The organism is Actinomyces capricornis, assembly GCF_019974135.1.
GTDB lineage: Bacteria > Actinomycetota > Actinomycetes > Actinomycetales > Actinomycetaceae > Actinomyces > Actinomyces capricornis.
In genome coordinates this window covers 919530-1380902 of the sequence record NZ_AP025017.1, presented here as the reverse complement: position 1 = coordinate 1380902, position 461373 = coordinate 919530, and the positions used below count along the sequence as shown (strand labels likewise).

Genomic DNA, 461373 nt, shown 5'->3' with positions numbered 1-461373 from the left:
GCACCCAGCTGCAGGACAACTTCCCCGCCAACATGCTGGCGCTGGTCGACGGTGTGCCGCGCACTCTGAGCCTGGACGGCTTCGTGCGCCACTGGGTGTCCCACCAGATCGATGTCATCGTGCGACGCTCCCGCTTCCGCCTGCGCAAGGCCGAGGAGCGCCTCCACATCCTCGAGGGCCTGCTCAAGGCCATCGATGCGCTGGACGCCGTCATCGCCCTCATCCGCAGGTCCCCCACCACCGAGGAGGCCCGCAGCGGCCTTATGGGCCTGCTTGATGTCGATGAGGCCCAGGCCGAGGCCATCCTCTCCCTCCAGCTGCGGCGCCTGGCCGCCCTGGAGAGGTTGAAGATTCAGCAGGAATCGGAGGAGCTGCGCGAGCGCGTGGCCGACCTGCGCGACATCATCGCCAGCCCCGAGCGCCAGCGCGGCATCGTCTCCACCGAGCTGGCGGAGATCGTCGAGAAGTTCGGGGATGAGCGCCGCACCCGGATCGTTCCCTTCGACGGCGAGATGAGCATGGAGGACCTCATCCCCGAGGAGGACGTGGTGGTGACCATCACCCGCTCGGGCTACGCCAAGCGCACCCGCACCGACTCCTACCGCTCCCAGCACCGGGGCGGCAAGGGCATCCGGGGCGCCGCCCTGCGCGAGGACGACGTCGTCGACCACTTCTTCGTCACCACCACCCACCGCTGGCTGCTGTTCTTCACCAACCTGGGCCGCGTCTACCGGGCCAAGGCCTATGAGCTGCCCGAGGGCGGCCGCGACTCCAAGGGCCAGCACGTGGCCAACCTCCTGGCCTTCCAGCCCGGTGAGCAGATCGCCCAGGTGATGGAGCTCCAGGACTACGACCAGGCCGACTACCTGGTGCTGGCCACGCGGCGCGGACTGGTGAAGAAGACCCGCCTGAGCGACTACAACTCCAATCGCTCCGGCGGCGTCATCGCCATCAACCTGCGCCAGGACGCGCAGGGAAACCCCGATGAGCTGGTCTCGGCCGCGCTGCTGAGCGAGGGCCAGGACCTGCTCCTGGTCTCCCGTCACGGCCAGTCCCTGCGCTTCCACGCCGATGATGAGACCCTGCGGCCCACCGGTCGCGCCACCAGCGGCGTCACCGGCATGCGCTTCCGGGAGGGGGACTCGCTGCTGGCCATGGACGTGGTCGACCCCACCTGGCAGGAGGCCGATCTGTTCGTGGTCACCGAGGGCGGCTACGCCAAGCGCACGAATGTGGTCGACTACCCCATCAAGGGCCGTGGCGGGCTGGGGGTCAAGGTCGCCAATCTGGTGGAGTCCCGCGGCGACCTCGTGGGCGCCCTCATGGTCACGGGCAAGGACGAGGTCCTGTGCATCATGGCCTCGGGCAAGGTGGTGCGCTCGGCCGTTGCCGAGGTCTCGCGCACCGGCCGGGCCACGCAGGGAGTGACCTTCGCCAAGCCCGATGAGGGCGATCACATCATCGCGGTGGCCCGCAATGCCGAGCGGGAGCTGGTGGAGGACCGCACCACCGGTCAAGCCGCTGAGGCCCAGGAGGCGGGGTCGGTTGGGGGTACACCGCAGGAGGCGGCGCAGGAGCCGGAGGAGACCGGGCCCTCTGACGTCTCGCAGGAGAGTGCGGTAGCGTTGGTCGCCGAGGAGAGTGAGGTCGAGGCATGAGCCAACCGTTGTCCATCCCGCCCAGCGGCGGGACGTCCCAGCAGTCTGGGTCCTCCGAGTCCATCGCGGACGCGGTCGGCTCGGGGACGGGCCAGGTCAAGAAGCCCAAGAAGACCATTGCCGGCCCCAGGCGGGTGCGCCTGGCGCTGACCCGCATCGATCCCTGGTCGGTGATGAAGGCGGCCTTCCTGCTCAGCTTCGCCGCGGGGATCATGATGATCGTGGCCACCGCCTTCGTGTGGTTCATGCTCGACGCCATGCACGTCTTCTCCAACATCGAGGGCCTGGTGGGCAAGGTCGCCGGTGAGGAGTCCAACGCCTTCAAGGCGCTGGTGGCCTACCTGGCGCTGCCGCAGGCCATGGCGATGGCGACGATCATCGCGGTGGTCAACATCGTGCTCATGACGGCGCTGACGACGATCGGTGCCTTCCTCTACAACATCACGGCCACTCTTGTCGGTGGGATTCATCTCACGCTGGCGGACGAGTAGTGGATTTGGCCAACGGGGAGGGTGTGGGATAGTCTCCTCTGGTCGCAAGGGCCTATAGCTCAGTTGGTTAGAGCGCATCCCTGATAAGGATGAGGTCGCTGGTTCGAGTCCAGCTAGGCCCACCGCCCGCGGTGACACGGTAGGAGGTTTCATGCGGAACCGGATGGTCGTGACAGCCGCGGTTTTCTCATTCCTGGCCGCGACCGGCTATGCCGCGTGGCTGAGGTTTGAGGCGGCCCGCATGGAGCGGGCGGCCTGGGCTGAGGTCACCGATCCGGTGGACTGAGGCCCGGCTCCCTCCGGGGAACCCCTCGGGGCCATGGCGCAATTGGTAGCGCACCTGCTTTGCAAGCAGGGGGTTACGGGTTCGAGTCCCGTTGGCTCCACCATGAAGGCGCTGGAAGAGGAGTGCGCCTGGCTCATCGGCTCATTATTTCTCGCTGGCCTATCCGCGTTTCGCTGGGTGACCCGCATTCTGCTGAACCACACAGCGTCATTTGAGCCAGCGTGATGCGAGTGACCCAGCGACAACCGAGTCAGCCAGCGGGCCGTTGCGGGATAGGCGCCATGGTAGGAGCTCGGGGAGAGGGGGCCAACCCGCTGGAGGCCCAGGCTGAGGTGGCGGCGGCCCCGCTACTCTACGGGGCCTTGCCTCCGGTCCTCGGATCCCTGCCGGCCCTCGGATTCCGCAGAGGCGAGGCATAGCACCGCAAGGACTATGGCTGACATTAAACCAAGCCGTTTGGTCGCGATCGCGGGGCGCCGCTGTCCTTCGGGGCAATTGCAAGGATTCATCTGATCTACGGCCCCGGAGTGGCGGTTTTCTTTAATTCTGGCCATAAGCAGAGAAAAGGGACGGAGGTAGAGGGCGACGGCGTACCTCCAACCCCGGGTGCCGAGAATTTCCTCTCGGAAAGGGAAACTCGGATGAATCGTATCGCCTTCTCACTGGCCGTCCTGGCCGTCATCACCTCCATTGGCGGCATCCTGCGCGTCACCACCCAGTCGTCGGTGGGCACCTCCTCATACGTCATCACCTGGAGCCTGTGGGGCATCAGCCTCGCGATCGGCATCGTTGCCTTAGGTATCGCCATCGCACGGCGCTGAGGCGACGGCCCGATGGCCACGCAGCCATGGCCTGCCACCGCAGTTGACGGGCGGCCCCGCTCTCGCGGACTGCCGCGGACGCCAGTGCCAGGGCCCTGGAGCGATGACCGCCTGGCGCCGCGGTGCCGGGCGATCGCGTGATCCCGGCCTCAGCGCTGCTGTGGCGGGGCGTAGGAGAGCCGGTCGAAGATCAGCACGCTCTGCGTGATCAGGCCATTGGTGACGGTGAAGAGCTCTGCGGCCGGTGCCGTGGAGGTGACAGCCGTCTGCGGGTAGTAGAACAGCGCCACGCGCTGCCCATCGGTGAATCCTGCGATCTCGCCGACACCGGTGAGCCTGGGGGCGAAGCCGCCGATGAACTCCCGGTAGGCCTCCTTGCCCTCAAGGTCGATGCCCGGGGCTCGACAGGTGATCGCGTCATCCACGCAGCTCATCGCGCCCTCGATATCCCCGCCCGTCCAGGCGCGGTGGTACCTGCGGACGACCTCGTAGGCGGTGCTGGTCTCGGGACTGTGGGACATGTGCCTCTCCTCTGCTTGCTGCGGTCTGCGGTGTGCGGCGGTGTGCTCATCCCGGTCCGCCAGCGGCTGCCAGCGATCAGGCCCCGGATCGTCTCCTGCTCCGGCGATCGCCAGGCGCGGCAGGAAGTTCGCCCACCCGTCGGCGTGACCGCGCAGCTGCGTCTCGGGCAGGTCGCAGTGGCGAAGATCCACCCTCGTGCCACCCTCGATCGCGGTGAGGCGGAACTCGACCCGTGAGGCTCCCGGGGCCAGCACCCCACTGCCGGCGAAGCCCCAGGAGACCACCACCAGGTGTGGGCGCTCGACACGCAGGTACTCGCCCCGAACGGGATACCCTGCGATATCGACCGCGAACCTGCCCCCGGGTGTGGGGTCGGGATCGGCGTACTGGCCCATCCACGCCGTTATGCCCTCACGGGTGGTCAGGTACTCGAAGACCGCCTCGGGCGGGGCGCCGATCTCGATGGAGTCGCGGAACTCAGCCACGGCCCACCTCCTCCGAAGCGGCCTCAGGAGCGGCTCCACTGTCGACCCCTGACTCCACCGCGGCCTTGAGATCGGCCAGCCGGTCCGGCCAGAAGTCGTCGAGGTAGGAGCGCACCGCTGCCAGGCCATCGGTCCTGACGGCGAACAGGTGGCGTGTGCCCTGCCTGCTCTCCACCGTGAGCCCGGCTCTGCGCAGCACCCGCAGGTGGTGGGAGGTCGTCTGCTGCGACAGGCCGAGCTCCTCGGCAATCGATCCCACCGCCTGCGGGGACGAGCGGATGACCTGCAGGATCGCACGCCGATTCCCATCGGCCAGCGCCCGCAGTGCGAGATCAACGTCCTGTGCCGCCTCAGCGCCCACTGGAAGCCCTCCCCTCCATAGGATCATCACCACAATAGCACAAGCTAACGTTTGTACATACCGTTGTAAGTGGATTGTCATCGCTGCTACCCCAGGATCCAGGCCAGCGATTGACTGGGCTCGCTCGGGGAACCGAGATGAATGCATGAGGGGATCGCGGCCCCCGCTGCCCCGCCCATCTCCATCCCCTGACCTCTGGAGCCCCGCGTGAGTCCATTGCCGTCAAGGAAGCGCGGCAGGCACCGGGTCAGTAAGGTTGACCTCATTCACGCTAGTGTGAGGAGATGACGCCATGACCAGCCCCTGGGAGATCTACGACGCCCTCATCGAGGCCCTGCCCGACGACGTCGCCGTCACCGCGGTGGGCCAGGGGCAGCGCTGGACTCGGGTGCTCAACTCCGCCGGCTCGGTGGGCTCGGCGTGGACCATGGATGTCCGCAGCCGCCCCGCCATCGCCGCCCTGCCCCTGGAGGGCCGCCCCCTGCGCGACGTCGCCGCCCTGGTGAAGTCCTGGAACCTCGCCGAGGCCAGCATCGGGCAGGCCGCCATCAACTCCTGGTACTCCGCACCGGCCACAGCCGCTGACAACGGCTTCGTCCCCACCGGTGAGGGCCTGACCTGGGCCCAGGTATTCGACCCCTACCGCGAGGAGATCATCGGCAAGCGGGTCGCCGTCGTCGGTCACTTTCCCTTCGCCGACAAGGCCCTGGCGGGAGCCGGCGAGTACATCTGCCTGGAGCGCATCCTCCACCCCGGCGACTACCCGGACACCGCCTGCGAGTACCTGCTGCCGCAGTGCGACATCGTCTTCATCTCCTCCTCCAGCTTCGTCAATAAGACCGCGCCGCGCCTCATTGCCCTGGCCGAGTCGGCGCACACAGTGCTGGTGGGTCCCTCCACGCCGCTGCACCCCCTGCTCCTCGACGCCGGGGTGGACACCATCACCGGATTCATCGCGGAGCCCGCCCCCGTGGGGCCCGAGGCCTTCAATCGGCTGGTGGCCGCCGGCGACATCGGCCCGGGCTACCGCGTCCACCAGCACCGGGGCTGAGAAGCGCCGTGGGAGGCAGGCGATCAGCCCGCGGCTGCCGGGCGAGGACTGCCCTGGCGCGCCTACTGGCCGCGCAGGACGGCCAGATCGATCTTGGTCATGGTCATGAGTGCGGCATACTGCTGGGGGCTGAGCGTGGAGAGCTCGGCGGGCGAGGGCACCACCTGCCAGCTCACTCCGAAGCCATCCTGGCACCAGCCGCAGCGCTCCGCCTCGGGCACCGCCGAGAGCCTCTCCCAGTAGTAGTCGATCTCCTCCTGGGTCTCGGCGCGGACCATGAGTGAGCTGCCCGGGGTGAAGTCGAAGGGCATCGACTCACTGGAGTCCATTGCCGTCGCCCACTGCCCGCCCAACTCGGCATCGGAGAACAGGACCAGGGCCTCATTGTCGGGGTAGAACTCGCGCCTGCCCAGCGCAGAGTTCGGGAAGACCTCCAGGTAGTAGTCCATCGCCTCACGAGCCCCCCGCGAGCCGGGGCCGAACAGCAGGCTGGGGAGGATGAAGGGGCGCGGCTCGCCCTGCGGGTCGGTGAGGATCACCTGCCAGTTGATGCCGTAGCGGTCCTCCACCCAGCCGTAGCACGGGGAGAACGGGTAGGAGTCCAGCGGCATGCGCACCTCCCCGCCATCCGAGAGCGCCTCCCAGAGACGCCGCGTGGCCCCGGGCGCCTCCGGGATCACGCTCGGATCGAGGTTGACCATGAGGCTGATGCTGGGCGTGGGGCGCAGCTCGGGGCCGGCATTGATGAGGCCCACCTCGATGCCATCGAAGGACAGGACGGCAGCCAGCGTCTTGCCGGCCATGGCTGCGGCCTGCGGGGGCGCCTCCGGCGGGATCTCGGAGGGGTAGCTGGAGCGGTGGACGACGCTCACCTGAGAGCCGATGGCGCCGAAGGCCTCCATGTAGAAGGTGATGGCCTGATCCGCCGTGCCCTGCATCCAGAAATATGGTGTGATGAGCTGCATATCGTGATGCTACAGCACCTGCCACTCTCCCATGGAGGCCGGATCCCGGTCAGGGCAGGTGAATGGGCGTCGGCCGGGGCACCGAGGACGCCTCGACTCACAGCTGGACCCGATCCGGATGGGAGCCCGTGCGCAGCCCCCGGTCCAGGGCGTCGATCGCCCCCATCTGGGCCTCATCGAGCCCGAAGCCGAAGACGTCGGCATTGGCCGCCAGGCGCTGGGCATGCGTGGACTTGGGGATGACCACCAGGCCGTGCTGGAGGTGCCAGCGGATGATCACCTGCGCCGGGCTGACCCCCAGGTCGTGGGCGATCCCCACCAGCACCGGCTCATCGAGCAGCCTGCCCCGCCCCAGCGGCGACCACGACTGGGTGACCACGCCCAGCTCCTCATGCATCTGCCGGAGCTCGCGCTGGATCAGCCAGGGGTGGAGCTCGATCTGATTGACCGCAGGGACGACCCCGGTGGCCTCCACGATCCGATCCAGGTGCGCGGGCTGGAAGTTCGAGACCCCGATGGCCCGTGCCCCTCCGCCCTCCAGGATCTCGATCATGGCCTGCCAGGTCTCCACCAGATCGATCCCGGGGCTCTGGGCCAGGGGCCAGTGCACGAGGAAGAGGTCGAGCACCTCCAGGCCCAGGGCCTGCCGGGTCTCCTCGAAGGCACGCAGCGCGTCCTGGCGACGGTGGTAGGGGTTGTTGAGCTTGGAGGTCACGAAGACCTCCCCGCGCTTCAGGCCGCTGGCCGCCAGGGCCCGCCCCACACCGGCCTCATTGCCGTACATCTGGGCGGTATCGATATGCCGGTACCCCAGGTCCAGGCCCTGGGCCACGACGCGCTCCGCCTCGCCGTCGTCGATCTTGTAGGTGCCCAGCCCCAGCTGGGGAATGGTCACCCCGGACTGCGAGGTGCCGTGCGTCAGGGCGATGGCGGATGCGGGCAGTGCGCTCATGGCCCCAGGCTACCCAGGCCCACCGCCCACAGGCAGGCCGACGGCGCCCCGTCTGGTGCGGGACGCCGTCGGATCAGCGATGCCTCTTAGAGCCCGGAGCGGGGTCGGCGCTCATACCGGAGTCGATCAGCGCAAAGACGTCAGCACAGATACGACACCGCCGAACGGCCAGCCAGCCCCTGAAGAGTCCTACTCCCCGGGGGCGGGCGCCGGGGCCGGGTCCTCAACCGGGGTCAGGCCGTACTCGGCCTCCTCGGTGGAGTCGGCCCAGTATTCCTCGGCCCAGGGGTCCTCGACCGGCTGGCTGCGACGGTAGGCGACATAGGCCGCGCCGGCGGCCACGCCGGCAACGGCGAGCCAGCCCAGGGTCTTCAGGACGCGGTGCTTCTTCTTCACGGGAACCTCCAATGCGGCGGACTTTGCGGCGACGGCGGCGCGCTGGGCGCGCTCGGTCAGAGTACCGTCCGTGGTGGCCGCGGCCTGGGCGGCAATAGCGGCGCGCTGAGCGCGGGGGAGGTAGTCGTCCACCACGCGCGTGCGGGCCTCCCCGACCACCGGCTCCAGGCGCACCTGGGCGTCCTTGGCGGCGCGGGTGACCTCCTCACGGGCACGGGTGACATGCGGGGCCAGCCACACGGCGGCGCGCTCCGCCTGGTCGGCAACGGTCTCAGCGAAGGAAGCGGCCCCCTGGCGCAACTGATCGGTATCGATCTTGTCAAGGGTCTTGCAGCACGTCATGGGTCTCTCCCTGGTCTGGACGGACGAGGTTGTCTCGGCGTCTATCGTCGCACTCCTGGGGCACGGCGCATAGTCAGGGAGGGCGCCGTTTTGCCTGGGGTGAACAGTCCTGCACACGGTGCCCGGCTCCACTGATGAGCCCGGAGGCATGCGACCATGGCACCTATGGAAGCGACACTTCACACCAGCCTCGGCGACATCCGGTTAGAGCTCTACCCCGAGCAGGCACCTGAGACGGTCTCCAACTTCGTGGGCCTGGCGACCGGCGAGAAGGCGTGGATTGATCCGCGTTCCGGCGAGGAGACCCACGCCCCGCTCTACGACAACGTCATCTTCCACCGGGTGATCAAGGGCTTCATGATCCAGGGCGGCGACCCCCTGGGCACCGGCACCGGCGGCCCCGGCTACGTCTTCGACGACGAGATCGACCCCTCCCTGAACTTCGCCGCACCCTATGTGCTGGCCATGGCCAATGCCGGCCGCCGCCTGGGCAAGGGGACCAACGGCTCCCAGTTCTTCATCACCACGGGCCCCACCGAGTGGCTCCAGGGCAAGCACACGATCTTCGGGGCCGTCACCGATGAGCCCTCCCGGCAGGTCGTGGACGCCATCGCCGCGGTCTCCACCGATCCGCGAGACCGCCCCCTGGAGGATGTCACCATCACCTCCGTGACCGTCACGCAGTGACCTCAGCCCCCGCTGCCTCCTGCGGCGCCGCCAGGACCGGCTCCTGGCGGCGCCGTCGCCTATCCACGGCCGGGGGCCCCGGTGCGGCGCCGAGCGCACCGCCGCCCCCGTCCGCCCCCCTCTGAGGCCGCCGGGCACCGACCGGCGCCGCCTTACCGCTTGCGAACAGGACCGTCCCATGACCGAACCGAACCAGCCCACCAGTCCCTCGCCGGATGCGGATGGGGCGCCGGTGTGCCCGCGCCATCCCGGCACCGTGGCCTACGTGCGCTGCCAGCGCTGCGAGCGGCCCACCTGCCCCGCATGCCAGGTGCCCGGCGCCGTGGGCATCCACTGCGTGGACTGCGCCCGCAGGGCCTCCGGCCAGCGGCGGGGCGTGCGCACCGTCCTGGGCGGCAGGCCGGTGGCCGACGCCCTGGTCACCAAGAGCCTCATCGGCGCCTGTCTGCTGGTCCACGCCGTCCAGTTCGTCCTGCCCTCCTTGAGCCTCACTCTCGGATTCGCACCGGTGGTGGCCATGGCCGAGCCCTGGCGCTTCGTGACCACCGCCCTCCTCCACGCCAGTGTCATGCACCTGGCCTTCAACATGTGGGCCCTGTGGGTGCTGGGCAACGCCCTGGAGCCCCTGCTGGGACGCTGGCGCTTCGCGGCGCTGTGCCTGCTCAGCGCCCTGGGGGGCTCGACGGCGATCTACTGGCTGGCCTCACCCGGCTCCCCGTCGTGGTGGACGCTCACCGTGGGGGCCTCGGGCGCGGTCTTCGGGCTCTTCGCCACGATGTTCCTCATCCAGCGGCGCTTCGGGCGCGACACCACCCAGATCGTCATGCTGCTCGTGCTCAACGCGGTCATCTCAGTGGTGGGGGCGAATATCTCCTGGCAGGGCCACCTGGGTGGCCTACTCGCCGGCGGCGCCCTCGCCGCGGTCTACGCCTGGGCCCCCCGCAACCGGCGTCAGGCCGTGGGCCTCATGGGGACCGCGGGCCTGGGCCTGCTGCTCCTGGCGCTCATCGCGCTCAGAGCCCTCCTGGTCTGAGTCGTCCATCTCGATGGCGGGTCTCAGTGGCCCGTCCGGGCGGCGAGGCCAGTGCTCGTCGGATGCTCTTCGGCCGTCGATACCCCTCCCGGGGCGTCGGCGGCCGATCAGCAATCTGTCAGGACACTGCAAGGTAGTGATAGGGAATCACACGGCTGTGCTTCATCCACATCTGTGGACACAGGTGTGGAAACACATGGCTGTAGTTTTCCACAGGCCTGTCCACACATGGGGAAAGTCCTTGTTGGTGGTGGGGACGCTGCTTTCCACCAATCCACAGTGGACTGTGGCCGGAGCCGGGGCTGCAGGCCCGCATTGCCTGGCGGTCCCGGCGCTGGTCCCCAACGCTCATCCGAATGACAACTGACCGGGCAGGACGGTGCGTCTCGTGGCGTCTGCGGGCGCGACAGAGGGGCGGCAGCGCAGTCGGACCTGCAGGAGGGCGTGTCGGAGGGCGTGCAGAGACAAGAAGGACCCCCGGTGAGCCCGGGGGTCCTTCAGAAGGCGGCAGGAGGGGTGCGGCGGCACGGGTGGGGGCGGTCAAGCCCCTACTTCCAGCGCAGCAGCCCCAGGAAGCCGATCATGAGGATGGCGAAGCCGAGGTAGAGGTTGCCGTTGATCAGCCAGTCCGTGCTGTGGTTCTCCACGAAGTAGGGGATGGGGTAGCGGCCCTGGAACAGGTAGGTGGTCACTACCCACAAAAGGCCGAAGAGCAGCATGCCCACCACGGTCGGGGCGTACCAGCGCGGGGAGGAGGTGTCCTTGACCTTGGTCGGGACACGCGAGACGCGATTGGCCGCGGCGCGTGACTCCTCCTCGCGCGCCTTGGCGGCCTTGGCGGGGTTGCCCGAGCGCTTGGCACGAGAGGACGTCCGCGCCGAGGTCTTGTCCTCGCTCCCCTTCCGGAGCTTCTTCTTCAGGTTCACCTGGATCTCCTTGCTGGCGATCACTGTGGAAGCAGGCTTGCTGCCCTTAACATATCGAAGACCAAGCCTAGAACAAATCTTGGCGTTTCCTGGGTGTGCCTTCTGTGATTCGTCCGCCACTGTGGCGTGATGGGCTCCAGAGGTCGACGCCGTAGACTGGCCGGGCCAGTGAGCGTCGAGACTCGGAAGAGGTCTGATGGCCAGGAACGTTCCTGTACGACACCGCGCCGGCCCAAGGAGGCGGAGCGGGGGCAATCGCGCCGTCAACGCGCTGCTGACAGGCGTTGGCGAGATCCTGATCACCTCCGGTCTGGTGGTGGCGCTCTTCCTGGTCTGGCAGTTGTGGTGGACGGGCCTGGACGCCACGGCCAGCGCCGCGGCGGTGACCACCGACTTCCAGAGGACCCAGGTGGACTCCCCCCAGAAGGAGGGCACCCGGCACTACGACAGCCCGCCGGTGCTCAGCGAGGTCGGCTACGGGGAGACCATCGGCATGCTCGTGGTCCCCAAGTGGTATGGGGTGACCAACAACAACATGCCCATCATCGAGGGCACGGGTCACGACGTCCTGGACCAGGCCGCCGCCGGCCACTACCCCGACACCCAGCAGCTGGGCGAGGTCGGGAACTTCGCCGTCGCCGCGCACCGGCGTACCTACGGCAACTCCTTCCGCCGCATCGACCTGCTCCAGGAGGGCGATGAGATCGTCGTCTCCACGGCTGAGACCTGGTACGTCTTCACTGTCACCAACCACGAGATCGTCCGGCCCGACCAGGTCGAGGTCATCGCCCCGGTGCCCGGGCACCCCGAGGAGGCGCCGACCAAGCCGATGATCACCCTGACCACCTGCCACGGGCTGACCACCGGCGAGTTCGGCAATGACCACCGGTGGATCGTCCACGCCGAGTTCTCCTACTGGATGGACCGCTCCGAGGGCCGCCCCGCCTCGGTCCTCGACGACCCGGAGGTCAACTGATGTACGGGTGGATCTGGCGCCACCTGCCCGGCCCCGTCTGGCTGCGCGCCATTGAGGCGCTCCTCCTCCTCGCCGGTGCCGTCTACCTGCTCATGGAGATCGTCTTCCCCTGGGCCAACGAGACCTGGGACCTGTCCGGCAACGCCGACGTGGGGTAGTCACGTCGCCTCGGGCCGGGCCATCGAGAGAGTGCGCGACCCGGTGAACCGGCGGCCGAACTGATGGCTCGGCGCGGTTCATGGCTCAGGCGGGCTCAGTTGTTGTTCCCATTCCCATTGTTGACGCCCCCGCGGTTCTCCCCATTGGCGGCGCCGCCGCCCCCGGCCTGAGGCGTCGCGGAGGGCGTGGCCGTGGCCCCGCCCTTGCCGGAGGAGACCTTGAGCCGGACCGTGCTGCCCTTGGCGACCTCGGTGCCCGCCGCCGGGTCGGAGGAGACGACCTTGCCGGCCTCAACGGAGTCGGAGGAAACCAGGTCGCCCTCGGGGCTGACCTGAAGGCCCTTGTCCTGCATCGCCTTGATGGCCTCCTCCTGACTCATGCCCGCCACGTCCGGGACGGCGACCTTGTTGGAGCCCGAGGAGATGACGATGTTGACCTCGCTGCCCTGCTTGACCTGACCGCCCTTGTTGGGGCTGTGGGAGACGACCTTGCCCTCCTCCACGGTGGAGGACTCCTCCTGGGTCACATTGCCCACGGTCAGTCCCGCATCGCTGAGTGCCGAGCGGGCCTCCTCCTGGGTCATGCCGGACAGGTCGGGAACCTCGGTCTGGCCGGTGGACAGCACCAGGGAGACCGTGGATCCGCGCTGCACGGAGGTGCCCGAGACCGGGTCGGTGCGGATGACGGAGTCCTTGGCGACGGTGGCGTGGTCCTCGGTGGTGGCGTTGCCGACGCTCAGGCCCTGGCTCTGGAGGATGGTGCGCGCCTCATCCTGGCTCTTGCCCGAGACATCGGGCACCGAGACCATTGCCGAGCCGCCCGAGAAGGTGACGGTGACGGTGGAGCCCTTGGCGACCTGGGTGCCCGCGGCCGGGTCCGAGGAGACGGCGTTGCCGGCCTCGACCTGGTCGTCGGACACGTCCTTCTCGGCGCGCTGGAAGACCAGGCCCGCGTCCTCGATGGCGGTCTTGGCCTCCTGCTCGCTCTTGTTCGCCACATCGGGCACGGCGATGGCCGCGGCGGTGGCCGAGGGCTTGGGAGCCGGCGAGTTCCCGCCGAGATAGCCCGAGGCCCACATCCCGGCCAGCGCGGCGGTGCCGATGACCAGCAGGAACAGCAGGATGAGCAGCCAGGGGCGGGTACGGTGCGGCTCCTCGGGCTCCTCCTGGGCCTCGACGGGGGCCGAGGCGAAGGCCGCGGCCCCCTCGGAGGATGCGATGACCGAGGTCGGCTCGTTCCAGGACTCGGCCGTGGGCGCCTCCACTGACAGTCCGCGGGCGGCGGCCAGCAGGTCGGTGCGCATATGGGAGGCGTCCTGGTAGCGGTCCTCCCGGTTCTTGGCCAGGGATTTCAAGACCACCCGGTCCAGGGACTCGGGCACATCGGCGGCCAGGGCCGAGGGGCGCTTGGGGATCTCCCGGACATGCTGGTAGGCGATGGCCACCGCCGAGTCCCCCTGGAAGGGGGGCTGACCGGTGAGCAGCTCGTAGAGAAGGCAGCCGGTGGAGTACAGGTCGGAGCGGGCGTCGACATTCTCCCCGCGGGCCTGCTCGGGGGAGAGGTACTGGGCGGTGCCCACCACCGTGTGCGTCTGGGTGACCGTGGAGGCGGAGTCCTCGATGGCCCGGGCGATGCCGAAGTCCATGACCTTCACCGCGCCGGTGGAGGTCAGCATGATGTTCCCGGGCTTGATGTCGCGGTGGACGATGCCCACGCGGTGGGAGTACTCCAGGGCGTCCAGGACGCCGGTGACGATCTCCACCGCCTCGGTGATCGGGACCGCCTCCCCCTCGCTGAGCAGCTCGCGCACTGTGTGGCCCTCGACATACTCCATGACGATGTAGGGCACCAGGCGGGTGACCCCTGAGGGCTGGGCCAGCTCCTCCTCGCCGGAGTCGTAGACGGCGACGACGGCGGGGTGGTTGAGGGCGGCCGCGGACTGCGCCTCCCTGCGGAAGCGGGCCTGGAAGGTCGGGTCACCGGCGATGTCGGAGCGCAGGAGCTTGATGGCCACCCACCGTGACAGGCGCGTGTCGTAGCCGAGGTGGACCTCTGCCATGCCACCACGCCCGATCAGGTCGCGGATCTCGTAGCGGCCCGCGAGGACCTGGGGGAACTGACCGGTCACGGTACCTCCTTGGCGGGGATATCGACCATCGACACCGTCATGGTCTCTTGCGCTGGACTAAGCGTACCCAGGCCTGCCAGGACGGTGATCACAGTGAGGATGAGGCCGAAGAACCTCAGGGAGGGCAGGTGCATGCCCATGAAGCTGCGCCCAGAGGCGTGGCGGGGGCTGCCCGTGGGGGTGTCGGTCTCGGCCCTGCCTCGGGTGCCTACGCCCTCCCGGGGCGTCCTGGCGCTGGGTGTCTCGGCGGCCGCCTGCGCCGCCTCCGCCCTGCGGGTGCGGCGTCGCGGTGCCGGAGGCGTTGATGGTGCCGACGGCGCCGGGGACGACGTGGAGGTGGCTCGGGCCATCGGTGAGGCTGCGGGCGCCGAGGAGCCCGCAGGCTCCATCCGGTGCCGCGCGGTGCGCCGCGCAGGACGCACCGGCGTGGCCGGCTCCTGCCGGATCCCGGCCTCCTGATCGTCCCTGCCGCCGGCGTGGTCCTGGCCTGCCGGGCTCCCACCGCCCCGCTGCGCCCCGGTGGGCCGCCAGCCGTGAGCCCCGTCGGCATCCCAGTCCTCATGGGGCAGGTTGACCACGAGGCGGTCCAGGGCCCGGGCGACATCACGGGCCGAGGGCGGCCGGTCGGCCGGCTTCTTGGCCAGCAGCTGGAGCACCAGCCCGCGCACGGGGGCGGGGATCGTCTCGGGCAGCGGCGGGATCTCGTCATTGACATGGGCGAAGGCGATATCGACCTGGGTGGCCCCGGTGAAGGGGCGGGAGCCGACCATGGCCTCATAGGCGATGATGCCCAGGCCGTAGAGGTCCCCGGCGGGGGTGGCCATATTGCCCATGGCCTGCTCGGGGGCCAGGTACTGGGCGGTGCCCATGACCATGCCCGAGGCGGTCAGCGGACGCTGGTTCAGGCCGGTGGAGATGCCGAAGTCCGTGAGCTTGGCCAGGCCCTCGCGGTTGATGAGGATGTTGGAGGGCTTGACGTCGCGGTGGACGACCCCGGAGTCGTGGACCACCTGGAGCGCCCTGGCCACCTGGGCCAGGATCGGCAGGATCTCGGCAGGGGTGAGGGTCCCCTTCTCGGTGATGATGTCGGACAGGGCCCGACCCTGGACCAGCTCCATGACGATCCAGCCGGTCCCCTCCTTCTCCCCGGAGTCCAGGGTCACGGCGAGGTTGGGGTGGCGCAGGCCGCGGGAGTTGGTGGCCTCGGCACGCAGGCGCGACAGGAAGATCTCGTCCCCCGCGAGCTCGGGGCGCAGGATCTTGACCGCCACGGCCCGCCCGGAGCGCAGGTCGCTGGCGCGCCAGACCTCGCCCATCCCACCCAGGGCGATGCGCTCCACGAGCTGGTAGCGCCCCTGGACCTCTAGGCCGACCACGGGTTTCACTGATCCACCGCCGCGTCGATGACACTCAGCGCGATCGGCCCGGCCAGGGAGCCCCCGGTCGCGTTGTCAGCCGTGTTGGCCCCTCCGTCGAGGACGACGGCCAGGGCGATGTCGGGATTGTTGATGTCGGTGCCGGCGAAGCCGATGAACCATGTCGTCGGGCCGCCCTCATCCGATCCGGTCTCGGAGGTGCCGGTCTTGCCCGCCACCGTGACCCCGGCCACGTGCGCCGTCCGCCCGGTGCCGTCCTCCACGGTCTGGACCATGAGGTCGGTGAGCGTGGCCGCCGTCGCCTCATCAATGGGGGTGCGGGCCACCGTGGGCGAGGTCGTGTCGACGACGTTGAGGTCCGGGTCCATGGTGCGAGCCACCAGATGGGGGGTCATCTGGGTGCCGTCATTGGCCACGGTGGCAGCCACCATCGCCATCATCAGCGGTGTGGCGCGCACCGAGGACTGGCCGATTCCCGCCATGGCTGTCTGGGCCTCGGAGTCGTTGGCCGGGTAGGTCGAGGGGGTGACGGTCAGGGGGATGGACAGCTCGGAGTCGAAGCCCCAGGCCTTGGCCTCCTCGGCCAGCGCCTCCTCACCCACGTCGATGGCCAGCTGGGCGAAGGGGGTGTTGCACGACTCCTTGAAGGCGTAGGAGAAGGTCACAGTGCCGTTGCCGCAGCTCTCCCCGGCGTAGTTGCTCAAGGAGTGCTCGGTGCCCGGCAGGGTCAGGGTCTCGGGGGCCGAGACCTCCGTGTCGGGGCTGATCCTCCCCGCGCGCAGGGCCGCGGCGGTGGTGATGACCTTGAAGGTCGAGCCCGGCGGGTAGAGGTCGCCGCTGATGGCGCGGTTGGTCAGCGGCTTGGAGGCGTCCTGGCTCAGGGACTCCCAGGACTGCTGCGCCGCGGCCTCATCATGGGTGGCCAGGGTGTTGGGGTCGTAGGACGGGCTGGAGACCATCGCCAGGATCGCGCCGGTGGAGGGGTTGAGGGCCACCACGGAGCCCTCCCGCCCCTCCAGGGCGTCATAGGCGGCCTGCTGGATCTCAGGGTCGATGGTCAGCTCCAGGGCGCCACCGCGCTGGGAGCCGCCCGTGATGAGCGACTTGACCCGGGAGGAGAACAGGGACGGGTCATCGCCGTTGAGCACCGAGTTGCTGGCGCGCTCCAGGCCCGTGACCGAGGCGAAGGCCGTGGAGAAGTAGCCGGTCACCGGCGCATAGACCGGGCCACCGGGGTAGATGCGCTGGTAGGCGTAGGCGTCGTCGGACTCCTGGGTGTCGGCGATGGCGGTCTCACCCACGATGATGGGTCCACGGTCGGTGCCGAACTCGGCGTAGACGGTGCGCGAGTTGCGCGAGTCCGAGGTCAGCGTGCCGTAGCTGGAGGAGGACTCCCACAGGGCCGGGCGGGCCAGGCCCTGAACACTGGTCAGCGACAGGGACAGGGACAGGAACATGACCAGGACCAGGATGGTGACCTGATGGATCTGACGATTCATGGGTGCTCCTCCCCCTGGTTGCGGGCCATGGGCGGCGGGGCCTGCTGCGGCGGCGCGGGCGGAGGCCCGCCCCGGGGCGGCAGGCTCTGGACCGCCTGGGTCTCCTGGGCGTCCTGGCGCCTGGCCGCCTCCCATTCCTGGCCCTGCCGGGCCCCATGGGCCGTGGGCGCCGGCAGGCCCGCGTCCTGGGCCGGGTGGGCCTCGGCCTCCTCCTGCGCCTCGGGGTCCTCCAGGCCCGTGGCCTCGGCGCTCTGGACCTGCTTGCGCAGGGAGACCGGCAGCTCGGCGGTGTCGATGATCCGGGGAGCCTGGGAGGCCGGGCGGCGGGCGGCGTCGGACAGGCGCAGCAGCAGCGCCAGGATGATCCAGTTGGAGATGAGGGAGGACCCCCCGTAGGCCAGGAAGGGGGTGGTCAGACCGGTCAGCGGGATGAGGCGGGTCACGCCGCCGACCACCACGAAGACCTGCAGGGCGATGGTGAAGGACAGGCCCGTGGCCAGCAGCTTGCCGAAGCCGTCGCGCAGGGTCATGGCCGTGCGCAGGCCCCGCTCGATGAGGATGAGGTAGAGCACGAGGATCGCCAGCGAGCCGGTCAGCCCCAGTTCCTCGCCCAGGGCTGCGATGATGAAGTCGGAGTTGGCGAAGGTCACCAGGTTCGGGTAGCCCTTGCCCCAGCCGGTGCCCAGCAGCCCCCCGGAGGCCAGGCCGAACAGGCCCGTGACCAGCTGCCAGGAGCCGCCCCCGGCGTTGTAGACCTCGGAGTCCATGGCGTGGAGCCAGCCGTTGATGCGCTGCTGGACGTGGGAGAGGTGAGTGGCGGCGAACCAGGCCGCGGGCAGGAAGAGCCCCGCGCCGATGAGCAGCCAGGAGGGGCGGTCGGTGGCCACGTACAGCACCACCACGAACAGCCCGAAGAGCAGCACCGAGGATCCCAGGTCCTTCTGCAGCACCAGCACCGCGATGCTCACCCCCCAGACCACCAGCAGGGGGATGAGATGACGGGCTCGGGGCAGGTTCATCCACAGCACGCGGCGCCCGGCCAGGGCCAGGTTGTCCCGGTTGGAGACCAGGAAGGAGGCGAAGAAGACCGCCAGCAGCACCTTGGACAGCTCAGCGGGCTGGAAGCTCATCGGCCCCAGCGAGATCCAGATCCTGGCGCCGTTGATCTCCCGGCCCAGGAAGGGCATGAAGGGCAGGACGAGGAAGAGCAGGCCCACCCACATGGCCCAGTTGTCCCAGCGCCTGAGGCGGCGGTGATCGCGCAGCAGGAGCAGCACCACGCAGAAGAGGATGACCCCGATCACCGTCCACACCAGCTGCTTATTGCCCACGTAGTACTGCAACTGGCCGGTGCGCTCATAGGACAGGTCCAGGCGCTGGATCATGGCCAGGCCGATGCCGTTGAGGGCCACGGCCGTGGGCAGGATGACCGGGTCGGCCCACGGGGCGGTGAAGCGCACCCACAGGTGGACCACCAGGGAGATGAGGATCAGGGCCCCGCCGAGCTGGAGGACCTGGGCAGGAGAGGCCCCCGTGCGGTTGAGGGCGGTCAGGACGAAGCCGCCCAGGCCGATGACCAGGGCGATGCCCAGTAGTCCGGCCTCGGCCCAGCGGCCCGAGTGGCGCGCCGTGCCCGCGGGCTGGATCATCGCGACCCCGCTGGGGGTGCTGGTAGTGGCCGGCGTGGCGCTCATCCTCAGCCTCCCTGGGTCGGGCCGGTCGACGGTGTGGCACTGGGAGGGGAGGAGCTGGGGCTCGGCGAGCCCGCTGGAGTCGAGGAGGGCCCCGGGCTCGCACCGCTGGCCGAGGGCTGCGGCGAGGGGTCGGAGACGGGTTCGACGTGGCTGGCGACCGTCACCTCCACATACTCGCGGGCAGCGCGCAGGGAGTCGCGGTGGACATTGTCCTTGAGCAGGTCCCGCATGCGCTGACTGAGATCGTCCACCGCGGGCTTGTCATAGGTCTGCACCACATGGCTGAGCTCGATCGGCCCCAAGGACTGGGGGATGCCCTGGTAGATGACCACCTGGCCGTTGAGGGTGGTGACGTAGTAATGGCTCTGGGTCCACCGGTAGAACAGCCCGCCGGCGCCGACCATGGCCACCACCAGCAGCAGGGAGCCGATGATCGCCCGCCGGCGGTTGCGCCGTCGGGCCCTGTCCTGGGCCTCGGCCTCGGCGGCGATGACGTCCTGCACCTCGTCATGGGTGGGGGCGGGCTCGTTCTTGTCCTCCAGGGTGGCCATGAGTGCGGCCGCCTTGGCGGCAGGTGTGGAGGGCTCGGGGGCGTCCTCATTGCCGGCCTCCTGCTCGCCGGCCCGCTGGCGCGACCGGGCGGCGGCAGCGGCGCGCTCGCGGGCCAGGCGCTCGGTGGCGGCGCTGCCGACCACCTGCGGGTCCGTCAGCGGCTCGGGATCGTCCTTGACGACGTCGAAGACCACTGCGGTGACATTGTCCGGCCCCCCGGCCCGCAGGGCCAGGTCGACCAGCTGGTCGGCCGCCTGCCCGGGGTCGGAGACCGAGGCCAGGACCTCGCCGATCGTCTCGGCGGTCACCGGCCCGCTCAGGCCGTCGGAGCACAGCAGCCAGCGGTCGCCGGGCACGGCCTCGCGAATGGACTCATCGAGCTGGACGTCGCCCTCGGCGTCGCCCAGGACGCGCAGGAGCACGGAGCGCTGTGGGTGCTGGCGGGCCTGGTCACGGGTCAGGCGCCCGGTCTCCACCAGGTACTCCACGAAGGTGTGGTCAGTGGTCACCTGGGTCAGGGTGCCGTCGCGCAGCATGTAGGCGCGCGAGTCGCCCACGTGGACCATGGCCAGCTTGTTGCCGCTGCGCATTACCGAGATGCAGGTCGTGCCCAGCCCCGCCAGCTCGGGGTCCTGGGAGGACAGGGACACCAGTTCGGCGTGGGCGGCCTGGACGGCCTCGCGCATGAGGCCGAGCAGCTCGCCGGCCTGGTGGGAGTCGGCGTCCAGGGGCATGAGGTGCTCCACGGCGACGGCGGAGGCGATGTCGCCCCCGGCCGGCCCGCCCATGCCGTCGCACAGGATGCACAGGTGCGGGCCCGCGTAGCCGGAGTCCTGGTTGGACTGGCGCACGAGGCCGACGTCGGAGCGAGCGGCGAAGCGCAGGGATATGGTCATGAGCGCAGTTCCAGCGTCGTCTGTCCGATGCGGACAGGGATGTTCATGGGCAGTTCGACAGCGCCGTGAACAGGGCGTCCGTCCATGGTGGTGCCGTTGGTCGACCCCAGGTCCTCCAGCCACCAGGCACCGTCCTTGGGGAAGACGCGGGCGTGCCGTGAGGAGGCGTAGGAGTCATCCAGCACCAGGGTGCAGGAGGGGGAGCGACCGATGATGATCGAGGCCGGGCTCAGGGGAACTGTGGAGCCCGCCAGGGGCCCCTCGGTGATGACCAGCCGTGAGGCGCTGCGGCGCCTGCCCCGGGGTGGGGCCGGGGTCTCGTTGCTGCGTGATCGGCGCCGGGGGGCGGAGGCTGAGGGCTCGGCGGCATCTCGGCGCAGGGTGCGCACGACGAGGAAGAGGAAGACCCACAACAGGGCGAGGTAGCCCAGTCGCAGGAACGTGAATGCGAGCTCGCTCACCCGTTGGCCCCGACGGACTGGGTGCCGTCCCAGAACATGATCTGGGTGCGGCCGATGGTCAGGGTGTTGCCGTCCACGAGGGTGACGGCGTCGACCCGCTGGCCCTCCACGAAGGTGCCGTTGGTGGACCCCATGTCAGTGGCGATCGTGTTGCCCTGGGCCAGGCGGATCTCCAGGTGCCGGCGGGAGACGCCCGAGTCATCCACGATGATGTCCGCCTCCGAGCCTCGGCCGATGACGGTGACCGGGCCGGTGAGCAGGTAGCGCTGGCCGTTGATGTCCACGATCGGCTGCGCCGGCGAGGCCGTGGCCGCCGCCGCGGGAGCCGCCGACCCCCGCCTGGTGGAGGACTCGATCTCCACGGCCGGCGCATTGGGGGCCTCGTTGGGGATGAAGGAGACCTCCACGGGGCCGACGAAGGAGTAGCCCTGCTCGGCGGCATGGGTGGTGGCGACCTCCTCCATCTGGCGGACCATCTCGTCCTGGCCCCAGGCCATGATGCGCTCGATGTTGGCCGGGGCCAGGTGGATGCGGAAGATGTTGGGGACCACGGAGCGGTCGCGCGCGAAGGATGCGGCTCGCTTGTCCATGGTCTCTCGGAGCTTCGAGGCGATCTCGATGGGCTCGACGTCGTCGGAGAACCGCGACATGGCGCGGTTCGTGACGTTCTCGACGCCCTTCTCGAACTTGTCCAGGAAACCCATGGACAGTACCTCCCCCAGTACGACAGCGGCGGCCCGGTGGGCCGAGAGGCGGGACTGCCCCGTCTCCCCGGACCTGTTGACAGGTCTCGACCATGACCATCGTAACCGTTGTGGGGCCCTTGCTGGGAAGTCGGCTGGCCAGTGGCGTGGGAAAAACGTCCGTGAGCGGTCTCACGGCCACCGACCCCCGGGCGGATTGGACGTGGAGCGGTTGGGCGGACTAATGTCATCCTCGCTCCGCGCGAGTGGCGGAATTGGTAGACGCGCACGGTTCAGGTCCGTGTGATCTAACGATCATGGGGGTTCGAGTCCCCCCTCGCGCACGGTGTACTCAGAGGCCCGGGCCCTATGGCCCGGGCCTCTGCTCGCATCTGCTGCGCTCCTGTCCGCTGTCGGCTTGCCCGCACCCATCGGCCCGGGCGGGCCGATCTGACCGGTCGGCCCGCCAGTGGCCGGTGCAGAGGGCGCCCGGTGCCTCGCGGCGCCCCGGGCCCTGTGCGGGGGCCGGGGCGCCGCGAGGCACTGCTCTCAGCAGCAGCCCGTCGATATGTCGTTCTCGGCGAGCCGATCGCGGGCGTGCCAGAACTCACGGGCGCTCATGGGCTCGTGGTCGGGGTGCTCGCGCGCGTGACGGGCCAGGTAGCGCTCATAGGCCGACTCCCCCGTCATATCCCGCCACAGGGCCCGGGCCCGGCATAGGGAGCGGGACACGGCCGGGGGCAGGAGTGGGGCCGGGGCCCGGCGGGTTCTGCCCCTGCTCCTGGCGGTGCCCATCAGTGACCCCCGTGGGCGCCGCCGGCGATGAGCGCAGGGTCCCCGACCTGCTCGTACTCCTTGGTGACCTTCTTCATCAGCGGGGAGGCGATCATCGTCTCGGGCGCGTAGAAGTTGGACTCCTGGTAGGGGTCCTCCGAGGTGGTGGTGTCCCCGGTGCGGATCGTGCGGATGACGCGCAGCAGGGCGCAGACTATGACGAAGGCCACCAGGACCAGGAAGGCTACCGACAGCGTGCCCTGGATCATCGTGTTGCGGATGATCGCCTGGGTCTCCTCGATCTTGGCCGGATCGGTGAGTGTGGGCAGGAGCTCCTTGGCGTCGCGCCACTGCTGGAAGTAGCCCACGCGCGGATCGGTGGAGAAGATCTTCTGCCAGGAGGCGGTGAAGGTCACCACCGTGTCGAAGACCAGTGGGACCAGGGGGATCCACGCCCACCTCAGGTAGCCCTTGCGCACCACCATGACGGTGACCACGAGCAGCGCCACCGCCGCGATGAGCTGGTTGGCGATGCCGAACAGCGGGTAGAGGGTCTGGATGCCGCCGCGCGGGTCGGTCACGCCCATGAGCAGCAGGGAGCCCCAGGCGGCCACGACCACCCCGGTGGTGCTCCAGGCCCCCACCTTCCAGGAGGGGTCCTTGAAGCGCGGGAAGGCGTTGCCCAGGGCATCGGAGAGCTGGAAGCGGGCCACCCGGGTGACGGCGTCGACCGCCGAGAGGATGAACAGGGCCTCGAACATGATGGCGAAGTGGTACCAGAAGCCCATCATGGCCCGGCCGCCACCGATCTGGTGGAGGATGTGGGCCATGCCCACGCTCAGGGTGGGGGCGCCGCCGGTGCGCGAGACCACGGAGGGCTCGCCGACGTCCTTGGCCACCTGCTCCAGGGCCTGGGCCCCGGTGTAGGTCTTCTCGTTGCCATTCTCATCCCAGGAGTCCCAGGTGGGCACGAGGCGCTCGCCGTGGGCGTCGGTGACCTCCAGATTGCCGATCGCGGCGGCGGCCACCTCCTCACGGTTGGCGGCGGAGGCGACGACGTCGGGCCCGGCCAGGGTGTTCATGGTGGCCGCGGAGGTGTTCATGGAGAAGTAGATGCCGGGGCTCAGCGAGACTGCGGCGGCCAGCGCCATGATGGCCACGAAGGACTCCATGAGCATCCCGGCGTAGCCGATCATGCGCACCTGGCTCTCCTTCTCCACCATCTTGGGGCTGGTGCCCGAGGAGACCATGGCGTGCATGCCCGACAGCGCCCCGCAGGCGATGGTGATGAACAGGAAGGGGAAGAGCGTGCCGGCGAAGACCGGGCCGGCGGTGTTGGAGGCGAACTCGGAGACGGCCGCCATCTCCACCAGGGGGCGCACGATGATGATGCCGGCGGCCAGGAGCGCGATGGTGCCGACCTTCATGAAGGTCGACAGGTAGTCGCGCGGGGTCAGCAGCACCCACACGGGCAGGACCGCGGCCAGGAAGCCGTAGACGATCATCGCCCACACCAGGGTGGTGGGGGACAGGTGCAGGTACTCGCCCAGCGAGGACTCGGCCACCCAGCGGCCCCCGATGATGACGGCGATGAGCAGGGCGCAGCCGGCCACGGAGACCTGGGTGATGCTCCCGGGCTGGACGTAGCGCAGCCACAGGCCCATGCCGATGGCGATCGGGATGGTCATGCCCACGGAGAACACGCCCCAGGGGGACTCGGCCAGGGCGTTGACGCAGACCATGGCCAGGACCGCCAGGACGATCATGAGCATGACGAAGACGACGACGGTGGCCACGATCCCGCCGACCTTGCCGATCTCATCGGTGGCCATCTGGCCCAGGGAGCGGCCCCCGCGGCGCATGGAGAAGAACAGGACGAGCATGTCCTGGACCGCGCCGGCCACGAGCACGCCCAGGATGATCCACAGGGTGCCGGGCAGGTAGCCCATCTGGGCGGCCAGGACCGGGCCCACCAGCGGGCCGGCCCCGGCGATCGCGGCGAAGTGGTGGCCGTAGAGGACCACGCGGTGGGTCGGGTCGAAGTCCCGGCCGTTGTTGATGCGCTCGGCGGGGGTGGCGTTGGTGTCGTCCGGGCGCATGATCCGGCGCTGGACGTAGAGGGCATAGAACCGGTAGCCGATCGCGTAGGTGCACACTGAGGTCACGATGAACCAGATGGTGTTGACCTGCTCCCCCCGGGCGACTGCGAGCATCCACCATCCCAGGACTCCTAGTGCGGTGATGACCGCCCATACGGCGATTCTCTGAGGAGTCCACCGGTTGTCGGGTCGCACCCCCACCGGGACGCCATCCTTGTTCCGGATGATCCGAGCCTCCTCCTCGGAGGTGTACGTGGGCAGGGTGGAAGGTGAGTGGGGCATCATTGCTCCGATCCCATGTCGAGAAGCGGCGGGCCCGGGTACGGCCCGATGACCCCTCCAGATTAAATCCTGGTCAGGTTGCAGGGAAGCGCTATGGGCTGACGACGGGGACGTGTCGCCGCGGGCGACGTGCGGAGCCCTGCTGGATCACCAGGATGAGGCCGGCCAGGATCGCTCCCGCGCAGGCGCCCACCGAATTCTCCAGAACATTGGCCAGCAGGGGGCGTCGGTCCAGGCCGGGCAGGAGCCACTGGGCCAGCTCCGCCAGGCAGCTGAGGGCGCAGCCCGCCAGGGCCCAGGCCCACCAGGGGACGCGGGGCCATCCCAGGCAGGCGCAGAAGGTCAGGGGCAGGAGCACCACCAGGTTGAGGACGAGGTCCTTGTCCTCCAGCTCCAGGAACCAGGGCCCGATGGCGTCCTTGGCGCTACTGACATGCTGGCCCGAGGGCCACAGGACCGCCAGGGCCACGGCAGCCAGGATGAGGAGCGCGGCGGCGCGCGCCATGGTCTGGTGGCGGGGCACTGCGGCGCAGGAGTCGTCGTCCTGGCGGTGTCGGGGCGTGTGGGCGGGCACGGGGTGACGGTAATGCCCCCACCCCACTACCAGGGGTACTGCAGGCCCGCGGGTATGGTCACAGATCGGCCTCGGCCGGTGGCTCCAGCCCGAAGTCCCCCAGGGACTGGGGGGTGATGATCGGCAGGACGGACCAGGGGAAGTTGATCCACTGGTCGGTGACCTTCCAGCAGTAGTCGGGGGTGAAGACCGAGCGGGGCTTGCGGTAGATGACGGCGCTGCGGGCCTCGACCTGGACCGGCGGGCCACCCAGGCTCAGGCCCTCGTGGGCGAGCAGCTCCATGACCAGCTTGAGGGTCTTGCCCGAGTCGGCCACGTCGTCGACCACCAGGACTCGGCGGCCGCCCAGCGAGGAGCCGTCCATGAAGGGGGGCAGCAGCTGGGGTTCAGGAAGGGTCTGGCCGACCCCGGTGTAGAACTCCACGTTCATGGTGCCCATGGCCTTGATGCCCAGGGCGTAGCCGATGGCGCCGGCGGGGATGAGCCCGCCGCGGGCGATGGCGATGATGAGGTCGGGCATCCAGCCCGAGGCGACGATCTGGGCGGCGAGCTCGCGCTCGGCAGTGCCGAAGAGCTCCCAGGTGAGGTTCTCGCGGTCCGGGTCTGCGGCGCCGGTGGCGCCGTCGTCGAAGGCCGGGGTAGGGGTGGTGGGGTCCTCAGCTGCGGTCACGCGGCCATCGTAACGGGGCGCGGCGCCCCCGCTGCACATCTTCAGTCGGAGCGTTGACCGGAACATGCGGGAAAGTCGGCCTCGGGCGGGGGCATGGGCGCCGAGGATGGGCAACCGGCTCTGGGCTAGCATCGCGGCATGCTGGTCGCCTTCTCCGTGTCCCCCACCACCTCCGATGCCCCCGACGGATCCGTGAGCCGGGCTGTGGCCCGCGCCGTGCGGGTCGTGCGCGACTCGGGCCTGCCCCACGAGACGACGTCGATGTTCACCACGATCGAGGGGGAGTGGGACGAGTGCATGGCGGTGGTCAAGGCCGCCTGCGAGGCGGTGGCGCAGGTCAGCCCCCGCGTGGCCCTGGTCCTCAAGGCCGACATCCGCCCCGGGTGGGACGACCAGCTCAGCGCCAAGGTCGAGCGCCTCGAGCAGCACCTGCGCGAGGACTGAGGCCTCGGCCTCCACGAATCCGGGTGGCAATCCCGGGCAGCGGGGTCAGGGCTCTCCGAGTGCTCCTGAGCCCCTCGCCGCCGCCACCCGAGCCGGCGCTGCCCGGTTCTCCAGGGCCGGCCCCGCCTGCGCCCTCGAGCGGGCCAGGGCGGTGAGGTGGGCCAGGAGGCGGTCCACCTCCGGTCGCCGTCGCCGGGCCCGGGGCAGCACCAGGAGCAGGCGCCGGCGCAGATCCAGATCCACGGGCACCAGGTGCACGGTCCCCGCCGCGACCAGCGCCTCGGCGGCGGCCCGGGGGACGACGGCGTGCGCGCCGGAGTGGCGCACGGCGGTGAGGATCGCCCAGGTCGAGCCCAGCACGGGAGCATCCTCGGGCACGGTGAGGCCCAGGCGTCCCAGCGCCTCCTCCAGGACCTCGCGGGCCCCCGAGCCCTTCTCCCGCAGGACGAGGGCGCCGCGGCTGGTGGGGCGCAGCAGCTCCTCGGCGTCCACGGGCCTCCTCCGCAGCGCCCAGGGGTGCCCGGCTCCCACCACCAGCACCAGCTCATCCCTGCCCATGAGCCGCGACTCCACCTGCTCACCGGCCCCGGCTCCCTCGATGAAGCCCACCTCCGCCCGCCCCCTGAGGATCCGGTCCTGCACCGCCTGGGAGTTGCACACCTCCACCTGCGTGCCCACCCCGACTCCCGTGAGCCACACCGGCAGCAGCTGCTCGGCCACCGTGTAGGAGGCCGCGATCCGCACGGGAGCCGGGCCGGCGCGAAGGCCCTCCAGGGCCGCCCCCACCCCATCGAGCGCGGTGAGGGCCTCCTGGGCCAGGTCGCGGATGCGCTCCCCGTGCGCCGTCAGGCGGGTGCCCGAGCGCTCGCGGCGCAACAGGGCCGTGCCGGCGCTGCGCTCCAGGCGGGTCAGGGTCGCCGAGACGGTGGGCTGGGCCAGCCCCAGCTCCTGGGCGGCGGCGGAGATCGAGCCGGTCCGCGCCACGGCGACGAGCGCCTCGAGCTGCGCAGTAGTAGGACGCATAGCCCGGCACTATAGCCCTCCAGGGATCCTGCACTTGTCGGCCGCAGTCCCCGCCCCCACCATGGTCGGCGTGAAGAACCGTGCCGCCGCCCTCATGCCCGGCCTGGCCTTGTGCGCCGCCGTCGCCGCCGTCTCGATCCTCATCAGCAGGCAGGTGCCGCTGCTCTCCGCCATGCTGCTGGCCGTCCTGGCGGGCATCGCCCTTCGCAACACGGGCCTCATCCCCGACGCCGCCGAGGCCGGGATCGCGCTGTGCGCCAGGACCGTCCTGCGCCTGGGCGTGGTGCTCCTGGGCCTTCGGCTGTCGGTGGGAGCGGTCCTTGCCCTGGGCTGGGGGGCCGTGGGCGTCATCGTCCTGACCGTGAGCACCGTCTTCCTGGGGACCCTGGGGATTGGCAGGCTCCTGGGCCTGCCGCGCGCCACCTGCCTGCTGACCGCCACCGGCACCGCGATCTGCGGGGCGGCCGCGGTAGCCGGGATGAGCGCCGTCGTGCGCCCCGGCCCCGGCGCCCGGCAGGATGAGGTGGAGGAGGCCGCGACGACGGCCGTGGCCACCGTCACGCTCTTCGGCACCCTCGCGGTGCTCCTCATGCCCCTGGCGGTCGGCGCCCTGGGATTCGGGGCGGTGCCCGCCGGGGTGTGGGTGGGGGCCTCGGTCCACGAGGTCGGGCAGGTCACGGCCGCCGCCGGGGCGATCGGCGCCCAGGTGCTCGACGCCGCTGTCGTGGCCAAGCTCGGGCGGGTGGTGCTCCTGGCGCCCCTGGTGGCGCTCGTGGGCCTGGTGGAGGGGCGGCGGGCCCGGCGCGAGGAGCAGCTGCGCGTGGAGCACCGTGAGGTCGGCGCTGTCCTGGCAGGCGCCCCCGTCCAGCACCCCGCCCGCACTACCCCGGTGGTGCCCCTGTTCGTGCTGGGATTCCTGGCGGCGGTGCTGGTGCGCTCCGTGGCCGGGGGGATCCTCCCGGGCTGGCTGCTCTCGGGGGCGGAGACCGCCTCCGGCCTGCTGCTGACCATGGCGATGTGCGCCATGGGGGCGGGGGTCAACCTGCGCCGGCTGGCCCGCGCCGGCCTGCCCGCCCTGGGGCTGGGGGCGTGCGCGGCGGTCATCGCCACGGTGGTCTCCCTGGCGGGTGTGCTGCTTGCGATGAGGTGAGAGGTGGTGCGAGGCCTCGGTCGCGGTCTACTGCGCGTCTCACTCCACAAGCTCGCAGCGACGTGCCGCACGCGCCAGCGCGGACCGGAAATCCTCCATGCTTGAGAGCGTGAAGCAACCATCGATAGCCCGCTGCTCCCAGAGCCTGTGAATGCGACGAAGGTCAGCTTGGCGGGATTTCCATCCAATACCATCCACAACAGCGAAGACATACTGGTCGGGACGGCGAACATTCGCCATCTCCTGAACCTCGCGAACCGCATCAGTTAATTTTGAGCCAGTGGAATCGAACCCCTTGGCGGCAACAACGATCTGAGCGAGGGGCCCGCCTCCGGGAATTGCGAGGTCGCATGGGGCCGTCATTCCGTGCACTCCCTCGAATCGTGTTCTCACCGCGCAGCGCAGACCAAGATCACGAGCAATCCCCTCAATTTGATCCTCGATGAGACGCCCAGAGAGCCCCGCTTGCCTGGCTACTGATCGACCTCCAGCACGTGCTACAAGCACATCACCAAAACTGTACTCTCGACCGCATTGCGCTTGGAGCATTCTGACAATATCGAACTGTTCGTCAAGCATGCCGATCACGTCGGCGGATCGAGTACGAGCGAGTGTCAGTGATCCGCTGGTCCCAAACTGGTCTCGAAGGATGTTCTTCGCCTTTTCTGCGGAGATTCCGACGGAGAGGAAGAGGACCTCCATGCTGCGTGGATTGAGTTCCAGCCATCGTGTCAGAGAGCACTGCGATATCTCATGAAGGCTCTCAAGGAGGAGGGCAGCGGAGCGTATGTCAATGGTCCGTTCTGTCTCACGCAGGAGATCGGGGGCGGGGGTGAGCCGACTCAGTGAGTCCAGATAGGTCTGGAAGTCGGGAATTCGAGCATCCACCAGATTCCTCTACTCTCCGATGACGAGATACTCGACCGCCTGGCGGCGCGTCGCATGCCGGGCGGTCCCGAAGTGGTACCGGTGGTTGATCCTGCGCACCTCCGTGTTGCCCTTGACGTCGCGCACCATCCCCACGAGTCTGTCGAGGCCTGGAACTGCGTTCGAGCCGTAGGACAGGACCAGTGAGGAGTCCGAGAAGCGCTCCAGCATGCCCTCCAGCGCCCCCTCGATCGTCCTCCTGGAGCCGAAGGGCGTGGGCCGCTTGGGAAGCTTGCGGGTGAGCGTGGACTCCATCACCTGGGCGCGGCCGTCATTCCAGTAATCGGCGAGGCCCTCAAGGAACCAGTAGCGCTTGATGTAGTCGTTGTCGTCCCGCGGAGGGGCATAAGGAGGATCCAGGTAGACCACATCCGCGCCCCTGGGGGCCTCATCCACCGGCGCCCGGCGGACCCGGGCTGGAGCGCCGTCGTCGCACACCGCCCGGTTCCAGTCGGCAGCCGCCTCACGAATATGCTCGCGCATGCTCATGCGCAGGTGCCGCCGGCCGTCGTCGTAGACGGAGTAGCGGGAGGACGTCACCGTGAACACGCCACGGGGCTGCTTCCTGGCCGCTGCCAGGATGAGTGAGGCGATCGCCAGATCCCGGCGCGGCCCCTGCCAGGAGGCGAGCACCGACCATGCGGAGTCCAGCGCGCGAAGATCCTCGGCCGTGAACAGGATGCCCGCGTAGGTGTCGTGGATGAAGGAGCGCTCATCCCTACTCGGCCCCAGGAGCTCGGCCAGATCCTCCTCGCCCAGGCGCACACCGCGGTTCGCCACGGTCGCCCTGGTCAGAGCACAGGGGAAGGCCAGGTAATCCGAGGACCAGACCTCCCGCCCCATGGCGTGCGCCAGGTAGGACACCACCCCTGAGCCGCTGAAGGGGTCGGCCACCGTAGCACCGCCCAGGTCGAGCAGAACGCGCTCCACGTCAGGAAGGAGGGAGTACTTGCTCCCCATGTACCGCAGGCGCGGGTAGCGGCTGGCCACCGACGCCGCAGCGCTGGCCTGTACCTGTGTCAGTGCTGTCACAGCGTGCCTTTCCTCGTCCATCCGCCTGCGAGGCGGATCCTACGCGAGGCCACTGACACGATCGGATACGGCTGGCCTCAGCCCAGGAGGGCCAGGATGACGGCGGCGCTGCGGGTGGCGGCCTCCTGGGCCTCGATGTGGAAGTCCTGGCCCGCCTCCGGCCCGCACAGGTCCGAGACCCCGCGGACCGAGACGAAGGGGACCCCGGCCCCCGCGGCCACCTGCGCCAGGGCCGTGGACTCCATATCGGTGCTCAGCGCCCGCGGGAAGACCTCGCGGGTGTCGGCCACATTGGCGGCGGTGATGAAGGAGTTGCCCGCCAGCATCTGCCCGGTGTGCAGATGCGCGGAGCCCGAGGACGCCGTCGCCCCCTTGAGGGCCTCGGGCCCCACCTGGGCCAGGCGCTCCAGCAGGGCCTCGTCGGCCTGGAACACCTCGGGCTGGCCCGGCGTCTGGCCCCGCGCGTAGCCGAAGGCGGTGGCGTCGGCGTCCGTGAGCGCCAGGGTCTGGGAGGCGCACACGTCACCGACCCCCACCCGGTGGCCCAGGCCCCCGGCCGTGCCCGCGGAGATCACCACCTGCGGAGCCACGGCGGTGAGCACCGTGGCGAGCGCGGCCGCCCCGGCCACCAGGCCGATCCCCGTGTTGACCAGTACCAGCTCCCGGGATCCCTTCCCGGCGTCGTCGGCGCCCGACGACGGTTCAGGCAGGGCCAGGCGCCAGGCGCGCGCCCCCGCGCAGGTCGGCAGCGCGGGGCCCTCCTCGATGAGGGGCAGGGCCTCCAGGAACGGGCGGGCCTCCACCTCCATGGCCACGGCGACGACAGCGGCGACGGCAGGACGGTTCTCCTCGCCTGCGGGACGGGGGAGGGCTGGCTCATGCTGACTGCTCATGCGGCCAGCCTACGGGTCCTCAGGCCAGGATCCGCTCCCACCAGCCGGCGAAGGCCGGACAGCGCTCCAGGACCGCGGGAAGACCGGCCTCCCCGATGAGAAGAGGCCCGGTGACCGTCTTGCTGTAGTCACCATCGGCTCTCTTCAGTCGCTTGGAAGGACTGAGGTCCGGATGGCTGTTGACCGCCTCAACACTGCCCGCCTGCGTGATCGCCTGACGCAGCGCCTTGAGTGCTGATGCGCCAAGGAGCCCCTCGCCGGCACCGGCGTCGATGGCGGCCAGCACCAGGGTCTCGATCTCATGGGGGATGACCAGAGGCAGGAAGCGCGGGTCCCGGTATTGACGAGTCAGGCTCTCGACGAGCGCGGTCCACGTCGTTGCCCCCGGTACGAAGCCGTCGCGTCCCGGTGCACCCAGCGGGTAGCCGTAGTAGTCGAGGAGCAGCCCGATCCTCTTCCAGTGCCGTTGGGCCAGGAGCTGGCGCAGGATGGCGTGGTAGCCCCGCCAGTGCCCACCACCGTGCTGTGTGGCCGAGGTCCGGACCACGATCGGGGTGAGAAAGACGCCCTGCATCGCGGCGATGGGGGAGAGCGTCTCCTTGATGAGGGTCTCCTCGGTCTGCCCCTCGACCACGATGACCACTTCGCTCAGGGGGCTCACGGGGCTCACCGGTCACCCTCGCTATGAGAGGGGCGCCCCCCGAGCAGGTTCATCTCCCACATCGTGCCAACCGAGAACTCCTCCAAGAACCCGGAGAGCTGCTTGGAGTCTGGGCGAATCACTGTCGTTGCGCCGTCGGCCCGATCCAGGACGGCGACCTCCTCCAGGGAGAAGTGGGAGAGCAGCGGCACGGACTGGGTGGCCAGGATGACGCGATGCCCCCGGTCGCCGGCCATGCGGGCCATCTCCGCCAGCAGTGCGATCGCCGAGGGGTGCAGTCCCAGCTCGGGCTCGTCCAGGACCACTGTCGCAGGAAGGTCCGGACCAAGAAGGAGCGTGGCCAGGCACATGAAGCGCAGAGTTCCATCACTGGCCTCACGGGCCAGGAAGGTCCGATCAAGGCCGCGCTGCCTCCAGCGAAGCCGGATTCTCCCCGCCTGGTTGGGCACGAGGACGAAATCGTCGAAGAAGGGCGTGACATGGCGGATGGCCGAGACGATGCGCTGGTAGTGGCGGGGGTGCTCCTGGCGCACCCGCAGCAGATATGCGGCGATGTTCTCCGCGTCCATGCGCAGCGAGACATCATCGCCGACTGTCGACCAGCCCTTCACCGGCGCGTTGGGGCTGACATCGTCGAAGTGGAAGACCCGGCAGCCGGCCAGGAGCGGGGTGATGTGGTTGGCGAAGGCGACGAGCTTGGGGTCCGTGGACTCCTCGGCGATCCTTCGGGCCCTGCTCGAACGACTGGAGCCGAGCTGCTTGTCATAGGGGCGATCGGGGTATCGGCGCCTATTGTGGAAGAGCATGGACTCGCTCAGAACGGCGGCATCGTCGTCGTCGGCGCGCAGATCGACGCGGTAGCCGCCCAAGCAGTCCTCCGCATCAGGGGAGGAGTAGACCTCGATCCGGGTCAGTTCGGCCGTGCCGGAGGAGTCCTCGAAGACCAGTGCGGACATGCCTCCCTGAGCGGCGACGTACTCCTGGAAGGAGTCGTCCCAGATCCGTGAGATGAGCTCAAGGGCCCCCACAAGGTTCGACTTTCCGGCGCCGTTCGCGCCGATGAGGACAGTGACGCCGGTGGTGGGCTCCAGGGCCACTGAGCGCATCGACTTCAGGCCCGTGACAACGAGGCGCCCTAGTGCTGTGGAACTCATGGATCTAGCCTACGGTGCGGATCCCGTCGCCCCGGTGTCTGTGGCGGTCTGAGCGCCACCAGTGCCCGCGGCCGCCTCCGCACCGTCCACGGGCTCGCTCAGGCCCAGGATGAAGGCCTCGATGAGGCCGTGCATGCGGGCTTTGACCAGATCCGGTGCGGTGGGCCGGCCATCCTGCCCGGCCCGCTGCCGACGCTCTCCATCTCACGGGCGGCCTGGACCTCGCTCTGGGCAATGGAGTCCAGCAGGTCCATCAGCGACTCGGTCGTCGGCATCCCCTCGATCGCCTCGACCGCCTTGTCCACCGTCCTCAGGATGGTCTCCGTGCGGGCCGCGATCGCCTCATTGAGAACCTCCTGGAGGGAGGAGTAGTTGGAGTAGAAGGCGCCGCGCGTGAAACCCGCCTCCTTGACGACGTCGTCGATGCGAGTGCCGGCGATGCCCCTGGCGGCGACGACGTCGGCGGCTACCTCGACCAGGCGCGCGCGGGTGTTCTCCCGCTTGCGCAGGCTGCGCTCGGGGTCCGCGGTGCGGCCGTCGGTGGCGGCGCGGCTGGAATCCGCGGTGCGGCCGGGGGTGGATGAAGGAGTGCTCATCAGGCCTTCTACGGTTCTGGGGTGACGCCGCCCACGCGCGGTTGCTGTGCGCAGGCTCACACTCTCGTGCTCGCGCTCGCGGGGGCTCAGCCCGCTGAGGCGGCGAGCGCCGGCGCGGATCGCCGGCTCAGGGCTCCGGCTGGGGCTGGAAGGCTCCCAGCAGGACGGCGACCCCCAGGAGTTGGAGGGCGCCGATACCGCCCCACAGGGCGTGAGGCCACAGGAACACCCCGATGACCAGGCACTCCCCGGCGATCCAACCCAGCATGACCATCCCGGCCAGGGTGTGGGCCATTGCCAGGTGGCGGGGGCGGCGCACATGGGTCCAGATCGCCGCCCACTGGAAGCCGCCGACCACCACCCCCAGCAGCACGGCGGCGAGCACGTACCGGCCGGCGAAGGCGGAGCCGTCCAGGAGGAAGTCGAAAATATGGGGCGTGAACAGCAGGAGGACCATGCCCAGCAGCGTGGACAGGGCCTGGAAGACCGCCATCCCCAGCAGTAGGCGCCGTGCCGTCCGCACCGCTCTCACCGGGCCTCGGGGCTGCTCGGGCCGAACACCTGCGACCAGTGCTCACGCTGGGACAGGAAGCCGCCCACCGCCTCCTGGGCGGCCGCCAGGGAGTGGTTCGCCCCCCAGCCGCACTGGACCTCATTGGCGGCTGGCACCTCCTGGGCCGAGAGGATGTCGCGGAAGGTCGCCTCCAGCAGGGGCAGGAACTCCTCGGGCTCCAGGCCCAGGGTCAGGGCGTAGAAACCCGTCTGGCAGCCCATGGGGGAGAAGTCGATGAGACGGTCGGTGTGATTGCGCATGAGCTCGGCGCTCAGGTGCTCGATGGAGTGCACCGCGGGCATCTCCAGGTGCTCGTGGTTGGGCTGGCGGAAGCGCACGTCGTACTTGACCAGCACATCCCCACCGGGCAGCTCCTTGCGATCCGCCACCCGCACGAAGGGCGCCACCACCCTGGTGTGGTCCAGGTTGAAGGACTCGACATTCATCCGGCCTGCGGAGTGCCCGCTCTGCTCGCTCATGGCCCCACCTTATGGCCTCATCCCGCCATCGAGGTGCCTGCTGCACATCTTCAGGTGCCGGATCGGCCCGCAGCCCCTGTTCTCCCGCATGATCACGTCAGCGGGCTGCCCCCGGGGGGCCTGAAGATGTGCAACGGGGCTGGGGCGGGGGAGGATGGGGCCATGAGCTCACTGGCGCGCATCATCATCGGACCACCCGCAGCTCCCGCCCTCGTCCTGCTGCACGGCATCACCGGCTCGGCCATCTCCCAGGCCGAGGCCATCGAGCACTGGGCCGAGCGCGGCTACCGGGTCATCGCCCTGGACGCCCGCGGACACGGCCTGTCCCCCCGCTGGAGCCCCGAGGAGCTCGCGCGCGCCGGGCAGGTGCTTGTCGACGACGTCGTGGAGACCCTGGAGGAACTGGCGCACGAGGGTTCTGCGCTCCCCATCCTCATCGGTCACTCCATGGGTGCGGCCACCGCCATGGTGCTGGCGACGCAGCGCCCCGACCTGGTGGCCGGCCTCGTCCTGGAGGACCCGGCCCTCTACGGCACCCGCAGCCCCGAGGAGCTCCTGGCCCGCGGTGCCGCCAGGGAGCGCTCGCGCGCCGCCGAGGCGGCCGACCCCGCCGCCTCGGTCTCCCACGCCCTGGAGAGCCAGGCCATGCCGGCCGTCGAGGCGGTGGTGGGGGTGTGGGCCGCCCAGCGCAGCGACCCGGCCCTCCTGCTCAGCGGAGTCGTCACCCCCGAAGTCCCCTGGACCGACGCCGTCGCCGCCCTGGAAGTGCCCGCCCTCCTGCTCACTGGGGACCAGCCAGGATCCGCCAGGGTCGGGCCGGCGGGCCTGGAGCGCATCGCCGCCCTCAACCCGCGCATCGAGACCGTGCTCGTCCCAGGCGCCGGGCACCAGGTGCGCCGCAGCGACCCGCAGGCCTATTACAGCGCCGTCGACACCTGGCTGGAGCGCCAGGGCATGGCCCCGCAGCCACCCCGGCAGTAGCCCCCGCCACGCCGCTGCCCCGCCGGCGTCGGCCCGGCCCGACGGCCGGGCCTGGTGAACCCGGTGTGCTCGGCCCGCCCGCCGGCCTGAGGGGATGCTCAGATAGCTGTGGGAGGATGGCCCGCATGACAGCCGCGTCAAGAACCAAGCACCTGGGTACCGACTCGGGCGCCACTACCGCATCGCTTCCCGCCTCCCGCACTCAGGGCGAGACCATCGCCATGATCCTGGCTGCGCTGGGCATCGGTGCCGCAGGCCTCTACCTCATGCGCGACCTGGTCGCCCCTGCCTTCTTCGCCCTCACCCTCGTCATCACGGTGCGCCCCCTGGTGTCCTGGGCCACCGGGCGGGGCGTGCCGCGGCCGATCGCCGCGGTCCTGGCTGTCATCCTGGTCTTCGGCTTCATCCTGTCCCTCTTCGTGGCCCTCGGGGTTGCGGTGGCACAGCTGGTGGACACCCTGCCGGGCTACTCCGACAGGTTCCGGGCCATCTGGCAGCAGGTCCAGGCCCAGCTCGCGAGCATGGGTATCGATCAGGCCTCCCTGCTCGACCAGGCCACCAACGCGGTGGATACCTCCCGGATCGTGGCCATGGCCCAGGCGCTCCTCGGGCAGCTGTCCTCGGCGGGTGCCATGCTGGGCGTCATGGCCCTGACGGTCGTCTTCCTCATCTTCGACACCGCCAAGATCGAGACCCGGGCGGCCGCCCTCAACCTCCTCAAGCCCGAGTTGGCCACCGCCCTGGCCGGCTTCGCCGCCTCGGTGCGCTCCTACTGGCTGGTCTCCACGATCTTCGGCCTCATCGTGGCGGTGCTCGACGTCGTGGCCCTGTGGATCCTGGGCGTCCCCCTGGCCATCACCTGGGGCGTGCTGTCCTTCATCACCAACTACATCCCCAATGTCGGCTTCTTCATCGGCGTCATCCCCCCGGCGCTCCTGGCGCTGGTGGACTCCGGGCCCTGGACCGCCCTGTGGGTGCTCCTGGCCTACATGGTCCTCAACTTCGTCATCCAGTCCCTCATCCAGCCCAAGTTCACCGGTGACGCGGTGGGGCTCAACACGACGGCGACCTTCCTCTCCCTGCTGTTCTGGTCCAGCATTGTTGGCGGCCTGGGCACCATCCTGGCCGTCCCCCTGACCCTGTTCGCCAAGGCGCTGCTCATCGACTCCGACCCGCGCTCGCGCTGGGTGGGGATCTTCCTGTCGGCGGGCGATGAGCCGGTGCGCGACCCTGACGAGCTCGACCCCGAGGTGTTGGAGGAGATCGACCTCGATGGGGACGGGACCGGAGAGGACGACCCCGAGCACGGTATCCGGGCCGTGGAGGAGGGGCGCCCGGCCACCCCGGCGCCCTGACGCCCCGCAGCACCGCCGCCTCCGGACCGGCCCCGGCCGACTACCGGGCGCAGCCCCGGGGCGCAGGTCTAGCTCTCCGCCCTGCCCTGGCGCCAGTAGCCCATGAAGGCTACTGAGCGGCGGTCGATGCCGCGCTCGGCCACCAGGTGGCGGCGCATGGCCCGCACCGCCCCGGCCTCGCCGGCCAGCCAGGCGTACAGGGTGGTGCGCTTGAGCACGGCCCCGCCCTTCGCGGTGCGGGGAACCTCCCACAGCAGGTCATGGTCGACGTCGATCTCCTCGACCTCCTGCGGTGTCCCGACGGGGCACAGCTCGGCGGCGGCCCGCCTCAGGCCCTGGACCAGCAGTTCCCCGTGCGGCCGGCCCTCGCGCCCCAGGGGCCGCACCTCGAAGCCGGGGTGGGCGGGCAGGTAGGCGGCATCGGCCTCGGTGGGCAGCTCCACGACTGCCAGTCCCCGGGCGTTGGTGGGCAGGTCCTGGAGGATCCGGGCGATCGCCGGGGCGGCCGTCTCGTCCCCGCACAGCAGGAAGCGCTCCGTGATCTGCGGGGGGACGAAATCCACGCCACCGGGATCCCCCTCGTAGCCGGCGTCGGGCCCCAAGAGGATGGCCCGGCTGCCTGTCTGGGCCGCCTGGGCCCAGCGGCCCGCCGGGCCGGCAGCGCCGTGCAGGACCATATCGACGTCGACCTCGTGGGAGTCGCGGCGCACCGCCCGGGTGGTGTAGGTGCGGATCGGCGGTCGCAGCTCCTCGGGCAGGGCCAGCCACTGGCGGTACCAGCCCTCCCCGGTGGGCAGGTGGTCGTAGCCCGCCTCGGGCGAGGGCAGGACCAGCTTGATGCGCTGGTCCCAGCCCGGATCGCCGAACCGGTCCAGATCCGGGCCGGTGAGTGTCAGGCGCCGCATCGAGGCGCTGAGGTCGAGGACACGGGCCACCGTAACGCCGAAGAAGCGGAAGGGCGCTGTCGAGCCGCTCATGCCCGGCCCTCCTGCGCACCGCGCACATGGTGGCGGCCCTTGGGCAGGATGAGTGGGGTCCCGGAGACGGGGTCGGTGATGACCTCGGCCTGGAGGCCGAGGACCTCCGCGACCAGTGCGGCGTCGACGACCTCCCCGGGCTCGCCCGCGGCCACGACGCGCCCTTTCCTCATGGCGATGATGTGGTCGGCGTAGCGGGCGGCCAGGTTGATGTCGTGCAGAACCATGGCGATCGTGGTGCCCCGCTCCCGGTTGAGGTCGGTGAGCAGGTCCAGCACCTCCACCTGGTGGGCCAGGTCCAGGAAGGTGGTGGGCTCATCGAGCAGCAGCACCTGCGTGCGCTGGGCCAGGGCCATGGCGATCCAGACCCGCTGGCGTTGGCCCCCGGAGAGCTCATCGATGCTGCGGTCGGCCAGCTCCGTGGTGCGCGTGGCCAGCAGCGACTCCTCCACGATGCGCCGGTCGCGGGCGCTGGTGGCGGCGAACAGGGACTGGTGGGGGTGGCGCCCGCGCCCCACGAGGTCCGCCACGGTGATCCCCTCGGGGGCGATGGGCTGCTGGGGCAGCAGGCCCAGGCGCCTGGCCAGGGCGCGGGTGGGGATGGAGCCCACGGGCGTCCCATCGAGCAGGACCTGGCCTGACAGGGGCGCCAGGATCCGCGCCATGGTCTTGAGCAGGGTGGACTTGCCGCAGGCGTTGGCGCCCACGATGACGGTGATCCGTCCGTGGGGGATGGTCACGTCCACGCCGTCGACGACGACGCGCCCGCCGTAGCCCGAGCGCAGGGCGGTGGTGGTCAGCTGTGCCGGCTCCTGCGCCGGCTGCGCGGTGGTCATGCGCTGGCCCCCTGTCGGTTGATCCGGAGGAGTTGGATGATGAGGTAGGGGGCGCCCACGATGCCGGTGACCACGCCCACCGGGAGGCGGGTGGGCAGCAGGTGCTGAGCCACCAGGTCCCCGCCCAGGACGATGAGCGCACCGGTCAGGGCGGCGGGGATGAGGAGGGTGCGGCTGGTGCGCCCCACCAGGCGGGCGGCGATGGGCCCGGCCAGGAAGGAGACGAAGGCGATGGGGCCGGTGGTGGCCGTGGCGAATGAGGCCAGGGCCACCATGGTGACGATGAGCAGGAGGCGGGTGCGGACCACCGCCACCCCCAGTCCCGTGGCGGCCTCCTCGCCCAGGGTCAGGGGCCCCAGGTCGCGTCCCAGGGCCAGCAGGATCGCGCCGCACGCCGCCACGGCGCCGGTCAGGAGCGGGACCTGGTCCCAGCTGGTGGAGGCCAGGGAGCCCGATAGCCAGCGCATGGCGTCGGCGACGTCGTAGATGCTGGCGCGCTGCTGGAGGTAGCCGATGACGGAGGTGAGCATCGCCGAGACGCCGATGCCGATGAGGATGAGTCGGCCCCCCTGGGAGCCCCCCGACCCCGAGAGCACGTAGATGAGCGCCGCGGTGCCCAGACCGCAGGCGATGGCGAGGGCCGTCACGCGTGGCCCCGACCAGTTCAGGACCAGGATCGCGAAGACCGCCGAGGCAGAGGCCCCCGAGGTGATGCCGATGATGTCGGGGCTGGCCAGTGGGTTGCGCAGCATGGTCTGCGAGGTGGTGCCGGACATGCCGAAGGCGATGCCCACCAGTGCCGCGATGATGGCATGCGGCAGGCGCCGACGCCCCACCGCGTAGGAGGCCCCGGGCACGCTCTCGCCCCGCATGACGGCCAGGATCTCGCCGGGGGAGTACCAGGTCTCGCCGATGATGAGGCTCGTCCACCACAGGACGACGACGGCCAGGGCCAGGAGGGCCACGACCAGCAGGTAGCGCCGGGCGCGGCGCCGCTGCCCGGCGCGGGTGAAGCCGGGGGCCAATGCGGTGGCGCTCATAGCTCGCGCACCTTCGCGCCCCTGGCGATGGCGATGAGGACGGGTGCGCCCACGAAAGCGGTCACCAGGCCCACCGCCACCTCGCTGGGGCGGGCGATGACCCGGCCCAGCACGTCGGCCAGGGTCAGCAGGGCCGCGCCGGCCAGCGCGGACAGGGGCAGCAGCCAGCGGTGGTCGGAGCCTGAGAGCATGCGCACGGCGTGGGGCACCATGAGGCCCACGAAGCCGATGGGGCCGGTGACTGCCGTCACCGCAGCGCATAGGACGACGCCGGCGGCGGTGGCGCCCAGGCGCGTGCGGGTGACCCTGACCCCCAGGCCCACGGCCATCTCCTCGCCCAGCGCCAGGGAGTTGAGGGCGCCGGCCAGGGCCATGGCCACCACGGCGGCCAGGATGAGGGCGGGTGCGATGGCGCCCAGGGACTGCCATGTGCCCCGCCCCAGGCCGCCGACCTGCCAGAAGCGGAAGTCCTCCAGGCCCTGGACCCTGGGGAGCATGATCGCGCTGACCAGGCTGGACAGGGCCGCGGTGGTGGCCACACCGGCCAGGGCCAGCTTGACCGGTGTCGTCCCTCCCGGCCCCAGGGAGCCCACGGCGTAGACGAAGACCGCGGTCAGGCAGGCCCCCACCATGGCCACCGCCATGTACTGGGGGGTGGAGCTGATGCCCGCGAAGGCGATACCGATGACGATGGCCAGGGAGGCGCCGGTGTTGATGCCCAGGATGCCTGGGTCGGCGATGGGGTTGCGGGTCACGGCCTGCATGAGGGCGCCGGACAGGCCCAGGGCCGCCCCGGCGCACAGGGCGGTGGCGGTGCGGGGGATGCGCTCGCCGACAACCACCGCCCCGAACTCCTGGCTGGTGGCGCCCAGGCCGCCGACGATCTCGCCCAGGCTGACGATCCTGGCGCCGAAGGAGATCGAGGCTAGGGCTGAGGCCGCCACCAGCACCAGGAGGAGGAGCAGCGTGAGCGGGTACCGGCTGCCCCCGTGCGAGGCGGGGGCGGTCACTTGGCCTTGTCGGCGGCGTCGGCGATGAGCTCGACGTACTTGTCGATGCCCCAGGGCAGGGACAGGGGGCCGGGGTTGGTCGAGGCTGCCATCGCGTTGCTGTCCCCCACGAAGGCCACTGCGCCGTTGGCGATGGCGGGGATCCTGCCCTTGAGGGAGTCCTTCTGGAGCTCGGCGAGGCGGTCGGGGGTGCCGTACATGACGATGACGTCGATGTCGGAGAGCTGGTCGACCAGCTCCTCGGAGATGTCGGTGTTGAAGGCGCTCGGGTTGGCCTCGGAGGCCTTCTTCACCGAGGCGGGAAGCTCCATCCCCAGGTCGGCCAGGAAGGCGGTGCGCGGATCGACGGTGTTGTAGAAGCCGAGCTTGGAACTGGTCTCGTCGACGTAGAAGAAGGCGGCGCTCTTGCTTTTGATCTGCGGGTGCTTGCCCACCTCGGTGCTGATGAGGCCCTCGAGCTCGGTGATGAGGGCCTCGCCCTCGGCCTTCTTGCCGATGGCGGTGGCGTCCATGGTGATCATCTCGCGCCACGGGGTGCCCCAGGCCACGGTCGGGTAGGCGACGGTGGGCGCGATCTCGCTGAGCGCCTTGTAGTCCTCCTCGGTCAGGCCGGAGTAGGCGGCCAGGATGACCTCGGGCTTGGTGTCGTTGATGGCCTCCAGCGGGATGCCGTCGGTCTCGTCGAACAGGACGGGCTTGTCGGCACCGGCGGCCACGAGCTCGTCGACCTTCTCCTTGGTCCAGGCGAGCATGCCCGAGTCGTCCTCCACGCCCCAGACCTGCTTGGCGAAGCCCACCGGCATGATGCCCAGGGCCAGGGGCAGGTCCTGGTTGGCCCAGTTGACCGAGGCGATGCGGGTGACGCCAGCGGGGACCTCAGTGATGCCGAAGGCGTGCTTGATGCTGATGGTCTCCCCGGAGCCGGAGGAGGCGCCGGTGGTGGAGGTGCTGGAGGAGCCGCAGGCGGCCAGGAGCGCGCCGAGGGACACGGCGCCGGTGCTGATGAGGAAGGACTTGCGGGAGACGGACACGGGGCCTCTTCTCAGGTGAGGGGCAGGGACGCGGACGGATGCGGCCGACGTCGATGACTCCCGGGACCCTAACCGAGGCTAGGTTTACCTAACAAGTGCGGCGGCCATGGAATTGACCACGGTGACGCCGTGTCATTTCGTTGCCCCTATGCTCCTGTAACGGGCCGGGGCGGGGGCGCTGGGCCGCCGGGTAGTCTCCGGCCCCGCCTGAGGCACCGAGGCGCAGGGTGCGGGCGGGGCGTTACCGGCGTCGGGCGATGAGGAGGACCGCCAGCGCCAGGAGCGCTGCGGCAAGCATGGCCAGCGGCCAGGCGGGCACAGCCCCGGCCGCGGCCAGGACCTGCTGCTCGGCGTCAGCCAGGGTGCGGGCCGAGACCAGCCCACCGTTCAGGCCGCTGGGGCCCACCACGACCATGAGGCCCCCCAGAGCCACGCACAGGGCGCCACCGATGAGCTCGGTCCACGTGGTGGTGCGCCCCGCCAGGGTCACGGTGCGCGGGCGCAGCCAGGACCGGGAGGCGGAGCCCAGCCGGCTCCAGGCCAGTGCCAGCACCACCAGGGGCAGGACCATGCCCAGGGAGTACAGGACCATGAGCGCTGCCGCCCTCGCCGGGGAACCGCCCAGCCCGGCCAGCACCAGCACCGAGCCCAGGATCGGTCCGGCGCACCCCACCCCGGCCAGTCCCGCCAGCGCCCCCAGCAGGTAGACCGACAGCGGCGAGGCCGCATTTCGCCGAGCTGCCGGGGCCCCGCCGCGCGCGAGGCCGGGCAGGTGCAGGGGGATCGAGAGTGCCTGGAGGACCCCCAGGATGATCACGGCGATGCCTCCCAGGAGGGTGGCCGTGGTCATGTGCTGGCGCAGGAGCGCGCCCAGGCTGCCGGCCAGGACGCCCAGGGGCAGCAAGGTGGTGAGCAGGCCCAACCAGTACACGGCGGTGCGCCCCAGGAGCGCTCGCGGCGAGGTGAAGGCGTAGGCGAAGAAGGCGGGCAGCACCATGACCGAGCAGGGGGCGAGCAGGGTCAGGACGCCGCCCAGGAAGGCGGCCAGGGCCACGGCCTACTGCTCCGCCAGGGCGGCCTGCTCCAGGACCGTGGCGCGCACGTACTCCGCCGGGCGGTAGCCGGAGATGTAGGTGTCGCCCACCAGCATGAAGGGGGTGCCTTGAATGCCGATGGAGTAGGCCTGCTGCGTGGAGGCGGTCACCGCCTCGACCGTCTCCGGGGCCGTCATCTCGGTGCGGAAGGCCTCCAGGTCGGGCACGCCCGCCTTCTGGGCGAAGTCCACCAGGGAGTCCTCGGTGTACTCGGGGTGGCCCTGGGGGTCGGCGGCCGTGTAGACCGCGTCGTGGAACTCCCAGAACCTGCCCTGCTTGGCGGCGGCGATGCCGGCCTGGGCCGCCAGGGGCGAGGTCTCGGTGATCTGCGCCAGGTCGCGCCATTCGATGCGCAGCGTGCCGTCGGCCACGAGGTCCTCCAGCTCGGGGGCGACCTCCTGGGCGAAGAGCGTGCAGTAGGGGCAGGCGAAGTCGGAGTAGAGGACCATGACCACCGGGGCGTCCGCCTCTCCCCGGGCCTGCCCGTCAGAGGGGTCGCGGCGCGCCTGGGAGCGGATGAGGGACAGGGTCTGCTCATCGGTTTGCGTGGGCGCGGAGGTCTCGGCCGCGCTGGGCCCGCCACTGCTGGCCGCAGTGGGCCCGCTCGCGGTGGCGCCGGCCTGTGGGCTGGAGTCCTGCGAGGTCATGCCGCGCGCGACGAAGGCGGCGATGGCCGCCAGCAGGACGGCGATGATGACCAGGAGGATGACGATGACCTGGTTGGACTTGGAGGTCGTGGGAGCGGTGGGGCCGGCTGTCATGATGCCAGTGTGGCAGAGGGGGCGGCTGTTGCCCCGCTGCCCCCGCTCCGGGCCGGCGGCGTCGCGGCGCACCCGGGCCGCGTCCAGTGCGGTGCTGCTGGTGCGTCGCCAGGGTGGATCCGGGCATGAGACCCGCCACGGGGGCCGGGCGGGATGCGGCACTGCTTCTTGATGTCGACGCGGATCAGCTGGCCGGGGCGGTGCGGCTAGTGCGGCGTCAGGGTGGATCCGAGCATGAGACCCGCCACGGCCGCCAGCAGCGTCGCCAGTGTCATCAGGGCGCCGTGGAGCGCTGCCGATTCCCAGCGGCCCGAGGCCAGGAGGCGGGCTCCCTCCACGGCAGCGGTGGAGAAGGTGGAGTACCCGCCCAGGAGGCCAACCCCCAGGACCTCGGTCAGGGCAGCGTCCGCCGGAGCGGCCGAGAGGCTCCCCTGGATACTGACGAGCAGCCCCATGAGCAGGCAGGCGCTGGCATTGACCACCGCTGTGCCCAGGGGTATCGGGGCAGTGCCAGGAGTGCCGTCGGGCGGGGCGGTGGCCCGCGCCACCCGTGCGTCGATGACGAAGCGGCACACGGCCCCCAGGCCACCGGCCGCCGACAGGGCGAGCCAGATCATGTGGTGGCCCGCCTGCCTCTGGCGCGGCCGTGGTGCCGGAGCAGGCCTCCCAGCCACAGGCCCAGGCCCGCCGAGGCCACGCCTGCGGCGAAGGCGCCCAGGAGATAGGCCGCGCCCGGCAGGAGGCCCCCCTGGACCAGGAGCTGCTGGGACTGGAGGATGAAGGTCGAGTGCGTGGTCAGCCCACCCAGCACCCCTGTGCCCAGGGCCAGGCGCAGCAGGCGGTGGTGCTGCCCCAGCGAGCCCAGGAGCACACCCAGGGCGAGGGCGCCCAGGAGGTTGATCGCCAGTGTCGTCGGCACCTGGCCTCCCAGGCCCGCCCGCAGGAGGCAGCCGCAGGCCCCGCCCAGGCCCACGGCGGCCAACTCGCGGGGCTCAGCGGTCACGGCGGGCCACCTGGTAGTCGTCGCTGTCGAGGATGAGGGTGTAGGTGGAGCCCTCCATGGACTGGTCCTGCGCCCACTGGGCGGCGTCGGTGGGCGCGTTGCCGCCCCAGGAGGTGGACTTCTTGTCGATGACGACGTAGTCCTTGTCGGAGGTGCTCGTCCCCACCCAGGAGACCTCCGCCGTGGGCACCAGGTAGGCCAGCATGCCCAGGTCGGTGACGACGGTGGAGCCCCGCGGGATGGTGTTGATGATCTCCTGCGCGGTGGCGGCGCGCTCACTGGTGGTCTCGAAGCCCTTCTGCGTCATGGCCCAGAAGGGCAGGTGGGAGGCCAGGGCCAGGGAGGCGGTGATGGTCGTGCCCAGGCCGATGATCGTGGCATAGCGCGCGGGCAGGGGGACGGTCAGCCAGCCCGAGGTCGGCAGGCCGGTGGGCGTGATGCGTCCCGGCGCGGGCTCCTGCCAGCGCCCCTTGGCCCGGAGGCGGGCGACGACGTCGAGCAGGGCGCCGAAGGCGATGGGCATGAGAACCGCGTTGTAGTGCCAGTTGCTCCACTCCCAGTAGAACCCGATGGAGCCCAGGAACCTCCAGGCCAGGGTGGGGCCCACCGCCAGGATCCAGGGGGAGCGCAGGCCGATGAGCCCGCAGGTGGCCACCAGGACCCCCAGGGTCTCCAGCTTGACCGACGGGGTGAACAGGCGGGTCAGGAGCGGGGTGGGCGCGGCGTCGTCCTCGGCGCCGGTCTGCAGCCCGTAGGCCCACACGCCCTCAGGGTTGAGGGCCGGAAGGAGGGCCAGGACGGTGAGCAGGAAGGAGGCCAGGCCGAAGACCGCCAGGCCCGCGCCCAGGCGCACCGCTCGGCGCTCGCGGCGGCCGGTCCAGGCCACGGCCGCCCCGATGACCAGGACTGTCAGCCCCAGGTCCTCCTTGATCAGGACCAGCGGGGCCGACCATGCGGCCACCGCCACCCAGCGCCGCTCCACATAGGCGGTGGTGGCCAGGGCGAGCATGGGCACGGCGAAGGCGATCTCGTGGAACTGCGCGGCCACCGCCCCCTGGAGCCCCCAGGACAGGGCGTAGACCAGGCCCAGGACTCCCCCCAGCCAGGGGTTGGTCAGGCGGGCGGCCAGGCGCGTCAGCGGCCAGGCCGAGGCCGCCAGGAGGAGGTCCTGGACGATCAGGAGGCTCAGCGGGCTGGGGAAGAGCCGCCACACCGGTCCCAGCAGCACCAGGATCGGGTGGAAGTGGTCGCCCAGGAGGTTGTAGCCGTCGCCCTTGACCGGGACGATGGGGGCCTCGAGGCGCGAGTAGGCCTTGGCCAGCTCGGAGAAGATCGCCAGGTCCCAGCTGGGCACCTGCATGGCGTGCCACTGGGCGATGGAGTAGGTGATCATCACCCAGGCGGCGATGACGACGACGATCGCTGAAGGGATGTGCTCCTGGAGCCGTGTGAGCCTCACGGCGGTGAGCCTACCGGGGGCGGGAGCGCAGGGGGCGGCACTGCCGCGCGACCGTCCCGGCCGCGTGGCGCGGGCGGGACGGCCTGCGTGAGGGCTCCTGCGCAGTGGTCGGCCGGTAGGCGTCGACCGGCGGGGGTCGGCCTGCGGGGTCTGGCCTGCGGGTCTGGCTCTGGCCTCAGTGGGCGCCGTCCAGCACCTCGTCGCGTGCGCGCACGAAGGCCTCCACGCAGGCGTGCACGTCGTCCTGGCTGTGCGCGGCGGAGAGCTGGACGCGGATGCGGGCCCTGCCCCGCGGCACCACCGGGAAGGAGAAGGCGGTGACGTAGACGCCCAGCTCCAGCATGCGCGCCGCCACGTCCACGGCCTGGCGGGCGCCCTCGTCCCCGGGGAACATGACGGCCACGATGGGGTGGGAGCCGGGCAGGAGCTCGAAGCCGGCCGCCTCCATGCGCTCGCGGAACAGCTGGGCGAGGCCGGCCAGGCGCTGCCGGGCCTCGTGGGCGCCGCGGGCCAGCTCGATGGCGCGCAGGGAGCCGCCCACGACGGCGGGGGCCACACTGTTGGAGAACAGGTAGGGCCGGGCCCGCTGGCGCAGCAGGTCGACGATCTCCTGGGGGCCGGCGATGTAGCCGCCGCTGGCGCCCCCCAGGGCCTTGCCCAGGGTACCGGAGAGCACGTCCACGCGCCCCTCGACCCCCAGCAGCTCGGGGGTGCCGCGCCCATGGTCCCCCACGAAGCCGGTGGCGTGGGAGTCGTCGACCATGACCAGGGCGCCGTGCTCCTCGGCCAGGTCGCAGATTCCCGGCAGGGGCGCGTAGGAGCCGTCCATGGAGAACACGCCGTCGGTGACGATCATGAGGCGCCGGGCCCCGGCGGTGCGGGCGGCCTCGAGCTGGGCGCGCAGGTCGGCCAGGTCGGCGTTGCGGTAGCGGTAGCGGGCGGCCTTGCACAGGCGCACCCCGTCGATGATGGAGGCGTGGTTGAGCTCATCGGAGATGACGGCGTCCTCGGCTCCCAGCAGGACATCGAAGATGGCGCCGTTGGCGTCGAAGCAGGAGGAGAAGAGGATGGAGTCCTGGGTGCCCAGCCAGTGGGCGATCTCGCGCTCCAGGCGGCGGTGGGGGGTCTGGGTGCCGCAGATGAAGCGCACCGAGCTCAGGCCGAAGCCCCAGTCCTTCAGCGCCTGGGCGGCGGCCTCGATGATGGAGGGGTCGTCGGCCAGTCCCAGGTAGTTGTTGGCGCAGAAGTTGAGGGCCGGGCCGGCGGTGGTGGCGATGGAGGCGGACTGGGGGGTGGTGATCTCCCGCTCGGTCTTGTAGAGGCCGTCGGCCCTGATGCCCTCGAGGGCCTGGGCGAGCTCGTCCTTGATGGTGTACATGTGTGTGCCTTTCACTCCCAGGTGATGATGACCTTGCCGCACTGCCCGGAGCGGGCGGCCTCGAAGGCGTCCTGCCACTGCTCGGGGGTGAAGCGGTGGGTGATGACGCCGCGCACGGCCTCGCGCAGCTCCTGGCTGGAGCCCAGCATGAAGGAGGCCTTGTACCAGGTGTCGAACATCTCGCGGCCGTAGACGCCCTTGATGGTGAGCATGCGGGTGATGACCTGGTTCCAGTCGATCTCGTAGCCGGCCTTGGGCAGGCCCAGCATGGCGATCTGGGCGCCGTGGTTGCACACCTGGATCATCTGGCGCATGGCGGGGGCGGCGCCGCTGACCTCCATGCCGACGTCGAAGCCCTCGGTCATCCCCAGGCCGGCCATGATCTCGCGCAGGTCCTGGCGGGCGGTGTTGACGGTGACGGCGCCGGTGGCGGCCGCCAGGGCCAGGCGGTAGTCGGACAGGTCGGTGATGACGACGTTGCGCGCCCCGCAGTGGCGGGCGATGGCGGCGCACATGATGCCGATGGGGCCGGCGCCGGTGACCAGGACGTCCTCCCCGCTGAGGGGGGACTGCAGGGCGGTGTGGACGGCGTTGCCCAGGGGGTCGAACAGGGCGCCCAGGTCGGGGTCGATGAGGGGCGCCTGGGGCCAGACGTTGCGGGCTGGCACGACGACGTAGTCGGCGAAGGCGCCGTCGCGGTTGACGCCGATGGAGCTGGTGCGGATGCACAGGTGGCGGCGCCCGGCCCGGCAGTTGCGGCAGCGCCCGCAGGTGATGTGCCCCTCGACGCTGACGCGCTGGCCCAGGTGGAGGACGTCGCCGTCGTCGGCCGCGGTGGTCTCCTCGGTGGCCACGCCCTCGCCGAGCTCGACGATCTCGCCGTAGAACTCGTGCCCCAGGGTCATGGGCGGGCGCAGCTGTGAGGCGGCGAAGTCGTCCCACCCGGCCAGGTGCAGGTCGGTGCCGCACAGGCCGGTGCGCATGACACGGATGAGGACCTCGCGGAACCCGGGGCTGGGGCGGGGGATGTCCTGGAGCTCCAGGCCGGGTCCGGGGGCGGGTTTTCTCAGGGCGCGCATGGCTCTCCTGTGGCTGTCGGCGTCGTTGCCGTCGTCGGGCCCATGGGCCCGACGGCTCGCGGGGCAGTCTATCCCGTTTCGATTGATGGGTGAGGGCGTGTCCGGCTCTGATCCTGTTGATGGCGAGGGTGTTGGGGCGGGCGGGGTGACTCCCTCTCCTGGGCTGCCACCGCCACCGGCCGAGTCGTTACCGGTCAGGCCGGTGTGGGGTGGGCATGCTGCGGCATCGCGGGCTGCGTATGGTGTGATGCCGGGCGCGGGCAGTGATCCGGGGGCGCCGGTACCTGCGGGTGGGTTGGAGTGCTGGGTGTTTTTCGGACTGTGGTTGTTGTGTGGGTCAGGCTGCTTTCTGGTGCCCCAGGAGTTGGCGTTCGACCTCGTTGGGTGTGCGGTATCCCAGGGCTGAGTGTAGGCGGGTGTGATTGTAGGTCAGCTCGATCCATGAGGCAATATCGTTCATGGTTTTCTTGCGTGTGGGATAGACCATGCGGTGGGCCCTCTCGTTCTTGAGTGTGGCATTGAAGGACTCTGCCCAGGCGTTATCCCAGCACACCCCGGTCCGCCCTACCGAGGCCCGGATGCCATACCTGTTCAGATGTGCCGAGAACTGCTCGGAGGTGTATTGAGAGCCCCGGTCGGAGTGGAAGATCGTCTCACCTCGGATAATAGGGCAGTTGCGCACGGCCATATCGATGGCCTCGCATACCAGGGAGGTTCTCATGTGATCCGCCATCGCATAGCCAACGACTTTCTTTGTGGCGCAGTCCCCGGCGGTGGCCAGGTAGACGAATCCCTCCCAGGTGCGGATATAGGTGATGTCCCCCACCCATTTCCTTCCCGGTGCCTTGGCGGCGGTAGTCGCGTTCCACCAGATCGGGCCTGGAGTTCACATCTGCGGCCGGGGTGGTGGTGCGGACCTTTCGGCGCGGCCTGGCGGCGATCAGGCCGGCCTGGCGCATGAGGTAGCGCACCGTGTCACGGTGCACCACCACGCCGCGCCGTCCTAGGCGGGCAGTGATGCGCCGATACCCGTAGGTGCCATCAGAGGCCTCGAACTCAGCCCTGACTAAAGCCTCCAGCTCTTTTCTCCTGATATCCCGGCGAGACTGGGGGCGGCCTCTCCAGGAGTAGTATCCCGAGCGTGATACCCTCGCCCAGCGGCACATCGATGAGATGGGGTAGTTGCCTTCTTCGCGATTGATGAGAGCGTACTTCTGACTCACCGCTGTTCCTTCGCGAAGAAGGCCGCCGCTTTTTTCAGGAACTCGTTCTCCTGTTGCAGTTCGCGGACCTGCTTTTTCAGGCGGGATACCTCTACAGCCTCAGCCGCTGCCTGCCTTTCCTCTTCGCTGCTGTGCTCCTTCTTGTGTTTCGCGACCCAGTTGCCCACGGTCTGGGGTACCAGGTCGTAGGAGGCGGCCACCGATGCGATCGACCGTTCTTTGTCGATCACCTCGCGCACCACCTGTGCCTTGAACTCCTCAGAGTACTTCGCCCTTGACATGGCTCCATCCTATCGGATCAAAAGGGAGACGAAAATATCCCCCTGTCCGAGAAACACCACCCACTCCACACCACGCTGCTGGTGGAGGTGTACTCGACCCGTGCACCTGGATACGCCCAGGTTAGTGGGACCACTCCCTTCTCCCTGACCCCCCAGATCATCCAGGCCATGGAAGAGGCCATGGCTGCGCTGTAGTATCGATAGTACACAGGCCCTGAACGCCCCGGTGGCTGATGAGCCGATGAGGAGACTATGATGGCCGAGATGAGGATATTGCCCGTTGAGCGTGCGATCGAGTGGATCCGGGCCTGGACTGAACTGGAGTGGCCCATCACCTGGGAGACCGCCTACGCGATCCGAGACAGGCTCGGATGGGTGCCTGCCCCCGATGATGGACGCTTCTTCGTCACTGAACTATCCGTCAACGGGGAAGAGGATGGAAGCATCAACACGTTTAACGGACACTGTAGTGGAGTGTATTTTCCTCTTAGTTCTCGCAACCTGTCAGTTGTGGTAGATGAAGCCTGGAAGGTCGCTCTACGCTCGACATACGACCGTTGTGTGACGAATCTTGCTGGCTTGTACGGTGTTAGTAAAAGATCGAGAGAACACGCCAGAAGAGTGCGAACTGAATGGGAACTTGATAGCCGAATTACTCTTAGCTTGGCAGTGTCGGATAAGTCTGCTAGTGTTACAATAGATTCCCCGAAACTGACAGAAATAAATGAATGGGAGTTGCACTATATTGAGAAGTATGGTGAGAATTATGTCGAGGATTGACCCTGACGCGTTGTCTTCTCATTGCGCCATGGGAAGAAACATGTGCAGAAACGCGGGCGGGTCGCTCACAGGTCCCCGGCCCGCTGGAGGCGCTGGAGGCTGAGCCAGCCCACGGGGATGGGGACCCAGAAAGTGACCAGGCGGTAGACGATCGCCGTCGACAGGGCCACACCGGAGGGGATGCCGGCGGCCACGAGCCCCGCCGTCAGGGCCAGCTCCACCGGGCCGATACCGCCGGGGGAGGGCACCACGGAGCCCACCGTGTTGGAGGCCAGGTAGGTGATGGCCAGCACCGAGAAGGGAAGGGTGTAGCCGAAGGCCCACAGGCTGGCGCTGAAGGACAGGATGTAGCTGAGCGTCAGCACCACCGCCCCGCCGATGCCCACGGCCAGGCGCATCGGATTGGACATCACCCACACCAGGCGCGGCCACACCTGCCGGTAGGTGGGCTCGATCTTCGCCCACACCCAGGTCCGGGCCTGGGGCACCATCAGCACGCCCGCCACCAGGATGACGATGAGGCCCGCGGCCACCAGCAGCCACCCCGAGGGCAGGGTCAGGCCCGTGGACTGCCCCGTCGTGGCCGCCAGGACGATGAGCAGGATGACGGTGACCACGAACTGGACCACCTGGACCAGGGCCACGGTGGCCACCCCGGTCGCCGTGGGCACCCCCTTGCGCTGCAGGAAGCGCAGGTTGATGGCTGCGCCCCCCACGCCGGCGGGCGCCACCAGGGCCACCACCGAGCTCGCCAGATGGACCTCGGTGGACTTCCACACCGAGAGCCGTTGGGGGCTGAAGGCCGCCAGGGTCAGGCCCGCCCCCACATAGGTGGCCAGGGAGAAGATGAGGCCCGCCAGGATCCACCAGATATTGGCGGCGGCCACCGCTGCCGAGACCTGCTCGAAGTTCAACTGGGCCAGCACGGTCCAGATCGCCACCGTGGCCACCACCGCCATGATGACGGTGCGCGGGGAGAAGCGCGCGAGCTTGGCCGGCTCCGCATGGGCCGTAGGTGTCAGGGCCACCAGGGCATCGCGCAGGTCCTGGAGCACCTGGCGGCTCTCCCCCCGCCTGCCCATGGCCTCGCGGGTCTCGCGCGGCAGCACCACGCGCTGGAGCATGGGGGCGATGGAGGCCAGCTGCTGGGTGCTCAAGGAGCGGGAGGCGGCCGCGATCGCCCGCTCCACCCCCACCGTCAGGGCCGTCAGCGCCAGCGCCTGGGCCAGGTCCACCCGCCGGGACAGCTCGGAGGAGATCGTCTCCCCGGAGTTCCAGTCCAGGAGCCACACCCGCCCGGCGGCGTCGATGACCACACTGGAGGCGTCGATCTGCCCGTGGGCCAGGCCCGCGGCGTGGGCGTGGCGCAACTGGTCCCACAACTGGGCGAGCACCCTATCGCTGGCCTCGGGTCCCAGGTCCCGGATGGAGCGGGCGCCCACCACGTGCTCGGTCACCAGCAGGACCGACTCCTCGGCCTCCGCCATGCCCATGAGCCCCGGGGTGCGCACTAGGGCCCGGCGCGCCTCCAGGGTCATCAGGGCCGCATGCTCGGCGGCAGGCCGCAGGGACAGGTCCCGGTTCGGCGACAGGCCCTTGATGCGGATCTGGTCCCAGATTGTGCTGAGGAACCCGGCCATCTGCCGGTCGGCGTCCAGGACGGTCACGTCCCGCCTCTGGCCCCGGGAGTCCCAGACGGCGTAGAGCCGGTGGACGGCGTCGCGCCCGTGGGACAGGGCGGCACTGGAGGCCTCGGCCAGGATCGCCTCCAGGTCTGCACCGTCGGCGGGCGCGATGGTGTGGGCCGGCTCCTCGGCATGGGGGGTGGGGGCCTCGACGGCGTCGTCATCCTCGGTGGGCGAGGCCAGGGGGCTCTCGCGGACCTGCTCGGTGTAGCCCAGGGGCGCGGTGGTGGTCACGGTCCAGGCGCGCGCCCCGGGGGCGTGGTCCATGCGCACCACGCGCACCGCGTCGATCCCGGCGCGGCGCAGCGCCCGCACCAGGGTGGGGCCGTGGGCGCGGCGATCCTCCACACCGAAGGCGTAGCGCACGGCCAGCCCCACCAGGCGGCCCAGGAGGACCGAGAGGATCGCCCCGGGCAGGGTCAGGGCGCTGCGCAGCACCGCCATGCCGATGATCACCCACAGGGTGGCCCAGCCGCTGCGCACGGCGGTCGAGCCGTGGCGGTCGCCGGCGCCGGTGAGCAGTCCGGCCAGGGTCGCCAGGACAGCCGAGATGCCGACCTGAGCGCTGCCCGAGGCGGTCACCGTCAGGCCCGAGATCAAGGCGGCGGGGCCCCAGGCCGCGATCGCCGCGAGGGCCGCCTGGGTGACCAGGAAGCCGACGACGCCGGCCAGGGCGGCCTCCGCCGCGCTGCGCCAGGCCCGGCGCAGGAGCCGGTCGAGCAGGACGGCCAGGGGGATGATGAAGGTGGCCAGGCCCTCCATGGCCTGCAGGGGGAAGACGAGGATCTGGCGCAGCACCACCGCCAGGGCGTTCTGGACGTCCTGGGTGACGCCGGTGGTGGTCTGGTGGGCGTAGATCGCCAGGATGAGGACGGCGCCGATGCCCAGGGCGGTCAGGGTCATGTCCAGCAGGTCACTGGTGCGCCGCAGGCGGCGGGTGGCGGCATCGACCAGGAGGGTGGAGGTGGTGGGGACGGCGGCCCGGGCTGCGGGGCGCGGCTCGACGGCGGCGGTCACGCCGATCGTGGGGATGCCGACGGGGGAGGTCGCAGGTGTCTGTGCCACGGGCGCTGCCACGGGGGTCGTGCCGTCAGCCAGGTCTGTCATGGCGCTCAGTGTAGGAGGCGGTGCCGGGCAGGGGCTCGTTCTGGGGGAGGACTGCGCGGATGAGCGCACAGCGCGGTCGTGGCTGGTCATGGCCGGTCACGGGCGGGCGGCGGCGCGGGGGATGCGGGGGATATTGCGAGATGGTGCGGAGGCGATTGCCCCAGAAGAGACCCTGGCATTCTCCTGGCGATTGTGGGGGAGTTTCTGGAGAATTGTTGAGTCGTGCGTGGTGTCCTGCTCGCCCGCGCAACGAGGACCTGCGCTGTTCTTCCAGGTGGGAGAGGGTTGTGGTGCCCAGGAACGGGTAGCGCGGAATGCCCTGTGGGGAGCGCTACCCAGAGGCCAAGGTCATTACCCGGTTTTATCGGGGGAGGCGCTCGTGTACGGTGCGTCGAACGCGCCCCAAGGTGCCCTCTCATGATCGGGGTCTGAGATGGGGCGCTACTGATCGTCTGCCGCTCACCCGCGCCAGTCGGCCTTCTTCCCGAGCTGGGAGAGATCCACTCCCAGTGGACGCAACAAGCATCGTGAGGAGATGTGATGCCCCTCAACCGCCCGATGAACAGACGCACCCTGATCAAGGGGGTGGGCGGCCTGGCCGCCGCCTCCCTTGTGGGAACCACCGCCGCCTTGGGAGGATCCTCCCCGGCCTATGCTGCGGACCTCGGTGTCACGGAGCACCAGACCTTCGGCCGCATGGAGTACTACCGGCTCTCCACCCCCTCGATCGGCTGGGAGCCCGGGGTCAACGTCCTCCTCCCCGACGGCTATGACCCGGCCCGCCGCTACCCCGTCTACTACCTGCTCCACGGTGGTGGGGGCAATTTCATGGACTTCGATGTCCACCACGACATTCGAGGCCTTACCGCCGGGCGCGACATCATTGTCGTCATGCCCGATGGTGGCATTGCGGGCTGGTACTCCAACCCGGTGACCTCCTTCGTGGGGCCGCGCAACTGGGAGACCTTCCACATCGAGGAGCTCATCCCCTGGGTGGATGCCACCTTCAGCACCATTGCAGAATTTGCCGGCCGCGCCGTTGGAGGATTCTCCATGGGTGGCTTCGGCGCGCTGAAGTACACCGCGAAGTACTACGGTCACTTCGCCTCGGTGAGCAGCCATTCCGGACCGTCCGATCTGCGCGGTGAGACCGGTCAACTGGTGACGCACTGGGCCAACGCCTCATCCGCGGGCGCCGAGCTGGGCGGGGGAATGGTCTACGGGGCGCCGTGGGACGAGGCCCGCGTCAGCGCCGACAACCCGATGGAGAACCTTGAGCGCTACCGGGGGAAGCGCATCTTCCTGGTGGCGGGCACGGACGTGTCCGACATCAACGAAGGCCGCGTCCTGCCCACTCAGCAGACCTTCGGGGGCGCTCTGGACGCCGCCGGCATCCCCCACGAGCGCTACGAGGACGCCGGTGCTCACTTCGTGCGCCGCGATCGCCTCCAGCAGGACATCGACGGCGTCGTCGCCCACCTGGCCAAGGCCGGCTGAGCGGGCTGAGTGGGCGGAGCCCCACGTCCACCCGCACCCGAGCGGGGCCGGGCGATCCGCCCGGCCCCGCTCGGGTGCGCGCACCGCAGTGAACGATCGGCGGGCGCCGATGAGACGGGTATGGGGTGGTGCGGGGATAGTGCGGAGGGTTCAGGGAAAAGGTGCAGAGGGCTGGCGGCGGGCTGCACCAATGGTGCACCGCCTGGCGCATGGTTGCGCCGCCATCAACGGCGTCGTTAGCCTTGGCGGGCCACGGCAATCGCGGGCATCGCGTTGTCACCTGCGGGGATGCGCGGGTCCGATCCGATCCCGGCGGGCACGCAGCGCATGCGCGGATCCCAAGGATGGGCCGCGCGCATCGAGCGGAGGCGTCCACCAGCTCTTAAGGAACAACGATGTTTTTCTCAGGATTGACAGGAACCCCTATTCGGGTTTTGTAGCGGCACTCGCCGGCCGGCCCTGACGGCCCGCAACGACAGGGGGCGACGAGCCGGGCCGCGGCACCCGACCCCACTCAAGGAGGAAGAAATGTCCAGCAGTCTCATCTCCCAGGCACTGTCAACGGCCACCGAGACCAAGGAGATCGCCTTCGGCGACGGGGTCACCTCGCAGGCCGGCCCCATGTTCGCCAGGCTGTTCCCCGGTGCGAGAGCGCTTCTCGTGGCCGATGAGAACACCTTCGCCGCCACGGGCCCCGCCGTGGTCGAGTCCTTGCAGGAGGCCGGCGTCGAACTGGCCGAGGAGCCCTACCTCTTCCCCGGCACGCCCACCCTCTACGCCGGCTACGAGGCGGTCGAGGTCCTGCGCGACCACCTCGCCGCCCTGGAGGGCGCCGTCATCTGCTCCATCGGCGCCGGCACGCTCAACGACATCGCCAAGCTCGCCTCGGGAGAGCTCGAGCGCCCCTACATGAACGTGTGCACCGCGGCCTCGGTGGACGGCTTCGCCTCCTTCGGGGCATCGATCTCCCGTGACGGCTTCAAGATCACCCGCTCCTGCCCCGCCCCCACCGGGCTCGTGGCCGACAACGACATCGTGTGCGAGGCCCCCCAGCGCCTGACCGCCACCGGCTACGGCGACCTCATCGAGAAGATCCCCGCCGGGGCCGACTGGATCCTCGCCGACGCGCTGGGCATCGAGGCCATCGACGACTACGTGTGGGACCTGGTCCAGGGCCCCCTGCGCGAGTCGCTGGCCGACCCCCAGGCCATCGGCCAGGGCGACAAGCGCGCCATCGAGGGCCTCATGGCAGGCAACCTCATGTCCGGCCTGGCCATGCAGGCGGCGCAGTCCTCCCGCCCCGCCTCCGGCGCCGGCCACCAGTTCTCCCACACCTGGGAGATGGAGGGCCACGGACTGGACTGGGAGCCGCCGCTGTCTCACGGGTTCAAGGTCGGCATCGGCACCATCGCCTCCTGCGCCATCTGGGAGGCCTTCCTGAGGATGGAGGCCGAGGACTTCGACGTCGCGCGGGCGCTGGCGGCCGTCAGGCCCCCCGAGGAGATCGAGTCCGAGGTGCGCGCCAGCCTCCAGGAGCGCATGCAGGATGAGGCCGTGCGCCACAGCCTCGCCAAGCGGGTCGAGGGCGAGGAGCTCGCCGCCCGGATCGAGCGCCTCAAGGCCGCCTGGCCCGAGCTGCGGGAGCGCTGCCGCGCCCAGCTCATGTCCCCCCAGGAGGTCATGGACCGCCTCAGGGCCGTCGGCGCCCCCTACCACCCCGAGCTCATCGAGATCGACTGGGAGCGATTCCGCCAGACCCACCGCAAGGCCAGGATGATCCGCGACCGCTACACGGTCCTGGACATCCTCACCGACCTCGGCGTGTTCGACGACGTCGTCGACGAGCTGTTCTCGCCTCAGGGATTCTGGGGGCAGCACCGCCACCCCTCCAAGTGACCTCATACCTCAAGGAGAAACCACATGTCCGACAGGAAGTGCATCGTCGGGATCGACTACGGGACCCTCTCGGGCCGCGCCGTCGTCGTTGATGCGGCCACGGGCGAGCAGCTCGGCACGCATGTCACCGAATACCCCCATGGAGTCATGGACCGCACCCTGACCGCGGGGGACAACCAGGTCCTGCCCCCGGAGTTCGCCCTGCAGAACCCCGATGACTACATCAAGGTCCTGCGCGAGTCGGTCCCTGCTGCCGTCAAGGCGGCCGGCGTCGACCCGGCGGACATCGTCGGGATCGGCATCGACGCCACCTCCGCCACGGTCTTCTTCACCGACAAGGACGGCGTGCCCCTGTGCGAGAAGCCCGGTTTCGAGAACAACATCCACGCCTACGTCAAGCTGTGGAAGCACCACGGCGCCCAGGATCAGGCCACCCGCCTGGTCAAGGTCGCCGAGGCCCGCCGAGAGCCGTGGCTCGGCCGCTACGGCGGCGTGCTGTCCTCCGAGCTGCTCCTGCCCAAGGTCCTGGAGGTCTTCGAGATGGCGCCGGAGGTCTACGAGGAGGCCGACGTCGTGTGCAACCTGCTGGACTGGCTGACCTGGCGGCTGACGGGCCGCCTGACCCAGTCGGCCGGGGACTCGGGCTACAAGCGCATGCTCCAGGACGGCAGGTACCCCTCATCGGAGTACCTGGAGGCCGTGCGGCCCGGCTTCGGCACGGTCTTCGAGGACAAGATGTCGGCGCCGGTGCTGCCGCTGGGCGCCAGGGTCGGGGGCCTGAGCAAGGAGATGGCCGAGCTGACGGGCCTTGTCGAGGGCATCGCCGTGGCCTCGGGGAACATCGACGCGCATGTGGTGGTCGCCGGCGCCAATGCGGTGCGCCCCGGCCAGCTGACGGCGATCCTGGGCACCTCCTCGTGCTATGTGCTCAACGGTGAGGAGTATCGCGACTGCCCCGGGGTCTTCGGGATCGTCGACGGCGGGGCGGTGGACGGCTACTGGGGCTTCGAGGGCGGGCAGACCGCCGTCGGGGACATCTTCGCCTGGTTCATCGACAACTGCGTGCCCAGCTCCTACACCGAGGAGGCGGCCTCCCGGGGGATCTCGGTCCACGACCTCCTGGTGGAGAAGTCCCAGGACCAGGAGATCGGCGAGCACGGCCTCATCGCCCTGGACTGGCACAACGGCAACCGCTCGATCCTGGCCGATGCGCGGCTCTCGGGGCTCATCATCGGCCAGACGCTGGCCACCAGGCCCGAGGAGATCTACCGGGCGCTCATGGAGGCCACGGCCTTCGGGTGCCGGGTCATCATCGACAACTTCGTGGAGCACGGCATCAGGGTCGATGAGATCGTGGCCGCCGGGGGCCTGCTGAAGAACTCCTTCTACATGCAGATGCTCGCCGACATCACCGGCCGCGCGATCTCGGTGTCCACCGCCGAGCAGACCGGGGCCCTGGGCTCGGCGGTCTTCGCGGCGGTGGCCGCCGGCGTCTACCCCGATGTCTTCGCCGCCGCGGAGGCCATGTCCTCGGTGGAGAAGCACGCCTACGAGCCCCGCCCCGAGGCCTCCAGGAAGTACGACGAGCTCTACGCCATCTACAAGGAGCTCCACGACCTCTTCGGGCGCTACAACGGGGTCTCGCCGATGCACCGCCTCAAGGACATCCGCGCCCGCATCTTCCGGGACAGGGCCCCCGAGCAGTGAATTGATCGCGTGGATGGAGGCATCCGCGCAGGAAAGGAGGCAATCATGGCAAGGATTGCAGTACTGGGCTCGGGGATCATGGCCACGGCCCTGTCGTTCCCGGCCTCGGAGAACGGCAACGAGGTGGATCTCATCGGCACCTTCCTGGACCGGGAGATCATCGACTCCATCCAGCGCACCGGCCTCCACCCGGTGCTGGGGCTCACGGTCAACGAGGGGGTGAGCGCCTACCAGCTGGAGGAGGCCGAGGAGGTCATCGCCAGGGCCGACGTCGTCATGTGCGGCGTGAACTCCTTCGGTGTGGAGTGGGCGGGCAAGCAGCTGGCCAGCATGATGAGGCCGGGGCAGAAGCTGCTGGTGGTGACCAAGGGGATGCGCGCCGACGAGGACGGCACCCTGCACATCCTGCCTGACGTGCTGCGCTCCTACTTCGATCCGGGCCTGGCCGAGCAGATCTCCTGGAATGCGATCGTGGGGCCCTCGATCGCCGGGGAGGTGGCGGTGCACCACGACACCTGCGTGGTGTTCTGCGGCCATGACAAGGAGGACGTGGACTACCTGGCGGACCTGTTCCGCACCGACTACTACCACGTGTGGACCTCGACGGACTTCGTCGGGCATGAGACGGGCGCCGCCACGAAGAACATGTACGCCTTCGCGGCGGGCTTCGCCCAGGGCCTCCTGCGCAAGGCCGGCAAGGAGAACGACCAGTACGTCATGTACAACTATGGCGCCGCGGTCTTCGCCCAGGGGCAGAAGGAGCTGCGCTCCCTCATCACGATGATGGGCGGCAAGCCGGAGACGGGCGATGGGCTCGGCGGGGTGGGGGACATGTTCGTCACCTCCATGGGCGGCCGCAATGTCAAGGCCGGCGCCTTCGTGGGGGAGGGGATCCCCTTCTCGGAGGTGCAGGACCGCTACATGAAGGAGGTGACCCTGGAGGGGGTCGCCGCCATCAAGGTCATTGGCGGTGCGCTGGAGCGGCAGGCCGAGCGCGGCCTCATCGGCCCGGAGGACTACCCCCTGTGCCGCTTCCTGTACTCGGTGGTGGAGAAGGACGCCCCGCTCGACATGCCCTGGGAGAGGTTCTTCCAGGACCTCGCATAGTGCATGCCTCCCGGGCGGCCCACGAGACCGTGGGTCGCCCGGGAGACCTTTCGGCCTTGCGCGCGGCCTTTTGCGCCGCCCTTGAGGTGGCCCATGACGCGGCCGCGTTCCGGCAATTCCCGACTACCACTGACGAACGCTGACGATTACTGACGGACCGACGATCATCGATGATCGCCGAGAAGTATTGCGGAGCAGCCCGCGCTGCAGAATCGAGGTACCAACATGGACCCGCTGGTCATCGCCATTGACTCCTCGACGACGAGCACTAAGGCGATCGTCGTCGATACGACCGGGAGGATCCTCGCCCTGGGCAAGCAGGGCATCGATCTCCTCTCGCCCCAGCAGGGCTTCGGCGAGCACGACCCGCGGCAGTGGTGGACCTCCACCCGTGACGCCATCGGCCAGGCCCTGTCCCAGCTCACTCCCGTGGACCGCCAGCGGGTCCAGGCCCTGGGCATCACGCACCAGCGCGAGTCCTTCGCCCCGTTCATGGCGGACGGCGCCCCGGTGCGCCATGGGATCCTGTGGCTGGATATCCGCGCCACCGAGCAGGTTGAGCGCTACGGCAGTGCTGAGATCCACGCCCTGTCCGGCCGCCCGGCCGACGTCACCCCCGGCCTGTACAAGATGGCCTGGCTCAAGGAGCACGAGCCGCAGTCCCTGGAGAAGGCCGATAAGGTCACGACGGTCTCGGGCTACCTCACCTTCTGCCTGACCGGCCAGTGGGCGGACTCCGCCGCCTGCGCCGATTCCCTGGGACTGTCCAATATCAGGACCCTGGACTACGACGACGGCCTGCTGAGCATCGCGGGCGTGCGCCGCGAGCAGATGGCCGACCTGGTCAAGCCCGGGCAGGGCCTGGGCCGGCTCAGGAGCGAGCTCGCCCAGGAGTGGGGCATCGAGGAGGTTCCGGTCATCGCCGGATGCGGCGACGGTCAGGCCGCCGGGGTGGGCGCGGCCGCGGTGAGCCCCGATATCGCCTTCCTCAACATGGGCACCGCCGTCGTCGCCGGTGTCCCCTCCCAGGAGTACCGCTACGAGAAGCTGTTCAGGACTGAGGCGGCGGGGGTGCCCGACACCTACATCCTGGAGCTGGTGCAGAACTCGGGGGCCTACCTCTCGTCCTGGTTCCGCCAGGCCCTCGGCAGGCCGGAGCTGGCCGGTGCCCCTGATCCAGAGTTGGAGGCCTTGGCGGCGGCCAGGGCCCCCGGCAGTGGGGGCCTGGTGACGATGCCCTACTGGGGCGGCGTGCAGTCGCCCCACTGGGACCCGATCGCGCGTGGCGGGATCGTGGGCTGGCGGGGCACCCACGGCAAGGGGTCGATGTACCGCTCGATCCTGGAGGGCACGAGCCTGGAGATGGCCCGCTCGCTGCGCAAGCTGGAGTCCTCCACGGGGGTGGCGCTCAAGGAGATCCGCGGCATGGGTGGTGGCATGCGCTCGCCCCTGTGGCGTCAGATCATGACTGATGCCATCGGCCTGCCGATCACCAGCTGCAAGGAGGAGGAGATCTCGGCGCTGGGGGCTGCGGTGATCGCGATGGCCTCGACGGGGGTCTTCGGCGATACGGAGGTGGCCACAGCGGCCTCCCACATGTGCCATGTCACGGATGTCACGGAGCCGAATATGGACAACCATGAGATCTACACCGAGCTCTCGGCGATCCAGGATCGGCTGTATGGAGACCTGCGCGAGGTCAACGCCCTGCTCCACGACTTCTCGCGCAGGCATCCTGATGCGGAGCTCACCGGCGTCGAGGACTGACCGGGCCGGCCCGCCTCAGCCCGCCCGGCGCAGGCGCAGCGAGTTGGCCACCACGATGACGCTGGAGGCGGCCATGGCGGCCCCGGCGATCATCGGGTTGAGGAGCCCGGCCGCCGCCAGCGGGATCGCCGCCACGTTGTAGGCGAAGGCCCAGAACAGGTTCTGCTTGATCACCCGCAGCGTCGCGCGCGAGACGCGCACCGCGGCCACCGCCGCATCCAGATCCGCCCGCACCAGGGTGATGTCCGCGGCCTCAATGGCCACATCCGTGCCCGAGCCCATCGCCAGGCCCAGCCCCCGCGCCCCGGCCTGGGCCAGGGCGGCGGCATCGTTGATCCCATCGCCCACCATGCCCACCACGGCCCCTTGGTCCTGGAGGGCGGCGACGACGTCGCGCTTGCCGCCGGGAAGAACCCCGGCATGCACATCCTCGGCCCTGATGCCCACCTGCGACGCCACATGCCGGGCGGCACGCGGATTGTCCCCGGTGAGCAGGATGGGGCGGATGCCCAGCTCCCGCAGCTGGGCCACGGCCCGGCGCGAGGAGGGGCGCAGCGTGTCGCGCACCGCCAGCACCGCCACCGCCCGCATGTCATCTGATCCCGGTCCCGCCCCCACGGCCAGGATCACCGCCGTGGCCCCCGAGGCCTCGGCCTCGCCCACGGCCCGCTCCAGGCCCTCGGGGAGTTCGACCCCCAGCCCCGCCAGCCACGCCGGGCGCCCCACCGCCACAGCCCGCCCCTCCACCAGGCCGCTCACGCCGCGTCCCTCATGGCTGGAGAAGTCCTCCACGGCGGGCAGCGCCCCCAGGCGCTCGCGGGCCCCGGCCGTGATCGCCGCGGCCACCGGGTGCTCCGAGACCGACTCCACCGCCCCGGCCAGGCGCAGCCACTCCTCCTCCAGGCCGCTGCCGGCCCCGGCATCCAGGCTCATCCGGCCCGTGGTCACCGTCCCGGTCTTGTCCAGCACCATCGTGTCCAGGGCCCGCGTGGACTCCAGGACCTCCGGGCCCTTGATGACCACCCCCAGCTGGGCGGCGCGGCCCGTGCCCACCAGCAGGGCCGTGGGCGTGGCCAGCCCCAGGGCGCAGGGGCAGGCGATGACCAGGACCGCCACCGCCGCGGTGAAGGCCGCCTGGGAGCCACCGCCGGCGGCCAGCCACCCCACCAGGGTCAGGGCCGAGAGCGCCAGCACCACCGGCACGAAGACCGCCGAGATGCGGTCGGCCAGGCGCTGAACGGGGGCCTTGCCGGCCTGGGCCTGCACCACCATCGCCCCGATGCGCGCCAGGGTCGTGCCCTGGCCCACGGCGGTGGCGCGCACCAGCAGCGCCCCCGAGGTGTTGACGGTCGCGCCGGTGACGGCGTCGCCCTCCTCGACCTCCACGGGCGCGGGCTCCCCGGTGAGCATGGAGGCGTCCACCGCCGAGCGCCCCTCGACCACCACACCGTCGGTGGCGATCTTCTCCCCGGGGCGCACCGCGAACAGGTCGCCCACCGCCAGGTCCTCCACGCTGATGCGCTCCTCGGTGCGCGCCCCGCCGGCGCCCGGGCGCACCCGGGTCACCTCCTTGGCGCCCAGCTCCAGCAGGGCCCGCAGGGCGTCGCCCGAGCGGTGCTTGGCGCGGGCCTCGGCGTAGCGGCCGGCCAGCAGGAAGGTCGTCACCCAGGCCGCCGACTCGAAGTACAGGTGCGGGTGGTGGCCCTGGGAGCGCGGCAGCAGCTCCGCCAGGCTCATCGACATGCGCATGCCCAGCTGCCCCGCGCCCCCCAGTGTCAGGGCCCACAGGCTCCAGGCGGTGGCCGCCACCACCCCCAGGCTCACCAGGGTGTCCATGGTGGAGGCCCCGTGGCGGGCCGCCGCCCAGGCCGCCCGGTGGAAGGGCCAGGCCCCCCAGGTGGCCACCGGCAGGGCCAGGGCCGCCACCGCCCACTGCCAGCCGGTGAACTGCAGAGCGGGCAGCATGGACAGGGCCATCACCGGCACCGACAGCGCCAGGCTGACCAGCAGGCGACGGCGCAGGTCGGCGGCCCGCACCAGGTGCGAGGCGCCCAGGGGCTCCCCGGGCGGTCGGGGAGCGGCCGCGGTCGCCTCCTCAGGGGCCCGGGCGCCCCCAGAGGCGCCGGGGGCAGTGGGGGCGGCCCCATCGTCGTCGACGCCGGTGGGGCTCCCCCTCCGCCCGGTCTCCTGCACTGCCTGCTCCGCCTGTGCTGCCTGGTCGCCGGTGGCGCCCCCGGGCGGCGCCGGGGTGCGCCGGATGACCGAGGCGGTGTAGCCGGCTCTCTCAACGGTGGCGATGAGCTCGGCCTCGCTCACCGGCGCTAAGAGCCTCACGTGGGCGGATTCGGTGGCCAGGTTGACCGTGGCGCTGACGCCCTCCAGGCGTGAGAGCTTCTTCTCCACCCGGGCCACGCAGCTGGCGCAGGTCATGCCGCCCACGGCCAGGTCCACAGCGGCCAGGTCCGCGGTGGCCGGGCCCGCCGAGGCGCCCGGGGCACTGGGGCTGCTGGTGCCATGGGGGCCGCGAGGCTCGAATCCGGGCTCGCTCACGGTGGTTCTCTCCTTGGGGCTGCACATCTTCACAGGCATGCGATGGTCATGAGCCGCAGGATTCCGCGGCTCTAGGGGCGGGGGCGCCGCTGTGGCGGGGTGAAGATGTGCAGCCGGGGACGGGCTGCACATCATGGGGGCGCGGCCGTGCCCCGGGGCGGATGGGGCTCAGCTGTCGCGCTCGACGGCGTCCAGGGTGTAGTCCCCCGCCTCATCGATGGCCCCCGCCAGGGCCTCGTCGGACAGGCGGACGTCGGAGACCACGGTGACGGTGGACTGGCCCCCCTTGTTGAGCAGGACCGAGACGTTCTTGACCCCCTCGATGGCCTCCAGCTCCTCGGTGATATGGGTGACGCAGTGGCCGCAGGTCAGTCCCGAGACCTTCAGGGTGGTGGTGCGGTCGATGCCGTCGTCGGTGAACTCAGCCATGATGCCTCTCCTTGGGAGTGCTGCCAGATGTGCTGCCGGGCCCGGCAGCGCCGGTGGGCGCCTGAGTACGGGCCACGGCGGGTGGTCAGGATCGTACAAGCCTGGCGATGGCCTCGGAGGCCTCGCGGATCTTGGCCTCGCCCTCGGTCCCGCCCGCCTGGGCGGCGGACAGGACGCAGTGGCTCATATGCTCCTCGAGCAGCCCCAGGCCCACGGCCTGCAGGGCCCGAGTGGCCGCGGCGATCTGGGTGAGGACGTCGATGCAGTAGACGTCCTCCTCAACCATCCGCGAGATGCCCCGGACCTGCCCCTCGATACGGCGCAGCCGCCCCAGGTGGTCCTCCGTGGAGCCGGTGTATCCAGCCATCATGCCCCTTCCGCTGTGCTCGTGCGCCCGGCCTCCCTGAGGAGGGTACCCCTCAGGGAGGCCGGGCAAGTACCCCCGAGGGGTACTCCATTGGCGGGTGCCACATGGGATGCTCGGTGCATGGCTGCCACTGCTCACCGTCCTGGTGCCCGCGACTCCCTCGACCTGACCGCCGCCAAGGACCCGCATACCTCGGCCGGTAGCCTCATGGTCCTGGCGGGCAACCACCCCGAGCTGAGGCCGGTCATCATGAACAACCCCTCCTGCTCGCCCGAGCTGCGCGAGTGGATCGCCCGCATGCCGGCGGCCCCAGCCCCCGGCGCCGGCGAGGAGGCCCCCGGTGGGGGAGCACGGCCCGGTGAGGTGGAGGACTCCCTGGCACCCTTCGGCTGGGAGCCCTCCGACCCGGGCCTGGACGAGGAGCCCTTCGGCTCGGTCCTGGGCGACCCCCTCATGGGCTCACCCCTGTTCGACGACCCGGACGAGGCAGCCCCCTCCGAGGGCCCCGACTCCACAGGCGCATCCCGCCCCTCCTCCAGTGCCTCCCAGGGGCGCGGCGGCAGGCCCTCGCGCGCTGCCGGGAGTCGGGCCCCCGAGGGCGCAGCCCCGGCGCCCAGGGGAGGGGCAGGGCCCTCGCGCGGCCAGGCGCCGATCCCGCCGCAGGCCGGAGCCCTCCCTCCCCTCCCCGCACCGCCCGCCGGCCCCCACGCCGTGGTCCACCCCGCCATGGCGGCCCCCGTGCCGCAGGCCGCCGCCCCATACCCGGCACCGCCCCACCCCGGCGCACCCGGATGGCAGCCGGGGACGCCACCGCCCCTGCCCGCCGGGCCGGGCGGGGCGAGCCTGGGCGCCCTCATGGAGCAGCAGTGGGGCCCCGCCGGCGCCCCCGCTGCCGGCCGGGGCTCCGGTGCGATACCGGCCCCCGGCGCTGGTGGCCCCGGAGGCGTCGTCGGCCCCACCGTCGACGCACCCCGCCCGCGCTCCGCGGGGCACAGGAACCAGACAAGCGGGTACGGGGGCATGGTGGCAGGGGTGGCGATCTTCCTCCTGGTCCTCCTCATGCGCAGCTGCGGGGGCTGAGGGCGGGCCGGCCAGGGCCCGCGGACCCGTCCCTGGCGCCGCGAGGGGTCGAAGGGCGGCGCGTGCACCCGGCCGGTGCTATGGAGCCGGAGAGGCGGCACCCGAGGACGCGCCCGGCGCCGCAGGCGTCCCATGAGCCGCCGGCACCGTGGGTGCCATGGGTGCAGGAGATGCCTGGGGCGCCGTTTCGGTCGCGGGCGGCGGCGCTGGTGGCATTGACGCCCCGACCCCGCTGGAGGCGTAGCCGTGCCTGAAGGCCCACACGACGATCTCCAGGCGCGAGCTCGTGCCCGTCTTGCTCAGCAGCACCGAGACATGAGTCTTGACAGTGGCCTCGGCGATCGACAGGCGCGAGGCGATCTGACGGTTCGACGCCCCCTCGCACAGCAGGCGCAGGACGTCGTGCTCCCTGCTGGACAGGGCCACGCTCCCATCGGCGCTGCGCACCGAGGCCAGGGCGTAGTCGATGAGGCGCGCCGTCGGCTTGGGGGCCACCACCTTGGCGCCCCCGTGCACGGTGCGCACCGCCGAGATGATCTCCTGGGCGGGAGTGCTCTTGAGCAGGAAGCCGCTCGCCCCGGCCGCCAGGCCATTGAGGAGAACGTCGTCATTGTCCGCGGTGGTCAGCAGGATGACCCGCGTGCGCGGGGATATCCGCAGGGCCTCCCGGGTCAGGTCCACCCCGCTCATCGCCCCCTGATCGAGAACCGCCCCCATATGCACCGCGGCGATGAGCACATCGACCTGGTGGGACTGGAGGAAGTCGAGCAGCTGGCGTGCTGAGCGGGTGGCTATGACCACCCGCAGGTCTGGATCCGGGGAGAAGGAGGATTGCAGGTAGGCCAAGGCCATGGCGTCGTCGTCGATGAGGGCGACCCCGATGGGGCAAGGGTGGGAACCCATGAGTCTCCTTACATGATGCTGTCACGGGCTGCGGTCAGCAGGTCGCGCGACCCACCGGGGAACACCGCTGCAAGCACCTGCACGTGCTCTCGCGGCCACAGGACCGTGTAAAAGAACGTTACCTCACATCGGATGAGAAGCGCTCCATCGAAAAGAGGAGGAGTCAGGGCCCGACGAGTGATGCGCGGGCAGGAAGCCATGGGGCATGCTCTGCGCTGACGGGGTCATGCGGAACGGGAACTCTCATTGAACCGGAAACGATACGGCTTGAGGAGGCGTGCCCGTGTACCGATCCACGCTCACCGAGGACGTGCCCCCGTCCCTGGCCCGAGCGGCCGCACTGGAGTCCCCCTTCGGGCTGGTCTCACGCACTACCGAGCTCCCCCTGGCCGCCGGGGAGCCGGCCTTCTCCATCTGGACCGGGGCACTGGGAGACCCCTCGGCGGTCCTGCCATCCCAGCGCGTCTGGACCCACCGCCCGGAATCCGGCAACGTCGACGGCGCCGGAGGAGCCATCGATGCCGAGCGCGCCCGCCACATCGCCATCGTGGAGTCCCTGGAGCGCTACTCCAGCTGCGCCTGGAGCGAGGAGGAGCTCATCTGGGACACCCCCGCCGGCCTGGGCCCCGACGCGATCGCCCCTGACCAGTGGCCCGCCTGCTCGGCTACCGAGCTGGCCGACCCCCGCTGCGGGCTCCTCGCCCCCGACCCCCGGGTTCCACTGCGCTGGGTGCGCGGATGGTCGCTGACCCGGGGGCAGGAGGTCTTCATCCCCGCCATCCTGGTCTACCTCAACTTCCCCGCCCTCAGCCCCTCTGAGCGCTTCACCAACCCCATCTCCACCGGCACCGCCGCCCACTCCGACCTGCGCGAGGCGGTCCTGGGGGGCCTGCTGGAGGTCATCGAGCGCGACGCCATCGCCCTGACCTGGCTCCAGCGCCTGCGCCTGCCCAGCGTCGTGGTCGACCCCGCCCTCCTGGACCCCCTGACCGCCGAGTACCACCGCGTGGGCACCTCCACCGAGCTCGAGCTCCACCTGCGCGATGCCACCACCGACTACGGCGTGCCCATCCTCTACGCCGTCCAGACCTCCCGCACCGACCCCGAGCTGGCCCAGGTCGTGGCCGCCACCTGCGACCTGGACCCCCACCGGGCCCTGGCCAAGATCCACCGCGAGCTCGCCTCCCTGCGCATCGCCCTGCGCAGCCACGCCCGCAGCCCGCGCGCCCAGGACCTCAAGGGCAAGGACCTGACCGTCGTGGGCGGGGCGCTGGCCAGCGCCGACCCCTCCCAGCGCGAGATCTTCGACTTCCTCCTGGAGGGCCCCCGGCCCCTGCACGCCCTGGGCGAGGTCGGCCACCTGGAGGCCGGCCCCCCGGCCGATCCGCTCGCGCGGGTGGTGGACGGCCTGGAGCGCGCCGGCGCCGAGGCCCTCGTCGTGGACATCACCACCGATGAGGCCCGCCAGGTCGGCATGCACGTCATCAAGGCCCTCATCCCGCAGGCCATGCCGCTGTCCTTCAGTCATCACGCCAGGTACCTGGCCACGCCCCGGCTCTACCAGGCCCCGCGCGCCATGGGGCTGAGCGCCCACGACGAGGCCGGCATCAACCCCGTCCGCCAGCCCTTCGCCTGAGCCCCATCCGATACCGATCCAGGAGTCGCCCGCCCATGACCACCACAGCACCACCGGTGACGGCCTACCTGCCCCAGGGCGCCTTCGGCCACGCCGTCGTCCAGCGCCTGGCCCGGCCCCAGGACGTGGTCCTGCCCGTCGACAAGGGCCTGGTCAGCGCCGTCGTGCCCTACGCCGACCGCCTGGTCCTGATCGCCGACCCCGACCGCACCGGCCTGCGCGAGGACCTCGACGCCCTGTCCTTCACCCGCGCACTGCCCTCCCTGGGCATGGAGCTGACCCCCACCGAGCTGCGCTGCGGCCCCCTGGTCATCCCCGGGCGCACCGCCTGCTACGGCTGCTACGAGCGCCGCCGCCGCCAGCACGGCTACCGGCCCCTGCCCGGGGGCCTGGGCCCCCTGCCGCAGGGCTACGCCCACCACCACGTCGTCCTGGGAGCGGGCCTGGTCTCCATGGCCCTGGACCTGCTGGAGCGCCGGAGTCTGCCTGCCGCCTCCGCCACCGGCGCCGCCCACCCCGCTCCCGGGGAGAGCGCCGATGACCCCGGCCGGGGGCTCGGTGGACAGGTGTGGGCCCTGGACCTGGTCTCCGGCTCCACCTCCTGCGCCTCCACGGTGGCCGTGGACCGCTGCCCCACCTGCTCGACCCGCTACGCCCAGCGGCGCGACGGCCTGCCCGCGCTCGCGGGCCTGCTGCCCCGCCGCCAACCCCGACAGGCGGTGGTCTAGATGGCCGCATCCGCGATGAGCGCGGGCGAGGTCAGCCGGGCCGCCCGCCGCGACCTGCAGTTCCGCATCCCCCGCAGGCCCGTGCTGCGCCTCGGGCTGCGCCCCCGCCCCCAGGAGGAGACCTGGGTGGTCGACGGTGCCCGCAAGAGCCAGGTCCTGGCCGGCGCCTTCGCCCGCGAGCACATGGGTGACCTGCTGCGGGCCTGCGACGGCTCGCGCACCCTGGCTCAGATCGGCCAGGAGACCGGGATCGGGGAGCAGGCCGCCTTCGAGGCCGTCAGCCTCCTGTGGACCGGGGGCATCGTCGAGGAGGGCGACACCGAGGCGCTCAGCGGCCCGCCCCCGGCGCCCGAGCTGGCCTGCCTGCTCTCGCGCCTGGGCGATTCCACGGGGGTCAACGACTCCTGGCAGGACGCCGCCCGCCGTCTGGCCGCCGCCCGCGTGACCATCGTGGGGGGTGGGGGCCTGGCCGATCGGCTCGCCGAGGCCCTGGAGCCCACGCTGCCCGTGCGCACCGGCCGGCCGCGCCCCGAGGACACCCTGGTGGTCCTCATCGAGACCTCCGGAGGGGGCGACGGCGGGACCGGCGAGGTGGCCCGGCGCTGCTGGGAGCTGGGCATCCCCCTGCTGCGCGTGCGCGCCGAGCAGGAGGCCGTCACCGTGGGCCCCTACGTGGACCCCGCCTTCTCGCCCTGCCTGGAGTGCGCCACCGCCGGCGACCCGGAGCCGGGCCCAGCGCCGGAGCCCGCCAGACAGGACCTGGCCGTGGGCATGGCCGCCCGGGCGGTGGCCGCACTGATCGCCCGCGCCACCATCACCCACCTCCCCGGTGACGTGCGCCGCACCGACCTGGAGACCCTGTCCACCACGGAGCGGCCCGTGGTCACCCGCCCGGGCTGCCCCGTGTGCTCCATCAGCGGCGGGCCGCCCAAGAACCCGCAGGAGGGCCGGCGGGCCGAGCAGTCTCTGCCATCCGAGCCGTCCGGGCCAGGAGCCGGCCTCGCCCCCGTGGGCGCCCGCTACGAGCAGTCCGTGGCCATCCCCCCGGCGGCCTTCGTGGACTCCAAGGGCCACCAGCAGCACTACAAGCCCTCCAACCTGCGCCTCCAGCACGAGTTCCGCGACTGGCCCACCGCTGCGCGCACACCATTGCCCCCCGCCGACCTCAGTGCTCTGGACCAGCCCTGGCCCACCGGTGACGACGGCGGCCCGCGGGCCGAGCGCCTCCAGGACGGCCAGGACGACCAGGACGACCAGGATGCCCGGGCCGCGCGCGCTGGCCGGGCTCCTTCACTGGAGGAGCTGGCCACGATCCTGGCGCTGTGCGTCGGCGTGCGCGAGCCCCTGCCCCCCGGCGCCCAGCCATCGGCGCAGGAGGCGCGGGCCAAGCTGCGCCGGTGGACCGCCGCCGGGGGCAACATCGGCTCGGTCACCGCCTACCTCCTGGTGCCCGGCCAGGCCGAGCCGGCCTTCTTGGGCCCCGCCGGTGCCGTCCGCACGTCCGCCCCCGCGCCCCCCGGTGGCCAGGCCGCTCCCGGCACCTACGTCTACGTCGAGCGCGACCACGCCCTGGCCCGGCTGGGGCCTTCGGCGGAGCTGCCCGACGACGTCGGCGTGCGCCTGGTCCTGACCGGCAATGTGGACAAGGTCGCCAGGAAGTACCTGGCCTTCGCCCTGCGGATCGCCGTCCAGGACTGCGGCTGCTCCTTCGAGGTGGCCCGGATCGTGGCGCGTGCCCTGGGTGTGCCCCTGCGCGCCCGGGCCCGCTGGCAGGAGCAGGAGATCGCCGCCGCCCTGGGCACCGACCCCGCCCGCGAGCCCATCTGCGCCGTCATCGACCTGGGAGAAGGCCATGCGCTCTGACTACCAGACCCTGCGCGAGATCATCACCGGCTTCTCCCGGCCACCGGCCGCGGGCCGGGCCCGGCCGCGGCGCGAACTGCGCTGCCTGGTCCCAGAGGCCCGGCAGGCCCGGGACCTGCGCGAGGCAGGCCGCTCCAACCCCTACCTCCACACCCTGCGAGGCACCCTCGAGCGCCGCTCCTCCTCCACCGCCTACAGCCCCGAGCCCCTGGAGGCGGACCTGCTGCTGGCCACCGTGCGCGAGGCGCTCGTGGAGGAGGAGCGCACCTGGCAGGGGCAGGGAGTGGGAGACCTGGAGGTCTTCGTCCTGCTCCTGCGGCCCCGGGGGGCAGAGCCGGGCATCTACCGCGTGCGCTTCGAGGGCGCCGACCTGGTGGCGCCCCTGCCCGCCCCCGAGCAGATCGAGGGCATGACCGTGCAGAAGGAGTTCGCCCAGGCCGGGGCGATCGTCTCAGCGGCAGCCGACCTGGAGGCCGCCGAGGCCTGGGGCGGCGCCCACGGCTACCGCCACGCCATGGGGCGCTGCGCCTCCCTCATCTACTCGGTGCACCTGCGGGCCGTGGCCCGCGGCCTGGTGGGCACGGTCTTCGCCGGCTTCGCCTCCTCCGAGGTGCGCCACCTGCTCGATTCCGACGGCGTGAGCCGCCACCAGATGTTCGCCGTCACGGTGGCCCACCCCGCCCAGGAGCAGTCCCCATGAGCGCCGCCATCGCCGTGCCCGATGGCGCCCGGCGCCCGGGCTGCCCACCCAGGACCGCCCCGCCCCGCGGGGCGAGGGGCCCGGCCCTGCCAGGCCGGACCCCTCCACGGGGCCCACGGGTCCCGCTCCCAACCAGCGACGCATGCCAGGAAAGGAGGTGAACAGCATATGAGCAAGACGATCGATCTGACACTGGCCGACAGCGACTTCGGCGTCGAGGAACTGCCGGAGGGCAACGCCCTGGGCTGCATGTTCTGCGCCGCCTGCGCCTCGTGCCCGTCCTGCGCGGCCTGCGCCTCGTGCGAGTCCTGCGCCGCCTCGGCCTCATGTGAGGCCTGCGCCGCCTGCGCGTCGACGACCTCCTGTTGATCTCGACCCGCTGACGACGCCCCGGTGGTGGGCGGGGCCCAGAGCCCATCCGGGTGCCCGCCCACCACCGCTCCGCCACCATTCCGCCACCGGCCCTGACTGCGAGGGCGCCGGTGCCCCCCAGCGGGCCACCGGCCCGACAACGGCCATTCCGAGGGAGCCGAACGCCCATATGACCGCGACCAGTGAGATCCCGCGCCTGCGCCAGGGGGTGTCCCTGATCGTCGGCATGGACAACCAGCCGATGCTCTTCGACTCCGACTCGGGCAAGTACCACCGCCTCGGGGCGGCGGCCGCGCTCATCGTCGGCCAGTTCGACGGGCGGCGCTCACTGCCCACGATCATCGACCAGCTCCCCCAGGACATCGATGACGCCGGGGCCCAGCGCATCACCCGCATGGTCGAGGTCCTGCGCACCAACCGTCTCCTGGAGGGCGCCCAGCCCCCCGGCCAGGCCAGTGACTACGTCAAGAAGCCGGTCGAGGGGCGCCACGTGGCGCCACCGCGCCGCGGCAAGCACGCCCACGCCCAGCCCCCGCGCTGGAATGGGGGCTGGCTGCTGCCCCGCTTCATCATCATGCGCTCCTACCGGCGTGTGGTGGCACCCGTGGTCAGGCTGCTGCACCACCTGCCGGTGCGGGTGCTGAGCATCCTGTTCCTGCTGGCCTCCGCCACCGGTTTCGCCGCCGGGGTGATGAGCCTGTGGCTCCTGTCCGGTGGGCCGCGCCCCGGCATGGGAGTCGTCCTGATCGCCGTGCTCATCCAGCTGGTGAGCATCCTGGGCCACGAGTCCTGGCACGCCATCGTCGCCGGCTATCTGGGCACCCCCGTGCGCGGCCTGGGCGTGGCCATCATGTTCTGGGTGGTGCCCATCGCCTTCGTGGACCGCACCGACTCCTACCAGGTGCGCTCCCGCTGGGGCCGGGCCATGCTCGCCCTGGCGGGCATCTGCTCCGACGGCGTCGTGTGCGGCCTGGAGGCGGCGGTGGCCGCGGCCTCCACGGGCACGGTCAGGCAGGTGGCCCTGACCCTGTGCGCCTTCCAGCTCACCATGCTCATCACCAACCTCCACCCCCTGACCCAGTCCGATGGCGTGGCCGCCGTCGAGGCGCTGACCGGATCGGTCAATCTGCGCGGCCGCTCCATGCTGGTCCTGCGCAGTGTCCTGCGGCGCGAGCCCCTGCCCCCCGCCCTGGCCGTCATGGGGCCGATGGCGCGCTGGGGCTACTTCACCTACGGCCTGCTGTGCGTGCTGCTGGGGATCGCCTTCACCTGCCTGAGCGTCCTGTGGCTGCTGCTCATCCTGGTCAACGCCGTGAAAGGCCTGTTCGCATGACCCTTCCTGCTCCTCCCGGTCCCGACCCCCGCACCGCACCGCCGTTAAGGAGCGGGGACGCGCCGCTCCGCGTGCGCCCGGCGCCCCCGGGCACCTCGGCCGGCCCCGCCATTGCGGAGGCGCCCTCGCCCTCGCAGGCGGCGGCCCACAGCGGAGTGGTCATCGCCTTCCCCACGCTCGTGCGCATGGGAGGACTGCCTGCGCGGGCGGTGCCCGAGCCCCAGGCGGGCCTGATCGCCGCCCTGGAGCACCTGCGCCGCCTCGATGAGGATCTCAAGCGCACCGGCCAGCGGCTGCTCGACCCCCTCTACGAGGCCATCCCCACCCTGGCCAGGCCCCAGCGCCGGGCCGTGCTGAGCGCCAAGAGGCGGGTCTACCAGGGCAGGCAGGCCGCCGTGAGCGCCCAGGTGCGGGCGGAGCTGCCCCCGGGCATCGCCGCCATGCTCTCGGAGTGGGACGATCTGGTTGGCGCGCGGCAGGAGGCCCACGCCCTCCTGGAGGCACAGGTGGAGTCCGACCTCGCCCACGCCCGCGCCCTCCTGGCCCGCGGCCTGGACGAGCCCGGCTACCTGAGCTCCTTGGCGGTGGCCGCACCGGCTCTGGTGGCGGCGCTGAGCGCCCGCGGCCCCCGGCTCGAGGACCCGCGCATGCTGCGCAGCCTCTACACCCTGGCCACGCGCACCGCCTTGAAGACCAGCCCCTTCTCGGGACTGACCACGGTGGCTGAGGCCGCCCGCCCCGCCCAGGGACGGAGCCTGTGCACCGTGGCACTCCACCTGGCCCACGGCATCCTTGCCGCCACCGCGCGCCAGATCGATCCGGACGGCTTCCTGCAGCTGGAGAGCGCCCCGGTCACGCGGGCCCCCAGTCCCCGTGGCGTGACCGGGGCGGCGGAGCCCGGTGAGCAGGACCGCCAGGACCAGCGGGCGGCGCCGCATGAGGCGGGCCAGGGGCAGGACCTGCCCCTGGCCGCCGTCGCCGAGCACGACTACGCCAACGGGATGCACTTCCGCCGAGAGGAGATCCAGCCGGCCCAGTGGGTCCTGGCCTGCCATGAGGCCTTGACCGCCGGGCGGCTCGACCCCGCCCCGGTGGGCGTGGCCGAGGCCATGCGAATCCTGGGGGGCCGCAACCCGCGGCTGCGGCTGGGCCGCCTGCTCGCCTCGGGCGCCGTGCGGCCCCGCGTTCCCTGGCAGCGCGGCGAGGAGCCCTTCACCGCTCTGGCGGGCACCCTCTCCCCGGATCAGTTCCGGGTATGGGGTCAGGATCTGGCGTGGCTCTCAGGACTGGGGCGCGCCGTCCAGGACGCCCCCGGGCCCCAGCGCGCCGAGCTGCTCACCAGGGCCGGGAGGCTGGCCCAGCGCATCTTCCCCGACGGCGAGCTGGGCACCAAGCCCTCGGGCTTCCTCTACGAGGACCGCGAGTCCCAGGTGTCCTGGGATGAGCCCGCTGACGATGAGCGCTTCGCCCAGGACGCGCGCACCCTGGCCGCCCTGGCCGACCCGTGGGTGACCCGCTCGCGCATCTACGACCTCATGGTGGAGCGGTTCGTCGCCCGCTACGGCAGCGGAGGAGTATGCCAGGACCCCCTGGCCTTCCTCATGGCCCTGGCCCACGCCCCTGACGGGGACGCCCAGATGCTGCGCGCCTCCACCTGGGACTACACCGCCGGGCCCAACCCCGAGCGCGCCGCCATGCCCGGGGGCCTGAGTGCCTGCCCCCGCCACCTGGGGGCCTATCTCCAGCCCGTGAGCACCGGGTCTGCCTCGCCCACCCACGAGCTGACCGTGGTCAATGCCCTGACCAGCGGTCACGGCGCTCTCCAGGCCCGCTTCCACCGCCTGCTGGGCCAGGACTACCGTCAGCGCCTGGCCCAGCGCATCCGCCACTGCTGGGGGCTGGAGCGCGTCCTGGAGGTGCAGGCCGCCACGGAGTGCCATACCGGTCAGGCCGTCTCCTGCGGGGTCCTGCCGCCACTGGGCCTGCCCGGAGAGCCGCCCAGTGCCCAGGCCGTGGCCCTGCAGTCCCTGCGCCTGGTGCACGACCCGAGCACGCGCACCCTGTTCCTGGCCGATGGGCGGGGGCCGGTGGGCCTGGCCTACCTGGGGCTCATCCCCCAGCACCGCCTGGGCGGCTACCTGGCCTGGCTGGCGCTGCTCAGCGACCCGTGGGCGCGACTGGCGCCCTTCGCCGACCATTGGCTCAGCCGCAGCCGCGAGCGCACCGGTCCCCTGCCGCAGGCCGTGGTGCACGAGCCGCGCGCCGTCCATGGGCGCCTGGTCACCCGCCGCGAGTCCTGGACCCTGCCCGCTCAGCAGGTGACCCGCCTCCTGGACCGGGATCCGACGGTCAGCCTCATCGGGGTGGCTGGGCTGCGCGAGCAGTGGGGGCTGCCCGCCGAGGTCTACGTCCTCCAGCACCTGCCCTCGCGGGGGGCGACCTTCGATGAGCACAAGCCCCGCTACGTGGACCTGTGCTCACCGGTGTCCCTGCTGGCGCTGCGCGGGTGGATCGACCCGGCGGCCGAGCATCTGACCCTGGTGGAGGCGCTGCCCGGCCGGGAGGGCCTCAAGGGCCTGACCGCGGGCGGTGAGGCCACGGTGGTGGAGTACCTCATCGGCATGCAGTGGCCCAAGGAGACGGGGGTCGGCGCCCCTGGTGGGGAAGGAGCGAGGCGATGAGTGCGGATGCGGGAGAGCAGGTGGACTGGCTGTTCGTGCGCATCTACTGCGGTGGGGGCGATGACACTGATGCGCTGCTTCCCCAGGTCGCCGGCTGGCTGGAGGAGGTGCGCGCCCACTGGCCGGTCCTCTCCGCGCACTTCCTGCGCTTCATCGACCTGCGCGGGCACCACGTGCGGCTGCGGGTCAAGGCGGCGCCGGATGACCTCGATGAGATCGCAGCCCGCCTGGGGGCCCTGGAGGCCGCCTCCCGGGCGGCGCCGGTGCGCACGGTTGAGCGCCTGGTGCCCGATCCGCTCACCCGCGCCGTGGACGGCCGGGCGGGGGTGAGCCAGGCGGTCTACGGCCCGGAGTACGACAAGTACGGGGCCGGGGCGGGGGTGGAGGTCGCCGAGCGCCATTTCGACGCCTCCTCCCGGTGGTGCCTGACCCATCGGATCTGGGAGGTGCCGCGCCCGGTGCCCCGGGTGGCGCTGGCGGCCCGGCTCCTGGCCCGGGCGGCCGGCCAGGCCACGCTGGTACCGGCTGATCTGCTGGCGCTCCACCTGCGCACCTGGGGTCGGCGCCTGCCCGAGGAGCTGCGTGACGGGGCGGCGCTGGGCCCCCTGGTCCAGCAGGTCCTGGGCTATGACGGCCGGTCGCTGGCGGCCTGGCGCCTCTGCGCGGAGTCGGTGGGCGAGCCGGCCCAGGACGCCGCGATCGCGATCAGTCGGATCGGGGCGGGGCCGCAGGGGCGGCGGGCCATCGACCTGCTGCATATGGACCTCAACCGGCTGGGCCTCAACGCCGCCGAGGAGTGCGTGGCCGGGGTCTGCGCCCGCTACCTGCTCCAGGGGTAGGGGGCGACGGGCCCGGCGGCACAGGATATGAGTGCGGGGCGCGGATGGCAGCAGGGGTTGTCGCCATCCGCGCCCCGCACTGGCCTCTGGGCCGGGGGACGCCCGGGCTACTTCACGGCCCCCGAGGTGATGCCCGAGATGATGCTGCGCTGGAAGACCGCGAACAGCACGATGAGCGGCAGGCTCATGAGCAGCACATAGCTGAAGATGAGGTGCCAGTTGTTCAGGTGCACTCCTGCGCTGGCCACCGCGAACAGGTTGAGGGGCAGGGTGTCCAGGCGCCCGCCCACGATGAACAGGGCGTAGAAGACGTCGTTCCACACGTACAGGCTGATGAGGATCGTGGCCGTGGCCAGCACCGGCCGCAGCAGCGGCAGGATGATCGTGAGGAAGACGCGCACCGGGCCTGCGCCGTCGATCCTGGCCGCCTCCTCCAGGGACTCCGGGACGGTGCGCACGAAGCCGGTGACGAAGAAGATGACCGTGGACAGGTACATGCCGGTGTAGGTGCACACCATGCCCACTGCGCTTCCGGCCAGGCCCAGCTGGCGCAGCAGCAGCACGAGGGTGACCACCGCGGGCGGCAGGATGATGCCCGAGATGCCGATGGCGTAGACCACGGCGGCCGCCCTGCTGGAGCGCCGGGCCAGGATCCAGGCGGCCATCGACCCCAGGATCAGGACCGCCAGGACCGAGGGCACCAGCAGCAGCAGGCTTCCCAGGAAGGCCGGGCCGATCTCGCCTCGCACGGCGACCTCGGAGAGGTTGTCCCACAACTGCCAGCGCGAGGGCAGGGACAGGTCCGGGGACAGGGCCTCGGCCTGGGACTTGCCGGCCGTGACCAGGACGGTCCACAGGGGCACTCCCACCAGGGAGGCGGCCAGCAGGACGACCACCGCCGGCTGGACCACCGTGGTCAGGAGGCGGCGCGCCGTCGCCGGGCGCTGCGACTGCCGGGCGGGTGCGTGGGGGCGGGTCATGCGATGCTCCTCTCTCGACGGCGCAGCATCCCGATGACCGGGAAGGCCAGGACCACCACTGCTGCGAAGAGCACCAGGCTCATCGTGGTGGCCTGGGCGTACAGGCCCTGCCCGAAGGTGCGGAAGATGAAGAGGTTGAGCAGCTCGGTCGAGCCGCCGGGGCCGCCCCCGGTGGTGGCCTGGACGATGTCGAAGGAGTTCATCGAGCCCAGTAGGGCGGTGGCCACATTGAAGGTGACGGCGGGTGCGATGAGGGGGATCCGGATGTGCAGCAGGGTCTGCCACGGGCTGGCCCCGTCGAGCCGGGCCGCCTCCAGGACCTGGGAGTCGATGGTCTTCAGGCCCGCCAGGTAGACCAGCATCGACATGCCCATCCACTTCCAGGAGTGGATGAGGATGACCACCAGGAGGGTCCACGTCGTCGAGCCCAGCCAGGCGATGCGCACCGGGGAGCCGATGAGCAGGCCCAGGGCCTGGTTGAGCCCGCCCTCGGGCCTGAGCAGGGCCTGGAAGACGTAGCCCACGGCCAGGGCGGACATGATGACGGGGATGAAGAACACGACCCGGGCGATCTTGTTCACGCGCGTATCGCGCTCCAGCAGCAGGGCCAGGCCCAGGCCGAAGAGGTTCTGGAAGACGGCCACGCCGCCGGCGTAGATGAGGGTGATGACCAGGGCCCGGCGCAGGGAGCCGGAGGCCGACAGCTCGGAGAAGTTCTCCAGGCCCACCGGGTTGATCGCGGTCTTGAAGCTCGACCAGTCGGTGAAGGCGTAGATGAAGTTGTAGACCGTGGGGGTCAGGAAGAACACCGCGAGCACGGCGAAGGCCGGTACCACGAATCCCCACGGGTGCGCAGAGCCCGCGCGGTGCCGCGGTGCTCGTCCTGAGGCGGTCATCGGATCAGAATCCCTTCGCGCCCATGGCCTTGGCGAGCTGGGCGAACTGGGACTGGGTCTCCTGGCCCACCTGGGCGGCGGTCTTGGTGCCGGCGATCATGTCCCCCAGGTTCTTGGCCAGGTCGGGGTTGGCGATGGCCAGGGACTGCATGGAGCCCACCGAGGACTCCAGGGCCTTGTTGGACTCCACCAGCGCTGCGGGCACCGTGTCAGGGGTCTGGACGTCCTTGATGATGGAGACGGTGTTCTGGTCCTTGATGAAGTCGGCGTAGCCCTCGGAGAGCCAGAAGGTGAGGAACTGGCGGGAGGCCTCCTCGCGCTTGGCGTCCCCGCTCTTGAAGGCCACGACGGCGTTGGTCTGGTCGGGGATGGAGGTGGCCAGGGTGCCGGATGCCGAGATCGGGAAGAAGCCGATGGTCGAGTCCAGGGTGGCGGTGTCGGTCTGGGCCGCCATGTTGCCCAGGAGGCTGGTGACCTGGATGGCCATGGCCGCCTCGCCCGACAGGATGGCCTTGGCCTGCTGGTCGAAGGTGCCGGTCTTGATGTCGGAGTTGAACAGGCCCTCCTCGATCATGGAGTTGTAGGTGTCGATGGCGCCCTGGATGTCCTTGCCCGTGAACTGGTCCTCATTGGCGTTGACCCGGTCCCACAGGCCGTCCTTGGCGGCCTCGGCCAGCTGGACCTGGACGGCCCACTGCGAGGCCCACCACTCGCCGCCCATCTCGTAGAAGGGGGTCACGCCCTTGGACTTCAGGTCCCGGGCCAGGCTGAGCAGCTGCTCGAAGCTCGTGGGCACCGAGACGCCGTGGGTGGTGAAGACCTCCTTGTTGTACCACACGCCCATGATGGAGGGCGCCGAGACGAAGGCGGCGTAGCGGGTGCCGTCGAGGGTGCCGCCGGCGGCCAGGACGGAGTCCTGGGTGGTCTTCTCCCAGGGCGCGCCGTCGAGGGACTGGAGCCGCTCCTTGGCCCCCAGGGCCAGCAACTGGGAGGCGGTGGGCTGCCACATGGCCAGGTCGGGGACGTCCCCGGTGGCGACCTTGGTCTGCACGCCCTGCTCGTAGGGGTCGGGAATGGTCACGATGCTGACCGTTGCCCCGGTGGCCTCGCCGAAGGCGGCGGCGACCTTCTCGGGGATGGCGGCCGAGGACTGCGCCGCCCACAGGGTCAGCTCGACGCCGTCGAGCTTGTCCGTGGCGGCCGGCCAGGAGGCAGGTGCGTCCTGGCCGGCCCCGGAGCCCTCGCCGGGGTCGGAGCATGCGGCCAGGGACAGTGCGGCGATACCGCCGATGGCCAGGGATAGGGAGGTGCGCCTGCTGACGGGCCTGCTCATCAGGGGTGTCAGGTGACCCGTGGGCCTCATTTCTTCTCCAATCATGCGGCGTCGTTGACGCAGGTGGGTGCTCGGGCCGGGAGGCACGAGGCGGGGCGTGAAGGTGCGGTACGGGCGCTCCGGCATGGCGGGCTCCCGGTTGGGGCCGGGATGCGGGTCGGCGGGGCCCATGGTGACCTCCACTGCGAGGACACGCCTGCTCGGCGGTCGTATCGAATGACGAGGGACACATTAAGGAGCGCGGGCGGGAGGAGTCCACAAGCGCTGAAACGCCCGTTTCATATCAGTGAATCTTCTCCTTAAATATCGGTCAATAAGGGCTTACGCTCGATGCACCAGCTGCTACGCGAAGGAGCGTGAACGATGACTGTTGCCAGGAGGAGCATCCTCATCACCGCCGCGGCCATGGCCGGGGCCCCCGTGCTGGGGGGAGTGGTCCAGCCCCCGGGGCTGTCCTCCCCGGCGCATGCCGACGGGACGGATATCGATCTGGGTCAGTGGCTTCGCATCCCCTCCCTCAGCGATGACTTCACCTCCCCCATCGACCCCTCCCGGTGGCGTCGGGGCCTGTGGTACCCCACCTCGGGGGTGGGGGCCTTCCGCGACGAGAACGCCGATGTCTCCGGCGACAACCTCCGCCTCCACGCGCGCCGCGAGTCATACGGCGGCAAGGCCTACACCTTCGGGGCGGTGGAGTCGGTCTTCGACACCCCCGGGGTGTGCAGCTATGTGGAGGTGCGGGCCAAGGCGCTGACCACCGCTGCCAACGTGCTGTCCGCGATCTGGCTGCAATCCTCCACCCTGGAGGGCACCGACACCCTCATGACCCACCCCAACCCCGAGATCGATGTCCAGGAGACCTTCAAGAACCACGCCATGTCCATGGCCACCCACCTGTGGCCCGCGGGCGGTGGGCATATCGCCCATGGGGGGCGCGAGTACGCCTCCCGGCTCGATGTGTCGCAGGACTACCACATGTACGGCGTCGAGCGCCGCGATGGCAGGATCCGCTTCTACTGGGACCGCCACCTGGCCTGGGACCTTCCCGCGCCGGACCCCTCCCTGTGGCGCATGTCCCGCCACGTGGTGCTGAGCCTGGAGGGCCATCGGGGGAGGCCGGTCGATTCCCGCCTCCCCGCCACCTTCGACATCGACTACGTCCACACCTACTCCCTGGACACCAGGATCCCCTCGCCCGAGCGGTGGATCCGCGTGATCGACCCCGGCACCGGCCTGTGCCTGACCCGTACCGGCGAGGGGGTCGTGCTCGCCGAGGACCGCGACGACGACTCCGCGATCTGGATCCTGGACCGCCAGGACGACCTCACCTGCGTCCTGACCGGCCCCGATGGCGGCGTCCTGGGCCTGGAGCACAAGGACGGCGGCAGCGGCACCTCGGTGCGGGCGGTCGCCGGGGCGGCCACGGGCCCGGACACCCAGGGCAGTCGGCAGCGCTGGCACTGCCTGGAGGCGGGCGGAGGCTTCCAGCTGCTCTCCAAGCTCAGCGGCCTGCCCCTGGTGGTCGACCAGGGCCGGCCCGTGCTGGGTCGGGACTCCTCCAGCGCCCCGCACCCCTGGCGCTTGGAGGCCGCGTAGGCCCGGCGTCGGTTAGAGTGCCGCGCATGATGGCAGTGGGGACCCCGGTGAGAAGGGCTGGCAGGGCGGGTGCCAGGGCCTCGGGCGCCCTGAGGGCATCGCGCCGTGGAGGCGCCCGATGAGCGGGGTGCGCAGGCCCTGGCGGCCCCCGACCCTGGCCGACGTCGCAGCCAGGGCCGGGGTCTCCAAGGCCACCGCCTCGCGGGCCCTGGCGCGCTGGGACAGCGGCGAGGCGTCTCGGCCCTCCTCGACCGACCAGGTCCTGGAGGCCGCCGTGGCCCTGGGCTACAGCCGCTCCCGGGGCGCCCAGCCGCGCCTCCTGGCCCTGGCCACGGATCTGAGCCGCACGGGGTACTGGGCCACCCTGTCCGGGGTCCTGGCCGCCAGCCAGGACCTGGGGGCGGAGATGTCGGTCCATGTGATGACCGGCGCTGCGGACAGCTGGCGGGACAACCTCCTGGGGGAGCGGGACCTGCGGGCCGACGGCGTCGTGGTCCTGGAGTTCGACTCGCCCAGCGCCGCCCTGCTCTCCCACCTGCCGATCGACCTGCCGGTCGCCGTCGCCGGCGGCTATCCCCAGCAGGAGGCCGATGGCCTGCTGCGGGCGTGGACCGATGACCGCACCGGGGCGATGGCCGCCACCAGGCACCTGGTCGGCCTGGGGCACCGGCGCATCGCCTATGTGGGCGTGCCCGCGGCGGGGCACCCGGACCCGCGGCTGCTGGGGTGGCAGCAGGTGATGCGGGAGGAGGGCCTGGCGCCCCTGGAGCCCGTGGCCATCGGCTGGTCGGTGGCCACGGGCATGCGGGCAGCCGCGGCCCTGCACTCCTGGCGCGCCACGGCAGTGCTGTGCGGCAACGACGACCTGGCCCTGGGCCTCATGGCCGGCCTGGACCGACAGGGGCTGCGCGTGCCCGAGGACGTCTCGGTGGTGGGCATGGACGACCACCCTCACGCCGCGGCCGCCCAGCCAGCGCTGACCACGGTGCGCCTGGACTTCGCCGAGGTCGGCCGCAGGGCCGCCCGCCTGGCGCTCGGCGTCGAGCAGGGGCCGGTCATCGAGGTGCCCACCGTCCTGGTGGAGAGGGACTCCACGGCGCCGGCGCCTTGAGGGCCCGGGGCGCGGGCGATCCGTGACCCGCCTCCCGCGCCCCGACCCCGCCACCGGCCCCGGCGGGGGCTGCCGCTCAGTCCCCCAGGTGGGCGACCAGCTCGGGGGCCAGCCCCGTATAGGTGGCGGGGGTCAGGGCCAGCAGCCGCGCCTCGACGTCGTCGGGCAGGCCCAGGCCCGCGATGAACTCGCGCATGTCCTCGGAGCTGACCCGCCTGCCGCGGGTCAGCTCCTTGAGCCGCTCGTAGGGGTCGGCCATGCCCGTGGCCCCGGCCACGGCCGCCGCCCGCATGGCCTGCTGCACCGCCTCGCCCAGCACCTCCCAGGAGGCCTCCAGGTCCTCATCCAGGCGCTGCTGATCGAGGTCCAGGCCCGCCAGGCCCCGGCGGATGTTGTCGATGGCCAGCAGGCAGTGGCCCACAGCCACCCCGATGTTGCGCTGGGTGGTGGAGTCGGTCAGGTCGCGCTGGAGGCGGGAGGTCACCAGGGTGGCCGCCAGGGTGTCCAGCAGGGCGCAGGAGATCTCCAGGTTGGCCTCGGCGTTCTCGAAGCGGATCGGGTTGACCTTGTGGGGCATCGTCGAGGAGCCGGTGGAGCCCTGGGCGCTCAGGCGCTGGCGGAAGTAGCCCAGGGAGATGTAGGTCCAGGCATCGGTGGCCAGGTTGTGGGCGATGCGGTTGAAGCGGGCGATGTCGGAGTAGAGCTCGGCCTGCCAGTCATGGGACTCGATCTGGGTGGTCAGCGGGTTCCAGGTCAGGCCCAGGGACTCCACGAAGGAGCGGGCCACCGCCTGCCAGTCGGCCCCGGGCACCGAGACCACGTGCGCCCCGTAGGTGCCGGTGGCCCCGTTGATCTTGCCCAGGTACTCGGCGGCCTCCACGCGGCGCAGCTGGCGGCCCAGGCGGTGGGCCGTCACCGCCATCTCCTTGCCCACGGTGGTGGGTGTGGCCGCCTGGCCGTGGGTGCGCGAGAGCATGGCGGCCCCGGCGTGCTCGCGGGCCATGGCGCCCAGGTCGGCCACCAGCCCCCGGGCCGCGGGCAGCCACACCCGGGTGATGGCCGCGCGGATGGTCAGGGCGTAGGACAGGTTGTTGATGTCCTCGCTGGTGCAGAAGATGTGGACGATCTCGCCCACGCCCGGCAGGACGGTGGGCCCGCCGTCGGCGCCCTGGACGCCGGGGGCAGTGGCGGCCGCGGCCAGGCGGCGCTTGAGCAGGTACTCCACGGCCTTGACGTCATGGCGGGTCTCGGCCTCGATCTCGGCCAGCTCGGCGATGTCCTGGGCGCCGAAGCCCTCCACGACGCCGCGCAGGTAGGACTTCTCGGTCTCGGAGAGCGCGGGGGCGCCGGGCAGCGTGCCGGTGTCGGTCAGGTGGATGAGCCACTCGACCTCCACCTGCAGGCGCGCCCGGTTGAGGGCGGCCTCGGACAGGTGGTTGACCAGGGGGGCGGCGACGGCGCGGTAGCGGCCGTCGAGGGGGCCGAGGGCGATGGGCGGGGACACGGTGGACAGATCGACCATGCGGCTCATTGTGGCAGGCGGCCGGCCACCGCGGCGGCTGGTCCCACGCGCCGAGGCCGTGTTGCGGATCAGGAGGTCTGCGTGCGGTACATCTTCGAGCGCCCCTGGGCTGGTGCTGTCTCCAAGATCCGTATGATTCCGCGGATCGGGTGTGTGCTCAGATGCTGAAGATGTGCAACGAGGGCCGCGCTGCACATCTTCAGCGTTGCGGCGCGAACAAGAACCGCGGAATCATGCCGCTCCTCGACTTGGTCCCGCTTTCAGGCGGGGCGAAGATGTGCAACCGGGTGGGACCTCATCTGCGGCCTCTCCGGGGAGGACCCGGGTCCAGCGGGCCCCCTCACCGCCGGCTGGTCTCCGCGGCCACGCCCATGGCCCGGCCGCGGATCCAGTAGGCCTGGGACTGGATGGCGCGGCGCGCCAGTCCCGCCTCCAGCAGATGGCGCCGAACCAAGCGCGTCAGGCTGCTCTCCAGGGCCACCCAGGCCCAGGTCGCCGAGCCCAGCGCCCCAAGCGCCTCATCCGCAGCGGCCAGCAGCCCGGCCTGCGGCCACTGCGGATCCACCAGGCGCCACCCATGCTCCCGGCCAGCCCGGGGAAGGCGGTCCTCCGCGCCCGCCACCATGACCACCTCCACCTGGCACGACGGCGGGGCCGCCTCCACGGCGTCGGCCAGCGCGGGGGCCGAGGCCGAATCCCCCACCAGGAGCATCCGCTCACCCTCACCAGGCGCCCGGTAGCGCGTGCCGCCCATGACCTGGATGTCCACCGTCTGACCCGGCCGGGCGGCGCGAGCCCACCGGGAGGCCGGACCCGCGGGATCGTGATGCAGTACCAGGATCTGGGCGCTGGCCTCCTGGCGGTCCATGCGCACCAGGGTGTAGGCCCGCTGGTACTCCCGCTCGCCGTCGGGAATCCACATGCGCACCCAGGTGGTGGGCGGCAGGGGCTCGGTCTGAGCCCCCAGCAGGCTGGGGCAGTGCACGCTCAACTCGGTGTACGGCTCGCGCTCGCGGACACCGGTGATCTCCAGTGTGTGCTCGGGGGCGCGCAGCACCTTGAGCACCGCCCCCTGCAATCCTCGGGACATCAACGACCTCGCCTTCCGGGGCACCGCCCTCCTCGCATATAAGGTAAACCTTACCTTCTTTCTTCGTCTGTCACGATGGCGGATGGGCTGCGTCGATGTCCTGGCTGCGCCGAACCGGCGATGTAGGCTCCCAGCCATGGGCACCACGGCGGGTCACGCGCGATCGGGTCGGGCGGCTACGGCAGTGCGCCGGCTGGAGCGCGGGGACCTGGCCGGCCCCGAGGCCCTGGAGCTCATGCGCGCCGCCTGCGGGCAGCCCGAGCCCGAGCTGCGCCGTCTCCTGGCCGAGGAGCTGCCCGCCATGGTCGTGCTTGGCACTGGGCCGCCTGGGCGCCCCACCTCCCTGGCCGCCGCCCTCATCGAGGGGCAGCGGGTCGCCCTGGAGTACATCGCCGTCGATGAGGCGCAGCGCGGTCAGGGGCAGGGCCGCGAGCTGGTGGACCGCCTGGCCCTCCTGGGCTCCAGCATCGCGGCCCGGACCGATGATGACGCCGTCGGCTTCTACCGAGCCCTCGGCTTCCAGGCGTCGCCGGCACCCCCGGACCCGCGCTGGCCCGGCGTCCCCCGCTTCCACTGCGAGCGCTCCGAGCCCGGGCCCGCGCTCATCGAGCGCTGGGAGCGCGCGCACCGGGCGGCGCGCATGGTCGGCTGGGACTTCTCCGCGCTATCCGGGCGGATGACCATGGGCAGCCCGCCCTGGGACTTCGAGGCCGAGTGCCTGGAGGCCCTGCGAGCCCTGGCCGCTCGGGCTCTGGAGGGCCATCAGGACCGCCGGTCAAGAGTCCTGGACATGGGCACCGGCGGCGGGGAGCGCCTGGCCGGGCTCCTCGCGCAGCTCAGCGACGACCAGCGCCGGGCCCTGGAGGTCACGGCCACCGAGGGGTGGCAGGACAACCTTCCAGTGGCCCGCGAGCGCCTGCAAGCCCTGGAGCCCGCCGTCGAGGTCCTCGCCCATGACGCCGATGGCCCCGACCCCCTGCCGGTGCCCGAGGCCGGCATCGACCTGGTGATGAACCGCCACGAGGCCCTCTCTCCCGCCGATGCGGCCCGGGTGCTGAGACCCGGCGGCCTGCTCATCACCCAGCAGGTCGACGGCACCGAGGTCCCCGAGGTCCATCGGTGGTTCGCCACTGAGCCGCTGTTCCCCCAGGTGCGCCCCGGCATCGTCGCCGAGCGCAGCCGGCAGGCGGGTCTGGTGGTTGAGGAGTGCGAGGCCTGGGAGGGGCCCCTGGAGCTGGCCGATGTCGAGGCCCTCGTGGAGTACTGGGGCTATGTGCCCTGGGACGTCCCCGAGGACTTCACCGTGCCCGGGTATGCCACCACCCTGGCCCGGATCCACCGCGACTGCGGGGGAGGTCCGGTGCGCCTGACCGCCCGGCGCTTCCGGCTGCGGGCGCGACGGCCCTGAGGGGCGCGGGACCCGCCGTCGGGCCCTTTGCCAGGGATCTGGACACTGGCCGCCGTGTCAGGCCGCTGCCCGCCGTGGTGCCGGGCAGTCGACCCGTTAGGCTCCCGCCATGACGACCTCACGCGCCGCGCACTGGGAGGCGCGCTATGCCTCGGTGGACCGGCTCTGGTCGGGCCGCCCCAACGACTGGCTGCCGGAGCTCGCCGGGGACTGGGAGCCGGGCGCCGGCCTCGATATCGGCTGCGGCGAGGGCGCCGATACCCTGTGGCTGGCCGAGCGCGGATGGCGGGTCACCGCGGTGGACCTGTCGCCCACCGCCATCGACCGCCTGCGCCGGGAGGCTGCCCGCCGGGGCCTGGACCAGCAGGTCAGCGCCCTGGTCCAGGACGGGGGCCAGAGCCTGCCCGAGGGCCCCTTCGACCTGGTCACCTGCTTCTACGTCCACGGCGGGCCCGAGGAGGGCGGCCTGCGTCTGGGTGACCTGCTGGCCGACGCCGCCGGGCGTGTGGCCCCCGGCGGTCATCTCCTGGTGGCGGTGCACGCCATCAACCCTCCCTGGCACACCCACCACGCCCGCACCTACACCGCAGCCGAGCTCCTGGAGGAGATCGGCGAGTCCGTCGCGGGCTGGCAGACGGTGGTGGCCGAGGAGCGCTGGCGCGAGGCCACTGGGCCCCAGGGCCAGGTCGGCCGCCGCGCCGACGCCGTCCTCTGCCTTCGCCGGCCGGGGTCCCGGCCTGCCGGGGAGGGGGGAGCGACGGCGCGGGCAGTGGGTGTCGAGTCGGCGGCCTCAGCGGTGCCGGCGGAGCCGGAGGCTCGGGCCCACCCGGGGGAGCCGGGGGAAGCGGCCCCGTCGGGGCCGGCATGAGCAGCGGGGCGGCAGGTCCCCCGCCCGGCGCTGACGACGAGGGCATTCCCGCCTGGCTCGCCGAGGTCGTGGTCATGGCCGAGCACGTGCGCTCGATCCTGCGCCGCCAGGCACCCCTCATGGGGGCCGGGATAGTGGCCATGGTGGCCCTGGGGTGGGCGGGAGTCCCCGCCCTGCCCTGGCTCGCCGCCGCCTGCGCGCTGGGCGCCGGGTATATCGCGCTGCGCCACGCCCTGCCCCCGCTGGGCGCCGGCCTGCGCCCGGGCGCCTGGACGGGCCTGGTGCTCCTGGTCCTGGACCTGGCCCTCACGCCCTGGGCCCTGGCCCTGGCCGTGGGCCTGCGCCTGGGCGGGGCACCCCAGCCTCTGCTGCATGCCGCCGCCTGCGCCGCCGCGGGAGCCCTGGTGAGCACCGGGGCGCTGCTGGCCGGGATCGTCCTAGGTGCGCGGAGGCCGCCGGCCGGCGCTTTCGGGCAGGGTCAGGCGGCTATCGACGACGCCGTAACGGAGCCGCAGCCGGACCTGGGCCGGGGCGTGGGCGGAGCAGCGCCGGATCACGGTGGGCTCAGCGGCCGGGGCGTGCTCACACCGGTCTCGGCGGGCCTGACCCTGGTCATGACAGCGGCGGTGGTCTGGCTCCTGGGAGGGTGGCTGTCCTGGTGGCGGGTGGGTGCTACCGCTCTGACCGCCGAACTGAGCACCCTGGTTGTCCTGCGCGCGGGCGCCTGGGCGCGGGCACGGGGCGCAGCGGGGGCCGGGGATGTGGCGGGCCGTCGTGGGCCGGCCGATGTGGCTGGCCGCGCTGATGGTCAGTGATCACCCGGTGATGGTCGATCATTCCGAATCCGCAGGATCCGGTGACAGCACGGCCGGAGGATCCGTCGTCGAATCGTGGGTGGTTCTCGTCTGGTTGGATCCGGTGCGGATGAGCTCCTTGAGGTCATCGCGCAGGATCAGCCAGGTCGAGGCGACTTTGTAGGCTGGAACGATGCCTTCGCGAACCCAGTTGTAGAGGCCCTGCTTGGTCATTCCCAGCAGTTCGGCGGTCTCCGGCACCGACAGGAAACGGCCGTACTCCTGGAACGCGGCCTCGAGGTTCTCGTGGCTCTGACGCCCGTTCACAACAACACCATGCTCTCTATGAGTCAGGATGCGATACGCATCCACTAGCAGTCTGCTGACTCCTTCGTCTCAGGAATATCTGTATCATCTCATTAGTTGGATGTCCTTCATCGTTGGTCACGTCAGGATCTCGATCGCAGGATGTCCCGGAGGAGGCATCGGCAGATGCCCGGGAGCGGATGCCTGGGCGGCCGGCCGCCCGCGGTCGATGAGCCCCGGCAATGGCGATCGTGATGACGGCCCCATCCCCGGAGGCCCGCCCATGACAGGGGCTGATGCCGTTCAGGAAGGTCTCCGCCCTGGTGGGAATCAGCTGCCTATCACCGCGAGCCCATTCAGTATCACCCTCTTCTCTGAGTGATTGGTGGGCGCCGGCACGGGCGGGCCGGGGAGGGCCCTCCCGCTGCGCCGTCGCCATGGGCAGGCGACGGCGCCCCCTCCGCCCAGTGGTGAGGGCGGAGGGGGCGCTTGATGATCCGGGCCGGCCGCTGCTGCCTGGGTTCCGCTACTCCGAGTCCCCGATATTGACGACCCACCTGATGCCGAAGGGGTCGATGAGGACACCGTTGCAATCTCCCCATGGCGCGGTCTCGAGAGGCTCGATGATCGAGGCACGACGGGCAAGGCTGGCCCAGCAGTCGGCGAGCCGCTCCGCCTCCTCACCATTGAGGCACAGGGCCCAGCCCGCGCTCTGCTCACCGCCCGGGTGTAGATGACTGTGGGAGGTGCCCTCGAACCGGTGGTCCCGGGCCCGGATCACGAACCCGTTGTCGGTGCGCAGTACGCCGTAGACGACGTCGTCCTCATGCCCTGGGGCCGTGGGGATCCCCCATGTCCGGAAGGTCTCGATGACCACCTGCCCGCCCAGGGACTGCTGGTAGTACTCCAGTGCTTCGCGAGCCCTGCCCCCGAAGCTGATGTAGGCGCTGAGATCAGCCCTCATGATGCTCCTATCGACGGTGCGTTGCGGAGATTCCGCCTATGTGGACTACTGTCGGGTCGATACATGACGTCTTCTGGCGTGTATGGAGGGGGTATGCGGGCCGACCGGCTGCTACGGATGCTGTGGCTCCTGCGCGGGCGCTCCACTCCCATGCCCGCCGGGCAGCTCGCGACGGTACTTGAGGTCAGTACCAGGACGGTCCTGCGTGACGTCGAGGCCCTGTCCGCCGCAGGGGTCCCGGTGTACACCGAGCGCGGGCGCCACGGTGGTGTCATGCTCCTGGCCGACTACCGGCCCGACGTCCTAGGCCTTAGTGACGATGAGGCGCTGGCCCTGACGTCGGTGATCTGCGTCCCCGGTGCCGGAGCGCTGGGACTCGATAGCCTCCTGCAGTCCGCGATGGGCAAGATCCGCCGGACCGTCGACCGGGATGCACTGCTCGTCGGCTCGCGCGTCCTCATCGACCCTGCGGGGTGGCTGTCCAGATCCGCTGGACCGCCGATGGCCGATGCCCTCGATGCCGTGCAGGGGCTCCGCCGGGTGCGCTTCCGCTACACCTCGGGTGGATCGGGACGGGTCAGTGATGTCTCGACGACGGCACTGGGTCTGCTGTGCGCCGCCTCGGATTGGTATCTGGTGGCGGGATCGACGGCGGAACGCATCCGCTTCTACCGGCTTGATCGCTTGGAGCGCCTCCATGTGGGAGAGGTGGACGCGGATGCCCCGCAGATCGACCTCGCCCAGGAGTGGGCCAGGGCGCGCTGCGGATTCCAGGAGCGCTTCTCGCCCATGACGGCGACCTTGGAGGTGCAGCGCTGCGTCCTGGGCGTCCTGCAGGGACTTGTGAGGATCGAGGAGGTGGCGGGGGCAGCCGATGGGCCCGTAAGGGGAGCGGGTGGGCCGGAAGGCTCTGAGAGCCCCACCGCCGTGGTTCGGATACGGGCGTTCTTCGCTGATGTCTCGCATGCAACTGAGGTTTTGCCCCGTCTCGCTGCACATGTCCGGGTCCTGGATCCTCCCGAGCTGACGCGGGCCCTGCGTGAGCTCGCGGGGCAGGTCCTGGCGGCGGTGCAGTGAATCTCGTGGAAGCTCTGTGAGCCCCGCTGCGCCGTCGCCATGGGCAGGCGACGGCGCCCCCTCCGCCCAGTGGTGAGGGCGGAGGGGGCGTGTGCCCGACAGTGCGGGCGGGCCGCCGCAGCCGGTCGGGGCGGTGGCGGGTCAGCCCCGGGCGCGCATGATGAGCTTGCGGATCTCATCGACCCACAGCACCAGGGAGGCCATGACCACCACGACCAGCCAGTGGGTGAGGTCCAGCGGCGCGGTGGAGAAGGCCGCCTGCAGGAACGGCACCTCCACCACGGCCACCTGAAGCACGATGGCCAGGGCGATGGAGCCCCACAGCCACTTGTTGACGAACAGGTGCTTGAAGGCACTGACCGTCTCCGAGCGCGAGTTCAGGGTGTTGAACAGCTGGGCGAAGACCAGCGTGGTGAAGGCCGCGGTGCGCGCGGTGGCCAGGTCGTCGGTGGACACGCCCACCTCGATCAGCCCACCGGGCAGGAAGATGTCCAGGGTCGCCAGGGTCGAGAAGGCCATGACGGCCCCCACGAGCAGCACGCCCGCCCACATGGCGCCGTCGACGACGCGATCGGTGGGCTTGCGCGGCGGGCGGCCCATGACGTCCTCCACGCTGGGATCCACGCCCATGGCCAGAGCCGGGCCGGAGTCGGTGACCAGGTTGATCCACAGGATCTGGGTGGCCACCAGGGGCAGCACCACGCCGGTCTCGGAGTGGTCGGACAGGCCGATCACCCCCGCCAGGACGACGCCGCAGAAGACCGTGAGCACCTCGCCCATATTGGAGGACAGCAGGAAGCGCAGGAACTTCTTGATGTTGTCGAAGATCCGCCGGCCCTCGCGCACGGCGTCCACGATGGTGGCGAAGTTGTCGTCGGCCAGCACCATGGTGGCGGCCTCCTTGGTCACCTGGGTGCCGGTGATCCCCATGGCGACCCCGATGTCCGCGGCGCGCAGCGCGGGGGCGTCATTGACGCCGTCGCCGGTCATGGACACGGTGTGGCCCTGGGACTTCAGGGCCCCCACGATCCGCATCTTGTGCTCGGGCGCCACGCGGGCGTACACGCTGGTGGCGGCGATCGCCTCGCGCAGCGCCTCGTCGTCCATCACGGTCAGCTCGCGGCCGGTGAGCACCGGGGCGCCGCGCTCGGCGATCCCCAGGTCCGCGGCGATGCGCCCGGCGGTGGCCGGGTGGTCGCCGGTGATCATGAGGACGCGCACGCCGGCGCGGTGGGCCTCGGCCACCGCCGTGGCCGCCTCGGGGCGCGGCGGGTCGATAATGCCCACGACGCCGGCCATGACCAGGTCGCGCTCCATGTCGGAGAAGTCGGCGTCGCCCTGGCCGGCGGCCCTGACGCGGGCGGCCTCGGCCTCATCCAGCACGCGGTAGGCCACCCCCAGGGTGCGCAGGGCGCGCCCGGACATGTCGGCGATGTGGTCGGTGAAGCGCCGGCGGATCTCATCGGTCAGCGGCTGGGCGCTGCCGTCGATGCGCACCTGGGTGCAGTGCTCCATAAGCACGTCGGGGGCGCCCTTGGAGATGATGATCATCCCGTGCTTGGTGTCGGTGTGCAGGACCGACATCATCTTGCGATCGGAGGTGAAGGGCACCTCGCCCACGCGCTCGAAGCGGCCCTCGCGGTGCCCATCGGTGCCCAGCTTCTTCTCGGCCACGAGGAAGGCGCCCTCGGTGGGGTCGCCCACGACGCTCCACACCTCGTCGGTCACGCTCAGCTCGGCGTCGGAGGCCAGGGTGCCCCCGGACAGGACCACCATGACCTCGTCGGCCAGGGCGCCCTCCAGGGGGTCGGCGTCGGGCTGGCCGTCGCGGTCGGCGTCGGGGGAGACCTGGCCGTCGGGGGCGTATCCGATCCCGGTGACCACGGCCGTGCCCGAGGCGGTGACGACCTCCTGGATGGTCATCTCCGAGCGGGTCAGGGTGCCGGTCTTGTCCGAGCAGATGACCGAGGCCGAGCCCAGCGTCTCCACACTGGTGAGCTTCTTGACCACCGCCTTGTGCAGGGCCATGCGCTGGACGCCCAGGGCGAGGACCACCGACAGGATGGCCGGCAGGCCCTCGGGCACGGCCGCCACCGCCAGGGAGACCCCCAGCAGCAGGGCGTGGATGACGGTCTCGGCGCTGCGATCGTCGGCCAGGATGAGCAGGGTGCCCACGACCACCACGGCGATGACGACCACGATGATGCCCAGCATCTTGGAGATCTGGTGGATCTCCTCCTGCAGCGGGGTGGGCTCCTCCTCGACGGCGTCGAGCATGCGGGCGATGGCACCCATCTCGGTGTCCCCGCCGGTGGCCACCACGATGGCCCTGCCGGTGCCCTGGGCCACGGAGGTGCCGCGGTAGACCATGCCGGTGCGGTCGGCCAGGTCGGCGTCCGCGGCGACGGCGTCGGAGGACTTGGTGATGGCGTCGGCCTCGCCGGTGAGGGAGGACTCCACCACGCGCAGGGCGGCGGCGGACAGCAGGCGGGCGTCGGCCCCCACCTGATCGCCCTCGCCCAGGATGAGGATGTCGCCGACGACGATTTCGGAGGAGGGGATGACCAGGCGCGCCCCGTCGCGCAGGACGGTGGAGGTGGCCTTGGTCATCTCCGACAGGGCCGCCACGGCGTCGGCCGCCTTGTTCTCCTGGATGAATCCCAGGACGGCGTTGAGGGTGACCACGGCCAGGATGACCAGGGAGTCCACGGGGATGCCGTGGGCGCCCTCCAGCACCCAGGCGATGGCCGAGATGACGATCGCCCCCAGCAGCAGGAAGACCAGAGGGTCGTTGAACTGGGCCAGGAAGCGCTTCCAGGCGGGCACCGGGGGCTTGGAGGGCAGCTCGTTGGGGCCGTGCTCGGCCAGGAGCCGGGCGGCCTCGGCGGCGCTCAGGCCGGTGGAGGCGTCGGTGCCCAGGGCCGCGGCGACGGCGTCGGCCGGCTGGGCCCAGGGGTGATCGGTGGGTGCCACAGTGGTGGCTGATGATGATGCGGTCACGGCCCCATCACACCAGAGGCGGGCAGGCTCGTGCGAGGGCTTTCTCCCCTGGCGTCTGTGGGATCGGCCGCACCCCTGGCGCCCGCCTGTCGCACCTCTTCGGCGGCGGGGTGGACGGGATCCTGCGGGAAGGCCGGGGTCGGCGGCCGGTGGGGGCGGTGAAGATGTGCAACGGGGCCGGGGTGGGGCGCTCTCGAGCGGCACTCAACGGTGGTGGGCCCGGGAATGCCCCGGGCCCACCACCGTCTCGATCGATCCTGGCTCAGCCCAGGGACGGCTCCAGGCCGAGGGTGCCCACCAGGTGCTCGCGGTAGGCCGGGGAGGTCACCTCGTCCAGCCAGGCGCGGGCCTCGGCCAGGCGCCCCTCGGTGTCCAGGCGGGCGGCGACCTCCTCATTGTTCTCCGCGGTGGAGAAGCGGGTGAGGTCCTCGATGGCCTGGCGGGCCTGGCGGGTGTCGCGGGCCACCTTGGCCTCCAGACGGGTGGCGTACCAGTCCGAGGCCAGGATCGCCTCGCGCTCGAACAGGGCCCGGAACTCGGGGCTGGCCAGCGTCCAGCCCTCACGGCTGGTGCCGTCGATCATGATCTCCAGCAGGGCGCGCAGGGGCGGCACCGCCGACTCGATCGAGCCATCGGCCCGGTAGTGCTCGGCCACCACCTTGTGCGTGGTGACGATGACCTCCACCGAGTCGGCGAAGACGGCCGGATCCTGCAGCTCGGGGCGCAGCATCTCCTCGGTGAAGACCACGTCGGGGTGCAGGAAGATGCGCCCGAAGAAGGTCGAGGCGAAGGCCTGGTTCATGCGGTAGCCCAGGCGCGAGGCCTCAATCGTGCGGCCCTCGTGGGTGAAGTCCTCCATCCGCTCCAGGAACCCGTGCTCGATGAGTGCCTGGGCGTCGCGCTCCTCGGCGGTCATGCGCGAGAAGATCTCGGGGATGAGCAGCGAGATGTCGTGGGCCACCTTGACCTTGGGGCCGATGTACCCCGCGGAGGACAGCCAGCCGTCGTAGCCCCCCAGCGCGTAGGACAGCAGCGCCGCGTTGAGGTCGTAGATGGCCGGCAGCGCATTGAAGGGGGCCTTGGTCAGGGCGCCCTCACTGCCCGCGCCCGTGGTCGAGGGCGACTTCCCGGTCATGGAGGAGATGAACTCCATGAACAGCTCGGGCAGCTCCATGTAGTGCAGGGGGTTGTAGGCGCACAGCGGGGGCACCCCCTCCTCCGGGGGGTTGTTGCGGCGCCCGGCGGCGACGACGTCGACGTAGTGGCGCAGAGGCTCGGCCAGGGCCAGCCCGTGGTACAGGTGCGTGGACAGCTCGGCCAGGGCCGCGTCCTGGGGGCGGGCCAGGTCGGGGCGCACCTGGAGGTAGCGGGGGTTCTTCGAGCGCTTGCCGTCCACCAGGCGCGGGTCGGCCGAGGAGACCCAGTAGACCTCCTCCTCGTCGTCCTGCTGGGCGGCGCGGCGCACCAGGTCCTGCATGGGGGCCGTGAACTGAGACAGGCCCGGGGCGTCGTCGATCATGGCGCGCGCGTCGGCGGGCGTGAGCGGCTCGAAGTTGGACACGAAGATGCCCTCGGGCCCCGGGTCGGCCATGTCGGCCTCGGTCTGCTTGTCGTAGCCGCGCACGATGGCGTCGTCGGGCCGCTGGAAGAGCAGGCGCTCGCAGTTGGCGACGAACTTGCGCGAGACGCTGGAGCCCGCGGTGGAGCGCAGGCCGCCGGGCACGGTGATGGAGGCGGTGATGTCATCCTCGGTCTGGACCTTGGCCGCCGGGGAGAAGTCCGGGCGCAGGGACAGCAGGCGCCAGGAGCCGTCCGCCTCGAAGCCCACGCGCAGCATGTTGACCTTGACCACCTCCCCGTCCAGGCGCAGGGAGTTGCCCTGGCGGCCGTTGATGAGGCCCACCGAGAAGTGGTGGCGCCACTGCTGGCCCCAGTCGGGCTGGTAGTAGCGCTTGACGGTGAAGACGAGCTCCTTGACGTGGTTGGGGATCTGCTCGAGGAAGGCGTTGTGCTCCTGGCTGAAGGCCGAGGAGGGCGTGAAGAGCTTGATGACACTGCCCAGCGAGCGTTCGGCGGACAGGATGGGCCGGTGGTCCTTGCCGTTGGCCTGCGGGTCGGCGAAGCGCTGGGAGTAGTCGCGGTCCAGCAGCGCCTGGACGGCGTCGAGATCGGCCTCCACATCCCCGATGTAGGCCTCGCCGAAGACGAAGGCGTCCAGCAGCGACTTGGAGATCTCCGACTTGCCCCCGCCCGAGACGGTGGCGGGCTTGTGGGCGTGGGTGGCCCAGGGCGCGGTGCCCACCAGGTGCCACTGCTTGGGGTCGCCCTCGCGGTGCTTGGCGTGGACCCGGTAGCCGAAGGGGGTGATGTAGGTGCTGCCGACCAGCAGCGGGATCGAGGCGGTGGAGCCGTCGGGGCGGGGCCAGGTCACGGTCTGGGTGCGCATGGAGTAGTGTGCGCCCCCGGGCACGATGATGATGGACTCGTCCTCGCGGTCCACGGCGTGGCCCTCGGGACGCGCCTCGAAGCGCCCGCCACTGAGCTCGATGGCCCCGGCCACGGTGGCCTCGGCGGGCGTGTGCTTCTCGGTGTACTCCTGGCCCAGGTTGTAGCGGGGGAAGGCGATGGCGCCCCCGGCGTGCTCCTCCTCCACGCAGCCGAAGAGGTTGGCCGAATACCCGATCTGGGTCTTGACCTCCTTCTTGCAGTAGCCGAAGTAGTTGTCCGCGATGATGGTGACGATGACGCCGCGCTCGTCGCGGGCGCAGCACTTGAAGGCCTGGCCGCCGTTGTAGAGCTCGTCCTCGCTGCGGTAGCACATGCCGTCGCGGCGCTGGCGCTCGGTGGCCTCCTCCCAGCGGGGCAGGCCCAGCTCCTTCTTGGTCACCTGGGTCAGGTGGGGGGCCAGGATGACGCAGCCGGTGTGCCCGGTCCAGGACTCGGGGGCCAGGGAGGAGTCGTTCTCCGGCAGGTAGGGGTCGCCGGCGTTGCCGAAGATGCCCTCGACGAAGTCGAGGTTGGAGACCAGGCCGCCGGGGGCGATGAAGCGGGTCTCCATGGTGCGCTGGGCGGAGAAGCCGGGGACCTCGGGGACGACGACGGGGCGCAGCAGCAGGGAGACCCAGGCGCGGGCCGGCTCGTCCTGCTGGGAGGCCCAGGGCAGGGTCAGCAGGCCCTCGGGGGCCTCGACGGCGCGGGCCAGTAGGCGGGCGAAGGTGTCTCGGGGAACGGCGATCTTGTCGTCGGGGATGGGCAGGCCGCCCTCGGCGATGTGGAAGACGCCGGCGGTGGTGCGCCGGTCGTTGCGGGGGTTGTGCAGGACGCCGCCCAGGATGCGGTAACTCGAGACGTAGTCGGACTCGAAGCTGGTGGCGCCCACGGGGAGGGACAGCTCGCGGGCCAGGCCGGGCTGATCCAGCACGAAGGTGGAGCGGGGCAGCTGGGGGGCGACCGGGGCGCCGTCGAGGTAGGAGTCGAGGAAGGACTGGATGCGCTTGTCGGCGGCGCAGGGCCGGTGGGCCAGGCGGCGGGAGAGCTCGCGCTGGCGCGCCAGGATCGGGGACATGAGCCGATTGGTCTCGGCGTGGACGGCATCGGAGGGGACGGGGAGCCCCAGCAGCTCCAGGCGCAGGGCGATCGCTGATGTTGTTGCCGCAGCAGTGTTCATATCGCCAGGGTAGTGGGGTTCGGACATCGGGGCGTCATCAAGTGCCCTGATGACCGCATCGTGGAGATCGTGGAGATCGTGGAGCGGGCCCCGGGCGGGCCCGGGCGGGCCCGGGATGAGGGCGGTGCGACGGCGGTGCCGCGGTGAGGCTCGGCGGTGGCCGGGGCAGGAGCGCGGGCGGGGCCCCAGGGGTTCTCAGGGGCCCAGGGGCCCTCAGCTCAGGAGCAGCTGGGCCAGGGCGGAGCCCACCAGGCAGGAGGTGGCCACCCCGATGAGGCCGGGGACCAGGAAGGAGTGGTTGATGATGTACTTGCCGATCCGGGTGGTGCCCGTGGGGTCGAAGCCGATGGCGGCCAGGTCCGAGGGGTAGGTGGGCAGGATGAAGTAGCCGTAGGAGGCGCCGATGAAGCCCACGACGACGACCGGGTCGACACCCAGGGACAGGGCCATGGGCGCCACGATGAGCAGTCCCGCCGCCTGGGAGTTGACCAGCTTGCCGATGATGAACAGGACGATGGCGTACATCCACACGTGATCGGCCAGGACGCCGGTCAGGCCCTTCTCCAGTGAGCCCAGGTGGGCCTGTACCACCGTCTCGGTCATCCAGGCCACCCCGAAGATCGAGAACATGGCGGTGGCCCCGGACTTGAAGACGGCGGTCGAGGCGATCCTGCCCGCCTCCACCTTGCAGGTCAGCAGGATGAGGGCGCCGGCGGCGAGCATGATCATCTGGATGACCAGGTTCATGCTCAGGGGCTCGACGGCCTGGTCCTCCTCGTTCCAGAAGGAGGGGCGCAGGACGTCGAAGGCGCCCAGGACCACCACCAGGGCGATGGCCCCCAGGAAGATCCACGTGGCCCGGTAGGCCTGAGGCGGGAAGACCTTGCCGATGAGGGTCTTGGAGCCGGCGTAGACGCTCTTGCGGAACTCGGGGTCCTCCAGGCGGCGCTGGAAGTCCGGATCGTCGTCGAGTTCCTTGCCCCGGCGCATGGACCACAGGGCCGCCAGGAGGACGCCTGCGAGGGAGGCGGGCATGGAGATCATGAGGATCTGGGGCACCGACCAGTGCTTGTCGGTGTGCTCGGAGATGATGGAGACCACCGAGACGGTGGCCACGGAGACGGGCGAGGCCGTCACGCCCATCTGGGCGGCCACGGAGGAGGCCGCCATGGGCCGCTCGGGGCGGATGTCCTTCTTGATGGCGATATCGGCGATGATGGGCAGCATCGTGTAGACCACGTGCCCGGTGCCGCACAGGACGGTCAGTGTCCAGGTGACCAGGGGCCCCAGGATGGTGACCTGCTCGGGGTGCTTGCGCAGCAGGCGCTCGGCGGTCTGCATCATGACATCCAGGCCCCCCGACTGCTGGAGGGTGGCGGCGCAACCGATGACGGCCAGGATGGTCAGGATGACCGAGACCGGCGGCTCGCCGGGCTCCAGGCGGAAGACGAAGACGAGGGCGACCAGGCCGATGCCGGCGATGAGGCCCAGGGCCATCCCGCCCTTCTTGGCGCCGAAGACCAGGCAGGCCAGGATGATGGCGACTTGGAGGATGATGATGACGACGTCCATGGCGGGCCTCCCGGCGTGAGTGCTCCGCGCCGGACATGCGGTGATCGCGGTGGCCGCAGCGGCCGGCGTCGGACCAATAGCGGCTCCGGGCTGCGGGGCAGCCGGCGGCTCCGCTCCTTCCCTCCACGGTAGGCCCGGGCAGTGGGCGGCGCACGGGTTTTCAGCCGTCTCGTCGGTAGAAATCGCGTGCGGCGGGTCCCGTGGGCGGGCCGTCTGGGACTTTCGTGCGACGACGGCGATTGGTGCCCGGTGCTCCGGGAGCCTGGGATTCCGGGAGGTTTTGGTCATAAAGGTGATGACTGCCTCACGCCTGGGGAGGTGCTGTGAGGGGCTGCGCTCCGGCTCGTGGGCACGGGTCTTGGCCTGCGCTGCTGCCCATCCGGTGCTCGACGACGTCGCTCGTCCCGTCGTCGAGGAGGCGGTGCCGCGCCGTGACCTCGAGAACCCCTGAAGGTTTCCTGGGTTTCTTCCGCTATCCATGAAGGCCGCGGGGGCGCCATACTTGACAACAGTTCGGCAACCGTCATGGCCGCCGCGGTCGGCTCGGCCCGTGCCCGCCCGCGACAGCCGGTGCCGGTCCATGGCAGTCAATGGAAACGAGGAACGCGTGGCAGACAGCAGGAATGGGGCGGGTCCGCGTCCCGGCGGCGGCAAGCTCGCCCGGGCGGCGAATGCGGACCGGCAGGGCCCCGCCAGGCCGGCCCGCACATCCATCAAGGGCTCGCAAGGGGGGCAGGCGACCCAGGCGATGGCCGCCTCCCCGGCGACGGCCGGCGGCAAGATGGCGCAGGCCGCGAAGTCAGCCAGTGCCGGGAAGGCCGGCAAGGCGCGCAAGCCGGCGCGCACCGGCGCCCGTCGATTCTTCAACTACCCGCGTGCGGGCAAGGGCCCCATCCACCGGTGGATCCCCAGTTGGCGCTTCGTCCTGGGATGCTTCCTCCTGGCGGTCCTGGCCGTCTTCGGCCTGTTCGCCTACGCCTACTCCACCATCAAGGTCCCCGACCCCAGCGAGTTCGCCCAGGCCCAGACCAGCACGGTCTACTACGCCGACGGCACCACCGTCATGGGCGAGTTCGCCGAGGTCGACCGCACCATCGTGGACGGATCGACCATCCCCGACTATGTGGGCCAGGCAGTGGTGGCCTCCGAGGACCGCAGCTTCTACACCAACAAGGGCGTGGACCCCAAGGGCATCGCCCGAGCTCTGTGGAACAACCTGCGCGGCGGGGACACCCAGGGCGCCTCGACCCTGACCCAGCAGTACGTCAAGAACTACTACGTGGACACCACGGACTCCTACTTCGGCAAGTTCCAGCAGGCGATCATGGCTGTCAAGATCGACCGGGAGCAGTCCAAGCAGGAGATCCTGGACGCCTACCTCAACACCGTCTACTACGGACGCGGCGCCTACGGGATCGAGGCGGCCTCCCAGGCCTTCTACGACAAGCCCGCCAGTGAGATGACGGTCTCGGAGGCGGCCCTGCTGGCGGGCATCCTGCCCGCGCCCAGCGGCTGGGATCCGCAGGAGAACCCGGAGAAGGCTCAGGAGCGCTGGCAGCGCGTCCTGGAGTTCATGCTCGCCGACGGCTACATCTCCCAGGCCGACTACGACTCCGCCCAGTTCCCCACCACCATCACCCCGAAGAACGAGCAGGTCTACGAGGGCCCCAACGGTCACCTGCTGCAGATGGTGCGCGCCGAGCTCACGGCGGATGCGGGCCTGAGCGACCAGCAGATCGACACCGGCGGCCTGAAGATCGTCACGACCATCGACAAGGCCGATCAGGACGCCATCGTGTCCACCGCCCAGTCCCTGCCCGAGGGGTACTCGGAGAACCTGCGGGTGGGGATGGTCTCCATCGACGCCAAGACCGGGGGCATCCTCGCCCTCTACGGCGGACCCGACTACCTGACCAACCAGGTCAACACCTCCACGGATGCGGTGGCCCAGGCGGGGTCCACCTACAAGCCCTTCGCCCTGGTGGCCGGGCTGGAGAACGGCCTGACCCTGTCCAACGGCTACCGTGGGGACTCGCCCATGACGATCGATGGGCACTCCTTCCAGAACTTCCAGGATGCCTCCTACGGCTGGAGGGACCTCATCGACTCCACCGCCTACTCCATCAACACCCCCTACCTCCAGCTCAATGCGGACCTGGGGCCGGAGGAGACGAACAAGGTGGCGATCCGGGCCGGCTACCCCGAGGACACTCAGGGCATGGACGCCTTCGTGCAGAACGTGCTGGGCTCGGCCTCGCCGCACACCATTGACATCGCCAGCTCCTTCGCCACCTTCGCCTCGCAGGGGGTGCGCCACGACACCCATATCGTGGCCTCTGCCACCAAGCCCGATGGCTCGGCGGCCCACACCGCGGCCACGGAGGGCGAGCGCGCCTTCGATGAGGATGTCATGGCCGACACGAACTACGCCCTCCAGCAGGTGGTGCGCTACGGCAGTGCGGAGAAGGTCGCGGCGCTGGGCCGGCCCATTGCCGCCAAGACCGGCTCGTCCTCGGACAACAAGTCGGCCCAGTTCGTGGGCTTCACCCCCCAGGTGGTCACAGCCGTGACCCTCTACCAGTCCGGGCCCAACGGCGAGGAGGAGTCCATCACCCCGTGGGGCGAGTACCCGGAGGTCACCGGGTCCACCTACCCCGCCGACCTGTTCGTCAACTACATGGAGCAGGCGCTCCAGGACGTGCCCATCGAGGAGTTCCCGCCGCGAACCGACGCCTCCTACTCGCGCGGCGCTCTGTACGGCGAGCCGGGGGAGGTGGCCGAGGACTACCAGACCCAGGCACCCACGATGGCCCCCACCGTCGAGCAGTCGCAGGAGCAGCAGCCCACGGCCGAGGCCACACCCGAGGAGCAGCAGCCCACGGCTGAGCCCACGCCCGAGGGGCCGGTGACGGAGGCGCCCCGTGAGACCGAGCGCCCGGAGGGCGGTGACCAGCCGACCAACGGGGGAGGCCTGGGTCCCAGTGATCCGGGGCAGGGGGAGGATCCGGGGCAGCCCGTGCCCCCGGTTCAGCCCGAGCAGCCGGATCAGCAGGGCCAGGGCGGACAGGGCCAGAATGGTGGAGGCCAGAACCAGAACCGGGGGAACCAGAACCGGCCGAACCAGAACGATCGCGACGGCTGAGGCCGGCGCCTGAGCCTGCGGGAGGCGGGCCGACGACGTGTTGCATGGCACGTCGTCGGCCCGCCTCCTCGGGTTCCGGGGAGTGGGGCTCTCCGGTAGTGTGGCCGACTGGTCGCGCTGTCGGGTCATCCCGACGGCGCACCGCACGCATCACCCTCCTGTCACGGAAGGACCGTGACCGCTTGAGACCAGAGGAGGTGGGTACCAAGCATGCGTCACTACGAGATCATGATCATCCTCGACCCCGAGACGGACGAGCGCACAGTCTCCCAGTCGTTGGAGAAGCTGCTGCAGGTCGTTCCCAGCAGCGGGGGCTCGGTGGACAAGGTCGATGTCTGGGGCAAGCGCCGCCTGGCCTACGACATCAAGAAGAAGTCCGAGGGCTTCTACGTCGTCGCCGATCTGACCGCCACCCCTGAGACCGCTCAGGAGCTGGACCGTCAGCTCGGCCTCAACGAGACCGTCCTGCGCACCAAGCTGCTGCGTCCCGAGGCCTGAGCCTCAACCGGGAACGGAGAACACCCATGGCCGGAGACACTGTCATCACCATTATCGGGAACCTCACCGCGGATCCCGAGATGCGCTTCACCCCCTCGGGGGCTGCGGTGGCCTCCTTCACCATCGCCTCGACGCCGCGCACCTTCGACCGCCAGGCCGGGGAGTGGAAGGACGGCGAGACGCTGTTCATGCGCTGCTCCATCTGGCGCGACGCCGCTGAGAACGTGGCCGAGTCGCTGATCAAGGGCATGCGCGTCATCGCCCAGGGCCGTCTGGTCCAGCGCTCCTTCACCACCCGTGAGGGCGAGAACCGCACGGTGGTGGAGATGCAGGTCGATGAGATCGGCCCCTCCCTGCGCTACGCCAAGGCCCAGGTCACCCGCCAGTCCCGCGGCGGCCAGGGCGGCTTCGGCGGCCAGCAGGGCCAGGGCGGTGGCTTCGGCGGTCAGCCCCAGGGCGGTTTCGGCGGCCAGCAGGGCGGTCAGCCCCAGGGCGGCTACAACCAGGGAGGTCAGGGCGGCGGCTTCGGCGGCCAGAGCGGCTACAACGCCCCCGCCGGCGGCGCCCCGGACGACCCGTGGGCCACGGGCGGCTCGACCTCCTTCGGGGATGAGCCCCCCTTCTGATCCTGCCGGGCAGAGCCGACTCTGCCGTTCCCCCCACTATTCATCTCGTGGAGCGCCTGAGCGCTCAGACCAAGGAGTACCACCATGGCGAAGCCCCAACTTCGCAAGCCCAAGAAGAAGGTCGGTCCGGTCAAGGCCATCAAGGTCGGCAAGATCGACTACAAGGACACTGCCACCCTGCGCAAGTTCATCTCCGACCGTGGCAAGATCCGCGCCCGTCGCGTCACCGGCGTCTCCGTCCAGGAGCAGCGCAAGATCGCCAAGGCCGTGAAGAACGCCCGGGAGATGGCCCTGCTTCCCTACTCGAGCTCTGCTCGCTGAACGGAGGGGATTCCATGACCACCAAGCTCATCCTCACCCACGACGTGTCCCACCTGGGCAGCGCCGGCGACGTCGTCGACGTCAAGGACGGCTACGCCCGCAACTACCTGCTGCCGCGCAAGCTGGCCACCCCGTGGACCAAGGGTGCGCAGCGCCAGATCGACCAGATGGCGGAGGCGCGTCGCCGCCGCTCCATCGAGTCCCTGGAGCAGGCCCAGAGCGCCCGCGCATGGCTGACCGAGAACGTCGTGACGGTCAGCGCCTCGGCGGGCGCCAACGGCCGCCTCTTCGGCGCGGTGACCACCTCGGCGCTGGCCGAGGCCGTCAAGGCCGCCGGCGGCCCGGCCATCGACCGCCGCAAGATCGAGACCGTCCCGCCGATCAAGTCCACCGGGCGCCACAGCGCCTCGGTGCGTCTGCACACCGACGTCGTGGCCCCCATTGAGGTCAACGTCGTCGCCGCCCGCTGAGCGGGTTCGAGGCAGCGTCTGCCTCAGAGGGCCCACCCCCATCTGGGGGTGGGCCCTCGGTCTTATCTCCACCGGAGAGGGGGTCTCCGTCGGGTGGGAATGGGTGAGATTCCGTGAGGAACTGAGAATGGGCTTGGCATCACTATTACGTTTTGATAAAATTTCTCAGGTGTGCCGCCGGATGAAGAAGATCTCCATAGTTGCATCCCGCCGGCTTGGTGAGACTTGCGAGGTGGGACTCGCGTCCCACCAGCGGTTTCTAATGAGCCGTTTCTTAGGCCGCCATTGATGACCGTCCGTATGATTGATTAGCCGAAGGATGTGATAGCTGTGACCGATCCGACAACGCTTAGTTATAAGAACCTGAAGAAGGATGCCATTAAGGCCGTCGACGATACCGCCGAGGATGAGGTAGATGAGGTTGGCGCAAATATGGTCGGCGAGGCTGCGAAGCCTGTAGCGTTGACTCGAGGGCTCGGTTATGGGGGAGATCTGTGGGACTCTCCGGTAGCTGATAGTCTGGCGGAATCGATGCAAGGAATTATTCAGACTATTATCGATGATTTCATCCGCCTGAAGGATGATATTCATGAGGACTGGCAGAGCGAGCCAAATAGTGCGGATTACTTTGATTCACGTTCGAACTGGAACGGCCAGGCGAGAATCCCTTATGAGGATGAGGGCGTTGAGGTTTGAGTAGCTGCTGACGATGAAGCGCATGTTCGCCGCAACTAGGTATATGTATGTATTGACGAGACGCTTCCGCCGCGGAAGGCTGCTTCCTGAAGGGCATGCCTACGAAGCACGAGCACATTTGAAAGGGTAGATAATGGCCTATGTATCGATTGACCCCGAGGGTGTTGAGGCACTGATTACTCAGAATAAAACCTGGGCCACGAGTGTCACGGAATCTAGTTCATCCATCACTGCTAAGAACATTCTAGAGGGGAGTCCCTGCAGTTTTACGTGGCTCGCCATGAATGTGGCATTGCATAAGTTCGTGCTCTTAGGGTATGTTCACGAACTTAGCGTGAGGTTAGATGCCGCCCAAAAGGCTAACTCGCTCGGCATTACGATGCCTGCTGCTTCTGGACGTCTGGTCTACTATCTTCCGGATGGCGTCGCGGATACTGTTGAAAATGTCGAACAGAATAATCAGAAAGCGATCGAGCGAGCGCGTCAACATGCTGAAAAGTTGAAGAACTTTGATGGGTCGGAAGAGGATTGGAATGATCTCTCCGACGAGGTTAAGAAAGACTGGGATAATCCTGTCTATGCCAATGAGGTGATTAATTCCTTAGGACCTGAGGGACTCATTGATGGGCCGATTACTGTTGAAGAGGCCTCTGGTTTTGTCTTACATATAGGTGGTGGCGAAAGGGTGTGGGCGTCTGGTTGGGATGGAGGTGAGAAGGCGGCCGGGTCATACGCGCACCTACTGTCAATCGCGTCGGTGACATGGAGTGAGGAGAAAGGTGAGAATTTTGGCTCGCAAATGGCTGAGGCGGCCAAGTCCGGAGGGCCCCAGAGCATGTCATCGTTCAACGCGATCTTCGGGTCCTCGGTAGAAAAGGACGTCAATGGCGACGGCATTACGGAAAATGTCGGCCTTGATTACAATGATGCCATGCTGGTGACCCTTGGTACTAGTCTGGAAGGGCACGAAGAATCGGAGCGCCTCGCTTTGGATGAAGTTGACCCTGGGGGCGATGATCGGACTGCTCTTCCCGGCATCGTTCATGCAATGACCGGAAACCAGGAGGCTTTCGACTCTTGGATGGGCGTTGGTGGTAGTGATAGTGGATCCTCACAACAAGAGCAGGAGGTCATACGCGACAGAGCGAAGTCGCTCGTGGAGAAGTATCCCGTGGGTGAGAACACTTGGACGGATGATTGGGCGAGCCTGGCCTATCAGACTGCCGCGGGAGGTTCCGAGTTGACGATCGAGAACGAGAAGACAAGGATCGCGGCGCTCGCAGGAGTGCTTAATGGGTTAGGTGGAACGTCGGAGCCCGTCGATATGTCGTCTGGAGCTCGCGGCCTTATTGGTGATGCGCTGGGCGTGTTCCCAGAGGGCATCGATGAGTCAGCTAGGCCTGGGGATGAAAATGGCGTTACAACTGATGTCTCGGGGGAGGGGTACCCCGCGAACGGAAACTCGGTAGTACCCGTGATCACGGATCAAGCACTCTCCAATCTCGTGGGGCAGGTGCAGCAGGATGAGAAGGCATCAGAGCGCCTCGGGCAGAAGATCTCGTCTTACAGAGACGATCGTTACCAGTGGGCATTGGACTCCTATCGTGGCACCGGTGACGCTGAGAATCTGCGCACGGTCATTGAAGAGGAGAGTATGACCAACGGTTTCTTCGTGGGAGCCACGGCTAACCTGCTGGAGAAGAAGGCGAAAGACAAGGATGATGCTGATGCCTTTCGGGCGACGCTGCTTAAAGGAGCTGCTAATCTTGTTCCCATTCCGACTGCAGGGACGGTTGGGGATATAGCGGTGAGCGCCTGGGAGATCACTCATGAAAAACACGAGGATGTCGCGAAGCGGGGAAACCATGCCGTCTCCGAAAAAGCCAAGGATATTGGTGTTGATGCGATAACTGCGCGGCTCCTCAATGCCGGAGTCTACTCCCAGGAGGAGTTGGAGAATATCTCCAAGCAGGAGCGGAGCAATGTGGCTCCGATCATCAGTGATGAGGGAAAGGTCAAGCCCTTCGATCAGAATTCGGAGAAAAATGAGGATATCGATGTTGCGCTGACACATATTGCGGAGCACGAGCTCGATGTTCTCGGCGATGCGGAGACTCTGTCAAGATTCTCAAAGGAGCCATTCGATAAGGGCTATGATGCGGCTAAACTTGGGTGAGTTGGCGCGGCTTGGGCGGCAGGAGTGATGAGGAGTGCGGTATGAAAGTCTGGCGGATGCGTCGTCGTGTGGCGCTGTGGGTGTCGTTGCTTTGGACTGTTGTTACATGTATGGGTTGTTCGCACATTGGCGGGACTGGTGGGGGTGGGACTGCGTCTCCATCGCAGGTGCCGTGGGGGAGGCCGGTCTCGGAGATCGACTTCTCCGCAGGGGAATCGTTCCATTGCTCGGGTTTATCGACGGAGATATTTGAGGATCTTTTCGGGGAGCCCGTGACGACCAGGGCTTATGGATTCAAAGGTCGAATCCCGAACTCGGAGTGCTCCGTGAGGCGAGGAGGTCCTCGCGATTATACTTTATATTATTCTGATTTCGGTTTCAGTGCCAGGGATGTTACTCCTAACGATCGGTCTGGTATCGGCGGTGGGGACACGTACTCGACCTTCGAGATCGCGGGTGTGGAGGGTAGTGGTGAGGCCTGGGTGGATACTGGGGAGAAGGCCCGGTACGCCACGGCGGTGTTCGTCTGCGGGGATCGCTATATGAAGACGCAATTTTTGAGAGTGTCTGATGTTAATGGTGATCCTCGTGAGGCGTTGATCTCCTTGGTGGAGGCCTCGACCCCGTGGCTGTGCGGGGATGAGCCGATTCCCGGCCTGGATGAGCCGATGGAGTCCTATCGCCCGCCCTCAGTGCCGGCCACCGCCCCGCCGACCACTGATCCAGAAGACGGGTGACACGCCGTCGACGAGGGTAGTGGCCAAAGCCCGTCAGGCTGGCGGCATCAGGCCTGAGCAGCCCATCGGCCCGAGCGCTGCTCACGCCCGCCAGGCGCTGCCCCGGGCGCGCAGGCCCGTGGTCACGGCCCGGGCCCCCATGAACACCCAGGCGAAGGCCAGCCACAGCGCAGCCAGGCCCCCGCCCAGCCAGCCCTGCCCCACAGCCACCGCCAGCGGCAGGTACGCCGCCAGGGTGAGCAGGCCCGCCCTGGCCAGATAACGGCCATCCCCCGCCCCCATGAGCACCCCATCGAAGAGGTAGACCGCACCTGCCAGAGGCATGGCCGAGGCCATGATGACCAGCACCGGAACCGCCAGGCCCCTCACCGAGGAATCCGAGGTGAAGATCCACGGCAGCCACGGGCTCGCCACCGCTAGCACCAGGCCGATGGCGGCCCCGGTCCCCACGCCCCAGGCCAGGCTCCGGCGCAGCACCGCATCGATCGACGCCGCCCCCGCGCTTCCGGAAGCGTCTGCCACGGGGCCCTCCGCTCCGGGGCCGTCGGCCGGAGGAACCGGGGCCGTCCGACCGCCCGACTCATCCAGGTGCGCCTGCTCGACGCCCTTCCGCTCCGCACGCTCGGGCTCGGCATCCGTCCGCCCAGGGCCGGTCATCTCAGCATCCCCTGGTCCAGCACCCGCCTGCTCGGCGTCGGCCCGGCCCAGGGCCGTGCCGATGAGCGCCTGGGCGGCCACCGCCAGGGCATCCAGGGCGAAGGCCGCGAAGCTCCACAGGGTGAAGGCCACCTGATGGGCCGCCAAGGAGGCCGGCCCCAGGGCGGTGGCAGCCCACACCGTCGCCACGATCGCCGCACGCAGGCTCAGCGTGCGCACCAGCAGCGGCAGTCCCTCCACCAGTGAGCCGCCCACCCCGGCCCGATGCGGCCGCAGGCCCAGGCCCTCAGTGCGCGCCGCACGCGCCACCGGCGCCACCAGCGCCACCGCCATGAGCGTCTGCGCCGTCGCCGTGCCTGCGCCAGAGCCGGCGATCCCCAGGTCCAGCCCATAGAGCAGGAAGGCGTTGAGAGCGGTGTTGAGCACCGCCCCGCCACAGGCCACCACGAAGGGCGTGCGCGTATCGAGCAGGCCCCGCAGCACGCCCGTGGCGGCGAAGACCACGAGCATGCCCGGCAGACCCGGAGCCGAGGCCCACAGATAGGCCACGGCCGCCCGGGCCACCTCACTCTCGGCCCCCATGGCCGCCACGATCCAGGGGGCACCCGCACCCAGGACCGCCGCCGCCCCCAGGCCCAGGAGCAGTGCCAGCCACACCCCGTCCACGCCCGCGCTCAGCCCCTGACGGCGCCGACCCGCCCCGAAGAGCCGCGCCGTCGTCGCCGTCGTGGAGTAGGCCAGGAAGACGAAGAGCCCCACGGTCGTGGTCAGGATCGTCGAGGCCAAGGACAGACCTGCCAGGCTCGTGGTGCCCAGGTGCCCGACCATCGCCGAGTCGATGAGGATGAAGAGCGGCTCGGCCACCAGGGCGCCCAGGGCGGGCAGTGCCAAGGACAGGATGCGGCGGTTCAGCCCGGGGGCCGGGTCGGGGACGGCATGAGGGTCGGCGAAGGGCACGCACCCATTGTCGGGCCCCAGGCGGTGGAGGCCGCCCTGGTCTCAGGGTGTGGCACGGCGCCCCGAGAGGCATAGTGCGGCCCACCGCCGAGGGCAGTGCCGCAGGAGGCGGAGGACCAGCGCCGGGGCGCCCGGGCTCGATGCGCCTGGGCCGGGGCACCGGAACGCGTGCCGCCTGTGGATCCCCTCAAGAGGGCCGGCAGGCCCACACCCGTTGAACCTGGGAGTATCCTGCAAACATGCGGCAAGGCGGCTGACGTCAATAAGGGAGTGTGAGCCTGGGGAAAACCTCGGCCAATGAGAGTGTGGAACTCCCACAAACACCGCGAACCTCAACTCCAGAATGACCTTTGTCCACAGAGATACACACTTATCCACAGTTCCAAGTTGTGATCCGGTGGGAACTTCCTATGGATTGCCTGACGGCACTTTTCCTTGGAATCGCAGCGCTTGGTACTCTGTTCAGGTGTCGTTCAGGGGAGCCGTGCACACCTCCGCCCACAGGTCGCCGCCCATCCTCCACAGGGCCGGTGGGCCAGTCCACAGGCACTGGGGAGATATCCCCAGCCCCCGCCCTCGTGGCGTTTGCCAGGCGCCCACGCACCCGCTATGGTCACGCGCGCGCAACGCCCGCCGGGTGCCCACCAGGCGTCCGTCGTCGGGACGGCGCAGGCAGCGCGGCGGCTGCGCACGGGACGTGAGGAGGGCTCCGGGATGGACGACAGGGATGGCAGAGGCCAGGGGGAGGACGGTGCCCCCGCCTCCCGCTACGAGGCCTACGACGGCGCCTTCGACCGCCTCCCGCCCCAGGACCTCGACGCCGAGATGGCCACCCTGGGGGGCATGCTCCTGAGCAAGGAGGCCATCACCGACGTCATCGACGTGCTGCGCGGCCCCGAGTTCTACCGCTCCGCCCACGAGTCGATCTTCAACGCCGTCGTCGACATCTACAACCGCTCCGAGCCGGCCGACCCGCTCATCGTCGCCGACGAGCTCGCCCGGCGCGGGGAGCTCGAGCGCATCGGGGGAGCGCCCTACCTGGCCTCCCTCATGGCCACCGTGCCCACCGCCGCCAACGCCGGCTACTACGCGCGTATCGTCAAGGATAAAGCGCTCATGCGCGGGCTGGTCCAGGCCGGCACCCGCATCACCCAGCTGGGCTACTCCACCGACGCCGGGGACATCGCCAACCTCGTCACCCTGGCCGAGGCCGAGGTCTACGCCGTGGCCCACCACGAGGGGGAGAAGGAGGACTACATCCCGGTCGCCGAGCTCCTCAACGAGGCCAACCTGGAGATCGAGGCCGCCCAGAACCGGGACAACGGCGCCATGACCGGCGTGCCCACCGACTTCCTGGAGCTCGACGAGCTCACCGGCGGCCTGCACGCCGGACAGATGATCATCGTGGCCGCGCGCCCCGCCATGGGCAAGTCCACCCTGGCGGTCGACTTCTGCCGCGCCGCCTCCATCCACCACGGCATCGCCAGCTGCTACTTCTCCCTGGAGATGGGGCGCATGGAGCTGATGATGCGCATCCTGGCCGCCGAGTCCGGGGTGGACATGAACAAGCTGCGCGGCTCGCGCCAGATGGAGGACCGGGACTGGACGGACGTGGCCCTGGCCTACAACCCCGTCTCCAACGCGCCCCTGTTCATCGACGACTCCCCCAACCTCACCATGCCCGAGATCCGCTCCAAGGCCCTGCGCATGAAGCAGCAGCACAACCTGGGCCTCATGGTCATCGACTACCTGCAGTTGATGAGCTCGGGCAAGCGGGTGGAGTCGCGCCAGCAGGAGGTCTCGGAGTTCTCCCGCTCCCTCAAGCTGCTGGCCAAGGAGCTGGAGATCCCGGTCATCGCCGTCGCCCAGCTCAACCGCGGTCCCGAGCAGCGCACCGGCAACAAGCCCCAGATGAGCGACCTGCGAGAATCCGGCTCCCTGGAGCAGGACGCCGACATCATCATGCTGCTGCACCGCCCCGAGTACTACAGCCCCGAGGAGCGCCCCGGGGAGGCCGACATCATCGTGGCCAAGCACCGCAACGGCCAGACCCGCACCATCCCGGTGGCCTTCCAGGGGCACCTGTCCCGCTTCGCCAACATGGCCCGCGACATCACACCCGAGCCCGCCTACGAGTAGGCGGCAGGGGGCGCGAGGGCTGCCCGGCGTCGTCGGCGGGTGGGTCTACTCCTGGACGTCGGAGGCGGACAGGTCGATGCGCCCCAGGGGGATGAGGCGCGAGCCGCGCGCCAGCCGGAAGCCCAGCCACAGGGCCACCGTGATGGGCAGGCCCACATAGGCCACCAGCAGCCCGTACCAGGTGAATCCGGAGACCGCCAGGGCGATCCCCTGCCCCAGGATGACGGCGATGAACACGATGAGGGCGAACCAGGTGCCCGCCGGGAAGAGCCAGGCCCTGTAGGGCAGCTCTGCCGTGGTGCGCCCCTGGGCCCGCCAGGCGGCGCGGAAGCGCAGGTGCGCCAGGCACACCCCCACCCACACGATGAAGCCCGTCAGGCCCGTGGCATTGTAGAACCAGGTGTAGGCCACCGAGTCCCCCACCAGGGAGGACAGGAAGCCCAGCATCGAGACCGCCACCGTGGCCAGGACCGCCCACACCGGCACCCCGTGGGCCGAGACCCGGCTGCACACGCGCGGCGCCCGGCCCGCGCAGGCCATGGAGTACAGCAGGCGCGAGGCCACGTAGAGCGCCGAGTTGCCCGCCGAGAGCACCGAGGTCAGCACGACGGCGTTCATGAGGGCCGCGGCCAGGGCCAGCCCGGCCCGCTCGAAGACGATGGTGAAGGGGCTGGCGGCGATGTTGTCCTCCGAGGCGCTCAGGAGGTTGGGGTCGGTGTAGGCCACCAGGGTGGAGACCACGGCGATGGCGCCGATGTAGAACAGCATGATGCGCACGAACACCGAGTTGATCGCCCGGGGCATGGTCTTGCGCGGGTTCTCCGCCTCCCCGGCGGCCACCGCGGCGGACTCCACGCCGATGAAGGAGAAGCCCGCGGCCATGAGCACCGAGAAGGTGCCGGCAGCGCCGTCCACGAAGGGGGCCTCACCCCGGGTCCAGTTGGAGTAGCCGACCTCGTGGCCCCCGATGATGCCCACGATCATCGCCACCCCCACGATGAGGAAGACGATGATGGTGATGACCTTGATCCCGGCGAACCAGAACTCCGACTCCCCGAAGATGCGTGCGGAGAAGAGGTTGAGGACCAGGATGATGCTCAGGAACAGCGTGCTCCACAGCCAGGAGGGCGAGTCGGGGAACCAGTACTTCATGATGATGGCGCTGGCGACGAGCTCGACGGCGATCGTCATGGCGCAGGAGTACCAGTACATCCAGCCCACGGTGAAGCCCAGGGCCGGCTCCACGTAGGAGCCCGCATAGGTCTCGAAGGCCCCCGCCACGGGCCGGTGGGTGACCATCTCGCCCAGGGCGCCCATCATGAAGAAGATGGCCACGCCGATGATCCCGTAGGACAGGACCGCCCCTCCGGGGCCCGCCGCGGAGATGGACTGGCCCGTGCCCACGAACAGGCCCGTGCCGATCGCACCGCCGATGGCGATGAGGTTGACGTGGCGGATCTTGAGGTTGCGGTGCAGGGAGCTGGACTCCTGGGAGGCGCTGGTGGGGCCCGAGCCCGCGGCGCCGTGGTCAGAGGCGGTGGGGGTCGGCGTATTCATAGAGCCTCCTCATCGAGTACATCAGGTATCATCCAAGGATGCAGTGGCCTGCATGAGGATTCATACCAGGTGAGTTTTCTACCACACCCGGCCTGGTACCGCGAAGGCCATGAGGAGCCCAACGGAAAGGAAGAGGTCTCGATGGCGAGCTTTGAGAGGAAGAAGGCGCTGGTGCGCAGGCCCGGCCCGCGGCTGGCGGAGGGCCTGGTCACTCATATCGAGCGCACGGAGGTGGACCTGGAGCTGGCCCAGCGCCAGTGGCAGGGGTATGTCGATGCCCTCCATGAGGCGGGCTGGGAGACCATCGAGGTCGAGCCGGCCCCCGACTGCCCCGATGCGGTGTTCGTTGAGGACGCCGTCGTGGTCTACGGGGGCACCGCCGTCGTCACCCGCCCGGGGGCCGACGAGCGCAAGCCCGAGGTGGAGGCCGCCGAGGAGGCCGTGCGCGCCCAGGGCTACACGGTCAAGCGCATCGAGGCGCCCGGGACGCTCGACGGCGGGGATGTGCTGAAGTTCGGCGGCACCGTGTGGGTGGGCCAGGGCGGGCGCACCAATGCTGAGGGGGTGCGCCAGCTCGCCGAGCACCTGGCCGCCGAGGGCGCCCGGACGGTGGGGGTGCCGCTGACCAAGGTGCTCCACCTGAAGTCGGCGGTCACCGCCCTGCCCGACGGCACGGTCATCGGCTACGAGCCCCTCGTGGACGACCCGGGCGTGTGGGAGCGCTTCCTGGCCGTTCCCGAGGAGTCGGGGGCGCATGTGGTGCTGCTGGGCGGGGATCGCATCCTCATGGCCGCCGACGCGCCGCAATCGGCCCAGCTCTTCCGGGACCGGGGCTACGAAGTCACCGAGGTCGACATCTCCGAGTTCGAGAAGCTCGAGGGCTGCGTGACCTGCCTGTCGGTGCGCCTGCGCGGCTGAGCGGGGCTCGGGCAGGGGCGCTCTGGGGTCAACCGGGCGGGGCTGGGGGCGCGAGGGGCGGTCGCACCTGGAGGGTGCGCAGGCGCAGGCTCCCCAGTCCGGTGCCGAGCGCAAGAAGGACGACGGCGAAGGCGGCCCCGTGCGCCATGCCCTCGTGCAGGTGCTCCGCCCCCGTTGCGCTGCCCAGGGGGTCGACGATGACGGTGGCCAGCTCCCGTGTCGACCACAGCGGCAGTACCCGCGTCCAGGACTCGGCGGGATCCACGAGGACCTGAACCGCCATGATCGCCAGGAGCAGGAGCGCCCCCTCCAGGTCCCGAGGAACGAGTGCGGCTGCTAAGGAGCCCAGTGGGACAGCCACCGTCGTCGTGAGCAGCAGCATGATGGGGACCAGGGTCGGGCGCTCCAACTGGCCGCCGATGGTGAGGTGCACCATGGCGCTGTAGGGCACGGCCACTGCCCAGCCCAGGGCCAGGACGGCTAGGTGGCGGCCTGCGTGGATCGACGTCGGGCTGGCGCCGGCAACCACCAGGCGCCGGTCGATCTGCCGTGAGGAGACCTGGGTGAAGAGCGCCAGGGTGGCCACTGCCCAGCCCAGCCCCATGGACAGCAGTCGAAGCGCCGTCCAGTGCGTCTCCAAGCGCACGAGGAAGAAGGCCAGGGGGAGGATGAGGGTCAGGGCGAGTGCTCCTCGGCGCCGGGACAGCTCCCGAAGCGTGACGCGGGCGACGAGCAGGGTTATGCCGCTCATCGGGCGGCCTCCTCCGGTGCGGGCAGCTCGACGACGCGATCCACCCGGTCGATCTCGTGCAGCAGGTGGGTGACTATGAGGATCCCGGCGCTGGGGCGCCAGGACTCGATGAGCTCCCACAACTCCTCGTGGGCCAGGGCGTCGAAACCCTGATAGGGCTCGTCCAGGAGCAGCAGATCGGGGGAGTCGAGCTGGGCCAGGGACAGGTTGAGCTTCTGCCGGGTGCCTCCCGACAGCGCCTCCACCGTGTGCGAGCCCTTCGCCCGCCACCCCAGGAGCGACAGGAGGCGGTGGCCGGTTGCCGTCGCGCGGCTGGGTGAGATGCCGCGGGCGGCTCCCACGAGCCGCAGGTGCTCGTCCACAGTCAGCAGCGGGGCCAGGGCCTCGAGCTGTGGGGCGTAGCCGAAGTGCCCCGTGCGCTCCACGCGCCCTCCGCTGGGGGCCACCAGGCCGGCGCACACCTGCATGAGGGTGCTCTTCCCAGCGCCGTTGGCACCGACGACGGCGACCACCTCGCCACGGCGCACCTCCAGGTCCACGCCATGCAGGACGGGGCGCCGTCCGCGCCTGGCATGCAGCCCGCTCAGGCGCAGCACGACCTCGCCCGGCGGGCGGGCGCACTCGGCGCTGGTCATGGCCCGGGCGGTGCGCGCGGGTGCTGCGCTGCGCAGGGCGCAGGCGAGCTCGCGGGCGTAGAGAGTGGCGGGCCCGTACATGGCCGCGGGCGCCAGGCCTGCGGCGTCGGCCTCTGCTCGGGTGTCCTTCAGGATCCGCTGACGTTCGTGGTCGGCGGTGCCCTGGGCGCTCAACTCCGAGGAGAAGGTGGTGTACCAGGATGAATGGGGTGCGGTGCCGGTCATGAGGGGGCCTCCTGGCGTGCGTGCTGGCCCTCGATGATGGCTCCCGCAGTGGTGGCGAAGGAGCGCCATTCCTGGCGGCGTGCCGTCAACTCGACGGCGCCCTCAGGGGTCAGTTCGAAGTACTTGCGTGCGGGACCGGAGGTGGAGGGCTTTCGGAAGGCGGTGACCAGGCCCCGCTTCTCCAGGCGCAGCAGGGCTGGGTAGAGGGTGCCGCCGGGGATGGGGCCCAGGCCTGCGGCCTCCAGGCGCTGGGCCAGGGAGAGTCCGTAGTCGGGCTGCCCCTCCAGAAGGGACAGGAGGCAGGGCTCCAGGAATCCGTGGAGGAGGCGGGCGGCTGGGGCGTTCACGGTATATAGCCTACCTGGTTACTAGAGGGGCTGACAACCGGTTCCGCTGTTCCTCAGTCGTCGAGCGGGGCGTGTCCCTCCGATGCGGTGGCACCGCTGGCATCGGAGGGACACGCCCCGCTCGACGGGAACGCGGTATGCGCCCCTCAGGCGCGGTAGCCGCCCTGGTAGACGTAGGGGAAGGGGATGTTGCCGCGCAGGCCGTGCTCGATGGAGGAGGCCACGACCTCCTTGGCCTTCACGGCGGCCTCCAGGGGCGTGGCGCCCTTGGCGAGCTCGGCGGTCACGGCGGCGGCCAGGGTGCAGCCCGCCCCGTGGACGCGCTCCTCGCCCACGGCCGGCACCTCCAGGACCTCCAGGGCGGCGCCGTCGTAGAAGACATCGAGGGCGGTGCCCGTGCCCAGGCTCGGCCCGGCCTTGGCCAGGACGTTGGGGACGCCCTGGTCGTGGATGCGCTTGGCGGCGTCCTTGAGCTGGTCCACCGTGGTGATCTCCTCCATGCCCGCCAGCGTGGCCGCCTCGAAGAGGTTGGGGGTGGTCATGGTGGCACGGGGCAGGATCCGCGAGCGCAGGGCGTTGTCCACCTCCATGGCGCCGGCGAACTCCTGGCCCTTGCAGATGAGCACCGGGTCGAGGACCACGATGGGGAAGCCCTGCTCCTCCAGGGCCGCCTCCACCACCTCGATTGTGGCGGCGGTGCCGAGCATGCCGATCTTGACGGCGTCGATCCTGGTGTGGACGGCTGCGGCCGCCTCGATCTGGTCGGCGATGACCTGGGGGTCGACGGGCACGAAGCGGTGGTCCCAGCTGTTCTTGGGGTCCATGGACACGATGCAGGTCAGGGTCGTGCACCCGAAGACGCCGAGCTGGTGGAAGGTCTTGAGATCGGTCTGGGCGCCGGCGCCGCCGGAGGCCTCGGAGCCCGCAATGGCCAGTGCGATGCGTGTCATGCCCCTAGCGTGCACCCGCCCGGGCCCCGCGGCCAACTCCTGCCCGCCATTCTCCCGATCCCTGGTAGGCCTTGCACATCTTCAGGCGCTCGTGGTGCGGTGGCGGGTTCCAGATCCGCGGAATCCTGCGGGTGCGCGGCGGGGCGGGCCGGTGAAGATGTGCAGCCGGTCAGGCGCCGATGCGATCGGGAAGATCGGCGACTGGGTACCAGACGATGCGACGGCCCTGCTTGGCGGAGGTGAGCAGCCCGCGCGCCTCAAGGTCCTGGAGGTCGGTGCGGGCGGTCTGGGTGGACACCCCGTGGGTGCGCTGATGCCCAGCCACCGTCGCCGAGGCCCCGGGATCGCGCAGGAAGGACTCGATGAGGCTGATCTGACGGTGGTTGAGCTCCAGGTCCCGCAGTCGGCGACTCGCCTGCGAGACCTGCCCAGACTTGCGTCTGAGGTATGCGCTGAGCTCATCGATGGACCGGGAGATGATCTCCGCCTGGTAGAGGAAGAAATGGGTGAGGTCTCCTTCGTCGTACTCGGTGTGGAGGAAGGATCGTGCGTACGTCGCCGGAGCCCGCCGCAGCAATCTGGAGATGGAGAGGTACTCGGTGAGGAAGAACCCCTGGCGCAGCATCGACCAGTAGAAGACCGCCCGGGAGGTGCGCCCGTTGCCGTCGGCGAAGTAGTGGTCGTGGCCCATCATGAAGTGGAGTGTGATGGCGCGCAGCAGCGGGGGCATGTACGGCTGCCCACTGCCTGGGGAGTCCGATGAGTTGGCGAATGCGCACAGGATCCTCATGCGCTCGGGCAGCTCCTCGGCGGGTGGCGGCACATGGAGCACCTGCTCACCACGGGAGGTGATCCGGCCCCCGTAGATACGCACGCGGTCCTCTCCAGGGCGCTGGATGCGCCCGGCGTCGTCGGGGTCATCGAGGGTGCCCTGGGTGACCTGGCGATGGATCTGGCAGATGAGCTCCGGCGTCAGGGGGGCGTCGCGCAAGGCGAGAATATTCTGCATCGCCTCGTAGTTGTTGAGGATCATCTGCTCGCTGCGATCGCGGGGGCGGCGGTTCTCGCGCAGCATTCGCTTGGCCTCCACGCGGGAGGTCGAGGCCCCCTCCAGCTGGGAGGAGGTGATGGCCTCCTCGATGAGTGAGGAGATGAGGTAACGGTCGCGACTGGCGGGATTGGCGATGGGCTCAGGCATCTGGATCTGGCCACTGGCACGTGAGGAGGCGTCATCGATAAGCCTGAGAAGGGGGTCGGGGAGGTTGTAGGTCAATGGGGTCCCGTCGCTCAGGGTGAAGGGGGTGGTGCGGGCGGCCTGCATGCGGTGGCCGCGCACGGCCAGCCACCACTCCTGGCGGGTGAAGCCCGCGGGTGGCTCATGGTGGAGGAACCACTCCCAAGGGTGGTAGTTGGGGTCCAAGGAGAGGCGCGGGTCGCTCAGGATCGCCAGGAGGCGGGAGTCCTGGGTCGTGGTGGTGAGGAGCTCGGCGTACGGCTTGGGTGGCGGGACCGGTGTCTTCATCTCAGCCCTCAACTGCTAGTTGCTGCTAATCCAGCCAAGATTAGCAGCAACTAGCAGTTGATGCTGATGCCGGCAGTCTCAGGGGCCCGGGCGGGGGCGCGGGGTGGTTGGTGCTCCGAACTGCTAATCATGGCGAAATTAGCAGTTATTAGCAGTTGGGGTCGGGGGCGGTGCGGCCGCCCGCCGCGGGAGCGCCGTCGTCGGCCCCGGTGCGCGGGCCCGTGTGGCGCCCCGGCAGCCCGGCGCGCTGCGGCACCCCCGGGATACGGCGCCATCGCGCGGCATTCCCGGGACTGCTTCCTTCCGGGCCCCGGACAGGGGAGGATAGAGGTATGAGCGCCGCCACCCTCCTCCCCGAAGCCCTGTACGACCTCGTCTTCCACGCCCTGGACCCGTTGGAGGCCGCCGAGCGCGACGTCTTCCTCACCCGCGTCGAGCGCTGGTACCCCGACCTGCTCGACGGCCTGACCGTCCTGTATGGGGAGGCGGGGGCGGAGACCGCCATGACCCTGGTGGAGCGCGCCGCCCACGCCTACGCCGAGCGCGACGTCGAGCTGCGCCGCCTCGACCTGGCCCGCACCCTCAACCCCGGCTGGGCCCAGGAGCCGGGCCGGATCGGCTACGCCGCCTATACCGAGCGCTTCGCCGGCACCCTGCGCGGCGTGGAGGAGCGCATCGACTACCTGCGCGAGCTGGGCGTCACCTACCTCCACCTCATGCCCCTGCTCACCCCCCGCCCCGGGGACTCCGACGGCGGCTACGCGGTGGCCGACTACCGGAGCGTCCGCGAGGACCTGGGGGACATGGCGGACCTGGAGGCCCTGACCGCCGAGCTGCGGGAGGCCGGCATCTCCCTGGTGGTGGACCTGGTGCTCAACCATGTGGCCGCCGAGCACGAGTGGGCGGTGCGCGCCCGGGCCGGCGAGCAGCGCTACCGCGACTACTTCCTCATCTTCCCCGACCGCACCGAGCCCGACGCCTACGAGCAGACCCTCCCCGAGGTCTTCCCCGACTTCGCCCCGGGCAACTTCACCTGGGACGAGGAGCTGGGCGGCTGGGTGTGGACCACCTTCAACTCCTTCCAGTGGGACATCAACTGGCGCAACCCCCGGGTCATGGAGGAGTACGCCCAGATCGTGCTCGACCTGGCCAACCGCGGGGTGGAGGTGCTGCGCCTGGACGCCATCGCCTTCACCATCAAGCGCCTGGGCACCGACTGCCAGGGGCAGCCCGAGGTCCACGCGATCACCGAGGTGCTGCGCGCCCTGACCCGCATCGCCTGCCCGGCGGTGGACCTCAAGGCCGAGGCGATCGTGGCCCCCACCGAGCTCCTCCAGTACCTGGGGCAGGGCAAGTACACCGGCAAGGTCTCCGACCTGGCCTACCACAACTCCCTCATGGTCCAGATCTGGTCGATGCTGGCCGCCCGAGACACCACCCTGGCGGTCGAGGCCCTCCAGAGCCTGCCGGTGGAGCCGTCGTCGGCCACGTGGATCACCTATCTGCGCTGCCACGACGACATCGGCTGGGCGATCGACGACGGCGATGCGGCCGCCGTCGGCCTCAGCGGCTTCGACCACCGCGCCTTTCTGGCCGACTGGTACCGGGGGCAGTGGCCCTGGAGCGACGCGCGCGGCCTGGTCTTCCAGCACAACCCGGCCACGGGGGACCGCCGCATCGCCGGCACCGCCGCCTCCCTCATCGGCATCGAGGCCGCCGACGAGGCCTGGCAGGGGGTGCCCGACGACGCCCCGGGCTTCCGGGCCGAGGAGCTGTGGACCTGGCGCGAGGAGCGGCTCAACGCCATGCGCATGGCCTACGCCATCATCTACGGCTGGGGCGGCATCCCGGTGCTGTGGAGCGGGGATGAGCTCGCCCAGCCCAATGACCCCAACTGGGACACCGAGCCGGGCCATGAGGCCGACACCCGGTGGGCGGGGCGCCCGCGGCTCGATGAGGCCCGCGCGGCCAACCGCCACGACCGCTCCACCGCCGAGGGCAGGGTCTTCACGGACCTGGCCCATATGGCGCGCGTGCGCGCGGGGCTGCCCCAGCTGGAGGCCAGCATCCGCACCCGGGTGATGGATGTGGATGATCCCGGGGTGCTGGTCACCCACCGCGACCACCCGCGGGGCAGCTTCGTGGGCGTCTACAACGTCACCCCGGAGTGGCGCTCGGTCTCGGCGGCCCGGCTGGCCGAGCTGGGCGTCATGGGCGCCAGCGATGTCCTGACCGACACGGTGCCCTTCGGCTCGGCCTCCCTGGAGGGCGCCGGCGACGGCCGGGTGCCGGTGCCGCCTTACGCGGCCTGGTGGCTGGTGCGCTCCACCGACTGAAGGGTGCGCGGGCGGACTGACTGTCTGGGAACAGGCCCCTGTGAGCGGAGTTGCTCATTGGTCGGGTCGAGCGATACGATCAACTCGCGCAAAACGTTCAACTCGTGCAGAACGTTCAGGGTGTATCAACGGCACGACGTTGTGTGCCGACGCGTTGAAGAGGAGGAATGTCGTGGTTGCGGTGCCTGTCGAGAGTCGGACGTACCTGCCCGAGGAGGTGGTTGCGGGGAGTTTCGCTCAGATCGTGAGCAAGTTGAGTCCCAGTGATGGGCGGGCGGCCACCCCGTGCCTGGTGGTTGACGGTGAGGAGGTGGTACTCAGCCCGGAGGTCGCCGAGGTGCTCCTTCAGGTCGCGGAGGCGATGCGGCAGGGGATGGCGGTGACGGTGGCCCCCCAGGCCATGCGCCTGACCACCCAGGAGGCGGCGGAGCTGCTCGGCATCTCACGATCCACCCTGGTGAGGCTGCTGGATGCCGGGGAGATCCCCTTCGAGAGGGTCCGTCGGCACCGCCGCCTGTATCTCGCGGATGTGCTGGAGTACCAGAGGCGCCAGCGCCGTGACGCCCGAGAGGCCCTCTCGGACATGGTCTCGGACACGCAGGCCATGGGAGACTATGACCTTGACCCCGAAGAGGTGCGTCAAGAGTTGAGGAATGCGCGGGCAGAAGGTTGAATCGTGGCATTCTCTGCGGTCCTCGATGCCTGTGTCCTGGTTCCAAGCGTTCTGCGTGATGTCCTTATCGAACTCGGTGTGATGTCCGTATACAGGCCAGTATGGAGCGGTCGGATCGAGGAGGAGATGGAGAACGCGATCTTCCGGATTCATGCAAGGCACGGTAAGGATGAAGAGGAGTCGCGCTCCTATGTCCTGCGGATGCGAAAGCAGATGAACCGGGCGTTGCCAGATGCTCGGGTCGGCGACTGGGAGGACTTGCTTCCCGCTGTCCCTGGGATGCGGGACCCGAATGACAGGCATGTGGTTGCCACTGCTCTGTCCGGTCGTGCCGATGTGATCGTCACTTTCAACCTCAGGGACTTCGAGGACGGGGCGCTTCCGGGGGGCCTTTTCTCTCAGTCGCCGGATGACTTCCTGCTGGATCTGCTGGATCTACACCCCGACCTGGTGATGGCGGCGCTGAGAGCGGTCTCCTCTCGCAGCGGCCGCAAAGGGCCGAAATGGACGGTCGACGATGTGATCGGTTGTCTCGAGCACGAGGGTCTCAAGGACTTCGCCGCCACCTGCCGTTCCCATGCCGTGCGGTGAGTGGGGGCGAGAGCGAACTGGTGATCCGCGGATGTGGTGCGGTGCCTCGGTGTGGTGCTCGTGGTGCATCATGGGGGGATGACGATTCGCGACATCGCCGTCGAGCCGCCCACGGCCGGATCGGCCACCCCGCCCTCCCGCGAGCCCGACCGCACGGGCCCCGGCGCCGTGAGCAGCGCTGTGGGCATCGCCGTCGAGGCCGAGGAGGCCCTGGTCCCCACCGCCCTGGAGGAGACCACCCCCGCCGCCCTCATGGCCGGGGCGCTCCCCGCCGAGCGCGCTCCCCGCCCCCTGAGCGTCTTCGACCTCATGCGCATCGGCATCGGCCCCTCCTCCTCCCACACCGTGGGCCCCATGCGGGCCAGCCGCGCCTACGCCACCGCGCTGGCCCAGGCCCTGGCCGCCGTCGGCCCCGGCCATGGTGGCGCCACGGCGCCGGCCGTCAGCCGCCTGACTGTCGAGCTCTACGGGTCGCTGGGCGCCACCGGCCGCGGGCACGCCACCGACCGGGCCGTCCTCATGGGGCTGGCGGGCCACGAGCCCGAGAGCGTGCCCGCCGAGGTCTGCGCCTCCCACATGGAGCAGGTCGGGGCGGCCGAGGAGTTGGTGATCCACGGCGTCGGGCCGGTGCCCTTCACCCCCGCCGCCGACATCCACTTCCTGCCCGGCCGGGTCCTGCCCTACCACGTCAACGGCATGACCCTGACCGCCTATCGGCCCGACGGCGGTGAGATCCTGCGCCGCACCTACTACTCCGTGGGCGGCGGCTTCGTCATGGAGGACGTGGGCACCCCCGGCGCCCCCTCGATCCAGGCCCTGTCGTCGGCCTCGACCACCCAGGTGCACGCCACCCCCGCCCCCTACCCCTTCACCACCTCCGCCGCCCTGCTGGAGATCTGCCGGCGCGAGGAGCTGGGGGTGGCCGACGTCGTACTGGCCAATGAGATCTCCGCGCGCCCCCGCCATGAGGTCATCGCCTACCTGGACCGGCTGCGCTCGACCATGCGCGCCTGCATCGAGGCCGGTATCCACGCCGAGGGCACCCTGCCCGGCGGACTGGGGGTGCGGCGCCGCGCCAAGGCCCTCCACGAGCGCCTCCAGGCCCAGGCCGTCGGGCCCGGCAAGGCCTTCGCCATGGCCGACCCGCTGCGCGGCATGGACTGGGTGGACCTGTTCGCCCTGGCCGTCAACGAGGAGAACGCGGCGGGGCGCCGGGTGGTGACCGCCCCCACCAATGGCGCCGCCGGGATCGTGCCGGCCGTCCTGGCCTACTACGAGCGCTTCATCCCCGGGGCCGACGACGACGGCGCCCGCCGCTTTCTGCTGGCCGCCACCGCCGTGGGGGGCCTGATCAAGACCAATGCCTCCATCGCCGGGGCCGAGGTGGGCTGCCAGGGGGAGGTGGGGTCGGCCTCCTCCATGGCGGCCGCGGGCCTGGCCGAGGCGCTGGGCGGCAGCCCCGCCCAGGTGGAGAACGCCGCCGAGATCGCCATGGAGCACAACCTGGGCCTGACCTGCGACCCGGTGGGTGGGCTGGTGCAGATCCCCTGCATCGAGCGCAACGCGGTGGCCGCGGTCAAGGCCATCAACGCGGCGCGCATGGCCCTGTGGGGGGAGGGGCGCCACGCCGTCAGCCTCGACACGGTGATCGAGACGATGCGCCAGACCGGGGAGGACATGCTCGCCAAGTACAAGGAGACGTCCCGCGGCGGCCTGGCCGTCAACGTCATCGAGTGCTAACCCCTTCTTTTCGACAATTTGCATGAGATCGTACTTCTCCGGGCCTGGAAAAGTACGATCTCATGCAAATTGTCGAAGGTTAGGGGAGGGGCAGGGTCAGCAGGAAGGCCACGCACATGACGACCTCGACGATCCCCAGGACCCCGGGCCGCAGGGGCCGGTGGCGGGTGCGCACCAGGCGCCACTGCCACAGCGGCATCACCAGGGAGCGCAGCGCCAGCACCACCCACAGGACCGCATGCGCCACCGGCAGGTAGCCGCCCGAGGCCAGCCAGCCCGTCACCGAGGCCACCACCGCATGCGCCACCACGGTGCCGGCCAGCAGCGGGTAGTTGAAGCGCTCGCGGATCATCGACTTGATATAGGGCACCGTCCCGCAGAAGTAGGCCGTCGTCATGCCCGTGACCAGCCACATCCAGGGCCAGCCCGTGAGCGCGCCGTTGGGCGAGGCCCCCGGCAGCTCGGAGGCCCCGGTGCCCAGGCCCAGGAAGCCGCCCGCGCCGCGCACGGCCAGGCTGTAGGTGACCGCCGCCATGAGGGAGGCGGCCGCCGTCGTCACCAGCCCCGAGATGAGGGAGCGCTCCCGCCCCCGCCACACCTGGTGCAGGGCGATGGCGAACAGCGGGGCGAGGGGCACCATCCACTGCACCAGGAAGGGGGCTGCCAGGAGCGTGATCAGACCCAGCAGCGCCGTCCAGCCCGTGTAGGCCAGCAGTGGAACCAGGATGAGGGCGCGGCGCTGCGGCGAGCGCGTGCGCAGCCACTGCGACCATGCCCAGTAGGTGAGGTAGGCCCCCCACCAGGCGGGCAGGAGCAGCAGGTTCACCCAGGACCAGCCCCCCACCATCCAGCCGACGATCGGCGGCAGCACCAGCATCGACCAGGCGCCGTGCTGGTGGGGCACCCAGGCCTTGCGGCCCGGTTGGCGGCGGATCTGCTCCTGGGTGGGCCGGGGCGCCGGCTGGGGCCTGCCGGTGGACAGCATGATGTCGTCCCCAGGGCCGGGCCTCGACTGGTGGGAGGGGGCGGAGCGAGGCACCGCAGGGCCCGACGACGGCGCACTGGCGCGCACGGGGTCCTGCTCGGGGGCATCGGCCTGGTCGCTGATGCGCTCCACCCTGCGCTGGGAGGGCCCGGAGGGGCGGGACTGGCTCACGTCGACCAGCCTATCCTCCCGACCTTCCGGCGCCCCTACCCGCGCCCCGACGCGGATCGATGGCGATCTTGACGCCGACGTGCTCGCGGGCCGCCTCCACGGCCTCGCGCCACTGGTCCAGGCCGAAGGTGTGGGTGACGATCGCGGTCTCGTCGAGGAGCCCGCCGGCCAGCATCGCCACGGCGTCATGCACATCGGCCCGCGTGGCATTGGATCCCCCCGAGACCGCGAGCTCCTCGTAGTGCACGGTGTTGGGCTGGATCGAGGCGCGCGAACCCTTGGGGAAGCCCGCGAACCAGCTGACCCGCCCACCGGGCGCCGCCAGCTCCAGGGAGGCGTCGGCCAGCTCCGCGGCCCCGATGGCCACGATGACGACGTCGGCCCCCCACCCGCCGGTGGCCTCAGCCACCGCCGCGGCGGCCTCCTGGGGCGCCACTGCCTGGGCGCCCAGCGCCTCGGCGACCCGCCGGCGCTGCGGGTTGCGCCCCGAGACGATGACCCTGCCCGCCCCGGCCGCCAGGCACAGCCGGGCGTGCAGCAGGCCGATCGGCCCCCCGCCCAGGATCACCACCGTCTCCCCGGGGTTGACCCCGCCGTGGCGGCGGTGCCCGTTGAGCACGCAGGACACCGGCTCGGCCAGGGCGAGCCGCGTGGCCGGCATCTCGCGGTGGGGCGCCACCGGGATGACGTTGCCGCGCGCCACCGCCCGCGCCGGCACCAGCACGTAGGGGGCCAGGCCGCCGTCGATCCCGTAGCCGAAGAGCTCCATGGAGGCGCACAGGTGCTCCCGCCCCCGCAGGCAGGCCCGGCACACCCCGCAGGAGACGACGATCGAGACTGTCGCCTGCTGGCCCACCGCCAGCCCGCCCCCACCGCCGGGGCTCCCCTGGCCGCCTTGGCCCCCCGGGCCCTCCAGCCCCTCGCCCAGGGCGGCGATGCGCCCGGCGATCTCATGGCCCAGGGTCACCCCGGGGCGCACCCCGCTGGTCTTCTCCCCGGAGATGATGCGCAGATCCGTGCCGCAGATCGTCGTGGCCTCCACCTCGAGCAGCACCTCCCCGGGGCCGGGGACCGGGATGGGCTTGTCGGTCAGGGCGGCGTCGCCCGGACCGCGCAGGGTCAGGGCCGGCATCGTCCCGGATGCGGGGGGATCCGTGTGCTGGCGCGTCATTCGGGGCTCCTGCTCGTGCGTTCCGCGTCTTGTGGGTACCAACATCTCATGCTTCACTGACTGATGGCCGCTGCCTGGCCCAGCTGGTCCCGACATCGAGGTCGGGGCGCCGCGCCCCGGGTCCACGGCCCGCCCACCCGTCCTCGACCGCCTCATGTCCCGTCGTCGATCAGCTGATGATCCTGCGACCGCCCGATGACCGCCTGACGACCACCGTCCGACCTGCCGACCAGCGAAGGAGCTGAGCAGCCATGACCCGACTCCTCAACACCCCCGACGACTTCCCCGCCCAGGCCGTGGCCGGCCTGGCCAGTGCCTTCCCCTCCTACCTCAAGCCGGTCTTCGGCGGAGTCGTGCGGGCCACCCGCACCGCGCCGGGCAAGGTCAGCCTCGTGGTGGGCGGCGGCTCGGGCCACTATCCGGCCTTCGCCGGCTGGGTGGGCCAGGGATTCGCCGACGGCGCCGTATGCGGCAACATCTTCTCCTCGCCCTCGGCTGCCCAGGCCTACTCGGTGTGCAAGGCCGCCGACCGCGGCGCCGGCATCCTCATCGGATTCGGCAACTACGCCGGCGACGTCCTGCACTTCGGGCAGGCGGCCGAGCGCCTCATGAGTGAGGGCATTGACACCCGCTGCGTCCTGGTCACCGACGACATCGCCTCCGCCGGCCCCCAGGAGCACCTCAAGCGCCGCGGGATCGCCGGCGACCTGCCCGTGTTCAAGGTGACCGCGGCCGCCTGCGAGGAGGGCCGCAGCCTCGATGAGGTCATCGAGGTCTTCAACCGGGTCAATGACCGCACCCGCTCCTTCGGGGTCGCCTTCGGCGGCTGCACCCTGCCCGGCGCCCCCGAGCCGCTGTTCCGCGTGGAGCCGGGGACCATGGGGGTGGGGCTGGGTATCCACGGCGAGCCCGGCATCCGCGACGCCGAGCTGGGCACCGCCGACGACGTCGCCCGCCTCCTGGTCGAGGGCCTGCTGGAGGACCGGCCCCGGGACGCCGGCAGGCGCGTGGTGCCCATCGTCAATGGCCTGGGCGCCACCAAGTACGAGGAGCTGTTCGTGGTGTGGAACGACATCCGCACCCGCCTGCTGGACGCGGGCCTGGAGGTGGTGGACCCCCAGGTCGGGGAGTTCGTCACCAGCCTGGACATGGCCGGGCTGTCGCTGACCCTCGTGTGGCTCGACGAGGTCATCGAGCCCCTGTGGCTCGCGCCCTGCGACACTCCTGCCTTCCGCCGCGGCTCCGTGGCCGTGGTCGAGCTCGATGACACCGAGCTGCCCCAGGAGGCCGAGGCGGTGGTCGTGACCGCTGAGGGCAGCCCGCAGTCCCGCCGGATCGCGGCCGGCGCCGTCAGGGCCCTGGAGGCCATCAGCGCGGTGCTGGCCGACCGCCAGGCCGAGCTCGGCCGCCTCGACTCCGTGGCCGGCGACGGCGATCACGGCATCGGCATGGCCCGCGGCTCGGCCGCCGCGGCCAGTGAGGCGGCCGCCGTGGCCGGGCAGGGCGCGGGCGCCTCGACCACCCTCACCGCCGCCGGGGCCGCCTGGTCGGCCAGTGCCGGCGGCACCTCCGGGGCGCTGTGGGGCGCGGTGCTCACCGCCTTCGGTGCCGCCCTGGGGGACGAGGCCCCCTATGGGGCCGAGCGCATCGTGGCGGCCGCCCGCGCCTGCCTGGACGCCGTCCGGCGCCTGGGCGGGGCCGAGCCGGGGGACAAGACCATGGTCGATGCCATGGCGCCCTTCGTGGAGGCGCTGGCCGCCTCCGACAGGCCCCTGCCCGAGGCCTGGCAGGAGGCCGTGGCCGCCGCCGAGGAGGGGGCCCGGGCCACCGAGGGGATCGTCGCCCGGGTGGGGCGCGCCCGGCCCCTGGGGGAGAAATCCCTGGGCACCCCGGACCCCGGGGCCGTCTCCTTCGTCGAGGTGGCGCGCGCCGTCGGCCCCTTCCTGGCCTGAGCGGCCCGCCGGGCCCGCAGGCAGCACCGAGCCCGGCACCCCCGACCGGGCGGGCCTGACCGGATAGGCCGGTGGCGCCGGTGGGGGATGCCGGGCTCGCGGGGCGGCCTCGCGGGGCCGCCTCAGCCGCCCAGGGCCGCCGAGACCACCTTCTTGGCCTCCTCCTGGACCAGGGCCAGGTGATCGGCGCCCTTGAAGGACTCGGCGTAGATCTTGTAGACGTCCTCGGTGCCCGAGGGGCGGGCCGCGAACCAGGCGCTGGCCGTGGTGACCTTGAGCCCTCCGATCGCCTCGCCGTTGCCGGGCGCCTCCACCAGGCGCGCGGTGATCTCCTCACCGGCCAACTCGGTGGCGGTGACATCGGAGGGCGAGAGCGCGGCGAGCTTGGCCTTCTCCTCCTTGGAGGCGGCGGCGTCGATGCGCGCGTAGGCGCTGTCGCCGAAGCGCTCCACCAGCTCGGCATGCAGCTGGGAGGGGGAGCGGCCGGTCACGGCGATGATCTCACTGGCCAGCAGGGCCAGGAGGATGCCGTCCTTGTCCGTGGTCCACACCGTGCCGTCCTTGCGCAGGAAGGACGCCCCGGCGCTCTCCTCCCCGCCGAAGCCCAGGGAGCCGTCGAGCAGACCGGGCACGAAGTGCTTGAAGCCCACCGGCACCTCCACCAGGGGGCGCCCGATGGCCTCGGCCACGCGGTCGATGAGCGAGGAGGAGACCAGGGTCTTGCCCACCGCGCAGTCCGGCGCCCAGCCGGGGCGGTGGGTGAAGAGGTAGTCGATGGCCACGGCCAGGTAGTGGTTGGGGTTCATCAGCCCCCCGTCGGGGGTGACGATGCCGTGGCGGTCGGAGTCGGCGTCGTTCCCGGTGGCGACGTCGTAGGGGGTGCGGCCCTCGGCGTCGGGGGTCATGATCCCCCGCAGGGAGGCCATGGCGTTGGGCGAGGAGCAGTCCATGCGGATCTTGCCGTCCCAGTCCAGGGTCATGAAGGGCCAGGCCGGGTCGACCTCGGGGTTGACCACCGTCAGCTCCAGGCCGTAGCGCTCCCCGATCGCCCCCCAGTAGTCGACGGCGGCGCCGCCCAGCGGGTCGGCGCCGATGCGCACCCCCGCCTCGCGGATCGCCTCCATGTCGATGACGCTGTCCAGGTCGGCGACGTAGGTCTCCAGGTAGTCGTGCTTGAGCACGTAGGGGCCGTCCAGGGCGTCGGCGATCGGCACGCGCGGCACCTCGCGCCAGCCGTCGGCCAGCAGCTCGTTGGCGCGCGCCGCGATCCACCCGGTGGCCTCCGACCCGGCGGGCCCGCCCGTGGGCGGGTTGTACTTGAAGCCGCCGTCGCGGGGCGGGTTGTGGGAGGGGGTGACGACGATGCCGTCGGCCAGGCCTGGTCCCGAGGTGCGCACGCCCGCCTCGGTGCCCGCACCGTTGGCCAGGAGGATCGAGTGGGAGACGGCCGGGGTGGGGGTGTAGGAGCCGCGTGCGTCGACGGCGGTCATCACCCCGGCGCCGGAGAGCACCTCGATGGCGGTGCGCCAGGCCGGCTCGGACAGGGCGTGGGTGTCGCGCCCCAGGTAGAGGACGCCGTCGGTGCCCTGGGATCGGCGGTACTCCACGATCGCGGCGGTGGTGGCCACGATATGCGCCTCGTTGAAGGCGGTGTCCAGGGAGGAGCCGCGGTGTCCGGAGGTGCCGAAGACCACCCGCTGGGTGGCGATGGCGGGGTCGGGGACGAGGTCGTAGTAGGCGGAGACGACCTCATCGACGTCGATGAGGTCGTCGGGCTGGGCTGGTTGTCCTGCGCGTGGGTGCATGGGGGCAGTGTGTCACGGGCCACTGGGGCCGTCAGCCCGTTTCGCTGCCCGGGCATCGCGGCATCTCGCAGCGCGGACATGCGGGGCGCCTTGGCGGGGCAATGGTCCTAAACGATCCTCGTCGCTCCTGCCGGGCAGGGTGCGCGCCCGCCCTGCCGCGCCCCGGCCGGGGCGCAGGCCGGAGGGCCGCCCTGCCGCGGCGGATCGTGCAGTGGGACGGCCCTCCAGCGGGCGGTGGCTGGTGGTCAGTCGTCCTTCTTGTGGTGGAACTTCTCGCGCAGGGCCTCGACGCGGTCCTCCCACTTCTGCTTGCGCTCGGCCTTGCGCTCCTCGCGCAGGATCCGGGAGGCCTCGCGGTCGGCGGTCTCGGCGGCGGCCTCGGCGGCCTCGAGCTCGTCGACGACCTCCTCGGCGTCGCGGCGGAGCACCGCGCCACCCCGGGAGGTCACGATGGTGTCGAGCACCTCGGGGGTGACCTCCTCGACCTCGGCGACGATGGCGGTGGCGCCGGCGGGCAGGTGCTGGCTGATCTCGCCCAGGGCGGTGTCCACGTGGTCGGCGCGGTCGGCGTCGGAGTAGGAGCCGACCAGGGCCCCGGCGCCCCACCCCACGAGCATGCCCAGGGGGCCGCCGAGGACGCCGATGAGCGTGCCGACCAGGCCGCCGGTGACGGCCCCGCCGCCGATGACGTTGTCCTCGCCCTCGGCGAAGCTCAAGTGGCCGTTGGTGTCGCGCTTGGCGATGACGGCGGCGTCGATGCCGATGCGGTCCTCTCCTGCGGCCTGGCGCAGCTCACTGAGGGCCTCGTAGGCCTTGCTGGACTCGGGGAATGTGGCGATGGCGAAGATGTGAGCGGTCATAGATCGATCCTTCCGATGAGTGGTTGTGGTCTGGAGCATTCAGCGTGAAGATTTGACCTGACGGTAGGCCGAACTATTCGGGAGAAGTTGCTGTAGCCATGGGCGGGGTGGAGGAGGAGCGGTCGGGGCCGACGGCCTCGGCAGTGCCGATGGGCGCGGTCTGCCGGACGGCCCGGATGCGGTGCCGGCCTACGACGGCGCTCCAAGACGCCAGTGGCCCGGGCCTCGGGTCCCGGGCCTCCTGGGTGGGATCGAGGCCGGGCCGCCTCGGGGATCCGGCCTTGAGGGGGGTGGGGCGACGGCGGGTCGGGGGCCGGTCTGCTGCCGCGCCGCTAGAGTGAGCCGGGCGTATGAGCGCCCCGACACCGGGCCGTCCGCCGTGCCAGTGCCGGCAGCGCGGCGACCACGCTTGAGCGGCGCGCCGGGTGAGCGCTCTAAGCGTGCTTCCAGGACAGTCCCAAGAACCAATGGAGGAATGATGACCGTCACCCGCATCGCCACTGATCAGGCCCCCGCTGCTGTGGGCCCCTACGCCCAGGGCGTCTCCACGGGGCAGGGCGCCGGCTCGCTGGTCTTCGTCTCCGGCCAGGTGCCGCTCGACCCTGCGACCGGCGCCCTGGTGGAGGGCGACGTGCAGGCGCAGGCCGAGCAGGTGCTCAGGAATGTGGGCGCGATCCTGGCCGAGGCGGGCCTGGGCTACGGCGACGTCGTCAAGACCACCGTGCTGCTGGCCGATATCAGTGACTTCGCCGCCGTCAACGAGGTCTACGCCCGCTACTTCACCGGCGAGGCGCTGCCCGCCCGCGCGGCCTTCGCCGTCGCCGGCCTGCCCTTGGGCGCGCGGGTGGAGATCGAGGCTGTCGCCGCCCGGTCCTGAGCGCGGGGGCGCTGCCGGCGACTAGCCTGGTGGCGCTTCGTGTCCTGCTCTGAACGGAGGGTGCCATGTCCGACCTGATCGTCCGCTGGGGCGGTGCTCGCGCCGTCGCCTCCCTGGGCCTGAGGCTCCTCCTGGTCCTGGTCTTGATGGTGGGGCTGCCGCTGTGGGCCCTGTGGCCCTTCGGCGACAGTCACACGCCCCAGGTGGAGGTCCACGACGAGGCGCAGGTGCTTCAAGCCGAGGCGGTGGGCCGGCAGTTGGAGGAGATCGGCTTCCGCAAGGAGGTGAGGCTGGCGGTGGTGACTCTCGACGTGGGGTACGACGAGAATCTCAACGCCGCCGTCCTGGAGTACGCCCGCGCCAAGGAGCCCGGCTGGATCGACGACAACCCCAACTACTGGGCCGACGGCCTGGTGATCCTGGCGGTCTCGCCGACGGGGCGCTGGGTGGGCTGCTACTTCGGTGAGGACGTCAAGGTCGATCTGGCGACCCAGGAGCGCATCCAGGAGTCGGCCAAGAGCAGCTTCCGGGCCGGCGACTGGGCCGGAGGCATCGAGGCGATGGCGCGCTCCAGTGCGCAGGTGATCGGCAGGCCGGTGCCCTCGGAGACCACGATCGTCCTGCTGTGCATCCTGGGGGTCGGTGGCGGGGCGATCCTCCTGGGGTGGATGCTGTGGGCGCGGGGCGAGGCCCGCCGTGCCTTCAAGCGGGCCTCGCGCCACTACGCGCAGGTGACCGCCGACTATGACGCCACCCAGATACGCGCCGGGCTCATCCCCACCGACGACGCCCATGGAGCCCAGGTGCTGGCCCGCTTCGGCTGGTTCGAGGACCGCTACGCCAGCCTGACCCGCGCCTTCCACGACTTCGGGCAGCCGCGCGGCGCCGGTTGGTTCGCCGTCGGGCTGGCCTCCAGGGCCAAGGTGATGGAGGGCCGGGCCAGCGAGCTGGACTCCATGGACGACGCCATCGCCAACACTGCTGCCCTGCTCACCCTCTCCCATGGCTGGCAGGATGCCTGGGCCAATGAGACAGGCCCGGTGCGTGAGGACCTGGCCTCCTTGAGGTCGTTGTGCGCGTCGGTGAAGCACCAGAGCAGCAGGGTCGATGTCGAGCCCGAGCGCGCCTGGGCGCGCCAGTGCAGCGACCAGCTGGCGCAGATGACAGGCGATCTCGCCAGCGGAAGCCTGACGCCGCCGGCCGCTCTCGATGAGCTCGATGCGATCTCCCAGGAGGCGCGCGTGCGCGCCGATGCCCTGGCCCGCAGGGCCCTGGAGGCGGATTCCTCCTCCGTGGGGCGCACTCGGCTGCAGCGCTACGAGAGCGACTACTCCCGCAGGTCGCGCTTCGGCTCCGCGCACTACGCGGGCTGGTGGATCCTCGATGGGCACCGCTCCTCCTACAACCCGGCTGCGACGATCCGGATCAACCCGGACTCTCCCGGGGCGGCCGCCTCGGGGGTGCGGTGGACGGGGGCCGGCTCGTCCTCCCAGTTCTCCTCTCCGATCGAGGGCCTGGTGACGGGCTACAGCGCGGCGGTGAGCTACACGCCGGCCAGCACCGGCTCCTCGGGCGGCTTCTCCGGGTCCTCCTTCTCCGGCGGCTACTCCGGGGGCAGTTTCTCGGGGGCCGGTTCCAGCTCGCACTTCTGAGCGGTGCCGAGGGGCGCGCCGCCGCCTGCCCCAGTGGCAGAGCCGCCCTGGGCTCTCGGCGCCTGATCGTCCTCATTTCTTACTGTAAAAGTACTGCTAAGGGGGTGGGGGTAGGGGTCAGGGGCGGATTCCTGCGGAGAAGTGGGGCTGCGCGGTGCTGCTGTCAAGCGGGCTGTCAACCTACTGTCAAGCCCTTGACAGCAGCCCTGCGGTCCCTGCTGGGCCCGTCGCACATCTTCAGATCCTGCTCCGCCCGCTGGTCCCTGCTTTTCCGCGGGATCTCGCAGGGTGCTGAGGCCAGGAGGGTCCGAAGATGTGCAACGACGGCTGCGGTCGCGGGTGCGGCGTCGGATCCTGGGCGCCGCACGCAGACGGGTAGGCTGGCCGGCATGTCGAAGAAGAAGCGCCAGGGGCGCCGTCGGGCCGCTGAGCCCAAGGCCGCCAAGCCCAAGAAGATCGAGTTCGTCGCCCGCCCCTTCGCAGGGATCCCGGCCGAGGAGGGCCTGGTGGCGATGATGCAGATCATCCCCGCCGCCACCGCCACCGTGCGCCTGACCCAGGAGTACGGCGGGGGCGAGGTCCAGCTCGTCACCCTCCTGCCCGAGCTCGCCCAGGCGATGCGGCGGGCCGACGGCGAGGTGCTCGTCGCGATGCAGACCACCGTGCACTCCGGGGACGCCTCCCGCGATGTGGCGGCAGCGCTCATCGACGCCCTGGAGCTGGAGGCCGGGCGGGGGCTGGCGCGCCAGGGCCTGCCCGAGCCGGGGCCGCGCCTCCAGGACGTCCTGGACCTGAGCGTGGAGCCCGTGGTGGACGTGCGCGAGGTCCTCGACTTCTGGGTCGACGCCGAGTCCGCTGCCGATGAGGAGACCGCCCGCGCCATCGAGAGCTCCAAGGAGGAGCTGCCGCCCACGCGCCCGGTGCCCGGGGTGGACCACGCCTACTGGTGCCGCATCAACGGCAAGGAGTTCGTGCGCTGGGTGCGCGGGGAGGATGAGGACGAGTTCTTCAACGCCTTCGCGCGTGTGCATGCCGCTCGGGAGTCGGACCTGGAGGAGGGCGCCCGCTTCATCGGGGCCTTCCGCGCCTGCGGGCTGGCGATCCCCGTGTGGGAGCTGGTGCCCGGAACCGAGGCCGAGGAGCTGACCGGGCCGCTGACGGCCATGGGCCAGCGCCTGGACGCCGCGCTCGCGGAGAGCGGGCCGCTGGATGCTGCCGCACGCCGCGCCAAGGCCGGCATCATCTCCCGCCAGGTCAACCTCTGAGGGACTGCTCCCGAGCCCTGACCACTGGAGCCGCGCCCGCCGTCGAGCACCCCGACGGCGGGCGCGACTCTGCTCGCCGGGGCGGGGAGGTGAGGTCATACTCATATGAGTATGAATCTTGCTCATTCGGATATGGCGATCTACATTTGATGTAGAGAATCTGCATCTAGCGCATGGTCGCCTGTTGGATGGAAGGAGCGCCGATGCTGCGGTTCCTGCGCCTGGAGAACTGGAAGTCCTACTATGAGCCGGTCGAGTTCAGCATGGTCGCGACGCGTGAGCGGCGTCATGGGGAGCGGCTGGCTGCGATGCGGCGCTCCCGCATCCTGCCTGTGGCGGCGGTCTACGGGGCGAACGCCTCTGGCAAGTCCACGCTTGTCGATGGTTTGGAGGCACTGCGGAACCTGGTGCTTGATGCCCGTCCGGTGGGGGGAGCCCTGCGCATGACGCCGCACCTGATCAAGGGCAGGCAGGAGCCCACCGTCTTCACCATCGAGTTCGTCGCGCCGGACGGCTCGATTCAGGAGCACGTCTTCCTCTACGAGGTTGTTGCTGATCGGAGGCGGATTCACCGCGAGTCCCTCGTCTTGGTGAAGTCCCAGAGCGAAGAGGTCGTCTTTGAGCGGGAGGGGGACGAGATCGAGCTCTACGGCGACCTCGTGGAGAACCGCCGGGCGCAGGCCTATCGGACGGTCGTGGCGCCCAACGAGACCTTCCTGGGGGTCCTCGGGGTCGACGGCGATACTCCGGTTGCAGTCGCCCGACGGTGGTTCGAGCAGTGCCTGACGATCATTCGTCCGGGATCGGAGTACGTCCATCTTCCGGCGCGCCTCGATGCTGATGAGATGTTCGCCCAGGCGATGAATGAGGGGCTGACGCGAGCGGATACGGGAATCTCGAGACTGGATCTCGAGGACATGAGGGTCAATGCGCTCTCGCTCAAGGCGGAGCAGATCGATGCCCTCATCGAGATGCTGCAGGACGAGGGGGGCACTGTCGTCATCGGCACGGGGGATAGGGACTGGGCGCTCCTGTCCCTGTCCGAGGAGGGCGAGCCGATGGCCAGGCGACTGGTGACCCTCCATGAGGTGGAGACCGGTCCCGGCGAGGAGGAGCGCGCCTCTTTCCGGCTGCACCTGCGCGAGGAGTCCGACGGCACCCAGCGTTTCATGAACCTCCTGCCGGTTCTCTTCCAATTGCGCAAGGAGGACGCCCGTGGTGTCTTTGTCATCGACGAGTTGGAGAACTCCATGCACCCGAGGCTGACGCAGGAGTTCATCCGCTCCTTCCTCGATGGGCTCGATGCGCACGATCGGCGCCAGCTCATCTTCACCACCCATGAGATCCAGCTCATGCGCTCCGATCTGCTGCGACGTGACGAGATCTGGGTGGCGGACAAGGTGGATGGGGACTCCAGGCTGACCCGGGTCTCCGACTTCGCCGGTATCGGGGTGCGCAAGGACGCTGATCTGCTGTCCTTCTACATGTCGGGGCGGATCGGCGGGGTGCCGAGGATCTGAGGGTGGAGATGGGCAGGCGCAAGACGAGGCCGTTAGGCCGTCGGGGAGGCAGTGCTCCCGGAAGCCGGTCGCCCAAGGAGGTGGTGCACTTCTGCGTCGAGGGACTGACGGAGGAGCGCTATCTCCGGGCGCTCCTGGAGCACCGGTACCCGGAGATCTTCGTGCCGAGGTTCCTCGGGCGTCGGGGCAAGGGAAGGGCATGGAAGACCTCACTGGTCAATCTCGTGCGCGCCGCCAAGCAGGGGGAGCGGTCGTGGCAGCGGTCGGAGCGTGGGCAGGTCATCTGGATCGTGGCCGATGCGGCGGCGAACGAGGTGCACCAGGCTGAGCTCCAGAGGTGGCTGGATGACGCGGTCCACCACCAAAAGCCTCACGCCATTCCAATGAAAATTCCCACCCGATCCCGAAACCAGTCTAAAGCGTCAGGAGTGAGGCCAAACCAAGAACGATCCATCCCGGAGGGAAGCCGAGCCTCTCTCCGGGATGGCGTCGCAAGTCAGATGATCTGCCACGCAACCAGTGCCAGATCACCCAAGTCGACGATATCCAACTCTTCGATCTGTTCAACAAGTTCGAAACTCATGATTAATCACCTCCCTTCTCTTCCCTCGAGTCCGTCACAGACAGCTCAAGGAGTAGTCGGCGATCGCGAAGGCCATCGATAAAGGCACAAATCCTATCCTGTAACGCAACGGAGAGTCCATCCCATTGGATGTCACATTCAGCCAACGCCGCCCTTACACTGTTACCTCCAGCGAAAGCATAGATAATCTTAACTCCGAATTCGGGAATAAGGTACATGTGGTCGCTATTGCGTTGATAAACCAACTTTTGACCTTCTTGATCACGAACCGAGATACTGTCAGCTATGTAGCAATCATCGAGTTCCATGATTCTTCCTCTCCACAACCTAGTGAATCAACTCTAAAAGTGTTCGGCCCTCTGGCGGGCGGATCCAGCACATCGGATCTCCTTGAAACGGATCTCCGGTCCACGCTAGTGCCATCGCCCTACATCCGCCATAAGAATCGATTAACTCACATCCAGCGCAATTCCCGCGAATATTGCTGCGATTGCGAAGTTTGCGCATAATGGGCGCATTATCCCAGATATCTTTCAAGCTCTGCTCCCTCAGATCACCAGCCTCTATAGGCAATGTAACACAGGGTGCCACTTTGCCATCGACGGTGATCCTACATAATACACTCGCTGCGCCACATCCGATGTATTTTCCTTTCTCCTCAGGTGCAAGAAACTCACCGACTCGGCAGTCATGCCAGAATACCTCGATATCGCTTCGTCGATTCTTCTCGGTAGCCCAGTACCTAATTATGTCTCTGAGTTGATCTCTCGAAGGACTAAGAGTCCGAGTTCCTCGTCCTGTAGGCACGAACTCTGAGAGGTTAACTGCATCAGCACCAAGATCTGCAGCGAAATCTATCATGCGGAACGCATCTTCGATGTTCAGAAGCGTCGGCGTAAAGCCGACAATAGTCCGAATACCTGCGTCCTTGAGGTGCTTTACTGCTGTAACGGCCCGATCGAATGAGCCTGGTCTCGGTCGCATGCGTTCATGAACAGGTGCGGTTACGCCGTCGATGCTAACTGTGCACCTGGTGATCCCGGCATCTCTGATCCTTCTCGCCATCACCGCATTAATCGCCCACCCGCTGGTCCCTATTCCTACTAGCAAACCTGCGGAGGCAGCGTATTCTGACACTTCTTCCCAGTCTCGCCGAAAAAGGGGCTCACCTCCGCTCATAGCCAGGATGATAGTGCCTAGGTCTTGCAGCTGGTCAATGAGGTCCTTCGCTTCTTGTGTCGTGAGTTCGCGCGGGTGCCGGGAATCCGAGTTCGAGTAGCAATGCACACAACCCAAATTGCAAAGAGTCGTTGTTTCCCAGACGACATATAGAGGTTTGATAATGTTCTGCATAGCGTTCTCCTTTCCTAGTTCATCATTCTACGAAGATTCAATACAACGTATCTTCGGCAGCGTCGTTACGAGCAAATCCCCTAGCGCTGAACTTCCCAGCTGGCGCTGTCCCCCCAGCAGTCGCAGCAGCAGTTCCTCAGTAGATTGGTCTTGAACAGTCGAACAATCGATCACGACGGTCGTATCCACAGTAGAATATGTGTGCGTAATAATATTCGCGTACTCGAAAGCCGGCTCAGGCCAACAATCCATGAAAATAAGCAAAGGCCCCCTGCTGACATTCGTAAATACATCTGCGAATTTGTCTTGACAAATAGATGTGACAAATTCGGACATTTCGCAATACCCGAGATACTGCCGCATCCAATTACGCTTCATTTCCGAAATCTCGATAGAATACACGTGTTCGATTGGCGCGATTCCTGATACTGCTACTATACAAGCACTTAATACACTGGTCCCAAGTCCCGAGCCGACATCGATAATAGTACGCGGTTTGTAATCCGCCAAGAGTTCTTCATAGCGGCTTGCAGCAACCTCCGAGATAGGAAATGCGCGATATTCCATCAGCAAATCTAAACCTTCACCCGAGATCGACATAGGCATTACGTGTCGATCAATTATTAGTCTGGAGGACCCTCCTTTCTCACAGCGTCTGATATCTTCTTGACTAAATCTTGCACGCGATACTTCTCTCTTCATGATGCCCCCGTAAGAACTCGCCGCGTCATCTCAGAATTTTCGAACGAAGCCAACTCGAAAATGATCAACGCGATATCATTTCGATGCGGAGTATATACATTTGGGGCGGTTTTTTTTAACATGTCCCAAATCATGCAATCGCAGAATCTCCTCACAAACTCCCTTAGCGTCCTCACCATATCTATCTTGTAGTATACTCAAGTCTATCTTCAGTAACTTAGTTAAACAAAGAATGGCGGTCCGCCTCGCAGTATCAGACTGATTTAGCGTGATTGGCTTTATAACCCGTCCAGTATCCATACTCTTGCGATAGCTACCAAGATTTGGCGCATTCTTAAAAAGCGTGTTCCCCATAAATGACATAGCAGCAGGCCCCAATCCTAAAACTGATTCTCCCATCCATTCACCGCATTCGTGGATAGTGATCGATTTAGTGCTAATTGCGTAATGATCCGCCGCGTATTCATGGAATCCTCTATTGATTAGTAAATCGCGCGCCTCATCATCAACCTTCATCAGTTCCTCTGATGTCATACGGTCAAACACTTCTATTTCGCGTAATCGGAAGGCCGCTGAATATGGGCCGTTTACGCAACGATAATGTGTAATGTGGTCAGGCCGCGCATCGATGATAGTATTCAGTGTGGTCAAGCAACTAGCTTTATCCTGTATCGGTAGACCGTACATTAAATCAATATTCACGCACAGTCCCGTAGAGTGACAAGCATCGACTAATTCCGAAATCCTACTTAAACCAGTCGTTGGTCGTCGACTGGCCTCGAGAACGGCAATATCGAGGCTTTGTACTCCGATACTGATTCGCGTAATTCCCGCGTCGGCATAAGTTCGAAGTACGCTCGCAGTATCCAGGTCTGGAAACGTTTCAAGAGTGATCTCGACATCATCTGCGATTGGGAAGGAATATCGAAGTTCTTGCACTAACTGAGATATTCTTTTTGCGTTAAGTTCTGAGGGCGTTCCACCGCCAAAGTATATGCTGGACACAGCGTGTGAAACAGTTCCGCTCAGAGCACGATAGTTTCTCACATCGCTGACTATCGCTTCTGACAGCGCTTCTTTGGTCCTCTCCGAATAGGAGCGTATGGTGTAATACATACAGAACCGGCATTTTCGAGGACAGAATGGTATGTGCACATAGATATGCCACGGTTCTTGTGGCGGTGAAGCTGTAAATATACTATATCGGCTAATGTTCATGATGCTGCACTTCCTTCAAAATACTACTGTGCCTCGTTAATAGTGATAGAATAAAACCTAGACAACCTAATGCTCCACACATTGTCCAGAGGAGAATTTCGAGGTTGTTCTCCAATGCGAATCCGCCGGTAACTGGTGATAAGACACTAGCTGTACTTCCCTGTGAGGTTGTGAACGCGGCTGGCGGGGGTTTGGCCGTTGATGGCGGTGTGGGGTCGGTGGTGATTGTAGTGGTGGAGCCAGGCCTGGTAGGCGGTCTCGCGCTGGGTCTGGCTGGTGTAGGTGTGGGCGTAGGCCCACTCGTCTTGCAGGGTGCGGTTGAAGCGCTCGACCTTGCCGTTGGTCTGCGGCTGGTAGGGACGGGTGTAGCGGTGCTTGATGCCGGCTGCGGACAGGACCTGGTTAAAGGCCCGTGAGCGGTAGCAGGCCCCGTTATCTGTCATGACAGCGCCGACAGTGATGCCCAGGTCCTCGAAGAACGCCTTGGCGCGCTGAAAGAACCCCGCGGCACTTTCCTGGGTCTGGTCGGCCAGGATCTCGGAGTAGACCACACGCGAGTAGTCGTCTATCGCGTGGTGGATGTACCGGTAGCCTCCGACCGGGCCGCCCCGGCGGCGGGTGCGGGTCTTGGCGCGGTCCGCGGCCAGGGCGGGCGCTGAGCCACGTCCGTGAGCGCGCCAGCCCCCGCCGTCGGGGATGCGGCCGAGCTTCTTGATATCGACATGCACCAACTGGCCCGGGGCACTCTTTTCGTAACGCACCGGCGCAGGGCGGCGCACCGCCAGCCCGGTGGCCCGGTCCACCTCGGCCAGGCGGGGCATGCGGTAGCGCTCCAGGACCCGCCCTACTGTGGAGCGTGCCAGGCCCAGGTGGTAGGCGATGCGGTGGGGCCCCCACCGGCGGTTGAACCTCAAGGCGATGATGCGCCGCTCAGTGCGCCTTGCCAGCCGCCCTGGGCTGTGGTGGGGGCGGGCGGAGCGGTCCTCCATGGGCTGGCCGGCCCGGTACCGGCCCACCCACCGGCTGGCGGTGGCCGGCGAGACCTGGAAGCGCTCAGCCGCCCGGCGCACGGGCCATCCCTGCTCGACCACCAGGACAGCAAGACGACGACGCCCCTCAGGGGTCAGTGGTGCGTTAGCGTGGGTCATGAAGGCCTCCGGTCAGTGATGCGAGTGTGTCAACCCACATCCTGCCGGAGGCCTTCACTCACCACCCACCCCGTTCACAACCTCCCGAGGAAGTACAACTAGCCAGCGAAAATGCGGCAGCTAAGTATCCCATCCATCGGCCTCGATTCGCTGAGGTTGTCAACTGGGATACTGCCGCTGGACCTGCTGTTGCGACGAGTATTTCACCTATAGACCAGAAAATTGTCTGCAGGATAAAGGCCATAAGAGTAGCCAACGCCATGGTGAGCGAGAAGCCTATGCCTAGAATTAGACACCCGATTCCCAACGAAAGCGTAGTCCCCCAATTCTTCACGAGAACGTTGACCCATGGCTGACAGATGATCACAACAGCGCCATTTATTGCTGAGAGTATTCCCCAGTCAAAGGCGCTGTATCCATAACGATTAACCGTGAGTGGAAGCGCCGTCCATGCCTGTGTTTGGACCATCCACGAGAAGAATGCTATCAAAATAACGAATAGTAGTGGCGTTACACGCCTTGACGTCTCCGAATGCTTCGTAGACGTTTTTTCAACTGAAGGTAATTCATGCAACGATGACAAACCATAGAATAGCAAAATTAAGGCTGTCATACATGTTGCTGAGTCAAGTAGGAATAGGAGTAGGAAAGATTTAGTAGCGATAAATCCCCCCAATAAAGACGCGATAATGAATCCTGCATTTCCAGCCCAGTAGAGTAGTCCGTATGCAGCAGCAGTCATTTCTTCTGAAACAATGTCTCCAACTAGCGCAGTGGAGGCTGGTCTTGACATCCCGGCACAGCATCCAATAGCGAATACAATGATAATCAGTGTGACTGTATTCGCTACAAAACCGATACATCCCGTTAACGCGGAACTAATAAGAAGATTGACGTAGATAATTGGCTTACGACCTATTCTGTCAGAAATCCATCCGGCACTGAGCGACGAGAGAAGACAGCCGATTCCGTAACATGCTATAGTTAGTCCGATTACATCTTCAGTATTTCCCAGCGACTTAAGATATAGGGGAAGAAATGGCAGCAAGAAGGTACCGAGAGAGTTGGCTAATGTTGCGGCGGCCAAGTAGTATACTTGGTGCGGTAGGCTAAATTTATAGCGTTTCATGATGCAGACTCACAACTTGCTTGATTATTGATCCAGCAGTGAGGGTCAGTAGCCATCAAATTTCCGGTGACTGCATATGCTGTCGCACGGCAGCCGCCGCATTTGTCGCGGAAAACGCACTTGCCACAAAGTCCCAGCAATTGGTTCCGGTCTCGTAATCTAACTGCAGTGGGAGAGTTGTTCCAGAGGTATTTGAAAGAGTTCTTTCGTAAGTTGCCAATACTGTACGGAAGTACGACGCAGGGATAAACGTCACCTGTCGGAGAAATTGCGCCCTGTCCTCGCGCGGCCTGACACCCTTGGAAGAGCGGATTGCAGGCTAGATCAGGGGCCACCATGGCCAACTGAGCGAGGTGGGTAGTCATGGTAATCGACGGGTGCTCACGCCGGGCGGAATCCCACCATTCCAAGATCTCTCGCCATTCATGTGGATCCAGGTCGATTTCAGTGTTCCCTCGGCCTGTCGGAACTAATTGTGATAAATTGAACCCGTCAACCCCTGCAGATAATGCATATTCAAATGCAGGAATTAATTCCTGCCAGTTCAATCGATGTACCGTGAAGCAGACCTTCGTTGTTATTCCGGCATCCTTGCTATTGTCGATCGCTTTGCGAGATTTTTCGAATAGGCCTTTCCGTCCGCGTATTGAGTCGTGGGTTTGTGCGAGCCCATCGAGAGATATTTGAATTCGCGTCACTCCGGCTTGGGCCAACGACTTGGCTCTCTTGGGAGTAAGCGCCCATCCGTTGGTTCCGACGCCGACGGTGAGCCCAAGATCTGACGCTTTTTCGGCAATACATTCCAGGCTGCGGACCAGGAGGGGTTCTCCGCCGCTAAATGCTACATCAAGTAGACCGTCTCGAGCAAGCAACTCAAGGTGATTAAGAACCTCATTGGTCGTTAATTCGTCCGGCGATCTATTTTTGGATGCTGCATAGCAGTGGATGCACTTAACGTTGCAGGCATTAGTCAATGCCCAGACAACATGAAAGGGCATGTAATCGCTCATTTTTCCACCTGGCTGCCTCTCTCAAGTAGATGGCGTCTTTGACCATGATGGTTAAGTATACTTCGATACGCATCGCATTCATAGGTCTTTGGATGTGAGGTATATATATTATAATGTTATCTTAAGAGTTTTCTTACGCACATAGGTGGTGTGCACGACCTACCGCCCATTAGGCACAACGGCCTTGAAGCGGCGCCTTACCAGGTCCGTCGGGCGCCGGTTCTGAGATGCTGAGCGGGTCGTGCTGGGCGGCTCGGCGCGTCTGACGCCGTGCAGCGGGCCCAGAGCGCCTATGAGCCGCTCGGCAGTGCACCGGGCGACGTTGACCGGCCCCGTCACGCTCGGTCGGCCCGGCCTCGAGCTCCTGTTGGTTGTCGTCGATGATGGAGTTGATGATCTCCACCAGTGATCAAGGTCAGCCTGGGCGAAGTGCGCATTTGCCTTGTGCAGCATCTCATTGGCCTGACGCAGCTCTCGGCTCTCCTTCTCCAGTCCCTTGATTCGGGCTGCCTCGTCGATGGTGGCTCCCGGGCCCAGGCCGCTATCGACCTGGGTCTTCTCGACCCAGGAGCTCCCAGCCTCAGGGCTGCACCGTAACTCCTTAGCGATCCTGTGCACGGCGCCCAAGGCGACACCTACGAGGTACGTCCTCTCCGAGAAGCGACGCCCAGTCCGCCAAGCGACGCTCTTCTTTCTGGCCAAGGCTTGCCACCAGCTCCGATGTTCCCACCCGATCTAACCTGCGCAGCGCTCGGAGAGAATTACTCGCCGATCGAGCAAATGGCTCCTGACCTGGATAAATGTAAATAATGGCACGCCAGCGAATACCTGTGGTACCTGGCTGACGGGACGCCCTCTGAGGCGGTCCCCGAGGGTCCGTCCTGCCGGTGGCGGTGCCAGTCGGCGCGCATCCCGATGGCGGGCGCGGCTCTGCTTGCCGGGGTCTGCGGGGCGGTGGTCAGCGGCGCAGTGAGCGCTGGCCCCGTGCGACGATCCGGCGGGTCGCCGGGCCCGGTTCCTGGCTCAGCCACTGCCGGCACAGGTCGCTGGCCCAGTCCGGGCGGGTCTTGGCGGCGTCGTTGATCCAGTTCGCCACCGAGTCCTGGACGTAGCGGGACGCATCTGCCCGCAGCGGCTCCAGCAGCGCCCGCCCCCGCTCCGGGTCCTCCTTGAGCTCGGGGATATGTGGGGCCCAGACGCCCCGTGGTCGCAGGGACTCGCTCGCGAAGCGGCGGATCCGCTCCGAGGGGTCGGCGGTCCAGGGGACCAGGGCGGCCACGGCCTCGTCCAGGCTGCCGGCCAGCTGCGGGCGCGCCGCCAGCCAGGCCCACTCCCTGACGCCGAAGTGCGGGTCGTCGGCTGCACCGCGCACCGAGGCCAGGACCCCCGTGATCGACTCCTGCCGCTCCTCCCAGGCCGCTGCCTGCGCGAAGACGGCCCAGCCGCGCACCGTATCCGAGGCGTGCCCCGCCAGGGACCCGAGGGCCTGCGGCCCCATGTGGGCGTGCAGGGCCCGCCCCATGGCGCGCATGCGCGCCAGGATCCCCAGGGAGTCGGCGCCCCGAGCAGCATCCCTGAGCCCTTCCGGGGCCTCGGGCAGGACCGCCGCCAGCAGGCGGGAGTGGCTGATCGCCAGGATCTCGGCAAGGGTTCGCGACTCGCCGCCGCCGTTGAGCTCCGCGAGTCTGTCGGGGCTCAACGAGGCACGGCTCATGGGCTCATCGTATCGTCAGGCCGAGCCGGCCCGCCCTGGCAGTACGGCTCAGCCCGGTAGCACGGCTCCGCCCGCGGGCGTGGCCCGCCTAACGGGCCGGTACTGGCCGGCGCCCGGCCGGGGCGGCGTCAGCCGCGCGCCAGGCGGGCCACCCTCCGCAGGTGCTTCTTGCGGCGGGAGGCCCCGCCCTTGTCGACCTTGCCGTAGTTGACCCACCGGCGCCTGCCCATGCCCAGCTGCTTCATCACCGACCCCAGGAAGACCCCGTTGATGGCATTGCCCGCCAGGCGCTTGAGGAACCAGGTGGGGGCGGTCGAGGTGGTCAGCACCAGGACCTCCCTGATATGCGTCAGGCGCCCCTTGATGCCCGTGCGGGTGGCCGTGTAGGCCCAGTTGTGCTTCATCACCTTGTCCACGAAGCCCTTGAGCACCCCGGGCAGCTCGCTCCACCAGATGGGGGCGATGATGATGAGGCGCGTGGCGCTGTCGATGAGGTCCTGGTAGCGGGTGACCAGCGGGTCCGTGGTGCCGCCCTCCCCGAACAGCGCCAGCTCCTCGGTGGTGTAGCGGGGGTCGAAGCCATCGGCGTAGAGGTCGATGACGTCGTAGGGGCGCCCGGCCTTGTCCAGGGCGGTGGTGGCCGCCTCCAGCACGGCGTGGTTGAAGGACCCCTCGTAGGGGTGGGCGTAGATGATGAGGGTGCGCTCGTTCTTGCGGCTCATGGATGATCTCCTATCGTGATGGCGGCGTGCAGCGCCCGGCGCATGAACTCCGGGTCCGCGGTGGTGGCCCCTGCCGCGATGAGCTGGGTGTAGCCCTGGAGGCAGGACCAGATGATGAGGTGGAGGGGGTCGGGGTCGGCTCCTCTCGTCGCGGCGAGGCGCTCCACCTCGCGGCGTATGGTGGCCAGCAGCGGGTGGTGGGCGTCGGGGTCGGCCATGGCGGCGATGGCCACGGGGCTGAGCTGGTTGAACTCGAACAGGTGCGGGTGGTCCTCGGCGAGCTCGACCAGGAGCAGGCCGATCGCCAGCAGGGACTCGGCGGGGTCCTCCTGGAGGGAGCCCGCGGCGCGGCGGCCCAGGCTGGTGGACAGCTGCCTCAGGGCGGCCTGGAAGAGGCCGGTCTTGGAGGCGAAGTGCTTGTAGCAGGCGGGCGTGGTCACCCCGCAGGCGCGGGCCACCCCGGCCAGGGTGACCGCTGGCCAGCCCTGGGAGTCGATGAGCTCCAGGGCCGCTGCGATGAGCCGCTCACGCGTGTCTGTGCTGCGGCGGTCCAGGACGAGGGTCACACATTGAGGTTAACGGCATTCACTTATCTGTCAAGGGTGCGGTGGGGCGACGACGTCGTCGCGAACCGCCCGCCGGCCAGGCCCCCGCCCGGCTGCTCAGTCCCGTCCTCCCGGCGGCCTGCCCCCCGCCGGGCCGCTCACCCCTTGACGGCGCCCTCGGTGATGCCGGAGATGAACTGGCGCTGGAGGAGCAGGTAGAGCACGACCACGGGCAGTGCCACGAGGACCGCTCCGGCGGCCAGGAGGGTGGAGCCCTGCGTGTACTGGCCCTGGAAGAAGGCCAGCCCCAGGGGCGCGGTGCGCACCGTGCCCGAGGGGGACATGACCAGGGGGATGAGGAAGTCGTTCCAGGTCCACATGAAGGTCAGGACGATCTGGGTCATGACGGCGGGTCGCCCCAGGGGCAGCAGCACCGACCACAGGATGCGCAGGTCACCGGCGCCGTCGAGACGGGCGGCCTCCAGGATGGAGGGGTCCACGCCGCGGAAGAAGGCCCGCATCCAGAAGGTGCCGAAGGCCAGGGACTGGGCGATCTGCGGCAGCGCCACCGCCCAGATGGTGTCGATGAGGCCCACGGCGCGCAGGTCGAAGAACAGCGGCAGGACGATCGCCTCGGAGGGCACCATGATGCCCACCAGGAAGACGTAGAACAGGGCATCGGAGCCGCGGGGCCGGAGGATGCCCAGGACGTAGCCGCTCATGAGGGACAGGACCAGGGCGGCGCTGACCACGATGAGGGCCACGGTCACGGAGTTCGCCATGTACTGGGAGAACCGCCCCCGCTCCCAGGCGGTGGCGAGGTTCTCCACGTGCCCCCACGAGTCGTCGCCGACCCGCTCCGAGCCCAGGGCCAGGATGATGATGTAGGCCACCGGGAGGAGCGCCTGGAGGGCGAAGAGGGCCAGGACGAGGTAGCTGATGGTCCTCTCGGTGCGGGAGATCCTCATCGGTCGCGCTCCCCCAGGAGGTTGATGGCCAGGTTGATGAGGAAGATGACGGCGGTGAGCACGACGGCCAGGGAGGAGGCGGTGCCCACCTGCCCCAGTCGGAAGGCGTGGTTGTAGACCTCGTAGGAGGGCACGGTGGTGGCCGAGCCCGGCCCCCCGGAGGTGGTGACGTAGACCAGGTCGAAGGTCTTCAGGGCGGCGATGATGGTCAGGGTCAGGCATACGAGGATCTCCGCGCGCACCCCGGGGATGGTCACGGCCCGAAGGCGCTGCCACCATCCGGCCCCATCCAGGATGGCGGCCTCGTAGTAGTCCTTGGGGATGCGGGCGATCCCGGACATGAGCAGCACGGTGACCAGCCCGGTGCTCACCCAGGTGCCGATGAGGCCGACGGCGATGAGCGCGGTGGAGAAGTCGCCCAGCCAGGTGCGGGTCAGGGCCTCCAGGCCCACCGCGCGCAGGGCGGTGTTGATCAGGCCGTCGGGGGCGTAGATCCGGCGCCAGGCCACGGCCAGGACGACCATGGCGATGACCTGGGGCAGGAAGACGGCGGTGCGGAAGAAGCCGATGCCGCGCAGGCGCGCCCGGGTCAGGAGGCTGGCGAGCACCAGTCCGATGCCGAGGGGCAGGACGGCGTAGAAGATGATGAGGATGAGGGCGTGGCCGAAGGCCTCCAGGAGCCGGGGGTCGGTGAAGGTCTCCACGTAGTTGCCCAGCCCCGCCCAGGTCCCCGTGCCCAGCCCGTCCCACTGGTAGAGGGACAGCACCAGGACGCGGCCCAGGGGGTAGAGCATGAACAGCCCGTAGACGAGCAGGGGCGGTGCCAGCAGGCACAGGGAGGCGATCCGGCGCCCGGTGCGTGTGGACAGCTGCCGGCCGGCGGGCCGGCCGGTGGGCCGGCTGCGGGGGCCGGCGGTGGGGAAGTGGACGGGGGTGGTCATGGTGCTCCTGGGTCGGGGCGGCGTCGCCCGCGGTGGTGGCCGGTGGGGTCTGCCGGTCACCACCGCGGGCGCTGCTGCTGCGCGGGGCCCGACGGCGGCGCGCGCCCGGGCCCCGCGGCCGTCACTTGCCGGTGAACTCGGTGTAGGCGGCCTGGAGGGTGTTGAGGAACTCCTGCGGTGTGGTCCGGTTGTCCAGGAGGCCCTGGAGGGCGTCGCCGATGACCTGGTCGAAGGTGGGGGTGGCGTAGTCGAGGTAGGGCAGGACCTCCCCCTCCGTGCTCAGGGCGGCGAAGGCCTTCATGACGTCGTTGGTGACGCCGGCCTCCCCGGTGGCGTAGGTCGCGGTGTCGTTGACCGGGACGTTGCCGTTGTCGGCCAGGACCTTCATGGCCTCAGTGCTGGTGATGAAGGCGATGTAGGCGGCGGCCACATTGGGGTCCTTGGCCGCGGAGGTGATGGCGAAGGGCAGGCCGGTGCCCCCGGTGGAGGCCGTCTTGCTCATGCCCTTGGCCTTGGGCGGCAGGATGAAGGCGACGTCCTGGCCCATGGCGCTGTGGAGGTCGGCGGCGAGCCAGGAGCCGGCGATGAGGTAGATGCCCTCGCCCTGGGAGAAGCTCTGCCAGGTGGCGTCGTAGTCGGCGCCGTTGAAGCCCTCGTTGAAGTAGCCCTTGGTGGCCCACTCCTGGATCTCGGTGGCGGCCGCGAGGTTCTCGGGGGTGTCCCAGGAGGCGCCGGCGTTGCCGAAGCCCAGGGCCCGGATGGTCTCGGGGTCCACGTGCGCGCCCTGGACGGGGCCGAAGACGTGCAGGGCCGGCCACTTCTCGACGTTGCCGAGCATGAGCGGGACCTTGCCGGCCTCCTTGATGGTGGGCAGCTGGGCGGTGAGGTCCTCCCAGGTCGCGGGCGCGCTCAGGCCCAGCTCGCTCAGGCGCGAGGGGGAGTAGTAGATGCCCACGCTCTCGCCGACCTGCGGCAGGCCCCACAGGCTGCCCTCGCCGAAGGTCGTGGCGTCGGCGGAGTAGGAGGAGTAGGACAGGATCGACGGCGAGTAGGCGGAGTCCCAGCCGTAGGTGGGGATCCACGGGTCCAGGGAGATGACCTGCCCGGCGGAGACGAACTGCCCCAGGGTGGCGCGGCCGTTGTTGGCCTGGACGACGTCGGGGGCGTCCTGGCCGCTGAGGGCCAGTCGCAGGGTGCTCTGCAGGTCCTCGAAGGACTGGGAGTTCCGGGAGATGGTGATGTTGGGGTATTTCTCCATGAAAGCGGCGTTGAGCTGCTCCATCTGGGCGTTCTGCCCGCCGCGGGTCTCCTGGTCCCACACGGTGAGGGTCTGCTTGGGCAGTGAGGCGATGTCGGTGGAGACCGCGACCGGCGTGCTGCTGGTGGTGGAGGTGCTGGAGCCCTTGGGGGCGCAGGCCGCCAGCGCGCCGGCGGCGGCCAGGGCGCCGGTCCCCAGGAGCAGGCCGCGCCGGCTCGTCCGGGGCAGGGAGGTCAGGGGTAGCGGGGCGGGAGAGGTCATTGTGGGGCTCCTTCATGGGTTGGTGACTGGTCCGGGCACAACGTGGTGCTCTGCGGCAGGGGGGTGGCGGAGGTGTGGCAGGTCGGGGCGCCCTCGGGCCGTCCCGTGCTGCCCTGGGCGAGGTCGTCGAGAAGGTCCAGGAAGCTGAGGTCGTAAGCGGGGTCCAGGTCGAGGCTGCGGGCGTGCGCGGCGACCTGGGCCGCGGTGGGGGCGTTGGTCGAGCCCCCGGGGCGGCCCACGGTGAAGGAGGCCGTCAGGCACGCGGCCGACAGCGCGGCGCGCAGCGGCAGCCCGTGGGCCAGGGCCCAGGTGAGCCCGGCGGTCAGGGAGTCCCCGGCGCCGGTGGTGTCCACGGCCTGCACCGGCGCGGCGGGCAGGATGATCTCGTGCTCGCCGTCGCAGGCGACCAGGCCCCGCTCCCCGCAGGTGACCACGGCCAGTGGCACGCGCTCGGCCAGTGCCCTGGCGGCCTGGGATGCGGTGGTGGTGCGGGTGTAGTGGGTGGCCTCGGCGTCGTTGGGCACGAAGACGTCGGCCAGGGACAGGGGGGAGAGGTCGTCGGGGTCCCAGCGCCCGGTGGGGTCCCAGCCGACCTGGCCGATGACGGTGGCGGGCGTGTGCGAGCGGCGCCAGGCGGTGATGGTGGTGCGGTTGCGCTCCATGGTCCTGAGGTTGGCGATGAGGACCGCGGGGGCCAGTGGGGCGCTGCTCAGGGGCGGGGCGTCCTCGGAGCCGCGGGTGATCATGGCCCGGTCCCCGTCGTAGGCCAGGGAGACGGTGACCGACTGGCGCTCGGCGTCCTGGGCCCAGGCCAGGTCGATGCCCTCCTCGGTGAGCATGGTGCGCACGAAGGAGCCTGCGCGGTCCCGGCCCAGGTAGCAGCACAGGGCCACGGGCAGGCCGAGGCGGGCCAGGGCGACGGCCTGGTTGGCGTTGCCGCCGGGCATGATCTCGCAGCCGGGGACCCAGTGCTCCTCCCCGGGTGCGGGGGGCTGGGTCAGGCCGGTCATGATGACGTCGAGGAACACGGGGCCCAGGACGCAGACGGGAAACTCACGGGTGGGGTGCGGGGTGGTGATGGTGGTGATGGTAGTGGGGGATATGGGGGCTGGAGGCTCTCCATCGTTGGAATGACTGGTGTTCGCCACGGTGGTCTCCTTGGTCGGCGAGGTGCTGGTCCCGGAGGGGGAAGCCTGTGTGCAACGGGAAAAAGTGTACGCCACTGTAGCGGCGATCTCAGGGTAAATGCGCACATCTGATCACTTGTGCGCAGATTGCGGTACTCTTCGAGCATGTTGGTTCCCCAGCGGCACTCCGCGATCCTCGACCTGGTGCGTGAGCACGGGGGCGCCTCGGTGAGTGATCTGGCTGCGCGCCTGGAGGTCTCCCCCTCGACGATCCGCCGTGATCTCAACCATCTGGACCGTCAGGGCCGGTTGCAGCGGGTGCGCGGTGGGGGCGCGGTCGAGGCCGATGAGACGCCCTTCGAGCGCGTGGCCGCCCACCGGGCCGAGGAGAAGGACCGTGTGGGCGCCCGGGCGGCCGCCGTGGTGCGGGAGCGCGACGTCGTCCTGCTGGATATCGGCACCACCTGCGCCGCTGTGGCCCGGCACCTGCGCGGCCGGGAGGTGACGGTGGTGACCGCCTCCCTGGCGGTGGTTGACGAGCTGCGCGCGGATACCGCGGTCGAGCTCATCGTCCTGGGCGGGCTGCTGCGCCCCTCCTACCTGTCGCTGGTGGGGGCGCTGACGCAGCAGGCGATCGCCCAGCTGAGCGCGGATATCGCCTTCATCGGCACCTCCGGGGTGCGCCCCGACGGCACGGTGCTGGACTCCACCGGGGCCGAGGTCCCGGTCAAGCATGCCATCGCCGCCTCCTCCCAGCGCACCTGCCTGGTGGCGACGGCGGATAAGTTCCCGGGCTCCGGGCTCCTGCCCGTGTGCGCGCTCAGTGACGTGCACATGCTCATCACCACGGCCGACCCCACGGCTGATCCCCTGCCCGCCCTGGAGGGCACTGCTACGGAGGTCCTCTTCGCGTGAGGCTGGTTATCGCAGGGGGAGGCGGCTTCCGCGTCCCCCAGATCATTGATGTGCTCGCGGCGGCCCGCTCGGGCACCGGCCCCTACCCGGGGCTCGTGGTCGATGAGGTCCGGCTCTACGACTGCTCGCGGCGGCGCCTGGATGTCATGGGCTCGGTCATCACCGACCTGGACTACCCGGGTGCGCCGCGGGTGAGCGCGACGACGGATCTGCGCGAGGCGGTGCGTGGCGCGGACTTCGTCTTCTCCGCCATGAGGGTGGGGGGAGCATCCGGGAGGGTGGTTGATGAGCGCGTGGCCCTGGCCCAGGGCGTGCTGGGCCAGGAGACGGTGGGGGCGGGTGGCTACGCCTATGCGCTGCGCACGATCCCGGTGGCCATGGAGCTGGCCCGTGCGGTGCGTGATCTGGCCCCGCAGGCCTGGGTCATCAACTTCACCAACCCGGCGGGTGTCATCACTCAGGCGATGCGCACGGTGCTGGGACCCAGGGTGGTGGGGATCTGCGACACCCCCATCGGGCTGGTGCGGCGCGCGGCGGCGGCACTGGGGCTCGATCCCCGTGATGCGGCCCGGGTCGGGGACGGGGTGGCCGGCGGGGCCGGTGGGCCGGTGGGCTTCGACTATGTGGGCCTCAACCACCTGGGGTGGCTGCGCTCCCTGGAGGTGGCGGGGAGCGATCGCCTGCCCGAGCTGCTGGGCGATGACGCCCTGCTGGATCATCTGGAGGAGGCCCGCACCCTGGGGGTGGACTGGGTGCGAACGCTGGGCATGCTGCCCAACGAGTACCTCTTCTACTACTACCTCAATCGCGAGGCGGTGCAGCGCATCCTGCAGGAGGAGTGCACGCGGGGGGAGTTCCTGGCCCGCCAGCAGGGCGATTTCTATGAGGCGGCCGCTCGTGAGCCGGGGCGCGCCGGTGAGCTGTGGTCGCGCGTGCTCGGTGAGCGGGAGGCCACGTACATGGCGGAGACCCGCGAGCACTCCCAGCGCGCGGGCCGGCGCGAGGAGGATCTGGCGGGTGGCGGCTATCAGCAGGTGGCCCTGGACCTCATGACGGCGGTGGCCACGGGCGCCCCGGCCCGCATGATCCTGGATGTGGCCAATGATGACGCCCATGGCGCCGACGGCGGTGGGCTGCTGGTGCCCCAGCTGCGTGAGGACGCGGTGGTGGAGGTGCCCTGCGTGGTCGACGGCGAGGGGGTGCATCCCCAGCGCGTGGCCCCACTGGGCGGCGCCGAGCTGGGGCTGGTGGCCACGGTCAAGGGCTGCGAGGAGCTCATCATCGACGCGGCGCTCCACGGGGATGCTGCCCTGGCGTGGCGGGCCTTGGCCTCCCATCCGCTGGTGGACTCGGTGCCGGTGGCGCGTCGCATTCTGGAGGGGTACATGCAGGAGCACCCGCAGGTAGCGCGGATCCTGGGCCACTGAGGCACGGGATCCTGCGGGCTTGTGCCATGGCGGGGGCCCGCTTTGCTGAGCGTCGGCGCCGGATGCTCACTGTAGTCCACTGATGGTCTCAGTGTATACAGTGACGGCCTCAGTGTATACAGTGACGGCCTCAGTGAACTACACTGAGCGGGTGACTGACGAGGAGTTGGCTGAGCGCGTCGCACGCTTGCGGCAGTTGGGGAGCGATGACGCTGGGACGGAGGTGAAGGCTGCTGCAGGGGGGCTTCCGAAGAGCGTGTGGGAGAGCGTCTCGGCCTTCGCGAACACTGATGGCGGTATCGTCATTCTCGGTCTCGATGAGAAGCGGGCGTTCGCCCCAGTGGAGGGGTTCGATGCAGGTAGGATCGTCAACGCCCTGGTGGCTGGGCTTCAGCAGGATCCGAAGATTGTTCCCGTGCCGGATGGGGCGTACCGAGTGTGGCGGACGATGGTCGATGATGCACCGGTGGTTGTGGTGGAAGTCGATTCCCTCCGAGGTAGGGCTGATACCCCCCTTCCGTGCTATGTGAAGGCTAAGGGGGTGATGGGCGGCAGTTATAAGCGGGTTGATGACCAGGATCGACATCTGACTGCCTACGAGATCTACATGCTCCAGACCTCCTATCAGGTCCTGGGCACCGATCGGATGGAGGTTCCGGGGGCCGCTCTGGAGGAGTTGTCCTCGGACGCCGTCCAGCGGATGCTGGGCAGCATCCGGGCCAGGGGTTCCCATGCCCTCGACGGTCTGGCTGCGGATGATCTCAGTGGCGCCTTGACTCGTATCGGCGTGCTGGGTTCCGAGAGTACTCCAACGCTGGCAGGGTACCTGGCGCTCGCCACCTATCCTCAGCAGCGCCTGCCGCAGTTGACAATTGATGTTGCGGTTCACCCGTCTACAGAGAAATCGGCGCATGGAGAGCTTCGTTTTATTGATCGGCAGACATGCGATGGTCCGCTGCCGATAGCGATCGAGGATGCTGTGAAGGCGGTGTCCCGCAATCTCAGGCGGCAGAGGAGGGTTGAGGGGGTCGCTGGTGTTGATGAGCTGGAGGTACCTGAGGAGGTCCTGAGGGAGGCGATCACGAACGCGGTGACGCATCGTGATTACGGAGAACTGGCGCGGGGCGGCCAGGTGGCGGTGGATGTTTTCCCCGATCGCGTGGAGGTGAGTAGTCCCGGTGGCTTCTATGGAACTCGGAGCGCGGAGAATGTTGCGGAAGGGCGCTCGGATTCACGCAATCCGGGATTGGCGCGGCTGCTGACCCTGGTGCCACGAACTGATGGGGATGGGGTGCTGTGCGAGAATCAGGGCTCAGGAGTTCCTCGAATGATTTCATCCATGCGCGAGCGGGGGCTTCCGAGCCCGGATTATTCTGAATCTGATCTCGGCCACGTGGTGGTGCGGCTGAGACGATCTGGCTTGCTTGACGAGCAGGCCCTGAGTTGGCTGGATTCCCTTCCCGGAGGCGGCGGAACTGATAGTGAGCGCGCTGCATTGGCCTTGGCGCGTCGTGATGGCCGGGTGTCTGTTGCGGGTCTTCGCGATAATCTTGGGATTGACTCTGATGACGCTCGGGAGGTTTTGGGCGCCTTGGTGGCAGAGGGCCTGCTCATCGGCGCTGGCGATGGTCCATATGTTTTGATGACAGGACATGAGACAGCGGAGGAGACGGGAGCTCGATGGGAGATCCTGTCATTGCTTGATGCTGAGACCCCGAGGACGATCCGTGACATCGCCGCGGCTACCGGCAAGACGCCGGGCACGTTGAGACCGTTGCTCCGCGGCCTGATCGCTGATGGTCTGGTGGTTGCCACGGCGCCGCCGACGAGCCGGAACCGCGCGTACCTCGTGGCGGGGTAGCGCCGCGCGGCTGGCCTCTACTGCCTAGAGGCGGGCACTCGGCCGAAGCTCCTGTCCCGGGTGCAGAATTCGGTCAGTGATTCCAGGAGCTCGGCTTCGCGGAACGCGGGCCAGGGGACCTCGGTGAAGTACAGCTCGGCGTGCGCGAGCTGCCAGATGAGGAAGTTGGAGATGCGGAGCTCTCCGCCGGTGCGCACGTAGAAGTCCACAGGGGGGATGTCGGGGTGGTAGCCGAATCTACTGGTGGGGCTGTTCCAGTCGATGCTGTCGTCCTCGAACTGGGAGCGGCACTCGTAGACCTCCTGCCGACCGCCGTAGTTGAAGCAGAACTGGAGGGTCAGGCCGGTGTTGCCGGCGGTCCTCTCCTCCAGCCCGTGGAAGAAGTCGACGACTGATTCGGGGAGGTTGTTCGTGGTTCCCGCCCAGGTGAACCGCACGTGATCGCGCATGAAGGAGGGCTCCAGGTGGGTCAGTGCCCGCTGGACGAGGTCGATGATGTACTGGATCTCCGCGTTGTTGCGTCCCCAGTTCTCGGGGGAGAAGGCGTGGATGGAGAAGTACTTGACTCCCAGTTCCCGCAGGACATTGAGGCAGGCGACGAACGAGCGGATGCCTTCCTCGTGGCCCACGGACCGCTTGAGGCCCTGTGTTGTCGCCCACCGCCCGTTCCCATCGGCTGTGAGGGCGAAGTGCTTTAATCGTCCATTAGCGACGCTCTGTGTGATCAGATCATAGTCCGCGGCGCTCGTCACATCGCTCATACTTGCTCCTCTGCGTTGTTCACACAAACACTGCTCGATATGTGATCTATATGAGGGCTGCCGGGTTGATACGTGACGGCGCTCAGGGTGTTTAGTGAGAACTGTGTGTCATGCAATGTGGTGGCCTGCTCATGAGGGAATCGGGTCTCCTGAGCCGATTCGGTCAAGGGGCAGGCCGTTACCGGAACTATAGCATGCTGGGTTGCTCGTGAGTGACTCCTGAGGCTCCGGCGCCCGGCCAGCGGTGAGGGGCTGTTCCTGCTTGGTCGGCAGCCGGAGTGGGTGCGAGATGATACCACACAAGGGGGACTTGAGTCCTACTTTCGGGCGTACCCCTTGGCTGTCGGGCGCTGTCGGGGCGGTCCTGTGGCGTGGGTCAAGAGTGTCGCACTTGGGCGTGAGTGAGGGCGCGGCCGGGAATCCGAGATAGTGGAAGGGTAAAGAGCAATCTGAAGGGGCGTATCGACGTTCTGGTGGCCGCGATCATAGAATCGGCCGATAATATTAAGGTAAGGTTCCTTCGATTCCTGTGATGCAAGCACGATCAGTTTTAAGGCTTGCTTGCACGGAGGGGGCCCTGCACGACGGAACGAGGGGTGCCGAACCGGATCTGGCAGCCGATGTTGGCTGAACTATGGAACTGTCGATGGTGCTGCGATGTTTGTCGAGGGCGTTCTGATCTCGGTATCGGAGGAAATTTTCTGTGAGTTAAGCTCGGGGTATTCTCTGGTGTTCAGATGGGGTCGTGGCCCCGGTTTTCAGTTACTTACTGTTCGCTCTATCTCTAGGAAGTTGATGAACCTGGAATGAAGCCGCCCCTGGTCTGGATGCAGTTTTTTGTTTTTTGGAACATGACTTAATGCTCTCCTGTTGAATGGAGTGAGGCTGATGCGGCGAGTATCCTTCTCTAGTTTTTGAGCCCGCTCTGCTACGTGAATGCGGTGGTCCGGGTCTATCCCGATGAGATTGCGATCGTAAGCTGTGTGGTGAGTTCGGCATAGTGCGAGGCCGTTGCTGACCTCGGGGATGCCGGAATCCTTTGAGTCTGGAATGATATGCGCTGCTTCTAGCAACTGTGCATGCGGAAGGTCGCAGATGGCGCAAGAGATCTCGTAAGCGCTAATGACGTGCTCGCGAAAATCGTGTTGGTGAACGCGGGCTCTTGTCCAACGGGATACGTACTTGCGTTCGATCATGGGTGGCTCTTGGTTACTGATTCCTGTGTGCTCCAGAACCGTCTCGTGAATACTGATGATGAACTCTCGACGTCGATGATCGACCCGCTCGATGTAGACGGGAAAGCGGGCGTAGTAGTATAGAATGTTGCCAGGCCTTACTCCTATCAGCCATGCGAGTGGGTAATTCTGCTGGGCCGCATTGATCATGGCCTCATTCGTCCAGTTCTTACTGGGTGAATCGGCGAACTTATAGCGGAGCAATCCATCAGCATCGATGCGATCTTCGTATGGCGCCTCCTTGTTGGGTAATCGTGCTACCGTCTTAAAGGTGAGTGCCGATTCGAATCCTTTAGGCTTCCAGATTCCTTGGGTTTGGTGGGTGAGCGGAAGGTGGTGTCCGTGCCACATCATTCCTTCCATAAGATCTTGGTGTGTGAAGAGTTCATGCCCGGCGATGCGCCGCGACTCGAACCACTGCATGGCAGCCAAGTGCGCGTCGAGTTCTTCTTCTGCTGTGTACAATAGTTGAGGTGACATGGGGGCTGTACTCCTCTATATGTTCTGCATGTTCGCCGAGGGTATTTGAAGGTCGTTATGGGGTTGTGGGATCATCTTACCTGTAAGCCTTGGTGTGCCTCACGTCTCCGCATTGGGTCACGATATCACTGGTTCGCCTGATGTTCGATCTTGTCAGTCGGGGCTGGGGGGGTCGTTATGGAACGAAGAGTGCATCGCTCTGCCATGTGGCTGAAGCTCTCTCGTATCCGCAGGCTCGTATGCTCCACCCCTGGATGCCTGCTCGGCACGCTGGGTTATCAGGTCGTCTGCCCGACGTGCCGAGCGGTTGGCTGTGCCGGGGCGGGGAGCCAGGGGGTGCGTGCCCTTCGGGAGGGCCAGAGGCTCGAGATGGTCCCGGGAGTCACGTTGGGCATCGTTTAGCGGAAAGGGCGTCACTTGGCGACTTGGACGGCCCTTGTAGGTGTCGTCCAAGTCGCCAAGTGACGCCGTTGTCGCGAAGTGACGTCCAATCGCATGGCACCCTACTTCGGGGATCGCCATGTATGAGCGCGTGAGGGCGGTGGGGTGGCGCGGCGATTGTCCGTACTCGAGAAGGGGTGGGCGTTCAGGGCGCCGACGGGCCCGGCGAGCTGCGGGCGACCCCTGTAAATCCGAGACGGGTGCGCATGCCGCCGCTCGGCGTCCGGCAGGAGGGCCTCTGGCCGCTACCGCACCTGCCCACCCGGGCCTGCTCCCAGCCTATGCGTCACCCCCATGTGCCATGCTCGGCGTATGAGCGTTCCCAACCACCCCCACCAGGCTCCATCCGGCAACTGGCAGCAACAGGCCCCGCATCAGGGCTACCCCGCCCAGTACCAGGCCCAGCACCAGCATCCCTCGAATGCCCAGTACCCGCACGGCGCGCAGTACCCCCAACCCGCGGGATGGCCCGTCGCGCCTCAGCAGCCCAGGAGGAAGCGGACCGCCCTGATCGTCACTCTCGTCCTCGCCCTCGTTCTAGCGGTCGGCGGTGCAACCACCTTCTTCGTCCTGCGCGCCCGTCACGCAGGGGGCGCGGGAGACTCCGGCGCCGACTGGTCAGCCGCATGGCTGGACGGATTCGAGCAGACCTGGACCCTGGATCCCCCCTCCGGCCTCGGCGGCGACATCTCCGTCGACATGGTCGGCGGTCGGCTCGTGCGCACCAACAGCGGTCCGGACGCCTCCACCATCTCGGTCTACAGCCTGGAGCGCGATACGCCCGAGCTCATCTGGGAGGAGGAGTTCGACGTCTCATTGCCCTGGTTGCCCGAGTGGGGCAACTGGCTCATCGTCGGGGACTCCCTCATCGACGTCGAGACCGCCGAGCGCACCGACGCGCCCTGGGACGCTACAGCGGAGGTCACTGCCAGCCAGGACGGTGCGATCGCCTGTCAGGAGACCACCTGCACCCTGTGGGCCTCCCCCACGGACAAGAAGTGGGAGACCACCATCCAAGCCAACGCGCCCGTGAGGGCCCATATCGGCACGAAGGTGGGCAACTACATCCTGGCCTCAACCACCGATAGCCGGGTAAAGGACACCGAGCACTTCACTATTGATCTGGGCAGCGGGGACTCCCACCCGCTCGATACTGAGGGGACGAGCATGTCGCCCTACCCGCTCGCCGACGGGTGGCTCATCTATGGGACGGGCTCCCGCGGCGCCGCGTCCACCGTCGGCATCTATGAGCCCAACGGCGCTCCTCAGGAGACCTTCTCCTCCTCGCTCCCAGATGTCACCACCTTCCCCTGGTCGCCCGAGCCCTTCACCGTCGCAGAGAGCAAGAAATGGTTCCAGGACGGTGACACCTCATGGGCTCCCGCCACCTACTCCGTGGATACGCAGGACCCCGATTGCCAGACCATCCTGGTCCAGGACAAGGAGGTCACGCTCGGTCCCGACAACTCCATCACTGATGACGAGCGCGGATCCTGCGGCGCGACCTCCCCCATCCAGGCCGTCTACCACTCGGGCGACGGTGGTGATATCGCCACCTTCCACTCCGGTGAGATCGGGAAGAAGGACCTGCACCTGGTGGAGATGACGACGGGCCGTGCCTCCGAGCCCATCCCCCTGGGCGATTACGGGAGCTACCTCCACTGGGGAGACGACCGCCTCCTCGTCCACTCCGATAACGGCACGATCACCGCCTATCGGGCCACAGGATCCTGACCGGTGGACCGCCATCAACCCTTCGCGGGTGGGAGCGGGGCACCAGGCCCTGCCCGACCCCGCCCACCCCTGGCTGAGACGAGGCGCCCCGACCGCCTGCTCGCAGGCTGAGAACTTCGGGGACTTTCGGGAAAGGCCTGGACCCTGCGTCGCGAGCCTGGCAGGCTGGGGTGATCAGGGCCTCAGCCCCAGTCCACCAGCCCCCTCGACCCCCAGAGCAGCGCCGCTGGTGAGGCTCGGAAGGCCACCATGAACCCGTCCCCGGACCCGAGCACCTCCTGGATCACCCCGCCCACCCCGGGCAGGGAGCGCCTGTCCGGAACCGGGACCGCCATTGTCACGGCCGACCGCGTGCTCACCGGCCGCCGGGACCCCAGGGGCGGCGAGGCGGGACTCGAGGCCCTCACCGACCCCCTCCACGGCGTCGGCATCCTGCTCCTGGACGCCACCATCGCCGCCGTCGGCCCCGTGCCCGAGCTCGAGGCCGCCGCGCCCGCCGGCGCGCCCCCCACCAGGGTCGATCTGCCCGGCAGCACCCTCATGCCCGGCCTCATCGAGACCCACGCCCACCTGGCCACCTCCGGCACGGATGTGGAGTACCCCGACTACGGGCCCCAGGAGATCGCCCGCCTCAGCCTCAACGCTGCCCGCAGCGCCCGTGAGCTGCTCAGCGTCGGCGTCACCTCCGTCCAGAGCCTGGGCGCCCGCCACTACGTGGACGTCGCCCTGCGCGACGCCATCGCCCAAGGGGAGCTGCGCGGCCCCCGCGTGCGCGCCAGCGGCCCCCAGATCACCACCACCGGCGGGCACTCCTGGCACGCCGGAAGCGAGGTCGACGGCCCCGACAGCATCCGGCGCAGCGTGCGCGAGCACCACAAGCGCGGGGTCGACACCATCAAGGTCATGGCCACAGGCGGCTTCACCACCGACGCCTCCGTGCCCTGGAACGCCCAGTTCACCACCGAGGAGATCGCCCTCATCGCCACCGAGGCCCACCGCCTGGGCCACCTGTGCGCCGCCCACGCCCACGGCACCCAGGGCATCGAGCGGGCGGTGGCCGCGGGCGTGGACTACCTCGCCCACGCCTCCTTCGTCTCCGCCCGGGGCCGCACCGAGCTCGACGCCGCCCTGGCCGACCGCATCGCCCAGGCCGGCATCTACGTGGACTGCACGATCACCGCCGACATCCCCGCCATGGTGGCCCGCGACGACTCCTTCGCCCCACCCGTGCGCGCCCTGTGGGAGCGCGGCGTGCGCATCGTCGCCGGGCACGACGCCGGCATCCCCCAGGTCGCCAACCGCGCCTACGTCGGCGGCCTGGAGGCCCTGGAGGCCATGGGCCTGCCCCGCCACGAGGTGATCCTGGCCGCGACCTCCCGGGCCGCCGCCGCCATCGGCCTGGCCGGGGTCACGGGGGTCCTGGCCCCGGGCTACGACGCCGACCTCATCGCCGTGGCCGGCGACCCGCGCACGGACCTGGCCGCCCTGCGCGACCTGCGCCTGGTGGCCACGCGCGGCCGGGAGTTCATCCCCGACGCCGTCCCCGGCCTGCAGCGGCGCCGATGGCCCGCCCCGGGCCAGGACCCCGACCACGCCCTGGACCCCGGACCCGCCGGGATCCTGGCCGCCCACCGAGCCGGCGTCGAGCGCGCCGCCACCCACCCGGATGTGTGAGGAGAGCACGATGCCCAGTCACGAGTCGCCCGAGCCGTCGTCGCGCAGCACCCACGGCGCCCGCCCCGGCCGGGAGGCGGCCCCACCCACGCCGGCCCGGCCCGCCCGGGGCGGCCCACTGCTCACCCCCTCTCCTGCTGCCTCCGGCGTCCCCCCACCCGGGGCGCCCCCCGCATCAGGGCCGCCCGCCAAGACCCTGCGCGATCTGGCTGATGAGTACGCCCGGCTCCTGTCCGCGCACGACCCCCGGGCCGCCGCCGCCACCGGCATGCCCGGCCACGCCATCCTCCCCGACTTCTCCCCCGAGGCCCTGGCCTCCCGTTTGGCCTCCGAGCGCAGCCTGCGCGGGCGGGTCGAGGCGGTCACCGAGGGCCTCGACCCCTCCGATCGGCTCCTGCGCGACCAGCTGCTGGACCGGCTCGCCTCCTCCATCGACCTCATCGACTCCGGCGAGGAGGGCGGCAGCCTGGGCTCCCTGGCCTCGCCATTCCAGCGGATCCGCGAGGAGCTGACCTCCCCCAGGCTCGCCCCCGAGCCCGGCGGCGCCGAGGAGGCCGACCTGGCCGAGGCCGAGGCCAAGTGGGAGGACGCCTGGAACCTGCACCGCATCCGCCTCGAGGCCCTGCCCTCCACCCTGGAGGGCCTGAGTGCCTCCCTCGATGCCTCCGCCGCCCAGGGCGCCATCGCCCCGCTCAGCCAGGTCGACGTCGTGGTCGGGCAGGCCCGCGACCTCGCTGAGGGCACCTGGTGGCACCCGCCCGAGGACCTGCCGGCCACGCTGCGCGTGGGGATCCAGGACGCCGAGGCCCTCGCCCGGAGGGCCATCACCGACTTCGCCGACCACCTGCGCGCCAACCTCGGCCCCCGCGCCCCGAGGGCCGAGGGCGTGGGCCCCCAGCGCCACGCCCTGTGGATGCGGCGACTGCTGGGCACCCAGGTCGACCCCGAGGAGACCTACGCCTGGGCCGAACAGGAGCTGGAGGAGGTCATCGCCGAGCAGGACGCCGTGGCGGCCGACCTCCTGAGCCCCGGGGCGGTGGCCGCCGACCTGGACGCCCACCTGCGCTCCGACCCCTCCCAGGGGCTGAGCCCCCAGGACTACATCGCCTGGGCCCAGCAGACCGCCGATCAGGCCTGGGACGCCGTGGTCGGCACCATCCTGGACCCGCCCGATGTGCTGGGGCGCCCCGTGGTGCGCCTGGGCGAGCCCGGGGGCGGCGTCCACTACGAGGAGCCCGGGGAGGTCAGCGGCAGGCACCGGCCCGGCACGATGCTGCGCTCCCCGGCCCAGGGCGATGAGGTGATGTGGCCGTGGGCCGAGCGCACCACCGTCCTGCACGAGACCGTCCCCGGCCACCACGCCCACTCCGGCTGGCACGCCGCCGACTCCCGCCTGAGCCCCTGGCAGCGCCACCTGGGGCGGGTCCCGGGCTGCAACGAGGGCTGGGCCCTGTACGGGGAGTCCCTCGGGCGTGAGATGGGGCTGCTGAGCGCCCCCGCCGACCACTTCGGGTGGCTGGCGGCCCGCCGCTGGCGCCTGGCCCGCACACTGGTCGACCTGGGGGTGCACTCCCACCTGTCCGTGCCCGCCCACGTCGCCGCGCTGCCCGGGGCCTCGGGGGCCTGGGACCGCGCTACCGTGACCGCCCTGCTGCGCCACCACACCGTGATCTCCGAGGGCTTCCTGCGCTTCGAGGTCGCCCGGCAGCTGGGCTGGCCCGCTCAGGCCCTGTCCTACGTCCTGGGGGAGCGGGTCTGGCTGGCAGGCAGGCGCGCCGCCGAGGCGCGGGCCCTGTCCGAGGGGCGCCCCTGGGGGCGTGCGGAACTGCGCGACTTCCACAACCGCAGCATCGCCCTGGGCTCCCTGGGCCTGGATCTGCTCGAGCGCAGCCTGTGAGCGCGGCGGTGGCGGCCGGGCCGCCACTGGCCGGGGCGTTCCCGAGCGGGCCGCTGCGCGACGACCAGCGGTCGTGCAATGACGCCGACCCGCTCGGGGCTGCGCGGGGCGGGCGCCCTGATCGGCCCTGACCCACCCGGGTGCCGCGTGGCAGGAGCAGCGGCGGGGGCGGTCGAGAGGCGGGGAGCCCGGCGCGCAGTGCCTGAGCGGGTCGGCGGAACCCGGCGCCGTTGACGGGTCCCTGATCCCAGGGTGCCACGAGAAAGAACACCTGTGTGTGAAGCAACTCACTGCTATGAGACGACACGCCGACAGAATCCGATTCTGCAACCGATGTACGTTTCCCCGGGGACTTAGGTCCCGATCTGTCATATGGTTGTGATGACGCCGTTTCGTCTGGTCAGAAGATTTCTTCTGGCGTGACGACGGGCTGGTAGAAGTTCGGACTTAGCCTGGGAAATGGCTGATAGGTGCAAGGTTGCAGATCGGTGACTGCTGCCAGCGTGATGATTTTGTAGCGCTCAGCCCGCCTGCTCTGGCTACCCTGGTGGCGTGAGCTCAGCTAAGCGCCCCGACCAGCGCGTCGCCGTCGTCATCCCGGCCAAGGATGAGGCCAAGCGCATAGCGGCCACCGTCCGCGCCTGCCGCTCCATACCGCGGGTCGATCTCGTCGTCGTCGTCGACGACGGATCCACTGACGGCACCCAGGACCACGCCCGCGCCGCCGGGGCGGTCACCGTGCGCCACTCCGTGACCCGGGGCAAGGCCTCCGCCATGGAGACCGGGGCCAGCGTGGTGGGCATGCGCGACTACGTCGACGGCCCCGCGCGCCTCCTGCTGTTCATCGACGCCGACCTGGGCGACTCCGCCGCCGCCTGCGCCGAGCTCGTCCCGCCCGTGGTCGACGGCGTGGCCGACATGGCCATCGCCGTCCCGCCCAAGCAGGCCGGCGCCGGTGGGCGCGGCCGCGTGGTGCGGGCCGCCCGGCGGGCCATCGCCAGGGCCACCGGCTGGGAGCCCGTGGCCCCCCTGTCCGGGCAGCGATGCCTCACACGCGAGGCCTACGAGGCCGCGATGCCCCTGGCCGAGGGTTGGGGGGTCGAGGTGGGCCTGACCCTGGACGTGCTGGTCCGCGGACTGGCCGTCATCGAGGTCCCCTGCGACATCACCCACCGGGTCACCGGCAACGACCGCGCCGGGATCATGCACCGCGCCTCCCAGTACCGCGACGTCGTGCGGGCCATCGCCGCCCGCCGCTTCCGCCGCCAGCACGTGGCCTCCTCCCGCTACCAGAAGGCAGCCGAGGAGCAGAGCCCCTTCCACGCCTACCGGGCCTGGGCCGCCACGGGGACGACAGGATCCGCTGAGGCCCCGCAGCCCCCCGCCCAGGAGCGCCAGGAGGCCACCGCCTCCACCGGCGACTAGCCCGGCGCGATCGGGACGGATCGACGCCGGCCGCCAGCGGGCCCCGCTCCCCGCCGTCAGCCGCCCAGGAGCAGCTCGGCGCTCCCGCACCGCATCATGGTGATCCTCAAGCGTGCGGATCGGGGGCATTCGGCCCGGCAGACGACGTGCTGCGGCGTGGGGCCAGGGCGATGGCCAGCGCCGCGGGGGCGGCCGCCGCCAGGATGAAGCCGGCCATGATCACCCCCGAGTCGTTGACCAGGACCGCCACCGCCGTGAGCACCACCAGGGCCCGCAGCGCCGCCGGCCACCACGGCGGCGGAAGCTCGACATGCCGCACCAGCCACCCGTAGCGGCTCGTCCCGGCCCGCCACTGCCGCCGCTGCACGCCGATCCACAGCGCCACCGCCGCCAGGGCCGCCAGGGCGATGAGAAGAACCAGTAGCGCCGGCGGATAGGTCAGGAAGGGCCCCACGAGCGCCCTGGCCTTGCGCAGGAGCGTGGCCAGCGCCGAGCCGTCGAGGACCTGCTGGGCGAAGCGCCCCAGATGCGTGCGCTGCCCGTCGGGGCGCGCCAGGTCCAGGGCCGCGAAGCCGGCGACTGCCCCGCAGGTCACTGCACCGACCACCAGCCACCGCCGCCAGTCCAGGCGCTGGCCCATGAGGACCGCCGTCAGCGCCACGAGCGCCGGCACCAGGGTCAGGGCGCCGCCCACATCCGCGCCCAACTGGGGGGCGCCGTCGAGCACCAGCGCCACCCCGCCCAGGACCGCCACCACCACCGGGGCCAGGATCCTGCGCCTGCGCCCGGCCTCATCGGCCACGACGGCGATGAGCACCATCAGCGCCCCGCCGGCGAGGGCGAAGGCGGTGTTGGAGATCCCGTAGAAGCGCCCGGCCACCACCGCGTTCATCCCCACGACGCCATTGAAGGACAGGTGGGCGCCGGTGGCGCCATCGATGAGCCAGCCCAGGCAGGTCACCGCCGCCAGGGCCAGGCCCAGGGGCCGGCTGATCCCACGGGCGGCGCTCGCGGCGGCCCCACTGCGCAGACCGCGGCGCCGCAGCAGCGATCGCAGGCCCAGCAGACCCACCGCCAGGAGCCCGAGAACCCCCATGCCCATGACCAGAATGGCCCCGATGCTCGACAGCAATGTCAGGGCAGAGGCATCGCCGTCCTGCGAGCCGGCGCGCCACCACGGCAGGAGGTTGGACAGCAGTGCGCCCACCGGCAGGGCGGCGGACACCAGCGTCCCCGCCCGCACCCACACCAGAGCCCGATGGCGGCTCGTCTCCCCGGCCCTGCCCAGCGCCAGGGCCGCGCCGCCCAGCAGAGCCAGGGCGGCGGTCACCAGGAGCGCGCTGGAGGGGATGACGGTCGTGTGAGAGGCACGGGCGTGCATGGCGTCATCGAGCAGCCGGCCCAGCCGCGGGTCGGCCATCGGATCCACCCCGGCCTCATCGGGTGCGCCCCCCGGGCCGGAGGCGTCGGGCAGCGTCGTCGGCTCCGGGGGCAGGCTGAGCGCATGCCCCTCGAAGCCGGAGGCCGCCCGGCCGGTGAGGGACTCCACCAGGGTCGGGGCCAGGTCGGTCAGCTGGACCAGGCCCGGCCGGTGGGTGGAGCCCCCGACGAGGAGGCCCCCCTGGCTCCCCCGCGCGCCGGCGGTGCCGGCGGGAAGAACCCCGATCTGCGGGCCGGGATCCTCGTCGTCGGCCACGGAGACCAGGAGGATGCGGCTGTCGGCGCGCGCCAGGGCCGCCCGCAGCGCCTGCGCCAGGGAGGCCAGCTGGCCCGCATCGCCGATCCGGCCCTCCTGGAGGGTGGTGTCGATGAGGGTGAGGTCGGAGTCGGCCGCGAGCACGGCCTCCTGCGCACTGGGACCCGCATCCGGGGTGAGGGTCGATCGCTGGTTCTGCTCGGGATGGGACTCCAGTGCCAGATACGCCTTCTGGCGCATGGCGCTGGCGCTCAGCCCCCGGGCCTCCAGGGCCCGGGCCAGCGCGCCGGGCGCCGTGCTCCCGGCGGGGGCGAGCCGCTGCTCCACGCCCTGGCTGTACCAGCCCATGCGCGTGCCCGCGCCCAGGGTCGTCCACCCGTCCTGCAGGCTCGTCCTGCCCGCCAGGCTGCGGGTGACGAGGTTGACCGGCTCATTGGCCCGGGCGAAGTCCAGGACCGTGGCCGCGTCCTCGGCCGAATCGGGCTCGCGGGACAGGGCCACCAGGTCGGACCAGGTGAGGTTGTAGGTGGCCAGCACGATCGTCGGGGTGGGCTTCCCACTGGGGGAGGCGGGCGGCCCCTGGGGCGCCGGGCCCATGCCGGGTGCGCGGGCACCCGCAGCGCCGTGAGCACCCGAGCCCGCAGCGGGGTCCGCACCCGCAGCGGGATCCGAACCCGCCGGGCCGCCGGCGCTCGCGGGTGCGGCCGGGCCGGCCAGCGCCGAGCCGGCCACGCCCAGGACCATGCCGACCACCACCAGCAGGATGAGGGCATAGGCCGTCGCGCGGACCAGCGTGCGCCGGCGTCGGGGCTTGGGGGGACTCACGCCACCAGCCTAGGTGCCTTTCCCCGTGCCGTCGTCAGCAGGGCGGGTGAATGGCGCCCTTCCTGGTGCGCGGTGGGCGGGGCCGGCGGTGGCGCCCCGGGAGGGCCAGGTGCTCCAGAAGGGTCGCGGGACTCACGTTGGGCGTCGTTTCGCGACAGGTGCGTCACTTGGCGGAATGGACGTACCGCGCAGGTGTCGTCCATTCCGTCAAGTGACGCCTTTGCCGCGAAGTGACGCCCCATCGAACCCGGCCGGCCGCTGCTCCGGCCCGCTGATACCACGGAGTACCGCGCTCCTCCTGGCCCACCGCCGGCCCGACCCCGGCCAGCCGGCCCGGCGGTCTAGGCGTAGGCCCGGGCCGCTCCCACCGCCTCGGCACCGTACCCGCCGCCGAAGAGGTAGGCGTGGATCATCAGGATGTGCAGGCTGTGCAGGCCGATGCGCTCGCGCCAGCCCTCGGCCAGGGGGGAGACCTCGTCATAGGAGCGGTAGATGAGGTCCAGGTGGCGCTGGCCGAAGACGCCCAGGGCCGCCAGGTCGGTCTCGGCGTGCGCGCCGTGGGCCATGGGGTCGATGAGCACCCCGACCGGATCGCCGCCCCGCGCCTCGCCCGCGGCGGCCTGCCCCGCGGGATGTGGGCCAAGACCGGCCCGGGGCGGGGCCCAGACGCGCACCTCATCGGCCGGCACCCACAGGATGTTGCCGCACCACAGGTCCCCATGGGTGCGCGCCACCGGCTCCACCCGCCCGGCTGGGGCTCCGGCGCCAGTCGTGGAACCGGCCCCCGGCCCGCCGGCCCCGACGGCGCGGCGCACCAGCTCGGGCTGGTCGGCGTCCAGCACGCCGTCGGCCAGGCGCGAGCACAGGCGCTCGATAACCGCCGCCCCGGTCGCGCTGATCGAGCCGTTGTCCCGGGACGGCCCCAGGTAGGGCAGGATCCTGTCCTCGGCGTAGAACTCGCCCCACCGCCGCGGTGCGGTGCCGGCCTCAGGGGGCTCGGCGTCGTGAGGCCGCAGGCGCAGATTCGAGCGCCCCATCCGCGCCCTGCCGTCCCATCCCGGGGGCGCGGCCCCATAGGCCGGGGCGCCCGCGGCATGCGTGACCGCCAGAGCGCGCCCGAAGGCCTGGGCCGCCCCCGGCGTCACCCGCGTGGTCGTCAGCCGCGGCTCCTCCAGCCAGCCCGGGCCGGTGGTCACCGGCACCACGTGGGCCCCGCCCTCGGGCATGGCCCGGGCCAGCCACTCCAGGCCCTGGGCCTCCAGGCGGGTGGAGACCGGGCCGTCGTCGTGCTTGCGGAACCGCTGACGGGAACTCGACATGGCACCAGCCTGCCAGCACCGCCCCCGGTGCAGCCAGGGCCGATGCCGCCCGCCCAGGGCTGCCCGGGTCGACCCCGCCGGGGCCCGGATCGGGTGCGCCCGCCCCAGGCCCGGCGGCCAGGGCTGCGCCCCGCGTTGCCATTGCGCGGACTGCCGCGGCGCACCCGCCCACCGGATCGCTACCCTGTGCCCATGACGGAAAACCTCTGGTCCTTCCTGGGGCCCGCTGGCACCTTCACCGAGATGGCGCTGCGGCAGGTCGCCCCCCTCGACGTCGAGCTCGACCCCTGCCTAGACGTCCCCACCGCCCTGGACCGGGTGCGCTCGCGCGCCTCCCAGGCCGCCGTGGTCCCCATCGAGAACTCGGTGGAGGGCGGGGTCAACGCCACCCTCGACAACCTCGTGGCCTCCACCCCCCTGGTCATCGCCGCGGAGATGGCCGTGCCCATCACCTTCGTCCTGGCGGGCAGGCCCGGCACCCGCCTGGAGGATGTCACCGCCATCTCCACCCACCCCCACGCCTGGGCCCAGTGCCGCGGGTGGGTCCACCACAACCTGCCCCAGGCCCTCTATGTCGCCGCGACCTCCACCTCGGCCCCCGCCCAGGCCCTGGCCGACGGCGGGGAGCACGACTTCCAGGCCGCCCTGTGCAACCCCCTGGCCGCCCAGTCCTACGGCCTGGAGGTCCTGGCTGCCGGGGTGGCCGACAACCCCGGGGCCGTCACGCGCTTCGTCAAGGTCACCCGTCCCGGGCGCGTCCCCGAGCCCACCGGTGCGGACAAGACCACCCTCATGGTCCAGCTCCCGCACGACCGCTCCGGGGCCCTGCTGGACATGCTGGAGCAGTTCAGCGCCCGCGGCGTCAACCTCTCGCGTATCGAGTCCCGCCCGGTGGGCGACTCCCTGGGGCGCTACCGCTTCTCCATCGACGTCGAGGGCCATGTGCGCGAGGAGCGCGTCCAGGCCGCCCTCATCGGGCTGCACCGCACCTGCCCGGTGGTGCGCTTCCTGGGCTCCTACCCCCGCCTGGACGCCCGCCCCGTCATGGTGCTGGCCGGCACCAGCGACAAGGACTTCGTCGTGGCCCGGTCCTGGGTGGCCGACGTGCTGGAGGGCAGGGCCCTGTAGCACGCGGCGCCGGGGCTCAGTGCAGGCCTGCGGCCAGGCGGGCGGCGGCCTGCAGCCACGCGCGCCGCGTGGCCGGTGCCAGGGACGCTAGGCGGAGGGGGCGCCCGGCCATCATCGGGTCGTAGGGGATGGCGACGGCGTCGCGGGCGACCTGCTGGAAGCGCGAGACCAGCTCATCGGGCCTCGGCTCGGCGGCGGAGCTCTGCGAGACCACGACCAGGGCCCTGGAGGCCAGGTCGGCGCCGTGGGCATCGCAGCGCGAGAGCTCGGTCAGCAGTAGGCGGGCCGACTCGGCATGCTCGGGGCGGGTGATCGTGGGCACCACGATGGCATCGGCCCGCGCGATCATGGCCCGCCAGGCCGGGGATCCCTCATCATTACCGCTGTCGATGATGACCAGGCGGTAGTACCAGGACAGGACCTCATGGGCCCGGGTGAGGGCCTCAGCAGTGGTGGGCCGGTCCTCGGCCAGGGTCTCGGGGTGAGAGCGCAGGACGTCGAAGCCGTCGTCCTGGTGGTGGGTGAAGGCGGAGATCTCCACCGGGCCGGCCTCCGGGGACAGGAGCCGGTCGGAGCTGGCCAGCAGGTCCGCGACCGTGCGCTCATGGGGACCCGGCTCGGTGCGCCAGCCCAGGGTCCCTCGGGCGGGATTGTTGTCGAAGGCCACCACGCCCGTCCCGCCGTGGCGGGCGAAGACCGCCGAGAGCAGGACGGCCGTGGGGGTCTTCATGGACCCGCCCTTGCCGTTGACCACGGCGACGGTGCGCGAGCCGCTCCAGTGGGTCGAGACCGCCGCGATGTCGCGGCGCTCCTCCTGCTCACTGCGGGAGGGCCGCAGCCTCAGGCCCACCCGGTTGACCGCGCCGCGCAGGCCGGTGCGGGCGGGGGCCCGGTCCTCAGCCAGGGGGCCCGGCTCCGGGCCGGTGGGTCGAGGGCGGGCGGCGCCCGGCACGGGCTCGGTCTGGGGGGTGCCCGGCACCCCCTCCTGCCAGGAGACCGGGTCGGAGCCGTGGTGGGACGGCCCGGGGCCCTGGTCGGCCTCACCGACCGGCGGCAGGGAGGCGGTGGGCGTGGTGGGCATGGTGGACGTGGTGGGCGCTGCCGTCTGGGCGGTCCCGCCCTCAGCGGTCGGGGCAGCGGTGGCCTCGACGGCGCCCATCGGGGCGGTCGCGGACTGGGCTGGGGCGGGCTCGTTGATCGCGGAGGCCTCGAAGGGCGCCGCAGGCAGGGAGGCCGACGGCTCAGGCCTCGCAGCAGGCCCGGCGGCCTCAGTGGGCCCTGCGGACTCAGTGGATTCACTGGACTCGACGGGTGCTGAGGCCTCGGCTGGCCCTGCGGGCCAGGTGGGTTCCGAGAGCACTGAGGGCACTGAGAACTCTGTGGGCTCTGCGGAGACGGTGGGCGCCCAGGGCTGAGCCGGCGCAGCGGGCTCCTCGGACCAGAGGGGGCCCGCGGCCTCGGCGGGGCTCGGGAGCGCAGGGGAGCCCGCGGGAGCCGGGGACTCCATGGAGGCCGGGGCGGGGACCGGGGGAGGGGAGAGGGGGGCCGGTCCTGGGAAGTCGAAGGTCGGCAGCTCCGGCACCGCATCGGCGTCGTCGGCTGCATGGGCGCTGTCGGCACTGACCCTCCGGCTGCCCGGACTATCCACCTGGTCCGGACTGCTCGGATGGGCCGGACCGCCCTGGTACTCCGCGGCTCCAGGACCGTGCGTCGCCGGGGACGGGAAGGCCTCGGCCCGGTGGAGGCCGGGCGCTGCGGGCAGCCCTGGGCCCTGGGGGGCGGCCGGCTCCTGGGGCAGCCCGGGCTCCGTCATCGCCGGGGGCGCCTCGACCGCTCCGGCGGTACCGTGAGGGGGCTGCCCCCCGGGAGGACCGTCGGGCGGAGCCTGGTGGGTCTGGGGCGAGTCCGGGGCGGCGGGCCACTCGGCCTGAGGGTGGGCCGGCGGAATCGAGGGAGGGATCGAGGGCGGCAACGACGGCATCGATGGCGGGGCCAGGCCCGGGGCCGCCGGGAGCGCCTGCCCCCACGGGTCGGCGGTCGGCGCTGGGACTGGGGGGTCACCGTGCCCCGCCTCGGGAACGTACCCGTAGCCCGTGGTGACAGGAGCAGCCGGCTGGGCCGGCGGCCCCACCGGCGCCTGAACGGCCTGTACCGCCTGCTCAGGCGGCGCGGCATACGCCGGCTGGATGGCCTGGGGCGGTGGGACCTCATCGGACTGAGCCGGGTTCTGCGGGGCCAGGGGGTTCTCGGTGACCATGCCATCGGGGTGGATGATGATCTCCCAGTGATCATCCGGCTCGGTGATCGAGGCCGGGATCTCACGGCCCAGCACCAGTGCCCGCTGGGTGATGAACCGGATGACGCTGGTGCGGACCGCCTCGGCATCACCCTCCTCGAAGGAGGTGACCACCCCCGAGAGGTTGACATGCGCCCGGCCCGCGGCATCCATCGTGACGACGGCCCGCGGCCACCCATTGGCAGTGCTGCTCATCGAGTCCCTCTCCTCCCTCTCGGTGGTGCGTGCGCTGATCAGCCCCGTCGAGCCCCTGCCGGGACACCGCTGCGCCCCATCGCCGCAGGCGGGGGCGCGCACGACGCCGATGCGCTCGGAGGACCTGACGGAGCCCCACGATACCCGCCCCTGGGCAGGCAGGTAGCGGAGAGGTCACAGGCATGCGGTGCTGGGGGCGGGAAATCCTGCGAGCAGAGCGGGTGGCGCCTCCCGCGAGCCCCATGCGGGTCACGGTTGGGATACGCGCGGTGCCGCCGCGAGCGCCTCGGGCGCGGTGCCGAGGGGCCGGGGCCGGCGATGCGGGGCGACGGCGCTCAGGGGCGGCGGATGCGCAGGGCCCCGGCCTCCAGGCGCACATGCACCCCCTGGGTGGGAGGCAGCAGATCGCCGTCGACCTCCACCAGCGCGGGCGCGGCCAGGCGCACGGTGACGTCATTGCCCTGGCGCAGCAGCACCCGGCCGGTGGCGCGCTCAGGGTCGGCGTAGGCGGCCGCATAGGGAGGCAGCACCTGCCTGGCCAGGGAGCCCCACCCCACCAGTCCGGCCACGGTGTCGATGGCGGCGATGTCCAGCAGGCCGTCGTCGAGCCGGGCCCGGGGCAGGAGCGTGATCCCCGCCGGCAGCCGGCCCCCATTGGCCACCAGCAGGCTGCGGGCAGTCATCCGCTCGACGCGCCGCCCCCCATGACTGGGAGCAGTCCCCGACGCCGCGTCCCCTCGCCCGGCGCCCGACGGCCCGGCCTCCCCACCGGGTGCGGGCCGGTCCGGGGCGGAGGGGGCGGCCGCATAGGAGGCGCTCCCCGGCTCCCCGGCCAGGCTGAGGACCAGGTCCATGCGCGGGGAGCGCAGATTGCTCATCGCCGCCAGTGCGTAGGCCCCCCAGCCGATGCGGGCCTTGAGCGCCGGGTGGGTCGCCGCCACCAGTCCGGCGTCGAAGCCGATCCCGGCCACCACCATGCAGGCGTGCTCGTGCCCCAGTGTGGGGCGCGCCCAGGAGGCGCCGTTGGCCAGGGCGGGGGAGGCGCCCGGCCCGGCGCTCGCGGCGCCCTGCCCCCGGGCGGCCCCGGAGCCGCCCGGGAGGGGGTCGTCGCCGCCCGTCCCAGGGCTGGTTTCACTGCTGGTCCGGGTGTGGGCGTCGGTGGAGACCCAGGCCAGGTCGTAGGGGCCGGCCGAGCCGGAGGCGAGGACCTCGGCGGCCTGGGCCAGGTCGGTGGTGGGCAGGCCCAGGTTGCGGGCCGCCAGGTTCGCCGTGCCCAGGGGCATGATCCCCATCTCAAGAGAGGTGGAGGCCAGTCCCGCCGCCACCGAGCGCACGGTCCCATCGCCGCCCGCGGCCACCACCAGGCGGGCGCCGCTGGCCACCGCCAGGCGCGCCTGGGTGGCGCCGGGCTCCGAGCCGGAGGTCTCCAGCCAGATCGGGCCCCGGAAGCCGGCCTCGCGCAGGCGCCTGGCCAGCAGGTCACTGACAGCCCGAGTGGCCTTGCGCTTGGAGGGGTTGACCACCACGCAGGCCAGAGGCCGGTTCGTCTCGGAGCCGGCGTGCCCGGCCCGGCCTGTCCGCCGCGTTGCAGTCATGGGCCCAGGCTAGCCGCCTGGGTGCCGGGCCTCCCGCCCGTCCTCGCACGGGCCCGCCCTCGTGCGCTCCGGGGCGGGGCGCTCAGGGAGCGGGCGCCGAGCGCAGGGGCGCTCAGGCCTCGATGGGGAGCATGGGCAGGCCTGCCTTGCCCACCAGATCGGTGATGACCTCGGCCAGCTGCTTGAACTCGGCCCCGCGCGAGGAGGAGGTGCGGTGCACCAGGTTCATGTGCCGCACTGGGCCGCGGCCCGCGAAGCGCGCTACCGCGTAGTCCTCCTGGGGCGGCAGCATCCGCAGCGCGCCCTCGGGGATGATGGTGATGCCCGAGCCGTGCGCCACCATGCGGATGACTGTGGACAGGGTGGTGGCCACGGCCAGGGGCGGCTGGGAGCCGTAGCGCTGGCACAGGGCCAGGGTCTGCTCGCGCAGGCAGTTGCCCTCATCCAGGAGCAGGAGGGGCTGGGAGTCGAGCTCCTCGGGCTGGAGGTCCTCGCGCCCCGCCCAGGGGTGGTCCGCCGCCACCAGCGCCACCAGGGGCTCATCGAACATCGGCACGGCGGTGGAGCGGTGCACCTCCTCCTCTTCCAGGGAGATGATGGCGGCATCCAGGCGCCCCTGGCTGAGCAGGTCGAGGATGTCGCCGGTGACGAGCTCGCGCAGCTCGGGCTTCATCTGGGGCAGGGTGTCCATGAGCCCGTCCAGGAGGATGGGGGCCAGGTAGGGGGCCAGGGTGGGGATGATGCCCAGGCGCATGGAGCCCGTCAGGGCGGCGCCCTGGTTGGTGACCGCCTCGCGGAAGGCCTCGGCAGACAGCACCGCCTCACGGGCGTAGGGCAGCAGGGTCTCCCCCAGGGGGTGACCAGGACGCGGCGGGTGGTGCGCTCCACCAGCTCGCCGCCCACGCGCTTCTCCAGGGCGGTGATGGCCTGGGAGAGGCTGGGCTGGCTGACGCCGAGGGCCGCTGCGGCCTCGCCGAAGTGCTGGTGGTCGCACAGCGCCACGAAGGCTCTGAGCTGGGAGAAGGAGGGCAGGCTGGAGGTGGGCATGAGTGTGTTCCTGTGGTCGGTGGGATTCAGGGACGTGATGACAAGTGATAGTGAAGGGCTCTGGAGGTCCTTCTTACGGAAGAGAACTATAGGTCATCTCCAATCAATCAGATCATCCTTAGAGGCGATATCACGCCCGTGTAGCGCAGGTAACGATCTGGGGGCAGTTCTGGGGGCGGCGTCGGCCGGCCGGCTGGCCGGGAAGGGCTGCCGGAGGGCCCGGATGGGGGCCCGGCGGCTGTCCGGAGAGGCCGGGCGCCCCGGCTGCCTGCGACGACGACCTCTTTCTCACTGCTCCCCTACTTGGGTATGGTCCGGGGTGCAGGAGAGTGGCAGGGCCTTTGGTCCTGGTATGGCCGGCGGTGAGTGCTTCCGCGCTCCCTGCTCGGAGGAGTGATAATGAATCCCGTGATGAGTGCCTTGGGGAGTCTGCGCGCTGCCCTGTCCCCGGGTGGCCCCCGGGGGCGGGGTGCGCTAGTCGAGCAGGCTGAGCCGACGGCGGAGGCCGGCGAGCCGGGGGAGTGCGTGCGAGCCCCCCGGTTGGCCCGTCCGCCGGCGGTATGGGATGCTTCTGCGCCCGATGCCGAGACCGCCCCTGCGCCTGACTATGCCCGAAACGAGAGAGTCCATCGTGAGTATCGCCCAACGGCTCGAGGAGCTGTTCGCACAGACGACAGGCCCGTTGGGGCGACCCGTGACACTGCAGGAGATCACCCGTCGGATGGAGGAGCGGGGGATCTCGACGATGTCCGTCAGCTACCTGCACCAGCTGCGCACCGGGCAGGCCCAGAACCCCAGGCTCCAGCACCTGCGGGCATTGGCCGACGCCTTCGAGGTGCCGCTGTCCTTCTTCATCGACACCTCCGAGGAGGGTGGCTCGGTGGAGGAGAGCCTGACGCCCCAGGAGCGGGTGGTCGCCATGCGGGTCCATGGGCTGAGCGACGAGGCGCTCAAGAGCATCCGGGCGATCGTGGAGCTCGCGCGCCGCAGCGAGCAGCTGGACGACCCCTCGCAGGGCGACCCCTCGTAGGGGGGAGCGGCTCGCAGCCCCGGCCGCGAACCGCCGAGGAGCCCGGCGCCCTCCTGCCCGCCGGCAGCGAGCCCGGCTGCGGCCAGGGGCCCCAGGACCCCGCCGGCGACGACGTCGAGAGCATCTCCTGGCCCGAGGCGCCCTCCGTGCAGAGCCTGGGTGAGGCCATCGGGCGCGTGCGCGGCATGCGCGTGGTCCTGACCCCCATCCCCGAGGAGCTCCAGAGCGCCGAGGTCAACGGCCTGACCGTCTCGGTGGGCAGCACGGCCAAGGTCTACTACGACCCCCGGCTGTCCCCGCTCAACCGCACCCAGACCATCCTGCACGAGTTCGCGCACATCCTCCACGGCGACCTGTGCTCGGAGAAGAGCGCGACGAGCTACCGCACCACCTTCGAGACCCCGCAGGAGCGCAGGGCCGAGCTGACCGCCATGCGGCTCATGTTCGAGCTCCACCGCCGCTGCCACAGCTCCGACCTGCTCGATTTCCTGTCCGGACGCGCGGACGACTCTCCGCGGTACTGATGCCCCGATGATGACATCGATCCTCATCGTCGGCGTGTGCACCGCCCTCGTGGTCGTCACCCTGCTCCACCGGGGCACGGGCATGCGCACCTTCCTGCTGCGCTGCATCGCCGTGACCCTCCTGGCCTCCGCCCTCCTGCGGGAGCTGGAGGGGGCCGACGGCGGCCAGCCCCTGGCGGACCTGCTCAAGCGCCTCATCTTCCTCATCGCGCTGGCCGCCGTGGTCGCCCTGGTCCTGACCTTCCGCCGGCCCGCCGCCTCCACGCGCACCATCCTGCGCGTCTGGGCCGGGGCGGCGACCATCGGCCTCATCGAGTGCGTCCTGCTCGCGCTCATGCCGGCCGCCCCCAGTGACGTCGTCCTCTACGCCCATGCCGACACCTCCATGGCGGCCTTCCTCTACTACGCCATCTACGAGGCCACCATCGCCGCGACCGCCATCTTCTGCGCCCTGGGCAGCGCCGCGGTCCTGGCGCGCACCCGCCAGCCGCTCATCGCCCGCCTGTCCCTGGTGCTGCTGACCCTGGCCGCCGTGACGACGCTGTGCTACGTGGGGGTGGGCTGGCTCTCCGTGGGCCACGGCTCCAGCCCGGAGCTCCTCATCCTGCGCCATCGCCTGTTCCTGGCCACGATCACACTCCTGCTGGGGGGCATGACCGCCTCGGGCCTCCACCGGCTCATGGTGGCGGTCCGCCGGGCGGTGACCATGAGCGTGGCCACCGACGTCGTCGAGCCCCTGTGGCGCGAGATGGTGGCGCTCTACCCCGGCGTCAGGCTGGCGGTCGACCAGCCCACCCGCCGCGAGCGGCTCCTGCGCCTGGTGGTGGAGACCAATGACGCCCTGCACCGCATGCGACGCGGCTCCCAGAGCCGACCCGACCCGCTCGACCCCCAGGCCATGGCCCAGCTGGTCATCGACGTGCTGGGCGAGGACGCGGTGCCCGGCCCCCTGCGCCGGCGCACGCGCCTGCTGGTGAGGCTGGGGGCGCTGCGGGCCGACGACGCCCTCGTGTCCTCCATCAGGGACTTGTACGATATGAGGGCTGCCTTCGCAGTTCGCGATCAGTGGCGCGGCCGTTCAGCCCCGATCGTCCCGGCCCTCCCACCCGAGACGACCGGATGGATGAGGACGGCCCTCTGATGACGCCGCTCGACCGCAGCCAACCGCCTCCTCCCCCCGGGTGCGGCCCCCGCAGCCCATACCCCGGGGCGCCCGCCCCTTCCCGAGACGCACAGAAAGCGTGAGAACCATGGTGACTTCGATGACATCCCTCGTCGGGATCGGCGTGGCGATCGGGCTGGTCGGTGTCGTCTCCCTGCTGCACAAGGGGAGCGGGCCGCGCACGATTCTGCTGCGCCAGGCGGCGCTGACCCTGCTCCTGGCCACGCTCCTGCGCGAGGCGCAGAACCTCTACGCGGGCCTGGTGTCGCTGGACCTGCTCAAGCGCCTGGTCTTCCTGGTCACCCTGGCCTCGGTGCTCATCCTGGTCCTGACCTTCCGGCGCCCCTCGATCTCCAGGCGGGCCGCCCGGCGCATCTGGATCACGGCCGGCCTCATCGGCCTGTGCGAGTGCGTGCTGTTCTGGCTCATGCCCGCCGGGCCCGGGGGCGCCCTGCCCACCTATGAGGCGGCGGCCCAGTCCCCGGCGGTCTTCCTGTACTACGCGCTGTACGAGACGACGATCGCCGCCGCGGTCACCACCTGCGCCATCGGGAGCACCTCGGCTCTGCTGCGCACCCGCCAGCCCTTCCTGGCGCGGCTGTCGCTGCTGCTGGGCACGATGGCGGCGGTGGCGGCCGTGGGCTACGTCCTGGTGGGCTGGTTCACCCTCGTGCAGGCTCAGGGCGGTGGGTACGCGGCGCTGCGCCACTACCTGTTCCTGAGCACCATCACCCTGCTGCTGGCGGGCATCGCCGTGGGCGGCATCCGCAAGATCGTGGTGGAGGGCCAGGAGGCCCTGACCACCAGCCTGGGCACCGACATCGTCGAACCCCTGTGGCGCGAGGTGGTCAAGCTCCACCCCGGCGTCATGCTGCCGGTGGACCGCCTCACCCCGCGCGAGCGGCTCCTGCGCCTGGTGGTGGAGACCAATGACGCCCTCCACCTCATCCGCCGGGACTCGGCCACCAGCCCCGACTCCCTCCAGGGGCGTGACCCCGCCGACCCCCGGCTGACGGTGGATCTGCTCATCCACTTCCTGGGTGAGAGCGTGGTGCCCAGGCCCCTGAGCCTGCGCACCAGGCTCCTGGTGCGCACCGGTGCGCTCATGGCCGACGACGAGATCGCCTCCTCGGTCAAGGATCTCTACGAGCTCAGGGTCGCGTTCGCCACACGCACCAAGTGGCGCAGGCGACTGTCCCTGGTCGAGCCTGTCGGAAACCGGTTGTGAGGCCTCAGGCCTCGGGAGGCGGGGGCGCCGCCGAGTAGCCTCCCACCAGCGGAGTCCCGTTAGTCGCCAGTGGAAATTTTTATATCGCAGTGACATGATCGGGCCACGACAGAGGGCACCGATCCGTTGGCCGACGTCGAATCGGACGCCACAGCAAGGAGTTCACTGATGATCCACGCCCATCCCATGCCCACCCATCGCCTGCTCGGCCAGACCGGGGGCATCCCCCGCATCCGCCCGGTCGCGGACGGCCTGACCGGCCCCGGGGGCTGTGGCGCGGGCGCCCAGGGCGCCCCCGCGGCGCCGTCGGTCTACGAGATGGTCGATGGGCAGGGCCGGCCCGAGGACGAGGCTGCTCTGTACGGAGTGGTGGATGAGGCGGCTGAGGAGGCGGCCCGTGCCGCGCAGCGCGAGCGCCACGCGGTGGACATGGCCCACCTGGCCCACCTCATCGACGACCTCCTGGACAATGCCGGCGCCGATGACGCCGACCGCCGGGCTATCGCCGCCCACCTCGCCGGGGGGCGCCGCCTGGAGCTCAACGACTCCCGCCACGACTCCTGGATGCTGACCACCGCGCTGGCCCAGGCGTGGGACTCCTACAGGCAGCGCGCCCGGCTGTCCGCCGGGGCCCTGCTGAGCATCCTGGACGGGGCCTGCGGCCTGGTCACCGACTACATCGATGCCGAGGTGGTGGCCCGGATCCTGCGCAGCACCCAGGAGGAGGTCACCGCCGAGGAGGCGGCCGATCTCATCCAATGGCTGGAGCGCGGCGATGTGTGGGACAACACCGTCACCGCCGAGCAGATCCGGGTGGCCTGGGCCAGGTACCGCGACCAGCACCACGAGTCCGCGGGCGCCGCCTGAGGGGTCGCCCTCCCGGTGAGCGCGCCTCATCAGTCGCCTGATCCGATGCCCGATCCGACGCCGCATCCCGGCCTGCCCAGCCCCTGCCCCGGGCCCTCGGGGCGGGGTGGGGACGGCTTCCTGGCTACACTCGCCCCATGATCGACCTGCGTGCGCTTCGTGAGAACCCCGAGCCCTTCCGCGCCAGCCAGCGTGCCCGTGGCGCCGACGTCGAGCTCGTCGACCGCATCCTGGCGGCCGACGAGGCCCGCCGCAGCTCCCTGAGCGCCTTCGAGAGCCTGCGCGCCCAGCAGAAGAGCGTCTCGAAGTCCGTGGGGCGGGCCTCCGCCGAGGAGCGCCCCGCGATCCTGGCCCGGGCCAAGGAGCTGGCCGAGCAGGTCAAGGCCGCCGAGGCCGCCTCCAACGAGGCCGCCGAGGAGCTCAACGGGCTGACCCGCCAGTTCGCCAACCTCATCGCCGGCGCCCCCAGTGGCGGCGAGGAGGACTACGTGGTGCTGCGCCATGAGGGCGGCCGTCCCCGCGACTTCGCCGCGGAGGGCTTCACCCCCGCCGACCACCTGGCCCTGGGCGAGGGCCTGGACATCATCGACACCAGGCGGGGCGCCAAGGTCTCCGGGGCGCGCTTCTACTTCCTCAAGGGCTGGGGCATGCGCCTGGAGCTGGCCCTCATGACCGCCGCCCTGGACAAGGGCGCGGCCCACGGCTTCACCCCCATGACCACCCCCACCCTGGTGACCCCCCAGATCATGGGCGGCACCGGCTTCCTGGGCGCCCACAGCGACGAGATCTACTACCTGCCGGCTGACGACCTCTACCTCACCGGCACATCCGAGGTGGCGCTGGCCGGCTACCACACCGACGAGATCCTCGACCTATCGGACGGCCCCCGGCGCTACCTGGGGTGGTCGACCTGCTACCGGCGCGAGGCGGGGGCCGCCGGCAAGGACACCCGCGGCATCATCCGCGTCCACCAGTTCAACAAGGCCGAGATGTTCTCCTACTGCCGCCCCGAGGACGCCGAGGCCGAGCACCAGCGGCTCCTTGCCCTGGAGGAGGAGATGCTGGCCCTGGTCGAGCTGCCCTACCGGGTCATCGACACCGCCGCCGGGGACCTGGGATCCTCGGCTGCCCGCAAGTTCGACTGCGAGGCCTGGCTGCCCACCCAGGAGCGTTGGATGGAGGTCACCTCCACCTCCAACTGCACCACCTACCAGGCCCGGCGCCTGGCCGTGCGCGAGCGCCGCGAGGGCGGAACCGCCCCCGTGGCCACGCTCAATGGCACCCTGGCCACCACCCGCTGGCTGGTGGCCCTCCTGGAGAACCACCAGATGGCCGACGGCTCCGTGCGGGTGCCCCAGGGTCTGCGCCCCTACCTGGGCGGCCTGGAGGTCATTGAGCCCGTGGGGCGCTGAGATGGACCGACCCGTCCGCCCTCCCCTCGACGACGCGGCCCCCGCACCGGCCGGAGGCGGCGCCTGCGCGGAGGGCCGCCGCGCCGTCGTCGGCCCGGGCGCCCAGGATGATCGCGACGATCGCACCGGTCCGGGCGGTAGCGGCGCCAGTGAGGGAGGGCCCACCTCGGGCCCCGCCACCGTGCCCCTGGGACTGCCCTCCGAGTGGACCGCGAGCCTGCACCGCGACCCGCTGGGCCACGAGGCCTACCACGCCCGCATCCAGGAGCGGATGGCCGACCTGGAGCGCCTGGAGGCCCAGGGCGGCGCGCACCTGTCCCCGGGCCCGGGCCTCCTGGTGGCCCTGGACGTGGACGGCACCATCCTGGACCTGGACGGCAGCGTCTCGGAGCGAGCCATGGCGGCCATCGCGCGCCTGCGGGCGCGAGGGGTGGCCGTGGTCATCTCCACCGGGCGCGGTATCGACGCCGCCCTGCCGGTGGTTCGCCACCTGGGGATCTCCGAGGGCTGGCTCGTGTGCGCCAACGGTGCCCTGACCCTGCGCCTGGACCCGGGCGCCCCCGGCGGCTTCGAGATCGTCGATGAGCGCTCCTTCGACCCCACCACCGCGGTCTCCACCCTCCTGGCGGCCGTTCCCGAGGGGATCGTGGCCGTGGAGATCCCAGGGGTCGGGTTCAAGGTCTCCCGGCCCTTCCCCAATGGCGAGCTCATCGAGGACCAGATCGTCGTGGGCCTCGACGAGCTGTGCTCCACCCCGGTGACCCGCGTGGTCCTGCGCGCCCCGGGCATGTCCGTGGACGAGTTCTCCGCGCTGGTGGCCGGCGCGGGCCTGCACTCGGTGGAGTACGCCATCGGCTGGACCGCATGGCTCGACGTCGCGCCCGAGGGCGTGACCAAGGCCTCCGCCCTGGACGCGCTGGTGGCGCGCCTGGGCCTGGATCCTGCCCGCACCCTGGCGGTGGGGGACGGCTCCAATGATGTTGAGATGATCGAGTGGGCCGGGGTCGGCGTCGTCATGGGCAGCGCACCGCAGTGGGTGCGCGAGCGCGGCGACATCCTCACCGAACCGGTGTGGCGCGAGGGATGCGCCGCCGTCCTGGACGCCCTTGTGGAACGAGTAAGGCAGAACGACTGATGCTCCACCTCCCGGCTCGCCCCTCCTCCCAGCTCCTGGCCGTGGGCTGCGCACTGGCACTGTCCAGCGCGGGCCTGGCCGCCTGCTCGCCCTCGGCGGGCTCCGATGGGGAGAGGGCGCATGCCTGCGCCGCCTTCGAGGACTACGACGTCACCCCGGCACAGGTCACGGTGGCCTCCGCCCTGGGCGGCACCGAGGCTGAGCGCTTCGAGGCCTCGGTGGCGGCCTTCGAGCAGTGCACGGGCATCGACATCGTCCACACCGGCTCGGACTCCCTGGAGGGCGACCTCTTGGCGGCCTCGGGGGCGGACACCGCTACCGAGTCTGGGGCCTCCCCGGCCTCGCTCCCCAGCCATGAGGGCATGCCGGACCTGGCGATCATCCCGCAGCCGGGACTGGCGGCCGAGCTGGTCGACACCGGCGTCGTCCAGCCCCTGCCCGACGCGGTCAACGCCAATGTCGAGCTCGGCTGGGACCGCCAGTGGGGGCAGGCCGGCATCCACGCCTCGGTCCCCTACGCGGCCCCCCTGATGGCCTCGGTCAAGTCCCTGGTGTGGTACTCCCCCTCCGCCTTCGCAGCGGAGGGCTACACGCTGCCGACCTCCTGGGCCGAGCTGGAGTCCCTGACCGCGCAGATCGCCGCCGACCATCCCGATGGGCAGGTGACCCCCTGGTGCCTGGGTGTGGCCGACGGCAAGGCCTCCGGATGGGTGATGACCGACTGGCTGGAGGCCGCCCTCCTGTCCACCCAGGGGCAGGGGGCCTATGAGGCCTGGGCCGACCACAGCGTGCCCCTCGACGACCCCTCGGCACTCAACGCCCTGGGGGAGGTCCACCGGATGCTCATGACCCCGGGGCACGTCCCCGGTGGCGGCCAGGCGGCCGCCACCCGCAGTGCCGGTGAGGCGGGCGCCCAGCTGGTGGAGGGGCGCTGCCTCATGCTCCTGGCCTCCTCGTCCTTCGAGTCCGCACTGCCCCCGGGCACAATGGTCACCGACCCCCGGGGTGGCGAGGCGGTCCCCGCGCCGGTCGCCTCGCACAGCCCCTCGGCCGGGAGCACCCAGGGCGCATCGCCTGAGGGCACGCAGGGAGCCGGGCCCGACGGCGCCCCGGCCACCGCCAGCGCGACCCCCGGCGGCGATGGCATGGGCGGCATCAGCACCAAGGGCTCCGTCTCCGCCTTCATCCTGCCCACCGATGAGCAGGGGGGCGATCCCGTCCTGGTGGGGGCCGATTACCTGGTGGCCTTCTCCCGGGGGGAGGCCCAGACCGCGGTGATGACCTACCTGACCTCCTCCCAGTGGGCCCAGGGGCGGGCTGCCCTGGGAGGGATCGCCACCGCCCACCGGGGGGTCGACTCCTCCCAGATCCCCAGTGATGTGGCCCGCCGCTCCACCGCCCTGCTCCAGTCCCGGGAGACGGCTGTGCGCATGGACGCCTCGGACCGCATGCCCGTGGCTGTGGGCACTGATGCCCTGTGGGCCTCCCTGGATGCCTGGACGACGGGCTCCCTGACCTCCGAGCAGGCCCTGGGCCGGGCCGAGGAGGCCTGGCCCGGGCGGTGAGGCGGCGCCGTCGGATGCCTGCCAGCACCTGAGAAGTGGCGCTGGACACCGGGGGAGGGCTTCCTGGTAGCCTGCGCACGGACGGCGGTGGCGCGACCTCCACCACCACCTTGCGCCACCGCCGTCCCTTCATCTGTGAGGTCGAGGAGGACCAATGGGACTGGGATGGTTCGGCGCTCCTGAGCATCATCGTTGGCTCGCCCAGGAGACTCACGCCCTGCTGGGCTATGCGCGTGCCGCCGCCGTCCCGGCCGGATTCGGCTGGATCGGCCCCGATGGCGCCGTGGACACCTCGCACCCCGTGGAGCTGTGGATCACCGGCCGCATGACCTTCTGCTTCTCCCTGGGCGCCCTCATGGGCATCCCCGGCTGCCGCCGCTATGCCGACCACGGCGTGCGGACCCTGAGCAAGGTGCTGCGCGACCACGAGCACGGGGGCTGGTACTCGGCGGTCGAGCACGAGCTGGACTCCGAGGGCCACGGTGTGCCCGTGGACCCCCGGGGCCGCAAGGAGTGCTACCAGCACGCCTTCGTCCTGTTGGCCGCGGCCACCGCCACGGCTGCGGACCGCCCCGGGGCGCACGAGCTGCTGCGCGAGGCCATGGCGCTCCAGGAGCGCTACTGGTGGGATGAGCGCTACGGCCTGCCGATCGAGTCCTACGCGGTCGACTTCACCGATCCCGAGGACTACCGCGGCATCAATGCGGCCATGCACACGGTGGAGGCCTACCTGGTCACCGCCGATGTCACGGGCGATGTGCGCTGGCTGGAGCGGGCGGTGCAGATCATCGACTTCGCGGTCAATGTCCAGGCCCGCGGCAACGACTGGCGCCTGCCCGAGCACTACGACACCTCCTGGCGCCCCCAGTTGGAGTACAACCGGGACCAGCCGGCCCACCCCTTCCGCCCCTACGGGGTCACCCCCGGCCACGGCCTGGAATGGGCGCGCTTGACCGTCCAGGCCCGCGGTGCCCTGGTGGCCCGGGCCCTGCCCGTGCCCGAGTGGATGCTCGACGCCGCCGAGTCCCTGTTCGACCGCGCCCGCAGCGATGGCTGGAGGGTCGACGGCAAGCCCGGCTTCGTCTACACCACCGACTTCTCGGGCAAGCCGGTGGTGCACGAGCGCATGCACTGGGTGGTGTGCGAGGGGGTCAGCGCGGCGGCGGCCCTGCGCCGGGCGCTGCTGGACGACGGCCGGGGCGAGATCGACGTCGAGCTGTACGAGCACTGCTACCGCTCCTGGCTGGACTTCGCCGAGGAGTACCTCATCGAGGCCCCCGGCGTGTGGACCCACGAGCTCGACGCCGGCAACGCGCCCTCCACCCGCACCTGGGAGGGGCACCCGGACATCTACCACGCCCTCCAGATGACCCTCATGCCCCGCCTGCCGGTGTGGCCGGCGATGGGCCAGGCGCTGGCCGAGGGGCGGCTCGACGACCCCGCCTCGGCCCTGCCGGTGCACGCCCAGCAGCCGCGCCGCCGGGGGTTCTTCGGGCGGAAGTAGCCGGGGCGAGCCGCTGCGGCCCCACCGGTGGGCGGCGGGACCACAACGGTGGTAGTCTCAGGCGCGCCCCGTGATCGCGGGGCATGGAGAGGTGACAGAGCGGCCGAATGTGGCGGTCTTGAAAACCGCTGTGCGCCTGGCGCACCGGGGGTTCGAATCCCTCCCTCTCCGCCATCCCATGCTTACTCGAACCCCCGGCGGTCCCCGGACTGCCGGGGGTTCTGGCGTGCCTGGGGTGGGGTGGGTGCCCTGGCGGGCCGGGCTTCGCCGGGTGAGCCGGATTCTCGCGGGGTCACTCGTACTCCGCTGGGCCAGATGGCCGCATGTCAGCGGGCGGGATGCGAGTGACCCCGCAGAAGACGCCTGACCCGGCAGTAGTGCCCCGTCGCTTGGTGCGGTCCCCGTGGAGGCCGGTCCCGTATCGCTGGGGGGTGTCCCAGGGGAGCGGCAAAGTCGGTGTGGGGTGGGTGGTGTTTCTCGGACAGGGGGACGAAAATCTCCCCTGTCCGAGAAACACCACCCACCCCACACCGCGATCGTCCGCGAGATCGTGGGCTGGGAGACCCCCATGATCTCGGCGATCGTCTCCTGAGAGGCATTGGTGCGCAGATACATCAAAGTCGCCCGCACGGCCGTCAGGGAAAGTGAGGAATCTTGGTGCCAGGGCGATACCCTTATCGCCCACCACCAATTCCACCAGGCGGCTCAACTGCGCTCTGTTCAGGCCTGCGATACCCCTACCCATGACGGCTCGTTCCTGAGAGGTTTTGCAGATATATTGGCCGCTCCTATCTGATAGTGCTGCAGCTTTGGCTGCGATGTTGGATTTTAAAAACGAGCCACTAGACTGTTATTTCATGCTGCTGCTTCTTGCGCCAATCGTAAGTAATCTGTCAAATACTTATTTTCTACGTCTTCAAGCGTGCGTAGTTTCAAGTGGCGACGGCCTTTACCCTTTCCTTCTAATAAACCGTGTGGATCCACTATTTCGGCGCCATGACTAAATTCCACAGATACATGCTGCTTATAAACGAAAATGCCGCAAAACGGTTCGGGTGCTGCAAACAGGATGCCGCCATATTTCACTTCTTCGTCTACTGTGTTCGCCAGTTGCAGTATTCTCATGCGCACACTATTGGCGATTTCGTGCAAGGTGGGATTAGCGAAGTGCCAGTCATCCAGCAGATTTTCTACTTTTTGATCCATGATCTCCTCCTGTGTTTGAGTCCTGCATAACTTAACTGCTCTTATTATATCATGAGAACGTCAAAGGCAAATAGGCGGAAGTTCGACACTTCCTCGTTGGTGGTTCCGGATGCTCCGGGACTCAGCAGGGATTGTGTGTATGATGTCGTGCCCCTGCCTCACCGAAGGATCCGGGAGCGAAAGCCATCCACGGCTACGGGCTCTGGTGGTCGATGCTCAGGGGAACGGCTCGCTTCTAGTGAGGTCTTCTTCAACGGGTGCGGCACCAGTGGGCCCATGACTTGGCCATCGACAACCAGGCAGTCCACCCATGGAGGTGGAGGACAGCGAGGTTGACCTCGGTACGGCCGAGCACTGGGCAACTGGGGTGCTGGGTGCTCCACGCCTGACGGGCCTGGCGGTAGGCGAGGTCATCTGGCCGGATGCTCATCCACGACCTCCCCGGTACCGTCCTCCCTGACCGCCATCGCCGAAGAGTATGAGCGAACGCCACTGTGCGGGCACGGCTGTCGGTGGGGCCGGCCCCAGTTTGCCGGGGTTGTCTGCAGATCGCCGGTACTTCGCACCACTGGGACCTCTCCGATCTGCCGAGATCTCCTCCGATTCACCGACAAGCCGGCAATCTGCACCACGGCCCCGCCCAGGAACCGCCCCGGCTGTGAAGTACGCGCCCGCATCCTGCAGGGGCGCCCGCATTCCGCCGGGTGAGCCGGATTCTCGCGGGCTCACTCGTACTCCGCTGGGCCAGATGGCCGCATGTCAGCGGGCGGGATGCGAGTGACCCCGCAGAAGACGCCTGAGCCGGCCCGGTGCCGCCGCGGCGCCAGGAGTCAGGAAGCGGCTCAGGCCGCGGCGGCGGTGCGCTTGGGCCAGAGGAAGACCAGGCCCGCGATGATGAGAATCCCCGCGATGGTGGTGACGATAGAGCCCTCGAAGCCGAAAGGACCGCCCGAGAGCAGGTCCCTTCCCGGGACGCCGGTGCTGCGCAGCACGGAGGCGGAGGCCGCATTGCCCGACACCTCGGAGCCGAAGATGAAGCCCTGGCTGAAGTTCCACACCGCATGGGACGCCCCGGTCAGCCACATATTCCCCGTGCGGTAGTAGAGCAGCGCGAAGACGAAGCCGAACACGGTCAGGTTGAGGATCGGCATGAAGGTCAGGCCCGGGTTGGCCGCGTGGAAGGCCGTGAAGAACAGGGAGGTGACGATGATCGAGGCCTTGTCCCCCCACAGCCTGGAGAGATGCGGCATGAGGTAGCCGCGGTAGACCAGCTCCTCCCAGGTCCCCTGGGCGGCGAAGAAGAATACTGCGACCGCGATGGGCCCCAGGGCCGAGGCTGTGAAGGCATACTCGATCCGGGTCCCGCCGAGCATCCAGATCACCAGGGCCACGAGCGTGAGAAGGCCCGCCCCGAGCAGTGCCCCAGTGGCCAGGGCCCGCGGCCACCCCTGGCGGATGAAGCCCAAGCCCGACCAGCTGAGCCTGGAGGCACGGATCATGAGGAGGCCGCCGCCGATGAGCGCCACCCACATGCCGACACCGTTGGACAGGCTGATCGGCTCCTCCACGCCTCCGCCCAGGATCGGGGTCAGCAGGAGTCCGGTGGCCGGCAGCACCACCAGCACCACCAGGGACACCAGGAGGGGCAGGCCGAGGAGGCGCCAGATCGAGGCGCCCTCGATACGGGACACATGAGCGTGATACACGATACGCAACCAATCCGGGGCGCATCGGCGTACCGGTTGTGAGCCCCATGAGAAACAGAGAATGTCGAGCGTGCAGTTTATGCGGTGCTCCGACAAAGGCGAGTGCGATGCACGCCATATCCCCGGTCCTGGGTGCCCGCCCCGTCCGGCGGCCCCGATCAGGCGGCGGCGCTCTGCCCGGCAGGAAGCAGCCAGGCCTTGTCGGCCTCGATGGACACCCGCACCGCCTGCCCCTCGGAGAGCATCTCCTCCTGGCGCGGGTCGGATACGACGCACACGATCGAGCCGTACTCGGTCTCCACCTCGTACTCCACGGTCTCCCCGTAGAACACGCAGGTGATCACCTGCCCCAGTGATCCCCTGACCGTCTGGGGCGCATCCTCCACGGCCTCCAGGCGCACCGACTCCGGTCGCACCATGAGCACCACCTCCTCCTGGTCGCGCAGCGCCGCCGGGTGGGCGGGCACCGTCGTCTCCCCGCCGAGCACCCGCACCCGGGCCCGCTCCCGGCCATCCGCGCCCGGCGCCTCCCGGCCCACCGCATCCGCCGACAGGAAGTTCGCGCGCCCCACGAAGTCCGCCACGAACACCGAGGCGGGGTGCAGGTAGATCTCCGCAGGAGTGTCCACCTGCTCGATCCGCCCGGAGTTCATCACCACGATCCGGTCCGACATCGCCATCGCCTCGGACTGGTCGTGCGTGACATACACCGAGGTGATCCCCAGGCGCTTCTGCATGCGCCGGATCTCCAGGCGCATCTTCACGCGCAGCTTCGCATCCAGGTTCGACAGCGGCTCATCGAAGAGCAGCACCTTGGGGCGCACCACCATGGCCCGGGCCAGGGCCACCCTCTGCTGCTGGCCGCCGGAGAGCTGGGAGGGGGCGCGGTCGGCCATCGCCGTGAGGTTCATCGAGGTCAGCGCCACCTCGATGGCCTCCTTCATCTGTGCCGCAGGCATCCCCTGCAGCTTGAGGCCGTAGGCCACGTTGTCGCGCACAGACAGGTGGGGGAAGAGCGCATAGGACTGGAAGACCATGGACATCGGCCGGCGGTTGGGCGACACGACCGCCACATTGTCGCCGTCGAGCATCACCTGCCCGGAGGTGGCCTCCTCGAAGCCCGCGATCATGCGCAGGGTCGTCGTCTTGCCGCACCCCGAGGGCCCCAGCAGGGTGATGAACTCCCCGGGACTGATATCCAGATCGACATGGTCGACGGCGGTCACCCGCCCCTGCCCCTGGCCGAAGGTCTTGGTCAGCCCCACGAGGGACAGGCGGCCGCTCTCCTGTGGGGCGGGCCCCGCCCCGGGGCCGGGCTGGGCGCTCGTGCTGGTCGCACGGGTCATGATGGGTTCCTTTCTGGCCGGGCTCACAGGCCCGTCCGCGCCTGCGAGGTCACCGAGGTGTCGCGGACGAGAAGATTGGTCAGGCCGATGACGGTCATGACGATGACGATGAGAATGGTGCAGAAGGCGAAGGCATTGCCGAAGCGGCCGGCGTCGACCTCCGCGAGGATCTGGGAGGTCATGATCTTCGTCTTGGGGGTGGTGATGAAGACGATCGGGGACAGGGTCGTCATCGACCGGGCGAAGGCGTAGGTCAGCCCCGCGATGAAGGCCGGGCGGATGAGCGGCATCGTCACCCGCATGAAGGTCTGCAGCCCCGAGGCCCCCAGTGACGTCGAGGCCTCATCGATCGACTTGTCCACCTGCTGGAGGCTGGCGATCCCCGAGCGCTGGCCCGAGGGCATGGAGCGGGCCACATAGACCATGATGATGGCGATCGCGCCCCCGAAGACCGCGCTCCCCCCGGCCAGGGCCGGCATGAACATGAGGTTGCCCGCGATCACCGGGCGATTGAAGGTGATGAGGTAGCCGATGCCCAGGACCGTCCCGGGCACCGCCAGCCCCAGCATCCCCAGGAAGTCCATGAGGCCGGCGCTCGCCCGCAGCCGCACCACCACCAGCCAGGCCACCAGCATCCCCAGCACCCCGGCGATCGGCGTGGCCAGGAGGGCCAGGACGGTGGTGTCGATCATGGCGTCGTTGCCGATCCCGGAGAGCACGTACTGGAAGTTCTTCAGCGTCGGGGTGTTGTCCACCCCCAGGATGTTGACGAAGGCCCCCACGATGACGGTGGCGTAGATCGAGACGATGAACAGGGCCAGCAGCCCCGCCGATGCGCCCAGGAGCCCGCGGGGCAGGGGGGAGCGCACCAGGCGCATGCGGCCGGTCGGCTTGCCCGTGACGCTGACCGCCGAGCTGCGCGAGGCCCAGTAGCGCTGGAGCAGGAAGACCAGCAGCGCCGGCACCAGCAGCACCAGGGAGTAGGCGCTTCCCGCTGCCGTGTTGTACTCGCCATTGATGGCGATATAGGCGCGCGAGGCCAGCACCGTGAAGTCCCCGCCGATGACCAGGGGGTTGGCCAGGTCGGCGATCGCCTCGACGAAGAGCAGCAGGAAGGAGGAGGCGAAGCCCGGGATGAGCATCGGCAGGGTCACCGTGCGGAAGATCGTCCACGGCGAGGCCCCCAGGGAGGCGGCCGCCTCCTCCATGGCCGGGTCCAGGTTGCGCAGCATGCCGAGCATGTTCATGTAGGCCACCGGGAAGAAGGACAGGGACAGCACGAGGGTCAGGCCCGGCAGGCCGTAGATGTTCCACTGCTGCCCCAGCATCTGGGTGGAGACGATGCCATTGCGGCCGAACAGGGTGATCGAGGCCGTGGCCACCGCGAAGGGAGGGGAGACGATCGGGATGAGGCAGATGAGGTGGAGCAGGCGCTTGCCCGGGATCGCCACGCGCGCCTGGACGTAGGCCAGGAAGAAGCCGACGAGCGTGCCCACCGCCCCGACAACCACGCCCAGGACCACCGTGTTGACGACGATGGCGCGGTTGCTCGACGAGCGCAGCAGGCCGCCGAGCACCGCCAGGCCGCCGGTGGAGAAGGCCTTGGACAGGATCGTCACCAGGGGCAGGAGCACCAGGAGGACGAGGATCGCCGACACGAGGGTGACGATGCCGATGGTCACCTTGTCCTGGCGCACCCGTGTGGAGCGGGAGGCCCGGCTGCGGGCGGGACCGGCATCAGCCCGTCCCGGCCCGGGGGACGACGCGGACGGCGTCGGTGAGGAGGGCGGGGGCGAGGAAGCGCCCGCCGCGGGCAGCATGGAGGCTGCGGAGGACATGTGTGGACTCCGTTCACAAGTGGTGGGACCGCCAGCGGGGGCGGATGAATGGCCGGCGCCAGAAGCGCTGACGGGCCGGGGCGCAGGGGACGTCGTCGGGCCCGGTGGCGCGCAGCGGGCCGACGGCGCCGGGCCGGCCGGGGCTGACGGCACCGGCGCTCGCGGGGGTGGCAGCGGCCCCTTCTCAGCCCCGGCCGGGCGCTCACTCCTTGGGCTGGGCGGCGATCTCCTCATCGAAGCGGGCGGTCAGCTCCGGCTTGGCCGCAGCAGCGGCGGCGAAGTCGTAGTCCACCAGCGTCACCTCGTCGAGCTTGACCATCTTGTCGCTGGTCTGCGCCTCTGGGTTGGTGGGCACCTGGTAGGAGCCCACCGTCTGTCCGATGTTCTGGGCCTCGGCGGAGATCGCCCAGTCGATGTACTTCTTGGCCGCCTCGGCGTGGGCGGAGTTGGCCACCAGGGCCACGCCGCCGACCTCATAGCCGGTGCCCTCCTGGGGGAAGGAGACCTCCAGGTCGGACATGCCCTCCTCCTTGTACTTCACGCAGTCGTGGGAGAAGACCAGCCCCACGCCCACCTCGCCGCGACCGGCGATCTGCCCCGGGGCGGTCCCTGACTTGGTGTACTGCAGGACGTTGTTGTGCAGCTTCTTCATGTAGTCGAAGGCCGGGTCCTCACCGCCCAGGCGCACATCCTGGGTCCACAGGGTGGTGAAGGCGGTGCCGGAGGTCGAGGGGTGGGCGGTGGAGACCTGCCCCTTGAGGGCGGGGTCGAGCAGGTCCTCCCAGGAGTCGGGGGTCTGCACCCCCAGCTCGCCCAGCACCGAGGTGTTGGAGCAGAAGCCCAGGACCCCCACGTACACCCCGGTCCAGTGGTGCTCGGGGTCCTTGTACTGGTCGGGGATCGACGCCGCACTGGGGGAGTCGTAGGCCTCGATGAGCCCCTTGGAGGCGGCGGCGCCATAGCCGTCGACCGGACCCCCGTGCCAGACGTCGAACTCAGGGCTGTCCTTGGCCGAGTCGAGCCGGGCCACGGTCTCCCCCGAGGACAGGCGCACATAGGTGGCCTGGATCCCCGTGGCCTCGGTGAAGGACTCGGTCCACTTCTGGCACAGGTCCTCCATGGCGCCGCAGGCGATGGTGATCGAGTCGCTCTGCGCCTGGTCGACGGCGCAGCCGGCCAGGGACAGGGCGCTCGCGGTGGTCACGGCGAGCAAGGTGGGCAGCAGCCGCTTCCTCATGGGATTCTCCTTTGAATCAGCTGGGGTCGGGGCGGTAGGAGGTCGCCGACATCCCACCGGGTGCGCCCCATCATCCCCGGGCGGTGAGGCGGCAGGGGTGTCGGAGAGTAACGGTTGGTAACACCTCTGTCACTGCGGCGCATCCAGGCGGGGCATGAGGTAGCCCGAGCCCCGCACCGAGTGGATGTAGTCCTGACCGTCCGGGCCCAGGGTGCGCCGCGCCCGGTAGGCCGTGGTCTTGATCATGTCCTTCCCGCCGGCGCGGTCCTGGGTGCCCCACACCTGGTTGAGCAGGTCGCGGTAGGTGACCACCTGCCCGGCACTGCGGGCCAGGACCTCCAGGAAGCGCGCCTCGGTATCCGGCATGTCCAGGGCCCTGCCGCGCAGGTGCACCCGGTGGGTGGCCGTGTCGATGCTCAGCTCCCCGTTGACCAGGACGGCGGGCCTGCCGCCCCGCCACCGGCGCACCAGGGCCTGGGCCCGCAGCGTCAGCTCGCGCGGGCTGAAGGGCTTGGTGAGGTAGTCGTCGGCCCCCGCCTCCAGGCCGCGGATGCGGTCGGGCTCCTCGGACAGGGCCGTGATCATCATGATGGGGACCTCCGAGACCGCGCGGATCCGCTCGGCCACGGCCACCCCGGAGACGGCGGGGATCATGAGGTCCAGGACCACCAGGTCGAAGCTGCTCTGCTTGAAGGCCGACCACGCCTGGGCGCCGTCGGCGGCCGTGACGACGTCGAATCCCGCCGTCTCCAGGGCGAAGCGCATGATCATGAGGATCTGAGGCTCGTCGTCGACCACGAGCACTCGCGGCGCCCCTGCCGGCTGGCCGGTGTCATTCACTGGTGCTCGCCCCCTCGCGATCAGGCTCCCGCCAGGTGCGCGGGAGGGTGAGGTAGATGGTGGTCCCCCTGCGGGAGATGGTATCGACCAGCACTGTGCCGCCATGCAGCTCGACGATGCGCTGGGTGATCATCATGCCCAGGCCCGTGCCCGGGCGTCGGGAGCCCCCGGTGGCGAAGGGCGTGAACAGCAGGGCCCGGTCCTCCTCGCTCATCCCCGTCCCGTCGTCGGAGACCGATACCGAGACGGTCTCCTCCGACTCGGTGACGCGCACGAGGATGGACACGCCCTGGCCGGCGTGCCGGGCGGCATTGTTGACCAGGTTGGTCACGGCCTGGCCCATGAGGCGGGGATCGACCTGGATGCGCAGCGGCGCCCCGTGGTTGTCCAGGCGGATGGGCGCGGTGTGGACCCGGCGCAGCTGGGCGACGCACTCGCGCACGAGCCGGCGCATCTCGGTCCACTCCAGGTGGAGGTTGAACAGGTCGGACTCCAGGCTGGCCTCGGCCAGCAGGTCCGAGGCCATGTCGATGACCTGGTTGGAGTTCTCCGCGATCGTCTGGACGAAGCGGCGCTGGTCGGGGTTGAGGGGGCCGGCGGTCTCATCGAGGAGCAGCTCGGCCGAGCCGCGCACGACGGTCAGCGGTGTGCGCAGCTCGTGGGACAGGACGCTGGGGCGCCGTGTCCGCTCCTCATGGAAGGCCCGCAGTCGGTGCAGCTCCCCGCGGGTGCGCTGGAGGGCGCGTCGGGTGCGGCTCAGGGCGACCAGGCTGCCGGCCAACGCCGGGCAGGCGATGGCGGCCGCCACCATCCACCATGTCATCACTCACCCCGCTTCCCGGCCGCCACCGGTCCTGAGCGCCCTCACGCAGGGTACCGCGACGCTCCTGCTCACCGGGGCCCGCGGGAGGCGGCGCTGCGGACGGTAGAGGCGCCCGCGATGCCGCGTTACCTATTTGCCTCCGCGGTCCGAGCCCGGTAGGCTTCCTCACGCTTGTCAAGCGATGGAGATGTCGCATAGTGGCCTAGTGCGCCTCCCTGCTAAGGAGGTTGGGGTGGAAGCCCCTCGGGAGTTCGAATCTCCCCATCTCCGCCATCATGCGCAGTCGTGAGCCCCCGATGATTCCCGGACCATCGGGGGCTCACTGCTGCCGGGGCTGTTGGGCCCTGCTGTCCGTGAGCGGGCTGGCGGCTCCTCTGGCCCGCGCGGGCGTTCTGCCCGTGGCGGAACGATCGGGTGCGGTGGCGCCCTCACGGTGCTCCGACGGAGCGATGGGAGGGGACTGGCCCGAGATGAGGGCGGTGACTCGCCGTGTCCGCCGTGCGCGACGCTGTTCCCGAGGCGGGGCGGCGGCAGTGGGGCTGCGGGGCGCGGCGGCCCGGAGGGCGCGCATCCGCCCTGGTGGTTGAAGACGGTCATGAGAGCGGGCACAATCCGTAAGCAGCGTGTCCGCAAACCACGCGTGAAAGGCTCCATCATGTCAGACCGCGACAGCTCGAACGCCGTTCCTGCGGGGGATGCCGCCTCCGCAGATGCGGAGCAGCAGGACGATTTCAATGCGCGCACCGTACTGATCAACAGTGACGTCCTTGGCGCTGCCCGGGCTGAGGCCCAGCAGATAGGGGCTCCGCAGCCCCAGGCGCCCCAGCAGCCCGGCGCCGGCGGTGCAGGCGCACCCGGCGGCCAGCACGCTGCCCCCGCATGGAGGCCCGAGCCTCCTGCCATGCCCGCGGGGCCACCGCCCGAGGAGCAGACCCGCGCCTACTCCACCGACGCCGGGGCCTCCGCGAACCTGCCGTCCACCCCGTCCCCCTCGCCCTTCTCCTCCGTCGGCCCGGCGCAGAGCGGCACAGCTGCGCCGGCCGTGGATCCCTCGCCCTTCCAGACCAGCCAGCCCGGCCAGCCCGCCGCCGCCCTGACCTCCCGCGGTCCCAGAAGCGCCGGTGGCCCTGGAGTCCCGGGAGGCGTCGGCGCCGGTTCGGCCGCGCCCCACGTGACCCCGTATCAGCACCCGAGTCCGGAATCGGCATGGCAGGGCGGCGGTTCCGGCGCTGTCGCCGCCCCTGGCGCCCCGGGCGTACAGGGCGGCCCCGCCAGCAGCTCCGCCCCGGCGGCGCCCGACGCCGGTGCCCCGGCCTCTGGTGCTCAGGTGCCGGCCCAGTCGCCGTGGGGCCAGCAGGGCGCCACGATGGCGGTCCCCGAGGGGCCCTTCTCCGCCAATCCCTTCTCCGCCCACTCCGCTCCCGGCTCGAGCGGCGCGGCCCCGGCGACGTCCGCTGCTGGTGGGCAAGTGCCGGCCCAGTCGCCGTGGGGCCAGCAGGGTGCCACGATGGCGGTCCCCGAGGGGCCCTTCTCGGCCCAGTCGGCCCCCGGGGCCACCTCGGCCCCAGCCGCGTACTCGGCCCCCGGTGCGCCCTCCGTACCCGGGACCCCCGGGCAGGCCACCGGATACGAGACCTATGAGGCGCATGCCGCCCAGGGCCCCGGCGCCCACGCGGCCGGCTCGCAGGCGCCCGCCTCCCAGTACTCCCAGAGCGCCTCCCACCCGTGGGGGAGCCGCACTGAGGGCGAGGTGGGCATGTCCTCCGTCTTCCCCACCGCCACTGCGCGCGCAGAGGCGGAGCGGGCCCAGCAGGGGGGCGCTCCGCAGGCGGCGGCTCATCCGCAGGCAGCGGCCCAGCAGGGTGCGCAGGACTTGGGGGTGAGCCAGCGGGACGCCGTCGCCTCCGGGCCCTCCGTGCCGCAGGCGACGCCCGTGGCGCCGGCCGCCCACCCGGCGCAGCCGGGCTCCTCCGCGGAGGCCTTCCCGGTGCGCGGCGAGGCAGCGGGCAGTGACGAGTCCCTGGGGAGCTGGCTCCTCGCGACCTTCCTGTCGGCCCTGCCGGTGGTGGGCATCATCTACCTGCTGGTGGTGGGCTTCACCTCGAGCGGGTCCCCGGCCCGCAGGACCTGGGCGCGCGCGATGCTCCTTTGGGCGGTGGTCGGCACCATCCTGGGCATCGTGGCGACCATCGTTCTTGGTGGCAGCCTGCTGGCCGTCCCGAACAGCCAAGGCGCATAGCCCCGCCGCACAGCCAGGAGGCGCGCCGCAGGATCGTCCCTGCCGCAGCGACCCGCTCCCGCCGTCGTCGTCCGATCACGGATGGCGGCGGCGGGAGTCCTCTGCCCGCGCCCGGGGAGGCCCCGGCGCTGCTTGTGCCCAGCCTCACGACCCCCCGATTTGGCGGAGGGGGGAGCGGCGAGTAACCTTCTGGCTTGTCGGAAGCGACACGGCGCCTGTAGCTCAACGGATAGAGCATCTGACTACGGATCAGAAGGTTGGGGGTTCGAATCCCTTCGGGCGCACCAGCACCCCGTCATCGGCTGTCAAGTCGGAGTCGGGGTGTTTTCCATGTCTGGGGCCGTGTTTCCCGGGCGCCCTTGGGGCCCGCATGGGAGGATCGTCTCGTGCGAGACATCACCAAGGACACGCAGCTGTGCATCTCCCTGTCGGCCCGCCCCACGAACATCGGCACTCGATTCCACAACCACCTCTATGAGGTCCTCGGCCTCGACTTCGTCTACAAGGCCTTCACCACCACCGACATCACCGCGGCCATCGCGGGCGTGCGGGGCCTGGGCATCCGGGGATGCGGCGTCTCCATGCCCTGGAAGGAGGAGGTCATCGCCCTGGTCGATGAGATGACCCCCTCGGCCAGCGCCATCGAGTCGGTCAACACCATCGTCAACGACGAGGGCCGCCTAGTGGCCTACAACACCGACGTCATCGCCATCCGCAGCCTGCTGGACACCCACGCGGTCCCGCGCACCTCCTGCGCCGTGCTCGGCTCGGGCGGCATGGCCAAGGCCAGCGTGGCCGCCCTCAAGGACGCCGGCTTCGGCCCCGGCACCGTGGTGGCGCGCAACGCCACCACCGGCCCCGCCCTGGCCCAGCACTACGGATGGTCCTGGGTCGCCACCCCCGAGGAGCTGGCCGAGGACGCCCCCGCGCTCCTGCTCAACGCCACCCCCGTGGGGATGGCCGGGGGTCCCGCCGAGCATGACCTGCCCGTGGGCCGGGACCTCCTGGAGGCCGTGGGCACCGTCGTCGACGTCGTCGCCTTCCCCTCCGAGACGCCGCTGCTGCGGGCCGCCCGCGCGGCGGGCAAGCCGACCATCAGCGGGGCGGAGGTCATCGCCCTCCAGGCCGCCGAGCAGTTCGCCCTGTACACGGGTGTGCGGCCCACCCCCGAGCAGGTCGCCGAGGCCTCCCGCCTCTCACGGGCCTGACCGGAGTCCGACCGCGATCTCGTACCCACCCGCCCCTCTCGTCCCTGCTGCCGGCGAGACGGGGAGCCCGGGTACGAGATGGCCGCCTCAGGTGCCGGTCGACGCCGCCTCCAGGGCCCGGGCCAGGTCCTCCACCAGGTCCTGGGCATGCTCGATGCCCACGCTCAGGCGCAGCAGGCGGTCGGTCAGCCCATAGGAGGCCCTCAGCTCGGGCGGCACATCGGCATGGGTCTGGACGGCGGGACACGTCACCAGGGACTCCACGCCCCCCAGGGACTCGGCGAAGGTGAAGACCCGCACCTGCTCGAGGAAGCGCCCGATATCCACCCCGGGCGCCAGGTCGAAGCTCACCATGCCCGAGTAGCCGGGGTAGAGCACCCGCGTCACATGCCCACTGCTCCGCAGGAAGTCCACCACGGCCCGGGCATTGGCCTGGTGGCGCTCCATGCGCAGGGCCAGGGTCTTCAGGCCCCGCAGCAGCAGGAAGCAGTCGAAGGGGCCCAGGGTCGCCCCCGTGGTGTTGAGCCGGTAGTTGAGACGGGCCGCCAGGCCCTCATCGGCGACCACCACCACCCCGGCCATGACGTCGTTGTGCCCGCCCAGGTACTTGGTGCCCGAGTGCAGCACGGCGTCGGCCCCCAGCTCCAGGGGCCGCTGGATCACCGGCGTGCAGAAGGTGGAGTCCACCACCAGCCGCGCCCCGGCCGCATGGGCCAGGCGGGCGGCCTCGGGCACGGGGATCTCCACCATCATCGGGTTGGTGGGGGTCTCGATGACCACCAGGGCGGCCGGCGAGGCCAGGGCTGCGCGCAGCCCCTCGATCCCGGTGACGAAGTCGACCTGGTAGGCGCCCTCCTCATGGAGCACCTCCAGGTAGCGGAAGGAGCCCCCGTAGAGGTCCTGGAGGGCCACGATCCGGCTGCCGTGGGGCGCCAGGGTCAGTACCGTCAGCTCCAGGGCCGCCATCCCCGAGGCCAGGGCGAAGCCCGCCGTCCCGCCCTCCAGCTGGGCCAGGGCGTCCTGGAGGATGTCGCGTGTGGGATTGGCGGTGCGCGTGTAGTCGTACCCCGTGGACCGCCCCAGGCCCGGGTGCCCGTAGGCGGTGGACAGGTGGATGGGGGTGGTGATCGCCCCCGTCGTCGGGTCCGTGCCGGTGCCCGCGCGCACCAGGAGCGTCTCGAGGTGGAGCCCCTCGGCGCCCCGGTACGTGGGGTGGTGGTGGACGGGGAAGGAGCGGTCGGGGCCCGACGGGGCTGCGGGCCCCGCGGGGTCGGCGGCCCCCGAGGAGCAGGCGCTCGTCCGTCGCCCAGGGGGCTCGGTGGACTCGATGGGCTCAGTGCGCTTGGTCATGGGCGGTTCCTTACGTTCAGGCGGACAGGGCCAGGTGGGCGGTGCGGGCGCGCAGGGCGGCGACTGCGGCCTCCAGTCGGTCGAGGGCCTCATCGAGGGTGGCGCGCGGGCAGGCGACATTGAGACGGGTGAAGCCCTGCCCGCCGGCGCCGAAGATGCGGCCGTCGTCGAGCCACAGGCCCGCCTCATGCAGCAGGAACCCGTCGAGCTCCTCCGCGGCCAGAGCGGTGGCCTGAAGCAGCCCCGAGCAGTCCAGCCAGGCCAGGTAGGTCCCCTCACAGGGAGTGGCCTCCACCCCCGGGATCCGCTCCAAGCGCGCCACCACGTGCCGGTGGGCCGCCGCGATGTGCTCGCGCAGGTCATCGAGCCACTCCTGGCCCCCGGTGTAGGCCGCCCGGCAGGCCACCAGCCCCAGGGCATTGGGCTGGGAGTAGCCCACCGCGCCCAGCTCCCGCCGGAAGGCGGCCCGCAGGCGCGCATCGGGGATGAGGATGTTGGCCACCTGCAGCCCCGCCAGGTTGAAGGCCTTCGACGGCGAGGTGCAGGTGATCGTGCGCGCCGCCGTCGCCTCATCCAGGCTGGCCAGGGGCGTGGTGGCGTGGCCGGGCAGGGCCAGGTCGGCGTGGATCTCATCGGAGACGACCACGACGCCGTGGCGGGCGGTCACCCGCGCCAGCGCCTCCAGCTCCTGGCGCTCCCACACCCGGCCCACCGGATTGTGCGGGTTGCACAGGAGCAGCAGGCGCGCCCCACTGGAGACGATCGCATCCTCCAGGGCCGCCAGGTCGCGGTGGTAGCGCCCCTCGGGGCCCCGCACGAGGGGCACGGCCACCACCTGGCGGCCGTTGTCCTCCACCACCTCCCGGAAGGGGTAGTAGACGGGCTCCTCGATGATGACGGCCTGGCCGGGGCCGGTGCAGGCCCGCACCGCCAGGGCCAGGGCGGGCACCACCCCGGGGGTGACCGTGTTCCAGGAGGCCTCCACCCGCCAGTGGTAGCGGCGGGCCAGCCAGCCGGTGAGGGCCTCGTGGTAGTCGTCGTCGGGCTCGGAGTAGCCGAAGATGCCGTGGCGGGTGCGCCACAGCAGGGCGCTGGTGACCGCCGGTGGGGTGGCGTGGTCCATATCCGCCACCCATAGGGGCAGGGCGTCGCGGGGGCGGCCCCGCTGGGCCGCGAAGTCCCACTTGAGGCTGGAGGTGCCTCGGCGCTCGCGGACGAGGTCGAAGTCGGAGACCGCTGGTGCTGGGCGCGGCGGCGTGCTCGGGTGGTGCGGTGCTGGCGGGGTCGCCTGGGCGGCGTCGTCGTAGGGGTGCATGAGCGTGTCCTGGTGGGTGCGCGCAGAGGCCCGCGCGCTGACGAGCGGGGGAGGGATGAACACGGGCGCGCGGCGGGCGGCTCGCGGAGTACGACGGGCGTGGCGCCCGGACTCTGACCGTTACGTGGAGGACACAGCGACGGCTGGCGCTGTCAGCGCATGCGCATTCGACCCATGCCCATGCGCACCGTGGTACGGGCGGCTGGTGTCAAGGTCGTCATGGTCCGCACTGTAGCCCCTGCCCGGCGCCCGCGGCTACTGGTGCCCGCCCTGCGTGCCGGGGAGGCGGGCGCGGTGGTGCGGGGACGGCGCGGGCCCGCGCCCCCTGATGGGAGCGCGGGCCCGCGTCTGCTGACGCCGTGGTTCCGTGACGCCGTCGGATCAGCCCCGACGACGGCGCAGCCGGATCACCACGCCTCCGGCCGTCAGGGCCATGAGGCTCAGGAGCATGAGCCCCAGCGCCCCGCTGCCGGTGGCGGGCAGTGCGCCCTCGGCCCGCGCGGACTTCACGTGGCTGGTGCCCTGCGAGGCCGCCTCCCACCGGCTGCGCACGTCGTCGACCGTGCCCGCGGGCAGGGGATCGACCGGGCGCTCGCCCGGCTGGGCGGGCGCCCGGGGCGCCTGGGCGTCCCCGGCGCCGTCCTGGCCTGCCGCACTGCCTGCGCCCGCGGTGCTGCCGGTGCTGTCGGTGCCGGGTGCCGGGGTGCCAGGGGCGCTGGGGGTCCCGGTGCCATCGGATCCGCCGGAGCCGCCGCCGGGGGCGCTGATGGTGATGGTGACCTCCACCGAGCGGCTGACCTGGTAGCCCGCGGCGTCCGTGGCCACGATGCGGACCGTGTTGGTGCCGTCGACCAGCACCGTGCCGGGCAGGAGGGACAGGGAGGTGTCCCCCGGGGTGCCGGCGGCGCCGTCGTCGGTGACCGAGTACAGCGCCAGCACCTTGGCGGCGACCGCCTCCTGATCGCCCAGGTCTCCGGGCGCCACCGTGAGCTGGACGGTGTCGGGGCCCGTGATGACAGCGGCATCGTCGACGACGAAGCAGCGGATCTCGGTGGTGGTGTTCCCGGCCAGGTCGGTGCTCTCCACCGTCAGGGTGTAATGGCCCGCGGTGAGGTCGGCGGTCTCGACGGCGGCCTCCAGGCGGGTCTGCGTGGTGGTGGTCCGGCTGCCGTAGGCGTCGATGCTGGGCTCTGAGGGCTGCGAGCCCTCCGCCTCCGTGGTCTCCGTGGTGGCGGGGTCGGCCGGCGCGTCCTGGGCTGCGGGCGCCTCCTGACCGTCCTGGGCCGCCTCTCCGGCGGCGGACTGCTCGCCGCTCTGGACGCCCTCGGCCTGGGAGCCCGGGGCCGGCCCCCGATCCAGGTCCCCGGGGGGCTGGAGGGCGTCCTCCACCTCCATCTGCTCCGAGGTCAGGGCGGTGCGCTTGTCCTCAACGACCTTGCCATTGAGGCTGACCCTCATCGAGGCCAGGTTCTCGTCCTCGGCCCAGGCATTCAGGGAGCGGCCGTCGCGGATGATCTCGCCGTTGCCGACCGTGTCCACTCCCGCCGAGGGGGCGGACTTGTCTACGGTGACGGGGATGAGGCCGATGAGGGAGTTTCCGGCCCTGTCCGTGGAGTACACGCGGATGACATCGCCGTCGCGTACGGCGAGGATCTTCTCGAACGTCCTCGTGTTGGCCTGGGGGCCTGGGTTCTCCAGGCGGATGATATCGCTGGCCACCGCATTGTTGAGTGCCAGGTAATGCCCCCAGCCGTCATCAGAGATCGAGCCGCGGAAGGTGACCTCGTCCTTATTCGTGTACAGGGTTCCACCAATCAGGCCGGGCTCCGCGATATCGATGGAGGGCGCAGCGGTGTCGAGGAAGAGGTAGAGTCTCTGCTCGATGACGGCCCGACCCTGCGCATCGCGCGCGATGAGCGTGTAGTCGTTTCTGCCTGGGGATACCGGCAGGGGTGTGCTGAACGCCCCGTCCTGGCCGACCGGAGCGGCGATCGGCTCGTTGGCCGTGATAGTTCCGTCCTGGGCTCGTGAGCTGCGGACGAGCTCGATGCTCGCCCCATCCCCGGGTGTGAGGCGGCCCTGCAGTGTGACGGTGGATCCGTCCTCGCTCAGGTTCGGGCTGCTCCTGGTAATGGTGCAGATCTCAGCGATGGTTGTGGAGCAGGCGAGATCGAGGGACAGCTCAGTTCTCGGTGCCTCCGGGGGCTTCTGTCTGCCTTGGATCGGCAGCGTGAGAATGCTCGACCCCTTGTTCTCCCGCGCACTCAGGCTGATGCGCGTCGTCGAGGGATGGATATCGGTGAGGGTATGGGTGAAACTGCCGTCCTTCGCCAGTGCCACCTGATCGCTTTCGATTGTCAGCGACAGCTCGGGGGCGGTGGCGCGATCGTCGATGACGGTCCCGGAGATGGTGGCTGAGCCATCATTCTTGACCACGAGCTCACCGTTGGCGATATCCCCGCCGGTGACGGCGATGACGGGGTCCTCCAGGTCGTAGGTCAGCGCGACGGTCTGCTCCTTGAGTAGCGACCCGTCCGCTGCGTAGGCGCGCAGTACGAGTTCGGAGGGCTTGTCCTCGATCCCGAGGCGGAAGTCGAAGTCCTGTCCCGACAGTGGGACCTCGGTGCCGTTGACCGTCAGGCGCTCGGCCCTCCCGGTGACGTAGCCCCTCATGTCGACGAAGGGGAAGGCCCGATCGGGGACGAATGAATCGGTGACGAGGTCATGATTGAGTGTGAGGTAGATGTCCGCATGATCGGGATCGCCGGGGACGACATACCTGCTGACGGTATTCAGGCCCAGGTCCTCGACCTTGATGTGCACGAAGGGCGTGCTGGGGTTGAAGGTGGCGCGGTAGGTGCTGTCGCCCACCGCTGTGACCTGGACGCCTGTGCCATCTGCTGTGCGTACTTTAGGATCGCCCAACAGGCCGCTGCCCTCCTCGGTGACGGAGAAGCGCACCGAGTCCTTGGACTGCTCGAGGACAGTGATGACCGGGGCGGTGGAATCGATCCTCAGGGGGAAATCAGTGGTCTGCCAGGGGAAATCATCCCCCAGGCGGGCTGAGATGCGGTAGGTGTAGGTGCCGTCCGGGATCGTCGTGTAGCTGCCGGCGGCGGGATCCCAGATGCGCCCATCGAAGGAGCGGCCAGTGTGGACGATAGGGTGCCGGAACGGGGTCCGTGCGATATCCACTCCAGTAAGGCGGGAGAGATTCTCATCCGTGCCGAGATCGACGAGGGTGGCGCCCGAGGCGTCGAGGATCTCGTAGTGGACCTCGTCGGCGTTGCGCATGAGCAGCATCGAGGGGAACACCCGGTCCAGGTACCTATCGCCGTTGGGCGACATGGCCAGGTACGTCATGTACACGGATGTGGGGAGATCGCCGATGTCCCACAGCCACCGATCCAGGCTGCCCTCGAGAGCCGTGACGTCCCTGTGAGTGTTGTCGGCCCAGGGCCGGCCCGGCTCCTGGATGATGGGCTCGGCGTTCCAGTCCCCGGCGAAGCCCAGGTAGGGCAATGCCAGGTCGGGGTGTTCACCGGCTGACCGTAGGCGCACCCAGCCCTCGATGAAGTGATTGGTGTCGACTTGAGGCGTCAGGGTGAAAGCCACCTCAGCAGTGCCTCCAGCGGGGACGGTGACCGACTCCGCGGAGGCCGTCAGCGTCTCGGAGGAGACCACTGGCAGCGTGGTCCGCCAGGCGGCATTGGTCTCGGTGAGGACCTGCTGGGCGGGCACGGTGTAGACGGCATCGGCCTCGCTGTGGTTAGTCAGAGTCACGGTGAAGGTGGTGGGGCCGGTGATCTGCCGCAGCGCCGCAGCGGCTCGGCCCTCCACGGTTGCGCTCACCGGGGAGGCCAGGGCCTCGTCGACCCGAGCCAGCCCCGCCCCCACCTGGCGGGGCAGTAAGGGGATTCCATTGTCGTAGGTGGGGATCAGGGCGGTGTTCATCAGCAGGGCAGTGGACAGATCGAGCCGCTCGGTGGGGGTCATATCGGGATGGCGCTGGGACAGTGCCTGGTGCATGAGGGCCCCCAGACCCGCGATGTTGGGCGCCGCCATGGAGGTTCCCGAGTTGGAGGCGTAGGAGTTCGCTCCCACCGTGGAGTACACCGAGCCTCCGATACCGGAGATCTCCGGTTTGAAGTCCAGGCTCGGGGTGGTCCCCCAGGAGGAGAAGGCGGAGTGCCTCACGCCTTCGGGCGACTGCGCGATCCGGGGCGTTGAGGTCAGGCGCACGGTGAGATCGGGGTTGCTCTCCAGTGCCGCACGCAGGGCCAGCCCGTCGGAGCGCGTCAATCCGACACCGAGGATCGTGAAGTCCTGGACGCCGCCCATCGAGGTGTGTGATCCCACTTCGGAGTTGAATACGAGAATACCCGCAGCGCCATGGTCGACGGCATTGCGGAACTTCTCGGCGAAGGCGAACTCGCCTCGCTCGACCAGGACGTAGGCGCCGGTCAGATCCTCTCCCTCCGGGTAGTTCCCGGAGCTTCCCAGGCCCACGTCCACCAGCCGGTGGGCGTCGTCGTCGATGTTGCCTGTGGCCAAGAGGTAGGTGAACTCGGTCTGGGAGGCGCCCTCGCCCAGGTGGCCCACCGCGGTGGTCATGGTGCTGTTGTCGAGGGAGGCCACCGCCAGGGCGGGGGCCTGGGCCGCCGGGTCGTTCAGAGTTCCATCGTCCAGTAGTCCCAGGGCATCGGTGTCGAGTCCGGTGGGAGAGTAGTTCTGGCCCTCATTGCCGGCAGCCACCACAGTGAGGACCCCGGCCTCGCGTGCCCGGGTGATGGCCTGGTAGGCGCCGCTGGAGGCATCAGGGATGCCGTTGGTCGAGCCCAGGGACATGTTGATGACATCCGCGCCGAGCTTCACCGAGTCCTCGATGGCGGCCACGATATCGGCGTCGTTGGCGGTGCGGGAGCGGCCGGCCTTGTTGGAGAAGACCTTCATCGCCAGCAGCTGGGCATTCGGTGCGGCGCCGTCGACCCGCCCGGTGGTCTCGAACTCGGACTCGGTGCCCTGTGAGCCGTTGGCCGCCGCGATCCCCGCCACGTGCTGGCCGTGCTGGGAGGAGGTCAGGTCCCTGATCTCGAAGCTCTCGTCAGCGTAGTTGTATCCGTTGGGGACCTTGCAGGTGAACAGGCCGCCCTCGGGGTTGATGGCGCTGATCTTGGCCGCCCCGCAGTCATCCAGCCGCAGGTCCGGGTGGGAGGGGTCGATACCTGAGTCGATGATCGAGATGACGGTTCCGGTGCCGTCCGCCCCGTGGGCGGCGTAGGCCGCAGGGACGCCGTGGTGCTCGCGCGCCGTGTGCTCGGTGGCGTAGTAGACGCGCTCGCGCTTGACCGAGGCGACCTCGGGCTCGGCGGCCAGGGCCGGAATGGCGGAGGCCGGGATCTCGGCGCTGAAGCCGTTGATGAGGTAGCCGAACTGGCTGTCCACGCTCAGCCCGTGCTTCTGGCCCCAGGCGGTGATGAGGTCTCCCTGGGTAGCCAGGTTGGCGGTCTCCTGGGCCTGGGAGGGCGACTCTGGCTGCTCGGCCAGGGTGACGATGACCCGAACCCGCGCATCGGGGTCCGGTGCCGGGAGTGCGCCGTCATGGGCCACCAGCTCCTGCGGGAGCGGGGAGTCGGGTTGTGTCGGCGCCGCAGGAGGAGTGGGGGAGGCTGGATCGCCCGAGGCTGGGGCCACTGGCAGGACCAGCGCGGTGACGAGAGCTGCGGCCGCTAGGGAGGCGAGCCGCCTGACCAGGGGAGTGGACACGGAATACTCCTTCGGAACCGCCGCAGCCAGGCGGCTGCGGCGCCATGGGGGTGGGATGAGGTTGGGACGTGGCGCCCGGGCGCCACGGATGCGGGCCGGCCCTGCACCGGCCGGGGAGGCCGGGAGGGAGCCGTGCTGGGGTAGGGCGGATCCGGTGGCGGGGAGCGCCGCAGGACCGAGAGGATTGTAACGTTATATTTCATCGTTCTCGCGCTGGGGAGAGGGGTGGCGGCGGGCTTCGATGGGAGTGGTGACCTCAGGGAAACGCTCGTATGAGGCGATTTACACCCGAGGAGTGCCGACGGCTCGGGGTTTCCTCATAGGTGCCAGACAAAACTACGTGAGAAACATAGGGGCGGCCCCTGCTGGTGGGGGCGCGGTATCGCACCGATTGGCGGTGCCCGGGTGCGCGTCGTCGCGCTGCGGTCCTCGTGGTCCTGTGGTGCGGCTCTGCTGGGGATCTGCTCGGTGGGCGCCTCTTGCCCCGGTGGGGGCGGATCGTCGGCGGGCGGGGCGGTGGGGGGTAAGACTTGACCCTCGGGCCCGCGGTTGCGGGCCCGAGGGTCCAAGCCTCGTGAGGGACCGTCTGCCACCCGGGTTCCCATGCACCCGGGGAGGCGGTCGCCTCCTTCACCGGAGCGGCGGCCCCGGGCTCCCTAAGACCCGGTGCCGGCCTCGGAGGTCCGGTCCGTCATCAGGCTCCCCAACCCTCAGGACCGGTTCCGTCCGGTGGTGCCCACTATGTAACGCGACCACCCTGGAAAAACCCACCTCCTGGCACTGTGAACCACCTGGGAAATCCCGGGCGGGGGGCGCCCCGGCGCCCCCAGGAGAAAGCCGGGCCCGCTCCTGGGCGCCCGGGGCGGGCCGGTCAGTCCGGGCAGCGGGCCCCGGCGCGCCGGCAGACGGCTCGTGGGGCCGTGCCCGCCGTCGGGCCGCGGGTTCCAAGTGGCGCTCGCGCCTGAGGAGCGGAACACTGTGAGGTGCAGGTGCTCCGCCGTGCCCGCACCTGCGCGTACGCTCCACACCGACGCCCCACACCGTGCAAGAGCCGTGCAAGAAGGGACTCCGATGGCCTTCACATACACGATGACCCGCACCCTGGAGCACACGATGGCCGACCCCGCCCTGGCCGGCGCCGACGAACTGCGCGCCTACTGGGTCGACCCCCTCACCCTGGCCTGGCCCCTGTCCCTCCTGCCCTTCGGGATGGCCCGCGAGGACGTCGTCGCCGACGGACGGCCAGTGGAGGGCTCCGATCTGCGCTTTACCCTCGTCACCGCCGCCCAGGGAGGCGCCGCCGTCATCGACGGCGAGCTGCACGGCGCCGACGGCCTGCCCGAGCCGGCCCGCACCCGCCTGAGGGTCGCCGGGAACCTCACCGAGACCATCCGCTCCCGGCACCCCAACCTGGAGGGGTACATCGCCCTGAGCCTGGCCGACGCCGGGGGTGCCCCCGCCATGAGCCCTCAGGAGGTGCGCGAGGCCCTCACCGGGCAGGTCGCCCTCCTCCAGGAGGTGGCCCGCCCGGAGGGGGGCTGGAGCGCGGATGCCTTCACCGGGGTGCAGACCGCCATCGTCCTGGACGCCCTCTACGCCGGAGCGGCGGCCGAGGCCCGCCTGGGTGTCACCTTCGACGGGGCGGGCCCACGCTTCGGCCTGTGGGCGCCCACGGCCCAGGAGGCGGCCCTGCTGACCTGGGAGACCGGAGACCCCAGCGGCTCGGCTCCTCTGGTCGAGGGCCAGGGCCTGCGCACCCCGGCGATCCGCGGTGAGGACGGGTGCTGGACGGTGGCCAATGAGGCAGCCACCATCACCGCCGGCTGCCAGTACCTGTGGGAAGTCCGCGTCTACGTGCCCTCCACCGGGCGGGTCGAGGTCAACCTCGTCACCGACCCCTACAGTGCGGCCCTGACCATGGACTCGGCACGATCGGTGGCACTCGACCTCGCCCTGCCCGAGCTGGCGCCCCGCCAGTGGGCCACCACCCCCGCCCCCCGCGCCCCCAACGACGCCTCCCGGGCCATCTACGAGCTGCACCTGCGTGACTTCTCCGTCCTCGACGAGCGCGTCCCCGCCGAGCTGCGCGGCACCTACCAGGCCTTCACCGTCAGCGACTCCCACGGCATGCGCCATCTGCGCGAGCTCGCCCAGGCGGGGCTGTCCTCCGTCCATCTCCTGCCGACCTTCGACATCGCCACCATCCCCGAGAGCCGCGCCGAGCAGGCCGTCCCCCAGATCCCGGCGGCCGGCCCCGCCTCCACCGAGCAGCAGGCGGCCGTGGGCGCAGTGGCCGAGCGCGACGCCTACAACTGGGGCTACGACCCCCTGCACTGGATGGTCCCCGAGGGCTCCTACGCCACCGACGGCCACCAGGACGGCGGCGCCCGGACCATCCAGTTCCGCCAGATGGTGGGGGCACTGCATGCGGCCGGGCTGGAGGTCATCCTCGACCAGGTCTACAACCACACCGCCGCCCACGGCCAGGACCCCAGCAGCGTCCTGGACCGGGTGGTGCCCGGCTACTACCACCGCCTCGACGCCGTGGGGCGGGTGACCAACTCGACCTGCTGCTCCAATATCGCCACCGAGAACGCCATGAGCGAGAGACTCATGATCGACTCGGTGGTCTGGTGGGCCCGGCACTACCGGATCGACGGCTTCCGCTTCGATCTCATGGGCCACCACTCGCGCGCCACCATGGAGCGGGTGCGCGCCGCCCTCAATGCCCTGACCCTGGAGGACGACGGGGTGGACGGGGCCTCGATCTACCTCTACGGGGAGGGCTGGAACTTCGGGGAGGTGGCCTACAACGCGCTGTTCATCCAGGCCACCCAGGGCCAGCTCGGCGGCACCGGGATCGGGACCTTCAACGACCGCCTGCGCGACGCCGTCCACGGCGGGGGGCCCTTCGACCCCGACCACCGCACCTATCAGGGCTTCGGCACCGGGCTGCTCACCCAGGCCAGCGGGCACGACCCCCGCTCCCGCCAGGAGCAGGCCGCCGACCTCGCCCACCGCACCGACCTGGTCAAGGTGGCCCTGGCCGGCAACCTGCGTGATTTCCGACTGCCCCTGTCTGACGGCACGGTGCGCCCCGGCGGCGAGCTGGCCTACAACGGCATGGGCGCCGGGTACGCCGCCGACCCCCAGGAGAGCGTCAACTACGTCGACGCCCACGACAACGAGACCCTCTACGACCTGCTGGTCCTCAAGCTCCCCCAGGGCCTGCCCATGGCCGAGCGGGTGCGTATGAACACCGTGTGCCTGGCCACCACCGCCCTGGGCCAGTCCCCCTCCTTCTGGGGGGCCGGCGTGGAGCTGCTGCGCAGCAAATCCCTGGACCGCGACTCCTACAACTCGGGGGACTGGTTCAACGCCATCGACTACTCCGGCCAGGACAACGGCTTCGGCCGGGGACTGCCGGCCGCCTCCCGCAACGAGTCGAGCTGGTGGGTCCAGGGCCCGCTGCTGGAGGACGAGCGGCTGCGCCCCAGCCCCCAGCACATCGCCGCCGCCAAGGCCCAGGCCATGGACCTGCTGCGGCTGCGCGCCTCCACGCCCCTGTTCTGGCTGGGCGACGCCGAGCTGGTGCGCACCAAGCTGAGCTTCCCCGGCTCCGGGCCGGGGGCGCCCGCCGGCGTCATCACCATGCTCATCGACGACACCCTGGGCCCGGATATCGACCCGGCCCTCGACGGCGTGCTCGTGGTGATCAACGCCTCGGGCACCTGGGTGGGCCAGACCCTCGTGGAGGTCGCGGGGCGGCGCTTCACCCTGTCCCAGGTCCAGGCCGAGGGGGCCGACGACGTCGTGCGCACCGCCGTCTTCGACCCCGGCTCCGGCGCGGTGGGCGTCCCGGCCCGCACGGCTGCCGTCTTCACCGAGACCAGCGCGCCCCCGCGGTGAGCCCGGGAGGGACTCAGCGCGGGGGCGCGGCAGAAGGGCCGAAGGGCCTGGGGCTCAGCCCTCCAGCGCGTGCAGACGGTCGATCGGGGTGGAGACCACCTCGCGGGCCCGCACGACGGTCTCCTCATCGGGGGCGTCGTAGAAGCACAGGCACTTGACGGTGTCCTCGCGCACGTAGGTGCGCAGGAAGGAGACCTCGGGCACCTGGGCGTACTTCGGGGAGTTCGCCTTCTTGCGCGTCAGGTAGGTCTCCATGTCGATCTCGGCGGGGATATCCCACTCCACCAGGTAGTCGGCCGAGCCCCGCGCACCGCGGATGTCCTCGATCTGGGCGCCGACCAGGCGGACCTCGTCGGGGCCGGTGATCTCGGTGGCCTCCAGGCCCTGGCTCACGGCGGACCCCAGGGCGGCCGGGTCGCCGTCGAACTCGACGACGCTGAAGACCCGGCCGTGGCCGGAGGTGACCTGGGACTCCAGAACGCTGGCGGATACGGAGGAGGCGGCCTCAGCGATCGCGGAGATCACCGACTGGGCCGCCTCGCGCTGCTCGGTAGCGGGGACGATCTCGAAGAGGTACAGGGACATGATGATGTGTTCCTTACTGCGTGGGGCAGATCGTGACTCGATCGTAGGAACAAGGTCCCTGCCGTGTCCGGGGTGCTTCACATGCCGGACACCCGGCCTACGGCAGCGGCTCCGGGGCGCCGTCGTCGGCCCTGAGGACCGGCTGTGAGGCGGCGGTGCGGATCGGGGCCATTGCCGCCAGGCCGATGACCAGGCCCGTGACCGCGAAGGCGGACAGTGTCACGAAACCGGCCTGGGCGCCCCAGGCGTCCACCACCCGGCCGGTGACCAGGTTGGAGACCGCCATGCCCACCACGAACATCGAGCCCAGCAGGGCCATCGCCTCGGTGAGGCGCTGCGGCGGCGTCATGCGGATAAGGAGCTGGTTGACGTTGACGACCGTGGGGGCGTGGGCCAGGCCGGCCACCATGAGGATCGCGGCGGTGCCCCACAGCCCGTTGACCAGCGGTAGGGCCGCCGAGGCCAGGGCCACCACCGTCAGGCCCGCATAGAAGCGCCGCATCAGCGAGGAGGCCCAGGTGCGCGCCCCATAGCCCAATGCCCCCACCATGGAGGCCGCCGAGAAGCAGGCGATGATCGCTCCCGAGGCGCCGGGACGGCCGATCTCCTTGGTCATGGCGACCACGGAGAGGTTGAGGGCGGCGATGAAGGCGCCGTAGGCCACCAGGATCGCCATGAGGCCTGCCAGCCCCGGGGAGAGCAGGCCGCCCCTCGTCGCACGGGCCGCCTGCGGGGCGGGACGGGTGCGGGGGCTGCGAGCGCCGTCGTCGGGCCTTCTGGCGCCCGAGGCGGGAGGCTCGATGCTGCTGTCCAGCAGGAAGCCCCAGATGGCCAGGGCGATGGCCGCCATGGCTCCGGCGAAGGGGGACAGGAGCGCCACGCTCACCGCCAGGGTGGTGGCCAGCGGGTTGCCGATGACCCACATGAGCTCCTCGAAGGTGGAGGTCAGCGACAGTGCGGAGTTCAGCCGCCCGGGCTGCGTGCGCAGCACATGGGTCCAGCGCGCCCGCAGCATCGAGGAGAAGGGCACCGAGGTGCCCAGCAGGACGCCGCAGGCCACGATCGCCCACGGGGGCAGGTGGAGCGCCAGGGCGGTGCTCATCAGTGCGATCGCGGCAATCCACAGCAGCGCCACGGGAAGCCCCACGCGCCGCTGGCCGTGGGCATCCACGAGCCGGCCCACCACGGGGGCGGTGATCGCGGAGGTCAGGGCCATCACCCCGGAGACCACGCCCGCCAGGGTGTAGGAGTGGTAGCCGTCCCGGATGCCGATGAGCAGCCCCATGCCCAGCAGCGGGAAGGGCAGCTGCCCCACGACGCCGAAGACGGCTGAGCGCGCGGCGTGCGGGATCCTCAGCAGGGAGGTGTACATGCTCAGGCCGCTGTCGACTGGCGCGGGACTGCTCATGGCTGCTCTCCTGGGGGCATGGGCGGGGATCGGGCGGGCGGAGGCAGTCATGCTACTCGTCATCGAGGGTGGCCGAGTCCGAGGTCGTTGATGATTACGTACTTACGTGATATCGTAGGGACCATGAGTGCGCAGGCCGGGGAGACTGAGGAGAACCGCTGGGCGGACCTGGAGCGGCGGGTCGCCGTGCTGGAGGAGGCCGTCCGGGGGTGGGGGCGGCCGGGCGGCCCGGGACGCGCCGGGGCGGGGCCGGTGGGGGAGCAGGAGCCATCCGGGCCGCAGGCCGGGGCGGCGGGCGCCGCGCCGTCGTCGGCCTCAGTGCCCGAGCCCGAGGCGCTCTGGGCCCTCAAGGGTCTGCATGAGCGCGTCGGGGATCCCGGCGCCGTCATGCTGCTGGGCCATGTGCTGCTGCCCAGCGGGACCCGTGCCGAGTGGCAGGAGGGGGCGCTGAGCGCCGAGCTGCTGGAGGCCGAGTGGCAGGACTGCGCCGAGGCGCTGGCCTCCCTGGGGCATCCGGTGCGACTGAGCATCCTGCGGCGCATCCTGGTGACGCCCGCCACCGCCCAGGAGCTGGTGGGGGAAGATGGGGTGGGCACGAGCGGGCAGGTCTACCACCACCTGCGCCAGCTCACCGCGACCGGGTGGCTGCGCTCGGCCGGCGGCGGGCGCTACGAGGTGCCGGTGGCCCGCGTCATTCCCCTGCTGGCCACCATCCTGGGAGCCCGGCGATGAGCTGGCTCCAGAGGAGCCTGGGGACGATCCGGCGAGGCATCAGCCGGTGGACCGACTGGTGGTTCCGCCTGCTTCTCATCGCCATGCTCCTCGTGCTCCTCTCGCGCCACGTCATCGTCGAGGTGCCGGCGGGCGTCGGCCTCATCGTGATCGTCATCTGCGTCGTGCTGGTGTACATCAGGCCGCCGGCCAGCGGGCGCTCACCGGTGAGGGTGGGCGCACCCGTGCGTGGGGCCTGGGCGGCCCTCAACAGCCCCGGTCAGGCCGTCCCCTCTCACGGGACCAGGGTCTACGGGCAGGCCTACGCCGTCGATCTCTACCAGCTCACTCCGGGCACCCCCCGGCGTCTGGGCTGGTCTCTGCGGGGCAGGCCGCCTGAGGACTCCCCCTGCTTCGGGCAGCCGGTCCTGGCCGTGGCGCCGGGGCGCGTGGTCGTGGCCTCGCACTCCCAGCGCGATCACCGATCCCGCAGCACCTGGCCGCTGCTGGTCGGGATGCTCACCATCGAGGCCTTCCTTCGTCAGTTGGCCGGGGTCGGCTGGATCCTGGGCAACCATGTCATCGTCGAGCACGAGGATGAGCAGGGCCCCTACTTCTCCGTCTACGCCCACCTGCGCCGGGGTTCGCTGCGGGTGCGCGCGGGGGAGCGGGTGGAGGCGGGCCAGCAGTTGGCCCAGGTGGGCAGCACGGGCAACAGCTCCGAGCCCCACCTGCACATCCACCTCATGGACCGGCCTCGCCTCGCGGAGGCCTCGGGCGTCCCCTGGCTCTTCGACTGGGAGTCAGAGGAGAGCCCGGCCCGCGACCCGCGCCTGCCCGAGCGCCCGCCCCGGCGCACCGCCCTGGCGGGCATGCCCACCAACGGCCAGGTCTTCCACCCCCTCTAACCCCCTTCTTTTCGACAATTTGCATGAGATCGGCTTTTTCCGGGGCTGGAAAAGTACGATCTCATGCAAATTGTCGAAAAGAAGGGGTCAGGGTCCGGTGAGGACCTCGGCCAGGTCGATGACCCCGGTCCGCAGGGCCAGCAGCACCAGCTGGACGCGGTCGCGGCAGCCGGTCTTGGCCAGCAGGTGGCTCACATGCGTCTTGACCGTCGCCATGGACAGCCACTCCCGGTCGCAGATCTCCTGATTGGTCAGCCCCAGCGCGATGAGCGCCAGGATCTCCCGCTCCCGCCCGGTCAGGGCCGCCACCGCCTGCTGCGCCTCAACCGCAGCCTCCTGCTGTCCCACAGCCAGGCCGGCCTGGCCATGGGGAGCCGAGTCCGGATCGCCGACGCCGGTACCCGGGCTGCCGCCCCCTCCCACCTGCCCGGCGCGCACCGCGGTGAGCAGGCGGCGGGTGGGTCCGGGGGAGATGACCGAATCCCCCTGGTGGACGGTGCGCACCGCCGCGATGAGCTCCTGGGGCGGGGTGTTCTTCAGCAGGAATCCCGCCGCACCGGCCTCGATCGCCCCCAGTACGTAGCCATCGGTATCGAAGGTGGTGAGGATGACCACCCGCCCCGGCGCCCCGCGGGCCACCAGCTCGCGGGTGGTGGCCAGCCCATCGAGAACCGGCATCTGGACATCCAGGAGCAGCACATCCACGGGGTCGGCGGCATGCCGGCTCAGCGCCTCGTGGCCGTCACCGGCCTGCCAGACCACCTCCATATCCGGCTGCGCCCCCAGCAGCATCGCCAGTCCCGCGGCGAAGAGCGGCTCATCATCGGTCAGCCCCAGGCGGATCACGGGAGTCGCGCTCATGACAGCGCTCCTATCCGGCCACCCCGGCCCGAGCCCGTGCCAGGCCGGGCACTGCTGGACGGGGCGGCGCTCGCGGGCGGGGCAGGGCTCGCAGAAGGGGCGCCGGGCCCGGCCAGGGGCAGGCGCGCCCGCACCTGCCAGCCGCCGCTGGAGGTCGGCCCGGCGCTGAGGGCGCCGCCGGCGGCCACCACCCGCTCCCGCATGGCGATGAGGCCGAAGCCGCCCCGCCCGCGGGGGTGCTCGGCCGCTCGCCCACCACCCGAGGGGCCCTCCGCGACGGGCTCCGGGGGAGGCCCACTGCCCGGCCTGGACTGGCCGGCCCCACTGGCGGCCGCGTTGGTCACCGTCAGCTCGGCGCCCTCCCCCGTCACCGCCAGCTCGACCCGCACCGCCGCGCCGGGCGCGTGCCGCAGCGCATTGGTCAGCGCCTCCTGCGCCGCCCGCTCCAGCACCAGCCCGGCCGCCGCTGGGATCGACGGCGCCCCGCGCTCAGCGGCATCCAGCCTCAGCCTCACTGGCGCACCGGCCCTGCGGGCTTGCCGCACCAGGCGCACCAGGGCCTCGACGACGTCGTCATCCTCACCAGTCCCGCTGGCGCCGCCCAGCGCACCGGTGCTCGACGGCGCAGGGCCGGGCCCCATGAGGGCGTGAGGCTCGGTCCCGCCCTCCTGACCGGTGGGCTGCCGCACCGCACTCACCGCGCTGCTCACCGTGCCGATGGCGCCTCCGCCAGCTGAGCCCTCGCCCGGCGCGTCCTTGCTCGCCGCGATTCCGCCTGCCGCGGCCTCGTCCCCTGCGGCGTCCCCTGCGGGGGCGGCAGGCGAGCCGGCACCACCCTGAGCAGAGGCCGTCCCGCCGGCCTGCCCCGGAAGGCCGGCCACGGTCCCGCAGGGGGAGGCGGAAGGGGCGTCGTCGGAGCGCAGCACATCGACCAGGGCGTGCACCTCATCGACCGAGCGCCGGGAGGTCTCGCCGATGACGGCCAGGGCGCGATCGGCGGCCTCGGGATCGGCGGCGAGAATGGCGCGTGCGCCCTCGGCCTGCATGGCGATGACCGACAGGGAGTGGCCCAGCAGGTCGTGGACGTCGCGGGCGATGCGCTGGCGCTCCTCGGCCACCGCCAGGCGCCGCTCGGTGGCCTGCTGGGCCTCCAGCACCGCGGCGCGCTCCAGGGCCTGCTCGAAGCGGTCCCTGCCGCGCCGTCGCCATGCCCCCACGAAGGCCGCCAGGGCCACCGCCATCCATGCGCTCGCCAGGAGGAGCGGCGCACGGCCCGGCTCGCCGCCGACGAGGTAGAGCCCCCGCAGGACCGCAACCGAGGCCCCCAGGGCCGCCCCCGCCAGGAGAATCCAGCGCCAGGGCGGGTCCAGCCGGGACTGCGTGGTCTCCACCGCGATGAGGCCGGCGAGGATCATGAGGATGGACAGGTCCGAGAAGGCGACGAGGTGGACGACCAGGCTGGTGCCGATGACCAGCACGCCGGCCAGGGGTGCTAGGCGCCGCGCCGCGATCGCCGTGCAGCACACGGCCAGGAGCACCAGGTAGAGGGCGGTGGCCGCCTGCGGGGCCAGGAGGGGCGAGGGCCTGGGACCGTTGAGGATCGTCGGCCAGATCAGGAGCAGGGCCACGACCAGATCCGGCAGGCAGGCGCGCAGAGGCGGGCGGGCGGTTCCTCTGCCCGCGCCGCGCGGGTCTCCCATGGTCGACATGGTTGCCACCGTATGGCAGGTCCGGTTCCGGCCGCGTCATGCCGGGGTATGAGTGGCAGGGGCCGACGGCGCCGGCATCGGCTGGGCCCGCCGGCTCGCTCCCGGCTCATCCCCGACCCGTTCTCCTGCGGTTTTCCCCGTCAAGACGCATCATCGCCGGTCTGCAAGGGGCGAACGTGCGTCTTGACGGGGAAAACCGCGGACAAACAGACCGTGGGCTGATGCGCCCGGCGGTGCGCGGCGAGGAGCCTGGGGCCATGAGCACAGCACACGCCTTCCCCGTCAGCAGGCAGGTCGCCCCCGGCATCCCCGGTGGTCCCGGCACGACCGGACCTACCCTCCTGGCCCCGCCCGGCCCTGCCCCCGGAGCCGCCTATCCGCCTGTCGGGCCCGCGCCCGCGGCCCTCCACCCGCCCACCGCGAGGGCCGACAGTGACGCCGTCATCCTCACCCATGACCTGACCAAGGCCTTCGGCCGGCGCACCGTGGTGGAGGGCCTGGACCTGGTGGTCCCGCGCGGCGCCGTCTACGGCTTCCTGGGCCCCAACGGGTCGGGCAAGTCCACCACGATGAAGATGCTCCTGGGACTGCTGGCCCCCACCCGCGGCCAGATCGCCGTCCTGGGCCGGCCCTTCAACGCCGCCACCCGGCCCGCGATCATGGCCCGCACCGGCTCGATGATCGAGAGCCCGCCCGGCTACGGGCACCTGACCGGGGCGGAGAACATGCGCATCGCCGCCCGCATGCTGGGGCTCACCGACCGCCAGGTGGACCGCGCCCTGGCCCTGGTGCGCTTGAGCGAGCACAAGGACCGCCTCGTGCGCACCTACTCCCTGGGCATGAAGCAGCGCCTGGGCGTGGCCCTGGCCCTCGTGCGCGAGCCCGAGCTGCTCATCCTGGACGAGCCCACCAACGGCCTGGATCCCGCGGGCATCGAGGAGGTGCGCCGCCTGCTGGTGGATCTGGCCGGCGAGGGGGTCACCGTCATGGTCTCCAGCCACCTGCTGGACGAGATCGACCGCATGGCCTCGGTCCTGGGCATCCTCGCGGGCGGGCGCATGGTCTTCCAGGGCACGCGCGCCCAGCTCATGGAGCGCTCCGTCCCCGACATCCTCGTGGTCACCCCCACACCGCGCTCCGTCCTGGACCCGCGGATCCTGGCCGGGCTCGTGCTCGCCCCGGGGCAGGGCGCCGACGGCGCCAGGCCGGAGGCCGGGCCCCGGCTCACCGACGAGGGGGTCCTGCTGCCGGGTCTGTCCAATGACGCCGTCGCCGAGCTCATCGGGCGCCTGGCCACCGCCGGGGTGGCGCTGCACGAGGTGCGGCGCCAGACCCAGAGCCTGGAGGACGTCTTCATGGACCTCACCGGCCGGGGAGGCGTGCTCTGATGGCTGTCACCGCTCTGCCGAGCCCCGCCGTGCCGGGAGCCTCCCTCCCGGACCACGCCCCGCTGAGCCCTGCGGCCGGCGCACCCGCGGGCCGCGCCCGGTGCCGCCCGGGCCCCGGCCCCCTGGGCTCCGTGCGCATCGAGATCGCCAAGATGCGCCGCCTGCGCACCCTGCCGGTGGCCCTGGCCCTCGTGGGCGCCATCGTTGCCATGAGCAGCGCGGGCCTGTTCTCCTCCTCCGCCCGGGCCGGGTTCACCGACCCGACCGCCCTACCCTGGGCTGGGCTCCTGCTCAACACCGCCTTCACCAACGCCATGATCGGGCCGGTGATGGTCGCCGTCCTGGCCAGCCGGCAGACGGAGATCGAGCACTCCGGCGCGGGCTGGAACCTGGCGGCCACCGCCGGCCTGACCCCGGGCGCCCTGTGCCGGGTCAAGGTGGCGGCCCTCGGCCTCGTCCTCATCCCGGCCGTGCTCGCCCAGAGCGCGGCCCTGGTGGCCGTGGGCCGGGCCGTGGGCATCTCCGTGCCCCTCGACGCCGGGCAGTGGGCGGTCTACACGCTCATGCTCATCGGCGTGGATATGGCCATGTGCGCCTTCCACGTGTGGCTGGCCGCCGTCGTGGACAACCAGCTGGTGGGCGTGGGGGCGGGCCTCCTGGGCGGCTTCGTCGCCTCCTTCATGCTGCTGGCGCCCCCGTGGCTGGCGCGGCTGCTGCCCTGGGGCTACTACGCCGTCATCACCAACGCGCGCTTCGTGCAGGACGGCGAGCGCTTCGGCGTCGTCTACTCCCCGGCTCCCCTGGGCTGGGTGGTGGGCTTCCTGGCCCTGGCCGCCCTCGCCTTCACCATCGCCACCCGCCGACTCGACCGCCTGGAGAGGTAAGACCCATGCCAGCATCCACTGCTCCCACCCCTGCTCCCGCATCCGCGGCACCGGCCCCGACGGCCCCGGTGGCTCAGCCGGCTCTCGCGGTCCCGACGGCGGCCGCCCCGGTGCTCCCGGCCACGAGGGCGCGGGTCCCGGGTGCGTCGTCGGGCCTGCGCCCCGGGGCCCAGGCGCCCTCCGCCCCGCACCCCGACCGCCCGGCCGCCCGGATGCGGCGCCCGGGACTGGGCGCCCTCATCGCCGTGGAGATCCTCAAGCTCAAGCGCTCGGCGGTGTGGGTGGTGACCGGGCTGCTGCCCCTGCTGGCCGTCATCACCGGCTCGGCCAACTATGCGATGAACTCCGGGGTGCTCTCACAGGGGTGGGTCTCCCTGTCCTCGCAGGTCACGCTGTTCTACTCCATGGCGTTCTTCTCCCTGGGGGTGGCGCTGCTGGCCTCGGCCGCCTGGCGGGTGGAGCACCGCGGCACCAGCTGGAGCGCCATGCGCACCGGCGTCCACAGCGCCGCGGCGGTGGTGGCGGCCAAGACCCTGGCCACCATGCTTCCGGTGGCGGCCATGCAGGCGGTGCTCATCGCCCTGACCTGGGTGGTGGGCGTGGGGCTGGGGCTGGGGCCCGCGATCCCCGCGGGCTTCGTACTCGCCGGCCTGCTGGCCATCGTGGTGAGCCTGCCGCTGGTCGCACTCCAGTCGCTGCTGAGCATGCTCATGCGCTCCTTCGCCGCCCCGGTGGCCCTGTGCTTCGGCGGCTGCGTGGCGGGCTTCGGGATGCTGGCCGGCCAGTCGCCGCTGGTCTATGCCATCCCCCAGGGGATCGTCTCGCGCTGCCTGTCCCTGGGCTCCTCCGCTGTGAGCGATGCCGGGAGACTCGATGCCAGTGGTGTGCTCCCGGTGCTGGTGGCGACGGCCGCCCTGGGGGCGGTGTGCTGGGGTGCGCTCCTCATCGTGGCCCGGCGCACCGGAGGGGCGCGGGCCTGAGGGGACGGCATCGTCCTCCGGTCCGCGTCAGCGCCGGGCCTGGTATCGCCAGTTCATCCCCGTTGCACATCTTCACCTCACTGGCGTGAGCACAAGCCCTGGAATCATGCGGTTCCCCGCACCGGATGGGGCCCGCGGGCGCCTGAGGATGTGCAACAGCCCCGGGTGCGGAGCGCGGCACCCACGTCTATCGCGGCGGTGATCAGGTGATCAGTGGAGAGCATGGAGAGGGCCGGGTGGCCGCCTCCCTCGGTGTACTTCCCTGGGAGGTGGCCACCCGGCCTCATGGGGCGTGGTGCGGGCTCGTGCCCGCCTCAGGCCGTGGTTGCGCTCGGATCAGATCCGACGGCGGTGGGACAGGACGGCCGCTCCGCCGACCAGGCCGATGAGCGCCACGAGCACTGCGCCCAGGCTGGCGCCGGTGCGCGCCAGGCTGGAGCCGCCCGGATCGGGGGAGACCGGGGGCGCGCAGGGGTCAGCGCTGGGGCTGCTGCTCGGGTCGCTGGCCGGGCTGGTCATGCCCGCCTCCGGCGTGCCCGAGGCACTCGGGTCGGCTCCGGGCTGGCCCGGGGTGCCCGACGGCGACGGGGCCGGGGTCAGGCAGGTGTGCGACGGGCTCGGCTCGGGGCCGGGCATGCCGGGGGTGGGGTCCTGCGACGGCGCCGGTCCGGGCTCCGGGGTGGTGCTCGGCGTGACCGAGGGCGTGGGGCTCGGCGCGGGCTTCTCCTGGTGGTACCTGTTCACGAAGGAGGCCTTCACGGCGGGCACTCCGGCCTTGATGGTCACCTTCTCGGGACCGGGCGGGGTGAGGGTGTAGCCCTCGGCCTGCGCGCTGGTCTCGTCCTCGGTGATGGTGCAGGTGGTGCCCACGGGGAGCTGGACGCCGGCCTCGGCCTCGCCCTCGCCCTTGACCTTGATGGTGCCCGTGGTCGTGGCGGGGTCGTCGCAGGTGTAGGTGAAGGTGAACTCCTTCTCCCGCAGCGCGGCGGCCGAGGAATCGCTCGGTAGGGGTTCCGCACCCTCGGGCAGAGCCGGCTCCTCGGTGATCGCCTTGGCCACGCTGAAGGTGCCGGTGGCCCGCTCGTAGGCGTTCCAGATGACGGCGCGCTCGGGCTTCGCCGCACCGCTGATGGTCACCTTCTCGGGGCCGGGCGGGGTGAGGGTGTAGCCCATGGCCTGCGCGCTGGCCTCGTCCTCGGTGATGGTGCAGGTGGTGCCCACGGGGAGCTGGACGCCGGCCTCGGCCTCGCCCTCGCCCTTGACCTTGATGGTGCCCGTGGTCGTGGCGGGGTCGTCGCAGGTGTAGGTGAAGGTGAACTCCTTCTCCCAGAGCCTGGCGGCCAGGACCTCCTCGTTGGACACCGGGGGCTTGGTGCCGTCGGCCTCGGCGGCCTCGCCCCCCTCGGTGGCCGGGTCGGTCTTGGTGGAGGCGTCGTCGCCGCCCGCGGCGGCCCCATCGGTCTCGGGCGCACGGGCGGGCTCGATACGACCATCCACGATGCCCTTGGCCACGATGAAGGTGCCGGTGGTGGGCTCATAGGTGTTCGTGGCCGCCACTGTCACAGTGACACCGTCGGCGATGTCGAAGGTGGCCTTGGAGCCCTCGACCTTGGTGTCGTCCACGCTCAGCGCGGTGGTCAGGGCCAGGCCCTCGACCGAGGCGTCCTTCTCCGTGACGGTGCACGTCGAGCCGGCGGGCACTCCGGCCACGGACTTGGACTCGCCGGCGGCCAGCGCAAGGGTGTCCTTGGCGGTCTCCTTGCCGTCCTTGACGCAGGTGTAGTCGAAGGAGAAGGAGGAGGGCGCCTTGGCGGCGGCGGCGCCGTCGACGGTCTTGGTGACCTGGAAGGAGCCGGCCAGCGGGGTGTAGGTGTTGGTCACGGCGACCTCGGCGGTCTTGCCCCGGGCGATCGTGACGGTGCTGGTGGCGGTGCCGTCCACTGTGATGGTGGTGGCCACCGAGTGGCCCTCGCGGGCCTTGGTGGCGTCCGTCTCGCTGATGACGCAGACGGTGCCCTCGGGCAGGGTCGGGCCCTGCTGGGCCGGACCTCCGGCGGTCACCTGGAGGGTCGCCGTCTGGGGGCTGCCGGCGCCGGCGGGCGGAGTGCAGGTGTAACCGATCTCGAAGGCGTCCTGCGAGAAGGCATCGGCGCCGGTCACGGCCTTGGTCACCTGGAAGGTGCCGGTGTTGTTGGAGTAGGTGTTGGTGGCATTGACGGGGACGGAGCCGCCGGCCTTGATGGTCACTGAGTTGGTCGACAGGCTCGGTACCAGGGTGAAGCCGGGCTTGGCCGCGGCGTCGACGTCCTCAGTGATGGTGCAGGACGTGCCCGCGGGCAGCTCCGGGCTGGGGACGATCGTCCCATCGCCTGGAACCTCAAGGTCGCCCTTGGCGCCGTTGTCGCAGGTGTAGGAGAAGGTGAAGGTGGAGTCGGAGAACTGGCCATCACCCGTGACCTGCTTGGACAGGGTGAAGACCCCATTGATGGCCTGGGTGAAGTCTGCCGTGTTGGTCACTGAGACGGCGGTGGAGGCCTGCTCCTGGATCGTCAGGGTGTTGGTGGCCTGGTCCCCGACCATGAAGGTCGGCTCGCCCCAGGCGAAGCCCTGGGGAGTGGTCGAGGCGGTCGTCGGATCCTCACTGAGGGTCAGGACGGTGCCGGTGGGGAACGTGCCGTTGTAGGTGGCGCTGCTGCCCGCGGTGAGCTTGAGGGTGGTACGGCCGCCGGTCTTGTCCGGGTTGACGGTTCCCGGAGCGTTCCATCCCTGGTAGGTGTCCGTGGTGGCGCCGCCGGGCAGGACGTAGTCCACGGTCAGGTCGAAGGTGGTACCGTCCGAGACCAGTCCAGCGCCGGCGCCGCTGAGCAGCTTGGTGGCGGTGAAGCCGCCGAAGCCGGGCTTGAGCTCGACGTTGATGTTGAAGGATCGCACGTAGTAGGTGCTGTAGCTGGTCTGGATGCCGGTGTCCTGGACGCGGATGTTGTTGGAGTACACGACGCCGGGCTGGACCGTCTGGTTCTCAGAGGTCGGATTGGTGCGGTAGTAGACGTGGTAGTTGGTGTCTGCTGCGAAGGGCCCGGTGGCCGTGATCGTCGCGCGGTCGCCGGTGATGTCCACGGTCAGGTCGAAGTCGCCGTGATCGGTGTTGGTGTCCTCGCCCGCGGCGTTCGTCACGGTGCCAATGAGGGCATTGCGTGTCGTTGAGGTGCCGATGACCAGGGTCCAGTCCTTCTTGTCCGTGGAGTAGGAGTGGCTCGGGGTCAGCTCATCGGTCAGGACGACGGTGGAACGGGTATTCCCGTCCGCGATGACGCTCTTGCCCTCGGCCTGCAGGGCGTCGTTGAGGCCGGGGAAGCCGAAGGACACCTCCCAGCTGATGGAGCTGTCGCCGAGCTTTACGCCCTCGCTGTACTTGCGCAGGCGCTCGGGCTCGTAGTTCAGCCCGGTGTTGTCGGCGATGGAGCCGCCGGGGATCGGAACCGCTGTGACGATGCCGTTGGCGTCAATATCTGCGTTGGCCTGATCGGTTGCCCTGATGGCCTGGAGTAGTGCGGATCCCGATCCCTTGGGGTTGTTGAATCCCTGGCCCTTGAGGGTGTCGAACTCGGCGTTGAAGGTGCAGGTGATGTCCTGCTCGCTAAGGACGCACTGACCGATGGACACCTCCCGGCCGCCGTGGCTGACCTTGAGGTCTTGGGTGAGCTGCTCGCGGTTGCGGAAGAGTTCGGGAAGGCCGATGCGGAAGGAGTCCCCGGCCGAGGCATTGGCATTGGATGCATCCCAATCGAATGACAGCCTCATGATGTCATCGACCCGCGAGCTGTGATCATTGGGATCGTCCTGCCCTGTCGGCGAGCTGAGTATCAGGGACATGTTGGAGATCGTGATCCGCGGATTGATCGCCGCTTGGGCGGTGGAGTGGAAGAACGTGAGCACGGAGGCGGTCAGGACTAGTGCAGCCACAAGAACGGCCGCCACCACTCTGCCGTGCGTGCGCACATGCGAGGTTAAAGACACCGGGGGTCCTCTCGATGGGGTAGGGATATGCGGAGAGGTATTGGAGATGTGCCACAGGAATAGATTCCGGTCATGTACCTTTCCGCAGGTTGCCAGCACAGTATCAGCGGTTTTATTCCCCCCTCAAGGAAAGAGGCCGAATTGTGACGGCTCAAAATGGTCACGCCCGCGTCGGCGGGGGCTGTGGCGGGGGTCGGGGGCGTCGAGCGCGCCTGGGTGGGGGCGGGGCCTTGACGCAGATTGAACGAACGTATAGCATATTGAACATGCGTTCAGTACCGTCGTCCCGTGACCCCGATCTCACCACCGCGGCCCGCATCCGCCATGCCGCCATCGCGTGCTTCGCACGTGAGGGCTTCGGCGTGGGCCTGCGGGTCATCGCGGCCCAGGCGGGCGTCACCGCCGGCCTCATCACCCATCACTTCGGCTCCAAGCAGGGGCTGCGCCGGGCCTGCGACGCCGAGGTCCTGAGAATCACCATCGAGGCGAAGAAGGACTCGGTCTACTTCGGCGGTCCCACCGACCTGCTGGCCCAGATGGCCCAGATCGAGGACTACCTCCCGGCCACCTCCTACGCCCTGCGCTCCATCCAGGAGGGCGGCGAGCTGGCCACGCAGCTCATGGACTCCTTCGTCGCCGAGACCATCGACTACACGAACCAGGCGGTGCGGGCCGGAACCATGACACCCTCCCGGGACGGCGCCGCCCGGGCCCGCTACCTGCTCTACTCCGGATTCGGGGCCATGCTGCTCTTCGCCCGCTACGAGGCCTCCGATCCTGCGGACATCGAGGTGGTCACCCGGGAGTTCGTCGAGCGCTACGGCCCCGTCACCGCGGAGCTCCACTCCCAGCCCCTGTTCACCGACCCGGCCCTTCTCGAGGACTACCTCCGGGCCGCTCCCGCCACTGGGGCCTTGGCGGCCCAGGGCGAGCCGCGGGCCCGCGCTACCGGGCCCACGATCGGCCCGGCCCCCGCGACGGGGCGGGCCGCCCACGCCGAATCACCTCAGGAGGAATCGTGACCCCGACCCCCTCCGCGCCCACGACGCGCGCGCACACCATCGGCCCTCAGGGGTCGCCGACCGCCCTCGCGGCCGGCGTCCCAGGCGGCCCCGCCCCCGTTGTCGACGTCGAGGGCCTGGTCAAGACCTTCGGCCGGGGCCGCACTACCACCCGTGCCCTGGACGGCCTGGACCTGCGCGTCGAGCCCGGGCAAGTGGTCGGCTTCCTGGGTCCCAACGGCGCCGGCAAGACCACCGCCCTGCGCATCCTGCTCGGCATGATCCGGGCCGACGGCGGACGCGCCCGCCTCTTCGGCGCAGACCCCTGGCGCGAGGCCACCCAGGTGCACGCCCGCCTCGCCTACGTCCCGGGGGACGTGGCCCTGTGGCCGGGACTCACCGGTGGCCAGACCCTGGAGGCGCTGGCCGCCCTGCGCCGTCGGCCCGCCGACCGGGGGCGGCAGGTGGCCAGGAGGCGCGCCGAGCTCATCGAGCGCTTCGAGCTGGACCCGGGCAAGAGGATCCGCGCCTACTCCAAGGGCAACCGGCAGAAGGTCGCCCTCATCGCCGCCCTGAGCGAGCCGGTGGAGCTCCTCATCCTCGATGAGCCCACCTCCGGGCTCGACCCCCTCATGGAGGAGGTCTTCACCCAGTGCGTGGCCGAGGCCGCCCACAGCGGCACCGCCGTCCTGCTCTCCAGTCACATCCTGTCCGAGGTCGAGCGGCTGTGCACCGACGTGACCATCATCCGCTCGGGGCGCACCGTCGAGCGCGGCCCCCTGGAGCGCATCCGCGGCCTGCTGCGCACCCGCATCCGCGCCGTCGTCGAGGCCGACCCCCAGGCGCTGCGCGCCATGCAGGGAGTCCACGAGCTGAGTATCGAGCCCGCCGGCCAGCAGGACCGGGCCGCCCCGGAGTCCCAGGAGGGCCGGGCTGACCGGCAGGCGCCGGGGCTCCAGGATGGGGGCGGCCGGGGGCCGCAGTCGGGGTGGAGGATCGAGGCGAGCATCGACTCGGCCCACTACCCCGAGGCCATGCGCGCCCTGGCGGCCCTGGGTGTGCGCTCCCTGAGCGCCGCCCCGCCCAGCCTGGAGGAGCTCTTCCTGCGCCACTACACCCGGGAGGGCGCCGCATGAGCCCCCAGCGCACCCGGGACCCGCAGGACCTGCGCAGCCGCCACGGCAGCCAGGGCGGGCTGGAGGGCCAGGGCAGCGGGCGCCGTCGGGGCGGCCGGGGTAGCGCCGGAGCGGCCCTACTGACCCCGCTGACCAGGGCCACCCTGCGCCGCGAGCGCCGCAGCATCCTGGCCTGGAGCGCCGGGCATGGCCTCCTCGCCCTGTACTGCGTCCTCATGCTCGACGCCGCCTACTCCACGCCCCAGGAGCGCCAGGCCGCGGCACTGACCTACACCACGCCCGCCGCCTCCCTGTTCACCGGTCCCGGCTACGGCCTGGACCGCTCCGCACCGACCTTCGGCGCGCTCTTCGCCGCCCAGGCCCTCGGATGGCTGGCCCTCGTCGTCGCCCTCATGGGCGTCCTCCAGGCCATCGCCCGCACCCGCGCCGACGAGGACGACGGGCCCGCGGAGTTGCTCGCCGCCGCGCCGACCCGCCGCGGCGAGAGCGCCTGGGCCTCTCTGATCGCCGCCGCCCTGGCCGGCCTGGGCATGGGGGCGCTCAGCGCCAGTGCCGCCATCATCGGAGGGCTCGCGCCCGGCCAGAGCATGCTCCTGGGCGCGGCCCTGACCCTGGTGGGCCTCAGCGCCGCAGGAGCGGGCCTGGTGCTGGCCGCGCTGGCGCCCTCGGCGCGCGCCGCCCGCGGGGCGGGCCTGCTGCTGGTCCTGGCCTGGTTCACCCTGCGAGGCCTGGGCGACGCCAGCGAGCCGGGCAGTGCCATGTCCCGGGCGTCGTGGCTCAGCCCCATCGGGCTGGTCCAGCAGGCCCGCCTCTACGTCGACCTGCGCTGGGAGCCGCTGGTCATCCTAGCTGTCGCCGCCCTGGCCACCGCCGCCGCCGGACTGGCACTGCACCGCGGGCGCCAGCTCGGGCAGGGCCTGGTGCCGGCCTTGGGCGGTGGACGGCGCCACCGCCGCGGGCCCGACGGCGCCCACGCCCTGGCGCGGCGCACCACCGCCTCCCAGCGCCGGTGGTGGGGCCTGGGCGGCCTGGCCTTCGGGGCCACCTACGGGCTGTTCGCGCCCACCATCGAGTCCTCCTTCCAGGAGGTGCTCGCCAGCAGTCCCTCCATGCAGGCCTTCTTCGGGGGCGAGCTGAGCGTCCAGGTCTATCTTGCGCTCATCATCGGCTACGGGGGCGTCCTGGCCGGTGCCTGCGCCGTCGCCCTCATGGGCGCTGCTGTGGGGGAGGAGTCCTCGGGCCGGAGTGCCACCGTCCTGGCCCTGCCCGTCTCCCGGGGCTGCTGGCTGCTGGCACGCCTCCAGGTCCTGATCCTGGGCGCCCTGGCGGTCCTGGTGGGGATCGGTGTGGGGCTGGCCGGCACTGCCCTGCCCGCACTGGCCGCCCAGGACTCCCCGGCCATGGAGGACCCGTGGCGCCTGGCCCTGGGGCTGGGGGCGGGACTGGCCGCTCAGCTGCCCGCGGTGCTCCTGGCCGGCGCGCTCATGGGGGCGGTGCACGCCGTGGCGCCCCGGTGGGCCCGCGCCCTGGGCTGGGGCGCCTACGCCCTGTGGCTGTCGGTGTTCGTGCTGGGGCCCGCGGCCCAGGCGCCCCAGTGGCTGCTCAACCTCTCGCCCTGGACCCACCTGCCCTCCCTGCCCGCGGCCGAGGGGGCCGTGCTGGGCCAGGCCCGGGAGTGGGCGGGACCCGCCGTGTGCCTGGTGCTCGCCCTCGTTGTGGTGGGTGTGGCTGCCGTGGTCGGAAACCGCCGTGACCTGCGGAACTGAGGATTGCCTCGCCTATGAATCATAAGTAACACCCAGGCTGGCACTGGAGGTGCTAAGGTAAGCCCCATGAGTGCTGACACCGTTTCCGCCCCCTCCATCCGACTCGCCTTCACCGCCTCCGCCTCCCTGAGCGACAACCTCCAGCGCGTGCTGGTGGACCTCATCGCCCTGGAGTTGGTGGGTAAGCAGGCCCACTGGAACATCGTGGGCCCCAACTTCCGCGACCTGCACCTCAACCTCGATGAGGTCGTCGACATCGCTCGCGAGGGCGCCGACGAGATCGCCGAGCGCATGCGCGCCATCAACGCCACCCCCGACGGCCGTCCCGCGACCGTTGCCGCCGCCACCACCGTCCCGGCCGCCGCCGAGGGCGAGATCCTCACCACTGAGGGCGTGGAGTACATCGTCTCGGCCATCGAGGCCGTCGTGGCCACCCTGCGCGGCGTGGACGAGGACATCGACTCCGAGGACCCCACCTCCTCCGGCATCGTCGAGGACCTCATCGGCAAGCTGGAGCAGCAGGCCTGGTTCATCTCCGCCGAGGTGCGCAAGCCCGTGCGCTGATCCGGAGGCCGCCGAGCGGCCCCGCGCGGGGGCTGATTCGGTGATTCCATCCATGCTCCCCCGGCAGCAGTCATCCGCTGCCGGGGGAGAGCTGTGTCCGTATTGCTAACAATCGCTGGCAAAGGCCGTGCCTGCCCCGAAGGTGCTGTTGTGGAGCCGTGGAATCCTGCGGTTCCGCGACGGCCCAGACGTGATGGGGGCGGCCTTTGTCAGGGATCTGGACACCTGGCCGCCCTGCAGGCCGGCCGAGAATCGGTGCATGGCGGCCTGCCCCTGCTGCGCGCCCTGTCATGCCTCGAGCGCCCGCGTGCACGTCCTCCCAGTGGGGGTTGGGCATAAGGTCATCTTGTTAGCGTGGTGGCGCAACGATCGAACTGCTGAAAGGGGCCGGTGTGCTGCGCAAGGCGCTCATCCTTCTCACGGACCTGGGCCTGGTCGGGTACTGGATAATGGTCGCCTCCGGGGTCAGGTGTGTCGGTGCAGGCCCGGGCGATGTACTCACCGCTTGGCATATGGCCTTCCTCCCCCTGGATGCCTTGGCGGTGCTGGCGGGGGTCGCGTGGCTCCTCCTGCCCCGCACCCACCGCTTGCACGACCCGATGCTCATCATCGCCCTGGCCCTCACTCACGCCTCAGGCCTGATGGAGGTTGTCTTCTTCCTCCAATGGGGGAGCTGGGAGGCCTCCCTGTGGCTGTCCAACCTCTGGCTCATGCTCATGCCCGTGGGCGTCGGTCTGGTCGCCCTGGTTCGGGGGGCACCGGTCGGGAAAGCTTCTGCTGCGTAGGCCGTCCCCTCATGGGCGGGGCGCCCGTGCCGGGCTTCGCGGCTCCCGAGGGTGGACGTCCTGGCCCGCTGACCGCCGCGGCGCAGGGCTCGATGCGGGGCAGTCCCGGGCAGTCACGCAGGCCAAGACCCTGAGAGCGCCATCACACGCGCCTATGATGGCGCCATGATTGAGGCATCCAGAGCCAGCCGTCCCACCTCCCCCTCCTGGATCGACCACTGCCTCTGGTGGCAGGTCTACCCCCTGGGCGCCACCGGCGCCCCCATCCGCCCCGAGCCGGGCCAGCCGCTCACTGATTCCGGCGCCCCGCGCCTGGACCGCCTGGAGCCGTGGCTCGACTACGCCGTCGAGCTGGGCGCCAACGGCCTGGCCCTCGGGCCGATCTTCGCCTCGACCACCCACGGCTACGACACCATCGACCACTTCGCCATCGACCCGCGCCTGGGGGACGACGCCGCCTTCGACCGCCTCGCCGCGGCCTGCCGGGACCGGGGCCTGGCCCTCATGCTCGACGGCGTCCTCAACCATGTGGGCACCGAGCACCCCCTCTTCCGCGCCGCCCACGGCGGCGGCCCCGAGCGTGCCTACTTCCGCTTCAGTGGCTCCGTCACTGACTCCGACGGCGATGGCCGGGGCCCCGGCTACGCCACCTTCGAGGGGCACGACTCCCTGGCCGCCCTCAACCATGACTCGGAGGAGGTCGTCGACCTGGCCATCCGCGTCCTCACCCACTGGCTGGAGCGGGGCGCCGCCGCCTGGCGCCTGGACGCCGCCTACGCCGTGCCTCCCGCCTTCTGGGCGCGCGTCCTGCCCGCCGTGCGCGAGCGCCACCCCGGGGCCTGGTTCCTGGGGGAGGTCATCCACGGCGACTACCCGGCCTTCGTCAAGGACTCCACGGTGGACAGCGTCACCCAGTACGAGCTGTGGAAGGCGACTTGGAGCTCGCTGGCCGACGTCAACTTCTACGAGCTCGACTGGTGCCTGACACGCCACAACGAGATGCTCGACTCCTTCACCCCGGCGACCTTCATCGGCAACCACGACGTCACCCGCATCGCCAGCCGCGTGGGCGGGGCCAAGGCGGCCCTCGCCGTCGTCCTGCTCATGACCGTGGGCGGGGTGCCCACCATCTACTACGGCGATGAGCAGGCCTTCCGCGGGGTCAAGACCGAGACCATCGGCGGCGACGACGAGGTCCGCCCCGCCCTGCCGCAGGCCCCCGCGGGCCTGTCCCCGATGGGCGGGTGGATGATGCGCCTCCACCAGGACCTCATCGGCCTGCGCCGCCGCCACCCCTGGCTGGTGCGGGCCCGCACCGAGGTCGTCTCCCTGGACAACCCGCACCTGGCCTACGACGCCGTGGGGCAGGAGGGCCAGCGCCTGCACGTCAGCCTGTCCCTCGACCCGCTCCCGCGCGCCGAGGTGCACGCCCCCGGCGAGGCGCCCCTCATCGTGGAGCCGCCCCAATAGTGGACATGCCGGGGCGTCGCCGGTGGCGCTGCGGCGTTAGGCTCGATCAGCCTGAGGCCTGGGGCGAGCGCGGGCAGGTCCTGAGGATCGGAGGTCGCCACGGCATGCCCCGCCTGCCGGGCCCGCAGTGCCACGTGGGCATCGACGACGTCGGAGTGCGCCTTCACCGCCACAGCGCGCTCGCGGCGTCGGCGGCCAGGAGGAAGCCCAGGATCCCCATCACCCAGGCCAGGGAATCGGCCGAGTGCCTGGCGATGAAGGCGTGGGTCCTTTCCAGGGCCCCCTCGGCGCGGTTGCCGACGGCAGCCCGCCCCGCCGTCAGTGCCAGGGCCGGGGCGGCCATGAGCGCTGCATAGGCCACCAGGACTGCAGCGACCGCCGTCGTCGGCAGCTCGGCACGGATGAGCAGGCCGATCGCCCCCAGGTAGGGGAGCATGGAGGCCGCCTCGATCAGCCCGGCCGCCAGGGCCAGGGTGATGACGGCGTCCCAGCGGGCCTGCGGCCCCAGGGCCGTGCCCATCATGCGCGCCACCAGGGAGGGTCGGGATCCGCGCCGGGCCCGGCGCCTGGCCTGTGCCTTGCCGTCCACCAGGTAGCTGCCCGCGAAGAGGCCGATGCCGATCACCAGCTGCACGACGTAGACGGCGGTCGACTCCAGGGCCCCTCGCAGCCCGGGGAGCACCGCGATCCCGGTGCCCGCCAGCGCCAGTGCCATCCCCAGGGCCCAGTAGAAGAGGCAGATGGTGAGCAGGTAGCCCAGGATGCGGCTGTAGCGGACCCTGGGCTGGAGCAGCATGGCCACAGGGATGATGAGAGTGCCGGTGCTCGTGGAGTCGATGAGGGCCAGGAGTGCGAGTGCTCCGAGATCTGAGAAGTGCATCGGGTGGGGCCTCTGTGCGGGGTCAGGGTGTCGACGACCACTAATTCAAGTCGATCGTATGAAGTAAATCAATACGGTTGACCGAGATTGGTTCGGCTGGGCGCCCTGGTATGCATGTGCCATGCCCAAGAAGGTCGACCACGAGCAGCGCCGCAAGGATCTGGCTGCCGCCCTGCGGCGGGTGGTCTCGCGCGGCGGGGTGGAGTCCGCCTCGGTCCGCGCCGTCGCCGCCGAGGCCGGCTGGTCGCTGGGAGCGGTTCAGTACTACTTCTCCACCCGCGATGAGCTCCTCCTCTTCGCCGGGCGCCAGCTCATGGCCGACGCCGATGCCCGCATGTCCGAGATCCTCCGGGATGCCGAGGCGGCGCTGGGGGAGGACTCCTCGGCCTTCGATCTGGCTCTGCGCCTGTGCGAGGAGACTCTTCCGATCGATGAGCGCCACCGTTCTGAGCAGCTGCTCTGGCTGGCCCTCATGCTGCGCAGCGCACGGGAGGCCGCCCCCCAGGTGGCGGTCTCCACCTCCTGGGAGGTGGTGCGGGGCGCCGCCCGTATGGCTGTCGCCGTCCTTCTGCGGCGCGGGGACTGGTTGGAGGCGGCCTGCGAGGGGTCCCCGCTTCCCGGTGATGCCGAGGCGGCAGCGGCTGAGCTGCACCTCGACCTCGATGGTCTCTTCCTTCAGGGGCTCATCTACCCCGATCGCACCCCCGAGGTGCTTCGGAACGATGTGGCGGCGGTGCTCCGGCGGCTGCGAGACCGTGGCCCCTCGGCGCGCCGCGGCCAGTGACCGCCGAGAGTCCCGGAGTGTCGGGGGCCCGGACCGCGATCGCGGCCCGGGCCCGGTGGGTATGAGGGATGGGGTGCTCAGTGCTGGATGGCGCTCCGGCTGCGGGCCGTGCCGCTCACCTGGCTCCGGGGCTCAGGCGGTCGGCTCCGGCATGTTCTGGGAGCCCAGGTAGTAGACGGCGCCCAGCGGCACGACGAAGATGAAGAAGCCGATGCGCACGAGCCAGGGGTTGATCTTCCACTGCTCGGCGAAGCCGCCGCAGATGCCGAGCCACACCCTGTCCTTGGAACGGGCGGGCCACTGGTAACCGGTGCTGGAGGAGGGGTTCTGCTGTGTCATGACGCGAGTTGTATCCCGCCGGGAGTTCCCGTGTCACCCCAGGTCCACCAGCGCTTTATCAAGGTTTCCCGCAAGAAATCAGAGCGTTACTTGTATATTTCCTGAAAGATGTTGCCTGGCGTGCTCGCCCCTGCCTTTGAGGTCGGGTTCTTGCGTCGAAACTATGCGCCTAGGCGTGAGAATTGAAGAGGTGGCGCCACATAGTGAGGAAGGTCTCCTAGTTCACTCGTCCAGCAGAGTCAATGGGGAGTTGATGGGGAGTAGGTGGTCGGCATGTGACAGTGCCGACGAATCGAGCGCCTTCGGGTCCGACGGGCCCGCTCCAGCGATGACGATCGCCAGCAGCGTCGATGAAACGATCAGCGGCTCGCTGATTTGATGCGGCGGCCTGATGGGCTGAGCGTGCGGCCCCTACTGGAACCGCGCCCCGCGGGAGGGGTCGGCCAGCCAGTCCAGGGCCGCGCGCATGCGCCCCGGCGTGGAGGCCAGCAGGGGCTCGGGCAGGGCCTCAGGCGCGAACCAGCCGACCTCGGTGGACTCATCGTCGGCCACATGGGGCTGGGCCGAGCCGGGCACGGGGCGCGCCGCGAAGGTCATGTCCATGAAGGCGCAGCGGTCCCCATTGGGGAAGGACATGGGCGCCCCCGCGCTCACACTGGCCACCCCCAGGACCTCGGCCTGGACACCCGTCTCCTCCAGGCACTCGCGCACGGCCGCCGCCGCGGGCTGCTCGCCCGGGTCGGGGATCCCCGAGACCACGGCCCAGTGCCCGGTGTCGGCGCGGCGTCCCAGCAGCACCCGCCCCTCGTCGTCGACGACGACGATGCTCACCCCGGGCAGCCACAGCAGGTCGTGCCCGATCTTGTCTCGCAGGGCCAGGATGAACTCAGGAGTAGCCACCACTGAAGTCTAGAAGAGCCGCCGGTGCCCGCCGGCCGGAGCGCGCTCAGGCGGTGCGCCGCACCTCCACCAGCCAGGGGCAGCGCCGGCGCAGCAGCCGCTCGAAGCGGGTGTGCATGGTGATGACCGCTGCCGGGCAGTCGTGACACGCCCCCTCCAGCGCGACCTCCACAACGCCCGCCTGGACGCCGCGCACCAGGAAGGCGCCGCCGTGACGGCGGGCCAGCTCCCCCACCGGGCCCTCGGCGATCTCCTGGGCGGCGGCCAGCAGCGCCTCATCGGGGCCCAGGGCCCGGGCTGCGGGGGCCGGCTCCCACAGGTCCGGCCGGGTCAGGGCCCCCGCCAGGGCCGTTCGCACTCGGGCGCCCTCGGCCCTCCAGGAGCGCCCAGGGCCCAGGAGCGTGAGCACCGCGCCGGCGGCCACATGGACAGACTCCAGGGTGGCGTCGTCGAGCAGGGCCTGGAGCGGCGGCGGGGCGGTGGCCACCTGCCCGCTGAAGGGCAGGAGCCTGTCGGGCACCACCCATTTGAGGACCGCCGGGTCCGGTGTGGACTGGGGGTGCATGGGCACCGGCGCACCGCCTCCGCCCATGTCCCGGCTGCCAGGAGGTCGACGGCCCGGCAGCCTCACAGCAGCGCCGCCACCTCGACGTGCACGTGGGCCGCCACGAAGGCGTGCACGAGGGCCGCCATCACCCAGGCGGTGGCGAACATGTATCCGTAGGCGATGAGGGGCCACTTCCACGTCCCGGTCTCGCGGCGCATCGCCCCGGCGGTGGCCATGCACTGCAGGGCGTAGACGAAGAAGACGAGGATGGCGGCCAGGGTGGCGGGGTTGAACAGCTGGTCCCCGGCCCAGTTGGTCAGCGTGTCCTCCTGATAGGTCATGGAGGCCAGCCGGCCGCCCGGCTCCTCGGGGTTCTCGGCGGCGGCGATCTGCCCCAGGGTCGCCACGAAGGTCTCGCGAGCGGCCAGGGAGGACAGGACGGCCACATTGATGCGCCACTCGAAGCCCAGGGGCTCGAAGACCGGCTCGACGGCGCGGCCCAGGCCCGCCGCCCAGGAGTGGTTCATGACATAGGAGGTCTGCTGCGCGGCCAGCAGCGCCTCCAGCTCGCCCGGATCGGTGACCGTGGTGCCGTCCTCGCCCACGACGGCGGAGGATTCCGGGTCCTCCACGGCGGCCGCCACCTCGGCGCACTGGGCGTCGGAGGCGCAGTGCGCCTCGAAGTCGGCATCCGAGCGCATGGGCACATTGAGCAGCACCCACAGGATGATCGTGGTCAGTGTGATGATGGTGCCTGCCTTCTTCAGGAAGCCCTTGCAGGCCTCCCACACCATGAGCGCCACGGTGCGCGGGCGCGGCAGGCGGTAGGGCGGCATCTCCATGTAGAAGGGAAGGAGCGCCGAGCCGCGGTCGGTCAGGCGCTTGACCACCCAGGCGGCGAGCATCGCCGAGAGGGCGCCCAGCAGGTAGAGGGCGAACATGACGGTGCCCCGGACGCCGAAGGGGCCGATGCGGGCATCGCCGTCCACGAGCAGGGAGATCATGATGACGTAGACGGGCAGGCGCGCCGAGCAGGTCATCAGGGGCGCCGCGAGCATCGTGGCCAGGCGGTCCTTCGCGCTGGGCAGGGTGCGGGTGGCCATGATGCCGGGGATGGCGCAGGCGAAGGAGGACAGCAGTGCCACGAAGGCGCGCCCCTCCAGGCCCGCCCGGCTCATCACCCGGTCCATGAGGAAGGCGGCGCGGGACATGTACCCCACGCCCTCCATGAGGGCGATGATGAGGAACATGATGACGATCTGGGGCACGAAGGTGAGCACGGAGCCCACGCCGCCCAGGATCCCGTCGGCCAGCAGCCCGGCCAGCAGCGGGTGGGTGGGATCCAGCCAGCCGTGGACGGCGTCGGCCAGCGTTCCGAAGCCGCTCTCGATGGCGTCCTGGAAGGGGGCCGCCCAGGTGAAGATCGCCTGGAAGAAGGCGTACATGATGGAGAAGAAGACGAGGGTCCCCCACAGCGGGTGGAGGAGGATCCGGTCGATCGCGCCGGTGGCCGGGTCGGGAGCGGGGGAGGAGTAGTCGGCGGCGGCCAGGATCGAGTCGGTCCAGGCGGCCAGCTCCCCGGGGTCGGTGGGCGGCGCCACGGGGGTGCGGGGCCATGCGTCCGTCTCCGTCAGGTGCTCGCGCAGCCGGGGGATGCCCATGCCCCGGTGGCCCAGGACCCGCACCGCGGGGATGCCCAGGGCCCGGCCCAGGGCCTCGATGTCGAGGCGGCCCTCGCGGCGGGCGAGCTCATCGGTCATGGTCACGGCCAGGCAGGTGGGCAGGTCCAGGGCCAGGGCCTCGGCCACGAAGGTCATCCCGCGGCGCAGCGTGGTGGCGTCCACCACGACGATGAGGGCGTCGGGGGTCTCGATGTCCTGGCTGTTGCCGGTGAGGACGTCGCGCACGATCTGCTCGTCGGGGCTGATGGGCTCCAGGGAGTAGGCGCCGGGGAGGTCCTCGATGGTCAGCTCCGTCTGGCCGATGCGGCAGGCCCCCAGGGAGCGCGAGACGGTGACGCCGGGGTAGTTGCCGGTCTTGGCCCGCAGGCCGGTCAGTGCGTTGTAGATGGAGGTCTTGCCCGCATTGGGCGCCCCGGCCAGGGCGATGCGCCTGGCCCCGGCCACCAGGGTGGCGCTGGAGCCCGATCCGCAGTGGCAGGCGCCCTGGCCCGCGCTGCTGGCGGGCCCGATGCCGCAGTGCTCGGTGCTCATCGCTCCTCCTGCCCGTTGTGGCCGGTGGTGGGGCCGTCCCCCGGGAGGGCGGCCGGGTCGGCCACCTGGATGAGGGCGGCGTCCCGCTTGCGCAGGCACAGCTCGTAGTCGGCGACGAGGAAGACGGTGGGATCGCCCAGGGGCGCGCGTCTCAGGGCCTCAATGGGGCGTCCCGGCACGATGCCGAGGTCCTGCATCCGGCGGGCCAGATGCTGTGCGGCGCTGCTGGGTGTGGTGGATGCGGAGGCGCCGACGGCGGTGATGATGGCGCGTGAGCCCGGTGCGAGCTCGGACAGGGGGCGGGGTGAGGCCCCCGCCTGTGCGCCGTGCGCCTGGGTTGAGGTGGTCATGGTGAGCCTCGGTCCTGGATCTATCGACGACGGGCATGAGCCCCTTCAGCACCTACTAAAGATAGTCTTCCCTCACCTTCCGGTCATGTCGTTGGCGGGGGAATCTGCCGGGTCATGCGTCGTCGCCCGTCCTGGCAGGGCTGGCTGGACCTGCCATCTGCCTCGGCGATGCGGGTGATGCCTGGTATGCCGGGCATCGCGGGGCTGCGTTGGTGCCGGGGCGGCGGTCGGTGCCGGGTGGAGGGCGGCCGGGTGATGGCGAGGCGCTCGTGGCGGGAGGGGCGGTGGGGCCGGCCCTGAATACGTATGCTTAGCCTTCGCTAATCCGAGAGGCGGGCGTCCGCCGTGCGACCACGCCGTCCGGCGGCTGTGGAACCTGCCCCGTCAGGCTGTTGCGGGCACGCCGTCGTCCCCCACCCTGCGTCAGGATCAGGACGGCCAGGAAGACGACGCCGTCGACCACGGCCATCATCGAGGAGGTGGCCAGATCCAGGCGCAGTGCCACCCAGAACCCCAGTAGCGCCGAGCCCGCCGCCACCGCCAGGCTCAGGGCGATCATCCCCGGCAGGCTGCGCGCCACCAGCAGCGCCGTGGCCGGGGGCACCACCATGAGGGCCACCACCAGGATCGCTCCTGCCGTGCTGAAGGCCACCACTACCGTCAGGGAGACCAGGAGCATGAGCCCCAGGTCCACCCACTGCACCGGCAGCCCCATGGTGCGGGCGGTGATCGGGTCGAAGGTGGTGACCTTGAGAACGGGGTAGAAGGCAATGAGGTAGACCGCGGTCAGGGCCAGGACCGCCAGCAGTGACCACATCGTCGAGGGGCCCAGGTCGTAGCGCCCCACCACCAGGCGCCCAGGGGTGAGCGCCAGCAGGTTGAGATCCCCGGTGAGGACCGTGTTCTGGGAGATGTGGACCTTGGACAGGGAGGTCGAGAGCATGATGACCCCCACGGCGAACAGGGCGGGGAAGACCAGGCCCTGGTCGGCGTCGCCTCCCACCAGGCCCGAGCGCCGCAGCTGCTCGGCGCCCAGCACCACCACCAGGCCCATGAGGGAGGCGGCCACCACCATCACCGGTGAGCGCGTGGTGCCCGAGATGAGCGCCCCCAGGGCGATGCCCGGGAGCACCGCGTGGGACATGGCCTCCACCAGCATCGACTGGTGCCGCAGCACCAGGAAGGTCCCGGGCAGGGCGCAGGTGAGCGCGGTGACCACGGCCAGCAGGGCGACGGCGAGGACCAGGCTCATCGGATCCGCCCTCCCGCCGTGGGAGCGCCCTTGGCCGGCTGCGGTCCCGCGCCCTGCCGGGGGCGGGCGGCCTCGGCCAGGAGGCGGCGGCGCAGTGCCCGCTGGGCCCGACGACGTCGCAGCAGCGAGCGCCGTGGTGCGGCCAGGAGGGAGACCGCCAGGACGGCGGACAGGACCAGGACGATGATCGGCCCGGTGGGGATCGATCCCAGGCTGACAGCCAGGTAGGAGCCGATGGCCGCCGACAGGGCGCCGATGAGCCCGGCCAGTGCGATCATCGACCACAGGTGGCGGGTCCATTGGCGGGCCGCGGCCGCGGGCATGATCGCGAAGGCCACCATGAGGATGAGCCCCACCGCCTTGATGCCGATGACGATGGCCACCGTCACCGTGCCCAGGAGCACGGGGCTGAGGATGCGGGTGGACAGGCCCATCGTGCGGCATAGGACCGGGTCGAAGGTCAGGACCTTGAACTCCTTCCACAGCAGGGCGGTGATCACCAGGGCAGCGGCGGCGAAGCCGCTGATGGCCGTCAGATCGGCCCGGGTCAGGGTGGAGGCCGAGCCGAAGACGTAGTCGGCGATCCCACCGCGCTCGGGAAGGCTGGAGTGGCTGATCGCATTGAGCATGACCACCCCGGATCCGTAGAACAGCGCCAGGCAGATCGCCATGGCGGCGTCGATGCCCACCCGGGAGGCGCGCGCGATCCCATTGGCCACGAGCACCGCCGCGGTGGCGGCGATCAGGGCGCCGATCGTCAGCACCAGGACGGAACGCCCTGCGATGCCCAGCAGGGCCGTTGCCGTCACGAAGGCCGTGGTCACCCCGGCGATGGCCGAGTGGCCGATGACGTCGGAGACCAGGGACTGCTTGTGCAGGTACAGGTAGGAGCCCAGGGCCCCGGCGGTCAGCCCCACCATGGAGGTGCCCAAGAGCATCGTGCGGTAGGTGTAGCTCGACAGGAAGGCCACCGGGTCCACCAGGGCGGGGGCCAGGGCATCGGTCAGGGGGCTCATGGGCGGCCTCCGGTGAGCTCCTCGTCCAGCAATCCGTAGGCTCGGTGGACCGCCTCGGTGGTGAAGGCCTCCTCCAGGGGGCCGGTGGAGACCAGGTCGCCATCGGACAGCAGCGTGGCCCAGGTGCAGAAGCGGCGCACCGTGGACAGGTCGTGGTGGACGATGACGATGGTCCGGCCCGCCTCGCGCAGCCCCGCCAGGACCTCGACGATGGCCCGCTCCGAGGCGGCGTCCACCCCGGCGAAGGGCTCGTCCATGATGAACAGGTCGGGGTCCTGGGCCAGGATGCGGGCCACGAAGGTGCGCTGCTTCTGGCCGCCGGAGAGCTCGGAGATCTGGCGGCCGGCCAGGTCGCTGATGCCCACCGCCTCCAGGGCCTCCTCCACGCTGCGGCGCTGCGCCGCCCCCGGCCGGCGCCACCAGCCCAGGCGCCCGTAGGTGCCCATGGTCACCACGTCGCGCACCGTGGTGGGGAAGTCCCAGTCCACCTGGGCCGCCTGGGGCATGTAGGCCACCCGCCGTCGGGCGCGGTCGAGCTCCTCACCGTAGAAGCGCACCGTGCCCGACAGTGCGGGCACCAGCCCCATCGCCGCCTTGACCAGCGTGGACTTGCCCGCGCCGTTGGGGCCCAGGACGGCCATGACCTCCCCGGGCGGCACTGCCAGGCTCACTGATCGCAGGGCGAGGCGGTCGTGATAGGCCACGCTCAGTGACTCGATCCGGCAGGGGAGGGGCATATCGTCGTGGGGCGTCATCGTCGGTCGTGGTCGTGGCGGGGCGGGTGGGGCTGGCAGGTCACTTCGCGGGGGCCAGGGCCTGGGTGATGGTGGTGGCGTTGTACTCGAAGACCCCCAGGTAGGTGTCGGTGGGCGCGGACTCGCCCAGGGAGTCGGCGAACAGCGGCTTGTCGGAGACCTCGACCTGCCAGCCCTTGGCGGCCACCGCCTCCTTGAGGTGGTTGATGGCCTCGGGGTTCTTCAGGTTGTCCTGGAAGATGACGGGGACCTTCCTCTCGGCGATGGTGGTGGCCAGCTCATCGATCTGAGTGGCGGAGATCTCCGATTCGGAGGAGACCAGGTCGGTGGCGTGGATCTCGATCTCGAAGGTCTTCCCCAGGTAGTTGAAGGCGTCGTGCCCGGTGATGAGGACGCGATTCTCCTTGGGGATGGTGTCGAACTGCGTCTTGGCCGCCGCCTTGGCCTCATCGATCCTCTGGTTGTAGGCCTCGGCGTTGGAGGTGTAGGTCGAGGCGTGGTCGGGGTCGATCTCGGCGATCTTCTTCGCGCAGGCGGTGACCACGTGCTTCCAGTTGTCGGGAGAGTTCCACACGTGGGGGTCGTGCCCCTCGACCTTGCCGTCCTCCTCCCAGGGGAGCAGGTCGGCCTCGGGGATGGACTCGGCGGCCGCCACCTGCTTATCCCCCAGGGCGTCGAGCTGATCGAGCATCTTGTGCTCCATGTCGTGGGAGGTCCACAGGACGACGTCGGCCTCCTCGATCCTCTGGGCGTCCTGCGTGGTCAGCTCCTGGGTGTGGGGGTCACCGCCGGGGCCCACGAGCACGGTGACCTGCGCATCGGGGGCGATGTTGGCGGCCGCGTCCCCCAAGTAGCCGGTGGTGGCCACGATCTTCAGGGGAGTGCCCGCGGCCCGGCTGGAGCCCGAGGAGCCGGCCTGGTCGGTGGCGCAGGCGGCCAGCGTCAGGCCCACGGCACAGGCGGTGGTCAGGATCGCGGTACGGCGGGACGGGCGAAGGGGGTGCATGAGAACCTCACGACAATGGAAGGATGAGATGTTAGGGAGCCCTAACATCTCAAGAGAATAGGTTTGCCTTACCTTCGTCGCAAGTGATACTGAGATCCGTTCTCCGTGTGGGCTGGATGTGTCCGCGCAGGTCGGAGTGGGTTCGGCGAGGCTGAGGCGGCTCAGCGGGGCCGGGACATGGCCACGGCGCGGGCCTGCTGGGCCCAGGCGTCGTCGAGGGGCTCGGGGTCCCAGGCCTGCCCGGCGTGCTCGACGGCCCGGGCCAGCAGCCAGTCGGCCACGGCCGGGTTCTTGGGCAGCAGGGAGCCGTGCAGGTAGGTGCCGACGACGTGGTGGACGCGGGCGCCCTCGGTGCCATCGGTGCCGTTGTTGCCGTCGCCCACCCGCACGGTGCCCAGGGGCTCGGCCCCCGACCCCAGGGTGGTCAGGCCCGAGTGGTTCTCGTAGCCCACCACCTCCCCGAACTCCCGGGTGCTCAGCGTGATGTTGCCGATGAGGCGCCCCTGCCCGGCCACGGTGTGGGCGTCGATGAGCCCGATCCCGGGGATCTCCCGCCCCTGGCCGGTGGTGAAGCCGTGGCCGAAGAGCTGGTAGAGGCCGCAGATCGCCAGCATGGGCAGACCGTCGCGCGCCCAGGCGCACAACTGCGGCCCCACCTCAAGCAGGTCGTCCTTGATGCGGTCCTGCCCGGAGTCCTGGCCGCCGCCGCCCACGAGGAGGTCGACGCCCCCGGGCAGGTCCTGGCCCGGGTCGTAGGAGTCCAGCTCGACGTCGTAGCCGTGGCGCTGGGCCCGGCGCGCCAGCACCAGGGTGTTGCCCCAGTCGCCGTAGATGTTCATATCCCGGGGGTAGAGCTGGAGGAGGCGCAGCCTGCCGCGCGCGGGGCCGTCGGTGGTGTGCTCGTACAGGGTGCTCATGACATGACCTCCTCGACCTCGGTGAGCTCGCCCAGGATGGAGCGCAGGGAGAGCATGGCTGTGTAGGTGGTGAAGATCCTCATGGGCCGGTCGGCCTCCCGGGCCGCCTGGCGCAGCAGCGCCAGGGCCTTGCGCAGATCGGGCTCGACGCGGCCGACGCCCACCTCGTCGTAGTCCAGCCGCAGGGCCATGTCCCAGGCCCGCACCCCGGTGACGACGGCGACCCCGCCCTGGCGCAGGGCGGAGAAGTCCACGTCCCACAGCCAGGACATGTCCCTCCCATCGGCGTACTCGTCATTGATGGCCACCATGACCGCCTCACCCGCCTGGGCCTGGGCGGTGGCCGAGAGCAGCCCCATGCGGAAGCCTGCGGGGTTCTTGACCAAGGAGAGCTGGACGGGGTGGCCGTCCAGGGTCAGGACCTCGCCGCGGCCGAAGGCGGCCTCGACCCGCCCCAGGGTGCGCAGCAGCCCTGGCAGGTCGGCGCGATCGCCCAGGACCTCCAGGACCACCTCCAGGGCGGCGCAGGCATTGAGCAGGTTGTGGACCCCGGGGATGGTGAAGTCGACCTCGTGGTCCTGGCCATCGACGCGCACCGTGGCCCGCTGGCCCTCGATGGCCTCCAGGGTGGTGCGGGGGGCGGGGGCGCCCCCGGCCTGCGGGCCGGCGGCACTCGCCTCTGGGGCGGGGGAGGCGGCCCCGGTGCGCAGGTCGTCGTCGGACAGGAACAGCGAGCGCAGCCGGGCGCCGGCGCCGAAGGCGGCGGTGCGGGCGGTGACGCCCTCGAAGAAGGAGGGGGCGGCCAGGCGGGGGTCGTCGGCATTGACCACGACGACCTCGCGCGTGGCCGCGGCGATCCGGTGCAGGAGGGAGGCGGTGTAGTCGATCTCGCCGAAGCGGTCGAGCTGGTCGCGCATGACATTGAGCAGGAGGCAGGCGCGGGGGCGCACCTGGGCCACGAAGTGGACGGCGTGGGCCTCATCGAGCTCCAGGACCGCGATGTCGGCGTCCAGGCGGCCGGCGGCGTCGACCTCGGTGAGCAGGGAGGCGAGCACTCCGCGCACGAAGTTCGACCCGGTGCGGTTGGTGAAGACCCTCAGCCCCTGCTCGCGCAGCAGCTGGACCACCATCTTCGTGGTGGTGGTCTTGCCGTTGGTGCCCGAGACCACCACGACGCCGTGGGGCAGCCGGCCCAGCGTACGCGCCAGGAACCCGGGGTCGGTGCGCTCCATGACCAGTCCGGGGAAGGCAGTGCCGCCGCTGCCTCCGCCGCGCAGCCGGGCGGCGAGTCGGGCCGCATGTCCGAGGGCAACCGTGAGTCGTGAACGCATGGGGCTCCTGTCTGGGCTGGAGGGTCCGCGCCAGTCTAGGGCAGAGGAGTCGGGTGCTCGGCCGGGGGCGGGATAACTGGGGACCGGGCCTCAGCCGTCCTGCGGCATCACGACCAGCAGGGCGCCGGGCTCCACCGCGAGGCTCAGGGCGCTGGTGGTGCCCGCGGGGTCGCCGTCGAGCTCGAAGGCCACGGCCTCGGTGGTGCGGATGCTCATCGTCCTGGCGCGGGCGGTGGTGAAGCCCTTCATCTCCTGGCCGGTGAGGATCTGGGCACCGAGGCGGGCCCAGTCGGCGACCTTGTCGGGGCTGGCCAGGAGCAGGTCGATGTAGCCGTCGTCGGGCTTGGCGTCGGGCAGCAGGGTCATGCCCGCGGTGATGGTGCCGACATTGCCCACCAGGGCCATGACGATCTGGTGCTCGGCGGGCTCGTCGTCGTCCAGGGTGACCGTGGCGGTGAAGGGGTCGGGGACGGCGTTCTGGACGGCCGCGACCGCGTAGGCCCCGGAGCGGATGACCTTCTTCAGCCCGTCGTCGGTGGAGTCCATGATCTGGGCGTCCAGGCCCATGCCGGCCATGACCACGAAGCGCTCCTGGCCGCCGTCGTGCTCGCAGCGCACCACATCGATGGCCCTGGGGCTGCCGTGCAGGGCCAGGCGGATGGCGGCGTCGGTGTCCAGGGGGATGGACAGGTTGCGGGCCAGCAGGTTGCCGGTGCCGGCGGGGATGAGCGCCATGGGGGTGCCCGAGCCGGCCAGCTCGGCGCTGGCGGCCCGGACAGTGCCGTCGCCGCCGGCGACCATGACCAGGTCGGCGCCGGCCTTCAGGGCGCGGCGGGCCATGTCATGCCCGGGGTCCTCCGGCGTGGTCTCCAGCCAGATCGTGGGGCTCCAGCCGGCGGAGCGCACCTCGGCCTCGATGCGGCGGCGCAGCAGGGACAGGTCGTCGAACTTGGTGGGGTTGTAGATGAGGGCGGCGCGCTTGCCCCTGCCCTGAGCGGTGCTGGGCCGGTTGACCCAGGCCGCCAGGATCGATTCGATGCCCCCGGCCCACAGGGCCAGGTTGGCCACCGTGGCCCCCATGAGGAAGCCGCCGATGAGGTCGGAGGGTGCGGCCAGGCCCATGAGCCACTGGCTCACCGCAGTGACGGCCACCGCCGCGTAGCCCACGACGGTCCCGGCCGCGACGATGGCCGAGCCGCGGCGGTGGGCGCGCGCCAGGGTCACCAGTACCCAGGCGGCCAGGGTCATGGCGGTCACGTGCGCCGAGGGGTAGGCGTAGGCGGGGGCGGACACGGAGTCGGCGAACACGCTGTCCGGGACGGGGTGGCGCACCCACCAGGCCAGCAGGAGGCGCAGGGGGATGCCGGCCGCGGCGATGGCCAGGGCCAGGCTGAGCCTGCGCATGCGCCTCTTGTAGGAGTAGGCGGTCCAGCCGATGATGCTGGCCAGGATGAGCAGGGGGTGGGTCAGTACGGAGAAGGCCTCGGCGACCTGGCCGGTGACGGAGCGGAGCTCGACCTCGGGCGCGTGCAGGGCGGTATCCAGGCCGCTGAGGGCCCCGGCGCGCATGAGGAGGGTCCAGGTGATCAGGGCCAGGGCGAAGACGAGCGTCAGGGAGGCCTCCACAGGCCTGAGGCGCCCGAGCGACCCGCTGGGGGACGCGCTGCTGTGCTGCGAGGGCTGCGATGCGGTCATAGTGCTCGCCTTCCGTCGACACTGTTCAGCCGCCCACCCTACCGGCAGGGCCTGTGAAGTGGGACGGCGGGGTCGACGGTCGGGGGACGCCTGGTAGACGGCACGTGGGGCGGGCGCCCTGCTCGGGTGCCCGCCCCACGTGAAGGTCCGGTCGTGGCCGGTTGGTGATATCAGGGAGCCTCAGCTGGGACTGGCTGACTCCCCGGGGGTTTCAGTGGGCCGAGGCGATGACGTTGTCTGAGATCTCCTTGGTCTGCTCCGTCGAGGAGCCACTGACATAGATCACGGTCAGGTTGCCGGTGGCGTTGGGGAGGAGAAGCAAAGTGCCCTTGATGTCTCCGTTTGCCGCAGGCAGCGTGTAGGCGGCCCTGTAGCCCTCTCCGTTGGCCGTCTGGACGGTCTCGTAGGAGTCCATCGTGGCGCTCTGCTGCTGGATAGTGGCCTGGATCTGCGCCTCCGTGGGCTTCTGGCTACCGGGCGAGGTCTCCTTGGCCACGTTGATGTTGGGTGAGAATCCCTGCTCATCCGGAGTGGTCGCAAAATAGAAGATGTCGAGCTGCTCCGTGGTGCTCCTGAACTGGTCGGCAGTCATGCCGGACCCGGAGGCGAGAAGCTCGACCTGCTCGTCGCTGAGATCCCCCAATGGCTGCCAGTCCTCCGGGACGGCGAAGGAGATGCCGGCGGTGGGGGCGGTGACCTCCTTGTGGCCGGCGGGGACCTCGGGGGCTGCCGGTGCTGCGGTGGTCTCCTTGGCGGCGGACTCCTCCATGGCGGCGGTGGTCTGGGCGGAGCCGGCGGAATCGGCCGCGCCGGTGGAGGCGGAGGAGTCGGCTGAGTCGCTGCCGGTGGAGGAGCAGCCTGTGAGGGCCAGGGCTCCAGCCAGGGCGACGGCGGCAAGGGTGGTGCGGAGGTGGGTGCGCATTCGGGACTCCTGAGGTAGGGGCGGGCCTCACCGGTGGTAGGCGGGTGAGGCCGGGTGCTGAGGACTGTCTTCTCTCGACGCTGTAGGTCAAGGACCGTCCCAGGGTAGTGGATAGGTCACGATCCGGGGTCGAGTGGCGACGGGGAGTGCGCCCCATGGCACGACCGGGCCGAGGTGGAGGCGGCGTGCCGCGCCCAGCACCCACTTTCGACAATTTGCATGAGATCGTACTTCTCCAGGCCCGGAGAAGTACGATCTCATGCAAATTGTCGAAAGTGGTGGCGGGGGATCAGAGCGCAACAACCCCAGCCCGGGCGGACCGGACTGGGGAGGCCATGAACTCGATGGTCGGGGTGGCGGCAGGGGCCTCCGGCGGCGGTGGGCTGGTCATGATTGGGATAACGTCGGGCCATGCGCATTGAGCACCGGGTGAGGCTGGCCCACCCCCTGGCGGAGGTGGCCGCCTGGCACTCGCGGCCCGGTGCGCTCACCCGGCTCACGCCGTCGCTGCTGGCCACGCTGGAGGGGCGCGACCATGGCGGGATCGAGGCGGGCAGGCGGGTGGGCGTGCGGCTGGGGCTGGCGCTGGCCGGCGCTGGCCGGCGGCGCCAGGCCGCGCTGGCTCCTGGAGCATGTGCGCTCCTGGGAGGACGCCGAGGGCTGCGGCTTCGTTGATGCGCAGGTCGCCGGTCCGTGGCGCCGCTGGGAGCACACGCACTCCATGACCCCCGTCGACGGCGGTGCCGCCACCGAGCTGACCGACGTCGTCGAGGTGGAGCCGCCCCGAGTGGCGGGGGTGGGCAGTACTGTCATCGCCCGCCAGATCGAGCGGCTCCTGGCGTACCGGGCCAGGCAGCTGCGCGACGACCTGGACTTCCACGCCCGCTACGCCGACCGGCCGCGGCTCACGGTGGCTATCGCGGGTGCCTCGGGGCTCATCGGGACCCAGCTCGCCGCGGCACTGACCTCCGGGGGCCACCGCGTGGTGCCGATGGTGCGCGCGGCGAGGGCGGGGGAGGGGCACATCGCATGGGATCCCGCCGCGGGCCGGCTCGACCCGGCTGATCTGGAGGGCGTGGATGCGGTGGTCAACCTGGCGGGCAGGAGCATCGGGACGCGGATGACGGCCCGCGCCAGGCGGGAGATCCTCTCCTCCCGAGTCTCCTCCGCGGCTCTCATCGCCCGCGCAGCCGCCGCCTTGGCGGGCGGTGGCTCGGGGCCGCGCACGATTGTGCAGGCCAGTGGCATCGGGTACTACGGGCCCCGGCGCCCCGCAGAGGTGCTCACGGAGGAGTCCTCCGCGGGCGGGGGCTTCCTGGCGGGGGTGTGCCGGGCCTGGGAGGCCCAGTTGCAGCGCGCCGCTGATGGGGGCGTGCGCACGTGCGCGCTGCGCACCGGGATCGTGCTGGCCGAGTCCGGCGGGGCCCTGGCCCCGCAGCTGCCCCTGTTCCTGGTGGGGCTGGGCGGCCGGATCACGGACGCCAGTGCCGCCGTCAGCTGGATCGCGCTGGATGACATGGTGCGCGCCTACATCCACGCGCTTCTGAGCCCCGGGCTGGAGGGGGCTGTCAACGCTGTTGCCCCGCATCCGGTGACGGCGGGGGAGCTCGCCGCGACTCTGGGCCGGGTCCTGCGTCGCCCGGCGGTGATCCCGGTGCCCAGGCTCGGCCCGACGGCGGTGCTCGGCACCCGGGGCGCCGATGAGCTCATCCACACCGATCAGCGGGTCAGCGATGAGCGCCTGCGCGGGAGCGGATTCGAGCCCGCCTATCCTGCCCTTGAGAGCGCGCTCAGGCATATTCTGCGGCGGTCCGGGGATCGCGGGAGGCCGTGAACCGATCATGCCCGCCCGATTCCCGGGGCATGCGGGGATCCAGGGCTGCGGTGTAGGCGGTGATGGCCGTATGGTGCGGGCTCGGGGCTGCCAGCCGAGTTCTCGTTATCAGTGCTGGAGAGCCGTCTCGTCGGGTTCTGCCTGGTCGGTGCCCCTGCTGCGCTGTGTGTGGTGATAAGAGAGGGAGATGGAGGCCGTCCTGCGCTTCTGTGCTCGCTGCTCCTCTGCCTTGTGAGCGCCAATAATGCGGGCTCGTTGCGCTCTTCTCCATGGCGAGCGCCGGGGGGTCAGCCGGCGGTCAAGCCGGGCTGGTAGTGCCGACAGCCATAGCCCGGCTGGCCGAGGCTCGCAGGACAACAGGGGCAAAGCTGCCACGGCCACAACATGCAACAACCCCAGTCCGCAGAGGCCGGACTGGGGGCTTGAGTATGAACTCGATGGTCGGGGTGGCGGGATTTGAACCCACGACCTCTTCGTCCCGAACGAAGCGCGCTACCAAACTGCGCCACACCCCGTGTGCAGCACGGCAACTATAGCCGCGAGGGGGTGGGGGAGGGAAATCCCTCCCTGAGTCCTCGGTCACGTCGTCGGCCAGCACCCCGCCGCACCCCCACTGCACCCGGCCCTGGCCGCGCGCCGCGTCCGGCCCTGCGGGCACCGCCCGACCATGGCAGGGTGGTGGGCGAGCAGCCACCGGACCCCGTCCGCTCAGGAGACACGCGAAGGAGCAGTCATGCGCATCGAGGCCGTCATCGGCGACATCACCACCCAGGAGGTCGACGCCGTCGTCAACGCCGCGAACTCCACGCTCCTGGGCGGCGGGGGCGTGGACGGCGCCATCCACCGCGCCGCCGGGCCCCGGCTCCTGGAGGCCTGCCGCCACCTGAGGGCCACCGACCTGCCCGAGGGCATGTCCGTCGGCCAGGCCGTGGCCACGCCCGCCTTCGACCTTCCCGCCCGCTGGGTCATCCACACGGTGGGGCCCAACCGGCATGCGGGCCAGGACGACCCCGCACTCCTGCGCGCCGCCTTCGACTCCAGCCTCGCGCTGGCCGTGGAGCTGGGCTGCCGGAGCCTCGCCCTGCCCGCAGTCGGCGCGGGCGCCTACGGCTGGGAGCTCCAAGAGGTCGCCCGCATCGCCGTCGCCTCCGCCCGCGCACTGGCCGAGAGGGCCGGAGAGCCCCGCCCGCGGGCCGGCCGACCCCGTGGGAGCGGGCAGCCGCGTGAGGGCGGCAGTCTTGAGCTCATCCGCTTCGTGCTGTTCTCCCGCCCCGCCCTCGCGGCCTTTGAAGGAGAGCTGGAGGGGTGATCCCGGGGGAGAGTGCCGTCGTCGCGACTAAAGTCCCGGCCTCGCGATGACTCCGGCCGGCGCCCGGCCCGGCGCTCCTGGCCGCCCCGGTCGCCGTCGAAGGGCGCCCGCCTAATTCTCCCGACTCCCAGTGCGGAAGGGGTCAGCCTCCTAGACTGACGTGATGATAAGCACGGCCCCCGATCCCGATAGCCGCCCCTCCTCCGCCCCCGCTGCCGTCTCCCCGATCCTCGCCCGCGACCCGCTGCCCCTGAAGGGGCGCACCGTCCTGGTCACCGGCGTCAGCCGCCGCGTGGGCATCGGGCACGCCATCGCCTGCCGTGCCGCCGACTACGGCGCCAGCCTGGCCATCCACCACTACGCGCCCCACGATGCCGCCCAGGAGTGGGGCGCCGACGATGTCACCGAGGTCCTGACCTCCATCAGCAGCCACCTCACCGAGGGGGCCAGGCTCACCGCCGTCCACGCCGACCTCGCTGAGCCCGGCGAGCCCGATCGGGTCCTGTGCACCGCGGTGGAGGACCACGGCCACCTCGACGCCCTGGTGTGCAACCAGGCGATGAGCGCCCCCGATGGCGCCCTGGGGGAGCTGAGCGAGGAGATCCTCGACCGGCACTGGCGGGTCGATGCGCGCGCCTCCATCCTGCTGGCCCAGGCCTTCGCCACCCAGCCGGCCTTCGCCGCCGAGGCCTCGCCGGGAGGCTCCATCGTCTTCCTCACCTCCGGCCAGGCCCTGGGGCCGATGCCCGGGGAGGTCGCCTACGCCGCGGCCAAGGCGGCACTGGCCGGCGTCACCCTCACCATTGCCGACCAGCTCGCCGAGGCCCGCATCCGTGTCAACACCGTCAATCCCGGCCCGGTGGACACCGGCTACGTCTCGCGCGAGATCATCGAGCAGACCACCGGCATGTTCCCCTTCGGCCGCTGGGGCGAGCCCGACGACGCCGCGCGCCTCATCACCTGGCTGCTCACCGAGGAGGCGCGCTGGATCACCGGCCAGGTCATCCACTCCGAAGGGGGCTTCGCCCGCTGGCGCCGCTGACCCCCACTTTCGACAATTTGCATGAGATCGTACTTCTCCGGGCCTGGAAAACGCCGATCTCATGCAAATTGTCGAAAGTTGGGGGCATGGCGGCGGTGCGTGCGACACGCCGGAGGGGGCCGGGGCGGGTGCGATCCCGACCCGGAGGGCCTACGCCCGCTCCCCGCGCGATGAGGCGCAAAGATCCCCGGCCGCGGGACGAAGGTCCCCATCTGAACCACAAGATGTTGTGGTCGGATGGAATAGAAACCCCTAGATCATGTGTTGCATGAGTGTGGTTCGGGAGTAGGGTCGGGGCCGTCGCCGCCCTTCGGGACACCCGCGAGGGCGGCGACGAGGCAGCCCGCCAGGCCCGCCCCCGCGCAGGAGAGGCCCTGAGAGTGCCCCGCCATCGGCCCACGACCAACGGAGAGACCCGTGCTCGACAAGAACCCCGCCCCCGCCGCCCGCCCCGACTCCGCTCCGCTCGTCGACCCGATCTCCACCATCACCGAGTACCTCGACCGCTCCGACTGGCGCGTCAACGCCAACGCCAACCAGGGCTACTCCCTGGGCGGGATGATGCTCAACACCTCCGGCAAGGTCATCGCCAACTACTGGCTCTCCCACGTCTACCCCGCCGAGGCCGGCCAGGCCCACCGCAGCGCCGACCTCCACATCCACGACCTGGACATGTTCGCCGGCTACTGCGCCGGCTGGTCCCTCAAGGACCTCCTCGTCCAGGGCTTCAACGGGGTCCCCGGCGCCATCGCCGCCGGTCCCGCCAAGCACTTCTCCTCCGCCGTCGGCCAGATCGTCAACTTCCTGGGCACCCTCCAGAACGAGTGGGCCGGCGCGCAGGCCTTCTCCTCCTTCGACACCTACATGGCCCCCTTCATCCGCCTGGACGACATGACCTACGACCAGGTCAAGCAGTGCATGCAGGAGCTCATCTTCAACCTCAACGTCCCCAGCCGCTGGGGCACCCAGACCCCCTTCACCAACCTCACCTTCGACCTGACCTGCCCCGCCGATCTGGCCGACGAGCACCCCCTCATCGGCGACGAGCTCTGCGACTTCGCCTACGGCGACCTCCAGGCCGAGATGGACCTCATCAACCGCGCCTTCATGGAGGTCATGACCGAGGGCGACGCCGACGGGCGCGTCTTCACCTTCCCCATCCCCACCTACAACATCACCAAGGACTTCGACTGGGACGCCCCCAACACTGAGCTCCTGTTCACCATGACCGCCAAGTACGGCCTGCCCTACTTCCAGAACTTCATCAACTCCGAGCTCGACCCCGGCATGATCCGCTCCATGTGCTGCCGTCTCCAGCTCGACCTGCGCGAGCTGCTCAAGCGCGGCAACGGTCTGTTCGGCTCGGCCGAGCAGACCGGCAGCGTGGGCGTGGTCACCATCAACATGGCCCGCCTGGGCTATCTGCACCCCGACGACGAGGCCGGGCTCATCGCCGCCCTCGACCGGCTCCTGGCCATCGGCCGCGACACCCTGGAGCTCAAGCGCGAGGTCATCGGCCATCACATCGAGGCCGGGCTCTTCCCCTTCACCAAGCGCTACCTGGGCTCCCTGGACAACCACTTCTCCACCCTGGGCGTCAACGGCATGAACGAGATGGTTCGCAACTTCACCCGGAACCACGACGACGGCGGCTACGACCTGACCGACCCGCGCGGCCACGCCCTGTGCGTGCGGATCCTCGACCACGTGCGCGAGCGCATGGTGGACTTCCAGGAGTCCACCGGGCACCTGTACAACCTGGAGGCCACGCCCGCCGAGGGCACCACCTACCGCTTCGCCAAGGAGGACCGCGCCCGCTACCCCGGCATCATCCAGGCCGGCACCCAGGCCAACCCCTACTACACCAACTCCTCCCAGCTGCCCGTGGGCTACACCGACGACCCCTTCGAGGCCCAGGAGATGCAGGAGGAGCTCCAGACCAAGTACACCGGCGGCACCGTCCTGCACCTCTACATGAACGAGCGCATCTCCTCGGCCGAGGCCTGCAAGGAGCTCGTGCGCCGGTCCCTGACGGCCTTCCGCACCCCCTACATCACCGTCACCCCCACCTTCTCCATCTGCCCCACCCACGGCTACCTCGTGGGCGAGCACCCCACCTGCGAGAAGTGCGCCGCCCAGCGCCCCGGCGCCGAGCCGGTCGAGTGCGAGGTGTGGACGCGGGTGATGGGCTACTTCCGCCCGGTGCGCTCGTTCAACATCGGCAAGAAGGGTGAGTACGCCGAGCGCCGGATGTTCACCGAGGACGCCGCGCACGGCCACGGCCCGGCGGTCTCCCGATTGGCCGCCGTCGGATGAGATGCTGAGAGCCCATGACGACGAATCGCGCGCTCGCCGGAGCGCACCGCACAGGCATACGGGCCGGGGAGGCGGGCCGCCCTGAGGAGGGCGCCTCCCTGCGCACCCGCCTGCGCCGCACCTACGGCGCCGCCCTCCTGCCCGGGGGCGACGACGTGGAGCAGCCTGGTGGGCGGCCCGGCGTGCCGCAGCCGGAGAGGAGCGGGGCGCCGGAATCGCCCGGGCCGGTTGGGCAGGGCGGGTCGGCGGGTCCTCCTCCCGCCGAGGCCCGGCCCGGTGGGGGACGCTCGCCCATCGCGCCCGGGGCGGCCCCGGAATTGGGGGATCCCGACGGGCCCGACGACGCCCAGGCCGCAGGGCCGCAGGGCGAGGTGGGCCCCGGCGCCCCCGAGCGGGGGGCCGAGTCCTTAGCCTTCCACCCGGTGGGCGGGGCCCCTTCCGTGCACTGCCCCGCCTCCGAGCTGGTCATCGCGGGCCTGGTGCCGCTGTCCACGGTGGACTGGCCCGGGCGCCTGAGCGCCACGGTCTTCACCCAGGGCTGCCCCTGGAACTGCCACTACTGCCACAACCAGGACCTCATCCCCGTGCGGGTGCCGGGCAAGGTCAGCTGGCGGGAGGTGCGCGACCTGCTCTCGCGGCGCCGGGGCCTGCTCGATGCGGTGGTCTTCACCGGCGGGGAGGCGCTGCGCCAGCACGCCTGTGCCGCCGCTGCCGCCGAGGCCCGGGGTCTGGGCTTCGAGGTGGGCCTGCACACCGCCGGGGTCTACCCGCGGCGCCTGGCCGAGATGGTCGCCGCGGGCCTGGTGGACTGGGTGGGCCTGGATATCAAGGCCCTGCCCGAGCACTACCGTCAGGTGGTGGGGCGCCCCAACTCGGGTGGCAAGGCCTGGGAGTGCCTGGAGCTGCTGGTGGGGGCCGCCGATCGCGGGGGCCCGGACTTCGAGGTGCGCACCACCGTGGCGCCCGGGGATGTCACCGCCGAGGACGCCTATGAGGTGGCGCGGCGCGTGCACGCGGCGGGGGCGCGCTCCTACGCCCTGCAGCAGGCCAGGTCCGAGGGCGCGCGGGCCGACTTCATCGCGGTGGCCCCGGGGTGGGATGCCGCCTGCGAGCGCCTGGCCGCCCGCATCGAGGCGCTGGGCTGGGAGGACTTCACCTACCGCCCCGCCTCTTCTCCCTGAGCCCCGCCGAGCCCGACATTCCTCACCGAGGCAGACGGAGCCGCCGTCGGGCTCGGTGAGGAATGTCGGGCTCGGCGGGAGGGGGAGGGGGCGAGGCGGGTGTAGAACATGTAGGACATGGTTGGTAGGCTTGGCTCATGAGTGCTGTGAGTGCTGCTGGGCCGACGTCTGAGACCCCCGCCGCAGGCGCTCCTGCCGGGTGTCCCTCCCGGTCCGCCCTCCCCGATACCGGCCCGGTGGGCCGTTCGGTCGGCCTGCGGGAGGTCAACCAGCGCGCCGGCCAGATCTACCGGGAGGTCGAGGCCACCGGTCAGCCGGTGACGGTCACCGATCGCGGCCGCCCTATCGCGCAGATCGTCCCGATCCGCCCTCAGGAGTCCCGGTTCGATCGGCTCATGCGTGAGGGGAGGATCCAGCCCGCCACCCGCAGTCATCACCTCACGCCGCAGAGGTGGGACCTGCCCGAAGGGATGACCTTGGAGACCCTCCTGGCCGAGGACCGCTGGGAGGAGGGGTGAACTACGTCGACACCTCCTTCATCGCACTGCCCCTGCTCGGGCAGCAGGGCGCAGCGCATGCCGATGCCCTCCTGCGCGAGGCGATGAGGCATGGCGGACTCATCTCCTCCATGCTCCTGCAGATCGAGCTCTTCCGCCTGGCCCGGCGCACCGGCACCAGCACCACTCGGGTGCAGGAGGTCCTCGATGAAGTCCATCTCGTCAGGATCGACGACGAGGTCGTCGAGCGCGCCTGCGCCCTGACCGGCCAGCTGAAGTCCCTGGACGCCATCCACCTGGCAACCGCTCAACTCCTCAACGACCCGCGCGACCCACTGACACTCCTCACCCATGACGCACAGCTGGCCGCCGCCGCCCGGACCAGCGGCATCGACGTCGTCGACCCGCTGACCTGAGGGGCTCGGCGGGAGGGGGAGGGGGAGAGGTGCCCGGGTCGCTCCCCTCACGCATTGGCCAGGAACGTGGTGGTGTTGCTGACGATGTGGAAGCCCGCCGGCAGGTGGAGGTTGCGGCGCGAGCGCAGGAACACGATCCCCATGGCGATCCCGAAGCAGGTGTGCGGGATGACACCGATCCACTCCGAGGGTTGCAGCGAGCTCATGTGGAGCATGCCGAAGGCGATGCTGGAGACCACCACCCCCACCCAGGCACGGGTGCGATCCCCGATGAGGGGGATGAGGATCTGGCGGAAGAACAACTCCTCGACGAAGGGCCCCATTACGCCCAGGACCGCGATGATGACAGGCCCCGGGTACATCCCCAGGACCCGGCTGATACTCGTGTCATTGCCCAGCTCCTGCAGGCCGCCGGGCACCATGCCCGCCAGCCACCCCACGACCAGCGACCCGGCCACCTCCAGGACGAGGAGGATGATGGCGCCCAGCGCCAGAGTCCCCACCGCCCTCAGCGGATGTGCCGCGATCCGCCTGGCCCCGGCGTCGAGCTCGCCGCGCCAGGCGTAGACCCCCAGGGCGAAGAGCAGGGCGTAGGCCGCCATCATGAAGCCGGGGCGGTGGCCCGCGGGAAGCAGGAGGCGGGTCAGGTGGAGCGGGAAGATGCCGAGGTAGGCCACCGCGAAGGCCCAGCGCAGGGCCCGCGTAACCCTGCTCGGGGCCCGGCCGGCGCCGGCCGGGCCCGACCATCCGCCCCGCCCGTTCTGTGCGGGGTCCATAGGGGCCCGGCGGGGGACGGCATTCTCAGGGCCGTCAGAGCGCTCCTGGCTTGTGCGGCCTACGGGAGTGCCGGTGGCCGCAGGAGTGGCATCGCGGGGGCGGGCAGCAGCCCGACCAGCTCTGGAGCGCAGGGTCGTGCTGATCGTAGAGGGGGTGAGCTGAGGAGTTCTCATGGCAGGAGCCTGAAGGGCGCGAGCGGTGGTGCGAAGAGGCCGATAGGAGGAACCGCGCCCCGCCCCTCGGACCGTCCTCCATCGAACCCTGGTCCGATGCCCGGCCGAGACGGCGCCCATACACTGGCCGGGTGCCCCGATCCCCTGAACCTGCTTCCGCGCCCCCGCGCCGGTCGGGGATGACCTGGACGATCGCCGCTGTCACCACACTGCTCGTGGGCTTCTCCACTCTTGTCGCGGTACCTGCGACCACTCCGCACTACCTGCCCATGCTGGTCCTGGCGGGGCTGGCGTGCCTGGTGGTACTCACCATGTGGCTGCGGCGCCGGGACCGCCTGGCTTACGAGCGATCCCTCGCGCGGGAGGCAGCAGCGCGGGCCGTGGCCGAGGACCGGCTGGCCATCGTGCGGGACCTGCACGACACCATCTCAGGGGGCCTGGGGGCGATCACCGTGCGTGCCGCCGTTGCCCAGCGCCTGGACTCCCGGCCCGAGGAGCTGCTGGGCGTCCTGCGCGACATCGAGCTGGCCTCCCGTGAGGCCACAGACGCTCTGCGCAGCATGCTGGGAGTCCTGCGCATGAGTGGTTCCCAGGCCTACGGGACCGCCCCTGCGCCGTCGTCGGCACCGGGGAACCCCCTCGCAGGGCCCCGCCGCGGCACCGGCCCCGGAGGCTCCGCCCGGGGCCGTGCGGCAGCCCCGGGGAGCCCGACGCCGATCACCTGCGCCGACGGCGCAGCGCCGCAGGGCGCGCTCCCCAGCAGCACCGCCACGCGTGGGCCGGGCAGCCACGCCGCAAGCCCGCACCAACCACCGGGGCGGCTGCAGGCCCGACAGGAGCTCGCCGAGGCCCTGGACGCCTTGGTGGCGCGCGCCCGCCGACAGGGGATGGAGGTGCGGCTGAGCCTGGCTCCAGAGCTCGCCCGGCGTGCCCACTCCCTGCCCGCAGCCATCAACGAGGCCGCGATCGCCGTGGTCCGTGAGGCGCTGAGCAACACGGCCCGGCATGCGGGGCCCACGGCGGCCACGGCCGCCCTCCGGCTGGATGATGCACTGCACCTGCGGATCGTCGACGACGGCCCCGGGCCCGCCTGGGTGCCCCAGCCCGGCACCGGGATGGGCCTGCGCGGCCTGAGCGAGCGCGTCGCCGCCCTGGGCGGGCGCCTGCGAGCCGGGGCCCGCGACGACGGAGCGCCGGGCTTCGCCGTCGAGGTCCACCTCCCCCTGGCCGGTGCCGAGTCGGAGGGCCCCGGCCGAGCGGAGCCGGGTGGGACGGCGGCAGTCTCGGGGGCTCAGGCGGCCCCGACGGCGGGGGCGAGGCGGTGAGCACCATCGAGCGGTCCCGAGGGCAGGACGACCACTACGGGCAGGATCGGCAGGCCGAGCCGATTCGCATCCTTATCGCAGAGGACCAGGGCATGCTGCGCGCCTCACTGGTCGCGCTCCTGGACAGCGAGCCGGGCATGAGCGTCGTGGGGGCGGCCGGCGACGGGGCCCAGGCGGTGGCCCGCAGCACCGAGCTGCGCCCCGACGTCGTCATCATGGACATCCAGATGCCGGTGCTCACCGGCATCGAGGCCACGGCGCGCATCTGCTCCGACCCGGCGCTCGCGGCCACGCGCGTCCTCATCCTGACCATGTTCGAGTTCGACGACTACGTGCTGGGTGCGATGCGGGCCGGCGCCTCGGGCTTCCTGCTCAAGGATGCCGAGTCCCAGGCGCTCGTGGACGCCGTGCGCACGCTCCATGCCGGGCAGGCCCTGCTCAGCCCCGGTGTGCTTGAGCGCCTGGTCGCCCAGGGGGTGGCGGCGCCTGCGCCGGGCCCGGGGCTGCGCGGCGATGTCCAGGGACTCACCCCGCGCCAGCGCGAGGTTCTCACCCTCATCGCCCGCGGCCTGTCCAACAGCCAGATCGAGGCCGAGCTGTCCATCACGCGGGCCACCTGCCGGACGCATATCAGCGCGCTGCTGGCGCGCCTGGGCGCCCGGGACCGCGCCCAGCTGGTCATCGCCGCCTACGAGTCCGGGCTCATCGCTCCCGGCTGAGCCCGGATGCCCTGGTGCCAGCGCCGCCGCCCATCAGGCTGACAGAGCGGCCGCCGCTACCGCCGCTTGCGCGGTCGCTGCTGCGGACTGCGGGTTCTGGCCGGTGACGATCCGGCCGTCGACCACGACGTTCTCGGTGAAGCTCGAGGCAGGAACATGCGTGGCGCCCTTGGACTCCAGCGCATCGGCGAGCAGGAAGGGAACGACCTCGGTCAGGCCCACCGCCTTCTCCTCCTCATTCGTGAATCCGGTGACGCGCCGGCCGCTGATCAGGGACGACCCATCGCTGAGAGTCATGCCCACCAGCGCCGAGGGCCCGTGGCAGACGGCGGCCAGCACACCACCCGCCTCATAGACTGCCCGTCCGACGCTCTGGACCGCCGTCGAGGTAGGGAAGTCCCACATGGTGCCGTGCCCTCCGACGAAGAAGACGATCCTGTACATGGATGGGTCGATGTCCTTCAGAGCAGTGGTGCTCCTCAGCTGCTCGGCCACGTGGGGGTCGTTCAGGAAGGCTCTCTGGATAGGGTCGGCGTCGTTGCGTCCGTCCTCGGGAGGCTGCCCACCTGCGATGGAGGTGATGTGAACCTCCCATCCAGCTCGCGTCAGGATCTCCCAAGGCTCGGCGGCCTCGGAGATGTAGTAGCCGGTAGGGCGGAGGCCGCCCAGGTCGCCGTGGCTGGTCAGGACGAGAAGCGCTCGTGGTGAAGTGGTCATGACGTGGCCTTTCGCTCGGTTCGATGAGATGACGGGTTCTGATACCGACGACGCTAGGGGGGATCCGGCCTCAGAGCGCCATCGGAATACCGATGAGGGGGCCCGGTCATCCGTGACCGCAATGCGATGGGGCGCCACCGACTCCGGTGCTCAGTTGCGCTCCTGGGCGATCCGGCAGATCTTGCGGACCGCCTCTCGAAGCGAGCGGACCGCCGGATCCGGGGTGGGGCGGGGGCGCCGACTCACGACGCACAGGGTGTTGATCGGGTAGGTCTCGGGCCGGTGAAGCTCGATGAGATCGCCCTGCTCCAGATGGTGGTGAGCCAGGTAGTGGGGAAGTACGGTCATCCCGGCGCCAGCTATGGCGAGGCGGCGCAGCGATCGCAGGTCGGGAGCGATCATGCTGACAACCAGGTCTGATGGGCGACGGCCGAAGACGGAGCGCCAATAGCGTCGAATGATCGGTAGTTCCGGGCCGTAGGAGAGCACGGGGATCTCCTCCAGGCATTCCGCGGCGGTGTGCGCCCAGCGGGGGTGGGCGACCAGGACGAACATCTCGTCATAGACCGGCGTGAGCATGAGGGCCTGGCTGCGGACAGGCACGGTGCTCACCAGCACGTCGATGAGGCCCTCGCGCAGCTCCCCCGTGAGATCGTCCACGTCGCCGAATCTCGCGGTCACCTGCTGGCCTGGTGGGAGATGCTCGGGTAGTCGGGGAAGGACGACCTCGGAGAGGAATTCTGCGGGGCCGCCCAGGAGCATGGCGCGGTGGCCGTGGGTGGCCTCCTGAGGGGCGGTGGCCTCGGCGAGCACCTCCACGGGACCCTCGATGCGTGCCAGGAGGGCTTGGCCTCGGCCGGTGGTCCGCACCCCTGTCGGACTGCGGTCCACGAGACGATATCCCAGGGTGCGCTCCAGGCGTGCTACCTGCTCAGAGAGTGAGGATTGTGCCAGGCCCAGCGTCTGCGCCGCGGCGGAGAAGGAGCCGGCTCGCGCTACCGCCACGAAGGCTTTTAGCGCATCCCACGAGACCCTCTCGCTCACGGCTGACCACCCGCCCCTCCATGCCGGGCAGGATCCCGGCGCAGGCGCGCAGGACGATGACGATCCACTCCGAGGGCTGCCATGAGCACATGTGTAGCACGCCGAACAGGGCCCCTGAGACCGGCGCATCCCCCGGAGCGGGTGCGCTCTCCCCGATGAAGGCGCGAGGAACTGGTGGAGGGAGCTCCTCGAAGGCGGGTGGGCCCGAGTACTCGACCGAGGCTCCTCCTCGCGGCCGATCACCTGTCACCCGTGGGGCACCAGGCCAGTCCTCCGGTGGTCTCAGCCTGCGAATCGGCTCCGGCCGAGCATATGCGGAGGGGCGGTGCCCTCAGGCCCTCTCTCGGAAGACCAGGCGGCGCTGGACGATGTAGCTGACCAGGTAGATCGAGGTATCGCCGATGATTTTGGCCAGGCCCAGGGGCACGCCCAGGCCGGTGAGGGCCCACAGTGCTGCATAACTGGCCCCCACCAAGGCGAGCGCCAGGGCCGTGTAGCGCAGGGCCGTGCGTCCCACCGTGCCGGGCGCGGCGCGGAAGACCCGGCGGTTGAGGAGGAAGTTCGCCGTCCCGGACAGGATCCGCGCCCCCAGGGCGGCCACCAGCAGGTCGCCGCCCAGGGCGACGATCACCATGACCCCCAGCCAGTCGATGGCGAAGCCCGCCAGCGAGGCCCCCATGAAGGCCAGCAGCGGAGCGTAGATGCGCAGGGAGTCGTGCAGGGGCCGGAAGTGGGAGGAGGTGTTGCCCGGTTCGTAGACGGTGGCGATCTCCACCTCCTCGACCTCCATCCCGAGGTCGTGGGCGCGCAGCAGGGCGGCCAGCTCGTACTCGTAGCGGTCGCCCTCCACCTCCTGGAGCCAGTCCAGCCGGCCTGCGGGATAGCCGCGCAGGCCCGTCTGGGTGTCGCCCAGCGCCCAGCCCGTCGCCGCCCGGAACAGCAGGGCGGTGACGTCGTTGCCGATCCGGCTGCGCAGCGGCACCGGCCCGGTGAAGCGGCGCACCCCCAGGGTCATGCGCCCAGTGGCCCGCACCCGGGCGGCCACCGCCGCGATATCGGCCGGCGTGTGCTGGCCGTCGGCATCGGCGCACACGACGTCGGCCCGCGGCCAGTGGGAGACGGCCCGGGCCAGCCCCCGGCGCAGCGCCTCGCCCTTGCCCTGATTGACGGTGCGGGTGACGATCTCAGCGCCGCGGGCCCGGGCGGCGGTGAAGACGCCCGCGTAGTCGGGCCCCGAGCCGTCGTCGACCACGAGCACCGCGCAGCCGGGGTCCTGCCCGCGCAGCCGCGCGACCAGCCGGGGCAGGCGCTCGTCGGGCTGGTAGGCGGGGATAAGGACCACCAGGGACGCCGCCCGGGAGGTTGGGGACGCTGCCCTCGCCGCGCTCGCCGATGCGGCGGGCGTTGCCGGTCCGGCCTTGCGGGCGGAGGCGTGCGGCGCATCGATGACCTGTGCCGTGGGCCCGGGTGGATTGCCGGAGTGCCTGGTGGGGTGGGCCTGCGGGTAGCGGGTGGTGGTGCCGGTGGCGCTCATCTCAGGCCCCGTTCGCGATGTAGAGGATGTCGGAGGTGGCCCGCTCCCCGTCATTGGAGGGCTGGTTGATGATCGCGCCGTTGAAGTACATGGCCGAGGAGCCCCCGCCGTCGAGGTTGTAGGCGGTGGTGCATCCCAGGTCGGTCATGATCCGGGCCAGCTCGGTCATGGTGACCCCGCGCGAGTAGCCCTCCGAGCGCCCGTCGACGACGACGAACACGTAGTGGTGGTCCTCGACGAGGCCGATCGCGGTGCGCGGCTGCTCCCCCTGGATGGAGTGGTTGCCGACATTGGTGTCCACCTCGACGCTCTCGATGCCCTCCAGGACAGCGCCGTCGCGGACCAGGGCGGGCCCGAAGGAGCAGGTGCTCCACACCCCGGCATCCAGCAGCGCCTGGGCGCTGGTGGTGGTCTCGTCGTAGACCTCCATGCGCCCGTCGGCGTAGATCGCCAGGCCCTCGCGCACGCCCTGGTCGCGGTAGACCACGCCGTTGCGGATGAGGATGCCATCGCTGCGGAAGCCGTAGTAGTCGCCGTTGATGGCCAGGACGGCGTCGTGCTCGGTGGCGATCCGGGTGGGCTTGGCGGTGATATTCGTGCCGAACTCGTTGTTGGCGAAGGCCGAGCGCAGGGCGGTGGCGTCGGTGAGCCTGATATCGGCGGTGTAGTAGGTCAGGGCCTGGGCCCCGGAGCCGGTGGTGACCTGCTCGATGGTGATGGTGGTGCGCGAGGAGGAGTAGGAGGTGCCCGTGACCTGGATGTCCGTGGCCGCCTGCGTGGCCGCGGGGGTCACGGCGGCATTGGCGGCCTCGTAGGCGGCGACGTCGGAGACCTCCACGTGGTCCACCACGAAGCGGTTGAGGGCCCAGGCGCTGGTGCCGGTGACCGCCAGGCCCAGGGCGGTGGCGCCTCCCAGGAGGAAGCGGCGGCGAGTGTGCGATCGGCGGCGGCCTCCGGGCGCGCGATCGAGGTGGGCGCCCTCGTCGTGGCTGCCCGTGGCGGGAGCGCTGGAGGGGCGGTTGTCGCGGTGGTCCCGGGTGGGGGCGGTGGAGCTGTGCATGGCTCCACCGTGGTCGGCCCGTGTGTGCCTGCCTTAGGGTGAGCTTGTGTGGTTCCTGTGAAGCTCGCGGCGTGGCGTGCTCGGTGGGGGCGCCCGCTCGTGGCCGACGGCGCCCGCTGGGGGCCCGGTTGGACGTCACTTGGCGGAAGGGGCGTCACTTCGCGGAATGGACGTACCCTGCAGGTGTCGCCTTTTCCGCGAAGCGACGTCGAATTCGCGAAGTGACGCCCTTCTTGGGCCCCGCGGGAGCCGCCGCTGCCCAGGCGCCTCAGGGCACGACGTCGAAGTCGCCGGCACTCAGCGTCCCGCCCCCGCTCAGGCGCGCGAAGGCCACCGGCTGGTAGGCCCCGCCCGAGCCGTCGGGATCCAGGAGGAGGGTGTCCCCGTCCTGGATGACCCGGGTGGCGGGCGTGGCGGCCCCCGCCTGGGCGAACCACTGGCCCTCCAGCTCCCCGAAGACGGTGGTGCTCAGGGCGATGCGGTCCTGGCCGGGAGTGAAGTCGGTGATCGTGTCCGTGCCCCGGTCCACGGCCCTGGGCGCATCCACGGTCAGGATCGCATCGAAGGCGAAGGTGTCGGCCCCCGCGCCGCCGGTGAGGGTATCCGAGCCCTCCCGGCCGCGCAGCACGTCGTCGCCGCCCCCGCCCCGCAGGGTGTTGTCCCCCGGGTTGCCCGTCAGCGTGTTGGCCCCCTCATCACCGGTGGCCTCCAGGGGGCTGTCCCCCAGCAGGCTGAGGGACTCGATCCCCCGGGGCACGGTGGTACTGAAGGTGCTGTAGGCGGTGTCCGTGCCACCGGCGTCGGTGATGGTGTCCTGCGGGGAGTCGATGGCGAAGACGTCGTCGCCCTCCCCGCCGCTGAGGGCGCGGGGCCCGGTGTGAGTGGTGCCCACGCTCAGATCGCCGCTGACGCGACCGGTCCCCGCCCCGGCCACCGTGCCCTCGTGGGTGACCACCTGCTGGGCGGCGCCGCCCACGACACTGTTGCCGCTCACGCGCAGGCCGGTGATGTTTCCCACCAGCGACTCCTTGCCGTGGCGCCCGCGGGAGGCCTCGGCCCCCGCATAGACCAGGGGCATGGAGCGGCCGGAGTCCACCAGGATGTTGCCCTGGACGCTCACCCCCTCCAGGTCCCCGCGCCCGCCGTGGTAGGCCACGGGGTTACGGTCCACCGGGCTGGGCAGCTTGCCCTGGTGCATGTAGGACCACGGGTTCCTCTTGACCCCGGCGGGCAGGTTGGAGGCGGCCGAGGTGCCGTCCCAGATGGACTCCACAGCGATGAAGGCGTGGTTGGCCGAGCCGTCCACCACATTGCCGGTGAAGGTGGCCGCGCTCGAGCCGGTGGCGGCGTAGAGCACCCAGGAGGGCCGGGTGGGGCCCACCACGCTGACCCGGTTGCCGGAGAAGGTGTTGGACTGCGAGGACTGGTAGGCCTGGAGGAGTCCCTGGCCGGTGGCCCGATGGGTGACCACCGTGTTGCCCACCACCGTGTTGGAGTCCGAGCCGTAGGCCAAGTGCACGGAGGAGGACTTGGAGTCGCTGAGGTAGTTGGCCTCCACCGTGTTGCGGCAGGAGCGGTTCTGCATGGAGATGGAGCGCACCGTGCTGCCCACCGTGTTGCGGCTGATGGTGGAGTCGCTGACCCCGGACAGGCCGATGCCGTAGTACCCGCCCTCGATGACATTGCCGGTGATGGTCAGCCGACTGTTCTCATAGCGGTTGGGGCTCGTGGTGCCGTCGGTGGTGTAGCGGTCCCAGATCGGGCTCGTACTGCCCGCGAAGCGGTCGTCCGGGTCCTGGCGCGCCGAGGTGACCTGAATGGCGGTGGTCTGCCCCTTGAGCTCGGGGGTGCCGAGAGGGCCCTGGATCCGGTTGCCCCGGATGGTGACGCCGTGCAGCGGCCCGGCGTCGGCCGCCAGGCTGATGCCCAGGTAGGTCGAGCCCAGGATGCGGATGCCCGAGATGGTCGTCTCGCTGATCGCGTCGCCGTGGACGCCGCGGGTCAGGGGCGAGCCGCTCAGGTCCAGGGTGAGGTTGGTCAGGGTGGTGCCCGAGGAGCCGGTGGCCAGGGTCAGGGCATTGACCGGGGCCTCCTTGGTGCCGCCCGGGATGGCCACATCCAGGACCGCGCCCGCACCATCGAGGAAGGGCACCTCATCGGGAAGGCTCACTCCGGTACGCAGGGCGTAGCGCTGCCCGGCGCCCAGGCGGATCCCCACGCCCTTGGCGGCGGCCAGCTCGATGGCCCGGCTGAGGGCCTGCGCGGCGTCGTCTCCGGTATCGAGGGCGATGAGCGGCACGACCTCGGTGAAGGTGGCGCCATAGGTGGTCCCGCCGATCTCGACGGTGGTGTCCGCACCGTCCTGGGCGCTCAGGTCCCGGGTGAAGGCCACGTGGGAGACGCCGTCGGAGATGACGACGTGGCTCGTCCGCGCCTGGGAGGAGCGGGCCTCCTCCAGCGAGCCGACGACGGTGACCCGCCCCTCCCTGTGGGCCTGTCCCAGGCCCTGCGCCTCCAGGTAGGCCTCCAGGTCCTGGGTGGCCGGGGGCGCCTGCTCCCCGCCGGGGTCGGGCTGGGCGGGAGCGGCGGGGGCTGCCGGTGCGGCCGCTGGGCCGACGGCGCGGTCGGCCTGCGCCATGGCGCTCATGGCGCTCGCGGCACGTGCGGTTGTGAGGCTGTGCTGCGGGGAGGCGGCCGGGGCGGCCCCGTGGGCGGGTGCGGCTCCGGCCAGGGCCAGGCTCAGTGACAGGGGCAGGAGGGCGGCGGTCTGCCAGGGGCGGGGACGCAGAGGACTCACGGGTGGCTCCCTCGGGTCGGTGGTGCTGCGGCAGTGCAGGGGGCTGGTCAGGGGTTGGTCGAGGGATGGTCGGGGAGCGGCGGGCGGTGGGTCCGAGGCTAGTGGAAAGCCGCGCTGCTGGCAGGCCGGGCAGGGGCGAGTTGGGCGAGATGCGGCGGCCTGAGCGATCGGAACCCGACTGCTGAGACCCTGAGTGCGAGGCCGCCGGCTACGACTCCTGGTCGAAGGCCTCTTTGAGGACTGCGGCACGGAACTGCACGCCCCGCAGGATGACGCAGGTGATGCACACCCCCGGGATCGCCAGGACCACCCACCCCAGGACCTCCAGGCTCCCCGTGATCATCGCGAGGATGACACCGACCCCCAGGGCCGCCCACAGCAGTGCCAGCATCACGGTGACCACGACGATGAGGCGCCGTCGTCGCAGCATCGCCCACAGGTGGGAGTGCACGGCGCGGGGCAGGGCCCGGTGCAGGGGCCTGGCGCGGGCCCAGGACAGGGCCCCGGCGGCGGTGGCCGTGGCCAGTACGGCAACCACGGCGATGAGCGGGGCGGCGCCCTCGTCCCACACGAGCCCCAGGGCCACCACCATGGGCAGGAAGCCCAGGAGGGTGACCAGCAGGACGGCGGAGATGATCCGGGACAGCGCCAGGTCCACGATGTAGTGGACGATCGGGGACTGGGGCTGCAGGGAGGCGTAGGAGGCCAGGAGCCGCGCCCCATGGGCTCGTCTCCTGCTCCTGAGGAGCATGAAGGCGAGACTGCGAAGAGCGGGGGTGAACATGGGGTCGACCCGGAGGGCCTCGGTAAAGGCCGTCTCGGCCATCTGCGGGCTGGCCGATGCCAGGGACATGCCTACCGCGTGGTGGGCCTCGGCACTCTCAGGGGCCAGGGCCACGGCCTGGCGGCCGACGTAGAAGGCCTCCTCATCGCGGTCGGCCTTGCTCAGCGTCATGGACAGCATGATCCACGTGGCCGGCTCCTGCGGGTCCAGCTCCAGCGCCCTGCGCAGGGCGGCCTCGGCGCTCGCCAGGTCGCCCGCATCGGCGAGGCAGCCGCCCAGGAGCCGGTGAGGCTGAGCCAGGTGCGGCAGGAGGGCCACGGCTGCGCGCGCATTCGCCACGGTCTCGTGCGCCTGCCCGGTCCGGCTGTGGAGATAGGCCAGGAGCATGCGGGTGTGGCCCTCGTAGTCGGGGTGGTCCCGCAGGAGGCCGGTGAGGATCTCCATGGCCTGGGTGTGCCTGCCCAGGTCGATGAGCTGCTCGGCGCGGCCCAGCTGGGCCTCGACGTCGATCTGCGAGGAGCCCATGGTGCTCACAGCATCCTGTGGCGCTTCATCCAGGCCCGCAGGTCGGCGTACTCCCCGGAGTGGTCGGCGTACTCCACGACGTTGCGGGCCACATCGAACCAGGGGCCGGTGGAGGGGCGGACCTCGGCCAGGGCGGCCAGGATGTCCGGCATCTGGATCATCCGGGGCGTGCCGGTGCGCACCGAGTCCAGCAGGGCCTTCTCCGCGGCGGTATCGCACACGTGGGACAGGTCGGCGCCGGTCAGCCCATCGGTGACCCGCGCCAGGTAGGCCAGGTCGATGCCCTCGATGGGCCGGTCCTTCAGGTGCGTGCGCAGGATGGCGCTGCGTGCCGGCTCATCGGGCGGCAGGACCAGGATGGCCCGGTCCAGGCGCCCGGGGCGCCGCAGGGCCGGGTCGATGTCCCAGGGGGCGTTGGTGGCCGCCAGGACGTAGATGCCCCGGTTGTCCGCGCCGATGCCGTCGAGCTCCTGGAGGAGCTGGTTGATCACTCCGCGCATGCCCGCCGAGCGCATGAGCGAGCGCTTGATGCCGATGGCGTCGAGCTCGTCGAGGAACAGCACGCATGGGGCGCTGGTACGCGCCTTGTTGAAGATGGCGTGGAGCTTGGCCTCGGAGTTGCCGATGAACTGGTCCAGGATGTCGGTGATCGTGACGTTGAGGAAGCCGGCGCCCATCTCCCCGGCCACGGCCCGGGCGATGAAGGTCTTGCCCACCCCGGGAGGGCCGTACAGGAGCAGCCCGCCGCGCAGGGACTTGCCGTAGATGCGGCGCAGTTCGGGGTTGCGCATGGGGGCCAGGAAGGAGGCCTCCAGCCGGTCCTTGACGTCCTGGAGCCCGCCGACATCGGCCAGTGCCAGGCCGGGCGCCTCCACCTCCCAGTCCTCCGGGGAGGGCATGAGCCCGTAGGCGGGCTGGCGCTCCGGTGGGAGCGGCTCGGTGCCCGAGACGAAGGGGGCGGCCGGCCCGGGGCCGAGGTCCTCCTCGGCCCTGGCCCAGTCGAAGCTCTGGGCGGGGCCGGTATCCGCGGGGGAGCCGGTGGGTGTGGGGGAGGGGGCGTCGGTGGAGGGGTCGTCGGTGGGGGAGTCGGTGCCTGCTGGGGACTCTGCCGCTGTGCTGGCCTCGGCGGGGTCAGTGGGATCGGTGGACTCGGAGGACTCGGTGGACTCAGCGGGCGTGGCCTCAGTGGGATCCGTGCGGGCGGGTGGGACTGTGATGCCCTGGGAGCCGTGGCTCTGGGGCGCGGAGCCGGGGGTTCCCGGGCGCTGAGGGGTGGGGGCGTCGTCGATGGCGGGTGCGGTAGTGCTGGGGGTCTTAGCCGTGGGAGGTGTGGGCGCCTCGCTGGCAGGGGTGGCGTCTGCATGCTCAACGTCGTGGCCCGTCTCGGCCCGGGCAGGCTCGGCGTCGGCAGCACCTGCGTTGACCGTCCCAGGGCCAGTGGCTCCTGCGGTGGTGGGCTCGATGCGTGCCGGGGGCTCGCCGGCCGTGGGTTCGGTTGCCGTGGCCTCGGTGAGATGCGGGCGAGTCTCGGAGGCGGTGGGGCCGGCCGATGATGGGGCGTCATTGACAGCCGTCGGGGCGGGACTCAGGGCGCGGGCCATGAGGTCGCGGGCGGTCTGATCGCCGGGGGAGTGCTGGAGGGCCATGGCGCAGTGGGCGATGGCCTCCTCGCCGCGCCCGGCGCCGATGAGCTGCTCGGCCAGGTGCAGGCGCAGGGGAACGTCGTCGGGGGCCGCCCGGACGGCCCGCTCCAGGGAGTCGATCAGGGGATTGGTCACACCAGCATCCTAGATGGTGGTGCCACCGGATCGTCGCCTGATTCGCAGGAGCCCCAGGGCTGGGATGGGGAGTAGTGCCCGAGGGCGCTCGTCCTCGCCACCGTCCTCGCCGCTCAGGAGCAGCGGCGCTTCGCGGGCCCGCTCGCTTCTCGCTGGGTCACTCGTTGCTGGCTGGCTGATTCCCCGCGATCTGAGCGGGCAGAACGCGAGTGGCCCAGCGAGAAGCCGGCGTCAGTGGGGCGACTGGTGGCTTCCTATGAAGCCATGCCCGATCCCTGGTCAGCAGATGAGAAGGATCCCCGTCATGCTTGACAGACTCACTTAAGTAAGGCATACCTAATATCGTAACGTTCCTGTATCGTTTCGGCGGCGCCGGCCCGCATCCGCGGGTCCTTGCCGCCGGGCTCCCACGCAGATCGACAGCAACCCCGCGATGCAAGCACCCCCACCCTGCAAAGGAGATGCCATGAAGCGCCGAACCCTGCTCCTCGCCCTGCCCTTGACCGCGGTCCTGACCGGATGCGGTGTCGCCTCCCGGGCGGGCGGGGGCTCCAGCGCCAGTGCCGCATCGGCCTCCAGCGCAAGCGGATTCACGGTCACCGACGTGGTCGGCCGCGAGGTCGCCTTCGAGGCCCAGCCGCAGAGGGTTGTCATGAGCGAGTCGCGCCAGGCCTACTCCCTGGCCTTCCTCAACAAGGACGATCCCGTCGACAAAGTGGTGGCCTGGGGCACCGATCTGCAGAAGGCCGCCCCCGACTTCTACGAGATGCTTCAGACGGTCGCCCCCGCGGCCAAGGACATCCCCACGATCGGGTCCCTCAAGTCCGGCGACCTGACCGTGGAGTCGCTGGTGAGCCACCAGCCCGACGTCGTCGTGCTCACCCTGGACTCCTACAACGAGGGCCAGCAGGGCGATTTCATCTCCAAGATGGAGGCCCAGGGCCTGCGCTACGTGGTCACCGACTTCCGGCGCGATCCGGTGAAGAACACGGTCCCCTCCGTCAGGCTCCTGGGCGAGATCATGGACTACCGCGACACCGCTGAGCAGTTCCTCGAGTTCTACTCCACCCATGTGGATCCGGTGGTGGATAAGGCCAAGGGCCTGTCCACCAGGCCCACCACATTCCTGTGGCGCGGCCCCGGCCTCAACGACCCCTGCTCCACCTACTCCACCGCCAACCTGGGCGCCGTGGTTACCGCCACCGGCGGCACGAATATCGCCGACGACCTGCTGCCCGGGGAGGAGGGTGTGCTCACTCCCGAGCAGGTCATCGCCTCCGCACCCCAGAACATCATCGCCACCGGCGGGGAGTGGGGCGCCCAGAAGCTCAAGGACACCGCCAAGACCAGCTATGTCCACCTGGGCTACAAGGCCGATGAGGCCTCCGCCAGGGCCAGTCTGGAGCAGCTCAAGGACCAGCCGGGCTTCGACCAGCTCACGGCCTTCGCCGACAAGCGCGTCTACGGCGTCTACCACCAGTTCTACGACGCCCCCTACAACTTCGTGGCCTACCTGGCCTTCGCCAAGTGGCAGAGCCCCGAGGAGTTCAAGGACCTGGACCCCCAGGGGGCCTGGGAGGAGTTCCACGAGGCCTTCATGCCGTGGAAGGCGCAGGGCGTCTTCATCACGGGTATCTGATGGGCCGCATGCACCCGCAGGAGGCGGCCCGCGAGGGGCAGGGGCGCAGGGACCAGGACGCAGCCGCGGCCTATGCCTCCTACCGGCGTCGAACCCTCATCCGCATCGGGGTGCTGCTGGCCCTGTCGGGGCTGCTCCTGGTCTCCTTCGTGGCGGCGCTCATGGTGGGGCCACTGGGCTTCAGCCCCCAGCAGGTCCTCTCATCACTGCTCTACGCGGACTACGACCCGAGCGTGGCCACGGTGGTGGTCAATCTGCGCCTGCCCCCGGTGCTCATGGCGGTCCTCGTGGGCGGGGCCCTGGCGCTGGCCGGGGTCCAGATGCAGACCATCCTGGACAATCCGCTGGCTGAGCCCTTCACCCTGGGGATCTCGGCGGCCTCCGCCCTGGGGGCGGCACTGGCGATCGTCACCGGGCTCGTCCTGCCCCTAGCTCCCGGATCCACCCTGGCCGTGGCGGCCATGACGGCGGGGCTGAGCGCCTCCTTGGCGATCGCGGGGGTCTCCCGCCTGCCGGCCGTGACCAAGGAGACGACCATCCTGCTGGGCATCGCCCTGGTCTTCAGCTGCCAGGCGCTGCTGTCCCTGGTGCAGTACCGGGCCTCCACCGAGAGCCTCCAGCAGATCGTCTTCTGGTCCATGGGCTCCCTCATGCGCGCCAGCTGGGCCTCGGTCCTCGTGGTGAGCCTCGCCCTGTCGCTGGCCACGCCGGTGTTCTGGGTCAATGGCTGGCGCCTGACCGCCATCACCCTGGGGGAGGCGCGGGCCGCCGCCATGGGTGTCAACGTCTCGCGCCTGCGCTCCTGGAGCCTGGTGGGTGTGGCGCTGCTGGCCTCCCTGGCCGTGGCCTTCGTGGGGATCATCGGCTTCGTGGGCCTGGTGGGCCCGCATGTGGCCCGTGGGCTGGTGGGGGAGGACCAGCGCTTCCTGGTCCCGGCCTCCATCCTGTCCGGCGCCACCCTGCTGACTGCCGCCCACGCGGTCAGCCAGATCATCATCCCTGGGGTGGCCGTGCCCGTGGGCATCCTCACCGCCCTGGTGGGCGTGCCGGTCTTCCTCGGCATCATCCTGGGCCGGCGTCGGAGCTTGGCGAGGGGAGGGTCATGAGCCTCGACGTCGAGTTCCTGCACTTCGCCTACGGCAGGAGGGCGGTTCTCCAGGGTGTGGACGCCAGTTGGGGGACCGGTCAGGTGGTGGGGCTTCTGGGTCCCAACGGTGCGGGGAAATCCACGCTGGTGACCTGCCTGGCCCAGTTGCGGCGGTACTCGGGGACTGTCAGCTTTCAGGGGCGGCGCGGGCGCGAGCTGCGCGGCGTTGTGGGGTACATGCCTCAGGGGCTCCCCGGGGATGCGGCGCTGACCGCCTTGGAATCGGTGCTCACTGCCTCGCGCCGCGGGGTCTCGTGGCGCACGAGTCGGGCGGATATCGCCCTGGCCTGGGGAGCCCTCGACGAGTTGGGGGTGGCCGAGCTGGCCGATCGGCCCCTGGGACAGCTCTCCGGCGGGCAGCGCCAGATGGTGGCCCTGGCCCAGACGCTGGTGCGCAGGCCGGGCCTCATCCTGCTTGATGAGCCGACCTCCGCCCTGGACCTGCGGCGCCAGGTCTCGGTGCTCTCCCACGTGCGGCGCATCTGCCACCGCGACGCCGACCGGCTCGCCGTCGTCGCCCTGCACGACCTCAACCTGGCGGCGCGCTTCTGCGACCGGCTCGCCGTGCTGGCGGGCGGCCGGATCCTGGCCGAGGGGCCGCCGGTCGAGGTGCTGCGCCCGGAGGTGCTGGAGCAGGTCTACGGGCTGAGGGTGCGGATCGTGCCCGACGGCGAGCACGTCATGGTGGCCCCGGAGATCGAGCAGGAGTAAGCGCTGGCCGCCGTCCGTCCGTCGGTGATGGACGTGTCGGGCCATGCCCCCGGACGGGGGCTGATGGCTGATGGCCGCCCACGCCTTGGTGCCGGGGGTGGGGTGCCGGTGCCCGCTGGGGTGCGGCGTGCAGAAGGGCGTCACTTCGCGGAAAGGGCGACACCTAGAAGGTACGTTCATTTCGCCAAGTGACGCCGAAGTCGCCAAGCGACGCTCTTCTGGTGCTCTTTGCTCTTCCTGCTCCCCCATGGGGTCACCCGCACCGGGCTGGCCGAGTCCAGCCCGCACCGCCCGCCTGCCCGCCCCGCGGGGTCAGGTCGGGACTGCGGCAGGGCGGGGCGCCCGCCCGGGCCCGCCGGTCAGGGCGCGGCGCGCAGCCGCGTCGTCGGCAGGGGCAGCTCGATGCCGCCGATGAGGTCCATGGACTTGGCGACGCCGCCGGACAGGTCCTCCACCGCCCTGGCGACGACGACGCGGTCCCGGTGGAGCTCGCGGATCCTCACCCGCGTCCATACCTCCTCACCCGTGCGTTCGTCCTCCTCCTGCAAGAGCCAATCCTCCGCCAGGAGCCGCAGGCCGATCGCATCCAGCACGGTCTCGGCCTCATCGAGATCCATCGCCTCACCCCTGCGAACCCACAAGCGGTCGTAGGGGATGAACCGGTCCTCGCTGCTCATCTCGATATAGCCCACGTGCTCACCGTCCTCGCTGCGCACGTGGTCGAAGACGTCCTCGGGCGCGGGGCGGCCGGTCGGCGACGGGTGCGGGGCGCTCATGCCTGCGAGGCTACAGGTCCGGCAGCCTTGCGGGTGCACGCGCTTCCCGCTGGGCGACCCGCCGCCCGCTGGCCCATTCCCCGCCTGCTGACCGGGCGGAATGCGCGTCACCCGGCGAAAGCGGCTTGCGAGCCTGAGGCCTTGGGAGGGGGAAGGGCGCTCAGTCCTCGGGCGGGACGAGATGCTTGATGACGGCGACGAGCCGCTGACGGCGGTGATCGGCAGCCAGCGGCGTGAACCCGTAGTGCCGGTAGAAGGAGGCGGCGCGCTCATCGATGGCGTCGACGACGAGCATCCTGGCAGCGACGATGCGACTGGCATGGTCCGCTGAGCGGACGGCATGGGAGAGCAGGACACTGCCGAGGCCCTGCCCCTGAAGGGTGCGGTCCAGGGCCAGCCGCGCCAGGAGGAATGCGGGCAGGAGTGCCGGCTGCCCCCGGCTGAGACGGCGAGGCAGGCCCTCGGTGTGGATCGAGGTGGAGGCCAGTGAGTAGTAGCCCAGCACGCGCCCGGAATCCGGCTCAACGGGAGCGGGCTGCGCGCTCACCAGCACCTGCGTGGCGGCGGTCCGGCGCTGCTGGCAGGCCCAGGCGTGCTGTGCGATCCACAGGTCCAGTGAGTCCTGGCCGCTGGAGAAGGCGGTGGCGTCGTCGCTGCGCCGAAGGGGGCGTATCGACCAGTGCGGATCCGCGGGCTGCGGCATCACAGGCCCAGATCTGCTGCGCGCGCGTGCGCCCGCGCCATCGCCGGGTTCGCGGGCGGCGTGGAGTCGAGGGCCTCCAGGAGGGCATCGAAGACCTCGGCCGACACCTGGATCGAACGGGCGAGGTCCATCCGGGCGGCCTCTCTTGCCGCGCTGCGGACGTACTCCGTGACCGTGCGCCCCGAGATCCGGGCGGCCTCCTCGATGTCCGCCTTCTCCTGCGCGGGCAGGCGCAGCTCGAGCCGCGCCGTCGGGGTTGATGTCGGAGCAGTCATGGCCTCACTCTACCGCGTACGGCAGATTGCCGGAAGGGTGCGCATGGAGCTCTCCCTCCTCGGTGCACCTAGCGCCTCTCAGCCTCGCGGTGAGGCTGCAGGGTCGGCATTCTCGCGGGCCTGCGCGGGCTCATGCGCGTCCTGCTGGGTGACTCGCTGCCCGCTGGCTCGTGCCCCGCCTGCTGGCCGAGCGGGATGCGGCTCACCCAGCGGGAGAGAGGGTGACCCAGCGAGAAAGAGGGTGACCCAGCAGGAATGCGGGCCTGGCAGTCCCGGCAGTGAGTGGGGTCACGCAGATCCCCCGGAATGAACCCCACTCCAGTAGGGTTGAGTGGATCAGACTCAAGGTTGAAGTTGACAAGATCAGGCTCAACCACAATCCTGAGCCTGCATGACTCAACCGGCCGGCCCCGTCCGCTGACCTCGGGCCAGGCGCGGTCACCACAGACAGCACAGACGCAAGACATGACAACCACCCGGCGCCACCGCGGCGCCACCCACTACGAAGGAGCACATCGCATGGCACGCGCCGTCGGTATCGACCTCGGAACCACCAACTCCGCCATCGCCGTCCTGGAGGGCGGCGAGCCCACCATCATCCCCAACGCCGAGGGAGGCCGTACCACCCCCTCCGTCGTCGCCTTCTCCAAGTCCGGCGAGGTCCTGGTCGGCGAGATCGCCAAGCGCCAGGCCGTGACCAACGTGGACCGCACCATCTCCTCGGTCAAGCGCCACATGGGCACCGACTGGTCCGTCGACATCGACGGCAAGAAGTACACCGCCCAGGAGATCAGCGCCCGCATCCTGGCCAAGCTCAAGGCCGACGCCGAGTCCTACCTCGGCGAGCCCGTCACCAACGCCGTCATCACCGTGCCGGCCTACTTCAACGACGCCGAGCGCCAGGCCACCAAGGAGGCCGGCACCATCGCGGGCCTGACCGTGGACCGCATCGTCAACGAGCCCACCGCCGCCGCCCTGGCCTACGGCCTGGACAAGGGCAAGGAGGACGAGCTCATCCTCGTGTTCGACCTGGGTGGGGGCACCTTCGACGTCTCCCTGCTGGAGGTCGGCAAGGACGAGGACGGCTTCTCCACCATCCAGGTGCGCGCCACCAACGGCGACAACCGCCTGGGCGGGGACGACTGGGACGCCCGCATCGTCGACTGGCTGGTCAAGCAGGTCAAGAGCAAGGACGGCGTGGACCTGTCCAAGGACAAGATCGCCATGCAGCGCCTCAAGGACGCCGCCGAGCAGGCCAAGAAGGAGCTGTCCTCCGCGACCTCCACCAACATCAACCTGCAGTACCTGTCCATGAGCGAGTCCGGCCCCATCCACCTGGACGAGAAGCTCACCCGCGCCCAGTTCGAGGACATGACCAAGGACCTGCTCGAGCGCACCAAGGTCCCCTTCCACAACGTCATCAAGGACGCGGGCGTGTCCCTCAAGGACATCGACCACGTCATCCTCGTGGGCGGCTCGACCCGCATGCCCGCGGTCACCGAGGTCGTGCGCGAGCTGACCGGCAAGGAGCCCAACAAGGGCGTCAACCCCGATGAGGTCGTGGCCGTGGGCGCCTCCCTGCAGGCCGGCGTCATCCAGGGCGACCGCAAGGACGTCCTGCTCATCGACGTCACACCCCTGTCGCTGGGCATCGAGACCAAGGGCGGGGTGATGACCAAGCTCATCGAGCGCAACACGGCCATCCCCACCAAGCGCTCCGAGGTCTTCTCCACCGCCGAGGACAACCAGCCCTCCGTGCTCATCCAGGTCTACCAGGGCGAGCGCGAGTTCGCCCGGGACAACAAGCCGCTGGGCACCTTCGAGCTCACCGGCATCGCCCCGGCCCCCCGCGGCATCCCGCAGATCGAGGTCTCCTTCGACATCGACGCCAACGGCATCGTGCACGTCTCGGCCAAGGACCGCGGCACCGGCAAGGAGCAGTCCATGACGATCTCCGGCGGCTCGGCCCTGCCCAAGGAGGACATCGACCGCATGGTCAAGGACGCCGAGGCCCACGCCGAGGAGGACAGGAAGCGCCGCGAGGACGCCGAGACCCGCAACGCCGCCGAGCAGCAGGCCTACTCCATCGACAAGCTCCTCAAGGACAACAAGGACAAGCTCCCCCAGGACGTCCACTCCGAGGTCTCCGAGGCCGTCGCCGACCTCAAGAAGGCCCTGGAGGGTGAGGACATCGAGCCGGTCAAGACCGCTCAGGAGAAGCTCAACTCCGTGGCCCAGAAGGTCGGGGAGGCCCTCTACGCCGCCGACCAGGCCTCCGAGGCCGCCGGCTCCACCCCGGGCGGGGAGTCTGCCACCGCGGGCGCCTCGGACGACGAGGACATCGTCGACGCCGAGATCGTCGACGACGAGGACTCCAAGTGAGTGCCGCCGGACAGGTCCCCGGCGACGAGGGCGTCGACCCCGAGCTCGCGGCCGCCGTCGAGTCGGCCTTCGACGACGTCCCGCCGGAGGTCCGCGAGGAGCTGGCCCAGGGCGAGGGGGCGGCCGGTGGGGCCGAGGCCCAGGACTCGGCGGGCCCGGCCGGCCAGGGGGCCCCGTCCTCGGAGGAGGACCCCCTGGCCCAGGCCAGGGCCCAGGCCGCCCAGGCCCAGGACGACCTGGCCCGGGCCCGCGCCGACCTGTACAACCTCCAGCAGGAGTACCAGGGCTTCGTGCGCCGCTCCCGCGAGGCGGCGGCCGGGCACCGCTCCGACGGCGCCGCCGGTGTCGTGGAGGCCCTCATCCCGGTCCTGGACGAGATCGAGCTGGCCCGCCAGCACGGCGACCTCACCGGGCCCTTCGCCACCACGGCCGGCAAGCTCGAGGCCCTCCTGAGCGAGAAGTTCGCCCTGGATCGCTTCGGCGCCGAGGGCGAGCCCTTCGACCCCACGATCCACGAGGCCCTCATGGCCACGGAGTCGCAGGAGGTCAGCGAGCCCACCATCGCCCTGGTCCTCCAGCCCGGCTACCGGCTCGGCGAGCGCGTGGTGCGCGCCGCCCGCGTCCAGGTGGCCAACCCGGCCTGAGGCCGGGACCGCGGGCCGGGGCGGCCCGCCCTCATCGGCACCGCCCCGGCCACCCGACCCTGAGGGGACTCTCGACATCGACCGATACCAATCAGCACTATTCAAGGACACACCAACGATCACAACGATAAGGAGGCGGTGATACATGGCCAGCCAGGACTGGATGACCAAGGACTTCTACGCGGTCCTCGGCGTTGACAAGAGCGCCGACGCCGCCGCGATCAAGAAGGCGTATCGCACACTGGCGAAGAAGTACCACCCCGACCGCAACCCCGATGACAAGGCCGCGGCCGAGAGGTTCAAAGACATCGGTGAGGCCTACGCGGTCCTGTCCGACGAGACCGAGCGCCAGCAGTACGACGCCATCCGGTCCATGGCCGGGGGCGGTCCCCGCTTCACGGCCGGCGGCCCCGGTGGCGGCGCGGGCGCCGCGGGCTTCGAGGACCTGTTCTCCTCCATGTTCGGCGGTCAGGGCGGATCGGTCCGCTTCCAGACCTCCGGGGGTGCGGGCGAGCCCGACCTCGACGACCTGCTGCGCATGTTCGGCGGCGCGCCCAGTCCCACCCGCTCCGGCGGGCGCCCCGGGCCCTTCGGCTTCGGCGGCGGCTTCGGGCCCCAGCCCGTCAAGGGACCCGACGTCGTCACCTCGGCCACCCTCGATCTGCGCGATGCCGCGGCGGGCACCACCGTGGAGCTGACCGCCGACGGGCGCACCATGAACGTGCGCATCCCCGCAGGGGTCCACTCGGGCCAGAAGATCCGCCTGCGAGGCAAGGGCCGCCCCGGCCGGGACGGCGGGGAGAGCGGGGACATGGTGGTGACCATCACCGTGGCCAAGCACCCCGTGTACTCCATCGACCCCGCCGACGGCGCCAACCTGCGCATGGACCTGCCCGTGACCCTCAAGGAGGCCGCCATGGGCGCCACCGTCGAGGTCCCCCTGCTCGACGGCGGCACCTCCAAAGTTCGCATCAAGCCCGGCACCCCCTCGGGCACCGTCATGCGCCTGCGCGGCAAGGGCGTGACCACCTCCAAGAAGACCGGTGACCTGCTGGTCACGGTGCAGGTGGCCGTGCCCAAGAGGCTGTCGAAGGCGGCCAGGCAGGCCCTGGAGGCCTTCGATGAGGCCATGGGTGAGACCGATCCGCGCGCCTCGCTCATGGAGGAGGCCGGCAGATGAGTGCGCGCCGTCGTGCCGGCCAGGGCCTGGGCTTCCTGGCGGAGGACGCCGGGGAGCGGGCGGTCTACGTCGTCTCGGTGGCCGCTGAGCTGGCCGGGATGCACCCCCAGACCCTGCGCCAGTACGACCGCCTGGGGCTGGTGCGGCCCGCCCGCACCCGCAGCCGGGGGCGGCGCTACTCCCACCGGGATGTCGAGCGCCTGCGCCGCATCCAGGCCCTGAGCCAGGAGGGCGTCAACCTCGAGGGCATCCGCCGCATCCTGGACCTGGAGGCCCGCGTGGCCGAGCTGGAGGCGGCCAATGCGGGGCTGCGGGCCCGCGAGGCCGCCGTGCAGCGGATCTTCGCGGCGGCCGCCGACGGCGAGGTCCAGGTGGTCCCCGCGCGTGCCGGTCGCTCCGGTCGCCAGGGGGAGGCGGCCCCGGCCGGCCGCGGATCGGGGGGCGGTTCGGTGGGCGGCGCTGTCAGGCCCGCCGCGGGGCCCGCCAGTGGTCCGAGAGGCCCGGTGGTCGGCCCGGGTACGGCGATCATCCTGCGCCGGTCCTGAGGCCCCGGCGCCGCCCCGCGCTTCGCGCCGCGCGCCGGGGAGTGCGCCTCGTGGGGGAGCCTCCTCCTCCTTGGTGAGGAGCGGGAGGGGTGGCATCAGTTCCTTCTCCGGGAGGTACCGCGTGAGTGGCATGACTCATAGCGTCTATGCATGCGCTTCGTCACATCTTTCACCCGCGGTGTGCGCTACCCCGCACCGGATGTCGCCCGCGGCTTCATGCTCCTGCTCATCGCTGTGGCCAACGTCCCCGTCTGGATCCGCAGCGCTGTCTCCCCCCTCAGCATCGGAGCAGTCGAGGGACTGTCCCCGGCCGACCGCGGATGGGTCCTCATCCGCGCCATGCTGGTGGACCACCGCGCCTACCCGCTGTTCGCCCTGCTCTTCGGCTTCGGGCTGGTGACCATGATCAACCGGCGCATCGCCTCGGGGGAGCGGGCGTATCTGGAGTCGGTCACCGGGGGCAGTGCGGATCAGGCGGCTCCTGCGCTGCGGGCCTGGGCCCGGGAGCAGGCCACGGTGGACGCCCGCCGCCTGGTGCGTCGCCGGGGCTGGTGGATGGTGCTGTTCGGCGCGGTGCACGGGGTGTTCTTCTACGGGGACATCATCGGCACCTACGGGCTCGTCGCCGTTATCTTCGCCGGCTGGCTGGCCCGCAAGCACCGCAAACGGGCGATCGCCGTCAGTGTGCTCATCACCCTGATGGCGGGGCTGACGATGCTGAGCATGGGCTGGGTCGTGACCTCGGGCACTGCGCAGGGCATGGGGGTGGTCGGTGCCGAGGATCCCACCGCAGGGTCGGGCCTGCCCTGGTTCCTGATGAACCCCGGGCAGTGGCTCATGGGCACCCCTGGGACCGTCCTGCTGTCCATGGTGGTCCCCTCGGTCTTCATCGGTGCGCGCCTGGCCGACACCGACCTGCTCTCCCACCCCGAGCGCCACCGTGGCCTGCTGGTGGCCGTGGCCGTCGGCGGCCTGGGCCTGGGAGCGCTGGGGGGCCTGCATATCGGTCTGGTGCACGGGGGCTGGGCCGACCTGTCCGTCGCCGACTTCATGATCTCGGAGTGGTCGGGACTGCTGGCCGCCTGCGGCTGGCTCGCCCTGCTGGCCCTCTACGCCGGTGGCCCGCGGCCGGGCGGCGAGCTGCACGGCCTGCGCCGCCTCGCCTCGGCCGTGGGGCGGCGCTCGATGACGGCCTACCTGTCCCAGACGATTCTCTTCGGCCTCATCTTCGCCGTCATCCCCTGGCTCCTGGGTGCTGAGCTCACGGTGGGGGAGGCTGCGGCCGCCGCCATCGCGACCGGGGTGTGGCTGGCCACTGTCGTCATCTGCCTCATCCTGGGGCGGCGCGGCGATCCCGGCCCCTTCGAGACGCTCCTGCGCACCGCCGTGGCCCGCAGCGCCAGGCGTCGGCGCATCCCGGCCCCGCCCTCGATGCCCTTGCGGAGCGAGCCCGCAGCGGCATAGGCCCCGGCGCGAGCCGCGATGGCGCCTGCGGGGGCCCAACGGCGGGGGCCGAACGGTGTCAGCCATTCAGGCGACACCCAGAGTGTGGCGTGCTCCATACAATGGGGTAATGCGCCTCGTGACCTCCTTCACCCGTGGAGTTCGGTTCCCCGCTCCCGATGTTGCCCGCGGATTCATGCTCCTGCTCATCGCCCTGGCCAATGTCCCCGTGTGGACGGACACCTCGCTGGCGGGGGGTGCGCTGCCGGATTATGAGCGGATGTCCGACGCCGATTCGGTGTGGGTGCTCATCCGCACCGTGCTGGTGGACCGCCGTGCCTACCCGCTGTTCGCGATGCTCTTCGGCTTCGGGTTGGTGACCATGATCAACCGGCGCGTCGCCTCGGGGGAGCGGGCGTATCTGGAGTCGGTCACCGGGGGCGGCGCGGATCAGGCGGCTCCCGAGTTGCGGGCTTGGGCCCGGGAGCAGGCCACGGTGGATGCCCGCCGCCTGGTGCGTCGCCGGGGCTGGTGGATGGTGCTGTTCGGCGCGGTGCACGGGGTGTTCTTCTACGGGGACATCATCGGCACCTACGGGCTCATGGCCGTCATCTTCGCCGGCTGGCTGGCCCGCAAGCACCGCAAGCGCGCCATCGCCGCCTGCCTCGTCGTCCTGCTGTGGGTGGTCATGTCCACCTACGCCCAGGGGCAGCAGCAGGGGCAGTACGCCGAGCAGGTGACCGGCGGCGGGGCCCTTCCCTGGATGCTTCACAACCACCTCGTCTGGGTCTTCATCACCCTGATCGTCCTGACCTCCAGCATGGCGATCCCGGCGATGTTCATCGGTGCGCGCCTGGCCGACACCGATCTGCTCTCCCACCCCGAGCGCCACCGCCGCCTCCTGGTGGCCGTGGCCGTGGGCGGCCTTGGCCTGGGGGCGCTGGGGGGCCTGCACGCGGGGCTGGCCTACGGGGGCTGGGCTCAGCCGGCGGTCACCGATGTGATGGTCTCCGAGCTCACCGGCCCCCTGGGCGCCTGCGGCTGGCTGGCGCTGCTGGCCCTGTACGCCGGTGGCCCGCGGCCCGACGGCGAGCTGACCGGCCTGCGGTGGGTGGCCTCGGCCGTGGGGCGGCGCTCGATGACGGCCTACCTGTCCCAGACGATCCTCTTCGGCCTCATCTTCGCCGTCATCCCCTGGTTGGTGGGCACCGAGCTGCGCCCGGGCGACGCGGTGGCCGCGGTCATCGCCGTCGGGGTGTGGCTGGTCACTGTCGTGCTGTGCGCGGCCCTGGAGCGGCGCGGCGATCCCGGCCCCTTCGAGACGCTTCTGCGCACAGCCGTGGCCCGCAGCGCCAGGCGGCGGCGCATCCCAGCCCCGCCGTCGGCGCCCATCCAGGGCGCGCCCGCAGCGGCATAGGACCCGGCGCGAGCCGCGATGGCGCCTGCGGGGCCCAACGGTGGGGGCCAGTAGGCTGTGGGCGTCCCCAATGCCAAGGAGGAGCATCACGATGTCCCAGCCGATGAGCCCTGATCAGAACCAAGTGCCGCCTGCCCCGCCCGCTCCACCGTCGCAGGCCTACGTCTCAGGCACCCCGGGCACGGCCTCCTACGCCGCGCCGCCGGCATATCCCGACCCTGCTGCCCCCCAGCCCGCCCCGGTCTACCCCGCCCAGCCCTACCCCGGCCAGGCGATGGGGCAGATGTCCACCCCGGCCACGGGGAACTTCTTCGGCGCTCTGTTCGACATGAGCTTCACCAAGTACATCACCATCACCTGGGCCAAGGTCATCTACATCCTCTGGCTCATCGGAGTGGGTCTGACCTGGCTCTTCGGCTCCTACGGCTTCGGGAGCATCTCTGGCGCCAACACCTACCGCGGCGAGTTCGACGGGGCGGCCTTCCTCTTCGCCCTCATCGTCGGCATCGTCCCCGCCCTGCTCCAGGTGATCGCCGGGCGGATGCTCCTGGAGTTCGTGGTGGCCATCATCCGCACCGAGATGAACACCCGCGCGCTCGCCGAGCGCCGCTGAGTCCTGCGGGACGGTTGTCCGAGAGGCCGCCGCGGCCCGCCACGTCCCATGGGCGGGCGCGGCCCGGGGCGGGCCTTGGGCAGTGCCTGTGGGACTTCTCGCTCATAGCCCGCGACGATGACATCGGCAAGGCGCGCCCTGTAGTCTTCCGGCGTCCCGGACCCTGATGGAAGAGACATCCTGATGACACAGCCCCAGCCTCCCGGCCAGCCCTACTACCCCCAGCAGCCCTCGGCGCCCTCCGCCCCGATCCCCGGGCAGCCCTACCCGGCCCAGGCTCCTGGCCAGCAGGTCCCAGTCGCGCCCGGGGCAGGCGCCGCCCCCGGTCAGCCCTACCCGCCCCAGGCCCCGGCCGGCGACTCCTTCTTCAGCAACCTGTTCGACACCTCCAAGGCCTTCGCGGAGAAGTTCGGCAAGGTCATCTTCATCGTCGCCACCGTCGCCTTCGTCCTGAGCTGGCTCTACGCCGCCTACAAGGCCGGTGACTACGCCGGGGAGTACAACGTGGAGACGGGCAGCAGGTCCTTCGCCTTCGGCGAGTTCCTCGTCAACCTCCTGTTCAACGCCCCCTGGGCTTTCGCTCAGATCGGCCTGGTGCGGCTCTTCGTCGAGCTGGTGGCCAACTCGGCCAAGCGCACCCAGGGCTGAGGCCTCCCCCGACGGCCTCGGAACACCACCACAGGACCCACGATGGCGAGCTCCTACGAGACTGACGGTCAGCCCCGCTACGGCCGGCGCGTGAGTCCCGAGGAGCTCGCCGCCGTGCGCGCCGAGCAGGGGCTCGACCCGGCTCCCGGACCAGCCCCCTCGGCGCCTCCCAGGAGGCTGCCCGAGGGGCCCAGCAGTGGCTGGAAGGCCCCCGAGGGAGGGGTGAGCCTGGAGCGGTGGACCAATCCCTCCGCCCGGAGCCGACGACGCCGCCTGCCGGCCGCTTGGGGCCGGCAGGCGCGGCCCGCCCGCAGGTGGCGCACCTTCGCCGTGGGCATGATCCTCATGCTCCTGGTCCCCGCCCTGCTCATCGTGGGGGCCATCAACATCTCCGTGGACTGGTCGGGCACCCGCTCCGCGGTCGTGGGCGACTCCGGCGCCGTCTACCTCGATGAGGGCGCGCACGCCATGCTCTACTCGGGCTCGGGGCAGCCCACCATCGACTGCACCATCACCAACCCCGATGGTGCGGCAGTGCTCAAGGACACCGGGCACGAGTCACTCCCCTACGCCTCCTTCACCGCCTCCAGCACAGGCACCTACACCGTCAGCTGCCCCAACGGCACTGAGGGCATGATCGTCGGCCCGCCGGTGCGCCCCAGCCGACTCATGACCGCCTCACTGATGATCGTGGGCGCCTTCCTCTGCGGCATCGCGGGCCTGGCCGTCACCGTGGTGGGCATCTCGCGCATGCGCCGCCCCGGGGACTGAATCGCCGGGGGCCGCGCTCAGGGTGCGCCAGCAGAACTCGTAGGTCAGGGCGCTCATGAAGGCCCGTTGCGCATTGGTCGAGGCCGCCCCGTGCCCGCCCTCGGAGTTCTCGAAGTAGGTGACCTCCTGCCCCAGCTGGCGCATCCGGTGGGCCATGGAGCGGGCATGGGCCGGGTGCACCCGGTCATCGCGGGTGGAGGTCACCAGCAGCAGCGGCGGGTAGCGCCGTCCGGCGCGCAGAAGGTGGAAGGGGGAGAACTCCCGGATGAACTCCCACTGGGCAGGGTCGTCGGGGTCCCCGTACTCCGCCATCCACGAGTGCCCCGCCAGGAGGCGGTGGTAGCGGCTCATGTCCAGCAGCGGGACCTCGCAGACCACCGCCCCGATGAGCCGGGGGTAGCGGGTGAGCATCACCCCGGTCAGCAGGCCCCCGTTGGAGCCGCCGTGCACCGCCAGGCGCTCGGGGGAGGTCACCCCGCGCTCGCTCAGGCTCTGGGCCACCGCCGCGAAGTCCTCGTAGGCGCGCAGCCGCCGGTCCCGGAGCGCCGCCTGGTGCCAGGCGGGCCCGTACTCCCCGCCGCCCCTGATATTGGCCACCGCGTACATCCCGCCCCGCTCCAACCAGGCCCTGCCCATGACCGGCTGGTAGTGGGGCAGGAGCGAGTGCTCGAAGCCCCCGTAGCCGTAGAGGATCGTCGGGGCGGGTGAGCCCTCCGGTGCGGGCCTACCCACCTGGAAGTAGGGGATCGGCGTGCCATCCCGGCTGACCGCCACATGCTGGCTGACCTCCACGTCCTGGGCATCGAAGCGCGCGGGCGCCCGGCGCAGCACCGCGCACCCCTCGACCCGGCCCGAGTCGCCGATGCGGGCCACGGCCAGGGTGGCCGGGGTGGTCCACCCCGACAGGCTCAGCCACAGCTCATCGCCGTGGCGCGCATTGACCGGGCTCGCCGAGAGCGTCACCAGGGCCCGCCCCGGCCGCAGCTGGGCGGAGCCCGAGACGGGGGAGCGCGGCACCTGGCCCAGCGCCGCCGGGTCCAGCCCGTGGCGGTCCCAGGGCTGATGGTCGGCATCCATGGGCGGTGGGGTGAGGATCTCCAGGCGGGGGACGACGTCGTCGAGCACCGTGAGGATGAGGTGGCTGCGGCTCCACGAGGCGCCCGCCAGTGAGGTGCTCGCCGTGGGCTCGAACAGGACCGTCAGGTGGCGCTCGCCCCGGAGGAAGTCCTGGAGCGGGGCAGCCAGGAGGCTGCCCTGGGCGTAGGTGCGGCCCCCGACCCGCCAGGGCTCGCGCAGCTCGACCGTCAGCCAGTCCCGGCTCATCCCCACCTGCGCGGACTCGGGCACCTCCAGGCGCACCCCGCGGGGCACGCTCTCCTCCTCACTGCCCAGGCCGCCCGGGGCGGCGGCCCCCGCCCGCGGGGCGCCTGCCCGGGCGCCATCGCCCCCTCCGTCCCCTCCGCCCTGCGGCGCTCCGTCCTGCCCGTCACCGGTGCCGTCGTCGACCAGCCAGATGCGGGTGGAGTAGAAGTCGGGGGCCGTGGCCAGCCAGGTGCGGCCCCAGTGGTCGTAGAAGGCGGAGGCGGCCACCGCGGCGGTGGCGGCGGTGCCCAGGACCTCGGCCTGCTCGGGGCACTGGTCGCGGCGCATGCGGCGGACCTGGCGCGGATAGCCCGAGTGGGTCAGAGAGCCCTCGCCCAGGTCGGTGACCAGCAGCACCGACTCGCCCTCCTCATCGGCCCAGCTCATCGACCCCTTGGAGGACGGGCGGAGGAATCCGCCCTCCTGGGCGGGGATGAAGCGGCGCTTCTCCAGGTCGAACTCCCGGGTGATGTCCGCATCCGAGCCTCCCTCCGAGAGGGTCACCAGCGCCCGCCGCCCCGCGCGGGGGCCGGTGTCCAGGACCTGCGCGCCATGCCATACCCAGGTGCGGCCCTCCTCGCGCCCCAGCGCATCGAGGTCCAGGAGCACCTCCCACTGCGGCTCGGGGGCCTCCCCGCCCCCGCCGGGGGCGCCGGAGGCGTAGTCCAGCCAGGTGGTGCGCCGCCACAGCCCGCGCGGATGCTCCGCATCGGTCCAGAAGTTGTAGAGCATGCCGGCGCGCTCGGAGACCATGGGGATGCGGTCGGGGGAGTCCAGGATCGACTCGATGGACTCCGCCAGGCCGGTGAAGCCGGGATCGTCGGCATAGGCGGCCCGCGTCTCCTCGTTGCGCTGCTCGACCCAGGCCAGCGCCCGCTCCCCCTCGACCTCATCGAGCCAGTCCGGCACCGGGGGCAGGGCCTCGCCCGCGGCGCGATCCCCTGCGGCGGGTGCGCCTGCGGCCTGCCGGGGATCGACGTCGGGGGCTGTGACCTGAGCGGGGGCGGGATCGACGTCGGGGGCGTGGTCGTGCATGACCCCATTGGATCACGCGCGGCGGGCCTGGGTGGGGATCGCCAGGGGCGCAGCGCCGGCTCTGAGCCGGGGGGCGGGGATGAGGGGGAGATGAAGGGAGCCCCGCACCCGTATCGGGTGCGGGGCTCCTCCTGCGATCAGAAGGACCGCGGTGGGTGGCTCGCAGCTCAGGCGTTGCCGAGCTTTCCGTCGGCAGCCTCGCGCGCGGAGTCGATCTTGTCGTCGAACTTGCCGCCGGTGGCCTTCTTCGCGGCGTCGGCAGCGGCGTCGAGCGCCTTGTCGCTGATCTCCTCGCCCTTGTCGGAGCCGAGAGCCTCGCTGGCCTTCTTCGTCAGGTCACCAAGTCCCATGTGTCTTCTCCTTCCCTCGGGTGGCGCGGCGTCGGGCGACGTCGGCCTCAGGGGGAATGCTGCCAGGTTCGACGCCGAAACGCGATCCGCGCGCAAGGCCCGACCGCCCCCGACCGAGGCCCATTGAAGGAGGCCCATTGAACTGGCGGGCCCCGGGCCGGAGTGTGTCCGGCCCGGGGCCCGGGGGAGTCGCCTCGTTCCTGGCGGCCGCTCAGCGCAGGGTGGCTGTGACGGTGTCCACGAGCTGCTGGGTGCGCTCGGTCGAGCTGCTGGAGACCCGCAGGAGCACCATCGAGCCCGCTGGGTTGGGCAGGTAGAGGTCGGCGGTCTTCACGGTGCCGTCGTAGGTGGCATCGTTGTAGATGAGGTAGGAGCCGGTGCCGTTGGCCGTGTCGACCGTGGAGTACTTCTCGACCGTGCTGCCGTCCTCGGTCACGTTGTTGGTCATGGTCTCCTCACTGACCAGGCCCAGGGGGAGGGCGACCGATATGCAGGTGGCGTGCTCCAGCAGGCCATTGCTGTCGCGGCTGCCGGCAATGGCCAGGAGGTCCTGAAGCCGGGTCGAGGAGCTCACGGTGGAGGTGTCGGTCTCCAGCCGTGCCGCGATCTCAGCGATCTCGGCGTCGTCCAGGGTGGAGTAGATGGACCAGTCCGCGGGCAGGGCGAAGGTGATGCCGGCCTTCTCGGCCGTGGCCGTCTGGTAGCCCTCCGGGGGAGTGGCGGGCTCGGCGAGCTCGGCGGAGGCCCCGGCGCTGGCGCTCGCACTGGGGCTGGCGCTGGCCTTCGGGCTCTTGGTCGCGGCGGGGGTGGTGGCATCGGAGGAGGGCTTGGAGCGCACCCCATTGCCGTTGCCGTCGGTCGGGGCGCTGTCCCCGGCATCGGTCGCGGCCGATGCCGATGAGGCGGTGCCGGCCGCGGAGGAGTCTCCGCCCCCGAGGATGTTGCAGGCGCTCAGGGTCAGGGCGGTGCTGGCCATCGCGATCACGGCCAGGGTGGAGCGCGTGGCGCGCGCCATGGTGGTCATTCGTGTCATGGAGGACTCCTCAAGGCAGGGGTGTGACCTGGCTGTGACAATACCGTGCGCCGGGAGGGCATGTCATGCCATGGGCCTGCCGGACGGTGGTCCGCGGTTCTGGGTGCGGCCTGCTGCGGGGCGGAGGCTGGCCCGGTGGGGCGGCTCCGCGAGCCATGGCCGGGATGGAGTGCGATACGCCATGAGTGTGACATGGGAAACAAGGAGTGAACCCCAAGGTTGAGTGGAATAGACTCAACCCTGCTGCGGTTGGACTCAGCGGAAGACACCGGGGCCCATGCCCCGCGCCGTCGACAGAACCCCGCAGATCCACAAGGAGATCCGTATGGACACCAACTACACCACCAAGTCCCAGGAGGCGATCTCCGGGGCCATGCAGGCCGCAGCAGCGGCCGGCAACCCCCAGATCGAGCCCGCCCACCTGCTCGTCGAGCTGCTCTCCCAGGAGGGGGGCGTGGCCGCCGCCCTGCTCGCCGCCGTCGTCCCCGACGCCACCGCCCGCCAGGGCGTGGGTGCCACCGCCCGGCGCCTGCTCACCCAGCTGCCGGCCTCCTCGGGCTCCACCATGACCCAGCCCCAGCCCTCCCGCGCCCTCCTGGCCGCCCTCGAGGCGGCCTCCACCAGCGCCAAGGACCTGGGGGATGAGTACATCTCCACCGAGCACCTGCTCATCGGCCTGGCCTCCGGCGCGGCCACCACCGGCACCGTCGCCGCCGCCCTGTCCGAGGCCGGCGCCACCCCCGAGCGCCTGACCCAGGCCCTGCCCCAGGTGCGCGGCTCGGCCCGCGTCACCTCCCCCAACCCCGAGGGCACCTACAAGACCCTGGAGAAGTACGGCACCGACCTGACCGAGGCCGCCCGCTCCGGCCGCCTCGACCCCGTTATCGGGCGCGACTCCGAGATCCGCCGCGTCATCCAGGTCCTGTCCCGGCGCACCAAGAACAACCCCGTCCTCATCGGCGAGCCCGGTGTGGGCAAGACCGCCGTCGTCGAGGGCCTGGCCCAGCGCATCGTCGCCGGGGACGTGCCCGACTCCCTGGCCGGCAAGCGCCTGGTCGCCCTCGACCTGTCCGGGATGGTCGCCGGTGCCAAGTACCGCGGCGAGTTCGAGGAGCGCCTCAAGGCCGTCCTGGCCGAGATCAAGGACTCCGACGGCGAGGTCATCACCTTCATCGACGAGCTCCACACCGTCGTCGGTGCCGGTGGCGGCAGCGAGGGCGCGATGGACGCCGGCAACATGCTCAAGCCCATGCTCGCCCGCGGCGAGCTGCGCATGGTGGGCGCCACCACCCTGGACGAGTACCGCGAGCACATCGAGAAGGACCCCGCCCTGGAGCGCCGCTTCCAGCAGGTCTTCGTCGGCGAGCCCAGCGTGGAGGACACCGTCGCCATCCTGCGCGGCATCGCCCCCAAGTACGAGGCCCACCACCAGGTGACCATCTCCGACGGCGCCCTGGTGGCCGCCGCCACCCTCTCCGACCGCTACATCACCGGCCGCCAGCTGCCGGACAAGGCCATCGACCTGGTCGACGAGGCCGCCTCCCGCCTGCGCATGGAGCTGGACTCCAGCCCCGTGGAGATCGACGAGCTGCGCCGCCGCGTGGACCGCATGCGCATGGAGGAGTCCTACCTCGATGAGTCCGTCGGCGAGGGCGAGGCCGACCCCGCCTCCGTCGAGCGCCTGGAGCGCCTGCGCGCCGAGCTGGCCGACGCCTCCGAGGAGCTGGCCGCTCTCAGCGCCCGCTGGGAGGCCGAGAAGGCCGGGCACAACCGCGTCGGGGAGCTGCGCGCCGCCCTGGACGAGATGCGCACCCGCGCCGACCTGGCCGAGCGCGAGGGCGACTTCGAGGAGGCCGGCCGCCTGCGCTACGGCGAGATGCCCGCGCTGGAGCGCCAGATCCGCGAGGCCGAGGCCGACGACGCCGCCCTGGAGGCCGCCGGGCGCTCCGGCGAGCCCATGATCGCCGAGAAGGTCGGCGCCGGTGAGATCGCCGAGGTCGTGGGCTCCTGGACCGGTATCCCCGTGGGGCGGCTGCTCCAGGGCGAGACCGAGAAGCTGCTGACCATGGAGGAGGCCATCGGCGAGCGCCTCATCGGCCAGTCCGCTGCCGTGAGCGCCGTGGCCGACGCGGTGCGGCGCTCGCGGGCCGGAATCTCCGACCCTGATCGCCCCTCGGGTTCCTTCCTCTTCCTGGGCCCCACGGGCGTGGGCAAGACCGAGCTGGCCAAGTCGCTGGCCGAGTTCCTCTTCGACGACGAGCGCGCCATCGTGCGCATCGACATGTCCGAGTACGCCGAGAAGCACTCGGTGGCCCGCCTCGTGGGAGCTCCCCCCGGCTACGTGGGCTACGAGGAGGGCGGCCAGCTCACCGAGGCGGTGCGCCGCCGCCCCTACGCGGTGATCCTGCTCGACGAGATCGAGAAGGCCCATCCCGAGGTCTTCGACATCCTCCTGCAGGTCCTCGACGACGGGCGCCTGACCGATGGCCAGGGCCGCACCGTGGACTTCCGCAACACCATCCTGGTGCTCACCTCCAACCTGGGCTCGCAGTTCCTCATCGACCCGCTGACCGGCCCCGAGGAGAAGCGCAATGAGGTGATGAGCGTGGTCCAGGCCTCCTTCAAGCCCGAGTTCCTCAACCGGCTCGACGACGTCATCGTCTTCGAGGCGCTGACCAAGGACGAACTGGGCCGGATCGTGGATATCCAGCTCGCCCGGATGGGGGCGCGCCTGGCCGGGCGGCGCCTGACCCTGAGCGTGACCGATGCGGCCCGTGCCTGGCTGTCCGACGAGGGCTATGACCCCGCCTACGGGGCCCGGCCCCTGCGCCGCCTGGTGCAGCGCGAGATCGGCGACGTGCTGGCCCGGATGATCCTGGCCGGGGAGGTGGCCGATGGGCAGAGCGTGGTGGTCGACCGCGTCGAGGGCGAGTCGGGCCTGAGCCTGAGAGTCGAGGGCCGGCCGGTCAGCGCCCCCTCGGCGGCCTCCGCCCAATAGGGCTGAGGCTTCTCCCCGGTGGGGTGGCGGGAGCCGGGCCTGCGCGGGCCCACGTGTGTGGGCGGTGCGGGCCCGGCTCTTGCGGTGGCCCGGTTCGGTCCTGCGTGGTGCGGGGGCGGGTGCGCTTCGCGGGGTTGTCTGTGGTTTGCCGGTGTTGTCGGTGGAATGCACCTCTGGGACCTCTCCGATGTGCAGACATCCCCTGCGAACTGCAGACAACCCCGCATTATGCGCGCTGGGGTTGTGACCGGGACCGGGGCTGTGACCGGGGCCGGGAGAGGGCGGAGGCGGCGTCGAGGCCATCGGCCAGTGCGGCCCCCGGCCGCAGGAACTCCGGGCGCGGGGCGAAGGAGGCGACGGCGGTCGGCGGGAAGGCCTGGCGGATCCTCATCGCCAGGGCCTCGGGCCTGGCAAGGTCGCTGCTGCTGAGGCGCAGGAAGGTCCAGCCCAGCTCGTGGATGGCGTCCTGGCGGTGCTTCTCCTTCCAGGCGTCCTGGCGGGAGGCGTACTTGACCCGGCCGTCGACCTCGATGATGAGCTGGTACTGGGGCCAGCACAGATCCACCCATGCGGGCCCGGTGCCCAGGCTGATCTGGTGCTGGAGGTGCGGTGGCTCCGCGCCGATGGCGTGCAGCAGCCATCGAGTGGCGCTCTCCAGGACCGACTCCGCCCAGGGGCTGGCGGCGGCCAGGATGGCGCGGGCCTGCGCGATTCCCCGACGCCGGGGGTGGCGTGCGATGAGCTCGTCCCAGACGCGGATGGCCTGGGCCCAGGGAGCCGTAGCGTCGGTGGGGTGGCGCCGGTCGGGCCGGCACACGAGCCGCAGCGCGGAGTCGGCGATGCTCAGGGCGTTGAGCGCGGGCTCGTCGCAGGCGCAGTCGAAGGCGGTGCGCAGGGGACTGGTCATGGGCAGGCCGTTGGCAACGACGAGCTCGTCCCTGTGCAGGTCGAGGCCGCGGCGCCAGAGCGTGAGCTGCCGGTCGAAGCGCGGATGGGCGGAGGCGAAGGGCTCTCCCGAGGCGGTGAACTCCACGACTGGCAGGGGCATGTGGGTCGGCCTGGAGCCGACCGCCAGGTAGACGTCGGGCTGCTGGCTGTACTGGGCCAGCCCGAGCCAGAGCGCCGCCGAGGTGTGGCTGAGGTAGGAGCCTGTGTGGGACAGGTGTGCCGCCTTGGCCCGCGCCAGGCAGAGGGTGTGGCGGTGCTGCCAGCCCTGGGCCCGGGGGTCGGGCTCCCAGTAGATGCCCCGGGACAGGCGGATGGCCGAGCGGCCCTGCAGGTCGGTGACCGGGGCGAGGCGCGAGCTGCGAATGAGGTGCGGCACCAGGCTAGGGTCGAGCGGTGGAATCGGCGCGGTGCTCATGCCGGTAGACTCGCCCATGAGTGTCCCGGAGTGCGCGCCCGGCCACTGGCCCTGTGGACAGCGGGCGCGAAAACCACGCCTGTGGAGCCCGGCTGCCCCTGGAATCCCGCGAATGGGGCCACGTGCTGTCATCACGTGATGGTCACGGCGGCTCGCCATGAGTGTCTCGCCGAGGGTGACATGCGCCTACCGCATTGTCCAGCGGATTGTCCAGCGGTTCGTGTCCACCTTAAGAGTGTTGAATCGGCCTGCCGGGGTTCGCTGGCTGAGTCGCATCCTGCTGGGTCAACCGTGCTTCGCTGGGCCAGAGGGTGGATATCAGCGGGCGGGATGCGGATCGCCCAGCGGAAGACGACTGACGCCGCCGTGTTCGGCGGGCGACAAGCTATGCGTCTCGACGATGATCACCGTAGTGCGGGGTTTGCGGGCGCCAGGATCGGTCGGCGCCTGCAAGCCCCGCATGCGACGTGAGAGGCGATCTGCAGCGTCAGATCACGAAGCTCTGAGGAGCGCTCAGCCGGCGTCCTGGCCGGCGCGGCGCAGGGTGGCGCGGGCGGAGTCCACCAGCAGCACGAAGCCGGCGCCCATCTGGATGCAGTCCTTGACCACCAGGCGCCCGCGCCCCGACAGGTAGGGGAAGCCCAGGTCGGCGTCGGCCGCGCCCTGGGCGGGGGCCGAGACCCACACCTCGGGGGTGGTGATGAGGAAGGACAGCGTCACGCAGGAGAAGAAGATGACGCCCATCGCCCCGAGCATGCCCAGCTCGGGGCGGATCCAGTGCGCGGCCAGCAGCAGGCCGATGGCCACGATCGTGGTGCCCATGAAGATCGCCACCGCATAGGTGGAGTTGGCCTCATGCCAGGCCCGGTTGGTCTTATTGAGGACGCCCTCGGGGTTCATGTGCGGCTTGTAGCCGGCCGGGTCCCCGATCATCCAGCGCATGAGCGGCGAGTTGGCGATGAAGGGGATGATGCCGTCGGCCTCGTACTTGAACCACTTGAGCCCGCCGATCCACAGGAAGACGACGATGACGCCGATGCGCAGGAGCGCCAGGGATAGGCGGTCCAGGGAGAGGAGGCGGCGGGCCACCGGGACGAAGGGGCTGCTGGTAGTGCGATCAGTCACGAAAGAGCGTCTTCCTGTGTGTGGATGGTCGGAGGGCACCGAATGCGCGGGACTCGCGGCCGCCAGCTCATCCGGGCGCCGGCAATACCAAAGGACGAGCGCCCCTGCCCGAGCCGGCCCAGCCGGGCCCCGACGCTCGCGGGCCACGGGCCGGCACCGGCGTCGATCCCGGAGCGTGCGTGCGGGCCGCCACCGTCCGCGGGCCCGGCTCCCGTCATGGAGGGACCGGCTGTAGATTGCGGGGATTGCGGGGATTGCGGGGGCTGTCTGTGGTCTGCAGGTGTTGTCGGTGGACTGCACCCCTGGGACCCTTCCGATGTGCAGACAACCCTGTCGTATTGCGGACAACGTGAGGGTTTGCGGAGGACCTGGGGGTGTGCGGTGCAGACCTGTGCGGGGTCGGCCTCCGCCATGGCCGGTTCCGGCCTCCGTCGTGCGGAAGAGGGCGGCGTCGAGGCCGCGTCCGGCGAGCGCGGCCAGGCCCGGCCTGCCGCAACCCCCCATCACCACGCCAGGCCCCGCCCCGCACTCACCGTGCGCGCATCTCCGCTCAGATTCTCGTCATCTCGGATGCCGGATATTGCAGCAACTTTGCATAGGGATGACACAATGCGGCTATGAGCAGCACTGATGCCCCCGCCACGGCCGCCGCGCCCCGGCGTCGTGGCCCCGGACGCCCCCGGGCGGGAAGTGAGGACAAGCGCGAGCGCATCCTCAACGAGGCGGTGTCGCTGTTCGGAGCGCGCGGATACGCCGGCACCTCCCTGGCGGACATCGCGGCCGCCGCCGACATCTCCAAGGCCGGTCTGCTCCACCACTTCTCCTCCAAGGACGCCCTGTTCGCCAAGGTGCTGGAGCGCCGGGACCAGGAGGCGACGCTCGCCGCGCACCACGGGGACCAGGAGGGGCTCGACCCCTGGGAGCACCTGGAGCGCTACGTCGAGTGCCTGGAGACCAGTGTCCAGCGCCGCGAGCTCGTGGCGATCTACGCGGCCACCTCCGTATCCGTCCTCGACGTCCAGCACCCCGCCCACCAGTGGATGGCCGAGCGCATGGACCGGGCCGTGGAGAGCTTCGAGACCAGCTTCGAGGCCGGCAAGGCCTCCGGAGTCGTCGACCCCGGCATGCCCTCACGGCTGGTGGCGCGCACCCTCGTCGCCCTGTGCGACGGCCTGCAGCTCCAGTGGCTGTGCGCCACCACGCCCGGCGCCGCAGTCTCAGCCCGCCTGGAGACCAGCATCACCGAGGAGATCCGCCTCTACGTGCAGGGCCTCAAGAGCCAGTGGAAACGTGCCCACGGCGCGACGCCCGTCCAGGAGCCCGCCCCCGCCTGAGCCCGTGCCCTCCTCGGCCCCCGTCCGACGGCGTCGGCCCCACCACCGCCCGCGCCTCCGCCGGGCTCAGCGCTCCTCCCACAGGAGCATATGCGGGGTGATCGAGGCCAGGTCGGGCACGACGACGAGCCCCGGATCCGCCGGGAAGTGCTTGCGCTGCCCGATCTGGACCACATGCAGCCCGTTGCTGCGCGCCGAGGCCGCCCCCGTGGGGGAGTCCTCCACCACCACGCACTCCTCCGGCGTCAGCCCCAGGCGCTCCACCGCGGTGGCATAGGGCAGCGGATCGGGCTTGGCCCCCACTCCGTCGTCACCGGTGACCAGGGTGACGAAGACGTCGCCGAGCTCCTGCGCCACCCGCTCCACGATCGGGCGGGGCGAGGCCGAGACGATGGCCTGGGCCAGCCCCACCTCCGCCAGCGCCGAGGTGATCTCCCGTGCGCCGGGAAGCAGCGGGGGCTCGGCGGTCACCGCCTCGCGCACCTGGCGGGCCATGGCCTCGAAGACCCGCTCGGCCAGAGCATCCTCCCAGGAGCCGGCCACGCCGGTGGCGGCGATGAGCTCTCGCGCGCGGCGGATCGAGGCGCCGGTGAGCTCGGCGACGATCTCGGGGGAGGCCGTGCCCCCCAACTCGGTGCAGCAGCGGATGAAGGCGGCGTCCCACAGCGGCTGGGAGTCCATGAGGGTGCCGTCCATGTCCCACAGCACGGCGCGGATGGTGAAGTCGGTGGAGCGTGGCGAGGAGGGGGCACGGGGTGTCACGCCGGCAGATTAGCCCGTGCCCCGCGCCGGCGGCAGGGCCCTGTGGGCCAAGCCCGTCCGTGGCCGGCTCGCTCCGGCTCGCGGTTGGTCTGCGCGCGGCTGCGGCCGCGGTGGCCGGCAGCCGGCTCACGTCCCTGCCCACGGTGCTCGACGACGACGGGCACCGTGGTGCCGCAGAAGCCCGCCCAGGGTACCGGGGCGGAGGGGCGGCCAGGGACCTTGGTGCCCTGCGGGCCGGGGCGATGGTTGTATGGTTACTGGCTCACCCATCCCGCGGGGCCCTGCACCCTCCCCACACGCCAGGCCCACCACAGCAACGATGCGCAAGGAGAGCGGTGAAGAACTCCCGGAAGACCACCATGGAGGACGTGGCCCGTGCGGTGGGGCTGTCGCGGACCACGGTGTCCTTCGTCCTCAACGACCGCCCCGATGTGCGCATCCCCGCCTCCACCCGGGAGCGGGTCAAGCGGGCCGCCCGAGAGCTGGGCTACCGGCCCCACAGCGGCTCCCGGGCCCTGTCCTCCCAGCGCACCGGGCAGCTGGGCCTGGTCTCCGAGATCGTCACCGGCCCCCTGGGGTCGGCCACCATCCGCGGGATCCAGGAGGCCGCCCGGCAGGCGGGCTACTCCCTGTTCATCGTGCCCACCTCCGCCAGCGGACAGGAGGATCCCGAGGCCTTCGAGACCCTCCTCAAGGCCGGCGTCGACGGGATCCTCTACGCCACGGGACGGCACTGCAGGGTCGCGATGCCGCCCCAGGCCCAGGAGGTCCCCACCGTCCTCGTGCACTGCACCGACACCTCATCGGACCTGCCCGAGGTCCGTCCTGATGAGTACTCCCTGGGGCGACTGTCGGCCGAGGCCCTCCTGGAGGGCCACCATCGGGATATCGGCGTCATCGAGCTGCCCGATGACGGCGAGGCGGCCCCCGGGCGGCGCGCCGGCTGCCAGGACTGCCTGGCCCGGGCGGGCATCCCCGGGGAGACGGTGCGTTCGGCGGTAGGTGATGGCACTACCCGTGGCGGGTACGCGGCGGCCAGCGCCCTCATGGATGCCGCCCCCCGGCTGACGGCGCTGCTGTGCGGTAACGACCGCATGGCCATGGGCGCCTACGACGCGCTGCTCGAGCGCGGCCTGCGGGTGCGCGACGACGTCGCCGTCATCGGCATCGACGACCAGGAGCTCATCGCCGACCAGCTCCACCCCGCACTGACCACCGTGGCCCTGCCCTTCGAGGACATGGGCCGGGTAGGGGTCGCGCACCTGCTGGCCCTCATCGCCGGCGAGGAGGTCCCCGCGCGCACCCTCCTGCCCGGGCGCCTGGTCAGGCGCCACTCCGCCTGAGACCCGGGGGCGACGGCGGGGCGCCACTGCTCCGCGCCGGGCTGCTGCTCGGCGGCGTCGGCAACCGATGACACGTGCCTGGAGGGCGTGCCGCGATGAGATATCCGCGCCATGGGCGCCCTCCGCAGGGGATACCTGCGGGATGCACGCCTCGTCTGCACGTCGCCGGGGTCCCAGGGGTGCAGAGTGCCGACAGGCCCTGCGGCCTGCCGACCGGCCCTGCAATCTGGAACCAGACGAGATCAGGGGCGCCTCAGGGCACTCCCCGATAGCCCCGGCGGGTCCAGGCCCCGCACACTGGCGCCATGACACAGCAGCACCCCTCAGACCCCGACCACACCGCCCAGGCAGACGGCTCCGTGAAGTCCTTCCTCAACGGGCTGCCCGCCCGCTCCCGCCACGACCGCATCCTGGGCGGGGTGTGCGGCGGCCTGGCCCGGCAGTGGGGGCGCTCGCCCGGACTCGTGAGGCTGGCCACCATCGCCCTCGCGCTCCTGCCAGGCCCCATGTGGGTGGCCTACGCACTGGCCTGGGCGGCCATGCCTCTGGAGCCCCTCCACTCCGGGCCCGCCTACGGGGCCCCCGCTCATGGAGGCCCGGTCGGTGGGGAGGCCGATGCGGCCGGCCCCGTCCCGCACTGATCACAACCCCCGCGATCAACCATCTAGGGCAGGAGGCCGGCGCGCTCGGCCAGCACCGCCAACTGGGTGCGGTTCTTCAGCCCCAGGCGCTGCTGGGCGCTGGCGAGCTGGGCCTTGACCGTGGAGGCCGAGCGGAACAGCAGCTCCCCGATCTCCGCATTGGACAGCCCCAAGGCCGCCTGGACCACTGCCTCCCGCTCCGCCTGGGTCAGGCGCCCCACGGCCTCGATCGCCGCGCGGCGCCGGTCGCCCTCGCCCCTGTCGCCCCGCATGCGCCGCACCAGGCTGCGCAGGGCCTGGGGTGACATGGCGATCTCCCCGGCGGCCACGGCCCGCACCGCCCGGGCCGCATCCTGCGGCGCCTCGGCCTTGAGGATGTAGCCCTCCGCGCCGGCATCCACCATCCGCGCCACGGCGTCGTCCAGGTCCCAGGTGGTCATGGCGATGACATGCGGCGCCCCGGGCAGGGAGCGGAGGCGCCGCGTTGCCTCGATCCCGTCAACACGGGGCATGCCCAGGTCCATGAGCACGACCTCCGGGCTCAGGCCCGCCACCAGCGGGCCGACCTCGCCGCCGTCACCGGCCTCGCCGACGACGGTGATCGGCGGCTGGCCGGCATCGTCCTCCAGCAGGGAGCGCAGGAGCTGGCGCACCAGGGGGTCGTCGTCGACGAGCAGGACGCGCAGGGAGTCGGGCATGTGCACAGCGTAGAAGACGGCGGGTGCGCCAGTGCTCAAGCGGGGCCCCTCCAGGGCGCCGCGCCCCGCGGGGAGGATGGGGCGCCCGGGGCGCCACTCGCGGCCCGGCCCTCACTGCTGCGGCGAGGGCCCCGGCAGCCAGGGCAGGTCGACCTCCACGATGAACTCCCCCTCCGGTGCGGGGCCCGCCCGCAGGCGGCCCCCGCAGATCTGCACCCGGTGGGCCATCCCTCGCAGTCCGGTGCCCGAGCCCGGCTCCTCGGGCCGGTCCTCGGCCGGGACGAGGCGGTTGGAGCAGCGCAGGTGGATGCCCGTCTCCGGCGAGCCCTCCACGCGCAGGCGGATGGGCTCGCTCGGGGAGTGCTTGGAGGCATTGGTCAGGCACTCCTGGACGATGCGGTAGACCGCGTGGGACAGCACGGAGCCCGCCTGGGCGGGGCGGTCCAGGACGATGGAGGAGCTCAGGGGCGTGCCCGCCTCCACCATGGAGTCGACCACTGCGGCCAGCTCCTCCAGCCTGGGGGCGGGCTGCCCGGCGCTCCCGCCCGGGTCGCGCAGCACCTCCAGGAGGCTGCGCAGCTCGCCCATCGCCTCCTGCGAGCTCTGGCGCACCCGCCGGGCGGCCTGTGCCGTTCCCTCATCGGCGCTCCGCTCCAGAAGACCGGCCTGCATCGCCAGCACTGAGAGGCGGTGCCCCAGCCCATCGTGGACCTCATGGGCGATGCGCTCGCGCTCCTCACGCAGCTCCACCTGGTCCATGAGCACCTCGGAGGTCCGGGCGGCCTGCGCCGCCTCCTCCTCGGCGCGCGCCCGCTGGGCCCTGGCGTCGGCCGCCTGCGTCGCGGCCAGCACCTCGCGCCTGCGCGCAGCCAGGATCGTGCCCACGATGAAGGGGATCGCCAGGATCAGGGCAGTGGCCAGGACCTGGGCCGGCCAGCCGATGACGCCCTGCGGGGCGGCGCCGTCGGGACGGGGGAACAGGAAGATGCCGAGCACGGAGTTGCCCCGGGGCGCCATCAGGGCGTCATGGCGAACGGCCAGGAGCGTGCCCACGGCCAGGACCGCCAGCGCCCCATAGGCCGTCAGGGCCCGACGCCGCCCGGTGCGCCAGGAGGGGGCGCCGGCCAGGAGCGTGGTCGAGGCGATGAGGCCCACCGTGGTGTCCAGGGCCAGGAGCGCCCCCGCCAGGCCGGAGCAGGCCGTCAGGACCGTCGGGAAGCGTCGCCGCACGCCCAGGGACGCCACGAGCCCCATGGAGACGACGAACTGGAGCATCTGCAGCGGCTGGCTCTCCACGCCCAGGGCCGTGGCATCGTTCCACTGCGAGCCCAGGGACATCATGCTGGCCAGGAGGGCCAGCAGGATGAGGCCGGCGGTGGTCAGGATGCGCCCGGTCCGCGTGCTCAGCGGATTCCCCCGGGGCGCCCCCTGGTACCAGGCCCCGGGATGCCCGGGATGGAGGACGACGGGTGCGCCGGGGTACGGGCCGGGACGGACCGCCTGGAGGGGCGCCTGGGCCAGGGGCGCATGCGGGGAGGCGGGCCGCTGACCCGCCGTCCACCCCGCGGGGTGGACGGCGGTGGGGGGCCAGGCGGCGGGCCGGGGCCCGGGCGGGCCGTAGGCCAGGGGCGCTGGCGCGCCCGGGTACGGGGCGTACCCCTGATACCCCGGTTGCGACAGGGGCCCCGGGCTGCCCGGCTGGGCCGGTGGATGCGCCGGTGGATGCGCCGGTGGATGCGCCGGTGGCCGCAGGGGACGGCGCATCGGCGCGCCTGATGGGAGGGCAGGGCCCTGCCCCTGCGGGGAGGAGGGTGCAGGGGAGGAGTGAGGCATGGCCGTACGTTAACGGCCCCTCTGCGGGGCCGCATCGGCCGTTCGGCCAGGGCACCGTACCCGATCGGCGTCGCGCAGTGCCGCGATGGCCGATGCCCGGCCGTGGCCCGGCGCGGGACGGTTGTGCCTGTCAAGGGCGCCACCCGGAGCCCCAGAGAAGTAAAGGACACCCCATGACCTCCCAGATGCCCCACGGCCCCCTCCAGCCCGACGCCGCCAGTGCCCAGGCGGCGGGCGGCCCGGTACCTCAGCAGCCCTACGGCCCGGTCGGGCCCGCACCCTACGGACCCCCGGCGCAGCCCTCGCGGCGCTCCTGGTTCGCCCGGCACAAGATCCTCACCGGACTGGGCGCCCTGGTGGCCCTCGTCGTGGTGGTCCAGGCCCTCGGCGGCGGCTCGGGTGACGAATCGCCCCAGGCCGGCTCGGACACGCCCTCCGTCACCCGGTCCCAGGAGGCGCGGGCCGCGTCGGAGGGCGGGCAGCCGGAGCCCCAGGCGGGCGAGCCCGCTCAGGCCGACCAGGCCGGTGAGGGGCCGGCCTTCGCGGGCAAGCAGGCGAAGGACAAAGCGGTCCAGGCCGGGGAGTCCCTGACGGCCGACGGCGTGACCATCACCGCCACCCCGCTGACCCCCGGCGACGCCACCCTGGGCCCCACCGCCTGCTCCACCATCACCATCAGCAACAACTCGGGGTCCGCCATCGATGTCAACGCCTTCGACTGGTCCCTCCAGGACCCCAACGGCGTCATCAACGATGTGGGCTTCCTCGGATCGGACAGCATCCTGAGCGCCTCGAGCATCATCGACGGCGGCTCCCTGACGGCGGATGTCTGCTTCGACGGGCAGCTGGGATCGGGGGAGTACGTCCTGTTGTACAAGCCGGTCTTCTCCTGGTCGGGCGACCGCCAGGCCTGGATCAACCAGCGCTGAGCCGGGCGGCGCCCCGGGGCCGGCCGGCACTCGGGGCGGGCCGGCCCCGGGCCGAGCCGTGGACGGCTGGCGAGGGCGCGGCACCTGCCGGGTGCGCGCCCTCCCCGGCCCTTCGCGCGCGGGCCGGCAGGCGTCCCGGGCCCGCCCCGCCCGTGTCCGGATCCGGGGCGCGGCATGCCTGGGCGTGGGAGGGTGCCAGGAGGCATGGGAGGATCGGGGGCATGTCGACCACCGCCGCGCGCACCGAGAGCATGCCGAGCCCCACGACCGCTACCAGCCCTGCGCCCGCCGGGGCGGCCCCCGGTGCCCCCGGCTCCACCATCAGCTTCCACTCCGCCTACGACCAGGGCTTCGCACGGGTGGCCGCCGCCACCCTGCCCGTGGCCCTGGCCGACCCGGCCGCCAACGCCCGGGCGATCATCGCCCAGGCCCGGGATCTGTCCGAGCAGGGCGTGGCCCTGGCCGTCTTCCCCGAGCTGAGCCTGACCGGCTACTCCATCGACGACCTCCTCCTGGCCGACGTCCTGCTCGCCGAGGTCCTGGCCGCCATCGAGACCATCCGGGCGGCTTCGGCGGACCTGCTGCCCATGATCGTGGTCGGCGCGCCCCTGCGGCACCGCAACCGCCTGTACAACTGCGCCGTCGTCATCCAGGGCGGGGCCGTGCGCGGCGTGGCGCCCAAGACCTACCTGCCCACCTACCGGGAGTTCTACGAGAAGCGGTACTTCGCCTCCGGTGCCGACGTGCACACCTGGATCGAGCTGGCGGGCGTGGCGGATGGGGCGGCGGATCCCGCGGAGCACTCCGAGGGCTGTCCCCGGCCCGGCCGCCCCGCCTGCGTCCCCTTCAGCACGCGCCTCCTGCTCGATGTCGAGGACGTGCCCGGGATGGTGGTGCACGTCGAGGTCTGCGAGGACATGTGGGTGCCCGTGCCCCCCTCCTCCCTGGCGGCCCTGGCCGGTGCCACCGTGCTCGTCAACCTCTCAGGCTCACCGATCACGGTGGGCAGGGCCGAGGACCGCATGGCCCTGGCGCGCGCCTCCTCCGCGCGCAATCTCGCCGCCTACGTCTTCGCCGCGGCCGGCCAGGGCGAGTCCTCCACGGACCTGGCCTGGGACGGCCAGACCTTCGTCTACGACAACGGCGCCCTGCTGGGCCAGACCGAGCGCTTCCCGGACGGCCCGCGCGCCACCGTCGTCGACGTCGACATCGAGGGGCTCGTGGCGGAGCGGCTGCGCCAGGGCAGCTTCGACGACAACCGCCTCGCCCTGGGCATCGGGGACGACGACGCCGCCTCCCACCCCCACGGCTTCATGACCACCACGGTCGGCCGGCAGGACCTTCACGTGCCCCGCACTGACATCGGGCTGCGCCGCGAGATCGACCGCTTCCCCTTCGTCCCCGACGACCCCGCCCGCCTGGCCCAGGACTGCTACGAGGCCTACAGCATCCAGGTCGCCGCCCTGGTCCAGCGCATGGAGGCCATCGGCGGCCCCAGGCTCATCATCGGTGTCTCCGGGGGGCTGGACTCCACCCACGCCCTCATCGTGGCCGCCCGGGCCATGGACCGGGCCGGGCGCCCCCGCAGCGACATCCACGCCATCACCATGCCGGGATTCGCCACCAGTGCCACCACCCGCGCCAACGCCGAGGCCCTGGCCGTGGGACTGGGCTGCACCTTCGAGGAGGTGGATATCCGGCCCGCCGCCACCCAGATGCTCGCCCAGATGCGCCACCCCTACGGGCGGGGGGAGCGCGGCCCCGAGGTCTACGACGTCACCTTCGAGAACGTCCAGGCCGGGCTGCGCACCGATTTCCTCTTCCGCATCGCGGGCCAGCGCGGCGGCATCGTCCTGGGCACCGGGGACCTGTCCGAGCTGGCCCTGGGCTGGTGCACCTTCGGGGTGGGCGACCAGATGTCCCACTACGGCGTCAATGCCGGGATCCCCAAGACCCTCATCTCCCACCTCATCCGCTGGGTGGTGGCCGAGGACCTGTTCGGCGAGGCGGTGGGGGAGACCCTGCTGTCCATCCTCGGCACCGAGATCAGCCCCGAGCTGGTGCCCGCCACCGAGGGCGAGCCCATCCAGTCCACCCAGGCGCGCATCGGCCCCTACGCCCTGCAGGACTTCACCCTGTGGCATGTGCTGCGCCGCGGCGCGCGCCCCTCCCGGATCGCCTTCCTGGCCGAGAAGGCCTGGTCGGACGCCTCGGTGGGGCTGTGGCCGCAGGGGCTGCCGGCCGCCGAGCGCGTGGCCTACCGGCTGCCCGAGATCCGCCACTGGATGGAGGTCTTCCACCGCAGGTTCTTCACCAACCAGTTCAAGCGCTCCACCCTGCCCAACGGGCCCAAGGTGGTGGCCGGCGGATCGCTGTCCCCCCGCGGGGACTGGCGCATGCCCTCCGACGCCTCGGGCGCCGCCTGGCTGGCCGAGCTGGAGCGCAACGTCCCGCGGCAGTGAGGCCCGGCCGCCCCGCCCGGCCGCCCCGGGGCCCGGCCCTGGCCATGGCGCGCCGAGGATCGCGCGGCAATCGCGAGACGGTGGCGGGGCGCGTCTGACAGGATCGGGCGGAGTGCAGCGCCACAGGCCCACGGCCGCGGCATCATGGAAGAAATGGAGGTGCATAGGTGACTGCTCGACTCATCTCCTGCGATATGGATGGAACCATCGTGTTCGATGGGCGCATCGGCGAGCGCGACTTGGAGGCCATGGAGCGCTGGCGTGCTGCGGGCAATATCCTGGTTGCCAACACGGGGCGCTCCCGGAGTGCGTTCACGCAGGTGGCCGCGCCGGTAGGAGCCGTCTTCGACTACATGATCCTGTACACCGGGGCGGTCGTCACCAATTCCCGGCTCGAGGTGATGGAGGCGGCCACCCTGCCCCACGGGGTGGTCGACGACCTCCTGGACCACCTGGATGGGCAGCAGGGGGTCACGGTCTTCGCCACCACCCTGGAGGGCGACCTGCTCCTGTACGACACCATCGGCTCGGGCACCGCGATCCTCAACCTCTACACCCCCGCCCGCCGTGAGGATCTCCAGGGGCAGCAGCTCATCGGCGTGCCGCTGCGCTTCACCGACGAGGGCTTGGCGGCCCGCACCATGGACCACCTCGAGCGGAGCTGGGCGGAGCGGGCCGTGGGCTTCCGCAACCAGGACTTCATCGACGTCGTTCCCGCCGGGGCCTCCAAGGGCGGGAGCCTGCGCAGCCTGCTGGAGCGGCTCCAGGGGCCGCAGGGCCCCTATGCGGGCGGCCGGATCGAGACCTTCTCCATCGGCGACTCCTGGAACGACATCCCCATGCACCGGGCCACCGACCACGCCTACGCCCTGCCCTGGGCCCCGCCGGAGGTCGCGCAGTGCTGCGAGGGGACCGTGGGCGGCCTGGCCGAGCTGGTGGACCGCCTCCTGTGAGTGAGTCCTGCGGCCGCGTCCCCGGGGAGCCCGCCGGGCACGCGGCCCGGGCTTCCCGGGGCCGCGTGCCCGGTGCCCGCCTGAGGCTTAGTCCTGGGCGTAGCGGTAGACGTTGGTCTCCCTCAGCTTGAAGCCCGCCCGCTGGTAGAGCCTGTTGGCGGCCTCCCGGGAGGGGCGCGAGGTCAGGTCCACGGTGCGGGCCCCCATCTGGGCGGCGTGCTCCACCGCCGCCTCCACCAGCGCCTGGCCCGCGCCGTGCCCACGGGCCTCGGCGTCGACGACGACGTCCTCCACCCAGGCGCGCAGGCCGGTGGGGATCGTGAAGGTCGCCAGGGTGAGCATGCCCAGGATCGGGGCGGGCCCGCCGTCGGGCGCATCGGGCCGGAAGACGAAGAGGTAGACGCCCTCCTGGGAGATGAGCGCCTCGCACTGCTCCGCTGTCAGGGCCGGGGCGCTGCGGGAGAGCTGGGGGATGAGGCGCTCCATCGCCTCGACGACCTCCGGGCTGGAGGCGGTGAGGAGCTCAACGGTCATGGGATCCCTCCTGGGTCGTGTGGATTCGTGCCACCACCGTACCCCCCGCCGGCCGGTGGGGCTCGCCGTCGCGGTGGCCTGCCGTCCCGGCCGCGGCGGCTTGCGTCCCGCGGGCCTCAGCCCTCGCTGTCCGCGGGATTCATGACGGCCGCCTCCAGGAGGGTGATACCGCTGACCAGGTCCCGCAGCCGCAGGACATAGGGGCGGTCCACGGTGAAGGTGACATTGGGCGGCAGCGGCGCCGAGAGCACGGCGACCCCCGCCTCGGTCAGGGCCGCGGCCACCGTCCCCTCCTCATCCATGGTCAGCCGGACCTGCTGGACGATCTGGTCGATCTTCAGATCCGGGGCGATGCGATCCAGTCCCACCGGGTCCAGGCCGAGGCCGGTGATGACCTCCACCAGATCCATGGCACCGGTGGTCAGGTCGGCCTTGGGCAGGGACAGCTCGACATCCACGAGCGGGGCCTCATCGAGGGCCGCGGAGGCCTGGGCCCAGGAGGCCGCATCCATCTGCGCGGGCAGGGTCCCTTTCTGGGGCAGGATGACATCCAGGGCCAGGGCGGGCTGGTCGGGGATCTCCGAGCCCTCAGGCCCCGCCGTGCTCCCAGGGTCCTCGTGCCCACCGCTGTAGGGCAGGCGCACAGCCGACCAGTCCGGGCCCTGCGCGTGGCGCAGGAAGCGGGTGTCGTGCATGAAGGTGGCCTCCACCGTGGAGGAGTCGGCCAGGGTGAAGGGCTGGGGCGCGGAGTTCTCGGGCGGGAAGGGGCTCTCCCACCGCGCGGCGAAGAGCAGGGCGCTCTGGACGACCAGGCGGAGGTCTGGACGGATCTCAATGGCGCTGCTGGGGATGAGGCCCGCGGTGTTCCGGGAAGCCCAGGTATCGAGGCTGCTCTTCAGGGCGCTCATGGGGACCTGCTCGATCTCGGTGGTGAAGAAGGCCATGACCGTGTCGAGGTAGGACTGCGCCACCTCGAGGCTGTCGAGGACCACCACATGGTTGGCCAGGTGGACCAGGGGCTTGGCGGGCGGCTCCTCGGGGGAGAAGCCGGCAAGGCTGCGGTCGTTGCGGTTCAGGGAGGTCTGCAGTGCCGACCAGGTGCGGTCGCGCTGCTCGCCCGAGGCGCCCAGGAGCGCGTCGTAGCCCTGCGCCGCGGGGTCGGTGGCGCCGTCGGCCAGGATCGCCAGCAGCAGGGACAGGCTCAGCCCCGAGGACATGGCATTGCGGTGGGGCTCGTTCTGCAGGTGGTGGGCGATCAGCGCGGCGCCGAGCTCGTCGCAGGCGCCCTGCGCACCGGGCAGGGAGTCGGGGACCTCGGACAGCGCGATCGTCTGGCGGGTGGCGCTGGAGCGCAGCGGCGTGCCCGCCCCGCTGGCGCAGGCGCCCAGCAGGCTCGCGGCGACGGGCGCCAGGGCGGCGGCGGCCATGAGGTGGCGACGGGAGGGGATGGGAGCGTTGTTCATACAAGGATCGTAAGGAGCATGTGGCGGCCTTGCCGTGCTGAAGGTCCCGCATCCCGGGGCGCGGGCGGGACGGGTAGCCTGGGTCCCGGACCTCGGCACCGACGCCGCACGCCCCCCACTTGGAAGGTCACTCATGGTCGAGCACCTCTTCGGCTCCGGCGAGCTCTTCTTCTCCACCACCGACGCCCAGGGGCGCATCCGCCGCGCCAACTCCACCTTCATGCGCCTGTCGGGCTACCCGCGCGGCGCCCTGGTGGGGCGGGCGCACAGCGTGGTGCGCCATGACGACATGCCCGCGGGCCTGTTCCGCACCGTGTGGGAGGGCATGGAGGACGCGGCCCCCGTATGCGCCTACATCACCAACCGCTCCGCCGACGGCGGCCACTACCGGGTCTTCGCCACGATCGTCCCCTCGGGCGGCGGCTACCTGTCGGTGCGCACCCTGCCGATGATGACCGGCCTGCGCGACGACGTCGAGCAGGCCTATACGCGGGTGCGCGAGGTGGAGCGGAGCTCGGCCCAGGCCGGCTCCTCTCGCCGGGAGGCGGCCGCCGCGGGGCAGGCGGCGCTGCTGCGCGAGCTGGCCGAGATGGGCTACAGCGACGCCGCCGACTTCACCCGCCGGGTCCTGCCCGACGAGGTCGCCGCCCTGCTCGCCTCCGGCGCCGCCATCCCCGCCGTCCCCCAGACCCAGGGGCCGGTGGCCCAGATCCTGGCGGCCATGCACGCCATCGAGGCCGACACCTCGGGACTGGTGGGCGTCCTGGAGGAGGGCAAGCGCCTGGTCGGCCTGCTGGGCAGGCGGGCCGAGGAGATCAGCGGCCTGTCCGAGCGCCTGGGCCGGCTGCGCCAGACGCTGCGCGCCGTCAGCGGCGAGGTCCGGGCCCTGGGCGCCGGGCCGGAGGCCGAGGAGGTGGAGGAGCGCTACCAGGAGGTCGACGCCCTCATCCTGGAGTGCGTCGAGCAGCTGCGGCCGCTGCGCGGGCAGGTCGAGGAGCTGCGCAGCGATGTCGATGCGGTGCGCTTCGACATCGCCCTGACGCGCCTGCACAACCTGGCCGCCGGCACCTTCGCCGTCCAGATCATCGAGGGCCAGGACGAGGTGGGGGCCAATGACGCCGTCGGCTCCCTGGAGGAGCTGTGCACGGTCCTGGGGGAGGACGCGGTGCGCCTGGCCGAGCAGATCGAGCTGCTGGAGGCGCGCGGGGAGCTGGTCGGCGGGGAGCTGGACGTGGTGGCCGAGTCCCTCACCCTGACCCATGCGCCCCTCATGGAGCTGCTGGGGGCGGCCGCCGACGCGGGCGCGGCCCAGGAGACCTCCGTGCGCACCGCCCGCTCCCTGGTGCGCGACGGCTTCCCCGAGGCCCGCAGCCTGGCTGACCTGGCCTCCAGCCTGCGCCAGCTGAGCATCCCCTACCAGGCTGAGCGCACCGGCGCCCACCTGGACCAGGTGCGCACCGCCCTGGCCGAGCTGGGGGCCTGAGCCGCCGGCGCCGGGGCTGCGCACTCCAGAGCGCCGCCCCCGGGGCCGTTCAGGGCGGTTGCCGCGGCCGGCGCGATGCGACTGGTCAGGTGCGGGCAAGCTCGACCAGGACCTCGGCGTGGTCGGTGTGCGGGAACATGTCGAACAGGCGGGCGCGCACCACCCGCAGTGACGGCATCCGCTCCAGGTCCGCCGCCAGGCTCGCCGGGTTGCATGAGGAGTACAGCAGGCGGGGAACCTCGCAGGCCTCGATGCGCTGCGCCAGCTCGCCGATGCCCCGCCGCGGGGGGTTGACTACGAGCAGATCCGGGCCCTCGTCCCCCGCCGGGTCCAGCACCCGGGCGTCACCCGCCTCGAAGCGCACCCGCTCGGCCGGCAGCCCCATGAGCCGGGCGGCGTCGCGCGCCCCGGTGATCGCGGGGGCGGAGGACTCCACCCCCAGGATCTCCCGGCCGGGCGCCGCCAGCGCCAGGGCGAATCCGCCCACCCCGCAGAACAGGTCCCACACGCGCTCCGCCCGGCCCTGCCCGGCCCAGTGGCGGGCCGTGGCGTAGAGGGACTGGGCCACGGGGGTGTTGGTCTGGAAGAAGGAGCGGGTGGGCAGGTAAAGCGGCAGCTCGATGCCCGCCGCGGGCGTGTCCTGGCCGGTCGCGGGTCCCGACGGCGTCGGCGGCAGGCTCAGGCGCATGAGGAGCCGGTCCTGGCCGCTCAGGATGATCTCCTCATCGCCCTCCAGGACGGCCTGGTGGATGGGCTGGATATTGGCGCTGGCCACCGCCAGCTGGGGCAGGTCCTCCTGGAGCCGGGGCAGGGCGGAGCGCAGGTCGTCCAGGTGCCGATGGGAGCGCAGGACGAAGCGCACCATGAGGTCCTCATCGGGGGAGGCCGTTACCAGGATGTGCTTGAGCTCGCCCCGGCGGGCCGGAACGTCGTAGGGGGTGAGCCCCGCTTCGGTGATGAGACGGGCCAGGTGGGGCAGGGATCTCTGGATGGCAGGGACGTGCAGCGGGCAGGTGCGCAGGTCGATGCCGTGCCCGGCGCCGTCGAGGATCCCCAGGGTGGGGCGGGAGGCGGTACCGGCCACTGCCATCTTCGCCTTGTTGCGGAAGCCGACGGGCTGGCTGGCACAGGGCGCCAGCCAGGCGCCGGTGGGGATGCGGGGGCGCAGGGCATCGGCCACGCGCGCCTGCTTGACCGCCAACTGCTCGGGCAGGGCGGTGCCCAGGGAGGGGCAGGAGCCGCACGCCCCGGCGTCGTGAAGAGCGCACAGGGAGGGGCGGGCGGCCGTGACGGTGACCGTCATGGGCGCTCCCCCTCCCTGTGGCATCTCGTGGACGATGGGCGATCGGGTAGGAGCCTAGAGCACACGCTCCGGGGCTTCGGAGGCGTCGTGGCTCGGGGTGTCGGCCTCGGCGATCTGGAGGCTCATCCGGTACTGCTCCGCCTCAGGTACCTCAGTGAACTCCAGCAGGCTTCCCTCGGCCACCTGGGTAAGAGCATCGCGCACCTGGGCTGGTGTCACGTAGAAGAACTCTCGGCGAGTATTGACCCTGTTGACGCGACGATCCGCGAAGTGGTGGTGAAGCCTGTTCTCCACGCCAACGGCGTCTTCGGAGAAGAACAGGGCATGGACGTCGAAGCCGAAAGGCACCGAGGCGTCACCGAGCTCTCGCACACGATCCATGGGCTCAAGTCGCCGAGTCATGCCGATCTTGACCATGCGCTCGCCGAAGGCCCCGATGTTGGAGATGACGTAGACGTATCCTGCCCGGATGTTGGCCGCACGGGAGTCGACCTTGTCGATCTCCTCGTGGAGGTGGTTCAGGCGGGCCTCGATAGTGGCGGCCTCGTTCTCGCGCCCCTCGGCCCTCAGGGATGCCAGGACGTTGCGGTAGTGGTCCATTTCCTTGCTGAGCTTCGCCCGCTGCGCCTCCAGCTCCTGCTGGGCCTTGCGCTCCTCCCTGAGTCGGGCCCTCTCCTCGCGCTCGGCCTCCTTCTCAGCCTTCTTCGCGTTCTGATAGGCCAGTGCCAGCTCCAGTTCCTCCAGGCGCAGCCGGTGGTACTCATGAGTGACCTTCAGGTCAATGAGAGTGCCCAGTCGCTCCGCCTGCTCCCGCGTCCGCTCCAGGCGCTTGCGGGCGGCATCGCCATTGCCCGCCTTGACTGTCAGGACGCAGTTCTCGGCCTCTGAGTTGTAGGCGCGCAGCATCATCTTCGACATATCCGACACGAACTTGCGCCCCTTCGCCGAGGAGTTGTTGAACGTGAAGGAGCTGGTGGCCTTGATGGCGGTCTTGTCCCTCACCATGCTCTTGATGCGCGAGCGCACATCCTCTAGTCGGACCCTGAGATCGAGCGAGGACTGCGCCGGGTGTGGATAGGGGTTCAAGCCGGCGTCGACCATGATGCGTATATCGCTGGTCTCCTGAGTCAGGGCGTCGAGCTCCTGCCTCTGCTCAGCGATGCGGGCGACAGTCTTTCTCTCCTGCTCCTGGGCGCGCTCCAGGTTCCTGGTGACTTTGGTGAGGTTCTTGTCCAGGGCCTTGAGACGCCGCTGATGGTCTGCCTCCGCCTCCTGCTGGGCCTTGGCCAGAGCCTCCATCGCCTGCTGGTGGCCTGCCTCCGCCTCCTGCCGGGCCTGGTTCAGGCTCGCCATGGCCTGCTCATGGTCTGCCGCCATCTGGGAGGCGAGGCCTTGCATGTCGAGCACCCCCTGGCCTCCGGCTCGGGCGATGATGCCCTGGAGGTTGGCGATGGTGGCCTCGGCCCATGCGAGCCGGGAGGTGAGGTCGTTGATCTGGTTCTGCTTGCGGTTGAACATCGGGACTTTCTCCGGGACAGGGGCGCTCGTCGGTGAGCGCGGGTGCATTCTCGTGCCGCCCGATGTCTAGCTGAGGGATCAAGGTCCGTATGCGCACGGAACGCAGCAGATTGTGACGAGCCTGTGACCTCGGCGGGAACTGCCCGCATTGCGTCGTCGATCTCAGTGAGGAGGTACAGCACACCCACCAGCAGCGGGGTGGCCGGGGCTGGGCGGGGACGGCCAGTGATGGAGCCGCTTGTCGGACTCGAACCGACGACCTGCTGTTTACAAGACAGCTGCTCTACCAACTGAGCTAAAGCGGCGGGGCCCACGGGGCTCATGCGTGGGACAGTGTGGCATAGGCGGCCGGCCGAGGAAAGCCGGATGCCCGAGCCCTCCTACTCGGTGGGCGCCGTGGAGCCCGGGTCCCCACCGGTGTCGGCGGCCGGCGATGCCGATTCGGTCGCTGCGGCCGAGCTGCCCAGGTTATCGACCATGTCGGTCAGGGCGGTGGGGGATGTCAGCGTGGACAGGTCGATCTGCTCGCCGCCGAGGAACACCGTGGGGGTGCCCTTGAGGCCACGGCCCTGGAAGGACTCCTGGGCGAGCATGGTCCAGGGGCCGTAGGTGTTGTTCTTGGCGGTCTTCTCGAACTTGTCGGTGGTGGCGGTGGGCACCCCGGCGGAGGTGGCGGCAGTCACGAGGTTCTCCATGGTGAGCCGGCTGCCGTCCTGGGAGGCGAAGACCTCGGAGAAGAACGCCAGAGCGGCGTTGTGGAAGGCCAGGGAGGTGTCCGGGGCCTCGTCGAGCACCAATCCCATGGCGTTCATCACCATATCGGTCCAGGCCTGGCCGAGGATGTCGGAGGGGTGGAGGGCCAGGGTGATCCGGCCCTCGTCCAGGAGTGCGCTGATCTCCTGGGAGTGCCGCGTCTCGAAGTCGGCGCAGAAGTGGCAGGAGTAGTCGAAGTACACATCGAGAACCGGGGCGCCGCTGATGACCGTGTCCAGTTCGCTCGTCTTGCCGTACGTCCAGGAGCCGTCGGCCAGGACCGTGGAAGGCACCCCCTTCTGGTTCGCCTTCTCCTCCACGATGCCCCCTCCGGCGGGCAGCAGCGCGCTGGCCCGGGCGGCGGCCTCGGCGGCGTCGCGCCGATGGTCGTAGACGAGCCAGCCCGCGGTTCCCGCTGCGGCCAGCGCACCGACGCCGATGAGGCTGCGGCGCGTGATCGTGTTGCGCCTGGCCCGGCGCTCCTCGGCCTCGCGCAGTGCCTTGGCCTGGGCTCGGGCGGCCTCGCGGCGCTGCGCCTTGGTGGGACGGGGCTCATTGGGGGCCACGCGGTACTCCTCTGCTGCTCGGTCAGTGGTGATGGTCGCTCTGCCATGAGGGAGGCTCGTGTGGTCTCCCATCGTCTCCCGCCGGCAGGCGCTCGCCTGGCAGCCGCGACCACGCTCAGCATTGTGCCTGATGCGACCGCGGGAATCACTCGTGTTCGCGGTGTGGAGATAGGTCTGCAACCCTGCGCCCGCGCCGGGCCCCGCCGTCCGGCGGATGGAGTGATTCACACCCTGTTGATGAAGGGAGCGAAGGTGACGTAGGCGTACAGGATGCTCGACCTCAGCAAGGCGATGATCGCTGCGACGGCCAGGAGGGTCAGGAGCAGGATGAGGCGCCACTTGCGTCCCCGCGCCACGAACTCGACCAGGTGCGCACCGCCTCGGCGCGTCGGCCCGCCCCAGGGGATGAACCAGAGGGCGAGCAGGTAGGCGACCTCCCACAGCACGATCGCCAGGAAGGTGCGCCCCGGGGACGACCAGGTGCCCAGGATCATGGGCGGGGTGTCGTTCAGACCCATGATCGCGATGGACTGCCAGAGGACCAGTAGCGTGATGATGGCACTGATCGCTGCGGCGAAGGCGGTGGCGATGAGTGAGCGCAGGAAGTACCAGGGGCTGGCGGCCCACATGCGCGAGGTATCGCCGGCGGAGACGGCGCCGCGCTGCAGGCGGCTCCAGCGGCGCGCATCCTGGGCCCGTCCCACCGTCCCGGCGATCAGCGCCAGCAGGGTCGCCCCGATCATCATCCAGAAGGGGGCGAAGTGGCCAAGGGCGACGAGCAGGGCGCCCACGGCGGCGATGATCCCCGGGTGGCGCCTGGGCTCCTGTGCCCACTGGGGCAGGGCGGCCATGGTGGGGCGCGCCTCCAGGGGTGCGGCGCTCGGGGGCGGCAGCGGGACCGGCTGGCTGATGGCCGGAGCGGCCAGATACCCCCCGGTGGCGCCGGAGGCCGGGGTGTAGGCCGGGGGCATGAGGCTGGAGTAGGCCCCCGGGTAGGAGGCCTGCGCCCCACTGCTGAAACCGCCCGGCGACGACGTCGGTGCGCTGACCTGGGGCGGCACCAGCCCCCGGGGCGGGGTGGTGGGGCGCTGCGCGGTGTGCGGAGCGATGGAGGGCGGAGGCGCGGTCGCGTGGTGGGAGGTGGGGGTGATCCGTGGCGGAATCGTGGGCGGTGCGTGCGGTGGTGGGGCGGGCGCCTGGGTTGAGGGTGCGGAGGCGGCCGATGCCGCCGAGGACTCCCCGGTGCCCGCCGTGGCGCTCGGGGTGCCGATGTAGCCGTAGGCGCCAGAGGAGGCCGAGGAGGTGGAGGGGGCCGGGCCGCTCGTGGCTGCGGTACCACCTGTGCCGGCGCTGCCCGTGGAGGCGGGGGCATACCCGTATCCCGGGGCGGGTTCCGGCTCACCGTAGGGATCCGACTCATCCGTGGCGGTGCTGTCGTCCTGGGGTCCCAGCGCCTGAAGGATCGCCTCCTGGCCATCGCCGCCCTCGGCGATCTCGTCGAGGACCGCCAGGAGGTCATCGGGGGCCAGGCGGTCCTCCACCTGGGGCGCCAGGGCTGCGGTGAAGGCGCGGGCCAGGGCCGGGCAGTCCTGCTCCAGGGTGCCCAGCTCCGGGGTGCCGGCATAGACGCGGCGGAAGACCGCCTGCCAGGGCCCTGAGCCGAAGGGCGCCCGACCGGTGACGGTGAACAGGAGCACCCCGGCGCAGGCGTACCAGTCCACCTCCGGGGTGGGCTCACCACCGTCGAGCATCTCGGGCGGGATGAAGCCGGGTGTGCCGGTGACCTGGCCGGTCTGGGTCAGCCGGACGTCGTCGGCCACCTGGGCGATGCCGAAGTCGATGAGGACCGGCCCCTGCGCCCCGAGCATGACATTGGAGGGCTTGAGGTCGCGGTGGATGACCCCGGCACTGTGCACGGCGTGCAGGGCGGTGACCAGCCCGTGGGCCAGGTCGGCCAGGTCCCGGGCGTCGGTGTCCAGGTCGTAGACGCCCTCATGGTCCACCTCGTGCTGGAGCGTGGGGCCGTCGACGAGCTCGGTGATGACGAAGGTGACGCCCTGGCTGGCCTCGCCGTCCCCGGTCTCAATGTCCAGGATGCGGGCCACTCGGGTGTCGCGCACGCGGGCCAGGACGGTGGCCTCGCGCTCCAGGCGGCGCCTGGCCATGGGATCCGCCGCGATCTGGGGGTGGAGGATCTTCATGGCCACATGCCTGCCGCCGTCGTCCACCACCTCCCAGACCACGCCCATGCCGCCGGCGCCCAGGCGGCGCAGGAGTCGGTACCCACCCAGATGGGTGCCGGCACGCAGGCCGCTGAGCATCATCAGCCCGCTGCCGCGCGCATCTGGGTGTTGCGTCATGACCCCCACAGTAGTACCGGGCGCGGTGCGGGGCGAGGATGGGCGGGCTGTGCCCGGCGGGCGGACGCCGTGAGGAGCGCCGCAGCGCCGTCGGGCCCGACGGCGGCTGGCAGGCGACTGGTTGGCCGGCGGCAGACGGCACGGGCCGGGATCGAGCGGGCCGGCCCCCTCGATCACTTGGTGATGGAGGCGATTGTGTGACAGCATATGTCCGTCACCCGGGGCGACCTTCCCGGGTGGCATGTGTCAGTGCGGACACGCATCGGCACCTTTCACTACGGATCGTCCGGCACGTACCTGCCGGTGAAGGGAAGGGCCTCATGGCAACAGTGACCTTTGACAATGCCACGCGCATCTACCCGGGCAATGACCGCCCCAGTGTGGATGCCCTCAACCTTGAGATCGCCGATGGGGAGTTCCTCGTCCTGGTCGGCCCCTCCGGATGCGGGAAGTCGACCTCCCTGCGCATGCTCGCGGGCCTGGAGGACGTCAACTCCGGCCGTATTCTCATCGGGGACCGCGATGTCACCGACGTCCAGCCCAAGGACCGTGACATCGCCATGGTCTTCCAGAACTACGCCCTGTACCCGCACATGTCCGTGCATGACAACATGGGCTTCGCCCTGAAGATCGCGGGCACCCCCAAGGCCGAGATCGACAAGCGGGTCAAGGAGGCCGCCAAGATCCTGGGCCTCACGGAGTACCTGGACCGCAAGCCCAAGGCGCTCTCCGGCGGTCAGCGCCAGCGCGTGGCCATGGGCCGCGCCATCGTGCGCAAGCCCAAGGTCTTCCTCATGGACGAGCCTCTGTCCAACCTGGATGCCAAGCTGCGCGTCCAGACCCGCACCCAGATCGCCTCCCTGCAGCGCTCCCTGGGGGTCACCACGGTCTACGTCACCCACGACCAGACCGAGGCCCTGACCATGGGCGACCGCATCGCGGTGCTCAAGGACGGCCTGCTCCAGCAGGTCGGCACCCCCCGTGAGATGTACGACAAGCCGGCCAACGACTTCGTCGCGGGCTTCATCGGCTCCCCGGCCATGAACCTGGGCCAGTTCACGGTGGAGGGGGATGTGGCCACCATCGGTGCGGCTAAGATCCAGCTCTCCCGCGCCACCCTGGACGCCATCAAGCCCGAGGACGGCGGCAAGGTGACCATCGGCTTCCGCCCCGAGTCCCTGGACGTGGTCTCGGCCGAGGACGAGCACTCCATCCCGGTGCGCCTGTCCTTCGTCGAGGAGCTGGGCTCGGACGCCTACATCTACGGCGAGCTGGTGGGCGCGGAGAAGTCCGACGCCAAGCTCGGCTCCGGTGAGGACTCCAGCCAGATCATCGTGCGCGTCCCCCCGCGGACCGCCCCCGAGCCCGGCGAGACCGTCTATGTGCGGATCCGCCCCGGCCAGGAGCACATCTTCTCGGCCTCCACCGGCCAGCGCCTGCCCGTGTGATCGGCGCAACCCGGTTCTGATCGACACTCCGGCGAGCCCCGTCCCGGCCCTGTGCCGCGGGCGGGGCTCGCCTGCGGCCGTGGGCTGCTGCCCGGCGCATCGCCCGCGCCGTCGGAGGGCGCCTGGCGGGTGGAGATGTGACAATGAGGCCATGCCTCCATCCATGCAGATCACCGCGGCGACGATCGACCCCGCGCTGCTCGACCTGCCCTGGGAGATCCCCCTGGAGCAGTGGCCCTCCGAGGTGCTGGCCGCCCTTCCCCGCGGCCTGTCGCGGCACATCGTCCGCTTCGTCAACCTCTCCGAGCGGGTCATCGCCGTCAAGGAGATCGGGGAGTCGGTGGCCCACCGCGAGTACGAGCTCCTGCGGGACCTGGTGCGCCTGGGGGCCCCCTGCGTGCAGCCCACGGCGGTCATCACGGGGCGCACCGATCTCAGCGGCGAGCCCCTCAACTCCGTGCTCGTCACCGAGCATCTGTCCTACTCCCTGCCCTATCGCGCCCTGTTCAGCCAGTACATGCGCCCCGAGACCGCCACCCGCCTCATCGACGCCCTGGCGGTGCTGCTGGTGCGCCTCCACCTGCTGGGCTTCTACTGGGGGGATGTGTCCCTGTCCAACACGCTCTTCAGGCGCGATGCCGGGGCCTTCGCCGCCTACCTGGTGGACGCCGAGACCGGCGAGCTCCACCCCGATGGGCTCACGGAGGGCAAGCGCCTCTACGACATCGACGTCGCCCGCACCAATATCATCGGCGAGCTCATGGACCTCCAGGCCGGGGCGCTGTTGGAGCCCAGCGTGGACACCATCGAGGTCGGGGACAGGATCGTGTTCCGCTACACCGAGCTGTGGCGGGTCCTCACCGCCGAGGAGTCCTTCTCCATGGAGGAGCGCTGGAGGGTGCGCCGGCGCATCGAGGAGCTCAACAACCTGGGCTACGACGTCGGCGAGCTGACCATGAGTACCGATGCCGCCGGCGCGCGCATGTCGATCCAGCCCAAGGTGGTCGACGCCGGCCACTACCACCGGCAGGTGATGCGCCTGACGGGCCTGGATGTCCAGGAGAGGCAGGGCCAGCGCATGCTCAACGACCTGGAGGCCTACCGCGCGATCATGGGCCGCAAGGACGACCCGATCGAGCTGGTCTCCCACGCCTGGCTGGCGGAGGTCTTCGAGCCCACGATCCTGGCGGTGCCCCTGGAGCTGCGCCGTAAACTGGAACCGGCGGAGATCTTCCACGAGGTGCTGGAGCACCGGTGGTACATGTCTGAGGCTCAGCAGCGTGACGTGAGCACTGAGGAGGCGGTGGCCGACTACGTCCGCACGGTCCTGCCCCAGCACCGCGATGAGCAGTCCTACCTGGGGGGCGACACCCAGGAGATGGAGGCGATCCTCGTGGGGGAGATGGAGAATGACGAGCCCCTGACCGACGATGCCGATTTCCTGGCCCTCGATGAGCAGACCCTGGCCGACTACGAGGCCAACCCCATGGGCTTCACCGCGGGGATGAGGTTCAAGGGGGAGTAGCGGGGCGCCCGTGGTGCGTCGGGCCGGTGATCCTGGGATGGGCGTGGGGCGGTGCTCGCTGCTGCGGTTGAGTCGCTTGACATAAGGGGGGGATGGCCTACATAACATTCAGATCACGGCCGGCCTCGGTCGTATCCCTGGATCCAGGAAGGGGTCGTTGATGTCCTACAGCGTCTACGGCGGCAGCACTAGTAGTAACTACAGCAGCAATACCAGCCCGAAATACAGCTACATGGGCCCGAGCTGGGCCCAGAACAGTGGGGACGAGGGGGACGACGACAAGATGGTCCCCAATTTGAAGCGCCCGGCGATGAAGAAAGTGCTCGATGCCCTGGATGACGCTTGTGACGACTTAGATGCCGGTCCTACGAGTGGCATGATGCCGAAATCTAACATGCTCACCGAGGGCCTCGGTGGTGATGGCAAGATCTGGCAGACGACACCGTTGACTGATAACTACCGTACGGAGATCAAGGGGATCATCGATAGGATCACCAGCAAGGTCTCGGCGGTCAGGGATGATGCGTCTGATGATCACGCGAAGGAGCCTGAGCAAGTGAAGAAGAGTGATCTCCGGGCGAAGTGGGGGCTGTGAGATGCTGGCCGTGTCGAGGATCGGGATGACGGCATGAGTGTGGGCTCTGGTGGGCGTGGCGTGGTGTGGGTGGTGCTGTCTGTCGCTTTGGTGGTAGGTGGTGTTGTGGGTGTGGGCTGGCGGCCTGGGGGGAGCTGTGTGGTTGCTGGGGATGGTGCACCGGACGGGGTCTCGTCGGTGACGGAGCGGGGCTGGGATGATGCGGGGCGGTTGGCGGATCGTGTGAGGTGGGGCGGCTCCGGTGAGCAGTGGGATGAGGTGCTGGGGGCTCTGCGTGCTGGTGGGGATGATGCTCAGTATGCGACCGGGGTGGTGGATGCCCTGGGACCGGCAGGGGTTGTTGACTGCGTGGTGGGTGTGAGCGGGAGGTTCGCGTCCAATGATCTGCCCCATAGTTATGTGCCGTCTCCCAGGCCTGCGGCGGGAAATGATGTGGCGGAGGCGATGGGGCGGATCCTGTCCAGCGCGTCGGTGAGGTGGGCGGATGATGAGTCCGAGGAGTTCGCGGGTGGTCTAGCGGATGCTGTGCTGAGGGATGGTGGTCGGGCGGCTGCCGTGACCGCGATACTGTCCGCTTCCAGAGAGGTCGACAGTGATGGTGATGGACTTCTGGAGAGTGTCGGGCTGGACTACAGCGACATGATGCTCGTGGCCTTGGCCCAGCGGCTCGAAAACGTTGAGCCTCCACTGGTGTCGGGGCCCGGTCTGGGGGTCAGAAGCAGTGCGATGCCAGTACGTCTTCATCCGTTGAGCGGTGTGATTCATGCGATGACGGGGAATCCGGGGGCTGGCCGAGAATGGCTGATTCCTGCTCCGGCCGGGCCGGGGGCTCCGGATACGGTGAGTACGGAAAGTTCGGTGGTGTATGCCAACCGCATTCAACAGCTCATTGAGAAAGGTGCCTTAACGGATGAGCAGTGGACCACCGGCTGGGCTCGCCTGGGGGATCGGATCGACCGTGATGGTGGATTCTCCTCTCTGACATTGGTGCCGCCTGATGAGGACCAGGGGAACTTCAGTAAGTCTGCGGCGGCGACCGCGGTCTCCGGTATCCTCAATGGTCTGGGGTCCGGGAATGAGGCGCCCCCGCTATCGGAGGAAGGGCGCCAACTGGTCTCCCATATTGTGGCGCGCCATCCTGAGGCGGTTGATCGCTCCGTGAAGCCAGGAAATCCTATTGGGGCGATCGAGGGCCTGTTCGATACTGCCACGGGGGAGAAATCATATAACCCCTTGCTGACCGACCGGGCGTTGACGCATCTCGTGGGCCAGATCTCGCAGAGCCCCGAGGCGTCGGCGCATCTGGGTGAGGCAATCACCGGCTACCACGAGGAGCGGCTCCAGGAGGCCGTGGCGAGTTATGAGGCGACAGGGGATGTGGAGCCGGTCAATGCGGTTCTCACAACCCAGAGCACCACTAATGGTTTCTTCGCCGGCGCTATCAGTCACCTGCTGATGGTCCACGGGGAGCGTAGCGGTAAATTAGGGGCTCCGCCAACAGTGGTGGTGTCCTTTGCTGCTGGACTTATCCCGGTGGCGGGTCCGGTGGCCTCTCTGGCTGTCTCCGAGGGGAAGCCTTTTGCGGTGGATGGTCTTGATGAGGCGAGGGATAAGGAGGTGGATATAGAGAGTGAAGCGAAGAGCAGTAATTCCAAGCAGGTCGCTCTGGCTCTCCTCAACAGTGGGTTGTACAATGCTGAGGATCTCCAAGGTGCGGCGTCACGCACGGGCGGGGGTCTTGGTCGCTTTAATGAGAATGTTGATAAGATTGTCGATTCGAGTGGGAAGCCTTTGACTTCTGAGATGAGTCCTGAGCAACTTAATTCTGCTGACGTGCAGGACGGCTTGCGGCGCATCGCTGGCCAGTTGGCCAGTCCGTCACGTCCTGAGCTTGATTTTCGAACTCTTATTTTCGACGCTTTTGGTGAAGGGTATGAAACAACAAATCCTGAAGAGTCGATCCCTCCGTCACACGAGTGGAGTTCCTAGAAGTGGCATGCCGGCCATGTCGAGGCGATGAGCCGATTCCCGGACTTGATAAGACCATGGAGGAGATTCGACTGTCCTAAGAGCAGTCCATCGCAGGTGCGGAGGAAGCCCCGCACCGCCTCCGACACCCCACTGGGGAGCAGCCGACAGCCCTCACGGCAGTCACATCGGCCTCGGTGCTCCAGTGCCATGAAGGTCGAGGACGCGGGTCATTCACAGGCATAGCGGCCGCTTGCCCAGCGGCGGGCACCTGACGATGCCCGGCCCTGTTGTCGTGGCACATCGTCAGTTCGGGTGCCGGCGAGATCATGCGGAGAGGACCAGGTCGGCGAGGGCGCCGAGCGGTGAAGACGCGCGGCAGTGGCGCCTTAGGCGCCCAGCTCCTCGGCCACCAGGGCCATCTCCTCATCGGCGCGGCGCCGCAGCTCGCGGTGGCGGGTCCAGGAGGCCAGGGAGATCTCGGTGACGGCGTCGACCATGAGCACGATCCCGGCAGCGGTCAGCCCACCGGGCAGCGCCCCGGTACTCCTGCGGCGGCGCACGGCCGCACCCACCAGCGCGCCCCCCAGGCTCGCCTCCACCAGGGTCCCGGCGCGCACCGCCCAGGGCATGTCGGTGACGGTGCGCACATAGGACTGCCAGACCGATGAGCCGGGCGTCGAGGGGTCGGACAGCAGCAGCCCCACGCTGCGCCCCACCGCGTTGGACAGCCCCCGCGGCTCGTGGACGACGACGCCGGGCACCTCCACCGGCGCCAGGCGGCCGGTGAGCACACCGAGCACCCACTCGGGCAGGCCCAGGGCGGCGATCATGGCGGCGAAGCCCTCGGCCCCGGGTTGGGTGATGGCCTCGGTCGCGGCCTCCAGGTCGGCACCGGGAACCGCCTCGACGATGGCCGAGGCGTCGGTCAGGTCGGAGAGGAACTCCTCGCCCAGGGCCTTGAGAGCCGGCCCGGGCTCGCTGACCCCGCCCCACACGTGCAGGGAGCTCATGCCCCAGGAGAAGACCGCGTCGTCGTCGGGGTCGCCGGTGGACACGGCCCGGATGGACAGGTCCTCGGCGTTGGAGGACAGCACCAGGGCCGGCAGGGACTCCTCATCCCAGCCGAAGGTGCCCAGATCCACGCCCTCACCGGAGTACATGACGATGCGCCGCCCCAGGCCGGGCGCGGAGGCCACCGCCAGGGGGCGCTCCAGGAGAGTGGCCTGCAGCGGCACCATGTAGGCGCTCATGGGGGAGACCACCACGGTGCGGGCGCTGGCCGACCCGTGGGCCGTGACCGAGGGCAGCTCGGCGTCCTGGGGCAGGGCGTTGAACATGGCGGGGCCGATGGCCACATCGGCGCTGAACTCGCGGGCCAGGGACTCCACCAGCTCGCTGACGCCGGGCCCGGCCACGGCGCCACCGCGCGAGGGCGGAGTGATCGCCACCCGGCCGTCGACGTCGGTCATGAGGGTCAGGCTCAGCAGGTGGGCGGTGGTCGGGAACCACTCGAGGCGCACGACGACGCCGCGCTCGGCGAAGGCGGCCGCGACCTCCTCCGGCGTGGTGCCGGGGGCGATGAGCACGCCGTCGGTGCGGTTCCAGCGCTGGGAAGCGTCCTGGGCCATGGGGACCTCCTGTGTTCGGCTGACGCCCATTGTGTCAGCATTGGGCGCCGGTGTCTGTGGGGACGGGGTGGGAAGGCATGGGGAGAGGTGCGGGCCGCGGCCCGGCGGGGCCCGCCCTGGTGGGGCGGTCATGGGGCGGGCGGCCGTGGTCCGGGGCTCAGGCCCCGCCGCGGGCCCGGCGCCGCAGGCGGTCGACCTCGTAGAGGCTGATGCCCGTGGCCACTGCGGCGTTGAGGGACTCCACCGCGGCGGCGATGGGAACGCTGGCCAGCATGTCGCAGGACTCGCGCACCAGGCGCGACAGGCCCGCCCCCTCCGCTCCGGTGACCAGCACCAGGGGCGCGTCGGCCACGGTGAGCCCCTCGATGGGGGTCTCGCCGCGTCCGTCGAGGCCCACGACGAAGCAGCCCTCCTTCTTCAGCCGGCCCAGGGTGCGCACGAGGTTGGTCTCGCGGGCCACGCGCACGCGGGCGGCCGCCCCGGCCGAGACCTTCCAGACGGTGGCGTTGACCCCCGCGCTGCGGCGCTCGGGGATGATGACGCCGTCGGCGCCGAAGGCCCCGGCGCTGCGCAGGATGGCGCCCAGGTTGTGGGGGTCGGTGACCTGGTCCAGGGCGACGAGCAGGGGGGTGCGGCCCTGGGCGCGGGCCCGCTCCAGCAGGTCGATGGCCTCGGCGTAGTCGTAGGCGGGCACCTCGATGGCCACACCCTGGTGGACGGCCCCCTGGGTCAGTGCCTCCAGGTCGAGCTTGGTGACCTCCAGCACCGGGGCGCCCAGCAGGGCGGCGCGGCGCACGACGGCGCCCAGGCGCTCATCGGACTCCGCGGAGACGGCCATGAACACCCGCGAGATGGGGACCCCCGCGTAGGCGGCCTCGGCCACGGCGTTGCGCCCGCACAGGATCTCGTGGTCCGGGCCGACGTCGTAGCGGCGCCGGATCCGCTCCAGCTGCTTGGCGTGGTTGGGCTGGGCGGCGCGCGCCTCCGCGCGGGCCTTGGCCCTGGCCTTGGGGTGGCCCACCCGGTTCTCCGCCCGGGGCGTGGGCCCCTTGCCCTCCAGGCCGCGACGACGCTGCCCGCCCGAGCCCTTCGTTGCGCCCTTCTTGGAACCGGGCCGGCGCTTGGCCCCGGGGTACTGCTCGTTGCCGGGCATCCTCGTTCTCCTTCGTGTCTCAGGCCAGGTGCCAGCGCGCGCCGGTGGGGGAGTCCTGCACCACCACTCCCGCCTCGGCCAGCTTGTCGCGCAGGGCGTCGGCGCGGGCCCAGTCCTTGTCGGCGCGGGCCCGGGCGCGCTCGTCGAGGTCGTGCTGGATGAGACGGCCGAGGGTCTCCATGGCGGTGCTGCTCTGGGAGGAGCCGGCGCCGTCGAGTACCTGGGCGCGCCAGGGCTCGGCCAGTGGGTCCAGGCCCAGGACGTCGAGCTGGGCGCGCAGGTCCAGGGCCAGGCCGGTGACCGTCGCCCTGCTGCCCCCGTCGGCCGCCGCGTGGGGCGCATCCTGCGGGGCGGCCGCCCCGGTGGCCGTGGAGTCGCCGGCCTCGGCGGCGGCCAGGGCCACATTGAGGGCCTTGAGGGTGGCGTGGACCACCGCCATCGCCCCGGCGAGGTTGAGGTCCTCGTCCATGGCGGCGGTGAAATCGGGCGGCAGCCCCCGTGCCCGCAGCTCCTCGGCGGGCGCATCGACAGGACTGCCCGCACCCTCCTGCACGGACTCGTAGGCGCGCAGGACCGTGCTGGACAGGCGCTCCCACAGGGCGGCGGCCTCGGCCAGGGTCTCCTCGGAGAACTCCACGGTGGAGCGGTGGTGGACTGTGCCAAGGGCCAGGCGCAGGACGACCCCCTCGTGGCGCTCCAGGAGGCCGGCCACCGTCAGGGAGTTGCCCAGGGACTTGCTCATCTTGGCGCCCTTGATCGTCACCCAGGCGTTGTGCACCCAGTGGCGGGCGAATCCCCACCCGGCCCCGTGGGACTGGGCCTGCTCGTTCTCATGGTGGGGGAAGCGCAGGTCGATGCCCCCGCCGTGGATATCGAACTCCTCGCCCAGGTAGCGCCGGGACATCGCCGAGCACTCCAGGTGCCAGCCGGGCCGGCCCCGCCCCCAGGGGGCCTGCCAGGCGGCGTCCCGGGGCTCGGTGGGCTTGGCGGTCTTCCACAGGGCGAAGTCCCGCGGGTCGTGCTTGTCGGCCTCGACCTCGTCATCGAGTTGGGACTCGTCCTCGGTGGTGGCCAGGTCCTCCACGCGCTGGTTGGTCAGACTGCCGTAGTCGGGCAGGGAGGCCACCGAGAAGTAGACGTTGCCGGCCTCGCCGATGTAGGCGTGGCCCTGGTCCAGCAGGCGCTGGATGAGGTCGATCATCTCGGGGATGTGGCCGGTGGCGCGGGGCTCGTAGGTGGGGGCCTCCACGCCCAGGGCCCGGTAGGCGGCGTCGAACTCCCGCTCGTGGCGCTGGGCCCAGGCCCACCAGGGCACCGGGGGCGTGGCGGCCGCGGATTTGCCGAGGATCTTGTCGTCGATGTCGGTGACGTTGCGGATGAGCACGACGGACTGCCCCTGGCGCTCCAGCCATCGGCGCAGCACGTCGAAGGCGATGGCTGAGCGCATATGCCCGATATGCGGGCTGCCCTGGACGGTGGCGCCGCACAGGTAGATGGACACGACCCCGGGGATGACGGTGGGCGCCAGCGGCACCACGGCGCGCGCCGCGGAGTCGTAGAGGCGCAGGGAGGGCGCGGGTGGCTGGAGGTCTGTCACCCGACAAACATACTGCACATCCTCACCGGCATGATTTCCCCGCCCCGGCCCAGTCCGGCGCGGTATTCCGCCGATTCTCGTACCGGGCCTCTCGGGCGGGCCGGGAGCTGCGCGGTCAGTGGCCGTAACGATGCGCGGCTCGCCGCCCGTGGCGCGTCGCCAGTGGGGCCGGTGGTGCCGATGGCGGGGGCGGGGAGGCGCCGGGCGCGGGTGGAGATGCGCCGCTCAGGGGAGGTAGGGGCTGTCAGTGGCGACCACCTCGACCTTGAAGCCCTGTGAGTCCTCCATGTACGCGGCGTAGTGGTCGGGGCCGCCGGCGAAGGGGTAGCGCTCGGCGTACAACGGGCGCCAGCCGTGATCGGTGCACTGCTGCGCGAGACGGTCCACCGTCGGCTGATCGACGGCGCTCAGCGCCAGGTGGTTGAGCCCGGGACGGTGGCGGTCGTGCGGCTGGGCGGCAGTCAGCGGCGGGGTGGTCAGGACCAGGTAGGGGCCGGAGCCGGCCTGCCACAGGCTGCCCTCGGGCCAGTCCTGCGCCCGCCTCCACCCCAGCGCCTCCAGCAGCCAGCCCCACTGCTCACGGGCCAGGGGCAGGTCGCCCACCCACAGCTCCACGTGATGCATCCCGCTCATGCCGGTCCGGTAGGGTCGGTGCGGTCCGCGACTGGCCGGGGGACCACCAGGGCGGTGGCGATGGCGGCCAGGCCCTCCTGGCGGCCCAGGAACCCCAGGTGGTCGGTGGTGGTGGCGGTGAAGGACACCGGTGCTCCGGCCGCCTGGGACAGGGCGTCCGCAGCCTCCTGGCTGCGCGGGCCCACCCGGGGGCGGGCCCCCACGAACTGGACGGCCACATTGCCGATCTCGAAGCCCGCGGCCCGCACGCGCCGAGCGGTCTCGGCCAGCAGCGTGGCACCCGCGGCCCCCTTCCACTGCGGCTCGGCGGTGCCGAAATTGGACCCCAGGTCGCCCAGTCCCGCCGCTGAGAGCAGCGCATCGCAGCAGGCGTGGGCGACGACGTCGCCGTCGGAGTGGCCCTCCAGGGCCGGCTCCCCGGGCCACTCCAGGCAGGCCAGATGGAGCGGGGCGCTCGTGCCCGCGGTCATGCCCGCGGGGGCGAAGGCGTGGACATCGGTGCCGATGCCGGTGCGGGGGATGAGCGCGGTAGGGGCCGGGGGCCGGGAGTCGATGGGCATGGCCCCAGTGTGCCGCAGCGGCCGCCGCAGGGCCGAGCGCGGCCATGCCATGTCGGTGTCGATGACGAGCTGATGCGCCGGCAGGAGCGGGGCGGGGCAGTGCGGGGACTCATGGCAGGGCACTGGGGCGCCACCCAGGTCGTCCAGGATTTGTCAATGGGTAGGAATGCGCGTCATTGCAGCGGAAGATCCCGCATTGTGCGGGTACGGTCGGTGCATGATCGTCTGGCGCGGCTGGGGCATCCTGGCGTTTCTTGTCACTATTCCCTTCGCTGCGGGTATGGGCAAGCTCGGGGAGTCGACGGGCTCCGATGGGCCACTGGCGACGGTGCTCTTCGGGCTCGGCTTCGTCGGGGCGGGGGTGGTCAACTACTTCCTGGGCCGTTATCTCAACGTGACGCGCCCGCCGCAGCAGGTGGGGCGCTACCAGGATCAGCTGCGGGCCGCGCTGTGGCAGCGGGTCAACCACGGGGCCTTCCAGGTGGCGCCCGGCGCGCCAGCCCCCACCTCGCAGGAGGAGGCGGCCCAGCAGATCGAGCAAGTGGTCGCCCAGGAGGCCGAGGGCCTGGTGCGGGCGCACAGCAACGTCCACACCCTGTTCTCCATCCCGATCCAGTGGTTCGGCCTCATCGAGGCCGTCGGGGGCCTGGCCGTGGTGCTCATCAACGCCGTGAAGCTCTGAGCGCCAGCGGCATCCGGCGCGCCCGCCCCGGCTGGGCTCGGGGGTGACCGGCCGGTGGGGCGCCTCAGGGCAGGCGCCAGTCCACGGGCGCGGCGCCCATCGACTGGAGGATCTCGTTGGCCCGGGAGAAGGGCCGCGAGCCGAAGAAGCCCCGCGAGGCCGACAGCGGCGAGGGGTGGGGTGAGGCGATCACCGGCGTGGAGCCCAGCATGGGGGTCAGGGACTGGGCCGGCCGGCCCCACAGGATCGCCACCAGCGGTCCCCCGCGCTCGACCAGGGCCTCGATGGCCCGCTGGGTGACGGACTCCCAGCCCCAGCCCTTGTGGGAGGCGGGCGCCCCGGGGCGCACCGTGAGCACCCGATTGAGCAGCATCACCCCCTGCTCGCACCAGGGGGTCAGGTCCCCGGACGTCGGCGGAGCCACGCCCAGGTCGCTCACCAGCTCGCGGAAGATGTTCTCCAGGCTCCGCGGCGGCCTGACCCCGGGCGCCACCGAGAAGCTCAGCCCCATCGGGTGGCCCGGTGTGGGGTAGGGGTCCTGGCCCACGATGAGCACGCGCACCCGGTCCATCGGGTAGGTGAAGGCCCGCAGCACATCGGTGCCCGCGGGCAGGTAGCCCGCGCCGGAGGCCACCTCCGCGCGCAGGCGCTCGCCTATCTGGTGGATCGTGGGCTCCACGGGCGCCAGGGCCTGGGCCCAGGAGGGATCGACGAGCTCGGACAGGGGCTTGGCTGCGGTCATTCCATGAGACTAATGAGCCGGAGGCCGCCGTGCCTAGCGCTGGCCTGCGGTGAGTGGCGCCGCGGCGCCCGTGGTGAACAATCCCCGTAAAGCCATCGGCGGCCGGTATGTTTGGGAGCGTGAGCGACTACAACTACCCCGAGGACGAGTTCGACGTCAGCGAGGATGAGGGTCCGGTTCCCGTCGGCGTGCACCGGGCGCAGGTCCCGCGCTGGCGCAGTTGGCTGCCGCTGCTGGCGGTCATCATCATCGTGCCCGTCCTGGCCTGGGGCGCGGTGACTCTCCTGGACCGCCAGACCTCCTCGGACAGCGCGGACCCCGCGGTCTCCCAGCCCGCCGACGGCGGTGCCGGGGGCGGCTCGGGCGACGGCGCCCAGCCCGGCGGGGATGCCAGCGCTCCCGCGGGGCAGCCCAGCGCCGGGGCCACCTCCTCGGCCACCTCCGGGCAGGCGGACCTCACCCTGGGGGTCACGGTCCTCAACGGCACGGAGACCAGCGGCCTGGCCGGGCGCACCGGGGACAGGCTCACCAACGCCGGCTTCAGCGCGGTGGAGGTGCCCCAGGGCATCTACGGCGAGACCGAGCCCGCCGCCTCCACGGTCCTCTACAGCCAGCCCGAGCACAAGGCGACGGCTGAGCAGATCGCCGAGCAGCTGGGCATCAGCAACGTGGTTGAGGACCCCGACAGCGCCCAGTCCAGCCCGATCGTCGTCATCCTGCGCGAGGACTTCCAGGAGTAGGGCGGGCGCCGGACCGGCGATCCGACGATTCGCCGTCGGAGGATTCCACGCGCCACCAGCGGTGAGCGCCTTGCACTCAAGGACGGAGAGTGCCAGCATTGCGGTTAGCACTCGGAGCCTTCGAGTGACAACAGACCTAGGCTGGGACGTGAGGACCGGTTCCGGGCGTGACGTGAACGCCAGGGCATCGATCCGTCCGTCGCGGGCACGGACCGGCCACCCACCACTCAGTGGAGGAGACTCATGTCCAAGATCATCGCCTTCGACGAGGAGGCCCGCCGCGGCATGGAGCGCGGCCTGAACACCCTCGCCGACACCGTCAAGGTCACCCTGGGCCCCAAGGGCCGCAACGTCGTTCTCGACAAGAAGTGGGGCGCCCCCACGATCACCAACGATGGCGTCACCATCGCCAAGGAGATCGAGCTGGAGGAGCCCTACGAGAAGATCGGCGCCGAGCTGGTCAAGGAGGTCGCCAAGAAGACCGACGACGTCGCCGGCGACGGCACCACCACCGCCACCGTCCTGGCCCAGGCCCTGGTCCGCGAGGGCCTGCGCAACGTGGCCGCCGGTGCCAACCCGATCGCCCTGCGTCGCGGCATCGACAAGGCCGTGACCGCCATCGTCGAGCGCCTGCTGGCCGACGCCAAGGACGTGGAGACCAAGGACGAGATCGCGGCCACCGCCTCGATCTCGGCCGCCGACGAGCAGATCGGCGAGTTCATCGCCGAGGCCCTGGAGAAGGTCGGCCACGAGGGCGTCGTCACCGTCGAGGAGTCCAACACCTTCGGCCTCGAGCTCGAGGTTACCGAGGGCATGCGCTTCGACAAGGGCTTCATCTCGCCCTACTTCGTCACCGACCCCGACCGCCAGGAGGCCGTCCTGGAGGACGCCTACGTCCTGCTGGTGGAGTCCAAGATCTCCAACGTCAAGGACCTCCTGCCGCTGCTGGAGAAGGTCATGCAGGCCGGCAAGCCCCTGGCCATCATCGCCGAGGACGTCGAGGCCGAGGCCCTGGCCACCCTCGTGGTCAACCGCATCCGCGGCACCTTCAAGTCCGTGGCCGTCAAGGCCCCGGGCTTCGGCGACCGCCGCAAGGCGATGCTCCAGGACATGGCCATCCTCACCGGCGGCACGGTCATCTCCGAGACCGTGGGCCTGAAGCTGGAGAACGCCACCCTGGAGGACCTGGGCCAGGTCCGCAAGGTCGTCGTCACCAAGGACGACACCACCCTGGTCGAGGGCGCCGGCGACAAGGACGCCATTGAGGCCCGTACCGCCCAGATCCGCATGGAGATCGAGAACTCCGACTCCGACTACGACCGCGAGAAGCTCTCCGAGCGCCTGGCCAAGCTGGCCGGCGGCGTCGCCGTCCTGAAGTCCGGTGCCGCCACGGAGGTCGAGCTCAAGGAGCGCAAGCACCGCATCGAGGACGCCGTGCGCAACGCCAAGGCCGCCGTGGAGGAGGGCATCGTCGCCGGTGGTGGCGTGGCCCTCATCCAGGCCTCCGAGGCCCTCGACGGGCTCACCCTCGAGGGTGACGAGGCCACCGGTGCCGCGATCGTCAAGGTCGCCGTGGAGGCCCCGCTCAAGCAGATCGCCGTCAACGCCGGCTACGAGGGCGGCGTCGTGGTCGACCGCGTGCGCAACCTGCCCACCGGTGAGGGCCTCAACGCCGCGACCGGCGAGTACGTCAACCTGCTGGCCGCCGGCATCGCCGACCCGGTCAAGGTCACCCGCTCCGCCCTGCAGAACGCCGGCTCCATCGCCGGTCTGTTCCTGACCACCGAGGCCGTCGTGGCCGACAAGCCCGAGCCCCCGGCCGCCCCGGCCGGTGGCGGCGACGAGATGGGCGGCATGTACTGATCCGCTGACTGATCAGTGCGCCAGTCCCGGTGACCGGTACTGGTGCGAGCCGACAGGCGCCATCACGGCGGGCCGTCCCCTACTGCGGGGGCGGCCCGCCGTCGTGTGCGCTGCGGGCCTCAGGCCATGCCCGCGCCGAAGCGCCCGGCATTGGTGGTCTCGGCGTCGTCGTAGGAGGTGGCCGCCTGATCCAGGGCCAGGCTGATCTGGTCGAGATTGGCCTGGACCTGGAGCTGGGTGACCCGCCAGTCCGAGGCGCACACCCCCATGGAGTCCGAGGCGCTGCCGGTCCACGAGGCCTGCAGGGTGGTGATGTCGCTGTGCATGCCGTCCACCTCGGTCTGGATCGTGGCGATGCGGGTGCGCGCCCGAGTGGCGGTGTCGGCAACAGCGACGGTATCGACGGTGAAGGTGGCCATGGGTGAACCTCTCTGTGCGGTGAGCCAGCGCCTCCAGCGCTGCGGTTGTCACCACGGTAGGTCCGGCCCCGGACCGCCCGCGCGCCCCGGCCCCGGGTCTGTGGACGGCGCTTGCAAAGTGCCCGCCTGTGGAGCGCGGCTCGCCCCGGAATCCTGCCGAAGGCCGCGCTCCCAGCCCCTGAAGGTCGAGGCTCCGGGTCCCGCGAGCCCACCAGTGGCCGATCCCGCTGGGGGCGGGCCCCGCGGTGGGGTCAGAGCCGGTCGGCGCCGTCGTCGACGATCTCCTCAGTGATCGGGGCGATCTCCCCGGTGCGAGCCTCGCGGGCGATCTTGGCGGCCTCGGCCTTGAGGCGCAGCTTCTCGGCCAGTCGGGCGCTCTCCTCCTGGGCCAGGTCGTGCCGGCTGGCGCAGCGCTCCTGCCCGGGGCGGGGCGAGCCCAGGAGCCGTTCGAGGTCCTCGGCGCAGGACTCCATCGACGGGGCGTGGGACAGGGGCGCATCAATGCCTCCGGGAGTGCTGGCGGGCCCTGCCGGGCCCTCCGCCGGGGCAAGGGTGGGAAGGCCCTGGGCCGGGGTGTGGGGCGTGGGCGCACTGGGCGCCTGCCCTGCAGGGACGCTGCTGGGTGAGATCGCCGAGGGCTTGGCCACCGGCGCATCCGGCACGGGCGCGAGGAGGTAGTCCCCGGCCGCATCCGGGCTCCGCGGGGCGCGCCCACGGGACTGGGCGCCGTCGTCGGGCTCGTCGCTGAGACTGGAGCTCAGGGCCGGTAGCGGGCCGGCCGGCTTCGAGGGCTGAGCCGGCCCCGCGCCGTCGTCGGCCCGTGTGCACTCGGCCGCCTCCTGCGGGCACAGTGCCGCGAGCTTGCCGGCCACGCGCCGCGCCTCCGCCTCCAGGTTCTCCCGCGCCAGCGGCTCCCAGCGCTGGCCCAGGGGGGAGTGGAAGAGCCTGTCGCGCTCCAGGAGCCGGGAGGTGATGGCCAGGCGCGCCCGCAGGTAGTCGGCCTGGGGGATGTGGGCGTACTCCTCGCGCAGCAGCCGCAGGTACTCCTTGTAGGTCTGCGGGTCGACCGCCAGTGTTCCCAGATCGGCGTCGATGAGCGCCATGGCATCGATGTCATCGGCCGACAGCGTGTGGCGCTTGAGGTTGACGATGAGGCAGCACACGCGCTCCACGGCCGCCTCGGGCACCCCCAGCTCGCGCAGGTCCTGAGCGGCGAAGGCCGCCGAGGCCGCCTCGTCCTCCCCGCCGTTGCGGCGGTTGACCTGCTCGGTCTCCGCGGAGAAGACGCAGCCGTGGTACCAGGTGGCCACCCGCATGATGTCCGGGTGGTGGGACTCGTCCGCCAGCTCATCGACGCGCGCCAGCATGTCGATGAGATGGCGCAGGTTGTGGAATCGACGGTCGGGTGTGGACCACAGCGCTACCAGGTGCTCCCCGGCCGCGCGGATCTGCTCGGCGGGTGCCGTGGTGCCCAGCGCCCTCACGGAGCGTGAGAACGCGGGCAGTAGCCACTGCGGTGCGTCGATGACGCCCATCGGTCGGCCTCCGGGATCGGATTCGGTGGTGCTGAGTGCGTGTCATCGTAGGACTCCCGGGAGTGGAAGTCGAAGAAACGCCGTGTCTGTCGGGCCACGTAGGCGTGTCCGCGGTGGGGAGCACTACCCATGGTGCTCGTCAGAGCCCCCGAGTCGTCCCCGAACGGCCCGCTGCAGCCCGCCTCAGGCGCCCTGCTCAACGGCCGGTGCCGGCTGCTCGGGCGCAGGCAGGGGCAACTCGATATGCACCGTAGCGCCCCCGCCCGGGGTCTGGAGCATCTGCACCGTCCCCCCGTGGCGCTCGATGATGCCCATGACGATGGCCAGTCCCAGGCCCGAGCCGCCGGTCTCCCGGTTACGCGAGGAATCGGCGCGGTAGAAGCGCTGGAAGACCTTCTCTGCCTCCTCGGGGGGCACTCCGCCGCCGTGGTCGCGCACCTCGACCACGGCGATGCCCGGGCTGTCATGGACACCTCCCTGGGTGCTGCCGTGGACGCCGTCCCCGGGGGCCGCCTGCCCCTGCGGCAGCGCGGGCCCCGGACGCGCCCCCACCGCGATCTGCACGGGCGTGCCCGCCGGGGTATGGCGCACGACGTTGCCCAGGAGGTTGGTCAGGACCTGGGAGAGGCGGTCCCGGTCGCCCACGACCTCGACGACGGGGGCCTCGGCCTCGGGATCGTCGTCATCGAGGGGGATGAGGGAGCAGTCCCGGTCGGGGGCCAGAACCGTCATGTCGCTCAGTGCCCCCACGGCCAGCTCGGTGAGGCTGACCCGTTCCATCTCCATCTCGCGGCCCTCGTCCATGCGCGCGAGCTGGAGGAGGTCGTCGACGAGACGCCCCATACGGTTGGACTCGGTCTCGATGCGCGTCATGACCTCGCTGACGCGGTCGCCGGGCACCCCGCCCATGCGGTAGAGCTCGCCGTAGCCGCGGATGGCCGCCAGGGGGGTGCGCAGCTCGTGTGAGGCGTCGGAGACGAATCGGGTCATGCGCTCCTGGGCCACGACCTGGACGGAGAAGGCGTGCTCGTTCTGGGAGAGCATGGTGTTGAGTGCCCGTTGCAAGGAGCCCACCTCCGTGGTGGGCGGCTCGGTGACCAGGATGCGGGCGGACAGGTCCCCGCGGGCGATGCGCCCGGCCACGCTCTCGATCTGGCGCAGGGAGCGGAAGGAGCGGTGCACCAGGTAGGTGGCGATGATGGCCCCCAGCAGGATGATGACCAGATCGGCCAGGGCCACGACCAGGCGGGTACGCTCCACCGTCTCGGTGATGTTGGCCAGCGGCAGGGCGATGGCGGCCACGCCCACGTACTCGCCGGTGGTCTCGTCCTGCAGGAGCATGATGATGGCGCGCCACTGGCGGGTGGGCTGATCGGAGTCCACCGAGACCAGGCGGGGGTTGCCCGAGTTGGCCACGGCGGTGGAGTAGTCCAGCTCGTCATCCAGCCGGGGGATGCCGTACTCGGCGGCGGTGTCGGGGTGGATCCACGTGCCGTCGTCGCTCCCCGAGACGTAGTCGGCCTGCACGTAGTAGGTGGAGGGCAGGATGCCGCTGAAGTCCGAGCCGTTCTTGATCCGCTCCACGCCCTGCTCGCCGAAGGCCACGGCGGTGGTCTTGAGCTGCTCGTCGATCTGGTTGTACAGGTGGCTCTGGAGCAGCGAGGTCACCACGAAGGAGACGATGAGCAGGCCCACGGTCAGCAGGGCGGTGGTCATGAGGGCCAGGCGGCTGCGCAGCGGCAGTGCCTGCCAGGGCCGCTGGATGGAGATGATCGGATGCCAGCGGCCCCGCTTGGTCGGACGGTGCTGCTTGCCCTTGGGTACCCTGGCGCGTGCGCTGCTGCGCGCAGGGGCCATCATTCGGCCTTGGGCTCGCGCAGCATGTAGCCCACGCCCCGCCGGGTCTGGATGAGGGGCGCCACGGGCTGACCGTCGCGGCCATCGATCTGATCGACCTTCCGGCGCAGGTAGGAGATGTAGGACTCGACAATGGCGGCGTCGCCGTTCCAGTCGTACTCCCAGACGTGGTCGAGGATCTGGGCCTTGGACACGACGCGGCCGGCATTGAGCATGAGGTAGCGCAGGAGCTTGAACTCGGTGGGGGAGAGCTCGACCTCCACGCCCGCGCGGTGGACCTCGTGGGCATCCTCGTCCAGGACCAGGTCGGAGACGCGCACGACGCCGTCGTCCTCATTCTCGATGGCGTGGGTGCGGCGCAGGATGGCGCGGATGCGGGCGATGACCTCCTCCAGGCCGAAGGGCTTGGTGACGTAGTCATCCCCGCCGACGGTCAGGCCCTGGACCTTGTCGGCCATGTCGTCGCGCGCGGTCAGGAAGAGGATGGGCGTGGAGACGTCGCGCTCGCGCAGGCGCCTGGCCACGGTGAAGCCGTCCATGTCGGGAAGCATGACATCCAGGACGATGAGATCGGGAGAGGTCTTCTCGGTGCCCTTGAGGGCGCCGTTGCCGTCACCTGCGGTGGAGACCTCGAAACCTGCGAAGCGCAGGGAGGAGGCCAGGAGGTCGCGGATGTTGGGTTCGTCATCCACGACGAGCAGGTGAGCTTCGGTGCGGGTTTGCTGGGAACGCTCCATGAAACCACCATGCAACTCCTACCTGGAGGTTAACTGGGTGGCTTCTGAGGAAAAAGTGAGGTTGCCCGGAGTGGTGGCCGGTGAGCAGCGGGGCCTTCCTGGCTCCACCGCTGCACTTCCCCTGGTTGTGGCCGGCTGCCCGCAGGCCGGAGGAATATCGATGCCCCCGGGGTGTCGGCAGTGCGAGACGAGGCGGCTCCCGCGGGCTGGGCGCCTTGTGCCTCGAGCCTGAGCGCCGATTCGGGTACCGGCCCCGGGCGCCGCCCGCGGCACAGGTGCGCCAGGCGCGCACATGCACCGGGGGCTGGGCTCAGAGGAAGGAGAGCGGGTCGAACTCGGACAGCGGGATGATGCGCACCCGCGGCAGGGGGCTGGTGAAGGCGCGCACGTCCAGCTCCAGATCGTGGATGCTCAGGCCCCGCGTCTCCAGGGCGGCCAGTTGGGCGTTGAGGAACTCCCGGAAGCACAGGATCCCCACCTGCGCCCCCGCGTCCAGGAGCCGCTCGACCTGGGGGACGTAGTCGCCGTCGTGGCTGCCCAGGAGGATCTGCGCCTGCTCGCCCGACTCCACCTTCTGCGCCAGCGCCTCCAGGGTCCGCTGGATACCGATGTCGACCACCTTCTCCTCGGTGGAGCCCGAGCCGGCCAGGGGCACGGGACGGTAGTCCATGGCCAGCAGTGCCTGGATGAAGCCCATGGGCATGTGGCCCGAGGTGGCGTTGAGGAAGAACAGGGCCCGTGCGTTCCTCGCGCCCTGGCCGGCCGTCGGGCCGGGGGTCGGCTTTACCGTCATACCAGCGATCTCATCGCAGTAGGACAGGACGCGGTCCCAGCGGGGGCGCTCCTCCGGTTCGGGGCGACGGCCCAGGACGCTCATGCCCAGGGTGGCGTCGATGTTCTCGCCGTCGACGAGAAGGTAGGTCGGTACGTTCATGGCCTCATGCTAGCCGTCGTGCGGGAATCGGGCGGAGCCCGTCGAGCGGGCGCGGCCGTGTCGTACCGCCCCTGACCTGCGGTTTGAGGCACAGGAGGGGGAGTGGGGCGTTCCTCCTTCTGTGAACATCCTGCAAGAGTGGTGGGTGTCGGCTCGAATATGGCGGGGAGTGGGAGGCGCTCGGGAGGCATAGCGTGCCTGCGCCGTCGAGACCGGCGGGGCCGGGGGAGAGGCGGCGGCGAGAAGCGCCGGGGACGGGCGCAGTCCGCCTCCCGCGGGATGCCACGGGAGGCGGACTGCTGGGACCGGTTATGAGGGCTCGGTGCGCGAACCGGGCGCCGGCGGATGAGGCGCTCAGAAGGCTTCAGTAGGAGGACTGGTCATCCTGCTGCGGCCAGGCCTGGGGCTGGGCCTGGCCGTTGGCCTGCGGCGCCCCCTGGCCCTGGGTCTTGAGGGCCTCGAAGGCGGCATCGACATCGCCGTCGGTGATCTGGGCCGGGGCGGCGGGGGCGGCCTGGAGTGCGGGGCTGGAGCCCGCCTTGAGGGCGGCCAGGCGCGCCTCGGCCTCCAACTGGGCGCTGGAGGACTCCAGCTCGGCGAACTGCGACTCCAGGGAGGAGCCCGCCAGCTCCATCTGCCCTGCGGCCTGGGCCTCGACCCGGCGCACCTGGTCCTCGTAGCGGGCCAGCTCGGAGGTGGGGTCCATCACATTGATCGAGCGGATGGCGCCCTGCACCTTGACCTGGGCCTCGGCGGTCTTCTGGCGGGCGATGAGCTGGTCGCGCCTGGACTGCAGCTCGCCGAGCTTGACCTCCATCTGCTGCAGGCCGGTCTTGAGCTGGTCGACCACCTGGCGCTGGGAGGCGATCATGGGCTCGGCGGCCTTGACCTCGTTCTCCGCGGTGATCTGCTTGGTCAGGGCGATCTTGGCCAGGGAGTCCCACTTGTCGGCGCCAGCACTGTCGCCGGCGGCGCGCATCTGGTCGGCCTTGCGGGAGGCGGCCAGCGCCTTGTTGCCCCAGTCGCGGGCCGCGGCCACGTCCTCGTCCCGGTCCTTCTCGGCCAGGCGCAGGTTTCCGATGGTCTGGGCCACGGCGTCGCGGGCCTCGGCGATGGAGGCGGTGTAGTCGCGCACGAGCTGGTTGAGCATCTTCTCCGGGTCCTCGGCGCGGTCCAGGAGGGCATTGATGTTGGCGCGGGTGAGCTGGGCGATACGGCCCAGGATCGACTGCTTCTCAGCCATGGGGTCCCTTTCGTTGTGCCCGGCCGCCGGTGGCGGCTCGCGGATCTGGTCGGTGCTCCGGGGCCATGCTCCCAGAATCGCGGCGCGGTTTCCTGCCCGTGGGTTCCTCCGGGGGCGGACGTGCGCTCCCCGGCGTCGGGGCCGGGACGGGGATGGCGTCCCAGGAGGGCCAGGTGCTCGGGGCGGGGCGAGGGGCCCCAGTCGGGCGTCGTTTCGCGGAAAGCGCGTCACTTGGCGGAATGGACGACACCTACAAGGTACGTCCATTCCGCCAAGTGACGCCCTTGTCGCGAAGTGATGTCCCATCGTGCCCGGCTGATCCCCGGCGTCGGCCCGTTATCCGGCCGAGTGGACCCGGGCCACGGGCGGCAGCGGGTCCCCACCGCGCCGACAACCTCCCGAGGAGGGACAACTAGTCGAAGAAGTCGCCGAGACCGTCGGCGATCCCTCCCAGGAGGTCAGGCCCACCTCCCCACCCCCCGTAGCGGCGGCCGGAGTTGGCCATGCCACCCAGGATGAGCCCGCCCAGCACCAGGGAGCCGACGTCCACGCCGCCGGGCCCCCTCCGGGAGCCGCCGCCACCGCCGATCCAGGAGTCCGAGTTGCGCACATCGGCCTCCGCGATGGCCTGGGCCTGGGCGACCAGCGGCTCGCCGGCGGCGACCTCGGCCAGGGCGGCCGAGGCGTCCGTGCGCTGCAGGGAGGTGGCGGCCGCTGCATGCCGGGAGGCCTCGCTCAGGGCGGTGCGCGCCGAGGGGCCCACGGCGCCGCGGTGGGTGGTGATGTAGCTGGTGACCGCCTCGACCTGGGAGTTCAGGCGTGCCAGGCGCGAGCCCAGGGAGGCGCGCGCCCGCGAGTCGTTCTCCTCGCGCTGGCGGGCGGGGGCCAGGGCGGCGTCGATGGCGGCCTCGGCCCGGGCCAGGTGGTCCAGGGCCGCCAGCGGGTCGCCGCTGGGGGCGGGGCCACTGGCGGCACGCCCCTCGGCGACGGCGGCCTCGGCGTCGGCCACGAGCGGCGCCAGGGAGGCGGCGGGAACGGCGTCGGCCAGGCGCTCGGCGTCGACCAGATCGGAGGAGATGGAGGCGATGGCGGCCTCCAGGTCGGCGGCGGCCCGCTGGAGGCGCTCGCGGGCATTGGTGACCTGGGCGGCCAGGGTGCCGGCCTGGGCGATGGAGCCCTGGGCGATGCGCACCTGCTCGACGGCGGTGGCGTCCTGGCCGGCCTGGGCGCTGGCGCGGGCCTGGTCCAGGGCGGTGCGCCCGGCGGCCAGGAGGCGCCGGGCCTGCTCGGGCGCCTGGCTGACGCTGGTCAGGGAGGAGTCGGGGTAGGCGGCGTGCAGAGTGACCAGGAGCGTATCGGCCATGACGATGGCCTGCTCGGTCTCGTCGGCCCGCTGCGCGGTCTCGGCGATGGAGGTGGGCAGGGTCGCCTCGATGCCGCGGCGCCTGCTGAAGGCCTCCTCCTGGGCGCGGATCTCCATGACCGCGGCCTCGCAGCGCTGCTCGATCTCGGTGAGCATCTGGTGCTGCTGGGCCGGGGTCTCGGGGATGTCGTCATCCAGGAGCTTGCGCAGTTCGAAGGAGCGGGCCACATGGGCGCGGGCGCGATCCAGGGCCTCGCGGAAGGGGTCGGTGGCCGACAGGCCGAACTGGGCCTGGGCGTAGGACAGCTCCTCGTCGGCCGAGCGCACGGAGTTGTCGGCCTGGACCAGGGCGTTGCCCGCTCGGGTGCGCAGCTGCTCGATCGGGGAGGGCTCAGCTGCGCCGGGTGCCTGCCCCTGCCGGTCCTTGCCCATCCAGCGAGAGAAGATCATGGGGTCCTTCCTCCTCCTGCGGGGCTCGCCGTGGTGGCGCCCCCGCGTCCTGCGCCCGGCCCCCGCTGGGGGTGGGCGCACGCCTCCTGGGGACATCGTTGTTGCTGGGCGTGGCCCGGGCAAGCCGTTTCGCCCAAGGCGCGCGCCTCCCCTAACTTTCGACAATTTGCATGAGATCGTACTTCTCCAGGCCTGGAAAAGGCCGATCTCATGCAAATTGTCGAAAGGAAGGGGAGACGGCCGCTGGGCCGGGGCGCCGCCCTGCTTGCACTCCTCCCCAGTGACACCACAATGGGGGGCGATGAATGAGAGACGCGCAGTTGACAGGCCATTGATCACCGTCATCGAGCCCGAGGCCGGGGCGCCCCTGGGGCGCCTGGGGGAATGGCTCTTCGCCGAGGGAGCCGCCCTGCGCACGGTCCGCCCCTGGCAGGGGCAGGCCATCCCCGCCCTGGAGGGCATCGGCGACGGCCTCATCGTCCTGGGCGGGGCCATGAGCGCCCACGACGACCCCACCCACCCCTGGCTGGAGGACTTGCGCGCCCTCCTGCGCCAGGTCGCCGGGGCCCAGGCCCCCGCCATCGCCATCTGCCTGGGCGCGCAGGTCGCGGCCGAGGCCCTGGGCGGCGCCACCGCCGTGCCCTCCCCGCACGGGGCGGAGGGCGGCGTCGTCGACCTGGAGCTCACCCCCGCGGCTCTGGAGGACCCCCTCACCGCCGAGGCCATCGCCGAGGCCGTGCGGGCCGCCGTGCGCGCCGGCATCCCCACTCGGGGCGGCACCCGCATCCCCGTCATCGTCTCCCACGACGACGTCGTCACCCGCGTTCCCGACGGCGCCGTCCTCCTGGCCTCCTCCCACAGGGCGCCCATCCAGGCCTGGCGGGCGGGCAGGCTCCTGGCCCTCCAGCACCACCCCGAGTCCACGCCCGAGCGCGTCGCCTACTGGCGCGCCCGCAGCGCACTGCGCCACGAGGGCATGCCCGGGGCGGAGGCCATCGCCTACTCCGACATGCCCGCCCATGCCCGTGAGGCGGGGGAGCGGGCCCGCCGCTCCGCCGTGGAGGCCGACCCCGTCATCCAGGCCTTCGGACGCCGCCTGGCGCGCACCTTCGCCCGCCAGGCCAGGGCCTACAGCGCCGCCCGGGGTGGGGAGTGCGCCCCGGGGAGTTCAGGCCATGGCGCGCAGCGGCGGGGCCAGGCAGTCTAGGAGCATCTGGGATGGCGGGGCCGCACATGGAACCGCCGCTGGGGAGCGGGTCGTTTGCGCAGGCCAGACGCGATCCATGGCCTGATCCGCACCCACTGTGCCGGCCCCGCCATCCCAGGTTCCCCTCCCCACTCCCTCCTGCGCCCGGGCGCAGGCGCCGCCCACGTGCCGCCGCCGAGGACCGGCGCACGCCAGGGGCTCAGTGCCTCAGCGCCCGCGTGGAGCAGGGCGGAGGCATGGGTGTGAGGAGCACGCCGCGGGCCCGCCCCCAGCACTGGAGGGCGGGCCCGCGGGGCTGCGCCGTCGGAAGGCTCCGCTGTCGGAAGCCCGTCAGAAGCCCGTCTCGATGACGGCGGTACTCGGGGTTGAGGGCATCTCGGTCTGCGTCGTCGTCTCCTGAGCCACCGACAGGCTGCTGGAGACCAGCCACGCCAGCGCGCAGGACAGTGCGAGCGTGACCAGGCCGAGCAGCCACAGTCCCGCGGTGGCCCACCGGTGTAGTCGTGTTGCGTGCAAGGAGCTCTCCTTCTTCCAGGAGGACTGATCGCGGCCGCCTCCTCAAGGGCCGGGATATGCCCGATACTCCCGCAGGGGGGTGTGCCCTGTCACTCCTCCTGCGGGAGGAGCCTGGGGGCCATCAATGCCACCGTCGATGCCCCGCAGCGCCCTACCGGACCCCTGCGTCCCCGGCATCGGCCGCATCCCCTGGGCCCTCAGCCCGGCCCGGGGCCTGCCCGGGGGCGCCGGTGACCTCGGCGGCGTCGATGATCTCGTAGGCGTAGCCCTGCTCGGCCAGGAAGCGCTGGCGGTGCGCCGCGAAGTCCTGATCCACCGTGTCGCGCGAGACCACCGTGTAGAAGTGCGCCTGGCGCCCATCGGCCTTGGGGCGCACGATCCGCCCCAGCCGCTGGGCCTCCTCCTGGCGGGACCCGAAGGAGCCCGAGACCTGCACCGCCACCGAGGCCCCCGGCAGGTCGATGGAGAAGTTGGCGACCTTGGAGACCACCAGCACCGGGACCTGCCCATCGCGGAAGGCGTCATAGAGCCGCGTGCGCTCGCGCACCGTCGTCGAGCCGGTGATGACCGGGGCGCCCAGGCCCTCGGCCAGCTCCTCGAGCTGGTCCACATAGCTGCCGATCACCAGGGCCGACTCGCCCGCATGGCGCGCCAGCAGCGCCTGAACCACCGCCGGCTTGCCCGCGGCGCAGGCGGCCAGGCGGTAGCGGTCCTCCGGCTCGGCCGTCGCATAGGCCATCCGCTCCCCGGCATCCAGGGTCAGGCGCACCTCCGTGCACAGCGCCGGGGCGATCCACCCCTGGTTCTCCAGGTCCTTCCACGGGGCGTCGTAGCGCTTGGGGCCGATGAGGCTGAAGACCTCCTCCTCGCGCCCGTCCTCGCGCACCAGGGTGGCGGTCAGCCCCAGGCGCCGGCGCGCCTGGAGCTCCGCCGTCATCCGGAAGACCGGCGCGGGCAGCAGGTGCACCTCGTCGTAGACGATGAGGCCCCAGTCGTGGGCGTCCAGCAGATCCAGGTGCGGGTAGACGCCCTTCCGCTTGGTGGTCAGGATCTGATAGGTCGCGATCGTCACCGGGCGCACCTCCTTACGGGCCCCCGAGTACTCGCCGATCTCCTCGGCGCCCAGCGTGGTGAAGCGCATGAGCTCGTCCTTCCACTGCCGCGCCGAGACCGCATTGGTCACCAGGATGAGCGTCGTCGTCGCCGAGCGCGCCATCGAGGCCGCTCCCACCAGGGTCTTGCCCGCACCGCAGGGCAGCACCACCACCCCCGAGCCCCCCGACCAGAAGGACTCCACCGCCTCGGCCTGGTAGGCCCGCAGCTCGAAGGTCTGCGGGGAGTTGCGCAGCTCGATGGGATGGGCCTCGCCATCCACATAGCCCGCCAGGTCCTCCGCGGGCCAGCCCAGCTTGATGAGCACCTGCTTGAGGTGCCCGCGCTCGGAGGGGTGGACCACGACGTCGTCGGGCCCGATCCGCTCGCCCAGCAGCCCCGTGGTCCGCTTGGAGCGCAGTACCTCCTCCAGCACGGCGGCATCGGAGGAGTGCAGGACCAGGCCGTGCGCGGGGTCGGTGACCAGCTGGAGGCGCCCGTAGCGGCCCATGGTCTCGGCCACCTCGGTCAGTAGCGAGTGGGGCACCGGGAAGCGCGAGTGGGTCAGCAGCACATGGACCACCCGCTCGGCGTCCAGGCCGGCCGCGCGCGCATTCCACAGCGCCAGGGGCGTGATCCGGTAGGTGTGGATGTGCTCGGGAGCCCGCTCCAGCTCGGCGAAGGGCGCCAGGTCGCGGCGCGCCTGGGCGGCGTCGGGATGGGCGACCTCCAGAAGGACGGTCCGGTCGGACTGGACGATGAGCGGGCCGTCAGGGATCTGGGACGCAGCCGAGGACATGCGCGGCAGTATTCCAGACCAGATCCGGGCCCGGGAGGCCCCCGCCCTCCCCGTTGCACATCTTCAGCGGGGTGCGCGACGAGGTTTCAATGAAAGGTGGGGGTCCGGGGTCGGGTTCGGGGCTGAAGATGTGCAGCGGCGGAGCGGCGCGCGGCGGATGGGCGGCGTAGATTGACGCCGATGAGCCCCGCCTCCCCCCGCGACCTCGCCGCGCACCTGACGGCACTGCCGGACCGCGGCATTGCCGGGCTTCTCAGCGCCCGCCCCGACCTGGCCACCCCGCCCCCACCCTCCCTGAGCGCCCTCGCCCTGCGCGCCGCCGCCCGCCCCAGCGTCGAGCAGGCCCTGGCCGGCCTGGACGCCCCCACCCTGGCCGTCGCGCAGGCCCTCGTGGTCGGCGAGGACGAGGCCGGCCAGGGCCCGGACGCCGAGGGTCCGGACGCCGAGGCGATCGCCACCTCCCTGGGCCTGCCCGTCGACGACGCCGCGGCAGCCGCCCAGCGCGTCGCCGACCTCGCCCTGGTTGTCGGTGCCCGGCCCGTCCAGGGGCTGGTCGAGGCCTTCGGCCCCCACCCCTTCGGCCTGGGGCCCGCCGCAGCGCAGGACCCGGGCACCCTGCCCCCCACCCTGGCCGAGCTGCAGTCGAACCGCCAGGACCTGCCCTCGGCCTCGGTGGAGCTGCTGGAGGTCCTGACCTGGGGGCCGCCCGTGGGCACTCTGCGCCCCGGGGGCGCCGCGCCCGCCGCCGAGCCCCTCATCGAGCGGGGCTGGCTCCACCGCAGCACGGACGCCCAGGGCCGCACCCGCCTGGTCCTGCCTCGCCAGGTGGCCCTGGCGCTGCGCGGCGGACGCCTGACCCGCGAGGAGCTGACCCGCCCCGACCCCAGCGCCCTGGAGGAGGTGGACAGTGCCACCGTGGCCTCCGAGGCCGCCTTCCACGCCGAGGAGGCGGTCCGCCTGGTCGAGGAGCTCCTCCAGGAGTGGGATCACGAGGCCGCCCCCATCCTGCGCACCGGAGGCGTGGGGGTGCGCGCCCTCCACCGCACCGCCGAGGCCCTCGACTGCGAGCCCGCCCAGGCCGCCCGCATCATCGAGACCGCCGCCGCCGCCGGGCTCCTGGGCCTCGATGAGGCCGGGGCCCACTGGCAGCCCTCCCGGGCCGCCCAGGACTGGCGCGCCCAGGGGGTCGAGCAGCGCTGGGCGCCGCTGGCCGCCGCCTGGATGGGCAGCGCCCGCACCCCCTGGCTCGTGGGCGCCCGGGATGACAGAGGAGCCCCGCGCCCGGTGCTGGCCGCAGACCTGGAGGCCGCCTGGGCCCGGCGCCTGCGACGACGACTCCTCCTACTCCTGGACGCCCTGCCCCCGGGGCGGGCGACCATCCCCGCCTTCGTGCGCGCGGCCCTGAGCTATGAGCGGCCCCGCCGGACCATGCCGCCCGGTGCCGTCAGCGCCGTCATGGCAGAGGCCGAGGCGCTGGGCGTCCTGGGCGCCGGCGCCCTGTCCACCGCCGGGCGGATCCTGGCCCGCGAGCTCACCGGGACGCCGTCGGCCGGCGACGCCGCGCCGACGGCGGCCGGAGCCCCCGCAGCGGGGGCGGCCAATGGCCCCACCCCCGGCCACCTGCTGCTGCCCGCCCTGGAGGAGGCGCTCGCGGCCGACCTTCCGGCACCTGTGACGATGCTGCTCGTCCAATCCGATCTCACGGCGATCGTGCCGGGGCGCCCCGACCCGGCACTGGCCCGGCTCCTGGCGCGCACCAGCGAGGTGGAGTCGCGTGGCGGCGCGCTGGGGGTGCGCTTCACCCCCGACTCGGTGCGCGGTGCCCTGGATGCGGGCTGGGCCGCCGAGGAGATCCTCGACGAGCTGGCCGCCGTCAGCCCCTCGCCCCTGCCCAGCGCCCTGAGGGCCCTGGTGGAGGACGCCGCCCGCAAGCATGGCGCCGTGCGGGTGCGGGCCGCCGCCAGCATCCTGCGCGTGGCGGACGAGGCCGTGGCCGCAGGGCTCCTGGCCGAGCCGGCCCTGAGACCCCTGGGCCTGTCCCTCCTGGCCCCCGGCATCCTGGCCTCCTCCGCCCCGCCCCGGCAGGTGGTGCGCGAGCTGCGCCAGGCGGGATTGGCCCCGGCCCTGGAGGACGCCCAGGGGGGCCTGCTGCGCCTGGCCCAGGCGCCCTCCGGGCGCGGCGCCCCCGCCCCCTCCAGGCCGGGCGAGGACTACGCCGACCTGCGCTCCCGCCGCCCTCAGGCTCCCGCGGCCAGGGCCCTGACCGCCCTGGTGACGCGCATGCGCCAGGGGGAGGCCCTGCGGGGCGCCGGCCTCGCCGAGCCGGTCACCGACCCCGCCCACGTCCTGGCCGCTCTGCGCCAGGCCCAGGCCGCCCGCGCACCGCTGATGCTGCGACTGGCGGGGCCCGACGGCGCCGCCCAGGAGCGCCGGGTGCGCGTGCTGGCCATCGAGCCGGGACGTGTGCGCCTGCGCGATGCGGTGCGCGAGACCGAGCTGACCGTGGCCGTCCACCGCATCATCTCCGTCGCGGAGGAGGAGGCTGGGGCGGCGGGGCAGGAGCGGGTCCCCGGGCGGTAGGGGGCGGTGGGGAGGCCGGCACGCGTCGGCGGGCCGGCGCCGAGACTGCCGGAGGGCGGTCCACCCGCCGGAGGTCGCTCCGGCGCGCGGGGGTCTTGAGATCGGCCCCTACACTGGGGGCGTGAGTGACACCGCGACGCAACCGGTTCCCCGCCTGGGGGCCCTCCCGTCAGCCCAGAACCTGGCCCTGGCGGCCAAGGACAAGACCCTGACCTCCCCCGCGGCCGTGGAGCTGGCCAGGGCCGCGCTCAAGGAGGTGACGGCCGACGGCGTGGGCGAGCACCTGGCGGCCACACTGGATGAGCCGCGCCTGGTCACCCACCTCTTCGCCTGTACCATGCCCGGGTACCGGGGCTGGCACTGGGCGGTGACCCTGAGCCGCCCGCCGCGCGGTCGCACTGCCACCGTCTGCGAGATGGGCCTGCTGCCCGGTGATGATGCCCTCCTGGCGCCCGCCTGGGTGCCCTGGGCCGAGCGCCTGGAGCCGGGCGACCTGGGGCGCGCCGACCGCCTTCCCCGGCGCGAGCAGGACGAGCGCCTGGAGCCCGGCTGGGAGGCCACGGGCCAGGACGCCGACGCCGTCGCCCTCGATGAGCTGGACCTGGGCCGGGCCCGGGTGCTCAGTGCCGAGGGCGTCAGCCGCGCGGCCCAGCGCTGGTACGCCGGCGACCACGGCCCCCGGGCCGAGGGCGTGCGCGCTGCCCACGCCACCTGCTCGACCTGCGGCTTCTTCCTGCCCATGGCGGGGGCCATGCGAGCGGTCTTCGGGGTGTGCGCCAATGAGTGGGCCGCCGACGACGGCACCGTGGTCTCCCTGGATCACGGCTGCGGCGCCCACTCGGAGACCGATGTCCCCGATCAGGGCCCCCAGTGGCCCATCACCCCCTCCCGGGTCGACGACCACCGCGTGGAGGCCATCAGTACCGACACTACCGGGGAGCCCAGCCTGCGCCGTGGCACCGCCTCCTCGCCGGAGGAGCGGGCCGACGACGCCCCACCGGCCCGCGAGCGCCGTGAGGCCCCTGCGGAGGGCTCGGCGGATGCTCCTGACGGCGCCGGCGCGCCCGAGCCCGCGGCGGAGCCGGCCGCCTCCCGGCCGGATGCGGCCGAGGACGCGGGTGGCACCCTGATCGAGCCCCTGCTGCACTTGGCGACGGCGGCCGTCGGCGCCGAGGGCCAGGAGCCTGAGCCCGCTGAGGCCGTCACAACGGCTGAGCCGGCCGAGTCTGCCGAGCCGGTAGCCGCCCAGGCCGGTGCGGCTGGCGCGAGCGGAGAGGCGGCCGCCCAGGCACCGCAGAAGCGTGCCGGGAGGCGGCGCGCCGCGCGGAGCACGCAGGGCAGGGCCACCGGGCGCACGAGCGCCGGGAGGAACGCGCCCCAGCCGCAGGACCCTGGTGAGGCGGCCGCGGCGTCGCAGGCGGGTGGGGAGCCCGCTCCTGAGTCCCTGCCGTCTCGGCCGGCCCAGGATCCCGGGTCGGTGGCGCAGGATGCCCAGTGCGCTGAGCATGCCCAGTCGGCGTCGGCCGAGGCGCCCGAGGAGCGCGCGGCCTCGGCCCGCGAGGCGGTGGCCGGCCTGACGGCCGCCCTGCGCCCTGCTGCCAGCGCCTCCGGCGCAGGGCCGATGAGCCTGGAGGATCTGGAGGCCAGCCTCCCGCAGCGCTGAGCCTTGCACCGGCGACCCGGCGCCCGCCGCCCCGGGGGTGTTGCCCCGGGCGCCCCGAGGCGTGAAGAATCCGGGTATGTGAGTACACAGACATCCCCTGCTCCCACTCCGGCGGGCATCTCACCGCTGGACCGCTTCTTCCGCATCACCGAGCGTGGCTCGACCATTGGGCGTGAGGTCCGTGGCGGCGTCGTCACCTTCTTCACGATGAGCTACATCCTCGTCCTCAACCCCCTCATCCTGGCCGGGGCCCTGGCCAACGACCCCCTGGCGCCCACCGGCGTCGGCGACCTCGATAGCGCCAAGGCCACGATCGCCGCGGGCACCGCCCTCATCGCCGGCGTCATGACGATCCTCATGGGCCTCATCGCCAACTACCCGCTGGCGATGGCCGCCGGGCTGGGCATCAACGCCATGGTGGCCTACACGATCGTGGGCACCAGTGACGTGACCTTCGCCGACGCCATGGGCCTCATCGTCATCGAGGGCATCCTCATCCTCATCCTGGTGCTCACCGGCTTCCGCGAGGCCGTCTTCCGCGCCGTCCCGCCCCATCTGCGCACGGCCATCAGCGTAGGCATCGGCCTGTTCATCGCGCTCATCGGCCTGGTGGACTCCAAGGTCGTGCGCCCCGGGGGCACGCCTCTGGAGCTGGGACTGGGCGGCTCCCTCCAGGGGTGGCCGGTGCTGGTCTTCCTCCTGGGGCTGTTCCTGACCATCGTGCTCTACATCCGCAAGGTGCGCGGCGCGATCCTCATCGGCATCGTCTCGGCCACGGTGGTGGCCGTCGTCGTCGAGGCGGTCCTCCACCTGGGCGCCTTCAACGACGACCCCGAGCACGGCGAGCTCAACTTCACCGGCTGGGCCCTGAGCGTCCCCGAGCTCTCCGGCAGCCCGGTCTCGGTGCCCGACCTGTCCAGCCTGGGCCACTTCTCCCTGCTGGGCTCCTGGGAGAAGATGGGGGCGGTCTCGGTGATCCTGCTGGTCTTCTCCCTCATGCTCGCCGACTTCTTCGACACCATGGGCACCATGGTGGCCATCGGAGCCGAGGGGGACCTGCTCGATGAGCAGGGCAACCCGCCCCGGACCCGTGAGATCCTCGTGGTGGACTCCCTGGGGGCCATCGCCGGGGGACTGGGCGGGGTGTCCTCCAACACCTCCTACGTGGAGTCCGCCGCGGGTGTGGGCGAGGGGGCGCGCACGGGCCTGGCCAATGTGGTCACCGGCACGCTCTTCCTGCTCTCGGTCTTCCTTGCCCCGGTGGTCTCCATGGTGCCCTACGAGGCGGCCACGCCGGCCCTGGTCATCGTCGGCTTCCTCATGATGATGCAGGTCACTGAGATCGACTGGAAGGTGCCGGAGCTGGCCATCCCGGCCTTTGTGACCATCATCATGATGCCCTTCTCCTACTCCATCACCAACGGCATCGGCGCCGGCTTCGTCACCTACGTGGTGGTCCAGGTCGCGCGCGGCAGGGCCCGCGGCGTCCACCCGCTCATGTGGCTGACGGCGGGGCTGTTCGTCGTCTACTTCACGCTCGCCCCCATCAAGGACATCCTGGGGATCGCCTAGGACCACCCCCGTGAACAGCACCTTCGCCTCCCTGCGCTTCCACAACTATCGGATCTGGTTCTTCGCGGCCCTGGTGGCCAATACCGGGACCTGGATGCAGCGTGTGGCCCAGGACTGGCTGGTGCTGCGGGTCCTGACCGAGGACTCGGCTAGTGCCACGGGCCTGACCACGGCCCTGCAGTTCCTGCCCATGCTGCTGCTGTCGGCGCATGCCGGGCTCGTAGCCGACCGGGTGGACCAGCGCACCTTCCTCATCTGGACTCAGAGCGCCATGGGTGCGGTCTCGGCCCTCCTGGCTCTCGACGTCCTGCTGGGGCACGTGCAGCTGTGGCACGTCTACCTCGCGGCCCTGCTCACGGGGGTGGCCGCCGCCTATGACGCCCCGGCCCGCCAGATCTTCGTGGCCCGCATGGTGCCCCCGGACAACCTGGCCAATGCGGTGGGCCTGAACTCGGCCTCCTTCAACGCCGCCCGGCTGCTGGGGCCGGCCCTGGCGGGCGTGGTCATCGCCTGGGTGGGCACGGGCTGGGTCTTCGCCTTCAACGCCGCGACCTTCCTGCTGCCCGCCCTGGCCCTGGCCCGGATGCGGGTGGCCGATCTGGTGGAGGTCCCGCGCGCCCCGCGGGCGGCCGGGCAGCTGCGCGAGGGTCTGGCCTACATCCGCCACCGCAGTGACATCGTCCTGATCATCGTGGTCATCGCCGTCATCTCCATGATCACCCTCAACTTCCAGGTGACCATGGCGGCCATGGTCCGCAGCGTCTTCGACCTGGAGTCGAGCGCCTATGGGTGGGTCTCCTCGGTCTTCGCCGTCGGCTCGCTCAGCGGGGCGCTGTGGGCGGCCCGACGGCGCAGCCCCCGGGTGCGCACCGTCATCGTGGCCTCCCTGGGCCTGGGGGCCAGCACCCTGGCCCTGGCCCTCATGCCCACCTACGCCGGCTTCACCCTCATGACCGTGCCGGTGGGCCTGTGCGTTCTGACCCTCCTGACCAGCGCCAACCAGACCATCCAGATGACCACGGAGCCGGCCATGCGCGGGCGGGTGCTGAGCATCTACATGATGTGCTTCCTGGGCTCCACACCCGTCGGGGCCCCGCTCATGGGCTGGATCTCGGATACCTGGGGGCCTCGGGTGAGCATCGCGGCCGGTGGCGCGGCCGCCCTGCTCATGGCGCTGGGGGCGGGCCTGTGGGCCCGGAGCCACTGGGAGGTCTCCGTGCACTACTCCGCCACCCGGCCCTACCTGTCCACGCGCGGGCCGCGGGAGCGCTCGCAGGAGGCCGGCTCCTGAGCCGGGCGCGCCCGGTGCGGCGCCACCGCGCCGACCCGGGCACGTATCCTGTGAGCAGTCGCACGGCCGGTCGCGAGGCGCCCCGGAGCCCCGCCTGGCGCGCCGTGCGGGACCCGACGTTGGCCAGGCAGGAGACCCACCCCATGAGCGAGCTCATCGACACCACCGAGATGTACCTCAAGACCGTCTACGAGCTTGAGGAGGACGGCGTTCCCCCACTGCGCGCCCGCATCGTCGAGCGCCTCGACCACTCGGGCCCCACGGTCTCCCAGACGGTGGCCCGCATGGAGCGCGACGGCCTCATCAGGGTCGCCGAGGACCGTTCCCTGGAGCTGACCGAGGCCGGCCGTCAGCGGGCCACCGAGGTGATCCGCAAGCACCGTCTTGCTGAAAGGCTGCTGCTCGACGTCATCGGGATGGACCGCAGCCTGGTCCACGAGGAGGCCTGCCGCTGGGAGCACGTGATGAGCGAGCAGGTCGAGGCGCGCCTGGCGGCGATCCTCGACGACGTCGCCACCGACCCCTTCGGCAACCGCATTCCCGGGGCGGGGGCCGAGCACCCCGCCCCTGCCGGGGATGAGGTCAGTGCGGAGCGCCTGGCGGGTGGGGAGGCGGTGCGCGCGGTGGTCCGCCGGGTGGGCGAGCCCATCCAGGCCGACGTCGAGCTCATCGCCGCCGTCGAGGAGGCGGGGATCCGTGCCGGGGCCGAGGTCGAGCTGCGCACCTGCTCCGGCGGTATCCGGGTGGTCGCCGACTCCGGTGAACCGGTGGTCCTGGGCGAGGCCGTGGCCAAGCACCTGTTCCTCAACCGCTGACGCCCCCGCTTGCCGCTTGCCGCCAGCCTCCGGAGCCCCCGGCCCCTGAGCTCCGGCCCTTGAGCTCCGGCCCTTGAGCTCCCAGGCAGGGGCGGCCGGCCGTCCCGCCCCGTGGAGGTGCGGATGCGGTCGCCGGTGCGGAGCCTTCGACGCCGGTGCGGCGTCCGTGGTGAGTCGAGTGCTGTGGTGGTTCCGGTCGTGGTGGGCAGCCTCGTGCCGGGTCTTGCTGGTGGCAGGCCTGGCCGGAGGCTCGCACAGGGATGGGGGCCGCGGGCTGGTGCGGCTCGATGGTGGGGGGCTATAGCCCGGGCCGGTGGCGGGACGGGGCCGGCGGTGAAGGAGGCGATTGGACGTCACTTGGCGGCAGAGGCGTCACTTCGCGGAATGGACGACACCTACAAGGTACGTCCATTCCGCCAAGTGACGATTCTTCCGCGAAACGACGCCGGGCGTGACCCTCAGCTGCCCTCCCGGCCAGACTCTCCCAGAGCCCCGGCCCTCCCGGGCCCAGCGGATGGCCGGTCCGTAGGGCACGAGGGGCGATGGTGCGCCCCGGGTCCACCGCTCGACGATCCGGCCCAGCGATCCGGGTCAGTGATCTGATGGCCGGGCCTGCCGGGTGGGCCGAGCCGGGCCAAGGCCGTGCGGGTGATGTCACACGGCCCCAGACGGGTAGGCCCTTTAGGGCGTCATCGGCCCTTGTGTCAAGGTCAGAGCGAACGAAAGTCCCCTGGACAAACCAGGACAAGATCTCCTCCTCCAGGAGGGTGGCACTCCTCACAACGGTGTGTGTCACCCGATCGTGACGCCGGGGCGAACGTCATGTAGCGTTCTCGGCGTTGCCGGGGACAACCTCTCTGGCAGCGTTCCGGACCGGGGCTTAGTCCTGCCGCTCGATCCGGGGCCAGTGAAACCAACAAGTGGCAGGAACGGGGGAACCAATCTCGGTCGCCCGGGCATCCGCTCGAGTGGCCTTGGGGTGAAGCCCGCATCCGCGGGCCGGGCGTCTCCAGTCCGAACCCGACAGCTCACCTCGTCGGCTCATCCAGGAGAAAGCATTCATGTCCACACGAACCACCGCACGTCACCGCAAGGCAACCCGCGCCCTCACACCGCTGGACGACCTGGCTCCCACCGCACGCCGCGGTTTCGCCGTCGCTGCGTCCTCCGGTCTCGCACTGACCATGATCGCCTCCGGCGCCAGCGCTGCTGCTGCCGGGGCCGCCACTGAGGTCGGCGCCTCCGCCGGCTCCCTCGAGGCCTCGGGTGTGGGCGCGCTTGCCGCCGACGCCCGCGCTGCCGTCACCACCAACGCCGCGGTTGCCGTGGACCAGGACGCCCAGTGGACTGTTGAGGCGGCCCCCGAGGTTCAGGCTGTTGCCCCCGTCGTCGAGGCCGCTCCGGTGGTCGAGGAGGCCGCCCCGGTCCAGGAGGCCGCCCCCGCTCAGGACGCTACCGCCGACGTCCAGGCCGAGACCGAGACCCAGGCGACCCCCGCCCAGGCCCCGGCCGCCCCGGTTCAGGAGGCCGCCCCGGCTCCGGCCGCGCCCTCCTCCGCCGCCAACTCCTCGGTGGTGGCCATCGCCATGCAGTACGTGGGCACCCCCTACGTCTGGGGCGGCTCCAGCCCCTCCGGCTTCGACTGCTCCGGCTTCACCTCCTACGTGTACGCCCAGGTCGGCATCAACCTGCCCCGCACCTCCGGTGCCCAGGCCGCTGCCGGCTACCAGGTCTCCGCTGCGGAGGCCCAGCCCGGTGATCTGCTCGTGTGGCCCGGCCACGTTGCCATCTACGCCGGTGACGGCATGCTGGTTGAGGCCGGCAACGAGTCCACCGGTGTCGTCTACCGCGAGATCTGGGGCTCCCCCAGCTACGTCCGCGTGGGCTGAGGTTCATACAGCACTCGCTGAGAAGGGGTGGGCACGCATGTGCCCACCCCTTCTTGCGTGCCGGCGCTGACCTGCGTGGATGGTCGGCGGGGCCTGCGCGAACGCCGGAGCGGTGGACGTGAGGAGTTTCACTGAGGGGGAAGGCGACGCCCGCTTCTGTGGTGGTCACCACAGGGGTGTGGGGGGCAGAATAGTCCCAGGTGACAGCCCGAGCTCCTAGGAAAGGTGCAGATCCCATGACTGAAGACAAGGTCGTCCTCGTTGGCGTGGATGGCTCACCCGAGTCCCTGGCCGCCATGGACTGGGCCGTGGCCCGGGCTGCCCGCCAGGGCTGGCGCGTCCACGTGCTGTGCGCCTACTCCCTGCCCTCCTTCACCGCCGCCTCCCTCGACGGCGGATATGCGGCCCTGGACGACTTCGCCATCCGGGCCGGGGCCCAGGCGGTGGTCGATGAGGCCGTGGCCCGGGCGGAGGGCTCCGGGGTCACGGTCACCAGCTCCCTGGAGACCGGGGACCCCGCAGGAGTGCTCGTGGACCTCTCCGATGAGGCCACCATCTCCGTGGTGGGCACTCGGGGCGGGGGCGGATTCACCGACCGCCTGCTGGGAACCGTCTCCTCGGCCCTGCCCGCCCACAGCCACTGCCCCACCGTGGTGGTGCCCGACCGCACCCAGGGGGCCGAGTACACCCCGGTGCGCCGGATCGTCGTGGGTGTGGACGGCTCCTCCTCGGCGCGCAGGGCCCTGCAGTGGGCCGTGCAGGAGGCCGAGGCCTGGGATGCGGAGCTGACCGCCGTGGCCGCCGTCCCCATGGCCTCGGGCGCCGGTGCCCTGGCCTGGCTGCCCGCCGCCGTCGACCGCGACCAGGTGCTGGCCGACGTGCGCTCCGGCCTGGACCACGCCGTGGCCGAGGCCCTGGAGGGACGCGCAGGCATCGAGGTGCGTCGCCACGCCCTGGACGGCAACCCCGCCGAGCTCATGGCCGAGTTCTCCACCGCCGTGGACCTCATCGTGGTGGGCTCCCGCGGTCGAGGAGGCTTCTCCGGCCTGCTCCTGGGCTCCACGAGCCAGGCCGTGCTCTCCCACGCCTCCTGCCCGGTCATGGTGGTGCCCTCGCGCTCCAAGAAGGAGGCCGTCTCGCGGACCTCCACGCCCTGGGGCCGGGCATAGCCCGCACAGGGCCGGCGCGGTCCCGGCACGGCGTCGGCAGGGTATCGGCCCGCTACCGGACCCGGTGTCCGGTACCGCCCCCGAGCACTGGTAGGCTTGTCCGCAGGCCCTCGTAGCTCAGGGGATAGAGCACCGCTCTCCTAAAGCGGGTGTCGTTGGTTCGAATCCAATCGAGGGCGCCGAACCGGGGGCGGCCGGCCCCACGACTGGGGCGGCCCGTGCGGGCAGAGCACCGTTGGGCCGCCCCGGATTCTCCTGCTCCCCGGCTGTGAGACGCGGGAGAAGTGGCTCCGCTCCGCCGCGTCCTACCGGCATGGAGCGCCACGCCCGTTATCTTGTGCGCTATGACGCCTTCACTGTTCTCCTTCGGCCGCAAGCGGCGCCGCGCCGCCACCGCGACGAATGAACGTGGAGACGCAGCGCGGGTCAGGCGCCCACAGGCCCCCTCGGTCGAGCCGCTCAGGGAGCCCCTCATGCCTGAGTCCCGGCCGGCGCCACCGCCCGAGCCGCCCAGGCCCGCCCCCGAGCCCCCCATCACCGAGCGGGATGAGGCCCGCCGCGAGCGCATCGACGCCGCCCTGGAGGTGTGGCGCGGTGAGCTGGTGGATCTCGGTGGTGTGGCCAGCCTGGACGACATCACCATCCTCGAAGGCGTCGTCGACCTGACCGCCGCCCACCCCTCGGGCCTGGCCCAGCTCTACGCCGGCCGCTCCACCCACCTGTCCAGCCTGGTGCGCGAGCGCGGCGCCCTGGGGGTGGCCCGCCAGTCCCTGCGGGAGGTGGCCGCCCGCACCGAGATGCTCGCCCGGCGCTTCGGAGTGGCCCCCGTCTACCTGGCCATCGGGGTGGCCAGCTGGAACGAGACGGTCAGGGATGAGGAGCACGAGGGCGCCTCCTTCGAGGCCCTGGAATCCGACTCCAGCCCGGACACCGCGCCCACCGCCCAGATCCCCGATGTCGAGCGCATCGCCGCCGAGCATGCCGCACAGGCCGCGATGGCCGCCGCCGGCTTCCATGCGCCTGAGGACACCGGCCCGCGGGTGCGCACCGTCAACGCCCCGGTGCTGCTGCGGCCCGTGCGGCTGACCAGTGCCACCGCCGACGCCACCCTCACCCTGGACCCCACCATCGAGGTCAACCCCGTCCTGACCCGCGCCCTGCGCCAGTACCAGTGCCGCAGCGACGTCGAGGGCATCGCCCGGGCCTCGCTGTCCGCCGAGGGCTTCACCCCCCGCGCCGCCCTGGCCCGCATCGGGGCGCTGGGCCGCCAGTACCTGCCCGGATTCGAGATCCACGAGCGGCTCGTCGTCGGCGCCTTCGTCCACCCCGGCCAGGCCCTCGTGGAGGACTTCGACGCCGTCATCGAGCGCTGCCGCACCTCCGCCCTGGTGGCGGCCCTGGCCGGTGACGAGGGCGCCCGCACCGCCTTGGACGTCGCCCTGCCCGCCGCCGACCCATTCGATCGGCCCACCGAGGCCGAGCGGGGCATCGGGGACCTGGACCCCGCCCAGCTGGCGGTCATCGAGGCCGTGGGCACGGGGGCGAGCCTGCTCATCGACGCACCCCCCGGCTCCGATGTCGCCGCCACCCTGGCCGCCGTCTTCGCCGACGCCGCAGCCTCGGGCCGCACGGTGCTGCACGTGCCGGCTACGAGCGCCGATGGGCACGCCGTGGCCGCGGCCCTGCGCGAGGCGGGCCTGGGCTCCCTGGTCCTGGACCTCACGGAGGACGTGGCCTGGCGCCAGCACGCCTCGGAGGGCATCCGCGAGGCCCTGGGCGCCCAGCCGCCCGAGCTCGACGTCGTGGGCATCGTGGAGATGCGCGAGCGCCTGGAGCAGGTGCGCTCCCGGCTGGGCCGGTACGTCGCCGCCCTGCATGAGAGGCGCGAGCCGTGGGGCGTGTCGGCCTACGAGGCACTCCAGACCCTGGCCGACCTCACCAGCCGCCGCTCGCATGCCACCACCAAGGCCCGGGTGGCCCCGGGCAGGCTGGAGAAGCTGGATGAGGCGGGACTGGACCGGGCCAAGGCGCTGCTCCACCGCGGCCACGCCCTGGGCGTCTTCACCCCGGAGGTGGCCTCCAGCGCCTGGAACGGCATCGCGGTGGCCGACATGGATGAGGCCACCGATGCCCTGGGGCATATGCGGGCCCTGGGCAATGACCTGCTGCCGGCGATGATCGAGCAGGTGGAGGCCACCCACGCCTCGACCGGCCTGGCCCGGGCCGCCACCGTGTCCCAGTGGCTCGAGCAGCTGGAGATGCTCGACGGCGTGCGCGAGTCGCTCGACGTCTTCCTGCCCGAGGTCTTCGAGCGCTCGGCCGCCGACATGGTGGTGGCCACGGCCACCAAGCGGTGGCGCGAGGCCCACGGGGTGTACATGGACGGCTCTAGCCGCCGCCGCTTCACCCGCCAGGCCAAGGATCTGGTGCGCCCGGGCCGGGTGGTCGACGACCTGCACGAGGAGCTGGTCGCGGTCCAGCACTGCCGTGAGGTCTGGCGCCGCCACGACCCCGAGGGGGGCTGGCCCCGCCTGCCCCAGGGGCTCGATGAGATGGCGCGCACCGCCGCGCGGGCACGCAGCGCCATCGACGCCATCCAGCCGATCCTCAGCCGCAGCGGCCGGGAGGCGCCCCTGGTCGACCAGCCCATGGATGAGATGAGGCAGCGCCTGCGCGCCCTGGCCAGTGACGACCTCACCGCACAGAAGCTGCCCGAGGTCAACCGCCTGCGCACCGAGCTCGAGGAGCTGGGCCTGGGGGACTTCGTGGCCGATATCGCCGCCCGGGACGTGCCCGAGGAGCGGATCGACGACGAGCTCACCTACTGCTGGTGGTCCTCGGTCCTGGCCCGGACCATGCGCGACGACCCGGCCATGGGCGGCCTGGACGCCCGCGCCCTGACCCGCCTGGCCGCCGCCCTGCGCGAGCTGGACGCCGCCCAGTCCCAGTCCCTGCCCGGGCCGGTGGCGCAGGCCTACGCACGCCGCGTGCGCCTGGCGGTGGATCAGGACAAGGAGGACGCCCGCGCCCTGTACATCGCCCTGGCCCGGGGCGATGGGGTGCCCCTGCGGGACATCATCGCCGCCCACCCCATGGCCCTGGTGGCCAAGCCGGTGTGGATCGTCCCGCCCACCCTGGTGCCCCAGGTCTTCGACCCCCTGGCGCTGGTGGACCTGGCGGTGCTGGATGCCAGTGCGCACATGCCCGTGGCCCAGGTGCTGCCCGCCCTGGTGCGCGCCGAGCAGGTCCTGGTGGTGGGCGACCCGCGCCGCGGCCAGAGCGGCCTGGCGGCCGAGCTCGGGCCGCTGCTGCCCACCGTGACCCTGCCGACCTCCCGCAACGCCCTGGACGCCGGCATTGCCGCCTTCCTGGCCCAGCACGGCTATGAGGGCGTGGTCGAGGCGGTCCCGGCCCCGCCGGGGGTGGGCCGGCTCAGCCTGGAGGTCGTCGACGGGCGGGGCATGCCCGCCCCGGGGCAGACCGCCGTCGAGACGGTCTCGGAGGAGGTCGAGCGGGTGGTGGACCTGGTCATCGACCGGGCCCTGACCCACCCCGAGGAGTCCCTGGGGGTCATCGCCCTCAACGCCCGGCACGCCGATGCCGTGCGCTCGGCGATCACGCATGCCGCCGAGGGCTCGGCCGCCCTGGAGGAGTTCTTCTCCCCCAACGCCCCCGAGCCCTTCATGGTGGTGGACCTGTCCCAGGCCCGCTCCCTCAACCGCGACCACATCATCCTGACCGTCGGCTACGCCAAGACCCCCCACGGCCGCACCATCCACAGCTTCGCCTCCGTGGCGGATCATGCCGGCATGGTGGGGCTGGTGGAGGCCATGTGCGCCTCGCGGGGGCGCACCGAGGTGATCTCCTGCCTGGCGGCGGGGGATATCGATCCCGAGCGGCTCCATGCCCCCGGGGCCCGCCTGCTGCGCGAGGTCCTGGCCCGCGCCGAGCACTCCTCGGAGGCGGCCACCTCGGCCGGCAGGATGCCCGACCGCCTCCTGGTGGACCTGGCCGAGCGGCTGTGGCGCAAGGGCCTGTCGGTGGTGCCCCGCTACGGCGTCGAGGGCGGGGAGCGCATCCCCCTGGCCATCGGCCATCCCGACTTCCCCGATGAGCTGCTGGTGGCCGTGCTGACCGACGACGCCGACTATGTGGCCGAGCCGAGCCTGCGTCGGCGCGACCGCCACCGCGTGGAGCGCCTGGAGCGGCGCGGCTGGCGCGTCCACATGGCCTTCTCCGTGGGGGTCTTCGTGGACCCCGAGGCCGAGGCGGCCGCGGTGGAGGAGCTCGTCATCGAGGAGCTCATCGCGCGCCAGGAGGGGGTGGGCGACCAGGGAGTCGAGGCGCTGCCCGAGCGCCTGGAGGACGCCGACCGCCTGCCGAGCGTGCCCCCGCCGCCCGCGGAGGGGGCCTCGATGGACGGCAGTGCCGCTGCTGACCCTGGCAGGGGCGCCGGTCAGGCGCCTGCCCCCGAGGCGGTCGTCGTCGAGGCCGTCCCGCGCACGCAGCGCCCCCCGATCGCTCAGGGCCTGCCCCTGCAGGCCTACTCCGATGACCAGCTCGACGAGCTCGTCGCCTGGATCCGCTCCGACGGGCTGGTGCGCGAGGAGGCCCAGGAGGTCGAGGAGCTGCGCGCCACGCTGGCGCTGCGTCGCCGCGGTGCCGGTATCGACGCCGTCCTGGCCAACGCCGTGCGGCGGGCCCGGTGAGCGGTCCGTCCACAGGCGAGACGGGCCCCGGGGCCGGGCGCGGCCGGGGCGGGGGCTCCCAGGCCCCGGCCGGCGATGGCACTGGGGCCGGCATCGGTGAGGATTCGAGGCCCACGAGTGGCCGGCGCCGTCGTCGGCGTGTGGTGGCCCTCTCACAGCGCGACCGGCGGCGGGTGGCGCAGGGCCTGGAGCCCGAGGATCTGGCCCGGGCGGACTACGACAGCGATGCCCTGACCACGGCGCGCGGATCGGAGCGCGGGGGAGGGGCGGCCAATGATGCGCGGCTCCTGGCTGATGTCCCTCCCCACTGGCAGTAGGGAGGCACTGCCCGAGGAGCAGCGGGGATGGGCAGGGCCCCGGCAGCACCGTGGGGTGCTGCCGGGGCCCTGGTGGTCAGCGGGCGGCCGGAGGGCCGGCGCGCTATCAGTTCTTGGCGGCGAGCAGGTCGCGGATCTCGGAGAGCAGCTCGACGTCGGTGGGCTCGGCGGGAGCCTCGGCCTCGGCCTTCTTGGTACGCTCCTTGAGCTTGTTCATCGGCATGACGATGCAGAAGTAGACGGCCAGGGCGACGAGGAAGAAGTTGATGGCGGCGGTGAGGATCGTGCCGGGCTGGATGTAGTCGCCGGCGGAGTCGATCTTGAACTGGCCGAGAGAGTCGAAGTTCGGCGAGCCGATGATCTGGCCCAGGATATCCAGGATGACCTTGGTGATGTTGTCGACGATCGGCTTGAAGGCGGCACCGATGATGACCGCAACGGCCAACTCGAGAGCGTTGCCCTGTGAGATGAACTCCTTGAAGCCCTTGATCATGGCGATCCTTTCGTAGCGGCGCAGACACGAATCTCGCGTCTCATGCGCCATCGGGGGAACGGAACAGACGCGCTCGGACTGCGCGGCCGCGGCGGCGTCACGGGCTCAGTACGATACCGAGCTCACCATTCGTGGCCGCACCAACTACCAGAGTAGCGTCACTCACCGGGACGGCAAGAGTCACAAGTGTGACCTTTCTCCCTGAGGTCCATTGATCGGCCTGCCCCACGGACTGCACGGAAATGACTCGGGCACCGCTGCTGAGGACGCGATGAGAGGGTGGGGCGAATACTCCTGGAGCCCCGGCCGGGGGCGGAATCTCGCGCTTCTCCTCCGCCTCGGCTTTACTGTCGTCCGTGGTGCCTGTGCCCTGACCGCCTCCACTGCCGCCGCTGACTCCGCCCGGATCCGGCCAATCCCCCTCCGCCCCGGTCTGCCCGGCCGCCGCCTGCGCCGGGACGCCGGTCCCTGTCTCTGAGGCCGCCGGGGCCTGGCCGACCAGATCCACACGGGCGCCGGGCTCGGCGAGCTCGGCGCCCACCTCGACCGGTACCTGCACCACCCGCTCCTGGTCGCTCAGCCCCCGGGTGAGGGCGGCACTGGTCATGGAGGTGGTCAGCACCGTGCCCGGCTCCAGGGCGATAGCCGTGCGCCGGCCGATGACCTCCTGCCCGGCCAGTCCCGAGGCGGGCAGCGCCTCGCCGGGCAGGCCGCGCCGCTCCACATCCTCGTGGCCCAGGACATGGCCGGCCTCCAGGGTGCGGGTGACCACCAGAGCCTCCTGACCCGGCGGCGCCGCCGGGTGCAGCACGCTGAGGACCATGAGCACGGCCCCGCCCAGGCACAGGGCCACCACGACGTGGCGGTAGCGCCACAGCAGGAGAGAGGGCCGGAGCCGCCGGGAGGCACGCCGCCGGTCAGGGCCACCGGTCGGGTGGGCGGAGTCGGCTGGGGCGGGGGAGCGGTCCCAGGAGCCGGCGCGGGCCAGGCGGTGAAGAAGCGTCATGCCTCCAGGCTGCGCCGTCCCGGCCCGGGCTGCACCGGTGAGTGCCGGCCCTGTGGAGGACGGCTGCATCCGCGGGCCCTGTGGAGCACGGCCCGGCGCGCAATGGCGCTGAACAGCGTCGAACGAGCGAGGCGGGCCGGGGCCTCCCGCGATCCCGGCCCCGTGCCTTTTGCGCCCTACCCCGGCCGGCGCCGCCGCTCAGGGGGCCTCAGGCACCGGCGGCGAAGCGGGAGCCCTCCAGGAGGAACCACTCCTGGGCGGTGATGACGGCATCGACCCGCTCGTCGTGCTCCTCGGTGGGCAGGGGGCCCTCGACCAGTTCATCGGGGTGGAGCAGGGCGAAGGCCAGCACGCCGTCGCGGCGCAGGGGCAGCATGCGGTCGTACCAGCCGCCGCCCTGCCCCAGGCGCCGACCGCCCCGGTCCACCGCCAGGGCGGGGACGATGAGGGCGTCGACCTCGGCGACCGCCTGGGCGGGCAGGGGGGAGCCGCTGGGCTCGGGGGGCCGCCCCGGGGCGCGCGTGCACAGATCCTCTCCCCCGTGGAACACCGCCCAGCAGCGGGCCAACTGGGGGCCCAGGGCGGGCAGCAGCACCTCCACCTCCCGCTCATGGAGGCGCTCGAGCAGCAGGCGGGTGCAGGGCTCGGTGCCGGTGGACACGAAGGCCGCCACCGACCGCGAGCCCTCCACCGCCTGGAGGGCGTGCTCGGTCAGCTCCTGGCAGATGCGGGTGTGGCCCTGCTCGGGATGGGGGTGGTGGGACCGGCGATGGGCGCGCAGGAGGGGGCGCAGCGTCTCCTTGGCATCATCGGCGGACAGCCGGCTGGTGTCGGGAAGGATGCGGGCGCCGTCGCTCATGGTCCTAGTCTCCCAGGTTCGTCGCGCGTGTGGGAACGCGAGCACCGGCGGATGCTGCCCGCGTGAGCGCTCCACCCCCAGTGGCGCCGGCAGCGGCGTGCTCGCCAGGCGCGGCGGGCCGTGGGCCCGGGGGCCTGAGTGGCGCCCTCGCGCCGGCGGGGCTCGCCTGGTCGCGCTGGCGTCCCGGTAGCCTGGCCCCTATGAGAACCGTCGCCGAGCACCTGGCCGCATGCCTTGAGATCGCCCAGGCGGCGCCCCCACTGGATGTGGTCCTGTCCGACGCCGTGGGCTGCGTGCTGGCCCAGGATGTGGTGGCCCCCATCGACCTGCCCGCTGTGGACCTGGCCGGCCTGGACGGCTACGCGGTCGGCTCGGCCCAGCTCGCGGGCGCCTCGCCGGGCGCCCCAGTCGCCCTGGAGGTCATCGATACGGTCCGCGCCGGCGATATGCGCCCCATGCGGCTGGTCCCCGGCGCGGCCATCCTCATCGACTCCGGCGCCCCCCTGCCCCTGGGGGCCGACGCCGTCGTGCCCTGGCAGGACTCCGACCGGGGCGAGTCCCGGGTGGCGCTCAGCCGCGCCGTCGGCCCGGGCGACCATGTGCGCCGCCGCGGGCAGGACGTGCGGGCGGGGGCCACTGTCCTGACCCGGGGCTCGCGCATCTCCGCCCGCCAGATCGCCCTGCTGGCGGGCCTGGGGCTGCACCGCGTGCGGGTCCACCCGGCGCCGAGGGTCGTGGTCATCTCGATCGGGGATGAGCTCATCGAGCCCGGCCAGGCCCGTGAGGCCGGCGACGTCTTCGACGCCAACGGTCACGCCCTGGCCTCGGCGGTCACCGACGCGGGCGGCCAGGCCTTCCGGGTGTCCGCGGTGCCCGATGAGCTGCGGGCCCTGGCCGAGACCATCGAGGACCAGCTGGTGCGCGCCGACATGCTCCTGACCACCGGCGGCCTGTCGGCGGGGCAGGGCGACACCGTCAAGGAGGTGCTCGCGCCCCTGGGCGGCGTGCGCTTCGACACCGTGGCCATGAGCCCGGGGCGCCAGTTGGGCCTGGGCCTCATCGAGGGCACCCCGATCTTCTGCCTGCCCGGTGACCCGGTCAGCGCCCAGATCGCCTTCGAGACCTTCGTGCGCCCCGTCCTGCGCCAGATCGCCGGCCGCCACAGCCTCCACCGCTCCTCGCTGCCCGCGCGGGTCGCCACCGGATGGCACTCCCCGGCGGGCAGGCGCGAGTTCGTGCCGGTGAGGCTCAGCGGCTCCCCCGCGCGGGGGTACACGGCCGAGCCGACCGCCCAGCCCGGTCGACGCAGCCTGCACGGCCTGGCCCAGGCCAACGGCATCGCCGTCGTGCCGGAGGAGACCCATACGGTGGTCGCGGGCGATACCCTGCACTGCCTCGTCCTGGACGCCTGAGGCCCGGCTGTGCCCGAGACAGTGCAGGGTCGGGGCGGTGGGGTGCTCGGCCGCCTCCTGGGGGCTCGGGCGCCCTCGCGCTTCGCCTGGCCCGTGCACCTGAGCCTGGAGGCGGGCCGATGGGGGCTGGTGCGCGGGGCCGCCATGGTGGTCCTGCGCCCGCTGCGAGTGGAGGATGAGCCCCGCTGGAGCGCGCTGCGGCTGGCCGACGACGCCCGCCTGCGGCCCTGGGAGGCGACCGTCCCGCCCGGAGGGGGTGAGGAGCTCGCCGGCTTCCGCCGCTATGTGCGCACCCAGGACCGCCGGGCGCGCCGAGGCGAGGCCATGATCCTCGCCGTGGAGGTCGACGGCGTGCTGGCCGGGCAGCTGTGCGTCGACCCCATCCAGTGGGGCTCGCTGCGCAGCGCCCAGGTGGGCTACTGGGTGGGGGCCGATCACGAGGGCCGGGGGGTCATGCGCCTGGCCGTGGCCATGATCCTCGACCATCTCCTGGGCCCGGGCGTGGGGCTGCACCGCGTGGAGATCAATGTGCGCCCGGAGAATGAGCGCAGCCTGAGGCTGTGCCGCAGCCTGGGACTGCGCCAGGAGGGGGAGCGCCACCACTACATGCATATCAACGGGGCCTGGGCTGATCATGTGTCCTTCGCGGTGGTGGCTGAGGAGCGGTCGGGGGAGCGGTCGGGCGGCGGTGCCTTCGTGCAGGAGCTCATCCGCCAGCAGCGCTGAAACGGATGTGACGTGAGAGGCCTGAGGGGATGGCGTGGCCAGTGTGGCTGAAAATGGCGTGATTCCGCCGATAATCCCAGGTAGTTCGCAGCCGACACGGAGTGTCAGTTCGCTGAGAGGCGGATCGTCGCGCATACGGTTGGACTGTGGGAATCGAGGTCTGGGCGTTTACGGCCCTCATCGTGATTCTCGCCGTGTACCTCCTGCCCTTCCTGGTGCGGCGTCGTGAGATGACGGGACGCGCCAATGTCCAGGACCGCTACTCCGCCGAGCTCCGCGTCCTGGCCACTGGAGTAGCAGCGCCCGAGCGCGACGGCACCTGTGAGAGCAGTGGGCATGCGGAGCTCTTCCGACGTCGACCAAAGGTGAGGGCGATGAACAGGCCCGCTGTCAGGAACGTGCGCGCCCTGCGCGCTGAGCGCGAGCTCATCCACGTCCGCAAGACGCACGCCCAGGCCCGGGAGCGCCGCCGGGTGGCGGCCTCCCATCGCGCCGTCGTGGCCTCCATCCTGCTCGGTGTTGCCCTGGGCGCCTGGGTGCTCGGCCTGCTCACGGCTCTGCCCTGGTGGCCGGCGCTGGTGCCCACGGCCCTGCTGGGGGTCTCCATGGCCGCCGGTCGGCGAGCGGCGATGGTCTCCGCGGCCGCCGATAAGCGCGAGCGGCGCCGGATCGCCGAGCTGGAGCGCGAGCTCATGGGGCTGACCGGCCGCCGTCCGGCCGTGCCGGTCGTGGCCTCCTCCCGTGCCGAGGGCGCCGCGCACGAGAGCGCCTCCGCCGTCGAGAGCGCCTCCAATGCGGAGTCGGCGGCGGGCTCCCACGGCGCCACGGTCTCCTCAGTGCGCGCCAGCCTGCCGGAGATCCTCCAGGAGCTGCGGGCTGAGAACGCCGAGAAGGAGCGGGCCCGGGCCGCTGAGCGCGCCGAGGCTGCCGACGAGGCCGGGGCCGCCAGGGACGGGGCTGCCCGTTCCGCCGGCCGGGAGGACCGCGCGCAGTCCGCCGAGCGCCGGGCCGCTGAGCGCGAGGAGCACCGGCGCCGTCGGAGTCAGGAGGAGCGGCGCGAGCGCGCCGAGCGCGAGCGGGCCGAGGCTGCTCAGCGCGCCGACGGCGCGAGGACTCCTGAGCCGGTGGAGGCGGCAGTGCCGGTGGGAGCCGCGACGCCGGTGGAGACGGCGACCTCGGTGGACAGCCCCGAGCGGGCGGGCGGTGGCAGCGAGTTCCACAGCGCCGTCGGCTCCTTCGAGGCCGTCAGCCCCGCCTGGTCCCAGATCGTGCCCGATGGCGAGCAGGACGGTGCGATCGAGGGCGCGTCCCCGGCGGAGCGCTCGGGCCCCCGCCACTCCACCGCCTCCAGTTCTGCGGCATCCCGCATCACAGCCTCCCCGGTGGCCTCCGATTCGACGGCTGAGCGCCGTCGTGCGGACTCCTCCGCGGGTGTCTCCCGGCGGCAGGCCGCCCCGGCCTCGGGGGAGGGGCGCTGGAGCCTGTCGGCCGAATCGGCCGAGTCGGTGGCAGCGCGTGCCGCGATCAGGGCGCGCACCGAGGATGAGGAGCGTGCGCGGTCGGGCGAGGAGGCCCCGAGCGGGCGCTCCACCGATGAGGCGCGAGGCTCCGGCAGCGGCGCGGGGTCCACGCGCAAGAGCATCAAGAAGGAGGCCCTGGCGGCCTTCCCCGACAAGAGCGTGGTCAAGGAGCCGACGACCTCGACGCCGCCCCAGGGCTGGCGCCCGATCAAGGTGCCTGCCCCCACCTACACGCTGGCGGCGCGCGCCCCCAAGCGCGTCTTCGCCGACCCGGTGGTCGATGAGGGCGCCTCGGCGCCGGTGCCCGCCCGCCCCCAGGCGGTGCGGACCTTCACGGCGCCGGACTTCAGCGAGCAGGACTTCCACCCCATCGACCTGGATGCGATCCTGGAGCGGCGCCGCGCCGCCGGGGAGTAAGCCCACCGGGACGCGAGCCGCGCACTCAGGGCCGCCGAGCGCGGGCCGGAGGAGCATGGCGGGTCGGACCGCGGGAAGGGCAGGTGGGCCGGCTCACCGTCGTCCGACTTGCTCCGCGCCCCCGGGGCGGTGCTACGATCAGGGGGCTCAAGGGGCTATGGCGCAGTTGGTAGCGCGTCTCGTTCGCAATGAGAAGGTCGGGGGTTCGAATCCCCCTAGCTCCACGGATACGTGGCCGTCACCATCAGGTGGCGGCCACTTTCCTTTGAGGCAACGCGGTCCGCCCGACCGGATCAAACGGGGAAGGTCCTCGCCCGCCTCTCCGGCGCGCATCGATCATCAGGCGCTGGTGCCGTACCGCTGGCGGGCGGCCTCGCCGCTCGTGCCGATCGCCTCGCCCACCTCGCGCCACGACAGGCTCTGCTCGCGTGCCGCGCGCACAGCCTCGGCGAGCTCCTTCTCGGCGACGTCACGTCGCCAGGCGGCCAGCCTGACCGCCATCGTGGAGGGGAGGGGTGCATCCTGGTCCCCAGGCTTCGGGTCGTAGTCCTCGAAGGCGTCGGCAAGCTCCTCAGCACGGGCCTCGATGTCTGCAAGCGAGCGTCGAGTCATGATGGTTCACCTCAGATACTTGGTTCGAGCCGGACGCATGGCGTGGGCGATGGCGATGACACCGTGCCACTCGATCACCCCGACCTCCACGAGGGTGCCGGTCTCATCTGGGCCGATGAACATCGTCATCGAGTCGTCTTGTACGAAATGGCGGACAGGGAAACGGAGCGCGTGGAGCATCGCTGCATCGGTGACGCTGTGCCGGTGGGCACTGTCGAGGATGATCGGCTCCTGCCCCATCTCGCAAGGCTACTTGCCGCACAGGGGATCGCCAAGCGTCACTGCGCATGCTTGATGACGAGTGTGCGGCCGGTCTCGCAGCTCGTGCCGATCGCCTCGCCCACCCCGCGCCACGACAGGCTCTGCTCGCGTGCCGCGCGCACAGCCTCGGCGAACTCCGGTGAGGTGGGGAACTGCCGAACACTCCAGCTGAGTGGCATCCGATCTGCTCACGAACCCCGATCACTGGGCGACGTTCTCAGCTCAACCACCGCGGCGTTCAGCGTGCTCTTTCAGCCTTCGGTATCCAGCGCAGCGCGAGCACCCCGAGGGCGATACTGAGAATCGCAGCGATGCTCACGGCGACGTGCAAGCCGTTGAGGAACGCCGACTTGGCTTGCACAAGCACCCCTGGTGCGGGATTCAGATCGAGCGTCTCGTCGAGGGTGGGCGCGAGATCGGGACCCGCGAGCCGGAAGATCAGGGCCGCGGCCGAGCCGAGGAGTGCGATGCCAAGAGCGTTGCCGATCTCGTTCGAGGTCTCGGCGATGGCAGCGGCCGATCCTGCCCGATTCGCGGGGACGGCGGCAACAGCGGTGTCTGCGACGAGGGCGAACGAGATGCCATAGCCGATACCTGCGACAACGGTGGAGGCGATGAACCAGCCGATCCCGCCGGTGATCGTGGTGGCCAGCAGCAGTGCGAGGCCTGCTGCCATCGAGAAGTGGGACAGTACGAGAGCGGCGCGCCCGCCGATCCGCTCGGTGATCCTCGGCGTGACGATGCACACTGTCGTGAGCACGGCTGCGCCGGGAAGGGCGAGCAGGGCCGCGGTGAGCACGGGCAGACCGAGCACGGACTGGAGGTAGATGCCGGTCAGGTAGGCGGTGGCCGACCATGCGAACAGCGAGAGCACGCCCGTGATGATCGCGACGCTGAAGATCTTCTCGCGGAACAGGGTCACGTCCAGCAACGGATACTCGAGCTTGCGCTGCCGTAGGACGAACCAGGCCAGCACGAGCCCCCCGATGATCCCCAGCACGGCGACTGGCCGAGTGGGGCCGTAGGCGGCGAATCTCTTGACCGTGTACACGGTCGCGAGCAGCCCTCCGGCGGATAGGAGGATGCTCGTCACATCGACCCTGCCGGGCCGGGTGGCCCTGACTTCACGGAGAACAAACGGAGCCGCTGTCAGGAAGAGCGCAACGACGGGAAGGTTGGCGAGGAACACCGATCCCCAGTCGAACCGGCTCAGTAGAAGCCCGCCGATGATCGGGCCGATGGCGAATCCAGTGGCGAAGGTCGCTGCGAAGATCCCGATGGCCTGGGATCGCTGCCGCGGATTCTCGAACAACTCGCTGAGCACCGCAAGGCCGGACGGGAGCAGGGTGGCCCCGCCCAGACCCATGAGGGCACGGAAGCCGATCAGCCATTCCGGCGATGCCGAGAGCGCTGCTCCGGCCGAGCCGAGGCCGAACACCGTCGCGCCGATCATGAGGAGCCTGAGTCTGCCGAAGCGGTCACCCAGGTTGCCGAAGGCGATCAGCAGGGAGCCGACGACGAAACCGTAGATGTCGAGGATCCAGAGAGATTGGTCGGCGGTCGGCGCGAGTGCGTGCGTGATCGTCGGCATTGTCAGGAATAGGATCGAGCCATCCATCGACACGAGCAATACCGGGCCGAGCACGACCAGCAGTCCGAACCAGGCCCGCCGATCCGCGCGTGCCGGCCTCGGCGAAGCCGGGGCAGAAGCATCGGGGGGCGGAGTGCTGCACGTTGCGTCGTTCATGCCTCTGACCCTCGGAGGGAGGGCGGAGTGCAGCCAGATCCCCGCGATGGGTACACCTGACAGGTGCAGGCAACCGGAAGGATCGCTGGTTATCCTCGGGGGCATGCCGACCGAGATCTTGACCGAGACCTTGGGCGTGTTCCTCAAAACCCGTCGCGGCCGCGTCACCCCTGGAGACGCCGGCCTGCATTCCTACGGAACTACGCGCCGGGTCACCGGTCTGCGGCGTGAAGAGCTTGCACAGCTGGCCGGCATGTCCGTCGGGTACTACACGCGACTGGAACAGGATCAATCGGGCACCGTCTCCCCGCAGGTGCTCGACGCGCTCGCCCGCGTTCTCAGCCTGGATGAGGCGGAGACGACCCATCTGCACAATCTCGCACACCGCTGCGGCCTCTCCCGGCTCAGTAGGCCGGAACCGGAGGTCCTCGCCCCACGGGTCTCGGCACTGCTGTCCTCGCTGGGTGAGAGCGTGCCCGCGATCGTGCTCGGCAGGCTCGGCGACGTACTCGCCTGGAACCGCACTGGTCATGCGCTCATGGCCGAGCACCTCGACCACGATGCTCCGGCGGATCCGGAGACGCGCCCCTCGATCCCTCTCATGTTCTTCCTCGACCCGCTGCACCGCGACCTCTACCGCAACTGGGACGAGCTGGCCCGCATCCACATCGGCTACCTCCGCCTCACCTCCGGCCGCTACCCGGAGGATGCGAAGCTCGCCGGACTGATCGGCGAGCTCGCGATGCACAGCCGCGAGTTCGCCAGGATCTGGGCCACCGGCGACGTCGCCGACTGCACCAGCGGCCCGATGCGCCTCCAGCACCCCACCATCGGTGCGGTGAACGTCGACTACCAGGTGTGGCTGCAGCCGGACAGCCCCGACCATCGCCTGGAGCTCTACACGCCCAGCGACGATGCCTCGCGTGAGGCGATCCATCTCCTGTAGCGAGCGGAGGCCCTTAGGCGGAGCGTGCCATGTCAGGCCTCGGGGATGGGGACCTTGGCGAAGGCGGGCCCGGCCTCACCGGGGGCGTGAGCCCGGTGGGCGGGGCGCGGGGCTCTCCAAGAACGACGTCGTTTCGCGACTTGGGCGTCACTTCGCTGAATGGACGTACCCTCCAGGTGTCGCCCTTTCCGCGAAGTGACGCCTTTGCCGCGACGTGACGTCCATCTGCGCGTCAGCCCCTCGCACGGGGCCCATGCCATTCACTGGTGGGGGCTCGTCCCCAGGGCGCTCGCAGAGGCCTCGACCACCTCCCAGTACGCCGCGACCTGCGCCTCCCAGGTGCTCATCGCTCAGCAGGCGCGGGCGTCGTAGGCGGCGCGGGCCCGGGTAATGGACTCGCGGTTGGCCGCCGACCAGTCGGTCAGCGCCTGAACCAGGTGCGTGAGGCCGGTGCCCATCGCAGTGAGCCGGTAGTCCACCTGGGCGGGGACCGTCGGGTAGACCGTGCGCTGTACCAGCCCATCGCGCTCCAGGCGGCGCAGCGTCACGGTGAGCATGCGCTGGGAGACGCCCTCGATCGCCCGCTCCAGCTCGCGGAAGCGCCGCGGCCCCGAGGCCAGCTCCACGATGACCAGCACCGACCACCGGTCCCCCAGTCGATCGAGCACGTCGCGTATGCCGCAGTCGGGGTGGTCGCGCCTCCCGCAGGGAGCCAGCGGCGCCGCCCCGCCACTGGCCTGCGGGGTTACCCCCGTGTTCGTCACTGACATTGATGTGCCTCCTTGTGCGCGTGACGACCGGCCTTGAGGATGCCGTCCAGCGGGCCCGGCCGCAGGCAGGGCTCCCGGGCACTCCGGTCCCCTCCGGCAGCCGGAGGCCCTGGGACAACCTTGGCACAGTCGCAGCCGCCGATCCGGCGACGACGTCGGACGCCCTCTGCCAGCCCTCCGGCTGCCTCCGGCCGCACCGCACCCCAGCAGTCCTTGAACGGAGAGACAGCACATGATCCTGGTCACCGGCGCGAGCGGTCAGCTCGCCACCCTCATCCTCGACCATCTCACCCATCGGGGCGCCCCGGTCCTCGGCGCCAGCCGCACGCCGCGCGCCGGCGATCGCGCCATGGATTTCGACCGGCCTGCGAGCATCGACCTCACCGGCGTCGACACCCTGGTCCTCATCTCGGCGGGCTACGCGGAGGACGACGTCGTCATCGCCCGCCACCGCGCGGTCCTGGAGGCCGCCCGCCGCGACGGCGTGGGCCATGTCATCTACCTCAGCCTCATAGGCGAGGGCGACCACCTGGGCTTCGCCCTGGCCCACCGGGTCACCGAGCGGATGCTCACCGACCCCACTGGCGGCCCGCAGTGGACGATCCTGCGCAACGGCCTGTACGCCGAGCTGGTGGGCGGCCTGCTGACCTGGGAGGACGGCGCCCTGTGCTCCCCCTTCGGCGAGGGGGCCGTGGCGGCGCCCACCCGCGAGGATCTGGCGCGCTGCGCCGTCGAGGTCGCCCTCAGCCCGGGGGCGCACCGTGGGCGCGTCTACGAGCTGACCGGTCCGGCCTTCACCGCCGTCCAGCTCGGTGCCACCATGGCGGTACCCGTGCGCGACCTCGGCCTGGAGGCCTACCGGGCGCGGCTGGCGGCCACCCCGGGGCTGGCGCCCTTCCAGGGGCCCATGCTGGTCAGCATCGCCAGCTCGATCCGCCACGGCCTCCTGGCCCGTCACCATGGCGACCTGGCGGGCCTGCTGGGCCGGGAGCCGGCGCCCGGACTGGAGGCGGCGCGGCGGCGCGGTGCTAGTCTGCCGATGACCCTGACATCCGATTGAATGCGAAAGTAAGCATGATGTCCTCATCACCCTCCACCGGCGCAGGCCGGGCGCCGTCCGCTGGGACCGGTGCCGCCATCAAGGAGCTGACCCTGCGCGGCATCGTCATCGGCGGTGTCATCACCCTGGTCTTCACCGCCGCCAACGTCTACCTGGGGCTCAAGGTGGGGCTGACCTTCGCCACCTCCATCCCGGCCGCCGTCATCTCCATGGCGATCCTGCGCCACTTCGCGGATCACACGATCCAGGAGAACAACATCGTCCAGACGATCGCCTCAGCGGCCGGCACCCTGTCGGCGATCATCTTCGTCCTCCCCGGCCTGGTGATCATCGGCTGGTGGACCGGCTTCCCCTACTGGACGACGGTCTTCATCATCGCCCTGGGCGGCACCCTCGGCGTCATGTACTCCATCCCCCTGCGCCGCGCCCTGGTCACCCACTCCGACCTGCCCTACCCCGAGGGCGTGGCCGGGGCCGAGGTGCTGCGCGCGGGCGATACCCACGAGGGCACCCAGGAGTCCCAGCAGGGGCTGAGGATCATCCTGTGGGGCGCCCTGGCCTCGGCCGGGATGTCCCTGCTCACCTCGCTCAAGGCGATCGGGACCAGTCTCAACGCCGTCTTCCGCGTCGGCAGCGGGGCGACGGCGATCGGCACCTCCCTGTCCCTGGCGCTCATCGGCGTCGGGCACCTGGTGGGCATCGGGGTGGGTATCGCCATGATCGTGGGCCTGGTCATCTCCTACCTCATCCTCCTGCCCCTGCGCACCAGTGGGCAGGCGGCCGGCGTGGACGGCAAGGAGGGCCTGGCCGAGCTGGCCAGCACGATCTTCGCCCAGGATGTGCGCTTCATCGGTGCCGGCGCGATCGCCGTGGCCGCCATCTGGACCTTCCTGAAGATCCTGGGCCCCATCGTGGGCGGTATCCGCGAGTCCATGGCCTCCAGTGCCCGGCGCGCCAGCGGCCAGGAGGTGCCCCTGACCGAGCAGGACCTGTCCATCAAGGTGGTGGCGGGCACCACCGTGGCCGCCATGCTCCCCATCGGGGTTCTGCTGTGGCTCTTCGTCAAGGACACCATGCTCACGGGCAGCGCCTGGGGCCTGGTCATCGTGGCGGTCCTCTACGTCTTCCTCACCGGCCTGGCCGTGGCCTCGGTCTGCGGCTACATGGCCGGGCTCATCGGCGCCTCGAACTCGCCGATCTCCGGTGTGGGCATCCTGGCCGCGATCACCGCCGCCCTGCTCATCCGGGCGGTGGCGGGGGCCGCCGACGGCGATCAGACCGATGCGCTCATCGCCTACACGCTGTTCACCACGGCCATCGTCTTCGGGGTCGCCACCATCTCCAATGACAACCTCCAGGACCTCAAGACCGGTCAGCTGGTGGGCGCCACGCCTTGGAAGCAGCAGGTCGCCCTGATCATCGGTGTGCTCTTCGGCGCGGTGGTCATCCCGCCGGTGCTCGACCTCATGCAGGCCGCCTTCGGCTTCGCCGGGGCGCCCGGTGCGGGGGACAAGGCCCTGGCGGCCCCTCAGGCCTCCCTCATCTCCTCCCTGGTCTCCGGGGTCTTCGGCGGCTCCATCGACTGGGGCCTCCTGGGGCTGGGGGCTGCGATCGGCGTTGGGGTCATCGTCATCGACGAGGTGCTTCGGCGCACGACGTCGAACAAGGTCCTGCCCCCGCTGGCGGTGGGCATGGGCATGTACCTGCCGGCGGCCGTGACGCTCATCATCCCCATCGGCGCGCTCCTGGGGCTCATCCACGACCGCTGGGCCGATCGCTCCGCCAACCCCGAGAAGGTCAAGCGCCTGGGCACGCTCATGGCCACCGGCCTCATCGTGGGGGAGAGCCTCTACGGGGTGGTCTTCGCCGGGATCGTTGCCGGTACCGGTGAGGAGGAGCCGCTGGCGGTGGTGCCCGAGAGCTTCACGGGCATCGCCACCTGGCTGGGGACTGCGCTGTTCCTCGCGGTGGTGTGGGCGCTGTACCGCATGGCCCGCACCGGCGGCGCCCAGGTGCCCGACGGCGGTGCCGCAGTGCCGGCGACCGCGGGCTCACCGGCCGCGTCGACGGGTGAGGCCGCCGGGGAGGACTGACAGGGGCGAGCAGGGCTGGGCCCGACTGGCTTCTGCGGGCTGCGCGGGCGCCGACTGTGGATTCAGGGGATGAGGGCAGTGGTGGGGAGGGCCGAGAGGGAACGGGAAACAGCCCTCGGGGCTCTCGTGTTGCAGGTCACGCAGAATCTGTTTGACAGTCGGGCCCGCCTCAGGGTTAGAGTTCTCTCCGCTGCCAGGGGCCGGCAAGGCCTCCAAGCAGTTCGGACGAGGCTCCTTGACCGATAAGGATTCAGCATCGCTGAATTCCGATCAGGAGGGCGGGGCGCGACTTCGAGACCAGGGTCACGAGATTCTGATTTGATTTCAAAGTCGCAACTCGCATAAACTAGTCCGGTCGCCTTCGGGAGGCTTCAGGAGAGTTTCTTCTGAAAAGCCCGCTGGGTGTGTTGTTTGAGATCTCGATAGTGTGTCATGTTTTTTATGCCATGTTGGGCTTGATGATGGTTCTGTGTGCTGCATGTTTTGTGTGGTGTGTGGGGTTGTTGTTGGGTCTGTTTTGTTTTTGGTTTGCCTGCCTTGTTTTTTGTGGGGTGGGTTGGGCCATGGGGATAGTTTTCTCTGATTGTTTTGTTTGGAGAGTTTGATCCTGGCTCAGGACGAACGCTGGCGGCGTGCTTAACACATGCAAGTCGAACGGTGAAGCCCTTTTTTGGGTGGATGAGTGGCGAACGGGTGAGTAACACGTGAGTAACCTGCCCCCTTCTTCTGGATAACCTCATGAAAGTGGGGCTAATACGGGATATTCTGGTCTGTGCGCATGCATGGGTTGGGAAAGGTTTTTTTCTGGTGGGGGATGGGCTCGCGGCCTATCAGCTTGTTGGTGGGGTGATGGCCTACCAAGGCGGTGACGGGTAGCCGGCCTGAGAGGGTGGACGGCCACACTGGGACTGAGACACGGCCCAGACTCCTACGGGAGGCAGCAGTGGGGAATATTGCACAATGGGCGCAAGCCTGATGCAGCGACGCCGCGTGAGGGATGGAGGCCTTCGGGTTGTGAACCTCTTTCGCCAGTGAAGCAGGCTCATCTCTTTGTGGGTGGGTTGACGGTAGCTGGATAAGAAGCGCCGGCTAACTACGTGCCAGCAGCCGCGGTAATACGTAGGGCGCGAGCGTTGTCCGGAATTATTGGGCGTAAAGAGCTCGTAGGCGGCTGGTCGCGTCTGTCGTGAAATCCTCTGGCTTAACTGGGGGCTTGCGGTGGGTACGGGCCGGCTTGAGTGCGGTAGGGGAGACTGGAATTCCTGGTGTAGCGGTGGAATGCGCAGATATCAGGAGGAACACCGGTGGCGAAGGCGGGTCTCTGGGCCGTTACTGACGCTGAGGAGCGAAAGCGTGGGGAGCGAACAGGATTAGATACCCTGGTAGTCCACGCCGTAAACGTTGGGCACTAGGTGTGGGGGGCCTTTTCCGGGTTCTTCCGCGCCGTAGCTAACGCATTAAGTGCCCCGCCTGGGGAGTACGGCCGCAAGGCTAAAACTCAAAGGAATTGACGGGGGCCCGCACAAGCGGCGGAGCATGCGGATTAATTCGATGCAACGCGAAGAACCTTACCAAGGCTTGACATGAGGGCGATCGTCCCGGAGACGGGGCTTCCATTTTTTGGCGCTCTTACAGGTGGTGCATGGTTGTCGTCAGCTCGTGTCGTGAGATGTTGGGTTAAGTCCCGCAACGAGCGCAACCCTTGTCCTGTGTTGCCAGCACGTTGTGGTGGGGACTCGCGGGAGACTGCCGGGGTCAACTCGGAGGAAGGTGGGGATGACGTCAAATCATCATGCCCCTTATGTCTTGGGCTTCACGCATGCTACAATGGCCGGTACAGAGGGCTGCGATGCTGTGAGGCGGAGCGAATCCCTTAAAGCCGGTCTCAGTTCGGATCGGTGTCTGCAACTCGACACCGTGAAGTTGGAGTCGCTAGTAATCGCAGATCAGCAACGCTGCGGTGAATACGTTCTCGGGCCTTGTACACACCGCCCGTCACGTCATGAAAGCTGGCAACACCCGAAGCCCGTGGCCCTATGGGGAGCGGTCGAAGGTGGGGCTGGTGATTGGGACGAAGTCGTAACAAGGTAGCCGTACCGGAAGGTGCGGCTGGATCACCTCCTTTCTAGGGAGTTTCTTTCTTGGTGTGCTGGCCTGGTGGGGTCTGGTGCTGGGTTTGTTGCCGTAGCCCTGTGTGGGTGCGGGCCTGGTGCTGGGTCTGGGGCTGGTGGGCCTGGAGTGTTGGCGTGGTGTAGGGAACTGCTGCTGTCTGGTGCGCTCCTTGGCTCCTTCTTGTTTGGGGGGGTGGGGGTGTGGTGGGTGGTGGTGCGGCCTGGTCCTGGGGGTGCCCTTCCTTGTGGGGGGTGGTCGTGGGGTGGGGCTGGTGGCATGCTGTCGGGTTCTGGGGCAATCGTGCCCTGGGTGGCCTGGCCGCTGGCCGCATCCTGAGGGGGGTGTGGTTGGTGGTGTGGGTGGGTTGGTTGTGAACTGTATAGTGGGCGCGAGCATCTGATGAGGGCCCCGCGCGTGCATCTGGTGTTGCCTGGTGTGGTGTGGGGTTCTTGTTGGTAGTGCTGTATGTGTTTTTGGTGTTCTGTTTGTGTTTTGTTTGTGTTTTGTTTTTTTGAGCGTTCGGTGGATGCCTTGGCATCAGGGGCCGATGAAGGACGTGGTGGCCTGCGATAAGCCTCGGGGAGCCGGCTGGCGGGCTGTGATCCGAGGGTTTCCGAATGGGGGGACCCGGCACGAGTTATGTCGTGTCACCTGCGTCTGAATTGTATAGGGCGTGGGGGGTGACGCGGGGAAGTGAAACATCTCAGTACCCGTAGGAGAAGATATTCCGTGAGTAGTGGCGAGCGAAAGCGGATGATGGCTAAACCGTGTGCGTGTGATACTCGGCAGGGGTTGCGTGCGTGGTGTTGTGGGGCTCTGCTGTTGCTCTTCTGCCGGAGGGCGGTGCGTGCGTGTGCTGGTAGCCGAAGCGTCTGGGATGGCGTGGCGTAGTGGGTGAGACCCCCGTAGGTTGAACTGGTGCGTGTGTGTGCGGGTGGGGTGCCCGAGTAGCACGGGGCTCGTGGAATCCTGTGTGAATCTGCCAAGACCACTTGGCTGCCTGAATACCTCCTGATGACCGATAGTGGATAGTACCGTGAGGGAATGGTGAAAAGTACCCCGGGAGGGGAGTGAAATAGTACCTGAAACCGGGCGCTTGCAAGCCGTCAGAGCCTCGTGTCCTCATTTTTGGGGGTGTGGGGTGGTGGCGTGCCTTTTGAAGAATGAGCCTGCGAGTCAGTGGCGTGTCGCGAGGTTAACCCGTGGGGGGTAGCCGTAGCGAGAGCGAGTCCGAAATGGGCGAGTGTAGTGGCGCGTTCTGGACCCGAAGCGGGGTGATCTACCCATGGCCAGGTTGAAGCACGTGTAAGAGCGTGTGGAGGACCGAACCCACCTAGGTTGAAAACTGGGGGGATGAGCTGTGGGTAGGGGTGAAAGGCCAATCAAACTCCGTGATAGCTGGTTCTCCCCGAAATGCATTTAGGTGCAGCGTCGTGTGTTGCCCGGCGGAGGTAGAGCTACTGGGTGGCTGATGGGCCCCACAGGGTTACTGACGTCAGCCAAACTCCGAATGCCGTCGGGTATGAGCGCGGCAGTGAGACCGCGGGGGATAAGCTCCGTGGTCGAGAGGGAAACAGCCCAGATCGCCGGCTAAGGCCCCTAAGCGTGTGCTAAGTGGGAAAGGATGTGCGGTCGCGCAGACAACCAGGAGGTTGGCTTAGAAGCAGCCATCCTTGAAAGAGTGCGTAATAGCTCACTGGTCAAGTGGTCGTGCGCCGACAATGTAGCGGGGCTCAAGCACACCGCCGAAGCCGCGGATCCCCGGCGTGTTCCCCAGCGTCCCACCTGTTGTGGGGTGTTCAGGGGCCGGGGGTGGTAGGGGAGCGTCCTGCGTGGGGTGAAGCCCGGGAGTGATCGTGGGTGGACTGCGTGGGAGTGAGAATGCAGGCATGAGTAGCGATACTAGGGTGAGAAGCCCTAGCGCCGAATGACCAAGGGTTCCAGGGCCAGGCTAGTCCGCCCTGGGTGAGTCGGGACCTAAGGCGAGGCCGACAGGCGTAGTCGATGGATGACGGGTTGATATTCCCGTACCGGCGAAGCACCGCCCATGCTGACGCGCGGGTGCTGACCCACGCCCGGGTCTCCTGTGTGCCATGGCTGCTGCTGCCCTTCGGGGTGGTGGGGCTGTGGTGGGGGGCCGGGGTCTGGGGACCCTCCGTGCAGGTAGGCAAGCGTATTAACAGGGGTGACGCACAGTGGTAGCCTCCGCGGGCCTGATGGCTTGGCCCGTTCAAGCGCGCAGCCCGGTCCCCAGGCAAATCCGGGGGCCAGCCGCCAGTTGGTGGCAGGGGTGAGGCGTGATGGTGACCCCACCGGTGGTGGGGGATAGCAGGGTGATCCTGGGGTGCCGAGAAAAGCCTCGACGCGATGGTGCCAGCCGCCCGTACCCTAAACCGACACAGGTGGTCGGGCAGAGTATGCCTAGGCGCACGAGTGAATCATGGTTAAGGAACTCGGCAAAATGCCCCCGTAACTTCGGGAGAAGGGGGGCCCGAGCCCTGAAGCCCCGTTGCGGGCTAGGGGTGAGGGTCGCAGAGGCCAGGGAGAAGCGACTGTTTACTAAAAACACAGGTCCGTGCGAAGCCGTAAGGCGATGTATACGGACTGACGCCTGCCCGGTGCTGGAAGGTTAAGAGGAGCCCTCAACCACCCTTCGTGGTGGTGAAGGGGTGAATTTAAGCCCCAGTAAACGGCGGTGGTAACTATAACCATCCTAAGGTAGCGAAATTCCTTGTCGGGTAAGTTCCGACCTGCACGAATGGCGTAACGACTTCTCCGCTGTCTCAACCATGAGCTCGGCGAAATTGCACTACGAGTAAAGATGCTCGTTTCGCGCAGAAGGACGGAAAGACCCCGGGACCTTTACTACAGCTTGGTATTGGCGTGCCTCATAGCTTGTGCAGGATAGGTGGGAGACAATGAGACCATCGCGTCAGCGGTGGTGGAGTCGGCCTTGAGATACCACTCTGGTTATGGTGCGCGCCTGAACCTGGGCCCGTGATCCGGGTCAGGGACAGTGCCTGGTGGGTAGTTTAACTGGGGCGGTTGCCTCCTAAAGAGTAACGGAGGCGCTCAAAGGTTCCCTCAGCCTGGTCGGCAACCAGGTGTTGAGTGCAAGTGCACAAGGGAGCTTGACTGCGAGACCGACGGGTCGAGCAGGTACGAAAGTAGGAACTAGTGATCCGGCGATCCCGTGTGGGTGGGTCGTCGCTCAACGGATAAAAGGTACCCCGGGGATAACAGGCTGATCCTGCCCAAGAGTCCATATCGACGGCATGGTTTGGCACCTCGATGTCGGCTCGTCGCATCCTGGGGCTGGAGCAGGTCCCAAGGGTTGGGCTGTTCGCCCATTAAAGCGGTACGCGAGCTGGGTTTAGAACGTCGTGAGACAGTTCGGTCCCTATCCTCTGCGCGCGCAGGAGACTTGAGGAGGCCTGTCCCTAGTACGAGAGGACCGGGACGGACGAACCTCTGGTGTGCCAGTTGTCCCGCCAGGGGCACGGCTGGTTGGCTACGTTCGGGACGGGTAACCGCTGAAAGCATCTAAGCGGGAAACCATCTCCAAGACCAGGTCTCCACACCCCCCAGTGGGGTGGAAGGCCCCCAGTAGACCACTGGGTGGATAGGCCAGAAGTGTACAACCAGTAATGGTACAAGCTGACTGGTACTAATCGGCCAACACAAAACACACACCCACCCAAGACTCATGGGGCGGGTGAGAGCACGCGAGCACCACACACACCAAGCGCCCACTATACGGTCCACAACCAACCCAACCACCCACACACACCCGCGCAAGAGAATGCGAGTGCGTGTGTGGGGGCACACCCCCCGGGACAACACCCGGATCACACCACATAACACTATAGACGACCAACCACCACCCCCCGCCGCCCACACAAGGCACACCAAAAAGGCAGGGAGGGTGACCCAAGGGCCCACCCACCACACAGCGGCCCACCCTATAGACGTCTCGGTGGTCACAGCGGCAGGGAAACGCCCGGACCCATCCCGAACCCGGAAGCTAAGCCAGCCAGCGCCGATGGTACTGCACCCGCCAGGGTGCGGGAGAGTAGGACACCACCGAGCACACACCACAACGGCCCCGCACACCCCACCACAAAAAAAAGGGGCGTGCGGGGCCGGTATCATCCCCACCCTTCGCCATCCCACACTGTCTGCGAATGGAGCAACGATGCCAGGCTCTCAGAGCGCGGCTGACGATCAGGCTGCGCGGCGCGTCGGCGCCGGGCATGACGGGGCCATGCCCGCGTCCAGGAGTGAGAGCGAACCGCCGTCAACAGCGAGGCGGCTGCCCTCGGTCTCAGCGCTCAGGCACCGCGCTGAAGTACCGATGATCGTGCTCGCGCTGCTCCTCAACGTCGCCCTCATCGTGGCAGCGATCGTCCTCCTGCTTCATCGCCAGGAGCTGCCGGGATACCTCAGCGGGGTCATTCCTGCCCTCTTCCTGGCGCCATTCGCGGCGTTCATCCTCATCCGCTTCCAGTACTGGAGCACCATCGCCAACGGTGTGGAGGTCACCAGCAAGCAGTTCCCCGAGATCTGGGGCCTGCTCCAGGAGCTCTTCCCCGTCATGGGATTCACCGCGGACGCACCCCGCGCGAACGACCGCATCCCCCGCGTCTACCTCGTCAACGGTAACGGGGTCATGAACGCCTTCGCCAGCAAATGCGCTGTCACGAGGGGCTACGTCGTCCTTCATAGTGATCTGGTCGATACCGCCTACGATCACGGGAACATCGAGGGCCTGAGATTCGTGCTCGCCCACGAGCTCGCTCACATCAAGTGCGGGCACGTCAGTATCTGGCGCACGATTCTGCACCCGGCGCTGGCACTGCTCAGGCTCGATACCTCCCTGACCCGCGCCCAGGAGTACACCGCCGATCGGACGGCGGCATTCGTCAGTCCGCATGGAGCCCTGGAGGTGGCCCGTATCCTCTACGCGGGTAAGCACATGGGTGCGCGCATGGACCTCGATGAGTACATGCATTCCATGACCACCCACAAGGATGGCATCTGGCTGCGCATCGTCAACCTCCTGTCTAGCCACGCCGTGGGATTCCGCCGTATGGAGGCCCTCCGTGCCGCCTCCCAGGGGCAATGGGACGTGCACGGCAGGATGCTGTAGCGTCTGGTGCTCCCGGTCCACCGGCGCCGTCATCATGCCGGTGCCAGCACCGGAGTTATAGATTGGGCGCATGATGGCATCCTCGCAAAGCGGCTCTCCCGGCGTCTCGCAGGCCAGGCCCACCACTCGGCCCCGGCCCTCCACTAGGCCCGTCTACCGGACCAGCTCGGACAAACTCTCCATGTCCGACGCCCGGCCCTGGAGCATCGACGATGTCATCGACGCCGTGTTCTTCGCTATCGCCGCTCTGGGCACATTGTGGCTGGCGTGGCTGCTGCTCGGCTCAGGATGGCACCTCAGCGCCCGCTTCGTCGTCGGCGTCATCTGCTTCTGGGCAGTCCTGGCCTACCTGGCCCTGCCCCGCATGCACCAGGTTCTCACCTGGCTCTACGTGCCCGACTACTTCATCGGCCGTACCCGGACCGCCGACGGCCTCCTTGGGGACCCCGTCAACCTCGCCCTGCGGGGCGAGGAGGAGGACATCCATGAGGCGATGACCGCAGCGGGCTGGGTGCGCGCCGACCCCATCACGCTGCGCTCCTCCTGGGGCATCATCGTCTCCTCCGTCATGCGCCGCTCCTATCCCGCAGCGCCGGTCTCCGACCTCATGCTCTTCGGCCGCAAGCAGGACTTCGCCTACCAGAAGGAGGTCGAGGGCAACCCCGCCCAGCGCCACCACATCCGCTTCTGGCGCACCCCGGACAACTGGCTGCTCCCCGGAGGCCAGCAGGTCGACTGGCTGGCGGGCGCCACCTACGACCGCTCCGTGGGCTTCTCCGCCCTCACCTTCCAAGTCACCCACAAGATCGACGCCGATATCGATATCGAGCGCGACTACGTCGTCGACGACGTGCGCTGGGCCAGCAGTGCGGCCGAGCTCGAGATCTGGAACGACTACTTCACCGCCTACCACGACAAGAACGGCGGCGGTGACCGCATCATCACCGACGGCGACCTCTACGTCCTCGACCTCAGCGAGGTGGTCCCGGGCCCGCAGAGCCCCCGGCACGATGCCGAGCTCGCCAGAGCCCGCCAGGAGGAGGCCGGGGCGCGCCGGAGCCGCCCGCCCGAGCTCATCGGGGCCATCGTGCTGCTGGCGCTCATGGTCATCAACGACTTCGTGACCTTCTTCCTGGGCGGTGCGTTCTCCCAGGCCATCGGCGAGGTGAGGGCCTCCGACGGTACGCAGACCGGGGAGGCCTTCGCCGCAGCCATGGTCGTCCTCGCGGGGGTCATCATGATCGTCACCATCATCCTGGCGATCGCCACCTGGCTGGGGCACCCGCGGTGCCGCATCGCACTCATGGTGCTCCTGACCCTGAACATGACCAACATGATGACGCAGGTCCTCGCCATCGGGGTGCGTCAGGCCTCCTGGGGGCTCATCGTCTCCACGGCGCTCAACGTCCTGGCACTCCTGGCGATGTCGGCCCGCGCCTGCCAGCAGTGGGAGCGCTTCCGAAAGGAGGAGCGGCAGGCCGCCCGCCTCCGCGCCTCCCACTGACCCGCCCGTGCGGGCCAGGCTCCACCGAGAAGCGCTGCCCGGCCTACGTGCTCGGGGCCGACCCGCCCGTGCGGGCCAGGCTCCACCGCGCCGTAGGAAGGCGCACCGCGCCAGCGGCCCAGGTGCCGGCGGCGGGCCGGTGCACCCGTGCGCCCCGATCAGTGCAGCGAGGTGCGCAGGCGCAGCCCGTGGCGGTGCAGCTGGCTCACTCGCTCGGCGGCTGAGACCTGCGTGGCCGAGAGGTAGGCCACCTGACCCAGGACGTCCCGACGGGTCTCCCAGTGCTCGGCCTGCTCAGCGCCATGGAGGTAGGGGTAGTTGTCCTTGCCGACGGCGCACAGGGCCAGGGCCCGCTCCGCGCCCTCGGGCACGGCCCTGGCCGCCCACAGATCGGCGTTGAACTCAAGGAGGCGGATGAACACGCCCCGGAGCACCGGCGTGCCCAGGATCGCGGTGGACAGCCACAGCCAGCGCCTCGTGTGATGGTTCAGGACCATATGGCCCACCTGGTGGGCGAGCATGAAGCGCAGCGCCTCGGGCGTGCCGTTCTCACGGCAGCCCGCCAGGAAGTCGGTGCCCAGGACGAGGTGGGGGCGCAGGCCCGGGGTCATCGTGCATGGGTCGATGCTGGGATCCTTGGTCAGGAAGAGCCGTGGGGTGCGGCTCAGGCCCGCCTCCCGGCAGAGCTCCTCCAGGATCCGGTGGACCTCGGGGAGCTGGTTACGGGTGATCGGCGCCAGGTGCATGCGATCCGCCGCCGCCTTGTACCGGTGCAGGATGACCGCGGCGAAGGGGAAGAAGAAGGCCGAGGCGGCGGCGCGCAGCAGCGGCTCATCCAGTGGATCGATGACGATGACCAGCGCCGCTGCCGCCACCAGGAGGCATGAGAGCAGGGCCGAGAGCACCAGAAGCGCCTGGCTGCGCCGCGCCTGACGGCGCAGGGCGCGCTCCAGCGCATCGGCCTCACAGCCCTGGGCCGAGCGTTCTGCCCGGAGTGTCATGGGAGGGGGACTCCTCTCTGTGATGCTGGGGTAGGGCAGGGGCGGGCGTCGCGGGACGGCACTGCGCAGCCGTCATAGGAGCCCTCGACACCCATCTGAGGACCCATGATCTAGATCCAGGACTCCAGGAGCATGTGCATGCGCCAGAAGTCGTAGGACACCGTCTGGCCGGTCCACAGGGGCCACCACAGCACGGCGAAGACCACGGCGAGAGCAACGACGACGGCGGTGAGCAGCAGTCCCTCGGGGCGCAGGCGCCAGGTGGGCACGCCTGTCCACTGGGGGGACAGGGCCCGCAGGATCCTGCCTGTCACCCCTGGCACCCGGGCCGCGCCCGAGCCGTCCTGCCGGTCGTTGTCGGCCTCGGCCTCATCGGCGCCCTCAGGCTCCTTGACCTCCTCGGCCTCCAGGGACGCGCCCGCCGTGGGGTAGCCGTCCATAGCATCAGTGGGGGCATCAGCAGAGCCATCAGCGGGGGCCTGAGCGGAGGACTCCCGCACTGCGACGCCGTCGGGGGCCGAGTCGGCATCGTCGGTGCGCTCGTCGTCGGTGCGCTCTCCGTCGGTGGGGGCGCCGTCGTCGGGCAGCCGGCTGCCGGCTGCAGTGGCCTGCGGGCCGAAGCCGAGGAAACGGGCGATGATCCCGCGCGGGGCCGGTCGTCCCGGGCCCACCCATCCGGCCGCCAGGGCGGCCTCCTCCTGCCGGTCCTCCCGGGAGCCGGGAACGGGTCGCAGCATCCCCGTCGCCTGCCCCAGGGCCAGGGTCAGGGTGAGCACTACGAAGGGCACGAAGGCGACGGTGTAGAAGGTGAAGATCGTGCGGTCGGGGTACTGGAACCAGGGGACGTACAGGCCCAGGTAGCCGGCCAGTGGCACCCAGGCGCGCCAGTCGCGGCCCGCGATGCCCATGACCAGGACCACCACCAGGCCCAGGATCGCCGCCCACCAGATGGGGATATTGCCGATGGAGGTGATGGCCTGCACGCAGCGCGAGGCGCCGCAGGAGGCGCCGGCCATCTCCTCCTCCGAGGGCCAGTAGAAGGAGGTCGGCCGCCATTGCAGCAGCCAGCCCGCGGGCGTGGACTCATAGGGGTGCTTGGAGTCCAGGCCCACATGGAAGCTGTACATGGACTGGTGGTACTCCAGCAGGTCGTTGAGGGAGTCCGGCAGCCAGGAGCGCATCGGGGAGCCACTGGCCCGCTGCTCGGCGGCCCACCCGTGCTTATAGGCCTTGTCGTGCACGAACCAGGACCACCACAGGGCCACGTAGACCACCAGGGCCGTGGGCACCAGGCGGATGAAATCGCCGAAGCCGCGCGAGACGACCCCCTCCAGCAGCCACGCCTTGGTGCGGACCTGGCGCAGCGCCGTCGTATCCCACACCACCACCAGGATGCCCACCACCGCCAGAAGATAGAGGCCCGACCACTTGATCGAGCAGGTCAGGCCCAGGCTGACGCCGGTGGCCCACAACCAGGGGCGCAGATGCGCGCCGGGGGCCAGGTGGTTGGCGGCGGTGCCACTCAGGTCGCGGGCGAGCCTGGCCCGCGACCACTCCCGGTCGCGTACCAGGCAGTACAGGGTCAGGGTGGCGAAGAACCCGATGAGGACATCCAGCAGACCGATGCGCGACTCGGTGATCCCCACGCCGTCGATGGCCAGCAGCAGCCCGGCGAGCCCCGCCAGCAGGGGGGAGCGGGTCAGGCGCATGGTCAGTCGCGCCAGCAGCACCACCGTGGCAATGCCGGCGATGGCCGGCACGATCCGCCACCCCCAGGGCGAGTCGGCCCCCAGGACCTGCATGCCCAGGCCGATGAGCCACTTGCCGAACTGGGGGTGGACCACATAGCTGGGCTCGGCGGACATCCCCGAGAAATCGCCCGCGGCGAAGAGCGCGTCGGAGCCCTCGGCCCACTGCGCCTCATAGCCCACCGTCCACAGCGCGTAGGCGTCCTTGACGTAGTAGATCTCGTCGAACATGAGTGTGCTGGGATGACTCAGGCCGATGAGCCGGGTCAGGGCCGCGATGAGACCCACGACGCCGGTGGCCACCCAGCCCCGGATCCTCACCGCCCGCGGCAGGGCCCACTCCAGGGGGTCGAGTCCCAGCCGCCGGCGCAGCTCGTTCTCGGTGCGGGTGGGGGCGGGCTCCTGCGGGTCCGGTTCCCGGGCCGTGACCGGTTCCTTCGATGGGTACGGGTCCTGCTCCTCCTCCTGCAGCTGGGCGGGGGCCTGGGCCTGAGCGGGCGTATCGGGGGACAGCGCACTGGGGTTTGTCACGCTGCGAGTCTAGGGGCAGCGCCATACTGATCCCATGAATGATGCCGCTCCATCCGCTGCCAGCGTTCCTCCCCGGGGGCGCGGCAGTGACACCGACGGCCCTCCCGACGGCGCTACTGGCGGGGCCCGGGTCCTGAACAGCGCTCCTGACAGCGCCTCTGACAGGGCCTCCGACGGCGGGTACGACGGCGCTGCCGACCGCTCTCCCGACAGCCTGCGGCCCGGCGTCATCACCTTGGCGGCCACCCCCATCGGGAATGCGGCCGACGCCAGTGCCCGCCTGCGGGCGGCGCTGGGCGGCGCTGGGCTCATCGCGGCCGAGGACACCCGCCGCCTGCGGGCCCTGGCCCAGCGGCTCGGGGTGGAGATCACCGGCCGTGTGGTCTCCCTCCATGAGCACAATGAGCGCCAGCGCGCCGGTGAGCTCATCGAGGCGGCGCGCGCGGGCCAGGGCGTCCTGGTGGTCAGCGACGCCGGCATGCCCTCGGTCTCCGACCCCGGGTACCGCCTGGTGCGGGCGGCGGTGGAGGCCGGGGTGGAGGTGAGCGTGGCCCCCGGGCCCTCGGCGGTACTGAGCGCGCTGGCCCTGTCCGGCCTGGCCTCGGACCGCTTCTGCTTCGAGGGCTTCCTTCCGCGCCGTGCGGGGGAGCGCCGTCGGGCGATCACGGCCCTGAGCGCCGAGGAGCGCACCATGGTGCTCTTCGAGTCCCCCCGCCGCGTGCATGAGACGGTCACGATGATGGCGCAGATCCTGGGCCAGGACCGCCCCGCGGCCCTGTGCCGGGAGCTGACCAAGACCCATGAGGAGGTCCGCCGCGCCACCCTGGGGGAGCTGGCCCGCTCCACCGAGGCCGGTGTGCTGGGGGAGGTGGTCCTCGTCGTCGCCGGGGCCCGGCCTGAGGCGGCCGACCCCCGGGAGGCGGCGCGCGCGGCCCTGGCCCTGGCCGACCAGGGCCTGCGGCTCAAGGATGCGGCGGGGCGCGCCGCCCGGGAGGCGGGGCTGCGCCCCAATGAGGTCTACCGCGAGGCGCTGGCGCTGCGCCAGGAGTAGGCGCGGATCAGGCGGATCAGTCGGGGGCACCCCGGGGCTGATCGGGGCGCGCCGAGGCGGCCGCACCGTTAGGCTCGGGGCATGACCGCACAGCCTCGCCGCCGCGCCCTCGTCATCGTCGATGTTCAGCCCACCTTCTGCGAGGGCGGTGCCCTGCCCGTGAACGGGGGCAACGACGTCGCCCGGAGGGTGGCCGCCTATGCCACCGCCCACCGTGAGGACTACGACATGGTGGTGACCACCCAGGACTGGCATATCGACCCGGGCCGCCACTTCTCCGAGGAACCGGACTATGTGGACACCTGGCCCCCGCACGGGGTGGCGGGCACTCGGGAGGCCGATCTTCACGAGGCACTGGCCGAGGTGGAGGTGGATGTGGCGGTGAAGAAGGGCCAGTACTCGGCCGCCTACTCGGGCTTCGAGGGTGTGGACGACAGCGGCACCAGCCTGCAGCGGATCCTGGCGGCTGAGGGGATCACCGATCTGGATGTCATCGGCCTGGCCGAGTCGCACTGCGTCAAGGACACCGCCCTGGACGGTGCCGCCCGTGGTTATCGGGTGCGGGTGATGACCGACCTGACGGCGCCCGTGACGCCCGAGCAGGGGGCCGCCGCCCGCGCCGCCCTGGCGCAGGCCGGGGTCGAGCTCACCACCTCCCCCTGAACCTTTCGACAATTTGCATGAGATCGTACTTCTCCAGGCCCGGAGAAGTACGATCTCATGCAAATTGTCGAAAAGAAGGGGTTAGGGGCCGGGGTGGAACTGGCCCGGGCCGCCAGGGGCGGAGGAGGCGGCCAGGGCCCGCAGGAAGGCCCTGTTGCGGCGCATGCGCACCACCGAGCCGACGATCACCGGGACGAAGCCCACCAATGCCAGCGCTGCCCCAAAGAAGAAGATCATCGGGGTGTGCTCGATGTCGCCCCGGTTGATCAGCATGCTCGCCCATACCGAGTCGCCGGGGCTGCTCTCGCAGGAGATGACATGGGAGCCCGAGGCCTCGGCCTTGAAGGTGGCGAAATGCAGGTAGTCATGGACTTTGACGTCGTGCCGATCGATGATCCTGACCTCCTGGCCATCGGGGTCGCTCACCGTGCACTGCGGCGGCTCCCCCGAGGTGTGGTACAGCCCGTACTCCTCCCCGGCGCTCAGCTCGGCCCGCACCGCGCCCGTGGCGCTGATCTCGGTGAAAGCGCTCTCCGCGCTGAAGTACGTCCAGTAGGACCACGTCATGATCACCAGGCCCGCGAGGATCAGCAGCACCCCGACCCCCATGACGATCGATGGGCCCCTGGTGCGCCGCGCCGCCGGTGCGGGGGTCGGGTGGGAGGGCTGGGGCGCCTGGGCCGGCGGTGCGGCCCACGGCTGCCCGGTGCCCGCGGCCGGGAGGGCCGCGCCCTGGTAGGGGGGCAGCTGCGCCGAAGCTGCTGAGGGCTGGAGCGCCGGCTGGTAGGCCGGGGCCGCCTGGTAGGGCGAGGCCGGCACCGCCTGGTAGGCGGAGGGCTGCTGCGCCGAGACGGCCGAGGGCTGGTAGGCGGGCTGCGCGGGCCCGGCGCCCTGGGGATGCCCCGGATAAGAGGTGTAGGGGGAGGTCTGGTGGTAGCCCGAGGGGTGCCCCGACGGCGATCCCCCCGTGGCGGGGTGGCCGGCCGGCCGGCCCACGGCCGGCGCGGAGGCGTCACCCGGATAGCCCACCTGCGGGTACCCGACGCCGCCACTGGGCTGGGCCTGTGGGGCCTGCTGCCCCTGCAGCCACGGCGAGCCCGGCGCCCCCGGGGGCTGGGCCAGCCCCGGTGCGCCGGCAGGAGGGGCGCTCGAGGCCGCCGGTGCCTGCGGCACTGCCGGTGCCGCAGGCTGCTGAGATGCGGCCGGTGCTGCAGCCGGGACCGGCGAGCCCATCGGAATCGGCGCGCTGGCCCCCTCCGGCGCGCTCGCGGAGCCCGCCGGGGGCGCCCCCTCCTGGAAGGGCCCGCCCAGGGAGCCGACATGCCCCTGGGGGTAGGCGGCTGTGGCGGCGTACTGGTCGTGCACGGGAGTGCCCGGGACATGGCCCGACTGGACGTCGTGGTGGGGATCAGTCATCGGCACGACCTTCCTTGACGCTGTGCTTCACGGCTGCGGGCTGGGCCGGGCCCGTGCAGGAGGGCCGGACCCGCCGGCGGGGCGGCGGCCCGTGGGCGGTGCCGCTGAGGACACCATACGGACCCCGAGTGCCGAGCGGATAGGCTATGGCCCATGACGCACATCCTCTCCGCGGTCGCCTGGCCCTACGCCAACGGCCCCCGCCACATCGGTCACGTCGCCGGATTCGGCGTCCCCTCGGACGTCTTCTCCCGCTACATGCGCATGGCGGGCCACGACGTCCTCATGGTCTCGGGCACCGACGAGCACGGCACCCCGATCCTCGTGGCCGCCGACGAGGAGGGGATCAGCGCCCGCGAGCTCGCCGACCGCAACAACCGCCTCATCGTCGAGGACCTCGTTGCCCTGGGCCTGTCCTACGACCTGTTCACCCGCACCACGGCCGGCAACCACTACGCCGTGGTCCAGGAGATGTTCCGCACCGTGCGGGACAACGGCTACATGGTCCAGCAGGTCACCCGCTCGGCCATCTCCCCCTCCACCGGCCGCACCCTGCCCGACCGCTATATCGAGGGCACCTGCCCCATCTGCGGCGCCGCCGGTGCCCGCGGGGACCAGTGCGACACCTGCGGCAACCAGCTCGACCCCACCGACCTCATCGACCCGCGCTCGCGCATCAATGGCGAGGCCCCCGAGTTCGTGGAGTCCACCCACTGGTTCCTCGACCTGCCGGCCCTGGCCGCCGCCCTGGGCGCCTGGCTCGATGAGCGCGAGTCCTCGGGCACCTGGCGCCCCAATGTCATCAAGTTCTCCCAGAACCTCCTGGACGACATCCGCCCGCGCGCCATGACCCGCGACATCGACTGGGGCATCCCGGTGCCGGGCTGGGAGGACCGGCCCACCAAGCGCCTCTACGTCTGGTTCGACGCCGTCATCGGCTACCTGTCGGCCTCCATCGAGTGGGCGCGGCGCAGCGGGGACCCCGAGGCCTGGCGCGCCTGGTGGAACGACCCCGAGGCCCTGTCCTACTACTTCATGGGCAAGGACAACATCGTCTTCCACTCCCAGATCTGGCCCGCCGAGCTCCTGGGCCACAATGGTCAGGGCGAGCGCGGGGGAGCCCCCGGCGAGCTGGGCGTGCTCAACCTGCCCACCGAGGTGGTCTCCAGCGAGTTCCTGACCATGGAGGGCAGGAAGTTCTCCTCCTCCCATGGCATCGTCATCTACGTGCGCGACTTCCTCCAGCGCTACCAGGCCGACGCCCTGCGCTACTTCATCTGCGCCGCCGGCCCCGAGACCGCCGACGCCGACTTCACCTGGGCGGAGTTCGTGCGCCGCACCAACGGCGAGCTCGTTGCGGGCTGGGGCAACCTGGTCAACCGCACCGCCTCCATGATCCACAAGCGCTTCGGCGCCATCCCCGCCCCCGATGAGCTCCAGGAGGAGGACCGGGCCCTGCTGGAGGCCATCGAGGCCGGCTTCACCACCGTGGGGGGCCTCATCGCCCGCCACCGCCAGAAGGCGGCCCTGGGTGAGGCCATGCGCCTGGTGGGGGAGGCCAACAAGTACGTGGCCGACACCCAGCCGTTCAAGCTCAAGGGCGAGGAGGGCTCCGAGGCCTGGCTGCGGCTGTCCACGATCCTGCACACCCTGGCCCAGGCGGTGTCCGACCTCAACCTCCTGCTCTCGCCCTTCCTGCCCCACTCGGCCAATGCCGTGGACCGCATCCTGGGCGGGGAGGGCCGGATCGCGCCCATGCCCCGCATCGAGGAGGCCGAGGAGCTGGACCACCAGGCCCTGCCCGAGGCCTTCGAGGGCCGCAGCGGCTACCCCATCATCACTGGGGACTACTCCGACGCCCCCGCCTGGCGGCGCCACCCGGTGACCGTGGGCGCCGCGGTGGCCAAGCCGGCCCCCGTGTTCACCAAGCTGGAGGAGTCCATCGTGGAGGAGGAGCTGGCCCGCTACGCCGCCACCCTGCCCGACGCCGGGGCCTGAGGTGCCCGGGCACGATGAGGAGAGCGTTGATGGGGCCCGGAGGCACTGGAGGCACGACAGAGGGGAGGGCGCGGTGAGCCGCTCCCGGCGCGACCGCTCCTGGCCGCCCGCCGACGCCGTCGCCCCCCTGCCCGGGCCGGTCACCGACAACCACGCCCACCTGCCCTATCCCGGGGAGTCGGCGGGGCCGGGCTCCCATGACCCGCTCGGCGCCGCCGAGCTGGTCGAGCGGGCCCGGGCCGCTGGGGTGACCCGGATCCTCACCTCGGCCTGCGAGCTGCCCGCCTGGGAGCCCAGCCTGGCCCTGGCCCGCGCCCTGGAGGGTGTGCGCGTGGCCCTGGCCATCCACCCCAATGAGGCTGTCAGCCACGCGGGGGTGCGCGAGGTGGGCCCCGACGGCCTGGAGCCGCGCCTCGAGGACCACCACGCCACTGGCCTGGACGAGGCCCTGTCCCGCCTGGAGGCCACCATCGCCGCCAACCGCGAGGTCGTGGTGGCCGTGGGGGAGACCGGCATGGACCTCTTCCGCACCGGTGAGCGCGGCGCCCGGGTCCAGCGCGAGTCCTTCCGCGCCCATATCGCCCTGGCCAAGGAGCTCGACCTGCCCCTGCAGATCCACGACCGCGACGCCCACGCCGCCTGCGTGGAGGTGCTGGAGGCCGACGGCGCCCCGGCCCGCACCGTCTTCCACTGCTTCTCCGGAGGGGAGGAGCTGGCGCGGGCCTGCGCCGAGCACGGCTGGTACGCCTCCATCGCCGGTCCTGTGACCTACCCCGCCAATGAGGGGCTGCGCGCCGCCGTGCGCCGCCTGCCCGAGGAGCTCCTCCTGGTGGAGACCGACGCCCCCTACCTGCCGCCCAAGCCCTGGCGGGGGCGGCCCAACGCCTCCTACCTCATGGGCGCCACCGTGGGATTCCTGGCCGAGCTCAGGGGGCGGGACCTGGAGGGCCTGTGCGCCAGGCTCCAGGCCACCACCCAGGAGGTCTACGGGTGGTGGCCGCCCGCGGGCGGAGAGCGGCACCGCGATCATCAACCCTCAGCATGATCTCAGGTTCGCACCAGGTGGGAGTCAGTTGAGATCTGCACGGTTCAGTCACAAGCCGTCAACGCTGTGAGGGGACGCATAGTCAGATCCCCGAACGATCCGTTACGGTGGCACGAGCCGTCTACCGAAGGAATGACATCGTGGGTCGACACTCCCAGACCAGTTCGCTGAACACCACCCTGGTGGAGCTCGGCTCCCTGGCCTCGCGGTCCCTGTCCCGGGGCACCGCCACCGGGGGGCACGGGCGCCGTCGCGCCGAGGGGCCGGCCAAGACCCCGCTGAGCCCCATGCTCTTCCGCGCCGGGGGTGCGGCCGCCGTGCTGTCCCTGGCGGTCTCCGGTGGCGCCTACGCCGCCGTGCTCGCCCAGGACGAGGGCGAGGGCGGCGTGAGCGCCGGCTCGCTGACCGCGCTGGGCGGCGAGGCCCGGGGCGAGGTCCAGGGCGGCGGCAGCGAGGCGGGCGCCCCGGCCCCCGTCGAGGGCGAGAGCACCCAGTTCTCCACCGTCACCGAGGATGTCACCGAGGCCCACGGCACGGTGGAGAAGGAGACCGACTCCCTGCCCGCGGGTGAGACCAAGGTCGAGACCGAGGGCGTCGACGGCGTGACGCGCACCACCTACCAGGTGGCCAGTGTGGGCGGTCAGGAGGTCTCCCGCGAGGCCGTGTCCACCGTCGTGGTCGCCCAGAAGGTCGATGAGGTCGTTCTCAAGGGCACCGGCGCCCAGCAGCAGGCCACCCCTGAGGCCCCGGCGGAGGCTCCCGCCGCTGAGGCGCCCGCCGAGGCCGCACCCGCCCCCGCCCCCGTCGCCGAGGCGGGCACCGACGCGGCCGGGGCCCAGGCCATCGCCAAGTCGATGATGGCCGGCTACGGCTGGAACGACTCGGAGTTCTCCTGCCTGGTGAGCCTGTGGGAGCGGGAGTCCAACTGGAACTACCAGGCCGAGAACCCCTCCTCGGGCGCCTACGGCATCCCCCAGTCCCTGCCCGGCAACAAGATGGCGGCTGCCGGGGCCGACTGGCAGACCAACCCCACCACCCAGATCACCTGGGGGCTGGGCTACATCTCCGAGCGCTACGGCAGCCCCTGCGGCGCCTGGGCCCACTCCGAGGCCGTGGGCTGGTACTGAGCCGCTGAGCGACTGCCGTCGCAGCGACTGACATCGCGAGGCCCGTGCCGGCGACCCGCCGGCACGGGTCTCGCGCCTGGGCGGCCCGGGGCGCCCAGGGCCGCCTGAGGCCGCCCAGGGCGTGTGATGGGCGGCATTGCCCGGGTTGAGACATGTCCGTTACGGTGGGCGCCACTGCCGACCAGAAGGACGAGACCCCGTGGCCCCCATGGACAACACCGCCCCCCAGCCTCCCACCCCCTTCCCCACCGAGGCCGAGGCCCCCAGCGGCGCCGGCGAGGCGGTGCGCGAGCCGCGCCGCACCTCCATGCTCACCCGTTCCGCCCTCATGGCCGCCGGCCTGTCCCTCATCGTCTCCGGGGGCGCCTACGCCGCCGTCCAGGTGGCTGGCGGGGACTCCTCCGAGCAGGCCACCCTGGCGGGCGCGGCCCTGGGCGGGGAGGCCGAGGCCGCTCCCACCGGCCAGGCCCTCACCGTTGAGGCCCCCTCCTCCTCGGTGACCATGGTCACCGAGGACGTCACCGAGGCCCACACCACCGTGGAGAAGGAGACCGACGAGCTCCCCACGGGCGAGACCCGGGTCGAGACCCAGGGCGTCGACGGCGTGACCCGCACCGTCTACGAGGTCACCACCGTCGACGGCCAGGAGGTCTCCCGCACCCCGGTCTCCACCGTGGTCCTGACCCAGAGGGTCGACGAGGTCGTCCTGGTGGGCACCGGCAAGGCCCAGTCCACCCCCGCCCCCAGCACTGCGGCCCCCGACTCCGGGGCCACCACCTCCAAGGGCGAGGCCGAGCCGTCCCCCCAGGCGCCCTCCCAGGACTCGGGCTCCTCGGACTCCGGCTCCTCCAGCGGCGGCTCCGGTGGCGCCTCGGCGGATGACTCGGGGGTCTGGGCCCAGCTCGCCCAGTGCGAGTCGGGCGGCAACCCGAGCACCAACACCGGCAACGGCTACTACGGCCTCTACCAGTTCTCCCTGTCCACCTGGCAGTCGGTGGGCGGCACCGGCCTGCCCTCCGACGCCAGCGCCGAGGAGCAGACCATGCGCGCCCAGATGCTCCAGCAGCGCGCCGGATGGGGGCAGTGGCCCCACTGCGCTGCCAAGCTCGGCCTGCTCTGAGCCCGCCGCCGCGCCCGCCCCGACACCCCGGCCGCCCCACCGGGCAGGGGATGGCCTCAGGGGTCAGTGCTACCGTGCTCCTGGCGCGACTGCGGGGCCGCGCGCGCATGCGCGGCCCTAGCGCAGAAGGCTGAGCACACAGCACCCACCGAGCAGGTATCGAGGCAGGCATCGTCATGAGCGGACCCTCCCCCCAGGGCGCCCCCGAGGAGGGCTCCACCGTGGGAAGCGGGCTCCTGGGGCCCACTCAGGTGCGGGGGCTGGCCCGGGCCCTGGGCATCCGCCCCACCAAGACCCTGGGGCAGAACTTCGTCCACGACGCCGCAGCGGTGCGCCGCATCGTGCGCAGCGCCGGGGTGGGGCCCCAGCACTGCGTGCTGGAGGTCGGCCCGGGCCTGGGCTCCCTGACCCTGGCCCTGCTGGAGACCGGCGCCCGTGTCGTCGCCGTCGAGATCGACCCCGCCCTGGCCCGGGCCCTGCCCGTGACCGTGGCCGATCGCATGCCGCAGGCCGCCGGGCGCCTCCGGCTCATCGAGGCCGACGCCCTGGGCATCAGCGGCCCCGCCGACCTGGGCGGGGCCCGGCCCACGCTCATGGTCGCCAACCTGCCCTACAACGTGGCCGTGCCCCTCGTGCTCACCGCCCTGGAGGCCCTGCCGAGCCTGGAGCGGCTGACTGTCATGGTCCAGGCCGAGGTGGCCGACCGCCTCGCCGCCCCGCCGGGCTCGCGCACCTACGGTGTGCCCAGCGCCAAGGCCGCCTGGTACGCCCAGGCCCGCCGCACCCTGACCATCTCCCGGCACGTCTTCTGGCCCGTGCCCCACGTGGACTCCGCCCTGGTCGAGCTCACCCGGCGCCTGCCCCCGGCGACCACCGCCTCGCGCGAGCAGGTCTTCGCCGTCATCGACGCCGCCTTCTCCCAGCGCCGCAAGACCCTGCGCAAGGCCCTGGCCGCCCTGGCCGGCGGGACGGATCGGGCCGAGGCGGCGCTGCGCGCCGCGGGCATCGATCCCGCCCAGCGGGGCGAGAGGCTCGACGTCGAGGCCTTCGCCGTCCTGGCCGAGGCCCTCAACGACCTCGCTCCCGGCGGGTCCCAGGGGCCGCCCGCCCAGGAGCCGGCCTGCCCGCCCATCCACCAGCCCGACCAGAGCCCCGCCCGGGGCGCCCAGGAGGGCCCCCGGGCCGGAGAGGAGCCCCGATGAGCCATCTGCGCTCGGTCCCCTGCGGGCCGGAGCCCGTCCCGCCCCGCTCCGGCTCGGCGGCCTCGGTGCGCGTGGAGGCGCCGGGCAAGGTCAACCTCTTCCTGTCCGTGGGCGCCCCCGGCCCCGATGGCTACCACCCCCTGACCACCGTCTTCCAGGCGGTGCGCCTCATCGAGACCGTCACCGCGCGCCGCCAGCCCTCCCAGTCCCGGCAGGACATCACCCTGACCCTGGAGGAGCCCGACGACGCCGTCCCCACCGATGAGACCAACCTCGCGGTGCGCGCCGCCCGCCTCCTGGCCCAGGCCACCGGCGTGAGCGAGGGGGTGGACCTGCTGCTGCGCAAGCGGGTCCCGGTGGCCGGGGGCATGGCCGGGGGCTCGGCCGACGCCGCCGCCGCCCTCGTGGCCTGCAACACCCTGTGGGGCACGGGCCTGGGTCCCGGCGAGCTGGCCGCCCTGGCCGCCCAGTTGGGCGCCGACGTGCCCTTTCCCCTGATCGGCAGCACGGCGGTGGGCCACGGCCGCGGCGACCTGGTCACCCCCCTGATGACTCGCGGCTCCTACCAGTGGGTCATCGCCCTCCAGGAGCGGGGGCTGTCCACCCCCGAGGTCTTCCGCCGCTTCGATGAGCTCAGCGGCCAGGGCCCGGCGCCCATCGCCCAGGAGGTCCCCGAGGCCATGACCGCCGCCCTGCGCGCCGGGGACCCCCGGGCGCTGGCCCCCCACCTGCACAACGACCTCCAGGCCGCCGCCCTCGACCTGCGCCCCGAGCTGGCCGAGGTCATCGCCCTGGCCGAGCAGGCCGGCGCCCTGCGGGCCATCGTCTCGGGCTCGGGGCCCACCGTCGTGGCCCTGGTCGAGGACGCGGCCGGCGCCCAGCGCGTGCGCCGCGCCCTGGAGGCGGGCGGGCTGTGCTCCCGGACGCTGAGGGTCGACGCCCCCGTCGCCGGTGCCCGGGTGGTGGGCTGATGGCCCACCTGCTCGGCGTGGAGGGCCTGCGCATCGTCGTGGGCTCCCGGATCCTGCTCGACGGCGTGACCCTGGGCATCGAGGACGGCACCCGGGTGGGGGTGCTGGGCCCCAACGGCGCCGGCAAGTCCACCCTCCTGTCCGCCCTGGCCGCCCGTCGCGAGCCCGACGGCGGTCGCATCACCCGCGCCGGCGGGGCGGGCGTGGCCATGCTCGACCAGGCCGACAGCATCGACCCCTCCGCCACGGTGCGCAGCGCCGTCCATGGCCGGGCCGCGGAGCACGAGTGGGCCTCCCAGGCGGCCGTGCGCGACATCCACGCAGGACTGCTGGCCGATCTGGACCTCGACGCCCCGGTGGGGTCCCTCTCCGGCGGCCAGCGCCGCCGCGTCGCCCTGGCCGCCGTGCTCACCGCCCCGGCCGACATCCTCATCCTCGATGAGCCCACCAACCACCTCGACGTCGAGGCGGTGGACTGGCTCGCCGGCCACCTCGGCCGCCGCTTCAGCGGCCCGCGCCAGGCCGGGGCGCTGGTGGCCGTCACCCATGACCGCTGGTTCCTCGACGCCGTGTGCACCCATGTGTGGGAGGTCGTCCCCGGCGTCGACCCCGGGGGCGGGCGTCCCCAGGTGCCGGGCAGGATCGAGACCTACGACGGCGGGTACGCCGCCTACGTCCTGGCCCGGGCCGAGAGGGCCCGCCAGGCGGCCGTGGCCGCCGCCAAGCGGGACAACCTCCTGCGCAAGGAGCTGGCCTGGCTGCGGCGCGGCGCCCCCGCCCGCACCTCCAAGCCCCGCTTCCGCATCGCCGCCGCCGAGGCCCTCATCGCCGATGTCCCGCCCCCGCGCGACACGGTCAGGCTCACCGCCATGGCCACCGCGCGCCTGGGCAAGAGGGTCATCGACCTGGAGGACGTCACCGTGCGCTACCCGCAGGCCGACGGCGGCGAGCGCGAGGTGCTGCGCCGCGTGACCTGGCGCACGGCACCGGGGCAGCGGGTGGGCATCGTCGGGGTCAACGGCGCCGGCAAGACCACCCTGCTGCGGCTGCTGGAGGGCACCCAGGAGCCCAGCCAGGGGCAGGTGCGCCGCGGGGCGACCGTGGCGGTGGCCGCCCTGTCCCAGTCCACCCACGAGCTCGACGCCCTGGCCGACAAGCGCGTGGTCGAGGCGGTGTCCATGGTGGGGGAGCGGGTGAGCGTGGGCGGCCAGGAGCTCACCGCCGCCCAGCTCGTCGAGCGCCTGGGCTTCACCCGCCAGCGCGCCTGGACGCGCGTGGGGGAGATCAGCGGCGGGGAGCGCCGCCGCCTCCAGCTGCTGCGCCTGCTGATGACCGAGCCCAATGTGCTGCTCCTGGATGAGCCCACCAATGACCTGGACACCGACACCCTGGCCGCCGTGGAGGACATCCTGGACTCCTTCCCCGGCACGCTCGTCGTGGTCTCCCACGACCGCTACCTGCTGGAGCGGGTCACCGACCACCAGATGGCCCTGCTGGGCGACGGCGACCTGCGCGCCCTGCCCGGGGGCGTCGAGCAGTACCTGGAGCTGCGCAGGCAGGCCGGCTTCGGCGCGCAGGCGCCGGCAGCGGGTCGGAGCCGAGCTGGTGGCACCGGCGCGACGGGCTCCACCGGCGTCCAGGGCACCACCGGTACCGCTGACGGCGCCCCGGCCACTGCGGCCGGGAGCGGTGCGGCGCCCGGGGCGCTGCGGCGCGAGGCGGGCAAGGCCCTGGCGCGCATCGAGCGCAGGATGCGGCGGGCCGAGAGCGCCATCGAGGAGCTCCACGCCCGCCTGGAGGAGGTCTCCGCCGACCCCTCCCGGGTGGGCGAGCTCGCCGAGCTGGGGCGCGAGGCGGCGGCCGCCGAGGCCGAGCACGCCGCCCTGGAGGAGCAGTGGCTGGAGGCCGCCGGGGCCATTGAGGCACTCGAATCCGATCGCTGAGACAGCGCTGAGACCCGCTGCAGACAGCTACCGGCACAGCCGCTGAGGCCCCCGCACGGCCGCGCGCCGCTGAGCCGTGGTGCATTCGGGGCGCGGCCGGGGCCCGGTGCGGGGGAGGGGCTCGGGAGCGGAGGGGAACTCAGGGATCGCAGGAGGCGGGGGCGCGGCCTACACGGGCGCCACCTGGCGGGCCAGCTCCACCAGGTCCTCCAGGTGGGGGGCGATGCTCGTGGCTGAGGCGCCCCACAGGCGCATGACCAGGTCGACTGGGACCGTGGGCAGTCCGGCCAGGCGCAGGACCACCGCGCCCTGGGTGGCGCCGGAGTCCTCCCCGAAGGCCGAGAAGCCGGCCATGTCGTGGCCCGGGCGCAGCCGCGTGGGCTCGGCCTCGGGGATCATCGTGGCGATGAGGGCCCGCTGGGTGGCGCGCCGGCCCTCCTTGGAGCCGTCGTCACCGGCGATCTCCAGACTCAGGTCCACCACGAAGGGCGGGTTGGCGACGTCGTCGATGTGCATGAGCCGGGCGAAGCGCCCCTGGCGCTCCATGGCCTGGAGCTCGTCGAGGAGGGACTCCAGCTCGGAGCGCCACTGAGGTCCGGTCACGCCCAGGTGGGCACTGCGGTGCCGCGCCTCCTCCCGCGCCCACCCGGGAGGCGGGAAGGGCGGGATGATCACCCAGCGCTGGGGATCAGGCGTGACAGCGATCTGCACGTTGTGCTCCTTCCGAGACTCTTGTCCGATGCACTCTAGTCGCCCAGACCCCTACTATGTCTGTCCTATGAGAGCCCGAGAGCACCATGCGACGATTATGCCTGCCACGACGGGCGGGCGCATCGGCCGTGCCCTCATAGATCTGGGTCTCATTCTCGCACTTTTCACATGGGCTGTGGGCCGTGGAGTGCCCGTGGCCCTGGGCGCCTGCGCCCTGCTCATCGCTGTGATGACTCTCATGATGGCCCGTACCGGGGCCTCCCCGGGCGGGCTGATCGCCGGCGTGCGGCTACGGCGTGTGGGGGACCCCACGGCCGCCCCGGGCTGGGCGGCCGTGGCCCATGTCGCCTTCGTGCTCCTGGCCTTCGTGCCCACGGCCGGAGTAGTGGCGCTGGCGCTGTGGGCGCGCAGCATCATGCTCGGGGAGCACCGCACCTGGTTCGATCGGATGGCCGGGACGGTCTTCCTGTCCTCCCGGGCCTCCTCGGGGGTGACCTGCTCCCTGGTCTTCGACGGCGCTGTGATTCCTGTCTCCGGGCCTCTGGTCCTAGGCCGGCGCCCTTCACCCCTCCGCGATCATCCCGGCGCCCAGCTCGTCGCCGTTCTGCAAGGCGATGACTCGGTATCCAAGACCCACGTGCTCGTCCTGCCCGCCCCAGATGGTGTGTACATCACAGATCTGGGCTCCACGAACGGCACGCATATAGAGAGCGATACGGGCGTTCGCCGTCTCGCTGCCGGGCAGCAGGGTCACGTGGGCCGCGGACGGCAGGCATACTTGGGTGACGGAGTATGCGTCGTCCGTTGAGGAGAAGAAGATGACCGACAGCTCGAACAACGTCGTGTGGTGGGCCGAGGGCTCATGGAACGGTGTCATTACCGACCGTGCCGTGATGCTGCTGCCCCCCTCGGTCCCCCAGGACCTGACGGAGCGCCTGTGGTGGCTGCTGCGTAGCGACGAAGGATCCCTGACCCACGCTCTGGACGAGCTGGTCATGGGCATGGGTGGGCGTCTGGGAGCGATCCCGGACTTCGTCCTGGCCGTGACCACGCCCGACGTCCTGCACATGGCCCTCCGCGGTGAGGCGGAGGTCGAGGTCGATGGCCGTCCCGTGGACGCCGCCGGGATCACCACGTGGTTTGAGACCACATTCACCTCCCCGACCTCGGTCGTGGCCAAGACCCCGGAGAAGGCCGGCCCCATCCTGCGCCCGGCCTCCGACGCCGTCGTCTGCGCCAGCCGCCTCATCATCAAGGGCGGCCGGGACCAGACCGACGACGGAGAGGACGAGGACCCCGATCGTGCCGGTTCCCCGGAACCTGAGCACCACAGCGGCGTCGAGACCGGCGCCGAGAGCAATGAGTGGACCGAGAGTACTGAGAGCGCCGAGGACTCCCCCGCAGCGGCAGTGGCCGCCCAGCCCGCGGAGAGTGGAGCCGAGGCCGCCGCGGCCCTCGCCCTGACCGGCGAGCTGCCCCAGACGGGTCCTGATACCAGTGCAGACGGCGACCATGCCGTCGATTCCGCAGCCGAGGCGCCCCACGCCGAGGCCACGGGGCTCGATGAGAGCCCCGAGACCGAGGCCGATGAGGTCGACGAGGCCATCCCTGGGACCACCGGGACTGCTGAGGGCCGGCACGGCGCTGAGCAGTCCGAGGACCACGGCGCCGCCGCATCCCCCGAGCCCATCGCGGTGGAGGACGAGGAGCTGCGGGACCAGGTCCGGGACCACAGCACCCCGGGCCTTGAGGACCCGGCCGCGGCCGCCTTCCTCGCCTCCGACGAGGCGGCCGGGACGGGGCTCGACTCTGAGCCCGAGGCGACCCCCGAGGTCGCCGGTGAGGCCCGCGACCTCGGCGAGGTCGATGGCGCCGTGCTGGGTGAGCCCGGCGCGAGCCCCCAGGCCGCCGAGGCCTTCGCGGCCGCCTTCGCCGAGCCGCAGGCCGTGGAGGAGTCGGCCGAGCCCGTGGAGCCGGTGGAGGCGGACTCACCGGCCGGTGCTCCGAGCCCTCTGCCCGTCGAGCTGCCCGACTTCCTCGTGGAGGACGAGCGGCGCGAGGAGCCCGCTGACGGTGCCGCCCAGCTGAGCGGCACCGAGGCGTGGCAGGCCCCCGGCGAGCCCACTGCCGAGGAGCTGGCCTTCGCGGCGAGCTCCTCGCAGGAGGACCCCCTGGCCTCCGTGCCCCTGGGCGAGCTCCCCGTGGAGCCGCAGGCCGATCCGCCGGCCTCGGACCTGGTGCCCCCGCCGCCCCCGCCCGGTCAGGGCGAGGACGACGGGGCCGGGACCCTGGAAGGGGCCCTGGAGATGGAGGCCTCCCCCGCGGGGGTGGGCCAGAACGCCGTCGAGCGCCCCGGGGACCACGATGGCCGGACCATCGCCAGCCTGCCGGAGGACCTGTCCAAGGAGCTGCGCGCCGAGTTGCTCAACCAGGGGGTCACCCCCGATGAGCCGGGGGACTCCCCCCGCGGCACCCGGCGCGACCCCGTGGCCGCGCCGATCGATGGCCCTGAGGCCACCGACGGCACGGGCAGGGCGCCGGCATCCGCGGTGCTGCTCCAGGAGGCCCCCCGCTTCGGCGACCACGACGGCCACACCGTCGCCGGTCTGCCCGAGGACCTGGTGGGCCAGCTGGTCAGCCTCATCGGAGGCCCCGAGAAGGAGGTCGAGGAGGCCCTGCCCGTGGTCACGCCCGCCGAGCCCGATGCCGTGCGCATCGTGCTCTCCGCGGTCTGCGGCCAGGGGCACCCCAACCCGACCAACTACACGACCTGCCGGGAGTGCGGGGCCGAGCTCAACCGCCCGGCCAAGTCGGTGGCCTGCCCGCCGCTGGGCCAGATGGTGACCTCCTCGGGGGAGGCCATCGCCCTGGACCGCCCCGTCCTGGTGGGTCGAGGGCCGGTGGCCTCCGACGTCGCCTCCGTGGCGGACGTGCCGGTGCGCACCCTGCAGATCCCCAGCCCCAACCAGCTGGTCTCCCGCAACCACATCCTCATCGAGCTGGATGCGTGGAGCGTGCTGGCCCAGGACCTGGGCAACTGCAACGGCACCATTCTCAACCGCGCCGGAGAGCCCTCTGTGCGGCTGGCGGCCTCCAACCCCGTGCTCCTGCGCAGCGGGGACGTGCTCGATCTAGGCGATGGCCAGACCCTCACCTTTGAGAATCTGCCCTGATGCTGGAGCCGCACGGGACGCCCCCGGTCATCGCGGGCTTCACCTATCTCAGCGACCTCGGGGCGGGGGGCTACTCGACGGTATACCTGTTCGAGCAGCAGATGCCCCGCCGCGAGGTCGCTGTCAAGGTGATGAACGCCGATGTGGAGGACAGGACGGCCAGCCGCTTCGAGTCCGAGGCCAACCTCATGGCCCGGGTCTCCTCGCACCCGGCCATCCTGTCCATCTACGGGGCGGGGGTCTCCACCGATGGCCACCCCTTCCTGGTCATGGAGTACTGCCCCCCGCCCCAGCTCGGGGCGATCCTGCGGGAGGGGCCGCTTAACGTCCCCGAGTCCCTGTCCACCGCGATCCAGATCGCCGGCGCCGTGGAGACCGCGCACCGCGCGGGCATCGTCCACCGGGATATCAAGCCGGCCAACATCCTGTTCACCACCTACCGCCGCCCGGTGCTCTCCGACTTCGGCATCTCGGCCATGAGCGGCCCGGAGGGCTCCGAGGAGCTGCGGGGCATGAGCGTGCCCTGGGCCCCGCCCGAGCAGCTGGTGGGCATGCGCTCGGCCAACCCCGCCTCGGACGTCTACTCCCTGGGCGCCACCACCTTCGCCATGCTCACGGGCCGCAGCCCCTTCGAGTTCGACGGCGTCCCCGACGTCTATGAGCTCTCCCGCCGCATCGTCAAGGACCCCCTGCCTCCCCTGGGGCGCCAGGACGCGCCCCCCTCCCTCCACCGGGTGCTCTCGGTGGCCATGGACAAGAACCCCGACTCCCGCTACCCCACGGCCCTGGCCTTCGCGCGCGCCCTGCAGCAGGTCCAGGCCGAGCTCGACCTGCCCATCACCACCGTCGACCTGTTCCACGAGGCGGACACCGCAGCGACGCGCAGCGCCCGCACGGAGGAGGACGACGAGGCCACCCACATGGGCGTCTTCAGCCGCGTGGAGGTCACCAGCGACGGCATCGCCATGCGCGTGGACGACCCGCCCGCGGCCCACTCCCCGGCCTCCTCCCAGTACCGGGGCCGTGAGGCCGAGGAGGAGGCGGAGCTGGCCGAGCCCGGCCGCCTGCGCATCGTCATCGGCGGGATGCTGGTCATCGCCCTGGTGGTCATCATCGGCGCCATGGGCTGGGCCAAGCTGCGTGGCGGCGCGGAGCCGCCCAGCACCTTCGAGACCATCGCCCCGCCGGCCGTCAGCCCTGTCGAGGCCGAGGTGGCCCCGCCCACCGGCCTGGAGGGGAGGGTCAACGAGGACGGCTCGGTGGTGTTCACCTGGCAGGCGCCCAGCGAGGACTGGAGCGGCCGCTACCTGTACCGGCAGGTCATTGCCGGGCAGGACACCCCCCTGGAGTCCACCAAGGACACCTCCGTCACCGTGGAGGGAGACCTGGGGCGCACCTGCCTGGAAGTCTACAGCCTGCGCGAGGACGGGAAGTCCTCCAGCTCGGTGACCGCCTGCGTCGAGGGCTGAGCCTGCGTCGAGGGCTTGCCCGCCCGCCCCGCAGACGATCGTGGGGCGCCCCCGGTGCAGGAGCGCCCCACGATCCGCGCCTCAGCGGGTCGGGATGACCCGGATGGTCAGATGACCTCGACGCGGAAGCCGATGCGCCCGAAGAAGATGGTCGAGCCATCCATGGCCGCCAGGGGCTCCTCGGGGGTGGCGGGCAGGGAAGACCCGTCCTTGCCCTCCACCCGGGTGCCATTGGTCGAGTGCAGGTCGGTGACCCACACGCCGTCCAGCAGCGGGAAGATGGCGGCGTGGGTCTTGGACACCGAGCGCGTCGGGTCGCTCAGGGAGATCCGCTCGGCCCCCGGGTAGTCGGAGATGTTGTCCGGGTCGCGGCCCACCACCGTGGGCTCGTGGATGATGAGCGGGTCCCCACCCGTCATGGGGATGAGGCGCACCGACAGGGGCGGGTTGGCCGTGTTGGGCCGGGGCATCGTCGGGGGCATCGCGGCCGGCGCCTGGTGGGAGCGGGCCGAGGCCCGACGGCGCCGCGAGACCCGGGGCACCTCGACCGTCGGGGGCACGGGGCGCCGCGGGGCGCGGGAGCCCCGATCCTGGGCGTCCTGAGCACCGGAGTCCGGGGTCTCGGCGTCCGGGGCGCGGTGCTGGGCCGCCCGGTGGGAGTGGGGGCGTGCGGGCGCCGAGGAGGCGGAGTGGGAGGTGGGCGCCGCATGCGAGGCGGCGTAGGGGGCCGCCGGGGAGGCGGGCTGCGGGGCCGAGGCGGCCGACGACGCCGAGGCGGCCGAGCGGGCCGCACGTGAGCCCCCGTAGGGCGCCGAGATGGAGGACGGCGGTGCCAGATGCGAGGCCGGGGAGGCCGCATAGGGCGAGGGCGTGGCTGGTGCGGAGGCCGGGGAGGCGGCCGAGCCCGCCGGGGAGGCGGCATGCGAGCTCCGGGAGGAGGCGCGCGAGGCCGAGGCGGCACTGGCCGAGGCCGCGCTGGAGGCAGTGGCGGAGGCACTCACCGGCGAGCTGCCGGTCGAGGCCGTATGGGGCGTGGGCGCCGCGTGCAGCCCGGCGCCGGACCAGGCCGAGGCGGCCGGCGTCGCCGGGGTGGCGCCCGTGCCGGCCGGGGAGGGGGAGGCCAGGGGCGAGGCGCCGGGGGCCGGGCGCGCTCCCGGGGAGATGGAGCGGGGCAGATCCGGCGCCTCGGCCGGCGCCGCACTCCCGAGCGCGGGCGTGGCGCCGCCGGGGGCCTCGGGCGCCGAGGAGGAGCGGGGGCCGGCACCGTGGGCGCTGGGAACCTCCTGGGGGTCCAGCAGGTTGACGCTGCGGTGCCGGCCGGCGGGGCTGGCCGGCGAGGAGGCCGAGATCGGCGTCAGGCTCTCGGTGTCCGCGAACTCCGAGTGGGCGGCGCCGTGGCCCCGCGCCTGCTCGTCGTGCTGCATGGCACTGCGGATCTGATCGGGCAGGGAGTCCATCGTCGTGGAGTCCAGGGACGTGGGCACCGAGGACCAGGGCACCGAGTCGATGAGCGCCTGCGTACTGCGGTCGGCCGCCGGAAGAACACTGGCGGTGTCGAAGGTGTGCGCCACGTCGGAATGGCGGGAGCTGCTCGCGGTGAAACTGCGGTCAGCAGCGAACAGGCTCTCGCGTGGAGGAATAGGGCCACGTGATGCCTGAGGCTCAGCCGCCTCGGGCGGCGCCGCCGGAGAGGCGGCCTGCTCGGGTCGGGGCTGCCAGGGCTGTTCTTTGGCGGGTCGTGCGTCCATCGGCTGCGATGTTACGGGGTTTGCGCCGATCTTGCCCGGGCGTGTTGGAGAATCCCACGATGACGCGGTTTCCTCCTCGCCCCGGCCGGCGGCGCGGCGCCCCGGCTCCTCGGGGGTGCGGGAGGCCGGCGGCTGCTCGGAGTGCCAGGCCCGAGCGGGATCCGTGGTGAGAGGGGTGACCCGGGGCCAGGAGTGCTCCGAACTCGCCGTCCAGGACTCGGTCGCCGAATCGGCCGCTGAGTCGGCCGACTGCTCGGCCACTGGCCGGGGACTGGGCCGCGGACTGGGCCGGGGCCCTGAGGGGGCGGAGTGCCGGGAGGCTCCCGGCCCCCGCCCTCGTGGGGCGGTGGCGGCATCGACGGCGGGCCTGCGGGCCGAATCCCGGCTCCCATCCCGATCCCTGCCCTGAGCCTGCTCCTGCGCGGGGCGGTGGGCCTTCCGGCCCTGGTGCTCAGCCTGGGGCGAGGCGGCCCGGCCCTTGGCCCGGGTGGCGATCGCCATCATTCCCGAGGTGCGGTCATGCCAGCCGCGCTTCTGGGGGTCGGCGGCCACCGAGCGCAGGAGAGCGATCCCACCCAGGCCCAGTGTGGGAAGCATCACAATCAGGGTGATGTCGGCGCGTAGGAACACTCCCAGCGCAGAGGGGCGGCGGGTCGAGGCGCTGACCAGACGCACCCCCGCCGCGCGCCCACCCAGGCTCCAGCCACTGACCGCCAGGGACGCGCCCCGCGCCAGCACGACGCAGACCAGGGCGCTGGCCGCACTGATGACCGGGGACTGCCCCGCTCCCAGCAGGAAGAGTAGCGTCAGGAGGACCAGCCCCAGGGCGCCCGCGATGACATCGATCACCACTGCCCCGAGGCGCGCCCCCACCGAGGCGAAGCGCAGCTCGCCGCCCACCGGGCGGGCGGAGGCCGCGGATGCTGAAGATCCAGGGGATCCGGAGGCACCCGTATGAGGAAGGGTCGTCGTCGTCATGAACGGAGCCTCCTGGGTGGGCGTCGGCGCGGCTCCCGACCAGCAGGATGGGCCAGGGATCGCAGGGACAGGCGGGCCAGGGACCGGCGCAGCCACGAGCGATCCGCCCCCATGGCGCGGACGATCGCGTCGCACGAGTCCCACAACTCCCCTAGAGCGTACGCCGCCGGCTCGCCCGCACTGAAGACCTGGGAGTCCACCGCATGGGCGAAGCGGGACAGATCCGCCCGGGGGAAGTGGCCGGACATCTCCGCGGCCGCCTCCCTGCGGGTGGCCCCCCAGGAGGACACCGTGCCCAGGTCTCGCGCCCGATCCACGATCTCATCCCAGGCGCCCAGGGCCTGCTCCACCCCGGGGCGCCGACGCCGCCGCAGGCGCCGCAGCGCCTTCCACCCGAGGATCGCCCCGAGCAGTGCCAGTAGGGCGGCCGCCGCACCGGCGGCGATGTAGACCCCCAGCGGGACGCCCCCCGGCGGGTCGTCCTGCGGCTCATCATTGTCCGGGTCCTCATAGGACGGCGGCAGCTCGGCCGGATCCTGCATGGGCAGGGGCGGCTGGAGGACCTGGGGCTCGGGGTTGGAGACCTGCTGGGTGGTCTGCTGCTGGGGCACCTGGTCGCGGTCCGGGGTGATGTCGAAGGCCACCCACCCCAGCTCCTCGAAGGGGATCTCCACCCAGCCCTTGATGTCCTCACCCGTGACCGTCGTGGCGTCCCCGTCGGTGGCCGGGTCGAAGCCCATGACCACCCGGGCCGGGATCCCCAGGGAGCGGCACATGAGCATCATGAGCACCGGGTACTGCTCGTCGTCGCCCACCAGGGACTCGGCCTCCGCCATCCTGGCGATCCGCGAGGCGCCGTGGCCGGGGTCGGACTTGCTCTGGGTCCCATCGGAGTAGTAGCTCGTGCGCAGCCGCTGCTGCAGGGCCCGGATCTGGGCCAGCGGGTCCGACTCCGAGCCCACGATCTCCTGGGCCAGCGCCGCCACCGAGGCCGGCACCTGCTCGACCGTGCCCAGGGAGATGCGCGCCAAGGTGGCGTTGTCCAACTGGTTCTCCGACGGGGCGCTGTAGGGATCGACCTGCTGGGTCAGGACATCGCCCTGGACCATGCCGGCCGTGGCGATCCCGGTGGAGGAGAAGGCGTCGAAGTACATGCTCTCACGCAGTGCGGCGGCGCGGGGGCCCGAGGCCCGCAGCATCACCGTGCGTGAGACCGTCGGCACCCACGGGAAGGAGTAGCCCTCCACCTCCAGCCTCACCTCCTGGGAGGCCTCGGCGCCGCCCTCGGCCAGGACGGTGTGCTCCCCGACGCGCTCGAAGCGCGAGGCCCCGCCGGAGTCCTCACCGATCCGGGCCGCCAGCCCGTCATAGGAGTCCAGCGCCGCCACGCGCACCCGCACCCCCTCCGGCGCCCCGGACAGGGACAGCAGCTCGGTGCCGGCCATATCGGTCTCGATGCTGCGCACCAGGGACAGCGGCGTGGCGTACTCGGTGAGGTCCAGGGGCGGCTCGAACAGATCGCGCAGCACCATGCGGGTGCTGGGCACCGTGGGGGCCACCGCCAGGGCCAGGGCCGCCGCCATGGCCACCACGGCCGTGGAGGACAGTGCGCCGCGCCGGATCACCTGATCCAGCCCCTGGCGCGCCGAGGCCGCACTGGGCCCCCCGGGCGCCGGCGCGCTGAGCGCCTCGGCCACCCGGCTGCGACGCCGTCGCAGGGAGGCGCAGGACCACAGCGCCAGTACACCGGCGGCCAGGGCCGGGCCCGTGACCGCAGGCAGGACGGCGCTCTGGCCACCCCAGGCGATCGCCGCCGCCGGGGCCAGGGCCACCGCCAGGCCCGCCAGCACGTCCCGGCCCAGGAGCACCAGGCGCGCGGCCAGGGCCGAGACGATGAGACCGATGAGCCAGGGAAGAGTGGTCATGGCCGCGAAGGAGCTCAGCGGCAGCGGCACATTGAGGGAGTCGCGCCACACGGTCACCGTCGAGGACAGCACCGCGCCCACCGCGGGCAGGCCCGAGCCCACATCCGGCAGCAGCAGGGGGGCCAGGGCCGCGTGGGCCACCCCCAGGGCCGCGATCGTGGGCAGGGCGCTCAGCCTCAGGGCCGAGCAGCCCAGAATCACCACCAGGCCCGTGGCCGCGCCCATGAGCCCCGCGGTGTAGCCGCTGGTGGTGCCGAAGGCCGGCAGGAAGGGCAGCATCCCCAGGGCGAGGACGACGACGATGATCAGCAACTCCAGGGCCGCCGCCGGGCGGCTGGGCGGGGTGGGGGCCGTGCGCCGTGCCAGGAAGCGCTCCAGGGGAAGGGGCGGGCGCGAGGCCCGGGCCAGGGCGAGGCGCTGATGGGGGCCCAGGAGCAGGGAGCGCCGCGTCGTCTCCCCACTGTGGGAGGCGCTCCTCGGGGCGCGCTCGCGGGGGTCCTGCCCGGCCTGCGGCGAGGGGGCTGGCGGTGCGGGGGAGTGCGTGGTGGTGGGTGATGGCGTCATAGCGCCCGCCTCAGGGCGATGGGGAGCTGTTCCAAGCGGTCCAGGTCGACCACCGGCAGCGTACCGGCATGCAGGCGGGACAGGGGGCGCTGCCCGCTGCGCAGGGTGAACATCACCATCGACAGGGGCGCGTGGGCGCGGGCCCGCACCAGGGTGGAGGTGCTCACCTCCTGCCCGGTGACGAGGATGACGATGGAGGACTCGGGGTGGGCCACGCAGCCGCGCCGCGTGAGCAGGTCGCTGGTCTCGCCCTGGCCGAGCTCGATGAGGCAGGAGGCGTCCAGCAGGCGCAGGGCGGTGGCCGTGGGCAGCGGCCCGTCCTGGGTCAGCAGGTGGACCTCCCGGCCGTCGCCGATGGCCTCCAGGGCCAGGGAGCAGGCGATGGACACGGCGGTCTCGAAGTCCTCGGCGCCGGCGTAGTCCTCCTCGCGGGTGGACAGCAGCACCAGGAGGCTGGAGCGGCGGGTCTCCTCGAACTGGCGCACCATGAGCCGGCCGGTGCGGGCGGTGGTGCGCCAGTGGATATTGCGCCGGTCGTCCCCGGGCACGTAGTCGCGCAGGGCGTGGAAGGAGACATCGGAGCTGGACAGGTCCTGGGTGACCGCGCCCTCGACGTCGCGCAGGATTCCGCGCAGATTGGTGCCCAGGCGCAGGGTCCGGGGGTGGATGTGCACCAGCTGGGCCCGGGTGCGGGCGCGCTCGGAGTGCAGCAGCCCCACCGGGTCGCGCGAGACCGAGACGACGGGGCCCACCTTCACCACTGAGCGGCGCTGGGTGGGCAGGACGAAGCCGCGCTCATGGCGGGCCCGGGGGGCCAGGGTCGGCACGACGAAGACCGCCTGGCCCTGCCCCACCGGCATCTCCATGCGCACCGGCAGCAGGGGCCTGGCGGTGGGGTTCGCGACGGTGACGCGGATGAGCGCGTGATCACCCACGGTCACCCGCGGCTCCAGCAGGTTGTGGCTGACCTCGTGCCCCCCGCGCGGGATGAGCCAGATCCAGGCGGTCACCGCGATGAAGCCCAGGACCGCCGCGGCGCTCCAGGCCTCCTGCCACCCCAGGCGCGCACCGGCCAGGAGGCAGCAGCCCAGCAGCAGGAAGCAGGCCCACCCCATGGGGCTGATGACCCCCACCAGCCACCGCAGGGGGCGGGTGACCGGCGCCAGTGCGGGCGCCAGGGGGCGCAGCCCGCGGGTGAGCGCCGCGGGCTGCGCCGGGCCCTCGGCGGAGGGGGCCCCGGCGGTGTCGGGGGGTGGGGCGGTGGGCGCCATGGGCTCAGTTCCGGCGCGTGGGGGCGGCCACGGAGGCCAGGGCGGCGGTGATGACGCCGCTGGCGGTGGCCCCGGTGAACTCGGCGTCGGGATCCATCACCAGGCGGTGGGCCCAGACCACCTGGGCCAGGGCCTTGATGTCGTCGGGCAGGACGTAGGTGCGCCCCTGGGCGGCGGCCCACACCCGCGCGGCGCGGGCCATGCCGATGGCGCCACGGGTGGAGACCCCCATCCGCGTCTCGTCGGCGGTGCGGGTGGCCTCCACCAGGGCGCCGATGTAGTCCAGGATGGAGCTCTCCACGTGGTTGTCCGCCGCCAGGTCGGCCATGGAGGCCACCACGGTGGAGGCCACCACCGGAGCCAGGTCCTTGGAGCGGTCGGGCTTGGCCGAGCCCGCCAGGATCGTGGTGAGCGCCTCGCGGGCCGGGTAGCCGATGGAGGTCTTCATCAGGAAGCGATCCAGCTGCGCCTCGGGCAGGCGGTAGGTGCCGGCCTGCTCCACGGGGTTCTGGGTGGCGATGACCATGAAGGGGCGCCCGGCGTCGTGGCGCTTGCCATCGACGGTGACGGTGGACTCCTCCATGACCTCCAGGAGTGCGGACTGGGTCTTGGGGCTGGCGCGGTTGATCTCATCGGCCAGGACGATGGAGGCGAAGACCGGTCCGGGGTGGAACTGCCACGCCCCGGTGCCCTGATCGAAGATCGTGACCCCCGTGATGTCGCTGGGCAGCAGGTCGGGGGTGAACTGGATACGCGAGTGGGTGCCCTGCACGGAGGCGGCCAGGGCGCGCGCCAGGGCGGTCTTGCCGGTGCCGGGGGCGTCCTCCAGGAGCAGGTGGCCCTCGGCGAGCATGGCGGTCAGCGCCAGGCGGATGACCTCGTCCTTGCCCAGGAGGGCCTTGCCGACGTTGTCGACAATGGTGGAGAAGGCATCGGCGAACCAGGTCGCGTTGTCCTGAGTCATAGGCATGGCACCAATGATCCTTTGCTTGAGCGGGACGGGGGAGGTCTGGGGGCGTGAGATGCGGCGCGTGGCGCAACAATGCGATCACGCGGGGCCGTGGCCGCCGGTGCAGGACGGCCACGGCCCCGGTGGTGCGCCGCCAGAGCCTACATCTGGGTGCAGGTCACGGTCTGGTTGGGGTCGGAGGCGCGGTGCTGGAAGACCACGTGGCTGGCGCCGTGGGAGTCCAGGGGCACGTCCTGACTGTGGGGCTTGGCCTGCCCGTCGCGCCGATCCAGGTAGGTGTAGGCGCACCGGGCGCTGGAGCCGGGGTTCATCCCCGAGATGTCCACGACCATCCGCCAGCAGCTGTTGCGGGCGAACTGCGTCTCGCGCAGGTCCTGCTCGGAGCAGGCGGCGTCGGGGGAGTCGGTGGTGATGTGGAAGGCGACCTCATCGCCCTTGGGGACCTTGTTCCCCTCGGCCACCGAGAGCACATTGCTGCAGGTCTCCTCGCGGCCGGCGCCGTTCCTCGCCCGCACGCAGGCCTGGGCCTCGCCACCGGCCTCGGCGGTGAAGCTCAGGGCCTGGCCGGGCTGGATGGCCTGGTAGTCCGCCCAGTCCTCGTCCTCGATGTCGTCGTCATCGGTGGCGTAGGTCCACTCGTAGATGGTGCCCTGGCTGTCACGGCCCCCGGGCTGCCAGGTGCAGCTGACGGTGGTGCCGTTGGCCGTGCAGTTGATGCGTGGGACCGAGGGCGCGGTCTCCTGGGTGTAGGGCACCGCAGATGCGCCCGTGACGGCCGCGGACTCGCGCCCGTCCGCGGCCACGGTGCGGGCCTGGACGGTGTAGGTCCGCCCATCGGTGAGGTTGGTGAAGGTCGTGGAGGTCTGCCAGTTACCGCCGATGGAGTACTCGACCGTCAGATCCCCTTCGTCCCAGCCGTTTCCGGCGCGCGGGGAGGCGCTGACCTCGATCTGGCCGGTCTTGCCGTTGGCCTGGGCGGTGGGCGCCGAGGGCGGCAGGGGTACGGTCTTGTGCGTGTAGGAGGTGGTGCTGGAGGTCGCCGAGCCCGCATCGTTGGTGGCCGTCACCGAGAAGGAGTAGCTCCCCGGGTCCAGACGGAAGGACGTCGAGGTGGAGCCCCCCGCATCCACGCTGCGCGCGGCGGCCCCCGAGACATGCACCGTGTAGCTCACGGGCGAGCCATTGGCCGAGGCCGGGCTCCAGGAGACCCGCACCTGGTCCCCGCTGGAGGTCACCTGGGGCTGGCCCGGGGTCCCCGGGGTGCCGAAGGGCGTGGCGGAGTTCGAGCGGTTGGAGTAGCCCGAGGCCTGGCCCGTGGAGGGCACGGCGCGCACCGCGGCCGTGTAGGCGGTACCGGTGCTCACCTCGGGGGAGTGCAGTGTCAGGGAGGTCCCGGTGGTCGTGTGCACGCTCCCGTCGCTCAGGCGCAACTCGTAGGTGATGGAGACCCCCTCGATGGGGGAGACTGGGGTCCAGCTGGCGGTCAGCTGTCCCTGGCCCGCCACCAGGGACGGCGCGGCCGGGGTATCGGCCGTGACATTGAAGACCTCCGGGCTGGAGGGGGAGGACAGCGGCGAGTCGCCGATGGCGTTGGTGGCCATCACCTGGAAGGAGTAGGAGGTCCCGGGGGTCAGGCCGTCGGCCCGGCAGGGCGAGCCGGTGCACACCCAGCGCCCGGCGCCGCCGACCTCGGTGACCGTGTACTGGGTGATGGGCGAGCCGTTGTCGGCGCCACTGGACCAGGTGACCACCATGGCGGTGGCCCCCACGGCCCGGGCCCGTACCCCCGTGGGGGCCTCGGGGACGCTCTTGACCGTGACGGTCACCGTGCCGGTGACGGCGCGCGACGGGGAGCCGGTGGCGTCCAGCGCCGTGTAGGACACGCTCAGGCGCCCGTGGAAGCCCGCAGCCGGGGAGATGGTCAGGGTGGTGCCCGAGGCACTGACCGTGCCCTCGCCACCGGCGACCGTCGGCTGCCCGCTCAGGGTGATGGGCTTGTCGGGGAAGGGGTTGGTCACCAGGGAGGCGACATCGACCTTCACCGGGGAGCCGTCGGAGTCCAGGGTCGTGGGCGCGGTGGTCATCAGGGGACGCGTCGAGGCCCCCACCCTCAGCGGCAGGCTGGCCGTGATCGGGGTCGTCTCGCCGTCGGAGACGGTGACCTCCACCGAGCCGATGGTGCCCTCGGTGGCCTCCGAGGCGGCGCTGACCGACAGCGAGGAGCCGCTGAGGGAGACCTCGAAGCCCGCGGGCGCCGATCCCACCGAGAAGGACAGGGTGTCGCCCTCATCGGGATCCCTGGTCATGGCCGCCAGGTTGGCCACGGTGGGGCCCTCCCCGGGCGCCACCGTGATCTCCGTGGGGGTGAAGACCGGGACCGCGTTGGTGGTGGACTTGACCTGGATAGGCAGGGTCACCGTCGAGCTCAGCGCGCCCTCGCCGGTGCCGTCGGCCACGGTGAAGGTCACCGAGGTCTGGCCGGTGAAACCGGGGTCCGGGACGAAGTGCAGGGAGGAGCCGTTGCCCGACAGGCCCGCCTCCTGGGTGCCGGTGCCGGTGTGGATCGTGGAGGAGTCGGTGATGACCGGCTGGGTGCCCGCGCGGGTGGTGATGTGGGAGGACAGGCTGATGGTGGTGGCCGTGTCCGCGGGCACCTGGACCGGGACGGTCGAGGCGTTGACCCGGGGCCGCAGTGCGCTGCGGGCGGGGACCACGACGACGGCGTTGCCGGTCAGGCCGTCCGCATCGGTGACGGTGTAGAGCACCAGGCGCGGCTCCTCGGTCACGCTCAGGGAGATGGAGTCCTCCCCGACCTCCACATCGGGCTCGGTGGAGGACAGGGTCAGGTCCCAGGGGGATCCGTCGGCGTCCAGGTCGTTGTCCAGGACGGGGATGGTCACCCGGCCGTCGGCGTCGACCTGGTCCACCGAGACGTAGTCGTCGACCCCCACGGGGTTGATGAGCGGGGCGTCGGCCCTGACATCGACGGTCAGGGTGCCGGTGTCGGTGCCCCCGCGCCCGTCGGTCACGGTGTAGGTCACCGAGTGCACGCCCTCCTGGGAGGGCAGGTTGAGCATGAGGCGCCCGCCGCGGGTCGAGACCGCCATGGACGGGTCGGAGCTGGTGGCGGAGCCCTCCAGGCTCAGGGGGTCGCCGTCGGCGTCCAGGTCGTTGGACAGCACGTCCACGGCCACGGTGCGGCCCGGCTTGGCCACCACCAGGTCGTCGGTGGCCACGGGCGCGGCATTGGTGGCCGCTGCCGAGGCCACGCCCACGCGCACCGTGGCCGTGGACTGGGCCCCGAAGCGGTCCTCGACGACGTAGGTGAAGGTGTCGGTGCCCGAGGCCCCCTGGAGGGGGGTGTAGGTCAGCCAGGTCGAGGAGACCTCCACGGTGCCCAGCGTGGGGGCCTGGTCCAGGCCCACCAGGCTCACCGAGTCGCCGTCGGGGTCGATGCCGTCCAGGGGGATGCCGATCTCCACCTCGGAGCCGGCCACCGTGCGCGCCTCCAGGCCCCGGGGGGAGGGCGCGGCGTTGTTGGCGTCGTCGCGCGGGCGCACCTCCACGGTCACGGCCCCCGTGGTGGCCTGGTCGTGGGAGTCGGTGGTGGTGTAGGTCAGGGTGGTGCGGCCCGCCTGGTCCCCGGCGCGGAAGCGGACGGTGTCCTCGCTGACCCAGGCGGTCCCCAGATCCGGGCCGGAGACCTCCAGGTCGGAGGCCACCGACAGGGTCAGGCCCGCCGGGGAGGAGTCGTTGTCCAGCACCGGGACGCTCACCACGTCCCCGGCGCGCACGACCGCCGTGTCGTCCTCGACCACCGGCGGCTGGGAGGCCGGGGAGGAGATGGGCACGATGGAGACCTGGCCGGTGGCCGCGGTGGTCCCGTTGGTCACCGTGTACTCCACGGTGGTGGAGGTCGGGACCTGCCCCGAGGAGGTGATCTGGAGCAGGGAGTGGTCCACCACGGTGACGGTCACGCCCGAGTCGGCCGGAGCCGAGACCGACTGGAGCACCAGGACCCCTCCGGACAGGTCGAAGTCGTTGGACAGCGGGGCGATGGTGGTCGAGCCGCCGTCGCGCAGCAGGGCGGTGTCGTCCTCCACCTCGGGGGGCACAGTGGCCTCGGAGCGCTCGATGACGTCGATGCGCACGATGCCCTGGGCGGTGTTGACCCCGTCGATGACGTCGTAGGTCAGGTAGAGGCTCTGGGGCGCGATGTCGTCGGCGGAGAAGGTGAAGACCCCGGCCTGCTGGTCCAGCTCGATGGAGGTGCCCGAGGGCGCCTCCTGCACGCCGGCCAGGTAGAGGGGCGCGCCGGAGGGGGACACGTCGTTGTCCAGGGGGGAGATGACGGCGCGTGAGCCGGTGACCACCCGGACGTGGTCGGCATTGGCGGTGGGGATGGCGCTGTCGGCGGCCTGCACGTCGACCGAGACGGTGCCCGAGGTCGTCTGCTGGCCGTCGGAGACCACGACGGTCATCTGCCGGGTACCCGCCCCCGCGCCCATCTCGCGCACGGTGACGGTGCCCTCGTGGGAGGTCTTGACATCCAGCCCCTCGCCCTGGGCGGAGACCAGGTAGAGGTCGTCGCCGTCGGGGTCCAGCCAGTGGCCCAGGACGCTGACCGAGCCCGAGCCCCCCTCCGAGACCGTCAGGGTGGGGGTGGTGGTCTGCTCGGGGGCGGCGTTGACGTCCCAGCCGTGGACCTCCACGGTGGCCACCGCCGAGTCGTTCATGCCGCGCCCGTCGTCGGCCGAGTAGGGCACGGTGAAGGTGCCGGTGGCCTCGGCGGGGGCGTCCAGGCGCAGGGCCAGGCCGCCCTGGGCGCTGGAGACCGAGACGCCGGTGCCGGGGTCCTGGGCGGAGGCGGTGAGCACATCGCCGTCGGGATCGGAGTCGTTGGCCAGGACCGGCAGCAGGGTGGAGCGGCCCGGGCGCACGCCGAAGGTGTCGTCATTGGCCTCGGGCTGATGGTTCTCCTCGGTGCGCTCGGGGGGAGTCTGCTCCTCGGAGGTGTTGGCCGAGTCGTCCTCGACGTCGGAGTCGTCGTCGGTCTGGGCGGTGACGTCGGTCCAGTCGTCGATGAGGATGAGCTCCTCATCGGGCAGCCACACGGCGCCGGTCTCCACATCGTTGAGCACGATGGCGTCGCGATTGACCCGGAAGACGGGGGAGGCCGAGGTGGCCAGGGACTCGTTGTGGAGGGTCTCATTGCCCCCGCCCAGGCCGGAGCACTCGCGCACGAACTGGCCCGAGCCCGACCAGGCGCCGTAGACGCAGGAGCCCAGGCGCACGGGCCGCGCGGCCACGCCCTCGGCCGGAGCCCCCTCCTTGGAGGCGGGGATCGTGGTGGAGGTGCCGTCCTCCAGGGACACCGAGATGAGGGCGGTGCGCGAGGCCACGAGCACCGTGTCGGCCTTGGGGCCGGGCTGCTGGAGCGCCAGGCCCGGCTCACCCAGGTCGGCCGTCACGCCGTCGGGCAGGTGGAGGATGCCGGTGCCTCGCTCCAGGACCACGGGCTGATCCCCCACGGCGGTGAGGGCCACATCGGTGCCCGCGGTCAGCGGCAGCTTGCGGGGCTCGGCGCTCTCCCAGCTCGAGGCGCTCACCGGCAGGGAGATGAGGGACGCGGTGGTGGCCGACACGGCGTGGATCGAGCCGTCCCGGCCTGCGGCGGCCACGACGTCGGGCATGCCGGTGACCAGGGGCGGGGCGGTGGCCAGGGAGGCGATGGCCTCCACCGAGGTGGCGCGGATGGTGCCCTCGGAGGCGTCGGCCGCCAGGACCCGGTCGGCGCCCTGCTGGATGTCCAGGCCCTGGGTCAGCTGGGTGCGCTGGCTGAAGGAGACCTGGACCGGGTCGACGGTGGAGACCGTGGCGTCGGCGGAGTCGGGCACCAGGACGTGCTCGGCGTCCTGGGTGACGTCGAAGGTCGATGAGGCGGTGCGGATGGCGCTGTCGGCCTTGCGCGAGGGGTAGTTGAGGCGGGCCACCATGTGCTTGGAGGTGGAGGTCACCCACACCCCGCCGTCATTGAGGTGCAGGTCCGCCTGGGCGATCCCGTCATGCAGCCAGGCCGCGGTGGCCAGGGCGGTGACGCACAGCAGCGCCGCCGCCGAGGAGAGGCGCCTGCGGGTGCGGGCCCGGCGGGCGCGCGAGGGGCTGGGGCGGCCCACCGCCTGCGCACCGCGCCGCGGGGGACGGGCCGCGCCGTCCTGGGGGGAGCGCGTGGAGCGGCGGGCCTTGGCGCTCAGACGGCCCAGAACGCCGGGACGCGGGGCGCCCCGGAGGCCCTGACCGGCATCCGGGGCGCCTGCGGGCCGACCGGGCTCGCTGGCGCCGGCGCCGGAGGCGGGCTGCTGGGAGGAGGGTGAGGCGCTCACTGAACCCCTTGAGGATGACGGGCCGCGACCTCCTGGGTCAGGGTGCGGCGAAGCATGGTGGAGGAGGTGGTGGGGGTGTAGGGCAGGTAGACCACGGTGGCACCGACCTCGGCCATCTCGGCCTCCAGGCGCATGCCCTTGTCAGTGCCCTGCCAGTCGGTGCCCTTGAACAGCACGTTGAAGGGGCTGCGGTGCCAGGCCAGGCGCTTGTCCTGGTCGTAGTCGGGCACCACCGTGTCGACCATGCGCATGGCGGCGACCATGGCCATCCGCTCGGCCAGGGGCACGATGGGGCCGCGGCCCTTCATCCGCTCCAGGGACTCGTCCGTGGCCACGCCGGCGATGAGGTGGTCGCAGCGCTGTGCGGCCGCGGTGAGGATATTGAGGTGGCCGACATGCAGCATGTCGAAGCCACCGGGGACGTAGCCCACGAGCATCAGTAGGCGCCCTTTCCGCCGATGACGGCTCGCAGTGTTCCCAGGAAGATCTTGGCGTCCAGGGCTCCGCCCCGGTTCTCCACGTAGTGGCGGTCCAGGGCCACGGTGGAGGCCCAGGACAGGTCCGAGCGCCCCGAGACCTGCCACAGGCCGGTCATGCCGGGCTTAACCAGGAGGCGGCGCAGGGCCTCGGCGTCGTACTGGGCGACCTCGTGGGGCAGGGCCGGGCGCGGTCCCACCAGGCTCATCTCGCCGCGCACGACGTTGAGCAGCTGGGGCAGCTCGTCGATGGACAGACGGCGGATGATGCGGCCCACGCGGGTGATGCGCGGGTCCTGGCGGGACTTGAACATCACCTCGTTGCCGGCGTCCCCGCCAGCGGCCACGACATCCTGGCGGCGCGCGTCGGAGTCGATGTACATCGAGCGGAACTTCCACATGGTGAAGTGCTTGCCGTCCTGGCCCACCCGGGTCTGGGTGTAGAAGACCGGGCCGGGGGAGTCCAGGCGCAGTGCCACGGCGGTGGCCGCCAGGACGGGGGAGGCCAGGACCAGGATGAGGCTGCCGGCTACGCGGTCGAACAGAGCCTTGCCCACGGCGCGGGTACGGCGGGTCTTGACCGCGATGAGGCCCGTCCACCCGTGGGTGACCGACAGGCCGCGCATGCGCTGGGGGACGACGTCCTGCAGGCCGGGGGCCACGATGAGCCGCACGGTGGTGGACTCCAGGCCCCGCATGATGGTCACCAGGTCCTCGGGGGTGACCGACCCGACGGTCATGACGGCGTCGATCCGCTCGGAGCGCACGGTGGTAGCGATGTGCTCGGGGCTGCGCACGGGGGAGGCAGCGCGCCCGTCGCGCCCCCCGCCGGAGGACAGGTAGCCCACGACCAGGAAGCCGTCCATGGGGTGGCGGCGCAGCTGGGTGAGCAGGGGCTGGGCTCCCGAGCCCATGACGATGAGGGTGCGGCGCAGCCCGTGGCCCTCGACCCGCCGGCGGTGGAGCCAGCCGGACTCCACGGAGCGGCCGATGATGATGAGGGTGCCCTGGAGCAGCAGGGCGGTGACCAGGGCGGTGCGGGTGAGGATGGGGGCGCTGAGATCGCCTCCCAGGAGGAGGGCCACGGGGATGGCCGCCATGGTGGCGGCCACCAGGCGCCCGGCCCCCACGGTGCCCTGCTCCACGGTGTCCATGCCCATGGCGCCCAGGAACCAGGCGGTCATGACCATGGCGGCGCCGGTGAGGGCCACCGGCCAGGCGGCCGCGAGGCCGCCGACGAGGGCGGCGATCCAGGTGGGCACGGCGACGGCGGCGATATCGCTGAGGACCAGCCAGGTCACCAGGTCCCCGCGCATGCGCGCCCAGGCGCTGCGCGGGACCGAGGCCATGGTGGTGGTTCCCGACGCCAGGGCAGAGCGCTGCTGCTGCTCGGTCTGGGGCAGCGTCACTGTCGAAGAAGGCAAGGCGGACTCCGCTTGGGATCGTGGGTGGGCGTAGGGTGTGCTGACGCGCCGTCCGGCCGCCAGCAGTTTGTGAACTCTACTAAGGATGCGGACAGGAGTTGTAGGAAGTGGCCAAGATCGCAGGTGGGACACCTGTTGCTTTCGCCGTCATGACATGTGCCTATGTTACAGGTTCGCAACGATGAGGGGGTGCCCATGAGGCTATGAGGTGGCTTTCAGTGAACATTGAGAAGAGCTTGTCATCCCTGGGATGACGCCACCTCGAGATGGTGTCACGGGTTTTATCTGAGCAATGGAATGAAGGTCACAAAACGATAAAGAGCCCTTTGTGGTATTCCGTTGTCAATCTGTGATCACCCGTCCAGCATGCGGGCCCGCCCTCCTTCCCGACATGGGAAGGGCTCCCCATCGACGGGCGCTCGAGCCCCGATCGTTCAATTCTTAATGAGAATGCGGTCACTCCCCGCAGCCCTACGACAAAGCCCGCGCCGGGCCCTGCCCGCGCGGGAAAGGAAATGAGAAGCAGATGACGACTCCCCGGACCGTCCCCGAGCCGCTGGACCAGCGGGCGCGGGACGGCTCTGGCCGCCCCCGGGAGGACCTGCCCGAGCATCGCGCCGGCGCCTCGCCGCGCTCGGACGATGAGGCCCGGCAGCAGGCCCGGCAGCAGGCCCGGCAGCGCAGAAAGGCCTGGTCCTCCGTGGGCCGCACCGCCGTGGCCAAGATCGTGGTCATGGGCGTCGCCGGGGTCTTCGGCCTGATCAACACCCGCCTCATCATCAGCCACTTCGGCCCCGACGCCTGGGCCCAGTACGGGCTGCTGGCCTCCTTCCCCGGCCTCATGCCCTTCACCGACCTGGGGATCGGGGCGGTCATCCTCAATGTCGTGGCGGGCTCGGAGGATCCCTCCCGCGATTCCGCGGTGCGCCGCACGGTGGTGACGGCCACCCGCGTGCTCCTGGTCTCGGCCCTGGTCATCTGCACCCTGGCGGTGGTCATCGGCCTGCTGGGCCTGTGGCCCACCCTCCTGGGTGCCAAGCTCATGGAGGGCGGGGGCGCCACGGCCACCTGGTGCCTGGTCATCTACGCCATGGCCCTGCCCCTGGGCATCGGCCAGCGCGTCATCGTGGGCATGGGCCGCTCGGCCACGCAGGTCATCAGCCAGGGCGTGGTCTCCCCAGCCATGACCTGCCTGCTGCTCATGGTGGTCCTGGCCCGCCTGGAGGCCGGCAATGCCATCTCGGTGCTGTCCTACCTGGCCAACACCCTGGTCTCGATCATCTGCATCGTGGTGGCCTGGCGGGCCACCCGCCCACTCCTGCGCGAAGTGCTCCGCGATGTCCCCCGGCTGCGGGCCGTGCCCGGCGTGCCCATCCGCGGCACCGCCGGCCCCCAGCTCATCCAGTCCCTGGTCATCCCCATCGCCTTCCAGACCGACCGGCTCCTGCTGTCCCACCTGGGCGCCCCGCAGTCCCTGGCCCAGTACAACCTCGCCGCCAACCTGTTCAACCTGCTGACCCAGACCATCACCGTGGCCGGGGTGGCCATGTGGCCCCTGTTCGCCCGGGCGCGCGCCCGGGGACAGGTCGAGAGCCCGATCGTGCCCGCCCTGCTGTTCGGCGCCGGCGGCCTGACGGTCGGCCTGGCGCTGGCCGGTGCCACCCCCTGGGTGGCCCACGTGCTCTCCGACGGGCAGATCGTCCTGCCCGCGGTGCTGGTCCTGGCCTTCCTGGGCTACGTCGTGGTCGAGGCGGCCAAGCAGCCCCTGGGCATGTACATGACCGACCCGAGGGGCCTGCGCTTCCAGGTGGTGCCCGTCCTGGTGCTCGTGCCGGTCAACTTCGCCATCTCCTGGATCCTCATCGCGCCCCTGGGGCCGGCCGGCCCGGTCATGGGCTCGGTGATCTCGGTCATCCTGTGCCAGCTCCTGCCCTACTCGTGGTGGGTGCGACGCGATGTCGCGCGCCGTCGGGCCGAGCAGCGCGACGCGCCCCTCCGGGACTCGGGCGATCAGGTCCGCGGCGAGCCCGGCGACGCCGTCGCCGCCGGGGCGCGGGAGGATCGGGAGGATACTGGCCCGCAGGCCCCGGGCCGGACCCGCCGCCAGGGCCGGCCGGACCCTCGAGAGCGGGCAGATCAGCCACCGGCAACAGAGCAAGGAGACATGCCATGACGCCGCCCAGCAGCGCGAAGAGCACAGCACGGGGCGACGCCCCGCCTCCGGGGGCGAGCATCGCGCAGAGCATCCGCGCCCTGTCGCGCGCGCAGAAGTCCAATGCCGGGGCGCCCCTGTACTCCCGGGTCATCAACCGCCCGGCGGGTCGGGTCCTGGCGGCGGTGGCCCACCGCCTCGGCCTGACCCCGGATCAGGTGACATTGCTCTCAGCGGCCTGCACCTACACGGCCATCGCGCTCATCGCCCTGTGGCGCCCCAGCGTGCTCAGCGCCGTGGCCACCGCCCTGCTGCTCATGCTCGGCTACGCCCTGGACGCGGCCGACGGCCAGCTGGCCCGCCTGCGCCACGGGGGCTCGAAGGCGGGGGAGTGGCTCGACCACGTCGCGGACGTCATCAAGCTCTCCACCATCCACGGCGCCATCGCCATCTCCCTGTTCCGCTTCACCGACGTCGCGCCCTCGGCGCTCCTGGTGCCCCTGGCCTTCGGCGCGGTGCAGAGCATCCACTTCTTCAGCTACATCCTCACCTACCAGCTGCGCTACCACGGCGGTACGCCCATGGCCCGCAGTGGGGAGCGCCCCGGGCTGCTCAAGTCGGTGCTCTCGGCCCCCACGGATTACGGACTCATGTGCTTCGTGCTCATGCTCCGCTTCCTGCCCACGGCCTTCCTGTGGATCTACGGTGCCATGCTGCTGGGCTACGCCGCCTACGTGGCCATGGCCCTGCCCAAGTGGTACCTCGAACTGCGCAGGGCTCCCTGAGCCGGCCAGGGCTCCGCCTGCGCGCCCGCCGACCGGGAGCGCCGGTCAGGATCCCCACGGCTGCGCAGCCCGCCCGGGCTCAGGCGCCCTGCCCGATGACCTCCTCCACCACATCGGCCATGCGCCGGCGGTAGACGCCGACGGAGAAGCGCTCGGCGGCCTCCTGGGCCCCGCGGCCGGCCAGGTCGGCGGCCAGGGCGGGCTGGGCCGCCAGGCGGGCCAGGGCCCGGGCCAGGGCCGCGGCGTCGTCGGGCTCGACCAGCAGGCCGGTGCGCCCATCGGCGACCACCTCGGCCAGGCCCTGGACCCGGGAGGCCACCAGCGGGCGGGCGGCGTGCATGGCCTCCACCGCCGTATTGCCGAAGGGCTCGGCCCGCGAGGGCACGACGACGGCGTCGGCGCCCTCCAGGACCTGCCAGGTGGGGTGGACATAGCCCAGCAGGTGAACATGACCGGCCAGGTCCGGGGCAGCGGCGCGCTCGCGCAGCTCCTCCTCGTACCACTCATAGCCGGGGAAGACCGAGCCGCACACCGTCAGGGAGGCGTCGATGCCGTCGCGGCGCAGCAGGCCGACGGCCTCCAGGGCCACGTCCACGCCCTTGCGAGGCGACAGGCGCCCCACCATGACCACGCGGAGGGGATCCCCGGGGGCGCGCCGGGCCGGCGGGGCCAGGGGGGCCGGCGGCCCGGCCACCCCGTTGTGCACCACGGTGGTGCGCCCCTCCAGCACGGGCAGGACGTCCAGGAGGGCCCGGCGGGCCGCCTGGGAGTTGGCCACGATCCGCGTGGCCGCCAGCAGTGGGGCGTTGAGGCCCGAGCGGATGAGGCGGTGCTGGGTGTCCTCGGCCTCGTGCACGTGGGACAGGACCGGCACGCCCGCGGCGCGGGCCGCCAGCGGCCACCAGGGGATGGTCACCGTATTGCTCACCACCGCATCGGCCCGGCAGGCGCGGATGATTGAGCGCAGGCGCGCCACCTGGCCGCCCGCTCCCAGGGCCAGAGAGCCCAGGCCGCGGGGGTTGAGCAGGGACTTGCGCAGCACGGTGAAGGGGACGATGGCCACACGGGCCCCCGCCCGGCGCAGTACCCCGGTCAGGGGCCCCTCCAGGGGCAGGGCCACATCCACCCGGTGTCCGGCGCCGACGAGGCCGTGGATGGTCTCCACCAGCTGCAGGTCCGAGCCGTAGAGGTCGGGTGAGGGGTGGGCCACCAGGATCCGGCTCACTGCTCAGCCCTGCCCGTGCGGCGCCCCGAGGGCCGGTGGCGCACAGGACCCTCCAGGGCCAGGCGGCGCGCCAGCTCCTCATAGCGGGCGGCGACCTCATCCCAGTCGTAGAGGGCGGCCCGCTCGGCGCTCAGCCGGCCCCGGGCGGCCTGGCCGGCGGGGTCGGCCTCGGCGCCCTCCACCAGGGCGGCCACCTCCTGGGGGCTGGACCAGTAGCGTCCCGCCTCCCCCAGGACCTCGCGGTTGAAGGAGACGTCGAAGGCGTCCACCGCGGCCCCGGCGCCGATGGCCCGCAGCAGGGAGGGATTGGTGCCGCCCACCGAGTGGCCGTGGTAGTAGACCAGGGCGCCGGCGTACAGGGCATCGAGGAGCTCCTGGTCCCACACGCCGCCCAGGAGGCGCACCCGGGAGTCGGCCAGGGACTCCACGCGGGCGGTGTACTCATCGGCGTAGGGGGCCGAGCCCACCACCACCAGGGGCATGCGGGCGGCTGAGCGCACGTAGCCCTCGACGATGACATCGACGTGGTTCTCCACCTCGAAGCGGGCCACCACCAGGTGGAAGGATCCGGCCTCCAGCCCCAGCTCGCCCAGGCGGGAGGTGTCGGCGCTCATGGTGGGGGCGCCGTAGGAGATCAGCTCGGTGGGGGCGCGGAACTCCTGGGCGTAGTAGTCGGCGATGCCCTGGGCGTCGGCGATGAGCGCATCGGACAGGCGCACCGACAGCGCCTCGGCGGCCCGGTAGTAGCGCTGGCCGGTGGGCCCCCACTTCCCGCGCTTCCACTCCAGGCCGTCGACATGGGTGGCCACCGGGATGCGCGCCGCCCTGAGCGCGGGCAGGAAGGGTGCGTTGGCGGCGTTGAAGACGAAGGCCGCATCCGGGTGGTGGCGGCGCAGGAGGTGGGCCACCGACAGGCCCGTGTGGCTGAGGGTCTCCAGGCTGCGGTGGCGCACCGCGGGCAGCTCCACCAGGCGCATGCCCAGATAGGTGGCGGGCAGGGGGACGGCGGGCTCGGGATTGCGGCAGTAGACCAGGACCTGGTGCCCGCGCGCCGCCAGGCGCCGGCCCACCTCCTCCACGGCGGTCTCGAAGCCCCCGTAGCGGGCCGGCACGCCGCGGGTGCCGAGCATGGCGATGCGCAGGCGCGAGGGGTCGGGCCGGCGCGAGGCGCGGCCCGCGCCCCCGGGCAGCGGCGCGCGCAGGCGGGGCAGGGCGCGCCGGGCAGGAGCGGGCGGGGCGGGCTCCGCGGCCGCTGGAGCGGCGGGGGAGGCCGAGGGCGCGGGCGGGGGTACTGAGGTGGGGGGCACTGAGGACACGGAGGGCCTTTCACTGGCGGTGGCCGACGGCGGGCCTGCCCGCCGGGAGCAGGGTATCGGGTCGTCCTGGATGTCTCCTGCCCGGGGCCGACTCCGCTGCTCGCTGCCGGCTACCCGTGGCCGCCTGCGGCCGGTGGTCGCCGTTGGCAGGAGGGTGGGGGTCGCCCTGGGTCGGCCCGTCCCGACACGCCCGGGGTGAGCGGCGTATTCGTGCTGCTCAGCAGCGGAAGCAGCCGGGATGCGGTGCCGTCCTGCGTGCGTCACAGGTTTTTTTACGCTGTCATGGAGGGTGCGTGCGCATCGGTATTGCTCCCCATTCTCCTGATAGGACCCGCAGGTCATGCTGAGGCGGTAGCCGGTCGTGCGCGCCAGAGGTGGCCCGTCATCCGGCACTTCCGCCTGTGCGACCCCGAAGGGAGAGACCTGTGAATCCACACCTCACGTCACGGCCGACGCGAAGGTCCAGATCAATACTGACCGTGGTCCTGGCGCTCCTGATGGTGATTCTCCCTGGGGGTGCGGCGATCCTGGTGCCCCCGGCCTGCGCCGACGATGCGGCCGGGCGGGCCGACCAGCAGGCCGATCAGCAGCGCTCCTCCGGGCCGCAGACGGTGGCGGCCGACGCCCTGCCCACGGTCCAGATCGACGGCGTCGTCTGGGATCAGGCCATCGTGGGAGGCACGGTCTATGCGGTGGGCCAGTTCACCACGGCGCGCCCCGCGGGATCGCCGCCTGGACAGGATGAGGCGCCCCGGTCCAACGCCCTGGCCTACGACATCGCCACCGGGGAGCTCAAGGACTGGGCCCCGCAGGTCGACGGCGCCATCCGCTCGATCGACGCCGCCAAGGACGGTGCCACGGTCTACCTGGGCGGCGACTTCACCTCGATCAATGGGGACCGCACCTGGAGGGTGGGGGCCGTGAGCACCGCGGACGCCAGCCGCCAGGCCCTGGAGGCCTCGGCCAATGGCACCGTCCACGCCCTGGAGGTCTCCGCCGACGGCTCCACCCTCTACCTCGGGGGCGCCTTCACCGAGGTCAACGGCCTGGATCGCCGGCGCGTCGCGGCGGTGGACCTGGGGGCCCAGCGGGTCACGGACTTCGCGCCCCAGGTCGACGACATGGCGGTGCGCGCCCTGACCACGGCCAGGGACGGCAGTGCGGTGGCGATCGGGGGCTCCTTCACCTCGGTGGGCGGTCAGGCCCGGCCCGGCCTGGCGGTCCTCGACCCCTCCGGCGCCCCGCGCCGGGCCAAGGTCAACGAGGTCATCACCGCCGGTGGGACCGAGAGCGCGGTCATGGGCATGGCCTCTGACGACCGGGGCTTCTACGCCGTGTCCTACTCGATGTCGGGCTCCTTCGAGGGCATGGTGCGGGCTGAGTGGAGCGATGGCGAGGTCCGGCTCATGGCCGACTGCCATGGCGACTCCTACGACGTCCACCCCTCCGGCGAGGTCGTCTACGTCGCCAGCCACGCCCACGACTGCTCCATGATCGGCGGCTTCCCCGAGCAGCAGCAGTACTGGCACGCCCCGGCCTTCTCCAGTGAGCCGGTCGGAGAGGTGGGCCCCAGCCCCGTTCCCGGCTACACCAGTCACACCGGGCAGCCGGCCGCCGCCAGCCTGCACTTCCACCCCGTGTTCACCCCGGGCTCCTTCACCGGGATGGCCCAGGCCACCTGGACGGTGGAGGGGACGGACAAGTACGTCGTCTACGGCGGGGAGTTCACGGCCGTCAACGGCACCCCCCAGCAGGGCCTGGTGCGCTTCGCCCGCCGCGACGTCGCCCCCAACCAGGAGGGGCCGGTGGACAAGGGGGCGGCCTACCGGGTCAGCGCCACCTCCACCGAGCCGGGAGTGGTCCGGCTGAGCATCCCCGCCAACCACGACCGCGATGACAAGCACCTGACCTACGCCGTCTACCGCGACCCCGGGCCGATGGGGGACCTGGAGGCCCTCAAGGCCCAGCAGCCCGTGTGGACCACGGAGCAGGACCTGCCCTTCTGGGAGACCACGACCTACGAGGTGCGCGATGAGGTCGGGGCCGGCAGCACCCACAGCTACGTCGTCGTGGTCTGGGACTCCTGGGGCGCCTGGACGCGCTCGGAGCGGGTCACCGTGGAGGCGCAGGGCCCCCCGCCGGGCGGCGAGGGGGACCAGGGCCCCCAGGAGGAGGGCGGCCCGCCGGCTGATGACAGCGGTCGACAGGAGCAGGGCTAGGAAGGGCGAGGAGGGCCCGCCGCCGGGCCGGGGCCCGGCCGGGTGGGGCCGGCGGCTCGACGGCGCCCCACGGCCGCATTACCGCCGCAGAGCAGGAGAAAGGGCAGGAGAATCCGGGTTATATCGCCGCCATGGATAGGCCATGAAGGTCGTGTGAGGATACTCACCGGAGATCGGGAAATGCGGTGCGCAGCACCTGTTATCTCAGTGTTACCGATGTACTACGCTCCTTGCAGCAGTCGGTCCTCACGCCCGCTCGCAGACGTTCCCGTGCCGACTGCCTTTCACCTCGCCTTCCCGTCTCCGTGAGGAGTATCTGTTGAGTCCAGTCCCTCGTCTCCGTCCTGTGCTCGCCGTCGCGACCGCACTCCCCCTCGTCGCGGCAGCGCTGCTGGCCCCCGCGACCACCCCCTCCGCCCGGGCCGCCGAGGAGGCGGCCCCGGCCAATCCGGAGGCCCTGCCCACCGTGCAGATCGATGGGATCGTCTGGGATCAGGAGGTCGTCGGCAACACGGTCTACGCCGTCGGCCAGTTCAACAACGCGCGCCCCGCGGGCTCCCCGGCCGGGCAGAACGAGGTGCCGCGCTCCAACGCCCTGGCCTACGACATCACCACCGGGGAGCTCAAGGACTGGGCCCCCACCACCGATGGCGCGATCAACGCCATCGAGGCCTCGGCCGACGGGTCGGTCCTCTACCTGGGTGGGCGCTTCAACACGCTCAACGGTGAGAAGACCTGGCGCGTGGGAGCCGTGGGTGCCGCCGACGGCAAGAAGCAGGCCTTCAACGTGGCGACCAACAGCTCGGTCATGGACCTGGAGATCTCCCCGGACGGCTCGACCCTCTACATGGGCGGTTCCTTCACCCAGGTCAACAAGTCCGCGCGTCAGCGCGCCGCCGCCGTCAACCTGGCCGACCAGACCCTCACCGACTTCGCCCCCGAGGTCGCCGACTTCATGGTGCGCTCCATCACGGTGGCGGCCGACAACAGCGCGGTGGCCATCGGCGGGTCCTTCACCTCCGTGGAGGGCTCCTCCGACCCCGGCTACGGCCTGGCGATCCTGGAGCCCAACGGGTCCCTGCGCCGCAACAACATCAACGCCGTGGTGCGCAACGCCGACAGGAACGCCGGCATCATGAGCCTGAAGTCCGACGCCAACGGGCTCTACGGCGTGGCCTACTCCCAGAGTCGCAGCGAGGGCAATGTCGAGGGCATGTTCCGCCTCAACTGGAGCACCGGTGACCTGGATCTCCTGGCCGACTGCCACGGGGACTCCTACGACGTCCACCCCACCACCAGCTTCGTCTACATCGCCAGTCACACCCACGACTGCTCCAACATCGGGGGCTTCGGCGATGTCCCCGACCGGTACTACCACGGTGTGGCCTTCACCAATAAGGCCACCGGCACCGTGCGGCGCAACAGGGTCTGGGGCTACTACAACCACCAGGGCCAGCCGGCCCCCACGGTCATGGAGAACTTCCTGCCGAACTTCCAGCTCGGCTCGGTCACCGGCCTCGCCCAGGCCACCTGGACCGTCGAGGGCAATGATCAGTACATCGTCTACGGCGGGGAGTTCACGGCCGTCAACGGCACCCCCCAGCAGGGGCTGGTCCGCTTCTCCACCTCCGGCAACCAGGCCGACCCCAAGGGGGAGGAGCCCAAGGACGAGGAGCCCAGGGACGACGATGACGGCTGGGACGGCTGGGGCTGGGGCTGGGGTTGGGGCTGGTGATGGGCGCCCGCCTCCCGCACCTGCCCGGAGCGCCGCGCCTTGTCCCGGATGTGCCAATGCGCCAGCAGCGTCGTAGGCTGCCCGCCGTGTCACGTTCACGCATGCTCCTCCTGCCCGCCCTCCTCGCGCTGGCCCTGACCGGCTGCGGCTCCAACGGCGATGGCCGTGCGGATGCCACCAGTGCCGCCCCATCCTCCGGTGCCGCCACCGCTACCGCCTCGGCCTCCGGGGGTGGGACATCCCCTGCGGCGGAGCCGACCCCGCTGGTGGAGACCCCCGACCCGACCTCGGCCCCCGAGAGCCCGGTGGCGCCCTCGGCCTCGGGCGTCGACCCGGGCGCGGTGGAGCGCGGGGACCTGTCCGCCGACCAGCTCGACGCGGTGGGCACCGATCAGGCGGTCACTGTCAACGAGGCCGCCTCGGTGCAGATCGGTCAGATGCGCTCCCAGGACCTGGAGGCGGGGCCCGGCGAGGTCGGCGGTGCCGGCGTCGTGGTGCCGGTCACCGTGTCCAACACCTCCAGTGAGCCGCTGTCCCTGAGCGGCCTGGTCGTCACCGTCACCTACGGTGCCGACGGCGCCCCCGCCGAGGAGGTCACCAGCGTCTCGGATGTCATCCCTGCGAGCCTGGCCGCGGGCGAGTCCCAGTCCATCGAGCGGGCCTTCACCATCCCGGCCGAGGGCCGGGGCCAGGTGCGCGTCGTCGTCGACCTGGGGGCCGACTACCCGGCCGCTGTCTTCGAGGGACCCGCGCCCAGCTGAGCCCCGGAACCATCACCCACGCCGTGCGCACCGGACCCAGGAGGTCCGGTGCGCACGTTTCTTTCGTGAGGATCAACAAAACGAGGGGGAGGTGGGTTGTCGTTATACTCATCGCTGGACTGATCACGATCCTGCATCTCAACGGTGATAGGGTCGTGCGGCCCCGCCGGACCCCTCAGCCGGCCATCCCTTCCTACCCATGAGAATCTGAATGGAGTGCGCGTGCGTTCCGCTCGTCCTTTGCGTGGCATCCTCGCCGCCATCACGGCGCTGCCACTGGGCCTTGCGGCCCTGACCCTTCCTATCGCGCCCGCCGCCGCCGAGCCCGACGCCGCTCCTGCCGCCGAGCAGGCCGTCGCGCCCGGCGCCGGCGGAGAGGCGACCACGGTCGCGGCCGATGGCCTTCCCACGGTGCAGATCAACGGCGTCGTGTGGGACCAGGCGGTCGTGGGCAGCACGGTCTACGCGGTGGGGCAGTTCTCCACCGCGCGCCCCGCGGGCTCCCCGGCCGGGCAGAACGAGGTGCCGCGCGCCAACGCTCTGGCCTACGACATCACCACCGGGGAGCTCAAGGACTGGGCGCCCTCGGCCAACGGCCAGATCAACGCCGTCAAGGCCTCGGCCGACGGCTCGGTCATCTACCTGGGCGGGGACTTCACCACGCTCAACGGTGAGCGGGCCTGGCGCGTGGGGGCGGTGGACGCCGCCGACGGCCAGAGCCGGGGCCTGCCCCTGGCCTCCAACGGCAGCGTCAAGGCACTGGAGCTCTCCGCCGACGGCTCCACCCTCTACCTCGGGGGCGCCTTCACCCAGGTCAACCGCGCCGACCGCAAGCGCGTGGCGGCCTTCGACCTGGCCGGCCAGAGGCTGACCGACTTCTCCGCGCAGGTCGACGACTTCTTCGTGCGCTCCATCGCCGCCGCCCCCGACGGCAGCGCCGTGGCCATCGGCGGATCCTTCACCTCGGTGGAGGGCTCGGACCGTCCCGGCTTCGGCATGGCCATCCTGGAGCCCTCCGGCGCCCTGCGCCGCAACAGCCTCACCTCCGTCATCCGCACCTCCGGCGCCCGGGCGGGCATCATGGAGCTCAAGGCCGACGACAAGGGCCTCTACGGGGTCTCCTACGCCATGACCGGCGCCTTCGAGGGACTGTTCCGCGCCAACTGGGCCACTGGGGACATGGACTACATGGCCGACTGCCACGGCGACTCCTACGCCCTCCACCCCGCCGGGGAGGTCGTCTACGTCGCCAGCCATGCCCACGACTGCGCCAATATCGGGGGCTTCCCCGAGGGCGCCCCCGCCCGCTACCACTCCGCCGTGGCCTACACCAACGCCGCCACCGGCACGGTCAAGCCCAACGCCCGGCGCGGGTATGAGAGCTACGGCGGCCAGAACGGCACCACCAACCTCAACTTCTACCCCGAGCTCAGGGCCGGGAAGTACACCAAGACCAACCAGGCCGCCTGGACGGTGGAGGGCAATGACCAGTACGTCGTCTACGGCGGGGAGTTCCTGGCCGTCAACGGCAAGGCCCAGCAGGGCCTGGTGCGCTTCGCCCGCCGCGACACCGCCCCCAACCAGCAGGGCCCCATGGACAAGGGCGGGGCCTACAAGGTCTCGGCCACCTCCCCGCGCGCGGGCGTGGTCACCCTGTCCTTCCCCACCAACTGGGACCGCGATGACAAGACCCTGACCTACACGGTCTACCGCGACACCCAGCGCTCCGAGCCGATCAACAGCCAGACCGTGACCGCGGGCTACTGGGAGCCCTCGAACCTGTCGGCCACCGACGTGGTGGAGCCGGGCTCGACCCACCGCTACCGCGTGGTGGTCACCGACCCCTGGGGCGCCTTCACCCACTCGGACTGGGTGACCATCACCGCGGCCGAGGGCGAGGGCCTGAGCCCCTACGGCGGCCGGGTCCTCAGCGACGGCGCCGCCCACTACTGGCCCCTGGATGAGACCGAGGGCGGGGCGGCCTCGGACTTCGTGGCCGGGCGCGACCTGACGCTCTACGGCTCGCGGTACACCCGCGGCGCCCCGTCCTTCCTGGACACCGGATCGGCCCTGGGCCTGAGCTCGGACCGCTCGGAGATGAGCAACGCGGCCACCGTCTCGGCCTCGCGCGCGCCCTCCACCTTCTCCGTGGAGGCCTGGGTGCGCACCGAGTCCACCAGTGGTGGTGCGGTGGTGGGCTTCGGCTCCTCGGCCTCGGGGTACTCGGCCCGGCGCGACCGCATCGTCTACATGCGCAACGACGGCACCCTCAGCTTCATGCTCTACCCCGGGACCCTGTCCACGGTGACCTCCGAGAAGAGCTACAACGACGGCCAGTGGCACCATGTCGTGGCCACCCTCAGCCCGGCGACGGGCGCCACCCTCTACGTCGACGGCAAGGTGGTGGCCTTCGACTCCGCCTTCACCGCGGGTGACGACTACACCGGGTACTGGCGCGTGGGCGGCGACCTGCTCCAGGGCGTCAACGGTGCCCCCTCCTCGCACTTCCTCAGCGGCGACATCGACGAGGTCGCCGTCTACGGCAGCGCGCTGGGACCGGCCCAGGTCGCCCAGCACTACACCCTGGGCAGCGGTAAGGAGGTGGAGCCGGACCGCGACCCGCAGGACCCGCCCGCCCAGACCACGCTGCTGTCCGACGGCTTCGACCGCACGGTGGCCCGGGGGTGGGGCAGTGCCGAGACCGGCGGCTCGTGGGGCGTGACCTGGAACGGCGACGCCTTCTCCGTGGCCGACTCCGCCGGGCGCGTGGCCATGGCCGGTCCGCGCGCCTCCTCCTCGATCCGCTCCGAGGTCCTGAAGTCCACCTCCACCGACGCGACCTTGGACTTCTCGCTGGATGCCATCCCCGGCGGCAACGGCGCCTTCATCTCCTACGTGGCCCGCGCCACGGAAGCCGGCGAGTACCAGGCGAAGGTGCAGGTCGGGGCGGCCGGAGCGCCGGTGGCCACGATCTCCAAGGTGGTCGAGGGGCGCGAGACCGTTCTGGGCTCCATCCTGCTCAAGGAGGGCTACACTGCCGGCCAGACCCTCCACCTGCGCATGGTCGTCGCCGGCGAGGCCTCCACGACCCTCCAGGCCAAGCTGTGGACCGGGGACGGCGAGCCCGAGGAGTGGGGCGTCGACGTCGTCGACAGCGAGCGCTCCCTGAAGGACCCGGGGTGGGTGAGGATCAACACCTACATGTCCAGCTTGGCCGGCCCTGAGACCGTCACCCTGTCCATCGAGGGGATCAAGGTCTCCCAGCTCTGAGCCGGGCAGGACCGAGACCGGCCCGCCGTATCCGGAATGCCCCCGGGGCCGCCGCCACCGCCTCCTACTGGTGCCGGCGGCCCCGGGGGCGCCGCTATGCCGGGGCGGCTCGACGATCGCCTGCCAGGGGCGGGGGATCCCTGCGGGAGGAGACGTGCTGCGCGGCGCTTCTGAGCGGCTGTCAGCGGATGAGGGGGGTGTCCGGGTCGGGCAGGGCGCCGCGGCCGGCGGCGCGCATGAGCCCCAGCCCGTCGCGGGTCGCGGCCAGCGCGGTCAGTGCGGGCCTGGGGGAGGACAGCAGTTGCCGGCGTCCCCCGCGCAGCACCACCTCGCGCGCCGCCGCGGCCGCGGTGGCCACCCACCGGCGTCGGGCGGGGCCGCTGAGGTGCAGGCCCGCGTACAGCAGCCGGTTGCGGATGTTGTAGTAGTAGTAGGTGTCGGACCTGGCCCGCTCGCCCTGGTGGGCCTCGGCATGAGTGGCGCCCTCGTCGTGGATGGCCACGGCCCCCCGCTCCACGGCCAGGCGTCCCCCGCAGGCCAGGACGCGCGCGGAGAAGTCCACATCCTCCCAGTACAGGAAGTAGCGGGCATCGAAGCCCCCCGCCTGGGAGAACAGCGGGGCGGACAGGGCCAGGCAGGCCCCCGAGAGCCAGGGGCGCGTCCCCCCGGGTGGAATAGGGCGCGGGGAGCGGCGCGAGCGCATCGACCCGTCGGCCAGGCACACCACATGGCCATCGGAGACCGTCCGCCCGGTGGAGTCCTGGATCACCGGCCCCACGAGGAGCCCGGGATCCTGGGCGGCGCGGGAGGCCAGGCGCGCCAGGCCGTCGCGGTCGATGAGCGCATCGGGGTTGAGCAGGACCAGGATCTCGGCCCCCAGTGCCGCGGCGCGCTGCGCCCCCAGGTTCATGCCGCCGCCGAAGCCCGTGTTGTCCGCCGGCAGGACCGTGGACCAGCCCTCGCGGCCGGCCAGGGCGATCAGCTCGCTGCGCGCCTGGGTGGTGGAGTGGTTGTCCACCACCACCACGCGCGCCTCGGGGGCCTGGCGGGCCACATGGGCGAGGTTGCGCTCCAGCAGCGGCGCGGAGTCGTAGTTGACGACGATGATGGCCGTGCGCCCCACCAGCCCGGCAGCCTCCCGCTCGCCGGGCGCCCGGCCCGCACCCCGGCGCCCGGCGGCCTCACGGGGCCCGACGACGGGGGAGGCGGGAGAGTCGGGAGAGTCGGGGGCGCCGGTGATGGCGGCACCGGTCACCGGGTGGGGGCCTTCGCCTCCCGGGGACGGCGGCGCGGCGGGGTGGCAGGGGCTCATGCGCGGTTCTCCTGGGTCGGTGGTGCGGCGGCCCGGGCGGTAGGCACCCGGGAGCTCCAAGGAGCAGCGCGGGTGGGTGCTCGGCGCCCTGGAATAGTACCGTTGGAGCGGCCGGCCGCCTCACCGCGCAGCCCAGCGGCCCGCATCCCAGGCCGGGGCGGGCAGTGCTGCGGCGCCGTCGCCGGGCCACCCGCCCGGGAGGGCGGGCAGGACGAGAGCAGCGGGAGACCCGCGGGAACCGGAGGAGGGCGACGCCGTGGATGCCGAGGACACCGACAGCACGCAGCGCACTGCGGGTAGTGGCCATGAGGCAAGCGCAGCAGGCACCGCCGCTGCCGGGGATGCAGCCGATGCGGTGGATGCGGTCCGCCTGACCATCGCCATGCTCACCTACCGGCGCAACGCCTACCTGGAGGCGGTCCTGCCCCTCCTGGTGGCCCAGGCCCGCTCCGTGGCCCCCCGGGCGCGGGCCCGGGTCCTCATCGTGGACAACGACCCCGATGCCGGCGGGCGCCCGGTGGTGGCCGCCGCGGCCGCCCAGGCGCCCGGGATGATCGACTACGTCCACGAGCCCACCCCGGGGATCGTGGCGGGCCGCAACCGCGCCCTGGACGAATCCGCCGGCAGCGACCTGCTGGCCTTCATCGACGACGACGAGACCCCCGGGCCCGGCTGGCTGGATGCCCTGCTGAGCACTTGGCGGGCCCAGGGCTGCGCCGCCGTCACGGGGCCCACCCCGCCAGCCTTCGAGGCCGAGCCCGATGGCTGGGTGCGCGCCAGTGGGGCCTTCGACTCCTGGAGCGCCGCCGACGGCGCCCAGGTGCGCAGCGCCGACACCGGCAACCTCCTGCTGGACCTGTCCGCGGTACGCGCCGTGGGGCTGCGCTTCGACCCGCGCTACGGGCTCACCGGTGGGGAGGACTCCCTGTTCACCCGCCAGCTCACCCGGGGCGGGGGCCGGATCCTCTTCGCGGCCGACGCCGTGGTGACCAAGCGGGTCCCGCCCGCGCGGGCCACTCGTGCCTGGGTGCTCCAGCGCGCCTACCGCTCGGGCTCCTCCTGGGCCCGGGTGCGCATCGACACCGCGGGCCCGGGGCGGGGCTCCCGGCTGGGACTGCGGGCCGCCTACGCCGCCAAGGGCGCCGCCAAGGCCGGGGTCGACGGCGCTCGCGGGGCGGTGGCCCGCCTGCGGGGCGATACCGCCGCCCAGGCCCGCTATGAGACCTCCAGCCGCGGCGGGCTGGGCATGGTGGTGGGGGCCTGGGGGGTGCAGGTGCGCGAGTACGGGCGCCCCGCACGGCGGGGGCCGCTGAGGCGGGGCGCCGGGCGTGGCCGCCCCGCCACCCCGACCGCGGTGGCCGCCGGCACGGCGGGTGGGGCGGGCCCGGTGGGCTCAGCGGGCCCGGGCGCCGTCAGCGGGAGGCCCGGCGGGCCCGGAGCCGAGGCCCGCCGGGGTGATGATGCCCCGGCCTCGACCCTGACCATCGCCATCCCCACCTTCCGCAGGCCCGAGCAGCTCGCCCGGGCGCTGCGCGGGGTGCTCGACCAGGCCGCGCCCATCGCCGAGCACGGGGCGATGGACATCGAGGTGCTCGTCATCGACAACGATCCGGCCGCCTCCGGTGAGCCGGCCGCCGAGGCGGCCTCAGGGATGGCCGGGCGGGCCCCGGTGGCGGTGCGCCATGTCGTGGAGGAGCGGCCGGGGGTGGCGGCCGTGCGTAACCGGGCCCTGGATGAGGCCGCCACCCGGGACCTGCTCATCTTCATCGACGACGACGAGGAGCCCGAGCCCGGGTGGCTGGAGGCCCTGCTGGGGCTCCAGGCCCGCCAGGGGTGCCAGGCGGTGGCCGGGCCGGTCATCCCCGCCTATGAGCGCGAGCCGGGTTCCTGGGTGGCCCAGGGGGAGTTCTTCGTGCGCCGGACCTGGCCCACGGGCACCCTGCGGCCGGTGGCCGCCTCCAACTGCCTCCTGCTGGACTTGCGCTTCGTGCGCCGGATGGGGCTGCGCTTCGATGAGGCTTTCGGCGCCACCGGCGGTGAGGACACGCTCTTCACCCGGAGCCTGAGCGCCTGCGGGGGGCGGATCCTGTGGTGCGATGAGGCCCGGGTGCGCGACCATGTGCCCGCCTCCCGGCTCGACCGCGGCTGGATCCTGCGCCGTCAGGCCTCCCACGCCGCCACCGCTGTGCGCGTGGAGCTGGCCCTGGCCCGGGGGCGGGGCCAGGTTCCGGGCACGGGTCGGAGCCAGGCGGCTATCCGGGCGGGCGCCGGCCTGGGAGGGGCGGCGCGCCTGGCCGTGGGCCTGGCGCGCAGGGCAGCGGGCACACTGCTGGCAAGCCCCCGCCATGCGGCCAGGGGGGCGCGTCTGGCCGCCCGCGGCCGCGGGATGATCGCCGCCAGCCTCGGCCGTGCCGGGCACCAGGAGTACGGGCGCCCGTCGTCGGCCTGAGCCGGCCGCCGGGCGGAGAGGGCCGGTCCTGCACTCGCGCGAGGGTTTCAGGTGGCGCGCTCGGCCTGCCTGCGGTGGTTGAGCTCGCGCAGGGAGGGCAGCAGGATCCAGGAGCCCAGGACGAAGGGCAGGTAGGGCGGCAGCACCGCCCAGGGCCCCACGAGGATGTTCTGCAGCACCACCATGCCCGCCAGGAACAGCCAGGGCGTGATGCGCAGGCCCCCCAGGTCGCGCAGCAGGGCCAGCAGCGTCAGGCCGGCGATGAGCAGCATGAGCGCGGCCCCCGGCAGCGAGGCGGCCACCCAGACATTGACCAGGGCCGAGTGCAGCTCGAATCCGTTGCCGAACATGAAGTTCTCGACATAGCCGTTGGAGGGGTCGTAGCCCAGGGCCGCCATACCGTCCTTGGCCACCTGGATGTCCTCGTAGCGGGGCAGGACCCCGGCCCCGTAGCCCCATGGCCGGTGGTGCGCCAGCGCCCAGGCGGCGCCCAGCTCGGGGCGCGCATTGAGCAGGAAGTTGGACTCCCCCCGGGACTGGGCCAGGGTCCGGGTCTGGGCGTCGACGCCCAGGGAGCCAGAGGCGGAGGCCGCCAGCACGGCGGTGATCGCCCCGATGCCGATGAAGGTCAGGACGAGGGCCTGGATGATGGCTGCGCGCCTGGGGGCGGGCAGCCTCCAGCGGAACCAGGAGGCCGTGGCCTGCCAGAATACGGTGGCCGCGATGATGGCCAGAAATGCCGGCAGAAGACGGGCGTCATGGGCCATGAAGACGGCGGCCAGGGCGGCCAGCGCCAGCAGTTGCAGCGGGCGGCCCCGGTGGTTGATCAGGGCCAGGACCATGAGGGTCATGGGCACCCCGATCCCGAACTTCCAGGGATTGTCATTCGTGACCAGCAGGGGCAGGGCGCTGAGCATCGTGCCCGCGGACAGGGCCGCCGCCGCCCGGGAGGCGCCCAGGTGCCGGGCCCCCCAGACGAAGGCGGCCGTCGCCCAGGGCAGCGCCAGCAGGCTCATCACCATGGCCCGCTGGTGGCCGCCGTTGATGTGGAAGGTGGGCCCCACCGTCCAGGACAGCAGGAGCCCGGTGACCCCCGCCAGGGTGCCCAGTAGCAGCAGGGGGCTGAAGCGGCGCTGGTGGCGCACCGCCGACCAGGTCACCGGGATGGCGGCCAGGGCCGCGATGTCCCCGAGGGCCATGGAGCCCACCAGGTCGCGGCGGATGCCGATGAGCAGCAGCAGGACGATGGCGGCCACCTGGCGTGCACGGCGCGAACGCCGCCGGGCCTCGTCGTCGGGCTCACTGGGCTCACTGAGCCCATCGTGCCCACTGCGCTCGGGGACCGGCTCCCCGGAGTGCTGGATGGGGCTGCCCAGGAGTCTGAGCGGTCGGGGGGCCGGGGTGTGGGGCTCGGGGTAGAGGGCGAGGGGGACGACCTCATCGCTGACGATCGCCCGCCGGGTGGGGGACAGGGGAGCGGCCCGGTAGGGCACGGCGCGCCGAGGCGCGGCGGGGGTCGGGGGTGCGCTGGGTGAGGGTGCGGCCGGAGCGGAGGGCGGCGCTGAGAACCCGGGGGCCGCCGTGGCCGCCGGCCGCCCTTGGGGCGGCACTGGGTGTGTGTGGGGGGAGGGGCGCCCTCCGTCGGGCGGCCGGCTCACGATTCGACGGTGGGTCCGCGCCCGACGACGATGAGGGGCTCGCTGGCGCTCCCCCGTTGGGAGCCCCGGTTGAGGGCGTGGAGCAGGATGGCGATGAGCGAGCCCAGGCCCAGGCCCGCGGCACCGCCGAGGACCGAGGTCCAGAAGGTCGACAGGCTGGAGGGCTCATCGGGCAGGGAGGGGGAGTTGAGGGTGGCCAGGGTCAGGGTCAGGTCGCTGTTCTGCCCGGCGCCGGAGACCTCCCGGGCGGCGGAGTCCAGAGCCGCCATCTCGGCCTCGGCGATGGCCTGGGCCTTGGCGGGGTCGGTGTGGGTGGCGCTGACCTCGATGATGACCGTCTCGGTCTTGGTGGACACCGAGATGGCGCTGCGCAGCTCGCCCTGGCTCAGCCCGGTGGACTCCGAGACCTTGGCGAGGGTGGACTCCGAGGTCCCGACCTCCACGAGGGTGGGCATGATCTGGGTGATGTAGTTCTGGACGCTCGAGACGCTCTGGGAACCGCTGGACTGCTCGGCCCCCACACGGGCCGAGGCGGTTGAGGTGTAGGTGGCGGGCGTCAGCAGGCCGAAGGCCAGGCCGAACACGGTGCCGAGGATGATGTGCATAGTGACAAGAACGGCGTTCTTGCGCAGTGCGATGACGATGCTATCCGGGTCCATGGTTCTGTTTCGGTGATTGCGAGAGAAGCCAGAGTAACGCGCCCTGAGGGGGCTCGTCTGTGACGTAGGGAGCGGCCTCAGAGTTCTCAGGTTTGTTCCAGCATGCTCGGGGGAGAGGTGCGGTGTCCGCGGTGGCCTCCTACGGCGGGAGTCTGTCCGACAGGTCAGATACTGCCCGGATGTGTAGATAACCGCAAAACTGGACTATTGCTGATTGGTTGCTGATTTTCTCCGGGGAATGTGGTGGTGCCGGGCCGCCGGCCCGTCCGCCGGGGCCGGTGCGGCGGCGGAGCGCAGCTCGGGGGCGCCGCTGAGGCTGCGCAGCCCGTTCCAGGCGAGGTTGACCATGTGGGCCGCTACCTCCTCCTTGCTCATGGAGCGGTTCTCCAGCCACCACTGGGCGGGCATGGCCACGATGCCCACGAGCATCTGGGCGTACAGGGGCGCGGTGCGCGGGTCGATGCCCCGGGCCTCGAAGCGGGAGGCCAGGATCCCCGAGACCTGGATGGCGACGTCGGCCAGGAGGGTCTGGTAGGTGCCGGCGGCCCGGTCATTGCCCGCCGAGAGGATGCGGAAGCCGTCGGGGCGGTCCTCGATGTAGGTCAGCAGTGCCAGGGCGGCGAGCTCGACGGTCATCGAGGAGGAGTCCGAGGACTCCAGGGCGGCGGTGATGGTCGAGGAGATGGTGCCCAGCTCACGGTCCACGATGACGGCGTACAGGCCCTCCTTGCCGCCGAAGTGCTCGTAGACCACGGGCTTGGAGACCTTGGCGCGCGCGGCCACCTCCTCGATGCTGGTGGCATCGAAGCCCTTCTCGGCGAAGAGGCTGCGGGCCACGGCGATGAGCTGCTCGCGCCGCTCCCCGGCGCTCATCCGGGTTCGTTTGCTCGCCATGCGGCTCATTGTGCCCGACCCGGCAGGCCCTGCGCCCGGGCTCCTGCACGGCTGGGCCGGGGCCGGGCGGGGGCGTCCCGGCAGCCGGGCGGGCCTGCCGTAAACTGCCGGGGACTGCACCCGCTCGCCTCCCCCGTGCGCAGCGGGAGTCCAGTGATGAGAGGAGGGGGTATGGCCCACGCCCCAGTCCTGGCAGGAGGGTGGAGCCCCCGAGGTGCCGGCGGCGCGGCTGCACAGGCCCGGGGGTGGGGCTCATGAGCGCCCACCGCTGGGTCCCGGGCATCGACATGGTCAAGCCCGTCCTGGCCCTCCTGGTCATCTGGATCCACACCCAGCCCCTGGCGGGCATCACGCCGAGGGTCAGCGCCTATGCCACGATCGGCGTGGCCCGCCTGGCCGTCCCCCTCTACCTGGCGATATCCGGCTACCTGCTCTTCCGCCGCGCCGACGCCCCCGTGCGCCGCCAGCTCAGGCGAGTGCTCGAGCTCTATGCGGTGTGGCTGGTGATCTACCTGCCGATCATCGTCCGTGACGAGCTCGAGGAGGGCCTCCAGGGGCCCCTGCACCTGGTCCAGCTCCTCCTGACCGGAGGCAGGACGCATCTGTGGTACCTGCCCGCCGCCGCGGTGGGGATCGTCATTGTCGCCGCTGGCCTGAAGGTGCTCAGCCCGGGCCGCCTGCTGGTGGTCCTGTCCTGCCTCAGCGCGGTGGGAACCCTGGCCTATGGAGCCCTGGACAGGGAGCTGCTGCCCCACGGCGCGGCGGCCGTGCTGAGCGATCTGGAGTACCTGTCCCTGGCTCCCCGCGATGGGGTCTTCACGGGCGCCTGCTTCATCGCCGCAGGGGCGTGGGTGGGCCGCACCGGGGGGTGGCGCCCCCGGACGGCGGCCTGGGTTGCCGGATCGGCCTGGATCGTCCTGTTCGTGGAGGCGGTGGCACGCCGGTCCCTGCTGTTCGGGGCCCATCCCGCCCGGCCGGTGTCCACCAGCTGGCTGGCCGCGCTGGTGCTCGTGCCGGCCCTGCTGTGCCTCCTGGTGGCCGTGACCACCGCCAAGCCGCTTCCCGGCCAGCTCCTGGCGAGGAACACGGGCAGCCTGGTCTACTTCATCCACTACTGGGTGATGCTGGCCCTGGGGGCAGATCTGGTGCACAGCGCCGGGCTGGTGCGCGGGGTGCTCATCACCCTTGTCTCCTTCGCCCTGGGCGCGGCCCTGGTGCAGGCCTCCCAGCTCCGGGGCCTGGGCGTGCTCAAACGGCTCTACTGACCGTGGTGATCATTCGTCCCGTTCGCCGCGCACTGGGCCGGCGCTGGGCCGGCACGGCTCCGGCGGGGCGCCCGTGGACGGCGGATCATGAGACACTATCCCGGCGTCGTGCCTGCCGGGTCCTCGACGGGCGCAGCGTTCCGCCCTGGTGTAGCGGCAGCACGCAGGCCTTTGGAGCCTTGAGGCCCGGGTTCGAATCCTGGGGGCGGAGCGGCGTAGCATGTGGGCTGTTCGCCCCTCCCGTACGTCAGCCGCATGTCATGGATCCGCCTCGCCTGTGCAGGCGGGCGCGGGCAGACCAGTGAGAAGAGGACACGTGGAACCCACAGCATCCACTGCACCCGTCGCATCGACCCCGCCCGCCTCCAGCGTGGCCCCCGCCGCGGTGATCGTCATGGCCGCGGGCAAGGGCACCCGCATGCGCTCGGCCACCCCCAAGGTGCTCCACACCATTGGCGGCAGGAGCCTGGTCGACCACGCCATCACCGCGGCCCGTGGCCTGGAGCCCCGGAACCTGGTGGTCGTGGTGCGCCATGAGCGCGACGCCGTCGTCGCCCACCTGGCCCAGGTGGCGCCCGACGCCGTGCCCGCGGACCAGGATGAGATCCCCGGCACGGGGCGCGCGGTGGCCTGCGGCCTGGCGGCCCTGCCCGAGGACCTCACCGGCCCCGTCGTCGTCACCAGCGGGGACGTGCCCCTGCTGGACACCGCCACTCTGCGCGCCCTGCTGGTCCAGCACCTGGAGCGCGGCGACGCCGTGACCCTGCTGACCACGGTTCTTCAGGATCCCAGCGGCTATGGGCGCGTCATCCGCGAGGGCGGCCCGGGGGGCGCTGTCAGCGCCGTCGTCGAGCACCGCGATGCCACTGCCGAGCAGCTGGCGGTGCGCGAAATCAACGCCGGGGTCTACGTCTTCGACGCCGCCCACCTGCGCCAGGCCCTGACCCGCTTGGGCTCGGACAACGACCAGGGGGAGGTCTATCTCACCGATGTGGTGGCCCTGGCCTACCGCGAGGGCCGCTCCACCAGTGCCCTGGCGGTGGAGGACCACTGGCTGGTCGAGGGCTGCAACGACCGCGCCCAGTTGGCCGAGCTCGGTGCCGAGCTCAATCGGCGCGTCCTGCGCTCGTGGATGGAGCGGGGCGTGGGCGTGGTGGATCCGGCCTCGACCTGGGTCGATGTCACCGTCGAGCTCGGCGGGGATGTGGCCCTGGAGCAGGGGGCGCTGCTGCGCGGGAGCACGGTCGTGGGGGAGGGCGCCCGGGTGGGGGCCTACGCGATCCTCACCGATGCCCAGATCCCGCCGGGCGCCGTCGTCGCGCCCTTCAGCCAGCTCGGCACCCAGGAGCCGGGGGAGAACTGAGGACCGTGCCCGCGCACGCGGGCGCACCGTCGATGGCCGCACAGGCCGACAGAAGGGAACCATGTCATGACGGGCATCATCACCAAGGGCGAGAAGCGCCTGGTTATCGCCTCGGGCCGGGCCTATCCCGAACTGGCGCAGGAGATGGCCAAGGAGCTGGGCACTGAGGTGCTGTCCTCCACGGCCTACGACTTCGCCAATGGGGAGACCTACGTCCGCTTCAACGAGTCGGTGCGCGGCTGCGATGTGTTCGTCGTGCAGTCCCACGCCGACCGCATCAACGACTGGCTCATGGAGCAGCTGATCATGGTCGATGCACTCAAGCGGGCCTCGGCCAAGCGCATCACCGTGGTGGCACCCTTCTTCCCCTATGCGCGTCAGGACAAGAAGCACCTGGGGCGTGAGCCCATCTCCGCGCGGCTGGTCGCCGACCTGTACAAGACGGCGGGGGCCGACCGGATCATGAGCGTGGATCTGCATACCGCCCAGGAGCAGGGCTTCTTCGATGGGCCGTGGGACCACCTGTGGGCCCAGCCGGTGCTGGTGGACTATGTGCGCACGCGGGTGGATCCTGCGATGACCTCGGTGGTCTCCCCCGACGCGGGCCGGATCCGGGTGGCCGAGCGCTGGGCCAACCAGCTGGGGGGCACGCCGCTGGCCTTCGTGCACAAGACCCGTGATGTCACGCGCCCCAATGAGTCGGTGGCCAACCGGGTGGTGGGCGAGGTCGAGGGGCGCTCCTGCGTGCTGGTCGATGACATGATCGACACCGGGGGCACGATCGCCAAGGCGGTCCAGGTGCTCCTGGACTCCGGCGCCAAGGACGTCATCGTGGCAGCCACTCATGGCGTGCTCTCGGGCCCGGCGGTGGACCGCCTCTCCAGCTGTGGCGCCCGGGAGGTCGTGGTCACCGATACGCTGCCGATCCCCAGTGGGAAGCGCTTCGAGCAGTTGACGGTTCTGCCGATCGCCCCGCTGCTGGCGCGTGCGGTCAAGGCCGTGTTCGACGACGGCTCGGTGACCTCCCTGTTCGACGCCTCGCGCCTGTGAGGGCGTCGGGCGTGTCTGCGACGGTGCCCCGCGGGACCTGTGGTCCGCGCGGGGCACCGTCGCATGTGGGGCGGGGGCACGGCGGGTGGAGGTTTGACAACCGCCGGCGGTGGCGGCCTGTTACGGATGGCACAGGTGTGCAGGCGGGTTTTTGAGGTTCTCTCTACCTTGACGTCACAGTTGGGTAAATGTTGGTTGAGGGATGGTAACGATGGCGTCATTGCCTCGGGGAAGTCCATACCCTCGAATCAGGGAAGCCTCCCCGCGCCCTCCCGGGCTCTTCAGGGCTCTCGATCAGGTGGCGTGCGGGGTGGTGCTCTTCAGGGTTTTCCCCGCCGCTGTGCGCCTCTTGTGCGCCAGGGTGCTCGGCGGTGGGGTGATCTCCTGGTCTGGTGTCGCACGAACCGGGCCAGGACCGAGGCCGGCCAATTCTCCTCTCCGCCTCGCCTCGGCAGGGCCCTCCGCCTCTGGGCGGGGGGCCCTTCTCCTTGGGCCTGCCCTGCGATCTGCGGGCAGCTCCGGCAGCGCGCGTCCTCGGGATGAGTGTGCCGCTGCCCGTGCCGTGGTGTGCCGGCCCTGGTGGTTGTGTGTCTCTTCGCTGTGCGTCTCGACGCCCTGCTGTGCCGTCTCGGCCTTCTTGGCGGTGGGCTAGTCCTTGAAGTACTCGTCCTCGCCGTACTTCTCGATGAGGTAGTTCTCCATCTCGGCGACTGCGGTGATCCTGGGGGAGTCTATTGTTGCGCTGATGATGCCGGGTTGGGTGCTGAGTGTGAGTGTGACCCGGTTGGGGAGGGTCCATTTGACTATCCTTCCTCCCATCCTGAGGGTCTTGTGCTGTCCTTTTCCGTATCGGTTGGTGACTGCCTGTACGTAGGTGTTGAAGGCTGCTTGTGTTACTGGGGCGGTATTCTCGTCCTCTTGCCCCTTGAATACGATGGAGGTGAGTGGTAACTTGACGTCACTTACTGTGTCTCCACTCTCTGCGTCGTCGAAGCAGCCGATTCGGCCGTCCTCCCTGCCGGTCTCTGACAGGTGGGTGGCGAACAGCCTGCCGTTTTGTGGGTGGGGTCGCCATCCGAAATGATCTCGGATGGCGAAGGCGGTTTCTCTGGTGATGGGCCAGGGGTGCTCGGTCCAGGCGGTGATCCACCGCAGCGCCTCGTCCACGGGAAGGGTTCTCATTTCAGTCACGGGCCCTCCTTCATGGGCTAGTCCTTGAAGTACTCGTCCTCGCCGTACTTCTCGATGAAGTGGTTCTCCATCTCCACGATGTCGGTGAATCTGGGGGAGTCTATTATCGCACTAATAATTCCTGGCTGGGCACTGAGTGAGAGTGCAACGCGATTGGGGAGAATCCATCTAGCTAATTGGCTACCCGTTCTTAGCTGCTTTCGTTGCCCCTTTCCGTATCGATTGGTGAATGCTTGCACGTAGGTGTTGAAGGCTGCTTGTGTCACTGGGGCAGTGGTTTCATCCTCTTGGCCTTCAAAGACGATGGAGCTGAGTGGGAGCTTGACGTCATTCACTGTGTCGCCAACACAGCCGATTCGGCCGTCCTCCCTGCCGGTCTCTGACAGGTGGGTGGCGAACAGCCTGCCGTTTTGCGGGTGGGGTCGCCATCCGAAATGGTCTCGGATAGCGAAGGCGGTCTCCCTGGTGATGGGCCAGGGGTGCTCGGTCCAGGCGGTGATCCACCGCAGCGCCTCGTCCACGGGAAGGGTTCTCATCTCAGTCATGGCTTCTCCTCGGTGCGGCTTGTTTTTCTAGATAAGTCTAGCAGTGCTCTACGGGCTCTGTCGTGAGATCTCTGCAATGGCCAGGTCCATCTCCCGAACAAGATCGGGTGTGAGTGCGATGGGGGTGCGACCTTCTCGGACGATCTTGTCCACCCCGCGCGTGTAGAGCACCTCACAGTACATAGTGGTGCGTCCTTCCTTGACCGCCTCCCACAGGTGGGGGTGCTGGGAGAAGTATCTCGCCACCCGATCGTCGGTGAGCATGCGGTCCCGCACGTAGGGAGGAGTGGCCTGATAGGCGGGGCCTTCGAATCGCGTGTCGAAGAGTGTTTGGGGGAGCCTGCCGCTCATGCCCTTGTACTCGGGAAAAACGATCGCGTCCTCATAGGGTGAGATGGCCATGCCGTCAACCCTGCCGGCCCCCACTCCAGGGACTTTCGGTCCGGTGGACTGAAAGTCTACGGGGATGCGATACCCTTCCCGGGTAAGCGTTAACTCACCTCCGCGTTCGCCGATGTATTCGCCGAGGCGAGGGTGGTATGCGTGAAGTTCTGTGTGTTGACTCATGGTGTCGCGTAGCTCGTCGGTGAGTTCTGGGGGCGCTCCACGCTTTTCTAGTTTTTCGATCAGATCTCGGATGTCGTATGCAGTGAGTTTGTCGGTACTAAATTCTGGTGGGAGAATTTCTTGTATGCGATTCTTGAGGGCGGCTTTCTGTGCCCTGATGCTTCGATGCTGCTCGATGAGGCTGGATAGTTCGAGGCGGCGCTGGGCGAGCCTGTGCGCCGCGTGTGCTGCATGCTGGTCAGCGAGTCGCTGGGAGGCGGCGAGGCCGTCGTCGATCTGGGCGCTGAGCGTCCTCAGGTCCTGCGATGCGGCGCGCGCTGTCCGTGCTGTGCGGGCGGCGGCCAGCTGCTGGGCAGAGGTGCGGAGCGCCGCTCGACCGCCGAGCCCCAGGGCGGAGCCGGGAACGAAGGTCAGGATGAAGTCCCCCAGGTCGGCCGCCAGCTGCCCTGGCGTGACGTTGGCGATATACGATCTCGTCGCGGCGCGCGGGTTGCCGATGAAGGAGGCCAGGCCATGACCGTGAGAGAAGGCCCAGGTCATGACGCCCACCGCTGCCAGTGCCGTGGGCACCGCCAAGCCCATGCTGGCCAAAGCTGCCACCGCCAGGGCCGTGAACAGGATCTGCTCCGCCAGACTCATCGACTCCCACCACCGGGCCAGCTCATCGAGCAAGGCGGCGAAGAACAGATCGCCGACACCCGGGCGGAGTGAGGTGCCAATGGCCTGGGTGATGGTGATTCCGTAGATCATGCAGCTGATCACAGCGGCGCAGGCGAGCAGGGTGGTAGCCAGGGCGAAACGCCGTCGGGCGCCGGGCTCCATGCCAGGAGTCGTAGCCGACATCGCGTCATGACGCACACCGATGACCTGGGAGGCCATCAGCCGGCCCTCGACCATCCTCTGGGAACGGCTCAAGCCCCTCGCCCCGTAAGCCCGCAGCACCACCAGCAGATCGCCGGCTGAGAAGACCGCCAGCGCCACCACCGCCTGCACCGGGACGCGCAGTGAGGCCGGTGCCCCGGACATGACCCGAGGTACTCGCGGTGCCTCGGGCACCGTCTCTCCCAGAGTCCCGGCTCGCAGCCGGCGCCAGGCATCGGCCAGCAGGCACCAGGCGAACAAGGCCATCGATATCGGCGCCTGGGCGTGGCCCTGCCCCGTCGTCAGCCACACCCACCTGATCCACTCAGGCACCGCAGTGGCCTCCTCACTCCAGCGGCTCCAGGTCGCGGCGGCATTGAAAGCGGTATGGTCGGCCACCACCAGGGCGATCATCGTCAGCGGCAGCAGCCAGGCTGCGGCGCGCCACCACGGCCTGCCGGTGCGCCACAGGGCGATCCCCAGACCGATGGACATGGCCACACCCATGGTCGAGGCATGGTGGCCCACCACCATCGGCCCGACGTAGTTCTGCGGGCCGTCGGGCTCCAGCAGGCTGAGCAACCAGCCGCCCTCGGGCACTCGGAACGCCCCCGAAGTCCACGGGTTGAGGCTGTAGCCCACCCGGTGCTCTCCCAAGGATTGCTCCACCACGCCCAAGGGCGCCAGCCGACGCGCCCCATCCTCCGCGATGGTGAAGCCCGCACCGGCGGCGAAGCCCAGCAGCGCCCAGTCCACCGCCGCGAGGCGCCGCATCCTGCCTGGAGCCAGAACCGCCACCGCCGCCAGAGGCACCAGCTTGCCAGGCTCCTCGAAGGATGCTGCAAGACCGACCACCGCCCCTTCGTCGCTCGGGCCCACACCCGAGAGCGCGGCTCCCCACTGGGTGACGACGGCGACCACCAGTGCCCAGGAGGCGCACAGCCCCATCATCAGAGTCAAGGACCGCCACCGCACCGTCCTGGGGCGAGCCAGCACCACCAGCACCACAAGGCAGCCCAGCATGAAGAGCAGGGGCACCATCGCGATCGCTAGGCGCGGCACGAGCACCAGGGCGGCCACCAGCAGCACCAGCGTCACTCTCTGGAGCGCCCGACTCAGCCTGAACACCGCGCGCGCCAACCGCTCATGGCGAGCCCACCAGGCCCGGAAGGCACCCAGTGCCCGCTCCCACCATTCCAGTGGAACCTGCCCCTGGCGATGCTCCACCGCCAGCCCGCCCCGGGGCTGATCAGGCCGCCCAGGCCTCAGTTCCGGTCCGCCCCCAGTGGGGGGATGCCCGCCTTGCAGGCCATACCCGTGAAGGGCCCGGGGGTCCACGTAGCCATAGCCCACCGGCACCGGCCGGCCCTCGGGAGCCCGAGGCTCCGGGGACCACGGCGGTATTGAAGGTGTCGTCATCACATACCTCTCCTGCAAGGGCCATAGGGTGCGGCGCCCTATGGCCCGTTATTGTCACAAAGCAGTAACGGCCTGTCAGGGAAACAGAAGAAATCGACGCCTTCCTTCTCCCCGCGTATTCCCCAGGAACCCCACGTCCTCCCCGTGGCCCCCGCTCATCCGCCATGGCGGGGAAGGGGCCCTCGCATCTCCCGGGACGCCGTCGAGCCGTGGCGGGGACCGCCGGGGATGCTGGAGCCCCGGCCGCCGGCAGACACGCCGCGACGCCGAGAGGCATCGCTGGCCGCCAAGCCCGCGAAGGCCTACGGCTCCACCCGCCCGAAGCCACCGAGCCGACCGCCTCGGGCCATCCCGGCCCGCTGGCAGCCGCCTGACCAGCGCGGATGCTCCCAGGTGTGGCGACGCACCTCCTCCTGGGGCCCCGCCTCGCCGACGATGGAGAAAAGGGACAAAATGCCGGGCACCGTCGCCGCCCGCCGCGGGGCCGCGAACCCTCCGCCCGGGGTCGCGATCGGGGCCGGCGGCCTCGGACGGAGGCGCCCAGATTCTTCCGAGGACGGTAGGAAATACGCCGATCAATGCCGATGCGTGATTTGTCCGTGACTGCCGTTACGGGCGCGAGATCACGGTTCCGTCACATATCCGTGATTCGCCGTCGCGGGGTTGAGTTTGTGGGAATCGCACAATACTGTCGATGTCGGACAAAGCGCATTACTCCCCTGATGCGCCTTCACCGAAGAGGAATGTCAATGAATCCCATGTCTCGTGGGCTCACCACCGGTCGCAGAGCCCTTCTCCGGACGTGCGCGCGCTTCCTGCTGCTCGCAGTCACCGTCGTCCTCATCGTCGGGGTCCTGCCCGCGATGTCCCACGCCGCGCCGGCGGAGCCCACGGCTCCCGCCACCGGCGCCGCCGAGTCCTCCCAGTCGCAGGACCCCAGCAGCGCTCCGAGTGCCACCACCGACGCTCCTGCGGACGGCCAGGCCCCGACCACCACCTCCGCAGCGCAGGACCCCGCGGCCCCGCAGTCCGCGGCGTCCCTGGCCGTGGACAACCTCGTGGTGACCAAGATCGACGAGACCGGCAAGGAGATCTCCGGTCCCCTCCATGTGGGCTCCTCCATCGCCACGCTGAGCTTCACCTGGACCGGCTCGGCCACCACCCTGAAGGCGGGGGACTCCTTCACCATCGAGCTGCCCGCCGAGCTGGCCTACCGCGCCCCGGGTGTCCGCCCCTTCACCTATGACCTGGGCGAGTCCGAGCCCACGGAGGTGGGGTCCTGCGAGATCATCACCACCGCCATGACCTGCACCTTCAACGAGGTCATCCCCGGGCGCGCCGCCCAGGGCTACACCGCGCTCAACGGCTCGGGCCGCATCCAGGTGGGCACCGTGGCCGCCACCGCCCAGGAGGAGCTGACCTTCCGCGTCAACGGCAAGGACGTCAGCGTGGACCTGCCCGGGCAGGGCGGCATCATCAAGGGCGCCGCCGTCTACAAGCCCCTGGGTCTGACCAAGGGCGCCCGCGGCCTGACCGATCAGTCCACCGCCGTGGGCTGGGTCATCGGCTTCGGCACCGAGAAGCTCCAGGAGGCCTACGCCGCTGCGGGAACCCCCACGACCTTCGACGGCTCGGAGAGGACCATCACCCTGACCGATGAGCTCGGTCCCGGGCAGGCCTTCCCCGACCCCAGTGCATGGACACTGGTGCGCACCAACTCCCAGGGCGCCCCCGACAGTGAGCGCCTGATCCTGGACACCAGCGCAGCCGGGGCCACCACCACGCAGGCCGGGTCCTTCTCCATCGAGGTGGTCCCCGGGCAGGTCTATGAGGGAGGCTCCGACGCCACCATCATCCTGCGCGGCCCCTTCGCCGCCCAGACCAACTACCAGGTCCTCTACGACGCCCCCGTGACCTCTCAGAACGGCAAGGCCGTGGCCGGCTTCGTCTACGACAATGTTGTCGCCGTATCGGGGGCCGTCCTCGCGGAGCGCGCCACCAAGTCCTTCGTGGACTCCTTCAGCTTCGACGTCACCATGGAGGTCGGCTACGGCACCTTCTCCGTGGCCAAGTTCCTCTCCGGCCAGGCCTCCGACCAGGTCGACCCCGCCTCCACCTTCACCGTGGCCGTGGATTACCAGCTCCCCGGCGGCGCGAGTCTCAAGGACTACCCCGGCTGGCAGGCCCCCGGCACGGTGAACTCCGCAGGCACCGGCGGCACTGCTGAACTCGAGGTCACCGTGGGTAGGCGCAGTGTGTTCACGGGCCCCAAGGCCTCCATGGTCCTGCCCGCCGGGACGAAGGTGTCCTTGACGGAGAAGACCCCCACTGCGCAGGCCCCCACGGGCTACACCTGGGGCGAGGGCGCCTTCACCATCGGCGGCACGCCGGCCTCCGAGCTGACCATCGAGGACCGCAGGGTCATCGAGGCGGACCTGACCAACTCCCTGGAGGTCCAGGCCGTGGGGTCCCTCGCTGTGACCGCGAAGGTCACCCCCCAGGACTCGCCCTTCGCCTCCGACACCTTTGAGATCGCCTACTCCTGCACGCTGCCCGGAGGTGGCATCGTCAGCGATGTCCTGAAGGTCGCCGCCGGCAGCACCGTCAAGGCCTCCGACATCGTGGCCGGCGCCGAGTGCTCCATCAGCGAGTCCGAGGCCACCCGCGCGCGCGAGGGCTACACCGTGGCCACCCGCATCGTCCCCGTCGGCGCCGAGAAGCCCGGGGTGACCATTGTCGCCGGTGAGGTGGCCGAGGTGGTGGTGGAGCACATCTACACCGCCGCCGGCCAGGCGCCCCCTGCCGACGGCTCGGGCGGCGCGGACAGCCCCCGCGGCTTCCAGCTGTCCAAGACGGTGGCAGGCAGCGCCTCGGACAAGGCCGGCACGGTCTTCCTGTTCGACTACGCCTGCACCGGTGCGGACGGCACGACCACCGAGGGCTCGGTGAGTGTCGAGGCCGGCACGAGCCGCCTGGTCGACGTCGTCGAGGAGGGCAGCTGCACCCTCACCGAGCGCGGCGCCGCCGCGCCGGGAGCCGACCTGCAGACCTCCTTCATGGTCGACGCCGTCGATGCCGAGCCCGTGACGGGGCAGACCGTCACCTTCGAGCTGAGCCCGGGCCGGGTCCGCACGGTCGACGTCACCAACACCTACACGCCGGGGGCGCAGGATCAGGCCGAGCCGGGTGCTGCGGACTCGCCCACGGCCGCGCCCACGGCGGGGACCACTGCTGCGGCTCAGGCCCCGACCGGCTCCTCCCTGGCCCGCACCGGTGCGACCGTCCTGCTGCCCGCCGGGGTGGCGCTGGCGGCGCTGGCGGCCGGCATCCTCCTGGTGCGACGCCGCCGGGCCTGAGACCGGGCGGCCGGCACCCCCTGCCCCGCCGGCCGCCTGAAGAAGGGGCCCTCCACCCGCCCGGGTGGAGGGCCCCTCGCTCTGCTCGCTCTGCGGCAGCCCCACGGCACCACTGAACCGGCAGGGGGCTGTAGGCGGGTCGGCACCAGGGCGCCTGGCAAGGCCTTCGGCGTCCTGGTGCCGACCCGCTGAGGGCGCCTCCCCCGGGGAGAATGTCTCCAAGAACGGGGGGAGGAATTGGGGGATGGCTCCAAGAGGATATCGGAAAGGTGTCGGAATCCCTGGAGAGGTTGTCATCCTATTGCGGTCGGATCGCGAATGAGTAACGTTTTGTGATGGCGATGGAATGTTTGCTCACAGTGGGCTTCGGAGGCCTTTTCTGTCTGTAGCCTGGAGGGGTTGTTCGCGGATCTTCCTATCCGTTCTCCCTACCGAAGAGGAACTCTCTATGATGGTCTTCGCCGACCGCGGGTCGCCCGTGCCAGGCCTGCGGCTAGCAGTCGCACTCCTGGCCCTGCCGGCCCTGCTCCTCGGGCTCCTGGCCCCCCTGCAGGCCCATGCCGCCATCAATCAGGGCATCACCGTCACCAACCTCACCCTGAGCAAGTCCGACCGTGACGGCAATAACAGCCCAGGGGCGGTGACGACGCAGGACGTGGCCAAGCTGTCCTACTCCTGGGACGCCACCGGCACCACCGTGAACCCGGGGGACTCCTTCTCCATCGACCTGGGTGCCCACTTCAAGAACCTGGAGAACCCCAAGACGGTGGCGATGAGCCTGCCCTACAACGGTGCGCAGACCGAGGTCGGCTCCTGCTCCCTGACCGAGAGGACGATGGAGTGCACCTTCGCCGAGAAGGTCAATGAGCTCAAGGCCGCCGGGTTCACGAACTTCAAGGGCTCCGGTGAGGCGCTGCTCCTCATCACCCAGACCACCACCGCCGAGACGGTGGACATGACCGTCAATGGCACCCAGAAGGTGAGCGTGGACCTCCCCGGTACCGGCGGTATCAAGGACGCTCCCAAGGGGGTCTACACCCCCCTGAAGTTCACGAAGCTCTCAGCGGTCATCGCCTCGACGTCCGCCTCCACGATCTGGGAGGTCAACTTCGGCTCGGACTACATCAAGGAACAGCTGGCCGGGGGTGCCAGCCCCATCACCGTGGACGGCAAGACCCGCCAGACCATCACCGTCACCGATACCCTCGGTCCCGGCATGGTCTTCAATCCCGACCTGAGCAGGTGGGGCTTCATGGTGCGCAACAGCGCCGCCGAGCCCGGTCTCACGGGTGTCGCGGTGACGACTGCGGCCGGCAAGGACCTGAACACGACCTACGGGGACTTCGACATGGCGGTGGATGTCCAGGGCCAGGTCGCCACCATCACGATCACCGGGCCCTTCGCCGCGCAGTCCAACTACAAGCTCTACTACCCAGTGACCTTCACCTCCCAGAACGGCAAGGCCACCGCCGGCGTGCAGTACCACAACGCTGCGACCCTCAATGACTCGGGGGCCTCTGCCGAGTTCACCCGCTCCTACACCGACTCCTTCAAGGTGACGGTGCAGATGGAAGCCGGCTTCGGGGGATTCGAGATCGTCAAGGGCCTGGCCGGCACCGGCGTCGACGCCGTCGACGTGGCGAACACCTCCCTGGACGTCAAGGTCGACTACGCCCTGCCGGCCCCGGCCAGCACCTACGCGGGCTGGGCGGCCCCCGGCACCCTCAACCCCGATGGGCAGAGCGGGTCGACCACCATGAAGGTCGCCATCGGTAAGGCCAACACCTACCAGGGGACCTTCCCCAAGGGCACCGTCATCACCCTGTCGGAGGATGTCGCCACCGCCTCTCCGGCGCCCTCCGGCTACACCTGGGGCACGCCTGGCTTCATGGTGGCCAACAAGCCCGGCAGCACCCTGACCATCGGCGACCGCACCTCCACCAGGGTCGCGCTGACCAACACCGCTGAACTCGTCCAGGTCTCCGGCACCTTCCAGGTCACCAAGACCGCCACAGGCGTCGAGCCCCCGCCCATCGAGGGCGTCCCGGGGGTGGAGTCCCATGACTTCCCCTTCTCCTACACCTGCTCCGACGGGCAGTCCGGCACCATCACCGCCAAGGGGGACGGCGTCGCCGTCCAGGCCGACAAGACCTTCCCCGTGGGCACCACCTGCACCATCTCCGAGGACACCGGCGCCGCGGCCATCGACGGCTACACCCTCAACCCCCCGGCGGACCAGACCGTGACGATCAAGGACCCCGCTGAGCCGGTGGTCACCGTGGCCTTCGTCAACGCCTACACCCGCAACGAGGGCACCTTCTCCATCGCCAAGACCGTCCAGGGCGGCCCGGCGGATGCCGCTACGGGCTCCTTCACCTTCGAGTACACCTGCGACACCGGGGAGAAGGGGGAGCTGACGGTCTCCGGTGACGGCAGCGCCACGACCTCTCCGTGGATCACCGCGGGCGCCACCTGCACCCTGAGCGAGAACGCCGACTCGGCCGCCAGGGAGGGCTACGCAGTGGTCTCGACCCTGTCCCAGGACAGCGTGACCATCGCCGCGAAGAGGAATGAGGCCGTGACCGCCACCAACACCTACACCCGCGACACCGGCGCCTTCTCCATCGCCAAGACCGTGGAGGGCGGGGCCCAGGACTTCGCCAAGGGCTCCTACTCCTTCGCCTACAGCTGCACCGGCGGCGTCGAGGGCACGCTCACGGTGCCCGGCGACGGCACCGCGGTGACCTCCCCGAGGATCCCGGCCGGCGCGACCTGCACCCTGAGCGAGAACGCCGACTCGGCCGCCAGGGAGGGCTATGCGGTGGCCTCGACCCTGTCCCAGGACAGCGTCACCATCACCAAGGACCAGACCGTGGCGGTCACCGCGACCAACACCTACACCCGCGAGACCGGCACCTTCGCGGTCAAGAAGGCCGTCGAGGGCGACTACACGCCCACGGGCGAGGACAAGGTCACGGTGGGCTTCACCTGTGACGACCCCGAGAAGACCACGGGCAGCCTTGAGGTGCCCATGGGCGGTGCGGCGGTCGAGGGCCCGAGCCTGCCCACCGGCACCACCTGCACCCTGACCGAGGACGCCGCCTCGGCCCACCGCGACGGCTTCGCCGTGGCCACCGCCTACTCCGCGCCCACGGTGACCATCGTCAAGGACCAGACCCCCGAGGTCGTGGTGACCAACACCTACACCCGGCTGACCGGTGGCTTCTCGATCTCCAAGACGGTCGAGGGCGACGGCGCGGCGCTGGCTGCCGACAAAGAGTTCGGCTTCACCTACACCTGCACCGATGCCGCCACGGGCAAGGCCGGCCAGCCCCAGGAGATCACGCTCAAGGCGGGCCAGACCAAGCAGATCTCCGACGTGCCCACCGGCTCCTGCACCCTGAGCGAGGCGCAGGCAGGCGTGGAGAACACCTCCTGGACGGGGTCCCTGGCCGTCAACGGCAAGCCCGTGACCGGCAATGAGGCGGCCTTCGACATCACCGGTGCGGCCGATGCCGCAGTGGCGGTCTCCGCGACCAACACCTACACCCTCGAGCGGGGCACCTTCTCGGTGGCCAAGGAGGTCGCCGGTGATGGGGCCGAGGAGCACAAGGCCAAGACCTTCACCTTCGACTACTCCTGCACCTCGGTGGAGGGCGAGCGCAAGGGCGAGATCCAGGTCCCCGGTGACGGCAGCGCTGTGAAGTCCGGGGTCGAGCTGCCCATCGGCGCCAAGTGCGAGGTGACGGAGAGGCCCGCCTCGGCCCAGGCCGAGGGCTACGACGTCGCCGTCCCGGAGGCGCAGAGCCTGACGATCGAGGAGAAGGGCACCACCAAGGCCCTGTCCTTCACCAACACCTACACCCGCCACATGGGCTCCTTCTCAGTGGCCAAGCAGGTGACGGGCGCTCAGGTGGGGGACAAGGAGTTCACCTTCACCTACACCTGCACCAGCGGTGAGAAGGGCTCGCTCACGGCCAAGGCGGACGGCAATGCCGTGTCCGGCCCGACGCTGCCCGTCGGCACCGAGTGCACCATCACCGAGGACGAGGCCGGTGCTGGGATCGACGGCCACGCCCTGACCGCCCCGGCGGCCCAGGAGGTAACGATCTCGCAGAAGGACGAGGTGGTGGAGACCACCTTCGTCAACGCCTACACCGAGATCCCGCCGCCTGCGGACCCCACGCCGAGCCCGTCCGTGACGCCCAGCGCGCCCGGCGACCCCGGTGAGCCGGCGCCGTCGACGACCCCTGTCGCTGCCGGGCCCTCCCTGGCCCGTACCGGCATCAGCGTGGGGCTGCCGATCCTCGTGGCCCTGGCCGCCATCATCGGCGGCGTCGTCCTGGTTCGCCGTCGCAGGGCCTGAACCGCACGCCGGTGCACGGCGCCCGCCTGAGGCCCGGGCACTGAATCACGGGTGAGGGCCCTCCGCCACGGCGGAGGGCCCTCACCCGTATCGCAGGATTGCGACACGTCGACTGGGAGGGATCTGTGGCTTCTCTGTAACATCGCGAACATCGCGCCGTGCGCAAACACTCTCCCATCATCCTGACCAGCAGCATCGCGAGCAGTCCCATCCCCGGGCCCACTGCGGGGGCCGGCCCGTCCCGGCTCCTGGCACTGGCCGCCACGGGCGCCCTGAGCCTGGCCCTGAGCGCCTGCCAGCTCGGCTCCCCCCAGGCCTCCGATGGCTCCCAGGGCGCCCACCCCAGCCCCACGGCGTCGGCCACTCAGGCGGCCGGGGCCGAGGAGAGCACGGAGGAGATCCCCCTGGTCATCCCGGCCGAGCCGACCCGGAGCAGCCTGGACGGCAGCGCTTCGCAGGGGGCCGGGCCCGCCACCGATCCTGCTCAGGGCGCCCCGCAGACCGGGGCCGGCGGGGGCGCCCAGTCGCCCGCCGGCGCCCCATCCCCGCAGGCGGAGGCGCCGGCCCCCTCCGCCGGTGCTGCGGACCCCGTTGCGCCGGTCGACCCCCCTGAGGCCCCCGGCCCGGGCGCGCAGCCCCCGCAGACGCCCGAGGCCCCGGCCCAGGACGCGCCCGTCCCCGCTATCCCCGCCTCCCCCTCCCTGGAGGAGTACCTGGCCTCCCAGTCCCTGACCGAGGCCCGGGCCAATGGGCAGGTCCAGGTCGTCTCCTCCCTCCAGGAGGCCCGCGACATGGGCGCCACCGCCCCGCACATCGTCGTGTCCGACGGCACCTCCCACATCCACTTCCAGCAGGACCGCACCCAGGGCGCCGATGCCACGGCGACCATCGGCGGGCGGACCTACGGGGCGGTCTTCACCGACGTCGTCCCCCTCCTGGCCTTCGACGTCAGCGGGGACGCCACGCAGGTGCTCGCCGAGGCGGTGGCCAAGGCGGCCGAGCGCGGGGTGGGTGTGCGCCTGAGCCCCACCCAGGCCTACCCCCTGACCGCCTCCCTGCGGATCCCCGACGAGGTGCCCTTCCTCGACGGCGCCGGTGCCACCCTCGATGTGAGGATCGCCGGAACCACCCAGGCCAGGCCCGGCATCGCCATCAGCCTGGCGACCGGGTCCAGCGGGACCGCGGTGACGGGCATGACCCTGGACCTGGCCGACTCCCCCTACACCATCGGCCTCCAGGGCGATGCCCTGAGCGACGCCACCATCAGCGGTATCTCCATGACCGGTGTGACCTTCCGGGGCATCCAGCTCGCCGCATCCTCGGGCCCGATGACCGGGGTGCGCATCACCGACAACAGGATCGAGAACGTCGAGGGGTCGAAGGACACCAAGGGGGTGGCCTACTCGCTACTGGTGACCACCGCGGTGGACGACCCCGACAGCCGCTTCGCCGCCAGCCGTAGCCCCATCTGGGAGCGCTACGTCGCCGACGGCACCGTGAGCCCCAACCGGTACGCCAACTCGGGCCTGACGATCTCGGGCAACACCATCTCCGGGGGGTACTACGGCATCGGGCTGTCGGGCGTGACCGACAGCGTCGTCTCCGGCAACTCCGTGAGCAACAACATGCGCTCCATCTCCATGCAGAACAACTGCTCGAACAACCGGGTGGAGTCCAACACCCTGACCAACAGCCGCTCCTCGGCGGTGCACCTGGCCTACAACTCCGGTGGCAACACTGTTCACGGCAACACGATCTCCTCGGACCGGGCCACCGGCCAGGGCCTCCTCCAGGCCTACCAGGGCAGCAGGAGCAACACCTTCAGCGAGAACACCGTCACCCTCACCGGGGACTCGGCTCCCGCCTGGGTGCTCTACGTCGGCCCCGACTCCAGTGGCACCACCTTCACCGGCAACACCGTGACCGGCAGTGCCACGAAGGCGCTCATCGGTATCGAGTCGGTCTGGGACGGGCGCTCGGCTGACGGCTCCCCGGCCTCCTACATGGCCAGCGGCTCGATCCCCAGCCCCGTGGACGGCTCCGCCGTGGCCTACAACGGCGGCCGTGGCGCGCTGGATCAGGTCTCGGTCACCGGCAACGTCCTGACCCCCGGCACGGCGAGGGTCCCCGTGGTCTACGTGGGCGCCGAGGTCTCGGCGGGGCCCGACCAGAAGCAGACGCTCATCGGCAGCATCACCAACCTCAACGTCAGCGGCAATCAGGTCATCGGCGCCGAGACCCCCCAGCTGATCGCCACGCACACCGGCTCCCTGCCCGGGGTCGGGACGGCCACGATCACCGGGGACACCTCCGTGGGCTCCGTGAAGGCCGGCTGACAACGGCGGGGCACGGATTGACGCCGGGGCGCCCGGCGTCCTCCGATTGAACAGCAGCGGCGGTCCGCCCCACTCCTGCGCCGGGCAGCCGGGAGCGGGGCGGACCGCCGCTCGCGGTGCCCAGCCGCCCCGGGGGCCGCTGCCAGGGTCCGGCAGGTGCCCGCGACGCCGCCCCCAGCCCCTAGACTCGCGCCCGTGCGCCTGACTGCCCTCCTGCCCCCACTGCTCGACGACCCCCTCATCGACCGCGCCGTGCGCCAGGCGGGCTCGCGGGCCCGCACCGATCGGACCCTCGTCGTGGCACCCGGTGCCCGCCCCGCCATCCTGGCCGCCATGGCCCTGGGCGCCGACGGCGTGGCGCAGGCCGGAAGTCCGGGCGCCGCGCCTGCGCCCCCCGCGCCGTCGTCGGGCCCGGCGCCGTCGGAGGATGAGACGGCCGGCGAGACCAGTGGCACGCCCCTGCTCGTGGTCACCGCCACTGGGCGCGAGGCCGATGAGACCGCCGCCGCCCTGCGCAGCTACCTGCCCGACGACGACATCGCCGTCATGCCCGCCTGGGAGACCCTGCCCCACGAGCGGCTCTCCCCCCGCTCGGACACCGTGGCGCGCCGCCTGGCCGTCCTGCGCCGCCTGGCCCACCCCGAGGACGCCCAGGACGCCAGTGCCGGGCCGGCCGGGCGCAGTGGGCTCAGTGGGCGCGGCCCCATCCGGGTCCTGGTGGTCCCGGTGCGCGCGCTCCTGGCGCCCGTCATCGCCGGCCTGGGCGAGCTGGAGCCCATCGACCTGGCCCCCGGGATGGGGATCGGGCTGGAGGAGGTCGCCGCCCGCCTGGAGGCCGCCGCCTACACCCGGGTGGACATGGTCGAGACCCGCGGCCAGTACGCGGTGCGCGGTGGCATCCTCGACCTCTTCCCGCCCACCGAGCCCCGCCCCGTGCGCGTGGACTTCTTCGGCGACGAGATCGACGAGGTCTCCTCCTTCGCCGTGGCCGACCAGCGCACCATCGAGGCCCTGCCCGCCGTCAGCGCCACCGCCTGCCGCGAGCTGGTCCTCACCCCCCAGGTGCGCGAGCGCGCCCGCGCCCTGGCCGGGGCGGTCCCCGGGGCCGCCGACATGCTGGAGCGCATCTCCCAGGGGATCGCCGTGGAGGGCATGGAGTCCCTGGCACCGGTCCTGGTGGAGTCCATGGTGCCCCTGCTCGACCTCGTGGGGGACCGGCTCGTGGTCCTGCTGGAGCCCGAGCGGGTGCGCAAGCGCGCCGAGGACCTGACCGCCACCACCGCCGAGTTCCTGGCCGCCGCCTGGACCTCGGCCGCCAGTGGCGGCACCGTGCCGCTCGACCTGTCCGCCGCCGCCTTCGCCCACCTGGCCGAGGCCCGCGCCCTGGCACTGTCGACCAATCGGGGCTGGTGGTCCTTCACCGCCTTGGCCGCCGGCCCCGACACCCTCCAGCTGCCCCTGCGCGACCCCCGCGCCTACCGCGGTGAGCTGGAGGCCGCCGTGCGCGACCTGGGCGAGATGGCCCGCCGCCGGTGGAGCGTCGTGGTGGCCACCGACGGCCCCGGTCCTGGGCGCCGCATGGCCCAGCTCCTGGCCGATGGCGATGTGCCGGCCCGCATCGTCACCCAGCTGAGCGAGACCGCCGAGCTGTGCCCGGCCCCCGAGGCCGCGCAGAGCACCGACGGTCCCGACGATGCCGGTGGGGGGCGCGGCGACGGCGTCGTGCGCGTGACCCAGGCCAGTGCCGGCCACGGCTTCGTGGCCGAGGGACTGGGCCTGGCCCTCATCGCCGAGTCCGACCTCACCGGACGGGCCCCCGCCAGCCCCCGCGAGGCCCGCGCCCTGCCCGCCCGCCGCACCCGCCGCAGCGTGGACCCCCTGTCCCTGCGCGCCGGGGACCTGGTGGTCCACGCCCAGCACGGGGTGGGGCGCTTCATCGAGCTCAGCCGCCGCACCGTGGGCACCGCCCGCAGTGCGGCCACCCGCGAGTACCTCGTCATCGAGTACGCCCCCTCCAAGCGGGGCCAGCCCGGTGACCGCCTCCTGGTGCCCACCGACGCCCTGGACCAGGTGACCAAGTACGTGGGTGGGGACAACCCCGCCCTCAACCGGATGGGCGGGGCCGACTGGGCCAAGACCAAGTCCCGCGCCCGCAAGGCCGTGCGCGAGATCGCCGGGGAGCTCGTGCGCCTCTACGCCGCCCGCTCCGCCGCCCAGGGCCACGCCTTCAGCCCCGACACGCCCTGGCAGGCCGAGCTGGAGGAGGCCTTCCCCTACACCGAGACCCCCGACCAGCTCTCCACCATCGACGAGGTCAAGGCCGACATGGAGAAGCCCCAGCCGATGGACCGCCTCGTGTGCGGCGACGTCGGCTACGGCAAGACCGAGATCGCGGTGCGAGCCGCCTTCAAGGCCGTCCAGGACGGCAAGCAGGTGGCCGTCCTGGTGCCCACCACCCTCCTGGTGGCCCAGCACGCCGAGACCTTCACCGAGCGCTATGCCGGCTTCCCCGTCACCGTGGCCCAACTCTCCCGCTTCCAGGACGCCGCCGAGTCCGAGAAGGTCCTCCAGGGGCTGGCCGCCGGCAGCATCGACGTCGTCGTGGGCACCCACCGCCTCATCACCGGGCAGGTGCGCTTCAAGGACCTGGGCCTGGTGGTCATCGACGAGGAGCAGCGCTTCGGGGTGGAGCACAAGGAGACCCTCACCGCACTGCGCACCGACGTCGATGTGCTGTCCATGTCCGCCACCCCCATCCCCCGGACCCTGGAGATGGCGGTCACCGGCCTGCGGGAGATGTCCACCCTGGCCACGCCCCCCGAGGACCGCCACCCCATCCTGACCTACGTGGGCGCCTACGAGACCAAGCAGGTCTCGGCCGCCATCCGCCGCGAGCTGCTGCGCGAGGGCCAGGTCTTCTTCGTTCACAACCGGGTCGAGGACATCGAGTCCACCGCCGCGCGCCTGGCCGAGCTCGTCCCCGAGGCGCGCGTGGCCACCGCCCACGGCCAGATGGGCGAGCACCGCCTGGAGCAGGTCATCGACGCCTTCTGGCGCAAGGAGATCGACGTCCTGGTGTGCACCACCATCGTGGAGACCGGCCTGGACGTGTCCAACGCCAACACCCTCATCGTCGACCGCGCCGACCGCATGGGCCTGAGCCAGCTCCACCAGCTGCGCGGGCGCGTGGGGCGCGGGCGCGAGCGCGCCTACGCCTACTTCCTCTACCCCTCCGACAAGCCCCTGACCGAGACCTCCCTGGAGCGCCTGCGCACCATCGCCACCAACACCGACCTGGGGGCCGGGATGCAGGTGGCCATGAAGGACCTGGAGATCCGCGGCTCGGGCAACCTCCTGGGCGGGGAGCAGTCCGGGCACATCGCCGGGGTGGGCTTCGACCTGTACGTGCGCATGGTCTCCGAGGCCGTGGCCGCCTACAAGAAGTCCCTGGCGGCCCAGGGGCAGGACGGCGCCCCGGGCCCCGAGGAGGACCCGGATGCCGAGCTGCGCGTGGAGCTGCCGGTGGATGCCACCGTGCCCGAGGACTACATCCCCCACGAGCGGCTGCGCCTGGAGGCCTACACCAAGTTCGCCGCCGCCCGCTCCGATGCCGAGGTCGACGACGTCGTCGAGGAGCTCATCGACCGCTACGGGCCCCTGCCCCAGGCCACCGAGCACCTGGCGGCCCTGGCGCGCCTGCGGGCCCTGGCCGCGGGCCTGGGCGTGCGCGAGATCGTGGCCCAGGGCAAGTCCGTGCGCTTCGCGCCGGTGGACCTGGCCGAGTCCGCCCGCATGCGCCTGACCCGCCTCTACCCTGGCACCACCCTCAAGCCCGCCACCCGCACCATCGTGGTCCCCGCCCCCGGGACCGCCCGCATGGGCGGGGGCGGGCTCAGTGGCCAGGAGGTGCTGCGCTGGGCCGAGGTGCTCCTGCGCGCCGTCGTCGCCGGAGATGCCGCCTACGAGACCGAGGCCACCGCCTACCGCCGGAGGTGAGTGCCGTGGGCCGTCACGGGCCGGGCGGCGGGGAGTGACGGCAGGACGGGCAGCCGGGAGGGGCGGCCAGGGCGCGGCGGTTGGGCCGCGGGCTCGCCCGCAGCCGCCCGGTCCGCGGTGCAGGTCCTAGAGTGACCCGGTGAGCACCACCGCCCCGCGACCCCTCCCGCCCCGGGTCGTCGTCGTCATCGACGACCTGCACCGCCCCAACGGCATCGTCTCCTGCGTGGACCTGCTGGCCGGGCAGATGCGCCAGGAGGGGATCGAGATCGACATCCTGTGCTTCGGCCCCTGCGACCCCGACCTGGCCCAGCGCCACCGAGTCATCACCGCCCTGCCGGGGCGGCGCTACACCTCCGCCATGGCGGGCTTCGAGCGCTCCAAGGCGGTGCTCAAGCCCCTGCGCCACGCCCTGACCGCCCTGTGGTGGCCGGTGGCCTCGGCCCGCCTGCGCCGGCTGGCGCGCCACTGGGGCCCCGAGGCGCTGGTCATCGGCGCGGGGCTCGACGCCGTGCGCCTGCTGGATCGGGCCGGGGTGCGCCCCCGCATCCTGGTCTCCCAGGTCCACGCCGACGTCGAGGCCCTCACCCCGGCCCAGTGGGCCCTGGTGCGCGGGGCCTCCACTGTCTCGCGCACCATCACCGCCCTGACCCCCGAGGGCGCCCGCCGGCTCCAGGACCGGGGCATCCCCGCCGTCTTCCTGCCCAACCCCGCCCCCGAGGCCGGCGGCCGGGCCGACGTCAGGGGCTCGCGCACAGTGGTCTACCTCGGCCGCCTGTCCAGCGGCAAGCAGATCGACCACCTCATCGACGCCTTCGAGCAGGCCGCCCCCGAGGACTGGCGCCTGCGGATCTACGGCGGCGGCCCCCAGGAGGGCGCGCTGCGCGAGCACGCCGCCCGGGCCCGGGGCGACATCGAGCTGTGCGGCACGGTCGACGATGTCGGCCCGGTCCTCCAGGGCGCCGCCATCCACGCGCTGCCCTCGCGCTCCGAGGGCCTGTCCATGTCCATCCTGGAGGCCAATATGGCCGGCGTGCCGACGCTCGCCTACGACTCCACCCCCGGGATGCGCCTGGCCATGGGGGCAGGCGCCCCCCTGGTGCCCCAGGGCGACCGGCAGGCCCTGGCCCAGGCGCTGAGCCGCCTCATGAGCGACGACGAGGCCCGCGCGCAGGCGGGCCGGCGGGCCTACGAGCATGGCCGCTCCTTCAGCGCCCACGCCGTGGTGGCGCGCTGGATCGACCTGTGGCAGGAGCTGCGGGCCCAGGAGCGGGGTCACGAGGATCGGGGCGAGCCGGCCGACCTGCCCCGATGACGGGGTGAGGGCCGGTCCCAGGAGAGGCTGCGGCTGGTGCTGGCCGGGGACGCCGCCCTTCCTGTCTCGGAGGGCGGCAGGGGCGCGCGGGACCCGGCCGATCAGCCCTGGAGCAGACTGGGGCCGCCGCCCAGGATCCAGGGGCGCGACTGGCTCTGGTAGCGCGGCGCGTAGGCCACCTGCGAGGAGGCGCGCCAGGCCTGGTACTGGGCCTGGATCTGCTGGGCCTCGGGGAGCTCGGAGAGCTTGCCGCTGAGCAGGGAGATGCGCAGGACATCCACGGCGCCCTCGGACAGGGACGCGGAATCCACCGTCGCGCCCGCCGGCGCCTGGGCCTGGGCCGCATCCAGAGTCTCGCGCGCCTCCTGGGCGCTGACCGACAGGCCGTGGGCCTGGGCCGCATCCTCGACGAAGGGCGCATCGCTGAGGATCTGGACCACCTGGTCGGCGCCGGCCCCCAGGGGGCCGAGCTCGGAGACGATGCCCTGGATGCGGTCCTCGCTCAGGCGGAGCTGCTGGCGCTGCCCCTGGGAGTCGGTGTAGGTGATGACCGCCGCCTGCCCGGGGTGGGCCGAGCAGCCCGCCAGCGCCGCTCCGGCGATGAGCGCGCCCACGACGGCGCGGGTCAGGCGGGAACGCAGGGGCGAGCGGGTCATCATGTCCTCCACACTCCGGATCGAGAGGGTCTCTTCGGCTCAGCGGCCGGGGACGGAGAGGGCCTGTGCGCCGAGGCCGCCGGCCCGCCCCCATTCCTGTCCTGAGGGTCGCGCTCGAGCATAGCAGCCGGGAATCGGGCGGGTGCGGGGGGGGAGTCTTGCGAGGAGGAGCGGGGAGCGGCGGGAGGCGGTGGGCGTCGTCGTCGGGCGCCCGCTTTCTCGCCGGGCGTGAACAATGAGTCCGGCAGGACCAACGCCCTCGTGGACCCGGGCGCCTGCCGCTAGGCTGGGAGCGCTTTCCGGATCTACTCAGCATTAGGAGCACCAAGTGGCCCTCATCGAGAACGTTCACGCCCGCGAGATCCTCGACTCCCGTGGCAATCCCACCCTGGAGGTCGAGATCCTCCTGGAGGACGGTGCTTCTGCTCGCGCCGCCGTCCCCTCCGGCGCCTCCACCGGCGCCTTCGAGGCCGTCGAGCTGCGCGACGGCGACAAGGGCCGCTACCTCGCCAAGGGCGTGGAGAAGGCCGTGGCCAATGTCAACGACATCATCGCTCCCGAGATCATCGGCTACGACGCCGCTGACCAGCGCGGCCTGGACAAGCTCATGATCGACCTGGACGGCACCCCCAACAAGGGCAAGCTCGGCGCCAACGCCATCCTGGGCGTCTCCCTGGCGGCCGCGCAGGCCTCGGCCGAGTCCGCCGGCCTCGACCTCTTCCAGTACGTCGGCGGCCCCGGCGCCCACGTCCTTCCCGTGCCCATGATGAACATCCTCAACGGCGGCTCCCACGCCGACTCCAATGTGGACATCCAGGAGTTCATGATCGCCCCCATCGGCGCCCCCACCTTCCGCGAGGCCCTGCGCTGGGGCGCGGAGGTCTACCACGCCCTCAAGGCCGTGGTCAAGGAGCGCGGGCTGTCCACCGGCCTGGGCGACGAGGGCGGCTTCGCCCCCAACCTGGACTCCAACCGCGAGGCTCTCGAGCTCATCGTCGAGGCCATCGAGAAGGCCGGCTACACCCCCGGCAAGGACATCGCCCTGGCCATGGACGTGGCCTCCACCGAGTTCTTCGACGAGAAGACCAAGACCTACAGCTTCGAGGGCGAGGCCCGCGACAACGCCTGGATGGTCGACTACTACGAGAAGCTCATCACCGACTTCCCGATCGTCTCCATCGAGGACCCGCTCTCGGAGGACGAGTGGGATGACTGGAAGGCCCTGACCGACAAGATCGGCGACCGCGTCCAGATCGTGGGCGACGACTTCTTCGTCACCAACCCCGAGCGCCTGGCCAAGGGCATCGAGATGGGCGCCGCCAACGCCCTGCTGGTCAAGGTCAACCAGATCGGCTCCCTGACCGAGACCCTGGAGGCCGTGGAGCTGGCCCACCGCGCCGGCTACAAGTCCATGACCTCCCACCGCTCCGGTGAGACCGAGGACGTCACCATCGCCGACCTGGCCGTGGCCACCAACTCCGGCCAGATCAAGACCGGTGCCCCCGCCCGCGGCGAGCGCATCAACAAGTACAACCAGCTGCTGCGCATCGAGGAGGCCCTGGGCGAGG

Annotated in this window: 350 protein-coding genes, 11 tRNA genes, 3 rRNA genes, 3 pseudogenes and 1 riboswitch (2 of these 368 running past the window's edge); of the genes and pseudogenes, 180 read left to right on the top strand and 187 right to left on the bottom strand. The window is 70.9% G+C overall.

Annotated features, from left to right (window positions below):
• The 6 genes from gyrA to MANAM107_RS05545 all read left to right on the top strand — a co-directional run.
• Positions 1-1658: the 3' portion of a DNA gyrase subunit A gene (gene gyrA / locus MANAM107_RS05570; RefSeq protein WP_223912172.1), read on the top strand. 1021 nt of this gene lie to the left of the window's left edge; the window shows 1658 of its 2679 coding nt (coding positions 1022-2679); its start codon lies beyond the left edge, outside the window; it ends in the stop codon at positions 1656-1658.
• Positions 1655-2149, top strand: a complete 495-nt coding sequence (locus MANAM107_RS05565) for a DUF3566 domain-containing protein (protein WP_179900620.1) — start codon at positions 1655-1657, stop codon at positions 2147-2149. The genes gyrA and MANAM107_RS05565 overlap by 4 nt, the downstream gene beginning before the upstream one ends.
• A 48-nt stretch (positions 2150-2197) precedes the next feature.
• Positions 2198-2271 (top strand) — tRNA-Ile (locus tag MANAM107_RS05560).
• A gap of 29 nt (positions 2272-2300) precedes the next feature.
• A complete protein-coding gene (locus tag MANAM107_RS05555) occupies positions 2301-2435 on the top strand; it encodes a DLW-39 family protein (RefSeq protein ID WP_218929242.1) in 135 nt (44 codons plus the stop codon).
• A 27-nt stretch (positions 2436-2462) separates the two neighbouring features.
• Positions 2463-2538 (top strand) — tRNA-Ala (locus tag MANAM107_RS05550).
• A 538-nt stretch (positions 2539-3076) separates the two neighbouring features.
• Entirely contained in the window at positions 3077-3256 is a 180-nt protein-coding gene (locus MANAM107_RS05545) for a hypothetical protein (RefSeq protein WP_223912169.1), read from the top strand.
• 149 nt (positions 3257-3405) lie between these two features.
• On the opposite strand, the gene MANAM107_RS05540 is transcribed toward MANAM107_RS05545, so the two are convergent.
• Positions 3406-4263 carry an SRPBCC domain-containing protein gene (locus tag MANAM107_RS05540; RefSeq protein WP_223912166.1) on the bottom strand — a complete coding sequence of 286 codons (858 nt, stop codon included), beginning with the start codon at positions 4261-4263 and terminating at the stop codon, positions 3406-3408.
• Complete coding sequence (locus MANAM107_RS05535) at positions 4256-4624, bottom strand: ArsR/SmtB family transcription factor (RefSeq protein ID WP_223912163.1); 369 nt, start codon at positions 4622-4624, stop codon at positions 4256-4258. Before MANAM107_RS05535 ends, MANAM107_RS05540 begins: the two co-directional genes overlap by 8 nt.
• 292 nt (positions 4625-4916) lie before the next feature.
• On the opposite strand from MANAM107_RS05535, the gene MANAM107_RS05530 reads away from it, so the two are divergent.
• Positions 4917-5675, top strand: a complete 759-nt coding sequence (locus MANAM107_RS05530; RefSeq protein ID WP_223912160.1) for a Rossmann-like domain-containing protein — start codon at positions 4917-4919, stop codon at positions 5673-5675.
• A gap of 62 nt (positions 5676-5737) precedes the next feature.
• Here the strand turns inward: MANAM107_RS05530 and MANAM107_RS05525 are convergent, their stop codons facing one another.
• The 3 genes from MANAM107_RS05525 to MANAM107_RS05515 all read right to left on the bottom strand — a co-directional run bounded on the left by MANAM107_RS05525 (position 5738) and on the right by MANAM107_RS05515 (position 8330).
• A complete protein-coding gene (locus MANAM107_RS05525) occupies positions 5738-6640 on the bottom strand; it encodes a VOC family protein (protein WP_223912157.1) in 903 nt (300 codons plus the stop codon).
• A gap of 97 nt (positions 6641-6737) precedes the next feature.
• Positions 6738-7592 (bottom strand): aldo/keto reductase, encoded by an 855-nt coding sequence (locus MANAM107_RS05520; RefSeq protein ID WP_223912154.1) that lies wholly within the window; start codon positions 7590-7592, stop codon positions 6738-6740.
• A gap of 189 nt (positions 7593-7781) precedes the next feature.
• Positions 7782-8330 (bottom strand): hypothetical protein, encoded by a 549-nt coding sequence (locus tag MANAM107_RS05515; protein ID WP_223912150.1) that lies wholly within the window; start codon positions 8328-8330, stop codon positions 7782-7784.
• Positions 8331-8495: 165 nt separating this feature from the next.
• Between MANAM107_RS05515 and MANAM107_RS05510 the strand changes: the two genes are divergently transcribed.
• Together MANAM107_RS05510 and MANAM107_RS05505 are read left to right on the top strand one after the other, a co-directional pair.
• The gene (locus tag MANAM107_RS05510) at positions 8496-9017 is read left to right on the top strand and encodes a peptidylprolyl isomerase (RefSeq protein WP_223912147.1); all 522 of its coding nucleotides are present in this window, start codon (positions 8496-8498) and stop codon (positions 9015-9017) included.
• 178 nt (positions 9018-9195) lie between these two features.
• A complete protein-coding gene (locus tag MANAM107_RS05505; RefSeq protein ID WP_223912145.1) occupies positions 9196-10050 on the top strand; it encodes a rhomboid family intramembrane serine protease in 855 nt (284 codons plus the stop codon).
• A 548-nt stretch (positions 10051-10598) separates the two neighbouring features.
• Here the strand turns inward: MANAM107_RS05505 and MANAM107_RS05500 are convergent.
• Entirely contained in the window at positions 10599-10976 is a 378-nt protein-coding gene (locus tag MANAM107_RS05500) for a cell division protein CrgA (protein ID WP_223912142.1), read from the bottom strand.
• A 196-nt stretch (positions 10977-11172) separates the two neighbouring features.
• Here MANAM107_RS05500 and MANAM107_RS05495 point away from each other — a divergent pair, with 196 nt between their 5' ends.
• Both MANAM107_RS05495 and MANAM107_RS05490 read left to right on the top strand, forming a co-directional pair.
• Complete coding sequence (locus tag MANAM107_RS05495; protein WP_223912139.1) at positions 11173-11952, top strand: class E sortase; 780 nt, start codon at positions 11173-11175, stop codon at positions 11950-11952.
• Positions 11952-12110: a hypothetical protein gene (locus MANAM107_RS05490; RefSeq protein WP_179899690.1), complete on the top strand. Its 159-nt coding sequence runs from the start codon at positions 11952-11954 to the stop codon at positions 12108-12110. Before MANAM107_RS05495 ends, MANAM107_RS05490 begins: the two co-directional genes overlap by 1 nt.
• A 95-nt stretch (positions 12111-12205) precedes the next feature.
• Here MANAM107_RS05490 and pknB read toward each other — a convergent pair whose 3' ends face one another.
• The 7 genes from pknB to MANAM107_RS05455 are packed head-to-tail and all read right to left on the bottom strand — an operon-like array spanning position 12206 to position 21421.
• Complete coding sequence (gene pknB / locus MANAM107_RS05485; protein WP_223912136.1) at positions 12206-14239, bottom strand: Stk1 family PASTA domain-containing Ser/Thr kinase; 2034 nt, start codon at positions 14237-14239, stop codon at positions 12206-12208.
• Entirely contained in the window at positions 14236-15624 is a 1389-nt protein-coding gene (locus MANAM107_RS05480) for a serine/threonine-protein kinase (RefSeq protein WP_223912133.1), read from the bottom strand. Before MANAM107_RS05480 ends, pknB begins: the two co-directional genes overlap by 4 nt.
• A complete protein-coding gene (locus tag MANAM107_RS05475) occupies positions 15621-17114 on the bottom strand; it encodes a peptidoglycan D,D-transpeptidase FtsI family protein (protein WP_223912130.1) in 1494 nt (497 codons plus the stop codon). The genes MANAM107_RS05480 and MANAM107_RS05475 overlap by 4 nt, the downstream gene beginning before the upstream one ends.
• Complete coding sequence (locus tag MANAM107_RS05470; protein ID WP_223912128.1) at positions 17111-18808, bottom strand: FtsW/RodA/SpoVE family cell cycle protein; 1698 nt, start codon at positions 18806-18808, stop codon at positions 17111-17113. Before MANAM107_RS05470 ends, MANAM107_RS05475 begins: the two co-directional genes overlap by 4 nt.
• Before the next feature lie 2 nt (positions 18809-18810).
• On the bottom strand, positions 18811-20256 hold the full coding sequence (locus MANAM107_RS05465) for a PP2C family protein-serine/threonine phosphatase (RefSeq protein WP_223912126.1): 1446 nt from the start codon (positions 20254-20256) through the stop codon (positions 18811-18813).
• Positions 20253-20717 carry an FHA domain-containing protein FhaB/FipA gene (locus tag MANAM107_RS05460; RefSeq protein ID WP_179899695.1) on the bottom strand — a complete coding sequence of 155 codons (465 nt, stop codon included), beginning with the start codon at positions 20715-20717 and terminating at the stop codon, positions 20253-20255. Before MANAM107_RS05460 ends, MANAM107_RS05465 begins: the two co-directional genes overlap by 4 nt.
• Positions 20714-21421 (bottom strand): FHA domain-containing protein, encoded by a 708-nt coding sequence (locus MANAM107_RS05455; RefSeq protein ID WP_179899696.1) that lies wholly within the window; start codon positions 21419-21421, stop codon positions 20714-20716. Before MANAM107_RS05455 ends, MANAM107_RS05460 begins: the two co-directional genes overlap by 4 nt.
• Before the next feature lie 239 nt (positions 21422-21660).
• On the opposite strand from MANAM107_RS05455, the gene MANAM107_RS05450 reads away from it, so the two are divergent.
• A tRNA-Leu gene (locus tag MANAM107_RS05450) sits at positions 21661-21744 on the top strand.
• A gap of 205 nt (positions 21745-21949) precedes the next feature.
• Here the strand turns inward: MANAM107_RS05450 and MANAM107_RS05445 are convergent.
• The 4 genes from MANAM107_RS05445 to MANAM107_RS05430 form a co-directional block, all read right to left on the bottom strand.
• Complete coding sequence (locus MANAM107_RS05445; RefSeq protein WP_223912124.1) at positions 21950-22132, bottom strand: CstA-like transporter-associated (seleno)protein; 183 nt, start codon at positions 22130-22132, stop codon at positions 21950-21952.
• A 62-nt stretch (positions 22133-22194) separates the two neighbouring features.
• Positions 22195-24555 (bottom strand): carbon starvation CstA family protein, encoded by a 2361-nt coding sequence (locus MANAM107_RS05440; RefSeq protein WP_223912122.1) that lies wholly within the window; start codon positions 24553-24555, stop codon positions 22195-22197.
• 91 nt (positions 24556-24646) lie between these two features.
• Positions 24647-25129 (bottom strand): VanZ family protein, encoded by a 483-nt coding sequence (locus MANAM107_RS05435; protein WP_223912120.1) that lies wholly within the window; start codon positions 25127-25129, stop codon positions 24647-24649.
• Between the two features lie 58 nt (positions 25130-25187).
• Positions 25188-25799 carry a phosphoribosyltransferase gene (locus MANAM107_RS05430; protein ID WP_223912117.1) on the bottom strand — a complete coding sequence of 204 codons (612 nt, stop codon included), beginning with the start codon at positions 25797-25799 and terminating at the stop codon, positions 25188-25190.
• Between the two features lie 138 nt (positions 25800-25937).
• On the opposite strand from MANAM107_RS05430, the gene MANAM107_RS05425 reads away from it, so the two are divergent.
• Positions 25938-26243, top strand: a complete 306-nt coding sequence (locus MANAM107_RS05425) for a thiamine-binding protein (RefSeq protein WP_223912114.1) — start codon at positions 25938-25940, stop codon at positions 26241-26243.
• A 45-nt stretch (positions 26244-26288) separates the two neighbouring features.
• On the opposite strand, the gene MANAM107_RS05420 is transcribed toward MANAM107_RS05425, so the two are convergent.
• A complete protein-coding gene (locus MANAM107_RS05420; protein WP_223912112.1) occupies positions 26289-27266 on the bottom strand; it encodes a LysR family transcriptional regulator in 978 nt (325 codons plus the stop codon).
• A gap of 70 nt (positions 27267-27336) precedes the next feature.
• Between MANAM107_RS05420 and MANAM107_RS05415 the strand changes: the two genes are divergently transcribed.
• Positions 27337-28416 (top strand): YeiH family protein, encoded by a 1080-nt coding sequence (locus MANAM107_RS05415; protein ID WP_223912109.1) that lies wholly within the window; start codon positions 27337-27339, stop codon positions 28414-28416.
• Between the two features lie 39 nt (positions 28417-28455).
• On the opposite strand, the gene MANAM107_RS05410 is transcribed toward MANAM107_RS05415, so the two are convergent.
• The 8 genes from MANAM107_RS05410 to MANAM107_RS05375 form a co-directional block, all read right to left on the bottom strand.
• Complete coding sequence (locus MANAM107_RS05410; protein ID WP_223912105.1) at positions 28456-29118, bottom strand: hypothetical protein; 663 nt, start codon at positions 29116-29118, stop codon at positions 28456-28458.
• 195 nt (positions 29119-29313) lie between these two features.
• Positions 29314-30375, bottom strand: a complete 1062-nt coding sequence (locus MANAM107_RS05405; RefSeq protein WP_223912102.1) for a DNA adenine methylase — start codon at positions 30373-30375, stop codon at positions 29314-29316.
• 77 nt (positions 30376-30452) lie between these two features.
• Positions 30453-31268, bottom strand: a complete 816-nt coding sequence (gene mtnN / locus MANAM107_RS05400; protein WP_373314071.1) for a 5'-methylthioadenosine/S-adenosylhomocysteine nucleosidase — start codon at positions 31266-31268, stop codon at positions 30453-30455.
• A gap of 19 nt (positions 31269-31287) precedes the next feature.
• Positions 31288-31938, bottom strand: coding sequence for a DUF4276 family protein (locus MANAM107_RS05395; protein ID WP_223912099.1), 651 nt, complete (start codon positions 31936-31938; stop codon positions 31288-31290).
• The gene (locus tag MANAM107_RS05390; protein WP_223912095.1) at positions 31935-33083 is read right to left on the bottom strand and encodes an AAA family ATPase; all 1149 of its coding nucleotides are present in this window, start codon (positions 33081-33083) and stop codon (positions 31935-31937) included. The genes MANAM107_RS05395 and MANAM107_RS05390 overlap by 4 nt, the downstream gene beginning before the upstream one ends.
• Positions 33084-33181: 98 nt before the next feature.
• The gene (locus tag MANAM107_RS05385) at positions 33182-33679 is read right to left on the bottom strand and encodes a TetR/AcrR family transcriptional regulator (RefSeq protein WP_223912092.1); all 498 of its coding nucleotides are present in this window, start codon (positions 33677-33679) and stop codon (positions 33182-33184) included.
• 127 nt (positions 33680-33806) lie between these two features.
• Positions 33807-34172: a hypothetical protein gene (locus MANAM107_RS05380; protein WP_223912089.1), complete on the bottom strand. Its 366-nt coding sequence runs from the start codon at positions 34170-34172 to the stop codon at positions 33807-33809.
• Between the two features lie 35 nt (positions 34173-34207).
• Entirely contained in the window at positions 34208-34711 is a 504-nt protein-coding gene (locus MANAM107_RS05375; protein WP_223912087.1) for an S-ribosylhomocysteine lyase, read from the bottom strand.
• Between the two features lie 162 nt (positions 34712-34873).
• Here MANAM107_RS05375 and MANAM107_RS05370 point away from each other — a divergent pair, with 162 nt between their 5' ends.
• Together MANAM107_RS05370 and MANAM107_RS05365 are read left to right on the top strand one after the other, a co-directional pair.
• Entirely contained in the window at positions 34874-35692 is an 819-nt protein-coding gene (locus MANAM107_RS05370; RefSeq protein WP_223912084.1) for an alpha/beta fold hydrolase, read from the top strand.
• Between the two features lie 125 nt (positions 35693-35817).
• Positions 35818-37047: an AI-2E family transporter gene (locus MANAM107_RS05365; RefSeq protein WP_223912081.1), complete on the top strand. Its 1230-nt coding sequence runs from the start codon at positions 35818-35820 to the stop codon at positions 37045-37047.
• A 68-nt stretch (positions 37048-37115) separates the two neighbouring features.
• On the opposite strand, the gene MANAM107_RS05360 is transcribed toward MANAM107_RS05365, so the two are convergent.
• The 15 genes and pseudogenes from MANAM107_RS05360 to MANAM107_RS05290 all read right to left on the bottom strand — a co-directional run bounded on the left by MANAM107_RS05360 (position 37116) and on the right by MANAM107_RS05290 (position 50219).
• Positions 37116-38024 (bottom strand): siderophore-interacting protein, encoded by a 909-nt coding sequence (locus MANAM107_RS05360; RefSeq protein ID WP_223912079.1) that lies wholly within the window; start codon positions 38022-38024, stop codon positions 37116-37118.
• A complete protein-coding gene (locus tag MANAM107_RS05355; protein ID WP_223912076.1) occupies positions 38021-38860 on the bottom strand; it encodes an ABC transporter ATP-binding protein in 840 nt (279 codons plus the stop codon). The genes MANAM107_RS05360 and MANAM107_RS05355 overlap by 4 nt, the downstream gene beginning before the upstream one ends.
• Positions 38857-39900 (bottom strand): FecCD family ABC transporter permease, encoded by a 1044-nt coding sequence (locus MANAM107_RS05350; protein WP_223912074.1) that lies wholly within the window; start codon positions 39898-39900, stop codon positions 38857-38859. The genes MANAM107_RS05355 and MANAM107_RS05350 overlap by 4 nt, the downstream gene beginning before the upstream one ends.
• Positions 39897-40910 (bottom strand): FecCD family ABC transporter permease, encoded by a 1014-nt coding sequence (locus MANAM107_RS05345; protein WP_208478711.1) that lies wholly within the window; start codon positions 40908-40910, stop codon positions 39897-39899. Before MANAM107_RS05345 ends, MANAM107_RS05350 begins: the two co-directional genes overlap by 4 nt.
• Positions 40907-41941, bottom strand: coding sequence for an ABC transporter substrate-binding protein (locus MANAM107_RS05340; protein ID WP_223912071.1), 1035 nt, complete (start codon positions 41939-41941; stop codon positions 40907-40909). The genes MANAM107_RS05345 and MANAM107_RS05340 overlap by 4 nt, the downstream gene beginning before the upstream one ends.
• Positions 41942-42182: 241 nt before the next feature.
• On the bottom strand, positions 42183-42995 hold the full coding sequence (locus MANAM107_RS05335) for a cytochrome c biogenesis CcdA family protein (protein WP_223912068.1): 813 nt from the start codon (positions 42993-42995) through the stop codon (positions 42183-42185).
• Between the two features lie 3 nt (positions 42996-42998).
• The gene (locus MANAM107_RS05330) at positions 42999-43796 is read right to left on the bottom strand and encodes a DsbA family protein (RefSeq protein WP_223912065.1); all 798 of its coding nucleotides are present in this window, start codon (positions 43794-43796) and stop codon (positions 42999-43001) included.
• Positions 43797-44002: 206 nt separating this feature from the next.
• Positions 44003-44413, bottom strand: a complete 411-nt coding sequence (locus tag MANAM107_RS05325) for a fluoride efflux transporter FluC (RefSeq protein WP_223912062.1) — start codon at positions 44411-44413, stop codon at positions 44003-44005.
• On the bottom strand, positions 44410-44799 hold the full coding sequence (locus MANAM107_RS05320; protein WP_223912059.1) for a fluoride efflux transporter FluC: 390 nt from the start codon (positions 44797-44799) through the stop codon (positions 44410-44412). The genes MANAM107_RS05325 and MANAM107_RS05320 overlap by 4 nt, the downstream gene beginning before the upstream one ends.
• Positions 44789-46258: a DUF2079 domain-containing protein gene (locus tag MANAM107_RS05315; protein ID WP_223912056.1), complete on the bottom strand. Its 1470-nt coding sequence runs from the start codon at positions 46256-46258 to the stop codon at positions 44789-44791. Before MANAM107_RS05315 ends, MANAM107_RS05320 begins: the two co-directional genes overlap by 11 nt.
• A 175-nt stretch (positions 46259-46433) precedes the next feature.
• Complete coding sequence (locus tag MANAM107_RS05310) at positions 46434-47636, bottom strand: glycine C-acetyltransferase (RefSeq protein WP_223912054.1); 1203 nt, start codon at positions 47634-47636, stop codon at positions 46434-46436.
• A gap of 11 nt (positions 47637-47647) precedes the next feature.
• Complete coding sequence (tdh, locus tag MANAM107_RS05305; protein WP_223912051.1) at positions 47648-48715, bottom strand: L-threonine 3-dehydrogenase; 1068 nt, start codon at positions 48713-48715, stop codon at positions 47648-47650.
• A 337-nt stretch (positions 48716-49052) separates the two neighbouring features.
• The gene (locus MANAM107_RS05300; RefSeq protein WP_263421931.1) at positions 49053-49541 is read right to left on the bottom strand and encodes an IS3 family transposase; all 489 of its coding nucleotides are present in this window, start codon (positions 49539-49541) and stop codon (positions 49053-49055) included.
• A gap of 151 nt (positions 49542-49692) precedes the next feature.
• A pseudogene (locus tag MANAM107_RS13230) lies at positions 49693-49881 on the bottom strand (IS3 family transposase); the annotation flags it as partial.
• A gap of 53 nt (positions 49882-49934) precedes the next feature.
• Positions 49935-50219: a transposase gene (locus tag MANAM107_RS05290; RefSeq protein WP_223912047.1), complete on the bottom strand. Its 285-nt coding sequence runs from the start codon at positions 50217-50219 to the stop codon at positions 49935-49937.
• 252 nt (positions 50220-50471) lie between these two features.
• Here MANAM107_RS05290 and MANAM107_RS05285 point away from each other — a divergent pair, with 252 nt between their 5' ends.
• A complete protein-coding gene (locus tag MANAM107_RS05285) occupies positions 50472-50999 on the top strand; it encodes a DUF6301 family protein (protein ID WP_223912044.1) in 528 nt (175 codons plus the stop codon).
• Positions 51000-51064: 65 nt separating this feature from the next.
• On the opposite strand, the gene MANAM107_RS05280 is transcribed toward MANAM107_RS05285, so the two are convergent.
• A complete protein-coding gene (locus tag MANAM107_RS05280) occupies positions 51065-53791 on the bottom strand; it encodes a lysylphosphatidylglycerol synthase transmembrane domain-containing protein (protein ID WP_223912041.1) in 2727 nt (908 codons plus the stop codon).
• A 540-nt stretch (positions 53792-54331) separates the two neighbouring features.
• On the opposite strand from MANAM107_RS05280, the gene MANAM107_RS05275 reads away from it, so the two are divergent.
• The 5 genes from MANAM107_RS05275 to MANAM107_RS05255 all read left to right on the top strand — a co-directional run bounded on the left by MANAM107_RS05275 (position 54332) and on the right by MANAM107_RS05255 (position 61765).
• Entirely contained in the window at positions 54332-55288 is a 957-nt protein-coding gene (locus MANAM107_RS05275; protein ID WP_179900019.1) for an alpha/beta hydrolase, read from the top strand.
• 528 nt (positions 55289-55816) lie between these two features.
• Positions 55817-57184 (top strand): sn-glycerol-1-phosphate dehydrogenase, encoded by a 1368-nt coding sequence (locus MANAM107_RS05270; RefSeq protein WP_223912038.1) that lies wholly within the window; start codon positions 55817-55819, stop codon positions 57182-57184.
• Positions 57185-57208: 24 nt separating this feature from the next.
• Positions 57209-58891, top strand: a complete 1683-nt coding sequence (locus MANAM107_RS05265) for a ribulokinase (RefSeq protein ID WP_223912036.1) — start codon at positions 57209-57211, stop codon at positions 58889-58891.
• A gap of 45 nt (positions 58892-58936) precedes the next feature.
• Positions 58937-59998 carry an NAD(P)H-dependent glycerol-3-phosphate dehydrogenase gene (locus MANAM107_RS05260; RefSeq protein WP_223912033.1) on the top strand — a complete coding sequence of 354 codons (1062 nt, stop codon included), beginning with the start codon at positions 58937-58939 and terminating at the stop codon, positions 59996-59998.
• Between the two features lie 225 nt (positions 59999-60223).
• Entirely contained in the window at positions 60224-61765 is a 1542-nt protein-coding gene (locus MANAM107_RS05255; RefSeq protein ID WP_223912030.1) for a xylulokinase, read from the top strand.
• Positions 61766-61780: 15 nt separating this feature from the next.
• On the opposite strand, the gene MANAM107_RS05250 is transcribed toward MANAM107_RS05255, so the two are convergent.
• The 3 genes from MANAM107_RS05250 to MANAM107_RS05240 form a co-directional block, all read right to left on the bottom strand.
• Positions 61781-64195 carry a heavy metal translocating P-type ATPase gene (locus MANAM107_RS05250; RefSeq protein WP_223912870.1) on the bottom strand — a complete coding sequence of 805 codons (2415 nt, stop codon included), beginning with the start codon at positions 64193-64195 and terminating at the stop codon, positions 61781-61783.
• 288 nt (positions 64196-64483) lie between these two features.
• Complete coding sequence (locus MANAM107_RS05245) at positions 64484-64744, bottom strand: heavy-metal-associated domain-containing protein (protein WP_223912027.1); 261 nt, start codon at positions 64742-64744, stop codon at positions 64484-64486.
• An 85-nt stretch (positions 64745-64829) separates the two neighbouring features.
• Positions 64830-65111, bottom strand: coding sequence for a metal-sensitive transcriptional regulator (locus MANAM107_RS05240; RefSeq protein ID WP_223912867.1), 282 nt, complete (start codon positions 65109-65111; stop codon positions 64830-64832).
• 120 nt (positions 65112-65231) lie between these two features.
• On the opposite strand from MANAM107_RS05240, the gene MANAM107_RS05235 reads away from it, so the two are divergent.
• Positions 65232-66191, top strand: a complete 960-nt coding sequence (locus MANAM107_RS05235; protein ID WP_223912024.1) for a variant leucine-rich repeat-containing protein — start codon at positions 65232-65234, stop codon at positions 66189-66191.
• A gap of 78 nt (positions 66192-66269) precedes the next feature.
• Here MANAM107_RS05235 and MANAM107_RS05230 read toward each other — a convergent pair whose 3' ends face one another.
• Positions 66270-67094: a LuxR C-terminal-related transcriptional regulator gene (locus MANAM107_RS05230; protein WP_223912021.1), complete on the bottom strand. Its 825-nt coding sequence runs from the start codon at positions 67092-67094 to the stop codon at positions 66270-66272.
• Between the two features lie 283 nt (positions 67095-67377).
• Between MANAM107_RS05230 and MANAM107_RS05225 the strand changes: the two genes are divergently transcribed.
• The 8 genes from MANAM107_RS05225 (at position 67378) to MANAM107_RS05190 (ending at position 77246) form a co-directional block, all read left to right on the top strand.
• Positions 67378-68730, top strand: a complete 1353-nt coding sequence (locus MANAM107_RS05225; protein WP_223912017.1) for a YcaO-like family protein — start codon at positions 67378-67380, stop codon at positions 68728-68730.
• A 35-nt stretch (positions 68731-68765) separates the two neighbouring features.
• Positions 68766-69458: a cyclodehydratase gene (locus MANAM107_RS05220; RefSeq protein ID WP_223912014.1), complete on the top strand. Its 693-nt coding sequence runs from the start codon at positions 68766-68768 to the stop codon at positions 69456-69458.
• Positions 69459-71321, top strand: coding sequence for a TOMM precursor leader peptide-binding protein (locus tag MANAM107_RS05215; protein ID WP_223912011.1), 1863 nt, complete (start codon positions 69459-69461; stop codon positions 71319-71321).
• Positions 71311-72021: a hypothetical protein gene (locus MANAM107_RS05210; RefSeq protein WP_223912008.1), complete on the top strand. Its 711-nt coding sequence runs from the start codon at positions 71311-71313 to the stop codon at positions 72019-72021. The genes MANAM107_RS05215 and MANAM107_RS05210 overlap by 11 nt, the downstream gene beginning before the upstream one ends.
• Before the next feature lie 168 nt (positions 72022-72189).
• Positions 72190-72390 carry a thiocillin family RiPP gene (locus MANAM107_RS05205; RefSeq protein WP_179899815.1) on the top strand — a complete coding sequence of 67 codons (201 nt, stop codon included), beginning with the start codon at positions 72190-72192 and terminating at the stop codon, positions 72388-72390.
• A 172-nt stretch (positions 72391-72562) separates the two neighbouring features.
• Positions 72563-73726 carry a PqqD family protein gene (locus tag MANAM107_RS05200; protein ID WP_179899814.1) on the top strand — a complete coding sequence of 388 codons (1164 nt, stop codon included), beginning with the start codon at positions 72563-72565 and terminating at the stop codon, positions 73724-73726.
• Positions 73723-76407 carry a lantibiotic dehydratase gene (locus tag MANAM107_RS05195; protein WP_223912005.1) on the top strand — a complete coding sequence of 895 codons (2685 nt, stop codon included), beginning with the start codon at positions 73723-73725 and terminating at the stop codon, positions 76405-76407. Before MANAM107_RS05200 ends, MANAM107_RS05195 begins: the two co-directional genes overlap by 4 nt.
• A complete protein-coding gene (locus tag MANAM107_RS05190) occupies positions 76404-77246 on the top strand; it encodes a thiopeptide-type bacteriocin biosynthesis protein (protein ID WP_179899813.1) in 843 nt (280 codons plus the stop codon). The genes MANAM107_RS05195 and MANAM107_RS05190 overlap by 4 nt, the downstream gene beginning before the upstream one ends.
• Before the next feature lie 107 nt (positions 77247-77353).
• Here MANAM107_RS05190 and MANAM107_RS05185 read toward each other — a convergent pair whose 3' ends face one another.
• Genes MANAM107_RS05185 through MANAM107_RS05175 form a run of 3 tightly spaced genes read right to left on the bottom strand, consistent with a single transcriptional unit; the run spans position 77354 to position 80455 of the window.
• Positions 77354-78226, bottom strand: coding sequence for a carbohydrate ABC transporter permease (locus tag MANAM107_RS05185; RefSeq protein ID WP_223912001.1), 873 nt, complete (start codon positions 78224-78226; stop codon positions 77354-77356).
• The gene (locus MANAM107_RS05180; RefSeq protein WP_179899811.1) at positions 78223-79122 is read right to left on the bottom strand and encodes a carbohydrate ABC transporter permease; all 900 of its coding nucleotides are present in this window, start codon (positions 79120-79122) and stop codon (positions 78223-78225) included. Before MANAM107_RS05180 ends, MANAM107_RS05185 begins: the two co-directional genes overlap by 4 nt.
• 4 nt (positions 79123-79126) lie before the next feature.
• The gene (locus MANAM107_RS05175; RefSeq protein WP_223911998.1) at positions 79127-80455 is read right to left on the bottom strand and encodes an ABC transporter substrate-binding protein; all 1329 of its coding nucleotides are present in this window, start codon (positions 80453-80455) and stop codon (positions 79127-79129) included.
• Positions 80456-80818: 363 nt separating this feature from the next.
• Here MANAM107_RS05175 and MANAM107_RS05170 point away from each other — a divergent pair, with 363 nt between their 5' ends.
• Positions 80819-82051, top strand: a complete 1233-nt coding sequence (locus tag MANAM107_RS05170; RefSeq protein WP_223911995.1) for a glycoside hydrolase family 16 protein — start codon at positions 80819-80821, stop codon at positions 82049-82051.
• 118 nt (positions 82052-82169) lie between these two features.
• Positions 82170-83162, top strand: a complete 993-nt coding sequence (locus MANAM107_RS05165; RefSeq protein ID WP_179899808.1) for a LacI family DNA-binding transcriptional regulator — start codon at positions 82170-82172, stop codon at positions 83160-83162.
• A gap of 76 nt (positions 83163-83238) precedes the next feature.
• Here MANAM107_RS05165 and purB read toward each other — a convergent pair whose 3' ends face one another.
• Together purB and MANAM107_RS05155 are read right to left on the bottom strand one after the other, a co-directional pair.
• Positions 83239-84684, bottom strand: coding sequence for an adenylosuccinate lyase (purB, locus tag MANAM107_RS05160; protein WP_223911992.1), 1446 nt, complete (start codon positions 84682-84684; stop codon positions 83239-83241).
• 340 nt (positions 84685-85024) lie between these two features.
• A complete protein-coding gene (locus tag MANAM107_RS05155; RefSeq protein WP_223911989.1) occupies positions 85025-85774 on the bottom strand; it encodes a siderophore-interacting protein in 750 nt (249 codons plus the stop codon).
• A gap of 136 nt (positions 85775-85910) precedes the next feature.
• Here MANAM107_RS05155 and MANAM107_RS05150 point away from each other — a divergent pair, with 136 nt between their 5' ends.
• The 3 genes from MANAM107_RS05150 (at position 85911) to MANAM107_RS05140 (ending at position 88865) form a co-directional block, all read left to right on the top strand.
• A complete protein-coding gene (locus tag MANAM107_RS05150) occupies positions 85911-87182 on the top strand; it encodes a GNAT family N-acetyltransferase (RefSeq protein ID WP_223911985.1) in 1272 nt (423 codons plus the stop codon).
• A gap of 109 nt (positions 87183-87291) precedes the next feature.
• On the top strand, positions 87292-88050 hold the full coding sequence (locus MANAM107_RS05145) for a class I SAM-dependent methyltransferase (protein WP_308443644.1): 759 nt from the start codon (positions 87292-87294) through the stop codon (positions 88048-88050).
• The gene (locus MANAM107_RS05140) at positions 88047-88865 is read left to right on the top strand and encodes a hypothetical protein (protein ID WP_223911981.1); all 819 of its coding nucleotides are present in this window, start codon (positions 88047-88049) and stop codon (positions 88863-88865) included. The genes MANAM107_RS05145 and MANAM107_RS05140 overlap by 4 nt, the downstream gene beginning before the upstream one ends.
• An 18-nt stretch (positions 88866-88883) precedes the next feature.
• Here MANAM107_RS05140 and MANAM107_RS05135 read toward each other — a convergent pair whose 3' ends face one another.
• Together MANAM107_RS05135 and MANAM107_RS05130 are read right to left on the bottom strand one after the other, a co-directional pair.
• Complete coding sequence (locus MANAM107_RS05135) at positions 88884-89216, bottom strand: helix-turn-helix domain-containing protein (protein ID WP_223911978.1); 333 nt, start codon at positions 89214-89216, stop codon at positions 88884-88886.
• A gap of 460 nt (positions 89217-89676) precedes the next feature.
• A complete protein-coding gene (locus MANAM107_RS05130; RefSeq protein ID WP_223911975.1) occupies positions 89677-90114 on the bottom strand; it encodes a VOC family protein in 438 nt (145 codons plus the stop codon).
• 93 nt (positions 90115-90207) lie between these two features.
• On the opposite strand from MANAM107_RS05130, the gene MANAM107_RS05125 reads away from it, so the two are divergent.
• Entirely contained in the window at positions 90208-91191 is a 984-nt protein-coding gene (locus tag MANAM107_RS05125) for a helix-turn-helix transcriptional regulator (protein ID WP_223911972.1), read from the top strand.
• Positions 91192-91332: 141 nt separating this feature from the next.
• On the opposite strand, the gene MANAM107_RS05120 is transcribed toward MANAM107_RS05125, so the two are convergent.
• Together MANAM107_RS05120 and MANAM107_RS05115 are read right to left on the bottom strand one after the other, a co-directional pair.
• Positions 91333-94164: a cation-translocating P-type ATPase gene (locus MANAM107_RS05120; protein WP_223911969.1), complete on the bottom strand. Its 2832-nt coding sequence runs from the start codon at positions 94162-94164 to the stop codon at positions 91333-91335.
• Positions 94165-94453: 289 nt separating this feature from the next.
• Positions 94454-97858, bottom strand: a complete 3405-nt coding sequence (locus MANAM107_RS05115) for a PPi-type phosphoenolpyruvate carboxykinase family protein (protein WP_223911966.1) — start codon at positions 97856-97858, stop codon at positions 94454-94456.
• A 12-nt stretch (positions 97859-97870) separates the two neighbouring features.
• On the opposite strand from MANAM107_RS05115, the gene MANAM107_RS13065 reads away from it, so the two are divergent.
• Positions 97871-98005, top strand: coding sequence for a hypothetical protein (locus tag MANAM107_RS13065; RefSeq protein ID WP_263421929.1), 135 nt, complete (start codon positions 97871-97873; stop codon positions 98003-98005).
• 66 nt (positions 98006-98071) lie between these two features.
• Here MANAM107_RS13065 and MANAM107_RS05110 read toward each other — a convergent pair whose 3' ends face one another.
• Positions 98072-99430: an anaerobic C4-dicarboxylate transporter gene (locus tag MANAM107_RS05110; RefSeq protein ID WP_223911963.1), complete on the bottom strand. Its 1359-nt coding sequence runs from the start codon at positions 99428-99430 to the stop codon at positions 98072-98074.
• Between the two features lie 607 nt (positions 99431-100037).
• On the opposite strand from MANAM107_RS05110, the gene MANAM107_RS05105 reads away from it, so the two are divergent.
• The 7 genes from MANAM107_RS05105 (at position 100038) to MANAM107_RS05075 (ending at position 107359) form a co-directional block, all read left to right on the top strand.
• Positions 100038-102572 (top strand): transglycosylase domain-containing protein, encoded by a 2535-nt coding sequence (locus MANAM107_RS05105; protein WP_373314070.1) that lies wholly within the window; start codon positions 100038-100040, stop codon positions 102570-102572.
• A 210-nt stretch (positions 102573-102782) separates the two neighbouring features.
• On the top strand, positions 102783-103070 hold the full coding sequence (gene rpsF, locus MANAM107_RS05100; protein WP_223911957.1) for a 30S ribosomal protein S6: 288 nt from the start codon (positions 102783-102785) through the stop codon (positions 103068-103070).
• A 26-nt stretch (positions 103071-103096) separates the two neighbouring features.
• Positions 103097-103696 carry a single-stranded DNA-binding protein gene (locus MANAM107_RS05095; RefSeq protein WP_223911954.1) on the top strand — a complete coding sequence of 200 codons (600 nt, stop codon included), beginning with the start codon at positions 103097-103099 and terminating at the stop codon, positions 103694-103696.
• A gap of 84 nt (positions 103697-103780) precedes the next feature.
• The gene (rpsR, locus tag MANAM107_RS05090; RefSeq protein WP_124933066.1) at positions 103781-104017 is read left to right on the top strand and encodes a 30S ribosomal protein S18; all 237 of its coding nucleotides are present in this window, start codon (positions 103781-103783) and stop codon (positions 104015-104017) included.
• A 14-nt stretch (positions 104018-104031) separates the two neighbouring features.
• Positions 104032-104487, top strand: a complete 456-nt coding sequence (rplI, locus tag MANAM107_RS05085) for a 50S ribosomal protein L9 (RefSeq protein ID WP_223911952.1) — start codon at positions 104032-104034, stop codon at positions 104485-104487.
• A 330-nt stretch (positions 104488-104817) separates the two neighbouring features.
• The gene (locus MANAM107_RS05080; protein ID WP_223911949.1) at positions 104818-105183 is read left to right on the top strand and encodes a hypothetical protein; all 366 of its coding nucleotides are present in this window, start codon (positions 104818-104820) and stop codon (positions 105181-105183) included.
• 133 nt (positions 105184-105316) lie between these two features.
• The gene (locus tag MANAM107_RS05075; protein ID WP_223911946.1) at positions 105317-107359 is read left to right on the top strand and encodes a DUF6571 family protein; all 2043 of its coding nucleotides are present in this window, start codon (positions 105317-105319) and stop codon (positions 107357-107359) included.
• 818 nt (positions 107360-108177) lie between these two features.
• Here the strand turns inward: MANAM107_RS05075 and MANAM107_RS05070 are convergent.
• Positions 108178-109710: an MATE family efflux transporter gene (locus MANAM107_RS05070; RefSeq protein ID WP_223911943.1), complete on the bottom strand. Its 1533-nt coding sequence runs from the start codon at positions 109708-109710 to the stop codon at positions 108178-108180.
• An 825-nt stretch (positions 109711-110535) separates the two neighbouring features.
• Between MANAM107_RS05070 and dnaB the strand changes: the two genes are divergently transcribed.
• The gene (dnaB, locus tag MANAM107_RS05065; RefSeq protein ID WP_263421952.1) at positions 110536-111849 is read left to right on the top strand and encodes a replicative DNA helicase; all 1314 of its coding nucleotides are present in this window, start codon (positions 110536-110538) and stop codon (positions 111847-111849) included.
• Positions 111850-111894: 45 nt separating this feature from the next.
• On the opposite strand, the gene MANAM107_RS05060 is transcribed toward dnaB, so the two are convergent.
• The gene (locus MANAM107_RS05060) at positions 111895-113406 is read right to left on the bottom strand and encodes an amino acid permease (protein ID WP_223911938.1); all 1512 of its coding nucleotides are present in this window, start codon (positions 113404-113406) and stop codon (positions 111895-111897) included.
• A 141-nt stretch (positions 113407-113547) separates the two neighbouring features.
• On the opposite strand from MANAM107_RS05060, the gene ddaH reads away from it, so the two are divergent.
• Positions 113548-114324, top strand: coding sequence for a dimethylargininase (gene ddaH, locus MANAM107_RS05055; RefSeq protein WP_223911936.1), 777 nt, complete (start codon positions 113548-113550; stop codon positions 114322-114324).
• A gap of 28 nt (positions 114325-114352) precedes the next feature.
• Here the strand turns inward: ddaH and MANAM107_RS05050 are convergent, their stop codons facing one another.
• The 5 genes from MANAM107_RS05050 to MANAM107_RS05030 all read right to left on the bottom strand — a co-directional run bounded on the left by MANAM107_RS05050 (position 114353) and on the right by MANAM107_RS05030 (position 118754).
• Positions 114353-115075, bottom strand: a complete 723-nt coding sequence (locus MANAM107_RS05050; RefSeq protein WP_223911934.1) for an ABC transporter permease — start codon at positions 115073-115075, stop codon at positions 114353-114355.
• Positions 115072-115935 carry an ATP-binding cassette domain-containing protein gene (locus MANAM107_RS05045; RefSeq protein ID WP_223911932.1) on the bottom strand — a complete coding sequence of 288 codons (864 nt, stop codon included), beginning with the start codon at positions 115933-115935 and terminating at the stop codon, positions 115072-115074. Before MANAM107_RS05045 ends, MANAM107_RS05050 begins: the two co-directional genes overlap by 4 nt.
• Entirely contained in the window at positions 115932-116282 is a 351-nt protein-coding gene (locus MANAM107_RS05040; protein WP_223911930.1) for a PadR family transcriptional regulator, read from the bottom strand. Before MANAM107_RS05040 ends, MANAM107_RS05045 begins: the two co-directional genes overlap by 4 nt.
• A gap of 146 nt (positions 116283-116428) precedes the next feature.
• Positions 116429-117232, bottom strand: a complete 804-nt coding sequence (locus MANAM107_RS05035) for a hydroxymethylpyrimidine/phosphomethylpyrimidine kinase (RefSeq protein WP_223911928.1) — start codon at positions 117230-117232, stop codon at positions 116429-116431.
• A gap of 169 nt (positions 117233-117401) precedes the next feature.
• Positions 117402-118754, bottom strand: a complete 1353-nt coding sequence (locus MANAM107_RS05030; protein ID WP_223911924.1) for a Fic family protein — start codon at positions 118752-118754, stop codon at positions 117402-117404.
• Positions 118755-119086: 332 nt separating this feature from the next.
• On the opposite strand from MANAM107_RS05030, the gene MANAM107_RS05025 reads away from it, so the two are divergent.
• From MANAM107_RS05025 to MANAM107_RS05010, 4 genes are all read left to right on the top strand, one after another.
• Complete coding sequence (locus tag MANAM107_RS05025) at positions 119087-121090, top strand: alpha-amylase family protein (protein ID WP_223911922.1); 2004 nt, start codon at positions 119087-119089, stop codon at positions 121088-121090.
• Between the two features lie 244 nt (positions 121091-121334).
• Positions 121335-121763, top strand: a complete 429-nt coding sequence (locus MANAM107_RS05020) for an excisionase family DNA-binding protein (protein WP_308443643.1) — start codon at positions 121335-121337, stop codon at positions 121761-121763.
• Between the two features lie 3 nt (positions 121764-121766).
• On the top strand, positions 121767-122354 hold the full coding sequence (locus MANAM107_RS05015; protein ID WP_223911920.1) for a PIN domain-containing protein: 588 nt from the start codon (positions 121767-121769) through the stop codon (positions 122352-122354).
• Between the two features lie 252 nt (positions 122355-122606).
• Positions 122607-124094, top strand: a complete 1488-nt coding sequence (locus tag MANAM107_RS05010; RefSeq protein WP_223912861.1) for an L-serine ammonia-lyase — start codon at positions 122607-122609, stop codon at positions 124092-124094.
• Positions 124095-124173: 79 nt separating this feature from the next.
• Here MANAM107_RS05010 and MANAM107_RS05005 read toward each other — a convergent pair whose 3' ends face one another.
• Together MANAM107_RS05005 and MANAM107_RS05000 are read right to left on the bottom strand one after the other, a co-directional pair.
• The gene (locus tag MANAM107_RS05005; RefSeq protein WP_223911918.1) at positions 124174-125250 is read right to left on the bottom strand and encodes a YwiC-like family protein; all 1077 of its coding nucleotides are present in this window, start codon (positions 125248-125250) and stop codon (positions 124174-124176) included.
• A gap of 10 nt (positions 125251-125260) precedes the next feature.
• On the bottom strand, positions 125261-126421 hold the full coding sequence (locus MANAM107_RS05000; protein WP_223911916.1) for an alcohol dehydrogenase catalytic domain-containing protein: 1161 nt from the start codon (positions 126419-126421) through the stop codon (positions 125261-125263).
• Positions 126422-126672: 251 nt separating this feature from the next.
• On the opposite strand from MANAM107_RS05000, the gene MANAM107_RS04995 reads away from it, so the two are divergent.
• On the top strand, positions 126673-128373 hold the full coding sequence (locus MANAM107_RS04995) for a dihydroxyacetone kinase family protein (RefSeq protein WP_223911914.1): 1701 nt from the start codon (positions 126673-126675) through the stop codon (positions 128371-128373).
• Positions 128374-128495: 122 nt separating this feature from the next.
• Here MANAM107_RS04995 and pgm read toward each other — a convergent pair whose 3' ends face one another.
• Together pgm and MANAM107_RS04985 are read right to left on the bottom strand one after the other, a co-directional pair.
• Positions 128496-130178, bottom strand: a complete 1683-nt coding sequence (gene pgm / locus MANAM107_RS04990; RefSeq protein ID WP_223911912.1) for a phosphoglucomutase (alpha-D-glucose-1,6-bisphosphate-dependent) — start codon at positions 130176-130178, stop codon at positions 128496-128498.
• A gap of 245 nt (positions 130179-130423) precedes the next feature.
• Positions 130424-131038, bottom strand: coding sequence for a DUF1269 domain-containing protein (locus tag MANAM107_RS04985; RefSeq protein WP_223911909.1), 615 nt, complete (start codon positions 131036-131038; stop codon positions 130424-130426).
• A gap of 478 nt (positions 131039-131516) precedes the next feature.
• Here MANAM107_RS04985 and MANAM107_RS04980 point away from each other — a divergent pair, with 478 nt between their 5' ends.
• From MANAM107_RS04980 to MANAM107_RS04965, 4 genes are all read left to right on the top strand, one after another.
• Positions 131517-131915 carry a RidA family protein gene (locus tag MANAM107_RS04980; protein WP_223911906.1) on the top strand — a complete coding sequence of 133 codons (399 nt, stop codon included), beginning with the start codon at positions 131517-131519 and terminating at the stop codon, positions 131913-131915.
• A gap of 65 nt (positions 131916-131980) precedes the next feature.
• The gene (locus tag MANAM107_RS04975; protein ID WP_223911904.1) at positions 131981-133567 is read left to right on the top strand and encodes a DUF5129 domain-containing protein; all 1587 of its coding nucleotides are present in this window, start codon (positions 131981-131983) and stop codon (positions 133565-133567) included.
• 389 nt (positions 133568-133956) lie between these two features.
• Positions 133957-134832, top strand: a complete 876-nt coding sequence (locus tag MANAM107_RS04970; RefSeq protein WP_223911901.1) for a DUF5926 family protein — start codon at positions 133957-133959, stop codon at positions 134830-134832.
• Positions 134833-135035: 203 nt separating this feature from the next.
• Positions 135036-136352, top strand: a complete 1317-nt coding sequence (locus MANAM107_RS04965; RefSeq protein WP_223911897.1) for an AAA family ATPase — start codon at positions 135036-135038, stop codon at positions 136350-136352.
• 910 nt (positions 136353-137262) lie between these two features.
• On the opposite strand, the gene MANAM107_RS13225 is transcribed toward MANAM107_RS04965, so the two are convergent.
• The 13 genes from MANAM107_RS13225 to MANAM107_RS04900 all read right to left on the bottom strand — a co-directional run bounded on the left by MANAM107_RS13225 (position 137263) and on the right by MANAM107_RS04900 (position 151052).
• On the bottom strand, positions 137263-138288 hold the full coding sequence (locus MANAM107_RS13225; RefSeq protein WP_223911893.1) for a radical SAM protein: 1026 nt from the start codon (positions 138286-138288) through the stop codon (positions 137263-137265).
• Between the two features lie 27 nt (positions 138289-138315).
• Positions 138316-138894 carry an O-methyltransferase gene (locus MANAM107_RS04955; RefSeq protein WP_223911890.1) on the bottom strand — a complete coding sequence of 193 codons (579 nt, stop codon included), beginning with the start codon at positions 138892-138894 and terminating at the stop codon, positions 138316-138318.
• Positions 138895-139065: 171 nt separating this feature from the next.
• Positions 139066-140106 (bottom strand): radical SAM protein, encoded by a 1041-nt coding sequence (locus tag MANAM107_RS04950; RefSeq protein ID WP_263421927.1) that lies wholly within the window; start codon positions 140104-140106, stop codon positions 139066-139068.
• A 248-nt stretch (positions 140107-140354) separates the two neighbouring features.
• On the bottom strand, positions 140355-141356 hold the full coding sequence (locus MANAM107_RS04945) for an IS481 family transposase (protein ID WP_223911884.1): 1002 nt from the start codon (positions 141354-141356) through the stop codon (positions 140355-140357).
• Between the two features lie 58 nt (positions 141357-141414).
• On the bottom strand, positions 141415-142485 hold the full coding sequence (locus MANAM107_RS13220; RefSeq protein WP_223911882.1) for an MFS transporter: 1071 nt from the start codon (positions 142483-142485) through the stop codon (positions 141415-141417).
• Positions 142482-143495: a radical SAM/SPASM domain-containing protein gene (locus tag MANAM107_RS04935; protein ID WP_223911879.1), complete on the bottom strand. Its 1014-nt coding sequence runs from the start codon at positions 143493-143495 to the stop codon at positions 142482-142484. The genes MANAM107_RS13220 and MANAM107_RS04935 overlap by 4 nt, the downstream gene beginning before the upstream one ends.
• A gap of 958 nt (positions 143496-144453) precedes the next feature.
• On the bottom strand, positions 144454-145209 hold the full coding sequence (locus MANAM107_RS04930; RefSeq protein ID WP_223911876.1) for a DNA alkylation repair protein: 756 nt from the start codon (positions 145207-145209) through the stop codon (positions 144454-144456).
• A gap of 128 nt (positions 145210-145337) precedes the next feature.
• Complete coding sequence (locus tag MANAM107_RS04925) at positions 145338-145931, bottom strand: NAD(P)H-dependent oxidoreductase (RefSeq protein WP_223911873.1); 594 nt, start codon at positions 145929-145931, stop codon at positions 145338-145340.
• A complete protein-coding gene (locus tag MANAM107_RS04920) occupies positions 145928-146497 on the bottom strand; it encodes a TetR/AcrR family transcriptional regulator (protein WP_223911870.1) in 570 nt (189 codons plus the stop codon). Before MANAM107_RS04920 ends, MANAM107_RS04925 begins: the two co-directional genes overlap by 4 nt.
• 137 nt (positions 146498-146634) lie before the next feature.
• Positions 146635-147444: a carbohydrate ABC transporter permease gene (locus MANAM107_RS04915; protein WP_179901152.1), complete on the bottom strand. Its 810-nt coding sequence runs from the start codon at positions 147442-147444 to the stop codon at positions 146635-146637.
• Positions 147441-148385, bottom strand: coding sequence for a carbohydrate ABC transporter permease (locus MANAM107_RS04910; protein ID WP_223911867.1), 945 nt, complete (start codon positions 148383-148385; stop codon positions 147441-147443). Before MANAM107_RS04910 ends, MANAM107_RS04915 begins: the two co-directional genes overlap by 4 nt.
• Positions 148386-148506: 121 nt before the next feature.
• Positions 148507-149904, bottom strand: coding sequence for an ABC transporter substrate-binding protein (locus MANAM107_RS04905; protein ID WP_223911864.1), 1398 nt, complete (start codon positions 149902-149904; stop codon positions 148507-148509).
• On the bottom strand, positions 149901-151052 hold the full coding sequence (locus MANAM107_RS04900) for a carbohydrate kinase family protein (RefSeq protein ID WP_223911862.1): 1152 nt from the start codon (positions 151050-151052) through the stop codon (positions 149901-149903). The genes MANAM107_RS04905 and MANAM107_RS04900 overlap by 4 nt, the downstream gene beginning before the upstream one ends.
• Before the next feature lie 144 nt (positions 151053-151196).
• Between MANAM107_RS04900 and MANAM107_RS04895 the strand changes: the two genes are divergently transcribed.
• The 3 genes from MANAM107_RS04895 (at position 151197) to MANAM107_RS04885 (ending at position 155234) form a co-directional block, all read left to right on the top strand.
• Positions 151197-151946, top strand: a complete 750-nt coding sequence (locus tag MANAM107_RS04895) for a DeoR/GlpR family DNA-binding transcription regulator (RefSeq protein ID WP_218929402.1) — start codon at positions 151197-151199, stop codon at positions 151944-151946.
• Entirely contained in the window at positions 151943-153373 is a 1431-nt protein-coding gene (locus MANAM107_RS04890) for a family 4 glycosyl hydrolase (protein ID WP_223911859.1), read from the top strand. Before MANAM107_RS04895 ends, MANAM107_RS04890 begins: the two co-directional genes overlap by 4 nt.
• Positions 153374-153524: 151 nt before the next feature.
• Positions 153525-155234: an ATP-binding protein gene (locus tag MANAM107_RS04885; RefSeq protein WP_223911856.1), complete on the top strand. Its 1710-nt coding sequence runs from the start codon at positions 153525-153527 to the stop codon at positions 155232-155234.
• A 17-nt stretch (positions 155235-155251) separates the two neighbouring features.
• Here MANAM107_RS04885 and uppS read toward each other — a convergent pair whose 3' ends face one another.
• Both uppS and MANAM107_RS04875 read right to left on the bottom strand, forming a co-directional pair.
• Positions 155252-155995: a polyprenyl diphosphate synthase gene (gene uppS, locus MANAM107_RS04880; RefSeq protein WP_223911853.1), complete on the bottom strand. Its 744-nt coding sequence runs from the start codon at positions 155993-155995 to the stop codon at positions 155252-155254.
• Between the two features lie 758 nt (positions 155996-156753).
• Positions 156754-157710: an HNH endonuclease gene (locus MANAM107_RS04875; protein ID WP_223911850.1), complete on the bottom strand. Its 957-nt coding sequence runs from the start codon at positions 157708-157710 to the stop codon at positions 156754-156756.
• A gap of 753 nt (positions 157711-158463) precedes the next feature.
• Here MANAM107_RS04875 and MANAM107_RS04870 point away from each other — a divergent pair.
• The 4 genes from MANAM107_RS04870 to MANAM107_RS04855 all read left to right on the top strand — a co-directional run bounded on the left by MANAM107_RS04870 (position 158464) and on the right by MANAM107_RS04855 (position 164881).
• Positions 158464-159885 (top strand): YppG family protein, encoded by a 1422-nt coding sequence (locus tag MANAM107_RS04870; protein ID WP_223911847.1) that lies wholly within the window; start codon positions 158464-158466, stop codon positions 159883-159885.
• A 249-nt stretch (positions 159886-160134) separates the two neighbouring features.
• Positions 160135-161559 (top strand): amidohydrolase family protein, encoded by a 1425-nt coding sequence (locus MANAM107_RS04865; protein WP_223911844.1) that lies wholly within the window; start codon positions 160135-160137, stop codon positions 161557-161559.
• Positions 161560-161569: 10 nt separating this feature from the next.
• A complete protein-coding gene (locus MANAM107_RS04860) occupies positions 161570-163456 on the top strand; it encodes a DUF885 domain-containing protein (protein ID WP_223911841.1) in 1887 nt (628 codons plus the stop codon).
• A gap of 552 nt (positions 163457-164008) precedes the next feature.
• A complete protein-coding gene (locus tag MANAM107_RS04855) occupies positions 164009-164881 on the top strand; it encodes a glycosyltransferase family 2 protein (protein WP_223911838.1) in 873 nt (290 codons plus the stop codon).
• 106 nt (positions 164882-164987) lie between these two features.
• On the opposite strand, the gene MANAM107_RS04850 is transcribed toward MANAM107_RS04855, so the two are convergent.
• Both MANAM107_RS04850 and MANAM107_RS04845 read right to left on the bottom strand, forming a co-directional pair.
• Entirely contained in the window at positions 164988-167402 is a 2415-nt protein-coding gene (locus MANAM107_RS04850) for a hypothetical protein (RefSeq protein ID WP_223911835.1), read from the bottom strand.
• 341 nt (positions 167403-167743) lie between these two features.
• Positions 167744-168721, bottom strand: coding sequence for a fructosamine kinase family protein (locus MANAM107_RS04845; protein ID WP_223911832.1), 978 nt, complete (start codon positions 168719-168721; stop codon positions 167744-167746).
• A gap of 192 nt (positions 168722-168913) precedes the next feature.
• Between MANAM107_RS04845 and pheA the strand changes: the two genes are divergently transcribed.
• Entirely contained in the window at positions 168914-169849 is a 936-nt protein-coding gene (pheA, locus tag MANAM107_RS04840) for a prephenate dehydratase (RefSeq protein ID WP_179900798.1), read from the top strand.
• Between the two features lie 16 nt (positions 169850-169865).
• Here pheA and MANAM107_RS04835 read toward each other — a convergent pair whose 3' ends face one another.
• The 3 genes and pseudogenes from MANAM107_RS04835 to MANAM107_RS04825 all read right to left on the bottom strand — a co-directional run bounded on the left by MANAM107_RS04835 (position 169866) and on the right by MANAM107_RS04825 (position 174982).
• Positions 169866-172340, bottom strand: coding sequence for a MinD/ParA family ATP-binding protein (locus MANAM107_RS04835; RefSeq protein WP_223911828.1), 2475 nt, complete (start codon positions 172338-172340; stop codon positions 169866-169868).
• Positions 172341-172675: 335 nt separating this feature from the next.
• On the bottom strand, positions 172676-173935 hold the full coding sequence (locus MANAM107_RS04830; RefSeq protein WP_223911825.1) for a diacylglycerol/lipid kinase family protein: 1260 nt from the start codon (positions 173933-173935) through the stop codon (positions 172676-172678).
• A gap of 112 nt (positions 173936-174047) precedes the next feature.
• Positions 174048-174982, bottom strand: a pseudogene (locus MANAM107_RS04825) (LysR substrate-binding domain-containing protein).
• Between the two features lie 694 nt (positions 174983-175676).
• On the opposite strand from MANAM107_RS04825, the gene MANAM107_RS04820 reads away from it, so the two are divergent.
• The 10 genes from MANAM107_RS04820 (at position 175677) to MANAM107_RS04775 (ending at position 185583) form a co-directional block, all read left to right on the top strand.
• Positions 175677-176012 (top strand): hypothetical protein, encoded by a 336-nt coding sequence (locus MANAM107_RS04820; RefSeq protein ID WP_223911822.1) that lies wholly within the window; start codon positions 175677-175679, stop codon positions 176010-176012.
• A 146-nt stretch (positions 176013-176158) separates the two neighbouring features.
• Positions 176159-176536, top strand: coding sequence for an ImmA/IrrE family metallo-endopeptidase (locus MANAM107_RS04815; protein WP_223911819.1), 378 nt, complete (start codon positions 176159-176161; stop codon positions 176534-176536).
• Between the two features lie 7 nt (positions 176537-176543).
• Positions 176544-177677 carry a hypothetical protein gene (locus tag MANAM107_RS04810; protein WP_223911816.1) on the top strand — a complete coding sequence of 378 codons (1134 nt, stop codon included), beginning with the start codon at positions 176544-176546 and terminating at the stop codon, positions 177675-177677.
• A gap of 121 nt (positions 177678-177798) precedes the next feature.
• Positions 177799-178926 (top strand): hypothetical protein, encoded by a 1128-nt coding sequence (locus MANAM107_RS04805; protein ID WP_223911813.1) that lies wholly within the window; start codon positions 177799-177801, stop codon positions 178924-178926.
• 168 nt (positions 178927-179094) lie between these two features.
• Positions 179095-179793 carry a hypothetical protein gene (locus MANAM107_RS04800; RefSeq protein ID WP_223911810.1) on the top strand — a complete coding sequence of 233 codons (699 nt, stop codon included), beginning with the start codon at positions 179095-179097 and terminating at the stop codon, positions 179791-179793.
• A 137-nt stretch (positions 179794-179930) separates the two neighbouring features.
• Complete coding sequence (gene serS, locus MANAM107_RS04795) at positions 179931-181205, top strand: serine--tRNA ligase (RefSeq protein WP_223911807.1); 1275 nt, start codon at positions 179931-179933, stop codon at positions 181203-181205.
• 1 nt (position 181206) lies between these two features.
• A complete protein-coding gene (locus MANAM107_RS04790) occupies positions 181207-182340 on the top strand; it encodes an HAD family hydrolase (RefSeq protein ID WP_223911805.1) in 1134 nt (377 codons plus the stop codon).
• Positions 182340-183905 carry an ABC transporter substrate-binding protein gene (locus MANAM107_RS04785; RefSeq protein ID WP_223911803.1) on the top strand — a complete coding sequence of 522 codons (1566 nt, stop codon included), beginning with the start codon at positions 182340-182342 and terminating at the stop codon, positions 183903-183905. The genes MANAM107_RS04790 and MANAM107_RS04785 overlap by 1 nt, the downstream gene beginning before the upstream one ends.
• A 154-nt stretch (positions 183906-184059) precedes the next feature.
• Positions 184060-185409: an AGE family epimerase/isomerase gene (locus tag MANAM107_RS04780; protein ID WP_223911801.1), complete on the top strand. Its 1350-nt coding sequence runs from the start codon at positions 184060-184062 to the stop codon at positions 185407-185409.
• An 85-nt stretch (positions 185410-185494) separates the two neighbouring features.
• Positions 185495-185583 (top strand) — tRNA-Ser (locus tag MANAM107_RS04775).
• Positions 185584-185979: 396 nt separating this feature from the next.
• On the opposite strand, the pseudogene MANAM107_RS13215 reads toward MANAM107_RS04775, so the two are convergent.
• The 8 genes and pseudogenes from MANAM107_RS13215 to MANAM107_RS04740 form a co-directional block, all read right to left on the bottom strand.
• A pseudogene (locus MANAM107_RS13215) lies at positions 185980-186024 on the bottom strand (hypothetical protein); the annotation flags it as partial.
• Between the two features lie 240 nt (positions 186025-186264).
• On the bottom strand, positions 186265-186615 hold the full coding sequence (locus MANAM107_RS04770; protein WP_223911799.1) for a DUF1801 domain-containing protein: 351 nt from the start codon (positions 186613-186615) through the stop codon (positions 186265-186267).
• Between the two features lie 842 nt (positions 186616-187457).
• Entirely contained in the window at positions 187458-188306 is an 849-nt protein-coding gene (locus tag MANAM107_RS04765; RefSeq protein WP_223911797.1) for a CPBP family intramembrane glutamic endopeptidase, read from the bottom strand.
• Between the two features lie 173 nt (positions 188307-188479).
• Positions 188480-189667, bottom strand: a complete 1188-nt coding sequence (locus MANAM107_RS04760) for an ABC transporter ATP-binding protein (RefSeq protein WP_223911794.1) — start codon at positions 189665-189667, stop codon at positions 188480-188482.
• A gap of 23 nt (positions 189668-189690) precedes the next feature.
• Complete coding sequence (locus tag MANAM107_RS04755) at positions 189691-191505, bottom strand: ABC transporter permease (RefSeq protein WP_223911791.1); 1815 nt, start codon at positions 191503-191505, stop codon at positions 189691-189693.
• 202 nt (positions 191506-191707) lie between these two features.
• Positions 191708-192742 (bottom strand): ABC transporter substrate-binding protein, encoded by a 1035-nt coding sequence (locus MANAM107_RS04750; protein WP_223911788.1) that lies wholly within the window; start codon positions 192740-192742, stop codon positions 191708-191710.
• A 129-nt stretch (positions 192743-192871) separates the two neighbouring features.
• Positions 192872-193582 (bottom strand): response regulator transcription factor, encoded by a 711-nt coding sequence (locus MANAM107_RS04745; RefSeq protein WP_223911784.1) that lies wholly within the window; start codon positions 193580-193582, stop codon positions 192872-192874.
• A complete protein-coding gene (locus tag MANAM107_RS04740) occupies positions 193575-194405 on the bottom strand; it encodes a sensor histidine kinase (protein WP_223911781.1) in 831 nt (276 codons plus the stop codon). The genes MANAM107_RS04745 and MANAM107_RS04740 overlap by 8 nt, the downstream gene beginning before the upstream one ends.
• A 183-nt stretch (positions 194406-194588) precedes the next feature.
• Between MANAM107_RS04740 and MANAM107_RS04735 the strand changes: the two genes are divergently transcribed.
• The 4 genes from MANAM107_RS04735 (at position 194589) to MANAM107_RS04720 (ending at position 197852) form a co-directional block, all read left to right on the top strand.
• Positions 194589-194678, top strand: a tRNA-Ser gene (locus MANAM107_RS04735).
• A gap of 382 nt (positions 194679-195060) precedes the next feature.
• On the top strand, positions 195061-196644 hold the full coding sequence (locus MANAM107_RS04730) for a hypothetical protein (protein ID WP_223911777.1): 1584 nt from the start codon (positions 195061-195063) through the stop codon (positions 196642-196644).
• 211 nt (positions 196645-196855) lie between these two features.
• Positions 196856-196931 (top strand) — tRNA-Arg (locus MANAM107_RS04725).
• A 99-nt stretch (positions 196932-197030) separates the two neighbouring features.
• Positions 197031-197852 carry a shikimate 5-dehydrogenase gene (locus MANAM107_RS04720; RefSeq protein WP_223911773.1) on the top strand — a complete coding sequence of 274 codons (822 nt, stop codon included), beginning with the start codon at positions 197031-197033 and terminating at the stop codon, positions 197850-197852.
• A gap of 87 nt (positions 197853-197939) precedes the next feature.
• Here MANAM107_RS04720 and MANAM107_RS04715 read toward each other — a convergent pair whose 3' ends face one another.
• The 3 genes from MANAM107_RS04715 to MANAM107_RS04705 all read right to left on the bottom strand — a co-directional run bounded on the left by MANAM107_RS04715 (position 197940) and on the right by MANAM107_RS04705 (position 206283).
• The gene (locus tag MANAM107_RS04715) at positions 197940-199202 is read right to left on the bottom strand and encodes a PLP-dependent transferase (protein WP_223911770.1); all 1263 of its coding nucleotides are present in this window, start codon (positions 199200-199202) and stop codon (positions 197940-197942) included.
• A gap of 16 nt (positions 199203-199218) precedes the next feature.
• Entirely contained in the window at positions 199219-200517 is a 1299-nt protein-coding gene (locus MANAM107_RS04710; RefSeq protein ID WP_223911767.1) for a MalY/PatB family protein, read from the bottom strand.
• Positions 200518-200898: 381 nt separating this feature from the next.
• Complete coding sequence (locus MANAM107_RS04705; protein ID WP_223911765.1) at positions 200899-206283, bottom strand: S8 family serine peptidase; 5385 nt, start codon at positions 206281-206283, stop codon at positions 200899-200901.
• Positions 206284-207354: 1071 nt separating this feature from the next.
• Here MANAM107_RS04705 and pulA point away from each other — a divergent pair.
• A complete protein-coding gene (pulA, locus tag MANAM107_RS04700; protein WP_223911762.1) occupies positions 207355-210192 on the top strand; it encodes a pullulanase-type alpha-1,6-glucosidase in 2838 nt (945 codons plus the stop codon).
• 54 nt (positions 210193-210246) lie between these two features.
• On the opposite strand, the gene MANAM107_RS04695 is transcribed toward pulA, so the two are convergent.
• The gene (locus tag MANAM107_RS04695) at positions 210247-210777 is read right to left on the bottom strand and encodes a DUF4242 domain-containing protein (RefSeq protein ID WP_223911760.1); all 531 of its coding nucleotides are present in this window, start codon (positions 210775-210777) and stop codon (positions 210247-210249) included.
• 97 nt (positions 210778-210874) lie between these two features.
• Entirely contained in the window at positions 210875-212185 is a 1311-nt protein-coding gene (locus MANAM107_RS04690; protein WP_223911757.1) for an MFS transporter, read from the bottom strand.
• Between the two features lie 123 nt (positions 212186-212308).
• On the opposite strand from MANAM107_RS04690, the gene MANAM107_RS04685 reads away from it, so the two are divergent.
• Entirely contained in the window at positions 212309-212917 is a 609-nt protein-coding gene (locus tag MANAM107_RS04685; protein ID WP_223911754.1) for an ArsR/SmtB family transcription factor, read from the top strand.
• Positions 212914-213804, top strand: a complete 891-nt coding sequence (locus MANAM107_RS04680) for a M23 family metallopeptidase (protein WP_223911751.1) — start codon at positions 212914-212916, stop codon at positions 213802-213804. Before MANAM107_RS04685 ends, MANAM107_RS04680 begins: the two co-directional genes overlap by 4 nt.
• A gap of 87 nt (positions 213805-213891) precedes the next feature.
• Here MANAM107_RS04680 and MANAM107_RS04675 read toward each other — a convergent pair whose 3' ends face one another.
• Entirely contained in the window at positions 213892-214650 is a 759-nt protein-coding gene (locus MANAM107_RS04675; RefSeq protein ID WP_223912859.1) for a response regulator transcription factor, read from the bottom strand.
• A gap of 11 nt (positions 214651-214661) precedes the next feature.
• Positions 214662-216374, bottom strand: coding sequence for a sensor histidine kinase (locus MANAM107_RS04670; RefSeq protein ID WP_223911748.1), 1713 nt, complete (start codon positions 216372-216374; stop codon positions 214662-214664).
• Between the two features lie 257 nt (positions 216375-216631).
• On the opposite strand from MANAM107_RS04670, the gene MANAM107_RS04665 reads away from it, so the two are divergent.
• The 3 genes from MANAM107_RS04665 to MANAM107_RS04655 are packed head-to-tail and all read left to right on the top strand — an operon-like array spanning position 216632 to position 219626.
• Positions 216632-217762: an ABC transporter ATP-binding protein gene (locus MANAM107_RS04665; protein WP_223911745.1), complete on the top strand. Its 1131-nt coding sequence runs from the start codon at positions 216632-216634 to the stop codon at positions 217760-217762.
• Positions 217762-218646, top strand: a complete 885-nt coding sequence (locus tag MANAM107_RS04660) for an ABC transporter permease (protein ID WP_223911743.1) — start codon at positions 217762-217764, stop codon at positions 218644-218646. The genes MANAM107_RS04665 and MANAM107_RS04660 overlap by 1 nt, the downstream gene beginning before the upstream one ends.
• Positions 218647-218651: 5 nt before the next feature.
• The gene (locus MANAM107_RS04655) at positions 218652-219626 is read left to right on the top strand and encodes an ABC transporter permease (protein ID WP_223911740.1); all 975 of its coding nucleotides are present in this window, start codon (positions 218652-218654) and stop codon (positions 219624-219626) included.
• A 336-nt stretch (positions 219627-219962) separates the two neighbouring features.
• Here MANAM107_RS04655 and MANAM107_RS04650 read toward each other — a convergent pair whose 3' ends face one another.
• A complete protein-coding gene (locus MANAM107_RS04650; RefSeq protein ID WP_223911738.1) occupies positions 219963-223427 on the bottom strand; it encodes a DUF5979 domain-containing protein in 3465 nt (1154 codons plus the stop codon).
• A gap of 482 nt (positions 223428-223909) precedes the next feature.
• On the opposite strand from MANAM107_RS04650, the gene MANAM107_RS04645 reads away from it, so the two are divergent.
• From MANAM107_RS04645 to MANAM107_RS04620, 6 genes are all read left to right on the top strand, one after another.
• Positions 223910-224665, top strand: a complete 756-nt coding sequence (locus tag MANAM107_RS04645; protein ID WP_223911736.1) for a TetR/AcrR family transcriptional regulator — start codon at positions 223910-223912, stop codon at positions 224663-224665.
• Between the two features lie 38 nt (positions 224666-224703).
• The gene (locus tag MANAM107_RS04640) at positions 224704-225780 is read left to right on the top strand and encodes an ABC transporter ATP-binding protein (RefSeq protein ID WP_223912857.1); all 1077 of its coding nucleotides are present in this window, start codon (positions 224704-224706) and stop codon (positions 225778-225780) included.
• A complete protein-coding gene (locus MANAM107_RS04635) occupies positions 225777-227546 on the top strand; it encodes an efflux permease Rv1217c-related protein (protein ID WP_223911733.1) in 1770 nt (589 codons plus the stop codon). The genes MANAM107_RS04640 and MANAM107_RS04635 overlap by 4 nt, the downstream gene beginning before the upstream one ends.
• Before the next feature lie 66 nt (positions 227547-227612).
• Positions 227613-228110, top strand: coding sequence for a Dps family protein (locus MANAM107_RS04630; RefSeq protein WP_179901050.1), 498 nt, complete (start codon positions 227613-227615; stop codon positions 228108-228110).
• Between the two features lie 449 nt (positions 228111-228559).
• A complete protein-coding gene (locus MANAM107_RS04625; protein WP_263421951.1) occupies positions 228560-228895 on the top strand; it encodes a DUF5360 family protein in 336 nt (111 codons plus the stop codon).
• A gap of 165 nt (positions 228896-229060) precedes the next feature.
• A complete protein-coding gene (locus MANAM107_RS04620) occupies positions 229061-230365 on the top strand; it encodes an alpha-amylase family protein (protein WP_223911727.1) in 1305 nt (434 codons plus the stop codon).
• A gap of 163 nt (positions 230366-230528) precedes the next feature.
• Here MANAM107_RS04620 and MANAM107_RS04615 read toward each other — a convergent pair whose 3' ends face one another.
• Positions 230529-231245: a GAP family protein gene (locus tag MANAM107_RS04615; RefSeq protein ID WP_223911724.1), complete on the bottom strand. Its 717-nt coding sequence runs from the start codon at positions 231243-231245 to the stop codon at positions 230529-230531.
• A gap of 121 nt (positions 231246-231366) precedes the next feature.
• Between MANAM107_RS04615 and MANAM107_RS04610 the strand changes: the two genes are divergently transcribed.
• Positions 231367-232029 carry a TetR/AcrR family transcriptional regulator gene (locus MANAM107_RS04610; protein ID WP_223911721.1) on the top strand — a complete coding sequence of 221 codons (663 nt, stop codon included), beginning with the start codon at positions 231367-231369 and terminating at the stop codon, positions 232027-232029.
• A 132-nt stretch (positions 232030-232161) separates the two neighbouring features.
• On the opposite strand, the gene MANAM107_RS04605 is transcribed toward MANAM107_RS04610, so the two are convergent.
• From MANAM107_RS04605 to MANAM107_RS04545, 13 genes are all read right to left on the bottom strand, one after another.
• On the bottom strand, positions 232162-232368 hold the full coding sequence (locus MANAM107_RS04605) for a PspC domain-containing protein (RefSeq protein WP_223911718.1): 207 nt from the start codon (positions 232366-232368) through the stop codon (positions 232162-232164).
• Positions 232369-232779: 411 nt separating this feature from the next.
• The gene (locus MANAM107_RS04600; protein WP_223911715.1) at positions 232780-233268 is read right to left on the bottom strand and encodes an NUDIX hydrolase; all 489 of its coding nucleotides are present in this window, start codon (positions 233266-233268) and stop codon (positions 232780-232782) included.
• A 46-nt stretch (positions 233269-233314) separates the two neighbouring features.
• The gene (locus MANAM107_RS04595; RefSeq protein ID WP_223912854.1) at positions 233315-233833 is read right to left on the bottom strand and encodes a NifU family protein; all 519 of its coding nucleotides are present in this window, start codon (positions 233831-233833) and stop codon (positions 233315-233317) included.
• A gap of 62 nt (positions 233834-233895) precedes the next feature.
• Positions 233896-236028 (bottom strand): ferrous iron transporter B, encoded by a 2133-nt coding sequence (feoB, locus tag MANAM107_RS04590; RefSeq protein WP_223911712.1) that lies wholly within the window; start codon positions 236026-236028, stop codon positions 233896-233898.
• Complete coding sequence (locus MANAM107_RS04585) at positions 236025-236378, bottom strand: FeoA family protein (RefSeq protein WP_223911709.1); 354 nt, start codon at positions 236376-236378, stop codon at positions 236025-236027. Before MANAM107_RS04585 ends, feoB begins: the two co-directional genes overlap by 4 nt.
• A gap of 310 nt (positions 236379-236688) precedes the next feature.
• Positions 236689-237630 carry a metal ABC transporter permease gene (locus tag MANAM107_RS04580; protein ID WP_223911706.1) on the bottom strand — a complete coding sequence of 314 codons (942 nt, stop codon included), beginning with the start codon at positions 237628-237630 and terminating at the stop codon, positions 236689-236691.
• Positions 237627-238646 (bottom strand): metal ABC transporter permease, encoded by a 1020-nt coding sequence (locus MANAM107_RS04575; RefSeq protein ID WP_223911703.1) that lies wholly within the window; start codon positions 238644-238646, stop codon positions 237627-237629. Before MANAM107_RS04575 ends, MANAM107_RS04580 begins: the two co-directional genes overlap by 4 nt.
• Complete coding sequence (locus MANAM107_RS04570) at positions 238643-239350, bottom strand: metal ABC transporter ATP-binding protein (protein ID WP_223911700.1); 708 nt, start codon at positions 239348-239350, stop codon at positions 238643-238645. Before MANAM107_RS04570 ends, MANAM107_RS04575 begins: the two co-directional genes overlap by 4 nt.
• 91 nt (positions 239351-239441) lie before the next feature.
• On the bottom strand, positions 239442-240407 hold the full coding sequence (locus MANAM107_RS04565) for a metal ABC transporter substrate-binding protein (RefSeq protein WP_223911697.1): 966 nt from the start codon (positions 240405-240407) through the stop codon (positions 239442-239444).
• A gap of 161 nt (positions 240408-240568) precedes the next feature.
• The gene (locus tag MANAM107_RS04560) at positions 240569-241324 is read right to left on the bottom strand and encodes a type 1 glutamine amidotransferase (RefSeq protein WP_223911694.1); all 756 of its coding nucleotides are present in this window, start codon (positions 241322-241324) and stop codon (positions 240569-240571) included.
• Positions 241321-242655, bottom strand: coding sequence for a Mur ligase family protein (locus MANAM107_RS04555; RefSeq protein ID WP_223911691.1), 1335 nt, complete (start codon positions 242653-242655; stop codon positions 241321-241323). Before MANAM107_RS04555 ends, MANAM107_RS04560 begins: the two co-directional genes overlap by 4 nt.
• 90 nt (positions 242656-242745) lie before the next feature.
• The gene (locus MANAM107_RS04550) at positions 242746-244350 is read right to left on the bottom strand and encodes a bifunctional phosphatase PAP2/diacylglycerol kinase family protein (RefSeq protein ID WP_223911689.1); all 1605 of its coding nucleotides are present in this window, start codon (positions 244348-244350) and stop codon (positions 242746-242748) included.
• Positions 244351-244561: 211 nt separating this feature from the next.
• Positions 244562-245272: a hypothetical protein gene (locus MANAM107_RS04545; RefSeq protein ID WP_223911686.1), complete on the bottom strand. Its 711-nt coding sequence runs from the start codon at positions 245270-245272 to the stop codon at positions 244562-244564.
• A gap of 411 nt (positions 245273-245683) precedes the next feature.
• Here MANAM107_RS04545 and MANAM107_RS04540 point away from each other — a divergent pair, with 411 nt between their 5' ends.
• Positions 245684-245947, top strand: coding sequence for an SRPBCC family protein (locus MANAM107_RS04540; protein WP_223911683.1), 264 nt, complete (start codon positions 245684-245686; stop codon positions 245945-245947).
• Positions 245907-247106: a TIGR01777 family oxidoreductase gene (locus MANAM107_RS04535; protein WP_223911679.1), complete on the top strand. Its 1200-nt coding sequence runs from the start codon at positions 245907-245909 to the stop codon at positions 247104-247106. The genes MANAM107_RS04540 and MANAM107_RS04535 overlap by 41 nt, the downstream gene beginning before the upstream one ends.
• A gap of 438 nt (positions 247107-247544) precedes the next feature.
• Here the strand turns inward: MANAM107_RS04535 and MANAM107_RS04530 are convergent.
• Positions 247545-247621: transfer RNA gene (locus tag MANAM107_RS04530), tRNA-Pro, on the bottom strand.
• A 218-nt stretch (positions 247622-247839) separates the two neighbouring features.
• Between MANAM107_RS04530 and MANAM107_RS04525 the strand changes: the two genes are divergently transcribed.
• The 6 genes from MANAM107_RS04525 to MANAM107_RS04500 all read left to right on the top strand — a co-directional run bounded on the left by MANAM107_RS04525 (position 247840) and on the right by MANAM107_RS04500 (position 253867).
• A complete protein-coding gene (locus MANAM107_RS04525; RefSeq protein ID WP_223911676.1) occupies positions 247840-248415 on the top strand; it encodes an O-acetyl-ADP-ribose deacetylase in 576 nt (191 codons plus the stop codon).
• A gap of 163 nt (positions 248416-248578) precedes the next feature.
• Positions 248579-249457 carry an SDR family oxidoreductase gene (locus MANAM107_RS04520; RefSeq protein ID WP_223911673.1) on the top strand — a complete coding sequence of 293 codons (879 nt, stop codon included), beginning with the start codon at positions 248579-248581 and terminating at the stop codon, positions 249455-249457.
• A 417-nt stretch (positions 249458-249874) separates the two neighbouring features.
• The gene (locus tag MANAM107_RS04515; protein WP_223911670.1) at positions 249875-251773 is read left to right on the top strand and encodes a ribonucleoside triphosphate reductase; all 1899 of its coding nucleotides are present in this window, start codon (positions 249875-249877) and stop codon (positions 251771-251773) included.
• Between the two features lie 440 nt (positions 251774-252213).
• Positions 252214-252954 (top strand): anaerobic ribonucleoside-triphosphate reductase activating protein, encoded by a 741-nt coding sequence (locus MANAM107_RS04510; protein WP_223912851.1) that lies wholly within the window; start codon positions 252214-252216, stop codon positions 252952-252954.
• 137 nt (positions 252955-253091) lie between these two features.
• On the top strand, positions 253092-253472 hold the full coding sequence (locus MANAM107_RS04505; RefSeq protein WP_223911668.1) for a type II toxin-antitoxin system Phd/YefM family antitoxin: 381 nt from the start codon (positions 253092-253094) through the stop codon (positions 253470-253472).
• On the top strand, positions 253469-253867 hold the full coding sequence (locus MANAM107_RS04500) for a type II toxin-antitoxin system VapC family toxin (RefSeq protein WP_223911666.1): 399 nt from the start codon (positions 253469-253471) through the stop codon (positions 253865-253867). The genes MANAM107_RS04505 and MANAM107_RS04500 overlap by 4 nt, the downstream gene beginning before the upstream one ends.
• 47 nt (positions 253868-253914) lie before the next feature.
• Here the strand turns inward: MANAM107_RS04500 and MANAM107_RS04495 are convergent, their stop codons facing one another.
• Entirely contained in the window at positions 253915-254643 is a 729-nt protein-coding gene (locus tag MANAM107_RS04495; RefSeq protein ID WP_223911664.1) for a CPBP family intramembrane glutamic endopeptidase, read from the bottom strand.
• A 305-nt stretch (positions 254644-254948) separates the two neighbouring features.
• On the opposite strand from MANAM107_RS04495, the gene MANAM107_RS04490 reads away from it, so the two are divergent.
• Together MANAM107_RS04490 and MANAM107_RS04485 are read left to right on the top strand one after the other, a co-directional pair.
• Positions 254949-256142 carry a sensor histidine kinase gene (locus MANAM107_RS04490; protein WP_223911662.1) on the top strand — a complete coding sequence of 398 codons (1194 nt, stop codon included), beginning with the start codon at positions 254949-254951 and terminating at the stop codon, positions 256140-256142.
• Positions 256139-256861 (top strand): response regulator, encoded by a 723-nt coding sequence (locus MANAM107_RS04485; protein WP_223911660.1) that lies wholly within the window; start codon positions 256139-256141, stop codon positions 256859-256861. The genes MANAM107_RS04490 and MANAM107_RS04485 overlap by 4 nt, the downstream gene beginning before the upstream one ends.
• A 33-nt stretch (positions 256862-256894) precedes the next feature.
• Here the strand turns inward: MANAM107_RS04485 and MANAM107_RS04480 are convergent, their stop codons facing one another.
• From MANAM107_RS04480 to MANAM107_RS04450, 7 genes are all read right to left on the bottom strand, one after another.
• Complete coding sequence (locus tag MANAM107_RS04480; RefSeq protein ID WP_223911658.1) at positions 256895-257578, bottom strand: type 1 glutamine amidotransferase domain-containing protein; 684 nt, start codon at positions 257576-257578, stop codon at positions 256895-256897.
• A 150-nt stretch (positions 257579-257728) separates the two neighbouring features.
• The gene (locus MANAM107_RS04475; protein WP_223911652.1) at positions 257729-258622 is read right to left on the bottom strand and encodes a LysR family transcriptional regulator; all 894 of its coding nucleotides are present in this window, start codon (positions 258620-258622) and stop codon (positions 257729-257731) included.
• A gap of 331 nt (positions 258623-258953) precedes the next feature.
• Complete coding sequence (locus MANAM107_RS04470) at positions 258954-260156, bottom strand: bifunctional glycosyltransferase family 2/GtrA family protein (protein WP_223911649.1); 1203 nt, start codon at positions 260154-260156, stop codon at positions 258954-258956.
• Between the two features lies 1 nt (position 260157).
• Positions 260158-261216 carry a phosphodiester glycosidase family protein gene (locus MANAM107_RS04465; protein WP_223911646.1) on the bottom strand — a complete coding sequence of 353 codons (1059 nt, stop codon included), beginning with the start codon at positions 261214-261216 and terminating at the stop codon, positions 260158-260160.
• Positions 261217-261484: 268 nt separating this feature from the next.
• The gene (locus MANAM107_RS04460) at positions 261485-264013 is read right to left on the bottom strand and encodes a NosD domain-containing protein (protein ID WP_223911642.1); all 2529 of its coding nucleotides are present in this window, start codon (positions 264011-264013) and stop codon (positions 261485-261487) included.
• A 208-nt stretch (positions 264014-264221) separates the two neighbouring features.
• The gene (locus tag MANAM107_RS04455; protein ID WP_223912847.1) at positions 264222-265322 is read right to left on the bottom strand and encodes a tetratricopeptide repeat protein; all 1101 of its coding nucleotides are present in this window, start codon (positions 265320-265322) and stop codon (positions 264222-264224) included.
• A 5-nt stretch (positions 265323-265327) separates the two neighbouring features.
• Entirely contained in the window at positions 265328-267100 is a 1773-nt protein-coding gene (locus MANAM107_RS04450; protein WP_223911639.1) for an AAA family ATPase, read from the bottom strand.
• Positions 267101-267566: 466 nt separating this feature from the next.
• Here MANAM107_RS04450 and MANAM107_RS04445 point away from each other — a divergent pair, with 466 nt between their 5' ends.
• From MANAM107_RS04445 to MANAM107_RS04435, 3 genes are read left to right on the top strand one after another with little or no spacing between them, the layout of a single operon-like run.
• Positions 267567-268739, top strand: coding sequence for an ABC transporter substrate-binding protein (locus tag MANAM107_RS04445; protein WP_223911636.1), 1173 nt, complete (start codon positions 267567-267569; stop codon positions 268737-268739).
• Between the two features lie 8 nt (positions 268740-268747).
• Positions 268748-269845: a FecCD family ABC transporter permease gene (locus tag MANAM107_RS04440; RefSeq protein ID WP_223911633.1), complete on the top strand. Its 1098-nt coding sequence runs from the start codon at positions 268748-268750 to the stop codon at positions 269843-269845.
• Positions 269842-270597 (top strand): ABC transporter ATP-binding protein, encoded by a 756-nt coding sequence (locus tag MANAM107_RS04435; RefSeq protein ID WP_223911630.1) that lies wholly within the window; start codon positions 269842-269844, stop codon positions 270595-270597. The genes MANAM107_RS04440 and MANAM107_RS04435 overlap by 4 nt, the downstream gene beginning before the upstream one ends.
• A gap of 359 nt (positions 270598-270956) precedes the next feature.
• On the opposite strand, the gene MANAM107_RS04430 is transcribed toward MANAM107_RS04435, so the two are convergent.
• The 3 genes from MANAM107_RS04430 to MANAM107_RS04420 all read right to left on the bottom strand — a co-directional run bounded on the left by MANAM107_RS04430 (position 270957) and on the right by MANAM107_RS04420 (position 272351).
• Positions 270957-271373, bottom strand: coding sequence for a serine/threonine protein phosphatase (locus tag MANAM107_RS04430; protein WP_223911628.1), 417 nt, complete (start codon positions 271371-271373; stop codon positions 270957-270959).
• A gap of 160 nt (positions 271374-271533) precedes the next feature.
• Complete coding sequence (locus MANAM107_RS04425; RefSeq protein ID WP_223911625.1) at positions 271534-272076, bottom strand: GNAT family N-acetyltransferase; 543 nt, start codon at positions 272074-272076, stop codon at positions 271534-271536.
• On the bottom strand, positions 272076-272351 hold the full coding sequence (locus MANAM107_RS04420) for a type II toxin-antitoxin system TacA family antitoxin (RefSeq protein ID WP_223911621.1): 276 nt from the start codon (positions 272349-272351) through the stop codon (positions 272076-272078). The genes MANAM107_RS04425 and MANAM107_RS04420 overlap by 1 nt, the downstream gene beginning before the upstream one ends.
• Before the next feature lie 519 nt (positions 272352-272870).
• Between MANAM107_RS04420 and dnaK the strand changes: the two genes are divergently transcribed.
• From dnaK to MANAM107_RS04375, 9 genes are all read left to right on the top strand, one after another.
• Positions 272871-274733: a molecular chaperone DnaK gene (gene dnaK, locus MANAM107_RS04415; RefSeq protein WP_223911618.1), complete on the top strand. Its 1863-nt coding sequence runs from the start codon at positions 272871-272873 to the stop codon at positions 274731-274733.
• The gene (gene grpE / locus MANAM107_RS04410; RefSeq protein ID WP_223911615.1) at positions 274730-275377 is read left to right on the top strand and encodes a nucleotide exchange factor GrpE; all 648 of its coding nucleotides are present in this window, start codon (positions 274730-274732) and stop codon (positions 275375-275377) included. The genes dnaK and grpE overlap by 4 nt, the downstream gene beginning before the upstream one ends.
• Positions 275378-275522: 145 nt before the next feature.
• Complete coding sequence (locus MANAM107_RS04405) at positions 275523-276557, top strand: DnaJ C-terminal domain-containing protein (protein ID WP_223911612.1); 1035 nt, start codon at positions 275523-275525, stop codon at positions 276555-276557.
• Positions 276554-277102 (top strand): heat shock protein transcriptional repressor HspR, encoded by a 549-nt coding sequence (locus tag MANAM107_RS04400; protein ID WP_223911609.1) that lies wholly within the window; start codon positions 276554-276556, stop codon positions 277100-277102. Before MANAM107_RS04405 ends, MANAM107_RS04400 begins: the two co-directional genes overlap by 4 nt.
• Before the next feature lie 150 nt (positions 277103-277252).
• The gene (locus MANAM107_RS04395; RefSeq protein WP_223911607.1) at positions 277253-278566 is read left to right on the top strand and encodes a DUF418 domain-containing protein; all 1314 of its coding nucleotides are present in this window, start codon (positions 277253-277255) and stop codon (positions 278564-278566) included.
• Between the two features lie 109 nt (positions 278567-278675).
• The gene (locus tag MANAM107_RS04390) at positions 278676-279962 is read left to right on the top strand and encodes a DUF418 domain-containing protein (protein WP_223911604.1); all 1287 of its coding nucleotides are present in this window, start codon (positions 278676-278678) and stop codon (positions 279960-279962) included.
• Positions 279963-280053: 91 nt separating this feature from the next.
• Positions 280054-280575: a DUF4282 domain-containing protein gene (locus tag MANAM107_RS04385; protein ID WP_223911601.1), complete on the top strand. Its 522-nt coding sequence runs from the start codon at positions 280054-280056 to the stop codon at positions 280573-280575.
• A 183-nt stretch (positions 280576-280758) separates the two neighbouring features.
• Positions 280759-281223, top strand: coding sequence for a single stranded DNA-binding domain-containing protein (locus tag MANAM107_RS04380; protein ID WP_179901471.1), 465 nt, complete (start codon positions 280759-280761; stop codon positions 281221-281223).
• A gap of 42 nt (positions 281224-281265) precedes the next feature.
• Positions 281266-281994 (top strand): hypothetical protein, encoded by a 729-nt coding sequence (locus MANAM107_RS04375; protein ID WP_223911599.1) that lies wholly within the window; start codon positions 281266-281268, stop codon positions 281992-281994.
• Here MANAM107_RS04375 and MANAM107_RS04370 read toward each other — a convergent pair.
• The 3 genes from MANAM107_RS04370 to MANAM107_RS04360 all read right to left on the bottom strand — a co-directional run bounded on the left by MANAM107_RS04370 (position 281902) and on the right by MANAM107_RS04360 (position 285774).
• Positions 281902-284391 carry a prolyl oligopeptidase family serine peptidase gene (locus MANAM107_RS04370; RefSeq protein ID WP_223911596.1) on the bottom strand — a complete coding sequence of 830 codons (2490 nt, stop codon included), beginning with the start codon at positions 284389-284391 and terminating at the stop codon, positions 281902-281904. The genes MANAM107_RS04375 and MANAM107_RS04370 overlap by 93 nt on opposite strands.
• Before the next feature lie 167 nt (positions 284392-284558).
• Positions 284559-284741 carry an Rv0909 family putative TA system antitoxin gene (locus MANAM107_RS04365; protein ID WP_179901728.1) on the bottom strand — a complete coding sequence of 61 codons (183 nt, stop codon included), beginning with the start codon at positions 284739-284741 and terminating at the stop codon, positions 284559-284561.
• Positions 284742-284952: 211 nt separating this feature from the next.
• Positions 284953-285774 (bottom strand): hypothetical protein, encoded by an 822-nt coding sequence (locus MANAM107_RS04360; RefSeq protein ID WP_223911593.1) that lies wholly within the window; start codon positions 285772-285774, stop codon positions 284953-284955.
• 325 nt (positions 285775-286099) lie between these two features.
• Here MANAM107_RS04360 and clpB point away from each other — a divergent pair, with 325 nt between their 5' ends.
• On the top strand, positions 286100-288772 hold the full coding sequence (gene clpB / locus MANAM107_RS04355) for an ATP-dependent chaperone ClpB (RefSeq protein WP_223911590.1): 2673 nt from the start codon (positions 286100-286102) through the stop codon (positions 288770-288772).
• A 226-nt stretch (positions 288773-288998) separates the two neighbouring features.
• Here clpB and MANAM107_RS04350 read toward each other — a convergent pair whose 3' ends face one another.
• The gene (locus tag MANAM107_RS04350; RefSeq protein ID WP_223911587.1) at positions 288999-290096 is read right to left on the bottom strand and encodes a PDDEXK family nuclease; all 1098 of its coding nucleotides are present in this window, start codon (positions 290094-290096) and stop codon (positions 288999-289001) included.
• 552 nt (positions 290097-290648) lie between these two features.
• Positions 290649-291260 carry a YkgB family protein gene (locus tag MANAM107_RS04345; protein ID WP_223911584.1) on the bottom strand — a complete coding sequence of 204 codons (612 nt, stop codon included), beginning with the start codon at positions 291258-291260 and terminating at the stop codon, positions 290649-290651.
• 617 nt (positions 291261-291877) lie between these two features.
• On the opposite strand from MANAM107_RS04345, the gene MANAM107_RS04340 reads away from it, so the two are divergent.
• Positions 291878-292594 carry a TetR/AcrR family transcriptional regulator gene (locus MANAM107_RS04340; protein ID WP_223911581.1) on the top strand — a complete coding sequence of 239 codons (717 nt, stop codon included), beginning with the start codon at positions 291878-291880 and terminating at the stop codon, positions 292592-292594.
• Between the two features lie 66 nt (positions 292595-292660).
• Here the strand turns inward: MANAM107_RS04340 and MANAM107_RS04335 are convergent, their stop codons facing one another.
• Positions 292661-293290, bottom strand: a complete 630-nt coding sequence (locus tag MANAM107_RS04335; protein ID WP_263421950.1) for an HAD family hydrolase — start codon at positions 293288-293290, stop codon at positions 292661-292663.
• Between the two features lie 401 nt (positions 293291-293691).
• Between MANAM107_RS04335 and MANAM107_RS04330 the strand changes: the two genes are divergently transcribed.
• Both MANAM107_RS04330 and MANAM107_RS04325 read left to right on the top strand, forming a co-directional pair.
• Positions 293692-294699 (top strand): LacI family DNA-binding transcriptional regulator, encoded by a 1008-nt coding sequence (locus tag MANAM107_RS04330; RefSeq protein ID WP_223911575.1) that lies wholly within the window; start codon positions 293692-293694, stop codon positions 294697-294699.
• 305 nt (positions 294700-295004) lie between these two features.
• Positions 295005-295340, top strand: a complete 336-nt coding sequence (locus MANAM107_RS04325; RefSeq protein ID WP_223911572.1) for a PspC domain-containing protein — start codon at positions 295005-295007, stop codon at positions 295338-295340.
• Positions 295341-295363: 23 nt separating this feature from the next.
• On the opposite strand, the gene MANAM107_RS04320 is transcribed toward MANAM107_RS04325, so the two are convergent.
• Complete coding sequence (locus MANAM107_RS04320) at positions 295364-296077, bottom strand: response regulator (RefSeq protein ID WP_223911569.1); 714 nt, start codon at positions 296075-296077, stop codon at positions 295364-295366.
• Between the two features lie 72 nt (positions 296078-296149).
• Positions 296150-297802 carry a sensor histidine kinase gene (locus MANAM107_RS13060; protein WP_263421924.1) on the bottom strand — a complete coding sequence of 551 codons (1653 nt, stop codon included), beginning with the start codon at positions 297800-297802 and terminating at the stop codon, positions 296150-296152.
• Positions 297803-298044: 242 nt separating this feature from the next.
• On the opposite strand from MANAM107_RS13060, the gene MANAM107_RS04310 reads away from it, so the two are divergent.
• From MANAM107_RS04310 to MANAM107_RS04300, 3 genes are all read left to right on the top strand, one after another.
• On the top strand, positions 298045-298800 hold the full coding sequence (locus MANAM107_RS04310) for a DUF4352 domain-containing protein (RefSeq protein WP_223911567.1): 756 nt from the start codon (positions 298045-298047) through the stop codon (positions 298798-298800).
• Between the two features lie 221 nt (positions 298801-299021).
• Positions 299022-301262: an NAD(+) synthase gene (locus MANAM107_RS04305; protein WP_223911564.1), complete on the top strand. Its 2241-nt coding sequence runs from the start codon at positions 299022-299024 to the stop codon at positions 301260-301262.
• Positions 301263-301429: 167 nt separating this feature from the next.
• Positions 301430-302215: an HAD-IIB family hydrolase gene (locus tag MANAM107_RS04300; protein ID WP_223911561.1), complete on the top strand. Its 786-nt coding sequence runs from the start codon at positions 301430-301432 to the stop codon at positions 302213-302215.
• 87 nt (positions 302216-302302) lie between these two features.
• On the opposite strand, the gene MANAM107_RS04295 is transcribed toward MANAM107_RS04300, so the two are convergent.
• The gene (locus MANAM107_RS04295) at positions 302303-302749 is read right to left on the bottom strand and encodes a GNAT family N-acetyltransferase (protein WP_223911557.1); all 447 of its coding nucleotides are present in this window, start codon (positions 302747-302749) and stop codon (positions 302303-302305) included.
• A 116-nt stretch (positions 302750-302865) separates the two neighbouring features.
• Positions 302866-304212 (bottom strand): serpin family protein, encoded by a 1347-nt coding sequence (locus tag MANAM107_RS04290; protein WP_223911553.1) that lies wholly within the window; start codon positions 304210-304212, stop codon positions 302866-302868.
• 133 nt (positions 304213-304345) lie between these two features.
• On the opposite strand from MANAM107_RS04290, the gene MANAM107_RS04285 reads away from it, so the two are divergent.
• Positions 304346-305695: a PAS domain-containing protein gene (locus tag MANAM107_RS04285; protein WP_223911550.1), complete on the top strand. Its 1350-nt coding sequence runs from the start codon at positions 304346-304348 to the stop codon at positions 305693-305695.
• Positions 305696-305780: 85 nt separating this feature from the next.
• Here MANAM107_RS04285 and MANAM107_RS04280 read toward each other — a convergent pair whose 3' ends face one another.
• The 5 genes from MANAM107_RS04280 to MANAM107_RS04260 form a co-directional block, all read right to left on the bottom strand.
• Positions 305781-306998 carry a methyltransferase domain-containing protein gene (locus MANAM107_RS04280; RefSeq protein WP_223911548.1) on the bottom strand — a complete coding sequence of 406 codons (1218 nt, stop codon included), beginning with the start codon at positions 306996-306998 and terminating at the stop codon, positions 305781-305783.
• A 54-nt stretch (positions 306999-307052) separates the two neighbouring features.
• Complete coding sequence (locus MANAM107_RS04275) at positions 307053-308516, bottom strand: SNIPE associated domain-containing protein (protein ID WP_223911546.1); 1464 nt, start codon at positions 308514-308516, stop codon at positions 307053-307055.
• 229 nt (positions 308517-308745) lie between these two features.
• Positions 308746-308821, bottom strand: a tRNA-Thr gene (locus MANAM107_RS04270).
• Positions 308822-308896: 75 nt separating this feature from the next.
• Complete coding sequence (locus tag MANAM107_RS04265; protein WP_263421923.1) at positions 308897-309835, bottom strand: DsbA family protein; 939 nt, start codon at positions 309833-309835, stop codon at positions 308897-308899.
• 224 nt (positions 309836-310059) lie between these two features.
• Entirely contained in the window at positions 310060-312195 is a 2136-nt protein-coding gene (locus MANAM107_RS04260) for a serine/threonine-protein kinase (RefSeq protein ID WP_223911544.1), read from the bottom strand.
• 320 nt (positions 312196-312515) lie between these two features.
• On the opposite strand from MANAM107_RS04260, the gene MANAM107_RS04255 reads away from it, so the two are divergent.
• The 4 genes from MANAM107_RS04255 (at position 312516) to MANAM107_RS04240 (ending at position 317752) form a co-directional block, all read left to right on the top strand.
• On the top strand, positions 312516-313643 hold the full coding sequence (locus tag MANAM107_RS04255; protein WP_179901199.1) for an ABC transporter ATP-binding protein: 1128 nt from the start codon (positions 312516-312518) through the stop codon (positions 313641-313643).
• 151 nt (positions 313644-313794) lie between these two features.
• A complete protein-coding gene (locus tag MANAM107_RS04250; protein ID WP_223911542.1) occupies positions 313795-315168 on the top strand; it encodes a DUF4032 domain-containing protein in 1374 nt (457 codons plus the stop codon).
• A gap of 160 nt (positions 315169-315328) precedes the next feature.
• Positions 315329-315763, top strand: coding sequence for a hypothetical protein (locus tag MANAM107_RS04245; RefSeq protein WP_223911539.1), 435 nt, complete (start codon positions 315329-315331; stop codon positions 315761-315763).
• A 222-nt stretch (positions 315764-315985) separates the two neighbouring features.
• A complete protein-coding gene (locus tag MANAM107_RS04240; RefSeq protein WP_223911535.1) occupies positions 315986-317752 on the top strand; it encodes a DUF6571 family protein in 1767 nt (588 codons plus the stop codon).
• A gap of 368 nt (positions 317753-318120) precedes the next feature.
• On the opposite strand, the gene MANAM107_RS04235 is transcribed toward MANAM107_RS04240, so the two are convergent.
• The 5 genes from MANAM107_RS04235 to ispF all read right to left on the bottom strand — a co-directional run bounded on the left by MANAM107_RS04235 (position 318121) and on the right by ispF (position 323305).
• On the bottom strand, positions 318121-319362 hold the full coding sequence (locus MANAM107_RS04235; protein WP_223911532.1) for a hypothetical protein: 1242 nt from the start codon (positions 319360-319362) through the stop codon (positions 318121-318123).
• 157 nt (positions 319363-319519) lie between these two features.
• Positions 319520-320515, bottom strand: a complete 996-nt coding sequence (gene rlmB, locus MANAM107_RS04230) for a 23S rRNA (guanosine(2251)-2'-O)-methyltransferase RlmB (protein WP_223911529.1) — start codon at positions 320513-320515, stop codon at positions 319520-319522.
• A 19-nt stretch (positions 320516-320534) separates the two neighbouring features.
• Positions 320535-322112: a cysteine--tRNA ligase gene (gene cysS / locus MANAM107_RS04225; RefSeq protein WP_223911525.1), complete on the bottom strand. Its 1578-nt coding sequence runs from the start codon at positions 322110-322112 to the stop codon at positions 320535-320537.
• Positions 322113-322337: 225 nt separating this feature from the next.
• Positions 322338-322745, bottom strand: coding sequence for a VOC family protein (locus tag MANAM107_RS04220; RefSeq protein ID WP_223911522.1), 408 nt, complete (start codon positions 322743-322745; stop codon positions 322338-322340).
• Positions 322742-323305: a 2-C-methyl-D-erythritol 2,4-cyclodiphosphate synthase gene (ispF, locus tag MANAM107_RS04215; RefSeq protein WP_223911519.1), complete on the bottom strand. Its 564-nt coding sequence runs from the start codon at positions 323303-323305 to the stop codon at positions 322742-322744. The genes MANAM107_RS04220 and ispF overlap by 4 nt, the downstream gene beginning before the upstream one ends.
• A 217-nt stretch (positions 323306-323522) precedes the next feature.
• Here ispF and MANAM107_RS04210 point away from each other — a divergent pair, with 217 nt between their 5' ends.
• Positions 323523-323987 carry a transcriptional accessory protein gene (locus MANAM107_RS04210; protein ID WP_223911516.1) on the top strand — a complete coding sequence of 155 codons (465 nt, stop codon included), beginning with the start codon at positions 323523-323525 and terminating at the stop codon, positions 323985-323987.
• Positions 323988-324051: 64 nt separating this feature from the next.
• Here the strand turns inward: MANAM107_RS04210 and MANAM107_RS04205 are convergent, their stop codons facing one another.
• The gene (locus MANAM107_RS04205; protein ID WP_223911514.1) at positions 324052-324729 is read right to left on the bottom strand and encodes a uracil-DNA glycosylase; all 678 of its coding nucleotides are present in this window, start codon (positions 324727-324729) and stop codon (positions 324052-324054) included.
• Between the two features lie 119 nt (positions 324730-324848).
• Between MANAM107_RS04205 and MANAM107_RS04200 the strand changes: the two genes are divergently transcribed.
• Together MANAM107_RS04200 and groL are read left to right on the top strand one after the other, a co-directional pair.
• Positions 324849-325469, top strand: a complete 621-nt coding sequence (locus MANAM107_RS04200; protein ID WP_223911511.1) for a LytR C-terminal domain-containing protein — start codon at positions 324849-324851, stop codon at positions 325467-325469.
• 243 nt (positions 325470-325712) lie between these two features.
• On the top strand, positions 325713-327332 hold the full coding sequence (groL, locus tag MANAM107_RS04195) for a chaperonin GroEL (RefSeq protein ID WP_179900659.1): 1620 nt from the start codon (positions 325713-325715) through the stop codon (positions 327330-327332).
• Between the two features lie 119 nt (positions 327333-327451).
• Here the strand turns inward: groL and MANAM107_RS04190 are convergent, their stop codons facing one another.
• The 7 genes from MANAM107_RS04190 to MANAM107_RS04160 all read right to left on the bottom strand — a co-directional run bounded on the left by MANAM107_RS04190 (position 327452) and on the right by MANAM107_RS04160 (position 335870).
• The gene (locus tag MANAM107_RS04190; RefSeq protein WP_179900660.1) at positions 327452-327751 is read right to left on the bottom strand and encodes a WXG100 family type VII secretion target; all 300 of its coding nucleotides are present in this window, start codon (positions 327749-327751) and stop codon (positions 327452-327454) included.
• Positions 327752-328002: 251 nt separating this feature from the next.
• On the bottom strand, positions 328003-329286 hold the full coding sequence (locus MANAM107_RS04185; RefSeq protein ID WP_223911508.1) for a hypothetical protein: 1284 nt from the start codon (positions 329284-329286) through the stop codon (positions 328003-328005).
• A 183-nt stretch (positions 329287-329469) separates the two neighbouring features.
• Positions 329470-331143 carry a sensor histidine kinase gene (locus MANAM107_RS04180; protein WP_223911504.1) on the bottom strand — a complete coding sequence of 558 codons (1674 nt, stop codon included), beginning with the start codon at positions 331141-331143 and terminating at the stop codon, positions 329470-329472.
• A complete protein-coding gene (locus tag MANAM107_RS04175) occupies positions 331143-331880 on the bottom strand; it encodes a response regulator transcription factor (RefSeq protein ID WP_179900663.1) in 738 nt (245 codons plus the stop codon). Before MANAM107_RS04175 ends, MANAM107_RS04180 begins: the two co-directional genes overlap by 1 nt.
• 310 nt (positions 331881-332190) lie before the next feature.
• A complete protein-coding gene (locus MANAM107_RS04170; protein ID WP_223911501.1) occupies positions 332191-332814 on the bottom strand; it encodes an NYN domain-containing protein in 624 nt (207 codons plus the stop codon).
• A 364-nt stretch (positions 332815-333178) separates the two neighbouring features.
• Positions 333179-334057 (bottom strand): PspA/IM30 family protein, encoded by an 879-nt coding sequence (locus tag MANAM107_RS04165; protein WP_179901850.1) that lies wholly within the window; start codon positions 334055-334057, stop codon positions 333179-333181.
• Between the two features lie 412 nt (positions 334058-334469).
• Positions 334470-335870, bottom strand: coding sequence for a hypothetical protein (locus MANAM107_RS04160; RefSeq protein ID WP_223911497.1), 1401 nt, complete (start codon positions 335868-335870; stop codon positions 334470-334472).
• Positions 335871-336171: 301 nt separating this feature from the next.
• Between MANAM107_RS04160 and MANAM107_RS04155 the strand changes: the two genes are divergently transcribed.
• Complete coding sequence (locus tag MANAM107_RS04155; protein WP_223911494.1) at positions 336172-337077, top strand: type 1 glutamine amidotransferase; 906 nt, start codon at positions 336172-336174, stop codon at positions 337075-337077.
• 330 nt (positions 337078-337407) lie between these two features.
• Here the strand turns inward: MANAM107_RS04155 and MANAM107_RS04150 are convergent, their stop codons facing one another.
• Together MANAM107_RS04150 and MANAM107_RS04145 are read right to left on the bottom strand one after the other, a co-directional pair.
• A complete protein-coding gene (locus MANAM107_RS04150) occupies positions 337408-337593 on the bottom strand; it encodes a hypothetical protein (RefSeq protein ID WP_179901349.1) in 186 nt (61 codons plus the stop codon).
• 151 nt (positions 337594-337744) lie between these two features.
• Complete coding sequence (locus tag MANAM107_RS04145) at positions 337745-339484, bottom strand: DNA repair helicase XPB (RefSeq protein ID WP_223911491.1); 1740 nt, start codon at positions 339482-339484, stop codon at positions 337745-337747.
• Between the two features lie 180 nt (positions 339485-339664).
• On the opposite strand from MANAM107_RS04145, the gene MANAM107_RS04140 reads away from it, so the two are divergent.
• From MANAM107_RS04140 to MANAM107_RS04095, 10 genes are all read left to right on the top strand, one after another.
• Positions 339665-342064, top strand: a complete 2400-nt coding sequence (locus tag MANAM107_RS04140; protein WP_223911488.1) for a helicase-associated domain-containing protein — start codon at positions 339665-339667, stop codon at positions 342062-342064.
• A 121-nt stretch (positions 342065-342185) separates the two neighbouring features.
• Positions 342186-343727, top strand: a complete 1542-nt coding sequence (locus tag MANAM107_RS04135; protein WP_223911485.1) for a DUF3027 domain-containing protein — start codon at positions 342186-342188, stop codon at positions 343725-343727.
• 78 nt (positions 343728-343805) lie between these two features.
• Entirely contained in the window at positions 343806-345299 is a 1494-nt protein-coding gene (locus MANAM107_RS04130) for an NCS2 family permease (protein WP_223911483.1), read from the top strand.
• Between the two features lie 10 nt (positions 345300-345309).
• Positions 345310-346590: an MFS transporter gene (locus tag MANAM107_RS04125; RefSeq protein ID WP_223911480.1), complete on the top strand. Its 1281-nt coding sequence runs from the start codon at positions 345310-345312 to the stop codon at positions 346588-346590.
• A gap of 143 nt (positions 346591-346733) precedes the next feature.
• Positions 346734-347405, top strand: a complete 672-nt coding sequence (locus tag MANAM107_RS04120; protein ID WP_223911476.1) for a metal-dependent transcriptional regulator — start codon at positions 346734-346736, stop codon at positions 347403-347405.
• Between the two features lie 892 nt (positions 347406-348297).
• Positions 348298-348462: riboswitch (cyclic di-AMP (ydaO/yuaA leader) on the top strand.
• 4 nt (positions 348463-348466) lie between these two features.
• Complete coding sequence (locus MANAM107_RS04115) at positions 348467-349294, top strand: C40 family peptidase (RefSeq protein WP_179901573.1); 828 nt, start codon at positions 348467-348469, stop codon at positions 349292-349294.
• Between the two features lie 236 nt (positions 349295-349530).
• On the top strand, positions 349531-350463 hold the full coding sequence (locus MANAM107_RS04110; protein WP_223911472.1) for a universal stress protein: 933 nt from the start codon (positions 349531-349533) through the stop codon (positions 350461-350463).
• Between the two features lie 106 nt (positions 350464-350569).
• Positions 350570-350642 (top strand) — tRNA-Arg (locus tag MANAM107_RS04105).
• Between the two features lie 165 nt (positions 350643-350807).
• Positions 350808-355172, top strand: coding sequence for a PDDEXK-like endonuclease domain-containing protein (locus MANAM107_RS04100; protein ID WP_223911469.1), 4365 nt, complete (start codon positions 350808-350810; stop codon positions 355170-355172).
• The gene (locus tag MANAM107_RS04095) at positions 355169-355489 is read left to right on the top strand and encodes a hypothetical protein (RefSeq protein ID WP_223911466.1); all 321 of its coding nucleotides are present in this window, start codon (positions 355169-355171) and stop codon (positions 355487-355489) included. The genes MANAM107_RS04100 and MANAM107_RS04095 overlap by 4 nt, the downstream gene beginning before the upstream one ends.
• Before the next feature lie 106 nt (positions 355490-355595).
• On the opposite strand, the gene mscL is transcribed toward MANAM107_RS04095, so the two are convergent.
• The 3 genes from mscL to MANAM107_RS04080 all read right to left on the bottom strand — a co-directional run bounded on the left by mscL (position 355596) and on the right by MANAM107_RS04080 (position 357847).
• Positions 355596-355982, bottom strand: coding sequence for a large conductance mechanosensitive channel protein MscL (gene mscL / locus MANAM107_RS04090; protein ID WP_223911462.1), 387 nt, complete (start codon positions 355980-355982; stop codon positions 355596-355598).
• Positions 355983-356079: 97 nt separating this feature from the next.
• Positions 356080-356988, bottom strand: a complete 909-nt coding sequence (locus MANAM107_RS04085) for an SAF domain-containing protein (RefSeq protein ID WP_223911459.1) — start codon at positions 356986-356988, stop codon at positions 356080-356082.
• Between the two features lie 208 nt (positions 356989-357196).
• Positions 357197-357847: a 5-formyltetrahydrofolate cyclo-ligase gene (locus tag MANAM107_RS04080; RefSeq protein ID WP_223911456.1), complete on the bottom strand. Its 651-nt coding sequence runs from the start codon at positions 357845-357847 to the stop codon at positions 357197-357199.
• A gap of 200 nt (positions 357848-358047) precedes the next feature.
• Between MANAM107_RS04080 and MANAM107_RS04075 the strand changes: the two genes are divergently transcribed.
• From MANAM107_RS04075 to MANAM107_RS04060, 4 genes are all read left to right on the top strand, one after another.
• Positions 358048-359259 (top strand): molybdopterin molybdotransferase MoeA, encoded by a 1212-nt coding sequence (locus MANAM107_RS04075; RefSeq protein ID WP_223911453.1) that lies wholly within the window; start codon positions 358048-358050, stop codon positions 359257-359259.
• Positions 359260-359268: 9 nt separating this feature from the next.
• Entirely contained in the window at positions 359269-359985 is a 717-nt protein-coding gene (locus tag MANAM107_RS04070) for a GNAT family N-acetyltransferase (protein WP_223911450.1), read from the top strand.
• Between the two features lie 182 nt (positions 359986-360167).
• Positions 360168-361922, top strand: a complete 1755-nt coding sequence (locus MANAM107_RS04065; protein WP_223911447.1) for a hypothetical protein — start codon at positions 360168-360170, stop codon at positions 361920-361922.
• A gap of 151 nt (positions 361923-362073) precedes the next feature.
• A tRNA-Ala gene (locus MANAM107_RS04060) sits at positions 362074-362146 on the top strand.
• Positions 362147-362261: 115 nt separating this feature from the next.
• Here MANAM107_RS04060 and MANAM107_RS04055 read toward each other — a convergent pair.
• The 3 genes from MANAM107_RS04055 to MANAM107_RS04045 form a co-directional block, all read right to left on the bottom strand.
• Positions 362262-362534: a hypothetical protein gene (locus MANAM107_RS04055; RefSeq protein ID WP_223911444.1), complete on the bottom strand. Its 273-nt coding sequence runs from the start codon at positions 362532-362534 to the stop codon at positions 362262-362264.
• Between the two features lie 6 nt (positions 362535-362540).
• Complete coding sequence (locus MANAM107_RS04050; protein ID WP_223911441.1) at positions 362541-362774, bottom strand: hypothetical protein; 234 nt, start codon at positions 362772-362774, stop codon at positions 362541-362543.
• Positions 362775-363033: 259 nt separating this feature from the next.
• Positions 363034-364542 (bottom strand): MFS transporter, encoded by a 1509-nt coding sequence (locus MANAM107_RS04045; RefSeq protein WP_223911438.1) that lies wholly within the window; start codon positions 364540-364542, stop codon positions 363034-363036.
• Between the two features lie 103 nt (positions 364543-364645).
• Between MANAM107_RS04045 and MANAM107_RS04040 the strand changes: the two genes are divergently transcribed.
• Positions 364646-365488, top strand: a complete 843-nt coding sequence (locus MANAM107_RS04040; RefSeq protein ID WP_223911436.1) for a helix-turn-helix transcriptional regulator — start codon at positions 364646-364648, stop codon at positions 365486-365488.
• 350 nt (positions 365489-365838) lie between these two features.
• Here MANAM107_RS04040 and MANAM107_RS04035 read toward each other — a convergent pair whose 3' ends face one another.
• Complete coding sequence (locus MANAM107_RS04035; protein WP_223911433.1) at positions 365839-366258, bottom strand: winged helix-turn-helix transcriptional regulator; 420 nt, start codon at positions 366256-366258, stop codon at positions 365839-365841.
• Between the two features lie 232 nt (positions 366259-366490).
• On the opposite strand from MANAM107_RS04035, the gene MANAM107_RS04030 reads away from it, so the two are divergent.
• The 7 genes from MANAM107_RS04030 (at position 366491) to MANAM107_RS04000 (ending at position 378176) form a co-directional block, all read left to right on the top strand.
• Positions 366491-367318 carry a Rossmann-fold NAD(P)-binding domain-containing protein gene (locus tag MANAM107_RS04030; RefSeq protein WP_223911431.1) on the top strand — a complete coding sequence of 276 codons (828 nt, stop codon included), beginning with the start codon at positions 366491-366493 and terminating at the stop codon, positions 367316-367318.
• Positions 367319-367335: 17 nt separating this feature from the next.
• Positions 367336-369411, top strand: coding sequence for an OPT family oligopeptide transporter (locus MANAM107_RS04025; RefSeq protein ID WP_223911428.1), 2076 nt, complete (start codon positions 367336-367338; stop codon positions 369409-369411).
• Positions 369412-370000: 589 nt separating this feature from the next.
• Positions 370001-371536: ribosomal RNA gene (locus tag MANAM107_RS04020) — 16S ribosomal RNA — on the top strand.
• Positions 371537-372022: 486 nt separating this feature from the next.
• A 23S ribosomal RNA gene (locus MANAM107_RS04015) occupies positions 372023-375213 on the top strand.
• A 282-nt stretch (positions 375214-375495) separates the two neighbouring features.
• A 5S ribosomal RNA gene (gene rrf / locus MANAM107_RS04010) occupies positions 375496-375612 on the top strand.
• The 16S, 23S and 5S rRNA genes sit together here, the layout of an rRNA operon.
• Positions 375613-375877: 265 nt before the next feature.
• Entirely contained in the window at positions 375878-376672 is a 795-nt protein-coding gene (locus MANAM107_RS04005; protein WP_223911425.1) for a M48 family metallopeptidase, read from the top strand.
• A gap of 181 nt (positions 376673-376853) precedes the next feature.
• Positions 376854-378176 carry an LssY C-terminal domain-containing protein gene (locus MANAM107_RS04000; RefSeq protein ID WP_373314084.1) on the top strand — a complete coding sequence of 441 codons (1323 nt, stop codon included), beginning with the start codon at positions 376854-376856 and terminating at the stop codon, positions 378174-378176.
• Between the two features lie 158 nt (positions 378177-378334).
• On the opposite strand, the gene MANAM107_RS03995 is transcribed toward MANAM107_RS04000, so the two are convergent.
• The gene (locus MANAM107_RS03995; RefSeq protein ID WP_223911420.1) at positions 378335-379177 is read right to left on the bottom strand and encodes a M48 family metalloprotease; all 843 of its coding nucleotides are present in this window, start codon (positions 379175-379177) and stop codon (positions 378335-378337) included.
• 110 nt (positions 379178-379287) lie between these two features.
• Entirely contained in the window at positions 379288-381456 is a 2169-nt protein-coding gene (locus MANAM107_RS03990) for a dolichyl-phosphate-mannose--protein mannosyltransferase (protein ID WP_223911416.1), read from the bottom strand.
• Positions 381457-381490: 34 nt separating this feature from the next.
• On the opposite strand from MANAM107_RS03990, the gene rsmI reads away from it, so the two are divergent.
• Positions 381491-382507 carry a 16S rRNA (cytidine(1402)-2'-O)-methyltransferase gene (gene rsmI, locus MANAM107_RS03985; RefSeq protein ID WP_223911406.1) on the top strand — a complete coding sequence of 339 codons (1017 nt, stop codon included), beginning with the start codon at positions 381491-381493 and terminating at the stop codon, positions 382505-382507.
• A gap of 81 nt (positions 382508-382588) precedes the next feature.
• Positions 382589-383170: an isochorismatase family protein gene (locus tag MANAM107_RS03980; protein WP_223911403.1), complete on the top strand. Its 582-nt coding sequence runs from the start codon at positions 382589-382591 to the stop codon at positions 383168-383170.
• An 81-nt stretch (positions 383171-383251) separates the two neighbouring features.
• Here the strand turns inward: MANAM107_RS03980 and MANAM107_RS03975 are convergent, their stop codons facing one another.
• Positions 383252-384586, bottom strand: coding sequence for a hypothetical protein (locus MANAM107_RS03975; protein ID WP_223911400.1), 1335 nt, complete (start codon positions 384584-384586; stop codon positions 383252-383254).
• A gap of 153 nt (positions 384587-384739) precedes the next feature.
• Between MANAM107_RS03975 and metG the strand changes: the two genes are divergently transcribed.
• The 7 genes from metG to MANAM107_RS03935 all read left to right on the top strand — a co-directional run bounded on the left by metG (position 384740) and on the right by MANAM107_RS03935 (position 393992).
• On the top strand, positions 384740-386584 hold the full coding sequence (gene metG / locus MANAM107_RS03970) for a methionine--tRNA ligase (RefSeq protein WP_223911397.1): 1845 nt from the start codon (positions 384740-384742) through the stop codon (positions 386582-386584).
• Between the two features lie 73 nt (positions 386585-386657).
• Entirely contained in the window at positions 386658-387629 is a 972-nt protein-coding gene (locus MANAM107_RS03965) for a TatD family hydrolase (protein ID WP_223911394.1), read from the top strand.
• A gap of 140 nt (positions 387630-387769) precedes the next feature.
• Complete coding sequence (locus MANAM107_RS03960; protein WP_223911391.1) at positions 387770-388756, top strand: G5 domain-containing protein; 987 nt, start codon at positions 387770-387772, stop codon at positions 388754-388756.
• 208 nt (positions 388757-388964) lie between these two features.
• A complete protein-coding gene (locus MANAM107_RS13170; protein WP_308443652.1) occupies positions 388965-389876 on the top strand; it encodes a resuscitation-promoting factor in 912 nt (303 codons plus the stop codon).
• 176 nt (positions 389877-390052) lie between these two features.
• Positions 390053-391078 carry a 16S rRNA (adenine(1518)-N(6)/adenine(1519)-N(6))-dimethyltransferase RsmA gene (rsmA, locus tag MANAM107_RS03945; protein ID WP_223911388.1) on the top strand — a complete coding sequence of 342 codons (1026 nt, stop codon included), beginning with the start codon at positions 390053-390055 and terminating at the stop codon, positions 391076-391078.
• The gene (locus MANAM107_RS03940; protein WP_223911385.1) at positions 391075-392049 is read left to right on the top strand and encodes a 4-(cytidine 5'-diphospho)-2-C-methyl-D-erythritol kinase; all 975 of its coding nucleotides are present in this window, start codon (positions 391075-391077) and stop codon (positions 392047-392049) included. Before rsmA ends, MANAM107_RS03940 begins: the two co-directional genes overlap by 4 nt.
• Entirely contained in the window at positions 392049-393992 is a 1944-nt protein-coding gene (locus MANAM107_RS03935; protein WP_223911382.1) for an ABC-F family ATP-binding cassette domain-containing protein, read from the top strand. Before MANAM107_RS03940 ends, MANAM107_RS03935 begins: the two co-directional genes overlap by 1 nt.
• 168 nt (positions 393993-394160) lie before the next feature.
• On the opposite strand, the gene MANAM107_RS03930 is transcribed toward MANAM107_RS03935, so the two are convergent.
• Positions 394161-394703, bottom strand: a complete 543-nt coding sequence (locus tag MANAM107_RS03930) for a hypothetical protein (protein WP_179900247.1) — start codon at positions 394701-394703, stop codon at positions 394161-394163.
• Between the two features lie 193 nt (positions 394704-394896).
• Here MANAM107_RS03930 and MANAM107_RS03925 point away from each other — a divergent pair, with 193 nt between their 5' ends.
• The 3 genes from MANAM107_RS03925 to MANAM107_RS03915 are packed head-to-tail and all read left to right on the top strand — an operon-like array spanning position 394897 to position 399345.
• On the top strand, positions 394897-395511 hold the full coding sequence (locus MANAM107_RS03925) for an FHA domain-containing protein (protein ID WP_223911379.1): 615 nt from the start codon (positions 394897-394899) through the stop codon (positions 395509-395511).
• A 10-nt stretch (positions 395512-395521) separates the two neighbouring features.
• On the top strand, positions 395522-397876 hold the full coding sequence (locus tag MANAM107_RS03920) for an FHA domain-containing protein (RefSeq protein ID WP_223911376.1): 2355 nt from the start codon (positions 395522-395524) through the stop codon (positions 397874-397876).
• A complete protein-coding gene (locus tag MANAM107_RS03915; RefSeq protein WP_223911373.1) occupies positions 397876-399345 on the top strand; it encodes a serine/threonine-protein kinase in 1470 nt (489 codons plus the stop codon). The genes MANAM107_RS03920 and MANAM107_RS03915 overlap by 1 nt, the downstream gene beginning before the upstream one ends.
• 107 nt (positions 399346-399452) lie before the next feature.
• On the opposite strand, the gene MANAM107_RS03910 is transcribed toward MANAM107_RS03915, so the two are convergent.
• The 7 genes from MANAM107_RS03910 to MANAM107_RS03880 all read right to left on the bottom strand — a co-directional run bounded on the left by MANAM107_RS03910 (position 399453) and on the right by MANAM107_RS03880 (position 415084).
• Entirely contained in the window at positions 399453-402071 is a 2619-nt protein-coding gene (locus MANAM107_RS03910; protein WP_223911371.1) for an RDD family protein, read from the bottom strand.
• Entirely contained in the window at positions 402068-404560 is a 2493-nt protein-coding gene (locus tag MANAM107_RS03905; RefSeq protein ID WP_223911368.1) for a transglutaminase-like domain-containing protein, read from the bottom strand. The genes MANAM107_RS03910 and MANAM107_RS03905 overlap by 4 nt, the downstream gene beginning before the upstream one ends.
• Positions 404557-405831, bottom strand: a complete 1275-nt coding sequence (locus MANAM107_RS03900) for a DUF58 domain-containing protein (RefSeq protein WP_223911366.1) — start codon at positions 405829-405831, stop codon at positions 404557-404559. Before MANAM107_RS03900 ends, MANAM107_RS03905 begins: the two co-directional genes overlap by 4 nt.
• A 4-nt stretch (positions 405832-405835) precedes the next feature.
• Positions 405836-406801, bottom strand: coding sequence for an AAA family ATPase (locus tag MANAM107_RS03895; RefSeq protein WP_223911362.1), 966 nt, complete (start codon positions 406799-406801; stop codon positions 405836-405838).
• A 140-nt stretch (positions 406802-406941) separates the two neighbouring features.
• On the bottom strand, positions 406942-413184 hold the full coding sequence (locus tag MANAM107_RS03890) for an Ig-like domain-containing protein (protein WP_223911359.1): 6243 nt from the start codon (positions 413182-413184) through the stop codon (positions 406942-406944).
• Positions 413181-413621, bottom strand: a complete 441-nt coding sequence (locus MANAM107_RS03885) for an FAD synthase family protein (protein WP_179900171.1) — start codon at positions 413619-413621, stop codon at positions 413181-413183. Before MANAM107_RS03885 ends, MANAM107_RS03890 begins: the two co-directional genes overlap by 4 nt.
• The gene (locus MANAM107_RS03880; protein WP_308443641.1) at positions 413621-415084 is read right to left on the bottom strand and encodes a sugar transferase; all 1464 of its coding nucleotides are present in this window, start codon (positions 415082-415084) and stop codon (positions 413621-413623) included. The genes MANAM107_RS03885 and MANAM107_RS03880 overlap by 1 nt, the downstream gene beginning before the upstream one ends.
• Positions 415085-415610: 526 nt before the next feature.
• Here MANAM107_RS03880 and MANAM107_RS03875 point away from each other — a divergent pair.
• Both MANAM107_RS03875 and MANAM107_RS03870 read left to right on the top strand, forming a co-directional pair.
• Complete coding sequence (locus MANAM107_RS03875; RefSeq protein ID WP_223911352.1) at positions 415611-417257, top strand: lipopolysaccharide biosynthesis protein; 1647 nt, start codon at positions 415611-415613, stop codon at positions 417255-417257.
• Positions 417254-418021, top strand: coding sequence for a CDP-alcohol phosphatidyltransferase family protein (locus MANAM107_RS03870; RefSeq protein ID WP_223911349.1), 768 nt, complete (start codon positions 417254-417256; stop codon positions 418019-418021). Before MANAM107_RS03875 ends, MANAM107_RS03870 begins: the two co-directional genes overlap by 4 nt.
• Positions 418022-418100: 79 nt before the next feature.
• Here MANAM107_RS03870 and MANAM107_RS03865 read toward each other — a convergent pair whose 3' ends face one another.
• Together MANAM107_RS03865 and MANAM107_RS03860 are read right to left on the bottom strand one after the other, a co-directional pair.
• Positions 418101-419246: a glycosyltransferase family 4 protein gene (locus MANAM107_RS03865; RefSeq protein WP_223911347.1), complete on the bottom strand. Its 1146-nt coding sequence runs from the start codon at positions 419244-419246 to the stop codon at positions 418101-418103.
• A complete protein-coding gene (locus MANAM107_RS03860) occupies positions 419243-420376 on the bottom strand; it encodes a DUF1972 domain-containing protein (RefSeq protein WP_223912839.1) in 1134 nt (377 codons plus the stop codon). Before MANAM107_RS03860 ends, MANAM107_RS03865 begins: the two co-directional genes overlap by 4 nt.
• Before the next feature lie 683 nt (positions 420377-421059).
• Between MANAM107_RS03860 and MANAM107_RS03855 the strand changes: the two genes are divergently transcribed.
• The 4 genes from MANAM107_RS03855 (at position 421060) to MANAM107_RS03840 (ending at position 428547) form a co-directional block, all read left to right on the top strand.
• A complete protein-coding gene (locus tag MANAM107_RS03855) occupies positions 421060-422781 on the top strand; it encodes a hypothetical protein (protein WP_223911345.1) in 1722 nt (573 codons plus the stop codon).
• Positions 422782-423127: 346 nt separating this feature from the next.
• On the top strand, positions 423128-424516 hold the full coding sequence (locus MANAM107_RS03850) for a WD40 repeat domain-containing protein (RefSeq protein ID WP_223911343.1): 1389 nt from the start codon (positions 423128-423130) through the stop codon (positions 424514-424516).
• Positions 424517-424602: 86 nt separating this feature from the next.
• Positions 424603-425277 carry a hypothetical protein gene (locus tag MANAM107_RS03845; RefSeq protein ID WP_223911341.1) on the top strand — a complete coding sequence of 225 codons (675 nt, stop codon included), beginning with the start codon at positions 424603-424605 and terminating at the stop codon, positions 425275-425277.
• A gap of 240 nt (positions 425278-425517) precedes the next feature.
• On the top strand, positions 425518-428547 hold the full coding sequence (locus MANAM107_RS03840; protein WP_223911339.1) for a LamG domain-containing protein: 3030 nt from the start codon (positions 425518-425520) through the stop codon (positions 428545-428547).
• Between the two features lie 181 nt (positions 428548-428728).
• Here MANAM107_RS03840 and MANAM107_RS03835 read toward each other — a convergent pair whose 3' ends face one another.
• Positions 428729-429859 carry a glycosyltransferase family 2 protein gene (locus MANAM107_RS03835; RefSeq protein ID WP_223911336.1) on the bottom strand — a complete coding sequence of 377 codons (1131 nt, stop codon included), beginning with the start codon at positions 429857-429859 and terminating at the stop codon, positions 428729-428731.
• A 256-nt stretch (positions 429860-430115) separates the two neighbouring features.
• Here MANAM107_RS03835 and MANAM107_RS13165 point away from each other — a divergent pair, with 256 nt between their 5' ends.
• Positions 430116-432308 (top strand): glycosyltransferase family 2 protein, encoded by a 2193-nt coding sequence (locus MANAM107_RS13165; protein WP_308443640.1) that lies wholly within the window; start codon positions 430116-430118, stop codon positions 432306-432308.
• A gap of 47 nt (positions 432309-432355) precedes the next feature.
• Here MANAM107_RS13165 and MANAM107_RS03820 read toward each other — a convergent pair whose 3' ends face one another.
• From MANAM107_RS03820 to MANAM107_RS03810, 3 genes are all read right to left on the bottom strand, one after another.
• Entirely contained in the window at positions 432356-433801 is a 1446-nt protein-coding gene (locus MANAM107_RS03820) for a hypothetical protein (protein WP_223911334.1), read from the bottom strand.
• A 161-nt stretch (positions 433802-433962) separates the two neighbouring features.
• Positions 433963-434625 carry a Wzz/FepE/Etk N-terminal domain-containing protein gene (locus MANAM107_RS03815; protein WP_179900682.1) on the bottom strand — a complete coding sequence of 221 codons (663 nt, stop codon included), beginning with the start codon at positions 434623-434625 and terminating at the stop codon, positions 433963-433965.
• A gap of 204 nt (positions 434626-434829) precedes the next feature.
• Complete coding sequence (locus MANAM107_RS03810; RefSeq protein ID WP_223911331.1) at positions 434830-435519, bottom strand: TetR/AcrR family transcriptional regulator; 690 nt, start codon at positions 435517-435519, stop codon at positions 434830-434832.
• Between the two features lie 254 nt (positions 435520-435773).
• Between MANAM107_RS03810 and MANAM107_RS03805 the strand changes: the two genes are divergently transcribed.
• The 4 genes from MANAM107_RS03805 to MANAM107_RS03790 all read left to right on the top strand — a co-directional run bounded on the left by MANAM107_RS03805 (position 435774) and on the right by MANAM107_RS03790 (position 439197).
• Positions 435774-436784: an acyltransferase family protein gene (locus tag MANAM107_RS03805; protein WP_223911328.1), complete on the top strand. Its 1011-nt coding sequence runs from the start codon at positions 435774-435776 to the stop codon at positions 436782-436784.
• Positions 436785-436923: 139 nt separating this feature from the next.
• A tRNA-Gln gene (locus MANAM107_RS03800) sits at positions 436924-436995 on the top strand.
• Positions 436996-437202: 207 nt separating this feature from the next.
• Positions 437203-438147, top strand: a complete 945-nt coding sequence (locus MANAM107_RS03795) for an NTP transferase domain-containing protein (protein ID WP_263421949.1) — start codon at positions 437203-437205, stop codon at positions 438145-438147.
• A gap of 66 nt (positions 438148-438213) precedes the next feature.
• On the top strand, positions 438214-439197 hold the full coding sequence (locus MANAM107_RS03790) for a ribose-phosphate diphosphokinase (protein ID WP_179900685.1): 984 nt from the start codon (positions 438214-438216) through the stop codon (positions 439195-439197).
• A gap of 648 nt (positions 439198-439845) precedes the next feature.
• Here the strand turns inward: MANAM107_RS03790 and MANAM107_RS03785 are convergent.
• The 3 genes from MANAM107_RS03785 to MANAM107_RS03775 are packed head-to-tail and all read right to left on the bottom strand — an operon-like array spanning position 439846 to position 443450.
• Entirely contained in the window at positions 439846-440379 is a 534-nt protein-coding gene (locus MANAM107_RS03785) for a DUF6301 family protein (RefSeq protein WP_223912831.1), read from the bottom strand.
• A 26-nt stretch (positions 440380-440405) separates the two neighbouring features.
• Positions 440406-440933: a DUF6301 family protein gene (locus tag MANAM107_RS03780; protein ID WP_223911326.1), complete on the bottom strand. Its 528-nt coding sequence runs from the start codon at positions 440931-440933 to the stop codon at positions 440406-440408.
• Between the two features lie 48 nt (positions 440934-440981).
• Positions 440982-443450: a protease PrsW gene (locus MANAM107_RS03775; RefSeq protein ID WP_223911324.1), complete on the bottom strand. Its 2469-nt coding sequence runs from the start codon at positions 443448-443450 to the stop codon at positions 440982-440984.
• 1079 nt (positions 443451-444529) lie between these two features.
• On the opposite strand from MANAM107_RS03775, the gene MANAM107_RS03770 reads away from it, so the two are divergent.
• From MANAM107_RS03770 to MANAM107_RS03750, 5 genes are all read left to right on the top strand, one after another.
• Positions 444530-447136 carry a DUF7926 domain-containing protein gene (locus tag MANAM107_RS03770; RefSeq protein ID WP_223911322.1) on the top strand — a complete coding sequence of 869 codons (2607 nt, stop codon included), beginning with the start codon at positions 444530-444532 and terminating at the stop codon, positions 447134-447136.
• A 448-nt stretch (positions 447137-447584) separates the two neighbouring features.
• Positions 447585-451502, top strand: coding sequence for a DUF5979 domain-containing protein (locus MANAM107_RS03765; protein WP_223911319.1), 3918 nt, complete (start codon positions 447585-447587; stop codon positions 451500-451502).
• Between the two features lie 158 nt (positions 451503-451660).
• Entirely contained in the window at positions 451661-453838 is a 2178-nt protein-coding gene (locus tag MANAM107_RS03760) for a NosD domain-containing protein (RefSeq protein WP_223911317.1), read from the top strand.
• Between the two features lie 195 nt (positions 453839-454033).
• Complete coding sequence (gene mfd / locus MANAM107_RS03755; protein ID WP_223911315.1) at positions 454034-457834, top strand: transcription-repair coupling factor; 3801 nt, start codon at positions 454034-454036, stop codon at positions 457832-457834.
• Between the two features lie 139 nt (positions 457835-457973).
• Positions 457974-459149 (top strand): glycosyltransferase, encoded by a 1176-nt coding sequence (locus MANAM107_RS03750; protein ID WP_223911313.1) that lies wholly within the window; start codon positions 457974-457976, stop codon positions 459147-459149.
• Between the two features lie 101 nt (positions 459150-459250).
• On the opposite strand, the gene MANAM107_RS03745 is transcribed toward MANAM107_RS03750, so the two are convergent.
• The gene (locus MANAM107_RS03745; protein ID WP_223911310.1) at positions 459251-459805 is read right to left on the bottom strand and encodes a hypothetical protein; all 555 of its coding nucleotides are present in this window, start codon (positions 459803-459805) and stop codon (positions 459251-459253) included.
• 328 nt (positions 459806-460133) lie between these two features.
• Here MANAM107_RS03745 and eno point away from each other — a divergent pair, with 328 nt between their 5' ends.
• Positions 460134-461373: the 5' portion of a phosphopyruvate hydratase gene (gene eno / locus MANAM107_RS03740; RefSeq protein ID WP_223911308.1), read on the top strand. Its footprint extends 47 nt past the window's final position; 1240 of the gene's 1287 nt are visible here — the first part of the coding sequence; the start codon lies at positions 460134-460136; its stop codon lies off the right edge, out of view.

Bases quoted from the DNA above. Each gene is read 5' to 3' on its own strand.
- MANAM107_RS05510 (WP_223912147.1), top strand. From the start codon at position 8,496: ATGGAAGCGACACTTCACACCAGCCTCGGCGACATCCGGTTAGAGCTC.
- MANAM107_RS05175 (WP_223911998.1), bottom strand. From the start codon at position 80,455: ATGAGCAGGCCCGTCAGCAGGCGCACCTCCCTATCCCTGGCCATCGGC.
- MANAM107_RS04740 (WP_223911781.1), bottom strand. From the start codon at position 194,405: ATGACATGGTGGATGGTGGCGGCCGCCATCGCCTGCCCGGCGTTGGCC.
- MANAM107_RS05275 (WP_179900019.1), top strand. From the start codon at position 54,332: ATGCCCCTCAACCGCCCGATGAACAGACGCACCCTGATCAAGGGGGTG.
- MANAM107_RS04140 (WP_223911488.1), top strand. From the start codon at position 339,665: ATGAGCCCCGCCTCCCCCCGCGACCTCGCCGCGCACCTGACGGCACTG.
- MANAM107_RS05155 (WP_223911989.1), bottom strand. From the start codon at position 85,774: ATGTCCCGAGGATTGCAGGGGGCGGTGCTCAAGGTGCTGCGCGCCCCC.
- MANAM107_RS05195 (WP_223912005.1), top strand. From the start codon at position 73,723: ATGACCCTTCCTGCTCCTCCCGGTCCCGACCCCCGCACCGCACCGCCG.
- MANAM107_RS04545 (WP_223911686.1), bottom strand. From the start codon at position 245,272: ATGCGCACCCACCTCCGCACCACCCTTGCCGCCGTCGCCCTGGCTGGA.
- MANAM107_RS05030 (WP_223911924.1), bottom strand. From the start codon at position 118,754: ATGAAGACACCGGTCCCGCCACCCAAGCCGTACGCCGAGCTCCTCACC.
- MANAM107_RS04160 (WP_223911497.1), bottom strand. From the start codon at position 335,870: ATGATCTTCTCTCGCTGGATGGGCAAGGACCGGCAGGGGCAGGCACCC.
- MANAM107_RS03915 (WP_223911373.1), top strand. From the start codon at position 397,876: ATGCTGGAGCCGCACGGGACGCCCCCGGTCATCGCGGGCTTCACCTAT.
- MANAM107_RS04635 (WP_223911733.1), top strand. From the start codon at position 225,777: ATGAGCCCCCAGCGCACCCGGGACCCGCAGGACCTGCGCAGCCGCCAC.
- MANAM107_RS05290 (WP_223912047.1), bottom strand. From the start codon at position 50,219: ATGTCAAGGGCGAAGTACTCTGAGGAGTTCAAGGCACAGGTGGTGCGC.
- ispF (WP_223911519.1), bottom strand. From the start codon at position 323,305: ATGCCCATCGACTCCCGGCCCCCGGCCCCTACCGCGCTCATCCCCCGC.
- MANAM107_RS04580 (WP_223911706.1), bottom strand. From the start codon at position 237,630: ATGAGCCTGGTCCTCGCCGTCGCCCTGCTGGCCGTGGTCACCGCGCTC.
- MANAM107_RS05475 (WP_223912130.1), bottom strand. From the start codon at position 17,114: ATGAATCGTCAGATCCATCAGGTCACCATCCTGGTCCTGGTCATGTTC.
- MANAM107_RS04915 (WP_179901152.1), bottom strand. From the start codon at position 147,444: ATGAGGATCTCCCGCACCGAGAGGACCATCAGCTACCTCGTCCTGGCC.
- MANAM107_RS05530 (WP_223912160.1), top strand. From the start codon at position 4,917: ATGACCAGCCCCTGGGAGATCTACGACGCCCTCATCGAGGCCCTGCCC.
- MANAM107_RS05060 (WP_223911938.1), bottom strand. From the start codon at position 113,406: ATGAATACGCCGACCCCCACCGCCTCTGACCACGGCGCCGCGGGCTCG.
- MANAM107_RS05185 (WP_223912001.1), bottom strand. From the start codon at position 78,226: ATGACCCGCCCCCACGCACCCGCCCGGCAGTCGCAGCGCCCGGCGACG.
- MANAM107_RS13225 (WP_223911893.1), bottom strand. From the start codon at position 138,288: ATGCAGAACATTATCAAACCTCTATATGTCGTCTGGGAAACAACGACT.
- MANAM107_RS04055 (WP_223911444.1), bottom strand. From the start codon at position 362,534: ATGACTCGACGCTCGCTTGCAGACATCGAGGCCCGTGCTGAGGAGCTT.
- MANAM107_RS04425 (WP_223911625.1), bottom strand. From the start codon at position 272,076: ATGCCGCAGCCCGCGGATCCGCACTGGTCGATACGCCCCCTTCGGCGC.
- MANAM107_RS05420 (WP_223912112.1), bottom strand. From the start codon at position 27,266: ATGCGTCCTACTACTGCGCAGCTCGAGGCGCTCGTCGCCGTGGCGCGG.
- MANAM107_RS03790 (WP_179900685.1), top strand. From the start codon at position 438,214: ATGACGGGCATCATCACCAAGGGCGAGAAGCGCCTGGTTATCGCCTCG.
- MANAM107_RS04430 (WP_223911628.1), bottom strand. From the start codon at position 271,373: ATGAGCGCCCCGCACCCGTCGCCGACCGGCCGCCCCGCGCCCGAGGAC.
- purB (WP_223911992.1), bottom strand. From the start codon at position 84,684: ATGGTCGATCTGTCCACCGTGTCCCCGCCCATCGCCCTCGGCCCCCTC.
- MANAM107_RS05440 (WP_223912122.1), bottom strand. From the start codon at position 24,555: ATGCCCCACTCACCTTCCACCCTGCCCACGTACACCTCCGAGGAGGAG.
- MANAM107_RS04715 (WP_223911770.1), bottom strand. From the start codon at position 199,202: ATGACCAAGCGCACTGAGCCCATCGAGTCCACCGAGCCCCCTGGGCGA.
- MANAM107_RS04310 (WP_223911567.1), top strand. From the start codon at position 298,045: ATGACCTCCCAGATGCCCCACGGCCCCCTCCAGCCCGACGCCGCCAGT.
- MANAM107_RS04710 (WP_223911767.1), bottom strand. From the start codon at position 200,517: ATGCACCCCTACGACGACGCCGCCCAGGCGACCCCGCCAGCACCGCAC.
- MANAM107_RS04520 (WP_223911673.1), top strand. From the start codon at position 248,579: ATGATAAGCACGGCCCCCGATCCCGATAGCCGCCCCTCCTCCGCCCCC.
- MANAM107_RS04030 (WP_223911431.1), top strand. From the start codon at position 366,491: ATGATCCTGGTCACCGGCGCGAGCGGTCAGCTCGCCACCCTCATCCTC.
- MANAM107_RS03980 (WP_223911403.1), top strand. From the start codon at position 382,589: ATGACCGCACAGCCTCGCCGCCGCGCCCTCGTCATCGTCGATGTTCAG.
- MANAM107_RS04785 (WP_223911803.1), top strand. From the start codon at position 182,340: ATGCTCCACCTCCCGGCTCGCCCCTCCTCCCAGCTCCTGGCCGTGGGC.
- MANAM107_RS04860 (WP_223911841.1), top strand. From the start codon at position 161,570: ATGCCCAGTCACGAGTCGCCCGAGCCGTCGTCGCGCAGCACCCACGGC.
- MANAM107_RS05145 (WP_308443644.1), top strand. From the start codon at position 87,292: ATGACGACCTCACGCGCCGCGCACTGGGAGGCGCGCTATGCCTCGGTG.
- MANAM107_RS04295 (WP_223911557.1), bottom strand. From the start codon at position 302,749: ATGACCGTTGAGCTCCTCACCGCCTCCAGCCCGGAGGTCGTCGAGGCG.
- MANAM107_RS04810 (WP_223911816.1), top strand. From the start codon at position 176,544: ATGATGACATCGATCCTCATCGTCGGCGTGTGCACCGCCCTCGTGGTC.
- MANAM107_RS05130 (WP_223911975.1), bottom strand. From the start codon at position 90,114: ATGAGGGCTGATCTCAGCGCCTACATCAGCTTCGGGGGCAGGGCTCGC.
- MANAM107_RS04405 (WP_223911612.1), top strand. From the start codon at position 275,523: ATGGCCAGCCAGGACTGGATGACCAAGGACTTCTACGCGGTCCTCGGC.
- MANAM107_RS04045 (WP_223911438.1), bottom strand. From the start codon at position 364,542: ATGAACGACGCAACGTGCAGCACTCCGCCCCCCGATGCTTCTGCCCCG.
- MANAM107_RS05260 (WP_223912033.1), top strand. From the start codon at position 58,937: ATGGCAAGGATTGCAGTACTGGGCTCGGGGATCATGGCCACGGCCCTG.
- MANAM107_RS04220 (WP_223911522.1), bottom strand. From the start codon at position 322,745: ATGAGCGGGATGCATCACGTGGAGCTGTGGGTGGGCGACCTGCCCCTG.
- MANAM107_RS04120 (WP_223911476.1), top strand. From the start codon at position 346,734: ATGAGCGAGCTCATCGACACCACCGAGATGTACCTCAAGACCGTCTAC.
- MANAM107_RS04695 (WP_223911760.1), bottom strand. From the start codon at position 210,777: ATGTCCCTGTACCTCTTCGAGATCGTCCCCGCTACCGAGCAGCGCGAG.
- MANAM107_RS04175 (WP_179900663.1), bottom strand. From the start codon at position 331,880: ATGGAGCGTTCCCAGCAAACCCGCACCGAAGCTCACCTGCTCGTCGTG.
- MANAM107_RS05465 (WP_223912126.1), bottom strand. From the start codon at position 20,256: ATGACCATATCCCTGCGCTTCGCCGCTCGCTCCGACGTCGGCCTCGTG.
- MANAM107_RS04790 (WP_223911805.1), top strand. From the start codon at position 181,207: ATGGACCGACCCGTCCGCCCTCCCCTCGACGACGCGGCCCCCGCACCG.
- rsmI (WP_223911406.1), top strand. From the start codon at position 381,491: ATGAATGATGCCGCTCCATCCGCTGCCAGCGTTCCTCCCCGGGGGCGC.
- mtnN (WP_373314071.1), bottom strand. From the start codon at position 31,268: ATGAGCAGTCAGCATGAGCCAGCCCTCCCCCGTCCCGCAGGCGAGGAG.
- MANAM107_RS04365 (WP_179901728.1), bottom strand. From the start codon at position 284,741: ATGGGACTTGGTGACCTGACGAAGAAGGCCAGCGAGGCTCTCGGCTCC.
- MANAM107_RS04910 (WP_223911867.1), bottom strand. From the start codon at position 148,385: ATGACCACCCCCGTCCACTTCCCCACCGCCGGCCCCCGCAGCCGGCCC.
- MANAM107_RS04945 (WP_223911884.1), bottom strand. From the start codon at position 141,356: ATGACCCACGCTAACGCACCACTGACCCCTGAGGGGCGTCGTCGTCTT.
- MANAM107_RS03770 (WP_223911322.1), top strand. From the start codon at position 444,530: ATGAATCCCATGTCTCGTGGGCTCACCACCGGTCGCAGAGCCCTTCTC.
- MANAM107_RS13220 (WP_223911882.1), bottom strand. From the start codon at position 142,485: ATGAAACGCTATAAATTTAGCCTACCGCACCAAGTATACTACTTGGCC.
- MANAM107_RS05230 (WP_223912021.1), bottom strand. From the start codon at position 67,094: ATGGGTTCCCACCCTTGCCCCATCGGGGTCGCCCTCATCGACGACGAC.
- MANAM107_RS03810 (WP_223911331.1), bottom strand. From the start codon at position 435,519: ATGGCGAGCAAACGAACCCGGATGAGCGCCGGGGAGCGGCGCGAGCAG.
- MANAM107_RS05255 (WP_223912030.1), top strand. From the start codon at position 60,224: ATGGACCCGCTGGTCATCGCCATTGACTCCTCGACGACGAGCACTAAG.
- MANAM107_RS05000 (WP_223911916.1), bottom strand. From the start codon at position 126,421: ATGACGCGCCAGCACACGGATCCCCCCGCATCCGGGACGATGCCGGCC.
- MANAM107_RS04470 (WP_223911649.1), bottom strand. From the start codon at position 260,156: ATGAGCGCCACCGGCACCACCACCCGCTACCCGCAGGCCCACCCCACC.
- MANAM107_RS05360 (WP_223912079.1), bottom strand. From the start codon at position 38,024: ATGAGCGGCTCGACAGCGCCCTTCCGCTTCTTCGGCGTTACGGTGGCC.
- rplI (WP_223911952.1), top strand. From the start codon at position 104,032: ATGACCACCAAGCTCATCCTCACCCACGACGTGTCCCACCTGGGCAGC.
- MANAM107_RS04540 (WP_223911683.1), top strand. From the start codon at position 245,684: ATGCGCATTGAGCACCGGGTGAGGCTGGCCCACCCCCTGGCGGAGGTG.
- MANAM107_RS04285 (WP_223911550.1), top strand. From the start codon at position 304,346: ATGGTCGAGCACCTCTTCGGCTCCGGCGAGCTCTTCTTCTCCACCACC.
- MANAM107_RS04730 (WP_223911777.1), top strand. From the start codon at position 195,061: ATGTCAGACCGCGACAGCTCGAACGCCGTTCCTGCGGGGGATGCCGCC.
- MANAM107_RS04935 (WP_223911879.1), bottom strand. From the start codon at position 143,495: ATGAGCGATTACATGCCCTTTCATGTTGTCTGGGCATTGACTAATGCC.
- MANAM107_RS03895 (WP_223911362.1), bottom strand. From the start codon at position 406,801: ATGCCTATGACTCAGGACAACGCGACCTGGTTCGCCGATGCCTTCTCC.
- MANAM107_RS05035 (WP_223911928.1), bottom strand. From the start codon at position 117,232: ATGACACGCATCGCACTGGCCATTGCGGGCTCCGAGGCCTCCGGCGGC.
- MANAM107_RS05525 (WP_223912157.1), bottom strand. From the start codon at position 6,640: ATGCAGCTCATCACACCATATTTCTGGATGCAGGGCACGGCGGATCAG.
- MANAM107_RS04210 (WP_223911516.1), top strand. From the start codon at position 323,523: ATGATCGTCTGGCGCGGCTGGGGCATCCTGGCGTTTCTTGTCACTATT.
- rpsF (WP_223911957.1), top strand. From the start codon at position 102,783: ATGCGTCACTACGAGATCATGATCATCCTCGACCCCGAGACGGACGAG.
- MANAM107_RS05235 (WP_223912024.1), top strand. From the start codon at position 65,232: ATGGCTGCCACTGCTCACCGTCCTGGTGCCCGCGACTCCCTCGACCTG.
- MANAM107_RS05325 (WP_223912062.1), bottom strand. From the start codon at position 44,413: ATGATCTGGCTCGCCCTGTCGGCGGCCGGTGGCCTGGGGGCCGTGTGC.
- MANAM107_RS04955 (WP_223911890.1), bottom strand. From the start codon at position 138,894: ATGCCTATGTCGATCTCGGGTGAAGGTTTAGATTTGCTGATGGAATAT.
- MANAM107_RS04630 (WP_179901050.1), top strand. From the start codon at position 227,613: ATGAGTGCTGACACCGTTTCCGCCCCCTCCATCCGACTCGCCTTCACC.
- MANAM107_RS04400 (WP_223911609.1), top strand. From the start codon at position 276,554: ATGAGTGCGCGCCGTCGTGCCGGCCAGGGCCTGGGCTTCCTGGCGGAG.
- MANAM107_RS05270 (WP_223912038.1), top strand. From the start codon at position 55,817: ATGTCCAGCAGTCTCATCTCCCAGGCACTGTCAACGGCCACCGAGACC.
- MANAM107_RS04830 (WP_223911825.1), bottom strand. From the start codon at position 173,935: ATGACTGCAACGCGGCGGACAGGCCGGGCCGGGCACGCCGGCTCCGAG.
- MANAM107_RS05380 (WP_223912089.1), bottom strand. From the start codon at position 34,172: ATGGCGGTCTTCCAGGCCCTGTCCACGCTGCTGGGCATGGTCCTCCTG.
- MANAM107_RS04435 (WP_223911630.1), top strand. From the start codon at position 269,842: ATGAGCCTCGACGTCGAGTTCCTGCACTTCGCCTACGGCAGGAGGGCG.
- MANAM107_RS05110 (WP_223911963.1), bottom strand. From the start codon at position 99,430: ATGGACGTCGTCATCATCATCCTCCAAGTCGCCATCATCCTGGCCTGC.
- MANAM107_RS03745 (WP_223911310.1), bottom strand. From the start codon at position 459,805: ATGACCCGCTCGCCCCTGCGTTCCCGCCTGACCCGCGCCGTCGTGGGC.
- pgm (WP_223911912.1), bottom strand. From the start codon at position 130,178: ATGCACCCACGCGCAGGACAACCAGCCCAGCCCGACGACCTCATCGAC.
- metG (WP_223911397.1), top strand. From the start codon at position 384,740: ATGACGCACATCCTCTCCGCGGTCGCCTGGCCCTACGCCAACGGCCCC.
- MANAM107_RS05045 (WP_223911932.1), bottom strand. From the start codon at position 115,935: ATGACCGGCACCGCACCCCATTCATCCTGGTACACCACCTTCTCCTCG.
- MANAM107_RS04185 (WP_223911508.1), bottom strand. From the start codon at position 329,286: ATGGGCGTCATCGACGCACCGCAGTGGCTACTGCCCGCGTTCTCACGC.
- ddaH (WP_223911936.1), top strand. From the start codon at position 113,548: ATGGCGAGCTTTGAGAGGAAGAAGGCGCTGGTGCGCAGGCCCGGCCCG.
- MANAM107_RS04985 (WP_223911909.1), bottom strand. From the start codon at position 131,038: ATGACCGCTCACATCTTCGCCATCGCCACATTCCCCGAGTCCAGCAAG.
- MANAM107_RS04075 (WP_223911453.1), top strand. From the start codon at position 358,048: ATGAGAACCGTCGCCGAGCACCTGGCCGCATGCCTTGAGATCGCCCAG.
- MANAM107_RS04040 (WP_223911436.1), top strand. From the start codon at position 364,646: ATGCCGACCGAGATCTTGACCGAGACCTTGGGCGTGTTCCTCAAAACC.
- MANAM107_RS04625 (WP_263421951.1), top strand. From the start codon at position 228,560: ATGGTCGCCTCCGGGGTCAGGTGTGTCGGTGCAGGCCCGGGCGATGTA.
- MANAM107_RS05125 (WP_223911972.1), top strand. From the start codon at position 90,208: ATGCGGGCCGACCGGCTGCTACGGATGCTGTGGCTCCTGCGCGGGCGC.
- MANAM107_RS04190 (WP_179900660.1), bottom strand. From the start codon at position 327,751: ATGGCCACCTTCACCGTCGATACCGTCGCTGTTGCCGACACCGCCACT.
- MANAM107_RS04575 (WP_223911703.1), bottom strand. From the start codon at position 238,646: ATGAGCCCCCTGACCGATGCCCTGGCCCCCGCCCTGGTGGACCCGGTG.
- MANAM107_RS04145 (WP_223911491.1), bottom strand. From the start codon at position 339,484: ATGTCCTCGGCTGCGTCCCAGATCCCTGACGGCCCGCTCATCGTCCAG.
- MANAM107_RS03870 (WP_223911349.1), top strand. From the start codon at position 417,254: ATGACGCCGCCCAGCAGCGCGAAGAGCACAGCACGGGGCGACGCCCCG.
- MANAM107_RS13170 (WP_308443652.1), top strand. From the start codon at position 388,965: ATGGACAACACCGCCCCCCAGCCTCCCACCCCCTTCCCCACCGAGGCC.
- MANAM107_RS05515 (WP_223912150.1), bottom strand. From the start codon at position 8,330: ATGACGTGCTGCAAGACCCTTGACAAGATCGATACCGATCAGTTGCGC.
- MANAM107_RS05115 (WP_223911966.1), bottom strand. From the start codon at position 97,858: ATGAACACTGCTGCGGCAACAACATCAGCGATCGCCCTGCGCCTGGAG.
- MANAM107_RS04805 (WP_223911813.1), top strand. From the start codon at position 177,799: ATGACATCCCTCGTCGGGATCGGCGTGGCGATCGGGCTGGTCGGTGTC.
- MANAM107_RS05075 (WP_223911946.1), top strand. From the start codon at position 105,317: ATGGCCTATGTATCGATTGACCCCGAGGGTGTTGAGGCACTGATTACT.
- MANAM107_RS04875 (WP_223911850.1), bottom strand. From the start codon at position 157,710: ATGTCACCTCAACTATTGTACACAGCAGAAGAAGAACTCGACGCGCAC.
- MANAM107_RS03905 (WP_223911368.1), bottom strand. From the start codon at position 404,560: ATGACGCCATCACCCACCACCACGCACTCCCCCGCACCGCCAGCCCCC.
- MANAM107_RS05330 (WP_223912065.1), bottom strand. From the start codon at position 43,796: ATGACAGCCGGCCCCACCGCTCCCACGACCTCCAAGTCCAACCAGGTC.
- rpsR (WP_124933066.1), top strand. From the start codon at position 103,781: ATGGCGAAGCCCCAACTTCGCAAGCCCAAGAAGAAGGTCGGTCCGGTC.
- MANAM107_RS04325 (WP_223911572.1), top strand. From the start codon at position 295,005: ATGACACAGCAGCACCCCTCAGACCCCGACCACACCGCCCAGGCAGAC.
- MANAM107_RS04290 (WP_223911553.1), bottom strand. From the start codon at position 304,212: ATGAACAACGCTCCCATCCCCTCCCGTCGCCACCTCATGGCCGCCGCC.
- MANAM107_RS03995 (WP_223911420.1), bottom strand. From the start codon at position 379,177: ATGACACTCCGGGCAGAACGCTCGGCCCAGGGCTGTGAGGCCGATGCG.
- MANAM107_RS04050 (WP_223911441.1), bottom strand. From the start codon at position 362,774: ATGGGGCAGGAGCCGATCATCCTCGACAGTGCCCACCGGCACAGCGTC.
- MANAM107_RS04925 (WP_223911873.1), bottom strand. From the start codon at position 145,931: ATGAGCCGCAAGAACGAGCGCACCCTCATCATCTACGCCCACCCCTAC.
- MANAM107_RS04970 (WP_223911901.1), top strand. From the start codon at position 133,957: ATGTCGAAGAAGAAGCGCCAGGGGCGCCGTCGGGCCGCTGAGCCCAAG.
- MANAM107_RS05050 (WP_223911934.1), bottom strand. From the start codon at position 115,075: ATGAGCGGCATAACCCTGCTCGTCGCCCGCGTCACGCTTCGGGAGCTG.
- MANAM107_RS05505 (WP_223912145.1), top strand. From the start codon at position 9,196: ATGACCGAACCGAACCAGCCCACCAGTCCCTCGCCGGATGCGGATGGG.
- pulA (WP_223911762.1), top strand. From the start codon at position 207,355: ATGGCCTTCACATACACGATGACCCGCACCCTGGAGCACACGATGGCC.
- MANAM107_RS04665 (WP_223911745.1), top strand. From the start codon at position 216,632: ATGAGCACAGCACACGCCTTCCCCGTCAGCAGGCAGGTCGCCCCCGGC.
- tdh (WP_223912051.1), bottom strand. From the start codon at position 48,715: ATGCGCGCCCTGAGAAAACCCGCCCCCGGACCCGGCCTGGAGCTCCAG.
- MANAM107_RS04670 (WP_223911748.1), bottom strand. From the start codon at position 216,374: ATGTCGACCATGGGAGACCCGCGCGGCGCGGGCAGAGGAACCGCCCGC.
- MANAM107_RS13060 (WP_263421924.1), bottom strand. From the start codon at position 297,802: ATGCGCCGTCCCCTGCGGCCACCGGCGCATCCACCGGCGCATCCACCG.
- MANAM107_RS04420 (WP_223911621.1), bottom strand. From the start codon at position 272,351: ATGACTGCTCCGACATCAACCCCGACGGCGCGGCTCGAGCTGCGCCTG.
- MANAM107_RS04495 (WP_223911664.1), bottom strand. From the start codon at position 254,643: ATGGACCCCGCACAGAACGGGCGGGGCGGATGGTCGGGCCCGGCCGGC.
- MANAM107_RS05565 (WP_179900620.1), top strand. From the start codon at position 1,655: ATGAGCCAACCGTTGTCCATCCCGCCCAGCGGCGGGACGTCCCAGCAG.
- MANAM107_RS03835 (WP_223911336.1), bottom strand. From the start codon at position 429,859: ATGAGCCCCTGCCACCCCGCCGCGCCGCCGTCCCCGGGAGGCGAAGGC.
- MANAM107_RS05180 (WP_179899811.1), bottom strand. From the start codon at position 79,122: ATGACCGCCTCAGGACGAGCACCGCGGCACCGCGCGGGCTCTGCGCAC.
- MANAM107_RS04835 (WP_223911828.1), bottom strand. From the start codon at position 172,340: ATGAGCAGCACTGCCAATGGGTGGCCGCGGGCCGTCGTCACGATGGAT.
- groL (WP_179900659.1), top strand. From the start codon at position 325,713: ATGTCCAAGATCATCGCCTTCGACGAGGAGGCCCGCCGCGGCATGGAG.
- MANAM107_RS03785 (WP_223912831.1), bottom strand. From the start codon at position 440,379: ATGAGAACCCTTCCCGTGGACGAGGCGCTGCGGTGGATCACCGCCTGG.
- MANAM107_RS03910 (WP_223911371.1), bottom strand. From the start codon at position 402,071: ATGACGACGACGACCCTTCCTCATACGGGTGCCTCCGGATCCCCTGGA.
- MANAM107_RS05215 (WP_223912011.1), top strand. From the start codon at position 69,459: ATGGCCGCATCCGCGATGAGCGCGGGCGAGGTCAGCCGGGCCGCCCGC.
- MANAM107_RS05190 (WP_179899813.1), top strand. From the start codon at position 76,404: ATGAGTGCGGATGCGGGAGAGCAGGTGGACTGGCTGTTCGTGCGCATC.
- MANAM107_RS05370 (WP_223912084.1), top strand. From the start codon at position 34,874: ATGAGCTCACTGGCGCGCATCATCATCGGACCACCCGCAGCTCCCGCC.
- MANAM107_RS05390 (WP_223912095.1), bottom strand. From the start codon at position 33,083: ATGAGTTCCACAGCACTAGGGCGCCTCGTTGTCACGGGCCTGAAGTCG.
- MANAM107_RS04845 (WP_223911832.1), bottom strand. From the start codon at position 168,721: ATGTCGAGTTCCCGTCAGCGGTTCCGCAAGCACGACGACGGCCCGGTC.
- MANAM107_RS05150 (WP_223911985.1), top strand. From the start codon at position 85,911: ATGGGCACCACGGCGGGTCACGCGCGATCGGGTCGGGCGGCTACGGCA.
- MANAM107_RS04585 (WP_223911709.1), bottom strand. From the start codon at position 236,378: ATGACCACCTCAACCCAGGCGCACGGCGCACAGGCGGGGGCCTCACCC.
- MANAM107_RS05250 (WP_223912870.1), bottom strand. From the start codon at position 64,195: ATGACCTGCGCCAGCTGCGTGGCCCGGGTGGAGAAGAAGCTCTCACGC.
- MANAM107_RS04645 (WP_223911736.1), top strand. From the start codon at position 223,910: ATGCGTTCAGTACCGTCGTCCCGTGACCCCGATCTCACCACCGCGGCC.
- MANAM107_RS04115 (WP_179901573.1), top strand. From the start codon at position 348,467: ATGTCCACACGAACCACCGCACGTCACCGCAAGGCAACCCGCGCCCTC.
- MANAM107_RS05265 (WP_223912036.1), top strand. From the start codon at position 57,209: ATGTCCGACAGGAAGTGCATCGTCGGGATCGACTACGGGACCCTCTCG.
- MANAM107_RS04170 (WP_223911501.1), bottom strand. From the start codon at position 332,814: ATGAACGTACCGACCTACCTTCTCGTCGACGGCGAGAACATCGACGCC.
- MANAM107_RS04305 (WP_223911564.1), top strand. From the start codon at position 299,022: ATGTCGACCACCGCCGCGCGCACCGAGAGCATGCCGAGCCCCACGACC.
- MANAM107_RS03860 (WP_223912839.1), bottom strand. From the start codon at position 420,376: ATGCTCGGCACCCGCGGCGTGCCGGCCCGCTACGGGGGCTTCGAGACC.
- MANAM107_RS05545 (WP_223912169.1), top strand. From the start codon at position 3,077: ATGAATCGTATCGCCTTCTCACTGGCCGTCCTGGCCGTCATCACCTCC.
- MANAM107_RS04235 (WP_223911532.1), bottom strand. From the start codon at position 319,362: ATGGCCCAGGACGCTTCCCAGCGCTGGAACCGCACCGACGGCGTGCTC.
- MANAM107_RS04560 (WP_223911694.1), bottom strand. From the start codon at position 241,324: ATGAGCACCCTGTACGAGCACACCACCGACGGCCCCGCGCGCGGCAGG.
- MANAM107_RS04180 (WP_223911504.1), bottom strand. From the start codon at position 331,143: ATGGCCCCTGCGCGCAGCAGCGCACGCGCCAGGGTACCCAAGGGCAAG.
- MANAM107_RS05520 (WP_223912154.1), bottom strand. From the start codon at position 7,592: ATGAGCGCACTGCCCGCATCCGCCATCGCCCTGACGCACGGCACCTCG.
- MANAM107_RS03875 (WP_223911352.1), top strand. From the start codon at position 415,611: ATGACGACTCCCCGGACCGTCCCCGAGCCGCTGGACCAGCGGGCGCGG.
- MANAM107_RS04480 (WP_223911658.1), bottom strand. From the start codon at position 257,578: ATGACCACTTCACCACGAGCGCTTCTCGTCCTGACCAGCCACGGCGAC.
- mscL (WP_223911462.1), bottom strand. From the start codon at position 355,982: ATGATCAAGGGCTTCAAGGAGTTCATCTCACAGGGCAACGCTCTCGAG.
- MANAM107_RS04965 (WP_223911897.1), top strand. From the start codon at position 135,036: ATGCTGCGGTTCCTGCGCCTGGAGAACTGGAAGTCCTACTATGAGCCG.
- MANAM107_RS04680 (WP_223911751.1), top strand. From the start codon at position 212,914: ATGAGCTGGCTCCAGAGGAGCCTGGGGACGATCCGGCGAGGCATCAGC.
- MANAM107_RS04035 (WP_223911433.1), bottom strand. From the start codon at position 366,258: ATGTCAGTGACGAACACGGGGGTAACCCCGCAGGCCAGTGGCGGGGCG.
- MANAM107_RS03805 (WP_223911328.1), top strand. From the start codon at position 435,774: ATGAGCGCCCACCGCTGGGTCCCGGGCATCGACATGGTCAAGCCCGTC.
- MANAM107_RS04620 (WP_223911727.1), top strand. From the start codon at position 229,061: ATGATTGAGGCATCCAGAGCCAGCCGTCCCACCTCCCCCTCCTGGATC.
- MANAM107_RS04335 (WP_263421950.1), bottom strand. From the start codon at position 293,290: ATGGACGGCACCCTCATGGACTCCCAGCCGCTGTGGGACGCCGCCTTC.
- MANAM107_RS05170 (WP_223911995.1), top strand. From the start codon at position 80,819: ATGACTGTTGCCAGGAGGAGCATCCTCATCACCGCCGCGGCCATGGCC.
- rsmA (WP_223911388.1), top strand. From the start codon at position 390,053: ATGAGCGGACCCTCCCCCCAGGGCGCCCCCGAGGAGGGCTCCACCGTG.
- MANAM107_RS03780 (WP_223911326.1), bottom strand. From the start codon at position 440,933: ATGACTGAGATGAGAACCCTTCCCGTGGACGAGGCGCTGCGGTGGATC.
- MANAM107_RS04595 (WP_223912854.1), bottom strand. From the start codon at position 233,833: ATGCACCCCCAGTCCACACCGGACCCGGCGGTCCTCAAATGGGTGGTG.
- MANAM107_RS05495 (WP_223912139.1), top strand. From the start codon at position 11,173: ATGGCCAGGAACGTTCCTGTACGACACCGCGCCGGCCCAAGGAGGCGG.
- MANAM107_RS05210 (WP_223912008.1), top strand. From the start codon at position 71,311: ATGCGCTCTGACTACCAGACCCTGCGCGAGATCATCACCGGCTTCTCC.
- MANAM107_RS04245 (WP_223911539.1), top strand. From the start codon at position 315,329: ATGTCCTACAGCGTCTACGGCGGCAGCACTAGTAGTAACTACAGCAGC.
- MANAM107_RS05205 (WP_179899815.1), top strand. From the start codon at position 72,190: ATGAGCAAGACGATCGATCTGACACTGGCCGACAGCGACTTCGGCGTC.
- MANAM107_RS03940 (WP_223911385.1), top strand. From the start codon at position 391,075: ATGAGCCATCTGCGCTCGGTCCCCTGCGGGCCGGAGCCCGTCCCGCCC.
- MANAM107_RS05245 (WP_223912027.1), bottom strand. From the start codon at position 64,744: ATGGCTGAGTTCACCGACGACGGCATCGACCGCACCACCACCCTGAAG.
- uppS (WP_223911853.1), bottom strand. From the start codon at position 155,995: ATGAGCGATGTGACGAGCGCCGCGGACTATGATCTGATCACACAGAGC.
- MANAM107_RS04800 (WP_223911810.1), top strand. From the start codon at position 179,095: ATGATCCACGCCCATCCCATGCCCACCCATCGCCTGCTCGGCCAGACC.
- MANAM107_RS03900 (WP_223911366.1), bottom strand. From the start codon at position 405,831: ATGGCGCCCACCGCCCCACCCCCCGACACCGCCGGGGCCCCCTCCGCC.
- MANAM107_RS04770 (WP_223911799.1), bottom strand. From the start codon at position 186,615: ATGGATCAAAAAGTAGAAAATCTGCTGGATGACTGGCACTTCGCTAAT.
- MANAM107_RS05025 (WP_223911922.1), top strand. From the start codon at position 119,087: ATGAGCGCCGCCACCCTCCTCCCCGAAGCCCTGTACGACCTCGTCTTC.
- MANAM107_RS05220 (WP_223912014.1), top strand. From the start codon at position 68,766: ATGACCACCACAGCACCACCGGTGACGGCCTACCTGCCCCAGGGCGCC.
- MANAM107_RS04380 (WP_179901471.1), top strand. From the start codon at position 280,759: ATGACACAGCCCCAGCCTCCCGGCCAGCCCTACTACCCCCAGCAGCCC.
- MANAM107_RS05200 (WP_179899814.1), top strand. From the start codon at position 72,563: ATGACCGCGACCAGTGAGATCCCGCGCCTGCGCCAGGGGGTGTCCCTG.
- MANAM107_RS04165 (WP_179901850.1), bottom strand. From the start codon at position 334,057: ATGGCTGAGAAGCAGTCGATCCTGGGCCGTATCGCCCAGCTCACCCGC.
- MANAM107_RS04555 (WP_223911691.1), bottom strand. From the start codon at position 242,655: ATGCGTTCACGACTCACGGTTGCCCTCGGACATGCGGCCCGACTCGCC.
- MANAM107_RS03795 (WP_263421949.1), top strand. From the start codon at position 437,203: ATGCGCTCGGCCACCCCCAAGGTGCTCCACACCATTGGCGGCAGGAGC.
- MANAM107_RS05385 (WP_223912092.1), bottom strand. From the start codon at position 33,679: ATGAGCACTCCTTCATCCACCCCCGGCCGCACCGCGGATTCCAGCCGC.
- MANAM107_RS05425 (WP_223912114.1), top strand. From the start codon at position 25,938: ATGCTGGTCGCCTTCTCCGTGTCCCCCACCACCTCCGATGCCCCCGAC.
- MANAM107_RS04465 (WP_223911646.1), bottom strand. From the start codon at position 261,216: ATGCACAGCTCCACCGCCCCCACCCGGGACCACCGCGACAACCGCCCC.
- MANAM107_RS03920 (WP_223911376.1), top strand. From the start codon at position 395,522: ATGACCGACAGCTCGAACAACGTCGTGTGGTGGGCCGAGGGCTCATGG.
- MANAM107_RS04375 (WP_223911599.1), top strand. From the start codon at position 281,266: ATGGCGAGCTCCTACGAGACTGACGGTCAGCCCCGCTACGGCCGGCGC.
- MANAM107_RS05365 (WP_223912081.1), top strand. From the start codon at position 35,818: ATGACAGCCGCGTCAAGAACCAAGCACCTGGGTACCGACTCGGGCGCC.
- MANAM107_RS04865 (WP_223911844.1), top strand. From the start codon at position 160,135: ATGAACCCGTCCCCGGACCCGAGCACCTCCTGGATCACCCCGCCCACC.
- pheA (WP_179900798.1), top strand. From the start codon at position 168,914: ATGACGGAAAACCTCTGGTCCTTCCTGGGGCCCGCTGGCACCTTCACC.
- MANAM107_RS04280 (WP_223911548.1), bottom strand. From the start codon at position 306,998: ATGACGGTCACCGTCACGGCCGCCCGCCCCTCCCTGTGCGCTCTTCAC.
- MANAM107_RS04455 (WP_223912847.1), bottom strand. From the start codon at position 265,322: ATGGGCTCCTCGCAGATCGACGTCGAGGCCCAGCTGGGCCGCGCCGAG.
- MANAM107_RS04205 (WP_223911514.1), bottom strand. From the start codon at position 324,729: ATGACCGCAGCCAAGCCCCTGTCCGAGCTCGTCGATCCCTCCTGGGCC.
- MANAM107_RS04685 (WP_223911754.1), top strand. From the start codon at position 212,309: ATGAGTGCGCAGGCCGGGGAGACTGAGGAGAACCGCTGGGCGGACCTG.
- MANAM107_RS04155 (WP_223911494.1), top strand. From the start codon at position 336,172: ATGAATGAGAGACGCGCAGTTGACAGGCCATTGATCACCGTCATCGAG.
- MANAM107_RS05350 (WP_223912074.1), bottom strand. From the start codon at position 39,900: ATGAGCGCCACCGCATTGGCCCCCGGCTTCACCCGCGCCGGGCAGCGG.
- MANAM107_RS04445 (WP_223911636.1), top strand. From the start codon at position 267,567: ATGAAGCGCCGAACCCTGCTCCTCGCCCTGCCCTTGACCGCGGTCCTG.
- MANAM107_RS04870 (WP_223911847.1), top strand. From the start codon at position 158,464: ATGAGCGTTCCCAACCACCCCCACCAGGCTCCATCCGGCAACTGGCAG.
- MANAM107_RS04610 (WP_223911721.1), top strand. From the start codon at position 231,367: ATGCCCAAGAAGGTCGACCACGAGCAGCGCCGCAAGGATCTGGCTGCC.
- dnaK (WP_223911618.1), top strand. From the start codon at position 272,871: ATGGCACGCGCCGTCGGTATCGACCTCGGAACCACCAACTCCGCCATC.
- MANAM107_RS04905 (WP_223911864.1), bottom strand. From the start codon at position 149,904: ATGACCTCTCCCGCCCCGCTACCCCTGACCTCCCTGCCCCGGACGAGC.
- MANAM107_RS04780 (WP_223911801.1), top strand. From the start codon at position 184,060: ATGGGACTGGGATGGTTCGGCGCTCCTGAGCATCATCGTTGGCTCGCC.
- MANAM107_RS03975 (WP_223911400.1), bottom strand. From the start codon at position 384,586: ATGACTGATCCCCACCACGACGTCCAGTCGGGCCATGTCCCGGGCACT.
- MANAM107_RS05010 (WP_223912861.1), top strand. From the start codon at position 122,607: ATGGCCGGGGCGCTCCCCGCCGAGCGCGCTCCCCGCCCCCTGAGCGTC.
- MANAM107_RS04360 (WP_223911593.1), bottom strand. From the start codon at position 285,774: ATGACACGAATGACCACCATGGCGCGCGCCACGCGCTCCACCCTGGCC.
- clpB (WP_223911590.1), top strand. From the start codon at position 286,100: ATGGACACCAACTACACCACCAAGTCCCAGGAGGCGATCTCCGGGGCC.
- MANAM107_RS05555 (WP_218929242.1), top strand. From the start codon at position 2,301: ATGCGGAACCGGATGGTCGTGACAGCCGCGGTTTTCTCATTCCTGGCC.
- MANAM107_RS05240 (WP_223912867.1), bottom strand. From the start codon at position 65,111: ATGGCTGGATACACCGGCTCCACGGAGGACCACCTGGGGCGGCTGCGC.
- MANAM107_RS03815 (WP_179900682.1), bottom strand. From the start codon at position 434,625: ATGGACCCGGATAGCATCGTCATCGCACTGCGCAAGAACGCCGTTCTT.
- MANAM107_RS03885 (WP_179900171.1), bottom strand. From the start codon at position 413,621: ATGCTCGTGGGCTACGTCCCCGGTGGCTTCGACATGCTGCATGTCGGC.
- dnaB (WP_263421952.1), top strand. From the start codon at position 110,536: ATGGCCACCCTGGGGGGCATGCTCCTGAGCAAGGAGGCCATCACCGAC.
- MANAM107_RS03765 (WP_223911319.1), top strand. From the start codon at position 447,585: ATGATGGTCTTCGCCGACCGCGGGTCGCCCGTGCCAGGCCTGCGGCTA.
- MANAM107_RS04975 (WP_223911904.1), top strand. From the start codon at position 131,981: ATGTCCGACCTGATCGTCCGCTGGGGCGGTGCTCGCGCCGTCGCCTCC.
- MANAM107_RS05165 (WP_179899808.1), top strand. From the start codon at position 82,170: ATGAGCGGGGTGCGCAGGCCCTGGCGGCCCCCGACCCTGGCCGACGTC.
- MANAM107_RS04390 (WP_223911604.1), top strand. From the start codon at position 278,676: ATGCGCCTCGTGACCTCCTTCACCCGTGGAGTTCGGTTCCCCGCTCCC.
- MANAM107_RS04690 (WP_223911757.1), bottom strand. From the start codon at position 212,185: ATGAGCAGTCCCGCGCCAGTCGACAGCGGCCTGAGCATGTACACCTCC.
- MANAM107_RS04550 (WP_223911689.1), bottom strand. From the start codon at position 244,350: ATGACCGCATCGCAGCCCTCGCAGCACAGCAGCGCGTCCCCCAGCGGG.
- MANAM107_RS05355 (WP_223912076.1), bottom strand. From the start codon at position 38,860: ATGACCACCGCGCAGCCGGCGCAGGAGCCGGCACAGCTGACCACCACC.
- MANAM107_RS04255 (WP_179901199.1), top strand. From the start codon at position 312,516: ATGGCAACAGTGACCTTTGACAATGCCACGCGCATCTACCCGGGCAAT.
- MANAM107_RS04080 (WP_223911456.1), bottom strand. From the start codon at position 357,847: ATGAGCGACGGCGCCCGCATCCTTCCCGACACCAGCCGGCTGTCCGCC.
- MANAM107_RS04525 (WP_223911676.1), top strand. From the start codon at position 247,840: ATGCGCATCGAGGCCGTCATCGGCGACATCACCACCCAGGAGGTCGAC.
- MANAM107_RS04615 (WP_223911724.1), bottom strand. From the start codon at position 231,245: ATGCACTTCTCAGATCTCGGAGCACTCGCACTCCTGGCCCTCATCGAC.
- MANAM107_RS03935 (WP_223911382.1), top strand. From the start codon at position 392,049: ATGGCCCACCTGCTCGGCGTGGAGGGCCTGCGCATCGTCGTGGGCTCC.
- MANAM107_RS04025 (WP_223911428.1), top strand. From the start codon at position 367,336: ATGTCCTCATCACCCTCCACCGGCGCAGGCCGGGCGCCGTCCGCTGGG.
- MANAM107_RS04505 (WP_223911668.1), top strand. From the start codon at position 253,092: ATGAGTGCTGTGAGTGCTGCTGGGCCGACGTCTGAGACCCCCGCCGCA.
- MANAM107_RS04980 (WP_223911906.1), top strand. From the start codon at position 131,517: ATGACCGTCACCCGCATCGCCACTGATCAGGCCCCCGCTGCTGTGGGC.
- feoB (WP_223911712.1), bottom strand. From the start codon at position 236,028: ATGAGCACCGAGCACTGCGGCATCGGGCCCGCCAGCAGCGCGGGCCAG.
- MANAM107_RS04650 (WP_223911738.1), bottom strand. From the start codon at position 223,427: ATGAGGCTGTCATTCGATTGGGATGCATCCAATGCCAATGCCTCGGCC.
- MANAM107_RS05310 (WP_223912054.1), bottom strand. From the start codon at position 47,636: ATGTACACCATCAAGGACGAGCTCGCCCAGGCCCTCGAGGGCATCAGG.
- MANAM107_RS05410 (WP_223912105.1), bottom strand. From the start codon at position 29,118: ATGGAGGTCCTCTTCCTCTCCGTCGGAATCTCCGCAGAAAAGGCGAAG.
- MANAM107_RS04760 (WP_223911794.1), bottom strand. From the start codon at position 189,667: ATGACCCGTGCGACCAGCACGAGCGCCCAGCCCGGCCCCGGGGCGGGG.
- MANAM107_RS04385 (WP_223911601.1), top strand. From the start codon at position 280,054: ATGTCCCAGCCGATGAGCCCTGATCAGAACCAAGTGCCGCCTGCCCCG.
- MANAM107_RS04340 (WP_223911581.1), top strand. From the start codon at position 291,878: ATGAGCAGCACTGATGCCCCCGCCACGGCCGCCGCGCCCCGGCGTCGT.
- MANAM107_RS04995 (WP_223911914.1), top strand. From the start codon at position 126,673: ATGACCCGACTCCTCAACACCCCCGACGACTTCCCCGCCCAGGCCGTG.
- MANAM107_RS05140 (WP_223911981.1), top strand. From the start codon at position 88,047: ATGAGCAGCGGGGCGGCAGGTCCCCCGCCCGGCGCTGACGACGAGGGC.
- MANAM107_RS04440 (WP_223911633.1), top strand. From the start codon at position 268,748: ATGCACCCGCAGGAGGCGGCCCGCGAGGGGCAGGGGCGCAGGGACCAG.
- MANAM107_RS04660 (WP_223911743.1), top strand. From the start codon at position 217,762: ATGGCTGTCACCGCTCTGCCGAGCCCCGCCGTGCCGGGAGCCTCCCTC.
- MANAM107_RS04370 (WP_223911596.1), bottom strand. From the start codon at position 284,391: ATGCACGACCACGCCCCCGACGTCGATCCCGCCCCCGCTCAGGTCACA.
- MANAM107_RS04655 (WP_223911740.1), top strand. From the start codon at position 218,652: ATGCCAGCATCCACTGCTCCCACCCCTGCTCCCGCATCCGCGGCACCG.
- MANAM107_RS03855 (WP_223911345.1), top strand. From the start codon at position 421,060: ATGGTGATTCTCCCTGGGGGTGCGGCGATCCTGGTGCCCCCGGCCTGC.
- MANAM107_RS04930 (WP_223911876.1), bottom strand. From the start codon at position 145,209: ATGAGCCGTGCCTCGTTGAGCCCCGACAGACTCGCGGAGCTCAACGGC.
- serS (WP_223911807.1), top strand. From the start codon at position 179,931: ATGATCGACCTGCGTGCGCTTCGTGAGAACCCCGAGCCCTTCCGCGCC.
- MANAM107_RS04395 (WP_223911607.1), top strand. From the start codon at position 277,253: ATGCGCTTCGTCACATCTTTCACCCGCGGTGTGCGCTACCCCGCACCG.
- MANAM107_RS04950 (WP_263421927.1), bottom strand. From the start codon at position 140,106: ATGTATTACACCATACGCTCCTATTCGGAGAGGACCAAAGAAGCGCTG.
- MANAM107_RS04605 (WP_223911718.1), bottom strand. From the start codon at position 232,368: ATGACACAGCAGAACCCCTCCTCCAGCACCGGTTACCAGTGGCCCGCC.
- MANAM107_RS05375 (WP_223912087.1), bottom strand. From the start codon at position 34,711: ATGAGCGAGCAGAGCGGGCACTCCGCAGGCCGGATGAATGTCGAGTCC.
- MANAM107_RS04755 (WP_223911791.1), bottom strand. From the start codon at position 191,505: ATGTCCTCCGCAGCCTCCATGCTGCCCGCGGCGGGCGCTTCCTCGCCC.
- MANAM107_RS05280 (WP_223912041.1), bottom strand. From the start codon at position 53,791: ATGACAGACCTGGCTGACGGCACGACCCCCGTGGCAGCGCCCGTGGCA.
- MANAM107_RS04005 (WP_223911425.1), top strand. From the start codon at position 375,878: ATGATCGTGCTCGCGCTGCTCCTCAACGTCGCCCTCATCGTGGCAGCG.
- MANAM107_RS05470 (WP_223912128.1), bottom strand. From the start codon at position 18,808: ATGAGCGCCACGCCGGCCACTACCAGCACCCCCAGCGGGGTCGCGATG.
- MANAM107_RS04260 (WP_223911544.1), bottom strand. From the start codon at position 312,195: ATGACGCAACACCCAGATGCGCGCGGCAGCGGGCTGATGATGCTCAGC.
- MANAM107_RS04750 (WP_223911788.1), bottom strand. From the start codon at position 192,742: ATGAGGAAGCGGCTGCTGCCCACCTTGCTCGCCGTGACCACCGCGAGC.
- MANAM107_RS05285 (WP_223912044.1), top strand. From the start codon at position 50,472: ATGATGGCCGAGATGAGGATATTGCCCGTTGAGCGTGCGATCGAGTGG.
- MANAM107_RS04100 (WP_223911469.1), top strand. From the start codon at position 350,808: ATGACGCCTTCACTGTTCTCCTTCGGCCGCAAGCGGCGCCGCGCCGCC.
- MANAM107_RS04110 (WP_223911472.1), top strand. From the start codon at position 349,531: ATGACTGAAGACAAGGTCGTCCTCGTTGGCGTGGATGGCTCACCCGAG.
- MANAM107_RS04250 (WP_223911542.1), top strand. From the start codon at position 313,795: ATGCCTCCATCCATGCAGATCACCGCGGCGACGATCGACCCCGCGCTG.
- rlmB (WP_223911529.1), bottom strand. From the start codon at position 320,515: ATGCCCGGCAACGAGCAGTACCCCGGGGCCAAGCGCCGGCCCGGTTCC.
- MANAM107_RS05490 (WP_179899690.1), top strand. From the start codon at position 11,952: ATGTACGGGTGGATCTGGCGCCACCTGCCCGGCCCCGTCTGGCTGCGC.
- MANAM107_RS04000 (WP_373314084.1), top strand. From the start codon at position 376,854: ATGTCCGACGCCCGGCCCTGGAGCATCGACGATGTCATCGACGCCGTG.
- MANAM107_RS04895 (WP_218929402.1), top strand. From the start codon at position 151,197: ATGTTGGTTCCCCAGCGGCACTCCGCGATCCTCGACCTGGTGCGTGAG.
- MANAM107_RS04565 (WP_223911697.1), bottom strand. From the start codon at position 240,407: ATGCACCCCCTTCGCCCGTCCCGCCGTACCGCGATCCTGACCACCGCC.
- MANAM107_RS05095 (WP_223911954.1), top strand. From the start codon at position 103,097: ATGGCCGGAGACACTGTCATCACCATTATCGGGAACCTCACCGCGGAT.
- MANAM107_RS04085 (WP_223911459.1), bottom strand. From the start codon at position 356,988: ATGACGCTTCTTCACCGCCTGGCCCGCGCCGGCTCCTGGGACCGCTCC.
- MANAM107_RS04275 (WP_223911546.1), bottom strand. From the start codon at position 308,516: ATGTTCAACCGCAAGCAGAACCAGATCAACGACCTCACCTCCCGGCTC.
- MANAM107_RS05455 (WP_179899696.1), bottom strand. From the start codon at position 21,421: ATGGGTTTCCTGGACAAGTTCGAGAAGGGCGTCGAGAACGTCACGAAC.